The organism is Streptomyces canus (genome assembly GCF_030815415.1).
GTDB classification, from domain to species: Bacteria; Actinomycetota; Actinomycetes; order Streptomycetales; family Streptomycetaceae; genus Streptomyces; species Streptomyces canus_F.
On sequence record NZ_JAUSWW010000001.1, the window covers coordinates 9,836,839 to 10,292,800 of the forward strand.

Consider the following 455,962-nt stretch of genomic DNA (forward strand, 5'->3'; position numbering starts at 1 on the left):
AGCGAGCTCCTTCAACTGAGAGATCTTCGTGTCCATCGACGCCGCGGCCGCCGGCTCGGGTGCGGGCGCCGGAGCACTGGAGGCCGGCGCTACGGCAGGCTGCCCGTAGTCCTGCTGCGCCCAACGGCCGGCCTGGCGTCGTGACACCCGGTTGGAGACGGCGGTGGCGGTACCGGAGATGACGGCGGTGCGGGCGACCCCGCGGAGCAGACCAGGCATGACAGGTGTCCTTGTCGTCGGGCGGGCGTGGGCCGCTAGGAGGCGGACCGGGACTCGGTGGCTTCCAGAGTCGCCAGGAGGTCCTCGACCGGGATCCTGCCGTTGGCCACCATCCTGGCTCCGCCGCGCCGCAGGGCCGCTGCCAGCGGCGCCGCCCACACGTTCTCGTACACGATGACGCCCGCGGAGTTGCCGGGTTCAAGAACGGCGGCGGCCTCCTGGAGGTCGTCCTCGCCGAGCAGGCCCGAGGAGGCGCCCTCGAACACGGCCAAGTCGAGTTCCCCGTCGCCGTCCATGTCGGTGAGCTGGAGCGCTCTGACCGAGCCGTCCTCGTCCTTGCGGACGAAGGACAGGTCGAGGACACGGATGATGTGCCGATCGACGAGGTCGAGCAGGAGCGGCAGGCCTTCGCCGGTCATGCGATTACCGGGGAATTCCAGGATCAGGTAATCGACAGGTCCCACCTCGGACAATGCGTCGACGCTCATACCGAACTCCTCGCCTGGCGGCCTGCGGCCTCCGTCGGCGCGACAGTCGCGCGCCGCCGATCGTGCTCGTTTCCGCCTTCAATTCCAACACCGCGGGACCTCGCACGCACCTTCGGGCGGCCGTAGACCAGTGAACCCCTCACCGCGGTGTGGTGCCGCCAGCACATCACCGGCGCACTGGGCCTGCGCAGCGGTGGTCACGGTGGGGGATCGGCTGGGCTGTCAGGCAGCCGATCCTGCGCTTCCCGCGCTTCTCTGCGCAGGGGAGACGAGGGTCCCGGCGACGACGCCGAAGGAGAGCTTCACCAGTCGAAGAGCATGCTCGCGGCCATCGCTGGCGCCGACAGGTGTTCGATGATGGTCTGCGGTGGCACTTCACGGTCGTACGCGCAGGCGAGCCGCAGTGGGGCCGCTTCGAGGCGTCACGCGCCGCTCTTCAGTCACGTGGGGCCAACTGGCCCATATGAGGGGCCGCTGAGTGACGTCAGAGCCACCCTTGCAGGAGCGGCGGAAGAACATACGCGTGCGGGGTGAGCCGGGTCTCCTGTCGCGGGTCAGGCTGCCGGCAGCTCCTGCGCGGGCAGCCGGCCCGCCCGTACCGCGTCGAGCAGAGCCTGGTGGTCCCGCTCGTTCTGGTCGGCGTATGACTCGGCGAAGGAGGTGAGCGCGCGGTCGAAGGAGTCGCCGCTGCCCAGGTAAGCGGCGATCGCGATGCGGTCGCCGGACCGCGCGTGCGCACGCGCCAGCGTGGCCCCGCACAGTTCGCCGAACGCCTGCATGTCCTTCGGCCGCATCCTCTCCGGTATGGCGATGCCCTTCCAGTCGCGCAGCTGGCGGACGTAGAAGTCGCGTTGTTTGCCGTCGATCCCGTCCACCCGCTCCCAGCCGAGGAAGATGTCGCTGGTGGCCTGCATCAGCCGCTGGCCCGAGACCACCCGCTCGCCCTGGTTGCGGTATTGGCTTGCGCCGACGTGTGCGGCGAGCACGGAGGTGTCGGCCTCCTTGGCCTGGAGGAAGAGCGGGTCCTGGTCGTCGCGGCCGAGGAGCAGGAAGATCCAGCATCGGGTGCCGACGCTGCCGACGCCGACCACCTTGCGGGCGACGTCGGCCAGTCGGTAGTCCTCCAGGAGCGTGCGCCGGTTGGAGGCGAGCGTGCGACCGTACCGCTCGATCAGACCGCGGAACTGGCGCTCCAGCGCGCTGCGTTTCACGTCCGGCAGCAGGTCGCCGGCCGGGACGAGCAGCGGGGGATCCGCCGCGATCCTGGGTCGGCCGTCGACCGTCTCGGTGAGCTTGTCGAATGCCTGGAGGCTGTCGCGGGTGCGGGCCTTCGCGATGGCGTGGGCCAGGTTCTTGCGCCCGCGCTTCGTTGCCTGGAGCCGGCCTGAGGCCAGTGATTCGAGGAGGTCCGCGTCGATCTTCGTGTACCAGACGTCCAGGTTGCTCGTTTCTGCGAAGCGGATCATCGCCTTGCGGTACGAGCGGACCGTGGCGCGCACGATGCGGGCGCGTTCGTCGTCGTCGAAGCCGTTCTCCCGGCCCGCGATGACGAAGCTCGCCGACAGGCGCTTGACGTCCCACTCCCAAGGGCCCGGCAGCGTCTCGTCGAAGTCGTTGATGTCGAACACCAACTGCCGTTCCGGTGAGGCGAGCAGACGGAAGTTCAACAGATGTGCGTCCCCGCACAGTTGGGCCCTGAGTCCCGAGACCGGGCTGTCGGCCAGGTCGGACGCCATGATCGCGGCGGCGCCCCGGTAGAAGCGGAACGGGGACTCCATCATCCGGGCGTAGCGGATCGGGACGAGTTCGGGCACCCGTGCCTCGGACTGCGCCTGAAGAATGGACAGCGGGTCCGGCCGGTCGGGAGACGGCGTGTACACGGCGTGGCCCGACCGCGGCGAGCGGCGCCGTGCCTCCTTGCCGAGAGCCGCGCGGTTCTCGGGCGTGGCGTGCGGTGCGGCACGCATGGCCGTGGTCGCGTTCTGGGACATCGGAGACGCTCCTGCCTGGTCTTGCCTGCCCTGCCGCCATGGGGACGCCCGGCACGGGGCACGTCGTACCCGGCGGGCAGATCCTTGGCCCTCTGTCCCATGCCGGCCGTGCGGACTACCGATGCCGGGCGGGCGGCTGCTCTCAGCCCTGGGCTGCGATCTCGGCATCGGCGACGGCGATGGCCATGCCGAGCGCCGTGGCGATGTTGCCCGCGGCCGTCATGACGCGGGCGGTGCCCACGATGGGTGCGATGGCGACCAGGACGTCCTGCAGTTGTTCGACGGTCAGGCCGGTTTTGATGGCCGGGTCGATATGGGCCGCGTAGGAGATGGGCGGGGCGTCCGAGGCGGCGAGTGCCGCGATGCGCGTGAGGATGAGCGCGTCCGGGGCCAGTCCGCACCGCTCGACCGAGTCGACCGTCATGGCGGCGAGGGTGTCCAGGACAGGAGTGTCCGATGCAGTGGACATGGCGTATGCCCTCCTGGTGAGTGTCGAGCCCGAAGGGGCGTGAGGCGGAAGAACCGCATTCCGCACACGGGGCCCCTCAACCGTAGATCCCCTTCCGGCCTCGCGCATCGTGTGCCGTCGCTGCGCGCACCCCCGACGTGCGCGTCGCACCCGAGGGGACGAGATTGGAGGGAATCCGCCGGTCGGATGTGAACGGCGGTTGTGCGGAGCTGCCCGGCACCCAGGCAGTCTGCGGATCGGAGACACCATGGACCTCAAGTTCGAGCGGAAGCGCTCCCTGTCACGCCTTGAGGCGGCTGACCAACTAGCTGCACTGGCCGACGCGCTACGGAAGGGCGGGGAGGCCGAAGTGGAACTCAGCCCTGGAACGCTGAGCCTGCGGATCCCCGACGACCTTCGTAGCGAGATAGAGGTCGAGATCGGTGATGGGGAGATCGAGCTGGAGATCGAGTTCACGTGGCCGACCACACCGCCCGGGTCGCCGACGGCGTCCGGCGCTAAGGAGGCCACCACGCGCACGCGCAAGAGGGCGCCCGCCAAGCCGAGGCGCAGCGCTACGAGCAGCAACAGCGGCACAGGCACGAAGCGGTCCGCGACGAAAAAGCCGTGAGTCTGCCGGCCATCGGGCGTGGGTACCGTGGTGGCGTTTCTCCCGCAACCGCACTGGAACAGCTACGCCGTACCTCTCGACGTTGACACCCTCTCCCGCGCCGAGTCGGTGGCGTTGCTGCGCGCTCAGGGTGCGGGCTTGACCGACGCGGACGCCGACGAGATCGCCGCGACCCTGGACGATGCTCCACCTCGTCCACTGCGGGGACTGCTATGCCCTGAGCCTCGGCCTGTCTGAGATCGCGCGCGCCCACCTATGCACCGCCCCCCACAGCCAGGTGCGCGTCTTCGACGACGCAGCCGACGACTTGACCTTCTACGGACCGTCGGGACGTGCCGCCGTGCTGGCCGAGGCCGACGCCTTCCTCACGGGCCTGGCTGGACGGGCTCGGCCTGCTGCCCTCACTGTGCTGGCGCCCCTGAAGACGACGAGCCCGGCCGTCGACGCCGTCTACGAACGACGCTCGGTCGTCGTCACCAGCAATCTCCACCCCTCCACAGCACTTGTTCGGCGAAGCGTCACGGGTTCAAAGGCCGCGGGTCGGGAGCTCGGTCTGTCGGGGCGTTCCACGGTGGTTGTGGCCGGATTTCGTCACCGGTGGGTCACAGGTCGGAGTGGGGGAGAACTGCTGGCTCCACGGTTTTGTCTGGTTCGACGAGGGCGGCGAGGAGCCGTGCTCCGGACAACTGGGACTCGGGGGACAGCATGCGGTACGTGAACGGAATGCGCGGTGCGGTGGTGGCAGTGGTCGTGAGTTCGGCGGCGCTGGCGGTGGCGGGGTGTCAGCCCGGTGGGGGCGGTGCGGACACCGCAGGCGGCGGTGTCACCCCGTCCGGGGCCGTCAGCTCAGCGGCCTCCTCCACGCCCGGCGCCTCGAAGCCTGGCAGCTCCGCCTCCGGTTCCTCCTCGCCCGCTGTCTCCGCACCCCCGTCGTCCGCACCCGCTCCGGGCGGTTCGGCGGGGACCTGTTCCGCTGGCAGTCTGAAGGCGACCGCCCGTCAGGCCGCCGTGCGGCCGGCCGGTACGGGGACCGGGGCCGCCGTCGTCGAGTTCACCAACGTGTCCGGACGGACGTGCGTCCTCGAGGGGCACCCCGCGGTGGCAGGCGCAGGGAACGGCTCTCCCGAGATGAACGTGCCGCTCACCGTCAAGCCGACCGGAGCCGCGGCGCCGGTGAAGGTTGCCCCCGGCGGCAAGGCGTGGGTGAAGCTGACGTTCGTGCAGGTGCAGGGAGAGGCCGACGGGTACTGCGTGTCCGGTTCGGCGCCCGTGGTGTATCCCACGATGGTCGTCCGGCTGCCGGGGTCCGGGGCGTACCAGGTGGCTCTGGACGACGGGCAGTTCGCCGAGTGCGACGACACGGTGACCGTCACCGCCGTATCGGCGGTCAGGCCTTCTTGACCGATTCCAGCCGCAGCACCAGCGCGCGCAGCAGGACGAAGTCGAGCGGAGCGGTGTCCGGCAGCACTGCTCACCCGACTGGAGAAGCAGACGTGGCACGAAGTCCGCACCCTGCGCTGCTCCTACAACAAGGCGTGGCCGACCGATGGTGAAGAGCCCGCCTGGCGTACCGCTGCCGGTCCGGGCCTCGCTCAACCCCTGAAGACGTGTCCGCGCTCATGCAATGTCCAACACTTGAGTTGCGTTGTAATCCGGCGCGGATGTGACGCCAGCCGGCCGGCCGTGTTTCTTGCCAGCGCATCGGATCCGGGGTGTCGGCTGCGCGTCGGATCTTCTCTCGCGTACCGGACGTGCCGGTGCAGCACCGCCAGGGCTCGGCACCAGGCGTAGGGGGTGGTAGGTGGCGGGAGACTGCTCGGGTTGATAGTGCGGGCCAGTTCGCACACGACGCCGGCTCGCTCACCTTCCGTCAGGCCGGGTACGTCGGCCGGGAGCTTCTTCCTGAAGGCGACGTCCTTCTGCGCCCGGTAACGGGCAGTGAGCCTTTTCCCACCTGTCGTTTCGACTGCTCAGCGGAGCCTCTCCGGCATCCGTAGAACTGGCGATCTGTCATCAGGAGAACTCTGAGTAGTTCCTAAGGCAGCGGTGCATCCACCTGGACAATCCCGGCAGCGACGCACCGCTGCCACAGCCTTCTCAGTACGGCGCCATCACCGAGTCGCCGATCACCCGCAACCCGACTTGGGCTGCCAGCCACGGTGCACGTTCGGCCTCGACCTGCGTGACGTGGACGAAAACGGTGTAGTCGGCCGCAGGCTCCTCAAGGTCGAGGTCTCGGGCATGGACACACAGCGTGACGAATGCTCCGCGGGTACCGCCCACTCCCAGATCTACCTCGGGAGCCTCGGGCCAGGCGTTGAAGTCCCACCGCACCGTCGCTGGGCTGTCGCCAACCGCCTGGAGGAATGGCTTCACCGTCCCCGGTGCCCCGGCCCAGCCTCGCAGCCGGATGGGCAAGAAGGCCGACGGATCATCCATACGCTCCGACGAACCGCCCCTCCCTCCTTCCGCCCACCACTCGGCATCCGGCAACACGGCCAGCACCGCCGAAAGCGAGCGAGTCGAGGAGATTCGCACATCGAAATCGACTTCAAGATCGCCCAGGTCGGCGATCCCAAGCAGCCTCTCGACGGTGCGGAACCCCTCGGATAGGTCCGCTGTTCTCAGGATGGGCTGCGCGTAGGAGTTGGACACGACGACCAGTGTGCCACTGAAAGGCGTTGCCCAACTTGTGCGGCGAGCCCGCCGGTTGAGCTGACAGCCAGATGAATCCCCTGGTAGATGGGTTCTTGACCAAGAGATCCGTCTCCACCAGAGGCTTCGCATGCTCGTCTATCCGTCCGGGATCGACGTCTCAGCTCCGCCCTGCGCTTCTTGTCCGCCCGGCTACGGGACCATCGCCAGCGCGGCACCCGCTGGCGTCGGCCGAGCACAGGCCGTCAGGCCCTGCTCGCCCTCGCCCACCTGCGGTGCGGGCACACCTACGGCCAGCTCGCCGCAGGCTTCGGCGCCGGCACCACCACCGCCTACCGGTACATCACCGAGGCCGTCTACGTGCTGTCCGCGCTCGCCCCGAACCTGGCCTCCGCGGTCAAGACCGCAACTGCCAATGCGTACGTGATCCTCAACGGGACGCTGTTGCCGACGGCCGTCTGCTCTGGGCCTCGCCCGCCCTGCCCGGCGCCTGACGCAGCCTTGGCTGGCCTGTCTCGCTGATGCGGTCGGGCTATGGGCGAGACCATGCGTAAACTTTTGTTTCCATCTAGTGATTTGGAAACTATAGTTGTCACATGATGATCTCTGAGATCACCCCGGAAGAGCAGGCAGAACTCGACAAGGCGCTGTACGACGCCTTGAATCCGCTGGCCTCGGCGATTCGCTGCCAACAGACCGGGCTGCCCGCGGATCGTATGTGGGAAGCGGATCCCATCGAAGTGGCACTGTCCATCCTGGCCGCGTGGAAGGTGATGGATGCCGAGGTCAGGCGGTTGACCGCCCACGCGGCAGCAACCGCTGGCTCCTACGGCGCCAGTTACGAGCAGATGGGGGCTGTCTGGGGCATCACCCGGCAGGGTGCCCGAAAGAAATGGCCCGACGCCATCAGCCGCTCAGCGCCCGCTACAGCGGGCAGGAGCACGCTCGCGCTCTTCGGGGGGACTGCCGAACTGGTACAGGCGTCTTCCGGTGACTGGAGTTGGACAGGCGTGGGCGCTGATGGAGCATCCGCCACGGTTACAGATGGGACGCGCTACGCGACCGCGGAAGAAGCCGCAGCCCATGCGGGCGTTTTCCTAAAAGAACACGCCCTCGACGCAGTTGACCGTTCCTAGCATTAGGCAACGTTCGCCCTGTTCACGACCTTGCGGAGGCGTTCGTTGAACGCGTGCTTGTTCCGCCAGATGATGTAGCGCGAGACGGTGAATTGGGCCTGGATGCGGTTGAGCCAGGAGCTATTGGTCGGGGTGTAGGCGATCTCGACGTCGTTCGCCGCTGCCCACGTGCCGACCCGCTGGCAACGCCTCGTCGTCAGGTGCGGGGGGTACTTGTCGCAGACGATCGCGATGCGCACGCCCGTCGGATGCAGCGAGCGCAGTTGACTTGCTCCTCGGGCTGAAGCCCGGGGATTCTGGCCTTCCGTTCCGTTGCTGTGCCGCTACGCGGCACGGGGTTCGGGCGGGAATCCGTGGCTTCCTGCTTCGTCGCGCTGTGCCGGGACGAGTCCTGGTCTTACCTGCGCTCCACAGGCTGTAACCGCCAGTCCGGCGGCCGTTTTGACGTTCTTCGCGGCGTTGTGGTCCCGGTCATGGACCGCACCGCAGGCGGTACAGGTCCAGTTCCGGATGTGCAGGGGCTTGGGGCCGTCCTTGGTCCGGCACTGCGAGCAGACCTGGCTGGTCGGTGTGAACCGGCCGATCTTGATCAGGGTCCGCCCGTACCGAGCCGCTTTGTACTCCAGCATGTTGATGAACGACGACCATCCGGCGTCGTGCACGGACTTGGCCAGCTTCGTGCGTGCCAGTCCCGCCACCGACAGATCTTCCACGGCTATCCCTTGGTTCTCGGAGATCAGCTGGGTGTGGAGAGCTGGTGGTGGAACTCACGGCGGGCGTCCGTCACTTGTGCGTGGGCGCGGGCGACCTTGAGTCGCGCCTTCTCGCGGTTCTTGGATCCCTTCTGTTTGCGGGACAGCTCGCGTTGGGCCTTCTTCAGCTTCTTCTCCGCGCGGCGCAGGAACCTGGGGGAGTCGATCTTCGTGCCGTCGGACAGGACGGCGAAATGGGTCAGTCCGAGGTCGATGCCGACCATCTGGTCACCGCCGGGCATCCGGGCGGCGTCGGCGGCCGGGTCGGTGTCGATGACGAACGAGGCGAAAAACCTGCCGGCCGCGTCCTTGATGACGGTGACCGAGGTCGGGGTGGCGGGCAGGGTGCGGGACCACTTCACCTTCACCGCGCCGATCTTCGGCAGGTTCAGCCGGCCGCTGTCGGTGAGGTGCCAGCGGGCGTTGGCGGTGAACCGGATCGACTGCCGGGCGTCTTTACGGGACTTGTAGCGGGGCGGGCCGATCTTGGGGCCCTTGCGGGTGCCTTTGAGGGAGGCGAAGAAGTTGCGGTACGCAGTCTCGGCGTCGCGCAGGGACTGCTGCAGGACGACCGCGGAGACCTCACCCAGCCAGGACCGCTCCACGGTCTGTTTCGCCTGGGTGATCAGGCGGGTGGACAGCTCGCCGATCTTCGGGAACGGCTGCTGGGCCGCTCTGGCGTCCTCGCGGGCCCGCACCGCGTCGGCCCGACACCCCTCATGACCACCGTAAGGAACCGCCATGCAAGCCATCACCGTCCGCGACCGTGCCGCCGGATCCGCCGGACTGTCCCTGACGGACATCCCCTACCCGCACGCCGCCGAGAACGACGTCATCGTGGGGGTGCATGCCGCAGGGTTCACCCCTGGTGAACTCGACTGGCCGGCGACGTGGTCCGACCGCGCCGGCCGCGACCGCACCCCGAGTGTCCCCGGGCACGAGCTGTCGGGCGTCGTCGTAGAACTGGGATACGGAACGACCGGACTCACCGTGGGCCAGCGGGTGTTCGGACTGTGCGACGGGGCCCGCGACGGTTCATTGGCCGAGTACGTCGCAGTGGAGGCACGCAACCTCGCCCCGCTTCCGGCGGACGTGGACCACACCGCGGCGGCCGCGCTGGCGATCTCCGGGCTGACCGCGTGGCAGGGCCTGTTCGACCACGGCCGCCTCATGACGGGCCAGACCGTCCTGATTCACGGCGCGACGGGCGGTGTCGGGTCGATCGCCGTGCAACTCGCGCGCGAGGCCGGAGCCCGAGTCATCGGCAGCGGCAGGGCGGCCTCCAGAGAGTCGGCCCTCGGTCTCGGCGTGGATGAGTTCCTGGACCTGCAGAGCGACGCCGTGGAGGATGTCGGTGAAGTCGACCTCGTCTTCGACGTGCTCGGTGGCGAGATCCTCGACCGCTCGACCGCCCTGGTACGCGCCAGCGGCACCCTCGTCACCATCGCCGAGCCTCTCAGGATTCAGCCCGAGAACGGACAGGCCGTCTTCTTCGTGGTCGAACCCGATCGCGTCCGGCTCGCGGACCTGGCCCAGCGACTGCGGGAGAGGCGGCTCAAGCCGATCGTCGGAGACGTACGACCGCTCTGCGAGGCACCCGCCGCCTTCGCACCCGGGCGACGCAACCCCGGCAAGACGATCATCCGGGTCACGGAGGGCTGACGGGGCAGGACGAATGGTCCATCGAGGTCCGGGTCCTCATCCCCAAACCGGGGCGGGAAGGCGACGTGGAGCCCACGGACGGGATCTGCCCTTCACCCTGTGTGTCAGTGGTGGGTGGTAGGGGCGGGGGCGGATCGAGTGCTGTCTGATGTGGGGCTGTGGCACGATGCCGCAGTGATCGCCTCAGCCGTACCGCCCGTCGTTCCTGCAGGCCACTTGGCCGAGCGGCAACAGCCCGTGCTCACCCTCTCCAGCGGTATGGAGTTGCGCCCTTGGCGCGCCGGCGACGTCGGCACGTTGATGGCTGCTGGGCAGGATCCGGCGATTCGCCAGTGGAACCTCCTGGTCGTGGCCTCGCCGGCGGAAGCGGCCAAGCGTATCGAGCGCATGCACGAGCGCTGGCAGAACGAGCAGGGCGCGATATGGGCCATCGCCGATCCCGACGGCGGCGAAGCCGTGGGCTTGATCGGCTTGAGTGACATCGATCTCGCTGGCGGCAGCGCCGAAGTCGTGTACTGGGTCCTGCCCGCAGGACGCGGTCGGGGCGTCGTGGTCGAGGCCACGAAGCGCCTCAGCCGGTGGGCGTTTGACGACCTTGGCCTGCACCGGCTCCGGCTGTGCCACTCGATGGCCAACCCGGCATCGTGCCGAGTAGCGGCCAAGGCCGGCTTCTTGGTCGAAGGCACGATGCGCAGCGCGCTGCTGCATGAAGACGGGTGGCACGACCAGCATTTGCACGCCCTGGTCCAAGGCGACATCTGACTATTCGCCAGCGTTCGGCGCTGTCCTGGGCGACGTCCACGGCGACGTCGGCGACGACCTCGGGCACGACCAGGTGCACCGACAACTGCTCCCGCGAGCCCCACCCCGCACGGATGGTGCGCCCGGTCCACGGGTGGCCTGCGTCTCCGGCGTGCAGGTGGCAGACGAGGGCGTGCCGGACGGCCGCCCAGCGTGGTGGTGCGGCCGGTGTACCGCAAGCGCCCGCCGTCGTTGTAGCGGCCCAACAATGCGGTAGTGGGGTCCTGTTGGCAGCCCGTGACCATCCGACGAGGGCCTCCGTGGTCTGCTGCGCCTTGTACTTGGCCCACCCCCGCCCGCCCGGCACGTACCCGCCCGTCAGAGGCCGGAACACCAGACCCTCGATCCCGACGGCTGTGTGGTCAGCCAGCCATACGGCCGCCTGCTCCGGGTCGGTCGTGGTCGGGCACAGCGACCACGGCGCCGCCGGACCCTCCTCGAGGAACAACGACTCCACTGCGGCGCAGCGTTCGCTGAAAGGGCATCCCGTCAGATCCCGGCCGTGCACGCGCAGCAGACCGAACGCGACCAGATGCGCCGGCTACTCGGTTGCCGCCCGGTGCCGCACCCGCGCCGCGGTGGTACACCCGTTGCTGGAGACGCTCGAAAAGCGAAGGTTTGTTGAAGGTCGCGGTGTGTCCGGTGACGCGGAACGAAGGTGCCCGGAGCTGTCAAGCCTGACGATCGTCAAGGTCCGAAGTTGCCGTTCGGCTCGGGTTCCCCACTGTTCCCGCTTCTAGGTTCGGGCCTCATGGAACGAGAACCGCGAATGCAAGTCCGAGCCGGTCGGCCGCTCGGTGCGTTGGCCGTCCTGGGCGTGGGAGCAGGAGTTGTCACTTGGCTGTCCCCCGGTGGGCTGGGCGAAGCTGGTGCTGTCGAGGTCACGGGCGGGGCTTCGGCATCCGCGTACCGGTCGGTGGCCGGGGCGGTGGCGGATGCACCGTCGTGGCTGGGCCCGCTCCTGGAAGTGGCGAGCGAGGGCACTTTGGTGATCCTCGGAATGCTGCTGGTCTGGATGTGGTGGACGGCAATGCGCCGCAAAGACACACGGGAGTTCGCCGGATCCGTGCTGACCGGTCTCGGCACCGTCGCGGCCTATGCGGTGAGCGAAGCGGTGAAGCTCGTTGTGGACGAGGAACGTCCTTGCCGTGCGCTACGCGCAGGGGCCGAATCTGTCGCGGAATGCCCCGGAGCGGGGGACTGGTCGTTCCCGAGCAACCACGCCACCCTGGCCGCCGGGTTGGCCGTCGGTCTCGCCGTGCTGCGGCCCCGCCTCGCCGCGATCACGCTGCCGCTGGCCGGGGCTGCCGCTCTGCTGCGCGTACTGGTAGGGGTCCATTACCCGCACGATGTGCTCGCCGGCGCGGCGCTCGGCGGCGCTGTTGCGGCGGCGGTGCTGCTCGCGTTCATGCCCCTTGTCCAGGGGGCGGCATCACGGCTGGGGAGGCTGAGGCGGAACGATTCCGGCCTCGTGGGCCACGACCGCGGCCGCGGCCCGGTTGTCGACGCCCAGCCTCGCCAGGATGGAACTCACGTGGGCTTTGACCGTTCCCTCCACCACATGGAGCCGCCGGGCGATCTGCCCATTGGACAGGCCGCTTCCGAGGAAGGCCAACACCTCTCTTTCCCGAGCGGTGAGGGCGTTGACCTGGTCGCGGGCGGCGGAGCGCCGACCGGCCAGGGCGCCCGCGCCCGTCGCGGCGAGGTGTGCGATGACCCGGGCCGCGACCTTCGGTGACAGGTAGGCGGCGCCTTCGGCCACCGCACGCACTCCGGTGATCAGTTCCTCTGGCTCGCCCGACTTGATCAGGAAGCCTGCTGCACCACCGCCGAGCGCCTTGAGGATGTAGTCGTCCTCTCCGAAGGTCGTCAGCATGATGATGCTCGTGGCCGGCACTGTGTTGCGGATTTCCGCGGCGGCGTCGATGCCGTTGATTCCCGGCATGCGGATATCGAGTACCGCCACGGCGGGACGGTGGCGCTGGACCAGTTCCACGGCGCCGTGCCCGTCGACGGCCTCGGCGACGACTTCGATGTCCGGATCCGTGGCAAGAACGGCGCGTACCCCTGCGCGGATCATCGGCTCGTCGTCGGCGATCAGTACCCGGATCATCGAACACTCACGGGGTGATCGTGTCCAGGGACACCAGGGTGTCCTTCCGGAAGCAGAGCTGATAGGCGTCGCCGGACCGGTCGTCGAATCGGTTGGCGGTCATCGAGTAGTACTCGCACGTTGTGCCGTCTCCCGTCGGCTCGGCGGTCAGCGGTCGGTAGTTCGTCTGCCGGTCCGGCAGGAGACGCTCCACGTCGGAACGATCTTGCCCTACATGCAGGCGGGCATAGTCGCGTGGGTCCAGGACCGACTGTGACGCTGACATCATCTCCCAGCCCATGAGGGCTCCGATCAGCAAAGCTCCCGTCACGAGGGGCACCATGACCGCGGCGACCAGAGCCCGGCGGACCCGGCGCCGAGCGCGGCGATGTTCTTGCGGCAACTCGTCACCACGAGAGGATGAAGACGCGAGCGGCGGTGGCGGCGGCGAGGGCGTGTGCGGGATACGCGCGACGACCGCGTAGCCTCCGTCGCGCGGGCCGTGGTCGAACGAACCGCCGGTCAACCGCACACGTTCTTCGAGACCGATCAGGCCACGCCCTCCGCTCCGAGGCCTGGGCTGCTGGTTGGCCGCAGACGAGGGCGGGCCGTTCTCCACGACGACCGTCGTTTCTGCTGCCGTATGCGTCACATGGACCGTTACGGTCGCGCCGGACGCGTGCTTGGCAACGTTGGTCAGAGCTTCCTGCACGACCCGGTGAGCCGCCCGTATGACCACGGGCGGCACCTCGTCCGCGTCACCCTCGATGCGCAACTCCACCGTGAGGCCGGCCGCAGAAGCCTCGGAAGCCAGACGCGTCAGGCTGGAGCTGTTGGGGTCCATAGGCGTTGCATCGGTCTCCTCACGCAGGACACCGATCACCTCGCCGAGACGCTCCACCGCGGCCGCGGCTCTGGCTCGGATGTCCCCTGCGGCCCTCTGGTGGTGCTCTTCAAGGTCCGGAGCGAGTTTGAGTGCCCCGGCCGACAGGGCGATCAGGCTGAGGTCATGGCCGAGTACGTCATGCATGTCCTGAGCGATACGTGCCCGCTCGCGCAGCCGGGCTTGATCAGCGATCAGTTGCTGCTCGCGTTGCAGCTGATCAGCAAGCTCCCAACCGGCCCGGACAAGCTGCCGATACTGGCACCAGAACCGGCCCGCGAACCAGGGCAGCATCGTGGCGGCGACCACCACTGTCACAAAGCGGCCGGCAAGGGGGAGCCAAGCAGGAACGACGGACAAGGCCACCACGCCGGCCGCGAGTATCGCGACCAGGGCGAGCGCTGTCGGCCCCGTCCGTCCAGGACGTCGTCCTGCCAGGAACGCGGCGACGGCAGTCGGGACGGCCCACCACGGATTCATCACGCTCAGACCAGCAACCACCGCGGTAGCCGCCGCGAGAATGGTCCCAGGATCAAGTGCCCGCCGCAGCACAGCCGTTCCGGTCGCAGTCCCACCGTTGATCATTGTGCTGTCCACAGAGGTGACGGTACGGACATCGGGCGCCCTCCGACCACTGCCGAAAGTCCAATCTACGTCGGTGACCAGCGGGCACTGAGCGCCGAAACATCCCGCTTCGTGCAGGACGTACCGGCTCAACGATCGACGCGGACGACGAGGAGTAGGACCAGAACGGGAGCACTGTCCCGCGCAGGCACCCGCCAGATCGGCGTTCCTGGGCAACGCAGGGGCGTCCTGGTCCGCGACGGACGTAACGGGAACACCTGCCATCTGACCCGCTCGCAAGCCTCCCCGAACATGCGGCACCTCGCCTGGCCCCACGTCGGTGCGGATACGCGTGAGCCGGTCCGGGTGACGCCGGAGTCCGGCGCTGTCCTGGGCGACGTCCACGGCGACTTCGGCGACGCCCTCGGGCGCGACCAGTTGCACCGACAGCTGTCCCGCGAGCCCCAAGTGCGCCCCGCCCGCGGGTGGTCGGCGCGACCCCGGCGTGCAGCTGGTCGGCGAGGGCGTGCCAGACGGTTGCGTGCAGCATCGTGGTGCGACCGGTGTAGCGGCAGCGGCCGCCCTCGTCGTAGCGGCCCAACATCACCGCGTGTCCGACTCCCGGGAAGAGAACGCCTCGTACAGGGCTTCGGCATGCACCGCGTCCCACTGGCTTATCACCAGGCGCTCTACCCCGCCGTCACGCCGACGCAGTTCGACCTCCTGCCCCTTGTCGAAATCCACCCGCACCTGCGGATTGACGCACGCCGCTTCGGCCTCGCCACGCATCATCTCGAACCAGATGCCGCGTATGCCGTACCGGAGGTCATTGCCTCGGTGACGCAGCACTCGCACCCGGCGGTCGGTCAGCAGGAGTGACGCCTGTCGCGGCGCCAGGCCCCACAGCATGCGTCCGTATGTCACGGCACAGCCGGCCGTCATCCGCTCGCCCTCGGGAACCCACTGCGCCAGACGTTCGCGATCCACCGACCACTTGGCCGCTTCCATCCGCCACTTCCCCCCTCATCGTTCGAACGGCAGCGTCACTTGCTCCTCTACCCGGATGCAGTACATGAACCGCCCGTCGGCCGATCTCGGATCCACTGAGATCCGATGCCTCTCCGTCACCGCACGGCCGCGGTACCGGCGGCCCGCGCCGAACTGCGCCGCCAGGGGCGACAGCTTTGGGTGCTGGTGGGTGTTCGGTGAGCCGACGACTGGACCACTTCACGCGGCGCGAGGAGCAGGTGCTGTCCCAGATCCGGCGCTCGATCCTAGAGGGCGGAGAAGTCTTGTCGGTGCGGGAGTTGGGGGCGGCCCTGGGGCTGCGCAGCCCGGCATCGGTGGTCTATCACCTGCAGAGCCTGGAGCGCAGCGGCGCCCGGGTCCGCGACGGAGGAAACGGGAACACCTGCCGGTTGACCCGCTAGGAAGCCGCCCGGAACAGCGGCGCCTCGTCGGCCCCATGTCGGTGCGGATAGGCGTGAGCCGGGTCGGCTGGCGCCAGCGTCCGGCGCTGTCCCGGGCCACATCCACGGCGACTTCAGCGACGACCTCGGGCACGACCAGGTGCACCGGAAACTGCTCCCGCGAGCCCCACCCCACACGGAAAGTGCATGTCGTGCGTGAACGAGAGAAATGGACCATCGGGATTTCCCCGGCTGGCAGTTCACCTTCAATGGGACCGTATGTTTGGCGCCACTATTTAGATGCCACTACTGACAAAGTCAAGCTCCTCCTCAAGCGATTCAGGCAGCCGAGACGGATCGGGATCGAAAGCCACCTCCGCGCTATTAACCGTATAATCATCAGCGCCCGTCTGGGGCTGGATCCCGTTTCATTGCGACGCGAGAAGGCGCCCGAGGGTGAGAGAGAATGAAGGCCTTTTAGTGCCGTTGTCTATCGATTGGAATGGAAACTCAAAGGATTCTATTCGAGAATGCCGTACGATGTTCCTGCGCCGCCGCCTGTAGGCGCTGTCGGCGGGGCTGTGTTGGCACCCGCGTCGGGCCGTCCGCACACAGCAACTCGTCGGCCGCGGCTCGAAGAACGCATCCACCCGCGCAGACAAGCACCAGTCGAAGGTCGTCCGGAAGCGGGACAGTTCCGCGATCGCCTCCCGCTCGTCGATCCGCGGCAACACCCTTACCCCACGGTCTTCCTGCTGAACTCCCTTACGCAGTTGCAGAGTTCAGCATCGCGAGGAAGGCCGCCCCGTACCCTGCAATCACGCCAAAGAGTGACGATTCAGCCGGAGTGGAGGTTAAGGAAGAAGGTGAGAATCTGTTTCAGATCCGGTGATGTGTGACGGTCTGTGACGACTGGCAGAATCGCTCAGAGCTGCTTTTCCGATCCACTGAACCGACTCGTGTGGGCGATGGGCCGTTCCGGCTGAGCGGGACCAGTCCCGGACCGGCATCGATACCATCCTCACCAGCGGGACTGGCCGTAGGGGGAGAGGAAAGTCGTGGTGCGGGAGTGCTGGTTTTGCGGGAAAGCCACACCGGCGTCGTGGCACGACCGTGTCCTGGGGCTGCACCGGGATGCCGACACGACCATGACCCGGTGGATCGTTGTCCTGCGCACCACGTGGCGCCGGGAGGTCGTACATGTGCCACGCTGCGCCCGCTGCCACACCGGACATCAGATCGAGCAGACCGCGGCGGTGCTCTCCATAGCCGCGCTGATCGCCTACGCCGCCAGCGGCCAACTGGACCGACTCCTCGGCATTCTGCCGGCTTCGGCCGGAGAGCGGACGATCGCAGGGATCTGGGCAGCCGTGGCTTGCCTGCCGGGACTCACCTGGCTCGCCATCAGGCATGGTGGGCTGCCATGGCGGCGCCTGGCACCCCACCGCCTGGGCTACGCCCGCCATCACCCGGAGTTCGTGCGACTCCTGGACGAGGGCTGGAAACCCAGGCCGGGTCCCATTCCCTACTGGGGAAACCCGCCGAACACCCAATACCCTCCGCAGCCGGGCAGACTTCGGCGGCTCATCGGACGCGTCATCGTCCTGGTCGGAACAGCCTGCGCCATCGCCATCCCCATCGCCTACTTCCAGGGATACGAAGAACTGGCCGGAGGTCTCATCGCGTCGGCGGCAGGGCTGTTCGCTCTGTCCTCGAAGATCAACCCCGAGAACTGAACGCACCGGTCAGTGGATCCGGGTGACGCGAGTCTCAACAGGGGCAGGAATCGGCCATGTTGGCTTGGAGTCTGGTGATGCTGGTGATGTGGGGTGGAGCCTGGGTTTCATCGCCGGGCCGGGGTTCCGCAGCCGATGCCGCCGCAAGAAGGGCGTCTGGCTGCCCCCGGAGCAATACCGCGCCTGGCGCGACGTCGGGATCCGCGGCTACCTGCCGACAGGGGTGAAGGACCCGGCCCTCAGGGGCAAGCGCACGGATCGGAACGCCGTCTACAGCGATGATGGCCCGCACCGGGTTGCGGCTGGAGGAACAGTCGGCTCTGACCTTGTTCGAGCTGCCTGACCACGACAGGCTGAGCGCCTGCGACCGGTTCCGGCTACCGCCGGCGAGGAGATCACCAAGGGTGGGCATCCCCGACGGGGGCCTGCGCTCGATGGCGACCATGGCCAGATCGACCGGGGCGACGCAATGGCACGAGCCTGGACGACGTGCCTCTACGAGAGGGTCGAGGACAAGCTGATCGTAGAGCCGGGCGCAGACCGGGGCCGCATCGGCGACGAGTGGTACTCAGTCGCGGACCTGGACGCCGAGCTGCTGTCTGACCATGCGCCGTCAGCTGGGGTCAATGGGCCTGCCGGAACGAGACAATGGGGTGAATCGATTACGGGGGAGCCGTGGCGCGAGAGGGACGACCGAGCGACACGATCATTGCCGTGGGTCGCGGACGGGTCTGCAGACCTCTGCCCGACTGCAGGCCGAGATGATGGGGGAGTAGGGGCAGGACATGGGGGTAGGCGGTGCGTCGTCGGCCGCTTCGGCCGGCCGCGGCGGCGGGAACGACCTGGGAGGGGAACAAGCATGGCGCCCATGAGCATGGCGGCAACACAGACCCGGACGGCCGAGCTGCCCGAGGTCGCTGACCCGTCGCGGGTGGCACCCAAGGACGCCCGCGAACTGTCCAAGCTGTTTTTCCAGCAGCTGGCCGTGCTGGAGGAAGGCACCCCGGAGTACCAGTACGCGCGGAACACGCTGATCGAGATGAACATGTCCCTGGTCCGCTTCGCGGCGGGCCGGTTCCGCAGCCGCGGGCCGGAGGAGATGGAGGACATCGTCCAGGTCGGCATGATCGGGCTGATCAAGGCGATCGACCGCTTCGAGTTGTCCCGGGAGGTGGAGTTCACCTCGTTCGCCATTCCCTACATCGTCGGTGAGATCAAGCGTTTCTTCCGTGACACCACCTGGGCCGTGCACGTCCCTCGCCGATTGCAGGAAGCCCGCGTCCAGCTGGCCCGCGCCACCGAGGAACTGCGCAGCCGGCTGGGCCGCACCCCGACGGTCAAGGAGCTGTCGGAGCTGATGAGCCTGCCCGAGGACGAGGTCCGCGAGGCCCGCCTGGCCGCCAACGGCTACAACTCCGCCTCCCTGGACGCCACGATCAGCGGCAGCGCGGACGGCGAAGCCGCCCTGCAGGACTTCATCGGCACCCAGGACACAGATCTGGAGCTGGTGGAGGACTTCCACGCCCTCGCCCCGCTGATCGCGGAACTCGACGAGCGCGACCGGCAGATCATCCATATGCGGTTCGTCGAGGAATGCACCCAGGCGCAGATCGGTGAACGCCTGGGGGTCTCCCAGATGCACGTCTCCCGGCTCCTGTCTCGCACCCTTGCCCGACTGCGCGAAGGCATGCTCACCACCCGCTGACACCTGTCGCCCGCGAGGTAGGACGGGACGGACGGACGGGCGACGCGGCCGGGGCTCGGGGCGCAGTTGCGGTGCTGCGCCCCTGGCGTGCAGCGCGAGGTCTCCACTAACGCGAACAGAACCCGCCAACCCGCGTGGACGGACAAGGGCCCATCTTCCGAGCTCCGGGCCCTGAGCTGGTCGTAGAGGTAGACCTCGACGGCGGACCGGACTTTCGTCGACCTCGAGATCGTCGTCCAGTAACCGAAGCAGTGCTTTCAGGCAGCCGCAGCGACGCCGATGCCGACGGCGATGAACAGCCAGCCGGTCGTCAGCTCCCAGCGGTGGCGGACCTTCGGGCGGGCGAGGTACGCCCGTAGCCGCGCGGCGACGGCGACCAGGGCGAACCAGTAAGCGACACCGATGACGATGTCCAGAGTGCCGAGGAAGAAGATCTGCCGCGATGCCGAACCGCCCCCGTCGACGAACTGCGGCAGGATGCTGAGGAAGAACAGCGCCGCCTTGGGGTTCAGCACATTGGTGAGGAAGCCCTGGGTGAAGCCGGAGCGCCACCGGCCGTGGGCCGGGCCGTCCTCCGCCGAAGTTCGCGGGTCGGCGCCGTCTTGCAGGCCACCGGCCGTCTCTCGCCCGGCGGCCCGCTCGCGAGCGGCCTGTCGCGCGGCCAGCACGGCCCGGACGCCCAGGTAGACGAGGTAGGCCGAGCCCAACAGCTTGATGGTGTCGTAGACCGCCGGCGAGCGGGCGGCGATCAGCGACAGTCCGACCGCGGCGGCGAGCATGTGCACACACAGTCCGGTCTGGGCGCCCAGCGCCGCGGCGCGCCCTTTGGCGGGATGCTCGGTGGCCGATCTCACCACTACGAGGAAGTCCGGGCCGGGGACCACATACGCCACCAGCACTACGCCGAGGAAGCTGACGAGGTCGATCGACATCCGTTCTCCCTTTCGTTGGCCCCGCGGCCGGTTCTTCGCCGGCGCCGCGGCCGGTCCGCCGCACGAGGGTCGTTCATCCAAGAAGTGGGGTTCCCCGCTCAGGCCGCGAGAGTCCGCCTGCCGACTGTCGAGGCGACGGACTCGTCGAGCACCTCAAGGCCCACTTCCGGCTGCTCGTCCGTCACGGTCAGTGGCGGCAGGACCGTGGCCACCTCGTCGTGGGGCCCGGCCGTCTCCAGCAGCAGACCACCCCGGCATGCGGCGTCACACACCGCGCGGGCCGAGCCCGGACGGCCGAAGGGCAGCCCCCACGCGAGGCCGCGCCCGCGCGAGGCGGGCAGCCCGTGCCGGCGAGCGGTGTCCGCAAGGGCGCGGCCCACGCGCTCGCCCAGCACCGCGGTCCGGGCCTCCAGCGCACCCGTCGGACCAGAACAGCTCCCACGCCCGGGCAGCGGTGACGAACGCCGGGTTGTCACCACGGAAGGTGCCGTTGTGCTCGCCGGGCTTCCACACGTCGTACTCGGGACGCATCAGCGTGAGGGCCATCGGCATCCCGTGCCCGCTGATGGGCTTGGGCAGGCAGGCAGACGATGGCGGCGGCGATTCCGGCCGGTTCGAAGGAGAAGAACGGTCCGGTGCGTCCGTAGCCCATCTGGATGTCGTCCCCCACCAGCAGCGTGCCGTGCGCCCGAGCCCGGGAGGCCAGTGCGCGCAGCCAGGCCGCACGGCCCGGTGGGTCCCGCCCTCACCCTGCACGGTCTCCATCACTACGGCCGCGGGCGGCCTGTCCTCGGCGACGGCGTCCACTGACCGGACGAGCCGGGCAAACCGCCCGCTCGTCGTCGTCCGCGAGATCGTCGAAGGGCACCGGCCCTGTGTACGGCGGCTACGCCTGCCCCGGTGCGCTGGCCTGCTCGGTGTGGTGGTGACTGTGCCAGTGGAAGACATAGGCCCGTATGTCATAACGGTGGTGACGGACCAGGGGAGTTGTGACTCCGACCGTGATCTGCCGGCCCGGCGGTTCAGCCCCTGAGCTGTGGGTTTCGGGGCCGGGTCAGCCGACCGTCCATTTCTGGTTGGCGGCGCCCGAGCAGGTCCAGATTTGCAACCGGGTGCCGTTGGCGCTGTTGTTGCCGGTCACGTCCAGGCATTTGTTGGCCTGAGGATTGACGATGTCGTTCGCCGAGTTGACGGCCCACCGCTGGGCGGCGGAGCCGTTGCAGTTGTAGAGCTGGGTCGTGGTGCCGTCCGTGGTGGCGCCACCGGTCACGTCCAGGCACTTGCCGAGCGCGCGGATCGTGCCGTCGTAGCCCACGGTCCACTGCTGCGCGGCGGAGCCGTTGCAGTCGTAGAGCTGTACGGCGGTACCGTTGGCGGTGTTCGCCCCGGCGACGTCCACGCACTTGGCGGCCAGGCCGTGGATCGGCACGCCGGTGGCTGTTTCGCTCGTGGTCACGGACACCGAGTCCACCACCAGCTGGGCCGGGAAGACGGTGGAGCTGTTGGGGTCGCCGGGCCAGTAGCCGCCGACCGCGAGGTTGAGGATCAGGAAGAACGGCTTGTTGAACGCCCAGGTGTTCCCGCCCACGTCGGCGGGCGTGCGCGTCTGGTAGACGACGCCGTCGACCGACCACTTGATCGAATTGGGCGCCCAGTCGACGGCGAAGGTGTGGAAGGCGTCGGCGAAGGCCTGCCCGTTCGGCAGGGTATAGCCGGAGCCTATGCCGGCTGAGCCGGAGTAGCCGGGTCCGTGGATGGTGCCGTGGATCGTGGAGGGCTCGTAGCCGACGTTCTCCATGACGACGATCTCGCCCGAGTTGGGCCAGCCGACCGACCCGGTGTCGGTGCCGAGCATCCAGAACGCGGGCCACATGCCCTGTCCGCGCGGGATCTTCATTCGGGCCTCGACGTGCCCGTACTGCGCGCTGAACTTCCCGGAGGTGTTCATTCGGGCCGAGGTGTACTGACACGTTCCGTACCAGCACTGGTAGTTGGCCGGGTTCTCCTTTTTGGCCGTGATCACCAGGTGGCCCTGGCCGTCGAGGGCCGCGTTGTTGGTGCCGGACGTGTAGTACTGGCGCTCGTGGTTGTTGACGTTGTCGCCGGTCTCCAGTGACCACCTGGAGGAGTTGACGGCGCTGCCGGCGGCGCCGTCGAAGGTGTCGGAGAACACGACCGCGGCGGCGAAGACTTCCGAGGGTGAGGCGGAGACGTCCGATGGATCCGCATGAGCCGCGCCGGTCGCGGCGGACGCGACCAACACGGCGGACAAGGCGGCGAACAGGCATCTGCGGAGCAGGCGTGGGGAGGCCATGTCTCTGTCCTTCCATACGGCGATCGAGCACACGGGTGAGCCGATCGGGGTGGGGGGTGAAGGTCTCGCCTGTTGATTTAAGGAGTGAGATAAGGGGGAGTCAATACTCAGGTACGGACCAATTGGTACCCGTCAAGAACCCCGGACGGCCGGATTCCGTTCCTCTGCACGGCGAAGGAACGAGGGTTTGCAGATCATTAACAGGCTGTCTTGATCATGCTGGGGTCGGTGCTCAGGGCTCGAACCCGAGCCTGAAGAGGTGTGAGGGCGGCGGCGGCCGCGCTGGACGTCGCCATCGGCGGCCAAAGTGTAGGTGCGATCGCTCAGTTGCTGCCGGGACATGCCGACCAGAACCGGGTCAGAAGCTGCTCTCACATGTCCCGTCACGGTGCCGTCGGCATCACGATCGGGTGACGCGCCCTCGGGCACCCGATCCGGCGACGGACGGCACCGCCCCCGCAGCACCAGAGCGAGCTGCGGGGCATCGGTCCGCCCAGGCCGGACCAGGCGCACGAAGGAGCGAGGGAACCCGCCCACCCGTCGCGGAGCGTGCGCACGATGCACGCAGCCGGACGGGGCCACAGCGAACGCGGGGGACCGGCGCATCCAACACCGTTCGGGATGCGCGCAGTTCCGGGAGCGCGGAGCAGATGTCAACCAGCTCCCCGACCGGGCATTCCGGGCCGAGAACCGCACGAACTCCTCGGCATGCCCACCGACGACCCGGTGAACGTCACCCGCAGCCGCCTCGGACGCCTCACCCGCCAAGGCTTCCTCACCCAACCCGGACCAGGCCGCTACCAGAAACGGACTTAACGCCCTCTCAGGGAGTAGGCCGTTAGGGCTCATCGCAGCGGGTCGGGTCTTGTTTCGGCCGGCCGACTGCGATTGCTGTGCCAGTCCAGTATCAGGACCGTGGCGTCGTCCTCGAGGCTGCCATGGCAGGCGTCGATCACCGCGGCGGTCAGGCTCCGGACGGCTTCTCGCGGGTGCAGCGCGCGGGTGCCGTGAACGACCGAGGCCAGGTCGACGGCCGCGGCACCGCGCTCCTGCATGCCGTCGGTGAGCAGGACCAGGCGGTCCTCGGGACGCAACTGCAGTTCCTGCAGGTGGTAGGGGGTGGGTGCTGCCACACCGAACGGCAGGTTGACGGCGAGTTCCACCTCTTCGACGGCGTTGTCACGCAACAGCAGCGGCCGGGGGTGGCCGGCGTTGACCAGTTCGCACAGGCCCGTTTCGAGGTCGACGCACAGCAGCTGTCCGGTGGCCAGGCCGCGGCTGTGGCTCAGCAGGGCCTGATGGGCGTGGTTGGCCTGCTTGAGGGCGTCGCAGCCGCTGCGGCGTGCCCGCCGCAGCGCACCGACCAACAGGGTGGCAAGCAACGCGGAGTTCGTGTCGTGTCCCATCGCGTCGGTGATCGACAGGTGCAGGGTGTCGCGGTCGAGGGTGTAGTCGTAGGTGTCGCCACCGATGTCGTCGGCCGGGACCAGCCCGGCGGCCAGAGTGAACTGGGCCGCCTCGCAGCAGGGGGCCGAGGGAAGCAGTTGATGCTGGATCTCCGCGGCCAGGCTGGTCTCGGTGGTGCGCCGGACCAGGTGGTACAGGTCGGTGAAGCGCCGGTCCGTGACGATGATGTAGGCCAGTGCGTGTGCCGCGTCGCGGACCTGTTGCAGCACAGTGTCGTCCGCGGACTGCAGGGTCAACTCCAGGACGCCGATGCAGTCGCCGCGGTTGGTGACCGGCGTGATGACGCGCTGTCCGCCCTGCCCGTCCGGGTCCACATGCTGGCGCTGGCTCTGCAGCACGCTGTCGTAGACGCTGCCCTGCAGGTCGATCGGCTCGCCAGGGTCGGCGGGCTCATCGCCGGCCGCGGCCAGGCGGACCAGCCGCTGGCCGATGAGGTCGACAAACAGGAAGGACACGCTCTCGGCACCGAACCGCTTCTGCAGGTCGTGTGCCACGACGTCGACGGACTCACCGGGCGGGGCCGCTTCCGCAGCGGCCAGCAACTCGCCCAGTTCCAGGTCTCCACCCTTCACAGCAACCTCCTGTCGGTTGCCGCACCTTCTTCCCCGAGTCTGCGCAACCTCACCTCATCTGCTCATTTTGCCTGGTCAGGACAGCGGGCCAGATCGGTATCAACAGGTCCCGGGACCGTCAGGCGGCGGGAACGAGCGCTAAAGCTCATCCCGCGAGGCAAGTGAGGTTGCGGGCGCGGTGCACCACGGGGGAGTGCGGCGCGGCTACGCCGAGACAACCCGGCCAGCACGACAAGCCTCCGCGTCGATCTCGAACTGGCCCGCGAGAAGATCCGCAAACTCCGCGCTGAACGCAACCAGGTCCAGCACAACGCGCGCCTCCATCTCGGCCAATAGCTCGACCAGATCGGCACTGCCAATCCCGCCACCCGAGTCGATGAACTAAACCAGTCCAAAGCTGAGTTGGAGGCACTGCTTGGCGCCAAGAGGCAGGAACAGCCGCCACTGAAGCGGGAGGGAGTCGGCATCGGTGACCGCGTGCGCGCCGGCCGCCACCTGACAGCTGGCCTGCCTGCCCACGGTCCCGCACTACTGCTGCGCGACGGCGACCGGCCTCTTCCCATCCTTGGGAAGCGACACGTCGTCGACTTTCAGCCATGCCCCTACAACGTCCCGGTACGGAAAGGTACTTCCGTACAGGAGGACCCGTCTGACATCTTGCATCCACCACTCGTTTCGTACGGCCCGGCCGGTGCCCTCAGCACGGCCGGGCCGTTTCCGGAGGATGCCTTGATACCCCACATATCCAGCCGCTCCAGACGCACGCTGGTGCTGGCTGCCACGCTCGGTGCCGCCTTCGCGTTCGGCGCCCCGGGCGCCCTCGCGGGCACGCTCCCTGTCGCACCCTCCACCCTGCCGGCAGCCAAGGCTCACGCTCCGACGGCCGTGGCCGCTTCCCAGAGCGCGACCTGGGTGGCCGGCACGCGTGCCTACCTCGTGATCACCGCCCCCGGTGACAGTTCGGCGGTCCGCTCCGCGATCGCGGCCAACGGCGGCACCGTCTTCTCGAACTTCGACGCCATCGGCGTGATCGTCGCCCACTCGGCGTCCAACGGATTCGCCGCCACCATGCGCGGCGTCGCCGGCGTGCAGCAGGTCGGCGCCACGCGCACCTCGGACGTCCCAGCCGACGCCTACAACCCGGCGCTCCCGGCCAATCCGGCTCAGGCCTCGACCCCGGCCGGAGAACCGGTCCGGGCCGACATGAGCCAGATCAAGGCCGACCAGGCCTGGGCCGTGAACCCGGGCTCCGCCTCGGTCAAGGTCGGCATCCTGGACACCGGTGTGGACGACCAGCACCAGGACCTGGCGCCCAACTTCAACGCGGCCGACTCGGTCTCCTGCGCCTACGGCAAGCCCGACACCCGTGCCGGCGCCTGGCGGGACGTCGACACGCACGGCACCCACGTAGCGGGCACCATCGCCGCGGCCAAGAACGGCAAGGGCGTCGTCGGCGTGGCCCCCGGGGTGACGATCTCCGCGGTCCGGGTCGCCGAGCCGGGCAACTCCTTCTTCTTCGCCGAGAACACCATCTGTGGCTTCGTCTGGGCCGGTGACCACGGCTTCAAGGTCACCAACAACAGCTATTACACGGACCCGTGGCAGTTCAACTGCCCGGACAACATCGACCAGGCCGCCATCATCGAGGGCGTCAAGCGCGCCCAGGAGTACGCCGAGAGCAAGGGCTCCCTCCAGATCGCCGCCGCGGGCAACGAGAACTACGACCTCGCCCACAAGACGACCGACTCCGCGAGCCCGAACGACTCGACGCCGGTCACCCGCACCATCACCAACGCCTGCCTCGACATCCCGACCGAACTGCCGGGCGTGGTCACCGTCGCGGCCAACGGCACGGGCGTCACCAAGGCCTCGTTCTCCAACTACGGGCAGGGCGTCATCGACGTCGCGGCGCCGGGCAGCAACGTGTACTCCACCGTCCCCGGCGGCGGCTACGGCAGCAAGAGCGGCACCTCGATGGCCACCCCGCACGTGGTCGGCGTGGCAGCGCTCATCGCCAGCGCCAACCCGGGCATCACCCCGGCGCAGATCCGCGCCAAGCTGGCCGCCCAGGCCAACGACATCGCCTGCCCCTCGGACAGCCGCTGCACGGGCACGACGGCCGACAACTCGTTCTTCGGCGAGGGACAGACCGACGCCCTCAAGGCCGTCGGGACCACCCCGCCGCCCGGCAAGTACTTCGAGAACCTCGCGGACTTCGCCATCAACGACAACGCGACCGTGGAAAGCCCGATTGCCATCACCGGCGTGACCGGCAACGCCCCGGCCACCCTCAAGGTGGGTGTGGACATCAAGCACACCTACATCGGTGACCTGAAGGTCGACCTGGTGGCGCCGGACGGCACCGTCTACGCGCTGCACAACCACACCGGCGGCAGCGCCGACAACATCGCCCAGACCTACACCGTGAACGCCTCCTCGGAGGTCGCGAACGGCACCTGGAAGCTGCGCGTCAACGACAACGCCGCCTCCGACACAGGCAAGATCGACGCCTGGAACCTGACCTTCTAGCGCAGGGCCCGGCAACGCCCAAGCTCTCCGTCCGCGGCCGCGGACAAGGCGGGCTGTGGTCTGTTCGGCCAGGGCTGCGAACTGCTGCGCGGCAGAGGGCATATGGGCTTCGGCAGCGGTGTACGCCGCGGCCGGGGCCCATATGGCGGAGGCGTCCAGGAAGGCCCCGCTCCCCGGTTCGCCGCTGATGACGTTGTGCGGGTTGATCAGCCATCTGCGTTGGGTCGAGTACTACTGGTTCCACGTGATTTTTCTGGGCGAGGAGCTCGCGGGGCCGCTCACCGAGGCGACCGACGATGATCCCGACCCGGAGATGCGGACAGCAGTCGGCATCCCGTTGCCCCGGCTGCTCGCCGAGTACGAGGAGCAGAGCGCCCGCTACCGTCGCCTGGTGTCCGAACACGACCTGGACTCGACGGCCAAGCGTCCCCTCAGCGACGGCCGCCGCGTCGACCTCCGGTGGGTGATCCTCCACCTCGTTGAGGAGACGTCCCGCCATAACGGCCACCTCGACGTCGTACGTGAGCTCGTCGACGGGCGGACCGGCGCCTGACACCGGGGGAGCGAGGGAGAGACCTGATGGAACCCGTGGTGCCCGATCACGTGCCCCTTCCCGCGTCTTTTCCCATCGTGCCTGCGACCAATCCCGATGGCGGCTGGGGTAAGCGGCGCACTCCGTTGCCCGCGCCACCGCTCGATCTCGGCTGCGCGCGGTCCGACGGAGAGATCGGCTACGTCGCACTGCGCACCCTCGTGTTGTCCACGCCGGCGCCTGGGGAGCGTAGGGCCCTGCGCGAAGGGCTTGCGCCCGACGAACGGGCACGCCTCACCGCGCAGACGGCGGGCCTGGAAGGAGAGCGCCTCCTGATGGTCCGCGCGGGGCTGCGGCTGCTCCTGGGACAGTTGCTGGACGCCGACCCGGAGGCGGTCGTCCTCGATGACGGCCCCTGTCCGCACTGCGGTCGGGTCCATGGCTGCAGTGCGTGCTCCCCGGCCGGCCGTCGGCTGCACTTCGCCACTGTCGGGCGAGAAGATTTCGTCGTGTACGCGGTCAGTCGCTTCCCCGTCGGGCTCGGGCTCGCCGTGACCGACGGACCCGACCGCGAGGCATGGCTGCGGGGCCGCAAACCGGCCCGGCTCGCCGCGGCCCGCGAGGGAGTGGCTCGGGGACGGTGTTCGCGCCCGCGGGACGGTTCGGTGGAGCACATCGTGCGCTACGTCGATACGGCGCCGGAGCACTGCTGCGTCGTATCGGTGGTGTACGAGGTGCCTTTCCACAAGGACGCCCCCATTTCCCTGGACCCGGCGACCGACTAGAGACAGCTGCTGCCCACTCTGTTGTACGCGGACGGGCCGGTGACCTCGTTGATGGACCTGACACGCTCGTGGTCGAGCACCGGCGCCGGCACGGCGCGATGTACGCCGCGCTGAACCACAACCCGATCGGCACCGCTCGGCCTGGGCGGCTGCTGGCCGCGCTGCTGCAGCTGAAGGCCGCCGAGGGACGGCTGGTGCCGGCTGTGAACGTGACCAACTGGCTGCGTCCCGATACCCCGCCCAAGATCAAGCTCAGTCGGATGTTCCTTGGGTCAGAAACGCGGCACTGAGACTGGGACAGGGGCAGGCGGAAACGAGGGCCTCTGGTCAGTAGACGTACCACTGCTGGGAAGCACCGCCGGTGCACCTGGTGAGATTGACGTGGCGGATGTCGTTGATGTCCTTTGGCTGCACGCCAAGACAGGTCTTGGTGAGGTGCCAGCCCGCCAGCGACCGACTGTCAATGTGGTAGCTCACGCTTGTTCCTTTCGAGGGCCGACGCCGCAACTGCCCCCGCGGCACAGCAGGGGAGCAGCACGGCGACGGCGACGAGTGTGGGGTTGACGAAGGTGGGCACCAAGTCGTGCTGAGCGTTGCACTTGTTGTGCAGAGGGAACCAGCGTGAGGGCTCACGCCAGTGTTCAGCCCGGTATTCCTTGTCGTACGGCACGCCACGAGCCGCGCACGCCTCCCCGACGTCGAGGCCGCCGGAAAGGGCTCCGACGAACCAGGTGACGCAGCCGATACCGACGAGCACGACTGCGGGGAAAGCCCACCATGCGGGGCGCTTCCAGCGGCGAGCCGGCAAGCCGCGCGCGGTCTTCCAGACACTCAGCACGAACACGCCCAGAAGAATCACCAGGAGGGCGCTGATCGCCAGCGTCGAGACGGCGTTCACTTACGACGTGGTCCTTTCGTTGAGCGGCGGGCGTCCCGGGAGCGGGAGGCGCCCTTCGGGGATGACTCATGGTTCGCGCGGACGGGAAGCGATACGAGCCCGCGGACGAGACGCGTGTGGCGCCACTCCAACCGGTCGGCTGGTCCAGCGAGCCGGATTCCGGGAAACCGGCTCAGTACCGCTCGCAGGGCGATCTCCGCCTCGGCCTTGGCCAGGGGAGCGCCGACGCAGCGGTGGATGCCGTGGCCGAAGCTGAGGTGGGCGGTGGCGTCCCGGTCCAGGTCGAGCAGGTCCGGTGACGGGTAGCGTGCCGGGTCGCGGTTGGCGGCTCCGAGGGCGATCAGTACCGGGGTGCCGGCCGGGATGTCGGTACCGCCGAGCGTGACGGCTTCGGTGGTGAACCGGAAGGTGGCGGTACTGATGGGGGAGTCGAATCGAAGCAACTCGTCGAGTATGGCCGGGACATCGTCCGGATTCTTCCGGAGGCGATCCAGCTCGGCGGGGCGCTGGAGCAGCGCGAGGGTGGCGTTGCCGAGGAAGTTGGTGGTGCTCTCGTGCCCGGCCACGAGCAGCAGCACCGCCAGGGAGACCAGTTCCTCTTCGCTGAGACGGTCGTCTGCGTCGCGAGTCGAGATGAGTCCGTCGAGGAGGGAGCTGCCGGGCTTCAGGCGCTTTGCGGCGATGAGGGCCGTCATGTAGTCGGCCAGGGAATGCGAGGCCGCGTCGATGGCGTCGGGCCTGCCTGCCGCGAACAGCTCCCCGGACCAGCGCCGGACGTCGGGCCGGTCTCCCGCAGGCACTCCGAGCAGTTCGCAGATCACGATGACCGGCAGCGGCACCGCCAGGCCGGCCACGAAGTCGAACCGTTCGCCGACGGGCCACTGATCCAGCAACTCGTCGGTGACGCGGGCGATGAACGGACGCAGCTGCGCGACGGCTCCGTTCGTGAACGCCTTGGTCACCAGCTTGCGCAGCCGGGTGTGCTGGGGTGGATCGGTGGCCAACATGGTGTGTGCCACTGCCGGGTGCAGCCGACGCCGTGACTCCTTGCCCGCGAAGAACGCGGCCGTGTCCTTCGAGAGCCGAGCGTCGCCGAGGGCTTCCCGGGCTTCCGCGTAGCCGGTGACCACGTAGCTGGGGTGCCCGCCGGACCCGGTGGGCAGGGGCTGCACGGGGCAACTGGACCGCATGGCCGCGTAGGTGGGGTAGGGGTCCTGGAGGAAGCGGGGGTCTTGGCTCGGGTCGGTCATGCTTTCAGGCTGCAGCCCGCTCCGGCTGGTCGTCATCCGCGACACGCCCAACACAGGGCCGGCAGGCGTCGGTTGGTCGGTTGCCAGGAAGAGCAGGAGCCGCTTCGTGTCCGCGCGGAGGTCCTTGTGGGAGACGGCCTTCGCCGACGGCAGGACGACCTCGTCGGCGAACCGGCCGGTCTTCGAGGCGGGCGGCGCTGCCTTCACAACCACCGCCTCGACCGCCGTGGCTCCTTGCCCCGTTCCAGCGCCGTAGGTGGCCTGGGCCATCTCCCGCACCCGGACCGGAACGGCCGAAGGACGAGGACCAACCGGTCCAGATTCACGCGGAGATAATTCCCGTCGTCCGAGGAGCGGGGCGCGTCAACTGCACGACGCTCGCCCGCCAGTACCTTCCGCGCATGGACGTTGCCCTCGTCCCCTGCATCGCACAGGACGCAGAGCATGGTCGTCCCCTGAGCGGAACAGAACTGGTGGTATAGCGGCAGAATTCGCGTGACTGCAGATCAATGCTGGTCGCTGCCGCGGTGGGAGGGGGCGGGGCGAATCCGGGTCGAATGTGCCTTCCTCTCGCGCATTCGGTTTGTTGTTGCAGGTCAGCAGCACGATCAGGCGCCTTGTGTCCGGGCGCGTGAGCGGCGGCCGAACCCGAGGGCAGAGGGACTGCTATCGGCAGGTTCTTGGTCTGCTGGTGGTACCTGGTTGACAGGTTGCTGACCAGTGTAAATATCCTCGATCGAGGCGGGAGCGGAGTGGGTCGCCTGGCAGCTCATGGATGCCGGCTACCAGGTGAAACCGGATTACTGGGACTGGGGTGCGGGCGACAGATCCCTCAGGCTGATCGAGAGGAGAGATAGGGGGTACACGGCTGCGCATGGCACCGAAGAACGATGACTCCAAGCTCCTGCGGGCGGTACGGCAGATGCGCCGCATCCGAGCCTTCTACACGCTGGGCGTTCTTCTCTGGGCGGCGACGGCTGCCTGGGGAGGCTGGCAGAACCCCGGCAGTCGGCAGATGTGGGTGCCCGTACTCATGCTGGTCGTCTTCGCCGGTCTGCTGTCCGCGACGACCCTGTGGCTGCGGCAGCACCGGTCCGAGGACGCCGACAGGCCCGCCCACCACGCGGCTCCACGGAGGCCGGCCGTCCGTCGCCACGCGAGCACCTGACACGCGGACATGCGAGCCCGGGGCCTGAGGACCCGCGGCGGCGCTCGGCCGGACACGAAGCCGTCGGCACCGAGGGCGACGCGGTCGCCGACGCATGGCGCAGACGGCTCTCGCCGGAGCGGGCCTCTTGAGGTCGCCCAAGGTCGCTCCGCCGTGGACGTCCTCCGAGGCCACTTACCGGGGCCCCCGCGCCCTGCAACCCCACCACGCGCATCGTGCGGCGCGGGAGTCGCGACGGCGACGACCCCCGTGGGGTCGGCGCCCGCTGAGGGACCGTCCGGGGGGTAGTCGCTTGCCATGACTGTCTACGGATTACACGCCTCGCACGAGCAGATTCCGCCCGCGGAGCTGCTCGACGCCGTGGTACGCGCGGAGCAGGCGGGCTTCACCGCCGCCATGTGCTCGGACCACTTCTCGCCGTGGAGCGTGCGTCAGGGGGAGTCCGGCTTCGCCTGGTCATGGCTCGGAGCCGCCCTCCAAGCCACCGACCAGGTGCCGTTCGGTGTGGTGAACGCGCCCGGTCAGCGCTACCATCCCGCCGTCGTTGCCCAGGCGATCGCCACGCTCGCGTCCATGAACCCGGGCCGGTTCTGGACCGCGCTGGGCACCGGAGAGGCCTCCAACGAACACATCACCGGCGCGGGCTGGCCCCGCAAGGACACCCGTTCCGCGCGCCTGCGGGAGTGCGTCGACGTCATCCGGGCGCTGTTGCGGGGCGAGGAGGTCAGCCACGACGGGCTGGTGAGGGTGGACCGGGCCCGGCTGTGGACGCTGCCGCCCGAGGAACCGCCGCTGATAGGAGCCGCGTGCAGCACTGCCACCGCGGCCTGGTGCGCCGAGTGGGCGGACGGACTGATCACGGTCAACGCCCCGCGCGAACGCCTGCGCGAGATCATCGGCGCGTACCGTGACGCGGGCGGCCGTGGACCCCTCCACCTCCAGGTGCACCTGAGCTGGGCGCCCGACGAGGCGGAGGCGCTCGCCCTCGCGCACGATCAGTGGCGGACCAACGTGCACGCCCCGCCGGTCAGTTGGGACCTCGACTCCGTGGAACTGTTCGACGTGGTCAGCGAGCACGTCACCCCCGAGCAGGTGGCGCGCACGGTCGAGGTCTCCTCCGACCTCGGCCGGCACGCCGCCCGGCTCCAGGAGTACGCCGACCTGGGGTTCGACGCGGTGATGCTGCACCATGTGGGCCGAGAACAGGCCGCGTTCATCGACGCGTTCGGCACCGAGGTACTGCCGCGACTCGACGTGACCCGTCCGATCCCCGCCACGGCGAAGGAGTACCGATGCGTCTGACACGCACCTCCGACCTGTGGTGGAAGAACGCGGTGGTGTACTGCCTGGACGTCGAGACGTACCAGGACGGCAACGGCGACGGCATCGGAGACTTCGCGGGGCTCACCCAGCGCATCGACCACCTGGTGCGCCTCGGCGTGACCTGCGTGTGGCTGATGCCCTTCTACCCCACGCGGGAGCGTGACGACGGCTACGACATCACGGACTTCTACGGCGTGGACCCGCGCCTGGGCACCCTCGGCGACTTCGCCGAGTTCGTCCGCACCGCGCGCGACCGAGGCATCCGCGTGATCGCCGATCTCGTCGTCAACCACACCTCCGAGGACCACCCCTGGTTCAAGGACGCCCGCTCCGGCCGGGACTCCGCCCACCGCGACTGGTACGTCTGGAAGGACGAGCCACCGGAGGACGGCCCCCAGGGCGTGGTCTTCCCCGACGCGGAGGACAGCCTGTGGGAGTACGACGAGGGCAGCGGCCAGTACTATCTGCACCGCTTCTACAAGCAGCAGCCCGACCTCAACGTCGCCCACCCCGAGGTCCGTGACGAGATAGCCCGCATCATAGGCTTCTGGACCCAGCTCGGCCTGTCCGGCTTCCGGGTCGACGCCGTGCCCTTCCTGTTGGAGACCGACGGACAGAGCGACGCGGGGGAACTCCCCGACCCGCACGAGTACCTCGCCGACCTGCGTGCCTTCCTCGGCCGCCGCAACGGCGAGTCGGTCCTGCTCGGCGAGGTCAACCTGCCCTACGACGGCACCACCCGCTTCTTCGGCGACCCCTCCTCGGACCGCGGCGACGAACTCACCATGTGCTTCGACTTCGTCGCGATGCAGCAGATGTACCTGTCGATGGCACGCCACGACGCCAGGCCGCTGGCCGCCGCACTGCGCGACCGCCCCGCGGCACCGCGCGACGCCCACTGGGCCATGTTCGTGCGCAACCACGACGAACTCACCCTCGACAAACTCAGCGACGACCAACGGGCCGAGGTGTTCGCGTCCTTCGGCCCGGAGAAGGACATGCAGCTGTACGACCGAGGGCTGCGGCGCAGGCTCCCGCCCATGGTCGACGGCGACCGACGCCGCGTCGAACTCGCCTACAGCCTGCTGTTCACCCTGCCGGGCACCCCTGTGCTCTTCTACGGCGAGGAAATCGGCATGGGCGAGAACCTGGCCGCGGAGGGACGCCAGGCCGTGCGCACCCCGATGCAGTGGACCCCGGAGAAGACCGCCGGGTTCTCCACCGCCGAGCCGGACGCCTTCCCCAACCCGTTGGTGGACGGCGCGTTCGGCCCCCAGAAGATCAACGTGTATGAGCAGAGCCGCGATCCTGCTTCCCTGCTGAGCCGCATGCGTCTGTTCATCGAACGCTACCGGGAAGCTCCCGAACTGGCCTGGGGTGACTACCGTTTGCTCACGACGGGGGAGGACGCCGTGCTGGCGCACGTCTGCCGCGCCGGTGACGGCACCGTGCTGGCCGTACACAACTTCGCGGACCGGCCGCACACCGTACGGCTGGAACTGGCCGAAGCCGGATCCGGCGGACGGTTGACGGACCTGCTCGACGAGGGACACAACGGTCTCAAGGCAGGCCAGGACGGCATGTTCCACGTCGACCTGCCCCCGTACGGCTACCGGTGGCTCCGCGTCGGCACCCCGGCGGACGACCCCGAAAGCATCGCGTCCGGCTGACAGGCCCATGGTTGGGGCTGCAGCGGGCTCGGCGGAAGACGCGCGAGGGCTGCCGCGGTTCACCCGCCGACCTCGGCAGTATCTGGGGCGCCGTCACCGCCTTTCCGTCAGCTCGGTACTACAACGCCTCCGGCACCGTTCAGGGCCGGTATGGGCATGCCAGATTCCCCTGGGGACCTGCGGGCGCCAGGGCCTTCGGACGGGACTCGGGCGCCACCCGTCACACACAGCACCACGGCATGGTCCGTCCCCTTACAGCCCCAGCGGTCAGGTGTGGGAGAGGGCGAAGGAGACGAGGAAGCCGCTCACGGTGATCAGTCCGATGGCAAGGTGGGCGTCTTCGAACGCTTCGGGGATCATCGTGTCGGCGATCATGGCGAGGATCGCCCCGGCCGCCACCGCGGTCACCGCGGCGATCACGGCGGGGGAGAAGGAACCGATGACCGTGTAACCGAGGACGGACGACACCGTGCTGGCCGCGGCGATGGCGGTCCAGACACCGAAGACATACCCCTTGGTGCGGCCGGCCTTCTTCATCCCTGCCGAACTGGACAGCCCCTCGGGAACGTTGCTGATGAACACCGCGGCTACCGTCACCAGACTCACCGCTCCGCCATCCAGCAGGCTGACGCCGATGACCGCGGACTCCGGCACCCCATCGAGCAGGGCGCCGAGCGCGAGCGCCGCCCCGGACCCGCCCTGCTCGGCCTCCGAAGGCTGCGCCTGCGCGTGGCCGGAGCGCTTGCGGTGGCGTGCACCCTGGCCGGCCAGCCACACGTTGCCCCCGGTGTAGGCGAGCGCGCCGATGAGGGCGCCGATGGCCGCGGGGGCAAGCCCCGCCTGCTCGTACGCCTCCCCGACCAGCTCGAAGGACACCGCCGAGATCAGCACACCGGCACCGAACGCCATCACCGTCGCGATCACCTTCTGCGGCACCCGCAGCCCATACCCCAGCGCAGCACCGAGCAGCAGCGCCGAGCCCGCCACCAACCCCCACAGTCCAGCCTGTACGACTTCAGCCATGCCGACCCGTCTACCCGTAATGGATGTGGATCAACAGGCAACCTGCGCGGCCGTCCACCCACGGAGAAGGGAAATCGGGGCTTGGCGGGGCGCCTGACCGGTCCGGCGCCCCGGTACCGCCTCCGGCGAGACGGCCGTCCTCATCGGGTTCCACTTCGCAGCCGAGAGGCGTTCCCGACGGCCGGTGAGCTGTCCAGGAAGCTGATCACCGAGGCGAAACAGACACCTGAGCGGTCCTGGTTGGGCGAGGTCTCCGCTGTCGTGCTCCAGCAGTCGTTGCGGGACGCGGAGGCCGCCTACAGGAACTTCTTCGCCTCCCTCCAAGGGGCCCGCAAGGGTCCGAAGATGGGTGCACCCCGGTTCAAGTCCCGCAAGGACAGCCGTCAGTCGCTCCGCTTCACCGTCAACGCCCGCTGGTCGATCACCGATTCCGGGCGGCTGAACCTTCCCAAGGTCGGGGCGGTGAAGGTGAAGTGGTCCCGCACCCTGCCCGCCAGGCCTTCCTCCGTCACCGTGATCAAGGACGCGGCCGGACGGTACTTCGCCTCCTTCGTGATCGACACCGATCCGCACGCCGACGCCACCGCGATGCCCGACAGTGACCAGAGGGTCGGCATCGACCTGGGCCTGATCCACTTCGCCGTCCTCTCCAACGGCACGAAGATCGATTCCCCGCGGTTCCTGCGCCGCGCGGAGAAAAAGCTGAAGAAGGCCCAGCGGGGCCTGTCCCGCAAACAGAAGGGATCGAAGAACCGGGAGAAGGCCCGTCTGAAGGTTGCCCGCGTGCATGCGCAAGTGGCCGACGCCCGCCGTGAGTTCCACCACCAGCTCTCCACGAAGCTGATCCGCGACAACCAAGCGATCGGCGTGGAAGACCTGGCGGTCAAAGCACTGGCACGCACCGGGCTGGCGAAGAGTGTGCACGACGCGGGCTGGACGCAGTTCGTGCACATGCTGGAATACAAGGCGGTTCGGTACGGGCGGACCCTGGTGAAGATCGGCCGGTACGAGCCGACCAGCCAGACCTGCTCCACCTGCGGGGCCAAGGACGGGCCCAAGCCCCTGCACATCAGGACCTGGACCTGTGCCGTCTGTGGTGCGGTCCAACGACGGTCGCGCATCGCCGAGAGCGCGGGAGTCACCAAGAGCACCTTCTCAGTGATGGCTGGGCCCGCTGGTCAGTTGATGCCGTCGATGATGCGGAAGTCGCGCTGGACGCCGTCGGGGAGGGCCGCCAGAGCCTTCTGGTATGCCTCGCTCTCGTATGCCGCGACAGCCTGTTCAAAGCTGTCGAACTCGATCAGAACGACGCGTTGCGTGATGCCGGCCTCGTGGGCGACGACTCGACCGCCACGGGACGGGATCCGGGACAGGAGGCGCCCGCCCCCGGCCTGGACAGCCGGACCAGCCAGCTTGTCGTAGGCAGTCAGCCCCTCAGGGTCGGAAATTGCGGGGTAGACACTGACCCAGTAGCCCTTAGCCATGGAACCCTCCTGTGGTGGGCCGGACACGTCCGGCGTCGAATGGACACGCAGATCGATCGCTCCCGGCGACGGGTACTGCGGTCAGTTGAACCGTCATAGGCGCAGGTTAGGGCTTGATGCGCGGGCGAGGGAAAGACCGGTACGGGATAGACTCAGAGCGGATCGTTATCAATCGGCCGGGAGGGCACGTGGCGCCGGATACGGTGAGCCTGCGGTACTTCCTGGTACTGGCGCAGGAGTTGAACTTCACCCGCGCGGCCGCACGGATCGGAATCGCACAACCCGCACTCAGCGCCCGGATGCGCCGGTTGGAGGCGGAACTCGGTACGGCCCTGCTGGTCCGCAACACGCGCAGCGTCGTGTTGACCACGGCCGGTGCGGCTTTGGCGGAGTCCGCGCCGCCCGCGCTGGCGGCGCTGGACCGGGCGTGGGACACCGCCCGGAGCGCCGCGGCCGGTGAACTGGGCACGCTGCGCATCGGATACAGCCTCAGCGCCGGGGCCGAGACGGTACCGGCCCTGGTGGACAGGCTGCTGCGCGGCACCAGCGGACTTGAGGTCGGCGCGGTCCCGATGGCGACACCGGAGATCTCCCCGGCGGTCGCCGAGGGCCGTATCGATGCCGGGATCACCCGCGGTGAACAGCCGGGCCGTGGCGTGCGCCGGTACCTGCTGCGGCGTGCGCGCATCGGGGTCCAGCTGGCGCAGCACCATCCGCTGGCCGAACTCGCGGAGATCGAGATCGCCGACGCGGCCGCGTATCCGCTGCGGCTGCCGGACCGTGCGGCCAACCCCGTGATCCACGAGCAGCTGTCCGCACTGTTCCGAGACACCCGGCCACACCCCCGATTCCACACGCCCGCAGTCGCTTTCGACATGTCTCAGCGCGACCTGCGCGACGGGGTCACCCTCGCCCCGGCCGGCGAAGCCGCGGCCACGGCACAACCGGCCGGTCTCACCTGGCGACCGCTGAAAGGCGCGCCCAGCCTGACGATCCACCTGGTCCTGCCACGCGAGCAGTCGCCGCTGCACCGCCGTATCCGTGCCGTCGCCCAAACCCTGGCGCACGAGCTGCACTGGCTGCCGGACTGACGCGCAAGAGGTCAAGCGAAACGGACGACTACGGTGGCAAGGCCAAAGACCTTGCGCACGGCGGACTTCGCGGTGATGACGACGAGGGTGGTCGTGCTGCATGTCCGACACGACCTCGCCGGCGGATCAGCATCCGATGATGGCCCCAGGTCCGCGCCCTCACGCCGCAACCCGCTGATCAACTTGCCGAACTGGCGCGGACTCAACCCAGTGAACGGGCTATCCGTGACGGCTCCGATGCCGTGACCACACCAGCCACAGCAAGATCACCTCGGCCCGGGGCTAGCTATTGCGAGGCCGCTCTCCGACTTCCCCGCCCGCCGGGACCCGGGATGCCATGCAGGTCCTGAGTTCAGCCGGCAGTGTCCTGGGGTCTGTCGATCACACGCTTGATGCCGATCAAGACCCGGTAGCGCTGCCGCTTCACGAACTCTGCCATCTCCCAGACCACCGGGCGCCCTATCTCTGCACACAGATGCAGCACGTGCCCCTCGTTCACCCACACGCCTACGTGGGCGCCGTAAGCATCATCCGTGGCGTTGAACAGCACCAGGTCCAGCGGCTGAGCAGCCGATACACGGACGGTGGCCTGGGTATCGGCCCATAGTTCACTCGAACGCAGATCAGGAGGAGCCAGGCCGAAGTGCCGAAGCACCGCGTAGGCGAACAGCTGGCAGTTTGCACCCTCCTCCAGACGGGGAAGGTCAGCCACCTCCGACGACCCCGGAAACCGGGAGCTCACGTACGGAACGGTCCAGTAGACAGCCGGTAATTGGTGCAGCACTGGATCCATGCCCCCATCCTCCCTGAGGTCGCACCGGGACAAGGGCTCTAGGCAGGGCGGCCGGGCCCCGTCTGCTTCGCTGATCGGGTCGGTTGGCAGGCGGCGTTTGGGCGAGGGGGTGCAGTGGAGATTGCGGCGGTGGTGGTCTCGGTCGTGGCGCTGGGGGTGCCCGGGGTCGTGTCCTTGCGGCAGTTGCGGCTGACGGAGCATGCGAACACGATGCCCGTTCTGGTGGATCTGTTTCGCGAGTACGGCAGCATTCCTCTGGCTCGGGCACGGCGCGTGGTGTTCGAGCAGCTGCCTTCTTGTGATCTGTCCGCGGGGCTGGAGGGGCTGCCTGAGTGTCGTGCGGTGGGCGCGGGCGAGTGAGAAGACCACGCCCCAGGCGCAATCGGTGATCGTCAGTTGCACACCGGCACACCTCGAGGACGGGCGGGTCTCGGTGTGGATCAGGACGGTGCCGTAGCTGTGTCCTTCGCGGAGCGCGAAGTCATCCACTTCGAGCACCCGCGGTGGCGACGTCTCGGGCGAACGGTCTCACCCGCGGTGGATCGTGGCTGCTGTGCCTTGAGCCCAAGGGTTAGGGTCGTGGCTGACCATGGTCACGGGAGGGGATTTCGAGGATGAGCGGGATAGTGGCGGCAGTCAGCAGCAACGGCGAGTACTCCTTCACCAAGCCGAACCGGGACAGCATCATGCTGCTCGCCGGGCTCGGTGTGGAGGGTGATGTGCATGCCGGCGTGACGGTCAAACACCGCTCTCGAGTTGCGCAGGACCCCACCCAGCCGAACCTGCGCCAAGTCCACCTCATCCATGAAGAGCTCTTCGCCGAGGTCAGTGCACAGGGATTCAAGGTGGTGCCCGGTGACCTCGGCGAGAACATCACCACCCGCGGCATTGATCTGCTGGGTCTGCCGGTCGGCACGCTGCTGCGCATCGGCGACGATGCGGTGCTGGAGGTGACCGGCCTGCGCAATCCCTGCCTGCAGATCGACAACTTCCAGGACGGGCTGCTGAAGCAGGTTGTCGGCCGCGATGAGGCCGGGAACGTCGTGCGCAGGGCCGGAATCATGAGCATCGTGAAGCAGGGCGGCGCGGTGCGCCCGGGCGATACGATCAAGACGGAGCTTCCCAGCGGGCCGCATCGGCCTCTGGAGCGGGTCTGACGTCTCTTTTGGGCTCGTCGTCGCGCTGGACGCCGGCGCGCTGATGGAGGGCAGTGCCTGCTCCTGCGCGGCCGGCGACAGCTCGAACTGACCTGCTCGATGTACCTGGCTCGGGCCGTGACGTATCGCGTGGGGGCCCGGGCCTCGAGTACGAGATGAGTACTCTGAAGCGAAGCGATTGCGCTGGGACTGGCTACGTCCGCTGGTGCAGGCGCCCTACGTGCCGACGATCGGGCAGGTCCACCCGTCCCGTCCTGACCGAGGACCTGTTCACGGACACTCTGATCGCGGCCTGCACCGATCGGTGGTTCTTGCGCTACGACAAGGACATCCGCTGGTTGGACAGCAAGGACGAGGCCGTCCTCATGGCGGGCATCGGCTGACAGACGGCGAACTGCCGGAAATCCGGGCGACGGCCACCGATCCGGCTGACACGCTGGCGCACATGACCACGCCGCTGACCGCGAGACAACGACTCGCCGCGTTCCACAGTTATGCGGCCGTGAACGGTGAGGACTTCACCGGCCAGAACCTGGCTTCCGCTCGCACGTCGCGGCTGCGGTTCACCCGCTGCTCGTTCATCGGGGCCGATCTACGCCACGCCACCCTGGACGGGTGCTGGTTCAAGTTCTGTGACTTCAACGACGCAGACCTGCGCGGGGCTTCACTGCGCGAGGTCAGCCTGGCCGGATGCGATCTGCGGGGTGCTGACCTGCGCGACACCGATCTGACCGACGCCAGGTTCGGAAGCGTGAACACTGGCGTGCCCCGGCTCGGGCTGACCTACGTCACCGGTGCCCGGTTCGAAGGAGCGTCCTTGCGCAACGTTCAAGCGGACGGCGTCATCGGGTGGCCACCGGGGCACGGCGCGAACGAGTAGGGCCTGCCTGACGGCGAGATCACGATCTACCACTGGAGTACTCGACGTCATTTCAGTTGGTGTGATCTTGCGGCACTCTGGGGTGGTGACTGCTGCGCTTGTCGAGTGGTTGGCGCCGGAAGACCTGTGGGAGTTGTTCAGCGGGTGGTCCCGCCGGCACCGGAACGCCCGCAGGGCGGAGGGCACCGCCGACGAGGGGACCGGGAGGTACTCGCCGCGATCATCTTCGTAGCCACTTCGGGCTGCACGTGGAACCAACTGCCATCCGGATTCGGCCTGTCCGGCGTCACCGCCTTCCGCCGGTTCACCGAGTGGACCGAGGCCCGGGTGTGGGCCAAGCTCCACCGCCTGGTCCTGGACGAACTCGGCTCCCGGGTGGGCTGGACTGGTCGCGGTGCGCGATCGATTCGGTCAGCGTCCGGGCCCTCAAAGGGGGCAGCTGACGGGACCGCATCCGACCGACCGCGGCAAGAACGGATCGAAATTGACCTGCCGCGTCACGCCTCACACGCTATCAACTTCCGTGTGGCCAGCGGGTGTCGTCCGGTGGACGGTAGACCCCGGTCCGCCCTGGCGGCGAACCGACTTTCCCTGCCCTGCTCCGCAGGAGCTACGTTTCCTCCCCGGCCTAAAGGCCGGGGTATCCACGAAGGACAGACCCGATGACGACGTGTCATTTCACCATTACGACGGGCTCTAGGGTGATTTCGGCGTCGCAGCCGTCCTGCATTCGGCGGTGTTGAAGCGGCTGGAGGTCCTTCGACCTCCAGGCCACTCACCGGTCACCAGGGCAGGCTTGCCTCAACTCGGGCGATGCGGCGCCATCCGGGAGAGCCGACTATGGCGACGCAACCTCGCAAGTCCGCGCCTGACTTCCACCGTGCGGCGAAGAGTTCTGGCGGCGCGGCCGGACCCTGCCGCCCGGTCAACTTCTCAAGGTGCCCAGGGCTTGAGCATGTCCTTCATCGTGTCGGTCAGGGCGATTTGCAGGAGCGGGCCGTAGGTGATCCGGCCTACGCCGAGGCGACGGAAACGCTCGAGATCGTGCTTGACGGGATGGGCCGTGGAATTGACGGGGATGTTCACTGCCCCGATCACCGCGGTGAGCAGTTCATCGTTGTCCTGGATTCCTACCGGGTAGACGCTGTCCGCTCCGGCCTCCTCCAAAGCACGCAGTCGCTCGATCGCCTCGTGGAGGACGCCGGAAGCGTCCTGCGCGTGCAGGAAGAGGTCGGTGCGCCCGTTCACCCAGACCGCGACACCTGACTCGTCCGCCGCCGTACGCAGACCTGCAATGTAATTGGCGTGCTCCTTGGTGCTGCGCACCCGGCCGCCGTCCGAGTGGACGGTGTCCTCGATGTTGAGGCCGACCCCGCCGACCTCGATGAGCCCGGCGACGAGATCAGCAGGCTTTTGCCCGTATCCGGACTCCAGGTCCACAGACACGGGGACGTCGACCGCCGCGATGATCGGCTTGACGGCGGCGAGCACATCGTCGAAGGTCTGCCCCTCGTGATCCGCTGCCCCTCGGGAGTCTGCGAGGGGATGGCTGCCGACCGTCAGCGCGGGGAACCCGGCGGCCACTGCTGCACGCGCGGACCAGGCGTCCCACACGGTCGGCAGCACGAGCGGCTTGCTTTGGGCGTGCAGCTGCTTGAGGCGTTGAGCTCGCTCTACGGTGGTATCGAAGTCCATGTCGGGAACACTACCCGGACCACCAGGCGAAGCGGCCCGGCATCAGGCATGCGGCAGCCGGCCATGACGGAGGGCGGGGCCGATCAGCCGCTACCGCCAGCGCCAACGTCATGGCCATCCCCAACCGGCCCCTCGAACCGCCGCTGTGGGAAGCATCGACGTGTTTGTCAGCTGAACTGTCCACTGTCGCGCGCACACGCGCGGCTCCGCTACCGGGCTTCATTCGCAGTGGTTCGGCCTTCAGGCCGGGGGTGAAGCGAATCTGATGACAGCGGCGCGGAGCGTCGCCGCATCCGCTTCGGCGGAGCCGGACGATGTGCGCGCCCCACCCGTGGCGCGAAGCGCCACGAGGGCTGCTCCCGGCGGAGCCACATCACGAAAGTGCAGTGCCGCCCGGTTCTGATCTTCCGCATGTCGGCCATGACCCAGGTATGTGTCGTGATGGTCATGCAGCTCCGGTACGCCTTCAGGCTGTACCCGGACATCGTCCAACGCAGCGCGCTGGCCAGGGCGTTCGGGTGTGCCCGGGTGGTGTTCAACGACGCGGAGCGCGCCCGCGAGGATGCCCGCGCGGCCCGAGAGGCGTTCCCGACGGCCGGTGAGCTGTCCAGGAAGCTGAAGAAGTTTCCGAACGCTGTCTGCAGATGGCGCAGCGCCTGCTGCAGCGGGACCGAGGACACCTCGGCCAGGAAAGCCAGTTCCTCGGTCTTCTTCCACGCCGTGAGCGCGGCGGAGGACTGCACGTAGGAGACGCGGCGCTGCTCGCCGTACCTGGCCCGGGTGCGTTCCTCCAGCGCCTTGTTGTAGACGAGGCGGACACAGCCGAACGTGCGCGACACTCAGCCGACTGCTCCTTCGTGGGGTAAAAGCGGTACTTGAACGCCCGCTTGACCTGCCGCGTCACACGTCACACGCTATCAACTTCCGTGTGGGCAGCGGGTGTCGTCCGGTGGACGGTGGACCCCGGTCCGCCCTGGCGGCGAACCGGCTTTCCCTGCCCTGCTCCGCAGGAGCTTCGTTTCCTCCCCGGCCTGAAGGCCGGGGTATCCACGAAGGACAGATCCGGTGACCATCGACCGGGTCGCCGGGATCGCGGTCCGACATCCTCAAGTCGTGGCCGCAGGACGCCACTACGGCCTGCAAGCACACACCTGCGTCCCGTTCGGTCCCAAGTCCAAATGGGGGCAGGGAGGCCACCGTCCGCATCGCGAAGACGGACCTGATTCCGACCTCCGCGAACCTGCGGGAGGAGCGCGGATGCTTCGCCGAACTCCGCGGGGCCTGCGCGATCTTCTGGCGGCAGGTCAGCACCCGCGTCCACCGCGAGACAGGCAGGGCGCCGGCCTCCGCGCTAGACGGTCGAACGCACCCGCCTGCATCCGCTGCCCGTGGCCCCTCACGCCCTCAACTTGGACCGCGCGGCAACCTTTTCGGGAGCGGCGGCAACCAGTACTGCAACGGTGCCTGTCCAGCCCGCGCCCGCACCTATACCTGACCCTCAGTCAAAGGTCCGTACAAGCAGGGGACTTGAGGCCGCCTGGTTTCAGTCTGCGAGCGTCTCTGTTCGCGAATCATGTGAGAAGTATTGACGTCATTCATGGGATGTCTAGCATTCTCTTGCTCGACACTTCGACCCTTGTTCGGCATATCGGACAGAGTCGTGCCACGTCGGCGCCCGGACGGCCTCTGATGGGGTGGACCGGGGTCGCTTGCTCAGGGATGACGAGGTCCTTATGTGCAGACGTAGTTTCAGCCGCAGACGTCCGTCGGTGGTGCTCGCCGCCGTGGTTGCGGCTCTGGCCGCGTTGGCGGCGCTGCTTGTCGCCGGCCCGGCTCAGGCGGCCACCACCAGCGACGTGCGCGGTGTCGATTCCGGCCGCTGTCTCGATGTGTCGGGCTTCAGCCAGACCGACGGCGCGAACGTGCATATCTGGGACTGCCACGGCGGAACCAACCAGCAGTGGACCTTGACGGACAGCGCCCAGCTGACCGTATACGGCAACAAGTGCCTGGATGTCCGGGGCGGCGCCACCACCTCCGGGACCCCGGTGCAGATCTGGACGTGCAACGGCAGTGACAACCAGCAGTGGCGGGTGAACCCTGACGGCACGATCGTCGGCGTGCGGTCCGGCCTGTGCCTGGAAGTCGCGGGCTGGGGCAAGGCCAACGGCACAGGAGTGCAGCTCTGGTCGTGCCACGGCGGCACCAACCAGAAATGGACCGGCCTGTCCGGAGCGAGCAACGCGTGTGCTCTTCCGTCGACCTACCGCTGGACATCAACCGGCCCGCTGGCGAACCCCAAGGCGGGGTGGGCCTCGCTCAAGGACTTCACCAGCGTCGTCTCCAACGGCAAGCACATCGTCTATGCCACGACGCACAACACCCTCGCCGGTGACGACGGGCGCTGGGGATTGACGACCTTCAGCCCCTTCACGAACTGGTCCGACATGGCCTCCGCCACGCAGAACACGATTCCCTTCGATGGCATCGCGCCGACGCTGTTCTACTTCGCCCCGAAGAACATCTGGGTGCTCGCCTACAACGGGGGTTGGCCGTACAGCTTCTCCTACCGCACCTCGAGCGACCCCACCAACCCCAACGGCTGGTCCGCGCAGCAGGAGCTGTTCACGGGCACCCTCCCGAAGGGAGGCCCTCTCGACGTGACCCTCATCGGCGACGACACGAACATGTACATGTTCTTCGCCAACGACGAGGGCGACATCTACCGGTCCAGCATGCCCATCGGCAACTTCCCGGGCACCTTCGGTTCGGCCACGAAGATCATGAGCGACACGGCGCTCAACCTGTTCGAGGCGCCGGAGGTCTACAAGGTCCAGGGTCAGAACCAGTACCTCATGATCGTCGAGGCCCAGAATTACACAGGGTATGGTCGCTACTTCCGCTCGTTCACGGCCACCAGCCTGGGCGGCACGTGGACACCGCAGGCCGGGGCCGACACCGTGACCAGCCCCTTCGCCGGCAGTGCCAACAGCGGCGCGACGGCCTGGACCAGGGACATCAGCCACGGCGATCTGGTTCGCACCAACCCCGACCAGACCAAGACCATTGACCCTTGCAATCTGCAGTTCCTCTACCAGGGGCGCGACCCCAGCACCGACGGCGGGGACTACGGCCTCCTGCCCTACCGGCCGGGCGTGCTGACACTGCAGCGCTAGCCGGTGGCATGACACAGGTCCGGCTCCGGTGTTCCTGACGTTCGCGGGCAACGACGCACGCCGAACCGGGCCCGGAGCCCGACTGAACCATGCCTCGACACACCGTCAGGCCCTACTCACCCGACAACGTGACAACGCCCCCCGTGGCCGGCCAGTGCTTTGACTGGGAGGGGGCCGGGCTTGCCCGCCCGTTGTGGGAGCGGTCGCGGACAGCCGCTACGCACAGGTTCCTCACCACGCCGTTCCGTCAGTACGTCATGTGTCCGCCGATGCCAACGGGACGACGCAGCAGCCGAGTTGCCGACACGAACGGCGAACAGCCCCCGCCAGATTCAGCACTCACTCGCAGAAGAGGACGACTGCATGAGAAAGCCTTGGATACTGTCCCTCATCACGCTGGTCATGGCCGCGCTCGGGATGACGGCAGCAGGTGTGGCACCTGCCTCCGCCGCCTCGAACACGCCCTTGCGGGTCATGCCGTTGGGCGACTCCATAACCTGGGGCGTGGGAAGCAGCACGGGCAACGGCTACCGGGGTCCGTTGTGGGACATGCTCGCGGCGGACGGCCATCCGCTGGACTTCGTCGGCACGTTGCGGGGCGGTTCGATGTCCGACCCCGACAACCAAGGTCACCAGGGATACAGGATCCACCAGATCGCCGAACTCGCCGACGCCTCGCTGACCCGCTACCGGCCCAACGTCGTGACGCTGATGATCGGCACCAACGACCTGGCGGGGAGCTATGAGGTCTCCACCGCCGCCGACCGGCTGAAGTCGCTGGTCAACCAGATCACCGCCGACGTCCCTGACGCGACCGTCCTCGTGGCCTCCCTGGTCGTGTCCACCCTCGGCTCGGAGGAGCAGTACCGTGCCGCGTACAACCAGGCCATCCCCCAGATCGTGAGCGAGGCACAGTCAGCGGGCAAGCACGTCGCATACGTGGACATGAGCAGCCTGACCACGGCCGACCTGGCCGACCCCCTGCATCCCAACGACGCGGGCTACCAGAAGATGGCCGACGCCTTCCACCGCGGCATCCAGTCCGCGGACAGCGCCGGGTGGCTGAGGAACCCCGCCCCCGCCCCCGCACACGTACAGTCCGACAACGCCGGCAAGTGCATGGACGTCAGCGGCTTCGGCACCGCCGACGGGACCGCCGTCCAGAGCTGGAGCTGCGGCGATAGCATCAACCAGTACTGGTCCGCCTACACCGATGGCACCCTGCGCTCCATGGGCAAATGCCTCGACGCCGCCGGCTTCGGCACGGCCAACGGCACCAAGGTGCAGCTCTGGGCCTGCCACGGCGGCTCCAACCAGATCTGGCAGCCCTACAACGGCGGCTACCGCAACCCCGCCTCCGGCCGCTGCCTCGACGATCCCGGCTTCGCCACCACCGACGGCACACAACTCCACCTCTGGGACTGCCACGGCGGCTCCAACCAGAAGTGGACCACACTGACCGCCGGATGACCCCCGCTCCCGGGACCGGAGCCCCTCCCCGCCCCGGTCCCGGGATTCGAGGGCCGCTCCTGGACCGGCCGGCATCACCACGTCACCCTGGTCACCGCCGCCCACGCGTTCCTGACCGAGCAGCGCCTGGCCCCAAAAGCCGATACAGCGAGCTCACCCTCTACCAGATCCTCGACGCCATCCGAGAATGACGTCCGACATTTCGAACTTCGGTCTCTCGGTCCCCCTACCCGTGAGGAAGCTGATCTCTCATGTCCTGGCTCCAACACCCCCACAGCCGCCGGAGAGTCATGGCGGTCACCGCCGGCCTGACCGCGGGCGCCACACTGCCGATAATGGGCACGATGCGCGCGGCGGCGGCCACGACGGCCCAGCAGGAGCGGTTCACCAACCCGGTGATCTGGCAGGACTTCGCCGACCTCGAGGTCATCCGCGTCGGCGACACGTACTACTACACCGGATCGACCATGCACTTCTCGCCGGGCGCGCCCGTCCTGCGCTCCTACGACCTGGTCAACTGGGAGTTCATCGGCCACTCGGTGCCGGTCCTCGATTTCGGCGACGCGTACGACCTCAACGGCGGACGGGCGTACGTCCAGGGCATCTACGCGTCCTCGATGCGCTACCGCCCCAGAGACAAGACCTTCTACTGGCTGGGCCAGATCGGTTGGCAGCGGTCGTACGTATACAGCGCCACCGCCGCGGCGGGCCCCTGGACCCGGCACGCCGAGATCGGCAGCATTTACTACGACGCGGGGCTGCTCTTCGACGACGACGGCACCCCGTATGTGGCGTACGGCGCCAACGAGATCCGCGTGGCGCAGCTCTCCCCGGACATGCGCACCGAGGTCAGGTCCGAGCACGTCCTCACCAAGCCCGACGCGTTGCACCTGATGGAGGGCTCCCGCTTCTACAAGTTCAACGGGAACTACTACATCTTCGTCACCCGCCCGCCCAACGGCCAGTACATCTGGAAGTCCACCTCAGGCCCCTTCGGCCCGTACGAGATGCGGGAGGTGCTGCTGGACCTGCCCGGCCCGATCCCCCGCGGCGGTATACCGCACCAGGGCTCGCTGGTCGACACCCCGAACGGCGACTGGTACTACATGGGCTTCATCGACGCCTACCCCGGCGGCCGCGTTCCCGCCCTGGCCCCGGTCACCTGGAACGCTGAGGGGTGGCCCAAGCTCCAGACCGTCGACGGCGCGTGGGGGGAGACATACCCCTACCCGGTCACCCCGCACCCGCTCCCGCCGATGACCGGCGCCGATACCTTCGAGGGGACGGCGCTGGCGCCGCACTGGGAGTGGAACCACAACCCCGACACCGCCGCGTTCACCGTCAACAACGGGCTCACCCTCAGGACCGCCACCGTCACCGACGACCTCTACAGCGCCCGTAACACCCTCACCCGCCGCATCCAGGGCCCCGCCTCCACCGCGACCGTCGTGCTCGACTACTCCGGGATGGCGGACGGCGACCGGGCCGGGCTGGCGATGCTGCGCGACTCCTCCGCCTGGATCGGCGTCACGCGGCAGAACGGCGTCAGCAGGCTGGTGATGTTCGACGGCCTGACCATGGACGCCAGTTGGAACACCAGCAGCACCGGCACCGAGCAGGCCCGCGCCGACCTCCCCGCGTCCGGCAGCCGCGTCTGGCTGCGTGCCGCCGCCGACATCAGCCCGGGGCCGGGCCGCCAGGCGACGTTCTCCTACAGCACCGACGGCACCACCTTCACCCGGCTCGGCCCGGCCTTCACCATGAACGAGAGACCTCATTTCTTCATGGGCTACCGCTTCGCCGTCTTCAACCACGCCACCAGGGCCCTCGGCGGCAAAGTGCGGGTGGAACGCTTCGACTTGCGCGCGTGCGGGCCGGCGGCGCAACCGGGCACTGTGGAAACGAACGCCTGGTACGTCATAGTCAACCGCAACAGCGGCAAGGCACTGGACGTGGCGGGCGTGAGCTCCGAGGACGGCGCCGCGCTCACGCAGTGGGCCCGGACCAACGGGACCAACCAGCAGTTCCAGTTCGTGGACTCCGGTGACGGCTACTACCGGTTGAAGGCGAGGCACTCCGGCAAGCTGCTGGACGTCTCCGGCTGGTCGACGGCCGACAACGCCGCCATCCACCAGTGGAGCGACCACGGTGGCGCGAACCAGCAGTTCCGGTTGGCGGACTCACCGGACGGATACTTCCGGTTGATCAACCGCAACAGCGGGAAGGCCGTCGAGGTACCGGGCTTCTCCTCCGAGGACGGGACCGGCATCATCCAGTACTCGGACTGGGGCGGCGTGAACCAGCAGTGGAAGCTCGTCCGCGTCGGCTTCACGGGCTTGAGCTCCTGCTGACACCGGTATCCGGTTCAAGCCCACCGGAACTCCCCTTGCCCGCTGGGCAAGGGGAGTTCCGGTCTGCGCGCGCCCGAGGTCGCACAGCCGACAGCGAGGTCCGAAAGGAGTGCTTTCTGGTGACCGACAGAGCGACAGAAAGGCACCTAGCCAGTCTGCGCGCGAGTCGCCACCGCTCAAAGCGGCACCAGATCATCCTCATAGTCCTTCCGGACTTGAGGGTTGCGTTTCCGCTGGTGGAGCGTAGGGCGGGAGGTGAACCGTTCCGGGTTCGATAGAGATCTCAGATGTTGGCTGTGACCTGGAGATTCGTGGTTGCTCGGTAGAAGTTGGCTTCGTGGTTGATTCCTGACCGCCGACGCCGGCTCGGAGGCCGACGGCCCGGCGCGCACGCCACGGGTGGGTGGCGTTGCTGCCGGGCCGTCAGTCACTCTCGCGTTCTCACTTCCCGTGCAAACCCCTGCGGCGACGTCCGCGAAGCACCAGCACGCCGCCGGCAGCGATGACCAGCAGGCCACCGAGGGCGCTGTACGTGACAACAGCGTTGCTCGCCCCGGTGGAAGCCAGGTCGCCGGACGTGCTGCTCGGGGTCGCCTGGCTGACGAGTGCGCCGACCTCCCCCTGCGCACGGGTGCCGGTAGTGCCGGGGGCGGAGACAACCGGCGTGACGGCGGTCGGTGTGGGGGCGGGCGACGGCTTGTCAGCACTGACGGTCCCCGACGCGGGCTTCAGCTGAAGAGTCGTGATCGAGTACGGCGGCAGCTTCTGTGCGCCCGCCGTGCCCCGCTTCGCCGTCGTCAAGGCAGTGTCTCCCTTGGCATACGAAACGGTCGTGACCGCCCCTGCGGCCGGGGTGAATCCGGCGTACGAGAGCGACACCTGCGCCGCGTCCTTCGGGCTCTTGTTGATCAGCATGACGTTCAGACCGCCCTTGCTGCTCCGCACCGCGTGCACGGCGACCGACGAGTTACGCGAGGACGACTTGACCATGGTGTCGCCAGGCTTCGCCAATGCGGTCAGCGAACGGATGCCCCAGTAGGTGGGGAAGGGCGTGTCGCGCCGCGGCTCGCACTTCCCCCCGGCGCAGGTTCCGGCGGAGAGAATGCCCCCGTCCCGGTAGTCGGTCTCGCCGTGGACGGTGGTGGGCGCTTCGCCAGAGCCGTTGTGCAGGTTCCACCAGTCCACGTGGGTGGCACCCTGCTCGAACCAGGTCATGTAGGTGTCCGGCGCAAACAGGGCCGCGGCCTGGCTGGTCAAGGCGGGCGAGCCGACGGCGTCGGTCTCAGTGACCGCGATCTCCACCGAAGCAGCGCGCGAGCCCGCGTACTTGGCGATCAGCGAGCGCAGCGAGGACCTGACACCGGCGATCCGGGAGGGGGTGTTCAGCAGGTCGGCCGTGGTGGTGCCGCCCGGATACCAGTGGACGATGACGAAGTCGATCGAGCGTCCCGCGATGGAGAGCACCGTGTTGTTCCAGTCGGCGGTGTCACCGGCAGCCTTCTCCGCATCCGGCCAGAAGCCGGGAGTGGTGAGCACCGCTCCGATCTTCACCTTCGGATCCACGGCCTTCATCGCCTTCGAGTAGGCGACGAGGTTCTTCCCGTACTCCTTCGGGCTCTTGTCGGCGTGGTTGTCAGTTTCCCAGCCCTTGCCGTCGCCGTAGTGCCCGTTACCGTAGACCTCGTTGCCGATCTCCCAGTACTTCACGCCGTAACCTTTGTCGACGTTGGCGTACTTGACCCAGTCGGCGGCCTCTTTGGGGGTGCCGGAACCGTAGTTCGCGGTCAGGATCGGCTGGGCGCCGACCTTCTTCGCGGTGGCCATGAAGTGGTCGAAGTCGGTGTTGGAGGGGATCCAGCCGCTGCCGTCGCCGTAGGTGTGGGTCTTCCAGTGGTAGTCGTCCGCGCCGGAGCCGCCGGGATAGCGCAGCTGCCGAACTCCCGCGCCCTTCATCAGCGATGTCACCTTGGGGTCCCCCATGTGCTCGTCGCCGTAGCCCGTGTTGAGGCCGAAACCACTGCTGGGCACCGTGCCCAAGGAGGTACCGGCATCCACACGGATGCCGATGGTCGCCGCGGCGCCCGCGCTGGGCGCCAAGGCGCCGACACCGGCCGAGACGGCGAGCACCGCCACCGCCCCCGCGACAAAGCGGAGGCGCATCCGGCTACGGCGGGGCGTGCGACCCCGAGGCATCGGCTGCTCGGCGGATCTCGGGTCTTCTGATGACACGTAATGCTCCGATCGGGTGGTGACACAGAGGGCGTAGCGCCGCTGACCACGGCTCGCCCTCGTCGGTACACGCCTAAGTGGCCACGCAGAGCGGAAAGGTTGCCATCTCAATTACTTTTTTCGCCGAGACGCGGTCGCACCGTGTCACAGGACCCGGCGAGAGGTCGTTTTGAGGGCATTTGGCGGGCGGCGGCAGGCGCTTGGGCCTCGCGGACCTTCATCGGCAACAAATCCCACCACGCTGTACGAGACAGCGCTACGCGATACTCGTCCTGTGGACTGGTTCGAGCAGGCCCGGGCGGCGGAACAGGCTCCGGGACTGGGATGCGGCCATCGCGTTGGTAAGCGCCCACGCCGAGTACTACTCCACCGATCACTACACGCACGACAACCATCTGTGGCACATGGATTTGCTCGCCCGTGCGGAGCGGTTCTCCGAACTTACGGAACTCGCTCTCACGGATGTCCATGCACGTCGGAGACTCAACAGATCGCTTCGCGATCAGGGGATGGAGGCGGTTCTGCGCAGCCGCGCCAAACACGGTGACCGTGACGCTCTGTACGTCCTTGTTCGGCTGCTGTGCGAGAAAAATCGGGCCAGGAGGCCCATCGAGCGGTCCAGGACTTCGGCCCGGAGGATCAGTACGCACACCAGATCGTGGCCCGCTTTCGATCGCCATCAAGCGGTGCGCAGTAACGCTCGACACCTGCCTCATCTGACCAGTCAGGAGACGGTTCGTGGAGTGGTCGTTCGCGGGTGAGGCAGAGTCAGGACTGTTGATCGCGGTGCTGGGTCGGTGCCGACGCGGACGCCGTACTGGTCCAGGCGGCGCTCCTGGACGCCGTACGACGCCGTGCTACCGGCTGACCGCACTGGCCGCCCGATCAGCGGCACAGGCTGCGCTCGGAGGTCGTCACCAGGAGGTCGGCGACCTCGTCGACGGGGGCACCGCGGCCCGTGTGCAGCAGGTCGAAGCTGTCGAAGCCGGTCAGCGGCCAGAGCACGTCGCTCGCTCAGTCCGTGGCTGTGTTGGCGCGGGCCCAGCAGGATGCGACATGGAACCGACGGCAGCTGACCAACCAGCTCAGGTCCCTGCTGCGGTGCTACTACCCGGCGGCCTTGGAGGCTGTCGCGGGCTGGCAGAACGGACTGTGCCGGCCGGAGACCCGCGCGATCCTGGTGGTGGCGCCCGCCCCGGGCAAGGCGGCCGGCACCAACCGGAAGAGGCTGTGCACAGCCTCGGCCGGCACCAACCGGAAGAGGCTGTGCACAGCCCTGAAGCGAGCGGGCCGGGTGAGAGGCATCGAGGCCGAGGCGGAACGCAGCCGCAGGCCCGTCACCCGAAGCTCGTCGAGGAGGCCCTGGGCCAGCAGATGCTCGGACTGCTGCGGCAGCTCGACGCGGCCTGCCACACGGTCGACGAACTCGCTGAAGCGACCGAGAAGGCGTTCCGCGAACACCCCGACTCCGAGGTGATGTTGAGCTTTGCGGGCCTGGGCGCCCAACTCGGCGCCCGCATCCTCGCCGAGATCGGCGACGACCGGTCGCGATTCGACAACGCCCGTGGGCTGAAGGCGTACGCGGGCGCGGCCCCCATCACCAGGGCCTCCGGCAAGCACCACTACGTCGGCCGCAGACGGATCAAGAACAACCGCCTGCACGACGCGGGCTTTCTCTGGGCCTTCTCCGCCTTGACCGCCTCCGGCGGCGCGAATGCCCACTACCGGCGCCGCCGGGCCCGCGGTGACTTCCATCCGGCCGCTCTCCGGAACCTGTTCCATCGGATGCTCGGCCAGCTCTTTCACTGCCTCCAGACGCGGACTCTGTTCGATGAAAAGGCGGCGTTCCCGATGCCTGTCCTCGCTGCTGCTGGACAAGTAGATGCCGTGAGAGGTCCATGCTCGATGTCCCGTACGAGCTGGTTGAGCATGTCTGCTGTCTCATCCGGTGCTGCGGCCGGCCGGCCGCCAGGTGCCCGAGGATGTCGCGGTGATCGGCTTCGCCGACTTCCCGCTCGCCCGGCACACCGAGCCGTCGCTGACGACGGTCCGGCAGCCGCTGGAGGAGGTCGGGCGGACCATGGTGCGGCTGCTGATGGAGGAGATGGAACAGCCGGAGGTCGCCTGGCGCCATGTCATCCTGCGCACCCGGCTGGTGGTGCGCGACTCGGCCTGAGGGCCGCGGACGAGCGCGGGCGAAACTTTCGGGAGCGCTCCCAACTCCCGGCGTCCATCGAAAGGTTGCGATGTGCCCGCCTGACCTGCGACGTCGAAATCCATTCGATGCATTCGCGCGCACAGGGTTGTCACGGACATGGGCGAACTCCTACAGTCCGAGCCGAACCGGTGGGGTGGGAGCGCTCCCATCAGTGGGGAGGTGGGAGCGCTCCCGTGCCGGCTCCGGCACAGCCGAGCCACGTTCGAGAGAGGCACACGCATGCGACCGTTACCGCACCGTCCCCGACCCGTGCGCGGCCTGTTCGCCGCGCTGCTCTCCGCTTTCCCCGCGCTCGCGGCTCTCCTCGTCGCCGCACCGCCGGCCCAGGCCGACACCACGATCTGCGAGCAGTACGGCTCGACCGTCATCCAGGGCCGCTACGTCGTGCAGAACAACCGCTGGGGCACCAGCGCCACCCAGTGCGTCACCGCCACCGACACCGGCTTCCGCCTCACCCAGGCCGACGGCTCGGTGCCCACCAACGGCGCCCCGAAGTCGTACCCGTCGGTGTTCAACGGCTGCCACTACGCGAACTGTTCGCCGGGCACCAACCTTCCGGCGCAGCTCAGCACCATCTCCAGCGCGCCCAGCAGCATCTCCTACGGCTATGTCTCGGGCGCCGTGTACAACGCCTCGTACGACATCTGGCTGGACCCGACGCCCCGCACCGACGGCGTCAACCGCACCGAGATCATGATCTGGTTCAACCGGGTGGGCCCGATCCAGCCGATCGGCTCGCCGGTGGGCAACACCACTGTCGGCGGCCGCACCTTCGAGGTGTGGACCGGCAGCAACGGCTCCAACGACGTGATCTCCTTCGTCGCTCCCTCGGCGATCAGCAGCTGGAGCTTCGATGTCATGGACTTCGTCGACCAGGCTGTGGCCCGGGGCCTGGCGCAGAACAGCTGGTACCTGACGAGCGTCCAGGCCGGGTTCGAGCCGTGGCAGAACGGCGCCGGACTCGCGGTGAACTCCTTCTCCTCCGCCGTCAACCTCGGTGGCGGCGGCGACCCGGGCGGCCCCGGTGGGCCGTCCACGGCCTGCCAGGTGACCTACGCGACCAACGTCTGGCAGGGCGGCTACACCGCCGACGTGACGGTCAAGAACACCGGTACCACCGCCCTGAACACCTGGCAGCTCGGCTACACCCTGCCCTCCGGACAGCGCGTCACCAGCTCATGGAACGCCACCCTGTCCGGCTCCTCCGGCGCGGTGACGGCGAGTCCCGTGGCGCACAACGCGCAGATCGCCGCCGGCGGCAGCCAGACCTTCGGCTTCCAGGGCACCTACAGCGGCACCTTCGCCAAGCCCGGCGCCTTCACCCTGAACGGCACGGCCTGCACCAGCGCCTGACCGAGGCCGGTGCGCCGCACCGGCCTTCTCCAGGGCCCGCCCCGCCTTCCCGCACCGACGGGGGCGGGCCCCGGCCCCCACGTCCGCCCCTCCGGCCCGCACCCGGAAAGGCCGCACCCCATGAGCCCGAGCCGCACCGTGTCCGCACACCGCACGCCGACTTCACGCCCCAGCGTGCCCTTACGTTCCCGGACCCGCTGCCCCGCCCTCGTGCCCGCGCTGTGCGCCACGACCCTCGCGCTGACCGGTCTTGCCGCCGCCCCGCCCGCCCAGGTCCCCACGGCCGCCGTCGCCCTGCCGTATCAGGACCCCTCCCTTCCGGTGCCCCAGCGGGTCACCGATCTGCTCTCCCGGATGACGCTCGACGACAAGCTCGGGCAGTTGACTTCCTCTCCCGCCGAAAGGCGGGGGATTCCAGCGGTCGCCCGCTGGGGTTCCTGCTTCACCGACGACCGCCCCGTCCGGGAGGACTCCCGTTGAGGTCTCACACCGTCTCCACAGGCAGACGCCGCCAGCCCGGCGGCCAGGATGTTGCGTGCCGCGTTCACGTCGCGGTCATGCACCGCGCCGCACTCGCACGTCCACGCACGGACGTTCAGCGGCAGCTTCGACGTGACCGTCCCGCAGTTCCCGCACAGCTTGCTGCTGGGGAAGAAGCGGTCGATCACGACGAGCTCGCGCCCGTACCAGGCGCACTTGTACTCCAGCATGGAGCGCAGGTGTGTCCACGACGCATCGCTGATGGCGTGTGCGAGCGTGCCGTTCTTCAGCAGGTTGCGGACGGTGAGGTCCTCGATCACGACCGTTTGGTTCTCACGGACGAGACGAGTCGACAGCTTGTGCAGGACGTCCCGGCGCCGGTCGGCGATCCGCGCATGCACGCGGGCGACCCTGCGTCGGGCCTTCTCCCGATTGTTGGAGCCCTTCACCTTCCGCGACAGCTCACGCTGCGCCCTCGCCAGGCGGACACGGTCACGCCGCTCATGCCGGGGGTTGGCGACCTTCTCCCCGGTGGACAGGGTCACCAGGGAGGTGACCCCGGCGTCCAGGCCGATCGCCCCTGTGGTGGCGGTGGCCGGGGCGATGCTGTCCTGGCACAGCAGGGACACGAACCAGCGACCCGCCGCGTCGCGGGACACCGTCACCGTGGTCGGCTCCGTCCCCTCGGGCAGCGGACGCGACCAGCAAACGTCCACGGGCTGCGTCATCTTCGCCAGCGTCAGCTTCCCCTGGCGCCACGTGAAGGCGCTGCGGGTGTGCTCGGCCGACGCGCGGGACTTCTTGCGGCTCTTGTAGCGCGGGTACTTCGCGCGCTGGGCGAAGAAGTTCCCGAACGCCGTCTGCAGATGGCGCAGCGCCTGCTGCAGCGGAACCGGGGACACCTCCGTCAGGAAAGCCAGTTCCCCGGTCTTCTTCCACGCCGTGAGCGCGGCGGAGGACTGCACGTAGGAGACGCGGCGCTGCTCGCCGTACCAGGCCCGGGTGCGTTCCTCCAGCGCCTTGTTGTAGACGAGGCGGACACAGCCGAACGTGCGCGACAGCTCAGCCGCCTGCTCGTTCGTGGGGTAGAAGCGGTACTTGAATGCCCGCTTGACCTGCTGCGTCACAACCCAAACCCTACAACTTCCGTGTGGGCAGCGGGTGTCGGCAGGTGGACGGTGGACCCCGGTCCGCCCTGGCGGCGAACCGGCTTCCCCTGCCCTGCTCCGCAGGAGCTTCGCTCCCTCCCCGGCCTGAAGGCCGGGGTATCCACGAAGGAGGACACCGATGACCCACCCGACCAGAGCCGTCGGCGCCTGGCTGCCGCGCACGCGCCGACGGTCGGCAGCTCTGGCCACCGCCCTGGCCACCCTGATGCTCGGGGTGGCCGGCCAGATCGCGGGACAGCCCGCGGCAGCGGCGGAAGCTCATGTCGACAACCCCTTCGCGGGGGCGACTTTCTACCTCAACGCCGACTACGCCGAGCACGTGGACACGTCCATCGCGCAGACCTCCGACGCCACGCTCAAGGCGAAGATGGAGAAGGTCAAGAGCTATCCGACCGCCGTCTGGCTGGACCGGATCGCGGCCGTCCACGGCGGTGAGGCCAACGCAGGGCGCAAGAGTCTGGCCAACCACCTCGACCTGGCGCTCGCCCAGAAGAAGCCCGGACAGCCGATCACCGCCACCTTTGTGGTGTACGACCTGCCGGGACGGGACTGCGCCGCCCTCGCCTCCAGCGGCGAACTCCCGCTCACCCAGGCGGGTCTGGACCGCTACAAGAGCGAGTACATCGACGTCATCGCGCACGTCCTCAAGAACCCCAAGTACCAGGACGTCCGCATCACCACGGTCATCGAGCCCGACAGCCTGCCCAATCTGGTCACCAACACCGCCGACCCCGAATGCGCCCAGGCCAAGAGCAGCGGCGTGTATGTCAAGGGCATCCAGTACGCTCTGGACAAGCTGCATGCCATCCCGAACGTGTACACCTACCTGGACTACGCGCACTCCGGCTGGCTCGGCTGGGACAACAACCTCACCCAGACCTTGCAGCAGTACACCGAGGTGGCCAGGGGCACCGCGGCCGGGCTGAGCAGCGTCGACGGGCTGATCACCAACGTCGCCAACTACACGCCGCTGGAAGAGCCGTTCCTGACCAACCCCGACATGACGGTCGGCGGCAACATGGTCAAGTCGAGCAAGTTCTACGAGTGGAACCCGAACTTCGACGAGGTGGACTTCACCAAGAACGTGCACCGGGCGCTGGTCTCGGCGGGCTGGCCCGCCTCCACCGGTCTGGTGATCGACACCTCCCGCAACGGCTGGGGCGGCGCCGCGCGGCCCACCGCGGAGAGCACCAGCACCACCCTCGACACCTACGTCACCGAGTCCAAGGCCGACCGCCGTGCCCACCGCGGACTGTGGTGCAACGCGAGCGGAGCCGGGCTCGGACAGCCGCCGCAGGCCACGCCCTCCGGATACCCCGACTCGCATCTCGACGCCCTCTTGTGGGTCAAGCCGCCGGGGGAGTCCGACGGGGCCAGCAAGGACATCCCCAATGAGGAGGGCAAGCGCGCGGACCCGATGTGCGACCCCGACTACACCGCGTCCAACGCCGGCAACAACAAGACCGGGGCGCTGCCCGACGCACCGCTGGCCGGCCACTGGTTCCACAACCAGTTCCTGATGCTGGTGCGCAACGCCTACCCCGCCGTGCCGACGGGCGGCACCGACCCGGGTGACACCACCGCCCCGTCCGCCCCGACCGGACTGCGGGCCACCGCGAAGACCGCGAGCAGCGTCTCCCTGGCCTGGAGCGCGGCCACCGACGACGTGGGCGTGACCGGGTACGAGGTGTACCGCAACGGCACCCGGGTCGGCTCGCCGGCCGCCGGAACCACGTACACGGACACCACCGTGCGGGCCCGTGACGCGGCCGGGAACGTCTCCGCCGCCTCCGCAGCGCTGAGCGTCACCACCGAGACGGGCGGCGGCGGCCCCGACCCGGCGGGCGGTCTCAAGGTCGCCTACAAGAACAACGACTCCTCGGCCACCGACAACGCCATCCGCTCCGGCCTGCGGATCACCAACACCGGCAGCGCCGCTCTCGACCTGGCCGGGGTGACCGCCCGCTACTACTTCACCCGGGACGGCGGCGCGTCCACGGTGAGCGCCTGGTGCGACTACGCCGCGGTCGGCTGCTGCAACGTCAAGCTCAGGGTCGTCCCGCTGAGCACCCCGGTCGCGGGCGCGGACGCTTATCTGGAGGTCGGCTTCTCGGCCGGCTCGCTGGCCGCGGGCCGGGAGACCGGTGACCTCCAGCTGCGCATGGCCAAGTCCGACTGGTCCGCGTTCAACGAGGTCGGCGACCACAGCCGCACCACCGCCACCTCCTACACCGACGCCCCGGCGATCCCCGGCTACCTCGGCACCACCCTGGCCTGGGGCGCTCCGCCCGCCTGATCCGCCTACCTCCCCACACTCCCTCGCCCGCCCGGAGCGACCTCTTCCCCGGGCGGGCGGGGGCTCCACAGCGGACAGCAAAGGAACGACAGGAGGCACCATGGTTCGACGCAGAAACCGGCTCCTCTCCTGGGCGGCGGTGCTCGCCACCCTGCTGAGCGGTCTCGGTCTGGCCTTGCTCGGCCAGGGCAGCGCGCAGGCCCACGGGGTGGCGATGATGCCCGGCTCGCGGACGTATCTCTGCTACCAGGACGCCAAGACCGGCACCGGCGCCCTGGACCCGACAAACCCGGCGTGCAAGGCCGCGCTGGCCGAGAGCGGATCGACGGCGCTGTACAACTGGTTCGCCGTGCTCGACTCCAACGCGGGCGGTCGCGGCGCCGGTTACGTTCCGGACGGCAAGCTGTGCAGCGCCGGTGACCGCTCCCCGTACAACTTCACCGGTTACAACGCCGCCCGCGCCGACTGGCCCCGCACGCATCTGACCTCCGGGAAGAGCATGCAGGTCCGGTACAGCAACTGGGCGGCGCACCCGGGTGACTTCCGGGTGTACCTGTCCAAGCCCGGCTATTCGCCCGGCTCCCCGCTGGGCTGGGGCGACCTGGAGCTCATCCAGACCGTCACCAACCCCGCCCAGTCGGGGTCGGTGGGCAGCGATTCCGGTCACTACTTCTGGAACCTGAACCTGCCCGCGGGCCGCTCGGGCGACGCGGTGTTGTTCATTCAGTGGGTGCGCTCGGACAGCCAGGAGAACTTCTTCTCCTGTTCCGACATCGTCTTCGACGGCGGCAACGGCGAGGTGACCGGCATCCGCGGCTCGGGCGGCACCCCGACGCCCACGCCGACCCCCACGCCCACGCCGACCCCCACCCCGACCGACCCGCACAGCGGCTGCATGGCCGTCTACTCGGTGACCAACGCCTGGAACGGTGGCTTCCAGGGCTCTGTGCAGGTGATGAATCACAACACGGCACCGATGAACGGCTGGGCCGTGCGCTGGCAGCTCGGCACCGGCACTCGGCTCAGCCAGGTCTGGAACGGCACGCTCAGTACCGGATCCGACGGCACGGTCACGGTCAGAAACGTCGACCACAACCGGACCGTCGCGCCGGACGGCAGCGTGACCTTCGGATTCACCGCCACCTCCACCGGCAACAACCATCCGGTCGGCTCGATCGGCTGCGTCACCCCGTAAGAAGTCCTGCCGAGACGCCAGCTCCCCGCACTGCGGGGAGCCGGCGTTCTCGTGTGCGCGGAGCTCAGCGGGCGTGGGGAGGCCAGCGCGTAGGCGTGGTTGTTGACGAGCTAGGCTGCTCTCCGGCTGCGGGACGGGCCCGAGCCTCGGCCGGATCACCGAGCCCGCCACCGGCTACCAGTGGCATTCCGCCGACGGCGAGGTCCTCCTCGACATCGTCTTTCGCACAGAAGGCCCGTACGGGTGGCCTGACGCCAATACCATGCACCAGCCCGCCCTCGAGGAACTGCTAGCCTCGCGCGCAGTCGGGCTGCCCGGCGTGACGGTGGTACAGGGCCGCCAGGTGGTGGGAATCGAAGAGCAAGACGACCGGGTCGTGGTGACGGCCGAGGACGAAGACGGCACAGCCCAGACGTACACCGCGAGGTGGGTGGTGGGCTGTGACGGTTCCAACAGCTTCGTCCGGGACCATCTGGATGTGCCGGTCACCGATCTCGGCTTCTCCTACGAGTGGCTGCTGTGCGATGTGCAACTGCACGAGCCGGGCAGGTTCGACCCCACCAACGTCCAGATCTGTGACCCTGCTAGGCCTACTACCCTGGTCGGCAGCGGGCCGGGGCATCGGCGCTGGGAGTTCATGCGGCTGCCCGGCGAGCGTGCAGCGGGCCTGAACCGGGAGGAAACTGCCTGGCGGCTTCTCGCTCCCCACGGGGTGACCCCCGACAGGGCGACGCTGCTGCGCAGCACCACATACATCTTCCAGTCCCGCTCGGCCGAGCAGTGGCGGGTCGGTCGGGTACTGCTGGCCGGGGACGCGGCCCATCTGATGCCGCAGTTCGCCGGGCAGGGCATGTGCTCGGGCATCCGCGATGTCGCCAACCTGGCGTGGAAGCTGGACCTGGTAGTGCGCGGCCTCGCCCCGGAGTCGCTTCTCGACACCTACACAGAGGAACGCCGCGCGCAGGTACACAAGTCGATCCTGTCCTCGGTCCAGCTGGGCCGGGTGATCTGCGTGACGGACCCCATGGCTGCGGCCGAGCGCGATTCCACGATCCTGGCGGGCCGCCGCGGCCGCGGTCCGGCGGTCCCGGACCCGGCGTTGCCCCTCACAGAGGGGCTCCGTCACCGGAGGGTAGACGGGTCACCCATATCCCCGGCGGGCGAGGTGGTCCCCCAGGGTCAGATACGCGGCCTCAGAGGCACGGGCCTTTTCGATGATGTGGTCGGCCGCGGCTTCGTTCTGATGCTGGCAGAGGGCGCGGACGCCGACCTCAACGTGGAACAGTCGGCATTCCTCACGGATCTGGGTACGCACGTCGTGAGGCTGCTCCCCGAGGACGGGACGCCGCAGAACATGTCGGTGGCCGACGTGGGCGGCGTCTACCGCACTTTCCTGGCTCGCCACGAGGCCGACGCGGTATTGATCCGTCCGGACTACCACGTGTATGGGGCGGCCTCAGGCCTGGGGGCAGCGGCAGCGCTGGTGGACGACCTGCGGGCCCGCCTGTACTCCAGCCGCAGTTCGTGATCGCGATGGTGAGGGGCGCCGAGGCAACAGTCGGACAGCGTCGACCATCTGGCCGAGACCGCCCACGCCGTCGGCTCCTTCTCCCTCTACCCGAGTGCACCGCGACGGAGGGCGTCCCTCATCTCGCTGAGCTTCGCGGTCATTGCCGGGGTCTGCTCCTGTGGTTGTTCAGCGAGTCGGAGGGCATCGTCAATCTCGCTGAGCTTCGCCGAGGACAGGACGGCCACCCGCTCGATCAGGTCATCCCGTGAGACGGTGGTCAGCCACGTGCAAGGGGTAAAGCCTGGACGCGGGAACGCGAGCCGCAGCACGCCCTCAAAGGGCAGCCCTTCCATGGCGCCAACTCGCACTTCGACGCCCAGACCGCTCAGGTTGACGCCCGCCGGCGCGACGACCTGCATCGCCCGGATCCCGGACGGGTCATCTCCCGGCAGCAGTACGAACAGTCGCCGCTCGTCGGACCCCACCCACCAGACTTCGCCACGTTGCACATGTCCTCCTGACACGGGGACGGCAGGCGAACCTGCGCGACCCTGACGCACTGTGGAGACGGGTGAGGCCACCGTTGATCATGGTGTGTGAAGACAACCGATCACGCGGTGGCCGCAGGTCACATTGTACCCAGCCCGCTGGTGGGAGGCGTTCGAGGGCCTGATGAGCCGGATCGCAGGCCGGTTCACGCGGGTTGAACCCCGGTGCCGAGCTCGGAAGTTGGTCGAGCCGGTTCCACCCGGCTGCCTGTCCTGCGATCCACGCTCCGAGATCCTCGCCCTGAACGACGTCCCCTGGCCCGGCAGGCAGCGCCCTATCCGCCGTCGCGTGCGTGAACACCAGCCGATACACGCGTGTTCAGCCGCGCTCCGCCGCGCTGTTGAGCACCTCGATGGCGGTGTGCACGAGTCCGCGGTCCGGTTTGGAGCGGGAGACACGGGCCTGCTGGACCGTCGTACGGATCGAGAGGCTGTCGGCGGGCCGGACCGGGCGGACCCAGCGCAGTTCGTCGGCGCCGGGGGAGGCGAGGCTGGCGACCTTGCCGACGTAGTGGTCGGCGTATAGGCGCATCATGATGCCGGCGGTGTGCCAGCCGCTGGCGATCAGTCCCTTGAAGGGACCCAGTTCGGCGGCCTCGGGGTCTGTGTGGATGCTCTTGGGGTCGAACTTCCCGGCGAAGCGGAGGATCTCCTCCTCGGTTCCTCGGTCATCGTGATGCTGCCGTAGACGTACACCGAGCCCGGAACCTAGTCCTCGAAATAGCGGTCCTGGATCGGGGCGGCGAAGTCCGTGTCGCTCAACGTGGTGGTGGTCGTCATTGGCGCCACGATGGCCGCGGGCGATGGCCAACTGTGCCCAAGTGCGGGTCAGTGACTCCGGAGCGGCCGAGGCCGCGTGGGCGATGGTCGATCTGGCCGACGCCGACTTCCACGTGCAGACCGCGCCTCCGAGTCGAGCATTGCACAGTGCAAAAAGAGATCGGCAGCGGTTCGGGCCGCTTTCCATGAACTTCCTGGAGCGGCTCCTGAGCGGGTGCCCCAGGAGGAGAGCCGCAGATCTTACGAGAGCCTGACGTGCCCCTGAAAACTGTCCTGCCTCGATGCCTCCACCGGCAACTCTGGTCCCGTCCACCACGGCCGGTGGCGGCACGAGTCCCGAGGAGGAACGCATGAGCAGGCATACAAGGCGCAGGTCACCGTTACAGGTCCGGCTGCTGGGCGCTGGTGCCGGGATCCTCGCCGCCGCGGCGGCCGTCGTGACCGTGACAGTCGCCTCGGCAGGCGAGCCCGGCGGCCGGGCCGCGGAGCCTGCGAAGGCCGACCACGCGGTCTTCGTGCAGGACAACGAACTCGACGGCAACACCATCCACGTCTTCAAGCGCGGCGACGATGGTGCGCTGAGCGCCGCCGGCCGCTTCGCCACCGGCGGCAAGGGGGGCGATCAGGTCGACGCTCCCACGGACTCGCTCGCGTCTCAGGGCTCCCTCGTCTACGACAAGAGGTCGGGGTTGCTGCTGGCGGTCAACGCGGGCAGTGGCACGGTGGCCTCCTTCGAGGTGCGCGGGCAGAGGCTGACGCACCGGCAAGTGGTGGACTCGGGCGGGGACTTCCCAGCCTCGATCGCGGTGTACGGCTCTCTCGCCTACGTCATGAACGCCGGCGGCGACGGCAGCGTCCAGGGCTTCCGCATCACCGACAAGGGGCTGAAGCCGCTGCGGGACTCGCAGCGCTCTCTGGGCCTGGACAACGACATGGTGCCGCTGTTCAGCAGCTCGCCCGGCCAGGTCGCCTTCACTCCGGACGGCCGGGCCCTGGTCGTGACCACCAAGTCCGCCAACACCATCGAGGTCTTTCCGATACGGCACGACGGACGCCCGGCCCACCGCGCCGTGATCAACGACTCCGCCGGCGAGGTGCCCTTCGCGATCACCTTCGACAGGGCCGGCCGCATGCTTGTCGCGGAGGCCGCCAAATCGACGGTCAGCACGTACAAGGTGCGCGCCGACGGCCGGCTCAAGGTCGTCCAGCAGCCGTTGGCCAACGGCCAGGACACGCTGTGCTGGCTGGAGCGCGCGGGTGACTTCTTCTACGGCGGCAACACCGGCAGCTCCACCGTCACCGGCTACCGCACCGACGCCCGCGGCAGGCTCGCGCTCACCAACGACGTCGGCATCGCCACCCCGCCGTCGGCCAAGTCCCAGGGGGTCATCGACCTGGCGGTGACGCAGGACGAGAGGTTCCTGTACGTGCAGAACGCCGTCTCCGGAACGATCGACGGCTTCCGCATAGAACGGAACGGCGCCCTCACCAAGGTCACCACCGCCACCGGATTGCCTGCCTTCGCCGCATCCGGCATGGAGGGTATCGCCGCGGTGTAAGGGAAAGCGGCCACCGCGGCCCGACGCCCCGGACACCTGGTCCGGGGCGTTGGGCGTGCCCGCGCGGGGCCCGGGTGAATCCGTCGGCGGCGCCGAGCCGAACGAAGGGAATCGCCCGCCTTGCCGCCGTCTACGGGAAGGCTCATGAACGCGCACAGCCGACGAGCCGTGCGGGTGTCGGCGTATGTAGTCGGCCAGGATCTCGGCGCCCCCTCGGACCGGAGGAAATGGGGGGTGACGGTGTGCGAGCGGTTACCGAACTGGACGAGGGTCTTGGGCTGAGCGCACAGGTTCTGGTACCGGTTGGCCTTCGGGCCGAAGCCGGAGGCAACGGTCCAGCCGGCCCCGATCGGGGTCGTAGGACACCGCTTCAAGGGCTGTTATGCGATCGAGGTCGGTGACGCGACCAGCGTGGTGCAGCAGGAGAAGACGCTTCCCGAAATGGGGCCCCAGCCCCGCACAGAGGAGGATCGGTGCCCGCACGGCCAGGCGTCGCCATCCGGCGGTGAGTTGGGGGCGGCTGGGTGCGGTGCCCCTTGTCTCGTCAGAGGTCGTCCAGCTGGTCCCGCACCCACATCGTCGTCGTGCCACGGGGATTGCTCGTTCGGGCGACCCGCGCGGTCCGCACGGGTCGCCCGAACGGGAACGGACGGACATCAGGTTCCTCGACACGCGTCGTCCACCTTCAAGCTGCAGTTGCTGGTCACAGGGCTGGTGTGCGTGGGTATCAGGATGCTCGTGCTGGTCGCTGGCAGGTGACTCCGGTAAAGATCGTCGGTCATCGGGCGACTTCGCGATTCGTGAGGACCAGCAAGGCCCTGACCAGGGCGGTCACCCAGGCGGGGTCGGTGCGCACCTTGCCGAGGACGCGCCAGTTCTTGAGGTGGATAAAGCCGTGCTCGACGGGTGCCCGGACGGCCGCCAGTGCCGTGCGCCCGCTGGCGTTCGTCCTGACCGCTGGACAAGCCGCTGACAGTCCGCAGTTCATCCCAGTGTTGGGAAGGATCCGTGTCCGCGGTCCTGTCGGCCGTCCCCGCACCCGGCCGGACGCGGTCGCCGGGGACAAGGCCTACTCGTCCCGCGGCAACCGGGCCCACCTGCGTAAACGCCACATCGAGGCAGTCATCCCGGAGAAGTCGGACCAGGCCGCCAACCGGAAGAAGAGGGGCTCCAAGGGCGGCCGGCCCGTCAACCACGACGCCGACCTCTACAAGGAGAGGAACACGGTCGAGCGCCTGATCAACAAGCTCAAGTCCTGGCGGGGCATCGCCACCCGATACGACAAGACCCCGGACAGCTACCTCGCCGGACTGCACCTGCGCGCCTCGATGATCTGGATCAAAGACCTCACCCTAGGCACCCCTTGATCACAGCCCTGTCGCGCCCTAAGGGCGGACGTAAGGCCGAGTCATGACCTCCATGTTGTGACCGTCCGGGTCGTCGAAGTAGGCGCCGCGACCACCGAATAGACGGTTGATCTGGCCGGGTTCGGTGTGGCTGGGGTCGGCGTAGTAGGCGACCCCGACCACCTCCAGACGGGCGATAACGGCGTCGAACTGCTCGTCAGGGACGAGGAAGGCGTAGTGCTGCGACTGGATCGGCTCGTCCTTCTTCTCGTAGTAGTCGAGCGTCACGCCGTTGCCAAGGTCGACGGGCAGGAACGGCCCAAACGGGGCGCCGACCTTCAAGCCCAGGACCGCGGCGAGGAACTCGGCAGACAGGTGCCGATCGCTTGCGTAGATGGCAGTGTGGTTCAGCTGGACGCCGGCCGCCGGCAGTGCGGATTCATGCGGGTACTGCTGGTCATAGGACATCAGTGGTGTGTCTCCGGTCTTGGGATCCGCTGGAATGGGGCGCCGTATACGGGCGCCGGGAGCTAAGACGCGGAGAAGTGGGCGGGCCTCTGGCCCGCCTCGTGCTCACGCCGAGGTCGGGAACCTCACTCGTGCGTGGCCCATGGCCGACCCGGCAGTCACCCGACCGACCTTAGTGACCATCACAGGCGGGGGCAACATCGTTTCTTGGCCGTGCCCGGCCGCAGATCGAGCCTCCGTTGCGTCATAGCGGGTCGTCACGGCTCTGCTGATCACGACCCGATACGCCGCCCTAGCCGAGGTCAGCGGCAGACGGTCCGTCAGGGCTCGCTCGACCCTGATTTCCGCGATGGGGACGACCCTTGCTGTCCAGAGCTTCCCGGCGACGGCACCGGGCGCCGTCAACTAGCGCAATATGCAAGCCAGTTGGGCCTGGCTCCGCTACGCGGGCGTGGAGGGTACGGGCAGTTACGGGGCGGCCCTGTCCCGATATCTGATGTCCGAAGGCATCGACGTATTCGAGGTGATCGGACCAGGGAGCCCGGGGCGCCGGCGCCGACGCAGGTCCGACCGGATCGATGCACAGGCTGCCGCTCTTGCCGTACTGAGCGGGCACGCGGGTGCCCGCGCCAAGACGCAGCTCACGGCGGTGTTGGTCATCGCCGATCCGGAACTGCGCGAACAACTGGCCGACCTGGATCGCCGGTCACTGATCCGGGCCTGCGCACTGCTCGACGATGAGACAACCGGTGATCCTCTCCTGCGAGCCGCGCGGTTGACGCTGCGTCTGCTCGCGCAGCGGATCGAGCACCTGACCGAACAGATCCGGGGTGCAGCGGCTGCTGAGTCGGTTGAGCGAACAGCACTTCCCGCAGCTGCTCGCCGCGGTAGGGATCGGCCCGGACAGCGCAGCCGTTCTGCCTTCACCATGGGGGACAATCCTGGCCGTCTGCACAGCGAAGCGTCCTTCGCGGCCCTGTGCGGAGCAAGCCCGGTCGAGTACTCCTCGGGCCGCACACCTCGCCATCGGCTCAACCGCGGTGGCGACCGGCAGGCCAATGCCGCCCTGTTCCGCATCGTGCGGAGTCGGCTGCGCTTTGACCCGCGCACTCAGGCGTACTACGAGCGGCGCATGGAAGAAGGCAAGACACGGCGCGAGATCATCCGCTGCCTCAAGCGTTACGTGGTCCGGGAGGTCTACGACCTCGTCCAGGACCAGCACCGGCACCCGGTACGCGCCTGAACAAACAGTCTGCCCTCGGGCGTTGGTGTTGGGGGAGGAGACGCTCGCGGGTCAGCGTCGGGTGGTGGGTGTGGATCATCACGACACCCTGGGCACGGCCCACAATCCGGCCGTCAATTTGCGGGATGTGGGTCGGGCGGTGGACCGATCTCGGTGCCGTCGATGATGCCGGTCTTCCCAGCCGCGCCGAGATGGTCGACGACTTCGGACAGGGTCCGAAGCCGCACCACCACCCTGAGCCCGCCGTGCCAGCCGCGGGCAGCGTGCCTCCCTACCGTGACGCCGGCGTCGACCGGTTGGTGCGCGAGGAGGCGTCTGCCGGAACGGAAACGGGGGGCGTCCCCTGGATCGGCGGACCGGGCAGGGAGCCCGAGCACGGAAGTACCGGCCCCGCGCATCCGCGCCTTGAACACCTCACTTCCCGCCCATCGCCGACCGAGCCGGGGCGGGGCGTCCGCACGCTTCGCCCGGCCGCACTCGGTGCATGTGCGCAGAGGCTTGACTTGCAGAGAAGGGAACTTGCCTCAGAGTGCACAGCCGGGGGTCGGCGGGGCCGCGCGCCGTCGCGGAGCGCTCAGGATGGCCCTATCGCCGCGAGTCGGGCGACGGGTACGAAAGGGGCGGTCCGGTGTCGGATGTGAAGGGAAGGACGCCGTCCTTGCTGGGCGCGGATGTGCTGGGGCGGGGCGCGCAATGGAAGTTCCTCAGCGAAGCGATCGAGTCTGCGACGGACTCGGGACGCGCCGTCTGGCTGTGCGGTGAACCAGGGATCGGCAAAACGGTCCTCCTGGAGCAGGCCGGGGAGTTCGCCGCGAGCCGCGGACTGCGGTTGCTGAGGGTCAACGCGGCCGAGGGCGAGAAGGATCTGCCGTTCGCCGCCCTGCACCAGTTGATGTGGCCCCTGCTGGAGGAGGTACGGGAGCTGCCGCCCGCGGGCCGGGCGGCTCTGGAACGGGCGCTGGGCGTCGGTTCGGGCGACTTGGCCGGCCCGTACACGGTCTCCGCGGCCACGCTGGACCTTCTCGCAGCCGCGTCGCAGCGGCGGCCCCTGGCCCTGCTGATCGACGACCTCCACTGGATCGACGCGTCCAGCGCCGAGGTCCTGCACTTCTTGCAACGCAGACTCGCCGCGCTGCCGATCGTCATGCTCGCGACGGTGGGGGAGCACGCGGTAGCCGCACTCGACTTCACCGGCGTCCGGATCCTGGACCTCGAGCCCCTCACCGACGAGAGCGCGGAGGGGCTGTTGCGTGAGGTGCACCCCGAACTGTCGCATGCCGCACGCTGCCGCATCCTGCAGGAGGCGGCGGGCAATCCCCTCGCCCTCGCCGAGCTGCCCGCCCAACTCGGGGAACCACAGCGCACCGGGCAGCTGCCCCTCCCCGAACACCTTCCGCTGGGCGAGAGCTTGGGCAGGATGTTCGCGCAGCGGGTCGCGGCACTGTCGCCCTCAGTGCAGTTCATCCTGCTGCTGTGCGCCCTGGCGGGCCGGGAGGGACAGTCCCTGCACCTCGTCGCGGCAGCCGCCCGAGCCGCAGGCGCCGACGCGGTGGACGAGGACCTGGCGGTCGCCGAGGAGAGCGGGCTGATCCTCGTCGACGAGCCGACGCCTCGTGTGCGGTTCCGCCACCCCCTGGTGAGGTCGTCCCTCGTGGAGGCCGCGGCCGGCGCCGAGCTCCGGCGAGCGCACGCGGCCTTGGCGCAGGCGCTGCCGACGGGGGATCTGCGCCAGGTCACGCACTGGGCCGCCGCCACGGTCGTACCCGACGAGACGGTGGCTACGGCACTGGACGAGGCGGCAGCACGGACGCAGGCGCGGGGCGGCGGCACGGAGGCCGCCCGGCTCTTCGCCCGCGCCGCGGGACTGAGCGGCGACGCCGCGGGGCGAGGGCGCCGACTCGTGGCCGCCGCCTGCGCGGCCGCGACAGGCGGTCAGCTCGACATGGCATCCCAGCTGCTCCAGCAGGCCATCGGACACGGGGTGCCCCCGGAAAGCCGAAACAAGCTCGACTTCACCCGCGCCCTCGTCCGACTGCACACGGACGGCGACTTCGGGCCCGCCATCGAGTCGCTGCCCGCCGTTCTCGACCGTCTGTCCGACGCGGAGGCCGCGGAGATACGTCTCCCGAGCCTCTTCCTGCTCTTCCTCGCCGCCGGGTACACCGCCGATCCGCACGTGTGTGAGGCCCTGGCCGCGAGACTGAGCGGCGCGACCGACTTCGCACGTCTGGCCCACGACGTCTGGAACGACCCGGCGCACCATGCCCAGGGCGGCCACGAACGCTTCGAAGCCGCGCTGCGCGGTTTTTCGGAGGACGACGGGGTCGCCGAGGTCTGGCTGCTGCTGTGGTCCGCCGTCGGCCTCGATGTCGTGGGCGACCACGCCCCGCTGTTGCGGAGGCTGGGCCACCGCCACTCCTACACGACACAGACGTTCATCGGATCGGTGTCCGTCTACGACGACTACCTCCGCGGCCGCTGGGACCGCTGCGTCGAGCGGGCGTGCCAAGGCGCCGCCGCGTCACGCGCCCGTGGTTTCCACTTCATCGAACGCGTCTACCAGTACCGGGAGGGCCACGTCACCGCGGCCCGGGGTCAGCAGCAGGCGGTGGACGACCTCGTCGCCGCCATGCGCCCATGGGCCGTCGCTCGCGGACTCACCCTCATCGTCCACCGCCTGCGCGCGATGCAGGGCATGTGCGCACTCGCCCTCGGCGACTACGAGACGGCCTACACCCATGCCTCCTCGATCACGCCTCCCGGCGCCTTGCCCTCCGATGTCACCCAGTTCCACCTGGTGTTTCTCGACCTCGTCGAGTCGGCTGTGCACACCGGCCGGAGTGAGGAGGCCCGCCGGCACGTGGCCGCGGGCCGGGCCGCGGGCATGGAACGGATCTCTCCTCACCACGGGTTCGTCCTGCTCGCCTCGGAGGCTTTGGCGAGCGAGGACGTCGATGCGGCCTGCGAGGCGGTGTACGCGTCGGCCAACGCCTCGCAATGGCCCTTCGAACTGGCCCGTGTGCGCCTGTACCACGGGGCCTGGCTGCGTCGGCACGGCCGGCGTTCCGAAGCCCGGGACCAGCTCGTCGCGGCCCGGCGGGTCTTCGCCAGCCTCAAGGCGGACCCATGGACCCATCGCGCGCGACAGGAGCTTCGCGTCTGTGACGAGGCGAAGCCCGCAGGCGTGGCGTCCGGCACCGTGGCGAACCTGACCCCCCAGGAACTGCGGATCGCGGCACTGGTCGCCGAGGGGCTCACGAACCGGGACATCGGCACGCGCCTGCACCTCTCGCCGAGAACCGTCGCCAGCCACCTCTACAAGATCTATCCCAAGTTGGGCATCGCAGGCCGGGCAGCTGTGGGACGAGCCCTGGGCCGGCTGGAGGTCCCGTGACGGATGCCTCCGGCTACGCAAAAGCGTTCGAGCACCGTCATATGACCTAACACCTGGGGCCGCGGTCTCATCACGCTGGTTGCACGGCCGTGGTGCTCACGGCCAGTCGGCGCAGGCCGACCCAGCCACCCGCGCGCACCAAGGGGACCGTATGAGACACGCGACCAGCACCATCGACGGGCACGTGGCCCCATGCAGGCTCGGTGCCCTGCGCATCGCCACGCACCGTGGCTCCGCTCCGTACGTCCTGGAAAACCCGGAACCGGGCCAAGCCGGCGACACCGCGCTCGTCGGAGTCGGCACCCAGCCGGACGGCAGGGCGATCCTGTCGCACCGCGGCCTGCTCCTGCCGTGCGCGCCCGGAGAAGCCTTCGTGGTGGACATGTCGCAGCCGTGGCTGCTGCGGCAACTGGACGACTTCCGGCTGCATCTCCATCTGGTGCCCCGAAACCTGGTCGGCCTGTCGGACGAGGACCTTGCGTCCCTGTGGGGAGTACACGGGCGGTCCGGCCACGGTGTCACACGGTTGCTCGTGCCCCTCCTGATCACCGCGGCGGAGTCCGCTCCGTCGTACGCGCACCACATCGCGCACCACATCGCCGGCAGCCTGGCCGATCTGCTCAGCACCATGGCCATGGAAAGGAAGGCCGCCCATTGTGCTGCCGCCGTACGTCCCGAGGGGCAGGACGAACGAGCGAGGACGGCGCAGCGGATCCGCCACTTCGTCAACGAGAACCTTGCCGATCGCGCGCTGAGCCCGGAGCACATCGCAGCGCACCATCACGTGTCGGTGCGGCATGTGCACAAGGTGTTCAAAGGTGAGGGGACGACCCTCAGCCGGTGGATCAGCCGGCGGCGCCTGGAGGAGTGCAGGCGCGAACTCGCCAGGCTGGACCCCGAATCCGCCTCCTGTGTCGCGGCTGTGGCACGGCGGTGGGGTTTCGCGAACCCCACGCACTTCAGCCGCAGTTTCCGTGCCGAGTACGGCATCTCACCGAGTGAGTGGCATCGGATCCGGACCACCGGGGGTGTCGAGAGTGCGGAGGGAGGACGTCAGTTCGCCGACGGTGCCGGCCTCGGTACCTGAGGTCCCGCGTCACGCCAGTCGCGGGGCGAGTACCCGTACATCGCCTTGAACGACCGGCTGAAGTGGGCCACGTTCTGAAATCCCCAGCTCTGCGCCACGGCCGAGATCGTCGGCGTCGCCCTCCCACGCCGCGCGAGTTCGCGAGCGCACTCCTCGAGCCGCCGCCGTTGGATCAGCTTGTGCACGGTCTTCTCCTCGCCCTCGAAGAGGCGGTGCAGATAACGGACGGAGATGCGGTGGACGTCGGCGATGACGGCGGGGGAGAGAGCCGGATCGCGGAGGTTGTCGTCGACGTACCGGCGGATCAGGGACAGGAGGTGCTGCTGGGTGGTGTGGGCCTGGGGACGAATCCCCAGAGTCTGCTCGTCGATCAGCGTGGCCAGCAAGTCCGAGATGTTCCCCGCGAGTCGGTCCCCGACGGGTGGGGCGGTCCGGTCGGCCTCCGCCACCAGGGCCGACACCAAGGGTCCGAGAAGGGCCGCAACGCCCTCGCTGGTCGGGACAGCCCGCCCCGTCATCCGTTGTGCGCGCGTCCCGGAGATACCGAGGGCCCGCTCGGGCACCCGGACCAGGTGGAGGTGGAACGGCTGGCGCTGATGCAAGGAGAACGAGCGGCGGATGTCACACAGAGCCAGCTCTCCCGGCCGGAGGGTTGCGTTTCGCCCGTCCTGGTGGAGCTCTGCGGTGCCCGACACCTGGACGGCGAGGGCCAGACGATCGTCGGGGGCGGCCGTGACCAGGTGCGTGGTGCGGCTCAGCCGCATGGGATCGGCCTGCATCGACAGGACGCGGACGTAGCCCAGATCGTTCGCCCACAGCGTGCCCTCGAAGGACTGTGTCTGCTGAGGGGGTGTCACCCGCACCGGAGCCAGCCAGTGGCGCACGGCCTGCTCCCAGGCCGTGGCTCGCTCCGCGTCGGGTATCGACGCCGTACTCACTACGGGATGCACGCCTGCTCCTTCGTCAGCTCTCCGACCGGGGAATCCAGCGCTACGGGTGTCCGGGCACCCGCGCCGCGTCCCCTGGTGTCCAGCCTCAGACGGGCCGAGCCGCGTCGGTTAAGTCATTTGACGGGTACGTCGGAGATGACGGGAACCGCGGCAGAGCTCCGCCCGTGGCGTGCGCGGACGGTCATGACGAGGTGCACGCCGAGGCACGCGCGAGGCCGTGGCATCTCTAGCGTCGCTTCGGTGCCGTGTGGCCATCCGGTACCTCGGCGAAGCCGGCCACCCCGCACCACGCCGTCACCCAGTAGGAGTTCGTGTGTCCCGTTCCGATCAGCCGCCGCTCGTACTGGAGCGCAGCGCGTGGGAGTTCGTCCGCGACCACGTCTGCCCGTCAGTGCCCTCGGGCGCCGATCCGGGGCCGGCGCGGGCCGGCATCGCACGCCTGCTGGACCGGGAGGGGTGTCACGACCATGTGACCGAGGAGTGGCTGTCCCTACCCGGGCCCGACCGGCGCAGGGTCACCGTGCGCATCCTCCGGCCCGTGGATGCCGACCACCCCCTGCCGGTGGTCCTGTTCCTTCACGGCCTGGGGTGGATGCTGACCGACGCCTCCGGGCACGGCCGACTGCTCACCGACCTCGCGCTCGGAGCCGACGCGGCGGTCGTCGTGCCGGAGTACGACCGCTCGCCCGAGGCCCGCTACCCGATGGCCGTAGAGCAGGTCTACGCGGCGGCGCGGTGGATCACGGAACACGGGCGGGACTGCCGACTGGACGGCGACCGGATCGCGGTCGTCGGCGCCTCGGCGGGGGCCAACCTCGCCGCGGCGCTCACCCTCCTCGCGAAGGAGCGCGGTGGGGTCGGGCTCGTCCATCAGGTTCTCGTCTGCCCCGTCACGGACGCCGGCATGGACACCCCGTCCTACCGCGACTTCGGTGACGGCTTCTTCCTCGGGAGCGAGGCCATGCGCCACTTCTGGCAGCAGTACGCCCCCGATCCCTCGGATCGCCTCAAGATCACGGCGTCGCCGCTGCGTGCGACGGACGACGAACTCGCGGGCTTGCCGTCCGCCCTGGTCGTCACGGCCGAGGCCGATGTGCTGCGCGACGAGGGAGAGACCTACGCGGCCAGACTGCGTCAGGCAGGCGTGTCCGTCACGTCGATGCGTTACCACGGAACCGTCCACGGATTCATCCTGTTCGACGCCCTGCGTGGCAGCGAAGCCTCGAAAGCCGCACGCACCCAGGCGATGGACACGCTGCACGTGGCTCTGCACGCGTGGCGGACCTGACCGGCAGTCGCGACTTCCGTGCACCGTTGGCACAGCTCCGTGCATGCAGGGGCATGCCGCCCGAACCCCCGTGCCATAGCGTGCCGTTGACAGCCGACTCGTCCGCGGAGTCGGGATCCATGACCGAGCCCATCACCCGGAGGTGAGGGTCGACATCCTCGCACCCCAACGCGGCCCCCTACTGATCATTTCCGGCGAGAAGGAGACCACACCGTGCCGTGGGCCATCGCGAACGCCTCGTTCAGGAAGCGGGCCCGCAACGAGCACGCGGTGACCGAGATCACCGAGATGCCCGGCCGTGGCCATGCCCTCACCATCCACAGGGGCTGGCGCGAGGTCGCCGACACCGCGCTCGCCTTCGTCAAGCGCTTCACCAGCTGACCCATGCGCAGATGCCGTGCCGTTGTGCCCGTCCGTCGCGAGGTGGCAGGCGAGGCCCCCGCCGTCACCGAAGAACTGCCGCGTGCGGGCGGGCGCCAAGGCCGGACACCCCGGTCTGCCGTGTCAGTCTTCGTTCAGTGCGCGGGCGAGCGCTGCCCGGGACGTGATTCCCAGCTTCGGAAACACCTTGTACAGGTGGTCGGCGACCGTGCGGGGCGAGAGGTGCAGCAGACGTCCGATGTCCTTGTTCGTCAGCCCGTCGGCGGCGAGATGGGCGATCCGCAGCTCTTGTGCCGTCAGCAGGTCCCGCCCTCCCACGGGCGCACTCACGGAATGCCCGGCGGCACGCAGCTCCTGCTCCGCCTGCCCGGCCCAGGGGGTGGCGCGCAGAGAGCAGAACGCGCGGTGAGCCTCGCTGAGTGCGTCCCGGGCGGCACGCTGATGCCGGCGCAGCCACACCCCGTGGGCGAGCCGCAGCCGCGCGAACTCGAAGACCCAGCGCTCGGCACCCGGCACGGCGTAGGCCGCCTGGTACAGGGCCTCCGCGTCGTCGTCCGTCGCCGCCATCGCCGAGGCGGCGGCCAGGAGAAACGCGTGGTGCGGGGAGATGTCCGCCATCCGGGCCGCCCGTGCCGCGGCCACGTGGGCCTGCGCCTCCGCATGCCGCCCGGTGTGCATGGCGGCGTCCACGAAGTCGAAGAAGGGCAGGTGGAACCAGGGGAGACCAGGTGGCAGGACGCCGGGCGGGGTGATGTCCGCGAGGCGTGCATAGGCGTCCTCGTAGCGGCCGTGGGCGAGCGCGACGAGGCCCCGCAGATGCGCCAGGTGGTCCTCGACGAACTTCATGCGGGCGCGCCGCGCGACGGGCCCGATCAGCCGCTCGATCTCCAGCAGGCCCGCCTCATCGCCACGTCCGGCCAGGAAGTGGGCGTAATAATGACGGAACATCAGTGCGTTGCAGTGGTAGCCGAGTTCATCGGCGGCCTCGGCCTCCCGCAGGCAGACGTCTGCCTGGTCCCAGCTCCCCTCCAGGTAGTCCTGGTAGCCCTTGGTCTTCGCGATCGTTCCCTGTGTGGCGTAGGCGTGCTGCTCGGTGAAGCGTCGCCACATGGTCGCGTCCGCCATATCCACCGAGGATGCCGTCCACAGCAGGAGCCAGGCGGCTCCGGCCTCCTGCTCCTCGCTCAGGTTCGCGGTGAGCGCACGGAGTTCCTCGCTCACGCCATGGGCCGTCCGTGCCGGATCCGACCAGGCGCGCCAGCACAGCCTGGCCAGCGGGGACACCTGCTCCCGGTGGCTCTCCAGCGCCGTCCATCCCCGGGGGTCGTTGGTGTAGGCCGACGCGAGGAGCAACTTGAAGTACGCCTGCTCGGCCAGCCCTCCGAAGGAGTCGGCACCGGGTTCCGCGAGGCCGTCCAGGGCTTTGGGCAGCAGGGCGAAGGACGACTCGAAGTCGATCCGGTGGCTCTGGTCGACATACACCACGGCGTAGGCGAACAGCGGCGCCGAATCGAGCGGCACCGGACTGCGTTTGAGTTCCTCCACGATCTTCGCCGTGTAGGGCAGGCGCCCGCCGCGGGCCGCCATGACGGCCGCCCAGGTCAGCCGCCTGGCGCGGGAGAGCGGGTCCGTGCTGAGGACTGCCGCCCGGTCGAGGAGCAGCGCCGCCTCCGCGTCGCCGCCGCGTCGGGACAGGCGCCGACCCGCCTCCTGCAGTCGTGCCGCGAGGTCCTCATTCGGCAGGAGAGTGGAGTCGGCCTGGTGGACCAGTCGGCGCGGGTCGTCCACGGGCAGCGCCGCGGCGAGTTCGCCGTGGGCGTCGCGCCGTTCCTGGGCCGAGGCCCGGGCGACGACGGCGCTGCGCACCAGTGGGTGCCGAAAGGTCAGCAGGCCGGCAGAGTCGAGCTGCGCGAGGCCGCTGGACTCGATCTGGTCGAGGACGTGCGCCACCTGTTCGCCGTCCTTGGCACGGAGCCACTTGCCGACATCCCACGCAGCCGTTCCGCCGCCGAGCGCGACCAGCAGCAGGACGCGGGTGGCCTCGGCCGACAGGGACGCGAGCCGGTCGGCGAACAGCCGCTCCAGACGCCGTCCGAGCGGGAGTCGCTCCGGCAGCGGCACGATGCCCCTGAGCTGGTCGGGGCGTAGCTGCAGGGGCAGCTCGACGAGGGCCAGAGGGTTGCCCGCCGCCTCTGCGACGACGCCCTCGACGGCCGCCCTCCCGAGTGCGGGGTGCCGTCGGCGCAGCAGCTGGGCCGCGTCCTGTGGCGCCAGGGCCCCGACGTTCACCGGGCGCGTGGGCCAGCCGTCCGCGGTCAGGCCGTCGGGTCGGCTCGCACTCACGATCACCAGCGGCAGCTCCGCGATCCTGCGGTGCAGGAAGGCGAACACCGCGGCGCTCGACGAGTCCACCCACTGCAGGTCGTCCAGGACGATCAGCAGCGGATGGTCCCGCGTGGCCTCGGCGAGCAGTGTCAGTGCCGCGGCGCCCACCAAGAATCCGCCGCCCGGGGACACCGTCTCTTGCAGGCCCAGAGCGGACTCAAGGGCCTCGCGCTGACGTGCGGGCAACGCCTCGGAGCGTTCCATGAGGGGCCAGAGGACCTGGTGCACCGCCCCGAACGCCAACTCGGCCTCGGCCTCCGAACCCACCGCGCGCAGTACGGTGAACCCGCGATTGTGTGCCTGAGCGGCCGTCCAGTCCAGCAGCGCGGTCTTGCCGATGCCGGGCTCGCCTCGCAGCAGAGTCGCCGAACCACCGCCGAGCCCGGCCGACGCGCCGTCCAGCGCACGGCGCAGCAAGGCCGCCTCCCGCTCTCGTCCCATGAGGTCGGTTCTGTCCGCTGTCGGCAATGTGCTCTCTCTCGCCTGTGACGGCACCCGGGCCAGTGCGCGCAATCCTCCGGTGTGGCTGCCCGTGCCCCAGCCACGTTGTGCACCGGCTCCGCTCGGACCGGCAGCAGCTGCCGTGTGCGGTGGGCACCTCCGACGAAGGATATCGCCTGTCTCCGGCCTGACCAGGAGGAAGGCACAGGATATCGCCCGTCTCTGGCCCGACCCGGAGGAATCGAGTCCGCCTCCGGGTTCTCAGCCGCCCGCTGCAGGCTCCGTCGGCCGGGCGGGTGGGAGTGGTGCGCCGGGCTTGGCCGGCAGCGCGGCGTTCCAGCCTGTGATCACCGGGCGGCCGTGCTCGGTGCCGAGCCGGCTGACGGTTCCGGTGCCGAGGAGGAACAGGGATCCGGCGGCGTGCGGTCAGTACCCGCAGGAAGCTGGCCGTGTGCGACCAGGACGACATCGCCCGCTGGGGGATCGTTCAGACTGCCGCTGAAGTCGCGCACGGTGGAACCCATCAACACCTTGTGCGGATGCCACGGCCCAAGGCGGTATCGACGTCAACGCCGCAACGGTGCCGACACCGGCGCCGCACAATGCATGTGCCGTCAGCGCCGTCGTGGCCCGGTAGCGGCCTCGCCTTGGGGAACCCCACGAGCCGCGCGCCGGGTAGAGCTTCTGGTCTCCGCGACGCAGTCCTGGAGGCGTTCGAAGCCAGCTACCCGGGGGCCCGCCGAAGCCGGAGATGAATGCGTCCGGACGCGCACGTCGAGGAATATCTCCAGAACCTCGCTGATCAGCTGCAGCAGTTAGGCCCAGGAGACAGACTCCCCCGCACCGTGCATGGCTCGCTCAGCAGGCCGAGCGGGCGGCGCGCAGTATCAGTTCGGTGACGGGGCCCGGGTCGCTCACGGCGACCGCATGGGGTGCGCGGACCCTGACAGTGTGGGCGCGGGCACGTTCGGCCATCCACTGCAAGGCAGCCGGAGGGATGTTGCGGTCCTCGGTGGCCACGAGGCACCAACTGGGGAGCTTCTTCCACGCGGCCGCGGTGGACTTCTCCTGCAGCGCGGCGAGGGCGATGGGACGCTGCCCCACTGCCATCACCTGAGCGGTCGCGGCAGGCACACCGGCCGCGAACTGCTCCCGGAACAGCTCCTGCTTGATGATCAGCTCCTCGCCCTGGCCGCCTCCGGGGAGCGGGTAGTACTGGGCGCTTGTTGCCTGCGCCAGGGTGCTGCCTGGGTACTTGGCGGTGAGTTCCAGGGCGCTTTCGCCGATGTCCGGGACGAAGGCGGCTATGTAGACGAGCGCCTTGACCCGGGAGGCGTCTGCCGCGGCGACGCTGATGACCGCTCCGCCGTAGGAGTGGCCCACGAGCACGATCGGGCCCGGAACGCTGTCCAGGAAGCTGCGGATGTAGGCGGCGTCGCTGGCCAGCCCGCGCAGTGGCAGGGCCGGTGCCAGGACTTGGTGGCCCTGCCGCTGGAGCCGTTCGACGACGGCGCTCCAGCTGGAGGCGTCGGCGAACGCGCCGTGGATCAGGACGATGGTGGGGCGTATCTGCCGGTGACGGTGTGTCGGCTCTTCCGCTGCCGGTGACGGAGCAGCGAACGCGGCGCCGGTGGTTCCGAGGGCGGCGGCGCCGGCCAGGAGTGAAACGGCGACGGTGCGGCGTGAGATCGGTGAGTTCATCGTTCGCTTTCTACGGTGGTGTCCAGGAGGGCCGTCCCGGTGGGAACGGGCGAGCAGGTGAGCGGCGCGCCGGCCAGGGGCCATGGCAGCCGGCATCGGTTCGGTCCCGGACGGTGCGGCGCCCGGCAGCCGAGGCGGGTCACAGGGCGGTGGCCCGGACCGCCTCGTGGATCAGGTCGGCGACACGCTTGGGGTGGGCGAGCATCACCAGGTGCGAGGAGTCGACCTCGACGGTGGTCATCCCGGCCCGCTGGTAGCCGTAGCGCTCCACATCGGGGTTGATGGTGCGGTCGGCCGAGGCGACCAGGCCCCAGGAGGGCTTGGTCTTCCAAGCCGCGACCGGGGCCTGCTCGGCGAACGCCTGAGCGGCCAGCGGGCGTTGGGAAACGGCGAGGACGTGGGCAAGGCGAGGCTCGACGTCGGCGGCGAAGATGGAGGAGAACCTGTCGATCCGGACGGACACGTCGGTGCCGGGGGTGGCCGAGCCCTCGATCGGAAAAGGGGTGTAGACGAGCGCGTCGGCGAGGTCGGAGTCCGGGAAGCGGCCCTGCAGTTCACCGAGGCTCTCGCCCTTCTCGAGGGCGTACCCGGCCAGGTAGACCAGCGCTGTGACGTTGTCCTCCGCGCCGGCGACGGTGATGACGGCACCGCCGTAGGAGTGGCCCACCAGGACTACGGGGCCGGGAATCCGACGGACGAGCGATGCGATGTAGGCGGCGTCACCGAGCAGGCTGCGGTTGGGCACGGCCGGGGCCACCACGTCCAGGCCGCGGGCGATCAACTCGGGGATGACACGGGAGTAGCTGGAGGCGTCGGCGAATGCACCGTGAACCAGGACGACGGTCGGGCTGCCGGAACGAGACATGCGTGACTCCTTGTGGAGAGCGTTGATCGGCTGAGGCAAGAACCCGGCTGGTCGAGGTGGATCCGTCGCCCGCGCCGGGAACGGACGCCGCCCGCAGGAACGGGCGAGTGCCCCAGGCCGGCACGGGCGCAGTGCGGTGGCAGGGCGCCCGTGCCGGCAGCGGCCGCCTCGTGGGCGGACGTCTGTCAGGCCGGATCGACGGCAGGACATCCGAGCAAGCGAAGAGCCGCAGGCACGAACGGAACAGTAAGAAGGAACGGGGAGGGCGTATTGCCTGTCCGCGCCCGGCCGCTGTCCTGTCCGCGCCCCTGAACCTCTGCGTCTGCGGGCAAGGAGCGGTGCACTGCGCGACAACTGGCGGCGCGGCATCCGCCCTAACGTGACGGAGTTCCCATCCACGCACCAGCCATCCGGAAAGAGGAAGCAAACGCATGCCGTACATCACCGTGGGCCAGGAGAACTCCACCACCATCGACCTCTACTACGAGGACCACGGAACCGGGCAGCCGGTCGTCCTCATCCACGGCTTCCCGCTCGACGGCCACTCCTGGGAGCGGCAGAGCGCCGTGCTGCTCGACGCCGGTTACCGAGTGATCACCTACGACCGCCGCGGTTTCGGGCAGTCCAGCCAGCCGACGACCGGGTACGACTACGACACCTTCGCGGCCGACCTGAACACCGTGATGGAGACCCTCGACCTGAGGGATGCCGTCCTGGTCGGGTTCTCGATGGGCACCGGTGAGGTCGCGCGGTACGTGTCCACCTACGGCTCCGCCCGGGTCGCCAAGGTCGCCTTCCTGGCCTCGCTGGAGCCCTGCCTGCTCAAGAGCGACGACAACCCGGACGGGGTCGCCCCGAAGGAGTTCTTCGACGGTGTCGTCGCGGCCGTGAAGGCGGACCGCTACGCGTACTACACGGCCTTCTACAAGGACTTCTACAACCTCGACGAGAACCTCGGCAGCAGGATCAGCGAGGAGGCCGTCCGCAACAGCTGGAACGTCTCCGCGGGCGGCGGTTTCTTCGCGGCCGCGGCCGCGCCGTCGACCTGGTACACCGACTTCCGGGCCGACATCCCGGCCATCGACGTGCCGGCCCTGATCCTGCACGGCACGGGCGACCGGATCCTGCCCGTCGAGGGAACCGCGCGGCCGTTCCACAAGGCGCTCCCGTCCGCCGACTACGTGGAGATCGAGGGCGCCCCGCACGGCCTGCTGTGGACCCACGCGGAGGAGGTCAACGCGGCGCTGCTCACCTTCCTGGGGAAGTGACCCGCCGCGGGATCGCCGTCCCGCACCACGCAGGGCCCATCAACGCCGACTGCCCGTCCGGAAAACCGGTCGGGCAGTTCGCGTACCGCCTGGGCTGTGACGCCGACCGTGGCCTACCCCCGTACATGCTCGGCCGTCAGCTTGCCGTTGTGCTGCCGTTCGGCGGTCCGGCCGAGCCGTACGACAGTGGTCGGTGTGCTGTCCAGCAGGTCGAGGTCCTGCTCCTGCAGGGCGATCACCAATGCGGTCTCGGGCAGGGCCTCGGGCAGTGCGGCCAGGAGCGCTTCGGCGGTGGGGCGGTCCAGGCCGGCCACCGGCTCGTCGAGCAGCAGGATCGGTGGACGCCTCAGTACGGCGCGTGCCGTGGCGAGGCGCCTCCGCTGTCCTTGGGACAGCAGGCGCCCGCCGGGGCCCACCGGTGTGTCGAGTGGCAAGGCCGACAAGCCGACGAGTTCCAGCATGTCCCGTAGCGCGGTGGTGTCGGCCGACGGTGCCGCCTGACGCAGATTGGCCGCGACCGTGTCGTCGGCCAGCCAGTCGTCGGCCTCGACGAAGGTGACTGTCTCGGCGACGGCCGAGGCGGGCAGTTCGTGCACGGGCGTGCCGTCGAGGAGCACGGTGCCGGCAGGGACTGGTACGCGCCCGGCCAGCTGGCCGAGCAGCGTCGACTTGCCGCTGCCGTTTGGGCCGGTGACCAGGACCAGTCCCGGGCCTGCCACGGTCATCGTGAGTTCCGCGGGCGAACCGATGAGCGGGAGGCGATCCGTCTCGACGGAGCGGACGGCCTCCCGCCGTCGGCCCGCCGGGTGCGCCTCGGCGGCGAGGGGGGCCAGGCGCCCGGCCGCGTCCCTGGCCCGGGCCAGTTGCTGCATCAGCCCGGGGAGTCTCTCCAGGAGCTCCCACCCGGCGGCGACGAGCAGCACCTCGCCCACCACGACGGCGGTCGGCTGGGCCGAGGCGTCGCGCAGGGCGATGACCAGAACCGTCGCCTGCCCCAGTGCGGCAAGGAGACGCAGCGTCAGTCGGCCGTGCCGCTCGGCTCGGGCAGCGGCCCACTCGGCGGACTCGACGGCGGCCATGGCGCTCGTCGCCGTCCGCTGAGCCTGCGGCAGGGCGTCCAGGCACCGCAGTTCGTTGAAGGCGGCCCGGCTGCCGAGCAGCACGGTACGGAGTGCGGCCCTGGCGTCGGCGGCATCGGCGAGGTGGGTCCGCGCGCGGTGGTGGGCGTGCCGGGCGCAGGCGAGGGCGACGGCCAGGACGACCAGTTCGGCCACTCCCAGTACCGGCATGGCCCACAGCAGCAGTGCCTCGACCAGGCACGCGGTGGTGACCGCCGCCACCAACGGTGCGATGACGTTTGCGGGCAGGCCCGCGACGGTCTCCACATCGGCGGTGAGCAGGGTGAGCAGCGTCCCGTCGCGTTGTCCGCGCAGCTGACGGGGCGTGAGGCCGGCAGCGCCGCGGGCCAGCCGAGCTCGCAGGGCCACTTGGGTGGCCAGCAGGGTCCGGTGGTTGGCCAGGCGTTCGAGGTAGCGCAGACCGGTGCGGGTCAGGGCCAGTGCCCGGACTGCGCCCGAGGGGTACATCCAGGACCAGGTGGTGTTGGCCTGGAGGGTGACCACGGCGCAGGTCGTCAGGAACCAGCCGGACACACCGAGCAGTGCGGCGCCGCTGAGCTCTGCCGGCGCGGCGAACAGCATGCCGGTCAGGAGGGCGCGGCGGGGAGCCGCTGTACGCAGCAGCCGCCAGGCGCTGATCCGGTTCATCGGGCTCTCCCGTGGTCCAGCGTGATGACGTGGTCCGCCAGCGGCAGCAGCGCGGGACTGTGGGTGGCGAGCAGGACCGTACGGTCGCGGGCCAGCGTCCGCAGCGCGGACAGGACGCGTTGCTCCGCTTCCGGGTCGAGGTGTGTGGTCGGTTCGTCCAGGTACAGCAGGGGTGCGTCCCGCAGCAACGCCCGGATGAGGGCGAGCTGTTGGGACTGGCCGGAGGAGAGGCCGGTGCCGCGTTCGCCGAGCGGTGTGTCCAGTCCCTGCGGCAGTGCGGCCAGGAGGTCCTCGAAGCCGAGGGAGGCGACGGCGTCCAGCAGGGCGTGGTCGCTCGCGGCAGGCCGGGCCAGGAGGAGGTTCTCGCGCAGGGTGCCCGGCAGCAGATGAGCGGGCTGGCCCACCCAGGCGACCCGGCTGGGGTCGGCGGGGACCGGCAGGCAGTTCAGCAGGTGGAGCGCGCGTCCACCGTGCGGGGCGTACAGCCCGGCCGCGACGGCGAGCAGGGTGGACTTGCCGGCCCCGGTGGGTCCGGTGACGGCGAGGCATCGCCCCGGTGCGAGGTACACGCTGACATGGTCCAGCGCGGGTCCCTCCTGTCCGGGGTGATGGACCGTGACGGCTTCCAGGCACACCCCGGGTGGCGCTGCGGCCTGTCGGGCACGTCGGGCCGACGGCACCACGGTTTCGCGATACGCGTCCAGGATCTGGGCCAGTAGGCCGGCGGCGGCGGTCGCCCGGGCGCGGGCGTGGTAGCCGGCGGCCAGGTCCCGGGCCGGTGCGAAGTAGGCGGGCACCAGGACGAGGACGAACAGCGCGGCGGACAGGCTCATGTGGTCCGGTACGACCGGCAGGTCCAGGTAGCCGAGCAGGACCAGTCCGCAGTAGGTCGCCACCACGGCGAGGGTGCCGGTGATCAGCAGTTCGACCCACGCGGTCGACAGGAAGGCGATCCGCAGCACCTTCTCGGTGCGACCGGCGACCTCCCGGTCGTGCCGGGCCAGCGAAGCGGCCGCCTGGTCGTGCGCCCCGAGCCCGACCAGGGTGGGCAGGCCGCGCAGATGGTCCAGCAGTCGGGCCTGGTGGGTGCGGATCGACGCCAGTTGGGCCCGTACAACGGTCTGCGTGCCCAGGCCGATGACCTTCAGGTTGGCCGGTAGCAGCGGGGTGGCGGCCAGCACGAGCAGGGCGACGAACCAGCTGCGGGAGGCGATCGCGGCCAGGGTGAGGCCGCTGCCGAGCAGCATCGTGGTCCGCGCGGGCAGGTAGTCGGTGAGCCAGTCGGTCAGCTGACCGACCTCGCCGTCGACGGCCTGGACCAGTGCCGCGTCGTCCAGGTCGGAGCGGGCCGGGCCGCGTGCGGGCAGCGCCGTCTCGATGAGTCGGCCGCGCAGGTTCTCCCGTACGGTGCGGGCGCCGCGCGCGGCCGCCGCGTCGCCCGCGGCCAGCAGTACGGCGCGCAGGGCCACGCCGGCCGCTATGAGCAGGGCTGGCGGCAGTACGTCGGACGCGGGGGCGCCGTGGAGTGCGGACACGCCGCGCTGGGCGCCCCAGGAGAGCCCTCCCGCCCAGATGACCGTGCCCAGCTGGGCCGCGCCGCGCACCAGTCCCGCGCGGCGCAGCTCCCGCCCACCTACGGCTGCCCATTCCTTCAACCGGGCGGCGGGCACCGGGTCTTCGGCCTTGTCCGCGGCCAGTTCGTCGAGGAGTACGGCGGTGGTGGTCACGAGATGGTCTCCGCCTCGATGTCTGCGATGTCCGCGTGGAAGTACCCGGCGCGCCGGTCCCGGCGGTCGCCTGCGATCCAGGCGGCCAGCGCCGTGCAGCCCAGGACGGCGATGCCGGCCGGGCCGATCCAGTCGGCCACACCGCCGAACACGTCCTGGGACAGGGCGGTCGCCAGAATGCCGAGCACCACCAGCAGGGTCCGTCGCACGATCGTCCGCAAGGTGCCGGAGGGCGCCGGGGAGACCGCCAAGGGGTAGGTACGGGCACGCAGCGGCGGGATCGGACGCTCCACCGGATCGGTGTACTTACCGCGGAAGCTCCGCCAGGCGTAGGTGTTGTAGGCCAGTACGAACGGCATGCACAACCCGACGCCCAGGACCAGGAAGAGCTGGGAGGAGTGCGGGCTCGCAGCCTGATGGACGGTCAGTCCGGGCGGTACGACGACCGGTACGGAGACCACGGCCAGGCCCAGCAGCCCACAGACCGTCGTCGTGGCCACGGCGGCGAACGGCCGCCAGTCGGGGCGACGGCCGAATCCGTGCCAGGCGACCGCACCGGCCACGACCCCGGCGACGACCGTGAGCCAGAACAGCACAGCGCGCATGGGCTGGCCCAGCTGCGCCTGCTGCGGGTCTGCGCTCGGCAGCAGCAGGCCGAGTACGAGCGCCATGACCGCGGTGACCACCAGCAGCGACCGTCCGGTGCGGCGGACGCCCGACCGCGACCAGCCCTCGGTCTTGTCCTGCAGCCAGGCGGCCCCGGCCAGCAGGTAGACGGCGACCAGGCCGAGAGCGCACAGCACGCTGTAGAAGCTGAGCCAGTCGAAGGCCCCGCCCTGGAAGGTACCGCTGCGCTGGTTCGGGCCAGTGAGCACGGCGCCGATGACGAGACCTTGGCACGCGGTCGCCGCGAGCGACGCCCCGCCGAACAGCAGCGCCCAACCTCGCCGGTAGCCGTCGGCCGCACCCTGCATTTCCAGGCCGAGCCCGCGCAGGATGATGGCGATCAGCATGCCGATCAACGGCAGGTAGACACCGGGCAGAATCACGGCGTAGGCGCCCGGCAGGCCGGCCCAGAGGACGACGCCGGCCAGGATGATCCAGCTCTCGTTGGCGTCCCAGGCGGTGGCGACGATCTCGCCGTACTCCCGTCGGCGCTCCGGCCGGGCCGCCAGGCTGAGCATGCCCACCCCGAGGTCGTAACCGTCGAGGACGACGTACATGGCGAGTGAGATGAGGACCAGGGCGTAACTGGCGTACTCAAGCACCGAGGGCCTCCGATGCGTCGGTCGAGGCGGGCCCGGTGGGCAGTGCTTCGGGGCCGGCCTTGACGGTGCGGACGATGTAGCGGGCCCAGATGGCCAGCAGGGTGACGTAGAGCAGGACGAAACCCGCCAGGCTGGCAACGACTTCGAAGGTGGTGAGGTGGGAGACCGCATCGGCGGTGCGCAGCTGGCCGTAGACGACCCAGGGCTGGCGGCCCGTCTCGGCGACGATCCACCCGCCGGTGATGGCGATGATCCCGGCCGGGGTCATCCACACCATCCACCGCAGGAAGCGCGGGGAGTCGAACAGGCGCCTCCGCATGCGCAGGACCACGCCCGCGAAGGCCGTGCCGAACATCAGCAGCGCGGTGAGGTACATCGCGCGGAAACCGTAGAAGGTGGTCCACATGTTGGGGCGCTCGTCGGGCGGGGTCTGCAGCAGTCCGGGCGTCGTCGTCTTGCCGCTGAGGTCTTGGGCGATGACCGAACCGAGATACGGAATGCCGACCTGCAGCCGGTTCTCACCCTTGTCGGTGTCGGGGACGATGAGCAGGTTGTATCCGTTGTTGTCGCTCTTCCAGTTGCCCTCGAAAGCCTCCAGCTTGGAGAGCTGGTGCTGTCCCATGAAGACCGCCGTGCCGTCTCCCACGTACAGCTGCACCGGCATCAGCACCCCGAGCACGCCGAGCGCGATCGACAGACAGCGGCGGGCCATGGGCTGGGCGTGGACCCGGTTCTTCACCAGGTGCCAGGCGGAGATCCCGCCGACGAACCAGGCGGCGCTGATCAGCACGGCCAGCAGCATGTGCGGGAAGCGGTGGGCGAAGGCGGGGTTGAACAGGATGCTGATCCAGTCCCTCGCGTGGAACTGGCCCTCGACCTTCTCGTAGCCGACCGGGTCCTGCATCCAGCTGTTGGCCGACAGGATCCAGGTGGTGGACAGCAGCGTTCCGAAGGCGACCATCCAGCTGGCCAGGGCCATGGTGCGCGGGCGGATCCGCCCGTCCCCGTAGAGCATGAGGCCGATGAAGCCTGCCTCCAGGAAGAAGGCGGTGATCACTTCCATGCCGATGGTGACCCCGATGACCGGCCCCACCGCGTGGGCGTACACGCCCCAGTTGAGGCCGAACTCGAACGTCATCACCGTGCCCGCGACGACGCCCAGGCCGAAGCCGACGGCGAAGATCTTCTTCCAGAACCGGAAGATCTGCAGATACAGGGGGTTCTGCGTGCGCACGTAGACCGTGTACACGACGGCGAGGAGCACGGAGAGGCCGACGGTGAGCGCGGGGAAGGTCATATGGAAGATCGCGGTGATCGCGAACTGCCATCGGGACAGTTCGGCGACGGTTGACGAGTCCATGGGTACTCCCGGGAGGCAGCGTTTCTTGGCGAAGGTCGCGCGTGTTCACGGCCCGCGCAGGGCGTGGTATCAGGCACGGGCTGCCCGGATGGGGCCTCTCGGTGGGGGCCGCCGTCGCGTGCCGGGCACGCCGTCGCTGCGGCCGAGCCGGCCAGGGGGAGGGGATGCGATCGCCGCCCTGTGGCACCGACACGCTAGACGGCTGACCGGGTACCACGATTGCCTACGAGCGCCCCTGCACTTGCCCGATGCTGCACACTTGCGGTCGCACAGGCGGCGGCCCACCACACGGGCCGGGAGAGGGCGCTGACGGGCAAGCTCCTCTGCACGGACAGGCACGACGATCATTCGACCGGTGCCTACATTTCCGGCACCTACACAGTCGCCGGAATGAAGAGGTCCCCATGCAGTTCGGTATTTTCTCGGTGGGGGACGTGACCCCCGACCCAACCAACGGCCGTACCCCGTCGGAGCAAGAACGCATCAAGGCGATGGTCGCCATCGCGCTGAAGGCGGAGGAGGTCGGCCTGGACGTCTTCGCGACCGGTGAGCACCACAATCCGCCGTTCGTGCCGTCGTCGCCTACCACGATGCTGGGCTACATCGCCGCCCGTACCGAGAAGTTGATCCTTTCCACCGCCACGACGCTGATCACCACCAACGACCCGGCGAAGATCGCCGAGGACTACGCGATGCTCCAGCACCTGGCCGACGGCCGGGTCGACTTGATGATGGGCCGCGGCAACACCGGCCCGGTCTATCCGTGGTTCGGCCAGGACATCCGCCAGGGCCTCAACCTCGCCAAGGAGAACTACGCGCTGCTGCGTCGGCTGTGGCGCGAGGACATCGTGAACTGGGAGGGCAAGTTCCGTACGCCACTTCAGGGGTTCACGGCCACACCCCGGCCGCTGGACGGCGTACCGCCGTTCGTGTGGCACGGCTCGATCCGCTCGCCCGAGATCGCCGAGCAGGCGGCCTTCTACGGCGACGGCTTCTTCCACAACAACATCTTCTGGCCCGCCGACCACACCAGGCAGATGGTCCAGCTCTACCGGCGGCGGTACGCTCACCACGGTCACGGGCGGCCCGAGGAAGCCATCGTAGGCCTCGGCGGGCAGGTGTTCATGCGGAAGAACTCGCAGGACGCGGTACGGGAGTTCCGCCCCTACTTCGACAACGCGCCCGTCTACGGGCACGGGCCCTCGCTCGAGGAGTTCACCGAGCAGACCCCGCTGACGGTGGGTTCTCCCCAGCAGGTCATCGAGCGGACACTGTCCTTCCGTGCGACCGTCGGCGATTACCAGCGGCAGCTGTTCCTGATGGACCACGCGGGTCTGCCCCTGAAGACCGTCCTGGAACAGCTCGACATCCTCGGCGAAGAGGTGGTGCCCGTCCTGCGGAAGGAGTTCGCGATCGGCCGCTCCGCCAAAGTGCCGGATGCGCCCACCCACCAGTCCCTGCGGGCCGTTCAGGAGGTGTCCGCCGCGTGAAGCTCGTCGCTGTGTCCGCGGGGCTGAGCACCCCGTCCTCCACACGCCTGCTCGCCGACCGTCTCGCCGAGTCGGCCCGCGGCGAACTCGCCGCTCAGGGCCACGACGTGGAGACCAAGGTCATCGAGCTGCGTGAACTGGCCGTCGCCGTCGCCAACAACCTCGTGACCGGTTTCCCGGCGCCCCAACTCGCCGCGGCGATCGACGCGGTGACGGGCGCCCACGGCCTGATCGCCGTGACGCCCGTGTTCACCGCCTCCTACAGCGGGCTGTTCAAGTCCTTCTTCGACCTGATCGACCCCGACGCCTTCACCGGTAAGCCGGTCCTCGTCGCGGCGACGGGCGGCACGGCCCGCCACTCCCTGGTCCTGGAACACGCCCTGCGCCCGCTCTTCGCGTACCTGCGCGCCACCGTCGTATCCACCGCGGTGTATGCGGCGTCCGAGGACTGGGGATCCGGCGGTGACGAGTACACCGAGGGCCTGCCCGCGCGGATACGGCGGGCGGGCGGCGAGTTGGCCGCCCTGATGGCCGCCCGCCCGGCCGAGGAGACGTCCGAGGACGACATCACCGCGCTCGAACGGCAGCTCTCCGACCTGCGCTTCGACTGAGGCGACCCCCGGCGGGTCCCGAAGCGAGCACTCGTCAAGCAGTATCTGTCCAGTGATCCGGTTGCGTTCCGGTCCGGGCTCGCCGCGGCAGGTGCTGCCCCGGCCGGTCTCTCGGGCCGGGCTGCCCGGTTCTCACCAAGAAGGTACCCATGTCCGAGTCACCCGATCTCCAGGCCCCACGCCTGCCCGCCGCAGGAAAGAGCTCGCACGGCGTGCCGGGATGGCTGATAGCGCTTCTTGCCGTTGCCTCCGGCATGACCGTCGCCAACCTTTACTACGCCCAGCCGCTGCTCTCCTCACTGCGTGACGCCTTCCACGTGAGCACGACGGGTGCAGGTTGGCTGATCACTCTCACCCAGGTCGGCTACGTGGTCGGCATGCTCTTCCTGGTCCCGCTCGGCGACCGGTTGGAGAAGCGCCGCCTGATCACCGTGCTGTTGGCGGTCACCACGCTCGCCCTCGTCACGGCCGGACTCGCCACGAACTTCCCCCTGCTGCTTACCGCGTCCTTGATCAGCGGCGCCACGTCGGTCGTCGCGCAGATCCTCGTGCCCGTCGCCGCGAGCCTCGCCCCCGACCACGCCCGCGGCCGCATCGTCGGCCGGGTGATGAGTGGCCTGCTCACCGGCATCCTGCTGTCCCGGACCCTCAGTAGCCTGGTCTCCGACCTCGCGGGCTGGCGCGTCGTCTACCTCGGCTCCGCCGTCCTCATGGCCGTCCTCGCCATGGCCCTGCACGCCGCTCTGCCGCAGCACGCGCCCACCACGAACATCCCCTATGCCCACGTGCTGCGCTCCACCGTCCAGCTGGTGCGCACCCACCCAGAGCTGCTGCGGCGCGGACTGTACCAGGCGGCGATGTTCGGTTCGTTCAGCGCTTTCTGGACGACCATCTCGTACGTCCTCACCGGGCCCCGGTTCCACTACTCCGAGGTGGGGGTCGGCATCTTCGCCCTCGTCGGTGCGGCCGGCGCGGCAGTGGCCCCGTTCGCCGGGCACTGGGCCGACCGCAAGTTGACACGGCCCATGACCGGTGCCGCCTTCGCCGTCGCTGCTGTGGCGTTCACGCTCGCCGGCTTCGGACAGCGCAGCATCGTCCTGATCGGTCTGGCCGCGATCCTGATCGACATGGCCGTGCAGACGACTCTCATTCTCGGCCAGCACACCATCTACCAGCTCGACCCCGATGCGCGTGCCCGCCTCAACAGCGCCTACATCGCCACCTTCTTCCTGGGCGGTGCGGTCGGCTCCCAGCTGGGTTCGCTCACCTACTACGCCGGCGGCTGGACGCCGGTGACGCTTCTCGGTGGGGCACTGCCGCTCCTGGCCCTCCTGTACTGGGCCTCGGAACGGCGACTGGGCGGCCCCACCGCACGGTGACGGCAGGACAGACATGGCTGATCATGCGCAGCCGCTCCCGCTCGGTGCGGCCCGGCAGAGCCGTTCCGCCTGGCGGGCGCCGGCAGGAGGCGCCGAGGGTCCGCGAAGCAGCCGCCCCTCGTCACCGGCTCGGCCAAGGTCATGCCCTGCGCCCGCTCTTCGCGTACCTGCGCGCCGTCGTCGTCCCCACTGCGGTGTACGCGGCGTCCGAGGACTGGGGATCCGGCGGTGACGAGTACACCGTGGGCCTGCCCGCGCCCATGCGGCGGGCGGCCGGCGAGCTGGCCGCCCTGGTGGCAGTCCGGCCGACGAGACGTCCGCGGCCGACATCACCGCGCTCGAACGGCAGCTCTTCGATCTGCGCTTGCTGCGCTTGGACCGAGGTGACCCCCGTGGGTCACAGAACGGGCACGCGGATTCACCGACCGAGCCGGGGCCTGCCGTGCTCGGGCTGGAGGAGGCCAAAGGTGGATGAGGTGAAAGCAGGGCGCGGTCCGCGACCGTCGGAATCCGGTCACCATCCGCCCAGTTGGAGCTTCTCCCGCAACTGGCCACGGGAGGAGATCCCCAGCTTCGGATAGACCTTGTACAGGTGTGCTCCGATGGTGCGGTGGGAGAGGTAGAGCTGCTGGCCGATCTCCCGGTTGGAGAGCCCTGTCGCGGCCAGCTGCGCGATCTGCAGTTACTGCGGCGTGAGCAGATCCCAGTCCGCGGGCATGCTCTGCGTGCCCCCCTCGCCCGCGGAGCGGCGTTCCTGGCACGCGCGCTCGTGCCAGGGTTGAGCCCCCAGCGAGGCGAAGGACTCCCTGGCGATGCGCAAGGGCGCCCGGGACTCCATCACCCGGCGTCTACGCCGCAGCCATGCGCCGTAGGCGAGCAGGATGCGAGCCCGCGTGAAGGGATCCCGTGACAGGTCCAGGTCGAGCGCCGACCGGAACGACGCCTCTGCATCCTCGTCGTCGGCCAGGAGGGCACGGGCGAACCCCAGGTTCGCCCTGATCATCCGCGCCGTTGCGGCCGCGGCCGATTCGTCGAGCCGGCTGAGGGCGTCGCGCGCCAGGGCCCTGTCCTCGTCGCAAACAGCGGCCTCGGCGAGCGCCGGGATCGCGATGGTCTGGAGATACGGATGATGCGCGGGGTCCGCGGGGTCGAAGACTCGCCACACGCAGGCGAACGCCTCGGCGTGACGGCCGGCCGCGAGTCCGATCATGCCTCGCGTGATCTGGATGAAGGGAGGGTGGAGGAATTCGCCACGGCGAGTACGTGGCGTTCACCCTGTCCGATGGCGGTCTGCGCCGCCTCCAGGTCCCCGAGCACCGCCGAGAAATGGGCCTTCGCGACGAGTGCACCGGTGGCCGAGCGAGGCTGGGCGTTCTCCTCCGCGAGCCGCAGGGCCTCGGCCACGCTCGGCAGGCCCGACTCCCAGTCCACGATGTGCGCCGAGGTGAACGACAGGGACACCAAGGACTGGGCGAGGAGCCCCAGCCGCCCCTGGGCCCGCAGGCCGGCCTCCGCGTGCCGGAGGAAGCCCGCCGCATGGTCGTAGCCACCCATCGTCGTGGCCGCCGTACCGAGGGTGGTGGCGGCGAGGGCGTCGTAGCCGCCCTCGCTCTCCAGGCGCTCGAACCGCTCGATCACCGTCGCGCCACGCGAGTGGGGTCGCGGCGGCCAGGACGAACAACAGCTCGGGGTGCAGCTCCGGGACGGGCAGCCGCTCGGCCGCGGCCACCACACGCTGGCGTAGCGCGCGCCCCGGGTCGGCCCACCAGCATCGTCGCGCCGCCAGTCGCAGAAGCCGCAGTGCGAGTGCGGGATCACCGGCGTCAGCCGCATTCTCCGCCGTGGCGATGAGGAGGTGCAGACGCGGGATGCTCTTCGACACATCGACTTCGAGTCCCTCGCTCAGCAACACTGTGCGGGCCCGATCCAGCACGTCGAGTTCCACCGGTGCCGCCAGATGGAGAAGGGTCGCGGCCTGATCCGTCCTGCCGAGTTCTAGGGCCAGTTCCGTCGCTTTGAGCAGGCGCTTGCACAAGATCTTCGAGGGCGAGGACACCACGGTCAGCCGCTGGATCCAGAGCCGCCGCCTGGAAGCGTGCCGACGGGACCTGCTTCACCGGGAGGCCGCGAATCGCACCATCGTCGCGGTGGCTCGCCGGTGGGGTTTCACCAGTGCCGCCCACTTCAGCCGGGTGTTCAGGGCTGCCTATGGGATGTCCCCCCAGCGAGTGGCGCGACACCCACAAACGTAGTCGCGCCGCCTCTGGGGCTCATTGATCCGTGGAAGTCCGCGCTTGGGGCTCTGACGGGCAACGCTTCGTACGTTCTTAGACAAGCTGCTTCTATCGGCGACATTAGGGTCATTTGCGTAGACGCTGCCCCCCAAAATGACCTGCTGATCGAGGTAAGAAATGACTCAGCCGTTTTCCGGTGCCGCCGATGGCGCCTCGGTCACCCACGAGGTCGTGGCGCATGTCGTCGTCGCGTACGAACCGCCGGTATCGCTGCCCGCCGAGCTGCACTACGACAGGACAGACCCCTACGCCGTGTGCCTCTCCCTCGGAGGGACGCCGACCGGCACGGTCGACTGGGTGTTCGCCCGCAGCCTCCTGTCGGAGGGATTGAGCCGACCGACGGGTGTCGGAGACGTCCTGGTGATACCCCGGCACCGCTGCCATCGGCACTCGGTGCGCATAGTCCTCAGGTCCACCGCGGGGGCCGCCGTGCTGGACATCGCGGCCTCGGCGGTCACGGCGTTCTTGCAGCAGACCGACGTGGTCGTACCACCGGGCGCGGAGGGCCTCCACATCGACCTGGACCGCGTCGTGGCCGAACTCATGGCGGGAAGCGAGTGACGGGTCGGCTCGGAAAGCATGGCGTCTGGGCCTGTGTCGGCGGTGAGGTGCTCCACACCGTCTCAGCTCGCGGATGAGGCGCGGGCGGTCAGTGGCGGTCGACGGAGTGAGCGCATGGTCGCGCTGGTGTCGGACTTCCTGTACGTACTCGCCGCCGAGGCGAAGTCCCACCCACCGGTCGTGGATCGGTGACCGGTTCGCCCGCAGCGCCGGGGATTTCTTCGTCTTACTCGTCAGGGAACTTCGTCGGCAGTTGTCCCTTGCCGCATATGCACCACGACGCCCGCCGGAGCGCTTGCAGGAGGTGATAGGTATCTCCCCTGTGGGTAGCCGCCTCTCTGGTCGACACCGCACGTATGCCTCCGGAGTCGGGCCCGCCGCGCTGTGATGCCGAGCGGCGCCGCCGCAGCACGGCCTGCCGACCGCCAACCATGAGCACGCGCATCTGCGCCATGTCTCAGTCGTGCACCCCTGATCCAGCGGATTCACGCGATGTGCCGACCCACGCCCGATGGCACGGTGTCCCAGAAAGCACACCGGCTGAAGGGCGGACATCATGTCCCCAGATTCATCGATACCGGAACCCGGGAGGCAGCTCTCGGGCACCCGCTACACCACGGATTCGGTGCCCGCCCACCAACGACGGACGTACTGGCGCGCAGCCCTGTCCCAAACGTTTGCCGCAGTCGACATCGCCGTCTTGGACGAGGTCTGCTCGGGAACCATCCGAACGTCCCGGCTGGGCCATCTCCAGGTCGCCACCGTGGAGGGTGAGCCCCTGCGGGCGCGGCGGACTCCGCAGCTGATCGCACGGGGTGAAGACGAATATCTGGTCGTCAAGCTTTTGGTCAGGGGTGTCGCCATGGTCGAGCAGGACGCTCGTGAGGTCCACCTGCATCCCGGGGAGATCGTCTTCTGCGACCTGACACGCCCGATGCGGATGGAATTTCCCCATCCCTTCCAGACGAAATCCCTTGTCCTGCCGCGGCGGCTCCTGGGCCTGGGAGAGTCCGACCTGCAACGTCTCACGGCGACACCCATCCGCCCCGACACAACGTTGGGCTCACTACTGTCACCCCTTCTGACCCAGCTCGTGGACACGGCGGAAACGTACCCGTCGGCTGTCGGTGAGGTGCTGGCCCGCCATATCGTCGACCTCCTCACCCTCCTGGTCGGGGAGCGACTTCACCAGGAGGTGGGTGACACATCGAGCGCAGCCCGGGTGCTGCTGCCGCGGATCCAGGTGTTCATCGACCGGCACCTCGCCGATCCGGACCTGACGCCGGAGGTCATAGCCCGCGCCCACCACATCTCCGTACGCTACCTGCACAGGCTTTTCGAGACCAAGGACGTCACTGTCAGTCGGTGGATCCAGCGCCGTCGGCTGCAGGAGTGCCGACGTGAGCTGGCCCGCCGGGAGGCGGCAGGCCGGACCATCGCCGGTGTGGCTCGCCAGTGGGGTTTCACAAGCGCCGCCCACTTCAGCCGGGTCTTCCGGGCCGCCTACGAGATGTCCCCCGCCGAGTGGCGGGACTCCGCGGCGCGAGCGCCTCGTACGCCTCCGTCGCCGAGCGGAGTGTCAAGGGTGTCGGAGCCCGTGGCGGCGTTGCGGCCTCGGCGTTCCAGTCTGCCCCCAGCCCGGAGTGGCTTTCACCTCGCCGGTGAGGCCGGGGACACAGCGGCCTGAGACGAGGAGGCTTCCCGGCCCAGATCATGATCTTGCTGGCGCACAGCCAGTACGGACACCCCCTTCGACGAGCTCAGCCTCGATCCCTGCAAAACGTCCAGTCCGGCTTCGGTCAGCGGGCCGACGACGTCACTCCGCCCAGCCATGCCGGGGCTTCCGCCAGCGGCATGGCCGTCTCACCCTATGTACCGAGTTGTGCTCTGGGCTGCCGCTCTTGCCATAGTGGACACCCGGCGCGTCGTCCGCGCCTGCCGGAGCCGTCTTCCGGCACCGGCAGCCGACGCCGAAGGGCGGAGTGGCCGGTCGGCATGGGCTGAGCCCGGCTTCGGCCGGCGAGTGCGGACAGGAGGGGCGTGAGTGGCGGGGTCAGTCGGGTCGCTGTCCCGAAGCGGTCTGCGCGGCCGGGAGGCCGAACTCGAAGAGCTGCAGACACTGATCGCCTCGGTGGCCCGCACCGGAAGCGGCGCGCTGACTCTGATCCGGGGGGAACCGGGAATCGGCAAAAGCACGCTGCTTGCCGAGGCCGTCGCCAGGGCCGGAGCAGCGGGATTCTCAGTCGGCCTCGGCAAGGCCGATGAACTGCATCACATTGTGCCGCTCTCGTCGTTGGCAGCCTGCATCCTGCACGGCGATCAGCCGCTGTTGTCCGGCGATGCTTTCGCCGATCTTGCGCGCCATCACGATCAGCGGATCTGGCTGGTGGAACGCCTGGCGGAGGCGATCGAAGCCAGAGCCGCCAGCGTGCCGGTGCTGATCGCCCTGGACGACGTGCAGTGGGCCGACCCGCTGAGCCGGTTCGCCCTGAAGCAGCTTCCGACACGTTTGCGGACCTCGCCGGTTCTCTGGATGCTGACCGGGCGACAGACGCCGGCTGGGCCGGCGGAGGAGGTCGTCGCAGCTGCGACGGGCGAACTCCCGGCGATTACTGTGCCATTGGGGCCACTGTCCGGCGCGGCCATCGGCCAGCTGGCCGACGACGCACTGGGTGCAGTCGTTGACGAGCGGGTGCGGGACCTGCTCGACGGAGCCGGCGGGAACCCGTTTCTGGCGGTCGAGATGCTCGCGGGACTGCGGACCGCCGGTGCCTCGGGTGAGCCTGTGCACCCAGGGCTCGTCGTGGGCGTGCGCGGCAGACTCAGTGCCCTGCAACCCAGCACACTGCGCTTCCTTCAGATGGGAGCGGTGCTGGGACGCAGGTTCGGCTTTTCCGAGGCCGCCGCGCTCTGCGGCCAACCGCCCACCACGTTGATCGCGGCGCTCGATGAGGCGGTGCGCGCCGGACTCCTGGACGACGACGGCGATCATCTGGTCTTCCGGCATGATCTGCTGCGCCAGGCGGTCTACGTCGACATCCCGCCGTCGGCCCGGAAGGCTCTGCACCGAGCGGCTGCCAAACACCTTGTCTCCGCGGGCCACCAGCCGATCGACACGGTGCCCCACATCCTCAAGGGCGCCCTGCCCGGAGACGAGGAGGCCGTGACGCTGCTGCGGCGAGCCGCTGATGACGTTCTGCCCGTCACACCGGGCCTCGCGGCCGACCTGATGACGCGCGCCCTGGAATTGGTGCCGCCCGCGAGGCCGTTGAGCTTCGTGGTGGGTGAGCAGGCGATCGTCTGCCTGACACGGGCCGGCAGGAATCGAGAGGCGCTGTCGACCGGCGACCGGCTGCTGGCCTTCCGGCCGCCCCTGGAGGCGTTCAGTCGCTTGCATGCCGCTCTCGGCGGGACGCTGTGGAACATGGATCTCGCCGACGAATTGCGCCGCCGGGCCGAAACGGCCCTCGCAGTCGGGGGTGCCGCCCCGGAGGTCGGGGCGAGGCTGGCCGCCCTGCGTGCGCTGGCCCTGTCCCGAGGGCATGATCTTGTCGCGGCACGTGAGGCCGGCGAGAACACGCTGCGCGACGCCATCGCGATCGGTGACAGGGAGGCGCACGTCCTGGCGCTGTTCGGGCTCGGCGAGATCGCGCTCAACGCGGGAGAGAACGACATCGCACTGGAGCGCTTCACCGCGCTCAGCGCCGTCGATTCCGCTTTCCTTCCCGAAGAGATCGTCGCGTACCAGCACTTGGACGACTTCGAGTCCAGCCAACGATTGCTGGAGGCGGCGGACAATGCCGGGTCGCCCCGTCAGGCGATGCTGCTGTGGGCACAGGCCCGGCAGCATCTGGGGCTCGGAAGGCTCGACGACGCCGAGGCCGACTTCGTGACAATGGAACGCCTGGAAGAAGACGTACAAGTACCCGTCCAGCAGCTGAACTCTCGCGTGATCCGCTCCCAGATCGCACTTCTGCGCGGCGACCGGGAAGCGGCGCGGCAGCACCTGACCGCAGCGCAGGAAAGACTGGTGATCAAACCGAACCCGGGCAACACGGCCGCGGTGCGCTTCCTGGAAGCGGTCCTCGCCGAGGCCGACGGGGACGTACGGCTTGCCATCGACAAGATACGGCAGGTGCAGGCGGAAGGTCCCTTCATGCGCTGGCGGCTGTTGCGCACCTGGGTCGACTCCGCGATACGCATGGCCCTGCGGGGCGCGGACCACGGGCTCGCCGAGGACCTGGCCGCACAGGCCCAGGCCCACGCCGAACGCAACCCGGCCGTGCCCACCGCCATGGGCATCGCGGCGCAGGCCCTCGGGCTCGTGAGCAAGGATCTCGCCGTACTGGAACGTTCCGTGGCACTGCTCAAGGCGAGCCCTCGCCCGCTGGTCCGGGCCGCCGCCTCCGCCGACCTCGGCCAGGCACTACTGGCAGCGGGCCGGAAAGTTGAAGCAGTGGCCACCCTGGCTCACGCCCATGCCACGTTCGCCGAGTCAGGCGCCCACGCGGCAGCGGCACGCGTGCAGCGTGACATGGGTGCGGAGGCCGGCAGCCGCAGGTCAGCGACCAGGCAGCGCCCCGTCCAGGGATGGGAGGCCCTCACGGCCTCGGAGAAGAAGATCGCCCGCCTCATTGCCGAGGGTCACACCAACCGGTCGGCAGCCGACCTGCTCGTCGTCTCCCCGCACACGGTCAACACTCACCTGACCTCCGCCTTCCGCAAGCTGTCGGTCAACTCCAGGGTCCAACTTGCCAACCTCGTCATGGCCTTGCGCGACGACTGAGCGGACACGTTGGTACGTTCACGCGATGCCTGCCCCACCTGGACGCGCTTGGCTGGGACCGAACTCATTCGGAGGCCACCGACGTGCACGGTCCCACCCCCTTACTGCCGACCATCGTGCTTGTGCACGGGGCGTTCACCGACGCCTCGTCCTGGGCGGGGGTCATCAGACTTCTTCACGCCGCCGGACTGACGGTGCGCGCCCCGGCGAACCCGCTGCGCGGCCTGGCGCAGGACGCCGCCTACATCAGGAGCGTGGTGTGCCACCTCAACGTCCCGGTCGTGCTGGTCGGCCACGGCTACGGTGGCGCGGTCATCACGCATGCCGCTACCGACGCCGACAACATCGTGGCGCTGTGCTACGTTGCGGCGTTCGCCCTCGACGCCGGAGAGTGCGTTGGGGACATCACGAACCGTTTCGCCCCGATGCCGGTGACCGACGCGACGGTCACCGTCGTCCTCCCAGGCCGGTCTCCCGCCGATCTGGACAGTGAGCTGTACATCCGTAAGGAACGGTTCCCGCAGGTGTACGCTGCCGACCTGCCGCCCAGCGTCACGGACGTCCTGTCCGTGACGCAACGCCCGATCGCCTGGAGCGCGCTGTCCGGAAGATCGGGCCCGCCGGCATGGGCCTCCAAGCCGTCCTGGTACGCCATCGCGACCGCCGACCGGATGCTCAACCCCACCGCTCAGCGCTTCATGGCACAGCGTATGGCGGCCACCGAATACCTGCTGGACGGTTCGCACGCCGTCGTGCTGTCGCAGCCCGGCGCCGTGGCAGCGATGATCCGGGAAGCCGCCGAACAGGGCACTGGTCGCGGTGACGGCGACGGGCCTCGACGAGCCTTGTGAGCGGACGACGGAGGTAACGGCAGAGTCTCGCCGGGTGCTGCGTCCTCCCCGAGCCGCTGTGTGGCGGGACGGTCACCGTCGAGCAGCTCAACGGCCGCAGCCCTGTCCTCGCGGCTGACCTGGGCGAACGCTGGGCTTGATGGTCACCGGGAAGAACCTGTTATAGACCGTTTTGTTACTGACCCAGGCGTCTTGGCCTCGTCACGTGCGCTTACGCTGACCGAGTCGTCACGGGACCCTCGCACCTCCTTCACCCCCCGAGACCGACATTCCGGCCACAGATGTCACTCGGGAACAGGCACCATCATGTTTTCACCGGTCAGACCGCCGACGCGGCGGATCGCCGCCCTCTTCGGATCCGTCGCCCTGGTACTGGCTGCCACCGGCTGCGGTGACGGAACCGGCGACGGATCCGCCACGGGCAAGGTCACCTCCATCACCGCGCTCGACTACTACACCGACGCAACCGAACACAGCCAGTGGAGCAAGCGGCTCACCGCCTGCGGCAAGAGCGTCGGCGTAAAGGTCGAGCACACCAGCGTTCCAGGCGCGTCGCTCGTCCCGAAGGTCCTGCAGCGGGCGTCGTCACGGACCCTTCCCGACCTGTTGATGCTGGACAACCCCGACCTGCAGCAGATCGCGCAGACCGGCGCGCTGACTCCACTGGACCAGTACGGCATCGACTCCAGCGGCTTCGCCGAGGGCATCCTGTCGGCGGGCACCTACAAGGAAAAGGTGTACGGACTGGCACCCACCGTCAGCACGATCGCGCTCGTCTACAACAAGGACATGCTCGCCGATGCCGGCGTAGCCGTGCCGAGGACCTGGGACGAGCTGAAGGCGGCGGCGGCCAAGCTGACCCGCCCGGGGCGCTACGGCATGGCGGTCGACGCAAACGCCACCTTCGAGGGCACCTGGCAGTTCCTGCCCTTCCTGTGGTCCAACGGCGGGGACGAGAAGGATTTGGACACCCCGCAGGCCGCGCAGGCACTCCAGCTGTGGGTCGATCTGGTGAAGAGCGGATCCATGTCGAAGTCGGTGCTGAACTGGACCCAGGCCGATGTCCACGACCAGTTCGTCGCCGGCAAGGCAGCCATGATGGTCAACGGCCCCTGGCGGATCCCCGCCCTGAACCAGGCCAAGAACCTGCACTGGGCGGTGGCACCCATACCCGTCCCCCGGGCGGGGCAGGCGCCTGTCACACCGCTCGGCGGTGAGGTGTGGACGGTCCCGCAGACCGGTTCCAAGGCCCGGCAGGAGAAGGCCGCCCAGGTACTGGCCTGCCTGAACGACTCCAAGAACATGCTCGCCCTGGCCGAGCAGTACTTCACCGTGCCCTCCCGCACCGCGGTGGCCTCCCAGTACGCCGAACAGGTCCCGTCGATGGCTGCCTTCGTCAAAACCGTTGAAGGGGCACGGGCCCGTACCCGCGAGCTCGGCGTCAAGTGGCCGAAGGCGGCGACCGGGATATACACCGCGATCCAGTCCGCGCTGACCGGGGAGCAGACACCGGAGGAAGCGCTCGAGGATGCGCAGCGGATCGCGACGGGTTCCTGATCTGTCCAGGGCCCTCCGGACCGGCACCGGGCAGGAAGCCGGCGCCGCCGACGCCGGGACCGGCACTCGTGCGACGGAGGACGAGGACGCGCGCCGCAGGGAGAGGGTCGTGGTCCGGGCACGCAGGTGGGAGTCCCTCGGCCAGGGGATGTTTATCGTGCCCGCGGCGGCATACCTTCTGATGTTCTTCGGTTACCCGATCGTCAAGAACATCGTGATGAGCTTCCAGCAGTACACGACCGCGACGTTCTACACCGGTGCCGCGCCGTTCGTGGGGCTGGAGAACTACTCAAGGATCCTGTCGTCGGACCTGTTCTCCAAGGTCTTGCTGACCACTGCCCTGTTCACCGTCGGGTCGCTGTTCGGGCAATTTGTGATCGGCCTGGCGTTGGCCCTGTTCTTCCAGCGGCGCTTCCCGCTCGGCGGCGTTCTGCGGTCCCTCCTATTGCTGCCGTGGCTGCTGCCGCTGGTCGTCTCCGGAACGACGTGGAGGTGGATGCTCGACACCGACTCCGGAGTCGTCAACAGCGCACTGAGCCACCTCCACCTGCTGTCGTCCGGCATCCCCTGGCTCACCGGCACCTCCCAGGCGCTCGTGTCGGTGATCCTGGTCAACATCTGGGTCGGGATCCCCTTCAACGCCGTGATCCTCTACGGCGGCCTACAGGACATCCCTACACATCTGTACGAAGCAGCGAAGCTGGACGGCGCCGGTCCGGTGAAGTCGTTCCGTCATGTCACCTGGCCACTGCTGCGGCCCGTGGTCAGCGTCGTACTGGTGCTGGGCGTCGTCTACACGGTCAAGTTGCTGGACATCATCCTCGTAGTGACGGGCGGAGGACCAGCCAACGCCACGGAGACCCTCGCCACCCAGTCCTACGAACTGTCCTTCCAGCAGTTCGAGTTCGGACGCGGCGCCGCGATGAGCAACTTGCTCATCGTCATCTCGCTCGTCTTTGCCCTCGTCTACCTGCGCGCCAACCGGCGCGCCCGGAACGCCTGAGAGGAGATCCTGTGAAGCGCGCGCCGAAGCGTGGCTGGCCGTCCACGATTGTCGGGATCGTCCTGCTCACGCTGATGCTGTTTCCCGTCTACTGGATGGTGAATGCCTCGCTGCAGCCGGCGGGCAACGCGCTGTACGGAGGCTGGTTCCCCTTTCACCCGGACTTCAGCGGTTACGCCACGGCAGTGCGCGATCAGGGACGCAACCTCGTCACCAGTTTCGTCGTGGCCCTCGGCAGCGTTGCGCTCAGCCTGGCGCTCGCCGCCCCGGCGGCCTACGCGCTGGCCCAGTTCCGCCTCCGAGGAACCAACCTCGTGCTCTTCGGCGTTCTGGTCACACAGATGGTGCCGAGCATCGTCGTGGCCAACGCGCTCTACAGCGCCTACAACGACCTGGGCCTCCTGAACTCCTACCTCGGACTGATCCTCGCCGACTCGACCGCCGGGGTCCCCTTCGCGATCATCATCCTGCGTTCGTTCATGCAGGGTATTCCCAGGGAGATCATCGACGCCGCGCGAGTGGACGGCGCGGGAAGGCTGCGCGTCTTCCGCTCCGTGGTGCTTCCGGTGAGTGCGAACTCGTTGATCACTACCGCCCTCTTCACCTTCCTCTTCACGTGGAGCGACTTCCTCTTCGCCCTCACGCTGACCACCACGGAGACCGTACGGCCGATCACCCTGGGCATCTACCAGTACATCGGCGCCCACACGAACCAGTGGAACGCCATCATGGCCACCGCCGTTCTGGCTTCCGTCCCGGCGGCCGTGCTGCTCGTCGTCGCTCAGCGCCACGTCGCCGCCGGCGTCACCAGCGGAGCCGTCAAGTGAGAGGGCGGTCCCATCTCCATGCCATGCGTCGGTGACCTGCCGACGGTCATCGCAGGTTCCAGCTGTAGACCCGGAGCAGTGTCACCGCCGGAGCAGGCGTGATGGCCGCCACAGCCCGGGGCATCGACCATCCTCCACGGTTGACCGGCGGTGCGACGAGGCGGGAGGACGCCTCCGCGCGGCCTCTCCCGATCGACTCGGCCGTCAGCCCGACTCCCTTTCCAGCCATTGCAGGACCTCCGGGGTCACCGGGTCGGTGATGTCGTTGAACTCCTCATGCAGGTTCAGGTACTTGGCCACATAGGGACAGACCGGCACGATGCGCTTGCCCGACCCGCGCACGTCGGTGAGTGCCTCATGGACCAGCTGCGCGGCCAGTCCCTGTCCGGTGAAGGCGTCGTCGACTTCCGTGTGGTAGAAGACCCGCTGCTCACCACGGTCGCGGTAGGCGGTCAGGCCGACGCGCTTTCCGTCGATAAGGATTTCGTATCGGTGTCGGTTGTCCACTCGCTCGACGGTCGGAGTGGCGGAAGGCTGGGTCATCGGGATCCTTTCGGTTGGTGCTGGTCAGGGGCGCGGTGGATTTCCGCGCGGTGCGATCACGGCGTTCGGCAGGGCCGGCGCGGGGAGACGGTCCCCGTCGTACCCCTCGACGGCGCCGAAGCGGTCGGAGGCGTTCTGCCAGTCCTCCCTGGCCCGGACGATCTCCTCATGGCTACGGCCGATGAAGTTCCACCACATGACGATCTGTTCGTCGAACGGCGTTCCGCCGAGCAGGACGGTCCGGGCTCTGTCGTCCGACTCGTTCGTCAGCGTCAACGCGTCGCTTCCGGTGTCGGTGTATCCCAACTCCGCAGGACGCAGAAGCGTGTCGGCCATGCGGACAGGCCCGTGGTCGACGAGAAGGCCGTGCTCGAAGCCGGGGTCGACGGCGAACGTGACGGCCGCGCGGGGCTCCAGGACGATCTCGGCACCGAGCAGGGGCGTGAAGGTCGGTACGGGGGAGACGTCGCCGGCGAAGGAGCCCAGGAACACCCTGATTTCGGCTCCGGCGATCCGTACGGGGCCGGGTACGTAGTGCTGAAAATCGCGTTCCGCGTACCTGTGCTGTTCGGGCAGCGCCACCCACAGCTGGACGCCGTGCAGGACCGTGGTTTGCGCGGTCGAGGCCTCCGAGTGGCTGATGCCGTACCCGCCCGTCATGAGGTTCAGCTCGCCCGGTCGTACCAGCGCGTGGCTTCCGAGACTGTCCCGGTGCTCGATCTCCCCGCCGAACAGCCAGCTCACCGTCTGCAGCCCGGTGTGCGGATGCGGGGCGACGTCCATGCCATCCGTGACGGCGACGTCGTCGGGGCCGTAGTGATCGGCGAAGCACCAGGCTCCGATCAGGGTCCGGCCGCGCTGCGGCAGTGTGCGCCGTACTTTCATCGCCCGTGGGCCGCCGAGGGGGACGTCCCGTGGGGCGAGTACGTCGATGTGCGGGACTCCCGCGCTCCGTTCGCCGTCGGCCGGTGTTCCGCGGTGCAACTCGGTTGGCTCTGTTTCGACGTTGCTCACTGAGCACCGCCTCCTTCCGGGACGACGGGTCCCGAGGACGTGTCGAAGGCATGGGTGACCTCTGGCCGGGTGCCGGGGACGAGGAGACGGCGTGCCCGCTCCTCGTAGCGGCGGTCGGTGAGGGTGAGCCTGTCGCTGTGCTGGGCGAGATGCTCTGACCAGGAGGCGACGAGGTAGTTCTCGATGAAGTGCCCGGAATCCAGTCCGTCCTGGTACAGACCCCATGTGAGCGCTCCGGTGCGCCGCCGGGAACGGGCGACGTGATCCATGCAGTCACTGAAGGCGGATCCGTTCCCCGGGGCGACGCGGTAGGAGACGGTGACCAGCACCGGGCCGACGGCCGGCCCGGGCTCGAACACCAGGGGCGGGACCGGCCAGTGCTCGGAGGGGGAGGGGTCGACGCCCTCCGACCCGTGCAGCGGCCAGCGACGCAGGCTGATGGCACTGACCAGCAGCAACGCGCTGCCGGCCAGGAGGGGGACGGCGAGCCCCAGCCGGTCGGCGAGGGCGCCCCACAGTGGCGCCACCAGCGCCTGGCCGCCTTGGAAGACAAGGAGATAGACGGCGAGGCCACGGGCCCTGACCCAGCCCGGAAGCCGCGTCTGCATGGCCGCGTTGAGGGTGGACAGGACCCCGATCCACGCCAGACCGGCGAACAGCAGCGCCACCGTCACGAGCCACGGGATGCGTACGGTGGCCAGGACCACCAGGACGCCCGCGAAAACCAGGGCACCGCTGCCGAGAGTGCCGTTGGCGCCGAGCACCCGGTTGCTGTGGGGCAGCACGAACGCCCCCGCCACCGCTCCGACGCCGACCGCGCCCAGGAGCAGCCCGTAGCCGCCCGAGCCCAGGTGCAGGGAGCGGCTCGCGACGAGCGGCAGCAGCGCCCACAGGGCGGAGCCACCAGGGATGAACAGGATCATGCGCAGGAGGACTCGGCGGATGCCCGGTGCATACCACACGTAGCGACGGCCTGCGTCGAGGGCGGTCAGCAGCTTCTCACCGCTGGGAGCGGGGACAACCGTCCGGGGAGGCCGCCAGAGCAGCAGGACGGCGGCGATGCCGAGATAGGAAGCGGCGTTGAAGGCGAATACCCACCCCGCGCCCGCCGCTGCCACGACCACTCCGCCCACGGCCGGTCCGAGGGCGCGGGCCAGATTCATGTTCACGCCGCCGAGCGCGGCGGCCTGTCCGAGCTGGCGGCGCTCCACCAGCTCCGGCTGGATCGCCTGCCAGGCCGGGCCCATCAACGCGCTGCCGCATCCCAGCAGGAAGGTGAGCACCAGCAGCAGCACCGGGGTGAGCGCGTCCGCGAACGCCAGCGCGGTCAGCGCGCCGGAGACCGCGAGCATGGCCAACTGCGCGGCCAGGAGCACCCGGCGACGGTCATAGCGGTCGGCGACCACGCCCGAGGGCAGAGCCAGGAGCACGACGGGCAGGCTGGAAGCCGTCTGGACGAGCGTCACCAGTGCCGCGTCGTGCCCGATCAGCAGCCACTGGGCGCCCACCATCTGCATCCAGCTGCCGATGTTGGAGACCAACTGGGCGATCCACAGCGCCCGGAAGACGCGCGCTGCGAGCGGCGCCCATGGCGAATCCGGCTTTGGAGACTGTGTCGGTGTGGAGGGTGGTGCGGGGCTCATGGGTGGTCCATGCGGGGTAGGTGCGGACGCTTGACGCCGGCAGATGTGCGTATGTCAGATGACTGTTGTCGTGTGGAAACCAGGACCGGCTCACCGGTCGTTGTTGACCGTCAGCGCGCAGGATGCGTTCCCGCGGCGCAGTGCCACCGGTGGGCCGGTGTGTTGTTCAGGGCCGCGGCCGGATCCAGGTGGCATCAGCGGTCGAGAGAAGGTGGGTGCTCACGGAGGTGACTGCGAGCAGCACAAGCGTCAGGCCCAGGGTGAGGACGAGATGGCCGTGCAGGACGAGCTGCGCTCCGACGAGGGCGCCGAGGAACATGGCCAGCACGGAGAGGACCCGGCGGCCGGGGCGTGGCGCCTCGCCGCCGGCCGGGGTGGAGTCCGCTGCCAGGCCCGTCAGGGTCAGGGTCAGGACGGTCGTGGTGAGGTCCGGAACGCCCAGGCGCCGGGCGACCGCGTTCTGCAGGCCCATGGCGAGTCCCAGGAACACGATCAGGGGGTACCGGACATCGGTGGTGACCTTGCCGTCCGAGACGGCGGCGACCACCAGGGCGACCGCGACCAGCACCGTCTGCACGGCCGACGCCGCGCGCAGCAGGTGCCCGCGGTGCAGGGCGAACCGAGTGCCGAGCCTTCCCCCTGCGAGCGCGCCGAGGAGGAATGCGGCCAACGAGACGACGGACGCGAGCGCGGACAGGCTCTCGGCGCCGGCCAGAGCGAACCCGAGGAAGACGACGTTGCCGGTCATGTTGGCGACGAAGACGTGCCCGAGCGCCAGGTAGCTCACGGCGTCGACCAGGCCGGTGGCCACCGTCAGGATCAGCATCAGGGGAGGCAGCGGGCCGTGGCGTTCCTCTCCGCGCGGTACCAGGGTGCGGACCGCGTCAGTCAGCAGCCTTTGCATATCGCTTCCCTTCCGTTGCGCCGGCCGGCCGGTGCAGCACCACGCGGGTGAGCAGCGCGCTCGCCGGCCCGATCACGATCACGACGACAGCGGCCCACACCGGCCAGGAGGTGACCCCCAGCGCGTGGTCCACGGACCACCGCCCGGCCCCGGTGAGGGCCAGTGCGGCGGAGACGACGATGAGGACGAGGGGGTATTCGTAACCGTCGTTCTGGACCCACAGCCCCTTGGGCCGTTTCACGGTGCCCGCGACCGTCATCACGCCCATGGCGACCATCGCCGCCAGGGGCGTGAGCAGGCCGACCGCCAGGAACAGGCCGGAACCGATCTGACTCGCTCCCGCGACGAGGGCGGTCAGCCGGCCGCCCCGGAAGCCGTCACGGCGGAACTCCTCGGTCCCGCCCGCCAATCCGTTGCCTCCGAGCCGGAAGGTCACCTTCTGCACCCCGTGCCCGGCGATGAGCAACCCCACCACCAGCCGGAGGACCAACAGTCCAGCGTCCATCGTGTTCCTGCCTGTTCCTGGCGTTCTTGTTCCGGTGCGGGGATCAGCCGGCGGCGTGGGCGCCGATGACGGCCTGCGCGTAGACCATGCCGAGGCCGTAGGTGCCGCCGTGCTCCTTGACCACGTCGCCCACGGCGGCGTACGTCTCGGTGCGGGCCCAGTCGCGCTGGAGCTCCAGGAGGACCTGCACCCAGGTGACCGGGATCGCGCCGCCCTGGACCATGCGCTGGATGGCGTGTTCGTGGGCCTGCGGGCTGACACCGCCGGACGCGTCGGTGACCACGTAGACCTCGTAGCCCTGGGCGATGGCGGAGAGCGCGGGCAGGACGACACAGACCTCGGTCCACAGGCCGGCGATGACGAGCTTGTTGCGGCCGGTGGCCTTGACCGCCTCGACGAAGGCGAGGTCCTCCCAGGCGTTCATCGTGCTGCGGTCGATGATCTTCTGGTCGGGGAAGACCGCCGCCAGCTGCGGCATGATCGGGCCGGAGAACGACTCGGCGGCCACGGTGCTCAGGACGACCGGCACGTCGAACGCCTTCGCGGACTTCGCCAGGCCCACCGTGGAGTTGATGATCGCGGTGCGGTCGCCGCTGCCGGTGCCGAAGAACATCTGCGGCTGGTGGTCCACGAACAGCACCGCGCAGTTGTCCGGGGTGAGCAGGTCGGGGCTGGGGGCGGCGGTGACGTTGGCGATGTTGACCATGGTGGTGAGCCTCTCTTGGTAAGGGGTGGCGCGGACTGCTGTCCGTGCCGTGGGAAGACCCGTCCGGTGGACGGAGCTGGTGGGTGTCCCGGAAGGGGCGGCACAAGGGCCAGGCACCTTCCGGGAGTTCAGAGGAAGCAGGGATCGAACGGAATGCTCACGGCGCCCGGGGTAAGGCCGCGCGCGATGCGCCACTGGCGGTGCTGCTCCGACTCGGCGACGGCCTGTCCGAGCAACTCCGCCTGGTGGGCGCCGGGAAGGGCCGCCCGATGGGACGCCTGGTAGCCGCCGAAGTGCGCCACCGGGCTCCAGGCCGGGCTGACGGGGGGCAGTTCCTCGTCGAGCCCCTCGTACTCGGCAGTGGCGTAGACGATCCGGCCGCCGGTCACCGTCAGCAGCGACTCGATGTGCGCGATGTCCGGCTCGGGCACGGCGAAGTAGTCCTCGGACAGCACCGCCAGGTCCGCGTAACATCCCTGCCGCAGCACGCCCTTGACGTCGTCCTCGCCGGTCAGTGCGGCGCCGGCGCGGGTGAACATCGCCAGCGCCGTCTGCCGGTCGACGCGGTTCGTCGGCGGGCGCAGGGTCAGATCGCCGACGGTGCGGCCGCTGACCAGCCAGTGCAGGGCGACCCAGGGGTTGTAGGTGGAGACCCGGGTGGCATCGGTGCCGGCGCCCACGGTCAGACCGCGGTCCAGCATGGCTCGGATGGGCGGGGCGTCCGCGGCGGCTCCGGGGCCGTAGCGCCGTAGGAACGCCTCGCCCTGGAAGGACAGGCGGTTCTGCACGGACATCGCTCCGCCGAGGGCGGCGACACGGTCGAGGCTGTCTGGGGAGACGGTCTCCGCGTGATCGAACAACCACCGGTTGCCGGCCGGGAAGAGCCCTTCCGCGGCGAGCTTCTCGAACACCGCGAGATCGCGGCGGATCGTCTCGTCATACGTGGCGTGCAGGCGGAAGCCCCACCCGTTCTCCATGAGCAGGCGCACCGCCTTCTCGAACTCCGCCTCGTAGTCAGGGGCGTGCTCCGGACGCGGCTGCGCGAAGTTCTCGAAATCCGCCGCTGCCCAGGTGAGGTTCTCGCCCGCACCGTTCAGCCGCAGCCATTCGTCCCCGTCCTCGGGGCGGGCCATTTCGACCCAGCGGGCGAGATCGTCGATTTCCTGACCCGCAGTTTGCGGAAACAGGTGATAGGCGATACGCAGCGACAACTGTCCGGCCTTGGCCAGTTCGATGACGGTGGCGTAGTTGTCAGGGAAGTTCTGGAAGCCGCCGGCGGCGTCGATCGCCGAGGTAAGACCGAATCTGTTCAATTCGCGAAGGAAGTGCCGGGTGGAGGTCCTCCGGTCCTCCTCGCTCTCCAGCACCGGCGCCTTGGCCAGGGTCGAATACAGAATGAGGGCGCTGGGAGCGGCCAGCAGCATGCCGGTCGGTTCCCCGTCCCGGCCCCGCACGATCTGCCCGCCCTTGGGGTCAGGGGTGTCCTTGGTGAAGCCGGCGGCCTTGAGCGCCGCCCGGTTCAGCACGGCCGACTGGTACAGGTGCAGGACGAACACCGGTGTGTCAGGGGCGGCGCTGTTCAGTTCGGCGACGGTCGGCAGTCGGCGTTCGGCGAACTGCTCGGCCGACCAGCCCCCGACCACCCGCACCCATTGGCCCTTCGGGGTACGAGCGGCCTGCTCACGCAGCATCGCCAGGCCCTGACGCAGGCTGCGTACGCCGTCCCAGCGCAGTTCCAGTACGTAGTTGAGGCCTCCGCGGATCACGTGCAGGTGGGCGTCGTTGAGGCCGGGGATCACCCGTCGCCCGAGCGCGTCGACCACCTTCGTGCCCGCGCCGATGTGGGGAGCCACGTCCTTGTCGTCACCGACGACCGTGATGACGCCGTCGTGGATGGCGAGCGCCTCCGCGTGCGGGCGGCCCGGGTCGCCGGTGTGGACCTTCGCGTTGCGGACGACGAGGTCCGCGGCATTGTGGACGGCCTGCGGAACCAGTCCGCCGACGGGCATGGTTGGCATCTCTTGCAATCCCCTCCGGGAGAACGACTTCGACTCGAGTCATGACGGGTAGCGGCGGACTTTGGTGATTTCGTCCCGCTCGCTCACCCGTTTGCTCGAATCGAACCGAGCGAATTCCACCGACACTCGTCGTGCCCTGAGAACGAGGACAGGCCCGGTGTGTGAGGGGCCGCGGTTGCTTCGCCATCACGATAGGCACGGCAGATGTGCCCCCATGTTCTGCCTGTGCACAGGACTTGTTCTTTCAGTGCACTGGCTCATCCATGCTCTGAATGGGATCTGAACGGGAGGGGAGAGGCTCGAAGGCAACCGTGCACTGAGAGGAAAGCAGCCGTGCGCCTGTGGGCAATTGCCGTGTGCTCGGTGGTTTAGCGTGGCGGCCTTATTGCCGGAAGGGCCGGCTTCTCCATGACCATTCCAGGAGATTCACATGTCCGATGCCATCCAGCCGGTACAGCCGCTGTTGGAACCCGCGGCAGCCGCTTTCGCGAAGGCGACCGCCAATCCGCCGTACCTGTTCGACCTGCCCCCGACGGAAGGGCGCAAGGCCGTCGACGAGGTGCAGTCCGGCGAGATCGACAAGCTGGCCGTCGACGAGGAGTGGATCACCGTCTCGGGCGGGCCGACAGGCAGCGTCCGGGCGCGCATCGTCAAGCCCGCCGGCGCCGAGGCCACCCTCCCCGTGATCATCTACATCCACGGCGCGGGCTGGGTGTTCGGCAACGCCCACACCCACGACCGCCTGGTGCGGGAACTCGCCGTCGGCGCGGGCGCCGCCGTGGTCTTCCCCGAGTACGACCTGTCGCCCGAGGCCCGCTACCCGGTCGCCATCGAGCAGAACTTCGCGGTCGCGCAGTGGGTCGTTCAGCAGGGTGCGACGAAGGGGCTGGACGCCGCCCGCATCGCGGTCGCCGGTGACTCGGTCGGCGGCAACATGGCCGCCGCGCTGACGCTGATGGCCAAGGAGCGCGGCGGCATTCCGCTGGTGCAGCAGGTGCTGTTCTACCCGGTCACCGACGCGAGCTTCGACACCGGCTCGTACCACCAGTTCGCGGAGGGCTACTTCCTGCGCCGCGACGGCATGCAGTGGTTCTGGGATCAGTACACGACCCAGGAGGCCGAACGGGCGCAGATCACCGCTTCCCCGCTGCGGGCCACCACCGAGCAGCTCGCGGGTCTCCCGCCGGCCCTGGTCATCACCGGCGAGGCCGACGTGCTGCGCGACGAGGGTGAGGCGTACGCCAGCAAGCTGCGCGAGGCGGGCGTTCCGGTCACCTCGGTCCGCTTCCAGGGCATCATCCACGACTTCGTGATGCTCAACGCCCTGCGCGAGACCCACGCTGCCGAGGCTGCCATCACGCTGGCCACCGGCACCCTGCGCGCTGCCCTGCACACCGCCTGAAATCGAGGAGACACCCCGAAATGACCACGACCGCGCCCACCGTCGTTCTCGTCCACGGCGCCTTCGCCGACTCAGCCAGCTGGTCCGGCGTCATCGCCGAACTGCAGGCCCACGGCATCCCCGTGATCGCCCCGCCCAACCCGCTGCGCGGCCTCGCCGCCGACGCCGCCTACGTCGCCTCCGTGGCCGCCCAGATCGACGGCCCCGTGGTGCTGGTCGGCCACTCCTACGGCGGCGCCCTCATCACCGTGGCCGGCGTCACGGAGAACGTCGTCGGGCTCGTCTACGTCGCCGCCTACGCCCTGGAGGAAGGCGAGAGTCTCGGCGAACTGCAGGGCCGCTTCCCGCTCTCCCCGCTGGCCAGCAACCTGAAGCAATGGACGTACCCCGTTGAGGGCGGTGACCCCGCGGTCGAGGTCACCATCGCCGCCGACGCCTTCCCGTCGATCTTCGCCGCCGACGTGCCCGCCGACGTCACCAAGGCCCTGGCCGTGGCCCAACGGCCGCTGGCCGCCGCGGCCTTCGAGGAGACGGCCGCCGCGGCCGCGTGGAAGACCAAGCCGTCCTGGGCCCTGGTGGCCGGAGCGGACGAGGCGATCAACCCCGAGGTCGAGCGGTTCGGCGCCAAGCGCGCCGGGGCGACCGTCGTCGAGATCGAGGGCGCGTCGCACGCGGTCGCCGTCTCCCAGCCCAAGGAGGTGGCCGACCTGATCCGCGAAGCGGTACGGGCGACGAGCTGACCAGCGGCACACCGGATGCGCGGACGAACTCGTTTCGTCCGCGCAGCCGTGTTTCCACCTCGATGCCGCACTCGCCCGATCCGGTCGCCCGCCGTGACCACGACGACCAGGGCCGCTGCCAGCAGGCCGGCGATCACGGCTGGCGCCGAGGAGTGCCCGGCCACCAGAACAGCGACCGCTACAGCGGGAAACGCAAGGTGTTCGGCCCCGCTCTGCTGGTTGCGGCCGGACGTGTACGGCCCAGACGGTGATCAGGAGGATCGCCGCCGGCACGGTGATCGCGAGACCCGCCGCCGGTGACGGGACATTGGTGCGCCGCGTGATCAGCTTGGCGTACGCCGCCAGGCCGGCCCCGGTCACCACTGTGCTCAGGCTCGCGGACGCCTGCGCCACCGCTATGAAGCACAGGTCGAAGAGGAGTTCCAGCGACGTGGCTCCTGTGCGGCTCACCGGGGTCCCGGCCCGGCATGACGCCGCCGGATCCCCCGTACCCTCGTCCGGCTCACCGCGTACGCCCCGGGAGGCGGCTCAGCGAAGGGCTCCCAGAGCGGCTTCCACAGTCCGGTGGATGGTGGGGTAGGTGTAGTGCCCGGTGAGCCGTCCCGTTCCGCGTACAAGCCGGCCGCCCTTCGCCGCGAGCCGGTCGGCGGCCACCTGATCGTTCCAGTCGTCGGTGGCCTCGCCCCGGATACGTCCGGCAACGCGGCTCCAGTCGGGAGTCACCCTTACTTCACCGGCAAGGGAGGGTGCACGGCCTGCCTCGGCGAGCAGGTTCCCGGCACGGATCATCATCTTGCTGGGCACGCACCCCCAGTACGGACACTCGCCCCGACCAGTTCCGCCTCGATCCCCACCACCTCTACCCGGCTTCTGCCAGCGCCCCCGCGACGTACTCGCCTCCGGGTCCCAGGCCAAGGACGACCATGTCGGCCTGCTCGCTCACAGTCATGCCTCTCCTTGGTGCTCGTCGGCTCACGCCGTCCGCGAGAGGCTAGAGGCGGCGATGCACCGGGCCGTGCCCGCTGGCGCACGGAGACTTGCTGAAGAACGAACACGGGGCACAGCCCCGTCGACCCGTGCGCTGCTGAGCACCTTCACATGCGCTCCTGGGCAACGAGTCCGCCGCGCCGGCACCTAGCGTCACCTGTGCAAACACAGAGCAGACGCAGGAGGCGGATCATGACCATCAGCTCGCAGCACGTGAGCAGTCAGCCACGGCTGCATCAGAAGGGCGCGATCATCCAGGAGTTCGGGACGGTCAAGCAGTTCCCGCTCGGCCTGTCCTACGAAGCCCGTATGTACTCCTGTCAGCGGCTCAACAAAGTCCTGGCGGACACGCAGATCCTCTACGGCCTCTACAAGAAGCACCACTGGCTGATGCGCGGGGCGACCTTCTACCAGCTGCACCTGGTGCTGGACAAGCATGCGGGGGAACAACTCGAACTCGTCGACACCCTCGCCGAGCGGGTCCAGACCCTGGGCGGTGTCGCGGTGGGAGACCCCCGGCACGTCGCCGAGATCACCTCGATCCCCCGGCCCCCGGACGGCGTGGAGGAGGTGCCGGCCATGCTGTCACGGCTGCTGGAGGCCCACGAGGCCATCCTCATCGAGTCCCATGACGCGGCGGCCCGCATTGGGGAGTTGGGCGACGACGGTACCAACGACCTCCTCGTCTCACAGGTGATCCGGACCGGCGAACTCCAGGCGTGGTTCCTGGCCGAGCATCTGGTGGACACCCCCCTGGTCCGTGCCTGAACGGGTGTGAGCCGCTGTTGATCACGGCGGCGGCTCGGCGCGAGCAACTCCACGTCGCGCCGTTACGTGCGTGGATCCGCGGTTGATGGAGCCGGTCGTCCCGGTAGCAGTCACCTCGGCTCCATGCCTACGGCCCAGCGGCTGCACGCGGGTCACTCCGCCGTGCCAGTGGTGCGCGGGCTCTTTTGGCGGGAACCGGGCACCGGCCTCTCTTCGACCGTACAACGCACCAGGTTGCGGTGCCGCCGAGCGAAGCGCGTCGCGCGAGCGTGCGGGTAGCGCGGGCGTGCGTGTAGCGCGGGCGGCGTGCACTGACGATCAGCAAATTTCGACGTCATACGATGCGGGCCCGACTACGTGTTCGAACGGCGTGCCTTCGGTGGGGCAGACACTGACGATGCCCCGAGCCGCATGTCGACTGTCGCGGTGATCAACCCCCGCCAAACGACATCAGGGCGTGGATCGACGCCTGGAATCACAACTCCAGGCCGTTCGCCTGGACCTGGCCGACTACCTGACCAAAGTCGGTGCTGGGCCTGCGACAACTGACCAAAACTAAACGCAGCATTTCCGGCGCATCACACAGGGGCCCGTCCGGCCGATCTAGCGTCAGCGGGACAGTCCATGCCCGGAGAGCCGGTGGAACCAGGAGAGGCATGAGCGCGAACGAGCAGGCGGATGTGGTGGTCGTCGGGCTGGGGCCGGGCGGTGAGTATGTCGCGGGCACGCTGGCCGAAGCGGGTCTGGACGTCGTGGGGATCGAGGCGGAACTCGTCGGAGGCGAGTGTCCGTACTGGGGGTGCGTGCCCAGCAAGATGATGATCCGTGCCGGGAACCTGCTCGCCGAGGCAGGCCGTGCACCCTCCCTTGCCGGTGAAGTAAGGGTGACTCCCGACTGGAGCCGCGTTGCCGGACGTATCCGGGGCGAGGCCACCGACGACTGGAACGATCAGGTGGCCGCCGACCGGCTCGCGGCGAAGGGCGGCCGGCTCGTCCGCGGGACGGGTCGCCTCGCCGGGCCGCGCCGTGTGACGGTCGGTGACCGCACGTTCGAGGCTCGGCGCGGTGTCGTGCTGGCCACTGGTACCCGGCCCCGGATCCCACCGGTGCCGGGTCTGGAAGGAACGCCGTACTGGACCAACCGGGACGCGATGGGGGCCAAGGAACTGCCCGCGTCCATGGTCGTGCTGGGCGGGGGTGCCATCGGCGTGGAACTCGCCCAGGTCTTTGCCCGCTTCAAGTGTGCGGTCACCGTGGTGGAGGGGCAGGACCGGCTGCTGTCGCAGGAGGAGCCGGAAACAGGGGCATTGGCCGAGAAGGTCCTGCGGGAGGACGGTGTCACCGTTCTCACCGGTGCCCGGGCGCGGCAGGTCAGCCATGACGGCACCGCGTTCACCGTCCGTCTCGAAGGCGATGAGCAAGTGCTGAGTGGTGAACGGCTACTGGTCGCCACCGGACGCCAGGCCGACCTGACTCCGCTGGCAGTCGACTCGGTGGGGCTCGATCCGACGGCGGGAACCGTGCCCACGGACGGGCAGATGCGGGCCGGGGAGGGGTTGTGGGCGGTCGGCGACATCACCGGCCGGGGCGCCTTCACCCATGTGTCGATGTACCAGGCGGAGATCGCCGTCCGGGACATCCTCGGCCGGCCGGGTCCCGACGCCGACTACCGGGCGCTGCCCCGCGTCACTTTCACCGATCCGGAGGTCGGGGCAGTAGGCCTGACGGAACGTCAGGCGCGCGCGCAGGGGCTGGCGGTGCGCACCAGCGTGGTGACCATCGCTTCCTCTACGCGCGGCTGGATCCACGGGCCGGGCAACGAGGGGTTCATCAAGCTCGTCGAGGACGCCGACCGGGGCGTGCTGATCGGCGCGACCTCGGCGGGGCCGGTGGGCGGCGAGGTGTTGTACGGGCTGAACGTGGCCGTCCATGCCGAGGTACCCGTCGACCGGCTTCAGCACATGATCTATACCTATCCCACCTTCCACCGGACGATCGAGGCGGCCCTGGGAGCCCTCCGCTGAACCGCGCCCTGATCATGCAGGCGGACCCGGGTGCCAGGCGGTGGCGCACCATGGTGGGCCGCAACCCCGGCGAGCCGCACCGGTCCGCCACCTCGCTGGAGCTCTTCTTCGACCTGTGCTTCGTCGTCGCGGTGGCGCAGGCGTCCACGAGCCTGCGCGGGACGCTGGAGGCAGGGGACTACGCCGGCGGTGCGCTGCGTTTCGCGCTGGTCTTCTTCACGATCTGGTGGGCGTGGATGAACTTCACCTGGTTCGCCTCCGCCTACGACCCGGACGACGTCCCGTACCGGCTGACGGTGCTGGTGCAGATCACGGGCTCGCTCGTCCTGGCCGCCGGAGTGGCCCGGGCGTTCCAGGAGGGCGATCTGCGGGTCATCACCCTGGGATACGCGCTGCTGCGCACGGCTCTGGCCGCGCTGTGGCTGCGTGCCGCACGGTCGGACACCGGTCGGCGGCGCACCGCTCTTCGCTTCGCCACCGGGGTGGTGGTCTGTCAGGTCGGCTGGATCGGACTGCTCTTCGTCCCGGATTCGGCTCGGCTGACGAGCATCATGGTGATGATCGTTGCCGAACTCTCCGTCCCCGTGTGGGCCCAGGCTGTCGGGATGACACCGTGGCATCCGCACCACATCGCCGAGCGCTACGAACTCTTCACCCTCATCGTGCTTGGGGAGTCCGTCGCGGCCGCCACCGGAGCGGTCCGCAGCGCCTTCGACCGGCATCATGACGCCGGTGCGCTGTATGCACTGGCGGCAGGCGGTCTGCTCATGGTCTTCGCCATGTGGTGGCTGTACTTCGCGCGGCCGGCGCACACCCTCCTCGCCACGACGCACCAGGCACACCGAAAGAGATTCACCTGGGCCTACGGCCATTACCTGATCTTCGCGGCGGCGGCCGCTGAGGGAGCAGGCCTCGCGGTGTACGCGGACCACATCACAGGTCGCACCCATATGTCGCCACTGGTGGCAGGTGCCGCGGTCACCATTCCGACAGCGATCTTCCTGATCAGCCTGTGGGCCGTACACGTCCGTCCTCACCAGACGACCCGGTTCGAACAGCTTCCGTTTCCCGCTGCCGTCGCCCTCATCCTGACGGCCGCTCTCTCACCGGCACCGGCGCTCGCCGCCGGTCTGGTGCTGGCGGCTGTGGTCGTCGTGATGACGGTGACCGATCCGACCCGGCGAGTGCGGGAGAGGGAATGAACAGGCCTCGCGGACAGGAGGCGTTCGTCGGCCATCTGGCGCCGGGACCGGACCGGCGCCCCGTCCATCCCTTCGATTCCACGAGCGAGCACTCATGCCAGAACTGACAGACATCACACAACACACCGCCGAACTCAACGGGATCAAGCAGCACTGGGTCAGCGCCGGACAGGGACCGCCGGTCTACCTTCTGCATGGCTTCCCAAAGACCTGGTACGGCTGGCGGAAGCAAATCCCCATGCTGGCCGAGCAGTTCACGGTGATCGCGCCGGACCTTCGCGGCTACGGTGACACCTACAAGCCCGCGTCCGGACACGACAAACGAACCATGGCCAACGACGTCATCGCGCTGATGGACCATCTCGGCCATGAGCGGATCGCCCTGATCGGCCATGACCGCGGGGCACGCGTCGGCACCCGGTTCGCCAAGGACTACCGTGTCCGGATCGACCGGTTCGTGGCCATGGACAACATCCCCACCCGGGTCATCGCCGAGACCTACGACGTGAACCTCGCCCGGCAGGGTTATTGGTTTTTTCACCTTCCTCGGCGTGCCCGACCTACCCGAGGCGTTGATCGCCGGGCGTGAGGAGATCTGGCTCACCCATTTCTACCGGAGCTGGTCGTACAACCCGGACATGCTCACTCCGGAGGAGATCGCAGTCTATGTACGCGCCTACCAGCAGCCGGGGGCAGTGCGGGGATCTTGCATGGACTACCGTGCGGCGCCAGGACGTCGCCCAGGACCGCGAGGACGCCGACCAACTCATCGACTGCCCGGTGCTGACCATGTGGGGCGAGGACTTCAGCGCCGTCGGACAGGCCTACGACGTCCTGGACGTCTGGAAGGGGCTGGCCCGGAACGTCCGGGGTGTGCCCATTCCCCAGTGCGGACACCTCTGCCAGGAGGAGCGCCCCGACGTCGTCAACGGAGAACTCCTCGACTTCCTGGCGGACTGGAACGGCTGATCCGACCGGTCCACCTGAGCACGGCGAGCGCAGGACGGGGGCGACGCAGGATTGGGGCCGGGTCCGAGCGGGCACCGGCCCTCGTCCTGCGCTCACCGTCCCCTCAGTAGGTCTCGGAATCGGGGATCAGATGTATCGCGGCCTCCTCAGCCGATGTCCCGGCGCCGTCCAGACCCATGTCAGAAGCGATCAGGTCGGATTCGGTGTTCCCATGACTGCCCTCGTCCGGCGCGACCAGCCGTCCGGCGCGCTCGTCTCCAACCTCGTAGTCGATGAGCTCACCGTCTGTGTCCCAGGTGTCCCCGATATCGTCGCCCTCCGGGACGCCGATGTCCGGCAACTCCTCGGAGAGACGCTCGTCCAGGCTCTCCCCCCGCCGCTGCTCCGACGCCGTGACGCCGGTGTGCTCCACGCCCCAGGGCTTCTCCGGGGGCGAGTAGCCCTCGTCCAGGGCCTGGTCGCCGGCCCGGTAGTCCAGGGTGTCCGACGCGTCGAGCAGCCCTGCGCCGTCCTGCACCTCGGAACCGTCCGGCTGGTAGACATCGTCACCCATCGCTTCGTCGGCCACTTGCGCTCCATCGTTGTTCGGGGGCCGGAGGGCTGGGGGTAGCCCCCTCACCAAGCCCGTCTACTGCACCCCGCCGTCCCGGCGAAGACGGTGACGGGCCACAAGTGTCCCGTCCTGGCTCTCTCGTCACTTCCCCAGAAGTTGGAATCGTGCGCTCCTGAGCAAGAAGCGGGCGCGCGGAGGAGGCCGCCCGCTGGCGGTCCGTTCCCGGGGCGCCGCGAGTTGGGCGCTGGGGGGTGTTCGTCCGATCTGCGCTTCGACTGAGGTGGCCACGACAGGGTCTTGGTAATCACGGGAGATCTGCGCGCAGGGCTCTCTCAGGCAACCTCTCGTGCATTTCTCGACACGGTGCTCCTTATTTGCAGGCCTTACGGTCATTCACACGGTATCCGCGCCTAGTACTGCTTCAGAGCAAGCGCCTGCGAACGGGCCGTGGTCTCCCACCGCGGCCCGTCATGTCCGGCCGTTGTCACCCTGTCCGTCAGCGGGGACATGGGACGGGAGGGCGTCGGGGGTGGCGCGGTGGTCGGCCTTGGCCGCGTCCGCGAGGGCCGCGGCGGCGGCTTCTGCGGCCTGAGCCGTGTCATCAGCGGCCCTTTCCGCACTGTCGTCCGAGGGTTTCTCGCGGGTGGCCGGCGACTGGGGCAGCACCTCGGTGAAGGCGCGGGACATGCCCTGGAGTGCGGAGGTGATCTCGCTGGGGATCACCCAGAAGTTGTTGCCCGAGCCCTGCGCGAGTTGGGGCAGCGTCTGGAGGTACTGGTAGGCGAGCAGCTTGGGGTCGGGGTCGTTGCGGTGCACGGCCTGGAAGACCTCGTCGATGGCCCGGGACTGGCCCTCGGCCGTGAGGATCGCAGCGGTGCGGTTGCCCTCCGCGCGCAGGACAGCGGCCTGTTTGTCGCCTTCGGCGGTGAGAATCTGCGACTGGCGCTGCCCCTCGGCCCCGAGAACCGCGGCCCGCTTGTCCCGCTCGGCTCGCATCTGCTTCTGCATCGCGTCCTTGATGGTCTGCGGAGGGTCGATGGCCTTGATCTCCACCCGGTTGACCCGCAGTCCCCACTTGCCGGTGGCCTCGTCCAGCACGCCACGGAGCTGGCTGTTGATGGTGTCCCGTGAGGTGAGGGTCATTTCCAGGTCCATGGATCCCACGACGTTGCGCAGGGTGGTGACGGTGAGCTGCTCGACCGCCTGAAGGAAATTCGCGATCTCGTAGAAAGCCGCTCGCGGGTCGGTGACCTGAAAATACAGAACGGTGTCGATCTCGACGACCAGATTGTCCTCGGTGATCACCGGCTGAGGTTCGAAGGAGACGACCTGTTCCCGTAGATCGATCACCGGATGAACGCGGTCGATGTACGGGATGACGAGGCTGAGGCCGGGGGTGAGGGTCCGGTGGTATCGGCCGAGCCGCTCGACATTGCGAGCGCGCGCCTGGGGCACGATACGGACTGCCCGCACCACGGTGAAAACCGCGATCAGCGCGACGATCAGGCCGGCAATGAGGAACGCCGAGGTTTCCATGGTTTCAGTCCCGTGGGTAGACGATCGCGGTGGCGCCGCTGATCTCCATGACGTCGACGGTCTTTCCAGGCGGAATCACCAGCGTCTCGTCGTAGGCGCGGGCCGTCCACTCCTCGCCGTCGATACGGACCCTGCCATCCAAGCCCGTCACTTCCGAGACGACATAGGCAGCCCTGCCGACCAGTGCGTCCACGCCGAACCGCTCCACCTGAGGCTGGAGCACGTGGCGCACCGCGATGGGACGTACGAACACCACGGTGACTGTGGCGACGACGGCAAACACCAGGAACTGAAAGGGCGCCGGCAGTCCGACCGCAGCGGACCCCGCCGTGACCAACGCGGCCACACTCAGCATTCCGAGCGCAGCGGTAAGGGTGACGATCTCCGCCACAGCCAACACGGCTGCGATGATCAACCAGATCAGCCATGGATCCATAGCGTGCCTCTTCTGACCGGTGCGGGCGCGGAAGGGCTTGGCCTCACCATTGGACCCCGACACCGGACATCGGCGATACCCCTGGTAAAGGAAACCCGGCCGAACGAGCGATGGTGTACTCCGTGCAACGCACCCCAAGCGACTATTTCGCACCTTTTAAATGATTTTACGCAGACGGAGAAGTCCTGGGCGATCGGCGTTCTCGTGCGGAGACAGCGGCCGGTAGAGGCCGGGGCAGGACGCAGCCCGTGGATCGCCCTCGCCGTGAAGGGCTCGCTGTCCTCGTCGAAACGTCACTGGGTGCCAGGTCAGCGGGGCGGCGGCCAGTGGTCCAGCAGGCCTCGCCACGTTCGCCGGATCGATCCCATGAGGTGGCAGCACAAGGGCCCATCGCGGGGCAAAGCCACCGTGGTCTCCTGGGTCATTGCCAGGAAGAAGGCCCGCCCGTCCCGGGTCTGCAACGTCGTGCTCCACCGGTAGCCCGGGCGACGGGCGAGAAGGGAATGGACGAGCTCGCGGCCCAGCCCCTGGCGCTGCCAGGCGTCGCACACCCAGATGTCCAGTATCCGCCCTGTACGGCACGCCGGACAGGCACGGAACCGCAGCCGGCCAATGAGGTGGTTGTCGGGATCGAGCAGGACGATCCCGGTAGGCGTTCTCGCGGAGGGAGCGGCAAGGCCGTTCCACCACACGGACGGAGCCACCCGGATCACCTCTCCTGGAGTCTTCGGTGGGAACGTAGGCGCTGCCCGCGGTTTCAATGTCGTTCGCCGTTCTGGTCCCTCCTCCTTTCCGCTTCCGCCGCGGTGGACAGGTGGACGACATGGGCGACGAGTGCACCGGCCAGCACCGCCCACCACCCCACCGGCCCGGGCTGGTACGCCACCCCCACCCTCGCGTACGCGGTGAAGCTCGGCTTCGAGGTCGCGCCGCTCGAGGCGTACGTGCGCCGACAGTCCGGCCGCTACCTGGACCCCTGGTACAACCAGCTGCGCGATGCGTACGGGGCAACGATGGCCGAACTCGGTGTCACCACCGCGATGGGCGGGAGCGAGTTCCTGGAGACGATGGCCCACGCCAAGAGCATCGACCCGACGTTGGCGCTGCTGGCGAAGGCGATCAAGGCGACCGCGAAGGGCGGCATTGGCAAGCTGAGGCAGCGCAACAGCGGTCAGGTGCCGTACTACGAGCCGTGGCCGGCGCTGAAGCGGGAGACGTGGCGCCCCGACATCCGGGCCGCCGTGCTCGCCAACCAGCGGGTCTGCATCCACCGCAAGCTGATGAAGGCCGCCGCCGCGGCCGACCTGTACCCGGTCGCGATCAGGGCGAAGACCACGAAGACCGTGCTCACCATGCTGTTGAACAGCAGCATCGCGTGCGAGGTCTGGGCGATGGACGCCAGCTCGGGGCCTGCTTGCAGGCCGGTTGGGCGTCAGTCGACGGGGTCTTCGGTCCATACGGGCGTCCCGGGGAAATCCGGGCCCTTGTTGGCTACTTCCCACTCGTCGTCGCCCGGCAGTATCGCGATCCAGGGAGGCGGTGAGGCCAGCACGTTCCCGACGAGGTCCAGGGCACTGGTGAAGGAGCGCCAGAGGGGATCACATTCCCAGGTGAAGCCCTGCTGGATGTCCCACTCGCCCAGACGGCCTGTCCTGATGGTCGGCCTTGTGGAGGGCGGGGTCGGCCTTGAGGAATCCTGCTCTGTTTCTCGTTCTGGAACCGGAGGAAGTCGTCTCCATCAACACGGCCGCCGAGTGGCTGGGATACCACGTGTAGAAGGCGGAGCTGCTGTTCGTCGTAGAAGTCGGCGCCGGCGATGCGTTCCTTCTCCGGATGGCGGTGCTCCTCCGGCTGGTCCAGCCGGATCTTGTACCAGCGGGCCGCGGTGCCGACGCCCAGACATTGCATCAGCAGGACACGGGGCGGACACGGTGATCACTAGGCGGTCCACGGTCGGTGATCGCCTCCGGCCAGCGGCACCCATACCGTTCCCGAGGGGCCGTGCTCCTCGATGTCTTCCAGGATCCCGGCCCCGAGTTGAGCTTCGAACGGGCGAGGGCTCGACAAGCGGATGCTGCGCGACCATCGCTTGCAGATCTCGGATGCGGGCATCGAGGTGTATTGCCCAGGTTCAAGGAGTCGTCGCAACACTTCCGCTTTGTGCTGGTAGTAGGTGACTGTCGAGAGTCTCGGCGGGTGTCCTCCAGCCAAGGGCCTTGCGATCTGCTGTTGAGGGCCGCGGCGGCGGCAGCGAGGTCCTCGCGGGTATGCCTGCTGAGGTCGGTGCCCTTCGGAGAGTACTGCCGGAGCAGGCCATTGGTGTTCTCGTTCGTTCCTCGCTGCCGGGGACTGTGCGGGTCGGCGAAGTAGATCTCCAGACCGGTGTCGATACGGAGCTTGGCGTGTTGCGCCAGCTCCGAGCCCTGGTCCCAGGTCAGTGACTTGCGGAGCTGGGCGGGCAGGTCGGTGATCGCCTCCGCGAGGGCTTTCCGTACGGCGTGACCGGCCGGTGCGGGACCGTTCTTGGCCCGTGGGGCCGGCCGCCAGTCCGGGCTCGGGGCACCCGGAGTGCCCGGCCGGTGCGCAGGCAGGCGACGAGCTCACGTTTCAGCGCTCCGCGGCCCTGGATGTAGAGGGCCTGGTAGATCGCCTCGTGCGAGATGCGCATGGACTCATCATCAGGGAAGTCGGCCGTCGGCCGGTGGGGGCGTTTGCCGACACTCAGGCAGTGGTTCCGGCGACCACGTCGACGGCGTGGCGCCGGTGTGCTGCGAAGAGGTCGAGGGCGGTGTTGGTGTCCCGGGCGCGCAGTGCGGTGACGAGTCCGTGGTGCTCGCGCGGGATGCAGTCGAGGTAGCCGGCGGTGCTGCGGCTGATCCGGGTCAGCAGGAACAGGTGGACCTGGCACCGTATGCCGTCCCAGGCGTCGGCGAGGCGCTGGTGCCCGGCGGCGGCGAACACCGCGTCGTGGAAGGCGATGTCCAGGCGCACCATCTCGTGCGCATCGCCGGCCCGCTCCATCATGTCGGCCGTCTTCGCGATGGACGCGAGGTCCTCGTCAGAGGCGCGGACGATCACCTGGCGGACGGCGAGATCCTCCAGTGCGCCGCGCAGGCTGTCGAGCTCAGCCACGTCCTCGGCGGACAGCGTCGTCACCGTCGTGCCCCGGTGCCACGCACAGTGCACCAGGCCCTCGCGCTCCAGCAGCCGCAGCGCCTCGCGCACCGGGCCGCGGCTGACATCCATCTCGCCGGACAGCTCCACCTCGCGCAGCTGCTCGCCCGGGGCGTAGGCCCCGTTGAAGATGGCCTCGCGGATACGGTCCGCAACCTCGTCAGCCAGACCCCGGCGGCGAGCCGGGGCCACCTTGCCCTGATCACTCATGCCCGCATTACACCTCCTCCACCAATGACCTAATGTTAACATTCAGGCGTTGTCGTGATGTCAACATTAGGACAAGCCGAGCGGGATCGCCGCCCACGAGCCCCTCCGCTCCCCGGCAGGAAGGCAGTGCCATGACCGTTCTCGACTCCCCGATCCCCCGCTTCCATCTGGCCGTGCCGGTCGACGACCTGGCTGCCGCGCGCCGCTTCTACGGCGACGTCCTGGGCCTGGAGCAGGGCCGCAGCGCTGACACGTGGGTGGACTGGAATCTGCACGGCCACCAGTTCGTCACGCACCTCGCGCCGGAGCGCGCGCAGCGCATACACAACCCGGTCGACGGCCACGACGTACCCGTGCCGCACTTCGGTCTGGTCCTGACGGTCGAGGCCTTCCAGCAGCTTGCCGAGCGGCTGCGGGTGGCGGGCACCGAGTTCGTCATCGAGCCGTACGTGCGTTTCGCGGGCCAGAAGGGCGAGCAGTGGACGATGTTCCTCCTCGACCCGGCAGGCAACGCGCTGGAGTTCAAGGCGTTCGCCGACGACTCCCAGGTGTTCGCCGCCTGACCGGCGGCCGGCACCACTCACCCCTCACACGCGAAAGACTGGACGAGCTCATGAAGGTGTTCCAGATCGGCGCCGCCGGAGGAGTCGGCCGCCGCCTTACTCAACTCCTCACCGCACGCGGTGACTTTGTGACCGGCATGCACCGCGGGCCCGCTCAGGGTGAGACGGTGCGGGCGGCCGGCGGGAATCCGGTGGTCGGTGATCTCATCGCCGACTCGGTCGAGGATCTGGCCAAGAAGATGCGCGGCCATGACGCCGTGGTCTTCTCGGCCGGCGCACATGGCACCGGTCAGGACAAGACGACCCTCATCGACGGCCGTGGCCTTCAAAAGACCGCCGACGCGGCCGCACTCGCCGGGGTGTCGCGGTTCGTTCTCGTCTCGGTGTTCCCCGACGCGCTGCGTGACGGGGAACGCAGTGAGGGCTTCGAGCACTACATCAAGGTCAAGAAAACCGCCGACGTCTATCTGACGCGCACCGATCTGGACTGGCTGATCGTCCGTCCCGGAACCCTTCTGGACACCCCCGGCACCGGCCGTGTCACCGCCGGTCCCGCCGTCGAGTACGGCGACGTGCACCGCGACGACGTCGCCGCGTTCCTCGACGCCGTCCTGCACGCGCCTGCCCTCAGCCGCGTGATCGTCGAGCTCACCTCCGGTGACACCCCCGTCGCGGACGCCGTCGCCCGCCTCGCGGCCGCCTGAGCTCCCACCCGCACCTCATTCACAGAACCATCAGCAAGGAGAAGCACCATGACCGCCATGGATTCCTACAGCCACGACGTCTCCGGTGAGAAGGAGTTCGGTTTCGCCCAGGCCATCAAGGTCGGCGACACGATCTACGTCTCCGGGCAGCTCTCGCACGACGAGCAGGGCAACTTCCTCTACCCGGGCGACTTCGACGCCCAGCTGAAGCAGTCCTACGCCAACTTCGAGAAGGTGCTCGCCCACTACGGCGCCACCCGCAACCAGGTCGTCTCCGAGACCCAGTTCATCGTGGACCTGCCGCGGTACAACATGGCGATGGCCGCGGCGAACCTGGCCTACTTCGGCGACCACCGCCCCACCAGCTCCACCATCGGCGTCGCATCGCTGTTCTTCCCGGGCCAGCTCATCGAGGTCAACTTCGTCCTCGATACCCGCCTGCCGGCCTGATCATGAAGGTCGTGATCGCCGGAGGGCACGGCAAGATCGCCCTCCTCCTGGAACAGCTCCTGTTCCGGCGCGGCGATGCGGTCACCGGCCTCACCCGCAACCCGGCCCAGGCCGAGGCGCTGGAGAAGGCCGGAGCCCAGGCCCGGCTGATGGATCTGGAGAAGGCCACCAGCGACGAGGCCGCCCGGCACCTGACGGGTGCCGACACGGTGGGTTTCGCCGCCGGGGCGGGTTCTGGGAGTTCGGTGGGCCGTAAGGACAGCGTGGACCGCGGCGCGGCGAGCCTGCCGGCGGACGCCGCCGAGAGCGCCAGAGTCGGACGCTACCTGCTGCACTTCGCCATGGGCACCTATCTACGGGTTGTCGACGACGAGAGCCTCGACCCGGTCTTCCGTGCCTATCTGCGGGCCAAGCTCGCGGCCGAGAACGCCTCCGGTCCCGGACCGGGCTCCAGGCGATGATCGTCCGCTCGACGACACACCCGGCATCGGCCGGGTCACGCTCGCCGAGCAGACCGGCCCCGGCTCCATCTCCCGGGCCGATGTCGCCGCCATCTTGCTGGCGCTGCTCGACGAACTGCGTCTGAACGGCCGGACCGTCGAGGTCATCGGGGGCGCCGCCCCCCATCGCGGACGCCGTGGCAGCCCATGCCGCCCGCTGTACCGGCGCTCCGCATCTCAACTCATCTCCCCGTCGACGGCTGTCCCGGCCGGCGATACCCCACCTGAAAGAGAAGCACCGTGAGCACTCTGTTCACCCCCCTCAAGCTGCGCTCCCTCCAGATACCCAACCGGGTGTGGATGTCGCCGATGTGCATGTACTCCGCCCCGCCCACGGGCCCGGAGACCGGCGCGCCGACCGACTTCCACCTCACCCACCTGGCCTCGCGCGCCGCCGGTGGCGCGGGCCTGGTCATGGCCGAGGCCACCGGGGTCCGTCCCGACGGGCGGATCAGTCCCTGGGACCTGGGCCTGTGGAATGACCACCAGCAGGAGGCGTTCTCCCGGATCACCGCGGCCATCAAGGCGCACGGCGCCGCCCCGGCGATCCAGCTCGCCCACGCAGGCCGTAAGGCGTCGGTGGACAAGCCCTGGCTGTCCGAACGGTGCGTACCCGAGAGCGAGGGCGGCTGGCAGACAGTGGCGCCCAGCGCGGTCGCGTACGACGGCCTGCCCGTCCCGCACGAACTGACCGTGGCCGAGATCCGGCAGCTGGTAGCTGACTTCGCCGATTCCGCCCGCCGCGCGCTGACCGCCGGCTTCGATGTCGCCGAGGTGCACGGTGCCCACGGCTACCTGATCAATTCGTGCCTCTCCCCGGCCTCCAACCACCGCACCGACGCCTACGGCGGCAGCTTCGAGAACCGGATCCGCTTCGCCCTGGAAGTCGTCGACGCGGTGCGCGCCGTGTGGCCCGCCCAGCTGCCGGTCTTCTTCCGCACCTCGGCCACCGACTGGCTGACCGAGAACCCCGAGGACACGCGCGAGGGCTGGACCGGTGAGGACACCGTCCGCCTCGCCAAGGAGCTGACCGCTCACGGCGTCGATCTGCTCGACGTGTCCACCGGCGGCGTGGTCCGCGACGCCAAGATCGTCGCCGGGCCGAGCTACCAGGTGCCCTTCGCCGCCCAGGCCCGCCAGGCCACCGGCATCCCCACCGCCGCCGTCGGCATGATCACCGACCCCCGCCAGGCCGAAGAGATCATCACCTCCGGGCAGGCGGACGCCGTACTGCTCGGCCGTGAACTGCTGCGCGACCCCTACTGGCCGCAACACGCCGCCCGCGCACTCGGCGCCGAGCCGCGCTGGCCCGACCAGTACGCCTACGTCGTCAAACGCCGCAAGCAGTCAACTTGACCCGGCCCTAAAGGACCGGGCTTGGAGGTAGCGCCCAACTGGCTGCTGGGTTGACTCCTCCGTCCAGACACCCCTATCGGGTGGCAGGGACGCGTGACTCACGCCCCGCGTTCCACACGTTCTCGCCACGGGTGGCGATGTTGTGGGAAGCATTCCGGTCGGCGTGGGCAACGACCCCGCACCCCCGGCAGATGAAAAGTCCCTGGTCGACACGGTTGCGTTTGTCGACGTGGCCGCACTCGGTGCATGTCTGGGACGTGTACGCGGGATCGACGATGACCAGGGGCACTCCTGCCCGCTTGGCCTTGTAGATGATGAAGTCTGCGAGTTGGGCGAAGGACCAGGAGTGGAGCGCGACCCGTTGGGGCTTGCGGAGCCGTACCCTCTGCCGGATTCCCTTGAGTTCTTCCAGGGAGATCCCGGCCGAGGTGCGTTCAGCCTCGATCACGATCGTCTTGGCGATGATGTGGTTGGTGTTCTTGACGTGCCGCGCCTCGCGGCGGGAGCGCTCCTTGAGCCGGCGCTTGGCGGACTTGGTGCGCTTCTTCTGGAGCTTGGCCCGCAAGGCAAGCTGCCTCTTGCGATACCGGTTCAGGGCGCGTCCGGCGGCCTGGTAGCCGGTGGATGTGGTGACGATGTTGACGATGCCGAGGTCCACGCCGATGAAACCGTCCGGCTCGTACGTCTCGGCCTCGGGAACCTCACACGTGGCGATCAGATAGAAGACGCCGTCACGCTCGATCAGGTCGGACTCGCCCTTGCGGTACTGCTGGAGCACCTTGAGCGCGTCCGCCGAGCACACGAACCGCACACCCTTCAACCGGCCTTCGGTGGTCCAGATCGAGACCGTCCGCTGGTCGTACTGCCAGCTCAAACACCGGTCGTCATACGGCTGCGCGGCATCGCGACGGAACGTGATCGGCTTCGACTCCGCCTTGCGGCGGCGCTTCGACTTCGGCTTGCCGAGGTTACCGGCCCGGATGTTCGCCCTCAAGGTGGTGTAGGCGTCGCGCACCTTCTTGATGGTGTGCTGGGCGGCCTGCGCCCCGAGACCTTTGGCCTTGAGGCGCGGGTAGGTGTGCTTGCGCAGCTCGTACTCACGCGGCACCCCGTAGGCGAACGCCACTTCGGAGACCCAGCACGCCAGATCGTTGACCGTGCGCAGGGTCGCGGACAGCGCGGTGGCCTGCTCGGCCTCCGGCATCAGCTTCACCTGCGTCACGATCTTCACGACGATCATCGTACTACAGTTGGTCTATGTCACCACGCTGGGAGCCAAACCCCAACATTCACAGGGGCCGCACGGTCGTCTACACCCTTCACGCCCATTTGGTCTTCACACCCAAGTACCGGCGCGGACCGTTCACCGACGAGATCCTTACGCGCTGCGAAGAGATCATGCGGGCCGTGTGCGCCGACTTCGAAACCGAGCTGGTGGAGTTCAACGGCGAGCGTGATCACGTCCACCTGCTCGTGCACTACCCGCCCAAGGTCGCCATCTCGCGGTTGGTCGGCTCCCTCAAGGGGGTGTCCGCCCGCAGACTCCGCCAGGAGTTCCCCGGCCACATCCGCAAGTACCTGTGGGGCGACCACTTCTGGTCCCCGTCCTACTTCGCCGCATCCTGCGGCGGCGCACCGCTAGAGATCATCAAGGAGTACATCGAGAACCAGAAGCGACCCGACTGAGGGCAACAGTGCAGACCCGTGCGCCCGTGCAGGTCACCCTTATCTTGAGAAGCGCTTCCTCCCGGGCGTGAACGCCCGGGGTTCCGCGCTAGATCATGCTGAATCGGCGGATGCTCATTCTCTCGGTGATGAAGATTCTTGAAAACGGCCTGTGAGACAGTCGGGCACGGCTCAGCGATCGTCACCGAGGAGAAGGATCCATGAGAGCGTTGCCTGCGGTCACTGGTCGTGATGAGTTCGATGCCCTGGTCGTTAGAATCGACTACCACGACGACCAGGCGTGGCAGGACGTCGCGGCGGCGCTGATGCAGCCCTGGGGAGACAGGCAGTGCGAGGCGCACGTCCACTTCATAGACGATCCGGCCTGGGCAGGGGCGACCGTTGACGAGGTGCTGACTGCGGTCTGAGCCGACGACAACCTGGCCGTTGTCTTTCTCGCCGACCTTACAACCATGCAGGCCGAGAGCCATCCGCTGCTGGCGGTCACCACGCTGACGCAGGAGGAGCGCGTGGCCAAAGAGGACTACGAACAGCTGACCGAGTTCGGCCGCGATTTCCGCACCATCCCCGCAGGGGTCCACGACGTCCACGCGAACCTGAGCATCGGCAACCTGGGCTTCGAAGAGTACGCGGCATGGGCTCACGATGATCCCGAGGGGATGTACCGGTCCTTCTGAATGGGGCTCCCGAAACTGCGGGCGGAGCCGAAATCGAGAACCTTCATCATCGGCGGTCTGCTCGATCTGGTCGTCGAGCAGGTTCTGGGCGATGGTCGCGTAGCGGCTCGCGGCGGTGTGGGACAGGTTGAAGACGAGGGCGAGGTGCAGCGGGTCGGCGCCGACGGTCAGGGCCTCGTGCAGTACCCGGTGGCTGTCGGCCGGCTGGGTCTCCGCTGGGGTCGTCGGCCAGCTCCATGGCCGCGGTGATGCGCTTGCCCACCGGTTCGCGGTGGATACAGAAGGTCTGGGAGCAGGTAGACGTACCCACGCTTCGCCCCGGCCGACTTCGCCCGACCGACGACCTTGGCCTGATCGCTGTCCCGGCCGTGGATCCGCCACCCGCCGCCATCAGGGATCCGGCCGACCTTCTTCACATCCAGGTGCACCATGTGTCCGGGCCAGCGGGCGGTGATCTTCCCCGGCTTCCGGTTGTTCTCGCCGCCCGGGTCGATGAAGCGGCGTTTGCCGAGGCCGAGTCGGGTCAGGTGTCGGCTCACGGTTCGCCGGTTGATCACAAACCCGATACTCACAAGTTCGTCGGTGATCCGTTGCGCGGACCACTTGCGCTCGCGGCGCCAGGACTCGATCTGCTCGATGACCCATGCTGGAGTCGCGTTCGGACCCCGGTGCGGGCTCGACGGCTGGTCTTGCAATCCTGCATCGCCGTGTAGCCGCCAGCGATTTACCCACTTGCTGGCGCATGCGCGGGAGGTGCCCATCTCAGCGGCGACGTGGGCGATGGGACGTGTCTGGCACCGCTTCACGAGCCGCCTACGGCCCTCGACGCTCAGGGGGCGCATTCGCGTGGAACACTCGTCGTCCTCTCGAGGTCAGACAACGGCAGGCGCGCACGACAGGTGTCGCGCCTGCCGCATTGTGGCCTTTCAGCCCCGCGGTGCGACACGGATACGGTTCCCGTCAGGATCGGCTGCGAGGAAGGTCAGCCCGAACCCCGCATCATGTGGCTCCTGCAGGATCGTGACGCCTTTGGACTGCCACTGCTTGAAGATCGCATTGATCTCGTCGGGCCCATCGTTGCTGGCCAGGCACACCTCACTGGTACGCGGGACGTCCGCTGACAGATCCTCGAACTGGCCGGACCACACAGCGAGGTCAGCGCCTGGCCCGAGGTCGAAGGTGATGTATCCCGGAGTCTCGAACGACGGGCTCATGCCGAGGAGGTCGCCGTAGAAGCGCGCTGCGGCGGGAGCGTCGTTCACATAGACGATGGACACGACGGATGTGGTCATGATTGTTCCTTCTCACAGGTCGTAGGTACGCATCCACCAGCCTCACCGGGATATGCGCCGCATCATGTCGCAATTCCTGAAAGACTTGGCGTGTGACCCCAGAGCGCTTCTTCTCCCTGATGCTGCTCTCGCATCGAGGGATGCCGTGCACCCACGGGGTGTTGCGACAGGTCGGCGCAAGTAGCCCCCGCCTGCCGGGGAGTCTGCCGCGGGTGCGGAACCTGCTGGCCCGTAACGCGGCTTTCACCGGCCGCGACAGCCTTCTGGTCCACCTGCGTCAGGCGCTGGCGTCCGATCAGCGGGTTGCGGTCCAGGCCCTGCACGGCCGCGGCGGGCTCGGGAAAACACAGTTGGCGATCGAGTACGCGCACCGGTTTGCCGGCGAGTACGAACTCGCCTGGTGGATCGCGGCGGAAGACCCGGCCCTGATCCCCGGCCAGCTCGCCCAGCTCGCTGCCCGGGTTGGCGCCGCGCCCGCCGGCACGGCGCCTGCCGAGGCGGTCGAGCTGCTGCTGGGTGAGCTGGGAACGATGTCGCGCTGGCTGCTGGTCTTCGACAACGCCGAAGACCCCAGCGCCCTGGCCCCGTTCCTGCCCGGCGGCTCCGGGCATGTGCTGATTACTTCCCGCAACCCCCACTGGCGTACCTACGCCGTCCCCCTGGACGTCGACAACCTTGCCCGTGCCGAATCCATCGCCCTGCTGCCAGGGCGCGGTCCTCCCTGATGCGGACGCTGATCACCTCGCCGCCACTTTGGACGACCTCCCCCTGGCGCTTGCCCAGACCGCCGCGCTGCTCACCCGGGGTTTGTCGGCGGCCGATCTGCAGGCCGAACTCGCGCGCAGCATGCATGAGGTGCTGGCGGAGGGCTGTCCGGATGACTATCCGGTGTCCCTGGCCGCACAGGTCCGCCTCACCAGCTCCCGCCTGGCAGCCGAGCATCCGGGCGCTGCCGCCGTGCTGGCCGCTCTCGCCCTGCTGGCTCCCGAGCCCTTTCCCCTGACCGCATGCGTCGGCCACCTGCCCGGTCAGACCTCTCCCGCCCTGAGCGAGGCCTTGGTGTCGCGGCTGAGTGCCGGGAGTGTGGTGGAGGCGATCGCCCGGCACAGTCTGGCCCGTACCCAGAACGGCACCCTCCAGCTGCACCGCCTGACGCAGGCGGTGCTGGCCGACCAGCTCACCCCGCCCCAACGCGAGCAGGCACAGCGGGATGCGGAAGACCTCCTGACTGCGGCTGCCCCCGCAGACACGTCCGATCCGGTGGGGTGGCCGGTGTGGCAGGTGCTGCTGCCGCACCTGCTGATTGTGGACCTGGCCTCCCTCACCACCACAGGAGGACGGCGGGCGATGCTCGGCGCGTGCTGGCACCTGAGGGACCGCGGCCAGCCCCGCCCCGCACGGGACCGCCTGCAGCGCCTGTACGACATGTTGTTGCAGCAGCTGGGCCCCGACCACGACGCCACCCTGGCGGCCGCCAACGACCTGCCCGTGCCTACTACGACACCCAGGACCATGAACAGGCCCGCGCCCTGGACGAAGACACCCTCCAACGCCGCCGACGCCTCTACGGCGATGACCACCCCGACACCCTGGCCAGCGCCGACAACCTCGCCAACGGGCTCAGTGCACTAGGTCGGTGTGAGGAGGCGCTGGCCTTGCGCGAGGAAACGCTGGCAGGTCGGCGGCGGGTGCTGGGCATGGATCATCCCGGCACCCTGCGTACGGCGCACAACCTGGCCAGCGATCTGGCGGATGTGGGCCGGGTGGAGGAGGCGGTGGTGTTGTGCGAAGAGACGCTAGAGCGCCAGCAACGGGTGCTGGGTGTGGATCATCCCGGCACCCTGCTCACGGCGTCCAATCTGGTGATCCGGCTGGCGGAGGTGGGTCGGGTGGGGGAGGCGGTCGTCTTGTGTGAGGAGACGTTGGAGTGTCAGCGTCGGGTGCTGGGGGAGAAGCACTCTGACACCCTGCACTCTGTTGAGGTATTGGAGTGGGCGAAGGGGCAGCGGGTGGACGGCGGGGAATCCTGACCCTGTCGGTGCCCACGCCCGTCTACCAACGCATGCCGAGGGCATCGAGGTCCGCCCGCCGCTCTGCAGACTGCTTTCCGGCGCGGCGGCGGGTGTTGTCGAGGAACGCCCCGAGTTTGATCTCTTCGCCGCCGACGATCTCGATGTGTTTGCGTGCCGGTTGCAAGTGCCCTTCGCGGGCGTGGAACTGGCGTGCGGCCGCAAGGTTGGCCGCCCACCGGTCGTCCTGTGACCGCCGTGCTGAGACTGCTGCCACAGACTCGCTGTCGGGATCGATGCCGAGGCTCTCCAGCAGGTACCGCTGCGCGGGAACGAGCCTGTCCCACCCGGCTACCTGTCCGGCGATCCACACGGCGAGGTCTTCGTCCTGGGCGACGACGTCTCCCGGCCCGGCCGGGAGCGCGCCCCCGGCTTGCACGTGCGCGAGGGTGAGCCGCTAGCAGCGCTGCCAGCCGATCTCCCACTCCGGCGCCTCTATGGGTTCTTGGCCTCGGTGCGGCTGCGCTGCTCGTTCCGGCAGAACAATTGGCCGTTGCGTGCCAGACTGTTCGTGCGCCCGCCAGGCTCCCCCGTCTTGGCGGGCGCAGCTCTGTCGAGGTGCTCTTTCGTGGGGCGAGAAAGCAGGACCGTGTCGACGGCGTGTGCCGCGGACCCACCCGGGCCCCGTCTGGCTGTGTCGGCTTCTTCGGGAGTCGTTTCGGTGTGACTTCGGGAGTCGTTGGCGGCCAGTTGCTTAGTCGATGTCAGCGGCTTTTGATGTCGCTCAAGTGCTCTGGGGCGTCTTACGAGCCGCGGTGTGGGAGTCCTGCGGGGCTGCCAGATCTCGGGAGCGGAGCGGACTGTCCCCGGTACCCGCCCGCGCTGTCTCGGGTGTGGATGCCGGCCTTCGCCCGGAACCTGCATCGTGAAATCATCAAGCGATGACCGAACCAAGCAGCGACGACAGCCGCACCTTCCGGCGCGAGACCGAGCGGGTCGTCAACGAGATCGCCCAGGGTCTCCGCACGTTGGACGCTGGTGTGGGCTGGTTCTCCGATCTCGCCCCGACACGCCGGCAGGAGGTTCTGCAGGAAGTCGCCGGCTATGCGATGCAGGCGCACATTACGACTGCGGACGGCCGTGCGGGGGTGGCGCGGTCCGGTGTGAAGCCCACGGCCAACCCCTCGGTGATGATCTGCATGGACCCGCCCCGATATGGGTTCGCGGGCCTCCCCTCCGCCGAACACGTCACGGCATTCCGCGTCCTCGTTTCCGTGTTCGCCGTTGCGGACGCGCGCCGCCGCGAGACGTACTGCAAAGGCGCCTGCGGACATGCGTGGCACAACCTGCCGGCGGGAACCGAGCAGCCGTAGGTCGGCCATTCCGGCTCTGGCTCGGCTGGTTATCGGGCGGCCCCTCCCATGTGGCGCCCGGTCAGCTGACCTGGGCTCGTTCGGCTTGGGCCTTGGTGTGAGCGAGGCGGTAGGACTCGGTACCGGTCTGGATGATGGCGCCGTTGAACGTGAGCCGGCCGACGATGGCCGACGCACCCCGACCAGGGCAGGGGAGCAGGCCGGGACCGCTGAGGGATGTCAACCAGCCGACGGGTGCGGGTGCTGGTGCGGAAGGTGTGTGAGCTGGAGGACCGGGAGGTTGCGCAGTCGGAGATTGCTCGATGCCCGCGACGCCGCCCCGCTGCCGGCCTGGCTCGACCAGCTCGCGGCCTCCGGCCCTTCTGCCTTGGCGAGCCTGGCCAACGCCATTCGCGAAGGCGAGCTGGCAAGTCGTACAGGGGATCACCACCCCGTTCAACTCCGGCGTCAACGAAGGCCGGATCACTGACCTGAAGCTCCAGAAACGGATCATGGCCGGCCACGGCGGCGTTCCGCTCTTGCGCCACCGCGTCGCTCATGGCCCACCTTGGCACACCCGGATTTCACGGAAATATTGCCAGGGCCGAGAATGTGCTCAGTGAGGTACGGATGAACGTGCTCAGCGAGATGACAGGCTGTTCGCTCGGCTCGGTGGGCGGATCACATGCTGCCGAAGAACCGCGTCCACCACGTGGGCCGAGCTGCGAAGTGTTCCAGCGCGCTGGGGCCCTTGTAGTCGCTCTCCAGTAGTTCTTCGGGGACGCTCACGTAGCTGAGTTCGGTCAGGGCCTGCTCCACTGTGGCGAGGTCGGCGGGATCCAGCGCGCCCTCCTCACGGGCATCGTCCGTGCTGAGGAAGGCCCCCGGATTGTCGGCGCATACCTCGGCGAGGGAGCCGAACTTGCTCACGCAGACCACGATCCGTGTTCCGCAGACCGTTGCAACTGCGGGCACGCGGATGCGCCCGTACTCACTGGAGTCCTGGGTGTCCCGCTCGGACTCGCACGGGGCGCCGAAGTCCGCTTCGAGTCGGCGGACCAGCCTGCTGAACGCGAGGCTGGTCGCGGCGCGGTCGTAGTGCAGCGGTTGTTCCAGCCGTTCGGGGTCGTCGAGTTCGTGCAGGAGGGCCAGCAGTTCCGTCTCGCTCATTGCCATCCGCCCATCCTGCCGCCCGGTGGGCGACGACCGCCCAGCGGAACACCCGCTGTTCCTCCGGTCAGACGGCTCAACCGTCGAAGTCGACCGTGAGGGTGTCGGAGGCGGCATAGGTCTGGCAGGTGAGGACATAGCCCGCGGAGATCTCAGCCGGTTCCAGGGCGTAGTTGCGGCGCATGTCGGCGCCGCCGTGGGTGACGAGGGCGCGGCAGGTTCCGCAGACGCCGCCCTTGCACGCGAACGGCAGGTCGGGCCGGACCTGCTGGGCGCCGTCGAGGACGGTGCGGTGGCGTGGCGCGGTGAACGTGGTCGCCCGGCCGTCGAGGACCACGGTGACCTCGCTGCCGGGGCCTCGGCCGGTGACGTCTTCGCGGTCGGTAGTGGTCGCCGCGGGCGGTTCCTCGTCCGCGTGGAACAGCTCCTGGTGGACGCGGTCCGTCGGGACGCCGAGTCCGGTCAGGAGCGCGCGCGTTTCGCGCACCAGGCCTTGCGGGCCGCACAGCCACCAGTGGGCGACCTCCCGGATGTCCACGAGAGCGCCCAGCAGTGCGGTGAGCCGTGCCGTGTCGAGGCGGCCGGAGAGCAACTCGGCCTCGCGCGGCTCGCGGGACAGGACGTGGGCGAGCTGGAAACGGGCCGGGTACCGGTCCTTCAGGTCGGCGAGTTCGTCCGCGAACATCACGGTGCCGGTGCGCCGGTTGCCGTACAGGAGTGTGACGCGCGCGTCCTCGTCCGCGGCGAGGACGGACGCGGCGATGGACAGCATCGGCGTGACACCGGACCCGGCGGCGACGAGTACTTGGTGGCCGAAGCCGCCGGCACTGGTCGGGTCCGGGGTGAACGCGCCGACCGGAGCCATGACCTGCAAAGTGTCCCCGGGACGTACGCCGTGCACGAGCCACGAGGAAAACAGGCCGCCCGGTACCACGCGGACGCCGATGCGCGGCGGCGTTCCGGCCGGTGAGCAGATCGAGTACGAGCGCCGCTCGTCGCGACCGTCGATCTCGCGTCGCAGGGTGAGGCACTGACCGGGCCGGAACGCGAACTCGGCGGCCATGCGGTCGGGGACGTCGAAGGTGAGAGCGGCCGCGTCGGCGCACAGCGGTTCCACGGCGGACACCCGCAGGGCGTGGAAGGAGGGGCGGCGGGACCTCGAGCGGGGCATGGTCAAGGCAGGTCCTTCACGTGGGGGAACGGCTCCAGGCAGGTGCGGCAGCGCCGGAGCGCCGTGCAGGCGGTGGCGGCGAAGCGCGAGATCTCCTCGGTGTCGGCCGAGGCACAGTGTGGGCAGGGAACCTCGGGCGGTGCGAGGGTCAGGCTTACCCAGGTCGGGCCCGGGGCGATGCGCGGGCCGGGCGGTGCGATGCCGTGCTCCGCCAGTTTGCGGCGGCCCTCGTCGGTGATCCGGTCGGTGGTCCACGGCGGGTCGAGCACCGTGACCACCCGGACGTCGGCGAAGCCGGCGGCCAGCAGCCGGGCCGTCACCTCGGCGCGCATCTCGGCCACGGCGGGGCAGCCCGCGTACGTCGGGGTGAGCCGTGCGACGACGGTTCCCTCCGGCGTCACCTCGACGCCGTGCAGCACGCCGAGGTCGGCGAGCGTCAGCATCGGCAGTTCGGGGTCCGCGACCTCGGCGGCGATCCGCGACGCCCGCTCCGGCGACGCCGTCACCACGACGCGTCCGGGTGGGCGCGGGCGACGCTCTGCAGTTCGGCGAGGAGGGGCGGCAGGTGCGGGGTGTGCTGTCCGTTCCTGCCGGAGCCCGGGACCGGGGGCGCCGTCACGTCGAGCGGGGACACCTCTTCGGACCGGTTCAGCCCGGCATCGGCCAGCACGTGGAACAGCTCAAGGTGGGTCCGTGCGGCGACGGCGGCCGGATCCGCGCCCAGGCGCGCGGCCGCACGGTCCGTCAGCAGCTCGTCCAGCCAGGGGGCGAGGGCGTCCAGCGCGGCCCGCACGCGTCCGGCGGACTCGGTAGTGCCGTCGCCGAGCCGTACCGTCCACTCTGCGGCCCAACGCCGGTGGTAGGCAAGCTCCTTGGCGCTCTTGGCCGCGATCGCGGCCAGCACCGGGTCGGGTGCGTCGGTGAGCGCCTCGCACACGGCCAGCCGCCAGACGGACAGCACCAGCAGGCGGGCGACGGTGAAGGCGAAGTCGCCGCCCGGGAGTTCGGCGAGGCGTATGTTGCGGAAGTCCTCCGGGTCGCGGAAGTAGGCGTACGCGTCCTCGCCGCGTCCCGTGCCGTCGGCCCGACCGGCCCTGGCGTACAGCAGACGGGCCTGGCCGAGGAGGTCCAGGCCGATGTTGGCCAGCGCCAGCTCCTCCTCCAACTCCGGGGCGCGGGTGCACCATTCGGCCAGCCGCTGCGCGGACACCAGGGCGTCGTCACCGAGCGCCAGACAACAGGCGGCCAGGTCTTCGGCGTCCACCCCGTCGGGCACCGCCTGGTCGACGCCGTACAGCGGGTCGGTGAACCCGGTGCCGAACGCCCACCGCGCGCCGTCGCCGTCGACGTACAGGTCCTCGTCGGTCATGCGCTGCTCCTAGATGTGCGGGATGTCGTCGGGGATGTCGTAGAAGGTCGGGTGCCGGTAGACCTTGTCGCCGCTGGGTGCGAAGAAGGGGTCCTTCTCGTCGGGCGCGGAGGCGGCGATGGTGTCCGAGCGCACGGCCCAGATGCTCACGCCCTCGTTGCGCCGCGTGTAGAGATCGCGGGCATGCAGCAGGGCCATCTCGTCGTCGGCGGCGCGCAGGGAGCCGACGTGCACGTGGTTGAGCCCGCGCTTGCCGCGGACGAACACCTCGTACAGCGGCCAGTCGCCGGTGCTCTTCGGGCTCATGCCGCCGCCCCTTCCCGCAGCCGGGCCGTCCGCTTGGCGGCGTGCGCGGCGGCGGCCCGCCGCACCCAGGCGCCCTCCTCGTGCGCGGCCCGGCGACGGGCGATCCGCTCGGCGTTGCACGGTCCGTCACCGGAGACGACCCGCTTCAGCTCGTCCCAGTCGGGGGCGGAGAAGTCGTGGTGGCCGCGCTCCTCGTTCCACTTCAGGTCCCGGTCGGGCAGGGTGACGCCGAGTTTCTCGGCCTGCGGGACGGTCATGTCGACGAAGCGCTGCCGCAGTTCGTCGTTGGTGTGCCGCTTGATCCTCCAGGCCAGGGACCGTGCCGAGTTGGGGGAGTCGTCGTCGGGCGGGCCGAACATCATCAGGGAGGGCCACCACCAGCGGTCGACGGCGTCCTGCACCATGGCGCGCTGTGCGTCGGTGCCGCGCATCATGGTCAACAGCAGTTCGTAGCCCTGCCGCTGGTGGAAGGACTCCTCCTTGCAGACGCGGACCATGGCGCGTCCGTACGGGCCGTAGGAAGTGCGGCACAGCGGGACCTGGTTGCAGATGGCCGCCCCGTCCACGAACCAGCCGATCACTCCGACGTCGGCGAAGTTGCGGGTGGGGTAGTTGAAGATCGAGGAGTACTTCTGGCGGCCGTCGATCAACCGCTCCGTCAGGTCGGTGCGGTCGGCGCCGAGGGTCTCGGCCGCCGAATAGAGGTAGAGCCCGTGGCCTGCCTCGTCCTGCACCTTGGCGAAGAGGATCGCCTTGCGGCGCAGCGACGGCGCCCGGGTGATCCACTCGCCCTCCGGCTGCATGCCGATGATCTCCGAGTGGGCGTGCTGGGCGATCTGGCGGACGAGCGTGGCCCGGTAGGCGCCGGGCATCCAGTCGCGGGGTTCGATGCGCCGGTCATGGGCGATGGTGTCCTCGAACGCGGACAAGTTCATGGAGTCGGACGCCTCCTGCGAGGGTGTTCCTCGCGCGGGTGTCGTTGGCACAGGGGTCTGTCGCATGGGTGCTCCTGGCGTGGGTGCTCCTGGCGTGGGTGTTCGTGTCACGGGTGCTCGTTTCATGGGTGACGGGCGGTCAGTGGCCGCGGAAGACCGGGCTTCGCCGTTCGAGGAAGGCGGTGACGGCCTCGCGGTGGTCGTCGGTGGTGCCGAGCCGCCGCTGGACGACGGCCTCGCGCTCCAGCGCCGCCGGCAGCGCCGTGGTGGCCGCCGACCGCAGCAGTGCCTTGGTCTCCCGGTGCGCTGCGGTGGGCCCGGCGGCCAGCGCGCGGGCCAGGGTCACGCCCTCGGCGGCGGCCGAGCCGTCCGCCACGACGCGGTGCACCAGTCCCCACTGCTCGGCGTCCCGCGCGGAGAAGGTGTCGCCGAGCAGCATGAGTCCGGCGGTGCGGGAGGAGCCCAGCTGCCGGGCCAGGGCGCGGGCCACCCCCGAGTCCGACGCGAGAGCGACACCGCCGAACGCGGTGGCGAAGCGGGCGCCCTCGGACGCCACGCGTACGTCGGCGCAGAGCGCGAGGCCCAGTCCGGCGCCGACACAGGAGCCCTCGACCGCGACGACGAGCGGGATCGGCAGCGCGTGCAGCTCCTTCACCAGCGGGTTGTAGTGGTCGGGGATGTTGGCGAAGGCGGTCGAGGGCGAGGTCTTCAGTCGGTGGGCGTGCTCCTTGAGGTCCTGGCCGACGCAGAAGTGCCGACCACGGGCGGTGATCAGGGCCGCCCGCACCTCGCGCCGGGCGTCCGTGGTCAGCCGCCGGGCGGCCATGAGGAGGGCGGCCCGCAGGTGTGCGTCGAGTGCGTTGCCGGTCGCCCGTCCGCGCAGTTCGATCACGGCCACGGCGTCGGCGACCTCGTACGACACGCCGTGCGACGCGGGGCTTTCGCTCGAAGCCCGAACTCTCTCGCTCACTGCCATCGGTAGAACCCCTGACCGGTCTTGCGGCCCAGCTCACCGCGGGCGACCTTCTCCCGCAGCAGCCGCGGCGGCGCGAACCGCTCACCGAGCCTGGAGTGAAGGTGCTCCGCGATGGCGAGGCGTACGTCGAGTCCCACCACGTCCGTCAAGCGCAGTGGGCCCATGGGGTGCCGGTAGCCCAGGCGCATGGCCGTGTCGATGGCCTCCGGGTCGGCGACGCCTTCCTCGACCATGCGGATCGCCTCAAGACCGAGGGCGAGGCCGAGGCGGCTGCTGGCGAACCCGGGCGAGTCCTTGACGACGACGTCCTGTTTGCCGAGGGCGTGCGTCCAGCGGACCGCCGCGGCCCGGGTCGTGTCGGTCGTGCCGGGGGCCAGGACCAGTTCGACGAGGGCGGAGACGGGCACGGGGTTGAAGAAGTGCATCCCCAGGAACTGCCCGGGCCGCCGCAGGGTTGCCGCCAGTTCGGTGACGGACAGGGAACTGGTGTTGCTGGCCAGCACGCATCCGTCGTGCACGACGTCCTCGGCGGTGGCGAGCAACTCGGCCTTGAGAGCCGCGACTTCCGGGACGGCCTCGACGACCAGGTCGGTGTTGTGTGGGAGTTCGGCGATCGAGGATACGACGGCGACACGGTCCGGCGCGTCGAGGTCCGGCGGCCCGGCGGCCGTCCCGCGCTCGGCCGCCTGCCGAAGTCCGCTGGTGATCCGCTCCACCGCGGCGGCGGCCGCGGAACCGTCGCGCTCCACGACGACCACGCGCGACCCGGCGGACGCGAAGGACTGGGCGATACCGGCGCCCATGCGACCGCCGCCGATGACCCCCACCACGGGGGGTGGCCCTGCTGCCGAGGTCATGCCCGGCCTCCCTTCTTCTCCAGGAAGCGCGTCATGCGCTCCTCCTTGTCCGGGCTCTCGAAGAGCACCGCCTGGGCGAGGTCGTCGGCCACGGGATGAGCCCCCGAGGCGTCGGTGACGAGCTTCGTGAGCCGCAGGGCGAGTGCCGAGGAGCGGGCCATCCGGTTGAGCAGCGCATGCGCCTCGACGAGCAGGCGGTCCGTCGGTACGACGTCCATGACCAGCCCGCAGGCGAGTGCGGCCCGGGCGTCGAGGGTGCGTCCGGCGAGCAGGACCTGCTTGGCCACCGACTCGCCCACCAGTTCGCGCAGCCGCCAGCACGCACCGGCGGCGGCGAGGATGCCCAGGCCCGGTTCGGGGTTGCCGAAGACCGCGTCCGGCCCGGCGATCCTGAGGTCGCAGGCGTACGTCAACTCGGCGCCACCGCCCAGCGCCCAGCCGGGCACGGCCGCCACGGTGGGCAGGGGCAGTCTGCGTACCCGCTCGAACAGGCGGCTGTTGATCCCCTCCAGTGCCTCGTCCCGGCCGCGGCGCCGCAGTTCACCGATGTCGGCACCGCCGGCGAAGACCCCGCCGTGCCCGGTGAGCAGGAGGAGCTTCGGTGCGCGCTCCAACTCCTCGCACACGCGGTGCAGTTCGGCGACCATGCGGCCGTTGACGGCATTGCGGGCGGCGGGCCGGCGCAGGGTGACGACCACCCGGTCCGCGTGCTTCTCGACCGACAGCGTCTCGTACGACGGTTCCTCGCGCGTGTTCACACGCGCTCCACGAGCATGGCCACGCCCTGTCCGACCCCGACGCAGAGGGTCGCAAGGCCCCGTCGGCCGCCCTCCCGTTCCAGTCGGCCCATCAGGGTGAGCAGGATGCGGGTGCCGGAGCAGCCCAGGGGGTGGCCGAGGGCGATGGCTCCGCCGTCGGCGTTGACGCGGTCCGGGTCGAGCTTCAGCCGGTGCGTGACCGCGAGGGCCTGGGCGGCGAACGCCTCGTTCAGTTCGATCGCGTCGAGGTCCTCAGCCGTCCAGCCCGCCCGCTCCAGTGCCCTGGCGGTGGCCGGCACCGGGCCGAGTCCCATCAGACGGGGCTCGACCCCGGCCGAGGCGGCGGTGACGACCCGTGCCCGGGGAGTCAGCCCGTAGCGCTTCACGGCAGCGCTGCTCGCGATCACCAGGGCGGCGGCCCCGTCGGACAGCGGCGAGGAGTTGCCCGCGGTGACGATGCCGTCCTGCCGGAAGGAGGTGCGCAGGCCGCTCAGCTTCTCCAACGTGGTGGTCGGGCGCGGCCCTTCGTCCTCGGTCACCTCACCGTCCGCCACCGGTACCGGGACGATCTCCGCCGCGAAGCGGCCCGCCTCCCGCGCGGCCACGGCCCGGCGGTGGCTGCGCAGCGCGAAGGCGTCCGCCTCCAGGCGGCTGATGCCGTCCAGGGCGGCGACCTCCTCCGCGGTCTCGCCCATCGACAAGGTCGTCGTCGCGGGGAAGCGGGGGTTGGTGAAGCGCCAGCCCAGCGAGGTGTCGTGGACGTCGCCGGGCCGGGCCCAGGGTGTGCCCGGCTTGGCCATCACCCACGGCGCACGGGTCATCGACTCGACCCCGCCGGCCACCACCAGCTCGGCCTCGCCCGCACGTATGGACTGCGCGGCGGACGCGACGGCCGTGAGCCCCGAGGCGCACAGCCGGTTGACGGTGTATCCGGGCACGGTGTGCGGAAGTCCCGCCAGCAGTGCGGCCATCCGCGCGACGTCCCGGTTGTCCTGACCGGCCTGGTTCGCGGCGCCGAGGATCACCTCGTCCACGGAGTCGGCAGGGGCCCCGGCACGTCGCACGGCCTCGCCGACGACGAGCGCGGCCAGGTCGTCGGGGCGCACGGAGGCCAGCGCCCCGCCGTAACGGCCCTGCGGGGTACGGGCCCCGTCGATCAGATAGACCTCATCGGACATCGGTGTGCTCCTCGTGCTCGTGCTCCGCGGCGGGGGCGTGGCGGCGGGACTGGAGGACGGCGAACCGGCCGGTGACGAACGCCGGGTCGGTCAATGTCGCGTTGGCCGCCGGGTTGGCCGACGTGCCGTGGAAGTCGCTGAAGGCGGCGGACTGGTTGGGGAACACCTCGCCGGTCAGGTTCTCCGACAGGTGCACCCCCGCCTCCAGAGCCGTGGCACGTGTCGCCGCCAGGACGTCGTCCCCGGTCGCGTACACGCAGGCGGTGAGGGCGCCGTGGCGCCGTACGGTGTCGTGCAGGACGCGCAGGGAGTGCGCCGTGTCGTCGGTGGCGATGACGAAGGAGACCGGACCGAACCACTCGCTCGTGAAGGTTTTCTCGTCGGCCTCGGCGTCGAGCCGCGCGACCAGCGGGGTGCGGACGACGGCGTCCGGGTGGGCGGGGTGCGTCACGGCCCGCGAGGGATGCGCGGTACGCCCCAGGGCCGCTGCCTCCTCCAGACGCGCGAGGACTCCGCCGTTCACGATCGCGCCGAGGGTCGCGGCGGCACGGGCCGGGTCGCTCAGGAGGTTGTCGAGGGCGGATCCCAGATCGGCGGCGAACTCGTCGGCCGTACGCGGCCCTTGGTCGGTGGGAAACCCGTCGCGGGGCACCAGGATGTTCTGCGGGGTGGTGCACATCTGCCCGCTGTAGAGCGACAGCGAGAACGCGAGGTTGCGCAGCAGCCCGGCGTAGTCGTCCGTGGAGTCCACGACGACGGTGTTGAGACCCGACTTCTCCGTGTGCACGACGGCTTGGCGGGCGTTGGTCTCCAGCCAGTCGCCGAACTCGCTGGAGCCGGTGAAGTCCACGATCCGCACGTCGGGGTGGGTGGCCAGGGCGGGAGCGGTGCGTTCCTCGGGCCGTGAGGCGGCGAGCAGCACCACGTCCGGGTCGAAACCGGCCTCCGCCAGCACCTCACGGGCGATCCGCACGGTGATCGCCAGCGGCAGCACGGCCCGCCGGTGCGGCTTGACGATCACCGGGTTGCCCGTGACGAGGCTCGCGAAGAAGCCCGGATAGCCGTTCCAGGTGGGGAACGTGTTGCAGGCGACGAGCACGGCCACGCCCCGGCCGACCGGGGTGTAGGTCTTGTCCATGACCAGCGGACCGCCGCGCCGCCGGGGCTTGCTCCAGCGGGCGCCGGCCGGATGGCGCCGCTGCGCCTCCCAGGCGTACGCCACCGCTTCGAGGCCGCGGTCCTGGGCGTGCGGGCCGCCCGCCTGGAAGGCCATCACGAAGGGCTGTCCGGTGGTGTGCTGGACGGCGTGCGCGATCTCGAAGCTCGCCGCGTTGAGGCGGGCCAGGATCTCGGCCGCCACTCCGGCCCGGACGTCGGGGCTCGCCGAACGCCACGCCGGGGCCGCGGACTTGGCCGTCGCCACGGCGGCCTCGGGCGCCAGATGCGGGTAGCTGATGCCCAGGGGGAAGCCGTACGGCGATATCTCCGTGGCAGGGACGGTGCCGGTGGTGGGGTGCCCGTCGAGCGGGAACGGGCGGTCGAGGAGGGCGCGGAAGGCCGCCTCGCCCGACTCCGGCGCTCCGGCCCCGTAAGCCGAGGTGCTGGGGATCTCCGGATACGGCGTCCAGTAGCCGCGGTCGGTGGTGCGGGCCACGGCCTGTTCGAGCAGGTCCGCGTGGCGGGCGTAGAAGGGTGACATGAAAGCTCCAGGCCGAACGTTCGGTCGGTAGGTGGGCGGAGTGCGCCCAGGCGTGAGGGCGACGAAGGGGGTTGGTCAGACGTCGGCGAGCAGGACTGCCGGGCGTTCCACGCAGTCGGCCACGAAGCGCAGGAAACCGCCGGCGGTGCCGCCGTCGCAGACTCGGTGGTCGAAGCTGAACGACAGCTGCGTGACCTTGCGGACGGCCAACTCGCCGTTCACCACCCAGGGTTTGTCGACGATGCGGCCCACGCCGAGGAGCGCCGCCTCCGGGTGGTTGATGATGGGCGTGGAGCCGTCGACGCCGAACACGCCGTAGTTGTTGAGGGTGAAGGTGCCTCCGGTCAGCTGGTCGGGCGGCAGGCTGCCGGTCCGGGCCAGCTCGGTCAACCGGGCGAGTTCTGCGGCCAGTTGGATCGTCGTCAGCCGGTGGGCGTCCCGCACGACGGGGACGACCAGGCCGCGTTCGGTCTGGGCGGCGAAGCCCAGGTGCACCTCGTCGAAGCGCACGATCTCCCGGCGCTCGGTGTCGACGGTCGAATTGAGCTCGGGGCAGCGGCGCAGACCGGCCACACAGATGCGGGCGAGCAGCGCCAGCAGCCCGACACGGCGGCCTGGTTCGGCGGCTTCCAGCGCCTTTTTGGCCTGGAGCAGGCCGGTCGCGTCCACGTCGACCCAGGTGGTGGCGTCGGGGATCTCGGTCCGGCTGCGCGTGAGCTTGTCCGCGACGGCTTTGCGGATGCCGCGCAGGGGGATGCGGACCGGGCCGTCGGAGGCCGGCTCCGGGGCGGGTTCGGTCGCCGGCGGCGCCTGTCGAGCCGGCGTCTGTCGGGCGACGGCCTGCTCCACGTCCCGCCGCAGGACGACCCCGGCCGGACCCGAAGGCGCCAGCGCGGCGAGGTCGATCCCGTGGTCCCGGGCCAGCCGCCGGACGAGGGGAGAGATGACGCGGGGAGCGTGCGCCTCCGCGACCGGCGTGGGTGCGGGCGTCCCCGTGACGGGTGCGGGTGTGGACGTCTCCGTGACGGGCACGGGTGCGTGCGTCTCCGGTACGGCGGCCGTACGTCGGCGACGGCGGCGCGGCGCTGGTTCGTGCCCGGTGCCGTAGCCGATCAGGACGTTGCCGGAACCGGCCTGTTCCTCCTCCCGGTACCGCTCGGCGGCGGTGTCCGGGACGGCCGGTTCCGGCGCCGCGGGGGCCGCCGCTCCCACCGTGATCAGCGGTTCGCCCACCCCCAGCGGCGTTCCCGCCTCCGCGTGCAGCCGCAGCACCGTGCCCGCGTACGGCACCGGCACCTCGACCGCGGCCTTCGCGGTCTCCACCTCGACCACGATCTGGTCGATCGTCACGGTGTCGCCGACGGCCACCTTCCACTCGACGATCTCGGCGTCGGTGAGCCCTTCGCCGAGGTCGGGCAGCCGGAACAGCTGCTCGTTCAGCGTCGCGGTGGTCATGCGACCGCTCCCTTCGACAGGTGCCGGGTGTCGGGCTCGTCGGCGAACTGCAGGCGGTCCACGGCGTCGAGGATCCGGTCGACGCCGGGCAGGTGCGCGTGCTCCAGCTTCGGCGGCGGATACGGGATGTCGAAGCCGGCCACCCGCAGGACGGGCGCGGCGAGCGAGTGGAAGCAGCGCTCCTGCACCCGTGCGGCGATCTCGGCGCCCACCCCCGCGAAGCCCTGGGCCTCCTGCACGACCACGCAGCGCCCGGTCCTGCGGACCGACTCCGCGATCGTCTCGTCGTCGAAGGGCACCAGCGTGCGCAGGTCCACGACCTCCAGGTCGATCCCGTCGGCGGCGGCCGCCTCGGCGGCGGCCAGCGCCACCGGGACCGAGGGGCCGTAGGCGACGACGGTGGCGTCCCGTCCCGCCCGCCGGATCGCCGCCCGCCCGAACGGCAGCGCCCCGCGCGTCTCCAGGTCGGTGTCCTCGCGCGACCAGTACAGCTTCTTCGGCTCCAGGAACACCACCGGGTCGGGGTCCGCCACCGCGTCCCGCAGCAGCCAGTACGCGTCCTCGGCCGTGGCCGGGGTGACGACCTTCAGGCCGGGGGTGTGCGCGTAGTAGGCCTCGCTGGAGTCGCAGTGGTGCTCGACTCCGCCGATCCCGCCGGCGTAGGGGATGCGGATCACCATCGGCAGGCCGATCCGTCCGCGGGTGCGGTTGCGCGTCTTGGCGACGTGCGAGGCGATCTGCTCGAACGCCGGATAGGCGAACGCGTCGAACTGCATCTCCACCACGGGCCGGAAGCCGCCCATCGCCATGCCGACCGCAAGGCCGACGATGCCGGCCTCCGCGAGCGGGGTGTCGAAGCAGCGCTGCTCGCCGAAGTCGCGGGTGAGCCCGTCGGTGATGCGGAACACCCCGCCGAGCGGACCGACGTCCTCACCGAAGACGAGGACCCGTTCGTCCTCGTGCAGCGCGTCGCGCAGAGCGGTGTTGAGCGCCTGCGCCATCGTGACCTTGGCCATGGTCGTCAGTCCTCCTGGGCCTGGGCGGATTCGGCGAGTTCGGCCGCCAACTGGGCTCGCTGCTCGCGCAGTTGTGGGGTGGGATCGGCGTAGACGTGGTCGAACAGCTCCAGCGGGTCCAGCACCGAGTCCGCGTTCATGCCGGCGCGCACCCGCGCCGCCAGTTCCTCGGCCTCCTCCCGCAATGCCGCCACGTCCTCGTCGGTGAGCGCGCCGCGCGAGCGCAGGTATGTCTCCAGCCGGGCGAGGGGGTCGGCGGACCGCCACTGGTCGACCTCGTCCTCCTCCCGGTAACGGGTGGCGTCGTCGGCATTGGTGTGCGCGTCCATGCGGTAGGTGTGCGCCTCGACCAGGACGGGACCGTGTCCCGCCCGGGCGTGCTCCACGGCCGCGGTCAGCACCGACAGCACCGCGACCAGGTCGTTGCCGTCGACCTGCTCCGAGCGCACCCCGTAGCCGATGCCCTTGTAGGCCAGGGCGGGCGCCGCGGTCTGCCGGGCCAGCGGCACCGAGATCGCGTACTGGTTGTTCTGCACGAAGAAGACGACCGGGGCGCGGAAGACGGCGGCGAAGTTCAGCGCCTCGTGGAAGTCCCCCTCACTGGTCGCCCCGTCCCCGACGAGCGCCATCGCCACACCGTCCTCGCCCTTGCGGCGCAGGGACTCGGCCATGCCGGTCGCGTGCAGCACCTGGGTGGCCAGCGGGGTGCACTGGGGGGCGGTACGGGTGGCGGCGGGGTCGTAGCCGCAGTGCCAGTCGCCGCGCAGCAGCGTGAGCACCTCGACGGGGTCGATGCCGCGGGTCACCAGGGCCACGGAGTCGCGGTAGGTCGGGAACAGCCAGTCGTCGGGGCGCAGCGCGAGCACGGCGCCGATCTGGCACGCCTCCTGGCCGCGGCTGGACGGGTAGACGGCGAGGCGGCCCTGCTTGGTGAGGGCGGTCGCCTGGGTGTCGAACCGGCGGCCCAGGACCATACGACGCCAGGCCGTCAGCAGGGCTTCGACGGGAGGTTCGCCGTACTCGGCCGGGGGCTTGGCGACCGGGGTGCCGTCCTCGGCCACGAACCGCACCGGCGTCAGGGACGGCAGGAGGCCCTGGACGGTCTGGCGGAGGCTCTTCACGGACATGGAGGGCACTCGCTTTCTCTGGACACTTGACAGGAGAATGGTGGCTACTACGGAATATGTGTTCAATAGCTCCGCCGAACTGGCGATGAACTGCCGAACATGAGGGTCTGGGAGGACAAAGTGTCCGAGGAAAACCCGCTGCCAGGGGCCGCGGCCGGACGAACTGCCGTCCCGCTCGACGACATCGACCGGGAGATCCTGAGCAGGCTCCTCCAGGACGGCCGGATCTCGGTCCGCGCCCTCGCCGAGCAGGTGCACATCTCCCGGGCCAACGCCTACACCCGCATCGGCCGGCTCGTCGCCGAGGACGTCATCACGGGCTTCACCGCGCAGCTCAACGCCCAGCGGGCAGGCCTGGGCACGAGCGCCTACGTGACGCTGGCCACCGACCAGAACGCCTGGCGCGAAATCTCGCGCGAACTGCGCGAGATCCCCTACGTGGAACACGTCGCCCTCGTCACGGGCGACTTCGACGTGCTGGTGCTGGTGCGGGCGCCGGACAACCTGGCGCTGCGCAAGGTGGTGCTGGAGAGCATCCAGGCGGTGCCGGGCGTGCGCTCCACCCGCACCTGGCTCGTCTTCGACGAGGTGCGCGGACGCGGCGCCACCTGGACGGCCTGAGAACCGGCCCGGTCATACGTCGACCAGCTCGGCGTCGACCTCGAACCCGGCCGGTGCCGGGACGGGAGCGGCTTGGGGCGCGTGCCGCCGGGAGCGCACCACGCGGAACCGGCCGGTGACGAAGTGGGCGCCGGAGCCCGGCAGTTCGGCGAGGGCCGAGGACGGGTCGGCGGGCAGGTCGTCGAGGTTCTCCACCAGATGCACCCCGGCGTCCAGCGCCGCCGTCTCGGCCGCCGCCAGCACGAGCGGGTCGGTGGAGTGCACCGAGGCGTACAGGGCGCCGTGCCGCGCCACGGTACGGCGCATCAGAGCGAGGCTGTGCGAGGTCGAGTCGGTGCCCACCAGGAAGGAGACGAGCCCGGGCCACTCGCGCGTGTAGACGCGGTCGTCGCAGGCGCGCAGCCGCACCAGCAGCGGGCTGCGCAGGTCGGCGTACGGGTGCTCGGGATGGGCCACGGGGCCGGAGGCATGCAGGACCGGGCCGTACCGTGCGGCATCCGCCAGGGCGTCGCGCACCTCCTCGGCGGTGACCGCGCCCAGCACCCTGGCCGCGCGGGCGGGATGCCCGAGCAGCCGGTCCACGGCGTCGCCGAGGTCGGCCCCGAGGTCCCGCAGCGTCTTGTGCCCCTCATCGGTGCTGAAGCCCCGCTCCGGAACCAGAATGTTCTGCGGCGTGGTGCGCACCGTCCCGGTGCACCGGCACGAGGCGAGGGCGAGTCCCCGGACCAGGCCCCGGTAGTCGTCGGTCGAGTCCACGATCACGGTGTTCAGTCCGGTCCGATTGGCGAACACGGCGGCCTGGCGGGCGTGTTGCTCCAGCCAGTCGGCGAAACGCGCGGAGCCCGTGTAGTCGACGATGCGCACCGCCGGGTCCGCGGCCAGCCGCCGGTGCACCTTCCGCTCCGGTTCCGCCATCGCCAGGGTCACGAGGTCGGGGGAGTGACCGGCCTCCGCCAGCACCTGCCGGGCGACCCGTATCGTGATCGCCAGCGGAAGCACCGAGCGCGGGTGCGGAGCGACGACGACCGGGTTTCCGGTCACCAGGCTGGCGAACAGGCCCGGATACCCGTTCCACAGCGGGAAGTCGGGACAGCCGACGAGCAGCGACACCCCGCGGGGCACCAGGGCGCAGGTGCCTTCCAGCGGTTGTCCGCCCCGTTCGCCACTCGTCCAGCGCAGGTCGGCCGGGACGCGCTCCGATTCGGCGAAGGCCAGCGCCACCGCCTCCAGGGCACGGTCCTGGGCGCGCGGCCCGGCGGCACGCAGGGCTCCCTGGAGGGGCTGGCCGGTCGTGTGGTGCACCGCGAGGGCCAGCTCGTGGCTGCGGGTGTTGAGCCGGCGCAGGATCTCCACGGCGAGTCCGGCGCGCTGGTACGGTCCGGCGGCCCGCCAGCCGGCCGCCGCTCGTCCAGCCGCCGCGACCAGCTCCGCGGGATCGCAGCGCGGGTGGTCGATGGCCAGAACGAGGCCGTACGGCGACGACTCCGTTCTCACCCGGCCGAGTTCACCGGGCTGCCCCAGCTCGAACGGCCGCCCGAGCAGCGAGCGGAACACCTTCCCCGCGGTGCGGGTCGACCTCATGCCCGCGTCGGCTGCGTCCTGGCCGGTCGCCTCGGTGAAGGGGCGACGGCACTCACCGGCGGCGATCGCGCGAGCGACGCTCTGCAGCAGCTCGCGGTGCCTTTCGTAGGGACCGGGGCGCATGGCCGTCAACCTTGCCGGCTCGCCGCGAGCGCGAGGAGGGCGTCGTTCTCCTCCGGCAGGCCGATCGTCACCCGGACGCCCTCGCCGGGAAACGGACGCACCACGACCTTCCCGTCGGCGCAGTACCGGGCGAAGTCCGCGCTGTCCTCGCCGAGCGGCAGCCAGACGAAGTTGGCCCGGGAGTCGGGCACGTCATGGCCCAGCGCCCGCAACCGCCCGGTGACACGTTCGCGTTCGGCGACCGTGAGGGCGGCCCGCCGGGCGACCTCCGCGCCCTCACCGAGGGCGATCACGGCGGCCCGCTGCGCGAGGGCGCTGACACTGAACGGCACCTGCGTCCGGCGCACATGCGCCGCGATCCCGGGCGGCGCGACACAGTAACCGACGCGCAGCCCCGCCAGACCGTACGCCTTCGAGAAGGTCCGCAGCACCGCGACGTTCGGCCGGTCGCCGAGGAGGGCGAGGCCGTCGGGGACCAGGGCGGGATCGGCGTACTCCCGGTAGGCCTCGTCGACGACGATCAGCACGTTCCGCGGCACCCGGTCCGCGAAGTCGGTCAGCGCTCGCGCGCCGACCGCCGTGGAGGTCGGGTTGTTGGGGTTGCACACGAAAACCAGCCGGGTCCGGGGGGTGATCGCCGCGGCCATGGCATCGAGGTCGAGGGCGTGGTCGCGCAGCGGCACCCGCACCGCCGTACCGCCCGCCACGGCGGTGAGGATCGGGTACGCCTCGAACGAACGCCAGCCGAAGACGACCTCGTCACCGGGCCCGACGACGGTGTGGAGCAACTGGCCGCACACCTCGGAGGAACCGGCGCCCACCGCGATCCGGTCCGGCTCGACGCCGTGCTGCGCCGCCAGGGCCTCGACCAACGAGGCGGCGTGCAGATCGGGATACCGCGAGATGCCGCCGGCCGCCTCCACGAGGGCTGCGGCCACCCCCGGCAACAGCCCGTACGGGGACTCGTTGCTGGCCAGCACGACGGCGCCGGGCAGTTTGCGGCCCGGGACGTAGGCGGGCAACTGGGACAGGGAGGCACGGACATGCACCATGCTGGTCTCGCTTCTGAAGCGCTGGGGGACCCGAGGCCTGGCCGTCGGGCACTTGACAGGGCAAATCGTGAAGAGAGGACGACAAGCACTCAACTGTTTGGGAAATTCGGCTACGAATCGCCGAAATTCGCGTGGCTGATCGGCAAACCGTCTGTCGACGAGCCCTGCCGGACCTTTGGCACGAGACGGACGGCGCGCCCTTTCCCGGCCCCGGGTCGCCTCCTTGATCACGGGACGGACACAGCGGGTAGTCGAAGCCCCCACCACGGCCGGGGCGACAGCAGACTGCTCGCCTCCCGAGCCACGTGATGTCCGCGGCCCGCCCTGCTCCGCTCCGATCGAGGGAAACCATGCACAGCACCCAGACCCGCCTCCGCCACGCCGCCCTGACGACGGGCGCGGCGGTCCTCGTGTTGCTCGCCACCGGCTGCTCGAAAGCGTCCGTCGGCGCACAGACCGGCGGCTGCCGCGACGACGGTGACTGGTCGGGGCGGGAACAGGCGGCCTGGCTGCGGAAGGCGGTCGCCTTCCACGGGACGACCGAGGGGCTCGGCCCGTCGTACGAGGGCGCGTCGGTCGTCGTCCGCACCCAGCACACGGGCGATGAACGGCCGCTGTGCCGACCGCTCGCCGTGCAGGTTGAGTTCTGGACCCTCACGGCCACCGCGACGGGGACGGAGACGGCGTCCGTCATGCGCTACCGATTGTCCGCGGACGGCAGCAGGACCCGTACGGTCGGTTTCCCCGCCGCTCTTCCCACCGGACTGGACGGCGCCTGCACCCGGGTCCTCGTGGCGGCGTACGCGGGCGCACCACTGAGCGACCGGGAACAGCCGCGCAAGACACGGGACCTGGCCACCGCCGGGAAGGCGGACGTGCAGTTCGGGACGGAGCGGATCGGCGCATACCGGCTGCTCCCGCCGCAGGATCCCGCGCAGTGCGACGTGGGCCGGAGCCCTTCGCCCACCAGGTCGAAGATATGGGACATCTACCATCCGTGACGTGGCCACGGCCGGGTGGGCCAGAACGGCGGCCACGGAGGTGTATGTGTCGACACCAGAGGAGTTGTGGAGGGAGGCTGTGCCGCTTCAACCGGATCGCTCAGCTGGCATGCCTCGTAGACGAGGGCTCTCCACATGCCGGCGGACGTGGCCGCGCGGGGCCCGTAGGTGTCCCAGAACGCCGTGCGCTCATGGTCGCGGTCTTCCAGTGGGGCTGGGGAGACGCACTCATCGGGCTGGAAGCGACGGTTCCGATCGTGTCGTTCATCCCGATGTTCCTCTTCGCCATCCTGTTCGGCCTGTCGATGGACTACGAGGTGTTCCTCCTCTCCCGCGTACGCGAGGAGTACCTGCGCACCGGCGACAACGGCACGGCGATCGTTGAGGGCGTCTCGCGCACCGCCCGGATCATCACCTCGGCCGGCCTCATCATGGTGGCGGTCTTTCTCTCGGCCTGGCCACCGCGATCTTCATCGACGCCACGGTCGTACGCATGGTGCTGGTACCGGCGACCATGACACTCCTCGGCCGGACCAATTGGTGGCTGCCGAAGTGGCTAGACAGGATGCTTCTCCGCGGCCCGGTCGGCACCGACGACACCGACGCGGCATCCACAGGTGAGGCCCCCTGGTTGACCGTTGACTCAACTCCTGCCCGCCCTTGGCGTTCGGCACCTCAGCGCGTCACCCAGGGGCATATCGAGTCGTGATCATCGGGTGGTCCCTGATGAGGTCCTTGATCCAGATCATCGAGGCGCGCAGGTGGAAACCGGCGAGGTAGCTGTCGGGAGTCTTGTCGTATCAGGCGGCGATGCCTTGCCATGCTTTGAGCTTGTTGATCAGGCGTTCGACGGTGTTCCGCTCCTTGTGGAGATCGGCGTCGTGGCTGATGGGTCGGCCACCTCTGGAGCCCTTCCTCTCCGGGATGACCGCCTTGATACGGCGTTTGCGCAGGTGGGCGCGGTTTCCGCGGGAGAGTACGCCTTGTTCGTGGTGGGCTCGGGCTGTGGTGGAGTCGATGCTGACCAGGGGCAGGTCCACCGACCGAACCCATACGGCTGAGGAGAGGCACCGACAAGAGATCGACCCTCAAAGAGCAGCGTCCACGTCGGCGCGCAGCATGGCGTCCTGGGCCTGTTCGAAGGCGCGGCGGGTGCCGGTGCAGTCGTGGGCTGCGCCGTGGATGGCGCCCTGGCGGGCCAGGCCGAGGGAGGCGAAGAGGGGGTCGCGGCGGGTGAGGTGGAGGTTGCGGGCGACGTCGTTGGCGGCGAATGCGTCGGCGGGTCGGCCCATGTGGCGGTACATGGTGCCGGCGTGGCTCCAGATGCGGAACTTGATCGCCTGGTCGCCGGACATCTCGGCGAGGGCCTGGGCCTCGCGCATGTGCACCTTGGCGACGTCGTAGTGCCGGCCGTCGATGGCGGCCCACATCGTGGAGGAGCGGAAGGCGGCTGCTGAGGCGTAGAGGCTGCTGCGTACCCGCTGGGTGGCACTGCCGGTGTTTTGGAGGTTGAGCGCCTCGTCGGCGAGGACGGCGGTTCGTTGCTCGATGCCGAGTTGTCCGCCGTGGCGGTGGTCGCTGGTCACCGCACTTCCCTGGCAGGACGGCGATCCCCCGGCCCACGCGACAACCGCGGTGAACGCGGGTCGGCAGGCCGCAGGTAGTATCCCGAGCGCTCCCGGCCCATTCGGGCAGGTGAACCAGGTGGGTGGGGAATTCTCGATGACGTTTCGGCTGCGTGCCGTCCGCGCGTTCGCGTTGCTGCTCGGCTTCTTCCTCATGGGCCTGGCACTGCTGTCGGCCATGGCCGTGCTCGACTGGCTGGTGCTGACCCACCCGGTCACCGAGAAGGCGGCGTGGATCGGGGGCACGGTGCTGATCGTCACCGTGCTGCTGTCCGCGGCGATTCTGCGTGGCTTGTTCACGTTCCTGCGGGCTGGGCGGCTGGGGCCGGTCCTGGAGGGGGTGGCGGTCACCCCCGAGGACCAGCCCGGGCTGTGGGAACAGGTACGGGCGGCGGCCGAGGTCACGCGACAGCGGCCGCCGGACGAGCTCTACCTCGTCGCCGAGGTCAACGCGGGCGTCTCCGAACAGAGCCGCATGCTCGGACTGCTGCACGGACGACGCCGGATGTATCTGGGGCTACCGCTGCTCGCCGGACTGACCGTCCCGCAACTGCGCGCCGTCCTCGCCCACGAGTTCGGGCACTACGGCAACCTCGACACCCGGCTCGGAGGCGTCACCATGCGCGGCCGCGCGGCACTCCTGCAGACGGTCAAGGCGTTCCAGGAGGGCAGCACCGAGCTGCATCAGGCGATCGGTGCCCTGTACGTCGGCTACGCCCGGATGTATCTGCGGACCACCCAGTCCGTGGCTCGCCACCAGGAGCTCGCGGCGGACCGGATGGCGGCCAGGCACGCCGGTCGTGACACGACGGTCGCCGCGCTACGCGCCGTTCCGGTGCTCACCGGCGCTCACACCCACTACCTGGAGACATACCTCGCGATGGGCACCTCGCTGGGTGCGCTCCCGCCGGCGGGCGAAGTGCACGGCGGGTTCCGCCGGTTGCTCGCCGCGCGCACCGGCGAACGGCTCGTCGCCCTCTCCGCCGGACAGCGCTCGCCGCGACCGCACCCGTACGACTCACACCCCCCGACAGCCGAACGCATCGCCCGGCTCGAACAGCTCCCGGCGGACGACCGGCCCGATGAACCGACCGATGGGCCCACCGGCCTCGCCCTCCTGCGCGACGCCGACCGCCTGTTCACCGCACTGGAGGCGCGCACACTGCCCCAGGAGTCAGCACTGTTGCGGCGCGAGAGCTGGGACGAACTGGTCATGTCCCGCGCGCTCGCCGACGCAGAGGGCTGGTCCCAACCGCTACGGGTCGCCGTGGCCAGGACTCTTCGGACCTCGGTGCAGGGAGCGGGCGGCGCGGTGACGGATTCCGTACGCCGGGACGGCACCACCGGCGAGGTGACCGACGACCTCCTGCCCGGCTTGGAGGAGATTCTCGACGCGTTCGACCGCGGCCTGCTCTGGCCGGAGGTCGCCGACCGGATGCCCAAGCCGCACCAGGCGACACGACTGGTCGGGCAGTCCGCGCGCAACTTCATTCGGCCCAGGATCTTCGACGGCCTCGCGGGCCTGGTCCACCTGCGCCTCGCCGAGTCCGGGCAGGCCAAGCCGGACATCGGCTGGTCGGGGCAGCCCGGACTGCTGCTCCCCGAGTCGTGGGAGAAGGCCATGGACGACGCCATCGACTCGGCCGTCGCCGACACACCCGACACCGCATCCCTGCGCGCCCTGCTCACCTCGCCCCACCACGCGCCGGCCTGAACGGGCTTGCGGACACGCCCGGTTGTCAGCGGCGGGTGACAGCATCGGGGCCATGACGGAGACCACGGCATTCGACTGGCGCTCCTTCCTGCTCCGGTGGAGCCAGGAGTGGGCTGACTCCCTATCGGACGACGAGATGCGCGGCCGGGACGACGAGGCCGCGCGGGAGGCCCGGTGGCTGGGGTTCCCGCCCGCTTCCGAGGAGCGCATCGCGGCCATGGAGGAACGCCTGGGTCGACGGATGCCCCCGTCGTACCGGGAATTCCTCAAGGTCACCGACGGATGGCGGCACGCGGGCGGGTTCGTGTGGCTGCTGGCGGGGACCGAGAGCGTGCACTGGCACGAGAACGAGTCGGGTCTCGCCGATCTTTTCGAGGAGTACCTGGACGAGGACGCGGACCCCGAGGAGCGGCAGGAGGCGGAGCTGTGGCGGCGCGGGCTCCAGCTGGACGTCGAGTCCGACGCCACCTATGTCCTCCTGGACCCCGACGAGGTGGACGAGAACGGTGAGTGGGCCGTCTACACCTGGGCGAGCTGGCGGGCCGCCCCACCGGAACGGCTGGAGAACTTCCTGGAGTTCATGCAGGCGATGTACCGCGAGTTCCACAGTCTGCGGTCCCATCGCGGCAAGGAGCAGCCGGAGTTCGTCAACGACACCACGCGCGAGCTGGACGATCTGGTGGACTCGGCCCGGCTGGAGGCGCTGCGCGGCAACTGGGAAAGGGCTGTGCAGCAGTTGGACGAGGCCAGGTCGTACGGCCGGCCGCGGGCCGTCGGGTTGGGCGACCAGATCCGACGTCTGCTCGGGCAGGCCTCCGGGGTGTCGTTCGACGGCCTGGTGACGGACCCGCGGTACGCGGCCGAGTTGTTGCCGTCGCTGGTCGCCGAGCACGCGGCGCACTCGTACCGGGACGACTCCACGTTGATGTTCTCTCTCCGCGGCGCCGACGAGGCCTTGGTGGCACAGGCGTACGCGACCCTGGAGCAGGTGCGCGCCGGCACGTACCGGTACACGGTGACAGGACCGTTCGGTGAGGCGGTCGAGCAGGCGCGGGAGCTGGCGCGGTGGGGCGACACCGACGGGGCCTGGTGGAAACTGACGGCGGCATTGCCCCTGTGGGAGCCACTGGGACCCGACCACCTGGCACCGCTGGGATGGGTGGCCGATCCCGTGCTCGGACCGTTGCTGACCCCGGAGCGGGGGCGCCAGCTGCTGTCCACACCGAGAGCGGGACATGTCGGTGACCCGCCGAGTCCGGCGGACGGCCTCGACTTGAGCGGCATGGCTTGGCTCGCCGTGCCGGACCCGGGCAACAACCGCACCTCTTACCGGTTCGTCCTGGTGGAGGGGGTGGATCCGCAGGAGCTGGCAGAACGCCTGGCGGATGGGCACGAGCACGGCCACGGCAATGAAGACGAGCACGCGACCGTGCTGGAGTCACCCATGACCCTCTGGGAAGCCCGCCGCAGGTCGGTCCGCGATCAGAGGGAGTTCTCCTCCTTCGACGACAAGGCCCTCGTGGCGGTCGGCCGGGCCGGCGTCGGCTGGAGCTTCGCCTTCGACGGCCAACCCGCGCCGTTCCACCAGCAGAGGTTCATCTCCCCTGCCGAGAGCGCCAGTTCGGGTACCCGCGCGGTGGTGGTGTGGATCGGCCTCAGGGAACCGTACCGGGAGCCGTTCTTCCACCTGTCCGTCGCTCGGGACGGTGCCGAGGAGTACGCGTTCACCTACGCGGACGGCGAGCTACGGCGGCGCGGGGAGATACCTCGCCTCCTGGAGCCGACCCGGTTCGTCGGAGCCGCGGAGGTCGACGGGCATGGGGTGGAGCGGTCGCTGCTGGAGGCCGTTGCCGAGGAGTTCGGCGCGTCACTGCCACGGCACGCCATCGTGAACGGGCGGCTGCACACGTTCACCACCCGTTCCTGGACGCGTCCGCCGAAGAGCGGCGAGACGTACGGGGTGATCCGGTTGGGCTGGGGAGACACGCCCCCGGTGGACGAGGCGGGGGCGCGAGAGGACGGGCCGGGGACCAGGTGAGAGCCGGCCCGGCGGTGGGTGCGGTGCCCGCCACGGTCCCCGGTGTGTCAGAGCCTGGGAGCGAGCCGATAGCTGTGCGGATGTGCTCGGAGTGGCGGTGAGGTCAGTGCCAGAGCCCGGTTGTCCTGGGACTGCGTCGTCGGCGCCTGGGCGGCCGATGACGCGGCGGGCCCAGTGCTGTCAGAGGGCCGACCTGGTCGCAGGTCGGCCCTCACCGTTGGGCTGTGGACGAGGCATGGACCGACGGAGTCCTGCCCGACCTGGACTCCCAGTACGGGCCTACGAGTTCTGTACGAGTGTGACGTTGCCGAAGCACGGCTCGACACGCTTGCTGATGTGCGAGTACGCGATGCTGACGACGCCGCTGATCATGTCCGTGCTTTGACCGTGTGTGGCCGTCACGTCGCCCCCGCGAGGAGCCCGGTGGGCTTGGGGGCGAGAAAGTCTGGCCGGCGGGGCAGTCGAACCTCCTTCCGCGCCCGTCTTTACAGGGGAACGAGGGAGGGCGCATTGAACACCGACGAGGAACGCCAGTTCCGCGAGTTCGTGGCGGCACGGTCGAGATCGCTGCTGCACACGGCCTACCTGCTCACCGGGGACTGGGAGCAGGGCCGGGACCTGCTCCAGACCGCGCTTGCCGCCACCGCTCGGCGCTGGTCGAAGCTGCGCGACCGGGAGCAGCCGGAGATCTATGTGCGCCGGGCGCTTTACCACGCCCAGGTGGACCGCTTCCGACTGCTCAGCTGGGGACGGGAGACGGTCACCGACACCCTGCCGGACCAGCCGTCCGCGCAGGCCGTCGACTGGGCCGACACCGTGGTCCAGCGGCAGGACATCATGGCCGCGCTGCGGCGGCTGCCCAAGCGCCAGCGTGCGGTGGTCGTGCTGCGCTACTTCGAGGACCGGCCGGACGCGGAGATCGCCGCGATTCTGGGTGTCGCCCAGGGGACGGTCCGCAGCCAGACCCACAAGGCCCTCGCTTCTCTCCGTACCGCCTTGACCGAGGCGGGGCAGTCGGCCGCCTCCTCCACCGCCTCCGGAAGGGGCGTCGTCGCATGAACGACTCGACCGAACACCCGCTGCACGAAACGTCCTTGCACGATGCCCTGCACGCCCAGGTCCGGGGGAGCAGCGGTGACGCCGCCGGTGCCTATCTGGTCGGCCTGGCCGACGGCGCGTTGCGGATCGCCCGGCGGCGGCAGCGGCTGGCCCGTGCCGGTGTCGGCTTCGTCGCCGCCGTCGCGGTCGCCACCGCCTGGGTGGCCGTCGCCGACGGCGCGACCCTGCGCGCCCACCCTCAGCCCGCCGCGGGAGGTGACACCACGAGCACCGGGAAGGCGGCCCTGATCTCCTTCCTGCCGGTCACCTCGTCCAACGAGCACGCCTGCGCCCAGGGCAGCGGCGGCTACCCCATGCCCGCGAGCGCGACCCACCCGGAGTTCTGCGTCCAGGCCGACCGGGCCACAGGCATGACCGACGTCCAGGTCGCCTCCGCGAAGGCCGACAAGAGCGGTGCCGACGGCACCTGGCGGGTCGAGGTGACCCTCGACTCCGCCGACCGGACCCGTTTCGCCGCCCTCACCGCCTCCATCGCGTCGGCCCCGGCCCCACGCAACGAAATCGCCATCGTCATCGACGGCAAGCTCTGGGGTACCCCCTTCGTGAGCTCGTCGATCACCGGCGGCCGTATCGAGATCGTCGGGCCCTACGTCGGAGACCTCACCGGCGCCACCGCCCACGACCTCGCCCACCGGCTGGACCCGAACTGACAGCCGGTGCAGGTCACTGAGCCAGGCCCGCACCACTGGCCGTTCTCCCTGGCCGCCCTCTCTCGTCCTGGAACGGCTGGGCGGTCACGCTGTCGATCACCGACAGTTGCTCGTCAGAGTCTCCGGACCGGTGCTGAGGCGGCATGGGCGAAGCACAGCTTCGAGACTCCGGCCGAACCGCTCAGTTGGAACCGGTGAGGCTCCGCGAGCCGGCGGTTTCCAGTCGGCGGGACAGGGTGTTGGCACCAAGTGGTCACGCCTCTTGCAACCAACCGCGAGTTGTCTGTCCTCTTGGCGTCAGTTCGATACTGGAAGTTGACTTCCTCCCCCTCGTGAACGAGGGGGATTCCTACGGCTCGCGCCGTGGGGTTTTCTGCTTCACCGCCGACTGCCCCGTCCGGGAGGACTCCCGTTGAGGTCTTACACCGGCTCCACAGACAGACACCGCCAGCCCGGCGGCCAGAAGGTTCTTCGCCGCGTTCACGTCCCGGTCATGGACCGCGCCGCATTCACACGTCCACGTACGGATGTTGAGCGGCAGCTTCGCCCGGATCGTGCCGCAGGCACCGCACAGTTTCGAGCTGGGGAAGAAGCGGTCGACGACCACCAGTTCCCGCCCGTACCAGGCGCTCTTGTACTCCAGCATCGTCCGCATGTCGCTCCACGCCGCATCACTGATGGCGCGGGCGAGCTTGTGGTTTTTGACCATGTTGCGGACGGTCAGGTCCTCGATCACGATCGTTTGGTTCTCACGAACGAGTCGAGTGGTCAGCTTGTGGAGGAAGTCCCGGCGCCGGTCGGCGATCCGGGCGTGGACACGGGCGACCTTGCGGCGGGCTTTGGCCCGGTTGGCGCCGTCGCCCTTGGCCTTGCGGGACAGTTCCCGCTGGGCTTTGACAAGCCGGGCCCGGTCCCTGCGCTCGTGCTTCGGGTTGGTGATCTTCTCGCCGGTGGAGAGCGTCGCCAGGGACGTGATGCCCAGGTCGATGCCGACCGCGTTCGTGGTGCGCGGGGCCGGGGTGATCGTGTCGTCGCAGAGCATCGACACGAACCAGCGTCCGGCCGCATCCTGGGACACGGTCACCGTGGACGGCTGCGCACCCTCGGGAAGCGGCCTCGACCACACGATGTCCAGGGGCTCGGCCATCTTGGCGAGCGTCAGTTCGCCTTGACGGAAGCGGAAGCCGCTGGTGGTGTACTCCGCGCTCCTGCGGGACTTCTTTTTCGACTTGAAGCGCGGGTACTTCGCCCGCTTGCCGAAGAAGTTGGTGAACGCCACCTGCAAGTGCCGCAGTGCCTGCTGGAGCGGAACCGACGACACCTCGCCCAGGTAGGCCAGTTCCTCGGTCTTCTTCCACGCGGTCAGCATCGCGGAGGTCTGGTTGTAGTTGATCCGCTCCTGCCGCGTCCACGCCCGGGTACGGGCATCGAGCGCCATGTTGTAGACCTTCCGCACACAACCGAAGGTGCGCGACAGCTCAGCCGCCTGCGCATCCGTCGGATGGAAGCGGTACTTGAACGCCCGCTTCACGTGGTTCGCGGTCACGCTCACAAACTAGTGCCACTACTGGTTAGGTTCAAATCCGCAAACCAGAACACTGTGATCCGCCCTGGCGGCAAATCACAGCTCCCTGCCCTGCTCCGCAGGCGCCCGATTCCTCCCCGGCCTGAAGGCCCGGGTTTCCTCGGACGCAACCGATGAACGTGCGCCGCTGGGACGCCATCGTCACCGCCTGGGCCAACACTGACCCCCTCGCACTCGAGGAGGCCTGGACCACCGATGTCCTGCCGGATCTCGGCTCCCAGTGGGGTCAGTACGAATACGTATCGAGCATCGGCTTCGCCGTCTGAAGGACAACATGACGCCGCACCGTGCCGAACTGTGCTGCGTCGGCCCTACGTCCTGGTGAACTCCGATATCAACTCCGCCATGACGGTCGGTGGCAGGGACGGGTTCGAGGCAGCGGCTTCCACCACTTGCCAGTCGTGGTCGGTGAGAAGCTCGACGATGGCCTCTGGCGGCAGGGCTGGGTGCCCGGCAGCCCAAGACCGTGCCTGTCTGTCCGTCAAGCAGGCGAGCAGCGCTGGACCGGTCGCGTTGCGGTGCCGGGCGACCTCGCGCAGTGCTTTGCGGACCGGTGTCATGTATCTCGTCAGATACTCCAGCAGGGCAGACGGCGTCTCCGGGTTGGCTGCCACCTTGGCGATGACCCTGGATCCGTGGCGTTCCACCATGGACCGAAGCTGAGCTTCCGACAGTCCCGGGTGCCGGGCGATGGACTTGACCACCTTCGCGTCAAGGTCGTCGGCCAGCAGGTCGCGGATCTTGGCCGGCAAATCACGCCGTTCGGCGAGGAGCATCCGCACCACAGGATTCGACGACCGGGACAAGCCCTCGACCTCGGAGGGGGAAGCGGAGGCGATCCGTGGCAGCAGCGTTGAGCCGATCTTGGTGGCGGAGGCCAGATCGGAAAGTACGTCGAGCGGTACGCGGGGGTTGTGCGCCAGTCTGCGCTGTACGTCGTGGCCACGGTCAGCCGCCAGCACATGGATCAGGGCGCTGTCGATCGCCGGATTCTCCGCGAGATCGGCCCGCACTCCGGGAACAGGGTCACCAGCCAGTCGCGCCGCTGTCTGTGGCGGCAGGTCGGGGCGGGCAGCCAGTCGGCAGCGCAGCAGCGCCGAAGGGTGGTCGGCGAATCGCAGGAGCGCCTCGACCGGCGTGGCGGGGTTCCACAGGGCCTGCTCCGCCAATTCGTGAAGGGTGGATTCGTGTGAGCCGGTGCACGAGGCACCGGACCGCAGGTCGCAGGCCAGCCGCGGACAGTGCGGATCGTGCGCATAGGGTGTCTCCTCGCTGTCGCAGACCAGGCACCGCTCTGCTGGCGGCAGCCCCTCGCCGGTGATCAGCATGGACAGGACCTGCGGTGGTGTTGCCTCGTTGGCCGCCACCGCGCGGCGGATCTCGGCATGCGGGTGGCGCGCGAGACGGGCCGCCAGGTCCGCCGTGGTCCACAACGCGAGCTCCGCGACGACCCGTACGTCTGGATCGGCGGCGAGCATCTCCCGTACATCGGCCGGAAGGTCGGGACAGGCGGCCAGCTTCACCCGATGCTCGAAATCGGGGTCCTCAGCGAACAGCCGCGCCCACCCCAAGTCACCAGAACGCTCCTCAAGTAGGGCGAGTGCGGCCTGCGGCTGCGTGAGGGGATCGACGTCGGCAGCGGTCAGCACACCCGCATACGCAAGCCGCACGGCGCTCTCCTCGACCTGCGTGGCCAGGCTGACCGCCTGCTCGCGGCTGAGGTCCGCGCGACTGGCGAGGCCGTCGGCGATGTCCGCGTCCGCGACCGAGATCAGGCGATCGACCAACTCGACGGGCAGAGCCTCATTGGCCGCGAGGCCGCACAGTGCATGGTTCACAAGAAGGCATCCTGCCCGGATCGCAGTCGAACGGCCGCTGGATTTCAACGTCCCCGAGCCGCTGCCGGTGATCATCCCCGGGGACGTAGTTCGGCGCACTCCTCAAGAAAAAAGCGCAGAGCCGGCGGACCAGGCTCAGGTAGGTGGCGGGGTCCTCCGTGCTCTGCATGTGGGATGCGTCTTGGAGCCACTGATGCCAGAGGCCGCCTGAGCCCAGAAGGCGCGAGGCTTGGTCGCCTCCGAGATTCAAGTCGACGAATACGAGGGCGCCCATGACCATGATTTGGTCGTACGTGAGGTCGGGCCGGCGTAGATAGCGATCAAGGTAGGTAGCCAGCAGATCAGCGTCGTCCGGTGTGCCGAAGGTGGCCAGGGCAACGCAGTACGCGGAGCCCGCGCAGCAGACCTCGCTGGGCAGCAGGAGTTCCCCGAGGCGCTCGCGGAACTCGGTCCGGCCGGAAATGGCGATGAGCCATGCAGCGGTCCTGCGCTCACGCCACCCGCCTTCAAGGAGGATGCCGAGCTCCCGTGTAGAGACGAGTTCGGCATCTTCGGCGAGAGCTCGAGGCAACCGGTCGTACTCGCCGCCTTCCAGGCGCAGCAAGCTGCCGCTCAGCTTTCGGTAGCGATGGTCGGGCGTGACGTAGCGACGGACCAGATCCAGCAGCTCGGCATCCTCGGAAGCGTGGCGCACCTCAGGATCCTGACTCACTGAGCGTGGCTGGACCAGTCACTTTCGACTGTGCGATGGGCTGATGCCGAATTGTCGCTGGAGCTGCCTTCATCCGTAGACCCCCGTCTCCGCGATGCTCGAAAATGCGTTGGCCGACTGAGATCAGGCTGCGAAACTGCCGTTGCTTCCCCGACGGAGGGCATTTGTTCGTTTTCGTGTGTGCAGGGTGCGGCACCGAGTTGACCGCACCCCTGTCCCAGGTTGCTCTGCCGGTCCACGCCCGCCAGAAGTACGGGAACTCGGTTCAGCTCCCGGCGCTGATGGAATCGGGCACTTTCGCCGTGGACCCGGAGCCTTCGGGACCCCCATGGCGGCGATGGGCGGAGATCGCCCCTGGCGAAGCATCCGCCCGCGGCATCTACGCGCCGGTCTACGCTCTGTCCGACGGTGCGCCGGGCGCGATCGTCATCGCTCCCGGAGATACCCGCAACACTGTACTGATCCCGGAGAAGCGTGGCAGTGCCTGTTGCGGGATCGACGGGGCTGACGGTCCCAACATGGCCTGTATGTCCTGCGGCCTGCCCGTGGCGAGCCGGATCGATGACTGCTCGCTCTGGCAAGTCGTGTGGCTTGCCCCCGACGCCGTACGCCGCCTCTCCGTTGATGGCGCCAAGGACACGCCGCTCTCCTGGGCGGAACTGATGGACAACGTGAAGAGCACCCCTCCATTCGAGCCCATGACCACGGTGTGGGGATCACGGCTGGGCCTGAACAACTTCTGGTCCTGGAGCCCGCAATGGGAAGCAGCCGCCGGCCAGGCACTCGCCCACCTGCTGGCGGCCTCACAAGGTCGGACAGTGACCGTTCCGGACGGACTGGCCGCGGAGGTGTTTCAACGCGCCCTCGACACCCTGCTGCCCTCGCATCTGCCCGAGCGACACGCCGTCCTGGCCGGACCAGGGCTACCCGTACCCGACGCGGACGCCGACATCCTTCTCGTGCCGATCCATCCGCAGACAGGGCAGATCTGGACCCTGTCAGACTCGGCTACTTCGGCATGCCGAGTGCCGCTGCCGTTCGGTGTGTGGCTGTGGATGATCTACCCCGAGTCGCATCTGCCCACGCTTGCGTCGGGAGTGATGCCCGACGGCGTGCTCCGCGACGACCCACCGGCGCCGGCACCCCATCAACTGTTCCGGGCTGACCGAGGAACATTCGAGCACACCCTGGTCCGGCTGCCGGCCGCCCGCGCTCCATGGCTGCGCGAGATCCTCGAGAACCTCACGCAGCATATGCAGGCCGGCATCTTCTAATGGTGCGAACAGGAAGGGCCGCCTGGCTGAATACGCTCAGCCCGCTGCCATGGACGAGGAAGGCACGCATTGACGCAAAGACTGCCGATAGACGAGGCCGCCGCGCTCCTCGAGAGCGAACTGAAGGGCGAACAGCAGACGTTCACTGACCTTGACACGGAAGACGCCTGGCTCGCCTTCCTCCGCTTTGGCCGACGGCTCTTCGACGTCGCGGACACCGCCGATGCAGATGGCCTTCTGTTCCAATACGGGATCTACTCGTTCGACGGTCCTGCGACGTTCACGCTGGACCTTGCCCGGCAGTTCGAAATCGCCGACAGCGACGGCAACCACGACCACTACGTGCAGGTCCACTGCGAACTTCGATACGGACCCGCTCCCGCCTTGCAGGCTCTCGGCAGCTTCCACTCGTGGTTCTTCCACGGCGCCGGAGATAATCTCGATGAGTGGGCCGAAGAACTGAGCGCGCGAGCAGCCTGGACGACGATCCGCCCACTCAGGCCCACCGACATCAAGGTGTACCAGGAACAGGTGTAGCCGGTCAGGCAGCTTCGCCAGGTATCCACAAGGGCCGCCGCGAGTACGGGAGGATGGACGGCGACCATTCCGCCGCGAGTTGAGGCCGTACCCGATGTCTTTCAACCTCGAGCCAGCGGCTGCTGCGACACCCTCGACTACTCCCGCGGATCGCCGCGTGCCGCGTCCGGATCAGAACGCGGCCATCGACGCGGCGGTCCGGCATCTGAAGCACCCTCGCTCGCGCGGCCACCTCGTCTCCGCGTGCGGTACCGGCAAAACGCTGATCGCGCTCAGAACCGCCGAGGCACACGACACCCACCACCTGCTGATCGCCGTGCCGTCCCGGGACCTGATCGGCCAGTGGGCGGCCGCAGCCCGTAGCGACGGCCGCCGCGAGATGCTGATGGCCGTGTCCTCCCTCGACGCCGGAAAGTATCCGCTACTCGCCGACGCAGGCGCGACGAGTACGAGTTCGGGGGAGTACCTGGCCTACTGGCTGGCCCAGCGCAGGAAGCGGCGCGAGCGGGCGACCGTGTTCGTCACGCTCGACTCCCTGGCCCGGATCGCCGAGACCCAGCACACGATCGTCCCCGTCCCCGTCTTCGACCTGCTGGTGGTGAACGGGCGATGTTCCTGTCCGCGTTCGCCGCCCTGCACGATCCCGCCTCCCGCACCTACTACGACAAGTGCCAGGCCCGCGGAAAGACCCACACGCAGGCTCTTCTCCGTCTCGCCCGCCACCGCGTCAGCGTCCTGTTCGCCATGCTCCGCGACGGCGCCTTCTACGAATCCCGGCCTGCAGCGGCGGTCAGTTGAACTCCGAGGGGATCTGCCAGCAGAACCACGCGATCGGCCCTGGGGTCGAACCCGAGCACCGGCTTCCCCCGGTCTCCTTCTCCGGTCATCAGCACGGGCCTGCCCAGCCGACGCCCGATCGTGCCGAGGAGGCCGCACAGGACGTCCACTCCTTCCTGGCCTTGCAACTCCCGGAGATCGACATCGAAGTCGATCTCACCGGCCGACATCGGCCAGAAGTTCACCTGCACATCCGCGACAGGCCATACCTTCAGCAGGGCCGTGTCCGCGTCCGTGGGCCGTGACAGCACCTCCTGCGCCGAGGGCAAAGGCATGCGAACGCAGCCTTCCGAGTACTCCCACGTCCACCCGCTCGACCCGGCCAGGTCGAACACCGCCTGCCAGTCATCGACCGAGGTGTCGGTCACGGACACATCAGGCAGAGCACCCATCAGGTCAGGGTCGAAAAAGCTCCTGACGTCATCCCACAGCAGATCCGGCATGCCGCCATGCTGCCCGTCAGCCCGGCCAAACGCAGCTCGATTCCTTGACGAACCCCATAGAGGCACCCAGCCTGCGCACCCTCCCCGCAGACCAACGTCCCCCCTGGCCAACGGACTTGAGTGTGCAGTCGATCAACGGCACCCACACCCCCGACCAGCGCCAGAAGATCCGGAACCGCTTCATCGCCGCTCCCCCCGGCATCCTGACCAACGCACAAGTCCTCGGCGAGGGCATGGATCTGCCGGCCGTAGACGCCGTCGTGTTCGCGGACCGTACGGCGAGCGTGCGCCGCATCGTCCAGGCCCTCGGTGGTTATGTGCGTGACTGCGGGCTCTGGTCCAACTTCTGTGACCCGTGACTTTGGGTGATCGCTTAGATATCGAAGAGGGCTTCCTCTTGTGGAGGGACCGGAGGGTCAAGGACGTCGCGAAGGTGGGTGATGTCGCGGCGCCACTTCGAGCCGTTCGCAGCGTCGTCCCAAAGTTCGACGTGCTGGTGTGGCGGTGGGAGTTCAGCTGACCTCGTTGCGAACGGCGGTGTCGAGGTCGGTGGCGGTCAGGCCGAAGGCCTCGGCGGTCTCCGTCGCGTCCATGTGGAACGGCGCGTACCACTGGTAGTCCATCTCGGCCATCTCGCGGGCGATCGGCACGATCACCCCGGCCGTACGCGTCATGGAGCGCGGTATCTGGATGAGTTTGACCGGTGGCCGGCCCGCCGCGACGGCGTAGCGCCGCGCCAGCTCGCGAATGGTGATGGCCGGCGCGGACGGCACGTGCCAGGGTCGGCCCCACGCGCGTTCTTCCGAGGCCAGCGTGATGAGGGCCTGTGCCATGTCGCCGTTGAAGGTGAAGGTGTGCGGCATGTCCAGGTGGCCGGTGATCCAGGCCGCTTTTCCCTTCTGCAGGGCCGACTTGATGAGCAGGGAGTAGATGCCGTTGGCGTCCTTGCCGATGTAGTCGGAGCCGCGGGCCTCGACGGTGCGGATCCCCCCGGCGAGGGCCTGTTCCCACATGCGTCTGCGCAGGCGGCCCTTGTGCCCGGTGGCGGCCATGGGGGTGTGTTCGTTCATCCGGCCACCGGGCTGCGGACCGTAGGCGTAAAGGCTGCCGGTCAGCGCGAGGACGGCGTCGTTCGCCTTGGCGGCGGTGATGGCCGCCGTCTGCAAGGGCGGCAACAGGCGCTCCCACACCGTGTATGAGGGTGGATTGGCGCAGTGGTAGATCACTTCCGCGCCGCGGGACAGCTCGGTCAGGCGGGACGGGTCGGACGCGTCCGCGGCGACCCGGTCGACCAGCTGGTGCTCGGGGCCGGAGCCGCTGCGGGTGACGATCCGGACGCTCTCGCCGCGCTCGGCGAGCAGACGAGCGACGTTGGTACCGATGGAACCGGCACCGATGATGACGTGCTTGGCCATGACGGTTTCTCCTTCTCCGGGGTCTCGGTCAGTCGTCCACGCCGGAGCCGGTATAGGTGGGCACGTGGGCGAGCATGCCGGCGATCTGCGGGTTGAACTCGTTGCGGCGCCGGTGCAGTTCCTGGATCTTGGCGTTCAGGTCAGGGTCGTTGTCGTCACTGACGTCGAAGATCTCCAGCCGTTGGACCAGGTGCAGCCCGAGGTGGTCGGTCTGGTAGGTGGTCGGGTGCGTCAGGTAGGCGAAGAGCCCGTCGAGATGTTCGGCGACGAACACCGCGCCGTACGTGTAGTCGCCGCCGTGGTCGCGGCCGACGACGAAGGACTTGATCGCGGGGTTCGACCGGCCCTGATTCCGCCAGCTCTCCAGCACCCCCTCGATCTGCTCAGGCGTCGCAGTGCCCTTCATCGTGACCCTGTTGATGTGGGTAAATCATGACTTACTACCCGTTCCTAACGTTGTTAGAATTTCTAACGACGTTAACTATGACGCGCGTCGTCGGCGCGGTCAAGGCGGTGACTAGTGTTCGAGGACACCATCGAAGCGAAGTGACGGACCATGTCGACCAGCACGAGACGGGCCCGCGAACGGGCGAACACCCGGGAGCGCATCATCGAGGCCGCGCTGCACGTTCTCGAGACCGAGGGCATCGCGGCCCTGACGATCCGGCGCATCGCCACCGACGTCGAATATTCCGCGCCCGTCGTCTACCAGCACTTCGCCAACAAGGACGCGCTCGTACTGGAGCTGGTCGCGCACGGTCACCGCCTGATGCTGAGCGAGTTCCGCCGAGCCGCGCAGGAGCCCGATACGGACCGGCGTATGACGCGCATGGCGTCGCAGTACGTCCGGTTCGCCGGCGAGCACCCCCACCTCTTCCAGGTCATGAACGACCCGATGGTCGACGTGGACGAACGCCGACGCGTCGCGGAACCGGTCATCGACGTCGTCAAGGAGCTGCTCACCACCTGGTCGGCTGCACACGACGTGGTCCTGGCCGATTTCGACCAGGCCTGCGAGATCCTCTGGGGCACGCTGTACGGCATCGCGTCGCTCAGTCACCTCGGCAGCGTCGGCAACGATCGCGCCCGCTACCTCGCGGAACAGGCGCTTCGCGCGATCCTCCTCGGCTGGCGAACCGAGACGTCGGCGAACGGTCGACCGGCGAGCAGCTAGGTGCTCTGACCGCGCCATCCGCCGCCACCAGACCCTGGTCAACTGCGCCTTCTCCTTCTGCTGGGACCAGGGGTTCGCCCCACCTGGACCGCTGGATGCCACCGCGCCGGACTCGTGCCCGAGGAGGGGCCAGAGAGGGGACCAGACGTACCCCACCAGGCGCAACAGCCCTGCTGGCCCAGGGCCTTACGCGCCATCCGGTCCTGGCACACTCCAGCCATCACCCTCACCCGATGGTGGCAAGCATGGACGGACACGGATCCACCCCATGAGCTCCAGGCCCTGATCAGGCCCACGAGGCTCTCACCGCCACCTCGGCTGCCGGCTGACGGCGGCGGGGCCGAGCCGGGCGGTCCGAGACGTCGTCCTGATCCGCGCGGTGTCTCGGCTTGATAGTGGTGTGCGGGTGGGCCGCTTCTTTGGTGTGGAGGCGACTCCCGTGACCGGTGTGACGTAGAACACGGGAACTCGCCCGCTCTCACAGTCAGTTGAAGACGTGACCACAGATATGCGAACCCGGGTGCGAACTGGAGATCCGGACGCCTTTGCGGAACTCTTCGACGCACACGCCCGCGCGGTGTACAACCACGCTTTCCGGCTGACCGCCGACTGGTCCGCTGCCGAGGACGTCATGTCAGCGACGTTTATGGAGGCTTGGCGGCGCCGAGCGTCGATCGAGACCGAAGGGGGCTCGCTGCGACCGTGGTTGCTGGGCATCGCGACCAACGTCGCCCGCTCCCAGTACCGCAGCAACCGGCGCTACCGAAACGCGGCTGAGGCGGCAGCAGCCGCAGGCGCCGCGGAGGAGCAGGTCGAGGACCACGCAGAGGAGACCGCCGCACGGCTTGACGACCGGCGTCGGATCGCCGCCACCCTCACCGCGCTCAGTCTGCTCAAGCGCCCCGAACGCGAGGTCCTGACGCTGTGTCTGTGGGAGGGCATGGAGTACGCCGAGGCCGCCCGCGCCCTGGGCATTCCCGTCGGCACCGTCCGTTCCCGGCTGTCCCGCGCCCGCAGCAAGCTCCGCAAGCTCTCCGACGCGGAACTGCTCAGAAAAGAACGGGAACTCACCACCGCCAACCGGCAGATAACAGGTGATCGCGGATACGTGATCCGGTCCGCACAGGAAGGAAACCGATGAACGCCAGCCCCTCCCAGTCACGCCCGGCTGAGTGGACGGAGACCCAGGGACTCCTGCCCTCCGTCGAGCGGGATCTGCCGGCGGGCCGCCACCAGTTCCACAAGGAGCAGATGATGGCCCAGATCCACGAAGACCTCCGCACCGACCGCACCCCCGCTCGCCCAGCCCTCGCCCCGCGGCGCCGCAACCCGTTCCTGCGCCGCGCGATCCTGCTGCCCGCCGGTGCCTTCGCCCTGGCCGGCGCGGTCGTGGCCGGCGTCGCCCTGTCCGGCGGCAACGGGGGCGGCGGCAAGACCGCTCTGGCCACCGGCCCCGCACTGACCACCCAGGTCGGCGCCGTCGACGCCAAGGGCGCCCCCCAGCTCCTGGACCGCATCTCCCTGGCCGCCGCCGAGGTCTCCGGGCCCTCCCCGCACGCCGGCCAGTTCATCTACATCGCCTCGAAGGTGGCGAGCACCTACCCCAAGACCGTCGACGACAAGACCACGGTGGTCAGCCAAGAGCTGCACTCCCGCCAGGTCTGGAACTCCCTCGACGGCAAGGACGGCTGGCTGATCGAAGCGGGCGAGACGAGCGACAAGGGCATGACCCTGTCCAGCGACACCCCGCTCAACTCGGCCTACGACGCCCTGGCCAAGCTGCCCACCGACCCCGCCGTGCTCTTGCAGCGGATCTACCGGGACTCGGACGCCGTCCGGGACCCCGAAGTGCCCCGCGACCAGGCGGCCTTCGTCGCCATCGGTGATCTGCTGACGGAGAGCTACCCGCCGGCCGATCTCACCGCCGCCCTCTACAAGGCCGCGGCCAAGATCCCCGGGGTCGTGGCGGTGGACGACGCGGTCGACGCCGTGGGCCGTCACGGGGTGGCGATCGCGCGGCAGAACGACACCGCCGGCGAGCGCACCGAGTGGATCTTCGACAAGGAAACCCTGGAGTTCCTCGGCGAGCGCAACGTGGTGGTCAAGAAGGTGCCGGACAGCCCGTTCAAGGTCGGCACCGTCACGTTCACCAGCGCGATCACGCAGCGCGCCGTCGTCGACGCCGGCAAGCAGCTTCCGGGGCGGGCCGGCTGATGCGCAGCGGATCCTCATCGGCGGCGCTGGCCGCCTTGCTGGTCGCGGCAGTGATGACGGGCGTCTCGGTGGCGGACACCGGCACGGGGCTCGGGTTGCGGACCACAAACGCGGACACCGCGCCTGCCGCCGACGCGGGGTGGGATATGCGGACCGTCGCAGGGGCCACCGCCGCAGGGGCGGGTGGCGGATCCTCGGCCCGGTTCATCACTCTGATCACCGGGGACCGGGTCCAGATGGACGCCCGGGGCCGGGTGACCGGCGTACAGCAGGCACCGGGACGCGAGGACGTCCCGGTGTCCGTCCGGCGCCTCGGCGGCGAGCAGTACGTCGTGCCGGCCGACGCCGCCGCCCGCATCGGCCAAGGCACCCTGGACAAGCGGCTGTTCGACGTCAGCGCCCTGATACGCGCCGGATACGACGACGCCCGGCGCGCCACGCTGCCGCTCATCGTCTCGTACGACGGGAAGAGCGCCCGGCGCACAGACACCCAGAAGTCGCTGGTGGCGGACGCGGATGTCACCGTCCGCCGGGAACTGCCCAGCGTGGGCGGCGCCGCGCTCACCGTGCCCAAGACAGAGGCCGAGGACGCCTGGCAGGCCCTCACCTCCGCCCCGGGAGTCGCCCGGGTCTGGCTGGACGGCCGGTTCACGGCGCGGGCGGTGCAGGGGGAAGCCAGCGGCAACGTCACGCAGATCGGCGCGCCCGGCGCCTGGGCCGCCGGTTACGACGGCAAGAGCGTCAAGGTCGCCGTGCTGGACACGGGCGTCGACACCACGCACCCGGACCTCGCCTCGGTGGTCACGGAGTCGAAGGACTTCAGCGGCACCGGCAGTACGGACGACCGTAGCGGCCACGGCACGCATGTCGCGGCGACCGTGGCCGGCTCGGGGGCCAGGTCCGGCGGTCTGTACAGGGGCGTCGCGCCCGGCGCCGAGATCCTCAACGCCAAGGTGCTCGACGACAGCGGCGAGGGTAGCGACTCCACCGTCATCGCCGGCCTGGAGTGGGCCGCCGCGCGGGGTGCGAAGGTGGCCAACCTCAGCCTCGGCCAGACCGACACCCCGGGGAGCGACGCGGTCGAGACGGCTGTGAACGCCCTCTCCAAGAGCACTGGAATGCTCACCGTCGCCGCGGCAGGCAACGACGGCCCCGGGCCCAAGACTCTCAGCTCCCCGGGCACGGCGGAGTCCGCGCTCGCGGTGGGCGCGGTCGACGGCAACGACCGTATCGCCGACTTCTCCAGCACCGGCCCGACCGCCGACAGCGCGCTGAAGCCGGACCTCACCGCGCCGGGCGTGGACATCGCCTCGGCGAAGGCGGCACACGGCGAACTGGGCGACCCGGCGGCGGACGGCTATGTCTCCATGTCCGGCACGTCCATGGCGACGCCGCATGTCGCGGGCGCCGCCGCGATCCTGGCACAACGGCACCCCGGCTGGACGGGAGAACGGATCAAGCAGGCGCTGACCGCCTCCGCCGTCCCGACGGCCGGCCTGACCGGGTACCAGCAGGGGGCCGGCCGGGTCGCCGTGGCGCGGGCGCTCGCACAGACCGTGGTGAGCGAGCAGACGTCGGTGTCTTTCGGCGAGCAGCTGTGGCCCCACTCCGACGACCAGCCGCTCGCCCGCCGCGTCACCTACCGCAACGACGGCGACGGTCCGGTCACCCTGGACCTCGCCGCCACCGCGACCGGCCCGTCCGGACAGACCGCGCCCGAGGGCATGTTCAGGCTCAGCGCCTCGCAGCTCACCGTCCCCGCGGGCGGCACCGCGAGCGTCGACCTCACCGCGGACACCCGCACCGAGGCGGCGGACGGTGCGTACTCGGGCGCGGTCATCGCCACCGGGCAGGGCGCCGACACGGCCGTACGGACGGCTTTCGGCGTCGTACGCGAGGCCGAGGCATACGATCTGACCTTGAAGTTCCTGGACCGCGGCGGAAACCCCGTCAGCTCGCCGCTGACCGAGATCTTCGGCCACTCGGGCGACTACTGGACCACGACCCTGGATGACTCGCAGCAGATCGCCGAGGGCGTCTACAAGGTGCGCGTCCCACGCGGTGACTACGTCGTCGACACGGTGATGTCCGCAGCCGAAGGCGGAACCGGAGCCGAGGGCACCACGGCCCTCGTCCGGCCGAAGCTCTCGATCACCAAGAACACGACGGTCACCTTCGACGCCCGCAAGGCCGAGCCGGTCGAGATCACTGCGCCGAGGGGCGGCGGGAAGATGCTGGACGGCTTCCTCAACTTCGGCGTGGGCGCCGGAAACGACGCGCACAACACGACTCTGTTCTGGGGCCCGTTCACGAATCTGCGCACCGCGACGCTGGGGCCGGCCGCCGCGCCCGGAAAGCTCAACACGCAGCTCAGCGGCCTGTGGCAGAAGGGCAGCACCACCTACAACCTCCTCTACAACCTGCCCGACCGCTTCCCCACCGGCTATCGGCACACGGCGCGGATGAGCGAACTCGCCCTGCTGAACGGGCACTTCGGCTCCTCCGTCGCACACCGCAAGGGCATCCTCAACCCCGTGTGGCATGGACCCACCCTGGCGCTGGGCACGGTCAGCGCTCCGTTCCCGCTCCCGGCGACGGCGAAGACGTACGTCACCACTCCGGAGGGCTTTCGCTGGACGGTCGGCCTCGGCCAGCAGAACGCCTCCGGGGACGACACCGACGTGTTCTACAACGAGGAACGCCCGGTGTCCTACCGAGCGGGCCGGACGTACGAGTCGACGTACAACGTAGGCGTCTTCAGCCCCCTCGTGGGCGCAGGGCGCGGCGCGCGCCGGAGCGGCGACACGCTCGACCTGTGCCTCCCCGACCTGGCCGACGGGGCCGGCCACCCGGCGTCTTCCGTGGCCGCACGGCACACGACGGTCACCGCGGGCGGCAGCACCCTCCTCGACAACGACGGCGACCTCTGCCAGACCGTCGACAAGCTCCCGACCGGTCCGGCCCGGTTCACGATCCGCACGGACCTGACCCGCCCGGCGACGGTGGCCGGCACGACCAGCCGCCTGACCGCGGCCTGGACCTTCACCTCGAAACACACGTCATCACACCCGGACACCCCCACCCTCCTCCCCCTCTCCACCGTCCGCTTCCATCCCACCCTCACCTCCACCGGCACGGCCGCCGCAGGCCGCCGCACCACGATCCCGCTCTCCATCGAGGGCCCGGCCGCCAAGCATCTGAAGTCCCTGGTGGTGAAGGTCTCCTACGACGCCGGAGCAACCTGGTCCGCCGCCGGCGTGACCACCGACCACGGTAAGAAGACCCTTGCAGTCACCCACCCGACCAAGGCCCGCTCGGTCTCCTTCAAGACGACCCTGACCGACACCGAGGGCAACACCTACTCGGCGACGATTCTGAGGGCGTACCTCCTCACCTGACCCACCGTGCGCAACCCGCGAAATGCTCGTCAGCTCCCTGCGACTCTCGTCCACAATCGGGGGATGGCTGACGAGCATCTCGGGCATTCACGCCCCGCCGCGATCTACCGTCGGCACGCATCCCACCCGGCCAACCAATGTGACAGTGCCCAGCCGGTGGCTTTACGGTGAGAAAGCGGGGGTGGTCCGGGTACGGTCGTGACTGGGGCGGGCGGGCTCGGGTCCGGCAGTGAGGGATGGCGTGCTGCTCGGAGGTCCGCCACGGCTGCGAAGCCGCTGAGTCAGTCCCTCCCTCTACGGTTTGCCCATGACTCCTGAGATGTGGGACCGGCTAAGTCCCTTCCGTGACAAAGCGATTGCCCGGGGCATACCTGCCGACGACGTGGAGCGATGGCTGGCTACCGTCGCCCGCCCCTGCGCGACGCTGAAGCGGGGCGGGGACGGACCGGTCGTGGGCCGATTCGGCGGTCCGCTCCTGCTGCCTGCTGACACTCCGGACCCCGCCCACCCCTTCGTCGCCGCCATCGACCTTGGGGCGCTGCCCGCCGACGCGACGGACCTGCCCCTGCCTCCCGAGGGCCACCTGCTGTTCTTCGCCTTCCCCGAGACCGCCGACGCTTACGAAAGCATGGGCAGTGTGGTGTATGTCCGCGTCGGGTCAGCTGTGGTCGAACGGGACAGGCATGCTTGGAACTCTTTCGGCTGGGAGGACTACGAGGCGATGTTCGAGGAGTTCCCGCAGGGTCCGCTGCGGGCGACGGCCCAGGTGTCGCTGCCCTACCACCATTCGGTCGAACTGCCCGGTCCGATGGTCGGCGGGCCGCTTCCCGGGCATCCTCGCTCCGAGGAGCTCATCGCTGTCTGGGAGAGCACCCGTGACGAGGTCGCTCCCGAGGGGCCGTTGCAGATCGGGGGGTACGCCGATGAGGAGGCCATCGACACCGACCCGGTCGCCGTTGCGGTGTCCAGGGCCGTGAAAGCCGCGGAAGCAGGCGAGTGGGACGGGCCGGTTTCGGATGACGTCTCGGACTGGGTACTGCTGGCCGACTGGCAGGCCGGCATGGACGTGCAGGGCTGGGAGAGCGCCACCGTCCACTGGGTGATCCAGCGCGAGGACCTGGGCGAGCGGCGCTTCGACCGCGCGTTCACCAGCGTCTTCTGGAACCCGTGACCTGTTCCGCCTCGTCTCGTCCGTCGGGACAACAGCCGGTGCAGCGTGGAGCCCGACACTGCCGGTCCGAACAGGGGGCCGTGGCGGAGCTGGAATTGCTCGGCCTCCAGCAGATTCGTGGCACGTCGTACTCGCCGCCGTCGGTCGTGACTACCGTCGCCCCGAGGCCAGCGGCGTTTACCGGTCGGTGAACGGCGGGGCGGGCGACCTGGGTGCTCGCCCACCAGTCAACGACCAAGGGCATCCGACCATGGCCTGCACCTTTGCAGGCGCTCCGGACGCCCCGGACTTGGTCTTCGCGGCCGGTCAGGCAGGTCTTGCGGTCAGCGATAACGGGGGGTGCCTCTATGTCTTTCGTCAAGCGAGGCGTGGGGTTCGGGGTTCGTAGAAGGTGCCGTCGCGGAGCATCGCGAAGAGCACGTTGATGCGTTGGCGGGCGAGGCGGAGGAGGGCCTGGGTGTGGGTCTTTCCTCGGGCTCGGCAGCGGTCGTAGTAGGTGCGGGAGGCGGGGTCGTGCAGGGCGGCGAACGCGGACAGGAACATTGCGCGTTTGAGCTGGCGGTTGCCGCCGCGTGGGGCGTGTTCGCCGTGGATCGAGGTCCCGGACGACTTCGTGGTCGGGGCGAGGCCGGCGTAGGAGGCGAGGTGCGCGGCGGTGGGGAAGCTGGTTGCGTCGCCGACGGTGACCAGCAAGGTGGCGGCGGTCCTGACGCCGACGCCGGGCAGCGACGTCAGGACCTTCGAAAGAGGGTGGTCCTCCAGCAGGGCGCTGATCTGGGCTTCCGTGGCCCGGCGTTGTTCGTGGACGGCGCTGAGCGAGCGGGCCAGGGAGGGGATCACGATGTCGAGGGTGCCGGTGCCCGGGACGACGACGGTCTGCTCGTCGAGGGCGTCGAAGACCTCGTCGATCAGCCGGGCGGCCATGCGCGGGGCCTTGGGCCGGATGACCTCAACGAGTTTGGGGCGTCCGGCCTTTCGCAAGCTGGCCGGGGATCCGTAGCGTTCCAGCAGCCAGGTCACCGCGGCGTGATCCAGGCGTGGCCCGAGGACGCGTTCCAGCGAGGGGTGGAACTGGGTGAGCAGGCCGCGGATCCGGTTGCTGGTGCGGGTGGCCTCGGCCGCCAGGTCCTGGTCGAAGCCGACGAGGACGGTGAGTTCGGCGGTGATCTCGTCGGTCAGTTCCAGTGAGCGCAGGGTGTGCGGCATGGTGCGGGCCGCGTCGGCGATCACGGCCGCGTCGCGGGCGTCGGTCTTGGCCTCGCCGGGGTAGAGGTCGGCGATCCGCCGCATCGACAGGCCCGGCAGGTAGGCGACCTTGCAGTCGGCGTCTCGGGCGACTGTCAGCGGCAGGGCGCCGATCGAGGCGGGCTGGTCCACGATCACCAGGACGGTGCCGAACTTGGCCTTCAGCTTCTCGAAGACGTCCCGCAGTTTCGGCTCGGTGTTCGGCAGTTGCTTGTCGAAGACCTTCTTGCCGGCCGGGGTGAGTCCGTGTCCGTGATGGTTTGTCTTGCCGACGTCCAGGCCGAGGAAGACGCCTATCTCGTCGCTGTCGTTCACGCCGTCCTCCCGAACGGATGTCGTGCGTGCTGGCCTGGGCGTTGGCGTCGTGCGCGCATCCACGTTATGCAGACCTGCCGCCCGTACGCGGCCGGGCGTTGCGCTCGGCCGGGCGGTAGTCGGACCTCTCATCAGCGTCTCCAACGGCGCCTCTCGGGCCCGGTGACACCACCCCCCAGGTCATGCCTTCGACAGGGGGGAACAGTCATGCCGGGCCCGGAGGCCAGCGGTCCCATTGCGGAACCGCGAAGAAGATAACGGGGGGCTCACCTGGCGGGCCATCACCGTGGCAGCGCCGGAGATCATCAACCACGTCCTCGTAGGATCACTTGCAGCCCTACTGGAGTCACGAGGGCGGGGACGGCGGCTACATCACCCTCAACGGCGTCACCGATGACGGGCGTCGAAGCGCTGTGGTCTCCATGTCCGAGGCCCGCGGCGACACCAAGGAGCACATACTGGAGCAGGAGAACGCGGCCAGCGCCCTGATCGACCACGCACTGTGCGCCAGGGACCCCAGCACCCCGTGAGGGGAGGTGTCGTCGCTGTGGGCGGTGAGCTCAGCGCGGCGCTTGATCAGGTCTAGACGCGCACCGGTGGGCAGGTGCAGTAGTTGCACGCGCTGGCGGGAAGTAAGTGCCCGAGACGTCTCCCGCGCTCAACGAACCTCCTGCGTGAGAGGAAAAGTGATTCCCCCGACATGCCCTCGACGCCGGACGGTACTGTCGGTGAATTCTGACCCGCGGATCCCCTCGGATGTTTGCGATGAACGGCCAGATGCCGAATGAGTTCCTCAGCGCCCCGATTGCCAGGGGGCTTCGCTGAGCCGGGACGCATGCATGAGATCGAGTTGGTCGGCGCCGCGGGTTCCCGGGGCTGCTGTGTAGGTGACGATGCGCAGGTCGACTCCCGGCAAGGTCAGCACGTCGCAGTCCAGGGTGACGTCGCCAAGCTCGGGATGGCTGATCGTCTTCAGGTCCCCAGTCAGCTGCTCCATGCCCGCCACGGCCCACAGTTCACCGAAGAACGGCGAGGCCTTGCGTAACCCGTCCACGAGCGCGGCCAGCTCCGGATCGGCCGGATAGCGGGCGAGCGCTTCGCGCAGGTCCGCGACGATCGCCGTCTCGAATGCGTACTGTCCGGCCGCCGATGAGAGGGGGTACAGGTGCCAGCGACCCTCTCCTGTGCCGAAGAGTGCGCGGGCGAGGTTGCGTTCGGCGGGCGGCAGGCCGGACGGGTCGCCGTGCAGAGCCGTCCACATGTCGTTCCACCACAGCAGGCTCCAGTCGGCGGCGAACACGCCGATCGGGAGGTCACCGAGGCGGGCGACGAGGCGGCGGATGCTCGGCGGCACGTGCGTGCCGACGGTGTGGTCGCGCGGGGCGAGCAGGCCGGCGGCGCGGAAGAGCTGGTCGCGTTCGGCCCGGGTGAGTCGCAGCGCGCGGGCGATGGCCGCGACCACCTGCGCGGAGGGATTGGTGGCCCGGCCCTGCTCCAGGCGCAGTACGTACTCGACGGAGAGGCCGGCGAGCTCGGCGAGTTCCTCGCGGCGCAGGCCAGGGGCGCGGCGGCGGGCCGACCGGGCGTAGCCGGCATCGGCCGGGTCGAGGCGGTCGCGCCAGCCGCGTAGTAAGGCGCCGAAGCTCAGGTCGCTCACTCCTCCATGATGCCACCGGGCGTTTCCTGCACCACGGTCACCATCCTGGTGAGTGCAGCGCGCATGTAGCGGGCCCAGAGCGGCTTGAACGGTCCCGCGACGATCCAGCGGCGGCCTGGCAGCGGCCGGAAGTCGTACGTCCAGCGGATCGACGTGCCGGTGCCATCGGGCAGGAACGACCACTCGCCGCGCACCGCGGAAATCAGCTTGGCCAGCACGTTGGTGAAGCCACTTAGCTCATAGGCGAATCCGTGCCCCTGCGCGATCTCGGTAAGCCGTTCGTCGGCCTTGGAGCCGTCGGTGAACCAGGTCTGGCGCGACGTTCCCGGCCGGTTCCAGGTGCCGGTCTGGTCGCGCACTTCTGCGACGCCGGGGAACGGTCCCCACGGCTTGAACACCTGGGCGAGGTCGATCGGCACGATGACCTGGTAGGTGTGGGCGGGGCTGGACGTTGTACGGGCGAAGACGGTGATCGGGACACTCGTTTTGGTCATGCCACGAGCATCGCGGCCAGCGCCTGCCCGAGGCAGACACCTGTCAGTACATACCCTCGCGGTCTCATCGTGTTCGGCGTGTCAACGGCGCAGTGTCCGTTGTGCTTCCGGATTGCGACGTCTACACCAACAGAAAGGCCCTCGTGCTCCACCGTAATGCACCGCTGACCGAGACCGGACGCCTGCGCCCGGCTCGCCGTCTGGTCGGGGACGGCTCAACGGTGTTGTCAGGCTTGCACGGTGGGCCGGACGACGATCTCGTCGCGCATCTGAGTCAGCGTGGCGGACACCTCCTGGCGCAAACCCTCGGAGATCACGTTCACCGCCGTCTTGGTGGCCGCGTAGACGCTCAGGGGAGATGCGACGACGTGGGCCGCGGTGGAGCTGACATTGACGAAGTGACCGGAGCCTTGTCGGCGAAAGACAGGGAGGGCCGCTCCGATGCCGTTGAGCAGACCGGTGATGTGCGTGGAGACCATGGCGTCCCAGTCGTCCTGGCGTAGTTCGTCGGACGGGGAGACAGCCATGATGCCCGCGTTGGAGATGAGAACGTCGAGGCGGCCGTACTGCTCGATGGCGGTTCCTTCCTTGGCCGTGACGTTGAGAGGTATCCACCGGAACTCACGAGACCACCACCCGCCAGCTGGGTTGCGCAGCCGTGCTCGTCGGAGACCTTGACGGCCCGGTGGAGTGCAGGCGTCACAACCTGTTCGAACCAACTCACCGATCGGCGAGAGTCCTTACATGGGAATTAGGCTGAAAGCGCCGGACGGGAAGTGATCGCCGTGGACCCCCGCAACACCTCCCGCACCTGCCCCGAATGCGGGCACACCGCCAAGGAGAACCGGCCCACGGAGGAAAAGTGCCACTGCCTCGCATGCGGCCACACCGCGCACGCCGACACGGTCGGGGCGATCAGCGTTCTACGGGCCGGGCTGGTCCGTCGCAACGTCAACCCGGCGTAACGAGAAGCCCCCGGCTTCAGCCGGGGGAGGAGTCACGACGGACGCCCTGGTAGACCTTGCCGCCCATGGTCATCGCCGACCTGTTCGGAATCCACCCCATGACGGCCGAACGCTGGGCCACCCTCGCCGGCGGGGACTGGTCCGAATACTTGGCAGCGCGACGGGCCGCCCCGCAGGGCTAGGCAGTTGAGCAGGGCAGTGTTCCGAGTCTGCGCTATTGGGGGATGGCGACCAGGATGCGGCCGTGGCCACTGCCGGCGTCGACGTGGTCGTGGGCCTTGGCGATGTCGTCCAGCGGGTAACAGTCGCCGACGGCGACGGTGAGGGCGCCGACGGCGGCGGCGGAGGTGAGGTCGCGGGCGGCCTGGCGCTTGGCCTCGGCGGGGAAGTCGTCGCTGCCGAGCAGCCGCAGGGTGACGTTGTTGAACAGCAGAGGCCAGAAGGGGATTTCGGTGCGGTCCGCGCGGGTGGCGTAGGCGGCGATGACGGTCCCCTGGGCGGCGACGGCGTTGTCGAGGTCGGCGTTGTCGGACAGCGCGACCTCGATGATCCGGTCGACGCCCCGCGGCGCGTACGAGCGGATGGCAGCGGCGGGCTCGCCAGTGTCCAGGGCGATGGCGTGGGCGACGGCCGGGTCGACGCGGTCGAGGTCCGCGGTTCGGCGGACGGTGGCGATCACGGTGGCGCCGGCCCAGTGGGCGAGCTGGGCGGCCAGGGAGCCGACGCCGCCAAGAACTCCGTGGACCAGGACCAGTTGGCCATCGACCGGGCCGTCGGCGAAGACGGTGCGGTGGGCGGTGATGCCGGGGATGCCGAGGCTCGCACCCAGCTCGTCACTGAGGTCGTCGGGTAGCGGGACGGCCAGATCCGCAGGGACGACGGTGTACTGGGCGGCGGTGCCGAAGGGGCGGTAGGACTGGGCGCCGTACACCCAGACCCGTTGTCCGACGCGGCGGGCGTCGACTCCGGCGCCCACGGCGTCGATGACTCCGGCGCTGTCGCTGTGCGGGATCACCCGCGGGAAGGGCATGGACGAGCCGAGCCAGCCGCGCCGTTTCTTGGTGTCGCCGGGGTTGACGCCCGAGACGGTGACACGGACGCGGACCTCGCCGGGGCCGGGGACGGGATCAGGTAGTTCACCGACGTGCAGGACATCGGTGGCGGGTCCCTGGTCGTCGTACCAGGATGCAAGCATGGGGGTGGCCGCGCGCTTCACCATGCGGGGAACCCACGACGGTGAATTCTTCGGGATCCCGGCGAGCGGCAACAAGATCTCGGTGCAGGCCATGAACTTCTACTACCTGGCCGGCGGCCGGATCGTCGGCGAACGGGGCCAGCCCGATCTCCTCGGGGTGATGCAGCAGATCGGTGCCGTACCGGCGCCGTGAACCCGGAGCGCGGGCGGCCGGCGCGGGTTCACCGCAAGAGGCCGGTCTTCGTCTTGCTCCGGCGTCTTCGCGCAGACAGCGCCCGTTCGGCGAGAGATTTACACCTTGTCACCGCTGACGTGATCGAGCCGGGTACGGAACTGCTCGCTCTACGGCGAATACTGCAACCCTCGAATTCCGACAGTCCACCAGTGCGTCCAGGGCTTCGCCATGAGAGGTGAGGTAGAGGCGGGCGGACAGCACCGGGAGATCGACGCCGCCCTGGTGTCCGCGGTGCTCGACCATGTCTGTTCCGTCGCGCTCCCCGTCGGCGTCGCGGTGTTCGCCCCGTCTGCCATGCAGGCTGCGCCGGCCGGGTGCACGTCACCGACCGGAACCGTCGGCGGGCGGGCGTTCGCGGTGGTCGCGGAGGGCTCGGTGGAGATCGACCTCGCAGGTGTCCGGACCTGGCATTTGGTTCGCTCCATGGCGGCGCACGGATCGACGTCGGCGATCGACCTGAATGACGGGGACGGCCGGCGTGTGTCGGTCCTCACGCAGTTCGGGATTGTCAAGGAGCAGGTCCACGGGGCGTGGGAGGAGCTGGCGGCCTCGCTGCCCGACGCACGCTGAGGACCGGCCGCTACGGTCCCGCGTGGACGTAAGCCGCCCAGATGTGCGGGTGCGGGACGCGGGCGCGCAGTGCGCGGATCGTGTCGTGCAGGGCGCGGGCGGGACCGGAGGTGCCTGGTGCCGTCGTACGGCGGTAGAAGTCGCGGGTCACCTGGTCCGCGTGGGTGCTGTCGATCTTCCACAGGGTGCCGACCGCAGTGGGGAACCCGGCGAGCAGGAACGAGCTCGTGATGTGGATGGCCTCGTCCGAGAGGTGCTCGGTGGTGCGTGCGGTGCCGCAGGCCGCCAGGAACGCGAGCTGGGCCGCGCGCGGGCGGACCTGGCAGAGCTCCCGGACCGAGACCTGCTCGCCGCTGGGCAGGTGGAGCAGGGCGCCCGAGGGCTCCGAGGGGTCCGTCGCCGCGTGGCAGCCGAAGTGTGCCCAGGAGGCCTCGTGCAGCGCCCTTAGCACGACGTCCCGGGTGGCCTCCGGGCCGATCAGCGTCCGGTGCGCGCCGAGGAGTCCGGCGGCGTAGTCGGCGGCGCCCGCGACCCCGGGCAGGTCGTCCTCGGCCGCGGCGACCAGCAGGGCCCTGCCGTGTTCGGCGGTGCCGCGCTGCCGTGCGCGGGCCCGGGCGTAGGCCAGGGTCTGCAGACCCGGTACGTACGACGACACCACGGCGTCGAGCGCAGCGCCGCAGCCGTCGGGCGCGCAGTCGGGCGACCGGCACTCGGCCGCGTGGAGCGGCAGGGCGCCGAAGGCTCCCGTCGGCACCCACCAGATGCGCGGCCACTCGGCATGGGTGGGGACGGCGTCCGCACAGCCGACCGCCTCCAGCACCGGGCGCACGATCTTGTGCCAGGTCCAGTCCAGTGTCTGGCGGACCGTGTTCCCGGCGGCGACGAGCTGGAGCGGGGAGGGTCTCGACCCGCCCTGCGTGTTGATGGCGTCGACCGCTTCCCGCAGCCGCCGGGACATGTCGGCGGCTTCTTCGGCCGCGACCTCGAGGGGCAGGGTGGTGATCGTCCGGTCGGTGACGACCAGGGCGTGGCAGTAGCGCTTGCCACCGTGGTTGAGGACGACCACGGGTCCGTCGGCTGCGAGTTCCTTCAATTCCCCCGCGGTGAGCGGCCGCAGGAAGCCCTCGAAGCCGGGCCGGGTGCGGATGTCCCGGACGAGGCCGTCGAGCGTGCGGGAGGCGCGCAGTCGCGCCAGCCTGGCCCACTCGGCGTCACCGGGGGCGGACGTCTGCGGCCGCGCCTCGATCTGTTCCGTCAGCCGCTCGAACTCGGCGGCCAGTCCGGGGTGTTGGGTGCGCAGCTCGCCGAGGTCGGCGCGGGTTTCGATGCGCCGGGTCAGCAGCAACCCGCGGCCCCGCTCCAGGAGTTCGGCGGCGCGGTCGACGTCGTGGCCGGCGAAGCTGCGGTCGATGGTGGGGAGTTCGGGCGGGAGCCGCCCGGCTTTCAGTTCCCGCACCGACTCCTGCGCAGCCCTCAGATATCCAGGGAGGCGAGGGGCGACATCGCGCAGTTCGACATTGCAGAGGATCAGCTCGACGATCGTCCTGATGTCGCCCTCGAACGACGACAGACCGTGCTCGGCCGAGGTCTGGTCGGCACCCCGGTCGGTGAGGGTCGCCATGGCCTCGATGGCCTCTTCGAGATGGTCCAGGGCCTGGCCGATCTGCTGCCGGCCCAGCGCGCCGGCCGCGGCGCCGATCTCGCCGTGCGCCCGCAGCCACACCGGGACGCTTCCGTCCCGCAGCGCCTCGGGTCCGGCGGTGCCGTCGACCCGGCCCAGTACGGGCGCGAGGTGGGCAGCGAGGAGGTCCTGCGGAGTGCCGTCCGCGCCGGGGGTCATGTCCGGGAGGCGGCCCCGGACGAAGAAGTCGAGGGCCGACCGCATCACGCCCGCCAGGTCGAACGGGGCGCTGTCCGGCAGCTCCTCCGCCGAGAGCGCCCGGCTCACCTCGTCCGCCTCGGCGAACAGCTCCTGCGCACGCTCCGGCTCGGTGGCCCGGAGCATGACGGCACGCTGCGCGAGAGTCCGGGCGAGGGTCGTCGCGGCCATCGGGCGCATCGGGTGTCCGGGGCCGCACCTTGTGAAGGTCGCCCGGCACTGCTCGACCACGGCGTCGTCGAGGTCGGGGCCGCGACCGCCGGCCGGTCCGACGGTCTCCACGAGGTTGACGTAGACGTCGCCCATCAGGTCGTACCAGGGCCGCTCGGCGGTGACGGGCGCGGCCTCGATGGTCTCCCGCATCCGGCGGGCGATCTGCCGGGCCCGCTCCAGCTGGGCCGGTTCATGGCCGAACATGTAGTTCTGCAGGGCGTTGTGGAACTCGGTGCGGGCCGCCAGCAGCTCCCTGTCGGTCTCGGTCGGCACCGGGTCGCCCGGCTGCAGCTCCTCGAGGAACTCCGGGGGGAAGGGCGCGACCGGGTTGGAGGCGAGCAGGGCCGCTGCCTCCCGGGCGCCCTCCGGGTCGAAGCCGCGGAACGACAGGACCGTGAGGGCGTTCGCGAGCATCCGGTCGAAGTCGCCCGGGAGGTCGACCCCGTACTCACGGCTCTCGCGCAGCAGCGCCACGACCTCTTCGAGGACGGCGTAGTCCGGCTCCTGGGTGGTCTGGGCGGACAGGGCGCTGCCGAGCACGGCGGAGAGGTAGGGACGCATCTCGTCGCCCTCGGGCGTGAGGTCGCGAAGTTCCCGGATGGCCGCGATGTCGGTGTCGAGGGTCGCGGAGTCCTCCAGCCGGATCTCGCCCATACGGGTCAACACCTCGAGCATGCGGCCCAGTTCGCCGTCCGGGATGTCCCCCGTCTCGGTCAAGGCCACGGCGACGGGCAGCGCGACCTGGAACACGCCCTGCCGCAGCAGCTCCGACACGGGGGACCCGGCCGGGGCGGCGGCCACCGCCTCCTCGGTCAGCTCCCGGGACTCCGCCTCGAACAGCCCGGCCCGCGCGGGCGCGCTGTCACGCAGTGCCTCGGCCCGCATTCCGGTGAGCGCGGCCAGGACGGCGACGTAGGCGTGCCGGTGCGGCCGGTCGACGGGGAGGGCGGCGAGGGCGGTGCGGTAGCGGGCGATGTGCTCGTCGGCGCTGTCGTCGGGCTCGAACCCGGTGGACAGGAAGGCCAGTTCGATGTCGATGTCGACGGGGGAGCCGTCGAGCAGGGCCTGCTGCCGGGCCCGCTCGACCAGACGCCGGATGAGCGGGGCGACCCGCTCCAGGTCGGCAGGGTTGTCGCTGCGGCTCGCCTCCTGCAACTCCTGGTAGGCGGCGAACATCTCCCGCTGCTCGTCGCTCAGGGGGAGGCCATCCAGGAGCGGGAGTATCCGCTCCAGGTCCTCGGGGGTGGCGGTGTCGGCGCTCAGATCCTGCAACTGCCGGTAGGCGTCGAACATGTCCCGGTGCCGGTCGTCCAAGGCGCCGACAGAGGCGAGGAGTTCAGCTGCCTCCATGACCGCCTCGCTGTCCTTGCGCGCCGCTGCGAGGGCTGCGAGGGCCCGGCCGAGGGCGGTGACGACCTGGGGGTGCGCGGGGTGCACGGTCGGTGTGGCGGCCAGGGACGCACGCAGCCGTCGTACGGCGCAGGCGACGCGGCCCCAGTCGTCCTCGGCGATACCGGCGTCGGCGATGGCCGCGCCCACCCGCAGGTCGAACTCGCCGGGCCAGGTGACCGGCAGGGTGTGGAGGTGGCGCAGCTGGCCCAGCCCTTCGGCGGTCTCCGGCAGGAGGGCGCCCTGCGGGATTGCCGCGATCAGCTCTTCGACGACGTCGAGCGGGGGCGTGCCGAGCAGTCGGCAGGTGTCGACCAGGGTGCGCAGGGCGGGCGCGGCGGCGGCCTGCACGAGAGCGGGGTCGAGGGCGGAGGGGGCGACGGCAGCCAGGCGTGCGCAGACCGCACGGGCGTAGCGAACGGCCACCAGCAGCGCGTTCGGGTCCACCATGAGCTTGAAGCGCTCGACGTGGAGTTCGAGGGCGTGGACCGTCAACTCCAGGAATCCGGCGTGGTCTTCGTCGAGCACGGACTCGAACGCCGATTCCGACCAGGCGATCGCGGCTGAGAGCGCGGCGGGCCGCTCCTCCTGTGGGCCGGTGGCTGCGGCATCCGTGTGCGCCCTGCTCACCAGGTAGGCGAAGCTCGCCTCGTTGGACGGGTCGGCGGGATCGAAGCGCTCCACGAGGATATCCGGGAGCCCGGCTTCCGGAGGCAGCCGCGGGCAGAGGTGCACGAAGGTGCCGAAGATGACGGACAGGTTCTGCTCCGCCTCGGGATCCTCGTCGCCCAGGTGCCGGAACCAGAAGGTCCAAAAGACATGGACGACCGACTCCAGGTCGACCGGCGCCTCCGGCGCGGGCGCGGCCTGCCGCAGCAGGGCGAGCGCGTCGGCCACCGCCTCCGGATCCCTCAACAGCGCGGGATCGCGGGTGTTCTGAGTCGTGACGAGGCGGGCGATCACTCGGCCGCGAAGCTCGGTCATAGATCGTTACATTAGTCTGGCCGATTGTCAGAGGGCAGTGATTCTCGGGACGTTCAGGGAGGCCGCCGTGGGGGACGGGGCGAACGCGCGCAGGTTGTACGAGGATGCGGTGGAGTACCTGTGCCGTCATGTGGAGGAGCTGCGACCACTGATCCCCGACGCCGTCTGGGAGTCGGCGTTCCCGGTCGTCCGGGACGCGGACCCGGCCGGCGACGCGTGGCGCAACGCCGTACGCGAGCTGCACGAGGCCGTCGAGGCGGGCGGTGTTCCGAACGGGCTGGGGCTGCCCGCGGTGATGGGTGTGGCCGACTGGCCCGGCCGCCGGATACAGCGGGCGTCCGGCTGGGTCTGCCCCAAACAGAACCGTTGTGGCCGCGTCGAGTTGCGCAACGGGGCCGCGACCCCGACTCCGAACTGTGCGTTGGGCGGCGCCGAGATGCGTCCGGTGGGTGGCTGACGGCGATGGGGCTTCTCATCGAGCTGCAAAAGCGCATACCCGACGGCTGGTTCCTGCGACGGCTGCTGCCCGCCATCCTGTTCTTCGTGGTCGCGGTCGTCGGCGGCAAGCTGGGGCACGCCCACTGGAACGACGTCTCCCTCGCCCGGGAGGAGATCGCCGACGCGCTGCGGACAGGCGGCGGTCTGTCCGCGGACACCGTAGCCTCGCTCGTGCTCTTCGCGGTGCCGGTGGTGGCGGCGGCGTTCGCGGTGCCCTATCTCGCGTCCGGGATAGGGGCGTTGGCCGCCGGGGCCTGGCCGTGGTGGCTGATGCCGGTGGGCGATCTCGTGACCAGGTGGCGGCGACACCGCTGGGTGGAGCCGGACGAGCTGGCCAGGAGATCCGTACGGGAGAGTGCCGACGGCAACACGCTGCGGGCCGCCCGGCTCGATGTGCGCAGGGCACGCGCCCGCGAGAGCGGGGAGCCCGGGTCACCCACCTGGTCGGGCGACCGGTTCCACCGCACCGAGGAGACGATCAGACAGCAGGGCGGCGACCTCGTCACCGGCTGGACCAGCCTCCTTCTCGGCGCCCAGGACCCGCCCCGCGCCGCCCTGTCCGAGGCCCGCGACGCCTACGACGCGGCCTGCGAGGCCCTCGTGTGGAGCGCGGCGTTCACGGTGCTCGGCGCGTGGTGGTGGCCCGCAGCACCGGTCGGCGTCCTGCTGGGCCTGGCGTCATGGCGCTCACTGCGGCACGCGGTGGAGGCGCTGTGTCGGACGACGGAGGCGGCGTTCACCTTGAGGGAGACGCAACCTCCGCAACCTCCGCCCGTCCAGCCCTGAGGGACAGCCCCAGAGCGAGTCGGGTGGAACACCTCGGTCCCGCCGGTCAGGCCCTTGATCCACGGGTCGGGACCGCACGCGCCGTGGCCCTTGAACGCCCCGCGCACGTTGATGAAGTGGACGGACTCTCGCGCTACGGTTTGGTGACGTCAGCCTGCGGCGTCCTTGAGTCCTTGCGGAACCGCTTGCTTTGCTGGAGGGCAAGCGACGGGCCGACGTGACCGATGATGCGATCCGCCGCGGACTTGGACACCCCGAACAACGGCGCCAGTTGGCGCAGGGTCAGGTTCGTCCGCCAGTAGACGGCGACCAGCAGCACTCGGTCCTCCAGAGGCAAGCTCCACGGCCGGCCCTTGCGCACCGGATCAACACCCTCGCGCCGCAGCGCAGTGACCAGCTTGCTCAACTGACGCGGGCTCAGCCCGGTGAAGGGGGTTATCCAAGACGGCTCCGACGCCGTGATCACACCAGCCACCGCAAGATCGTCTCACCTGCCGGGGAGACAGTTGGCGAGCCAGTCTGCTTGTTCTGCACGACTGACGCCGCCATCGCCATCCACCACGTAGGCCAGCGCCTCCACGAAGGTTGAGCCCAGGGGCCAGAGGACGTTCGGCCCCACGGCGACGACGCGCCCACTGGCCGCGATATACGACCTGAACTGGACCGACCACATACCCAGAGGGCTGTAGTTTTCTGCGTACCGACGCCTCAGCGTGGCCGCTTCCTCGGCGGTGTCGATGCAGGCGTCCACGGGGTCTATGTGCAGTGACGAGCCGGGGACGCGGCCTGGGGAGCTCTCGATCGTCAGCTCGCCGAACTCGGCCCAGACCCCGATCGCCACGTCGTTGAGCTCGAACCCCGCGCCTGCCAGCTGCTGTGTCCAGCCCGCAGTGGCGATCTTGCGATCTGCTGTCCACCCAGCAACGCCAAGCGCCTCCAGCACCGACGGACCGCAACGCCTCATCGACTCACTGGTGCGTTCTATGCGCCCTCCCCTTCCCCTCGTCCGCACATGTTGCCCTAAGTTTGCCGCACATCCGATCAGCAGACAGGGCCACCGGTCCCGGAAGACACGTAGATCGTTTACGGGACAACGCTTAGTCCACCGCGACGGAAACCGCTGATGACAGCGCACCGACGCCGGCCCGCCGGGCCGCGCCGACCACCGGCCCCGCGGATGATCGCCGCCGCCGCTCGCCAGCGCTGACCCGCCCCGCCCGCACACACAAGAGCCCTGCACCTATGACCTGGCACTGGACCGGTCTCGTCTTCTTCTCCCTCGCCCTGCTGCCGCCAGGGCTGGCGCTGGTCAGCGGCCGGATACCGCTCCGGCTCCGGCACCGGCTGGCCCCCTGCGTCCGCGCGGCTGGGCCCTTCTCGGCCTCTGCGCCGTCGCCCCCCCTCACCACGATCCCGCGCCTTGCCGAGGCACCCCCTGAGACCATCGTGGTGGCTACGGCCGCCGCAGCCGTCCTCGCCGCAGCAAGTTGGACGTACGCAGCCCTCGCTCCGCGCCGGCCCAGGAACGTCGCCCGGTGACCGGCAGGCAGCGCCTGTCGCGCCTCGCCTTCTCGCTCACCGTCTGGTGGATGCTGATTGTCCTCATTTTCTGGCTGCTGGGCAGGGCCCTGGAGCAGCCCGCCTCAATCGCCCAGTGCGCCGCCTCGTCTGCCTTTCTCGTCGTCCTGGGGGAGGCTGGTGACTGGCTGCGGCGACGCTGGAGGGCCGGCCGGATCACGCGTCGGCACCAGTCGGCACCGTCACGGCCTCAACCGCCCGGCGAGAAGGCGCCAACCAAGCACTCGTGACGACTGCCTCCCAGGGAGGGCGTTGCCTCGTGGCGAGTGATGCTCGGCGGGGACAGCGCAACCCCCGGGAAGGATCAGCTGTCTTCTCTCCGGGCACCAGGTGTCCCGGGAGCAGAGGGCAACCACAGGTCACGCGCCCCGCTCCGAGACGTGGCCGGCGGGTGAGATCCGCGATGGTCCGTTCTGCGAGGAGGTACGTGGGATGGCTGCACGGCGGGACGATAAAGACGGCCCAGCGCGCTTCCGCAGGCACGGCGAGGCCGCCATCGGGTGCCTGCAACCCGCCGGGGAGCGCGTACACGTCACGCAAGAAGTGGTCGAACCACTGCTGCGCCGCGCCGACTTGTTGTCGCAGCTCCTGCGGATCGGGTACGCACGTGACCCGCAGGGGCAGGAGACGTAGCAGTCCCGGGCGTCCCCGGTGGCTCGCGCAGGACCACCAGGCATGAAGAGGTGACGCCCCGCGCTCGCGTTCTGTTCCGGCCTGTTCATCATGACCGTGGAAGCCGGGCTGTGCCCCCGGTGGCTGGTCGTCCTCGACATTGAATTCGCGTCGTCCCGGGCAAGGCGGCGTACGACCGTGGTCCGTATGTGATCAGTGCCCCGTAGTCTCCACCTGACCAGGGGGTTCGCGCGATGCGCGACCAAGGCGGGGGATAGCACATGGCATTCTCGGGCGGCAGATGCTGGTGGTGACCGCGCTGCTCGCGGCGATGGGAGACATGAGCTGGTGGGGTGCGCTGGCGCTCACCCTCGACTTGTGGCCAGGCCGGGGTCGGCCCTGTCTTTCCTGGAGACCATCTCCATCAGGCAGTACTCGGAACAGGGCCCGGACCGCCGGCTCGGTGGCCCCGTCCCGGCTATTGCTCGGGACGCCGCAACAAGATGTTCATCGCGGTCATTGTGAGTACGGGCTCGTCGCGCTGGTTGAGCACCTCGATGTGGGTGTGGACCAGCCCTCGGTCCGGCTTCGATCGCGAGACGCGGGCCTGTTGCACCGTCGTGCGGATCGACAGGCTGTCCCCTGGCCGGACCGGCCGGACCCAACGCAGCTCGTCGACGCCGGGGGAGGCCAGGCTCGCGACCTTGCTGACGTAGTGGTCGGCGTACATCCGCATCATGAGGGCCGCGGTGTGCCAGCCGCTGGCGATGAGTCCCTTGAAGGCGCCTTCTGCGGCGGCCTCGGGATCGCTGTGGATGTCCTGCGGGTCGAAGTCCCCGGCGAACTGGAGGATGTCCCGTTCGCTCACCGTGATGCTGCCGTAGACGTACACCGAACCGGGCATGTAGTCCTCGAAGTACCGTTCCTGGATCGGGGCGTTGAAGTCGGCGTCGCTCAACGTCGCGGTGGTCGTCATGGGCGGCACGATAGCCGTGCGACCCGCGGGCGGCCGCCCGGGCTCGGTGGTCCATGCGCGAGCACCGCCGTGCTGTGCGAGGTCGCGCCGCAGTCGAATGCGTGCTGTCCTGGAACCATCCGCAGGAGGACTTGCCGATGCGTCACAGCCGGATTTCCGCCTTCGCATCCGCCCGGTCGCCCGCGCCGACCGGAGCGGGCGGAGGCTTGCTGCCGTCTCGGGATCTCGCGGCCGCCTGGTTCCTGGTCGTCCTGATCGCGGCGCCTGCCTGGGCGCTGACGGTCGGGCAGGCCCGGGACATGGGGGTCGAGCCCGGCACGATGGGGATGGCGCTGCCGGTGTTCCTGCTGCTGTGGGTGACGATGATGGCGGCCATGATGCTGCCGTCCATGGCGCCGGTGGCCATCACGTGGGTGCGCGGGATCGGACGGCAGTCCTCCGGCTGGAGTCGGACCGTGCGCACCGTCGAGTTCGTGGGCGGGTATCTGCTGGTGTGGACCGCCTTCGGACTGCTCGCCTACGCGTCCCTGGCCCTCACCGGCGGCCTGGTGGACGACCATCCGACTGCCGGGCGCTGGATCGGCGCGGCGGCGTTCCTGCTCGCGGGCCTGTACCAGCTGGGCCCTCTCAAGTACGTCTGTCTGCGGCACTGCCGCGACCCCATGAGCCACCTGGTGCGCTACGCCGGGTTCCGGCAGCCGGCCCGCGACCTTCGGGTGGGCGTCCATCACGGCGCCTACTGCGTCGGCTGCTGCGCGGGGCTGATGGTCGTCCTGATTCCGCTCGGCGTGATGAACGTGGCAGCGATGGCCGGGCTGGCCGTGGTGATCTTCGTGGAGAAGCTGTGGTCCCGTGGCCCCATGCTCGGCCGGATCGTGGGCGTCGTGTTTCTCGTGCTGGCCGTGCTCGCGCCGTTCCAGGACTGGCTGCTGCCGGGGCTGCAGGGGACGATGCCCTCGATGGACGGCATGTGACTCACCTGGCCCCCGAGGACTGTGCCGTCCGCCAGGCGGCCCGCCGGCAGCCGAAGAAGCCCGCGCTGGACACGCAGAACGGCACCAGGTAGTTGAACAGCACCCGCAACCAGGTTGCGGCCGTGGCGTCGCCGGACGCGATCACCGCGCCCTGGTTGACCAGTGAGAGCAGGGTGCCCACAAGGAGGGCGATCGGCACACACCTCGACACCGAGGCCGCCGAGAACACCGTCGCCAGGAGTCGCGGTGCCTCGCCTGCGCTCACGTGCGTACTCGCTCAGACCCGGCCGTGGCCAGCCTCTTCGGTCTCCTCGCTGCTGAAGACGTAGTCGGCGCTCTCGCCGTACGACGCCTCGTAGCTCAGCCCGAAGGCGTTGGAACGACCAGTGGTGGTGCCGACTTCGAATTCGGGTGCGAACCCGAACATGGCGTTCTTGATCTTTGTCGAGCCGCCGTCGGGTCCGGTGAGCGGTTGGTAGGAGAGTTCTGTCCTGCCCTCGACGGTGAGGCCGGGCCTGTCCCCGTCCGTGAGGGACACCCTCGCCCGCTCCATGCCCAGGTACTCGCCGTAGAACTGCGACAGCTGGCCGAACGGTCCGCCTTCCCGGCCGGACAGGATGCGCTCCAGGGCCTCGGCCTGCTCATCGCTGGCCGCGCTGTCCACGACCAGCCCGACCTTCCAGTTGCCCGAGGACAGATTGGAGGGGAAGTGGTTGTAGAACGCGAAGTCCACGTCGGACAGGTCCAGATCGCCAAGATTCCCGTCCGCCACATGGAACACGGCAGTGCCCAGACATTCGGTCCCGCCCTTGGCGTCCCGCGGCTGGCCGTCGTACGGACAGCTGCACAACACCGCACAAGAGCAACCGGCCACATAAGTGCCGGATATCGTCCACGACATGACTGCTCCCTCTTCCGATGGTGAGGGCGGCGAGCGTCGTCCTGTACTTTCACGCTAGACCTGTCAAATCGGCATGTAAACCACGTTTCGTGGCAAGAGATCCGGGCGCGCCGGATCGAGCCCGGGGATCTCCCGCTGGTCGCTCGAGATACCCCACGGGGTAGGGGGCCCGGGGATCTGGACCCTGCCGCGAAGGGTAGGAGACTGTGGAAGCGATCGGCCACGCGTTGTCCATCGCCGGGTCGATGACCTGGGAGGTCACCTGGGCGCTGATCCTCGGTTTCGCCCTGTCGGCCGTGGTGCAGGCGGCGGTGCGGCTGCTGGGTGACGACCGGCCGCGCACTCTGGCTCTGTCGGCCGGGCTCGGGGCGGCCTCGTCGTCCTGCCCGTACGCGGCTGTGGCCCTGGCCCGTTCGTTGTTCCGCAAGGGCGCGAACTTCACGGCGGCGATGGCGTTGAGATCGCCTCCACCAATTTGGTGCTGGAACTCGGCGTGATCCTCGCGCTGTTGATGGGCTGGCAGTTCACGGCCGCCGAGTTCGCAGGCGGCCGATCATGATCGTCGTACTCGCCGTGTTCTTCCGCCTCTTCCGGCGCGAGCGGCTGCTGAACCGGGCACGGGAGCAGGCCGAGCACGGGATCGCGGGACCGGTGGAGGGTCATGCGCCGTTATGGACATGTCGGTGCGGGTCCGGATGATGGGTGGCTCACCCGAAGCCGGCGAACAGGGGCACGGGGCACGCCCCTACCCGCCAAGGACACAGCCACTGAGCCCGCCTTTCCCTCTGCACGGGAAGAGGCCCGAGGTGGAGCCTTGGTCGTGCCGGGGTGCGCCGCCGGGCAGGGCTCCTGCCGGGCCGCCCAGCTCGTCAGTCAGGACCGCTCCAGTCGAACGGGAAGTGTTTGCTCGACTTCCCCGAGCGTTCCCAGGAGAAGCCGAATGCGTCGGCGCGGTCGACGGTGGCCCGTCCCCAGGTGGCGACCTGGCCCGGCCCGACCTCGGCGCCCGGGGCGTTGTGGACCTGGACGCGTGCGCCGTCCGGCGTCGTCGGGCCGGTGAGTGCCTCGGCGGTGGCCGTGACCTTGCCGGGGATCTCGGCTCGCCAGGTGGCGAGGTCCTCGTCGATCTCGACGTGGATGGGGGCGAAGTCCATGCCGCGCATCTCGGGGTGGAACATGGCTCCGAACTGCGCAGGCCATCCGCCCGCCTCACCGCCGAAGATGGCCCCGAGTGCACCGCGCTGCTGTTCGTCGGCGCGCTCGTCGAGGAAGACCGCGGCGTACGCGTCGGTGTGCGCGCCGGCCCAGACGTTGCCCACGAAGGCGCCGAGCATCAGGACGTTGAGACCGTCGAGCCGCACGTCGCCGAAGCTGCCTTCCCGGATGTGCCAGACCAGCACGCCTTCGCAGTCGCCGTAGGTCGGGGGCTGCGCAAACGTGCAGGGGCACGGTATGGCGCACTTGCACACATCGAACCAATCACCGGCCAGGCGCCAGCGCGTACCGGTGGTGACCTGCTCTGTCATCTCGCTTCCCTCCTGCCGAGCCCGAGGGAGTTCACTCGCAGTGGCGAGACCGCGTGTCCCGAGCCCACACCCGAGACGGCGAGGCGGCCTCCCTTCCAGCTTGCACCGCACGTCCCGGTAGGGGAACCCGGGCATCGAGGCGCTCACGTCCCAGGTTCGTCCCGGGGGGGCACACCGCCGAGGCGCCGCAATTCGGCACCGGGGACCTGCGCGCCTGGTTCGCACTCTTCGGCAACATCCGCGCCCGCCCGGCGAGGCCCGTGGGCGCCGTGAAAGTCGTGCAGGAACCTCGTGTTCTGGCGTTTCAGAGCGGGGACAGCCCGGACCATTTGGCCGTCATCCCGGCCGTCGCGTCGAAACCGTTATGCGTTCGGCCCATTGACACTCCGATCGCGGCATCCTTAATGTCTCGCCAGCATTTCGAACGCGTGTCGAAATCTCGAACAGGGTCGAAGAGGGTGAAGGAGTAGCTGACGTGCGCATCACGGGAATCAGCACGCACGTGGTCGGGACGCCATGGCGCAACCTGACCTACGTCCAGGTGCACACCGACGAGGGACTCACCGGAGTCGGCGAGACCCGCATGCTGGGCCACACCGACGCTCTGCTCGGCTATCTGCACGAGGCAGAGACCAACCACATTCTCGGGTCGGACCCGTTCGCTGTCGAGGACCTCGTCAAGCGGATGAAGTACGGCGACTACGGGCGGGCCGGCGAGATCGTGATGTCCGGCATCGCCGTGATCGAGATGGCCTGCTGGGACATCAAGGGCAAGGCCCTGGGCGTCCCGGTCTGGCAGTTGCTCGGCGGCAAGGTCACCGACAAGGTCAAGGCGTACGCCAACGGCTGGTACACCACGGAGCGCACCCCGGAGGCCTACCACAAGGCCGCCCAGGGGGTCATGGAGCGCGGGTACAAGGCGCTCAAGATCGACCCCTTCGGCACCGGGCACTTCGAGCTGGACCACGAGCAGAGCATGTACGCCGTCTCCCTCATCGAGGCCGTCCGGGACGCCATCGGCCCCGACGCCGAGCTGATGCTGGAGATGCACGGCCGGTTCTCCCCGGCCACCGCCGTACGCCTGGCCCGGGACCTCGCCCCCTTCAAGCCCGCGTGGCTGGAGGAGCCGGTGCCGCCGGAGAACCTGAAGGCGCTGGAGAAGGTCGCCGCCAAGGTCGACATGCCGGTCGCCACCGGTGAGCGGATCCACGACCGCATCGAGTTCCGCGAGCTCTTCGAGAGCCAGGCCGTGGACATCATCCAGCCCGACGTCGGCCACATCGGCGGCATCTGGGAGACCCGGAAGCTGGCCGCGACCGCCGAGACCCACTACATGCTGGTCGCGCCCCACAACGTGGGCGGGCCGGTGCTGACCGCCGCCTCGCTCCAGGTCGGCTTCACCGCGCCGAACTTCAAGATCCTCGAGCACTTCAACGATTTCGCCGACGCGGACATCAAGAAGGTCATCAAGGGCGCTCCTCAAGTGAACCCTGAGGACGGCTGCTTCCACCTCTCCCACGAGCCCGGTCTCGGTGTCGAGCTGGATGTCGACGCCGCCGCCGAGTTCCCGCAGCAGCAGGCCCGCTTCGACCTGTGGGCCGACGGCTGGGAGCAGCGCAAGCCGAAGAGCGCCAAGTGAGGGCCCGCCGTCCTGGTATCAGGGGGAACCGGTGAGCACCGCCGTCGTCATCGAGGCCCCGGGCGAGCATCGGCTGGTACCGCACGAGCCGGTGCAGTTGGCGGCCGGCCAGGCCTTGGTCCGGTGCACGCCTGCCGTATCTGCGGCAGTGGCCGCGAGCAGCACCCCTACGGTGCGGGAACGCGGCCGATGTCGCCACTTGTCGTGCTTCTGCGTGATCGATATCGGTGGGAATTGATGTCCTGCGTTGCGGCGTCAGCCCGTCAGGGCTGACGCCGCAGGCTGATCGACGACGCGAGCTTGTCCGCCATGGGATGGAATCTGAGCAGGACGCCCAGGGCGGGGCAAGGGGCCGGTAGGCTCCTGTCGAGATTCCGCCGCGTTGTCTCCTGACGAGACGGTTGGGGGAGTGTTGTGGCTGACCCCTCGGTCGAGACGATCGCCTCCCATACCGCCCTGCCCCCAGCCGCACCCCGCACCCACGCAACACCCCGCGACCCCGGCCGAGCCGTACCCCTCCTCGCGGCGCGCGGACCGGCGACGTGGCCGCCGCCGCGCACCCAAGCGCACCCCCCCTGCTCGCCGACTACCTCGGCTACGCCGCCACGTTCGTCGGCGCCGGACTGATCAGCGGCGCCATCGTGCACCACCCGCTGGACCCCGCCCGGTACACCGTCATCGCCGTCGTCGGCGCGGGGGTCTTCCTCTTCGCCACGGTCCTCAACGAGTTCGTGCTCACCAAGCAGCGCCCCGACGTGAGCAGGGTGCTGGCCATCGTGGGAGCCTCGCTCGCGCTGTCGTTCGGCATCGGCATGCTCGGCGGCCTGCAGCACTTCGAGGACTTCCCCGAACGAGCCGCCATGCTGATCCCGTTCGGGCAGGCCCTGTCCTTCATCGCGTACGTCTTGCGGTATCAGCCGGCACGCTGGCGCAGCATCGTCGGCCCGGCGGGCGTCCTGGTCCTGGTAACCGCGGCCGGTGGCCTTCGTCGGCCTGCGCGGAATCGCCGAGGGCATGGCCGCCGAGTCGGGAAGCGGCGGACACAGCCACGGCGAGGAGACGACCGGGGAACCGGGGGAGGTGCACAACGAAGCCGAACCGGACCACGAGGAGAAGCCGGGCAGCCAGACGCCGACCTCCGAGTCCTCCAGGACCGGCGCCCCCGCCGCATCCGAGGAAGCCGGGCACACCGAGGACGGCCATAGCCACTGACCGTTGGCGGCGGGGCTTTCCTGACGAGCTCGCCGGCTTCTGCCTGCACGCCCTGAACGCGGCCGGCGACCTGGCGTCCAAGGCCGCGGTCCACCGGCTTGTCACGGTCACCCTGGCCGGAGTACGGCCCGATCCCACCGCCCCCTCGGAGCACCGGGCACACGGCGAGGACACGGGCGCCCCCGCACACCTTCCGCACCACCACGGGCACCGAGGCCGAAGAGGAGACCCACGAAGTACAGCTGCCAGGTGTGCTCGATGAACTTGTTGTAGCGGCCTTTGAAGACCCGGTTCATCAGGCCGCGGTCGGCCAGCAGCTGTTCCAGTTCCTCCGGCTGGTGGCGGCCCTCCTTCGCCTCGCACCAGGTCCGGAAGATGCCGCGCAGCACGGCGAAGTTCAAAGCGGCGATGGCGTACAGGAACACCCCCGAGACCAGCGTGCCGTGCCGATCACGCCGCCGATGTCGGCGAAGCCGGCCTGGAAGCGGTTCGCGGCCTGCGCGGCGAAGGCGATGCCCACGGAGAGGCCGAACACCACGGACGAGTGCCCGAGGGAGAAGGCCAGACCCAGGCCGAGCGCCGTTTGCCCTTCTGCAGCAGGTAGCGGGTGGTGTCGTCGATCGCCGAGGTGTGGTCGGCGTCGAAGGCGTGGCGCATTCGGGGCGGTGGGGTGATCGCCCGGGCCCACGCGGTGCGGGCCCGGGCGCTCGGTGCGCGGCGCGGATCGAGCGTGCGGCGCGCCGTGGGGGTCAGAGCCGGTCGAGGATGCTCTGGAGCTGCTTCACCTCGGCGGACTGTCCCGTGACGATGTCGCCGGCCATCTTCTTGGCGTCGGCGTTCTTGCCGTTCTTCTGCTCGTCCTTGGCCATGGTGATCGCGCCGTGGTGGTGCTCGATCATCATCTCGGCGAACGCCTTGTCGAACGCGGTGCCCTTCATGGCCTTGAGCTCGTCCATGTCCGCCTCGGACATCATGCCGTCGCCGCTGCCGTGGCCCCCGTGGTCCATCCCGGGCATGGACTCCGCCGCGGTCGGCTGCTTCCAGGACTCCAGCCAGCCCTTCATGGCCGTGATCTCCGGGTCCTGGGCCTTTTCGATCTTGGTGGCGAGGTCCTTGACCTCGGTGTCGGAGGCGCGGCCGTCGGCGAGCTTCGCCATCTCCAGGGCCTGCTCGTGGTGCGGGATCATCATCTGCGCGAAGCTGACGTCCGCGTCGTTGAAGTCCCCGGACTTACCGGCCTCCCCCGCCTGGACGGTCGCCGTCGCGGATGCCGAGCTGTTGTCGCTGCCGTGGTCCATGCCGCTCATGTCGTCGCCGCCGCAGGCGGCGAGGAACAGGGCGCCGGCGGTGACGAGGCCCGCGGCGGCGATACGGCGGGCGGGCTTGCGGCGCAGGGCGCGCGTGAAGGCAGTCATGGTGAATTTCACCTCGTATGTCGGTTCTGGTGGCTGTTTGGGCGTACGCGAAGTCGCGGGATCGCGCGTGTACTCGTCCGCGAGTGCGGTTCGGCCTACAGCCGCAGCACCGACCGCTGGGTGAGATCAGGTCCGCGTGGCGGGGGATTGGGCCGCAGTACGACGGCGACCTGGGCCAGGAGCCGCGCCAGCCACTCCTGGTGGCGGGCGAACGCTGACTTCAGGAGCGTGGCGAGCACCCACGCGCCGAACAGGACCGCCACGCACAGCGAGAGCATGTCCATCGCCATGGCGGGCTCATGCGTGGACGAGTCCGCGGGCTCCGACGCATGGCCTGCCGCCCCTGTGACGGCGCCGGCGCTCATGGGGTCGTGGGCCGTGGCAGTCGCGTCCATCGGCGCCGCGTGGGACGCGGTACTCATCGCGGCATGGGACGCCTCGTCGGGATGGCCCAGGGTGTGCATCGCGAAGACGCCGAACGCGAGCACGACGACGAGCAGCAGGTGCCCGAGGGCGCCTCCCGCGCGTACGTTCCGGCTCGCCTGCATTCCGAAGTCCTGTCCCTGGCAGTTCCGCATTGGCTCTCCGACATTACCCAACGCGCTCGGAGGGCGCCGTCGGTGCACAGCCATCCGATTCGGTCACCGGCCTCGGCCCGGAGTGTCCGAGGCGGCCCTCACAGCTGCTCCTGGCCCGCGGGCTGATCGCTCGGGCGCGCACAGCTACTTGAATGACCGCAGGCGCAGGCTGTTCGTCACGACGAAGACCGAGGAGAAGGCCATCGCGGCGCCCGCGATCATCGGGTTGAGCATGCCGGCGGCGGCCAGCGGCAGGGCGGCGATGTTGTAGCCGAAGGCCCAGAAGAGGTTGCCCTTGATGGTGGCCAGGGTCTTGCGGGACAGGCGGATCGCGTCGGCGGCCACCCGCAGGTCACCACGTACGAGGGTCAGGTCGCCCGCCTCGATCGCCGCGTCCGTGCCGGTGCCCATGGCCAGGCCCAGGTCGGCGGTGGCCAGGGCGGCCGCGTCGTTGACGCCGTCGCCGACCATCGCGACCGTACGGCCCTCCGCCTGAAGCCGCTTGACCAGGTCCACCTTGTCCTGGGGCAGGACCTCGGCGATCACCTCGTCGATGCCGACCGCCCTGGCGACCGACTCGGCGACGAGCTGGTTGTCGCCGGTCAGCAGGACGGGCTTGAGGCCCAGTCGGCGCAGTTCGGCCACTGCCTCGGCGCTGGTCTCCTTGACCGCGTCGGCGACGGTGAGAACACCGCGTGCCTCGCCGTCCCAGGCGACGGCGACCGCCGTACGTCCCTCGGCCTCCGCCGCGGCCTTGGCCTCAGCCAGCTCACGGGGCAGCTCGATGGCCCTCCCCCACTCTCGGCTTCGCTCGAGCGGGGGGACCCCCATCGCGAGGAGCTCGTCGCGCCCGACGAGCACCGCGTGCCCGTCGACCACCCCCTGCACGCCGAGGCCGGCGACGTTCTCGAAGTCCTCCGGTACCGGCAAACTTCCGGCCCGCTCGATGGCACCGGCCGCGATGGCCTGGGCGATCGGGTGCTCGGAGGCGTGCTCCAACGAGCCCGCCAGACGCAGCAGTTCGCCCTCGTCGACGCCCTCGGCGACGTACACGTCCTGGAGGGTCATGCGGCCGGTGGTGACGGTCCCGGTCTTGTCGAGGACGACGGTGTCGACGCGTCGGGTGGACTCCAGGACCTCCGGGCCCTTGATGAGGATGCCGAGCTGGGCGCCGCGCCCCGTGCCCACCATCAGCGCGGTCGGCGTCGCGAGCCCGAGTGCGCACGGGCAGGCGATGATCAGCACAGCGACGGCGGCGGTGAAGGCGGCGGTCGCGTCGCCGGTGACGCCGAGCCAGCCGCCGAGGGTTGCCGCAGCGATCAGCAGGACCACGGGCACGAAGACACCGGAGATCCGGTCGGCGAGGCGCTGCACCTCGGCCTTGCCGTTCTGCGCGTCCTCGACGAGCCTCGCCATCCGCGCGAGCTGGGTGTCCGAGCCGACCCGGGTGGCCTCGACGACCAGTCGGCCGCCGGCGTTCACGGTCGCGCCGGTGACCGCGTCGCCGACACTCACGTCCACCGGCACCGACTCGCCGGTGAGCATGGCGGCGTCCACGGCGGAGCCGCCCTCGACGACCATGCCGTCGGTGGCGACCTTCTCCCCGGGACGTACGACGAAGCGGTCACCGACCGCCAACTGCCCGACGGGGATCCGTACTTCCCTCCCGTCTCGCACCACGGCGACGTCTTTGGCCCCCAGCTCCAACAACGCCCGCAGTGCCGCGCCCGACTTCCGCTTGGCGCGGGCCTCCAGGTAGCGCCCGGCGAGGATGAATGTCGTCACGCCGGCCGCGGCCTCCAGGTAGATGGAGGAGGAGCCGTCCGAGCGGGAGATGGTGAACTCGAAGCCGTGCCGCATGCCCGGCATCCCGGCGTGCCCGAAGAACAGCGCCCACAGCGACCAGCCGAGGGCGGCGAGCGTGCCGATGGACACCAGTGTGTCCATGGTCGCGGCACCGTGCCGGGCGTTCGTCCAGGCGGCCTTGTGGAAGGGGAGGGCACCCCAGACCACGACCGGTGCGGCCAGGGTCAGCGACAGCCATTGCCAGTTGTCGAACTGTAGGGCAGGGGCCATCGCCATCAGCACGACCGGCACCGACAGTGCGAGCGAGACGAACAGACGCTGCCGAAGGGAGACCAACTCGCCGTCCGCGGCGGGCGGAGCCGTCTGGACCGCGCCGTCGGTGCCGGCCGGTGGAGTGGGGGGAGGCGGCTGTTCGGCCGTGTATCCGGTCTTCTCCACGGTGGCGATGAGGTCGCCCACCTCGATCCCGCCCTCGTAGGAGACCTTCGCCTTCTCCGTGGCGTAGTTGACGGTCGCGGTGACCCCGTCCATGCGGTTGAGCTTCTTCTCGATGCGGGCCGCGCACGAGGCGCAGGTCATGCCGCCGATGGAGAGCTCGACCTCGGAGGCGGACGCGGGCGCCCTGCCGGGGAGCGTCGTCTCGGGAGCCGTACTGGTCATGGAGATTCTCCTGGGGAAGGCCGGGACGCACGGCGTCCGTATCAGCGGAGCGGTGCGTCCCGGCGGGGAGGAAATCGCGTGCCTGGGGCGAGCAGCCCCAGGTGGGCTCAGGCCCTGCCGACGAGCTCGTAGCCCGCCTCGTCGACGGCGGCGCGGACGGCCTCCTCGTCGAGGGGGGCGGCGGAGGTGACGGTCACCTCGCCCGAGTCGGCGACGGCCTTGACTGCGGTCACGCCGTCCAGCGCGGATATCTCCTGCGAGACGGCGCCCTCGCAGTGGCCGCAGGTCATGCCGGACACCTTGTAGACGGTGGTGACCCCGACGCCCTGGACGTCGGCTGCGGTGCCGGAGTTGCCGGAGTGGCAGGAACCGTCGGTGGAGCAGCAGGAGCCGGAGTTCTTCTGGTCGGTCATGGCTTCTTCCTCGGGTGTCGATGCGTGAGTGCTCCGGAAGGGGCTTGATCCCTGCTCCTCCCGATGCGAATCGACAATATACCCCCTAGGGGTATTTCAGCCCTGTGGTGCCGCCCAAAATCCCCGGGCCGTGATGTCGCAGGTGCCGGCGCGTAGGAGGCGGGTGGGGTGTGCGGAGCGTGGCTTAGTCGTGACTTTCGATGGGGTTGTTCACCGTCTTGAGATGCGGCTGATCGCGCCGGCGTCGGTGCAGGAGAGCGGGATGCACTCGACCAGTGGACGTCCCCGGTGCTGATACTGGGCCGACGATCTCTCAGAGGGGGCCTGCGGTGACCTGGTCGACAGGACTGCTCGCATTCGCTGCCGGGCTCTTGATATCGGTGGCCACCGCTCCAGCGGGCGTCTCCGGCGCGGTGTTTCTACTGCCCGTGCAGGTGAGTTCCTGGGGGTACCGAGCCCGGCGGTGACACCGACGAACCTGCTGTTCAACGTCGTGGCCGGCCCCGGCGCCCTATTGCGCTACCGCAAGGCCGGGCGCCTGGGCGGGCCACTGATCCGTCTGCTGATCATGGGCACTGTGCCCGGCGTGGTCGTCGGAACGGTGATCCGCGTCTTCGCCGTTCCGGGTCCGCGCGTCTTCCGTCTCCTTATCGCCGTGCTTCTGCTGCCACTGGGGCAGTGGTTGTGGCTGCGCACCCTTCGCCCGGCGTCAGGCCGTCTCACCACACGGCCCTCGCCCCGCGCCACGACCGTGCTGGCGATGGCTGTCGGGGTGGCCGGGGGGATCTACGGGATCGGGGGCGGCTCCCTGCTCGGCCCGATCCTGGTCGGCCGCGGAGTGCCGGTCGCCACCGTCGCATCCGCCGCGCTGGCCTCCACCTTCGTCACCTCCGTGGTTGGCGCCGCCACCTACGCCTTGCTCTCCCTACTGACCTCGGCTGGTTAGGGTGACGTTGGCGCGTCGAGGTCCAGGCCGGTTCCGGCTATGAATCCGTTGAGGGTGTCGGGCCGGTACTGAAGGCGCTTGAGGCGGTTGCGAACGAGGACTTCGAGTCGGTCGAGTGCGACGACGGCGAGGTTGGCCAGGCTGCGTTTGACGTGGGCCCACACGCCCTCGACAGGGTTCAGGTCCGGCGAGTAGGCAGGTAGCAGGAACACCGTCAGCCACTCGCGCTCGGTGATCAACTGCCGCATCCTGTGGGAAACGTGGGTGTTCAGCCGGTCCCACACCAGCACGATCGGGGCCTTGAGCAGCTGGTGGGCGCCGTCGATCAGGGCGATGAAGTCGCGTTCGCCCAGGCTGCGTCGCTTGCCTTTGCCGGCGGGGTGGGTGCGCAGGCGGTGGCAGAGTCGGGGGCGGGAGCCGGGCCGCATGGCGATCAGTCCGGCGACTGACAAGCGTCCCGAGCGCCGCCCACTGACCGTCACGACCGGTGTGTGGCCGCGTCGGCCCCACGTGCGTCCTTTGGGCGGCCGTCGGGTGAAGCCTGCCTCGTCCTCGAAGCAGATGTAGCCTCCGCATGCCGCCCTGGCTCTCTTACCTCGGCCCAGGTCGCCTCCTTCCACACCTGCGCGGCCTGCTCGTCGCGTTCGGCCACCCGCCGCGCGGGCACCTGCGGGCTGAAGCCGAGCCGGTGCATCAACCTGGTGGCCCCCCAGACGCTGTAGGAGACATGGAACTTCCTGCCGATCAGAGTGGCCACCCGCGCTCCGGTCCACACCTGGTCCTCCACCCAGCCGTGCGCGGCCGGTCCCTGCTCGAGATACGCGGCGAGCACCACACCTGGTGCCACTGATGGGCGGATTTCCGGCTCACTCGCAGCCGCCGCGCGACCTCCGGCGGCTTGATCCTCTGCTCGAACAGCTCGGCCGCCTGCATCCGTACGGTCTCCCGGCGCTGACGCCCCGCAGCGGTCAGTCCGCCCCCATCCGCATACCTCACACACCACTGGATACGGCCAACAACCCGCCCTCACCAGGAACTTCGCGAAAGATCACCCTGACGAGCCGAAGTCAGTAACGCATAGACCGATCCCGGAGCGGTTCAGAGTTCCCTCATGCAGACCTTGAGGGCGTCCCTGGTCAGGCCTCGGTCGGTGACCTGCCAGCGGTAGGGCTCGTACCGCTCGCGGCCTTCCCGCGTGGCGGCCGGACGCCGGCGCCGCACTGACCGCTTCTCCTGCTCTTTGGGCGGCAGCGCCCCATGTGTGTGGCGCATGGGGCGGTCGTGCCGCAGCGATCAAGAACAGTCACGGGCAGACGCGCTCCACGAATCCAACCGAGTAAAGAAACGCCAAACGCTTCATGATGCCGCAATGGGCGATCTTTGCTTTTCGTTTGCTAACTTATAGCCAATTCGTGCGACATTATTCTGCTTACCTTTGGGTCGTCTGGCGTCATCGCCACCTTCGGCGGTAAACCCTCCAGGTCGCAAAAGGCCAGGCAATGCATCGGCCGCGGGCCCGAAAATGTATAATGATTTGCATTACAGGACGGCGCGGCCCCAGTCTCTCGCGCTTACCCAGCTGAGGAGCTTTTCCGATGCTGTTGAACAGTGCCGGGGTCCCCGAGCTGACGAGATCTTCCCGGCGGCGAAGATTGGACGCCGCCGGCTAAGGGCTGCCCCGCAATCCCTAGCGGGCTCCTGACGCCGGGTATGACTACTCGCTGCGTTGTCAGGATTGCCCACGTACGAACCAGTGCGAGGACGACCTACCCCACTGCCTCGCGATTGACCGCAGCTGACGACGCTCGCTGATCCACTGCGGATCAAGAGCAGCTCCTTAATTCGAGCGTCCCGATTCGAGTATTCGAGGAAGGGGCCTCTTTCCCTCCCCGTGCATGGCCGGTTGAGTTGCTTGCGGGGACGGGAGTCGGTGAGACGCGAGGCGCTGCCAATCGTGAGACCTTTATCGGTTTGCGGGGAGCGGCCTGGGGAATTCGTCGCTGTGGTTCCTAGCAGCATTCCTAGCAGCAACCGGCCGGTGGGCCAGCCGCAGGCTGCTACCCCCGCCGACATGTCGGCACACCGCTGGGGCGGTCCGTTCGGGCCGACGCAGAATTCCATGCACGCACAAATTGGAGCGCTCTGTGACTAAGAGGAACGTGCGGACCCCTGCTACTCCAGGCGCCCTGGTGGATCCACTCCGCAACCGGGGTGTGGCGTTCACGCAGGCAGAGCGGGATGAGCTGGGCTTGACCGGGCGGTTGCCGCCTGGGGTGTTGGCACTGGAGCAGCAGGCGAAGCGCGCTTACCAGCAGTTGCAGGCGCAGAATACCGATCTGGCCAAGAACGTGTACTTGGAACAGCTGCACGACCGTAACGAGACCTTGTACTACAAGTTGCTTACTGATCACCTCGTGGAGCTGTTGCCGATCGTCTACGACCCCACGGTCGGCGAGGCGATCGAGAAGTACTCCTACGAGTACCGCCGCCCGCGAGGCGTCTTCCTGTCCATCGACCAGGCGGATGACATCGAAAAGGCCTTCGCCACGCTCCAGCTCGGACCTCAGGACGTGGACCTGATCGTGTGCACCGACGCCGAGGAGATCCTGGGGATCGGGGACTGGGGCGTAGGCGGGATCCAGATTTCGGTGGGCAAACTCGCTGTCTACACTGCGGCAGCCGGCATTGACCCGCGGCGTGTCATCCCTGTGTCACTGGACGTCGGCACGGATCGTGAGTCACTGCTGAACGACCCGCTTTATCTGGGCAACCGGCACCCCAGGGTCCGCGGCGCCGACTATGACGCGTTCATCGAGAAGTACCTGGAAACCGTGTCGTCGATGTTCCCAGGCGCGTTGCTGCACTTTGAGGACTTCGGCCCCAGTAACGCCCGGCGGATTCTCGACACCTACGGCGGCACCTACCGGATCTTCAACGACGACATGCAGGGGACCGGCGCCATCACCTTGGCTGCCGCGTTGTCGGCCATCAAGGTCAGCGGCGTACCGATGCGGGACCAGAAGCTGGTCGTCTTCGGTGCCGGCACCGCGGGGGTGGGCATCGCCGACCAGTTGCGCGAGGCGATGATCCGCGACGGCGCGGATGCTGGGCAGGCCACCGCACAGGTGTGGCTGATCGACAAGCATGGACTGCTCACCCAGGACATGACCGACCTGCGGGACTACCAGCAGCCTTACGCGCGCGATCCCGCCGACGTCGCGGACTGGGCCAAAGACGACGGCGCCATCTCGCTACTGGAAACCGTCCGGCGGGCCGAGCCGACCATCCTGCTGGGGACATCCACGGCGCACGGGGCGTTCACCCGGGAGGTCGTCGAGGCCATGGCCGCCGCCACCGAGCGGCCGATCATCTTCCCGATCTCCAACCCCACCTCCCGCATCGAGGCCATGCCCGCCGACGTCATCGCCTGGTCCGGGGGGAAGGCGCTGGTGACTTCCGGTGTCCCCGTCCCGCCCGTGGAGTACGACGGCGTGACCTACGAGATCGGGCAGGCCAACAACGCGCTGCTGTACCCGGGGCTGGGCCTGGGCACCATCGTCTCCGGGGCGTCCCAGGTGACCGCGGGCATGCTGCTCGCCGCCGCACAGGCGGTCGCCGACCAGGTCCACCCGACCGAACCGGGCGCCAGCCTGCTGCCGCCCGTGGAAAACCTCCGGAAGTCCTCGGTGATCACCGCGACGGCCGTGGTCGAGGCTGCGGTCGACGAGGGCGTGGCCACCGTCAAGCCGACCGACCCCGGCCAGGCCGTCCGGGAGGCCATGTGGGAACCGGTCTACGGGGACGGAGCGACGTCATGACCGCGCAGGACAACGGCGGCGACCAGGCCGGAGAGGACCAGGCCCCGAAGATCCTCGACATCCCGGTCGGACTGGACGCGACCGGCACCCGGCGGGAGACCGACTCCATGGGCCCCGTCGACGTTCCCGCCGACCGCTATTGGGGGGCGCAGACCCAGCGTTCCCTGATTCACTTCTCCATCGGGGATGACCGGATGCCCAAGGCCGTCTACCGTGCCTACGGCTACGTAAAGCAGGCTGCCGCGATCGTCAACGGGCGTGGCGGTCGGCTGCCGGCCTGGAAAGCCGACCTGATCGAGAAAGTCGCCGACGAGGTCATCGCGGGCAAGCTCGACGACCACTTCCCGCTGTACGTGTGGCAGACGGGGTCCGGAACCCAGTCCAACATGAACGTCAACGAGGTGATCAGCAACCGGGCGATCCAGTTGGCAGGTGGCGAGCTGGGCAGTAAGTCCCCGATCCACCCCAACGACCACATCAATATGGGGCAGTCCTCCAACGACACTTTCCCCACCGCCGTGCACATCGCCGCGGTCAAGGCGGTTCACGAGCACCTGCTGCCCAGCGTGCAGGCGCTGCGACAGGCCATCGAGACCAAGGCCGAGCAGTGGCACGACGTGGTGAAGATCGGCCGCACCCACCTGGAGGATGCGGTCCCGCTCACCGTCGGGCAGGAGTGGTCCGGTTACGCCCACCAACTGGCCCAAGCCGTCGACCGCGTCACCGACTCCGCCCAGGGTCTGTACGAGCTCGCCGCGGGCGGCACAGCGGTCGGCACCGGGCTCAACGCCCCGCCCGGATTCGCCGAACAGGTCGCCGCCGAGATCGCCTCCGCGACCGGCTACCCGTTCACCACGGCCGCCAACAAGTTCGCCGCCCAGGGTGGCCTGGACGCAATGGCCGGTGCCTCCGCCGGGCTGCGGGCCCTTGCCGTGCCACTGATGAAAATCGCCAATGACATCCGGTGGCTGGCCTCCGGTCCCCGCTGCGGTCTGGGTGAGCTGATCCTCCCGGCCAACGAGCCAGGCTCCTCGATCATGCCGGGCAAGGTCAACCCCACCCAGTGCGAGGCGATGCTCATGGTCTGCATCCAGGTGCTGTGCGAGGACAGCGCCATCGCGTTTGCCGGCTCTCAGGGCAACTTCGAACTCAACGCCATGCGACCGATGATCATCAACAACTTCCTGCACGCAGCCACCATCCTCGCTGACGCGTGCACCAAGCTGCGTGAGTACTGCATCGAGGGCACTGAGCTCAGCCGCGGTCAGATCGACGACTACGTCGACCGGTCACTCATGCTGGTCACCGCCCTCTCCCCGGTGATCGGCTACGACAAGGCCTCCGCGATCGCCCACAAAGCCGGCGACGAGGGGACCACTCTGCGCGAGGCGGCATTGGCCTCCGGATACATCGATGCTGAGGCATTCGACCGCATCGTCGATCCAGCCGCCATGGCTGGCTTGACCGAACGGCATGGATGAAGGGGCGGGGGCGCTGGTCGAGGAAGGCGCTGAGGGCCTGGTCGACGTTCAGGAAGGAGGGGCCGTGCCCTGATGGTGTGCGCGCCTGGCGTCCCCGGCAGGGCGTCACACGCCGGGGCCACTCCGAGTAACGGCCCCGTCCTGGGAGAGGCGGGGGTTTCGCTACGCCGGGGCCGCCGTCTTCTCAGGCGTCGTGAATCGGTCGGTGGCGGTGCTGTCGGTGCAGTCGCCGTTGTGGTGGAGTCACTTCTCATTCTGAGGGTCACAGGGTGGTGCCGGACCCGGAGGCAATGCTGCGGGAAGCCCCTACGGTGGCACTCCGGCTGAGCTGAGTCGGCGCCGGCGTCCTAGAGCGCGTCCACGGCGCTCACCTTCCAGCCCTCGGCGGTGCGGGTGAGCGTCATCCGCACCCGGTTCAGATCCACGCGGGACCCCGTGACCTGGGTGCTCGTGGTGACCTGGTTGACGAACAGCAGAACCACGGCCTTGTCCGGTCCGGTCGACACGACGGACGCCGCGGGCCGGCCACCGCCCGCGGGTGTCGCCACCGTCGCCTTCACCACGCCGTGGTACTTCGTGGCGGTCGGTCCGACGACCGTCTTCGTGGTCCTGCGGTACTCCTCGCGAAAGGTGCCGGTCAGGTGGGTGCGGGCCCGGGCGAAGTCCCGGTCGAGATGCCGGTAGTCGTACGACAGGACGACGGGCGCCGCCTTCCGCGCGGCCGCGAGCGCCTCTCCCCGCGCCTGTTCCGCGCGCCGCCCCTCCCGGTACTGCCACCCGAGCACGGCGATGGCGACCAGACCAGCCACGAGCACGACGCAGAGCGCCATGGAGAGCAGCCGTCGCCAGGGCCGTACGGACGCACTCCTTTCCGGCACCTCCTCGGACTCAGGCACCTGGTCCGGCTCCGGCGGGTCGTCCCAGCCGCCCGGAACATCGATCACCACCGTGCGTCCGGAGTACCGTTCCTCACCCCGTGGTGGTGCCTCGTCCGCGGGGTGCTCCACGCGCCGGGTGCGCTTGGCCGCCGCGCGGGCGGCCGCGGTCATCGTGCGGCGGGCGGGGGAGCCGACGCCCCGGCCTCGCGAGGTCGTGTTCGCCACGGTCTTTGTCCTCAACTCTCGTGTCTGCTGTTCGTACGGGAGGCCGGTCGTCAGCCCACGAACTCGACGTCGGACGTCAGCCACTGGCCGTCATCGAGTACGAGGTCGAGCTGGAGCCGGTACGTGCGTGCCTCTCCGTTGGGCACGGCGGTGTTGGTCACCTTGCTGTCGGCGACGACCAGGACCCGGGCGGACCGGGCGTCGGACCGCACGATGCCCGCTTCGAGGACCTGTCCCTCGGACACGGACTTGTTCTCGGCGACCAGTTCGGTCAACTGCTTGGTCTGCGCGGCGAACTGCTTCTTGAAGTCGCCGGTGGCACTCTTGAGCACGTTCCCGCTGTCCCGCTCGTAGTGGCGGTAGTCGAGCGAGGTGAAGTTCAGCGCCGACTGGCGGGCCGCCGCCAGGACGTCCTGGCGCCGCTGCTCTGCCGCGCGCTGCCCGGTCAGCCCCACGGCGAGCCAGACCGACAGCGCGGTCGTCAGGACGGTCGCGACGACGAGCCCTGCGGACAGCGCCCTGCGGGGCCCCCGCTTCCCACTGTCGGCGTTCATGCCATCGGTCCGACGAGTAGCCATTGCCAGGACTCCTTTCCGAAGACGGTCTGTTCGCCGCCCGTCGACCCGATCTCGACGGGTGTCCCGTCCGGGCCGGTGGCGGTGCCGGTGTCCGGGTCGTACGGGGTGACGTAGGCGGCCTGGTCGGCGCCGTACGAACCCGCCGACGCGCCGGGGGCGTTCTGCGCGCCGCGCACCGAGGTGTCGCTGCCGCGCGGTGCCGTGCAGCGCGCGTCGGTGTTCGCCGGGCGGGTGCTGGTGTCGGCAGGGTCGCGACGCCGCGTCCCGCCGTACCCCTGGGTACACGCCGGCGGGTCGTCGGCGCCCAGGACGAGGCCGAAGTGGGTGGTGCCGTCGCCCGGGATGACCGTGTAGCTGCCGGCGACGACGACCGGGAAGGTGACCAGGGCCTGTTCGACTCCCGGCAGCCGCGCCACGGTGACCTGGCCGCCGCTGATGAGGTTGGCCAGCAGAACCGGCAGATCCGGCCGGGTCGACTTCAGCAGGGAGTCGACCTCCTGCGCGGCGGGCACCACGTTGCCGATCAGCCGGCGCAGGTCCCCGTCGCTCGACTTCAACTCGGCGGTGAGCGCCGCCAGATCGCGGGAGAACGACTTGATGGCCGAACCCTGGTCGGACTGTGTCTTGAGCACCGTCCGCGAGTTTTCGATCAGCGAGATCGTCTCCGGGAGCGTGTCGGACGCCGCCTCGACCAGTTCGTTCCCCGAGTCCACGAGCCGGCTCAGCCGTGGCCCGGTGCCGGCGAAGGCCTTGCCCAGTTCGTCGACGGTGATGCGCAGATCGTCCTTGCCGACCGATTTGACCAGCCGGTCGAGGCTGACGACGAGGTCAGTGGTGGGCAGCGGCACCCGGGTGCGCTCGCGCGGTATCGGGCTGCCGTCGAGCAGGTACGGGCCGCCGGTCCGCCGCGGTTGCAGATCGACGTACTGCTCGCCCACCGCCGAACGGTTGGCGACCACCGCCAGGGTGTCGGCCGGAATACGGGGCGCGTCGTCCTCGATCTCCAGGGCCACCGACACCCCTGAGCCGGACAACCGCAGCTCGCCCACCCGGCCCACCGGCACCCCTCGGTAGGTGACCTCGGCGCCGGAGAAGATGCCCCCGGACGCGGCGAAGTCGGCCCGCACGGTATAGCCGCGGTCGAGGACGTTGTCCACCAGGCCCGTGTACTCGGCGCCGACGTACGACACCCCGACGGCGGTGAGGGTGGCGAAGGCCAGCAGCTGGGCCTTGACCATACGGGTGATCACGGCTGTAGTCCCTTCAGCATGAGCTCGGCGAGCGCGAGGTCGATCCCCGCCGGGAGGCGGCCGGAGTCCCCTGGGGGGCCGTAGCCCGCGGTGCACACCGGCGGACACAGCAGGTCACCGCCGTCCGTGGGCGCCGAGGGCTCGACCGGAACCTCCGGGGCGTTGGGCAGCGCGGTCGGCGTCGGGACGCCGGGCGCGTCCGGGAGGTTCGGCTGGTCGGGCAGGTTTGGGGGGGTTGGAGCCGTCGTCCCCCCACCGGAGCCGCCGGACTCGCCGGGCTTGTCCTGGACGTTGCCGTAGATGCTCGCCAGGTCGAGGTCGGCGGTGACCGCGAGGTTGACGTAGTCGCCCTGGACAGCGTCGACCACGTTGCGCGGGAACGGATAAGTGGTCAGCAGTTCGAGGGAGTTGGGCAGGTCGTCGCCCGCCCTGTTGAGCTGCTGCAGGATCGGCCTCAGGTGTTTGAGGTTGGCGACGGCGTCGTCCCGCGAGGCGTTCACGACCCGGGTGCCGGTCTTGCCCAGCTTCGACAGAGCGGTGAGCATCCGCGTCAGGTCGCGGCGCTGGTCCGCGAGGACCTTCAGCGCGGGCGGCAGCGTGTCGACGGCCTCGGCGATCGTCTTCTTCTCCTTCCTCAGTCGCTTGGCCAGCCGGTCGATGCCCTTGAGGGCGCGGACGATCTCCGTGCGCTGCCCATCGAGGCCACCGAGGAACGTGTCGAGTTCCGCGAGCAGGGATCTGACCCGGTTCTCGCGGCCCTCCAGGGCCTTGTTGAGCTCAACGGTGATCGTCTTGAGCTGGGCGACGCCGCCGCCGTTGAGGAGCGCGGACAGGGCGGACAGCACCTCCTCGATCTCCGGGTTGCGACCGCTGCGGGACAGCGGGACGCGGTCGCCGTCGCGGAGCCGTCCGACGGGCGCGGTGCCGACCGGCGCGGACAGCGCCACGTACTTCTCGCCGAGCATGCTGGTCTGCCGGAGTTCGGCGACCGCGTTGGCGGGGAGTTTCACCGAGTCGGCGACGCGCAGCCGCACCCGGGCGTGCCAGCCGTCCAGCTCCACCTTCTCGACCGCGCCCACGGTGACGTTGTTGACCTTGACCGCCGACTGCGGCACCAGGTCCAGTACGTCCCTGAACTCGACCGTGACGTGGTACGCGCGGCCGTCCGCCGCCGCTCCTCCGGGGAGCTGGACGTCGTACCAGCCGTTGAACTGACAGCCCGACAGCAGCAGCGAACCGGCGGCCGACCACGCGGCCAACCGTCCCCTGCGCGATGCGCTCATGACTCGGCTCTTACGTGGGCTCATGCTCGGGCCTCCAGGATCCCGCCGAGCGTTCGGTCGACCGTGCCCGTCACCGCGGGAGCCGTCGGTGCCTCGGGCAGGGAGTCGAAGAGTTTCTTCAGCTCCGCGCAGTCGGGGTGCTTGCCGCCCTTGTTCCCGGTCGTCTTCAGCAGGGAGCACAGGAGGGATGCCGGGTCCTGCGGCTCCTCGGGGTTGTTGCGGGTGTCGAGGGTGCCGGCGGAGGCGTTGTAGGCGTTCTGCAGGTTCGACAGGCCCGTAGGGGCGACCTCCAACAGTTCCTCCAACGCGGCGCGTTGGGTCACCAGGACCTTGGTGACCTTGCTGAGGCCCTGCACGTTCGAGGCCAGTGACTTCTTGTTCTCCTTCACGAACTCCGACACGTCGCCGAGTGCCGCGCCCAGGTGCTTCAGCGCCGCCGCGAGGTCCTTGCGCTCCCCGGCGAGCTGCTCCGCCACCTTGGCGAGGCTGCCGTTGAACGACCGCACGCTCTGGTCGTCGGCCGCCAGCGCGGCTGTGAACACCTGGAGGTTCTGTACGGTGCCGAACAGGTCACCGCGCCCGTCGGACAGGGTGGTGACGGCCTGCGAGAGATCCTCGACGGTCTGGTTGAGGTTCTCGCCCTGGCCTTCGAGGTTGTCGGCGCTCACGCCCAGCAGCCGCGACAGGGAGCCGCCCTTGTTCGCGCCCTTCGGGCCGAGCGCCTCGGACGTGGTGTGCAGGCTGTCGAAGATCCGGTCCAGCTCGACGGGGACGGCGGTGCGCGACTCGGGAATGACGTCGCCGTCCCGCAGCACCGGGCCCTTCCGGTAGACCGGCAGCAGCTGCACGTAACGGTCGCTGACCACCGAGGAATTGATGATGGCGGCCTGCGCGTCGGCGGGCAGCTTGCGGCCCTCCTCGTACTCCAGCTCGACGCGCACCCGGCTGCCCTCCGGTGTGATCCGCTTGACCTCGCCGATGCGGATGCCGAGGACGCGGACGTCCGAGCCGGGGTAGATACCGACGGTGCGCGGGAAGTACGCCGTGACCCGGACGGTCCCGGGCCGCGGCCACAGCGCGACGGCGAGCGCGGCGACGACCGCGAGTGCGGTGAGCAGTACCAGGGTGCGTGGGACGGACGGGCGCCTGGTCATCGTGAGCCTCCCGTGCGTGGCACCACCGGGGCGGCGACCAGGTTCTGGACGTAGGAGTCGAACCAGCGGCCGTTGCCGAGGGTGTTGGTGAATACCCGGACATAGGGCGCGAGCAGCTTGACGCTCCGGTCCAGGCTCGCCTGGTTGCGTTGGAGCATCCTGACGAAGGTGCTGAGGTTCTTGAGCGCGGGCCCGATCTCCTTGCGGTTGTCCTCGACCAGGCCGGAGAGCTCGATGCCCAGGAGGGCGGAGCTCTTGAGCAGTTGGTGGATCGCCTCGCGCCGCTTGCTGATCTCCTTGAACAGCTTGTCGCCGTCCTTCACCAGCGCGGAGAAGTCCTTCGAGTGCTGGGCCAGCACCCCGGTGACTCCGTTCGCGTGGTCGAGGAGCTCGCGCAGCGCCTTGTCGCGCGAGGCCACCGTCCGGGAGATCCGTGACAGTCCCTTGATGGACGCCCGCACCTCCGCGGGCGAGTCCTGGAAGGTGGTGGAGATCGTGTCCAGCGCCTTCGCGAGCCGCTCCGTGTCGACCTCCTCCGTCGTGGTGGTCAGGTCGCTGAACGCCTGCACGACGTCGTACGCGGACACCGTCCGCCGCAGCGGGATCTCGCTGCCCGGCTTCAGGTGGCCCGACCCCTTCGGTTGCAGCGCCAGGTACTTCGCGCCGAGGATCGTCTTGACCCGGATCGACGCACCGGTCTCGGTACCGAAGTCAGGGTCGCCCTTGACCTTGAAGGTCACCTTGACGTGGTCGCCGTCCAGATCGACGTCCTCGACCTTGCCGACCTTGACCCCGGCGATCCGCACCTCGTCGCCCGTCTTGAGGCCGCCCGCCTCCGAGAAGGCGGCGCTGTACGTCTCGCCCCCGCCGATCACCGGCAGGCTGTCGGCGTTGAACGCGGCCACGGTCAGCAACGCGAGGGTGGTGAGACCGACCGCGCCGACGACCACGGGGTTGCGGTCCCGGAACGGCTTCAGCCGCGGGCGGCCCACGTTCCGGGGCAGCCTGATCCTCGGCAGCTTCGGTGGCAGGACGCGCACCTTCACCAGGGGCTCGGGGCGGCGGCGCCGCGTCCTGCGCGGCACGATGCGGATCCTCATGCGCCGCACCTCGCCCGCGCCACGTGGAACTCGGGGGTGAGCACCTGCTCCGTCTTCGGCAGCACGATCCGGCCGTCGAAGTCGCAGAGGTAGAAGTTGAACCACGAGCCGTAGGACGCCGTCCCCGTCAGCTCGGTGAGCTTGTTCGGCAGCCGCTTCAGCACGCCCTCCACGGTCTTCTCGTTCCTGTTCAGCGTTCCGGTGAGCTCGCCCAGCTCGGCGATGTCGTCCTTCAGTGGCGGGCGGGCGTCGTGCAGGAGCCCCGACGTGGCCTCCGTGAGGTCGCCGATGCTCACCAGGGACTTCCCGATGGGCTTGCGGTCGGCGGACAGTCCGGAGATCACCCGTCGCAGCTGCTTCAGCAGTCCGGAGAAACGGCCGCCGCGCTGGTCGAGCGTCTTCAGTACGGAGTTGAGGTTGTCGATCACGGAGCCGATCAGCTCGTCGCGGTCGGCGAGCGTCGTGGTGAGCGACGCCGTGTGCGCGAGCAGGCTGTTCACGGTGCCGCCCTCGCCCTGCAGGGTTTTGATGATCTCGGTGGCGAGTTGGTTGACGTCGTTCGGGCTGAGCGCGGCGAACAGCGGCTTGAAGCCGTTCAGCAGCGCGTTGAGGTCCAGCGCGGGCTGGGTCCTGGACAGCGGGATGGTGCCGCCGGGCCGCAGCCGGGTGCTGTCGCCGGCGCCCTCGGTGAGCGCGATGTACCGCTGCCCGACCAGGTTCCGGTAGCGGACGACCGCGCCGGTACTGGTGAGTAGCGGGCGGTCCGCGGTGACCGTGAAGGTCACCTCGGCCAGCGTCCGGTCCTTGATCCGGATGCCCTCGACGTCGCCGACCCGTACTCCGGCCACGCGGATGTCGTCGCCCTCCTCCAGGCCGGTCACATCGCTGAACACCGCCCGGTACGTGTCCTTCGGCGCGAAGGAGATGTTGACGATGGTGGCGGCGAGCAGAGCCGTCGCCAGGAGCGTGACCAGCGCGAAGAGGCCGAACTTGACCAGCGGGGCGGCGGTTTGACGGGCTCCTGTGGTCCTCATGCGACGCTCACCGCCGTTCCCCGGGCCAGCGGGCCGAACAACAGGGTCGCGATGGGCGGCACCTCGTCCGCCGGTACGCCCATGACGGGGGCCACGAGCGAGCCCACGGCCCGCTGCTCGGCCTCGGTGGCGGACACGTCGACACCTCCGGGCAGGGCGCCGCCCGAACCACCGGGCGACGTACCGTCGTTGAGATCCGTGTGCGGTGCGGGCACCTGCGGACGGGGCAGACCCCGGCAGTTCGGCCCCGACCGCTCGGCGTAACGCGGCTCATCGCCGGGCTCGTATGCGGCCTGCGGGCGTACGACTTCAAGGGTGATCCGCATCCGGCCGCCCCGGAACGCCTCCTCCGACGCCTTCTCCTGCCGGACCAGCCCTTCGAGGAGGCAGGGGTACTCGGGTGAGTAGCGGGCGAACAGCTCCAGGGTGGGGCGGGAGACCCGGCCCAGCGTGATCAGCCGGTCGCCGTTCGCGTCGAAGAAGTCCTCACCGGTGCCCGCGACGGTCGCGGTGGTGCGGAGCGCGGCGGCCAGCCGGTCCTTCTTCTCGACGATCGTGCGGCTGGTGGTGACCGTGTTCCGCAGGATCCGCATCAGGTCGGGCGCCGCGTCCCCGTACACCTCGGCGACATCGGCGAAGCGCGAGATGTCCTCCCTGAGGGACGGCAAGTGCGGGTTGAGGCGGCGCAGATAGCTTTCGACCCGGGTGAGGTTGTCGCCGATCCGGTCGCCGCGACCCTCCAGCGCGGTGGCGAACGCCGAGAGTGTGGCGTTCAGTTCAGCCGGCTTGACCGTGCGCAGCAACGGCAGCAGGTCGTTCAGCAACTTCTGCAGTTCCATGCCCGCCTTCGTACGGTCCTGGGTGATGACGTCCCCGGCACGGATGGGCCGGGCCGAGGAGCCGCGCGGTGCGACGAGGTCGACGTACTTCTCGCCGAACAGCGTCTTGGGCAGCAGCCGGGCGTGCACGTCCGACGGGATGGACGCGACGTACTCCGGCTTGAGCGCGATGTCGAGGGTCGCCTTCTCACCGTCCGCGCGCACCGAGCGCACCTCACCGACCAGCAGGCCGCGCAGCTTGACGTCGGCGCGCGGGTCCAGCTGGTTGCCGAGGCTGCCGGCCTCCAGCTTGATGCGCACCACCGAGGTGAACGCCTGCTGGTAGACGGCCACGGCGAGCGACAGCAGCAGCGCGAGCACGACTGTGAAAGCGATGCCGTACAACCTGAGTCTCAGTACTCTCATCGACCTCACCCCGCGATCCGTACGGTCGTGTTGGCGCCCCAGATCGCGAGGCTCAGAAAGAAGTCAAGGACGTTGATGGCGACGATCGAGGTCCGCACCGCGCGGCCCACGGCGACGCCGACCCCGGCGGGTCCGCCGCTCGCGTAGTAGCCGTAGTAGCAGTGCACCAGGATGATCAGGACGGCGAAGACGATCACCTTGCCGAAGGACCACAGCACGTCGACGGGCGGCAGGTACTGGTGGAAGTAGTGGTCGTACGTGCCGGTCGACTGCCCGTAGTAGCTGGTGGTGATGGTGCGGGCGGCGAGGTAGGAGGACAGCAGGCCGATCACGTACAGCGGGATCACGGCGACGAAACCGGCGACCATCCTGGTGGTCACCAGGAACGGCAGCGAGGGCACGCCCATCACCTCAAGGGCGTCGGTCTCCTCACTGATCCGCATCGCTCCGAGCTGTGCGGTGAACCCGGCTCCGACCGTGGCGGACAGGGCGAGTCCGGCCACCAGCGGGGCGATCTCCCGGGTGTTGAAGTACGCCGACAGGAAGGCCACGAAGTTGGAGGTGCCGAGCTGGTTGAGGGCCGCGTAGCCCTGGAGGCCCACCTCGGTACCGGTGAAGAACGACAGGAAGGCGATGACGCCGACCGTGCCGCCGACGACGGCCAGTGCCCCGCGGCCGAAGCTCACCTCGGCGAGCAGCCGCACGATCTCCTTCTTGTAGCGGCGCAGGGTGCGGCCCGTCCACGCGAGCGAGCGGCCGTAGAAGGAGAGTTGGGTGCCCAACTCCTCCAGCGAGCGGAGCGGGCGGTCGAGGAGTCGAAGAGGTCGCATCGTCGGTTCCCTCAGCCCCTCTGCGGGACGACTTGGAAGTACACCGCGGTCATCACGAAGTTGGTCACGAACAGCAACATGAAGGTGATCACCACTGACTGGTTGACCGCGTCCCCGACGCCCTTGGGGCCGCCCTTCGCGGTGAGCCCCTTGTACGAAGCGACGATCCCGGAGATCGCCCCGAACACCAGCGCCTTCAGCTCGGCCGCCCACAGGTCGGAGATCTGGGCGAGAGTGGTGAACGACGCCAGATACGCGCCGGGCGTGCCGTTCTGGAGGATCACGTTGAAGAAGTAGCCGCCGGCCACGCCGACGACCGATACCAGGCCGTTGAGCAGCACCGCCACCATCATGGAGGCCAGTACGCGGGGTACGACCAGCCGGTGGATCGGGTCGATGCCGAGTACCTGCATGGCGTCGATCTCGTCCCGGATCTTGCGCGCCCCGAGGTCCGCGCAGATGGCCGTGCCGCCCGCGCCCGCGATCAGCAGCGCGGTGACGATCGGCGAGGCTTCCCTCAGGACGGCGAGGACGGAGGCGGCACCCGAGAAGGACTGGGCGCCGAGTTGCCGGGTCAGGCTGCCTATCTGGAGGGCGATGACGGCCCCGAAGGGGATCGACACCAGGGCCGTGGGCAGGATAGTGACGCTCGCGACGAACCACGCCTGCTGGATGAACTCCCGCGCCTGGAAGGGCCGTCGGGGTATGGTCCGCACGACGTCCAGCGCCATCGCGAACAAATTGCCCGCGTGCCGCAGCGCTCCGGTCGGTGACAGGCTCACGCTCCGGCCACCTCCCTCCGGTGCAGCTCGGACTCCCGTCGCGCGATGGCCTCCCAGCGGGGCGGCCTGGTGATGCCCGGACCCGGCAGCAGGCGGGGAGGCAGCTCCTGACCGCCGGGCGTCGTGTGCTCGCCGTCGCCGAGCTGTGCCAGCTCCTGCTCGACCTGGGCGGCGTCCTTCTCCTCAGCCATGCCGATCGGCCCCTGCATCCGGCCGTTGAGGAACTGGCGTACGACGGGCTCGTCGCTGGTCAGCAGCTTCTCGCGAGGACCGAACATCACCAGCTCGCGCCGGAACAGCAGCCCGATGTTGTCCGGCACCTGGCGGGCCGAGGCGATGTCGTGCGTGACGATCAGGAAGGTGGCGTCGATCTGCGCGTTGAGGTCGACGATCAGCTGGTTGAGGTAGGCGACGCGTACGGGGTCGAGGCCCGAGTCGGGCTCGTCGAAGAGGATGATCTCGGGGTCCAGCACCAGGGCCCGTGCCAGCCCGGCCCGCTTGCGCATACCGCCGGAGATCTCGCCGGGCAGCTTCCCCTCGGCGCCGATCAGCCCGACCATGTCCATCTTCTCCAGCACGACCCGCCGGATCTGGCTCTCGGACTTCCGGGTGTGCTCGCGCAACGGGAAGGCGATGTTGTCGTACAGGTTCATCGAGCCGAACAGCGCGCCGTCCTGGAACAGCACCCCGAACAGCTTCCGCACCTCGTACAGGTCGTGCTCACGGAGCTTGGTGATGTCTCTCCCGGCGACCTTGATCGAGCCCCGTTCCGGCTTCAGCAGCCCGACGAGCGTCTTGAGGAACACCGACTTGCCCGTGCCCGAGGGGCCGAGCATGACCGATACCTCCCCAGCGGGCAGCGTCAGCGAGACGTCCTGCCAGATGACCTGGTGACCGAAGGACTTGGTCAGCCCTTCCACACAGATCTCGACACCCATCCGGTCCACCCTTCAGCCGTGGAGCAGCTCCGACATCTGCTCTACGGGGAGGGGCGGCCCGTCCGTCGCGACGAGGCCGATATTTTCGGACGGATTTGCGGGCGGCGGGGCAGGCGGCCTCACCGGCCTCTGGACCTGCGCGTTTACGGGAGCTCGGTCGCGTCGGGGAGGGAGAAGGGAGCAGACGGCACGACGACGGACGTGTCCGGAACCGACGAGATCGACGACACCGACGTCACTGAGGGAACAGTGGACTCGACCGACACATCCGGCACAGCGGGGATATTCGGCAAGTCTGATGTGTCCGGCAGCTCAGGCACGCCCAGGGCCTCGGGAACCTCGGGCGCCGGCAGCCCCGCAAGCGGGGGCGCGGAGACCTCGGGCAAGGGCGGCACGGACAGCGGCAGCACCGATCCGCCGTCGGCCGCGGCTCCCGCCGGACCGTCGCCGGGAGCCACCGACGCGGGCGACGACTCGCGCGGCTCCGGCGCGCGCACCCGGCCGTCCCCGTCGGTCGTGACCACCTCCGAGGTCCCGGACACGGAGGGCCGCGGAGCCGGACCGTCCCCGCGCCCGTCGAGCGCGTACGGCAGCACGAACCCCGCCACCGCCAGGGTCGCGGCCGTCGAGGTGACGGCCAGGGCCTGTGCCCTCCCGCCTCCCCTCGGCCGTCCGCGCCCGAGCAGGAAGAGCGCCACCCCGAGCGTCCCTGCCAGCGAGGCGCGCAGCGTCCGCCGGGCCCGGGCGAGCAGCGACTCGACGGTCCGATAGCTCAGCCCCATCCGCATGGCGACCTGGCCGACGTCCAGGTCCTCGGACCTGAGCCGCAGCGCCTCCGCCTGCCGGGCGGGCAGCTCCCCGCTGCGCACGGCCAGCCACTTCGCCTCGGCCCGGTCGCACACCGCCTCCTCGACGGGTACCGGGCCCAGTGCGACCAGCCTGGGGCTGGCGCGAACCTCGGCCTCGCGGTTGACCTGCCGGTAGCGGTCGACGCACAGCCGCATGGTCACGGTCGTCAGCCAGGCGCCGAGGCGCTCGTCGTCGAGGTCCGGGCGCTCGGCGGCGCGCAGCATCGCCTCGTGCACGGCGTCCTCGGCGTCCTCCGGGCTCATCGACCTGCGCCGGGCCACCTTGAGCAACTGCTCGCGGTGGCTCCACATGCGCTGCCAACGGTCGTGGTCCGCCTCCGTCCCGGCAGCCATGGCCGCCTCCGTCTCAGCAGGCATGTCCATCGCCATGAGGGCCCCTTCGCGCTCACTCCGCCGGCCTCGTGCCGTCCGGCGGGTGGCGACATTACCGCCCGGTATCCGCGGTTGTGGAGGGGGTGGAGCGCATCGTGTCCTCACCGTTGCTGGTCAGCGGGCCGGCACCGGGCAGCACATCACCGCCGGGCAACTCCACGCCCGGATCGGGTACAGGGAGCGGCTGCTCCGCCTCTCCAGCCGCCGGACGGGACGGGGTGGGAGAGGGGGAGGGGGAGGGTGAAGTGGGCGAGGCGGGCGGTGTGGACGGCGTAGTGGACGGGCCCGCGCCCGGGAGCTCGGACGCCTCCGGCGAGGGTTCGCGTGTGCCGCTCGGTCGCGACGGCTCCGGTCGCGCAGACGACCCGGCGCTCCGGTCCGGCACCACGCGATGCCCTTCCAGGAAGGACGCGTACCAGGCCCTGACCGTGCGCAGATAGGTCTCCGAGTGGTTGTAGCCGAGGATCGCCCGATCCAGGTCGGCCGGGTCGGACAGGTTCCGCCCGCCCGCACACAGATAGCGCCCGGCGGCGAGCGCCGCGTCGAAGACGTTGTTCGGATCGGCCCGTCCGTCGCCGTTGCCGTCCGCGCCCCAGCGGGTCCAGGTCGACGGGATGAACTGCATCGGGCCGACCGCCCGGTCATACGCCGTGTCACCGTCGTACCGGCCGCCGTCGGTGTCCCGGATGACCGCGAAGGCGCCGCCGTTCAGCCGGGGGCCGAGGATCGGTGTCACGGCCGTACCGTCCGAGGCCACCCGGCCGCCGCGCGCCTGCCCCGATTCCACCTGGCCGATGGCGGCCAGCAGCTGCCACTCCAGTCGGCATCCCGGAGCGGTGCCCGCGAGTTTCGACTCGGCGCGCCGGTACGCGGCGAACACGGTCGCGGGCAGTGCACCGCCGGCCGGCCCCGCGGCCCTGTCCCCGTCGGACTTCCCGGCCCGCAGTGGCGGAAGCTGGGTGCGGTACGGGGCGTCGCCGGACACACTCGGCCCGTGCTCGGCGCGCGCCGCGTTCCGCGCCGGCTCCGCGGCCTGTGCCGAGGCTCCCGGCGCCTGGGAGGCGGTCAGCGCGGCCATCGCCGCCGCCGCGATCGCCGTGCATCTGGTCCCTCTGAGTGCCCCTCTCGCCGTACCGACCGTCCTGAACAACATGCGCACCGCCACCTCGCGGCCCCTCCCTGTGCGGACTTCTGTCCTCTGCTCTACGCGGGCGGTCGGCACGTCCGTCGCTGGAGGAGGAGCATGCCGGAGAGCAGTGTCATCCGCCCTGGAGGGTTCGCAACGACCAGTCGTGACCATGCGCCGGCATCACAGGTCGCGGAGGATCTGGGAATCCAACGAGACCACGCTGGCCAGTCGGGTATCGCGGGCCCGCCGCGCGGGCGACGCGCCGGGCGGCGGGAGCGACGAGTGAAGCGACTGCGGCGGGAGAACGCCCAACTCAAACGAGAAGTGCCCGCGTTGACGACGAACCGGCGCTGGGCCACCTCGTGGCCTGCCGCGTCAACGGCGACGGCGGTGTGGGACGACTTGTGGGGATCGACGCCGATCAGGATCACGGGCTGGCCTCGCACTCGCTGAGACGGGAAGGGGAGTGCGGCGGGCATCCTGACTTGAAGTCACCGTGTCACCTCATGTTCATGCCTCTGTCGAGCCACACCGCGCGGGTGCCGGCCGGCGGCGGCACGCTATCAGTGAGCCGCCCCGCGCGGGGCGGCAAGGAGCACTGCGGGCCCGTGCCGACCGGCACCCTGGACGCTACGGCTGCAGACCGAGCGTCTGGGCTCGATTGAACAAGTCAGGAGCGTGGCATTGCCCTGATTGAGGTGTGCCCCCGGCCGGCCCGCTCTGACTTGAGGGACGGAAGGGAGACCTGACCGATGGTGGTCTTCGGGATTGACGCACACAAACGCACCTATACCGCAGTGGCGGCGGACGACCGCGGACGCAAACTCGGCGAGCGTGACGGCGGCCGCACCGGGGCGTGAACTCCTCTCCCCGGTACGGCGACCATGTCCGCGCGAGCGGGGCACACCACGGCCGCCCAGCGTCACGACACCGCGGCGTCCCGGTAGTTCCCCAGATGTCGGAACGCGCCGTCGACAGCCTCGAACTCGAACAATGCGTCGTGGTTGTAGCCGTAGCCCTGCTCGTACTTGACCGTGCGGGTGATACCGGCGTACGTGATCTCGGGCATCCGGCGGGCGATCGCGCCCCGTTCCCTCAGCGCCGCGCCGTCCTTGTCGCAGGCTTCGGCCAGGAACATCGCGGCGTCGTAGGCCTCCGCCGCGTACCAGCCGGGGGAGGTGCCGAAGCGGCTCCGGTAGGAGGCCGTGAACGCGCGCGTGGCGGCGTGGGCCGTCGGGTCCGTGAAACCTGTGGCGATGACCCAGCCCGTCGCGGCGGCGCCCGCCGACGTGAGGAACCGTCGGTCCAAGGCGCGTTCTGTGGCCATCCGCGCCCCGGTGAACCGGGCGGCGCTCAGCGCCGACGCGAATCCGGCCGTCCGGGAGGCGTCGCCGGTGAAGAGGACCGCGTCCGCGCGGGCGGACCGCACCTCGGCGGCGAGCGCCGCGTAGTCGACCTTCCCGGGGCCCACATGAGCCATCGTGGGGTTCCGGCCGTTCTGCTGGAGCGCCTTCTCGCTCTGGTCGCAGATGCTCCAGGCGAAGTCCTGCTGCGCCCGGTCGTCCACGAGGAAGACCCGGCGGGCGTCCACGTGGTTGCCCAGGTAACGGACGCAGGGGACGGCGAGCAGCTCGTAGGTGACCCGCAACGCCGCATGGGAATGGAAGACGTTGTAGCGGGACGCCGAACGGAGTGTGTCGACGCCCACGGAGACAGACACCACGGGCATGACCGCTTGGGTGTACGTCTTCTCGCTTGCCTGGAAGCAGGCGTCCGTGGTGGGGCCGAGCACGGCGAGCACCTGCGCGTCCTTCGTCAAGCGGACGGCCAGTTCGTCGGCCCGCCGGGTGTCGCCGCCGTCGTCGTACCACCGCAGTCTCAGCCGGAAGGGGTACTCGTTGCGCGCGTTGACCCGGTCGACGGCCAGCCGGGCGCCGTTGAGCTGTGCCGTGCCGCTCTCCTTGCTCGCGCCGGTCAGGTCGCCATGGAACGCCACGACGAGTTCGGGGCGCGGACGGCCCTTCCCGGACGGTGTGGAGGGTCCCGGCTCCATCCGGGTGCGCCACCACCAGGCCCCACCACCGGCCGCCAGGAGCCCCACCGTCGCCCCGAGGCGCAGGAAGCCGCGGCGGCCGATCGTGTGGCCGGCCGCGACGGTCGTCAGTGTCACCGCGTCGGGCGACGCTGTGTCCGCCACGTCCGCGGTGCTCGAGGGTGGCGACGCGGACAACTGCGTGGGTTCGATCTCGCCGAGGGTGAGCACGGCGGCGGCACCGTCGTTGATCAGCCGAGTGACCGGCGCCGGCAGCCAGTCGGACGGCGCGGAGGAGCCGGGGGACCCCCCGAGTGCCGTCCGGATCCCAGCAAGGCTCGGGCGTTTGTCCGGTTCCTTGTGCATGCAGGTCCTGAGCAGAGGCTCCAGATCCTGCGGCAGCGCCGCCGGATCGGGCTCCTCGTAGATCGTGCGCATCAAGACCCCGGCCGGCCCGCCGCTGCCGAACGGACGGACCCCGGTCGCCGCGAACGCCAGCACACACCCCAGGGAGAACACGTCGGTGGGCGGACCGATCCGGCCGCTCCGTGCCCGCGCCTGCTCCGGTGACAGGAAGCCCGGGGAGCCGACGATCACACCGCTGGACGTGAGCGCCGTGGCGTCCGGCGCGCGGGCGATGCCGAAGTCGATGAGCCGTGGCCCGTCCGGCGCCAGCAGGATGTTCCCTGGCTTGACGTCCCGGTGCACCAGACCGGCGCCGTGCACCGCCTCCAGCGCCTCGGCGATCAGCGCGCCCAGCACCCGCACGGAAGCGGGCGACAGCGGCCCGAAGAGGTCCACCGCCTCGGCGAGCGAGGGCCCCGGCACGTACGTGGTCGCCAGCCAGGGTGTCTCCGCGTCGGCGTCCGCATCCAGCAGCGGGACCACCCAGCGGCTGTCGACCTGCCGGGCGGTCTCGATCTCACGGCGGAAACGGGCCCGGAATCCGCTCTCGTCGGTGAACGGGGACCGGACCGTCTTGACCGCGGCGATCGCCCCGCCCGGCGCCCGGGCCAGGAAGACCACGCCCATGCCGCCGGCGCCCAGCCGCCGCAGCAGACGGTAGCGGCCGATCCGGGACGGGTCGCCAGCCCGCAGCGGCTCCATCAGACGGTGAGCGGCGCGGGGCCGTCGTAGACGAAGGAGCCCTGGTCGACGCGCCAGAGAAAGCCGCCGGTTCCGTCGATGACGAGCTGGCCGGTCTTGTCGAAGGCGTAGGTCTTGGTGATGCCCTTGTACTTCCCACCCCGTACCGCCGTGAGCAGATTCTGTCGGGTGCGCTTTTGAAAGGGCAGCCCCGCCAGGCCCTTGAGCAGCATGCCGGCCACGTCGTAGGCCTCCGCGGCGTACCAGGGCGGCGCCTGCTTGAAGCGCTCGCGGTAGGCGGCGGCGAACGCGCGCGCCTCGGGCTTGCGGGTCGCGTCGATCACCGGCGCCACTATCACCCAGCCCTCGGCGTCTTCCTGAGCCGCGGTCAGGAACCGTTCGTCCAGGAGGGCCGGGCCCGAGACCCGAGGACCCTTGAAGGCGCGCCCCCGCAGCGTCGCGGCGATCAGCGCTCCCCGGTCCGGCAGACCGGCGAAGAACACGGAGTCGGCACCGGCGGAGAGCACGGTGTCCACCGCGCCGCCGAAGTCGTGGCGCATCGCGCTGACCACTTCCGGCACGGAGGGGAACGGGATGCTGTTGAGCGCGTTGCTGAGGGAACTGGCGAGGTTGGTCCCGTAGGTGCCGGCCGGACGGTCGACGACGATGCCGATCTTGCGGGATCGAGCGGCACCACGCAGGTAGACGCTCACGTAGAGGGGCAGCACGGCGTCGGGCAGCCGTGCGTGCAGGAACGAGCGGAACCCCTGGACGGAAAGGGCGGTCGTGCCGGGGGACACACTGACGACCGGCAACAGCCCGGCGTCGTACGTCGCCAGCGCGGCCTGTCCGGTCTCGTCGGTGGTCGGACCGACCACTGCGAGGACCGACGGATCGTCGGTGAGTTCCTTTGCGACCCGAGCCGAGGCCGTCGGATCTCCCTTGTCGTCGACGGCCTTGACCTGCACGGTGAACGGGGCGTCGCGGCGCGCGTTGAACTCCGCGACGGCGAGCCGCAGTCCGCGTTCCTGCGCCCGGCCCGTCGCCTTCTGCGGACCGCTGAGGTCGCCGTGCAGCGCAAGGGTGTGCGTCGGCCGCCGCGAGGATGCGGGGCTTTCCTCCTGCGAGCTGCCGTCGCGGCCGACCACCCACCAGGCCCCGCCCCCGCCGGCCGCCAGCACCGCTGCGCCGCCCGAGGCCAGCAGGAACCGGCGCCGGCCCACCGGGCGGGCCTCCCGTGTCCCCGACGGCCCGGTGGTATCACGCGTGTCGGGTTCCGCTCGATCGGCCATGGCCGGCGTGTCGGGCGGCACCAGCGTGTGCTCGATGTCCGGCAGCGCGAGGGCGGCGGCCGAGCGTGCGGCGATGAGCTGGGTCACCGGCTCGGGCAGCCATCCGACCGCCTCGTCGCCCACGGTGGCCTCGGCCGTCTCCGCGTCGACCGGCGCGGCCTCGGTGGCCTGTGCGCCCACGGGCGTGGTCGGTGCCGCCTCTTCACCCGCGGGCGTGGTCTCGGTGGTCTTCTCCGTCCGGGTCGTGGCTGCTGAGCCGGCTTCGTCCCGCGGCTGGGTCTCGGCCGTCCTTTCGCCCGGCGGTACGGGGCTGGGCGCGCCGGTGTCCTGGGAGGCGCCCCCGGCGGTCAGTTCGCGTACCAGCTCGTGGGCGTCCGGCCGCAGGTCGGGGTCCTTCTCCAGGCAGCGCTCCAGCACGCCGAGCAGGCCGGCCGGCACCCCTTCGAGGTCTGCGGGGTCGTGGACGGCCCGGTACAGCAGGGCGTCGACCGCGCCGCTGCCGAAAGGCGCCCGGCCGGTCGCCGCGAACGCCAGCACACAGCCGAGGGAGAACACGTCGCTCGCCGGGCCGATACCGTCCCCGACGCGGCCCTGGGCCTGCTCGGGAGAGAGGTATCCCGGCGTGCCGACGACCATCCCCGTGGCTGTGAGCGTCCGGTCCTCCGGCGCCCGGGCGATGCCGAAGTCGATGAGCCGTGGCCCGTCATGAGCGATCAGCACATTGCCCGGTTTGAGGTCCCGGTGGATGAGCCCGGCCCGGTGCACCTCGGCCAGCGCCTCGGCCAGCCGCGCACCGAGCAGCCGCACACCCCGCTCGGACAGGGGCCCGTACGCGGTCACCGCTTCGGCGAGCGAGGGGCCGGGCACGAACGTCGTCGCGAGCCACGGTGCCTGGGCCTCAGGGTCGGCGTCCACCAGCGGCACCACACAGCGGCTGTCGACCCGCCGGGCGACCTCCACCTCGCGGCGGAACCGCTCCTTGAAGCCCGGTTCCTCGGCGTACTCGGCGAGCAGCACCTTCAGCGCCACCAGCGCGCCGCCCGGCGTGCGCGCCAGGTACACCACGCCCATGCCTCCGGCGCCGAGCCGCCCCAGCAGGCGATGCTCCGCGATCCGCGCGGGATCCGACGAACGCAGCGGCTGCATCAGCTCTCACCTCCGAGCTCGAACTCCACGCGGTTGAGCATCGTGGCGTTGGCGCGCGACGCGAAGGTGCCGAGCTCGTTGTCCGAGTAGCCTTTCGCGCCCTTCACCGACACCGCCAGGGTGACCGTGCCAAGCCGGGTGACGTACCAGTAGTAGGTCTGCGTGCCGCCACTGGTGAGATATTTACCCATCTCCACGACCTGGTCGTCGGCGTAGGTGTTGTTGCCCTGGCCGTAGGGAGTGGCCGTCGACATCAGACCGGCGATCCACTCGTCACTGCGGACCTGCTGTTGCCGGCAGCGCAACGGCTCCTCCAGGGTGGAGGCCAGCCGCTCGTCGGCCTCGCGCACGCTGGTGTGCACGGTGACGGCCGCGCTCACCTTGACCTCGCCCTTGCCGCCGGCGGCGGGAATCTCGCTGTAGCGGGACAGGGAAGCCAGGACGCCCCGAGGTAACCCCCGGCGTTCCCACCGGCACTGCTCGTCCAGCTCGGCGACGGTGCCCAGGGCACTCGCGGCCGGTTGCTGTGCCCGGAACTGCGCGCCCCAGGCCTGCGGTTTCAGCGCGACGGCCGCCACCAGCGCCTCCGCCCGGTCCTTCGTCCTGGGCACCTTGGCCGGGTCCGGCTGGAAGGCCAGCGAGGACGCGTTCTTGCCCCCGGTGGACGCGGAGGCGGTGGCCTCGGGAGGGCCGGACTGGGCGGCGGACTTCTCCGGCGCCGACGTCTTCGGCCCGGCGGCCTTGCCGTCGTCCCCCGAACCGCAACCGCCGAGCACCACGCCCGCCACGATGACCACCGTGGTGATCTGCCACGGCCAAGTACACCTGCGCAAGATGGAGTTGTCGTCGTTCATCCCCAGCCCCCTCGGTCGCGGGCCCCATCCCGCATGGGGTGATCGTATCGACGGACGCGGGTCCAGGCTGGCGGTTGCGCGAACGGGGAACGAGTCGGAGCGGTCAACCGATCGAGATGCGGTGCATTGCGCGACCGCGGTGTCCTGTGACAGCGAACTGTGACCGGTCACCACCTATTTGGGGCCGGTGTTCTCCTTCATTGATCAGGAGCTCCAGGGAGGACCCCGCGCTTGTAATCTCGCCTGCATGGCTGAAGCGAGTAGCGGGGGGCAGCCGGTGCCGGGCGGTGGCGAGCCCACCCCTGCGGTTGGTTCCGACGATGGCGCTCCTGCGGACTCCACACCTCAAAATCGGGCCTGTGCCCACATGGGCGGAGATCGGGAGGGGAGTCGATGTGATGATCACCACCCTTGCCGCACTCGGAGGGCTGATTCTCGGCATCAGAGCGGAGCAGCGATCTGGTAGAGAGGAACAGCGCGCCGACAATGATCGTGGGGGGAAGTCGTGTGAAGGCAGTCAGGCTTGGGAGTCGTCGGGTTCTGCTCGAGCGCTTACGGGCGTCGCCTTCTCTGCTCCGGGCTCCCGTGACAACGCTGCTCAGCTATCTCAAGAGGTGGGGGGCGCCTGACCTGCGGCATCCGGCGCTTGATCGAGATCGACTGAACCGCTCGTACCGGCAGCTGCTCGCGGTTCTTCTCGTTCTGCTGGTCTGGCTGGTGAGTCTGTGGAAGCTCGACCGTGATGCGTCGTCCTGGCGGGACGAGACTGTGAGTTATGCCGTGGCCAAGCGCTCTCTCGGCGAGTTGTGGCTCCTGGTGCAGAACATCGACGCTGTCCACGGCCTGTACTACGTCCTGGCCCATCTCGTACTGGGGGCATGGGACGACGGCGTTCTGACACTGCGAGTCCTGTCGGTGCTCGGCACGCTGGTCGCTGTGCTGGGAGTCCACGCCATCGGCAGCCGGCTCGGTGACCCGGCGACGGGGCTTTTTGGCCGGGGTTGCCTTCCTGTGCGTGCCCCAGGTGCAGTTCTACGCGCAAGAGGCCCGCTCCTATGCGTTGGTGAGCGCCGCGGTGGTATGGGCGACGTGGTTCTTCGTACGTGCGCTGCAGGACAGCCGACGACGCTGGTGGGCGGGGTATGCAGGGTTGCTGCTGCTGGCCGGGTGGCTGCATGTTTTCGCTCTGCTGGTCATCCTCGCGCACGCCGTGACGCTCTGGCGCAGTGGGCACATGCGACGCCTCGGGCGGCGCTGGCTCCTGGGCATCGCCTTCGCCGGTTGTGCCGTGGCTCCGCTGGCCGTGGTGAGTGCCGGTCAGGCGTCAGCGCAGCTGGACTGGCTGGGCCGGCCGAGCCTGCAGGACTGGCTGGGATTCGTGGTTCCTGCCGTGGTGGCAGCCGCCCTGGGCCTATTGCTTCGTCGGCGAGACGAGGGCTCGGCCAGAGCGGTGACGCTTCCAGCGATCGGTGTGCCGCTCCTGATCGTCCCCGCAGGGTTCCTACTGACGGTGTCTCTCGTCCACCCGTGGTACGTCGATCGCTACGTCCTGTACTGCATGTCCGGGCTGGCGCTCCTCGTCGGCCAGGGCCTACGGCACTGGCAGCGGCTCCTCCGAGCAGAGGCGGACCCGGCGCGCAGGCGACGCCGGCTGTACGCGACGGCAGCTGTTGCCTTCGCCCTCTTCTCAGCGCTCGGCCCCTGGTACTGGCAGATGCGCTCCCCGGCCAGTCGCACCGACACAGTGGAAAGCTATTGGGGGCTCACCGTCACCGTTCCGGGCGACCCCGAACCAGTCCTGTTCCAGCCCGCACGGCGCCGCGCGTGGGTCCTGGCCCGGCCCGCCGTCTTCGGGCCGCTCGACGACATCGCGCTGCAGCAGACACCAGCCGCATCCGGCACGTTGTACGGCGTCGAGGCGTCCCCGGGCGTCATCCGGCAGCGCATGCTCCAGCATCCTGAGATCAACGTCCTGCGCGATCGTCCCGGCCAGCCCCTGGACAACACCCCCGCAGAGATCACCAAGCGGGAAGTCCTACGTCGGCACTATCAGCTCTGCTGGGTGATCCCGGTCAACGGCGGCGAATCCGCAATCTTCATCCGCCGCGATGTCGCAGCGACGAACCCCATATGCGCGCCCGGACGCGACATCTACAGCTGATCGGGCTCAGCATCCGTTCCAGGATGGCTCCGAGTCTGTCGCTCTCTGGTCGGATCGCAAGGTCAGATAGGTGTTCCAGTCGCGGGCTGCCCGGCGGGTCCACTGGAGGGCTGCGCTGATGCTGAGCGTGTCACTGAGTACTGCCGCTGGCAGCCACCGAAGGCGAAAGGGTCCGCCGGCTTTGTCGGCAGACCGTCAAGAAAGATCTAGGTTACGTTGGCAGTTCGGGCTGCAGCGCTGCCGAGACCATGTCGAAAAGTCCCCAGTACCCTTCGACCCAGCTGCTGTCTGGCAAGCCGGTTCTGGTGGCTACATGAGTGAAGGCCTCCACGCCGACCCAGCCCTGGAACTCTCCGGCGTCGTCGATGACTTGCAGCATGGGGCGGGGGTGGGAGTTGTGGGCGTAGCAGCTCTGCCCCTGGGCTAGGGACTGGCACCAGTACTCCTCGGTGTTACGTCGGCCGCCCCCGATCTCACCGATGTAGCGGACCCGGTCTTTGTCAGTGCCGGCGCAGGAGGTGTTCGGTTGGAGCCAGCCCATACACTGGCCACTGGCGCACGGCTTCCACGGGTTCGAAGCCGGACCGAAGTTCCAGGCTCCGCCCGCCCCCTCCCGGCCTACGATGCCTGTCCGGGTGGCGGGATCGGGCGACGACGACTTGGCCACGACAAACGCGCCCCGGTACGGTTCAGCGTTGTAGCGCGGGTCTTTGACGAGTTGGCTCATGGTCGCCCGGCTCGTGCGATCCAGCGAGGCGTTGCTGCCGTAGCCGACGCCAAAATTGGCATACGTGGAGAAGGTGCCCTGAGCGGGGATCTCAACGTCGTTGCCGTAGGCTCCGTAGAAGGTGGGGCTCGTGATGCGGGCCGCTCGCCCACTGGCCAGCCCCGTGGTGATGTTCCAGCGTTCGGTGATCGGCTGTGCCAACGCGGTGCCGGCGGCGTTTCTGATCCAGGTCACGGCGAGCCGCCCGTCCGAGGTGTAGTCGAAGGTGCCCTGGTAGCCGCCCGTCGGGTCGCCGGTGAATCCGTCGACGGTGCGGACCGCACAAGTGGGGACGTTTCCACCGCAGTCCGCATTCATCGCGTCCACCCGCTGTGGCTGTTCCCGCTGATCCCAGGCCCAGTAGTTGGTAGTCACCGTGCCGTTGGTCTGGAAGGCGTAGTACCCGATCCGGACCCAGTTGCGGTAGTTGTTCTTTGCTGCGAGGTCCAGGTAGCCGAGGGAGACAACCCAGTTCGACTTTCCTCCGGGCAGGGGCGTGGCTGCCTGGGCAGGGGTCGCCGTAACAACAAGGGCCGCCAGAAGAGCCATGATCGCTGGCAGGATGCTTGCCACTCATGTGTCGAGCGCTCTCACTCTGTTCCTCATCAGGCTTCCTCCTGCAGACATTTATCGGGGCGAAACCCCGACGCCTCCTGTTACCCGGACGGCCGGTTCGAGCCCTCCGGGTAATAACGGCCGGCCGCGATGACGAGGTTGTTCATGGTCTGCGGCGGGTCGGGACTGCGCTCTGCGTTCATGTGTCCGTTCCGGTGCCCGTCAGCGCCTGGACGCCGACGACGTCCAGCAGTCGCAGCCGCTCGGCGGTCTCGCTGCCCTCCGCCGCGCTGAAGGCCATGATCCGCAGGTCGGTGCCGAGCGCCGCGAGGATGTCGCAGTCGAGGGTGAACTCACCGACGCTCGCGTGCCGGACCGTCTTGGTCAAGGACTCGTGCACACCGTCCAGGGGTCCGGGTGGGGTGAACCATTGGTCCCAGCAGAAGGAGAAGGCGCAGCGGACTTGGAAGTCGGCCCAGCCGAGTTCGTCCTTGATCTGTTTGTAGCTCCGCTCGATCCATGGCCGCAGTCCGTAGAGACGGACGATCTCGGCGAGGTCGGCCGGCGGGTGCGAGCCGGTGCCGACGTGGGGTGCGTCGGGGTGGGGCAGGTTCGTGGCCAGGTACCAGGTGGCCTTCTCCGGTAGCCGGGCCGGGTCGGTGGTGGCCACGACCAGTCGGCAGGGTGAGTCAGGACCGTATCCGCCCAGGCGGGCTGGCATCGGCGGCCCACCAGGTCTCGGTGTGCCCGTCGCGGAAGTGACGCTCCACGGGCCTCCATTCACCAGGATGTTTGGCATCGCGCCAGGTCAGGGCGTGGGCGGCTTCGATGGGGGTGTGCGGCTGGTCGGCCCGGGCTCAGGTGCCGCGGTGCGGCTTGAGCGCGACCACGTAGGCCAGGCCGGCCTCGCGCAGTGCGAGGTACCAGTCGTCGCTGACGGAGTAGGCGCAGTCGGCGACCACCTCCCGGCAGCCGAAGCCCGCCTCCTTGCCCCGGGCCGCGAGGGCAGCGGACGGTTGCGGTTTCGTACGGAAGGCCGGATCGGAGCGGCCGCGGGCGAAGTGGTGGGCGGGGGTATACGGCTGTGCGTGCAGCGGGTAGTACACGCGGCCGTCGGTCCACACCGTGGACACCGTGACGATGCCGTTGTCGGTCTTGCCCAGCCGCCCCAGCCACTGCCGGCCCACGTTGGCGGTGGCCGTGCCGTCCTTGCGATCCCCGGAATCGTCGATCACGATGACCCCGCCGTCGTGCGGCGCCGTCGCCGCATCCGCACGCAGCAGCTCAAGCCGCCGGTCGTTGACCAGCTCGGCCTCCCACGGCGACTCGGACAGGAACAACTGCAGCCGCTGCACCCCTGGCATCCCCGCACCCGCCACCGGCTCCGCCCCCGCCAGGCAAGTGATCCTCTTGTTCCGCTCCCGCGGTGCCAGCAGCCCGGTCAGGTACTCGCGAAACCCCCGCCGCTGGGCCAGGCTGAAGAACAGGTCGTCGAACCGGGCCGCGTACTCCTCCAACGGACCCGGCGCAGGCGGACACGGACGGCGAGCAACCATCTTCAGCCCCCAGCAAGCCAGTTGACTCCAACCACCGGCCTACGACCAAACCCGACCTGCCGTCAACCAACACCACCACCGGATCTAACGAACTACCGGTAGCGAGGCCCTCCTGTCCTACGACGGCGCGGCGCCCCTGCGGACCGTGGTGGACCTCAGCGGTGTGACCTTCATGGACTCCAGCGGTATCAACGTCTTCGTCGCTGCGCACCAGGCCGCGAGTGACGATCAGGGGTGGCTGCGTATCGCTGGCCCCCAGGAATCGGTGCTACGGCTCCTTGAAATCGTCGGCCTGGACGAGGTCAGCGGCTGCCATCCCACCGTCGACCAGGCCCTGACGGCCTGACCCGCGCCGCAGCTGAAGGCGCTGAGCAGGTCCAACTTGTGCAGCAGCGGGTGGGCGATCTTTGCACCCCAGCATGTCTACGGCCGGCCGCCCGAGTCGGGCGGGTAACGCCGGGGCCGAGACGGCGACGTTTTCGCGATGCCAGCTACTCCGATTCCAGGCGCTCATGAAGGGCAGCCCACCCTGATCAGCCGTACGTTTCTGCGCTGTCGCGGTGGCAGACCAGCCGGGCAGCTCAACACGACTGAGTCGATGGGGCGGGGGAGGAAACTGCGTCCCGCTCAGGCGCGGCGCGGAACGGATTCGCTCCTTCTGGTCCCGGCGGCGAGCAGAGCGAAGCCCAGTGCGAAACCGAGCATTGTCCATACGCCGCGGGGCCAGAAGATGTGGCTGTCGGTGAAGGACCAGCCGGCCACCAGGAGAACCACCGTGCCGGGAACAACCCGCACACCGTGTTTCGGGAAGAGCGCGACCGCCGTGGCCACGACAGCGACGATGAGGGCGTAGGCGCCGACCTCCCCGAGCGAGTCACCCACGTCGTAGAGCGGGTACTTGATCGGCCCTATGTCCGCCGTCCCGGCAGCGTGCTCGACCGCGGTTCCCGCCGCGATACCGGCCACCGCGTCGAGACCGGTGTAGAAGGCCGCGTAGGTGAACGCACTCGTCCAGGCCGCCACCGTGGCGAAGCCCGCGAGGTCTGGTCGGGGGCGGTGCCACAAAGGGACGAGGAGGCCGAGCGTAAGCAGCGGAAAGACCGGCAGCAGTGCGATGTGCAACTGGGTCCAGTCCGTGGCCGTCGCCCTGGACAGGCCATGCGGGTGTGCGGCGCCCGCCGCAGCCAGCACAAGGGGCGCGACAGTGACGAGCGTGATGTTTCGGATGGTCAACACGCTGTGATCGTAGGCGCGTTACGTCACTTTAGACGGCTGCGTAAGGGCTTCGTAAGATCTTGCGTGGTGCCGTGGAACGCTGGAAACCGTCCGCCGGGGTGATTCCCCTCCGACGCGACACTGGCCTCGCCGATCTTGCGGCGAGGCCAGAGCAGAGAACTTCCCAATGACGTTGTCAAGCCGCTGCCGTGACTGGTGGTGTGGCTTGGTAGCACGCTCCGTCGCGAATCATGGCCCACAGGACGTTGGCCCGGCGACGGGCGAGCGCCAGCAGCGCCTGCTTGTGCCCCTTGCCCTCGGCCCGCTTGCGCTCGTAAAACTGCTTCGAGGCCGGACAGTTCCGCAGGCTGGCGAAGGCCGAGAGGTAGAAGGCGCGGAGCAGGCCGCGGTGGTAGCGGCGTGGACGGTGGAGGTTGCCGCTGACGCGTCCGGAGTCGCGGGGGACGGGTGCGAGGCCGGCGTAGCCGGCCAGGCGGTCGGCCGTGCCGAAGGTATCCATGTCGCCACCGGTCGCAGCGAGGAACTCCGCGCTCAGCATGGTGCCCATGCCGGGCAGGCTCTGGATCACCTCGGCGTGCGGGTGCTCGAGAAACCGGGCCTCGATCAGGGCTTCGAGCTCGGCGATCTCCTCATCGAGGGCCATCACCCCCTTCGCCAGACGGGCCACCATGATGGCCGCGAGTTTCTGGCCGGGCAGTGCGGTGAACTGGGCCTCGGCGGCCTCCACGACGGTCCCGGCCAGGGCCGCGCTGTTGCGGACCTTGCGGTTCTTCAGCCACGTCGCGATCCGGGAAGCACCAGCGCGACGGATCGCGGCCGGGGTCTGGTAACCGGTCAACAACAGGACCGGCCCCTTCTTCGTCAAGTCCAATGCGCGTTCCAACGCAGGGAAGATTTCCAGGAGTTGGGCGCGCAGCCGGTTAATCTGCCGGGTCCGGTCGCAGACCAAATCGGTGCGGCGGGTAACCAGAGTGCGCAGGTCGACCGATATTTCGTCGCTGGGCCGCAGGACACCGAGGTCGGTGCGCATGCGCGCCTGGTCGGCGATGACGAAGGCGTCCTTCGCGTCGGTCTTGGCCTGGCCTCGGTAGCCGGCCGAGGCGCGGTGGATGGCTAGGCCGGTGATGTAGGTGATGCGCTGGTCGTGGCTGACCAGCAGGCCGAGCAGGAGCGCGGCCCCGCCGTGGTTGATGTCCACCGCCCACAGCACATCCCGCGACAGCTCCAGTACGTCAGCGATGAGCTGGAGCAGTTCAGCCTCGTCGTTCGGAATCCGACGCGACAGCAGTCGCTTGCCCTGGGCGTCGATCACCACGCAGTGGTGATGTTCCTTGCCGATGTCCACTCCGGCCCAGATCTCGGGCACAGCCACCTCCGTCAGCTCGTCGTACACCAACCCAGCAGACGACCTCGCCGACGTTGTCCTACAAAGCGATCGCGTCGCGTCTCCCAATTAGCGGTCGAGTCGTCGCGGGGTTCCGGGCGGCCAAGTTCTCTGAGCCATCCAGCGGCGACTCCATGACAGCCATACCCGGAACCCCTGGGCCCCGCCGATCTTACGAATGACCAGCTCAGACCCACATCAAGAAAGGTAGGACCTTCATGAGCCATGTGGACGGATGGCGTCTCCAGTCGATGGCTTGAGGCCCTGGGGCTGGGGGAGTGGCGGTCCGGTCGGTCGGGTCAGCCGCAGCGGCGCCCTGAGTTGATGCAGGAGACCGCCTGGTTCATGAGCTGGTCGGTCATCACGTTGATGAAGTCGTTGTGGTCGGTGATGGCGTTGTGCTGCTGTCCTTGGAAGCCGTCGACGGCGAAGTTCGGTGCCGCAGGGGTCTTGTAGGTGAGCCGCATCGTCAGCTGCGGGATGGCCTTGAAGCCGCTTGCGCAGTTGCCGCCTGCGTCGGCGAAGGCGACGTGGCTGCGGTGGTCGGCGCTGTCGATGTTCCTGCCGTCCCAGCAGCTCTGGAAGGCGAAGCTGCGCACCACCTTGCTGCCGCTGGGGCAGATCGGGTACTTGTCGGTGAGCTGGACCTTGTTCTCGAAGCCGGTGCAGCTCCAGTGGGCGTTGGCGTTCTTGGTGCCGTTGGTGAACGCCTTGGCGTCACCGGTGATGATCCGCAGGAAGCGTGGCATCGCCACGACCTTGCCGGTGGGGCTGCCCTGGTAGGTGATCGTGACGGTCGCGGGCACCAGGATGGCTCCCTTGTTGCCTTCGGCGCCGCCGCCGAGGGCGTTGGCGTCGGGACCCTGACGGGTGGTGTCCCGCAGGACGGGCCAGTAGTACGCGGACTGGTCGCCGTTGGTGCAGGAGGTGCCCTGGGCGCTCAGGGACTCGTTGGTCGAGGTGAAGTCCACCTTCCGGTTGCCCACGTAGTCGTGGACGTGGTGGGCGCCGTTGCTGACACCGGGAGCCACGATGTCGTTGTCCGAGTTGTGCTGTCCCTGCTTGTTGACTCCGCATCGGGAGGTGAAGGCTCCGGTCGAGGCGCCGGCTTGCCTGCGGACCTTGGGCACGTTCGGGGCCACCTTGGTGATGTCCACGAAGTCGGCCGCGGTGGGCCCGTCGTTGCTCTGTCCTGCGGCACCGGAGCCGTTTCCTTGCTGTCCGGTGTTGCCCCCGTCGCCCTGGGCGCCGCCGGGGCTCTGGCTCGCGGCGGTCCCGGCCCCGGAGGTCTGGGTCCCGGGTGCGTCGAGGCCGAGGTTGCAGACGGCGAGAGCATCGAGCCCTGTGGGCTTGGCGGCCGTCCGCCCGATGGCGATGGCGATCCGGTCGATGGTCGCCTTTCTCTTGTCTGTCAGAGGGCCGAGGATCGCGTTCTGCACGAAGTTCGGGCCCCCTTGCCCACGGGTGTCGACCAGGCGCTGGTTGGCCTCAGCGGTCTGGCGGTCCAGCAGTTGCAGGTTCCGGTCCACCTCGGCCTGTGCCTGCTGGGGGACGGCCGGCAGCTTGCCCTTCACGTCCGGGCAGCTGATCGTCTGGGCTGACCGCGTCGTAGGAGCAGTGGCGGTGACGTCGGACGCGTTGGCGGCGTAGTTCACGGCTACGAGGCCACCGCCCCCTGCCAGCAGCGCCGTGACCGCCATGATGGCGTTGCGGCGGCTTCGGCCGCGCCTGTGATCTGCTCGCATGAGAACTCCTGATCTGACAACGTGGTTCCTGGCCCGGTGGCGACGCGTATCACCCGCCGCCCGGATGCCCCAGCTTCACCTGCGTGGTCGGCGCTTGGCAGCTGTTCACGTCGCGCGTCATGGACACGTAAGAACTGAACCGCGCCCGAGCCGACCTCCGCCCAGCACGAGGAGTTGCGCCGCCTCGGCATCCTCCGCTTGACGCTGGAAGAAGCCGGGATCCCATGTGACCGGGCCTTGTGCGCTATGACGACTTCACCCACTGCCTCGCGCACCAGCACGCTCTGGAGCTGCTGGCGTCGCCGACCGCACGATGGCGGTCTTCGCGGACAGCAACCATCAGAGGCTGGGCATCAATCGGGCGGCCGCGTCGCTCGGGCTGCGCCTCCCGGATGGTGTCTGCGTGGTCGGCTTCGGCGATCTGCCCTTCGTGGACTGGGTGACTCCGCGTCCGGCGACCGTGCGCACTCCGCTTGCCGACATGACTGTGCGCGCCGCCTGCATGGTGCCGCGGCTGCTGTCCGGACAGCAGCCGGAGACTGCACAGGTCGAGGTCACCATCGAGCTCGTAGTACGGGACAGCAGCGGGCCTTCGCCGGTGACGGGGCGAGCCGTCGAACGCAGTCAGGGGGCGAGGGCCGGCTCAGCCGAGGAAGGGCGCGCCCCCGGGGGCACGGAGTGGCCGACGGGCCGGTCACTCGGGCAGTGGCGTGGCACTCATCGGCTGCTCAACCCGCCATGATGAGCCGGGAGTTGGTATCGAGCTGTCCGCGCCGTGGAAGACCTCCGTCCCGGCCTCCATGCTGAGGAGATACTCGGATCTGGCGATCGAGCCCCGTTTCACCAGTGCGTTGGTGAAATCGGAGGGAGTGAGGTTGACAGACGTCGTGTTGCTGTCACGGACGAACGAGTGCACCCTCCACCCGGTGTCGCCCCTGGTACAGGTCCAAGTGGCGCCGCCGACGTTGAGGGTGACGACCTTGGACCGACTGGCAGGGCGTTGTCCTGGCGGGCTGACCGGTCTGTTCCCAACTGGTGCTCCAGCCGGCTGCGCGCGTCCGGCCCGCAGGGCTTGTCGGCTGCGGGATCGGTGACCGACGTCGAGCACTCCTTGCTACGTCGGAACGGGTTCGGCGCCCTGGAGAGGGGTCTCCAGGGCGCCGGGCCGCGGTGGCCGCTTCTTTACACCGCGGCTATGCCCTCCATGCCGGACTCGGCGAAGGGGGGCAGTCCGGTGGCCGTGGTGACCTTGGTGAGGGAGCCGTTCTTGCCGATGCGGAAGCCGTCGACGGTGCCGGAGGTCCCGTTCTGCACGTACAGGAACTTCTTGTCCTGCGTCACCGCCAGGTCGATGACTCCCTGGGACATGGCTGACGGCGGGGTGGCGATGCCGATCTCGTTGGTGAGCGCGAGCCTGCCGTGCCGGTCGGTGCGGTAGCCCGTGACGGTTGAGTTGCCGGTGTTGCCGCCGTAGAAGAAGTCGCCGGCGCGCTCCAGCCAGCACAGCGTGTTCTGACCGTTGGCCAGGGGCTTCTGGACGACCTTGAGGCTGCCGTCGGCGAACACCTTGTATGTACTGACCGTCGACTTCTCGGCTTCGGCGACCAGCATCCGGCCCGCCTTGTCGAAGGTGATCGCGAACGGCACGCCGCCGGCCGAGTCGTTGACCTTCGCTCGGTGCGCGGGGCGCCCGTCGCGCCGCATCGGGAACACCTCGATGGTGTTGGCCGACTTCGTCGTGACGACCAGCTCACGGCCACCCGGCGTGAACGCGACCTGACCGGGCGAGCTGCTGAACAACGGCACCTTGTCGTTCTTCAGCCCCAGGGAGCGATATGAACCGCCCAGCGGCTTCAGTCCGTTGGCCGTGATCTTGAAGCCCTGGACGCTGCCCGCGCCTCCCGCGTTCATGACGTAGGCGAGGTTGCCGGACACCGCGATGGACGAGGGGAAGTCCCCGCCCGAGCGCACCACCCGCCGGTCCGTCAGTTTCTTTCCCTCGACCCGGAACGAGGTCACGGTGCCGCTGCCCGCGTTGACTGCCAGCAGCAGATGCGAGCCGCGGTCGTAGACGAGTGAGCCCTGGGAGGCGAGGGAGTCGGTGGGCGCGTCGACCTGGTCGCCGCCCTTGCCGCCGGTGCCGTAGGTGCCCGAGGCGGTGAGCTTTCCGTCCTCGCCGCGCCTGAAGACGTGGATGGTGTTTCCGGCGAGCTCGTTGCCCTGTACGAAGACGGCGTGGTCGGCTCCCGCCTTGGCGCTCTTCGTCGTCGCGCCTTCGTGTGCGCGGGGGACTTCCCCCGCCGAGGCGATGGCCACCGTGGTCGCGACCGCAGCCGATGCGAGGATGCCGGCCCCGGCGATGGCCATCCGGACCTGTGACTTCGACCTGCGCCTGGTATGCCTGCTCACGCTTGACTCCTCGTACCTCGGCGCCACCGCCGGTCGGTGACGTGCAGAGCCAGAGTTGCCTGTGGGGCGGGTGGGATGGAGATGTTTCGGTGCCGCGTCAGCTTCTCGTAAGAACTTCCGTTCGCCCCGGAGAATTCGGTGGCGGTCCGGCCTGCGGCTCGCCTGCCGCCCTTGCCGCTCATCCAGCGGTGAGAAGGCCCCGCATGGTGGAGCGAGGGCAGCGGGGCAGTGCGGTCGCGGTAACGTCGACCCCGGTCTGATCGGGGGCTTCGACGAGAGCGCCTACGGGTCGGCCAAGTCCGCCGTGCGGGGGCCCGGAGCGGTGACTCGCGCCTTTCACGCCGCGGCACCTCATCGCAGACATCATGAGCAGGACGGCGGATGTGCCTTCCTGACCGAGTTGGCCCCGAAGTGATGTGCCATGGGCTGCATCTGACGAGGTCTTACGGACCCGTGACGTGATGGGCGCGGTGCTGCCGTGCGGGGTGCCCATGCTCCTAGCGTTCGTGTATGCGAGTACTGGTAACCGGCGGAGCCGGGTTCATCGGGTGTCATGTCGTCGAAGCACTTACCGCACGGGGGCACGAGGCGGTGGTGTTCGACCTGCGTGACGGCCTGGACGTGCGTGACGCGGAGGCGGTCGCGACCGCTCTGCCGGGTGTGGACGCCGTGTGCCATCAGGCGGCGATGGTGGGGCTTGGGAAGGGGTTCGGCGACGCGGTCGAGTACGTGTCGCGCAACGACCTCGGTACCGCGGTGCTGCTGTCCGCCATGGCCGAGGCGGGGGTGGGGCGGCTCGTGCTGGCCGGGTCGATGGTCGTGTACGGCGAGGGCTCGTACGGGTGTGAGCGGCACGGGGCGGTGAGACCAGGCCCTCGGGCCGTGGCCGATCTGGACGAAGGGCGTTTCGAGCCCCGGTGCCCGCGGTGCGAGGAGGCGCTGACGCCGGGGCTGGTCGGCGAGGACGCTCCGGTCGATCCTCGGAACGTGTACGCGACGACCAAGCTGGCCCAGGAGCATCTGGCTTCGGCCTGGGCCCGGTCGACGGGCGGCTCGGCGGTTTCGCTGCGCTACCACAACGTGTACGGGCCGGGCATGCCACGCGACACCCCGTACGCGGGGGTCGCGTCCTTCTTCCGGTCCGCGCTCGCCCGGGGTGAGGCACCGCGTGTCTTCGAGGACGGCGGTCAGCGGCGGGACTTCGTCCACGTACGGGATGTGGCGGCGGCCAATGTGGCGGCGCTTGAGGCCGAGTCCCCGGCCGGAGCGCTGGCGGCGTACAACACCGGCAGCGGGGATCCCCACACGGTCGGCGAGATGGCGCGGGCGCTGGCGTCCGCGTACGGCGGACCCGAGCCCGTGGTGACGGGGGAGTACCGCCTGGGGGACGTACGGCACATCACGGCGGACTCGTCGCGGTTGCGGGCCGAGCTGGGCTGGAAGGCCGAGGTCGGCTTCGAGGAGGGTATGCGGGAATTCGCGAGTGCGGGACTGCGCGAGTAGGAGCATTCGCCGGGCCTGTCGCGGCGGAGTGGGAGGGCGCTCGGCCGACGGACCGGCGGCCGAGCAACAGCGCGGTCTCCGGGGGATATCGGCTGCCATCGCGACGGCTGGTGTCGACACGGTGTGGGCCGACAAGGTCGTCGCCCGCACCGCGGCCGCCGGCTCCGCGAGCATCGCGGTGACCGCGACAGCGACGACGAATGAGGGAGACGAGCAACCTTCGCACGTCAGGTCTCTGTGTCCGGTGTCCCGGCGACCCCGCGTCCGACAGAGCCGGTTCAGCATCGGGGGCGCGCGTCGCATGTCGCTCACGCACGCAACCGGACTTCTGCCGGCCTCACTTCGGTGCTCCGCTCCCTCCCTCGACGTCCGCGTTTCGTAAGGAGCCGAAGTCCCTTACATGCCTTTTGTCTTCGTAGGGTGAAAGCCGTGACGACTTCTCCTGCAACGCAATCGGAAGCGGAGACGACCGCGGCGACTGTCGACGTGGTGCTCCCCTGTCTGAACGAGGCCGAGGCCCTGCCCTGGGTCCTCGCCCGTATCCCGCCCACATGGCGCGCGCTGGTGGTGGACAACGGATCCACGGACGGTTCGCCGGAACTGGCCCGCGACCTCGGCGCGACCGTCGTGCGTGAGACGCGCCGCGGCTTCGGCGCCGCCTGTCACGCCGGGCTGACCGCGGCCACCGCGGACATCGTGTGCTTCTGCGACTGCGACGCCTCCCTCGACCCGTCCCTGCTCGTGCCCTTCGTACGCGAGGTGTGCGACGGCGAGGCCGACCTGGTGCTCGGGCGGCGCCGTCCGCAGGGCCGGGGCGCCTGGCCCGCACACGCCCGGTTGGGAAACGTGGCGCTGGCACGGATGCTGCGTCGCCGCACAGGGCTGCGCCTGCACGACCTCGGCCCCCTCCGCGCCGGCCGCCGGGAACAGTTGCTCGCCCTGGCACTCACGGACCGCCGCAGCGGCTACCCACTGCAAATGGTCGTGCACGCGGCCGACGCCGGCTGGCGTGTCATCGAGCACGACGTGCCCTACCTGCCGCGCGCCGGTGCCTCCAAGGTCACCGGTACCTGGCGCGGAACTTGGCAAGCGGTACGGGACATGGGTCGCGTCCTGGCCGAACCACCGATGCCCCCGGACGGGGCAGGTGCCGACTCATTCGCCGTACTCCCAGGAGGAACCGCTCAGTGACCACTCTCCTCGTCATCGCCAAGGAACCGCGGCCAGGACGGGTCAAGACACGACTCACGCCGCCGTTCACGCCGCGAGAGGCGGCGGCGCTCGCCGAGGCGGCGCTCGTGGACACCCTGCGTACGGTGGCGGCCACGCCCGCTCGGCGCCGCGTGCTGGTGCTCGACGGAGCTCCGGGCTCCTGGCTGCCGCCCGGCTTCGACGTCGTCCCGCAGTGCGCGGGAGGTCTGGACGAGCGGCTGGCCGCCGCCTTCGCCGGCTGCGACGGACCGGCGCTGCTCATCGGCATGGACACCCCCCAGGTGACGCCCGCACTGCTCACCGTCGACTTCGCCGACTGCGACGCGTATTTCGGGCCGGCCGAGGACGGCGGCTTCTGGGCGCTGGGCCTCGCCCACCCGGACCCCGAGCTGCTGCGGGGTGTGCCGATGTCGACGCCCACGACGGGTGCCGTGCAGCGTGAACGGCTCGCCGTCGCGGGCCTACGCGTACGTGAGCTGCCCCGTCTGCGAGACGTGGACACCGTCGGCGACGCGGAGGTGGTCGCCGCGGCTGCGCCAGGGAGCCGCTTCGCCGCCGAACTGGAGCGTCTCGGGGCGGCTGTCGGTCGATGAGCACCGCACATGAGATCACGTCGCCGAGGGCGATCGCCGTGGATCGCCTCGCGCCTGTTGCGTCCGTGGTCGCCCCGCGGCCTTGGGCTGCCGACCCCTACTCCGAGGCCCTGGTTACCGGTCGGGGTCCGCTCTTCCTTCGTCGCGCCGACGGCTGGCTGCTGCCGCTGGAGGTGGAACGCTGGTGTGCCAGGGCCGACGCGGCGGACATGAGTGTTCTGGAGCACTGTGAAGGCGCTGTACTCGATGTGGGGTGCGGTCCGGGGCGGCTCGTCGCCGAACTCGCAGCCCGGGGCCGGCCGGCGCTCGGCGTCGACGTGAGCGAAGCCGCCGTCGCCCGCACCGTGCGGCTCGGCGGTCAGGCTCTGCAACGCTCCGTCTTCGAGCCGCTCCCGGCCGAAGGGCGCTGGGACACGATCCTCCTCATCGACGGCAACATCGGCATCGGAGGCGACCCGACCGCCCTCCTTCGGCGGATGTCCCAACTCCTCAACCAGAACGGCCTGTTGATCGCCGAGACGGTCCCGGACAGTGAGGTCGACGAACGCGTCACCGTCCACGTCGTGAGCATCACCGCCGGCACGCATGGCACGGTCGGCCCGCCCTTCCCCTGGGCCCGGCTCGGCACACCGGCCCTGCTCCGGCTCGCGACACGCTCCGGCTGGCGCCCGGAGCGTCAGTGGACGACCGGCGGCCGCTCCTTCGTCGCCCTGCGCAACCGCAGTGACCGCAGCAGGAGCGCCACCGCCGAGCCGCCGAACAGCACCGCGGTGATCAGAAGCCAGCGGGACAGGAATCCGTCGCCGGACAGGGTGGTGGCGGAGCTGTAGTGGTCCGCCATCTGCCCGCTGATCAGCGGAAACCAGATCAGCAGCAGAAGGCCGGAGAACGCCGCCGGGACGCGCACGAAGACCGTCCACTCCCGGCGGCCGACCACGCTCAGCCCCCGCGCGACGACCCGGTCCGCTCCTGCGTACAGGGGCGACAGCACCAGGTCGTGCACCAGCGCCGCGCCCACGAACCACAGCACGACAGAGAGCCAGTCGTCCGCGAGCAGTCGCATACCCGCATACCCTGCCAGCGCGAACGAACAGGCGAGAAGCAGGAGTTGAAGCGGGCTGCCCACACGCGGGCGCACTACAAGCCGTCGTATCACACGTTGTCGCATCACAGTTCTCCGAACGTCATCCGTGCCACCCACTTGGTGTTGAGTACGCCGGGCGCCGCAGGAACGATGATCCGCGCCGGGTAGCCGTGGTCCGCGGTGAGGGGCTCGCCGTTGACGAACAGGGCGAGCAGGGAACGAGGGTCGCGCACCTGGTTGTCGCGCAAGGCGGCCCGGCGGAACGACCCGTGCCGCTGGAGCGACTCCACCAGTACGTCGGGCGCCGCGCCGGTCTCGTACCCGACGAGCGCCGCCAGATCCCGCAGGCGTACGCCCCGCCACCACTGGTCGGAGGTCGACCAGCCTTCTACGCACGCGATGGGCAAGGCAGCACTGTACAGCGGGAGTTGCAGCAGCTCTGCCCGGCTCAGCCGGACCGTCCGTCCCTGCGCCTCGATGACCAGCCGCCACGCCTCGTCACTCGTCTCGGTCATGCTGATCCCGCGCGAGGCGGCCGTCTTGTTGATCTGGAAGCCGCCGGGTCCCGAACCCGGTTCGGGGCCGCCGTGCGGCGCGAGCAGAACCGTTGCCCGCAGCGGTCCGTCGAAGCTCCGGCCCGCCGTCGTGGCCAGCAGGAGCAGAAAGCCGCCGCCGACGAAGGCGAGGGCGCCGCGGCGCGAGACGGTGGACGGGGCGGCGTTCGGGGAGACGAGCTCGCTCTCCTCGTCGCGCAGGTGGCGCAGATTGCGTAGCGCGGCCGGCACCCGCAGCACCGCGTGTGTCACGAACGCCGCGAAGAACACCCAGGCCCCGTAGAAGTGCAGCGGATAGAAGGAGCCGGGGAAGAGGTAGTCGAGCTGGACGTTCAGCACGCCCGTGGTGAACTCGAACAGTGCGCCCCCGACCAGCAGAAGCAGCGAGACCCGCTCCAGCGCATGCGCGAGGGATCGCACGGGCGGCAGGGTGAACAGCCTCGGCAGGACAGACCACAGCTTTGCCAGCAGTACGGGGATCAGCGCGATGCCCAGGGTGACGTGGACGCCCTGGGTGAGCCGGTAGAGCCAGGGCGGGTCGGTCGGCCAGGCGAAGAGGTAGAAGCCGAGCAGGCCCTTGTCCGGGGTCTTGTCGTTCACCGGTGACAGGCCGGGGTTGTAGGCGGCGTACGACACAAGGCCCGTGGTGAAGAGCACCGTGATCCCGACGAGCAGCACGATACCGAGCACGGAGGTGAACCAGGGGCTGCGCAGCGGGCTGCGCCACAAACCGGGAGAGGTGGGGAGTCGATGGTCGCGCATGTCCCGACCGTAGGCCGGTACGGGCCGAGGACGGGGCCCGCAACTCATGACGAAATGCTGACGTCCAGGCTCACCGGATCCGCATCCGGCCCTCCTCGGCCTAGCGTGCCGGTGTGAACCGCGATCTTCTCCGCGACCTGTCCGCGGCCCTGGCCGCAGCGCTGCTCGTCACGACGGCGGCTGTGATCGGCACCGTCCTGGAACACCGTTACGGAAACCTTCATGTCAGCTGGCCGCCGCTGTACGGGCATTGGGAGCCGCATGTCGGCCCCGGCACCCCCGCAGCGATCATGGTGGCCGTTGCGGTCGTCGCGTACGGGCCGCTCCTTGCCGCCCGGCTGCCCTGGCGCGCGCTGCTGTGCACTGTCTGGGGCACGGCCATGGCGTGGACGTTCTCGCTCGCCCTGGTCGACGGATGGCAGCGGGGAATCGCCCGGCGGCTGACGACCAAGTACGAGTACCTCCAGGTCATCGACCCCGTCAACCGCTTCCACGACATCCCGGCCGCCCTGCGGGACTTCACTCACCACATCCTGATCCACTCACCCGACGCCTGGCCCGCGCACGTCACCGGGCATCCCCCCGCGGCGACCCTCACCTTCGTCCTCCTTGACCGGATCGGGTTGGACGGCGGCGCCTGGGCGGGCGTCTGGTGCATCACCGTCGGGGCGACAGCGGCGGTGGCGGTCCTCGTCACTCTACGAGCGCTGTGCGGGGAGGCGCTCGCCCGCCGCGCCGCGCCCTTCCTGGTCCTGGCCCCGGCCGCCGTGTGGATGGGCACCTCCGCGGACGGCTACTTCGCGGCGGTCGCCGCCTGGGCCGTCGCCTTCCTCGCCCTCGCCGTCACGGGACACCGGCCACGTTCGACAGGTCTCGCCTCCGGGCTCCTCTTCGGCCTCACCGCGTATCTCTCGTACGGGCTGACGCTGTTCGCGGTGATCGCCGCCGGCGTCCTACTGCTTGGCTCCCGACGACTCCGCCCACTCCCGTACGTCCTCGCCGGATTCGTCGTCGTCCCGGCCGTCTTCACGTTCGCGGGCTTCAACTGGTGGGAGGCGTACCACCTGCTGGTCACCCGCTACTACCAAGGGGCCGGCGGTATCCGCCCTTACGGCTACTGGGTGTGGGCGAACCTCGCGTGCACGGCGCTCGTCGTGGGCCCGGCGACGGTGGCCGGGCTGCGACGAGTCGGCGCGGCTCCCCTCCGCCAGGGCGTTCGCACATGCCTGCGCCGCTCCGCCCCCGAACCCCGCCTCGCCCTGCTCGTGATCGCCGCCCTGCTCGCGCTCCTCGCCGCAGACCTCTCCGGCATGAGCAAAGCGGAAACGGAGCGCATCTGGCTGCCGTTCGCGATGTGGCTGCTCGCGGCATGCGCGTTCCTGACCCGTCCCCGCGCCTGGCTCACCGCACAGGCCACCCTCGCCCTGCTTCTCAACCACCTGCTGCTGACGGGATGGTGACCACGGAGACCCGGCTCAAGCCTCCGCGGAGGAGCGCCACCGCTCACCGCTTTGCCGGACGGATCTTCCCGGCCTCGCTGCCAGCGCCTCTTCCTACCCGCGCACACGGCACCGCTCTGGTTTGTGCGAGGGGAGGCAGGCCGGGGTGCTCGCGACGAAAACGGGCGTCAAGGTCTTACGAAACGCGGACGTCGGAGGCGGCCCTGCCGTACGGAGATGAGGCCGGTGGGAAGCTGGGGGGATGCAGCAGCCGCACGAATTCCCAGGCTCCGAACATGCTCCCCGTGGGCAGGGAGGTACGACCCGCGTCCTCGTCGTGGACGACGATCCCACCGTCGCCGAGGTCGTCTCCGGCTACCTGGACCGCGCCGGGTACCAAGTGGACGTAGCCGGGGACGGGCACTCCGCGCTCGCGCGGGCCGCCGCGCACTGGCCGGATCTGGTGGTGCTGGACCTGATGCTGCCCGGCATGGACGGGTTGGAGGTGTGCCGCCGGATACGTGCCCGTGGGCCCGTGCCGGTCATCATGCTCACCGCCCGCGGCGACGAGGGCGACCGGATCCTGGGCCTGGAAGTGGGCGCCGACGACTACGTCACGAAGCCCTTCAGCCCCCGTGAGCTGGTCCTGCGGGTCGAGTCGGTACTGCGCCGGACCCGGCCCGCAGGACCAGCTCAGCCCGTGCACGCGGCAGGCGTCACCGTCGACCCGGCAGCCCGCCGCGCGACCAAGAACGGCACCGAGCTCAGCCTCACACTCCGCGAGTTCGACCTCCTTGCCTTCCTCCTGCGCAACCACGGCCGGGCCTACAGCCGCGAAGAGCTGATGCGCGAGGTGTGGGGCTGGGGCTTCGGCGACCTGTCCACCGTCACCGTCCACGTGCGCCGGCTGCGGGGCAAGGTGGAGGACGACCCTGCCCGTCCCCGGCTGATCCAGACGGTGTGGGGAGTGGGCTACCGCTTCGATGCCATGCCCTGCGAGGAGGCGGTCAGACCGTGAGCGACACCCTCCTCATCGCCCTCTTCGCCTTCCTCGGCGCTCTCGCGGCCGGGCTGCTCGGGGCGGGTGTGCTGTGGCTGATCCGGCGACGCTCGCTGACCGCGTCCCTCGCCGTGGTCGCCGCCGTGGCCGTGACCGCCATGCTCGCGGGAACGCTGGCCGTGGCGCAGGCGATGTTCCTGTCCACGCACGACCTGAGCGTCGTCACCACGGTCGTGGCGATGGCCGCCGTCGTCTCCCTGGTCACCGCGCTGCTGCTCGGCCGGTGGGTCGTCGCCCGCAGCCGGGCGCTCACCGCCGCCGCCCGTTCCTTCGGCGACGGTGGGCATTTCGCGGCCCCTGACGGCCCGGCGACCGCGGAACTGGCAGCACTCAGCCGCGAGTTGGCCGCCACCAGTGCGAAGCTGGCCGAGTCCCGCGACCGCGAGCACGCCCTGGAGACATCGAGACGGGAACTCGTCGCCTGGATCTCGCACGACCTGCGCACCCCCCTCGCCGGGCTGCGCGCCATGTCCGAGGCCCTGGAGGACGGCGTCGCCGCCGACCCCCACCGCTACCTTCGCCAGATGCGCACCGAGGTCGAACGCCTCAACGGCATGGTGGGGGACCTCTTCGAGCTCTCCCGCATCCACGCCGGGGCGCTCGCCCTGTCCCCCTCCCGCATGTCCTTGTACGACCTCGTCGGCGACGCCCTCGCGGGAGCGGACGCCCTCGCCCGCGAGCACGGGGTGTGGCTGGTCGGCGACCACGTCGAGCCGTTGCCGGTCGAGGTGGACGGCAAGGAGATGAGCCGAGTGCTGGGCAATCTGCTGGTCAACGCGATCCGCCGAACACCCTCCGACGGTACCGTCGCGGTCACCGCCGAGCGCTTCTCCGATGGAGTCGTCCTGTCCGTCACCGACGGATGCGGCGGCATCCCCGAGGAGGACCTGCCACGTGTCTTCGACACCGGTTGGCGCGGTACCCATGCCCGTACTCCTCCCGCCGGTGCGGGCCTCGGCCTGGCCATCGTCCGGGGCATCGTGGAAGCTCACCGGGGCCAGGCCGCTGTGCGCAACGTCCCCGGCGGCTGCCGCTTCGAAGTGACGCTTCCCCTGGCCGAGGCATGATCGGAGGCTCCTGAGCCAAAATCCGCCGACTGTCGGAAGGGCCTCCGGTCTGAGAGGACGTTCCGAGTGGCGTGCGATACCCGTCGACTTCCCGGCGCGGGACCGTGTCTACGCCTTCTTCCGCAGGTGGCCGAAGCAGGGCCTGGCCGGGGAGCTGCACGACCGGCTTCGCGGGAGAGTCCGCGCCGCGGAGGGCCGCGACCGTGAGCCGAGTGCGGGAATCATCGACTCGCAGTCGGTGAAGGCAGCCGCTTCGGTGCCCGCCGTGTCACGGGGCTATGACGGCGGGAAGAAGATCAACGGAAGGCGTCGGCACGTCATCACGGACAGCCTCGGCCTGCTGCTGATGGTGTGGGTGACCGCCGCGGATGTCACCGACCGCCAGGCAGCCCGCGCCATGCTGCCCGTGCTGCGGACACGGTTCAGGAAGATCACTCTGGTGTGGGCCGACGGCGGCTAGACCGGCCGCCTCGTGACCTGGGCGAAGGAAAAACTCCAGCTCACCCTTGAGATCGTCAAGCGCAGTGACGACATGACCGGGGTCGTGGTGCTGCCGAGACGGTGGGTGGTGGAGCGCAGTCTGGGATGGCTGATGAGTTCGCGGCGTCTGGTGCGGGACTTCTAGGCGCTGCCCGCTTCCAGCGAGGCATTCATCTACTTCTCGGCGAGCATGCTCATGAGCCACCGCCTGGCCTGCACCACCGCCGTGAGCAGGCCGCTCAGCTCCACGCGGCAGGCGCAATCGACGCTCGCGGCATGAACCGGCCCGACGGCGACGCCCTCAGCCACTCCCGCTCGACCAGTCGTTTCGCCCTCGACCGCACTCCCTCGATCTTGGCCGGCACCAGCTCCAGCCCCAGCCGGGCCGCCAGTTCCTTCGCCGACACCCCCTCGCCGTCGCCCGGCCCGGCCTGAAGCAGCTCATCGATCCGCCGGTACTCCGGCGCGAGCGCCTCCACCGTCATCCCCTCCCTGCGCCGCACCACCGTCGCCCCGGCAACCGACACCTTGTCCACGTGGGCCGGCGGTGCCGGAACCTGCACCTCCAAGCGGGGCGGATCTGCCGCATCGTCACCAGCGGCGAGGGCCTCGGCCAGCTCCACCCGAGCGATCACCCGGCGCTCCAACACCGCCTCGGCCACACCGAGTTCGGCCAATTCGCGGTCCGCTTCCGCCTGGAGCTCCTCCACGGCCGCACGGGCAGCGGTCTCCCGTTCCTCCAGCAAGCCCATCACCGACGCCACCGGCTACCTCCGTATCGCCGAGAACGTACTGAACGTCCCAACCCTCCCTCGGCGACACTGACACCATGCCTGATCAGCGGATACTCAGCGATCACGACCGGAAAGACGAGGTTAGCCCGAACTGGTGGGTGACGGTGCATCAGCTCGGTGTTCCGCCGTATGGCCACGCATACGCCGCCGGCTATCGTCCCCCGTCCCAGCACTGGCATCCCCCCACTACCGTTCGCCCGGCCGCCCCTGTTGACTTGGCCGACGACTGGACGTTCCTCCGGAGGCCCCGTGCTGGTTCTGCTGCTGTTCCTGCTCGGCTGGGCCGTGTTACTCACGTTTGGCGTCGGCATGTCCACGCTGCAGGGCCCCCCTCGGGCAGCCCTGCGCTGGTGGATCCTCTACGTGTGTGCACTCGCTGGGCTCATCGCCGCGCTGGTCCTGACTTGGCAGGCCAGAGACGCATACTGCCGCGCACACCCAACAAGCTGGCAATGCGGTCGTTTCGATGAAATCGGAGATCTCTGATGCCGTAGGTGCTCCGGTATCGGCCAGTGACACGCCGAGTCGGCTGCACATGAACTCGACGCTGTATCCGCACTCCGCAGTGCCGAGCCGCATCTCGTCGATGAACTCGTACTTGCTCGCTACCGGGGATCCTTGGCGAAGTACGCTGCCCACGGCTGGACCGGTGCACATCCCAGGGGCACGCGAACCCACGCCAGACCGTACGCGACAGGGTGCAGTCTGCCGGGGTTCCCGGCCTGGCCCCTACATGATTCGGCGAACTCGTCGGTTTCCGGTGTCCGGCGACTCCATGATCGACGCGGCGATCTGCGACGGCGACATCGTGACCGTCAGGCGCCAGGACAGCGCCGACCACGGCGACATCGTCGCCGCGGTGCTGGACGACGAAGCAACCGTCAAGGTGCTGCGCAGGCAAGAGGACGACGGGTGCGTGTGGGTCATACCCCCACAACCCCTCCAATGAGCCGATCCCCCGGAGACCACGCGCAGATCCTCGGCAAGGTCGTCGGCGTCCTGCGCCTGCGCTGATCACCACACGAGGGACGGCAGCTGCCGAACGGCAGACCGATAGCCTGGCCGAACGCAGTCCAGGATCACCAGGAAGGAGCTCGTGAGTTCCCTACGGCCCCGCCTGGCACCGCAAATACCACCTGCTCAAACGCCACACCGAAGCCGGCAACTACCGGACGCGGCGAGCACCACCACTGCGATCGCCAGGCCCAACACGTCACGGCCAGGCCGCGCTTGCGGCCCGGCACATTTTTTGCCGCATCACGCCCCGTCGACTGTGCAGGCACCCCGGCCGCCGCGTGCACGCTCTCGGTGTCAAGCACCACCAGGCTCGGGTCCGCCTTCCGCCGCGCCTTCTCCCGCACCTGCCAGCGCAGCAGGTCGTGGATGGTCTGGTCGGTGCCGTCGTCGCGCCATTTGGTGAAGTAGTACATCACCGCGCCGCGCGGCGGCAGGTCGTGCGGAAGCAGGTCCCACTGGCATTCGGTACGGCCCTGGTAGAGCAGCGCGTTGACGATCTCCCGCATCTCGTACCGGCCCTGGTGGCCGCTGACCGAGCGGTGCGCGGTCTTCCACGCGGCGATCACCGGCTCGATCAGCGCCCGCTGCGCGTCGGACAGGTCGGTCTTGTAGGGCTTGCGCTCGCTCACGGTGGCTAGCCCAGCACGCCCAAGCCCGCCGACCAGCTGGGATGCCGCAGTCCGACATGTTCAGGTGACGGCAAATCACCCACCAACTCACATACCACCCTCTCAGGGCCGCAGATATCGCGTGTCCAGGCCCGCCTTGCGGACCGTCTCCACCAGCAGCACGGCCCCGGCCTGCGAGACCACTCCACGACCGCTGCCCTCAACGCGGACACGCGGGTACGACCCGATATGCTTCTTCACCCGGGGAGTGCTTTCTCTTGTAACGAACAGGACCTTCGATGGCCCTATCACCCCAGCTCAGAGGCACTCCTGGCTTATTTGATCAGTCCACGGACGGCCCTCTTCGGGAATGTCCGAGGTTAGGCTAACCCCCACTTGGCCAGTGCCCGGCAGCCCGCAGGGCTGCCGGGCACCGACCCAGTCTGATCCACCCCTCACACAGGAACCGCGAACCTCAAACATGCTCAGCTACTGGCTCGCGGCCGTGCGTCGCAGCGCCGTGTCTACCGTCCTGGTTGCCGTCGTCGTCAGCGGTGCCATGGCCGGTGTACTCATATCGGAGGACACGAGCACCTGGGCGGGCTCGCTGCTCCAAGGAACGCTCTTCGGCCTTGTGGCGGGAGCCATCCTCGCCGTCGCAATCGCCACGTCGAACACGTGGAACGCCCGACGCGCGGCCGCGCGGCACGGGCTGCCGCTGATGGCTGAGGCCGCGTCCCTGCCGTGCACCGCCGAGATCCGTGTCCCGGTGCCCGCCGGCACGACTCCCTATCAGCTCACCGACAGCGTGCTGTGCGCCCTCAAGAAGGTTCCGGCTCCCCGGATCGACGAGGTCGAGGAGTTCACGCACGGCAAGCTCACCGTTGTCTGTGGGAGTTCGTCCGCCAACCCGGTGCGGCTGCACATCTCAATCGTGACGGACCGGAACATCGCGACGGTGACGATGGACGCCCGTCCCGTGACCACCTGGAAGCGACTGGACGGCGGCGCAAGCTGGAGCGTTCTCACGGCTTTCGAACCGCATGTCAGCAAGGCCGTCCAGTACGACACTGATGGCACGAACATCAGCTGAGCGTGCCCCGCAGGACCTGCCTGCGGACCGTCTCCATTAGCCGGATCGCCCAGCATGCGAGACCACCGCACGGCCGTTCCTCTCAACGCGGACACGCGGGTACGACCCGATACGCTTCTTCACTCGAGGAGTGCGCGCCCGCGCGTATTTGGTCAGCCCTCTGGCGGCCTTCTTCGTGAAAGCCCGAGGCTAGCCGGTTCACTGTCCTCGGTGCTTTTTCTGGCTCTCGGGGCGACGCTTGTCGAGGAGTGGATTGGCCGGCGCGACGATGCGAGGCTGCGGCTGGTCATCCTCGTGGCCTGCGGGGCGTTGGCTCGGGCGCCTCTGGCTCAGCGGCGGGTGATGTGGTTTGCGTTGAACGGTGGCCATTTCATTGGGCCGATTTCGGCCTTGATCCTGAGTTGGACGACCGGATCAGGGAGGTTCTGGCTCGCCATGGTCTTGCCGAGGCCAAGGAGAATGACGTCGAAAACGGTGCGGTGGCGATGCCGTCTGGGGCGGCCAGGATCAGTGTGCTCGCCGCAGATCGGGAGTGGGCCGAGACGACATATGCCATTTTGTGAGCGTGCTTTCACCGGTTCCGCGTGATCATGGCCAAATGGGCTCCATTGCTGACCGGCACGGATGCGAGCCCAGCGATCCTCGAGGAGATGGCGCTTCAGTCGGAGCAGTTGACGCAGGTCCAGGTGATGCTGCTCCCCCTCGCCCGCAGGCGTGTGAGCGAGGTCCAGCCCGAAGCGATCGATGAGCTGGGTGAACTGTGGCGAAGGGAGTTCGCCAACTCCATCGCTCTCGACGAGGCGTTGACGCAACTCAGCGGGAAGAGAGGACCTTCCTGGGTCACGGACGGCCGGAATCTGCTTGAGGGCACGGATCTGGATGCGCTCAGGGCGCGGGAGCCCATGAGGGGGAGACGGCCCATGCGGCTGTACACGTGACCGCGTCAGCGATTAGGCCGCGCCTTTCCGCTTCTGCGCCCTGTGCTCCGCCTCACCATGTAGGACGCGGTCGTACTCGTCCTTGTGCCGTTTCGGCTCATTGCCCGCGCGGAGGCGCCTGACCTGCCTCCTGGGAGGCAGGCGAGAGGGGCCGGCTACTTTCCGGAGAGGAGGCCGGCCCTTGCATCGAGCGAGAGAGGTCAGCTCAGGCCGAGGTTGGACAGTGCGGTCGTCCAGTCCGTGACGATTGCGTCCTGGGCGTCGGCGAGGGTGACGGTGCCGGCGCAGACGGCCTTCTTGAGCTTGTTCTCGACGGTGTCTTTGTTGGCGGCGGTCGTGGTGCCGTACTCCGGCTCGGGCCAGAGGTTGAGCTCGCTCTTGGGGGCGCCGCCGAGTTCGAGGGGGACGAAATGGTCCTCCTCGTAGTCCGAGGTACTGGTGTCGGTGTAGCCGTACTCGACGATCTGCTTCTTCTTCAGGGCGGTGGTGTAGGAGCTGGACGGGCGCACGGTCGCGGTCCAGCCGGAGACGCAGATGGTGGAGTCGATGGTGGACTGGGTGACGTCGGGGTTGAAGTCGCCGGGCTGGCAGCTGGGGTCGGGGAGGGGGAGGTTGTCCTGGCTGCAGCTCTGCGCGTGCGCGGTGCCGGCTGCGACCGTGAGGCCGGCTGCGGCGAGGGCGAGGGAGGAGAGGGCGGTGACCAGCGGGCGGGATATTCGGGGCATGGTGGGGGGTCTCCCGGAGCGGTGCCCGGCAGGAATTCCGGGCGGTCGCGAGCATGACAGCACCGCGATCATCTATGCGGGTAGATCCCTTTGCCAGACTCGAAGACCCTTTGTTGAATGTTTGAGTAAGGCTTGACGGGCGGAGGGGAAGTGATAGCCCGCGCTTGGTTGTCGGCGCCAAGAGCCCGTGCCGCCTCCTCGTGCCGTGAGGTGCATGACCACGTTGGCGCTTCTGCGTCCCGGCGCCATGGGCGCGAAAGCCGGCGGCCACGCAACCCGCACCGGAACCCGCGTGCTGCATGTCCCCGCCGGTCGCGGTCCCACCGACTCGAACGGGCCCGGGAGACGCGCCTGGAGGTCGCCAAGCCCTTCGAAGCCGCCCTGGCGGCAGCGGCTCGGTTTCCCGGGCCTGCAGGCCAACTGCTCGTCGATGGCGACACGCTTACGACCCGGTTTCGTAGCGACCTCGACGCCGTCACCGCCGCCTTCGCTACCCCCTGGAGCGCGGGCCAAGTCGAAGGTCACGTAACGAGAGCCAAGCTCCTCAAGCGCATTGGCTTCGGCCGCGCACACCTCCCGCTTCTCCGAAAACGCATCCTCCACAGCCCAGGGCCGTGCATCGGTCACAAGATCTCCGACAGAGCCCGTAATTCCCCGGGGCTGTGGTCACGTGATTCCCCAGGAGCTGGACGGGGTGTGTGGGGCGTCCGTGCTGTGGCTGACGGAAACTGTTCGACGGACCAGGCCGTGACAGGCCATGATGCGCACTCGTGTCGGCGATGAAGCAGTTCGTGATCCGGGCCGCGGCCCGCAAAAACGCCGAGTGGTGCGCGTCGATGAGTCGATCGCACGGTTTGGCGGGCGAGTTCGGGTTGCAGGCTTGGGCCGTCCCGTCCCGGCCGCCGCTGTACTACCCCGACGCGGTGACGCTGGTGCCGGAGACCGATGCCGCCGCGCTGGTGGACCGGATCGATACCGCCGCTCCCGGCGCCTGCGTCAAGGACAGTTTCGCCGACCTCGATCTGACGGGGGCCGGCTTCAAGGTGCTGTTCGACGCGCAGTGGATCCACCGCCCAGCGAGCGCGCCGACCACCTCACCGGATCTCGCCTGGGACGTGGTCAGCACCCCGGACATGCTGCGGACCTGGGCCCTTGTCTGGGATGACGGGGACGGCAACGCGGACCTCTTCCGGCCCGAATTGCTCGATGACCCGGCCACGTCCGTGCTCGTCGGACACTCCGCTGACGGCCTGGTGGCCGCTGGGGCGGTGGCGAGCCGCAACGACCATGTGGTCGGAATCTCCAACGTCTTCGCGGTTGAGGGCGGCGCTGACCGGGCCTGGCCGGTGCTACTGGACGCAGTGCACCGGCCGTTCCCGACCCTGCCCGTGGTTGGCTATGAGCACGGCGCGGACCTGGATGCCGCCGTCCGCCATGGCTTCAAGGCGGTCGGTCCGCTGCGGGTCTGGCTGCATGGCTAGTTGATCCGCGGATCAGGTCCTGTCGGCGGTGGGATCCTTCGGTCGCTTGTTGGGGGCGGTAGCTGGGGCCGTTCATGATGACCTGGGTGGCTGGCGTTGATCAGCCGGTCCAGCAGTGACTCGGCGACGACCGGGTTGGGGAAGAGGGGATACCAGTCGCTGGGCGCCCCGTTGCTGGTGATGTCGGCGTACAGGTGACGTGGCCCTGACACGAAAAGAACCTGCGGTTGAGCTCGGTGGTCAGGCCGTGGCGACGGGTTCGAAGCGGATGGTCAGGCCGAGAGTGTTGGCTTCCTTCAGCATGCGGCGCATGGCGCGTGCTGGATCGCGGCGGGTGAAATAGTCCGCGCCCAGTTCGAGGTAGGGGACGTGGTCGTGGAGCACGTGCCAGACAGCGATGGCGATCTTGTGCATGACCGCGACCAGTGCCCGTTTGCCACCTCGCCGTGCCGAGATCCGGCGGAAGAACACGGCGAGATAGGTGTCCCTGCTTCTGATGGCGGCCAGCGCGGCGACTCCGAGCACGCGTTTGAGATTGGTGTTGCCGTGCCGGGTCCGGCCGGACTTGTTCACCCCTGCCGACTCGTTCTGCCCCGGGCAGACCCCGATCCAGGAGGCGAGGTGATGGGCCGTGGCGAACTGGCTCATGTCTCCGCCGGTTTCGGCGAAGACGATCTCTGCCGCCATGCGCCCGATGCCGGGAACAGTGTCCAGGAGGTCCAGGTCGTGCTCGTGCTCGCTAAGCAGGGTGGCGATACGGGTGTCGAAGACAGCGACCGTCTCCTTGAACCGGTCCGCCTCGTCCAGGTAGTGCTGGACCATGAAGGCGTGGTGGTCGGTGAAGTCGCCGTCCAGTGCCTCGATCAGGGCGGGGATCTTGGCACGGGCCTTGCCGACGGCAAGATCCGCAAGGCGTTCACGGTCGCGTTCACCGGCGACCAGGGCTGCCAGGATCGTCCGTCCGGTCTTCCCGGCCACATCGGTCAGCACGGAGGTGAGCTTCATCCCGGTGTCCTCCAGCTCCTTCTCCAGCCGCTGGATCTCCCGACCCGCAGAACGCAGGAGTTCGGTGCGGCGCCGGGTCAGGTCACGCAGTTCCCGCACCATGCGGCCGGGGACGAAGGACGCCATCACCATTCCCGACGCGCCGGCCCGGGCCAGGAACGCGGCGTCGCTCGGATCGCTCTTGCGGCCCCTGATCCCCTTCAGGTGAGAGGGATTGACCAGCATCAGGTTCAGCTGCGGCTGTAGCAGGTAGTAGACCCCGCGCCAGTAGTCGGCCGTTGCTTCCATGACCACCACGTCGACCTGGCGTTCCACCAGCCAGGCCAGGAGCCGACGTAGTTCGGACCGGGTGGTGCCGAACCGTTCGGTCTCCAGGCTCCATGTTCCCGCCCGAGTCGTACTGGGCGTTCGCACGCAGGCGAGCAGGAACCGCTTGCCCAGGTCCACTCCCGCGGACCGCAGATGGATGACCTCGTCCTTCACGTCCTGCCGACTCATCGCCCGCTCCTGAACACCCGTAGCGAAAACCTGGCGGGAACCCCGGAGGGATCAGGGAAAGAAGCGGAATCTGACACGCGTGCTCCCGGCAGCGGATCACTGCCTTGGCAACAAACCGTGGTCCCCAGCGCGACCCCCATTGCCATCCTGGACAAACGAGCTCACCGGCATCGCAGAGCCATCGGCGTGACCGGGGCACCCACCCCATTTTCTCTCACCCGAGGTGATCAGCGCAGCCATCCCCGTTCCTGGCAAGATTTTCGTGATGGTGGGCTGTGCCTCCGTGCGCTGGTGACGCTCCGTCACCGATGGCGGGATGATCGGCGAGTGTGATGACCTCGTAGGAGCGGTGGCTCCGCACCTGGATGCGGTGCGGGTGGAACGGGTGTGGTCGGCGGGCGGCGTGGTCCGGGTCGAGGCCCGTACCCGCGAGTTGGCGGTGGCGTGTGCGGATTGCGGTTATGGGTCGACGCGAGTGCACAGTCGCTACTGCCGCCCGCTTGCCGACGTCGCAGTCGGTGGACGACCGGTGCTGATCGGGCTGTCGGTGCGGCGGCTGTTCTGTGACGCACCAGGGTGTCGTCGGCGGACGTTCGCCGAGCAGGTCGAGGGGCTGACAGTGCGCTATCAGCGTCGTAGTCCGCTGGTGCAGCATCTGGTGGTGATGGCCGGGGTGCTGCTGGCCGGTCGCGGGGGCGCCCGGCTGTTGCAGATCCTGAAGGCGCCGCTGTCACGGACGAACGTGCTGTTCCACCTGATGTGCATGCCGCTCCCGGCGGCGCCGACGCCGCGGGTGCTGGGGGTGGACGATTTCGCGCTGTACGCGGACACGTACGGCACGCTGTTGGTGGATGCCGAGTCCCGGTTGCCGATCGATCCGTGGTCCGGCCGCGATGCCGAGCAGTTGACTTCCTGGCTGCGGGCGCACCCTGGGGTCCGCGTGGTGTGCAGGGACGGTTCGCTGGTCTACCGCCAGGGCATCAGCGAGGGCGCTCCGGACGCGGTGCAGGTCAGTGATCGCTTTCATTTGTGACAGGGGCTCTCCAAGCGGGTGTCGGACGTGGCCGCTGCCCACCGCGGGTGCCTGCCCGCAGCGGTTCCCGATCCGGAACCGGCCCCCGCGAGCCTGGAGGAATTGCCCGAGCCGACCGATACCCCGGCCCGGCGGCACGCGAAGCAACTGTTCGAGGCGGTGCACGCGATCACCGGCACCGGCCGCTCGCTCAGCGCCACGGCCCGCGAGCTGGGCCTGAACCGGCGCACGGTGGCCAAGTACGCCCGCGCCACCAGTTGGCAGGAGCGCGTCCGCCGCACCCCACCACGGCGAACCACCAGCCTCGATCCCTACCTCGAGTACCTGCAGCAGCGATGGGACGAAGGCGAGCACACCGCGACGGTGCTGCACCAGGAGATCACCGCCAGGGGCTACCAAGGCCACTACCAGCGAGTGAAGATGGCCATCGCGCCACTGCGCCGCGGTTTGCCGGTCGACACGCCACGCGAGCGGCCGCCCTCGCCCCGCCAGGTCACCCGCTGGATCACCACCACACCCTCCCGCCGCGGCCTGCATGGCGCCGAGGCACTCGCGCGGCTGCTCACGCACTGCCCGGAACTGGAGCGTACCCATGACCTGGTGCGTCAGTTCGCCGCGATGCTCGACGCCCGTGACGCAGCCGCGCTGCCCAACTGGCTCGAGTAACTCGCCACGTCGCGCCTCCCGGCCCTGGCCGGTCTGGCCAAAGCCCTGCGCGAGGACCAGCCGGCAGTCGTGCAGGGCATCACCACCAGGTTCAACTCCGGCGTCAACGAAGGCCGCATCTGCGACCTGAAGCTCCAGAAGCGGATCATGGCGGGCCGAGCCGGAGTCCCCTGCTCCGCCATCGCGTGATCCTCATGGCGCTGCTTCGCCGCCGCCATCGGGGGGTGACGGAGCGTCACCAGCGCACGGGGGCACAGCCCGCCATCACGAAAGCCTTGCCAGGAACGGGGATGGCTGCGCTGATCACCTCGGGTGAGAGAAAATGGGGTGGGTGCCCCGGTCACGCCGATGGCTCTGCGATGCCGGTGAGCTCGTTTGTCCAGGATGGCAATGGGGGTCGCGCTGGGGACCACGGTTTGTTGCCAAGGCAGTGATCCGCTGCCGGGAGCACGCGTGTCAGATTCCGCTTCTTTCCCTGATCCCTCCGGGGTTCCCGCCAGGTTTTCGCTACGGGTGTTCAGGAGCGGGCGATGAGTCGGCAGGACGTGAAGGACGAGGTCATCCATCTGCGGTCCGCGGGAGTGGACCTGGGCAAGCGGTTCCTGCTCGCCTGCGTGCGAACGCCCAGTACGACTCGGGCGGGAACATGGAGCCTGGAGACCGAACGGTTCGGCACCACCCGGTCCGAACTACGTCGGCTCCTGGCCTGGCTGGTGGAACGCCAGGTCGACGTGGTGGTCATGGAAGCAACGGCCGACTACTGGCGCGGGGTCTACTACCTGCTACAGCCGCAGCTGAACCTGATGCTGGTCAATCCCTCTCACCTGAAGGGGATCAGGGGCCGCAAGAGCGATCCGAGCGACGCCGCGTTCCTGGCCCGGGCCGGCGCGTCGGGAATGGTGATGGCGTCCTTCGTCCCCGGCCGCATGGTGCGGGAACTGCGTGACCTGACCCGGCGCCGCACCGAACTCCTGCGTTCTGCGGGTCGGGAGATCCAGCGGCTGGAGAAGGAGCTGGAGGACACCGGGATGAAGCTCACCTCCGTGCTGACCGATGTGGCCGGGAAGACCGGACGGACGATCCTGGCAGCCCTGGTCGCCGGTGAACGCGACCGTGAACGCCTTGCGGATCTTGCCGTCGGCAAGGCCCGTGCCAAGATCCCCGCCCTGATCGAGGCACTGGACGGCGACTTCACCGACCACCACGCCTTCATGGTCCAGCACTACCTGGACGAGGCGGACCGGTTCAAGGAGACGGTCGCTGTCTTCGACACCCGTATCGCCACCCTGCTTAGCGAGCACGAGCACGACCTGGACCTCCTGGACACTGTTCCCGGCATCGGGCGCATGGCGGCAGAGATCGTCTTCGCCGAAACCGGCGGAGACATGAGCCAGTTCGCCACGGCCCATCACCTCGCCTCCTGGATCGGGGTCTGCCCGGGGCAGAACGAGTCGGCAGGGGTGAACAAGTCCGGCCGGACCCGGCACGGCAACACCAATCTCAAACGCGTGCTCGGAGTCGCCGCGCTGGCCGCCATCAGAAGCAGGGACACCTATCTCGCCGTGTTCTTCCGCCGGATCTCGGCACGGCGAGGTGGCAAACGGGCACTGGTCGCGGTCATGCACAAGATCGCCATCGCTGTCTGGCACGTGCTCCACGACCACGTCCCCTACCTCGAACTGGGCGCGGACTATTTCACCCGCCGCGATCCAGCACGCGCCATGCGCCGCATGCTGAAGGAAGCCAACACTCTCGGCCTGACCATCCGCTTCGAACCCGTCGCCACGGCCTGACCACCGAGCTCAACCGCAGGTTCTTTTCGTGTCAGGGCCACGTTCACCTGTACGCCGACACGGGGCTTCGTCCTGTCTTGGTGCTGCCTTTTATGCCCGGATGTGGGAGCCGTCGCCGGACGCCCAGGAGAGAAGTCCAGGGATGTTCGCGCCGCGGAGTTGGCGAGGAGGACGTGGTGGAGTCGGGGCCGCTCCAGGGGCCGGTCCGGGATCCGCAGATGCTCTCGGTGCTCCCGTTTTGACATTCCTGCGACACCTCCACCATGCTTGTATTAATTCATTAGTGGAACCACGCTGGAACTATGGAAGGTGACGTGGTCGAGTACCGGATCGACCGTGGCAGCGGAGTCCCGGCCTACGTGCAGATCGTCGAGCAGACCGAACGGGCGCTCCGGATGGGCACGTTGAAGGTCGGGGACAAGTTGCCCACGGCGAGGGAAGTGGTGGCGCTGACCGCCATCAACCCCAACACCGTGCTGCGGGCCTACCGCGATATGGAGCAGGCCGGCCTGGTCGAACTGCGGCGTGGGCTGGGGACCTTCGTGACGCGGTCGCTCGCACGGCCCGGCGCGGAGGACGACTCGCCCCTGCGCACGGAGCTCACCGACTGGACGGCACGCGCGCGGGCGGCGGGATTAGAACGGGAGGACATCCTCGCCCTGGTCACCGGCGCGCTTGACGCCCACGAGAACGAGCAGCACGAGCACCATGAACCACATGAGCGACACGAGCACACCCCGGACGGCCGGGAGCGGAAAGAGGAGGACGCATGACCGGGCCTGACGCACCGGCCACGCTGCACGCCACGGGACTCGGATTCCGGTACCGAGCGCGAGGCGGCTGGACCCTGCGGGACTGCGAGTTCACCGTGCCCAGCGGCCGCATCACCGCCCTCGTCGGACGCAATGGCGCCGGCAAGAGCACCCTGCTGCACCTGGCCGGCGGCCTGCTGCGTCCCCGCTGGGGTGAGATACGCGTACTGGACGCCGCACCGGGCACGCCCGAAGCCCGCGCCCGGGTCGCTCTGCTCACCCAGGACAAGCCGCTCTACCCCCGCTTCACCGTGGCGGACACCCTGCGGATGGGCGAGAAGCTGAACTCCAGGTGGGACCAGGCGGCCGCCGAGCGGACCGTCCGCGAGGGAGGCATGCCGCTTACCGCCCGGGTCGGCGAGCTGTCCCCCGGGCAGCGGACCCGCGTCGCGCTCGCCCTGGCGCTCGGCAGACGGCCCGAACTGCTGCTGCTTGACGAGCCGATGGCCGACCTCGACCCCGTGGCGCGCGGCGAGATCATGGCGGCGCTGATGGCCGAGGCCGCCGAGCGCGGCACGAGCATCGTGCTGTCCTCGCACGTGCTGCCCGAACTGGAGCAGACCTGCGACTGGGTGCTGCTGCTGCGCAACGGACGCGTCGAGCTGAGCAACGACGTCGACGCGCTGCGCGAGAACCACGCCCTGCTGACCGGCCACGCCGGCCAGGCCGACACCCTGGCCGCACAGCACACCGTTGTACAGCGCCGGACTAGCGGCAGACAGATGACCGCCCTCGTACGACAGCGCGGACCGCTGCGCGGGGACTGGCACGTCGAGCGGCCCAGTCTGGAGAACATCCTGGTCGGCTACCTTCAGGATGGTGACACGGTGCGCTCCGCGGCCGCCGAGCGGACGGAGGCGGTGGCGTGAAGGGGCGACTCTGGAACGGCTGCCTCTGGCTCGCGTGGCGTCAGCAGCGGGTGCTGGTCAGCATCGGCGCGGCCGTTCTGGCCGCGGCCGCGGCGATCGCCGCGTACTCCCGCTCGGGCATGCTGGCCGACCTGCGCAGCGGGATGTTCGACCACTGCCGGCGCGGGCCCATTCACTGCACGCGTCCCGACACCGGTGTGCCCCTGCTGCTGGACATCGAGCCGCTGCAGTACCTCGGGGTGGTGAACATCGCCCTGCCCGTCATCGTCGGAGTCTTCTGGGGTGCCCCGCTGCTGGGCCGCGACCGTGAACTGGGCACGCACCGCATGGTCCTCGCCCAGGGCGTGAGCCGCGGCCAGTGGTTCGCCTCCCGGTTCGCCCTCGCCGCGGCGACCACGGTGGCCCTCTCCGGCCTGCTCGCGTGGCTGTTCGCGTGGTGGTGGCGACCGGCCGCCGACCGGAGCTACGGCCTGTTCTGGTACGAGCCCACGGCTCTGAGCGGCTCGGGTCCGCGTGCCGTCGCAGCTGCCCTCTTCGGCCTGGCGGCCGGCACGCTGCTGGGCCTGCTGGCCCGCCGGGTCCTGCAGGCGATGGGGCTGACGCTCCTGGTGACCGGGGCGACGATCCTTGTGCTGGAGTGGACGCACAGGACCCGCCTGCTGGTCCCGCCGCACACCTACACCAGCGCCGGCAGTATCCCCAAGCCGCCGATGGGCGAGAAATGGTCGGCCGGCCACTACGGCCTGGTCACCGCATCCGGCCGACGGGACGACCTGATGACCTGCCCCTTCCCCTCGGGCGCCCAGCTCAGGGAATGCATGGCCGGGCACGGATACGTCGCCCGCTTCTACGAGGCCAATCCGGCAGGCGACTACTGGACCTTCCAGTGGACCGACACCGCCGTCCTCGGCGGCCTCGCCCTCCTGCTCACGGCCATCACCGTGCTGGTCCTGCGCCGCCGCGTCTGACCACGCCGCACGACCGTATCTGTCCCACCTTCAAATTCCCTGACCCGGGATTCCCCCTTTGTACGGAGGTCGCTTCACCATGCCCGCTGACGCCACGTCACCGAAGAAACTGCGCAACAACCGCGCCGCCCTCACCCACAAGGTCGGCTACGCCCTACGCCACCCCGACCGCGTCATGCCGTACCTGCGCCGGGCCGGCCGGGACGCCTGGCTGCGCCTGGTCCACCCCGACCACGTCGGCTACTACCGGGCCGTGATGGCCTCAGACACCCGCCGCAACCCCGAGGCCGCAGTCGGCAGTCAGACCCACGACCGCTGGCTGGCGCTCGGGCAGATGCAGTTCGACTACCTCGTCGAGCACGGGCTGCGCCCCGAACACCGCATGCTCGACATCGGCTGCGGCAACCTGCGCGGCGGCTGGCGCTTCATCGACCACCTCGACTCCGGCCACTACTACGGCATCGACATCTCGCCCGACATCCTGATAGCCGCCAAGAAGACCCTCGCCGAGCGCCACCTCCAGGACAAGCTGCCACACCTGACCATCACCGGCGACCTCACCCTGGAGTTCCTGCCCAGCGACCACTTCGACGTCATCCACGCCCACAGCGTGTTCTCCCACTCGCCGCTGAACGTCATCGAGGAATGCCTCGCGCACGTGGGCCGCGTGCTGACCGACACCGGATTCTTCGACTTCACCTTCGACCGCACCGAGGGCACCGAACACCAGGTACTACGCGAGGACTTCTACTACCGCACCGAGACCCTCCTGGCCCTGGCCCGCAAGCACGGCCTGCACGCGCGCTTCATGGACGACTGGGAGCAGCGCCCGCACGGTCAGTCGAAGATACGCGTCAGCCGCTCCGCCCTGCCCACCACCTGAGACAGTCGGGATCCGACATGCCACCCCCCCTGATGTCTCCGGGCACCCTGCTCGACCCGCCCAGCGGCACCACGCCCCGGCCACCCGTCGTCCTGCGGCCGTCCGCGCCGCCGCCGCGCATCACACGGCCCGGCCCGAGCCGGGCGCTCACGGCGGCCGTGCCAGCGGGCCTCGTGCTCACCCTCGGCCTCTGGGGGATCACCCGCCAGGACAGCATGTGGCGCGACGAGGCCGCCACCTGGCAGGTCGCCCACCGCAGCCTGCCCGACATCTGGCATCTACTCGGGCACGCAGACGTCGTCCACGGCCTGTACTACGCCCTCATGCACATGATGTTCGAAGTCTTCGGCGACAGCCTCCTGACGCTGCGGACACCCTCCGTCCTTGCCATGGCTGCGGCGGCCTCGATCGCCGCCGACCTCGGCGCCCGGCTCGCGGGCCGATGGAGCGGGCTCGGCGCGGGGCTTGCCCTCGCACTGCTGCCCACCTTCCAGACGTACGCCCAAGAAGGCCGCCCGTACGCGATGGTGACCGCCGCTGTCGCGCTCGCGTCCTGGCTGCTGGTGGCCGCAATGAGCCGCCCGTGCACCGGCACCTGGAGCGCATACGCAGTCGTGGTCCTGCTCGGCGCGCTGCTCAACTGGTTCTCGCTGCTCGTGCTGCCCGCCCACGCCGCCACACTCGCACTCGCCCGGTCCCACCGCGCCACCTGGGCGCGCTGGCTACTCGCCGCGAGCACCGCCGTAGTCGGCGCCCTCCCCCTCGTCCTGGCCAGCCAGGTCCAATCCAGGCAGGTCTCCTGGATACAGCCCACTACCCCCGGCGCGATGTACGCCATCGCAGCCACCATCCTTGCCGGCGGCGGCTGCGCGCTCCTGCGCCGCGCACGCGAACCCGCCGGTCCGATTCCGGCTGCGGCGGGGAAATTGACCCTGGCCGCGGTGGCCGTCCCGCTGTGCGCCGTCCCGCAGGTGATGCTCCTCGTCGTCTCGCTCACCTGGCAGCCCCTCTACGTCGGCCGCTACGTACTGTTCGCCCACATCGGCCTGGCCCTCCTCCTCGGCGCATTGATCGGCGCACTCGCCACGAGCCTTCCCGTCCGTCCCGAAGTTCCACTCGCCGCCGTCACGGCACTCGCGTTCCTCGCCCTGCTCCCCGTGGAACAGCACATACGCAGCCCATCCAGCCGCGTCGACGACGTACTGGCCGCGGCCATCCCGGTGGACGCAGCGCGTGGACAGGGCGGCGCGGTCGTCTTCATTCCTTCGGCCCGACGCGACACCGCCCTGGTCACTCCGGGCGCGTTCCATGGACTGCGCGACATTGCGCTCGCCCAGAGCCCCGTCGAGTCCGGAACCCTGCATGGAATCGAGACCGACCCCGACACCACAGCACGCGCAATGCTGCGCGAACGGCACATCATCCTCATCAGCGACGCGGAGACCGGCCTCGCCCACAACGCCCGCGACCGCGCCAAACAGCGCGTCCTGCACGAACACTTCGCCAGGCTCACCACCACGATCCGACGTGGCCGCAGCATCACCCTCTACGAACGCAACGCCCCCCGCGTCACGACCAGCCCGCCGCCCACAGATCGTGAACCGATCCGCGGTTGGCCAGGTGCTCCCCGATGAGCACCATCGCCTCGCCCACGCCCCACACCTGGTCCTGGCGCGGGGCAAGGTGCCCCATGGCCCGCCGGTAGGACCGCAGCGCGGCGAGCTCGGTAGGCGTTGATGGCTGACTCGTGGCAAGTCGCCTGGGCATAGACCCCGGACTCGGAGAAGACGACGGCGTAGTCATTGCCGCTTCCGTCCTTCATCGAGGCCAACTCCTCAGACGGCGCCCACTGCGTGTCATACGAGTGGTACCGAAATTCCCACTCCGGGCTCAGGACGGCACCCAGCATCGCCATTGCCTTCGAGCGGGCACGGATGATCTCGGGGGCAGGCAGCTGCGCGATCACTTCATAGACGGTCACAGGGCGATACGAGCGGAAGCCACTGACACAGCCCCAAGCGCCCCCGACACGCCACGGTGCTCTCGATTCTCGGCGACATTCCCCACCTACGCAGCCAACCGGGTGGTGGCGATCTCGGATGCGGAGTTGCGGGAGCTGCCGCTGCCGACGGCGAAGGCCATCGAGATCCAGGCGTTCGTGCCGTTGGAGTCGATCGATCCGATCCGTATCGCGGAGGGCTACTACCTGGTGCCGGACGGGCAGGTGGCGGCGAAGCCGTACAGGCTGCTCCTGCAGGCGCTGGGCAGGTCGTCGAAGGTGGCGATCGCCAAGTACGCCTGGTCGGGCCGGGAGCGCCTGGGACTGCTGCGGGTACGCGGTGAGGCGATCGTGCTGCATGCGATGCGATGCGGTGGCCGGACGAGGTCCGGGATCCGGCTGGCGTCGCGCGCCGCACGAGACGGTGTCGGAGGAGGAGATCGAGGGGGCGCTCGCCCTCATCGACCGCATGACCCGGGAGGACCTCGAGGGCCCTGAGTTCACCGACACTTAGAGCGACCGAGGATAGGCCCGAGGGTTGCGGAAGCCCGGGGATCCCATGGCGATGGAAATGCTCTACTGGTTCTCGCCTGTCATGTCGGACGATCTTCTCTGCGCTATCAGTGCTGGCGCACCCCGTCGATGACGAGTGTCAGCAGGCGGTCGGTTTCGGCCGCGCCGTCACTGTCGTGTTCGGTCGCCAGCGCGATGGCTCCGACGAGTGTGAGCAGCTGGATGATGGTGACCTGGGGGCGCATGGCGTGTGCCTGGTGAGCGCGCGCGAGTAGTTCGCTGCCGGCGTTCACGATGAGCGTGTGGCAGGTGTCCCCGAGCGTCGGATCGCCGGCGCCAGGCATCAGGGCTGCCCCCAGGCCCTTGTTGGTTACGGCGTGTGCCCCGACGGCGTGGAGCCAGGTGACGAGCGCGGCCCCCGGATCGGGCTCGGTCGCGAGGTCGCGTGCCTTGGCGCAGAGGGTCTCCACCCGGTCTTTGAAGACGGCCTCCAGCAGCGCCTGCCGGGAGGGGAAGTGCCGGTGCAGTGTGGCTGAGCCGACCCCGGCATGGCGCGCGATCTCCTCCAAAGAGGCTTCAACGCCGTGCTGGGCGATGGCGGCCCCGGCGGCGGCCAGGATCCGTTCGTAGTTGCGCCGCGCGTCGGCGCGCATGGGACGCCTGGGCGAGGACGGCACGGTGGCGTCTTGGGACACAAGAGCTCCTGACGGCTTGCTAACCGGGGTGGTCCTCCATATTGTATCGAGCATTAACTGGAGGGCCACCCCACTTACTGGGGTGGCCCTCCCCGGTGCGTGCGAGATCCAGGAGAAACAGTGGAGTTGACGGACAAGACCATCGTGGTGACGGGCGCGACGGGCCTGCAGGGCCGGGCAGTGACTAGGCATCTACTCGACGGCGGCTGGCAGGTGCGCGCCCTCACACGCAATCCGGACGGCGCGCCGGCCAGGGCCCTGGTGAGCGCCGGCGCGCAGATCGTACGCGCGGAGATGGAGGACATCTCCTCTCTCGTCGACGCTGCCGAAGGCGCCTACGGGTTGTTCAGCGTCCAGCCCACGGTGGGTTCCCCCGGCACGGCGGTGGACTTCTCCGCCGAGGACGAGGTTCGCTGGGGAATGAACATCGCCGAGGCCGCCCAAACCGCCGGCATCAAGCACCTCGTCTTCAGTTCGGTCGCCGGCACGGACCGCCATGACAGTGAGATGTTGCCGCAGAACCTGATCAGCAAGTGGCGCATCGAACAGCACCTTGCGAAGCTCGGCCTGCCCGCCACGATTCTGCGGCCGGTGTCCTTCATGGAGAACTACACCGGTCAATACGCCCTGCAAGGCGGCAACCTGGTCTCAGGTATCGCACCCGACGTCACGCTGCAGATCACGGCTGTGGACGACGTCGGCTTCGTTACCGCCCTGGCCTTCTCCCGGCCCCAGGAGTGGGTCGGGCGAGCCATGGCCTTGGCTGGCGACGAACTGACTCCGGTCCAGATCGCAGCGCACATCGAGACGGCCATCGGACGCCCGCTGCCGTACGCCCAGATCCCGATAGAAACGATCCGCTCCGTCAACGAGCAGTTCGCGTTCGCCCACGAGTGGCTGAACGAACGCGGTTACCGCGCCGACATCACCGCCACACGGCGGATCCACCCCGCCGCGATGGACTTCCGCACCTGGCTGGAGCGAACGGGCGCAGCCCAGATCACGGCATTCCTCAACGCCCAGGATGCACAGGGACAGGACGCGTGAGCGGTCAGACGCCCCACCTTGGGCGTATCGGCATCTGGGCCGGCGAACTCGACGACTGCTCGGCCGCCAGCGTCCGCGAGACCGTGACCACGATCGAGGAGCTCGGCTTCGGCACCTTGTGGTTCCCCGAGACGGCGGGGCGGGAAGCGATGGCGCAGGCCGGGATCCTGCTGTCGCAGACCCGCCGGATGGTGGTGGCAGCCGGCAGCACGGACATCTACGCGCGTGACGCGGTGACGACCGCCGCCGCACAGCGCACCCTTGAGGAGGCATTCCCTGCACGCTTCCTGCTCGGCCTGTGGGACAGCCACCCCAGCCTCGCCGAAGACATCCGCGGCCACCGCTTCGGCCCTCCACTGCCCACCATGTGCGCCTACCTCGACGCGCTGGACACTGCCCCCTTCGGGCCGCCGGCCACGGCAGCCTCGCCCCACCGGGTGCTCGCGGCCTTGGACCCCGGCATGCTCGCACTCGCCGCCGAACGGACCTGGGGCGCAAACTCGTTGGGTATGCCGGTCGAACACACCCGCAACGCCAGAGCCGCCCTCGGACCCACCGGGCTCCTGGCCGTCACCCAGCTGTGCGTGATGGGCCCGGACCGCTCGCACACCGCCGCAATGGCTCGCACCACGGCAGCAGCTGCCCTGCCCAACCGCCGCGGCCTGCTACCAGACCTGGGGTACGAGAACGTGGACTCGCTCGACGACCGACTCGTCGACGCGCTCGTGGCCCACGGCGCCGCCGAGGACATCGCCCGCCGCGTCCATGAGCACCTTGACGCCGGGGCCGACCACGTCAGCCTCCACCTCCTCACCACCACACCCCACACACCGCCCACACAGCAGTGGAAGCAACTCGCAGCACACCTGCTGCCCTGACCCGGCCCGGGAACAGGGCGAACAGGCGCGGCTCTACTGTCCTGGCCGCCCTGTTCGCCGACCAAGCCGAGGAGATGCCTTGCCCTCCGTGCCGTGATCTCTCTTTGAGCCTCTCTGGCAACAGTTCTCGGCTCTCCTGCCTGAGCGACCCGAGTTCGACCCCGCACATCCGCTGGGCTGCCACCGTCGGCGCGTTCCAGACAGGATGGTGTTCGGACTGGTTGTCGAAGCACTGGTACACGGCTCCGGATACGAACGAGTCGCCACCGCCGACTGCTCGGACTGGACAATCCGCAACGGGCTCAGAGAGTGGAGCAACCTGGGGCTGGCACACAAACTGCACCCCATCGCGCTGACCGCGTACGACAAGATGATCGGCCTGGAACTGTCCGAGCTGTCCGTCGACGGCTGTCACACCAAGGCCCCGTGCAAGGGCGACGAGGCAGGGCCGTCGCCAGTCGACCGGGCCAAGCAAGGGCTCAAGCGTTCCACCCTGCTCGACGGCGGCGGGATACCGCTCGGCCTCGCCTCAGCCGGCGCCAACCGGCGCGACTCGGTGCTGCTCGAACCGACCATCGAAGCCGCCAAGCACCAGGTCGGGAACCTGCCCACCAATGCCACCGTGCATCTCGATTCGGCCCACGACGGCAAGCCCAGCCGCCGCATCCTCGACGACCACGGCCTCATTGGCGAGATCGCCCGCAAGGGCGTGCCCGCTTCGATCAAAGTCGGCATGCGCTGGGTGGTTGAGCGCACCCAATCCTGGATGAACGGCTACGGCAAGATCTGCCGCTGCTTCGAACGCGATGGCCGAGTAGTCGACTTCTACCTCTACCTCGCCGCCGCGTTCGTCACCGTGCGCGCCTTAATTCGACGTGCAAGAAAGCTCTACCGGTGGCCGAGCCTGCACGTCGCCTGAGATGACGCCTAACCTCGGTCGCCCTTAGGCCAGGAGGATCTCGACAGAGATCGCCGCTGCCAGCACAACATAAACGGCGCACGCAGCATAATTCAGCACAGCTGTCGCTTTTGTTGAGCCGGTGAGTCGCGTATGAAAAAATCCCGACAACACTCCAATGCACCCGTAAAGAATTATCTCCATCAGGACGTTGATTGCACCGAGAAGGGTCATCTGAAATTCAGGGTTCTCTGCACTCCCTATGAACTGCGGGAGCACCGCGAGGTAAAAAAGAATTATTTTCGGATTCGTCACGCTGACTAACACTCCTCGCAGATACCACCTACCTGCCGCGATATCGCTGTGCCCGCTGATCGCGCGACGCGCACTTCGCATTGTCACGTACGCCAACCACAGCAGATACGCTGCACCCAATATTCTCACGGCGTCAAGCACCGATGGGTGCGATCGGGCGATCTCCCCCATCCCGGCAACAGCGGCGGCGGCATAGACACTCATGCCTGTTCCTATACCGAGGATGGCTCTCAGCGCGGACAGGCGGCCACCTTCAAGACCCACTGCGAGCATGTAGGCCATATCAGGCCCGGGCGGAGCGAGAAAGAGCAGGATCACCGCAATGTAGCTCGGCAGTACCGCTAAATCCACCATCGTCAACTACCTCCGGCTCTGGCGTGGCGTACCAGGAGCCCCTCGACGCCGACAGTGATCGATCCGCCCCGAGTCGCCCCAGCAGGCGGCCGGAAACCTGCTTCGGACCTCGGAGAACCCTATGAGATCGCCGAGTCGACGCAGAACCACCTAAGACGGTTCTAGCATGGTTGCGCTTCAGGTGGCAACCGGCTAAGGTGGTTCTGTGGCTACTGTTTACTTCCCTGATTTTCGCCTGGGTAAAGTACTGGCGACCAGCTTCACGGGAACCCTGTCAGAGCGTTACGGTGAAACCCTGGAGCGAATTCCCGTACCCTCCCGCCTCGCAGACTGGTTGGCAGTCAATGAACTCACGGCCGACTCCTGCACCCAGTCCCAGCTCGACCGGGCTCGAGAGCTAAGGGAATCAATTCATAAAGCTGCCACCGCCGTTGCAAGCCACAAACCGCTTCCCTCTTCAGCCGTCCAAGTCATCAATGACTGCAGTATTCAGGGTCTGGCCTCGGCGATCTTGACGTCCGAGGGCGGCCGGAAATGGCGGCTAAGCTCTTCTTCCGTAGAAGATGCGCTCAGCGTGATCGCCGCCGATGCGATCAGTCTCCTTGCGGGAGAGCGAGAGGGAAAGATCTCCTTGTGTGCATCACCCACATGCCGAGCCGCCTTCTTGGACACCAGTCGAGGCGGCACACGGAAATGGTGCGACATGAATACGTGTGGAAATCGTGAGAAGAAGGCACGCTTCCTCGCCAACAAGCGCAAATAGCTGGAGCCTCGCCGACTGATCATTTCCATGCGTTCACCGGTATCGCCTGTCCCCTTGTCCGCTGGCGCATGCTTGCCAAATGAGACGACCTCAAAGTAGAGAGCGCAGGCCAGTTCGCAGAGGACAGCGACCTTGACGGACGGGTTCCCCTGACGATGTAGACGGTGTCTTCTCGTTTGCGGCGGGCAGGTGAGATCGCCAGCAGCGGTGCGAGATGGTTCAGAATCCCGGTCCGCGGCCGAAACCTGCAGGTGGTCATCGATGCCAAAAGTCGCCTGGTGGTGGCCATCGGCGATCCGCTGCCCGGCAGTCGCAACGACTGCCGGGCTTTCAGCGAGTCTGGAGTCGACTGGGTCTGCCGCGGTGTCCTTACCATCGCGGATGGCGGCTACCAGGGCACCGGGCTGCTCATTCCGCACCGAAAACGTCGTGGTCGAGAGCATCTGAGTCTTGCGCAGGAAGCGGAGAACTCGGTCCACCGTCGCGCTCGGGCATGCGTCGAGCACGCTCGTCCCGGCTGAAGAACTGGAAGATTCTGCGGGACTGCCGACTCGAGGGCAACGGGTTCACCAGGCCGCACTCGGCATCGCCCGCCTCCACAACATGGCTCTCACGGGATAACTCAAACCCCATACGGGACAACCTCTAGCACCTCCAGAGGGAGCAGCCCCGGGCGCCTTCGGCCGTACCGCCGTTGAGGATGATGGCGAACCCGGTAGCGACCGCTTCCGCGTGGTGGGCGCAAGGCTTCCGCGCGGAGGCCTTGCACCCTGCCGCGGAAACGCGCCTGGGCTCGGGCGCCAGCCCTCGGGCAAGGGCCCTTGGCCGGAGTGGGGTGGTGGTCGCGGGGCGAGGGGCGCGGTCAGCGTTGTGCTTGGCGGTGTTGGTGCCAGGCGGTGGCGGCGTGTTGCATGGGGTTGGCCCAGTGAGATCGTTTCATCTTGAACTCGCAGGTCGCGTCTCTGGCGTGGGTGGAGATTGACTCGCTCGTGCTGATCTAGGACGTGATCATTAGCAGGTGATCGTCTGTCACGGGCCGGTTCGCGGGTTCTGGGGTGGTCCGCTTGAGGCGTCTCGTAGGTTCCGCAACGGGAGGGAGGCGCATGGTGGACGTGCTGACGTGGACGATCGAGCGGCGGATGCGACTGACTGAGCGGGCCGAGCTGCTGCGCAAGGAGCTGGCGGAGGATGACGCCGAGCTGGGCCGGCTGGAGGCGGCCGAGGTGGTGTTCGGGCAGTGGGCCGAGGCGACGTACGGGGGAGGGCGGCCGTCGGGCATCGTGGAGCCGGAGCGCGTCGCGGCTGGGCCGGGTGCGGGCGGGATGCGGTTGGTGCCGGACCGTGTCGAGGGGATGGGGCTGGCGTCCCTGACCTTGGAGTATCAGCGGATCATGGAGATCGTGGCCGGGGCCGATGATCCGGTGATGGCCAACGACGTCGCGATGGCACTGGGCCGGGAACTCACACCGGGCAAGGTCGAGCCCGTCCGCGGTCAGCTGCGCAAACTCGCCGACCGGGGCTGGCTGAAGTGGACCGGATCGGGGCGCTACCTGCCGCGCTGACCGGCGAGGAGGCAGCGGACCGGCCGGTTCCCGCCGTAACGCGAGGGCCCCCGGCGGGAGTTGGTTCGCGTGTGAAGACTCACCGCCCCGTCGAGGTCACTCGCGATGCTGTCTACCAGGTTCGGCTCCCCGTGTCGAAGCGGACCATCGAACTCGTCGCCGGCCTGATACGCGGGCGGCGCAAACAGCTCGGCACCCGCTGGCACAAGGCCACCCCGGGGACCCAGGCGATCATCGTGCTCGCCGTGCTCCGTCACGACCAGCGGCTTCTCGACATGGCCGGCGGCAACGCCGTCTCCGCCTCCACCGTGCGCCGCTGGGTCCTGGAAGTCCTCGGCCTGCTCGCCGCCCGGGCCCCGCGTCTGGACCGTGCCCTGAAGAAGATCGCCCGTCGGGGCGGTGCGGTGGTCCTGCTGGACGGCACCCTCGTGCGCGCCCGCCGCCGCACCGGGACGGACAACCGCAAGAACTACAGCGGGAAACACAAGGCCCATGGCCTGCTCTTCCTCGCGCTGACCGACAGAAGGGAAACCTGATCTGGATCCCTTCCGCACGCCGCGGCCGGGCCAGCGAGATCACCGCCGCCCGCCACGACCACATCACCAGGCATCTACGCGAGGCCGGCCTCGGCGCCCTGGCCGACCTCGGCTTCGTCGGCCTCGACGACGACCCCGACGATGCTCCGGTCATCATCACCGGCCGCAAGGCGACCCGCTCCCACCGCCTCACCGACGCCGAGAAGGAGGCGAACCGGCTGGTCAGCCGCGAACGCGCCGCCGTCGAGCACGGCTTCGCGAACCTGAAGACCTGGCGCATTCTGACCAAGGTCCGGATGAACGTCCATCACGCCACCACGCTGCTACGAGCCCTGCTCGTACTGGCGAACCGCGAAGTCCAGCGGCGACAGACGTTCACCCGACGGCAATCACTCCGCCTGCCAGCACGAGGACCGCATCACGGACTCACACCAGTACCACGACCTGCGAGTTCACGATGAAACGATCTCAATGCGAGAGCGTTCCGACGCTGCCACCTACAGCGTTCCGATCAAGCGCAAGAAGATCGTTCCCACGAAGACGACGGTCCCGGCCAAGCCGTTTCGCCCGGAACCTGCTCTGGCCGAAGCGCACTACGAGGCGGCCCTCGAAGTGCTGCGAAACCAGCGAAACGCGCTGGAGCGGGCTCCGGGCACGAGCGCCAAGATGGGAGAGGAGAGATCCGGAATCTTCTTCTCATCGGACTGAACAGCCACTTCGAGGGCCAAGCTGCCGGCGAGGTCTTCAACAACACCGGCAAGACGGACATCCTCATCCGCGTACTGGACACGCTGCGTATCAAGTTCGGACGTATTGATAGTTCCGAAGCGCCGAACACGGCGAATGACCGAGCGGATCAGCTCGCGATATCCGCGGCACGGGCGGACGGGTTGTCCTTGCGAAAACCATTGGTGCCCGGCTTGCTCCTCCGATGGACTGACGTCCCGCCGTGAGTCTGCTGTGTGACGGAGGTAGTGGTTGTGACGGAATATGACGTGCTTGCCGAGGTGTACGAATGGCTCATCTCGGATGCAAAGTTGCCTCCCGCCGAGTTCGCTGCGTCGTTCGATGATGTCCTCAGTCTCCTGCCGTCGAACGCTCACGTCCTCGACTGTTCGTGCGGAACCGGACAGTTGGCGGTTGGCCTCGCCGGTCGTGGCATGCAGGTTGTCGCAACTGACGCCAGCGAAGCGATGGTTCGCCGGACTGCAGAGCTGTCTGAGGAGTTCGGGGCCTCCGTCCGGGCCGTGCGGGCGAACTGGGAAGAGTTGCCCGATCATTTCGAGGACGACACGTTCGACATGGTGTTCTGCGTTGGCAACTCGCTTCACCATGCCGCGGGCGCGACAGGCAGGGGTGCTGCTCTGGAGTCGATGTCACGGCTTCTGCGCCCTGGCGGGCGCTTGGTGCTCACATCCCGCACTTGGGAACTCGTGAGGGCCAGAGGTTCCCGGCTGGACATCAGGGACCGACTCGTCCGACGAAACGGTCGCGATGCCGTCGTGGTCTACCGCTGGGAGATTGCGCCGCATTGGGAGGAGGAGCACCACATCGAGATTGCGATCGCCCAAGTTGATGCGACTGGGCTGGTTCTTGTCCGCTCGGAACTGCTGTCCTGCTGGCCCTACCGGTACGAGGAACTCGAAGTCGAGCTGCACCGGGTCGGACTCCGGACGGAAGTGAGCACGTTCGATCTTGAGGCCGAGAACTACATGGTGGTCGCGAGCAAGGTATAAACACCGGACTCTCAGTCCCTGGCCGGACCGCGCGGTTGCTCGCAGGACGCTTGCGCCCTCTCATCGGTGCGGGTTCAGGCGGTCAACGCTACGCCGCAAACGGCGGTCAAGCTGCGTGCATTACGGCGAGCGGACACGGCGGCCCGCGTAGCGCGCCCAGGGTTCTGCAGCCTTCTCGGCATGCAGGAACGTGACTTGGTGGCTGTACCCGAGGGCATCGGGACGGCAGGCTCCTCATCGAGCCGGATCTGCCCGGAGGCCGTCTCGGCGGCGGACATGGCCCGGCGGGCCCCCGCGTGGTCTCCTGCGGGCGAATGCCTTGGCCTGCATGGCGTGCAGGTCGCAGGCGAGGGCAGGGCTGATCGCTGCACCGGCGGTGCGCAGGCCAGCCTCAGCAAAAGCGACGGCCTGGCGATACTCGCCCATGAAGAGCGAATGGTTGACCAGGAGCGCTATCACGTACCCGCCGAACGCGCGGTCGCCGTCAATGCGGTCGACGACCTCGGTAACCGCAGTGCTCCGTGTGGAGCTGCACCGTGCGGTCGGCGGGCTGGTCGCAGTCGCGGCCCCCCTGTGGCCATGACGCCGTTCGGCGATTCTCGAAGTGCCGCGTGACCCGGTCCTTGATTCCCTGTCTCGCCTTTCGGTCAGCACATCAGTTTCGTCCTGTACGCACTGAGCTTGCTGGAGGGGGGTGAGTAACAGCGAGGGGCCGATCGTCGTATCCGGCCGGGGGCTCCCCACGCTGGCGGGACATTCCGTACGGCCCGGCATAGGCCTGTCCGTCCAGCCGGCACCGTGCACGCCGCCATGGCCGCGTCGATGCGGGGAAACCGTAGGGGCATGAAAGTGATGCCCCCGCGGCACCTCGTGCCTCCGACGTTGTTGCTGCTGCTGGCGCTGCCGTTCGCGGGCTCCTGCGGCGGCGGTGGCACTGACGTCTCCCGAGCCGACAACGCACTGCGTGCGGCGGCGTCCGGGGGCGAAGTGCTGATCAGTACCGACAACGGACTGCGGCTGCGCCCGGCCGGCGGCGACCACATCAGCGTGGACGACCGGATCGACGGGCACTGGTCCCACCACGGCGACCGCTGGACCCTGGACCTGGACTGTGCCGACCACGACGACCATGGCTGTCCACGGATGCCGTACGTCGAGATCCCCGACGATGCGAAGGTCACTGTCACTGCCCGCAATGCCGGCGTCGACGTGGTGGACGTCGCCGCCGCGCTGGACGTCACGACCGTCAACGGCGATGTGACGGTGACCCACTCCGGTCAGGAGCACGCTCCGTTGCGGCTGTCCACCCGCAACGGGTCGGTGCGCGCGGCATCGATCGAGGCCGGCCGGCTGCACGCGAGCACCGTCAACGGCGATGTCGTGATGCAGTGCGCTGATGCACCCGCGAGTGTGACCGCGAGGACCGTCAACGGCTCGGTCGATGTCACCGTCCCTCACGATGCCCCGGCCTACCGCGTCATCATGAGCACTGACAACGGGCGCACCACGACCGATGTCCACACTCAGGATGCCGACCGACGACGCCTGATGACCCTGACCACGGTCAATGGTGACGTCACGGCCCGCCGGGACTGAGGTGTGACGAGCTGTCAGTTTCACGTGAAACGCCCTGACGTGGTGTTTTAAAGTGACTGTCGACCGTTTTCCGCGACTCAGGGACCTGTGAGGGACACGCGAACCATGTCCACCGAAACGTTTGACTTTCAGGTAGAGGCCCGTCAGCTCCTCCAGCTGATGATCCATTCGGTCTACTCGAACAAGGACGTCTTCTTGCGGGAGCTCGTCTCCAATGCCTCGGACGCGCTCGACAAGCTGCGCCTGGCCGCCCTGCGCGACGACGGTCTCGACGTGGACCTGTCCGACCTGCACATCCAGATCGATGCGGACCCGAAGGCCCGTACGCTTACCGTGCGGGACAACGGCATCGGGATGTCGTACGACGAGGTCGGCACATTGATCGGCACCATTGCCAACTCCGGCACGGCCGCCCTCCTCAAGGAACTGGAGGACGCCCAGGACGAGGCCGGCGCGGAGGGGCTGATCGGCAGGTTCGGCATCGGGTTCTACGCCGGATTCATGGTGGCTGACGAGATGACTTTGGTGACCCGGCGCCTCGGCGAGAGCAGCGGCACGCGCTGGTCGTCCCGCGGCGAGGGCACCTACTCGCTGGAGAAGGTCGAGGAAGCGCCCCAGGGCACGTCCGTGACCCTCCATCTCAAGCCCGCCGACGCCGAGAACCAGCTGCACGACTACACCTCCACCTGGAAGATCAGGGAGATCGTCAAGCGGTACTCGGACTTCATCACCTGGCCGATCCGCCTCGTCCCCCAGGCCGGCGATGGCGCGGAGACGGCCGAGCCGGAGACACTGAACTCGCGTAAGGCCCTGTGGGCACGCTCTCGCGAGGAGGTCTCGGCGGATGAGTACCACGAGTTGTACAAGCACGTCAGCCACGACTGGCGCGACCCTCTGGAGACGATCCGGCTCCAGGCCGAGGGCACCTTCGAGTACCAGTCGCTGCTGTTCCTCCCGGCCCACGCCCCGCACGACCTGTTCACCCGGGACTTCCGGCGCGGTCTCCAGCTTTACGTCCGACGCGTGCTGATCATGGACGACTGCGAGGCGCTGCTGCCGCCGTACCTGCGCTTCGTCAAGGGCGTCGTCGACGCGCAGGACCTGTCGCTCAACGTCTCCCGGGAGATCCTCCAGCAGGACCGCCATATCAGGATGATCCAGCGACGGCTGACCAAGAAGGTCCTGTCGTCGGTCAAGGAGATGAAGGCCCGCGACCCCGAGAAGTACGCCACGTTCTGGCGTGAGTTCGGCGCCGTGCTGAAGGAGGGACTGCTCGGCGACCCGGACAACCGCGACGCCATCCTCGCGGTCGCGTCCTTCGTCAGCACCCATGAGGCACATGAGCCGACGACGCTCCAGCAGTATGTGGAGCGGATGAAGGACGGCCAGCAGCACATCTACTACCTGACCGGCGAATCCCGGCAGAGCATCGAGAACTCCCCGCACATGGAGGTGTTCAAGGCCCGAGACGTCGAGGTCCTGCTGCTGACCGACCCCGTCGACGATGTGTGGGTCGACGCCGTGGGCGAATTCGAGGGCAAGCAACTGCGATCCGTCGCCAAGGGCGAGATCGACCTCGACGTCCAGGGCGGCGAGCAGGAGGACAGTGCAGGGGATGAGCAGGACGAGAGCTACGCCGGCCTGCTGGAGTGGATGAAGGAGCAACTGGGGGAGGAGGTCAAGGATGTCCGGCTGTCGACACGCCTGACCGTGTCACCGGCGTGTGTCGTCTCCGACGCCCATGACCTCACTCCAGCGCTGGAGAACATGTACCGGGCGATGGGCCAGGAGGTGCCGGTCACCAAGCGGATTCTCGAACTCAACCCCGCTCACGCGCTCGTCCGTGGCCTGCGGCAGGCCTACGCGGAACAGGAGGACCGGGCGGAGCTCGCCGAGACCGCCCAACTCCTGCACGGACTTGCCGTCCTCGCTGAAGGCGGACAGCCCAAGGAGCCCGCGCGGTTCGTGAAGTTGGTGGCGGAACGGCTGGAACGCACGCTCCGCTGAGCCGGGAGGTCGTCGACGCGGCACGGCGGTTGTATTCCCGGCCGCCGGGGGCCGGGCCACCGTTGTGGAGGAGCCATGGGGGCTCCTCCACATGCCCGGTGTTGCCGCGCCGGGTGTCATTCGGGGCGGTGGCCTGAGATCTGCGCGTCGGGGATGCCGGCCGGGGCGGGTGTGTTGAAGCCGACGTGGGAGTGAAGGGCACAGTGTCCCCGGGCCTCGTCCATCGCCTGCGGGGACGATCGTCTGGCTGAAGCCCCGCAGAGCGTTTCGCCGCGTAGGCGACCGCCCTTCACCCCCATGATTCTTCGCCGAGAGCGGCGAGCGTCGGGAATGCGACACCGATCGACGCTGTTGAAGAAGTCATCTGACATGTCCGGGTCAAGCGGCTCGGGTGGCGGCGGAAGGAGCACCTCATGGCACGCAGCACCACACGCCCCGTCGTCAAGCTGAGGTCGACGGCCGGTACCGGAGTCACCTACGTGACCCGCAAGAACCGTCTGAACGATCCCGACCGAATGGTCCTGCGCAAGTACGACCCGCAGGTCGGCGCGCACGTCCTCTTCCGAGAAGAACGCTGACACCCCTCTTCGCGGCTCCCCGTCGGCAGCATCAGAAAGGCCACCCCATGAGGCACGGCATCCACCCCGAATCCCGCCCGGTCGTCTTCCGTGACCGTGCGGCAGGCTTCCACCTGCTCACCCGCTCCACCATCCACGCGGAGCGCACGGTCCAATGGGAGGACGGCGGCACGTACCCGGTCGTCGACGTCGAGATCTCGTCGGCGAGCCACCCGTTCTACACCGGCACCTCACGGGTCGTGGACACCGCGGGCCGCGTGGAGCGCTTCCAAAGGCGCTACGGCGCCACCGCTCCCGTCCGCGCCTGACGGCGGACCTCGTTCGATCCCCCGGGAGGAGACGGCTATGAAGGTGCGAAAGTCCCTGCGCTCGTTGAAGGCCAAGCCCGGCGCCCAGGTGGTACGCCGACGGGGCGTCACCTTCGTGCTCAACAAGAAGGACCCGCGCTTCAAGGCCCGCCAGGGCTGACGGCCTGAGCCACGACCTCGATCCGCCCGGCACCGCAACCGCGATACCGGCTGTTCCCCTCTGCCGGTGGCAGGGGACAGGGGCGGCACTCGGCTCGTGGGCGCCACGGGCGGATGCGTCACGCGGTGCCGACGGGTCGAGGTGTGCCGTGGAAGACCTGACTGGTGTGCCAGACGCGGTGGGCGTCCGCGACCGGGCGGGTGCCCGGCTGCGGGCCGAGGAGCGGACGGCCCGCGAGCGCTATGACGTGTTCCCGGACAGCGGGACTGTGACCGACGAAGCGCTGCGAGACCAGGATGCGTTGGCCGTCGCCGACCCCGAGCACACCCTTGTCGAAGAGTTTGTGGTGCAACGAGCACAGGCACAGCCCGTTGTCGACCTCGTCCGGACCGTCGAAAGCCCACCAGCGCACGTGCGCGGCCTCCAGCCCGACCGGGACCGCGCCGATCCGGCCGTCGTAGCCGCAGAAAGCGCACCGGTACTCGTACGCGGTCAGCACCAGATCGCGCATCCGCCGACTGCGCTGCCGACGTATGTCTGAGGGCCGTCCGGTCTCCGCCGGTTCCAGTGTGAGCCCGACGGCCTCGCACAGGTCGATGTGGAGTCTCCTGGAGGCGTCGGGGGCATTCAGTGCCGGCCGGCGGCCCGTGGCCGTGCCAGACGCCGGCTCATCCGCGTGACCATCGACCACCGGATCATCGCCTCGCTGGTGGCGGGCAGGGTCTCGTAGTCCTGGGCCAGACGGCGGGAGTTCATCAGCCACGCGGATGGGTCGGCCGCGCGGTGAGGTACCTGCCGTGGCAGGTCCTGTTCCGCGCGGCCTCCCGCCGAACCGGACGTGACGGTTTCCCGTCATCCGGCTCTCCAGTGACTACAGCGTGAGCGGTTCAGGCTGCTCGCGCAGGACACACAGCGCCGTTGCGGCGATCTGCATTTCGCATACCTCCCGGGTCTGGTGTGTCCGAGTCACCTGGCCCCCTTCGCCCTGTGGACGGCTTTCCCGTCCTCCCCGGCCGGTCGTTAATCCGGCGACTACTACGGGGCCTCCGTCGCCCTGGAACTCGCGTCCCGTAGGCGATCCCACGTTCGTCTCTGTCCGTACGTTCTAGCCTCGGGCTTTCACGAACTGGGCGGTCCGCGACTTGATCACAGCTGGGAGAAGTACTCCTGACCAGCGGCATCGGGACTTGTCGAGGGTCCGGTTGGGTGCGAGGAGAGGAGCACCCTCAGGTGAAGCGGGCGTACGATCTTGCCCCGAGCACTCCCCGGTCGCCGTCGCGTGTCCGTCTATGCTCGCAGTGATGAGGTCGCCCGCACGGTAAAGAACGGGACCCGGGGTGCGGTCAGGGTCGTTTGCCTCATCACCATCGCGTGATGGACTCCGCGTAGCCAACTTCGCGGAGTCTCCTGAGCAGTTGTCCGACGGCTGGTCAGAAGAGCGGAAAATGCCCCTGACCAGCGAGAATGAGGATTATCTAGGCCCTCGTTCCCGCGCCCGTCGGAGGCACTTTCCAGGTGAGTAAGCGTATCGGGTTGTACCCGCGTGTCCGCGTCGAGGGCGGTGGCCTCGGGACGGTCTCGCAGGCCGGGGCGGTGCTGCTGGTCGAGACGGTCCGCACGTCCGGCCTGGACACCGCGATATCGGCGGCAATGGCGCCGTGGCGCAAGCCGCGAACGGTGCACGATCCGGGCAAGATCCTGCTGGATGTGGCCCTGGCCGTCGCGCTCGGCGGGGACTGCCTGGCCGACGTCGGCATGCTGCGGGCCGAGCCCGACGTGTTCGGCCCGGTGGCCTCCGATCCGACGGTCTCCCGTCTCGTCGGCGCTCTCGCCGCAGCCGGCCCGAAGGCTCTCACCGCGATCCGGTCGGCGCGGGCAGAAGTACGGTCGCGGGTCTGGGAGTTGGCCGGTGCGGACAGTCCGGCCGCCGACGGCCAGGTGACCGTGGACATCGACGGCGTACTGGTCCTGGCGCACTCTGAGAAGCAGGATGCCACCGCGACCTGGAAGAAGACCTTCGGCCATCACCCGCTGGTGGCGTTCGTCGACCACGGCCAGGCCGGGTCCGGAGAGCCGGTGGCTGCCCTGAAGGGGCAACCGGCGTCGAAGGGCTACCGCGAGGCGAAGAGACTGCGGGCGAAGGCATACAAGAAAATCGCCAGGCAGCGGGAGGACGCCGGCCGTAAGTGGGCCAAGAAGGTGGTCCGCGACCACGACGCCATCGCAGTCGAGGACTTCCGCCCGAGGTTTCTTGCCAGGAACGGGGATGGCTGCGCTGATCACCTCGGGTGAGAGAAAATGGGGTGGGTGCCCCGGTCACGCCGATGGCTCTGCGATGCCGGTGAGCTCGTTTGTCCAGGATGGCAATGGGGGTCGCGCTGGGGACCACGGTTTGTTGCCAAGGCAGTGATCCGCTGCCGGGAGCACGCGTGTCAGATTCCGCTTCTTTCCCTGATCCCTCCGGGGTTCCCGCCAGGTTTTCGCTACGGGTGTTCAGGAGCGGGCGATGAGTCGGCAGGACGTGAAGGACGAGGTCATCCATCTGCGGTCCGCGGGAGTGGACCTGGGCAAGCGGTTCCTGCTCGCCTGCGTGCGAACGCCCAGTACGACTCGGGCGGGAACATGGAGCCTGGAGACCGAACGGTTCGGCACCACCCGGTCCGAACTACGTCGGCTCCTGGCCTGGCTGGTGGAACGCCAGGTCGACGTGGTGGTCATGGAAGCAACGGCCGACTACTGGCGCGGGGTCTACTACCTGCTACAGCCGCAGCTGAACCTGATGCTGGTCAATCCCTCTCACCTGAAGGGGATCAGGGGCCGCAAGAGCGATCCGAGCGACGCCGCGTTCCTGGCCCGGGCCGGCGCGTCGGGAATGGTGATGGCGTCCTTCGTCCCCGGCCGCATGGTGCGGGAACTGCGTGACCTGACCCGGCGCCGCACCGAACTCCTGCGTTCTGCGGGTCGGGAGATCCAGCGGCTGGAGAAGGAGCTGGAGGACACCGGGATGAAGCTCACCTCCGTGCTGACCGATGTGGCCGGGAAGACCGGACGGACGATCCTGGCAGCCCTGGTCGCCGGTGAACGCGACCGTGAACGCCTTGCGGATCTTGCCGTCGGCAAGGCCCGTGCCAAGATCCCCGCCCTGATCGAGGCACTGGACGGCGACTTCACCGACCACCACGCCTTCATGGTCCAGCACTACCTGGACGAGGCGGACCGGTTCAAGGAGACGGTCGCTGTCTTCGACACCCGTATCGCCACCCTGCTTAGCGAGCACGAGCACGACCTGGACCTCCTGGACACTGTTCCCGGCATCGGGCGCATGGCGGCAGAGATCGTCTTCGCCGAAACCGGCGGAGACATGAGCCAGTTCGCCACGGCCCATCACCTCGCCTCCTGGATCGGGGTCTGCCCGGGGCAGAACGAGTCGGCAGGGGTGAACAAGTCCGGCCGGACCCGGCACGGCAACACCAATCTCAAACGCGTGCTCGGAGTCGCCGCGCTGGCCGCCATCAGAAGCAGGGACACCTATCTCGCCGTGTTCTTCCGCCGGATCTCGGCACGGCGAGGTGGCAAACGGGCACTGGTCGCGGTCATGCACAAGATCGCCATCGCTGTCTGGCACGTGCTCCACGACCACGTCCCCTACCTCGAACTGGGCGCGGACTATTTCACCCGCCGCGATCCAGCACGCGCCATGCGCCGCATGCTGAAGGAAGCCAACACTCTCGGCCTGACCATCCGCTTCGAACCCGTCGCCACGGCCTGACCACCGAGCTCAACCGCAGGTTCTTTTCGTGTCAAGACCACCATGGCCCGCAAGACCGCTGACGCCGCCATCGGCGCCACCAAGGCCGCTCTGATCGAGATGGGCCGCAAGCACGGGCGGGACATCCGCCTGGTTAACCCCGCGCACACCACGATGGACTGCGCGCACTGCGATGCGAGAGCCAAGCATCGCCTGCCGCTGATGGCGGAAGACCTCCTGGAGCGCTGCTCCAGGAGGCGGCCTGAGCCAGGAATCCCCTTCCCTTCAGGGAGGGGAGGATTCAACAACTGGGTGCTCAGGACCACATGATCGTCGCCCCTGATGGTGTCCTCACGGTCGAGCGCCAGGCGTACGGCGGTCCGTCCCAGTTCCTCGTACCGGACCCGGACCGTGGTGAGGGACGGCGTCAGGCCAGCGGCGTGGGGGCGTCGTCGAAACCGATGAGCGACACGTGACGGGGGACCCGGAGGCCCGCCTCCCGTAGGGCGGCCAGCACGCCGACGGCGATCGCGTCGGTGGCGGCGAAGACCGCGGTGAAGTCCAGGCCCGCCTCCAGCGCGTCGCGCACCCGGCGGTATCCCGAGGTGCGGGTTTGTCAGCGGATTTCGCCAGTTCCATTGACGTGCTCGTGGCTGAAACTTATCTTCCTGTCGAAGTTACGCACGGCGTTCGAAATGTCGAACCCGCTGGCCGTCAAAGGGGACGTCCTTGTACCGCACCCGTTACTGGTTCACTCTCGTGGCTCCTCTGCCGGCCCTGCTTGCTTCACTCGTCCCCCAGCCCGCCGCTGCGCTGTCTGCGGTCGTCGCCCCGCCCGGGCGATGACCCCGGTCCCTCGGCCGTTGCCGGGCCCAACGCGACGTTCCGCGTCACGCGCCAGCAGGTCCTGTCCCGCAGGCACAGCGACCGCGAGCTTTCCCCTCTGCCCCACCTTCACCCGATCAGGGCACCCGCAGAAAGACCGGAGAACGTACATGCGCGCTCTTCTCGCACGGCTGGCGGCGGTATTGGCCGCCGTCGGCCTGCTTCTCACCTCTCAGACGCTGATCACAGCCCAGCAGGCCGCTGCGGCCGACCCGGGCTACCTGATGGTGCACTTCACCGGGGAGGGGTCGACCAATCAGCAGATGTACCTCTCGCACAGCACGGACGGTCTGCACTGGAACGACCTCAACGGGGGCGGCATGGTCCTGCGCTCCACGGTCGGTACGAAGGGGGTGCGCGACCCCGCATTCGTGAGATCCCCTGATGGCAGCAAGTACTGGATCATCGCGACCGACCTGTGCATCGGCTGCGGACAGTCATGGGGTGACTCCCAGACCAACGGCAGCCGCAACCTGGTGGTATGGGAGTCCACCGACCTGGTCACCTGGTCGCAGCCGCGGCTCCTGAACGTCGCCGACGCGATCCCCGGCGCCGGTGACGCGTGGGCGCCCGAGGCGATCTGGGACCCGGCGAGCAATGACTACGTCCTGTACTGGGCGACGAACGCGCCGCTGAACGGCGTGACGAAGCACCGCATCTACTCCGCCCACACGACGGACTTCCGCACCATCACCACCCCGCAGGTCTACATCGACCGCCCCGGCACCCAGGGCATCATCGACACCCAGATCATCGAGGTGCCGTCCGGCGTCGGTAACTACCGCTACGTACGGGCCTCCGGCGACGGCCAGATCACGCTCGAAGGCAGCAACTCGATCCTGGGGACGTGGACCACCCTCGGCGACCTCTCCGGCGTCGGCCTCAGCGGCTCCCAGGTCGAGGGCCCGATGTGGATGAAGTTCAACGGCACCAACAAGTGGGCCCTCTACCTCGACCAGTACGCCACCAGCGGCGGATACATGCCGGTCCTGACGACCGACCCGTCCAACCCGGCCGCCTACCAGAAGCAGGCGTCGACGAGCTACAACATGGGCGGCACCAAGAAGCGCCACGGCTGGATCATGAACCTGACGGCCGCCGAGGAGAGCCGCGTCCTCACCCGCTGGCCCAACACGACGCCCAACCGGCTCCAGTCGTACAACTTCCAGGACCGGTACGTGCGGCACACCAACTTCGACGTGCGCATCGACCAGAACGTCAGCACCAGCGAGGACTCCCAGTTCCGGATGAGAACCGGCCTGGCGGGCACCGGCACCGTCTCCTTCGAGTCGGTGAACTTCCCCGGATACTTCCTGCGGCACTCCGCGTTCGACTTCCAGCTCGTCTACAACGACGGCACCGCCGGGTTCGCCGCGGACGCCAGCTTCCGCCAGGTCGCCGGACTCGCCGACTCCACCTGGTCGTCCTTCCAGTCCTACAACTACCCCGACCGGTACATCCGCCACTACGCCTACGAACTCAAGCTCGACCCCATCACCACCACGACGGCGCGCAGCGACGCCACCTTCCGCGTGACGAGCTGACCCGCGCCAACAGGGATGCCGGCGCCCTCACGGCGACCTCCCACCCGCCACCCGCCCGCCGCGGGGAAGGCGCCGGCATCCCCACCACGAGCGGTCTCGTGAGCGAGAGCGAGCGACGGTGAAGACCTCTCGTATCGTCCGGCGGTCGGACGTGTCAGGCGTCCGCAAGCGCGGCGATTGTCGAGCCGGAAGAAAACCGTTCGTCATATCGGGCTTCGTTCAAAGCTGTCTTCTTCAGGGGAAGTGAACCCATGCGCAGCGTCAGACCTCAGAGCCGCCGAAGATTCCTGCCGGGCGCCCTGGCCGCCGTGGCCGCCGCCTCGCTCCTGGTGGGCGTTGTCGGCCCGGCGGCCCCCGCCCAGGCGGCGGAGATCACCGACGGCCTGGCTCTCTGGTACAAACTCGACGCCACCTCGGGCACCGTGGCGGTGGACGCCTCGGGAAACGGCCGGAACGGAACCGTCAACGGCACCGCAAGCTGGTCGGGTGCCGGGGAAGGGCTCTCGTTCAACGGCTCCGACACCTACATCAAGGTGCCGGACAACATCATGAGCGGCATGAACTCGATCACCGTCTCGATGGACGTGCAGATCGACGCCACCCAGGCCACGCCGTACTTCCTCTACGGCTTCGGCAACACCAGCAACGGCGCCGGCAACGGGTACCTGTTCGCCACCGGCAACTCGCTGCGGACCGCCATCGCCTCCGGGAGTTTCTCCACCGAGCAGAACACCCAGGCCTCCGCCGCGCTGCCGCGCTCGGTCTGGAAGCACGTCACCTACACCCAGACCGGCACAACGGGCGTCCTCTACCAGGACGGCGTGGAGGTGGCCCGCAACACGGCGCTCACCCTCACCCCCGGTTCCATCGGCTCCGGCATCACCACGGCTGACTACATAGGCAAGTCGCTCTACAGCGGTGACAAGTTCTTCAAGGGCAAGATGCGCGACTTCCGGGTCTACAACCGCGCGCTGGCTCCCGGCGAGGTCCTCGAGGTCAGCGGGAACACCACGGGCATCGCCGCGGCCACCCACCCCTCGCTGAAGATCGCGGCCGTCATCGACGACGCCAACAGCAAGATCACACTGCCGGTGAAGGAGGGCACGGACCTCACCGCGCTCGCCCCGCAGTTCACCCTCGCCCAGGGCGCGTCCACCAGCCCGGCCTCCGGCACGCCGCGCGACTTCACCGCGCCCGTGACATACGAGGTGACCGGCTCCGACGGCCAGAAGCGCACCTGGACCGTGTCGGCGCTCATCATGAGGAGCCCGGTCCTGCCGGGGCTCACCGCCGACCCGAACATCGTCCGGTTCGGCGACACCTACTACCTCTACCCGACCACCGACGGCTTCGCGGGCTGGAGCGGTACGCAGTTCAAGGCCTACTCCTCCAAGGACCTGGTCCACTGGACGGACCACGGCGTCATCCTCGACCTCGGACCCGACGTCAGCTGGGCCGAGGCCCGGGCCTGGGCCCCGACGATGACCGCGAAGAACGGGAAGTACTACTTCTACTACTCCGCCGACACGAACATCGGCGTCGCGGTATCCGACTCGCCCACCGGCCCGTTCACGGACCCGCTCGGCAAGCCGCTGATCGCCCGTGGCGCCTTCACGGGCCAGATGATCGACCCGGCGGTGTTCACCGACGACGACGGCCAGTCGTATCTCTACTGGGGCAACGGCCGGGCGTACGTCGTCCCGCTGAACGACGACATGGTCTCCTTCGACGCCTCGAAGGTCATCGACATCACCACCAGCGGCTTCCGTGAGGGCTCCTTCGTCGTCAAGCGCAAGGCCACCTACTACTTCATGTGGTCGGAGAACGACACCCGGGACGAGAACTACCGCGTCGCCTACGCCACCGGGTCCTCGCCCACCGGCCCCTGGACCAAGCGAGGCGTGATCCTGGAGAAGGACCTCGCCCTCGGCATCAAGGGCCCCGGCCACCACTCCGTGGTGCAGGTGCCGGGCACCGACGAGTGGTACATCGCCTACCACCGGTTCGCGATCCCCGGTGGTGACGGCACCCACCGCGAAACCACCATCGACAAGATGGAGTTCGACTCCGACGGCCTGATCAAGAAGGTCGTCCCCACCCTGAGCAGCATCAACCCGGTCTCCGCCGGCATCACCCTGCCGGTGAACACCAGCCGCTCACTCCAGTCCGTCAACTTCCCCGGCCGCTACGCCACCGTCCGCACCGACAGCCTCGGCTACCTCGACCCGGTGACCTCCACCAGCACCGCCGCGGTCAAGCAGAGCGCCACCTTCACCGTCATCCCCGGCCTGGCCGACTCCAACTGCTACTCGTTCCGCGACTCGTCCGGCCGCTACCTGCGCCACAAGGACTTCCGGATCCGCTTCGACGCGAGCAACGGCACAATGCTCTTCAACAAGGACGCCACCTACTGCGCCCGGCCCGGTTCGGCCACCGGCTCGGTCAGCCTGGAGTCGTACAACTACCCCGGCCGCTACCTCCGCCACTACAACTACGAACTGGGCGTCGACCCCTACCAGGACAACGCCACCTTCCGCGCCGACAGTTCCTTCACGGCGGTCAGCCCCTGGACCTGATCGCCTCCCTCGCCCACAGGTGACCCGCACGGCCTTGCCCTGCGGGTCACCTGGCTTGCGTGCTGTCGCCCTGGCAGCCGGAGCCTGCTGCGTGAGCGAGGCCCGGCCGAAGTCGCGGAGTGAACGCGCATCGTGCGGCTGCTCGCTGCCGCCGCCGGCGGCGCGTACGACCGGACGCCGGCGCCTTCGTCCAGGACGAGCCGGCGGCCGACGCCGAACGGGGGCGCGCCCGGCAGTCGGCAAACGAGCAGTGCCTCATCCCGCCGTGCTGCGCAGTGGGGAAGGCGTCGGCATCCCAGCCGACGAGTCATCCGGCAACCCTGACGTCCGAGCACGATCCTCCTTGTGAAGGAATCGAGGAGGCGCGTTCCCGAACTGGGGTGTAGCGGGCTGCACCCGGCCGGCCAGTCAGTGCTCGGCCGCCGCCTCACGTGCCCGTGCCCCGACTCCATGGGCGGCGGCAGCCAGTCCCGCGACCGTCACCGCCACCCACAGCGGGCGTCCCACCAACCAGGTCTGGACGCTCTCGAAGGGGTCGGTGGAGGTCAGGGCCGCGCGTTCGAGCATCCAGGACACCGAGAAGACCAGGCCGATGACCGCCACGGCGGTGCGGAAGGCAGGGTAGAAGCGCGTGCGGGCCAGAACCAGCAGTGACGGCATCAGCAGGGCCACGACCAGGAGTTGGGTCAGTTCGATGCCCAGGTTGAAGCCCAGCAGTGTCGTCAGCAGTGAGCCTCGGTCCAGGCCCAGGTCGGTGATCAGGGAGGCGAAGGCCAGGCCGTGGATCAGGCCGAAGCCGGTGGCGATCACGATTTCGCCGCGCGCTGCCAGGGGGCGGATCGCGTGGATCGCCGACACCGCGATCGACAGGGCGATCAGCGTCTCCACCGGCCGCGTGGGGAGGTCGATCACGCCTGTCGCCGCGAGTGCCAGGGTGAGTGAGTGGCCCACCGCGAACGCCGTCACCACATGCAGGATCCGTGTGATCGCCCGCCGACGTGACGGCGCCACCTGCCAGCGGCCGCCGGTCGCCACCAGCGGTGCCGGGATCAGCAGCATGAGGAGGAAGAGGAGGTGGTCGGCGCCCTCGCCGACGTGCTCGATGCCGACCGCGGCCGTCGCGGCGAAGCCCCGCAGCCAGGAGCTCTCACCCGCGGGAACCGACAGGGACTTCGTCTCGTAGTCGAAGACGCCCAGCGTCTCGGCGTCGCCCGTCTTCAGGATGCCCCGGTCGAAGTCGTACCGGACGGTGACCATGACCTTGTGGGTGAGCAGCTCCTCGACGATGACGTCGTAGCGCAGGTCGAAGTCGGTGACCTCGCCGTCGGGCGGGCTGATCTCCAGCGGGTAGACAAGGTGCGGCGCGGCGTCGATCGATCTGACCGTTCCCGTGCCGAGTTCCACTGTCCAGGGCTCGCCGTCCTTGCCGACGGCGCTGATGTGCTGTGCCGTGTAGCTCTTGAGGAACGCACGGTCGGCGCCCAGGACGCCCTCCCGGGTCAGGTCGCGGCTCACCGCGATGGAGAGCCGGTCCAGCGGCAACTGCACCTCCCCGTCCACCCGTTCGTCGCCGATGTCCAGCAGGACCGCCGAGGTGGACATCGGGTGGGCGTCGGCCGGCGGCGCGAGAACGCCGGCCAGCAGGAGGGCCGCGAGAAGAAATGCGGTCAGCAGACGGTACGTCGGTTTGGTCATGGTCCTTCCGGTCTTCTCGCGTTCCTCCTCACCCGTCGCTTCCGTCAGTTCCAGCCGTAGTCGGCGCTCTCGTCGCGGAAGATCGTGTGCTGGTGGACGCCGGGGTCCTCGTCCGCGGGCTGGTTGGAGAACTCGATCCAGGCGGACGGGCCGTCGAGGCGCACATACGTGTTGACGTCGTCGATGGTCGTCCCGCCGCTCCAGCCGATGTACGTCCTGTCGTACTGGGAGACGTACTTGGCGAGGAGCCGCGCGGCGGCCTTCTCGTCCAGGTCGTCTACCCAGGCGGCGAGCATCGCGGTGACCTTGGCCCGCTGCTTCTTGCTCAGGCTGCTGACGAGGATGCCCTCGGGCTCGGCGGGGAAGGGGCCGTCGTTGCCGGGGCCGAGCAGCAGGTCGTCGAAGCTGCCGTCGATCTCAGCGGCGGCCGACTGGCTCTCGGTCAGCGACTGGATGGCCGCCATGGTCGAGGACCGCTTGTCCTCCAGCGGCTGGTAGAACTTCTCCTCCCAGTCGAACTGCATCGGCTCGACGCCGGTCAGGGTGGGGGAGATGCTCACGTTCTTCCCGGCGTAGGTGATGTTGTACGCCGCGTGGTGGCCGCCGAACTGGACCATGAACTGGTTGTTCTTGCTGGGCTGTCCGAAGAAGGAGATGTAGTAGTACTGCGAGCCGAAGTTGATGGCCCCGCCCCCGGCGCCTCCGCCGGGACCGCCAGTGGGGCCGCCACCGGGACCGCCACTGGGAGTGCCCGTGGGCGTGGGCCTGGGGGAGGCGGTGCCGCCGGAGTCCTCGGCCGCGGCCAGGTAGTCGTCCGCCTCCCGGATCTCGACGAGCTGCTCGTAGCCCTTCTTGCTGAGTGCGGCCTCCATGACCTTCAGCGCCGCGGCCTGCTGCTCGTCGGTGAGATCACCCATCATGAGGCCGTTGCGCTGGATGACGCCGTCCGGGAAGTTGGTCCAGCCGCTCTTCTTGACCTCGTCGCCGAAGTCGTACAGAGCCGCGTCCTTCTGCTCGTCGGACAGCGTCGCGAGGAACGCGTTGGCGGCGGCCACGACCTGGGCGGTGTTCGCGCCTCCGGGGCCCTTGATGCTCGACACGTTCCGGCCCGTGGTCAGCGCCGCGGTGGAGGTCGACGACGTGGTTTCGGTGGCGGAACAACCGGTGACGCCCAGGCTGACACATATGGCCAGAGCTGTCATGGTGCGGCGCATGGAAACTCCTGTGGGGCGGATGATCGGGAGTTCCCCATCGTGCGCGGCGTTCCTCAGACCTTGGCGGGAGGTTTTCGGGAGTCGGATGAGAATCAACAACGATTTCGTCGACAGTCCGTGCGTCATCATGAGCGCATGCCTAACCGTGTCCTCATAGCCGACGACGACCGTGCGATCCGTGAATCCCTGGAACGGGCACTGGAGTTGGAGGGGTACGACGTCGTCACCGCCGTCGACGGAGTGGAGGCGCTGACCCGGGCGCGCCGGGATTCCTTCAGCGCGCTCGTCGTGGACGTGATGATGCCTCACGTCGACGGCGTCGGGGTGTGCCGGGTGCTGCGCGCCGACGGTGACCGCACTCCGGTGCTGATGCTCACCGCGCGGGCCGGCACCCCGGACCGGATCGCCGGCCTGGACGCGGGCGCCGACGACTATTTACCCAAGCCGTTCGCGGTGCCCGAACTGCTGGCGAGGCTGCGGGCCCTGCTGCGCCGTGCCGGGCAGGCACCGGACACGACGGACACCACGGACGTCGCGGCAGCCGACAAGCCCGGGGCCGAGCTGCGGATCGCCTCCCTCAGGATCGATGCCCTTGCCCGGCAGGCGTGGTGGGGTGAGGTGGAACTGAGGCTGTCCAAGACCGAGTTCGACCTGCTGGAGCTGCTCGTGCGCAACGAGGGCATCGTGCTCGACCACGCCACCGTCTACGGGGAGATATGGGGCAGCGCTCTCGCGGTGGACGCCAAGAACCTGGCCGGGTACGTCGGTTATCTGCGGCGCAAGCTGGGGGGCGTCGGGGCGCCTCTGCTCATCCACACCGTGCGTGGCGTGGGTTACGCGGTGCGGCGGCCATGAGGCTCAGGAGTCTGCGGGTGGGCTTCAATCCGAGTCTGTGCCTACGGTTCGCGCTCGCCTTCGCGGTCGTCGGCGCCGTGGTCGCCGCGGTTGTCGGCCGGCTCAGCTACTGTGCCGCCTCCGACCGCATCATGGCGGAGATCGACAGTACGCTCCGCTCGGCCACGGTGGTCGCGGCCGGCGATCAGGACGGGGCGCTGCCCAGCTCCGGGACGCCCGCGCAGACCCTGGACCTCTACCCCGGCCCCGACCAGCCAGGACCTGGCGACGAGGGCGTGCGGACCGTGATCACGCGGGCAGTGGACCAGGACGGCAGCGCCACGCATCTGGGCGGCCCGACCGTGCGGTTGCCCGTGTCCGACACCACGCGAGCCCTCGCCGCCTCCGGTACCACCGGGCAGACGGACATCACCGAGGTGAAGGTCGGCATCCGCACGTTCCGTGTGCTGAGCACCGCGCTCGGGGACGATCGCGGGGCCTTGCAGGCGGCCGTCCACATCGACCAGACCCACCGTGTGCTGGGCGGCATGGCCCGGGAGATCGCCAGTGCAAGTCTCGCGGTCATGCTCGTGGCGGCGGGCGTGGGCTGGGCGCTCGCCCGGCGCATCACCCGGCGCCTGGAACGCCTGGCCCGGGTCGCCGAGAAGATCAGCGTCGACGGCCGGGCCGACGGCGCGATCCTGGCAGACGGCCGCGACGAGGTCGGGCGGCTCTCGGCGTCGTTCAGCCGGATGCTTGACCGGCTGGCGGCCGCACGCGAGGCCCAGGACCGTCTGGTGCAGGACGCCGCGCACGAACTGCGTACCCCGCTGACCAGCCTGCGCACGAACGCCAGTGTGCTGCGCCGGGTCACCGAGCTCTCCCCGTACGCCCGTGACCGGCTCCTGGACGACGTCGAGGGCGAGACCGCCGAACTCGGCCAGCTGGTCGACGAACTCGTCGAGCTGGCCTTGGCTCGGGACCGGGAGGAGCCCGAGGAGCCGGTGGAGCTGTTCGCGCTCGCCCGGCGCGCGGCACAGCGCGTACATCGCCGCACCGGGCGTTTCGTCCTGCTCGACGTCGACGAATCCATTGTCAGAGGCCGCCGCCAAGGGCTCGAACGGGCGGTGGGCAACCTGCTGGAGAACGCCGCCAAGTTCGACGCCGACGGCGATGACCCCATCGAGGTGCATGTCCGGCAGGGCCGGATCACCGTGCGCGATCACGGGCCGGGCATCGACGCCGCTGACGCCGAGCGCGTCTTCGACCGGTTCTACCGGGCCGACACCGCTCGGTCTCTGCCCGGTTCCGGGCTCGGCCTGGCCATCGTCCGCGATGTCGCCGAGGCCCACGGAGGCACTGTCTTCGCGCGGACCCGGCCGGGAGGGGGAGCGGAGGTGGGCTTCACCCTGGAGCGGGCCCGGATCAGGGGGCCGCAAACGCCGGGCGCGAAGCTGCGCGGTACATGAGGAGCCCAAGCAGCAAGGACTGCCGTGCCTCGAGCAGGGGACGACGAAACGAAACGAGCAGTCTCGTTACCCTCACCGTGGCAGAAGTCGACGGCTCCTGGATCTTGCCCGTCCCCCAGTGAAGGAGTTCCCGCGCGGCCGTGGCCCCGACGGCGGACGGTCCCGCCACGCGTAGTACCCGGACTAGGCGACATGCAGCACCTGGCATGCCAGCTGCACCGGCAGGTGCTCACGGGCCATCACGCGGATGGCTTCGAACCGACTTTTTTTTGGGGACGTCACCTCATCCAGAAGTCTGACGGGTCGAATCGCCTTCCAATCGCCCCCCGTTCGGTGGGTTGTTGCAGGTCAACAGCATGACGTCATCACGTCGGGGTTGCGTGAATGGCGGCAGAATCCGAGGGGCAGAGACGGTCGCCGGCAGGTTCTTGGTCTGCTGCTGGTACACGCGTGGCGGCTGCGTTGATCTGCGAAAACGAGAGTGCTGTCGGTGATTGCCGCCAACTTGGTCCGAGAATGGTCCGGATCTTGCGCCACGGAACACCTCCGCTCGCGCGGGATGCACAACTCCCCCTGCTCCCCAGTCACCTGTGCCTCCAGCCGACTCCCACGAGGAGAGAGCCATGCCCGAAGGGCCCGGCATCCCCGACACATCCGGCCGCTCCCGACCAGCCGGATCCTGACGTGGTCATCGATTCCTCGCCGAGCGCGGTGTCCTCCGCGCTTCGCCTATGGGCTGGTAACGCCCGGGCGCGCACGAGCAGGTTCTCGGCACGGAACAGGGACGCGAGCGGATCTGGGCCGTGGAGCACGCCGAGATGCTGAACATGTCGGAAGCCTGCCCCCGGCCAGGCCGCGCCCGTGCCTGTCAGGCGGCGTTTCCCGCCGAGGTCCGGGCGGCACCAGGGGCCGGGACGGTGCCCGTGTCCTCGGCGACTGCGGGCTTCGCCGGTGCCCCGATTCCGAGCTTCTCGAGGATCTTCTTCTCGATCTCGTTGGCGAGGTCGGGGTTGTCCTTGAGGAAGTTGCGGGCGTTCTCCTTGCCCTGGCCGAGCTGGTCGCCCTCGTAGGTGTACCAGGCGCCGGCCTTGCGGACGAAGCCGTGCTCCACGCCCATGTCGATCAGGCCGCCCTCGCGGCTGATGCCGTGCCCGTAGAGGATGTCGAACTCTGCCTGCTTGAAGGGCGGCGCGACCTTGTTCTTGACGACCTTGACGCGGGTGCGGTTGCCGACCGCGTCCGTGCCGTCCTTCAGCGTCTCGATGCGGCGGATGTCGAGTCGCACCGAGGCGTAGAACTTCAGTGCTCGGCCGCCGGTCGTGGTCTCCGGGGAGCCGAACATCACGCCGATCTTCTCGCGGAGCTGGTTGATGAAGATCGCGGTGGTCTTGGACTGGTGCAGTGCGCCGGTGATCTTGCGGAGTGCCTGGCTCATCAGACGGGCCTGCAGACCCATGTGGGAGTCGCCCATCTCGCCCTCGATCTCGGCGCGTGGCACCAGGGCCGCGACGGAGTCGATCACGATCAGGTCGATCGCGCCGGAGCGGATCAGGATGTCGACGATCTCCAGGGCCTGCTCGCCGTTGTCCGGCTGGGACAGGATGAGGTTGTCGGTGTCGACGCCGAGCTTCTTGGCGTACTCGGGGTCGAGTGCGTGCTCGGCGTCGATGAAGGCCACCGAGCCGCCGGCTTTCTGTGCGTTCGCTACTGCGTGCAACGTCAGGGTCGTCTTGCCGGAGGACTCCGGCCCGTACACCTCCACCACGCGGCCGCGGGGCAGACCGCCCACGCCGAGCGCCACGTCCAGCGCGGTCGATCCTGTAGGGATCACCTCGATGGGCTCATTGGGCCGCTCGCCGAGGCGCATGACCGCGCCCCTGCCAAATTTCCGCTCGATCTGTGCGAGCGCGGTGTCCAGCGCCTTTTCGTGGTCGGTTCCTGCCATGAGCTTTCACCCGGTCCGATTGTGTGGCACGCCGCACGTCGGAGAACGTGAGCGTCTACTGCCGACAACGGACGTCTCGGAGATCCCAGTAGGCGAACATCCGATCGATTTGCGTGTCCAGTGAAAGGTACCAAACAGAGGGGAGCGGGACGGGTCGCGCACCGGACCCCGTTGGCCAGGAGGGCAGGACCTTCCATATCCTGCTGGGCGATCAAGCGCTGAACACCCATCTCGGCGGGTCCGAGGTCATGCGAGGCCAGCTTCGCCGGCTGCTGGACGGGATGGATCTGCCGGCCTGTCTCTGGGGTTTATCCAGGCCCGTGCCCCTCGGAGTTTATCCTGGAGGCGGATTCTCGATCTTCGACGACCACAGGGTCGAGGTCGAGGGATACCGCGGGGCCGAGACGATCACCGACCAGGACCGGGTCGATCTGTTCCGCAAGGTGTTCGGGCTCCTCCACCCCTCTGCCGTCTACGGTCAGGCTGCCCGGGACCTGGTCACGGCCGTGTTGGCGACGAGCTGACAGCGCGAGGTCACGAATGGGTGAGGCTTTCGTGGTCCCACTGCTCCAGCAGCGTCTCCGCGGGCAGCGCGCTGCCGTCGGGGGCAAGGCGCTGGACCGGCATGTCGTGGGAGGCGCACGCGAGCAGTTGCTCAGCGAACCCTGCTTCATTCTCGAAGCAGATGTAGCCCCCGCAGGCCGCCCGGGCTCTTTTACCTTGGCCCAGGTCACCTCCTTCCACGCAGTGACGGCCTGCTCGTCGCGTTCTGCGACCCTGCGTGCGGGGACCTGCGGACTGAAGCCGAGCCGGTGCATCAACCGGGTAGCTCCGGAGACGCTGTAGCAGACGTGGAACTTCCTGCCGATCAGCGTGGCCACCCTCGCCGCGGTCCACACCTGGTCCTCCACCCAGCCGTGGGCGGCCGGGCCCTCATCGAGGTACGCGGCCAGTTTCTCCAGACAGCGTGGGGACAGTCGGCAACGGGATCCGCTCGGCCCACGGGAGGCCAGAGCCCGCACGCCGCCGTCCCGCCACAACTGGTGCCACTGGTAAGCCGATTTCGGGCTCACTCGCAGGCGCCGTGCGACCTCCGGCGGCTTGATCTCCTGCTCGAACAACTCAGCCGCCTGCATCCGTACCGACTCCCGGCGCCGACGCCCCGCAGCGGTCAACCCGCCCCCATCGCCATATTTCACACACCAGCGGGATACAGCCACCACTCCGAGTCCATCAGAAGCTTCGCCAAGGTTCACCCTGACGAGCCGAAGTCAGTAACCTCGATCTTTCGCGAGGGTCCGCCGACGGAGTCGGTGGACCCTTTCGCATTCCGGAGCTGACGTCGGCGCCCACGACCTGTGCTCTGGTCAGTGTGGCTCTCGGATGACGGCGACGCCTCCTGGTGGGATGCTGACGGTGCCGGAGATCGGCTTGCCGGTGAGGAGTTCGACGCCTTCGGCGGGCGCTTCGGCGCCGTTTCCGGTGTGGTCGATGAGGAAAAGGTAGTCGGCCTCTGTGCCGTGGCGCCTGACGACTTCGATCCCGGCGGGTGCCTCCTGCTCTGGCGTGACGTCGGCATCCTGGCGGATGCGGTCGAGCAGGGCGGCGACAGTGTTTTGGTCGGGGTGGGTGCCCAGATACCAGGCGGTGCCCTTGCCGTGCCGGTGGCGGGTGACGGCGGGGCGGCCGGCCAGTGGACCGTCGGCGTGGGAGGCGACGGCCTGTGCGCCGGTGAGCCGGATGCGTTCCGACCACAGGTCGGCCGTGGCGCCCGACGCCACGTCTCCGGTCAGGCCGGTCGTCTCGCCCGGCAGCAGAGGGAAGAGCTCGTCGGTGACCACGCCGAGGACATCACGGAATGCGCCGGGGTAGCCGCCCAGGTACACGTGGGCGTTCTCGTCGACCATGCCACTGTGGAAGCCGACGACCAGCGTGCCCCCGCGCTCGGTGAACCGGGCGAGGTTCGCCGCGGCTGCCTCCGCGACCAGGTACAGCGAGGGTGCCAGGACGAGTTTGTAGCGGTCGAGTCCGGGGTCGTCGGGGCGTACGAAGTCCACGGCGACCCCCGCCCGCCATAGGGGGGTGTACCAGTCCCGTACCAGGTCCTGGTAGCGAAGTTCGCCGCTGGGCTGGGACGGCAGTTCCAGTGCCCAGCGGGCGTTCCAGTCCCACACGATCGCCACCTGCGCCGTGCTGGTGGAATCCCGAACCTCGGCCAACGCCCTCAGATCTGCGCCCAGTTGGACGACGTCCCGCCAGATCTGGCTGTCGGTTCCGGCGTGCGGGAGCATCGCCGAGTGCCACTGCTCGGCGCCCGCCTTCGCCGCCCGCCACTGGAAGAACGCGATGCCGTCGGCACCGTGCGCCACGTGCGCGAGGGCGTTGCGGCGCATCTCTCCGGGCCGCTTGGCGCGGTTGACGGGCTGCCAGTTGACGGCGCCGGTCGAGTGTTCCATGAGGAACCACGGCCCGCCCGCGAGCGAGCGCATCAGGTCGCCGTGAAGGGCGATGTCGACCTCGGCCTCCGGGTCGTCGGACAGCAGGTAGTGGTCGTTGGAGAGGATGTCCAGCTCCGGTGCCCAGCGCCAGTAGTCGAGGGCGTCGATGGTGCGCAGGACCACGAAGTTGGTTGTCGCGGGGGTATCCGGAGCGGCCCGGCGCAGTACCTCGCGTTCGGCGGTGCACAGGGAGAGCAGTTCGTCGGAGCAGAAGCGGCGCCAGTCGAGCTGGTGGGTGGGGTTCGGGGGAGCGGCGGTGGTGCGGGGCGGCAGGATCTCGTCCCAGTCGTAGTACCACTGGCTCCAGAACGTGGTGCCCCAGGCATGGTTGAGGGCGTCAAGGTCGTCGCCGTAGCGGGCGCGCAGCCAGGTGCGGAAGGCGGCGGCGCTGGTGTCGCAGTAGCAGGCGTCGTTGTGGCAGCCGTACTCGTTGTGGATGTGCCACATGGCGACGGCCGGATGGTCGGCGTAGCGTTCGGCGAGCGCCCCGTCGATCCGCAGCGCCGCTCGGCGGTAGGCGGGACTGCTCGGGCAGAACGTCTGGCGGCTGCCGTACGACAGTCTCCTGCCGTCCCGGTCCACCGGCAGTGCTTCCGGGTACTTGTGGAAGAACCAGACCGGCGGCGCTGCCGTCGGTGTCGCCAGGTCGGCGGCGATGCCGTTCTCGTGGAGCAGGTCGAGGATCTTGTCCATGCGGGTGAAGTCGTAGACCCCCTCGGCCGGTTCGAGCAGGGCCCAGGAGAAGATGCCGACGCTGATCATGGTCACCCCGGCCTCGCGCATCAGGCGCATGTCCTTGGCCCAGACCTCCTCGGGCCACTGCTCGGGGTTGTAGTCACACCCGTAGACGATTCCAGGGATGCGAAGACGGCGTGCGGTACTCACTGGTGGTGCTCCGGGGGGTAGGGGAGGGGCAAGTGGGGTTGTGTCAGCCCTTGTTGGCGCCCAGCGTGAGGCCGCTGACGAACTGCCGCTGCAGCGCGAAGTACACGATCAGGGTGGGGATCGCGGTGAGCAGGGCGCCTGCGGCGACCAGGTTGGGGTCGGTGAAGTACTGGCCGGACAGGTTGTTGAGGGCTGAGGTGATCGGCATGTTGTCGCCGGTGGAGATCAGGACCAGTGCCCAGAAGAAGTCGTTGTAGATCCAGATGGACAGCAGCGTGGCCAGGGCGGCCATCGCGGGCTTGCACAGCGGCAGCACGATCTGCCAGTACAGGCGCCATACGGAGGCGCCGTCGACGAGGGCGGCCTCGGTCAGCTCGTGCGGGAGCGAGCGCATGTAGTTGGCGAGCACGAAGGCGCAGAAGCCGGACTGGAACGCCACGTGGATCAGGACCAGGCCGAGCGCGGAGTCGTACAGCTTGCCGCTCATGGTGATGCCGGGCAGGTCGATGAGCAGGTACATCCGATACAGCGGGGTGATGATGACCTGCTGCGGCAGCAGGTTGCCCGCGGTGAAGACCAGCAGCAGCGCGATGTTGAGCCGGAAGTCGAAGCGGCTGACATAGAAGGCGACCATCGAGGACAGCAGCAGGGTGACCAGTACGGCCGGGACCGCGATGAGCAGCGTGTTCCCGAAGTAGTGCAGCATGTCGGACTGCTCGAACGCGTTGGTGAAGTTGTCCAGACTCAGTTTGTCGGGCCAGGACACGTAACCCTTCTCGCTGGTCTCGGAGTAGGGCCTCAGCGCTGAGAAGGCAGCCCACAGGAGAGGGGCCAGCCAGGCGAGGGCCGTCACTACCAGGAAGGTGTGCAGCACGACGCGGGCGGGACGGACGGGGGTGCGCTGCTTGGCGCCGAGCGCGACGGTGGGGGTGCTCATGCGCTGCGCTCCTTGCGAAAGGTCGAGATCAGGTACGGGATGATCACGACGAGGGAGATGACCAGCAGGACCACCGCGATCGCCGATCCGTACCCGATCCGGCTGGACTCACCGATGATGTTGTTGGTCACGAGGATCGACAGCAGCTCGGTGCCCTGGGCGCCCTTGTTGAAGACGAAGACCAGGTCGAAGGCGCGCAGCGCCTCGATGATGGTGACGACCAGGACGACGGTGTTGGTGGGGCGCAGGGTGGGGAAGATGACGTTCTTGAACGTCTGCCACTCGTTCGCGCCGTCCAGCGAGGACGCTTCACGCAGCGAGGGGTCGACGCCCTTGAGGCCGGCCAGGTAGAGGATCATCATGTAGCCGGTGTGCCGCCAGGACGCGGCGATCAGCACCGCCCACAGGTTCAGGTGCGGGTCGCCGATCCAGTCGATGTAGTGCCCGGGCTTGTTGGCCCCGATCAGGCTGTTGATCAGTCCGGTGTCGGGGTTGTAGACCAGCTGCCAGACGAACCCGGTGACCGCGAGCGAGACCACGACCGGCAGGAAGAACGCGGTCTGGTAGACCCGGGAGAAGCGGATCTTCTTGTCCAGCTGGACGGCCAGGAACAGGCCGAACGGGGTGGGGATCAGGATGAGCACGACGAACCAGATGACGTTGTGCTCGACGGCCGGCCAGAACTGCGGGTTGTCGCTGAACAGCTGCTTGAAGTTGTCCAGGCCGACCCACTTGATGGAGCCGAAGCCGATGCCGTCCCAGCTGGTGAAGGCCAGGGCGATCGACGCGAGGGCGGTGACCCAGACCAGGGCCACGTGCAGGACGGTGGGCACGCCGGCCATGAAGCCGAGCGTGATGCGGTCACGGCGGGTCAACAGGCGCCGGTGGCCTTGCGGGACCCGCTTGTTGACCGGCGCGGGGCCCGAAGGCGGCACGGCTGCCGCCTCCGGGATCTTCGTCGTCGTTTCGGAGCTCATGGTGTCGGTGTTCATCCGCTTCAGAAGGGGGGCGGTCTCAGCCGGACGCGAAGATCGTCTTCTTCTGGCGTTCGATCGAGGACAGCAGGCTGTCGATCCCCTTGGGGTCGCGGACGAACTTCTGCAGCGCGGGCTGCATCACCGTCGAGGTGAAGTCCGGACGGCTGTCACGGTCCATGAACTGCGTGAGGTGCTTCGCGCCGCTGATCATCTCGTACGCCTTCTTCTGAAGGGCGCTGTAGGTGGAGGTGTCGGCCTTGGAGGAGGCGGCGATGAGGCTCGGGTCGGCCTTCAGGTAGGTCTCCTCGGCCTGCGGCGTGCCAAGGAATTCGAGCAGCTTGACGGAACCGGCGTGGTTCTTGGGCTTCTTGCTGAGCATGATGCCGTCGGTCGGCGCCTCGACGGTGTCCTGCCCGTACGCCGGGTCGATCTCGGGGAAGGCGAAGAAGTCGAGGTCGTCCAGGTCCGCCTTGTCGGTGAACTGCTGGGCCACGAACATGCCGAGCATATACATGCCGGCCTTCTTCGCCACCAGCGTCTGGGCGGCGTCCTGCCAGGTGCGGCCGACCGCGCCCTCCTGGTGGTAGGGGAGGGTCTCGGCCCAGGTGTCGAAGATCTTGCGGACCTTCGGGTCGGTCCACGAAGCCTTGCCCGCCATCAGCTCGACGTGGAAGTCGTAGCCGTTGAGGCGGAAGTTGATCTGGTCGAAGGAGCCCATCGCCGGCCAGGCGTCCTTGTCGCCGTACGCGATCGGGACGAGACCGTCCTTCTTCATCTGCTTGCACAGGGCGACGTACGCGTCCCACGTGGTGGGGACCTCGTAGCCGTACTTTTGGAAGACACTCTTGCGGTAGAAGACCGCCCACGGCGACGTGGTCAGCGGCACCAAGTAGAACTTGCCGTCCTGACCCTTGCTCAGGTCGTGCATCGCCGGAGGGAAGTTGCCGCCGATCGTCTTCCACACGTCGTCGATCGGGGAGGCCAGACCCTTGGCCGCGAAGAACTGCATCCGGTAGCCGGCGAACCACTGGAACACGTCGTCCGGCGTTCCCTGCAGGTAGGAGTTGATCTGCTCCTGGAAGGTGTTGTGGTCCTTGGTGTTGAGGGCGACCTGGATCCCGGACTGCGTCGTGAAGGCCGCGTAGACGTCGCCGTACGCCTTCTTCGGGACGGCGTCGGACGCGTTGGAGCCGACGGTGACGGTCTTGGTGTCCGACGAGGCGGAACTACCGGCGCAGGCACTCAGCAGGGGGATGCCGGCGCCCAGGACCGCGGCTCCGCCGAGTCCGCGGAGCACGGTGCGGCGGCTGGTTCCAGGCATGGACTGACCGGGGGAGGAACGGTGCATTTCGGCTCCTACTGGGCTGGCGGTGCCCAGGAATGGCACGTCAGCCGGACGGGGGTATGACGAAGAGCGGGTCGTCGAGGGACCACTTGAGGTCGGTCGAGAACCAGAATCCAACACGACCAAACAAACACGATCGTCGGACGCCAGGAAGCGTGAACGCTCTGTGGACTCGCTGTCAAGACTTTCCGTCCGGGGATCCATGACGGATCGGGTTCGGCCGCGAGCCCCGCGTGTCGGCAGCCAGGCCAGACGGATGGGGCTGACATGGCTGGCCATCGAACCGTCCCCGGCCCCCTGATTGCCGCTTGAGCTGCAGGAATGCGTGCCGGGAACGCCCTCCTTGGGCGCCTCCAGCGACTCGGTCCGCCAGCCTGCCGACCTCGATGTCCGTCGCGCCGGAGACAGGTGGCGTTGCGAGAACTCTTGACGTGCGCTCGGCGGATGACTACACATTGACCGCGCGGTCAGACCGCGCGGTCATGTAACTTGACTCCGTTCGATGGAGAACACGGCCATGGGGAGACTTCATGACAACAGGGCTGGAGCGCGGTGCGGGCTCCTCCGCGCCGCGTAGTGAGGACGTGGCCAGGCTGGCCGGCGTCTCACGCAAGACGGTCTCCCGGGTCCTCAACAACGAGCCGTATGTCTCCGACGAGTCCCGCCGACGTGTCCTGGCGGCCGCCGAGGAACTCGGCTACCGGCTGAACCATGCGGCCAGGGCACTGGCCTCCGGCCGTACCCGGTCCATCGGTGTGGTCGCTCTGGCGACAGCCGGGTATGGAACCGCCTCCCTGCTCGTGGGCATCGAACAGGCCGTACGGGACGCCGGTTACGCGCTACGCGTGGTCAACACCCCGGACGGCGACCCGCAAAGCATCGCCGGCGCGCTGGAATCACTCCTGGAGCAGGGCGTGGACGGCATCGTCGTCTCCGTACCCATCGTCGAGGGGGATGTCCCGCTCGGCGTCGACGTGCCGGTCCTCTTCGTCGGAGCGCCGCCCGCCTTCACCGCCGCCCGGACACTGACCGTCGGCGTGGGTGCCCATGAGCTGGCCCGCGCGGCCACCGAACACCTGCTGGACCTGGGGCATTCGACTGTCCATCACCTCGCGGGGCCGCGGCGGTGGTACGCCACCAAGGACCGTATCGAGGGATGGCGGGCGGCGCTGGCGGCCCGCGGCGCGCACGAACCGCCCGTGCTGAACGGCGACTGGTCGGCGGCCTCCGGGTATGCCGCGGGCCTCGGGCTGGCCTCGGACCGCTTGGTGACCGCGGTGTTCGCCGCAGGCGACGAGATGGCCATCGGACTGATCCACGGCCTGCGGGAAAGCGGTCGCCGGGTGCCCGAAGACGTCAGCGTCGTCGGCTTCGACGGCAACCCCGTCTTCGCCTACGTCACCCCGCCCCTGACCACCGTCCGCCAGCCCTTCGAGGCCGCGTCAAGCGAAGGAATCCGGCTTCTCCTCCACGCCATCGAGAAGCCTGACACCGAACTGCCGCCGGCGAACGATCCACCCGTCGAACTCATCGTCCGCGGCTCGACGGCACCCCCGCCCTCCCTCTGACCCACCCCCTCGCACCACCGCTCCGGCACACCCACACGCCGGGGCGCTCCACCTCCGCCGTTTCCGCGCTTGTCGCGCCGCGCCCGCTGCGCGCGCGAGCCGCGCCCGGCAGTGTTGCCCGGCTGCCCCCCGGGCCACGCGCCCAACAAACCCCGCCGCGTCACTCCGAGCCGTTCCGAGCCGGCGGACACCGAAACACACCTTCCCCCTGGGAGCCGCAATGTCCCCTCCGCAGACAGACGCCAGACCCGGCGCCGCTCCGCGTTCCCGTCCCGTCTCCTTCTTGTCCCTGGCCTTCATCCTGCTCGTCTCGGTGATGACCATGGTCATACCCGCCGGCCGGGCAGACGCCCTGGCCCGCCCCTCGCAGACGATGTACACCCCGCCGTCGGGTGCGCCCTCGCCCGGGTCGCTCTACCCGCGGGCGATGCGGATGCAGCACAACGGCTCCGCCAACGGAACCCTCCTCGCGACGTTCGAGCAGTACACCACCGGTACGCCGGTCCTCCCGATCTACCGCAGTACGGACAACGGCAACTCCTGGTCGAAGATCTCCGAGGTCGCCGACACGCAGAACGGCTGGGGCATGCGCTGGGAGCCCGAGCTGTTCGAACTGCCCACGGCGGTGGGCGACTTCCCGGCCGGCACCATCCTGGCGGCCGGCGCCTCGGTTCCCTCCGACCGCTCGGCCATCAAGATCGACGTCTATGCCAGCACCGACCGCGGGCAGACCTGGACCTTCCTCAGCAACATCGCCACCGGCGGCGCGGCGTTCGACACGAACGGCAACACCCCCGTATGGGAGCCGTTCTTCCTCTACGCCAACGGCAAGCTGATCGTCTACTACTCCGACCAGCGCGACCCCGACCACGGCCAGAAGGTCGTGCACCAGGTCACCACCGACCTCCACACCTGGGGTCCGGTCGTGGACGACGTGGCGATGCCCACCTACAGCCAGCGCCCGGGGATGCCCACCGTCGCGAAGCTGCCCAACGGCAACTACGTCATGACGTATGAGTACGGCGGCTCGCCCTCGGGGAACTTCGCCGTCTACTACAAGATCTCCGCCGACCCGGAGGCCTTCGACTCCGTCACGGGCATTCCCCTGCGGTCGACGGACGGCGTGATCCCCACCAGCACCCCGTACATCACGTGGCTGCCTACCGGCGGTCCGAACGGCACGCTCGTCGTCGGCGCCTACAGCACCAGCGACCTGTTCCTCAACTCCCAGAACGGCGCCGCGAACACCTGGACGCGCATCAGCTCCAACGTCGCCGGCGGCTACAGCCGCGGCATGGCGCCCCTGCCCGACGGCCACAGCCTGCTCGTGCTCAGTGGCGGCAATGGAGGCAGCAACCTCTCCAACCCCGTCACCTACAGCACCATCGACCTGGGCGGCGGCATCTCGGACGGTGCCACCTACACCGTGTCGAACGCGGGCAGCAACCTCATGCTGAGCATCGCGGGCGGCTCCACCACCAACGGCACGAACGCCACCCAGCAGAACGCCGACAACGCCACCGACCAGCAGTGGCGCTTCGTACAGCAAAGCTCCGGCTACTTCAAGATCCTCAACGTCGCCAGCGGCAAGGTCCTCGGCGTGGAGAACCAGTCCACCGCCGACGGAGCCAAGATCCTCCAGTGGGACGACAACGGCACCCTTGACCACGAGTGGGCCGTCGCCCCGAACCCGGCCGGCGGCTACAGCCTCACCAACCGTGTGACCGGCAAGTACCTGGAGATCCCGAACGCCTCCACCGCCACCGGCACCATCGCCGGCCAGTGGAGCGGCACCAGCTGCGCCTGCCAGCGCTGGAACGTCACCCAGACCGTTCTGCCGGCGCTGGGCACCGGGCAGTACGTCCTCGTCAACAAGAACAGCGGGAAGTACCTGGACATCCCGCAGGGCTCGACCGCCGCCAACACGGCAGCCCAGCAGTGGCAGAACTCGGCCTGCTTCTGCCAGATGTTCACCTTCCAGTCGGCCGGCGGCGGAGCCTGGACCATCAAGAACGTCAACAGCAATCTGAACCTGGACATCCGTAACGGCTCCACCACCGCCGGAGCCGCCGTCGTCCAGAACACGCCGTCCACCGCGAACTCACAGAAGTGGACCTTCACCGACGCGGGCAACGGCTATTACGAACTCAAGAACGTGGGCAGTGGCTTCAACGCCGCCGTCGCCCAGTCCTCCACCAGCAACGGGGCAGCAGTTGTGCAGTGGAACGACCTGAACATCGACGACCAGTTCTGGAAGATGGTCCGCATCAACTGAGTGGCTGCCGATGGTGTGGAGGGCGGGCGTGTATCCATGCCCGCTCTCCGCAGTGGCCAGGGAGGAGACGTCCTGCCGACCGAGGCCGGGGCGTCGCGAAGGATCCCTATGCCGGACCAACGGATGCGGCGAGTTGGCTGACCAGCCCGCACGCGGGTTGCTGTCGCTCGACTGGCCCAGTCGACTCCTGCCCTGCCCTGCCCTGTCCTGCCCGTCACCCGAAACTGCCCTCGCACGAGGCGCCGCCTCGGGGAGTGTAAATCTAACGGCCCTGTCTCACATTCGGTGGTGACGGAGCGTGCCGCTATCCGAGGAGGACGCGGTGGCGAAGAAGGGTGAAGCCTGCTCGTCCGTGCATCTGGCGCGCGATCCGCTTGGTCTTGGTGTTGACGCCCTCGGTGGGGCCGTTGCTGTACGGAAGTGTGAGGGCGGCGTTTACGGCGTCGCGGTCTCGTTCCAGACCTCGGGCGAAGGCATGCAGGTGGGGCAGGTCAGTCATGGCGCCGTGTCCGAGTGCGCCGGGTGCGTCGGCGCGCTGTCTCCGGACGGGTGCCCCCAATCGGCGAGGTGCTCGACACGGACGGCGGCGGGGAGCACGTCCGTGGTGCCGGCCCTTCTTGTCGTTCCGGGCGGTGTCAGTGGCCGGTTCGTGCGAGGACGTCGTCGATGGTCTCAGCCTGTCGGAGGGGGCTGAAGTGGACGTGGCCGTCGGGATCGACGCGTACTCCGTGGACGGCGGGATCGGGCAGGCTGTTGTAGTGGAAGGGGGTGGAGGAGTAGTACGCGCCGGTGTCCAGGAGGGCGACGATGTCGCCCGGGGCGAGCAGGGGCAGCGGGCGGGCCTCGGCGAGCAGGTCGCCGGCGAAGCAGCAGGGGCCCGCGATGTCCTGGGGCACGGGTTCGCCTTGCTTGAGGGTCCCGTCGGGGCCGTGGGCGGTGAGGCGCAGGGGCCAGGCAGTCGGCATGAACACGGTCCGGGTGGCGACCTGGGCACCGGCGTGGGTGATCGCGATCGGGCGTCCGCCGGAGATCTTGGTGTATTCCACGCAGGCGGCGGTGAAGCCGTTCTTGGCCAGCAGGGATCGTCCGAACTCGGTGACGATCCGGTATTTGCCGGTGAACAGGGCCGGGGCATGAGTCTGGAGAGTGGCGACGTAGTCGTCGAAGCCGGGGGTCGTCTCGTCGTCGGCGAAGTTGACGGGGAGTCCGCCGCCGATGTCGATGCCGGTCACTTGGCGTCGGCCACAGGTCGAGTTGACCTCGTCGGCGAAGGCCACGGCCTTCGCGATGCCCTGGGCGATCAGTTCGAGCGGGCAGCCCTGTGATCCGACGTGCGCGTGGACCCATGTCAGCCATGGCCGGTCACGGTAGGCGGCAAGGAGCCGCTGCCGATTTCCGTCGTCTTCCAGCGCGATGCCGAACTTCGAGGTCGCGGTGGCCGTGCTCATTTCTGCGATTCCGCCGCCACCGACCTGGGGATTGAGGCGGACGCCGAGCCGGGAGGCGGGGGCGGACTCGGAGGTGGAGGCGGGGGCCGCCGCGAGGATCTCGTCGATGCGGGCGAGTTCCTGGAAATTGTCCGCGTTGACCGCGACGCCCAGTTCAAGGGCCTGGCGAAGGTCGGAGCGGGTCTTCGCGGGGGAGTCGTAGACGATCTGTTCCGGCGCGAAGCCGGCGGCCAGCGCCTGCGCGAGCTCTCCCGGACTGGCCACCTCGCAGCCCATGCCGAGGTTGCGCAACGCCGCCAGTACCGGCACCAGACAGTTTGCCTTCGCCGCGAAGGTGTGCAGGACATTCGCCGAGTCCGGAAACGCCTTGTGCAGCGCCGCGACGCTCGCCGCGACGCCGTCGAGGTCGACGAAGGCGGCCAGGGCGGCCCTTTCGGGTTCGACGAGCCGATCCCGCACGGCCGCACGCAGGATGCGTTCGCGCCGCTCGCCTGCTGGGGAGTTCGTCATGCGGATACGGTCCTTTCCTGGTCGCGATCAGCCGCGTACCGGGCAGAGCACGAGATGAAATCCTCGAAGAGCCGGCGGTGGGCAGGCTGGCTGGTCAGCTCCTCCGGGTGGTACTGGACGCCGGTGATCCACCGGTCGGGGTCGGCCGACTCGACGGCTTCCACGACGCCGTCCTCGGCCCTGCCGACCACTCGTAGGGCCGGTGCGGGCCGGGCGATTGCTTGATGGTGCAGGCTGTTGACCCGGAGCAGTCGTGCTCCGGACAGTCTCGCGAGGCGGGAGCCGTCTTCGAGCCGAAGTTCATGCGCTTCCGCGTCCAGGGGAAGGCCTGGTAGGTGGGAGACGTCGCCCGGCTCCAGGTGCTGGATCAGGCTGCCGCCCAGGGAGACGTTGAGGATCTGGCAACCGCGGCAGATGCCGAGTACGGGCATTCCCAGGCGGACCGCACGGTGAATGGCGGCGATTTCCAGTGCGTCGAGGTCCGTGTCGATGACTGTCTCGGGCCGCGGGTCCTCGCCGAAATGGCGGGGGTGCGGGTCGGGCGCACCGATTCCGCCGGGCAGCAGCAGGCCGTCGACGCGTTCCATCACGTACTGGACGGCGGCGGTGTCGATTCCGGGCACGATGACGATGGGTATGGCGCCCGCACCGGTCAGCACCCGTACGTAGTTCTCCGTCAGTCTCAGGACGGATGGACGGTCGGGCAGGTCCCGGCCGACCGTCACCGCGATCAGGGGCCGGTGGACAGTGTCAGACACGGAGTTGTCGCCTCTCGTAGGGGCGTAGGGGCGTAGGGGCGTAGGGGCGTAGGGGCGTAGGGGCGGCACACGTGATCGATCTACAGGACGCTGTCGAGGAATGCCCTCGTGCGCTCGTGCCGCGGATCGTCGATGACACGGGACGGCGCGCCGGACTCGACGACGATGCCGTCGTCCATGAAGACGACCTGGTCCGCCACCTCGCGGGCGAAGCCGATCTCATGGGTGACGACGATCATCGTCATTCCGCTCCTCGCGAGGTCGCGCATCACACTCAGCACGTCACCGACGAGTTCGGGGTCCAGCGCGGAGGTCGGCTCGTCGAAGAGCATCAGCTTCGGTTCCATGGCAAGCGCGCGTGCGATGGCGACCCTTTGCTGCTGGCCTCCTGACAGATGGGCCGGATAGGCGCCGGCGTGGTCGGTGAGGCCGACCCGCCGCAGCAGTTCCATGCCGCGCGACCGGGCGTCCGCGCGGCTGTGGTGGGCCACTCCGATCGGGGCCTCGGTGATGTTCCCCAGGGCCGTGAGGTGGGGGAACAGGTTGAACCGCTGGAAGACCATGCCGATGCTGCGGCGCTGAGCCGCGATCTGCTTCGGCTTCATCTCCCTGGCACGCCCTTTGCGGGAGGCGTGTTCCTCGTAGCCGATCAACTCGCCGTCGACATAGATACGGCCGCCGTCGACCTTCTCCAGGTGGTTGATGCAGCGCAGGAAGGTCGACTTGCCCGAGCCCGACGGCCCGAGCAGACACATCACCTCCCCGCGCCGGACTTCGAGGTCGATGCCCTTGAGCACGTGGTGGGCGCCGAAGTGTTTGCGTACGTTCCTGGCCTCGACCAACGGGCTCGGGGTCATGAGTCCGCCTCCGTCCTGGCGTTCCGGGGATTGGTGTGAGCGACCTGTGCGACGCGGGTCCGGATCCGCGTGGCCGTGTGCCGGGCCTGCTGCCAAGGCGTGGTGGGCATGCTGCGGCCCGCGCCGCGGCCGTAACGGCGTTCGAGGTAGTACTGAGGTACGGACAGCACCGAGGTGAGGACCAGGTACCAGGCGCTCGCGACGATCAGCAGCTCGACCTGGCTGAGGTTCTGCGCGGAGATCCAGCTCGCTCGCGTGTAGAGCTCCGGCACCGCGATCAGCTGGAGCAGGGCGGTGTTCTTGAGCATCGAGATCGTCTCGTTGCCCATCGGCGGGATGATCACCCGCATTGCCTGGGGCACGATGATGCGCCGCAGGGTGTACGCGGGTGACATGCCCAGCGAGTGGGCTGCTTCGACCTGGCCGTGGTCGACGGAGAGCAGACCCGCGCGGACGATCTCGGAGGCGTAGGCGGCTTCGTTCATCCCGAGCGCCAGCAGGCCGGCGACGAACGGGGTCACGATCGTATTGGTGTTCGCGGAGAAGAAGTGGATCGAAGTGAACGGGATGCCGAGGCTGATTTGTTCGTACAGCAGGCCGAGGTAGCCCCAGAAGACGATCTGGACGAGCAGCGGGGTGCCCCTGAAGAACCACGTGTAGCCCCAGGAGACCACGCGCAGCACCGGGTTCGCGGAGAGCCGCATCACAGCGAGCGCGACGGCGATGGCTGTCGCCAGCAGCATCGAGCAGGCGGTGAGGCCCACCGTGAGCAGGACGCCTTGGAGGATCCGCCCGTCGAAGAGGAAGTCGGCGATGGTGGCGTGGTCGATGTTCTGGTTGCTCCAGAGGGAGAGCACCCACCCCGCGCACAGGGCGACCAGTGCGGCCGCGGCGATCCAGCGGCCCGGGTGGCTCCGGGGCGCGGCGGCCACGTCGTGTGTCCCGGCGGTGGGCTTCACGGTCATGTCCGTGGCGGTCATCCGGCGTTGATCTTCGCAGCGGTGACGCCGTACGACGACAGGCCGTACTTCGTCAGGATCTTGCCGTACGTGCCGTCCTTGATGACCGAGGTCAGCGCCGCCTGGAGGGCCAGGGCGAGGTCGTGGTCCTTGCGGAGAACTCCGATGCCGGTGAAGACCGGCGCGTAGCCGGTGGGGTGCGCGGCGTCGTGGACGACCTCGAACTGTGTGCCGTTGCCTGCCGTCCGGGCGGTGTACTCGGCGACCGCCGCGTCGAGGACGTCGGCGGCACCCTTGCCCGCGCGGACGGCGACCAGGGAGTCACCCTCGGTGGGCAGCTCGACCACGGTGATCGGCTTCTTGCCGGCGGCCTTGCAGCTCGGGGCCTGCGCCCTCATGAGATCGGCTTGCGTGGTGGCCTTGGCGACCGTGACGGACTTGCCACAGAGGTCCAGCACGCTGTGGATCTTCTCGGGGTTGCCCTTCTTGACGACGATGTCCATGCCGGCGTGGAAGTAGTCGACGAAGTACAGGCTCTTCTGCCGTGCCGGGGTGTCGTTCATCCCGTACATGATGATCTGGTGCTTGCCGGACTGGAGCGACGGGATGATGCTGTCGAACGCCTGGTTGGTGAAGGTGAAGGGGACGCCGAGCTTGGCTCCGAGCGCCTGCCCCAGGTCGTAGTCGAATCCGGTGAACTTCTGCTGCGAGTCGAGCATTTCCATCGGCGCGTAGACGCCGCTGGCCACGTTGATCCCGTTCTTGAAGCGTGCGGGCAGCAGCTTCGCGACCGCCGCATCGGCGGCGACCGGCGCGGTGGCCGCCTTGCCCCCGTCCGTCGCGGAGCCGTCGGCCGCGCCCCCGCCGCCACAGGCGGTGAGGAGCACTGCCATGGTCGTCGCGGCAACGGCGGTGACGAGATGAGTTCTGGCCATGTGCGTCTCCATTCGGTCGGTCGGACGTGTGGTCCGGTGCCGGGCGCTGCGGCGATTCTGTATTCCGCCCGTACCAGGGGTCCTAGTCCGAATGGTTTAGGATCCGGCCATGTCGTTGTCCGATCGGCCAAGCAACAGGACCTTTACCCTCCGTCACCTCGTCGACAGCATCGGAGCGCCGATCCTCAACGCGCTGACCGCACTGACCACGCGGGGCGCGCTGGAACAGCCGGTGCGGGGCGCCGTTCTCCACGACCCCGCCGACCCGCTGCCCCCCGGGCATGACCAGGTACTGCTGATGCCGGGGCTGCCGGCCGATCAGCCCGCGGCAGCCGAACTCGTACGGGAAGCGGCCCGCCTCGGGTACAGCGCCATGGTCGTCAAGCTGAGAGGGGCGGACGGCACCGGGCTGGTCACCGAGGCGGAGGGCAGCGGCCTCACCCTGCTGGCGGCGGCGGACGAGGTCTCCTGGCGCCACCTCGACGCGTTGCTGCTCTCCGTCCTCGGCTCGCAAGGCGTCGGCGGCGGGTCGGCGGCAGACAGCGGGGATGGTCTTTTCGCTCTGGTGAACGCAGTCAGCGCCGTCATCGGCGGGTCCGTGGCGATCGAGGACCTGGACCGACGGGTGATGGCCTACTCGTCATCTCCCGATCAGCGCATCGACTCCCTGCGCCGCGAAGGAATCCTCAGCCGCCGAGTCCCGGAGATCGACCACAACCTGGAGCGCTATCGCGTCCTGCTCGGCTCCGAAGGCGTGGTCCGCTTCCCCGCGGCCCTCGGCGCCCTGCCACGAGCAGCCATCACCATCAGGGCCGGCACCCAGCCGCTCGGCACGATCTGGGCGATCGAAAGCCCCGACGGCATCGGCGCCGACGGAGAACGAGCTCTGATCGACTGCGCACGACTGGCCGCACTGCACATCCTCCGCGACCGCAACGCGAGCGAACTCGAACTCCAAAAGCGCGAGAGCGCGCTGCTGGGCGCGTTGGAGGGCCGGTGGCCCACCCACGAGACCAGCTTCCGTCTGTCCATCCCGCCAGGAGCCGAACTCGGCCTTCTCGGCTTCGCGGCCTCCGCCGACGCCAGGGGTCTCCTCGCCCTGACAGCCCACCTGGGGCACGCCCTGACCCGCTACGTCGTGCCCGTCCGCCCCGACGCGAGCATCGCCACGACATCCCGCGCCGTCTACGTCCTGCTGCCCGGCGGCGGCTCCGCGGCCGCGACCCGCCTCGCCCAAGGCGCGCTCACCTCGATCCGCAGCTCGTTCGGCGACTTCGTACGCGCGGCGATCGCCCCTGCCGACACGGATCCGGCACGTCTGCCCGCGATGCGCCGCGAGACGGACGACATTCTCAGGGTGACCACCGCCCACCCGGACGCCCCGCCCGTCGCCACCCTCGACGACGTGCGCGCACGGCTCCTGCTGGCCCGCGTGGGCGACGAACTCGGCCACGAACCACGCCTGAGACACCCCGGCGTCGCCGCGATGGTCGCTCATGACACCGAGAACGGAACGGACTTCGTCGTCTCGGTGCTCGCCTGGCTGGAGGCAGTGGGCAACGTAGCCGAAGCCGCGGCACGCCTGGGCGTGCACACAAACACCCTCCGCTACCGCCTGCGACGCACCGCCGAACTCTTCGGCTTGCCCCTGGAACAGCCCGACGACCGACTCGCGGTGTGGCTCCAACTGCGCCTTCTCCAGCGCTGAGCCGACCATCACCCCACGACGCGCGGCGCACTGGGCGGATGTCGAAAGCCCCGAACGACAGCGCGTGATCGGTCCTGCCCACGGCAGGATCGCAAGCTGGGACACCCTCAGCCTGGTTGACCGGGTCAGGCATCGTGTACGGGCTGCTGCTGACGGGAGGGGGGATGCGGTCGCTGCTGCGGCTCACTTTCCGGCGGGATTCCTGGCCAGCTCCATCAGGCGTTCGCGGGTGTATCCGGCCTTCCAGAGGGTCTTCCCGGCGGCGACGTCGTCGGGCTGCAGGACCGGGCCTAGCTCGGAGGGCACGGGCGGGTGGTTGAGGAACTCCGCGACGAGTTCCACCCTGTTCTGGATGCCGCTGGTGGGGTCGGTGACGTTCAGTCGAGTGTAGGTGTGCTAAGGGTTCTGATGGGCAAGTTCCACGGTGAAGCCTGCGGCTTCGTAGGCGGCGATGACGCGCTCGGTGGCTGCGGGCATCTCGGTGGTGGCCCGGTGATCGGGGCGAAAAGGTCGACGTCGTCACTGACCCGGTTGACGATCTGGTGGGCCTGGACGGCGTAGCCGCCGGCCAGGGCATAGCCGAAGTCGTCGGCGAGCGCGTCGAGTCCGATGCGGATCAGTCGGCGGTGCAGCTCGTCCACTACGCCGCAGCCACCGCGGGTGCGAGCTCGGGGAAGCGGGCCTGCCGGGCCGCACGGGCCGGAGCGGGCAGGAACAGGGCCCCGGGGACATCGGACTGTGCGCGGTCGTCGTGGGTGGGGGGAGGGCGGGGTGGCTGTCCTCACCAGCGATCTGCCGCGCTCATCGCGATTCGACTTCGGGTTCCTCGTCACCGCCCTCGCCTGCCTGGTGGCCGCCGTGATCAGTGGAGTGTGTCGCGAGGGCCGACCAGAACGACATCACCCTGGGCGGTCACAGCTGGCGTGGCTATGTCCTCACCGGAGCGGCGCCGAAACTCGCCTCCGGACGGCGCCTGGTGTCTTGGAGCGCGTCCGTGCTGGGCGACGGCGAGGAGGCACAGCGGATCATCCACTCCCTTCTCGTGCCGTAGCCACTCGGCACTTTCACGGAGAAGCCGGGAACGAGCGCGTTCTACGCGCTGGACATCCCGATCGCGTACGTCCTGTCCGAGGAGGATCGCTCCCTCCCCGGCGAGTGGCATTGGGCCGAGCGCTTCCCCAGCGCCTGAAGAACCCGCTGATGATCAAGACCCCCGGCAGCCACGAGGCCCTCTTCACCCGCCCCGCCGACCTGGCCGACGCGTTCGTCCGGGCCGGCGCGGCATAACTGGGCCATGGCGTCACACGCAGAGAAGGGCACCTGACCCGCACCGGGCGGGGTGCCCTTCTTGCGCTGCCAGAAGCAGCCCGGCCCGCGCCTGGTCATGACCGCGCAGCCGCCGTCGCTTACGTGCAGCTGAGTGTCGCCGTAGCGTTCCAGGACGGCGACGGCGACTCGGGATGGAACGCTACGGCGAGGAGGTCGGTGAGCTCGGCGGATGGATTACGCCGCGAGTTCCTTGGTGATGCGGTCGAGCATAAAGGCCGAGGACTCGTGGGCGCGTTCTTCCCAGGCGAAGACACAGGCGGTGGCGACGCCGTCGAAGCCCAGCTCGCGCAGGGTGGTGAAGAAGGCGTCCCAGTCGACCTCGCCCTGGCCGATGTCCAGGTGTTGGTGGATCCGGGCCGGGGTGCCGGGCGGGTTGAGGATGTACCGCAGGCCGGAGGAGCCCTTGTGGTTGAAGGAGTCCGCGATGTGCACGTGCCGCAGCTTGTCGCCGGCGTAGCGCATCATCGCCGCGATGTCCGCCGTGGGGTCCGCGCCCGAGAGGTGGAAGGAATGGGGCGCGCAGTAGAGGTAGTTCACCCAGGGCTTGTTGATCGCCCGGACGAGGTTCACTGCCGGGGTGTTCTCCTCGCAGAAGTCGTCGGGGTGGGCTTCCAGGTTGAGGGCGATGCCCTCCCGCTCGAAGAGGGGCAGCAGCTCCTCCATGGACCGCCAGAAGGCGGCTTCGCTCTCGGCGGCGCGGTCGGGGCGGCCGTTGAACTCCGAGTTCATCAGGGGGCATTCGAGGTCGGCGGTGATCTCGATCATCCGCTTCCAGTAGCGGACGGCGGTCTGTCGCTCGGTCTCGTCGGGCGCGGACCACTTGTACAGCGGCAGGACGGAGGAGAGCTGGACGCCGTGTGTGCGCAGGGAGTTCTTCAGCTCCGCGATGCGCTCGTCGTCGGCGCGCGGGTGGAGGAAGAACGGCATGAAGTCGTCGCGGGGTGACAACTCGATGTACTGGTAGCCGAGTTCGGCGACCGTGCGCACCATGTCGTCGATGGGCAGGGTACGGAACATGTAGGGGTCGATGGCGATCTTCATGCGGTGCCTCCGTAGAGGGCGGGTCGGGGCTTCATGTCGACGGTGACGACGGTGCCGTCGGACTCCAGGGAACGGACGGCGGCGTCGGTGATGACGGTGGCGGCGTAGCCGTCCCAGGCGGACGGGCCGATGGGCTCGGCGCCGGTGGCGATCGTGTCCACCCACTCGCGGAACTCGGTGTCGAAGGCCTCCACGAACCGGGCCTTCCAGTCCTGCTGTACGGCGGTGCCGTGCTTGCCGGCGGTACGCACACCCACGGCTGCCGGGTCGGGCAGCCGCACGAGGCCCTCCTCTCCGACGGTCTCGCACTGGATGTCGTAGCCGTACTGGCAGTTGACGAAGACTTCCAGGTCGATGCGGACGCCGTTCGCCGTCTCGAAGTACATGATCTGCGGGTCCTTGAGGTGCGCGAACCGCTTGCTGGTGGCGCGTGGGGTGACCACCTGTGCGGAGACGATCTCGTCGTCGAGCAGCCAGCGCAGGACGTCGATCTCGTGCACGGCCGTGTCCTGGGCCGCCATGGCGGAGGTGTAGGACTGCGGGACGGTCGGATTGCGGTGGGCGCAGTGCACGATCAGCGGGGCGCCGAGGCTACCGGAGGCGATGACCTGTTTCATCTGCCGGTACCCCGGGTCGAAGCGGCGCATGAAGCCGACCTGGACGAGGCGGCGGCCGTGGGCGCGTTCGGCGTCGACGATGCGCAGGCAGTCCTCCGCCGTGGTGGCGAGGGGCTTCTCGCAGAAGACCGGCTTGCCGGCCGTGACGGCGCCCAGGACGTGCTCGGCGTGGGTGGGGCCCCAGGAGGTGACGAGGACGGCGTCCACGTCGGGGGAGGCGATGAGGTCGGCGCCGGTGGGCAGTGTCACCGCGCCCACCCGGGCGGCCACTTCGGCGGCCCGTTCGGCGTCGATGTCGGTCACCGCGGTCACGGTGGCCCCGGTGACGACCTCGGTGAGGCGTCGTATGTGGTCCTGGCCGATCATTCCGGCGCCGATGACACCTACACGTATGGTCATGTTCGAGTCCTTAGAAACGGATGGTCAGGAGTAGCGCGCCCGGAGTTCGGCTTCCAGGGTTTCGAGGGTGCGGCCCTTGGTCTCGGGGACGTAGCGCTTGACGAAGGCGAGGGAGAAGAGCCCTGCCACCACGAAGAGGAAGAAGGTGCTGGAGATCCCGATGCCGGAGACCAGCGACGGGAAGGCAAGACCGATCACGAAGTTGGTCAGCCACAGGACTACCGCGGCCACGCCCATGCCGAAGCCGCGCATCCGCATCGGGAAGATCTCCGACAGCATCAGCCAGGTCACCGGCGAGATGGCGCCCTGCTGGAAGGCGAGGAAGGTGACCGTCATGGCGAGCACCGCGAACGCCCGGCCGTCGCCGGAGGGCAGCGCCAGCGAGAAGATGCCGATGAGCAACAGGGCTGCCGTGGTGCCGATCTGACCGGTCATCAGCATCGGGCGGCGGTTGACCCGGCCCAGCAGCCAGATGCCGACGAAGGTGGCGAGGACCGAGATGACGCCGTTGGCGATGTTGGCGGTCAGCGCGCTGTCGGCGGCGAAGCCGGCGTCGGTGAGGATCTGAGTGCCGTAGTACATGATCGTGTTGACACCGGTGATCTGCTGCACGATTGCGATGCCGAAGCCGACGAACATCAGCTTGCGGATCCACGGCGTGGACCGCATGTCCTGCCAGCCGCCGAGACTCTCCTGCGCCTCCTTCACGGCGAGCGCGGACACTTCGGCGAGTTCGGCCTCGGCCCGCTGCTGGGAGCGCACCTGCTTGAGGACTTCCAGGGCCTCGTTGAAGCGGGTCTTGGAGGCCAGCCAGCGCGGGCTCTCCGGCATGACGAGCATGCCGAACCACAGCACCACGGCCGGGATGGTGGCGATGACCAGCATCCAGCGCCAGATGCCGCCGGACTCGCTCCCGACGTTCGCGATGATCGCGTTGGAGGTGAAGGCGAGCAACTGGCCACTGACGATCATGAGTTCGTTACGGGTAACCAGTGCGCCGCGGCGTTCCGCGGGGGAGATCTCTGCGAGGTACACCGGCACGGTCACCGAGGCGCCGCCGACCGCGAGGCCGAGCACGAAGCGGGCAACGATCATGACCGCGGTGGTCGGGGCGAGGGTCGCGCCCAGCGCTCCGACGAAGAACAGCACCGCGAGGGTGAGGATCGTACGACGCCTGCCGCGTGTGTCCGACAGCCGCCCGCCGGCGACCGCACCGAGCGCGGCGCCCAGCAGCAGCGAGCTGGTGACCATGCCCTCGGTGACCGGGGTCAGACCGAGGTCGTCGCTCATGTAGGGCAGGGCACCGTTGATGACGCCGGTGTCGTAGCCGAAGAGGAGTCCGCCGAAGGTGGCGATGACGGTGATGAGCCGCAGCCGCCGGGAGACTGCGGGCGGGGCGTCGTCGGTGATCGTGGAGGCCTGAGTCGCCTCGTCCCGGACGTCCATGGCTGCCTCCTACCTGTCGTTGTTCGGGCGTCGGACTCCGGTGAGGCCGCAGCCGGCCAGGTGCTCACGGGTGCTGACCGCGATGGGCAGGGGCACCTCGGGCGCGCACGGGTACAGGTCCTGCTCGACGATGACGAACAACTCGGCGTCGAGCGTGGCAAGTTCGGTGACCACGTCGGCGGGGTTCGGTACGCCGGCGGGCGGGGAAACGCACACGCCGCGCTTGACGGCCTCGCCGAAGGAGAGGTCCTCGGCGGCGACCTGGGCGAGGATCGCGGGGTCCATCTGCTTGATGTGGACGTAGCCGACGCGCTCGCCGAAGCGGCGGATCAGGTCGAGGTTGTCGCCGCCGCCGTACGCGACATGGCCGGTGTCCAGGCAGAGGTTGGTGTAGCGGGAGTCGGACTCGTTGAGGAGCCGCTCGATCTCGGGCTGGGTCTGGATGTGGCTGTCGGCGTGCGGATGGATGACGAGTCGTACGTCGTACTCGTCCAAGAGCAGCTTGCCGAGCCGGTCGGCGGCGCGCCCGAAGCCCGCCCACTGGTCGGCGGTCAGTTCGGGCGGCTCGGTGAACGCGCCGGTCTTCTCGTCTCGGTACATCGGCGGGATGAGGACCAGGTGGTGCGCGCCCGCGGCCTGGGTGAGCGTGGCGACCTGACGGACGTGGGCGAGCATCTCGTCCCGGACTTCCGGCCGGTGCAGCGCCCCGAACGCGGTGCCGCCAGAGACCTGCAGCCCACGGGACTCCAGCTCGGCCTTCAGTCGCTGCGGATCGGTGGGGAGGTAGCCGTAGGGGCCGAGCTCCAGCCACTTGTAGCCGGCCTGCGTGAGCTCGTCGAGGAAGCGGGTGTACGACACCTGGTGCTCGTCCTCGGGGAACCAGACGCCCCAGGAGTCGGGGGCGGAGCCCAAGCACAGGTTGCCCGCGGTGGTGCGGAGGGCGGATGGCGCCGTTGCCATGGCGTGTCCTTCGGGGAGAGGGGAGGGGTCAGTTGGAGGTGGGGAAGTCGAAGCCTGCGGCGACCTGCTGGGTCTGCTGGGGCCAGCGGGTGGTGACAACCTTGGGGCGGGTGTAGAAGCGGATGCCTTCGGGGCCGTGGATGGGGGAGTCGCCGATGAGGGAGTCCTTCCAGCCGCCGAAGGAGTAGTAGGACATCGGCACGGGCACCGGCACGTTGATGCCGATCATGCCGATGTGGATGTTGCGCTGGAAGCGGCGGGCGGCTTCGCCGGAGGCGGTGAACAGGGCGGTGCCGTTGCCGTAGGGGTTGGCGTTGATGAGGTCGATGGCCTGGTCGAGGGTGTCGGCCCGGACGATCGCGAGGACCGGGCCGAACAGCTCCTCCTGGTAGGCGTCCATCTCGGTGGTGACGTGGTCGAGAAGGGAGGGGCCGGTGAAGAAGCCGTCCTCGTGGCCGTCGACCTTGAGCCCGCGGCCGTCGACGACGACGGTGGCTCCTTGCGTGGCGGCGGTGCCGACGGCGTTCTCGACGCGTTCCTGGGCGGCCTTGGTGACGAGCGGGCCCATCTCGGTGCCGGGGGCGTCGCCGGGGCCGACCTTCACTTTGCGGGCCTTGCGCTCCAGCACCTCGACCAGAGCGTCGGCCGCCTCGCCGACCGCGACGGCGACCGAGAGGGCCATGCAGCGCTCCCCTGCGGAGCCGTAGGCGCCGGCGGTGATGTGGTTGGCGGCGAACTCGATGTGAGCGTCGGGCAGGACGACGGCGTGGTTCTTGGCTCCGCCGAGGGCCTGGACCCGCTTGCCGTGCGAAGTGGCCTGCTCGTGGACGTACTTGGCGATCGGGGTGGAGCCTACGAAGGAGACGGCTTGGATGCCGGGGTGGGTGAGGATCGCGTCGACGGCGGGCTTGCCGCCGTGCACGACGTTGAACACGCCGTCCGGGAGCCCGGCCTTCTTGTACAGCTCGGCGACGAAGTTCGCGGCGGAGGGGTCACGTTCGCTGGGCTTGAGGATGAAGGTGTTGCCGGTGGCGATGGCGATGGGGTGCATCCACAGGGGCACCATGGCGGGGAAGTTGAAGGGGGTGATGCCGGCGACGACGCCGAGGGGCTGGCGGAAGTTGTGGACGTCGATGCCGCGGGAGACCTGGTCGGAGAAGGATCCCTTCAGGACGTCGCCGAGGCCGCAGGCGAACTCGACGACCTCGCGGCCGCGGGTGATTTCTCCGCGGGCGTCGTCGACGGTCTTGCCGTGCTCGGCGGAGATGATCCGGCCGAGCTCCTCCTCGTGCTCCACGAGCAGCTGGCGGAACGCGAACATCACCTGGGTGCGCTGAGAGAGGGAGGACTCCGACCAGGTTTCGAAGGCGGCGGTCGCTGCCTGGACTGCCGAGTCCACGTCGGGTGCGCCGCCGAGGACGACCTGGGCCTGCTCGGCGCCGGTGGCCGGGTTGAAGACGGGCTGGGTGGCGGTGACGGAGCCCTGGGTGGGGGAGCCGTTGATCCAGTGGGGAATGGTGTTCACGGGAGCGGGGTCCTTAGAGGTAGTGGCGCTGGGCCTGCTTGTGGGCGGCGTATGTCTCGTGGGCGGCTTGGGTAGTGTCGAGTGCGGAGACTTCACTGACGGGGACGTCCCACCAGCCGTGGCCGGGCGGGTTGGGTCCGTACAGGTCGGTCTCGACGTGCACGACGGTGGTGCGGGTGGCCGCCTTGGCCTTCTCCATCGCCGCACGGAAGTCGTCTACGGAGGCGGCGTGCAGGACGTCCGCGCCGAGGCTGGAGGCGTTCGCGGCGAGGTCGACGGGGAGGACGTCGCCGTCCAGCTGACCTGAATCGCCGTCCCGGTAGCGGTACTTGGTGCCGAACCGCTGTGAGCCGAGCGACTCGGACAGGGCCCCGATGGAGGCGAAGCCGTGGTTCTGGACGAGGACGATGATGACCTTCAGACCCTCGGAAACCATGGTCACGATCTCCTGGGCCATCATCAGATACGAGCCGTCGCCGACGAGTACGACGACCTCGCGCGACGGATCGGCCATCTTCGCGCCGACGCCGGCGGCGACCTCGTACCCCATGCAGGAGTACGCGTACTCCACGTGGTAGGCCTTCGGATCGCGGGCCCGCCACAGCTGTTGCAGGTCACCGGGCATGGATCCGGCCGCGTTGATGACCACGGCACGGTCGTCGAGGCTCTCGTTGAGCGCGCCGAGGATCTCGGTCTGGGCGGGCAGCGGGCTGTGGCCGACGTTGAAGCAGGCCTTCTCGATCTCCCGTGTCCGGGCGATGAGTTGACGGGTCGTCGCGCGGTACCCCGCTGAGACCTCCCAGTCGGCCATCGCCCCGGCCAGGGCCTGGATGCCGAGTCGGGCGTCGGCGACGAGGGGTTCGGCGGAGTGCTTGACGGCGTCCAGGCGGGCCACGTTGAGGTTGACGAAGGTGACGTCGGGGTTGCCGAAGACGGTGTGGCTGGCGGTGGTGAAGTCGGAGTAGCGGGTGCCGATGCCGAGGACGACGTCGGCTTCCTTTGCGAGCTCGTTCGCCGCGTACGCGCCGGTGGAGCCGAGGCCGCCGACCGCGTAGGGGTGGTCCCAGGGCACGGCGCCCTTGCCGGCGTGGGTGTCGGCAACCGGGATGCCGGTGGCCTCGGCGAACGCCCGCAGGGCGATCTCCGCACCGGAATACACGGCGCCGCCACCGGCGACGATGAGTGGCTTCTTCGCCTGCCGCAGCAGGCGTGCGGCCCGCTCGATCGCGGCCGGTTCCGGGACCGGCCGGCCCACATGCCACACCCGGCGCCGGAAGAACGACACCGGCCAGTCGTACGCCTCGGCCTGCACGTCCTGCGGCAGCGCGAGGGTGACGGCGCCGGTCTCGACCGGGTCGGTCAGTACCCGCATCGCGGCCAGCGCTGCGGGGACGAGCTGTTCGGGACGCGAGATGCGGTCGAAGTACTTGGATACGGCGCGGAAGGCGTCGTTGACGGTGACGTCCCCGCCCCGGGTGTCCTCCAGCTGCTGGAGCACGGGGTCGGCGGCACGGGTGGCGAACATGTCGGACGGCAGCAGGAGCACCGGCAGCCGGTTGGTGGTGGCCAGAGCCGCGCCGGTGATCATGTTGGTGGAGCCGGGGCCGGTGGACGCGGTGCAGGCGAAGGCCGCCAGCCGGTCGCGCATCTTGGCGTAGGCCACCGAGGCATGCACCATTCCCTGCTCGTTACGCGCCAGGTAGTAGGGCAGGTCGGCCTCGCCGGTGGTGGCGGCCTGCAATAGTGCCTGCCCGATCCCGGCCACGTTGCCGTGCCCGAAGATCCCCCACATACCGGGGATCAGCCGCTGCTCCTGGCCGTCACGCTCGCTGTACTGGTTGGCCAGGAACCGCACCAGGGCCTGCGCGGTGGTGAGCCTGATCGTGTCCATCAGTCGTTCTCCTCGGCGCCGAACGGCAGCCGGTCGTCGATGTCCTGCGTGTCCCAGGTCGTGCGCACCCACCCGTGGGCGGGGTCGTCGCAGATCAGCCAGGCGCGGTCCAGGCCGGGGCCGGCCATGACGTTGAGGTAGTAGAGGTCGTAGCCGGGCGCGGCGATCGAGGGGCCGTGCCAGCCATGCGGGATCAGCACGGTGTCGCCGGAACGGACCTCGGCGAGCACGTCGATCGGCCGCTCTTCGGTGCCGTACACCCGCTGGTAGCCGAAGCCGTTCTCACCGCCGGAGACCTCGAAGTAGTAGATCTCCTCCAGCTCCGACTCCACGCCCGGCCGGGCCTCGTCGTGCTTGTGCGGCGGGTACGACGACCAGTTGCCGCCCGGCGTGAGCACTTCGCACACCAGCAGCTGCTCGGCTTCGAACGTGCCGGGCAGGCAGTAGTTGTTCACCTGCCGGGAGCAGGCTCCGGCGCCGCGCAGCTCAACGGGTACGTCCTCCTTGCGCCCGTACCGAGCGGAGAGTGAGCTCCGCTCGGTACGGGCGGAGGGCAGCGCGAACAGACCTCCCTGCGCGCTGCTGATCAGGGCCTCCGACTCACGGGGCAGGTAGGCGAAGTCGGTGGCTGAGGCAAACACGCCGCTGCGGCCCCGGAGTTCGAAGCGCTGTCCGTTGACGGTCACGGTGCAACCACCGGTCAGCGGAAGAACCAAGAACTCCGAGTCCTCCGTGGACAGGGCGTGTGCCTCGCCCGGCTGCAGGGTCAGGATCCTCAGGCCGGAGTTTCCCCAGCCCGCCGACTCGGGGGTGACCAGGAGGTCGTAGGGGCCGTCGGCCGACGTGCCCTTGGGCAGGTGGTACTTGCTCGTGTCGCTCACAGCAGGCTCACCGCCCGGTCCACGGCACCGGCGACGTCGCCGTCCGAGGGGTAGAGCAGGGAGCGGCCGACGACCAGGCCCTGCGCGGTGGGCTGCTTGAGTGCCTTGCCCCATGAGGCGAAAGCCGCATCCGGGTCCTTGACCTCGCCGCCCAGCAGCAGGGCGGGCATGGTGGAGGCGGACAGTACGCGCTCCATGTCGTCGACGACCGGCAGCTTCAGCCAGGTGTAGGCGGTGCGGCGGCCCAGCCCCGAGGCGATGGTGATCGACTTGACGACAGCGTCCGTGGAGAGGTTGTTGCGGATCTTGCCGTCCTGCCAGGAGGAGAGGAACGGCTCGACCATCGCGATCAGCTGGCGGTCATTCAGCTCGTCGATGGCGCGGGCGGTGTTCTCCAGGACGGACGGCGTCGCGGGGTCGTCGAGGGCAATGCGGGTGAGTATCTTGCCGCCGTCGAAGCCCATTGCGGCGATGGTCTCGGCGTCGTAGCCGGTGAACCGGTCGTCGATCTCGAACACCGACCCCGCCAGCCCGGCCCGGTTCATCGAGCCGAAGACGCTCTTGCCGTCCAGGACCCCGAGCAGCAGCAGGTCGTCGAGGATGTCGGCGGTGCCCAGCACGCCCGTCACTCCGGGGCGTTCCAAGGCGACGCACAAACGCTGCAGCAACTGGAAGCGGTCGGCCATCGCACGCGGGTCGCCGCCGACGCCGTTGGCGCCGCGTGCGGGATGATCGGCGGCGATGATCATCGCTTTGCCGTGCTCGCCGAGCGGCGAGGTTGCTCGGACACGGCGTGCGGCTGCTGCCGCGATGGCGCCGGGGTCGCCCACCCGGGCGGCCACGATCCGGCTCACATTGTCGGACAGCACGTTGTCACGCCTTTCGTTCGGTGGAAGTGAGGGAGGCCCTGCGGAGCTTGGAGTCGACCTCGGCCTCGGTGGGCATCGCGTCGGAGCAGGCCAGCCGTCCCGCGACGATCGCGCCGGCGGCGTTGGCGAAGGCGACCATGCGGCCGGTGTCCCAGCCGGCCAGGAGTCCGTGGCACAGCGCCCCGCCGAAGGCGTCACCGGCACCGAGGCCGTTGACCACGTCCACGGGCACCGGTGGGATCTCGGCAACCTGGCCGTCGCCGTCCATCGCCAGCACGCCCTTCGGGCCTTGCTTGACCACCGCCAGTTCCACCCCGGCCGCCAGCAGTGCCTTCGCCGCCGCGTACGGGTCGCGTTCACCGGTGGCAACCTCGCACTCGTCGAGGTTGCCGACCGCGACCGTGGTGTGCCGCAAGGCCTCGGCGTAGTACGCCCGTGCCTGGGACGGGTCGGTCCAGAACATCGGCCGCCAGTCCAGGTCGAATACCGTCGCCCCGGCCTTCGCCCGGTGCGCCAGCGCGGCGAGGGTGGCCGAGCGGCTCGGTTCCTCGCACAGGCCGGTACCGGTCATCCAGAAGATCCGGGCCTCGCGTACCGCGTCCAGGTCCAGCTCGCCCGGCTGGATGTCCAGGTCGGGGGCTTTGGGCAGGCGGTAGAAGTACAGCGGGAAGTCGTCCGGCGGGAAGATCTCGCAGAAGGTCACCGGCGTCGGCGCGATGTCCGACGTGCCGACGAAGCGGCTGTCCACGCCGTAGCCGTCCAGGGCCGTGCGGACGAAGTCCCCGAACGGGTCCCGGCCCGTCTTGGTGATGACGGCGGCGGAGTGTCCGTACCGGGCCGCTGCCACCGCCACATTCGTCGGGCTGCCGCCCAGGTACTTGCCGAACGATGTGACCTCCGCCAGCCCTACGCCGCTCTGGAGCGGGTACACATCCACCCCCACGCGGCCCATGGTCAGCATTTCGAACGGCATCACGCTGGTTTCCCTTTCGTGCCAGGGACGGGGACGTCCACAAGATTCGCTATCGCGCTCTACTAGCGCGCTCTAGTCTGTGTACGATGACTCCTGTCCAAATGTCATGTCAATACCTTGTTGCTGGGAGATTTCGAGAGTGCCCGTAGGGTGGGCCGTGTCGGAGGGTGGGTTCACAGGTGGATGCGTCGGGAAAGCAGCGGCCCACGATGGCGGACGTCGCTGCGAAAGCGGGGGTGTCCCGGGCGCTCGTCTCGATCATCTTCCGCGGCAAGCCAGGGGCGAGCGAAGAGACCCGGGAACGGGTGCTGCGGGTCGCCGACGAGATCGGCTACCACCCCGACAGCGCGGCCCGGTTGCTGGCCCGTGGCCGCAGCCGCACGCTCGGCGTGATGTTCACCGTGCACCAGACGTTCCACGCGGACCTCATCCAGGGGATCTACCCCGAGGCCGAGCGTCTCGGCTACGACGTCCTGCTCTCCGCAGCCACCCATGGCCGCAGCGAGGCGAAGGCGGCCGAGGCGCTGCTCAGCCACCGCTGCGAGGCGCTGATCCTGCTCGGCCCCGAGGCCGAGGCCGCGTATCTCAACGAACTCGGACACCGGGCGGTGACCGTCTCGGTCAGCCGCCGGGTGCCCCGCGCCCGCGTGGACTTCGTGCACAGTGCCGAGGGCAAGGGTGTGCAGCAGGCCATGGAGCATCTCGTCGACCTGGGGCACCGCCGGATCATGCACATCGACGGCGGCCGGGGACCGGGATCGTCCGAGCGGCGGCGTGCCTACCGGACCGCGATGCGCCGGCACGGGCTGGAGTCCGAGGTGCGGGTGATCCCGGGGGAGCATACGGAGGAGTCGGGCATCGAGGTGGGCCGCCTGCTCCTGGCGGAGCGGGATCAGGGGCAACGCCTGCCGACGGCGGTCCTCGCGGGCAACGACCGGTGTGCGTGGGGTCTGCTGATGGCCTTGACGCGGGCAGGCGTTGATGTCCCGCGCGATATGTCTGTCGTCGGATACGACGACAGCCACCTCTCCCATCTGATGCCCGTCGGCCTGACCACCGTCCGCCAGGACGCGGCTCTCATGGCGGAGCATGCCGTGCGGTTCGCCGTGGAGCGGCTAGAAAATCCGGAGCTGGAAGCTCGGGAGGCGGTACTGGACCCGAAGCTGGTGGTGCGCGGCACGAGCGACACGGCACCGGAGACGTCTCCCTGAGCGTGTGCCCCCAGCAGTTGGGGCTTTTGGCCTTGCCGTGCTGGGGTGGCACCGACCGCACGCCTGTAGGGACATACCGCTACAGGGCCGTGAGGTCTTTCTCCTCCGGGAGTTCTTCGACGTCTACGCCGCTGACCTGCGCCAACTCGTGCTTGAGAGCTGCGAGTTCGGCGCCGCCCGCCATGTGGTTGGTGAGTTCCTCCAGGGATATGTCGCTGCGCTCGGCGGACAGTTCCATCGTGCCGAGACGCAGGACGCTGAAGTGGTCGCCGACCATGTAGGCGTGGTGCGGGTTGTGGGTGATGAAGATGACGCCAAGGCCGCGGTCGCGGGCGGCGGCGACGTACTTCAGGACCACGCCGGACTGCTTGACGCCGAGGGCGGCGGTGGGCTCGTCGAGGATGAGGACGCGGGCGCCGAAGTGGACGGCGCGGGCGATGGCGACACACTGGCGCTGGCCGCCCGACAGTGTGCCGATCGGCTGCTCCATGTCGTCCAGGACGATGCCCATGTTGCGGAGCTCTTCGTCGGCGGTCTTCTTCATCTGCTCGATGTCGAGACGGCGGATGGGCCAAGGGCCCTTGGTGATCTCGGAGCCGAGGAAGAAGTTGCGCCACACCGGCATCAGGGGGACCCCGGCGAGGTCCTGGTAGACGGTGGCGATGCCCTTGTCGAGGGCCTCGCGCGGGGTGGAGAAGCGGACCGGTTCGCCGTCGACGAGGAACTCGCCCTCGGTGTGCTGGTGCAGCCCGGAGATGATTTTGATCAGGGTGGACTTGCCGGCGCCGTTGTCGCCCAGGACGCAGGTGACCTGGCTGGGCCGGACGGCGAGGTCGACGCCGTGCAGGGCGCGGATGTTGCCGTACGCCTTGCCGGCGTTGCGGAGCTGGACGATGGGACGGCCATCGCCCTCGGGCGCGGTGTCCTGGAGGACGGCTCCGTGGGTTCCGGTCTGATTGCTTGTCATGGGGGTCACCTCCGGGTCACCGAGCGGCTGATCCACAGATTGATCAGGACGGCGCCGAGCAGCATCACGCCGAGGAAGGCCTTGAACCAGTCCGGGTTCCAGCCGGCGTACACGATGCCCTGCTGCACCATGCCGAACATGAAAGCGCCGAAGACCGGACCGATCGCACTGCCGGCGCCGCCGGTCAGCAGACAGCCGCCGATCACCGCCGCCGAGATGAAGATCAGCTCCTGGCCCACGCCCTCACCGGACTGCACCGTGTTGAACGAGAACAGCTGGTGCATGCCGACGAACCAGGCACCGAAGCCGACCAGCATGAACAGCGAGATCTTCGTGAACGTCACCGGGACACCCACGGCCCGTGCAGAGTCCTTGTTGCCGCCGACCGCGAAGACCCAGTTGCCGTACTTGGTGCGCAGCAGCACCCAGGTGGCCAGCGCCGCGAAGACGAGCCAGTACACGACGGTGATCTTCACCTGGACGCCGCCGACCTCGAACGACGAGGCGAAAATGGCCTTCGCCTGGCTGAAGCCGTCCATGTCACTGATGTCGTCGGTCGCGACATTGCCGGTGACCAGCTTGGTCACCGCCAGGTTCACGCCTTGGAGGATCAGGAAGCTGCCCAGGGTGATCAGGAAGCTGGGAAGCCCGGTCCTGACCACCAGCCAGCCGTTGAGGAGGCCCACGCCCAGCGACACCAGAAGGGCGACGATCACACCCACCCAGATGTTCATGCTGAGCTGGTAGGCGAGCATGCTCGCGGTCAGCGCCGAGGTGATCACCGCGACGCCGGCCGACAGGTCGAACTCGCCGCCGATCATCAACAGGGCCACGGGCAGCGCCATGATCCCGATGGTCGACGACTGGTACAGCACGTTGGCCATCGAACTGCCGTCCCGCACCGGCGGCGCGGAGACCAGGAAGAACACGTACACGGCAACCGCGCCGAGGAACACGCCCACTTCGGGCCGGGCCAACATCCGCAACGCCAGGGGGCGTTGAGCGGTCCGGCCGTCGGTCTCCTTCGGGCCGGGGGCCGGCGGTGTGGTCACCGCCGGCTCGGCATGCTGGGTCATGCTCATCACCGGGTGCCCTTCGCGGCGAACTCGGCGACGGTGTCGGCGTTGTCCTTGGTGATGAAGGCCGGTCCGGTGAGCACCGGTGCGGTACCGCCGCCGCTGAAGTTGCCGTTGTTCTTGTAGAGCCACAGCGAGTCGACCGCCAAGTAGCCCTGCAGATACGGCTGCTGGTCGACCGCGAACTCGATAGTGCCGTCCTGGACGGCCTTGACCAGCTCCTTGTTGAGGTCGAAGGTGGCGATCTTGGCCTTGCTGCCCGCGTCGGACAGCGACTGGACCGCGGTCAGCGCGATCGGCGCGCCCAGGGTGACGACCTGGTCGATGGAGCTGTCCTGCTTGAGCTTGGCGGTGATCGTCGACTTCACGGACGGCATGTCGGTGCCGTTGACGTAGAGCGTGTCGGTCTTGCCGCTGAAGCCCTTCTTCAGGCCGGCGCAGCGGGCCTCGAGGGCGACCTGGCCCTGCTCCTGGATGACGCACAGGGCGTGCTTGGCGCCGAGCTGGTTGAGGCGTTCACCGAAGGCCTGGCCGGCGATGTTCTCGTCCTGGCCGAAGTACTCGAGCATGCCGAGTTCCTGCCAGTCGCCGACGCCGGAGTTGAAGCCGACGACCGGGATGCCGGCCGCCTTGGCCTTGGCGATCACGTCCTTCATGGCGTCGGGCTTGGCGGCGGTCAGCGCGATGCCGTCGACCTTCTGGTCGATGGCGTTCTGGACGAGGTTGGCCTGGGTTCCGGCGCTGGGGTCGCTGGAGTAGACGAGCTTGATGTTGTCCTTGGCGGCTGCTGCCGTGGCGCCCTTGCGGATGAGGTCCCAGAAGGTGTCGCCGGGGGAGGCGTGGGTGATCATGGCCACCGTCATGCGGGGCGTGGTGGCCTTGCCCGCCGAGGCGTCCGCACTTCCTTCCTCGGCCTTCTTGCCGCCGGAGCTGCTGGAACAGCCGGCGGCGAGCAGGGTCCCGGTGAGGACGGCGGCGGTCAGAATTGCGGCTCGGTGGTTTCTGTGCATGTCCCTTGCACCTCGCTGTGCTTGTCGGGGTGGAGTCTGTGGTCGACGCAAGCGCGTCCGACGTCGGAGGTCGATGCGGATCACCGAGTGGCGACGCGCTGGCGCGGGTGGTGTGTATGTGCGCCGCATGGCGGCGCGTTCTTCTGTGGCAGTCGTAGGTGTGGACCGCCTGGTTAGGGACTGGAGCGCTTTAGTAGCGCGCTCTAGTTGGAGAGACTATGTAGCGGCTCTGCAGGGATGTCAACAGGTTTGTCAGGACGTACCAACAAAGTGTTCGGAACGAAATCGAGTAGCGCATCCGGTCACGAGGAGAGCGGCAGCGACCACGCGGGAGGTCGTCTCGGTGAGCCGGGCGCCCAGAGGCTTCAGCAGGGGGCAGCGGCGTCCTGCTCAGGTGAGGGCCTGGCGCTTGCGTCCCAATGTGGGACGAGGGGCTGGCGTGATGATGCGATGTCTGACATCCGTCCGTCTGCCTCGCCTCATCCGCGCCGGGCACGCACTCACCGACAGTGCCGGGGACACAGATGACTACGTGCTGCTGGCCAAGTGCTACCTCCTGGCGACCCGCATGCTCGTCAAGATGGACGAGCAGCAGCTCGGCTGGATGGCCGCCGACCGCGCCCGCCAACTCGCCGAAGTCAGCGGTGAGGCCCTCACAGTTGCCGAGTCCGCCCGGTAACTGGCCGTGCTGGCGCGAAAGGCCGGATGGCACCAGGAAGCCCTGTCGATCGCCCTGAGCGCCGCCGACCACCCGGACCTGCGCAGCGCCGGGCGCGCGGGAGTCGCGGCACGGGGACTCCTCGTCCAGAGTGCCTCGTACACCCTGGCCAGGCGCGGCGACCGGGAGGGCATGCGCGAGCTGACCGACGAGGCCGCCGCAATCGCCACAGAGCTCGGCGGCGCCACCCTGCTACGCGACCACGGCGGGGGCTTCAGCCCCCTGACCGTGCAACTCCACAGGATCAGCGCCGAGAACCATGCGGGTGACCCGCAGGCCGCGCTGGCCGCTGCCCGCACGATCCCGCTGAAGGCACTGCCCAGCGTCGAGCGCCGCTCCCGTGCCCTCGGCGACATCGCCGTCACCTACGACCGCCATTGAAGAACCCAAGGCCGCCCTGGGCCAGTCCGCGACCCAACACAGCCAGATCCTCGGCGCCTGAACCTTCGTCGAGCAGAGGCCCCGCAGCTCGGTCGATGCCGGCCCAGAGACCAGCAGGCTGGAGGCGAACCCTCTTGGCAGCAGAGCAGTGCGCTCCCGAGGAAACCCATGGCCGCATCGGTTGCCTCCACGATCGTGCACCGGGCAACATCACTTTGCCGCAGTTCGGACGGGGTGGAGGTGCAGTACAGCGGCTCCAGGCCCGCGACCTCGACCGCGGCCTCGCTCGATTTCCGTCCAGGCGTAGGTGATCTCCAACTCGCCCCGGGTCAGGGTCAGTCCGGCCGCACCGATCACCAGCCGCACGGGCCTGAGGCGGCGTGTTCGTCGAGCCCGCCCGCATCCTGCTGACGCTCACACCCCTGATCATCAGCTCGGTCTGCCTCGGCGCGGCCTGGTTCGCCGCTGGCGGTCGGCGGTGAAGACCTCTTCCGGCCTGGGAACCGATGTGCTCGGTGCGTCTATGTCGTCACTCTGTGTCCATGCTTCTCCGGCTACCGTGCCAGGGCACTGTCGACCTGTTCCGCGCTCGCCTCGATCCGGTAGTCCAGAAAGGGGCCCTGGGTACCTACCTGGTCCGGTCATGGAGGGCGCCACGAGTGCCAATCCCACCAGGAGGCATGGCTGCAGCCGAAGACGGACGCTCCGGCGCCCGACGGGGTCCGGTCACGAGCACCGCGGCCGTGGTCGCGGTGCGCACCAGCGGCACTGGGCAACCGCCCGGGCCGGAACACCGAGAAGGCAAGGAGGCACAGCCATGGAGCTGTTGTCGAAGTCCGAGGCCGCCGCCAAGGACGAGCTGATCCCGAGGCCGAACCTCGTCGATATCGTCGCGCCGTCGAGCACCGTGCGTATCGAGGATGTCGAGGACGAGGGCCCCTGACCGGGGCTTGTTGCGCCCGGTGCCTGAGCCGGTGAGGTGACCGGTCCCGGATCACACTCTGTTCTCCCGGACGGGCTGGCCACACCCGGAGGTGCCCCTCAACGCCCTCGCTTCGAGGGGCACTTCCTTCCCTGACCTGCACTTCCCGAGCCCTGGGCCATTGAAAACCATGACCATTCACGTATACGTCGGACCGACCCTCCCCGCAGACGAGAAACTGCTCGGCCACCAGGCCGTGCGCCGCCGACCGCCCGTACGTCACGGTGACCGCGCAGCAGTTCGGAGATCTTCGACTTCGCCCAGCCGGAGCGTTCGCTGAGCTCGCTGATAGTCCCTCGCCGAGACGGCCCGCCTTGGCGAAGAGCCCGTCGATGAAGGGCAGATCGATCTCTAGGACCGGCCGGACCACCCGGCTGGCAGACCAGGACCGTATCCCCGTCGACAACTCGTCCCACAGCCCTCCCTACTCTCGGCCCGTGTCAAGGCCCCCTCCGTCAGCCTCCTCCCATCAACCGGCGATCGCCCGCAAGATCGGCTGGCCGAGTGCGCCGAGCCAGCCCGCGAGCGCTCCGAGCGGCCCGATCAGCCCGGTGCCGGCCGTGGCCAGCGCACCCGCCGAGGACAGCAGCCGGGTGATCCGGCCGAGCCGGCCCGCTACTGTCTCCCGGTCCGGTTCCGGCCGGGCGACCTCCTCGTCCAGCGAGTCCAGCTCGGCCCGCACCTCGGGCTCGATTGCTGGCGGCAACGCCGTCCGCTCGATAGACGCCCTCAGTTCCCGGACCAGGCCGCGCACCTCCTGCCCGCCCGCCGTGAAGACGGCCGACTGGCCACCGTGAACGGTCTGGTTCCCGGCGACGTTGTTGACCACGCCGCCCTGCTGGTTGCCGATGTTGAAGGCCATAGCTCCCCATCTCCTCAGCGCTGCCGCCAGGACGCCTGCCGCTCGGCATCCTCGAAGCGGCGGCGCCGGGACGTCGTCACGATGTGCAGAACGATCCCGATGACCGTCAGAACCGTCCCGATGGCTGCCATCGCGAACCCGACCGCCCCTACCGGTACCCCGGCCACCTTCGGTCCGAGCAGCTCCGAGGAGGAGTCGAAGTTCGAACTCCCCGACGAAATATCGTCGTTGGTCCTGGCAATGAATCGAATGATCACCCAGCCATAGATCCCGCCCCCGACCAGAAAGAGCAGGAAGCCGAGCATGATCAGGTGTCGCGCCCTGGTACGGGTCGCGGCGATCTCCTTGAAAAAGCTCTCGCGCTGCGCCTGCTGAACGTAGTTGTACTGGTCCCCGGCGACGTTGCTCAGCCGGTCGGCCTGCTGAGCCCCGATGTCGAACCGCCGCCCGCCGCCGGGCGGCGTACGGCCGGCCTCGCGCGGTGCCGAGCGGCCCGGCGGGCCCCAGGGTGGCGGCCCTGCGGCGGGAGCGCCGTAAGGCGTAGGCCCGGGCTCAGGGGCGGGGCCCCAGCCCGGCATGGTGTCCGAGGTGCCGCCCGGGGTGCCGCCGACTCCGGGCTTCGGGGCCTGAACGGTCCGGTCGGCGGGGCGCAGCTCTTCGTAATGCACCTCTAAGGGCCCAAAATCCAGCACGTCGCCCGAGTGCAGCACCTGCTGCCCGTACACCGGGTGACCATTCAGCATGGTGCCGTTGGTGGAGGCGAGATCCTCGACGGTGGTTCGGCCCGAGGCCCGCCACACCACCGCGTGCCGTCGGCTGACGCCCGGATCACCCACCTGGATCTGGCAGTCGGAGTCCCGCCCGACCAGCATCGGCTGGTCGTCGAGGACGAAGACCCGGCCGCGCAGCCGGTCCGGGCGGTCGACCACGAGGTGCGGTTCGTCGCGCTCTCGCAGAGGAGGGTCCATGGCACGACCTCCTGCCTTGTTGAAACGATTCGATCGCCTGTTCTGGTGATCCTCACCTACCAGTAAAAGCCGATCGGCCCCGCCCTGCCACAGCATCCCGGACGGCGGAACTCGGCAGTGCGTTCGGCCGCCGTCCCCTCGACCCGCAGCCCTCCGATCCCGACGGGCCGGTTTCCGCGACTCCGGCCCGTGCCCGTCCGGCCGCCCGCCTCTCCGCGATCCACGGCTCCTTGATCCAGAACGCCGCAGCACCGCCGTGATCGCGCCGAAGGCTAGGCCGCGGCTCAGGTCACCGTCTGTGCTGTCTGTCCGCTCGCCTCGGCCCGCTCCCAGGCAGCCACGTCGGCGTCGGTGATCCGGTACAGCACACCCGCCACAAGCAGCGTGAGGCGGGTACCGGGCCGCTTGGCCCCCGGCCGTCGACCAGGGCTATCCCGGCCGGGTCTCCCCGCCCAATCGCTGGAAGCCGATGCTCTCCCACAGTGCACGAGACGGTCATGCCCCGCATCGGCGTGCCTGGAAGCGGACCGGGCAGGCCACGGCCCCGAGCTCTCCTTGTCCTGGCCGACCGTGCTTACTCCTCTCGCGCCATCCGCCGCTACCTGCGCCGCCGGGGCATGCGCGCCGTCATCCCGCAGCCGTCCACCGAGTCGGCCACCGCCTGCGGCGAGGCCGACTCGGTCGTCCGCCCGGCTTCGAGAGGGCAATCGGCTTTGGGCATGGCTGTGTGTCCTGAACGCGAAGGAGAGTTCGATGTAGGAGAGCGATCTGGAGCGATGCTGCTCGGACGATGAAGGTTGTGGCCCTTCGGAGTCGCCCTGCGGAGGGAGGCTCCAAACCGCCCCGCGCTGCGTTGGCTGAAGACCGTCGTGGTCAGCGGTCGGGGAAAGGGCGCCCGTGATGGCGTCAGGTAGGGACCGGGAAGGCGAACGCGAGTGAACCACCGTCGACGTGTCGAAACCCAATGAGATCGTTTCATCCTGAATTCGCAGGTCGCGGTACTGGTGTGAGTCCGTGACGGGGTGCTCGTGCAGGCCGGAGGCGTGATCGTCTTGGGGTGATCGTTCGTCACCGTCGGACTTCGGAGTTCGCCAGGACGAGCAGGGCCCGCAGCAGGGTGGTGACGTGACGGGCGTTCATGCGGACCTTGGTCAGGATGCGCCAGGTCTTCAGGTTCGCGAAGCCGTGCTCAACAGCGGCGCGTTCGCGGCTGACCAGTCGGTTCGCCTCCTTCTCGGCGTTGGTGAGGCGGCGGGAGCGCGTGGCCGCCCGGTGCGGCGGCGGGTGCGGACCAGAGTGCCGTCCAGGAGAGCCACCGTGCCACCCCGCTTGGCGATCTTATTCAGGGCGCGGTCCAGACGCGGGGCCTTCGCGGCCAGCAGGTCGAGTACTTCCAGGACCCAGCGGCGGACGGTGGCGGCCGCGACGTCGTTGCCGCCGGCCATGTCGGCCAGGCGCTGATCGTGGCGCAGGACGGCGAGCACGACGATCGCCTGGGTGCCGGGGGCGGCCTTCCGCCAGCGCGTGCCCAGCTGCTTGCGGCGCCGTCGTATCAGTCCGGCGACGAGATCGACGGTCCGCTTCGACACGGGAAGCCGTACCTGGTAGACAACACCGGGAGAGCCGCCGGCGGGCGGCTGCTTCTTCACACAGGCGCCAACTCCTGCCGGAGCCCTCATGTTACGGCTGGAACCGGCCGCTCTGCCCGACGTTGTTGTGGTCAGCGCGGCAGATAGCGTCCGGAGCCGTTCCGGGGCAGCCAGCCCCGGTCGGACAGCTTGCGCAACTGGCCGCGGACCGGCTCGACCTTTGCTGGGGTGTTTCCGGGCCCAGCGCGAGCGCGACGTCCTTGGCCATCACCGGCCCCGACGCCTTCACGACGATCTCCATGATTCGCCGGTACTCCGGCGTCAGCACCTCCACCCCCGTGCCCGCCTCACGGTCGGGGACCAACCGCATCCCGGCCGCCCCCGGCGTCACCACTACTCGCTCCGGCTCCGGCTCCACGATGCCCGACGGTCGCCGTCCCCCGTCCGTCGCCTCGGCCCACTGCCCGAACACCACCTCGGCCGCCTCCAGCCGGACCAGCTCGGCGTCGATCTCCGGTCGGGGAGTGCCGGACGGGCCTCGCGGGCCGCGATCAGGGCGGCCTGGGCCGCCTGGAGCGCGGCCAGCCGCGCCTCCCAGCGGGCCTCCAGAGTGCGGGCGACCAATGACGGAGGCCGGGCTGACCACCGGCACCGGCCGCCGCTACGGCGTGGCGGCGGTCAAGTGGGCCGGCCACTGTCGGCGTACACATGAACGTGGCCCTGACACGAAAAGAACCTGCGGTTGAGCTCGGTGGTCAGGCCGTGGCGACGGGTTCGAAGCGGATGGTCAGGCCGAGAGTGTTGGCTTCCTTCAGCATGCGGCGCATGGCGCGTGCTGGATCGCGGCGGGTGAAATAGTCCGCGCCCAGTTCGAGGTAGGGGACGTGGTCGTGGAGCACGTGCCAGACAGCGATGGCGATCTTGTGCATGACCGCGACCAGTGCCCGTTTGCCACCTCGCCGTGCCGAGATCCGGCGGAAGAACACGGCGAGATAGGTGTCCCTGCTTCTGATGGCGGCCAGCGCGGCGACTCCGAGCACGCGTTTGAGATTGGTGTTGCCGTGCCGGGTCCGGCCGGACTTGTTCACCCCTGCCGACTCGTTCTGCCCCGGGCAGACCCCGATCCAGGAGGCGAGGTGATGGGCCGTGGCGAACTGGCTCATGTCTCCGCCGGTTTCGGCGAAGACGATCTCTGCCGCCATGCGCCCGATGCCGGGAACAGTGTCCAGGAGGTCCAGGTCGTGCTCGTGCTCGCTAAGCAGGGTGGCGATACGGGTGTCGAAGACAGCGACCGTCTCCTTGAACCGGTCCGCCTCGTCCAGGTAGTGCTGGACCATGAAGGCGTGGTGGTCGGTGAAGTCGCCGTCCAGTGCCTCGATCAGGGCGGGGATCTTGGCACGGGCCTTGCCGACGGCAAGATCCGCAAGGCGTTCACGGTCGCGTTCACCGGCGACCAGGGCTGCCAGGATCGTCCGTCCGGTCTTCCCGGCCACATCGGTCAGCACGGAGGTGAGCTTCATCCCGGTGTCCTCCAGCTCCTTCTCCAGCCGCTGGATCTCCCGACCCGCAGAACGCAGGAGTTCGGTGCGGCGCCGGGTCAGGTCACGCAGTTCCCGCACCATGCGGCCGGGGACGAAGGACGCCATCACCATTCCCGACGCGCCGGCCCGGGCCAGGAACGCGGCGTCGCTCGGATCGCTCTTGCGGCCCCTGATCCCCTTCAGGTGAGAGGGATTGACCAGCATCAGGTTCAGCTGCGGCTGTAGCAGGTAGTAGACCCCGCGCCAGTAGTCGGCCGTTGCTTCCATGACCACCACGTCGACCTGGCGTTCCACCAGCCAGGCCAGGAGCCGACGTAGTTCGGACCGGGTGGTGCCGAACCGTTCGGTCTCCAGGCTCCATGTTCCCGCCCGAGTCGTACTGGGCGTTCGCACGCAGGCGAGCAGGAACCGCTTGCCCAGGTCCACTCCCGCGGACCGCAGATGGATGACCTCGTCCTTCACGTCCTGCCGACTCATCGCCCGCTCCTGAACACCCGTAGCGAAAACCTGGCGGGAACCCCGGAGGGATCAGGGAAAGAAGCGGAATCTGACACGCGTGCTCCCGGCAGCGGATCACTGCCTTGGCAACAAACCGTGGTCCCCAGCGCGACCCCCATTGCCATCCTGGACAAACGAGCTCACCGGCATCGCAGAGCCATCGGCGTGACCGGGGCACCCACCCCATTTTCTCTCACCCGAGGTGATCAGCGCAGCCATCCCCGTTCCTGGCAAGACTTCCGTGAAACTGGAGTGTGCCACCGTGCGCCGGTGACGCTCCGTCACAGGACGCGGCATTGTCGGCGAGTGTGATGACCTCGTACGGATCGTGTCTCCGCACCTGGATGCGGTGCGGGTGGAACAGGTGTGGGTGGCGGGCGGCGTGGTCCGTATCGCGGCCTGCACCCGGGAGTTGACGGTCGCGTGTCCGGACTGCGGCGGCGGTTCCGCGCGGACGCACAGTCGCTATAGCCGCACGCTGGCCGATGTCGCTGTCGGCGGCCGCCCGGTCGTTATCGGGCTGTCGGTACGGCGACTGTTCTGTGACGGCCCGGGCTGTGGTCGGCGGACGTTCGTTGAGCAGGTGGAGGGGCTGACGGTGCGCTATCAGCGCCGCAGCCCGCTGCTGCAGATGGCCGGGGTGCTGCTCGCCGGCCGCGGCGGCGCCCGGCTTCTGCAGATTCTGAAGGTGCCGTTGTCGCGGACGAGCGTGCTGTTCCACTTGATGCGCTTGCCACTTCCGGCGGCAGCGACTCCGCGGGTGCTGGGCGTGGACGACTTCGCACTGTACGCGGGCGTCTACGGCACCCTGCTGGTGGATGCCGACTCCCGGCTGCCGATCGAGCTGTGGGCAGGGCGCTACGCCGAGCAGTTGGCCGCCTGGCTGCGGACGAATCCCGGTGTTGAGGCCGTCTGCCGGGACGGCTCGCTGGTCTATCGGCAGGGCATCACCGACGGTGCCCCGGACGCGGTGCAGGTCAGCGATCGTTTCCATCTATGGCAGGGCTTGTCGAAGCGCGTCGGGGACACTGCCGCCGCACACCGCAGCTGCCTGCCCACAGCAGTTCCCGATCCTGCAGCGGCATCGCCGCCACCGAGCCCAACGGCACCGTCCGACCAGGCCGACACCCGTGCCCGCCGCCACGCGAAGAACCTCTTTGATGCGGTGCACGCGGTGACCGACACCGGCATCTCACTTCACGCCGCAGCCCACCGGCTGGGCTTGAACAGGCGCACCGTGGGCAAATACGCGCGAGCTGCCACTTGGCAGGAGTGCGTACGCCGCACGCCCTCCCGCCGGCCCACCAGCCTCGATCCGTACCTGGAGTACCTGCGGCAGCGGTGGGAGGAAGGCGAGCACACCGCGACGGTGCTGCACCAGGAGATCGTCGCCAAGGGTTACCGGGGCCACTATCAGCGAGTCAAGATGGCCATCGCGCCGCTGCGCCGGGGCCTGCCGATCGACACAGCGCGCGAGCGACCGCCCTCGCCCCGGCAAGTCGCCCGCTGGATCACCACCGCGCCATCCCGGCGCGGTCTGCACGCCACCGAGGCACTCAGGCGGCTGTTTGAGCACTGCCCCGGAACTGGACCAAACCCATGACCTGGTGCGTCAGTTCGCCGCCATGCTCGATTCCCGCGACGCGGCCTTGCTGGCGAACTGGCTCGAGCAACTCGCGACCTCCCGCCTCCCCGCCCTGGTCAGCCTGGCCAACGCCATCCGCGAGGACCAGCCCGCAGTCGTCCAGGGCATCACCACCCCGTTCAACTCCGGTGTCAACGAAGGCCGCATCACTGATCTGAAGCTCCAGAAGCGGATCATGGCCGGACGTGCGGGGGTCCCGCTGCTCCGTCACCGCGTCATCCTCATGGCCCTGCTCCGACGCCGCTATGTGTGACGGAGCGTCACCGGCGCACAGTGGCACACGCCAGTTTCACGGAAATCTTGCCAGGAACGGGGATGGCTGCGCTGATCACCTCGGGTGAGAGAAAATGGGGTGGGTGCCCCGGTCACGCCGATGGCTCTGCGATGCCGGTGAGCTCGTTTGTCCAGGATGGCAATGGGGGTCGCGCTGGGGACCACGGTTTGTTGCCAAGGCAGTGATCCGCTGCCGGGAGCACGCGTGTCAGATTCCGCTTCTTTCCCTGATCCCTCCGGGGTTCCCGCCAGGTTTTCGCTACGGGTGTTCAGGAGCGGGCGATGAGTCGGCAGGACGTGAAGGACGAGGTCATCCATCTGCGGTCCGCGGGAGTGGACCTGGGCAAGCGGTTCCTGCTCGCCTGCGTGCGAACGCCCAGTACGACTCGGGCGGGAACATGGAGCCTGGAGACCGAACGGTTCGGCACCACCCGGTCCGAACTACGTCGGCTCCTGGCCTGGCTGGTGGAACGCCAGGTCGACGTGGTGGTCATGGAAGCAACGGCCGACTACTGGCGCGGGGTCTACTACCTGCTACAGCCGCAGCTGAACCTGATGCTGGTCAATCCCTCTCACCTGAAGGGGATCAGGGGCCGCAAGAGCGATCCGAGCGACGCCGCGTTCCTGGCCCGGGCCGGCGCGTCGGGAATGGTGATGGCGTCCTTCGTCCCCGGCCGCATGGTGCGGGAACTGCGTGACCTGACCCGGCGCCGCACCGAACTCCTGCGTTCTGCGGGTCGGGAGATCCAGCGGCTGGAGAAGGAGCTGGAGGACACCGGGATGAAGCTCACCTCCGTGCTGACCGATGTGGCCGGGAAGACCGGACGGACGATCCTGGCAGCCCTGGTCGCCGGTGAACGCGACCGTGAACGCCTTGCGGATCTTGCCGTCGGCAAGGCCCGTGCCAAGATCCCCGCCCTGATCGAGGCACTGGACGGCGACTTCACCGGCCACCACGCCTTCATGGTCCAGCACTACCTGGACGAGGCGGACCGGTTCAAGGAGACGGTCGCTGTCTTCGACACCCGTATCGCCACCCTGCTTAGCGAGCACGAGCACGACCTGGACCTCCTGGACACTGTTCCCGGCATCGGGCGCATGGCGGCAGAGATCGTCTTCGCCGAAACCGGCGGAGACATGAGCCAGTTCGCCACGGCCCATCACCTCGCCTCCTGGATCGGGGTCTGCCCGGGGCAGAACGAGTCGGCAGGGGTGAACAAGTCCGGCCGGACCCGGCACGGCAACACCAATCTCAAACGCGTGCTCGGAGTCGCCGCGCTGGCCGCCATCAGAAGCAGGGACACCTATCTCGCCGTGTTCTTCCGCCGGATCTCGGCACGGCGAGGTGACAAACGGGCACTGGTCGCGGTCATGCACAAGATCGCCATCGCTGTCTGGCACGTGCTCCACGACCACGTCCCCTACCTCGAACTGGGCGCGGACTATTTCACCCGCCGCGATCCAGCACGCGCCATGCGCCGCATGCTGAAGGAAGCCAACACTCTCGGCCTGACCATCCGCTTCGAACCCGTCGCCACGGCCTGACCACCGAGCTCAACCGCAGGTTCTTTTCGTGTCAGGGCCATGAACGTCCCCCGCTTACGTACGGACGAGTATGGCTAGCCTGCGAGGCTGAAGAACCGCCTCATGGCCTTCGATGGGCGCCCTGACGTTCGCCCATACACACCTGGCGAATTGGGCCCGTACGCCGACAGTGACGCCCTGGCTTATGGCAACCATGTCGGTGGCAGGGTCAGCCCTGGCGCCAGTGACTCTCCAGACGAAGGCACCAGTCCGTGAGGCGCCTCACCATGCGCATGCTCAAAGCTCACCAGGCTGCCGAAGAATGCCGCGTCGTTGAAGTTGACCTCGCTGCCGGAGAATGTTGCGTCGTCGAAGGAGATGGATCCGTCGGAGAACGCCGCGGCGTCGAAGGAGACCGTGCCGTCGGAGAACCTCGCGCCGGCGAAGGAGACCGTGCTGCCGCCGAACCTCGCGCGGGTGAAGGTGACCTCGCTGCCCGAAAACGTCGCGCCGCCGAAGCCCAAGCCGCCGTTGTCGATCGTGCCGCGGACGTATCTGGAGCCGCCTAGGAGCTCCGCGTGGCTGAAGGAGATCCTGCCGCCGGAGAACTTCGCGTGACTGAACGAGACCAGGCTCTTGGAGAACGTCGCGGCGTTGAACGTGACCAAGCCGCCGGAGAACGTCGCGGCGTTGAAGGTGACCTCACTGCCGGAGAACACGGCGCTGTCGAGGGAGACCGTGCCACCGGAGAAGATCGCACCGTCGAAGGAGACCGTGCCGCCGGAGAACTTCGCGGCGTCGAAGTTGCCGCCGTCGAAGACGGCGTTGGTGAAGTCCAGGTCGTGTCCCTGCCAGGAGTGTGCATGGTCCGTGGGGAGGCGGAGATCATCGCGGATGAGACGGATGATCGTGTGCCGGACCTCCCGCAAGGCCAGGTAGGCGTGTCGGGCGGCCGCGTCTTCGGGCGGGAGGTTCGCCTCGGCGGTGTAGGGCAGGCGAAGGTAGGCGCACATGACGTCGATGCACGTCTGGCGGAGTGCTCGGGTGGGGGCCTCGTCAGCGAGGTGGGCCAGGGCGTGGACGCCGCCCAGGCGGACCGCTGGGGAGTCGTCGCCGAGTTGGGAGACGGCGGTGGTGACCGCTCGGTGTGCAGCCGGGTGGCCTCCCTGAGTGCGGCGTCCTCGTCGACGCGCTGCCGACGGTAGGCCACGATCAGGGCCACCAGGGCGCCGGCTCCGGCCACCACCCCGAATGACAGCTTCACCATGTCGAACAGGGTCTGTGAGGTGAGCTTCGCTTCGGGTTTGAGGCCCTGGGCGCCGAGGAGGACCCAGACGATGAAGAACACGGCACCGGCAACGGCGATCGCACCAGCGAATGTCGTGGGCAAGACGACCCATACGTGCCATAGGCGCAAGCTGTTCGTCTTGGCGCCGACGGTGAGGGAGCTGAGGGCTCATACACATCAGGACCACTCACGCCCCGCGCTGGTTGCGGGCGGTGTCCCGGCATCAGCGCCGCTGGGCGTCCGCATGAACGCCCGTCACGTCACCACCCTGCTGCGGGCTCTGCTCGTCCTGGCGAACTCCGAAGTCCGACGGTGACGAACGATCACCCCAAGACGATCACGCCTCCGGCCTGCACGAGCACCCCGTCACGGACTCACACCAGTACCGCGACCTGCGAATTCAGGATGAAACGATCTCAATCAGATGACATCGAAACCGGGGTGTAGCTACTACTCCGGGATAAGCCTGGCGGGTGTCCGCCTATTGGCCAGGCGGTGTCCGGCATGGAGGTGGCGCGAGTCCGGTCTGCCGCGTCCGAGCGGAACAGGAGAAGGCGTATTCGGATACGGCTCCGACGATCAGTGCTGCTTGCAGAGAGGGCAGAGCCCGTGCTGCCGGACCGCCAGGAGAAGACTTGTCTTGTCCATCGGCGGCGGCGCTTTCCTGCGGCGGCGACCCCGCCAGTACTCGGCCAGCGCGGGGTCGTCCGGGGACGCTCCGCCCTTGACGAGCTGGTGGCGGACGATGCCGGCCCAGGCGAACTTGATGAGGAAGGCGCCGCTGTCGCGGTCGCCGAACACCCACCGGTCACGCCGGGACGGGTGGAACCTGCCGAAGTACCGGTCCACGACCCAGTACCTCGACTTGTTGCGGTGACGACGCCTGGCCCATTTGAAGGTCAGCCGCCACATGTAGTGATCCAGCGACGAGAACGTCATCGAGGACGCCACCGCCCGGTAGTAGGCCGCCCAACCGCGAACGATCGGGATCAGCCTGCGCAGCACGGCCTCGGCATTCGCCCCGTGCAGGGCTCTCACCTCGGTCCGCAGTCGCGCCCGGAGCCTCGCGCAAGCCGCCGTGCTCGGGGTGGTGATCAGTTTCTTCTGGCTCTTCCGGCGGACGGTAAAGCCGAGGAAGTTGAACCCCTCATCGAGGTGGACGATCTTGGTCTTCTCCTCGTTGAAGCGAAGACCCCTCGGCTCGACCCTGAGACCGCGTTGCGGTCTGGCGTTCCCGGTCGCCTACGACCAGAACTCGTCGTACGCCTGCGGGTCGGCCGTCAGGACCCAGCCCTCGGTGATCTTGGCGTCCCTGATGTGGAAGACGATGGTGTAGTCCATATCAAGCTGCTTGCCTTCACGTGACGCTGTGACGTGCAGCAGCGCGACTGTGTGGTCATCGTTGGCGAGCACATCGTGGAGCTGCGGCCGGTACGTGCCGCCCGTCAGCTGGAACTCCCGCCCGAACACCGCGAATGTTTCCTCGCGTCCCCGGTACTCTCCCGCCAGCGGGTTCCTGCCCCCGATGTGCCAGACCACATCGGGGTGGAAGAGCTCCGTCAGCGCATCCATATCGCCGGCTGAGAAGGCAGCCATGACATGGTGAAACACGGCGATGTGTGGGTGATCGGTCATCAGCGTCTCCAGCTCTCCCTGGCAACCTACGCACCGCGACATGCGCAGAGGCACATTGACGTCGGCTATTGGGTCGAACACGGCAAAGGGCCGTAGCGGCCGAGATCCAGACGTAGGTGCTTAGCCGATGTCCACGTTCACCGCTTCGTAGATCTTCGGCTCGACCTGCGGCATACCGTTTGCCTCGAAGATCGTCGCCGCCTTCTCCATGAACGCCGCGAGAGCCTCCTTCGACTCCCAGAGGTCGACCACGAGCCAGCCGCTGTCCGCCGGGGCACCCGCGTGGGAGATGAAGCCCTCCGCCGGCCACCACGGCGCCGCGTGGATGCTCGAGTGGTTGACCTGGTACTGCTCTTCGGTGACGCCCGGCAATTCGATGAGGGCGATGATGGCCACGGCGCTGCTCCCATGAGGTCGGAGGATGGGGGAACTCCTCCAGTCGAGCAGTCCGCACACCCCTTCGCACGGCAGCGGGAGCCGACCGGGCTACGGGCTTGATCCGCGCCGGACACTCCGTAGCCCCAGCGGCCAAGCACGGACTCGGCATGCCCTCTATCAGTTTCCCGACCGCGTCTCCGAGGGAGACCGGCTCGACACGGTACAGGCTGACGTTGCATCGGTCGTAGCCATCACGGAAGCGCGGTCAGGCCCCCTACTTGGCCAATGTGCATGGTGGTGGGGCTTGCCCTCAGGCGCTGGTGCCAGATGTCGCAAGAGCTGAATTAAAGGGAGAGTTGTAGCACCCGGCTCGTACCGGGTCGATCACGAGGGCGCGTGCCCGGATCGGTCAGGCGCCGTTGCGTTGGCCTGTTCGACCGGGTCGCGGGGACGCGGGGTACGCGGGCGGCGCCGGGGTGTTCTGGCGACTCCCAGCACGAACGCGACGACTTCTTAGTGGACGTTAAGTCCGATCTTCCTCGATTCGTGATCGCTCGATCGAGGTACTGATCGTCGGGCTGGCCATCTGCTGGGCATGTGCATGCTGAGATGCGGGCATGGAGCGAGAGCCGTACCCCAGCGACTTAGCGGACGAGCAGTGGGCGTTGATCGAGCCGATGATCACGGCCTGGAAACAGGACCGGGTGGCACGGTCAGCGACCGGAGATCCCGGATCCTGTGATCTGCGGGAGGTCGTGAACGCGATCTTCTACCAGAACCGGACGGGCTGCCAGTGGCGCTACCTCCCGCATGATCTGCCGTCCTGGTCGGCGGTGTTCTACTACTTCGGCCTGTGGCGCCAGGACGGGCTCGACCAGCGGATTCAGGAACTCCTGCGCTGCCAGGTACGGGAGAAGGCCCGGCGATTAGAGGACCCGTCCCTCGTGATCCTCGATACCCAGTCCGTGCGCGCGGCCGCGGGTGTCCCGAAGACCACGACGGGACTGGACGCCAACAAGAAGGTGTCGGGCCGCAAGCGGGGACTGGCCGTCGACGTTCTGGGGCTGATCATCGGCGTCGTCGTGCTGGCCGCATCCGCCCACGACAACACGGCCGGCACCGCCCTGCTCGACCAGGCCGCCGAGCGGTGCGGGATGCGTCTGGAGAGGGCTCTGGTGGACCAGGGCTTCAAGGACGAAGTCCTCATCCATGGCGCGTTGTTGGACATCGGCGTCGAGGTCGTCCGCCGCAATCCAGCCGACCAGGGCAAAGGCTTCGTCCCGCAACCGAAGAGGTGGATCGTGGAGCAGGTCAACGGCACGTTGATGCTGCACCGCAGACTGGCCCGGGAGTACGACCACCGCCCCGACACCTCCGCCTCACGCGTCTACTGGGCCTCGATCGCGAACATGACCCGCCGCCTCACCGCGCCGAGTCCGTCCTGGCGCGACACCCTCGGACTGGCCGCGTGAACATCACCGAGCTCCTGGCGGACCTCCAGGCCGAGCACGACCAGACCGCAGCCCGTGCCAACGAACTGCGTGACCAGATCCAGCACTTGACCGTCGCCCTGACCGAGACCGAAGCGCGACTCGCGAACCTGGTCACCACCCGGAAGGTCATCGCCGAACTCGCACCGGCTTCAGGCCAACCCGCACCGCCCGAGACGAACACCGCCTACCAGGCCATCGTGAACACCTTCAACCAGCATCCCGATGAAGAGTTCCGAGCCCGTGAGCTGCACGAACACCTCGGCATGCCCACCGACGAGGCATCCGTCAACATCACCCGCAGCCGCCTCGGACGCCTCACCCGCCAAGGCTTCCTCACCCAGCCCGGACGAGGCCGCTACCAGAAGCGGACTTAACGTCCACTTAGAACTCCTAACAAGAGTGGTGGGCTTGACCTGGTCAGAGGTCGGTGTCGTGAGGCCGCCGAGGTAGCGGGACGACGCGGTCAGCGGCGTAATCGCACGCGATAAACCTGGCGACGTCGGCGAGCATCCCCGGGATACTGGTCGCCCATGGATGAGGTCGAAGTCGTCGTCGCCCATGCCGAGCGCGCGACTCTGCGCGTCGGCGACGTTTTCTTGAAGGTGGACGCCGATCAGGCGCGCCTCGACGTCGAGGTCGAGGCGATGTCCCTCGCGCCGGTCCCGACCCCGGAGGTCCTGTGGCGCATGCCACCCGTGCTTGCGACCGCCGCACTCCCGGGGACGACGCTTGGGCGCCTCGGCGGGCCATCGACCGGGTCGCCGGCGGCGTGGGCCGCGGCGGGCGCCGCCATCCGGAAGCTGCACGACGCGCCGCTGCCGCCCCGGCCGGGCCGGGCCGACCGGAGCATCGACGAGTTGACGAAGGAGCTCGACGACGAGTGCGAGGTGCTCGTGACGAACGGCGTCCTGCCCGCCGACCTGGTCACCCGCAACCGCCAGGTCGTCGAGGCCGCGCTGCGGCCGTGGACTCCGGCGTCCACGCACGGCGACCTGCAGATCGCGCACGTCTTCGTCGACGGCGACGAGGTCACCGGCATCATCGACTGGTCCGAGGCGGGCCAGGGTGATGCCCTGTACGACCTCGCCACCTTCACGCTCGGACACGAGGAGCACCTCGACGACGTCATCGCCGGCTACGGCACCGACATCGACCTCGACGTGATCCACGCGTGGTCGTCGTTGCGAAGCCTGCTGGCAGTTCGCTCGCTGATCGAGCAGGGCTTCGACCCCTTCGCGCCGGGCTGTGAGGTCGACGTGCTGAGATCCCGGATGTGAGGCCGCGCGGGCCCGACCGCCGCGTATGCGTTCGCACGCATCGAGCACGGCATCTCCTGGGGCGCATCGCCTGCCCTTACCCTCAACAAAGTGCGGTGCGCAATCGTCGCCAGCAGATGACGGCGCAGCCGAGGGTGACGAACGCGTGGTGGATGTCGTCGCGGATCTCCCAGCGGATGCGCAGGCGGCGGAACCAGTGCAGCAGCGCGATCGCTCCTTCCACGACCCAGCGGTACACGCCCAGGCCGGAGCCGTGCCCGGTGCCGCGCCGGGCGAGGTGCGGGGTGATCTGGAACCTGCGGACCTTGTCCCGGTAGACCTCGTGGTCATAGCCGCGGTCGGCGTACAGGTGCTCGGGGCGGCGCAGTGGCCGGCCGCGCTTGCCGCGGATCGGCGGGACGGCCCGATCAGCGGGATCAGTTGGGTGACGTCGTTGCGGTTGCCGCCGGTGGTGATTGCCGCGAGCGGGATGCCGTGCGCCTCGACGATCAGGTGGTGCTTGCTGCCGGCCTTGCCCCGGTCCACCGGGGACGGACCGGTGGCCGGCCCGCCCTTCATCGCGCGGATGTGGCTGGAGTCGACCGCTGCACGGGAGAAGTCCAGCAGGTCTGCGGCCCGCAGCTCGGAGAGCAGCAGCTCGTGCAGGCGCTGCCAGACCCCGGCCTCGTTCCAGTCCCGCAGCCGTCGCCAGCAGGTCATCCCCGAGCCGAAGCCCAGCTCCTGGGGCAGAAACTCCCAGCGGATCTCGGTGTACAGCACGAACAGGATCCCGCACAGCACCCTGCGACTATCCAGACGCTTACGACCTGGACGCCGCGGATTACGCGGGACGACCGGCAGCAGCGGCTCGATGCGCGCCCACAACTCGTCGTCGATCTCCCACGGTCTGGCAGCGGTCTTCCTCGTCTCGACTGGCTCGCACCCCCTTCGGCCAGCATCAACGAGAACTGACACAATGTCATTCCCAGAGGTCCAGAAGCCTCTTTTTGTTAGGAGTCGTTAGGGCGTGCAGATCATTAACTCGTGGCTTTCTGTTCGGTGGTTCGTTGGTCTGGCATGAGCGGGTTGGAAGAGCAACGGGGCGTGCTGGCAGCCAAGTTCGGGGCGATTCTGCCGCACCTCGACGAGCGGCAGCGTCGTCTGTTGATAGGGGCGGAAGCCCAGTCGCTGGGTCATGGCGGGATCAGAGCGGTCGCCCGCGCCGCCGGCGTCCGTGAGGCCAGGGTGTCTGCCGGAATACGCGAACTCGCCTCCGGCGAAGCCCCGTTGGGACGCATCCGTCGGCCCGGCGGCGGCCGCAAACGCGTCGTCGACCTGAACCCGGCCGTCCGCAAGGCGCTCCTGACGCTGGTCGAGCCCGACGTCCGCGGGGATCCCATGTCGCCTTTGCGCTGGACCACCAAATCCACCCGAAAGCTCGCCGAGGAGCTGGCCCGGCAAGGCCACCGGATCTGCGCAGACACGGTGGGCGACCTCCTGCGCGAGGAGGGCTTCAGCCTGCAGAGCAACGCCAAGACCCTGGAAGGCAAGCAGCATCCCGACCGGGACGCACAGTTCCACTACCTCAACGCACAGGCCCGCAACCACCAGGACAGCGGGGCGCCGGTGATCAGCGTGGACACGAAGAAGAAGGAACTGGTCGGCCCCTTCAAGAACAACGGCCGCGAATGGGAGCCCAGAGGCGAGCCGGTACGGGTCGACACCCACGACTTCCCCGACCGCGAGCTGGGCAAAGCGGTGCCCTACGGCATCTACGACGTCGCCGCGAACGCCGGCTGGGTCAACGTGGGCACCGACCACGACACCGCCGCGTTCGCCGTCGAGTCCATCCGCCGCTGGTGGAACAGCGCCGGGCGGGCCATCTATCCCACGGCCGGCCGACTGCTGATCACCGCCGACGCTGGCGGCTCCAACGGCTATCGCACCCGCACCTGGAAGACCGAACTCGCCCAGTTTGCAGCCGAGTCCGGCCTGACCATCACCGTCTGTCACCTGCCTCCCGGAACATCGAAGTGGAACCGGATCGAGCATCGGCTGTTCTCCCACATCACCATGAACTGGCGGGGCAGGCCCCTGACCAGCCACGAAGTCATCGTCGAGAGCATCGCCGCGACCACCACCAAAACCGGCCTGACCGTGCACGCCGAACTCGACACCAACCCCTACCCCACCGGCATCCAGGTCAGCGACGACGAGATCGCCGCCCTTCCGATCACCCGGCACCGCTTCCACGGCGACTGGAACTACACCCTCCACCCCCGGCATCCACTGGACGTGACGGCAATCAACAGCGCGTCAGACCATGCCCCGGCGGACAGGCCACATGGCCTCACGCGTCGTTCGCTGCAGGACCCCGAACTGACCGGGATGACCCGCCAGCAGTTCTGCGAGCTCATCGACGCCCTGACTCCCGCGCTGGAGGTTCAACGCGAGCACGTGCTCCGCACGCGTCGCGGTCACGAGCGCCTGGTGGCCCCGGGCACAGGCGCCAAAGCCAAACTCACCCCAGCCGACCGGGTCCTGGTCACCGTGCTCCACCTGCGCAAACTCGCCACCATGGACCTCCTAGGCCAGCTCTTCGGCGTCACCGCCATGACCATCAGCCGCGCGAAACAGGAAGTCCACCCACTCCTCGAAGCACAAGGCCACCCCATCAGCACTTCAACCGCCCGCTTCCGCACACCAGCAGACGTCGCGACGTTCCTCGCCCCCGACCCCGCCAAGACCAAGGTCAAAAAGACGAGTTAATGATCTGCACGCCCTTACAGCCGTCCCTCCACGGTTCGCAGCCCGCTCTGTATCCGCAGGTCCACATGATCACGAAGTGCGAGGACGTCCATAAGGTCACTTTCCGCGCCAGGCCCACCGGGGGAGCGGTGCGCTACGACCTGTTCACCGCACTCGACCTGTTCCCGGCCCATCCCAGTGAGTTCGACCGTTGGCTGAAGACCGCCCTGGCCGAACGCGCCCGCACCTTCCTGGTTGACGAGGCACAGGGGCTCAACGGGGAGGCGTTCGAGTACTTCCGCGCCGGCTCCAAGGGCCTGGCCTTGCTGCTGGGGTGTGTCAATTTAACGGCTGATCTTGGTTGTTGAGTGGTCAGTTGTTGCTCGGGGTCAGGCGACCCTCGAAGGCGATCTGGAACGCGTTCAGGGGTGCTTTCCAGCGCATGGTCCACCGCTTGCGGCCCTTGCCCGTGGGGTCCAGGCTCATCAGGGCCATGTAGATGCACTTGAGGGCGGCGGCCTCGTTGGGGAAGTGGCCGCGGGCGCGAACAGCTCGGCGGATGCGTGCGTTGACGCTTTCGATCGCGTTCGTGCTGCAGATGACCTTGCGGATCTCGACGTCGAAGGAGAGAAAGGGCACGAACTCGGCCCAGGCGTCCGACCACAGCTTCACGATCGCCGGGTACTTCCGGCCCCACGCTTCCTGGAACTCCAGGAACCGCTCCGTCGCCGCGTCCTCGCCGGGTGCGGTGTAGACGGGCCTGAGGGCCCCCGCGACCTTGTCCCAGTCCTGACGGGCGGCGTAACGGAACGAATTGCGCAGCAGGTGAACGACGCACGTCTGGACAATCGTGCGAGGCCAGACGGTCTCCACCGCATCGGGAAGGCCCTTGAGCCCGTCGCAGACCAGCATCAGCACGTCGTCCAGGCCGCGGTTCTTCAGCTCGGTGAACACGTGCAGCCAGTACTTCGCGCCCTCGCCGCCGTCGCCGGCCCAGATGCCGAGGATGTCGCGGGTGCCGTCCACCGTCACCGCCATCACCACGTAGATGGGACGGTTCGCGACCTTCCCGTCCCTGATCTTGGTTCTGTCGACGATCTTGTGATCCGGACGGGTGAGCACGTTGCTCCGCCTGTTTGCGATCATGCATCGGGTGCTCTCGTGATGTGCTCCTCGAGCTGTTTCCGTACCTGTCCGCGTTGCTGATCGAGGAGGTCGAGCGGAGGCCGGACCAGGTAGTGCTGAGAACGCGGGTGCGGGCGGCGACTGGGTCCTGTCGGTGCGGTCAGAGCTCGGCCCGGGTGCACGGTCGGTACGTACGTAGGCTGCGTGATGTCGCCGTGGGCGGGCTCGGTGTCGTGATCGAGTTATGCGTGCGCCGCTTCCGCTGCGAGAACCCTGCCTGCACGGCGGTGACGTTCGCCGAACAGATCTCAGGACTGACCACCCCGCACAGTCGGTATACCCCGCTGCTGCGCGAGGTGTTGACGCAGATCGGGCTGGCCCTGGCCGGCCGGGCAGGAGCCCGGCTGGCGTCCGCGGTCGGCCTCACCATAGGCAAGGACACGCTGTTGCGGCTGGTCAGGGCTCTGCCCGAGCCGGAGATCGGCAAGGTGGAGATCCTCGGCGTCGACGACTTCGCCTTCCGCAAGGGCCGCCACTACGGCACGGTATTGATCGACATGGCCAGCCACCGGCCGCTGCACCTCTACGACGGCCGCGAAGGCGAGGACCTGGCTGCCTGGCTCCGCGATCACCCGGAGGTGAGGGTCATTTGCCGGGACCGTTCCAGCGGTTACGCGGAGGGCGCTCGGGTCGGGGCGCCGCAGGCCGAACAGGTCGCGGATCGCTATCACCTGTGGGCCAACCTCGGCCAGGCGGTCGAGAAGACGGTCAACGCCCATCGCTCCCGCCTGGCCGAACCGTCTCCCGGCTCGGCCTCCGGCCCCGACCACGTGGAGGTGGAGCCCGAGGTGGTCCAGCCTGCGAAAGACCTGAAGATCGTGATCCGGCTGCGTGAGCAGCATGCCGCCGCCCATGAGCTGTGGCAGCAGGGGATGTCGAAGGCGGCGATCGGCCGGAAGCTCGGGCTGCACCAGGCCACCGTCCGCAAACTGGTCAACGCCCCTTCCGCCGATGATGTCGTGGCCAAGAGCCTCCAACGAGCGCATGTCGTCGACCCCTACGTCGGCTACGTACACCAGCGCTGGAATGAGGGCGTCAGGAACGCCGCCCAGCTCTACCGCGAGATCCAGCAACTCGGCTATCCCGGCGGCGAGTTGGCTGTTCAGCGGCATCTGCGGCGCTACCGGACCGGGCGCGGACACGCACCCGACCCGGGACCGAAGCCCCCATCGGTCCGCGAGGTCACCTCCTGGATGATGACCCACCCCGAGCATCTGCGGGACGAGGACGCCGACAAGCTGCACCGACTGCGTGAACGCGATCCCGAACTCGACCGGCTCACTGTTCACATCAGGAAGTTCGCCGCGATGATGACCGGCCGCCACGGTGACCGCCTCGAAGAATGGATCACCGACGTCGAACGGGACAGTCTGGCTCCGCTTGCGGGCTTCGCCCGCAACCTCCGCCGCGACTTCGACGCGGTCCGCAACGGGCTGTCTCTGCCGCACAGTTCCGGCGCCGTCGAGGGCAACATCAACCGGCTGAAGATGCTGAAACGCCAGATGTTCGGCAGGGCCAGCCTCGATCTCCTTCGCAAACGCGTCCTGCTCACACGGTGAGCCTCGACCGTCCGGATCACAAGATCGTCGACAGAACCCTGATCTTGACGTTGATGGCATCGACGAACAAAACGGGGTAAACACGGTCGAGAGGACGGCTCTGCCATTCCGCCATGCCGTCCATGACCTTATCGGTGATGGTGGAGATGGTCTGCTTGGAGACCTCCGCCCCGTAGACCTCGGCCAGGTGAGCGGCGATTTCTCCATGAGTGAGGCCCTTCGCCGAGAGCGACAGGACCATCTCGTCCACTCCCGTCAGCCGCCGCTGCCGCTTCTTGACGATCTGCGGCTCGAACGTGCCCGAGGTGTCACGCGGGACTTTGACCTCGACCGGCCCGACGTCGGTCAGCACCGTCTTGGCCCGGCCCCCGTTGCGGGAGTTGCCGCTGCCCCGGCCGCCGGCATCGTGCTTCTCATAGCCGAGGTGATCGGTGATCTCACCTTCCAGGGCCGATTCCAGGACCCGCTTGGTCAGCTGCTGCAGCAGCCCACCCTGCCCGGTCAGCTGCAGTCCCTCCGACCGGGCCCGCTCCACCAGCATCGCGACCAGCTGCTCATCCGACACGGGCTCAGGCTGCCCCAAGTGGGCACTCTCGACAGGCTCCACAGTCTCCAACTCCACGGCGGTGTCAGTCACTTGACGTCTCTCCCATGATCGTCGGATCCGCCGTTAGATTTACACTCCCGAAGTCCGAGGCGAGCGGTATCCCGTCCGCGTTCCAGCATCTGCGCGCCCGCGCAGTAGACGCCGAAGCCGTCGCCCGCGCCCTGCGGGAGGACAACGACCGGCTTCGCGAGCGCGTCGCCGTCTATGCCCAGGTCATCCACGAACTCCGCATCGAGCTGGACCGGCGCACCGACACCAGCACCCAGCGCAGCCCCGTCTGGACTTTGCCCACCAGTACCACCTGATGCGCGAGGCCCCCGGGGCGCTGTCAGGGCCCCTTTGTACTCTCGCGGGGGTCGATGGCTGTGATCTGCTCAACAAAGCGCCGTACCTGTTCCTCGACGGGCTCCTGCGCGGACACGGACATGGCGTGCCAGCGGTGCGTACCGCGTTCGTCGAACTGGCCGGTGACGAAGTGCATGACGACTTCAGCTGACTCCCCCCGCTCTTGCACACGGATGCCGTGCATGAACGGCTGGCAGTCCCACCGTTTGTACCAGTCGGTTGCGGCGATCCTGTGGGCCAGTAGACGGGCCGCCGTGTCCACGGGCTCCTCCCAGCTGTGGTCAGCTACGACCCGAGCCAGTTCGGCGTCGTACTGCGCGGCGTCGAAGTGGACCTCGAGAGGGAGAGGGACCCGGATGTCGTTGGTGTTCTCCCAGCTGACCCACTCGACGTGATCGCCACGACGCTGGATGGTGACGAACACTCCTCCACAGCAACCGGTGTCGCAGTCGTTGTTCGACAGTTCGACACGGCGAGGTTCGCGGGCGGCCCACAGCGGCCACGTCTCCCATGAACCGAACCACTTCTGCTGGTAGCAGCTTGAATCGCCGTCCGGATGTATCTCCTCCAGCACGTCCCGGCCGTCGATCAAAGGACGTATTCCGGCCCCCTTCATGATCGCCTCCGGATGTGGAAGGACAGCATGGAGTGCAAGGACGCTCACCGGCACAAAGTGTTCCATGCCGCCCATGATCCCCGATCGGGAGCGCAAGACAGGAGCCACGTCGGCACTAAGCGCAGTGAGCCGACAACAGCTTGGAGTAGGCGAGAGAACAGGAGGCCGGCACCGAGTCGTTGACCGGACTACGGAAGGACTCGCCGGGCGGGTGCGCATCCCTCGCTTGGTCTAGTCGGTAGACGCTGCGTATCCCGACGACGAAGGAGCGCAACGGAGTTGAACGAGCGATCCCGTGACGTCCGCGCCATTCAACTCCCGCGCTGGGGGCGGGTGGCTACGGACCCAGGTGTGGTGCCCTGGCTGGTCTTTGACGAGGAGGGGAAGGTCGTGCAGCCGATGGTGTCCCTTGTCGTGGTGTACGGGTCAGCGGCTGGGAGTGCGCGGGCGTCTGCCCGGGGCGCACTTCCACGGGAGCGGACCGCTCCCTCAACAGGAGGCGGGCCATCGCGTAACTCTCCTTGCTGAACGCCCAGTTCAACCACGAGGAGTGCACGATGGCCCTGTCCCAGTCTGAACTGATACGGCTCCTTGAGTCGCTACACTCGACCGACGGAATCGAGCTCATCCGCGCCATCGCCGAGCGAATGGTGCAGGAGCTGATTGAGGCCGAAGCGAGTGCCCACATCGGTGCGGAGTGGAACGAGCACACGCCGGCCCGGACCACCGTCCGCAACGGGCACCGGGAGAAGGTGCTGACCACGCTGGCCGGCGACCTGGAACTGGAGATTCCCAAGGTCCGCACCGGCAGCTTCTTCCCGTCGCTACTGGAGCGACGGCGCCGCATCGACCAGGCCCTCTACGCCGTCATCATGGAGGCATACGTGCACGGCGTCTCCACCCGCAGTGTCGATGACCTGGTCAAAGCACTCGGCGGGGACAGCGGGATCTCCAAGTCGGAGGTCTCGCGGATCTGCGCGGCGCTGGACGAGCCGTTGACCGCGTTCCGCACCCGCCCGCTGGATCATGTCCGCTTTCCCTACGTCTATCTGGACGCGACCTGCTGCAAGGCGCGGGTGAACCACCAGATCGTCTCGCGGGCCGTCGCGGTCGCCACCGGCATCACCGAGGACGGCAACCGCGAGGTCCTGGGGCATGGGGGTTCCCCCGCTCGATCGGAGCCGAGAGTGGGGGAGGTCGGCGACAGTGAGAGCGAGGTGTTCTGGAAGGAGTTCCTGCGCTCCCTGCGTGAACGTGGCCTGTCCGGGGTCCGTCTGGTCGTCACCGACCAGCACTCGGGCCTGGTCGCCGCGGTTCGCAAGGTCATGCTCGGTGCCACCTGGCAGCGGTGCAGGGTTCATTTCCTGCGCAACGTCTTCAGCGTGATCGACCGGGACTCCGGCGAGATGGTCGCCGCGACGATCCGCACGATCTTCACCCAGCCCACCGCCGGCCTCGTGCGCACCCAACTCGACACCGTCGCCGACATGCTCGGCACCCAGTTCCCCAAGGTCAAAGCCATGTTGTTGGAGGCGAAGGAGGATCTGACTGTGTTTGCGGACTTCCCGCCGCGGCACTGGAAAAAGATCCAGTCCACGAACCCGCTGGAGCGGATCAACCGGGAGATCAAGCGCCGGACCGACGTCGTCCAGGTCTTCCCGAACGACGACGCCCTGCTGCGGCTGGTCACGGCCGCGCTCTTCGAAGTGCACGACGAATGGATCGCCTTCCCCCGCCGATACCTCCCCGAAGGCAGCATGGACGAGCTCTACCGCGAACTCCCCGAAAGCGCCCCCGTACTACCCAACACCCCGAACAAGCCCGCCAGTTGATCGCTTACACCACGACGAGGGACGCCATCGCATCTGACGTGTGGTGAGGCTGAACTTGTTGTACGGGCAAGCCCTTACGAGCAGGCTGTCATGCAGAGGCAACAAGCGTCGATGAAGACCCGTACCGCTTCGCGGTGGTCTCTTGTGCGCCAGACAACGGCGAGCTCACTGGGAGAGAGACCCGTGACTGGCCGGCAGGTGACGTTTTCTCGCTTGTAGATCTCGGCGTTACCCGCGGAGAGGAGGACTATCCCGAGTCCTGAAGCGACCGCTTCGAAGGTCTCGTCGGCGGTTTTGGCCGTCGCGGCGATGCGCGCCGGTGTCCGGCGACGATCGTTGCCGAGCCAGAACTCGCGGAGCGCTCCGGCTGTCGTCGGAAGTGCGATGAAAGGCTCATCAGCGAGATCCTCGAAGGAGATGACTGGGCGGTTGGCCAGATGGTGATTGGTTGGAAGAGCGACCCAACGATCTTCCCTGGTAATCACCTTTTGTGAGAAGTCGCCACTCGTCGGGATGGGCAGCCAGGCGATGGCGACATCGACATCGCTGCTGGTAAGTCCCACCGTCGGGTCAGCCCAGGTGATCTGGTGGAACTGGAGTCGCCAACCGGGAAGGAGCTTCTCCATCGTGGCGGTGACGGCCGGGATGAGTCCGCGACCGATGCTGGTTTGGAATCCGACCGTAAGTGTCGTGTCCTGGGTCGCCACGGCGTCAACCACCGCACGCTGCGCTCCCTCCCATTGCTCGATCAGCTGCCGGGCATGGGGCAGGAGGGCTTTGCCCGCGGTGGTGAGGGTGACCGTCCGCCGGTCGCGCTCGAAGAGCGCGGTCCGGAAGGAGAGCTCCAGTTGGCGGATCTGTTTGCTCAGTGTCGGCTGTGAGACGAAGAGCCGATCGCTCGCGGCGCGGGTGAAGCTGAGTTCCTCTGCGACCGCGACAAAGTAGCGCAGGTCCCGGACGTGGACATCCATAGCCAAAGGCTATAACAGCAGCTCTTGGACAGACGGCGCGCGTGATTCCACGATTGATCGCGTGGGCTCAAGCAGAGCGCCGACGTTGTCGCCGCCCGGAGCGGATGGAGGTGGGCGCTGGTGGAACTGGGCGTCAATGGGTTGAATGTCAAGGCCACGCTGGGTTCTGTGGAGACGGTCCGGCTGGCCAGGCTGGCGGAGGAGCTGGGGTACCGGTCGTGGTGGGCAGGTGAGCACGTCGTGCTGCCCAGCCCGCGGATACCGGCCGCGCCGATGGAGCCGACGGATCCGATTCTCGACCCGCTGGTGCATCTGGCCTACGTCGCAGCCGTCACTGAACGGCTGGAGCTCGGCACCGGGATCGTCATCCTGCCGCAGCGTAATCCGCTGGTGCTCGCCAAACAGGTCGCGAGCCTCGACGTGCTCAGCCGTGGCCGACTGCTTTTGGGGGTCGGAGCCGGATACCTGGAACCGGAGATGACCGCTGTCGGAGTGCCGTACTCGGAGCGTGGCCGACGCACCGACGAGTACTTGGACGCGATGAGGGCTCTGTGGACCCAGCCCGCGCCGTCCTATCAGGGCCGGTACGTGGCTTTCGATGGCATCGACGCACACCCGCGTCCTGTCAGGGAATACGGACCGCGGATCGTGATCGGCGGCCACAGCCCGGCCGCTTTCCGGCGGGCGGTCGCGCGCGGCCACGGGTGGTTCGGCAATGGCGACAGCCCGGATGATCTCGCTGGGCATCTCGCCGGGTTGCGGAATGCGGCCACCGAGGTTGAACGCCCAGAGTGGCTGGGCCGACTCGAAATCAACTTCATGCAGCTCTCCCCGGTGGACGCCGACACCGCCCGACGTTACGCCGACCTCGGTGTCGACCGACTCGTGGTCTACCCACTTCCGCTGGAGCATCCAGCGGAAGTCGCCGCGTTCCTCGAACGTCACGCTGACCTGCCGCACTGATGTCGTTCAACACATTCATGAGGAGCAGAATGCGAGCTTTGGTCTATACCCCGGAGGCACCCGCAGGCCTCCGTCTCAGCACGGTCCCCGAGCCGATGCCGCATGACTCGCAAGTCCTGATCGAAGTGCACGCGGTCTCGCTCAACTTCGCGGAACTCGCTTTCAAGGCTGATCGAGCACGACCAGGCACCATCCTGGGGCTGGACGCGGCAGGCATCGTCATCCAGGCCGCGGCCGATGGCTCCGGGCCACCGGCCGGCGCACGCGTCGTGACCTTCGGGTGGGCGTCGGGGGCCTGGGCCGAGCGCCGCGCTGCCGACACTGCAGAGCTGGCGGTCGTTCCCGATTCCGTCGGCCTCGCCTCCGCGAGCGCACTTCCGGCAGCAGGCGTCACCGCGCTGCGGGCGCTGCGGCAACTCGGTTCCGTAGTGGGCCGACGCGTCCTCATCACGGGGGCTTCAGGCGGTGTCGGACGCTTCGCGGTGCAGCTCGCCGCCCATGCCGGCGCGCATGTCGTCGCGTCCGTGGGCAGCCACGCCCGGGGTGAGGGGCTCCGCGAGCTTGGGGCCGACGAGATCGTCATTGGCCCGCAGAACGTCACCGCACCCGTCTTCGGGGTGCTGGACAACGTGGGCGGCACCCAATTGGCCAAAGCGTTCAGCCTCCTGGAGGACGGGGGCTGCGTCCAGAGCATCGGGATGGCCTCGCGCGAGCTGACCACCATCGACTTCGAGCAGGAGCGCCTGAACGGCGGGCGTAAGCGGCTCGAATCCTTCATGGTCGGCAATCCCGGCTTCGGCCCAGGCTTCGGCCCAGACCTCGCCTACCTCGTGCGCCTCCTCGAAAACAAGGCACTCGATCCTCAGATCGGGTGGCGCGGCTCCTGGGAATGCGCTTCGGAAGCGGCCGAGGCGCTCCTTGTCCGCCGTGTCCTGGGTAAGGCCGTCCTCGACGTTAGAGCAAAGCGGTGAAGTCCCGCCCTGGTTGCGCGGCCCCGGCCACCCGGGAAGCCGCCTTCCACCAGCGCGCTCAGCACGTCCACGGCGTCAACTACCGGATCATCGTGGCGACCACGACGCTGGCGCAGCTGACCCAGCACTGCCCCGGTGAGCCGGTGTGGCGCGTGGCCGGCCGCGGCGAGGGGGAGGAACGCCGCTCCCTGGAGGCGTTGCCGAAGGGGCGGTGAGCACGGCGGGCCCGGCCCGGCCTGGGCGCATGGTGGCGCGGTCCGGGCCCGCCGCCGCGCGGGTGTTGTCGGTGGCGGCTGCGAGGCTGGACGGCATGAACGGAGACGAGCAGCTGCTGAACGGCCGCGTCTACGGCCACGACCACGACGACCCCCACCCCGGCCCGCTCCCGCACCGGACCTACGCCGCGCTGATAGGCGGGCCGCTGGACGGATTGCTGCTCGACATTACCGGGTGGCGGCCGCAAGAGATCGACGACGGCGCGGCCCTGTCCACCGAGCTCGGGCAGTTCCCCGGCGGGCGGTCGCTGTACGACCCGCGCCCCGGCGAGCCCCGCTCAGTGGGCCCGGGTGTGAGCTGCCGCTTTTACTACTCCGGCGACACGCCCTGATCACGGCCCCGACCACCAGCCCGACCACGGCAGGTCAGCGTGGCGACGGACTCCTGCAGCGCGGCCATCAGGTCCACCAGCTGCCTCGGCTGCCGTCGGCGCTGCGGTGACGGGCAGCGGCCGCTCAGGTGCCTGGCGCCGGTGGTGCTTTTAGGCTGGGAGGGCTCGGGGCGTACTGCGGAGGTTTGCCATGCCCCGGACTATTTGGAGCGGTGCCATCTCGTTTGGCCTGGTCACGGTACCTATCCATGTAGCAAGCGCTACCGAGAACCACAGTATCCAGTTCCACCAGTACCACCTGGAGGACATGGGCCGGGTGCGGGTGCGGAAGGTGTGCGAGCTGGAGGACCGGGAGGTTGCGCAGTCGGAGATCGGTAAGGGGTACGAGTACGCCAAGGACCGAGTGGTGGCGATCTCGGAGGTGGAGTTGCGGGAGCTGCCGCTGCCCACGGCGAAAGCTATCGAGATCCAGGCGTTCGTGCCGCTGGAGTCGATCGATCCGATCCGTATCGCGGAGGGCTACTACCTGGTGCCGGACGGGCAGGTGGCGGCGAAGCCGTACAGGCTGCTCCTGCAGGCGCTGCGCAGGTCGTCGAAGGTGGCGATCGCCAAGTACGCCTGGTCGGGCCGGGAGCGCCTGGGACTGCTGCGGGTACGCGGTGAGGCGGTCGTTCTGCATGCGATGCGCTGGCCGGACGAGGTCCGCGATCCGGCCGGCGTCGACCCGCCGCACGAGGCGGTGTCACAGGAGGAGATCGAGGGGGCGCTCGCCCTCATCGACCGCATGACCCGGGACGACCTCGAAGGCCCCGAGTTCACCGACACCTACACCGACGCCCTGGCGAAGATCATCGAGGCGAAGCGGGAAGAGAAGCCCCTTCCCGAAGCCCCGGAGCCCGAGCAACCGGGCAAGGTCCTCGATCTCATGGCCGCCCTGACCGAGTCCGTCCAGCAGGCCAAGGCCTCCCGAGGCGAGGACGCCGACGTCCACGAGATGCCGGCCAAGAAGACCACCAAGAAGCAGTCGGCCAAGAAGACCGCCGCGAAGAAAACCATGAAGAAGACGACGGCGAAGAAGACGGCGGCACGCCGGCCGCGCAGCGCCTGACGGACACCTTGTCCGGCCGTGCGGAGGGGAAATGGGTGTTTGGCTCTCGCCCCGTAATCCACGAGCCGGGGCGGCGCCCGGGTCCGCGACGGCCGTAACTGGCGCACCTGCCGGTTGCCCCGTGAGACGGCTGCTCCCGGCGCCTTGGCGGGTGGTGGGGTTATCGGCCGTCCCAGTGGGTGACGCCGTGTATGGGGGTGGCGAGGCATCGTCGGAGGGGGGAGAGGGGGGTGGGGCGGGTGGGGCCGAGGGCGTCTTTGAAGGCGGTGAGGAGGTCTTCGACGCGGGTGGATACGGGGTGCGGGTTGTCGGTGGGCTGTTTGGCGGGCGGTGGTGGGAGTGTGTCGGTGGGTGGGGTGGTGGGGGTGGCGGCTTCGGCTTCCCACAGGGGCAGGAAGTAGGTGGGTTCGCCGTCGAGGAGTTGGACGAGGCGGTGGACGTCTTCCCATTCGCCGATGTCGGGGCCGGTGAGGAGGGCTTCGATGTAGTGCTGGTCGAGGTCGCCTCCGCTGGTGACGGAGATGGCCCAGGGGGTGGGGCTGCCGGCGCGTAGGTGGAGGAAGCGCAGGGCGGAGGTGAGGGAGGCGGGGCGGGGCTGGCTGTCGCGGCGGGCGTTGGAGGCTTCCCAGACGCGGCGCAGGACTTCGGGGTCGGCGCCGCAGGCGCGGGCGAGGCGGGCGACCTTGGTCCAGGCGGGGAAGCGTTCGCCGGACATGAGGCGGGAGAGGTAGCTGGGGGACATGTTGGTGCGGGCGGCCAGGGCACGCAGGCTGTAGCCGGAGGCGCGTTGGAGGCTGCTGAGGACGGTGGCGAGGTCCTGGCCGGCGAGGAAGGGCATGGGGGGTGCGGTGCCGGAGGGTGGGGGAGCCGGTGAGCGGGGGCCGCCGGTGTCGCTGGTGTGGTCCCGGCCGGCGGGTGCGGCGGGGGGTGCGGCGGGCCGGGGACGGACCGGTGGACGTCGGTGGGCGGGGTGGGGGTGAGGACGGTGCGTGGGGGAGCGGGGCCGCGGCGGGTGGGCGGCGACCATTTCCTCGGCGCCCTCGCCGACCTGGGCTTCCTCGGCGTGGACAAACCCGACGACCCCGAGGACCTGGTCATCGTCACCGGCTTCAAGGCCACCCGCTACCGCAAACTCACCCCCGGACAGAAGGAGGCGAACCACGTGCTGGCCGCCGGACGGGCCCCAGTCGAGCACGGTTTCGCTCACCTCAAGAACTGGCGCGTGTTGACCAAACTCCGCGCCGATCACGCCCGCGCCACCCAACTCCTGCGCGCCCTGCTCGTCCTGACGAACCTTGAAGTCAGCCGCTGCGACAACGCCGCACGCAATGCGCGACGTTCGTCCGGAGCGTTCCCCCTCTGGCCAAGGATCCCGGGCACGGCATTGACTTGCCAGAACACGGCACCGGTCAAGCGAAAAGGGGCAAGGGCGTGCGCGCACGGGGCATCAACTACGACACCGGATTCCTGCCTGGGGAAGAACTCTCCCGCAAGGGTTTCGTCTCTGAGACAGTCCGCCACGACATGGCGGTGATCTCCAGGGAGCTCCACTGCGACGCCGTTCGTATCTCCGGGCGAGAGCCCGAACGGCTGAGCATCGCTGCCCGGCATGCCGCTGACACGGGCCTTGAAGTCTGGTTCGCCCCCTTTCCCGTGGACCTCCCTCACGGCCAGTTACTCCCGTTCTTCGCCGACTGCGCCCAACGCGCCGAAGCTGTGCGCGAGGCCGGCGCCGACGTGGTGTTCGTCGCCGGCTGCGAGATCAGCGCGTTCTGCGGGGGCTTCATCCCGGGCGACACCTACGGCGAACGCCTGCAGGCCATGGCCGGCGCCGACATGGAGTGGTGGTCCTCCCTCGGACCAGTGCAAGAACGCCTCAATGAGTTCCTCTCCGAAGCCGCCACGACCGCCCGCACGCACTTCGGCGGGCGGGTCACCTACGCCTCGGCGCCCTGGGAGTTCGTCGACTGGCATCCGTTCGACTTCGTCGGCATCGATGCCTACCGGGCTGCCTACAACGCCGACAGCTTCCGGGACGAACTGCGCGGCCACCTCGCCCACGGAAAGCCCGTCGCGGTAACCGAGTACGGAACCTGCGCCTACCAGGGCGCGGGCGAACGTGGCGGCATGGCCTGGCAAGTGCCGCACGGCGCGGCGCCGGACGAGGACGAACAGGCAAGCTACTTCACCGAGCTGCTGGACATCTTCGAAGAGGAAGGCGTGGACACCGCGCTCTGGTTCACCTTCGCCGGCTACAGCAGGCCCAGGCAGCACGACCTTGGCTCGTACGGCGTCGTCCGGGTGCTCGACGAGGCCCGCTGGGAACCGAAGAAGATATTCCACACGATGGCCGCCAGGCACCAACACGGCTGAAGCGTCACGGCCTCCGTTCAGAAAGGGCTGTCGGCGTCAGCCGTAACTGGACACCGAGCGTCACAGAAGGACGGTTCTGGCGCAGCCCGGCAGACGATCCTCTCAGCAGACTGCCGCCCGCGACCAGCACGAGCATCCCGAAAGATCGTCACACCAGCCCTTTGACCTGCGACTTCAAGTTGGCGGAGGCTCGGTAGGTTCAGTAAGTACCCCACGGCCTCCATGATCTCCTCGGCCGGGCACGAGGAGTGCCCCAACGAGATGACGCGCCTTCCGCAACCGTGATGCCTGCTCGATTCACTATGCGGGACTATAATCCCGTTTCTGTGGTGATCCCGGAAGGCTGGTCCACTACAATCGGGACAGTTGTCCCGCTTGGTCGGAAGTCTGAGGGTCTTTGATGCGTGCTGATGCCGAGCGCAACCGCAAGCGTGTGCTGGAGGTGGCGTTGGAGACGTTCGCCGCCGAGGGGCTGTCGGTGCCGGTGGCGGAGATCGCCCGGCGGGCCGGTGTGGGCACAGGGACGGTCAGTCGCCATTTTCCGACGAAGGACTCGCTGTACGAGGCGATCGTGCTGCATCTGGTGGCCGAAATCGTCGACCGGGCCCGGCAACTGGCCGCGACCCGTGATCCGGGCGCAGCGTTCTTCGAGTTCTTCGCCCTGTTGGTCGAGCACAGCGCGGTCAATCTCGGTCTGTCGCAGGCGATGAGCGGGACAGGCTTCGATGTCCACTCGGTGGCCTTGGCTCCCGAGCACAATCTGCTGGCGGTGGAAGAGGAACTGCTCGTCGGTGCGCAGAAGGCCGGCGCCGTGCGGCCGGACGTCGTGCCTGGCGACGTCAAGGCGCTCATGGTCGGCTGTCTGGCCCGGGAGCAGCAGGGCCCCGACCCGGAGGCGCGCAAGCGCATGATCGACCTGGCGTGCGCGGGGTTGCGCGCCCAGCGGTAGCGGCGTCTGCCGACCGCGTCGAGGATCGGGGAAGAGGCGCCCGCTTGCTTCAGTTGCAGGGTGCCATCAGTGTGTCGTCGTCCGGGACGCGGCCCAGGGCCCAGGTGCGCAGGCCGGTACGCAGGTGGTCGCCGAAGACGTGGGCCGACTGCGCGAGAGTCGGCGACTGCGCCTTGAGGCGGTGGTTCAGCGGCATGGTGTCGCGCCGACTCTCGACGTAGTCGAGTAGAACGGCGGTCGGTGAGGTCCACAGTGGCTCGTCGTCGGGCCGGGCCTCCAGCAGGGCGCGCCAGTGGTCGTGTGCTTCCGGGGCCGGGACGGTGGCGTCCTTGCCGGAGCTACAGACCGACGTCGCACGGTGCCGCAGGACGTCCGGATCGTCGAAGGCGTATCTGCCGGCGGAACCAGAACAGGTACGGAGGCGGGCCGTATCGGCCCGCCTCCGTACCTGTCTCGTCTGCTCGACCGTGTCGTCGGCTGCCTGGACGGCACAGCGTGTGGTCGCCGCTACGCGCTCGCCTGCTTGCTGCTGGTCCGGCGGGCCGCGGGGCTGTGGGTGAGGATGCTGCGGAGTTCGGCGGTCTGCTTGTCGATGGCCTGTGGGCCGTTGCCGGTGAGCAGCCGCACGGACGGCTCGTAGGCCGTTTGCGGGGCGGACATGTTGAGGGAGGACGCGACGGTGAAGCCGGCTTCCTTGATGGCCACGTCGACGAAGTAGGACAGTCGGGTCTTCTTGCCGGGGGCGTGCGGGTAGAGAAAACTCAGCGCGAACAGCTCGCCCATCTTGGGGACGGTCGCGATGGGGGCGGCGAGGAACGGATTGTCCTTCACCGGGTAGGCGGCGCCCTGCGCGTCGATGCGCTGCCGGGTGGAGGTCACCCCGATGGGCGCGTGGCAGATCAACGAGACGGTGACGCCGTTCTCCCGGGCTGTGTGGAGGGTTTCGCCGAGCCACGGGTTGTCACGGAAGTCGACCATGGGGGCGTGACCGCCGGGGGTGTGGATGAAGTCGAAGTCGGCGAAGGTGAACGCATCGGCCGCATCGCGGTGGCGCTGGACGAGTTCCTGAAGCGAGTGGAAGGTGGCCTCGGGCAGCTTGTCGAGGCGGCGGATCAGTTCGGGGCGGTACTCGGCGAGCTCCGGTTCGCTGTTGGGCAGTAGTTCGGAGACCGGGATCCGGCCGATGTGCCGCTCCAGCAGCCGGACTTCCTGCTCGCGGCGGGCGACCAGCTCGGGGTGGCGCTGCCGGAAGCTGTTGACGTCGAACGAGCGGCGGCGCTGCTGCCTGCGCAGGGGGAGGGTCTTGGCGCCGATCTTCTCGATGTAGTGCATGGACAGGGCCATGCCGTTGATGTCGAGTTGCGGGGCGTTGCCGTCGGGGGTGGCGAAGGTGAACTCGTAGTCCTTCTCGAACTCCTTGAGCATCTGAGCCATCTCGACCAGGAAGAATCCGGTCGAGATCGATTTGACCTCGGCCGGCTTGGCCAGCGGCAGTTGGCGGCCGGACGAGATGATGATCAGTGCGCGACGCTTGGTGGTGGGCATGACGGGGCTCCCTTCAGTGGGCCTCGATGGCGTGGGACGGGTGGGCCCAGCCAGCCCACTCCTGATTGTGCTGCTGTTGGTTGTGCGGGACGAGTTGCCCGGGCTGCCGGCCGAGAGGTATCCGCAGCGGGGCGGCATGGCGCTTGCGGAAGCAGGTGACGTACGTCGAATTTCGCTGGAGAAGGACCTGCTGCCTGCGGGGGTGAGGGAGCCTGGGCGGGTGTGCCACCCGGGCTCTCTCAGGTGCGGGCGGTGCGGGTGCGCGCCGTGGTGTGGGCGTGTCACGGCCGGGGGGCCGGGCGTTTTCTACTTGCCTTCCGCGGCCTTGGACACGTGCGCCCACTGGGCCCACTCGGACAGGCGCTGCTGGTAGACCTGCGGTGCCATCTGAGTCGGCCCCTCCCCGAAGAACACGCGCAGCGGAGGCTCCTCGGCGTCGACGAGGGTGAGGATCGCGGACTTGAAGCCGACCGGCTCCGGGAGTACGACCTGCGCCCGCCGTGCGGCCATGTTCTCGTGCAGAGCCGCGTACGCGGGATGCGCGTCGGCGATGACGGCGGATGCACCGGACCAGTCGGTGGCGAAGCCGCCGGGTTCGACCAGGGTGACCTTGATGCCGAAGTCGGCAACTTCCTGGGCGAGTGCGTCCGTCATCCCTTCCAGGGCCCACTTCGACGCGTGGTAGGCACCGAGGGTCGCCGAGTTCCTCCACGGCGCCGATCAGGGAGTAACCGGCATTGTTGACCACCACGTCCAGCCGGCCGAACCGCTCCTTGGCCGCCGAGACGGCCTCGAACACCTGCGCACGGTCGGTGACGTCCAGACCCAGCGGCAGGACTGCGTCACCGAACCGCTCGACCAGGTCGGCCACCGCCCTGGTGTCCCGGGCGGTGGCCGCGACCTTGTCGCCGCGCTTCAGGGCGGCGAGGGCGAACTCGCGGCCGAAACCGCGCGACGAACCGGTGATGAACCAGCCCTTGCTCATGACGTAAACCTCCTGTGGGGATGGACGGCCACCCATAAGCGGGACGGCTATCCCGATTAAGTATACGGGATGAACGTCCCGCTTTCGAGTTGGCTGTGGAGGCGGGCGGCGGCAGCGGCCCGCAGCCCCACGCTCAGCGGCCTTGCGCTGATGTGATCTCCTCCGGCGTCACCCTTCGGCTCGCCGCGACCGTCGGGGCCGACGTGGCTCGCGCCCGGAAGGTCCTGTGTCGCCGCGTGCAAGGTCGGCAGTGCGCCGTCCTGGTCGTCCTGGGCGAGGAACTTGCTCGCGATCGGCCCCATGGCGCGGGCGCCCTCGTCTGCTCCGCCCCTGCCTGCAGGGTTCGCGCGACTTGACTGGGTGCAGAGGATGATCAAGATCCATTCCTGCACCGCGCCGCTATGTAAGGCCGACCGTCGTGACCTCGACCGATAGCTGCTCCTGCCTGGCCCGACCGGCGGCCCATTCCGCAGCTATGGATAACCAGGATCACCAGTACTGGTGCAGGCGCTGGACCGGTCGGCGAAGGTAGCGGCCGCCAAGTACGCGTGGTCCGGCAGGGAGCGGCTGGGTGTGCTGCGGGTGCGCGATGACGTGCGGTGCGTGTCTTCGACGGCTCGCGGTGTCGACCGTTTGCCCCGCGACGCCGGTCCTGGTGGCCGTGGGGTGGTCAGGCCGGCCATCGAGGTGCGGCCTGCGGTGACGGAGGTGCCGTGTCCGCGCGGGCAAGGCCAGATGTGCGAGGCAGGTTTCCCTACTTTTGCGGCATTCGGGGGATTGCTGAGGGGCGGTGCAACCGGGCCTGCCCGCCCAGCGACTTCAACGGGCAGACAGACACGCCAAGCAAGGGAGATCCGCGGTGAACGCATACAGTGACACGCTCGTCCCGGCCCAGGACCTTTGGCCCATCTGCGACCCGTACGCCCCCGCTGCGCTGGACCCCGACGCTGGCCGGGCCGGCGTCCGCGAAGGCGGCGACTACCTGCTGCCGCCCCCCGAACCGGCTCAGCGCCTGAACATCCCCCTCGGCCCCGTCGACCGGCGCCGACTGGACCTGTGTGCCGCACTCACCATCCGCGGCATCGCGCCGCTTCCCGGCGACCAGCACGCCGTGGACGCCATCAGCTCGCTCGGCGACGCGGTGACCGCCGCCGTCCTGCGCTGGGTAGCCCATCCCACCGCATTTGCCTCTGCGCCCTCATCAGCATGAGGTCCCAGAATGCGCCGGCGAGTGCCTCGCATGCCGCTTCGCCGTCGGTGTGACCCGGGGCGGCTGGTGGCTGGGTGAGGGTGCAGGATGCGCCAGAGCGAGCGGCCGCTGCGCCTCTCATCCGACGAGCACACGGCCCCGATCGGGGGAGGCGCGCTCATGGCCGCCCGCCATCGCGCGCTGGCGGTGCATCTTGGCGTCGAACTCCAGGGCCAGTCGAGGGGTCGGGTCAGCCTGGCCAGGTGCCGGTCAGCCGGCGAGTGGCGGTGGCGCCGCCGCGGTCGACGGCGGCTTTGACGCCGGCGAAGATTGCTCCCTGCAGGACGGCTGCCGACAGGATCTCGCGCCAGGTGCGGTGCTCGTCGGGGGCGTCCTCGTCGTGTCCGAGCTTCTTCCAGACCTGCTTGAACACCGCACCGGCCAGCACGCCGCTGATGGCGCCCATGGCCATGCCGACCGGCTTGTAGGCGATCTTCGAGGCTTTCATCGGTGCCTCCTGGCGCGGCGGATGAACACCAGCGCGATGAGTACGCCTGCCGCGGCGAGCAGCGGGGTGCGGTTGGCGCGTGCCGCCTGTATGCCCTGGCTGGCCTTCTCGCGTACCGGCTCCGGAGCCTTCTCCCGGGCCAGCTCCCCCACGTGTACGGCCTTGTTGCGGGCCTGCTCGGTGGCCGCGGCGGCCTTGGCGCGCACCGGCTCCGGGGTCTTGTCCTGCACCAGGTGGGCGGCGTGCGTTGCCTTGTCCCGCAGCTGGGCCCTGACGTGGGTGGTCTTCTCGGCGGCCTGCTGCTTGACGGCCGTCGTCTTCTCGCGGGCGCGGGTCTTGACGTCGGTCCTGGCCGCGAGCGCCTCGACGGTCTCGCCGCGTTCCTCGCGGTCCGCCTCGACCTGCTCGCGCAGTTCCTCGGGGGAGGGTGTGGCCTCATCGCCGGTGTGCGGCTTGTCCTGGGTCATCGCTGTGCCCTCTCCTTGATCTCGGCTACATCGGCCTTGACGCTGTCCACGGTCTGCTCCGGCGTCGGCGGGGACGCCTTGCTGATCTGCTGCTTGCCCAGCGCCGCCATCAGCGCGGTGACGGCGGCCAGGGCGGCGGTGACGATCAGCGCCGCCACCCACACATCCATCACGAGCGAGAGCGCGGCGATCACGGTGGCCACCAGTGCCTGCAGAGTGAGCACACCCACCAGGCTGGCGCCGCCGAACAGGCCACCGCCCTTGCCGAACCGCTTGCCCTTCTGGGTCATCTCCGCCTGCGCCAGGCGCATCTCGTCGCGGACCAGCTGCGACAGCTGCTGCGAGGCACGCTGAACCAGGTCGCCGACCGGTTCCTGCGCTCCGCCGCCGGTGCGGGGGGAGCCTTCTGCTGGCATGGGTGCTCACCTGTCCTTCGTCGGCGTTTTGCGGCAGGTCCTGCGATGTTCGGTATCCGTTGGTGCTCGCCAGGGGTCTGGGCTGCCCCCGGTTGGCGACCAATCGGCGATCTCCTTCCACCGTCTGATCGCGTGCCCGAGTACCCCGGCAGCGACGCATCACCGCTCGTCAGAGCACACGTCGCCACAGCAGCCGCGGTGCGGCCCGCACCGGGGCAGCCGCCGCCAGCCCCAGGGCGCCACCCGCGGCCACGTCGGAGGGAAAGTGCGCACCGCTGTGCACCCGTGCCGCGGCCACGGTCACCGCCGACACCGCACAAGCGGCACCGGCGGCCGGCCACACCGGAATGACGGCACCGGCGAAAGCGAAGGCGGCAGCCGTGTGCCCGGAGGGAAAGGACACCCCGGCCGCCGCCCACCACACCTTGGTGTGCTCCGCCGCCTCCTCCACCGCAGGGCGCGGGTCGACCCGGCGCCGCCCGTAGGCATAGATGCCGGCATAAGCGGGATTGTGCAGCAGGGTCTGCAGCGTCATCCGGTTCGGCCTTCGCCATTCCAGGGTGCCCTTGTCGGCCCCTCACGCAGCCGGATGCCCAACTGGATGTCATCCACGAGATAGCGCAGGACACCGTGCAACGTGCCGAGCCGTTCGAACTGCGCGAAGACCAGGCGGATCACGGTCTGCACCTGTTCGTCCGGGTCCAAAGTCACCTCCCCGGACGGGCGGCGGATGTAACCGCTGGGCAGGGGGAAGGCCAGGACCGACAGGGCCCGGGATGACTACCAAGATGCCCTGCCTACCAAGAGGCCCTGCCTTCATGCCCGCAGCCGCCGGCAACCACCCGATCGAGACTCCCGTTCGACGCACACCCCTCAAGATCGGAACGACAACAGCTACTCAGCGGCATCTCAGCCCACTTCCGCCCTCGCCGCCACCTGCTCACAGCCCGTGACTACCGCACCGAAATGACCCACCGTTTCACCACCTGGCGCCAGGCCACCGGCTGTGCAGCCACAGCCTGAAGCCAACCGGCCCAGCGGGTCCGCATGCCTCAACCCGCCCCCAGCCTCACAAGTTGACAGAGCCGTTCCGACACCACCACAGCGTTCCTTGCCGCACTCACCGGCCACTGGCACCGCAACGCCCGTAAGCCCGCACCCCCCCGGCGCCCCAGGACTGCGCGCCTACCAGCACCGCGCTGCCTCAGCCGGCCTTGCGATCCTCGGCCACCGCCTGAGCTAAAACACCCCGTTCGGGCACCGAGCAGCCACCCGTTCTATTGAAATCTCGGCCCACCGTCCTGTTGCGGCGCATCCCGGGTGCATACACGGTGTTTCCTTGATCGGATCTGTCTTCTGTCCGTACTGGAGCCGCCTCATGCGCATCACCGACCTCCACCGCTGCGGGGTCCGGCCCGGACGTCTCGTGGAGTGGACGTTGTCTCCCGCGACCCTCGCCGTGGCGGCCGGTCTGGCGCAGGATTCCCGGCCGCCGGCGTACATCCAGGAGGGGCACATCAGGACCGCCAAGGCCGTACGCGAGAGGGGCGTGATCCAGCCGACCTGGATCGGCCTCGCATTCGACCTTCCCGGTCCGGTCGATCTCGAGGCACTGCAGGACGCCCTGCAGACCTGGACCGTCCGGCACGAGACGCTGCGCAGCGGGTTCCGCTGGGACGGCGACACGCTGTGCCGCTTCACGCTCGACGGCGGAGACGTGTCACTGCGGCGCGAGGTGGCAGGCGACTTCCCGGACGCGGGGGAGCTGGTCCGGCATCTGCGGGACCGTTTCGATGCCGCGACCGACGCGCTCAGCTGGCCGAACTACCTGTACACCGCCGTGGTCCGGGACGACTCCACCAGCGTGTACATGGCCTTCGACCATATCAACGTCGACGCGTACTCCCTGCAGAATCTCCCAGCCGAGATCGACGAGCTCTACACCACGGCCGTCGACGGCTGCGAGGTGCGGCACGGGCCGGCGGCCAGCTACATCGACTTCTGCGAGATCGAACGGGCGGACGCGGACCGGGCCGACGTGGATCATGACATGGTCGCCCGCTGGCGGGACTTCATCCGGCGCTGCGACGGCAGACTGCCGAGCTTCCAGATCGACGTCGGGCACGAGCCCGACGGACGGATGCCGCAGCAGACGATAATCTGCGAGATGCTCACGAGCCCCGAGGACGCCGCCGCGTTCGAGGCGTACTGCCGGCCGTACGGCGGCAGCCTCGTCGGCCTGCTCGCCGCCAGCGCCCTGCTCATCCACAAGCTCGCCAAGCAGCCCGTCTTCCGCACCATCGTGCCGTTCCACACCCGGGTGAGGTCGCAGTGGTCCGGCTCCGTGGGCTGGTACGTCGGCAACGCGCCCGTCGAGATCGCCGTCGACCGGGCACACGACTTCACCGGTGCCCTGAGAGCCGCCCGCGACAACCTGCGGGTCAACAAGCGGCTGGCCCGCATGCCCCTCGACCGCGTGCTGACCCTGATCGGCCCGGAGTTCCGCCCTACCTCACCCGATCTGTACTCCGGTTTCTCCTACATCGACGCCCGTCTCTTCCCGGGTGCCGAGCGTTGGGCGGAGATGCGGGCCAGCTGCCTGCTCCGGGTATCGCGCGGCGACCAGACGGGCGTCTGGGTCAGCCGGCTCCACGAGGGCCTGCACATCACCACCCGTCATCCGGACAACGACATCGCGGACAAGAACATGCGCCTGTACGTCGAGCGCCTGCGCGGCCTCATCACCTCCGTCCCCACGAGCGGATCGCTGGATAAGTACTGACTTCGGCTCGTCAGGGTGAACCTTGGCGAAGCTTCTGATGGGCTCGGAGTGGTGGCTGTATCCCGTGGTGTGTGAGATATGGCGATGGGGGCGGGTTGACCGCTGCGGGGCGTCGGCGCCGGGAGTCGGTACGGATGCAGGCGGCTGAGTTGTTCGAGCAGGAGATCAAGCCGCCGGAGGTCGCACGGCGCCTGCGAGTGAGCCCGAAGTCGGCTTACCAGTGGCATCAGTTGTGGCGGGACGGTGGCGTGCGGGCTCTGGCCTCCCGTGGGCCGAGTGGATCCCGTTGCCGACTGTCGCCACGCTGTCTGGAGAAACTGGCCGCGTACCTCGATGAGGGCCCGGCCGCCCACGGCTGGGTGGAGGACCAGGTGTGGACCGCGGCGAGGGTGGCCACGCTGATCGGCAGGAAGTTCCACGTCTGCTACAGCGTCTCCGGAGCTACCCGGTTGATGCACCGGCTCGGCTTCAGTCCGCAGGTCCCCGCACGCAGGGTGGCAGAACGCGACGAGCAGGCCGTCACTGCGTGGAAGGAGGTGACCTGGGCCGAGGTAAAAGAGCCCGGGCGGCCTGCGGGGGCTACATCTGCTTCGAGGATGAAGCAGGGTTCACCCGAAAGCCGCCCCGAGGCCGGACCTGGGGCCGGCGCGGGCGCACCCCGGTCGTGACCGTCAGCGGGCGCCGCTCTGGGCGTCTGTCGGTGGCCGGGCTGATCGCGATGCGGCCGGGCTCGCGGACCCGGCTGTGCCACCGGCTGCGCACCCACCGAGCCGGCAAAGGAAAGCGCCGCAGCATGGGCGAGCGGGACTTCATCGCACTCGTCGACGGCGTCCACCAGCTCGTCAGGGCACCGATCGTGCTGGTCTGGGACCGCCTGAACACCCACGTCTCCCACGCCATGCGCGAGCTGATCGCCGAGCGCGAGTGGCTGACGGTATTCCTGCTGCCCGCCTACTCACCCGACCTCAACCCCGTCGAGTGGGTATGGGCACACGTCAAGCACAGCCTGGCCAACCTCGCCGTTGTCGCTCTCGACCGTCTCGAGGCACTCGTCCGCAACCGGCTCAAACGCCTTCAGTACCGGCCCGACACCCTCGACGGCTTCATAGCCGGAACCGGCCTGACCCTCGACGAACCCGCGTCACCTTGACGAGCCGAAGTCAGTAATCATCAGTGGCAAGCGGCTCGACCTGGACGTCGCAACGGCGGTGAGTTACGCGCTGCTGTTGGCCGTTCTCTGCGCCTCCAGGCCGGTGACCGAATACCCACAGTCCGCGATCGTCCGCCCCCGGGACCCGCTGCGCGCGGAGTTCCGCCTCGGCTTGGCGACCATGCTGGTCGCCTCACTCGCGCTGGGCGCTCTCCTGTCGCAGGTCTTCCAGTCGTGGTGGGGCTACGGCTACGGCGCCGGCATCATCGGACTTCCCGCCTTCGTCTTCGCTGTCCGAGGCTGCCGACGCTTCCTGGCATTCCGCCTGGACACACCTGGACTGCCATGGCGACTTGGCCCGTTCCTGGACTGGTGCACCGACACGGGAGTCCTACGGGTGGAGGGCCGTGCTTACCAGTTCCGGCACAGGGAACTGCAGGATTGGCTGGCGGCGAGACCACAGCCGTCCTCCACCCCTGCCGACGGCAACTGAATTCCGCTCAGGTCGGCTGAGGGCCGTCCTGGCGCGCAACTCGGCTGTTATGCCAGGTGCAGCGGCTCGCGCATCATCGAGGCGAACACGGGGGAATCGGCGAACGGCTGCTGCTCACCGATCTTCTCGTACCCCCAACGCTCGTAAACGGCTTGGACCTTGCCGTCTCCAGCCTTCCTCCTACAACCCGGCCCACAACAATCCGCGCCTGCAGCAGGCCTGACGGTGTATCCGCAGCTCACCACCCCTGAACAGGCATGGTCTGCAGCCCGACATCCCCTCTGCTCACCCCCACGCCCCCGATGAGACAAGGAGAAGGGAAGGGCGGGGACGGGTGGGGAGCGCCTCGGGGGATCGGGGCGCCGTCCGTCTCCTGGTTGCGCGTCGGCGGGGCCTCCGCGCTCGAGCGCCGGGCACAGCCAGGCACCACAGAGGAAGGGGGCCGCGGGGTGGCGGGCCTCGTTGCCTGTCCGTTGAGCCCGAGCGGGAGGCTCAGGTGCGACGCTCCATCAGCTCGGTTCGTCCCGTGACAGAGACAGCCGCTGTCCTGAGGCCGGCGAAGACGGCAGCCGCCTTCAGGCGCCCGAGACAAGGTGGCCCGCGGCGACGGTGTGGACGACAGCCGATTCGCCTTGCGATCAACCGTCTTGCTGCTGTGGGACCGCCGTGCCGCCGCACTGGGGGTGCTCGGTAGGGTGATCACCGGTTGTGGCAAGCTGCAGCGCTTGCGTCTGGCTCTGGCCGTTGTACTGGTTACCCATGGCCGATCCGGCGGCAGGCACGCAGGGTCGCGCCGCTGATCGGTCCTGACAGTCGCCCTGATGGGCCGGCGGCAGGTCTTGCGCAGCCGGTTCGTCTGACGCCTGGAGGGGAATGGCCGCCCGTTGGGCCTCGGGTGATGAACTGTTGCGGTTTGGGTGTGGTTGGGGGATGTGCATGCGGATGCGTGCTTTGCCTGCTCTTTTTGCTTCGTATATGGCTTTGTCGGCTTGGTTGAGGAGTTCGTCCGGTGTGACGCCGGGGCGGGCTACTGTCATGCCGATGGAGGCCGAGACGAGCGCCTCTTTGCCTGCGATCTCGTAGGGTTGTGCCAGGGCGGAGAGGATTCGCTCGGCGACGTCTCTGGCCTGCGGGGGGTGGGTCCCGGCCTCTCCCTCCAAGAGGGCGGCGAACTCGTCACCGCCGAGGCGGGCTACGGTGTCTTCGGCCCGTACGGATGCCTGGAGCCGACGTGCGGCGTGGACCAGGAGAGCGTCGCCGACCGCGTGTCCGGCCGAGTCGTTGACGGCCTTGAAGCCGTCCAGATCCACGAAGAGCACTGTGGGTGGGGCTGTGCGAGTGGTCCGTTTCCGCAGGGCGTGCGCGACTCGGTCGGCGAAGAGGGCCCGGTTGGGCAGTCCGGTGAGCGCGTCGTGGAAGGCCAGGTGCTCGAGTTGTTCCTGCAGGGCGAGCCGTTCGGTCACATCGCGACTGCTGAAGATCATTCCCTCGGTGTGGTGGCTGACTGTCGATTCGACGTGGCGCCAACGTCCGTCGGCGTGGCGGACCCGGCAAGACACGCGGCGGCCCGGGCCGCGGACGCCTGATGCGGCTTCCTGCCGCAGCGCCTCGACTGCCTGCATCAGCGGCATCACGTCCTCGGGGTGGCAGTACAGGGGCAGGCGGGCACCCAGCAGGTCCTCAGGCCGGTAGCCGAAGACGTGGTAGGCAGCAGGACTGACGTAGCGGACGCCGCCGTCCGGGCTGACGATGGTGATCACGTCGCAAGTGCCGTCGACCAGGGTGCGGTAATGAGCCTCCCGGGTGGTGGCTTCATGGGTGATACGCAGGTGGTCGGCGTGGATGACGCCTTGCCGGATACCAAGCGCGACCAGCAGCGAGCCCGCCAGGACCATGAGGGCCATGCCGGTTTGGCCGCCGACCATGGTGTGGACTGCCAGGGCCAGGGCACAGACGGCCACGGGCACGAAAGCGGCCACGACTCCGACGACGGGCATGAGGTGTTGGCCCACGTCCACGACACTGGTGCCTCCGGCCAGCCATGGGGCCACGGCGATGAGAACCAGGCCAGTGATCGAGCAGGCCGCCGCGCAAGGAATGCCGTACCAGGTGCCGGGGGCCGGCATGAGGATGCGCAGCATGTCGCTTGCAGACAAAGCAACGAGGGCCAGGGCACCCACCGTTGTCGATGTGCGCTCAGGAGGCTTCAGCGCGTAGCGCAGTGCCACCAGAAGTCCGAAGACCAGGATGTCCGTCACCACGCGTGCCAGATCCTGCAAAGAACCGAACGCATCGCCGCTTCGGTCGGCGCGATGCAGCAGCAGCACCCAGCCCACGGTGAGCAGGGAGCCGGCGATCACCCATCCATCCAGGACTCGCCGCAGCCAGATCAGCGTCGTGCCGCGGTCCGCAACTGCGAGCACCAGTCCCGCGACCGCCACCAACAGAGACAAGACGATTCCGGTGACCGCCAGCAGCTGGAGGACGAAGTGGACGCCACCAACGGGCTTTCCTCGAGAGGGAGAAAGCTGACTGACCACGAGGTGGTGAAGGCCACCCGCTGCCGCAGAACCCGCAAAGAGTACGAGGCGAAGACGCACCCGTCCGGCGGCCTCCCTGGCACGCCCAAGGAGAGACAGGACGGCCAGACCATACGCAGCCGGCACTCCTACAACGACTGGGATGTACAGCGCCGCTGTCGCGCCCGCGCTCACTGCGGCGGCAAGCACAAATCCCAGCCACAGAGTCATGCCCCGCCCACAGACTGCCGATGACCAGCCGATACGAACGGCGCGCAACGAGCCCCAGCAGTTGACCTTGCTCAGCCTCACGCAAACCCCCGACGGTCATCAAGCCCAAAGAGGACAGGCACACCGTGTCCGGTCTGCTCCAGTCGAGAAGAGGATAGGAGCATGTCTAGCGGATATCCCTGTTAAAGGTAGTAAGTTCACCTGAAGAAAGGGTTTACCTCCCTGACACCCTGCCAGTTGCTATTCAAACCGCGCTCCATGGCGCCTCGCGGCAGCCAGGAAACGTGGACGGTGAGGTTCCCCCGAGATGCGGAGGAAGTTGACAGCGGGTCAGATGGGACTCATGAGAGGACCTGTGACCATGGCTGCACCCCGGAAATACTCGCTCGAGTTGCGTGAGCGTGCGGTACGGATGTACCGCACCACCGAGCCGAAGCCGCAGATCAAGAAGCTGGCCGTCGACCTCGGCGTGCACCCCGAGGCCCTGCGCGGCTGGATCCGCCAGGCCGAGGCGGACGCCGGCGAACGCGACGACCGTCTCACCACCGACGAACGCGCCGAGCTCGCGGCCCTGCGCAAGGAGAACGTCCAGCTCAAGCGGGCAAACGACGTCCTGCGGACGGCCTCGGCTTTTTTCGCGGCGCAACTCGACCCGACCCGGCCCAGGTGACGGCGCTCGTTGACGAGCATCCCCGCCTGGGAGTCGAGTGCGTCCTGCGGGAACTGCACATCGCCTCCTCCACCTACTACCGCTGGCGCCGCGCGGAGAAGGAGCCGTGCGAACGGCGGCGCCGCGACGTCGAACTGACCGAGCGGATCAAGGAGATCCACGCGGAGTACGGCGGCAATTACGGTTCGCCGCGCGTGCACGCCGTCCTCAAACGCGAGGGCGTCTGCGTGGGCCGCAAGCGGGTCGAGCGCCTGATGCGCGAGGCCGACATCGCGGGGATCAGCCCGCGGCGCAAGGGCTTCACGCGCCGCGATCCCAAGGCCAGCCTCGCCCCGGACCTGGTCAACCGGGACGGGTGCAGATCTTCCGAGGGTGCCTCGTTGGGGTGATTCGCAGAGGTTCGGGATGTAGCTGGTCGTGCCGACTCCTACCGTCGCCGGGGTCGAGCCCGCCGTGAGGCGTGCGGGTGCTGAGCGAGGGTGGGTGTGATGTGCCGTCGTTGATGGAGGCGTTGGAGGCCAGGCGGGCTGAGGTGCTGGGCGAGGCCGAGCGGCTGCGTGAGCAGATCGCCGGTCTGTCCGAAGAGTTGTCGCGGGCCGAGGAGCGGCTGGCGCGGTTGCAGATCGCGCGCGAGACGGTGGAGGAGGTGCTGGCCGCGCCGTCTTCGCCGGTGCCGGACGCGGAAGCCGCGGGTGGGGGTGCGGACGCCGCGGGTGGGGGTGCCGGCGGGGTAGCTGTGGCGTTGGTGAAGGCCGAGGCAGGGCTCGACGTGACGGTGATGTCGCCGGAGTACCAGGGGATCATCGCTTTGTTCGCGACCTCGGGGGCGGCGATGCGCTGCAAAGAGGTCTGCCAGCACCTGGGTCTGGGGACCGAGCCGCGGCATGTCGAGGGGATGCGCTCGAAGCTGAAGAGGCTCGTGGAGCGCGGGATCCTGGCGGAGCCTTCGTCCGGGCTGTTCAAGGTCGACGGCAGGAAGCAGGGATGGTGAGCGTGGTGGGGCCGGCCCAGGCTTCGCTCGCAGAGTGTGAGGACGCCTTCGCCGCCTCGGCGAGTCTGTTCGCCGCGGCGTGCGCGGAGCTGGCGGCCCCTCAGGCGGCGGTGATGACACATGCACAGTTGGAGGATCTGCTGGGTGCGCGGATGCGCGAGGTCACCCGGCAGTTGTTCCAGGACCACCTGACCCTGCGGGCCAGGGACGAGGTGCGCCGTGAGGAGGTCGTGGACGCCGCCGGTGTCGGACGCTCAAGGATCGAGCGGGGTCGGCACCGGATTCTGGCCACGGTGTTCGGCAAGGTCACCGTGGTCCGGATCGCCTACCGCGGCGCGGGCGTGGCGGACCTACACCCGGCCGACGCGTTACTGAACCTTCCAGACGCAATGCACTCGCACGGGCTGGCCAGGCTCGCCGCGATCGAGTCCGCCCGCGGCAGTTTCGCCGACGCCTGCGAGCGGATCAACGCCGTCACCGGCTCCGGAATCGGGCACCGGCAGGTCCAGGAACTCGCCGTCGGCGCCGCAGTCGACATCGACGCGTTCTACGACGCCGTCGTGCCGGCTCCCTGCACCGACACCACGCCGCTGATCTTGTCGGTCGACGGCAAGGGCGTGGTGATAAGACCCGAAGCACTGCGTGAGGACACCGCGAAGGCTGCAGCCGCCAAGGGAGGCAACGCGATGAAGACCCGGCTGGCGTCCGGGGAGAAACACGGCAGGAAACGGATGGCCACCCTGGGAGCCGTCTACGATGCCGAGCCCGCGCCGCGCACGGTGGACGACATCTTCGCCGACCCCGACCGGCAAGACGACGCCGGCCACGGCGCGGCGCCCGAGCGCCGCCAGGGGCCGAAGGCCCGGTCGAAGTGGTTGTGCGGTTCGGTGACCGACACCGCCGTGCAGGTGGTGTCGGCCGTGTTTGACCAGCGCGGAGCACCGCGACCCCGGCCACCGCCGTTGCTGGGTCGTCCTGGTCGACGGGGCCCGCCATCAGATCGACCTCATCAAGGCCGAAGCGCGGCAGCGCGGCGTGGACGTCCACATCATCGTCGACCTGATCCACGTGCTCGAATATCTGTGGCGAGCGGCCTGGTGCCTGCACGACAGCGGCGATGCCTCCGCCGAGAGCTGGGTCGCCCGTCACGCCCGCGTTCTGTTGGGCGGCGGCGTGCAGCAGACCGTCGCCGCACTCGAGGAAGCCGCCCGCGCCGCCGGACTGCGTGGCGCCCAGCGCAAGGGCATCGACGAGGCCGTGAACTACCTATCCGGCAAGGCCGAGCACCTGCGCTACGACACCGCCCTTGAACGCGGCTGGCCGATCGCCACCGGAATCATCGAGGGAGCATGCCGGCACCTGGTCAAAGACCGCCTGGACATCACCGGCGCCCGCTGGGGCCTGTCCGGAGCTGAAGCCGTGCTCAAGCTGCGTGCCGTCCGCGCCAACGGCGACTTCGACGCCTACTGGACCTGGCACCAGCAGCAGGAGTTCATCCGCAACCACCAGACGCGCTACCGCGACCAGGTCATACCCACCGCCTGATCGACAGCACCCTCATTGGATCTGCACCCAACCGGGACTTCACCGCACCGGCGCCGAACCGGTTGTGGGTCACCGACCTCACGATGGTCTCCACCGGCGAGGGACCGTTGTGGCTCTCCGCGATCAGGGACGCCTTCTCCCGCCGGGTGGTCGCGTGGGAGACCTCCGACCGCGCGGACGCCGACCTGGTCCTGACCACGCTGGAGTACGCGCTCGCGTCCCGCGAGGTCGAGCCGGGCAAGCTCATCCATCACGCCGACCACGGCTGTCAGTACACGTCCATCAAGCTCACAACTCGGCTGATGCGAGCGGGAGTTGAGGCATCCATGGGCTCCGTCGGGGACTCGTACGATAACGCCCTCGCGGCGAACCTCTGGATGCTCATCAAAAAACGAGGGTCTCCGTGGCCGCACTTTCACCACGAGGGCCGAGGCGAATCTCGCGCTCTTCGAGTACATCGACGGCTTCTATAACTCCCGCCGCATCCAGGAGCGGCTCGGCTTCCTCAACGCCGAGCAGGCGACGGCCGAACCAACGAATCTGAACACCCGTCAACCCCTGCTGACCAGCTGATCAGCGGTTCCCGCACGACGGGGGAACCTCAGATCGACAGTCCTGCACCGGCTATGCCGACGGGCGAGGACGCCACTTTATCCTGATGACTCGCCCGCTGCAGGAGATCCAGAACCGTGCACGCATCGAACAGGAAACTCTTGCCTGGCGGGCCCGCTACGCGATGCGCGCAGGCTGCGAGGCCACCGTCTCCGAGACCGTCCACGCCCATGGCCTGCGCCAATGCCGCTACCGAGGGCTGGCGTAGTGCACGTGCAACACGTCCTCACCGCCGCCGGGGCCAACGTCGTCCGACTCAGCGGATACTTTCCACCCGGAACTGCACCCCCCAGAGCCGCGCGGCCCCTCACCCCGTTTCAACGGCTCTGCCAGAACAGCACCGCACAACGCGGCAGTTGACCAACCTCACCAAAGATCGCCAACAGCGTCCGAAAATCTTGCCAGGAACGGGGATGGCTGCGCTGATCACCTCGGGTGAGAGAAAATGGGGTGGGTGCCCCGGTCACGCCGATGGCTCTGCGATGCCGGTGAGCTCGTTTGTCCAGGATGGCAATGGGGGTCGCGCTGGGGACCACGGTTTGTTGCCAAGGCAGTGATCCGCTGCCGGGAGCACGCGTGTCAGATTCCGCTTCTTTCCCTGATCCCTCCGGGGTTCCCGCCAGGTTTTCGCTACGGGTGTTCAGGAGCGGGCGATGAGTCGGCAGGACGTGAAGGACGAGGTCATCCATCTGCGGTCCGCGGGAGTGGACCTGGGCAAGCGGTTCCTGCTCGCCTGCGTGCGAACGCCCAGTACGACTCGGGCGGGAACATGGAGCCTGGAGACCGAACGGTTCGGCACCACCCGGTCCGAACTACGTCGGCTCCTGGCCTGGCTGGTGGAACGCCAGGTCGACGTGGTGGTCATGGAAGCAACGGCCGACTACTGGCGCGGGGTCTACTACCTGCTACAGCCGCAGCTGAACCTGATGCTGGTCAATCCCTCTCACCTGAAGGGGATCAGGGGCCGCAAGAGCGATCCGAGCGACGCCGCGTTCCTGGCCCGGGCCGGCGCGTCGGGAATGGTGATGGCGTCCTTCGTCCCCGGCCGCATGGTGCGGGAACTGCGTGACCTGACCCGGCGCCGCACCGAACTCCTGCGTTCTGCGGGTCGGGAGATCCAGCGGCTGGAGAAGGAGCTGGAGGACACCGGGATGAAGCTCACCTCCGTGCTGACCGATGTGGCCGGGAAGACCGGACGGACGATCCTGGCAGCCCTGGTCGCCGGTGAACGCGACCGTGAACGCCTTGCGGATCTTGCCGTCGGCAAGGCCCGTGCCAAGATCCCCGCCCTGATCGAGGCACTGGACGGCGACTTCACCGACCACCACGCCTTCATGGTCCAGCACTACCTGGACGAGGCGGACCGGTTCAAGGAGACGGTCGCTGTCTTCGACACCCGTATCGCCACCCTGCTTAGCGAGCACGAGCACGACCTGGACCTCCTGGACACTGTTCCCGGCATCGGGCGCATGGCGGCAGAGATCGTCTTCGCCGAAACCGGCGGAGACATGAGCCAGTTCGCCACGGCCCATCACCTCGCCTCCTGGATCGGGGTCTGCCCGGGGCAGAACGAGTCGGCAGGGGTGAACAAGTCCGGCCGGACCCGGCACGGCAACACCAATCTCAAACGCGTGCTCGGAGTCGCCGCGCTGGCCGCCATCAGAAGCAGGGACACCTATCTCGCCGTGTTCTTCCGCCGGATCTCGGCACGGCGAGGTGGCAAACGGGCACTGGTCGCGGTCATGCACAAGATCGCCATCGCTGTCTGGCACGTGCTCCACGACCACGTCCCCTACCTCGAACTGGGCGCGGACTATTTCACCCGCCGCGATCCAGCACGCGCCATGCGCCGCATGCTGAAGGAAGCCAACACTCTCGGCCTGACCATCCGCTTCGAACCCGTCGCCACGGCCTGACCACCGAGCTCAACCGCAGGTTCTTTTCGTGTCAGGGCCACGTTCACTTGTACGCGGACAATCTCGGCCCCGCCGCACGTCACCCGGCGCGTTTGAGGCGGAATGCAGCGGCGCATCCTTCCTCCATCGTCGGCGGTCGAGGTGGAAGCGGTGGGGGATGACTAGGCCAACGAGACATCAGCGGGCCCTGCCCGGGCATCCCGTGCGCGAGCAGGAGCGTCAAGGTAGGCGTCTCACCGGCCGGTCGCGGGCGATCAGTGTGATCGTGGTGTGCGGCAGCCTGCTCCTGGTCACCCTCGTCACCGTGGTGGCTCCCCGGTACCTGCTGAGCTGGGACGCCCCGGCCACCCCTGCGTCGGAACGAGCGAAGGCAATCAACGACATCCGCACCACGCTGCTGCAGGGCCTGGCCGGTGTTGCCTTGCTGGTTGGCGCGTTCTTCACCTGGCGGCAGCTCCAGGTCAGCAGCCAGGGCCAGATCACCCAGCGTTTCACGGCAGCTGTGGAGCAGCTCGGCAGTACCAGCCCAGAAGTACGCTTCGGCGCGATCTTCGCCTTGGAACGCATCGCTGACGACTCGCAGTACGACCGCGTGACAATTGCGGAGGTGCTATGCGCGTTCGTCAAGCGCAATGGTCCTGCCGATCCGCTCGCTGAGCGTCCGGTGCCGCGGGACGCGGCTCACAAGCGTGAACTGGTCCTTGCTCGCAGCGGTGACGACCCTTTGCCAGTCCGCTCCGCTGACCGTCAAGCCGCTATGACAGTTCTCGGCCGTCGGGCGCGGGCGCCGTACCATCACGTGCTGGAACTGGACCGGACCGATCTGCGCGGGGCGAGGCTGGCCTTCGCCAACCTCGTTGGTGCCGACTTGCACTACAGCGACCTCTCGGATGTGAATCTGGAGAGCGCAGACCTGCGAGGCGCCGATCTGACCAGCGTATGGCTGGCTGGGGCTTTCCTTCGCGACGCCCAACTGCACCAGGCCGACCTGCGGTCCGCGATTTTGTGGCACACCCGTCTTGAAGGGGCCGACCTGAGGGCAACGGACCTGACTGGCGCCGAACTCACCGGGGCAGACCTCAACGGCACGCGACTCGATCAAGCCGACCTGCGTGGCGCCGACCTGACCGGCACCGAAGCATCACGCGCCAGCCTGTCGGGGGCTGTCGCTGATGCCGCTACGATCTGGCCCGCCGGGTTCGATGCCGCAGCCGCCGGAGTCATCACGGACGATGGCAGTGCGCCACCGCTGCGGTCGCAGTCCTGGCACAACCTGCTGCAATGAACACCCGTGCTGTCACTCCGTGGAGATCGCGCAAGGGGTCGAGTTCATCTCCGCTGAGCTGCGGGTGCAGTTCGTGGAGCCACTCGGCGGGGCGAGTCGTCTCGCCGAAGGGATTTCGATCGCTCAGCTGCTACCGGAACGGCTGCGAAGCCAGCCCGCACACCTCCGGCTCGGCATCCAGCCACATCAGGTGGCTCCGTTCCACCCACGGCTCGTAACCCACCCGCCTGGTACTGGTCGCAGCCCAGTACCAGCCAGAGAAATTCCGCGGCCCCCGATACGACGGGAATGCGCGTACTTGCCCGCTGACTCGAACCGGGTTGGCCACATTGCCTCAAGCGGCCCACTGCACAGTTCGCCCCGGACATCGGCCCAGGATTCCTCCTCCTCCACCAGCTACCCTCACTCGGCGCTGACCAGGTATAACGACGGTAAGTGGCAGGGACGGCTGGTACCTCGGAATGACGGAGACACCGCATCAGATGCCCGAGGTTGAGCGAGACCTGCGACCAGATGCCTCACGGCGACCGGGACTGCCTCAATTTCACAGAGACAGGACACGAAGGCACGAATCCCTGATCCGGGCAGCCAACTGCCGATCGGGCCCTCAGCCGCGTGCTTGTAGTTCAGAGAAGGCCACGACCACGAGACCCCCACCCCGGCCCGCTCCCGCACCGGACCTACTCCGCGCTGATAGGCGGGGCCGCTGGACGGGTCGCTGCTCGACATCACGGGCTGGCGGCCGGAAGAGATCGACGACGGCGCGACCCTGCCCACCGAACTCGGGCAGTTCCCCGGCGGGCGGTCGCTGTACGACCCGCGCCCCGGCGAGCCCCGCTCAGCGGGCCCGGGTGTGAGCTGCCGCTTCTACTACTCCGGTGACACGCCCTGACCACAGCCCCGACCACCAGTCCGACCACGGCAGGTCAGCGTGGCGACGGACAATGGCGGCGATCCCTGGGCCGATACGCGTCTGGACCTGCGCGAGGCAGGGCTGAAGCCCCCCCGCACCGGTCGGCGACGCAAGGCCGGGGTGATCGACCTGTCCTGCATCTCGCAGCTTGTCCTTCGCGCGATCTGAATGTGATCCTTCGAGCATGACAACGCGACGACGCACCAAGGCGGAGCGAGATGAGACCACGGTTGAGATCGGTTTCACCGTGGTCAGCGCATGCTTTCTGGGCGGCCTCGTATTCGCAGCCATGATCTTTGCCTTGAACCTGCCTCCGGCAGTCGCAGGCGTCGTCGCCGGAGTCGTCGGGTTGGTCCGTGTCGTTCATGTCCTCTGGCGCTACGAGGAGCGGCGCCACTGACGCTTCGGCACGGACCGCAGCCTCACCTCACAGATCAACGCAGTGGCCCCGCCTCCGGCGGGGCCACTGCCACAACCAATGCACCCCGACGCAGAGTTGACGCTCCAGGTTGACCTTCCACACCTCGTGTCCATCACCACACGACACCCTGCTGACCTGCAAATACCGGAGCGAGATCTAGATAAGCCCGTACGTGGCGGCGAAGCCGTACAGGCTGCTCCTGCAGGCGCTGGGCAGGTCGTCGAAGGTGGCGATCGCCAAGTACGCCTGGTCGGGCCGGGGACGCCTGGGACTGCTGCGGGTGCGTGACGAGGCGATCGTTCTGCATGCGATGCGCTGGCCGGACGAGGTCCGCGATCCGGCTGCCGTCGACCCGCCACACGAGGCGGTGTCACAGGAGGAGATCGAGGGGGCGCTCGCCCTCATCGACCGCATGAGTCGGGAGGACCTCGAGGGCCCTGAGCTCACGGACACCTATACCGACGCCCTGGCGGAGATCATCGAGGCGAAACGGGAGGAGAAGCCTCTTCCCGATGTCCCGGAGCCGGAGCAGCCGGGCAAGGTCCTCGATCTCATGGCCGCTCTGACCGCGTCCGTCCAGCAGGCCAAGGCCTCCCGTGGTGAGGACGACGACGTCCATGAGATGCCGAAGCAGAAGACCGCGAAGAAGCAGCCGGCGAAGAAGACCGTCGCGAAGAAGACCACGAAGAAGACAGCGGCGAAGAAGACGACGGCACGCCGGCCACGCAGCGCCTGATGGGCACCTTGTCCGGCCGTGCGGAGGGAAATGGGCGTTCGGCTCCCGCCCCGTGACCCACGAGCCGGGGCGGGGGCCCCGCTTCCCGTGACCCGGCAGCCGCGGATCACGTTGCGCCGGACATGGACGGCTACGACCACCTCGATCTCGACGAGATCGACTTCGCACCCCTCGAGGGCGCCGCGGAACGGCTGGCCTTGCTCACCTTGGAAGAGGCCCAGGACGTGCTCCGGCTGCTGCTGACCGTCGCGCAGGAGGGAGGCCCGGTATCGCCGGAGGCGGCGCGGGAGATCGCGGCCCGCATCCCCTCAGAGAACTGACGCCGGCGGGACCGGCGGGCGGGTCAGCCGCGCGTGCTGACGTAACCCACGCCCGGACCCCACTTCTCCTCGACCGGGGCCATGCACCACTGGCACAGCGGTTTCTCTGGGGCTAACCGTGTGGCATTGGCGTACACAAGGAGCGTTCGCTCAGCTCAGCGGTACGGCTCACACTGTAGTGATTGCAACAGGTGTAGCGGGATCGCTGAAACGAGGGATTCACGTCGCCTGCACGAGGTGGGGACGCTTCGCCACCCAGTGCTCGCCGGTCACCGGCGCAGATTGGACTTTCGGCAGTGGTCGGACGGCGCCCGATGTCCGTACCGTCACCTTCGTGAACAGCACAAGGATCAACGTTGGGACTGCGACCGGAACCGCTGTTTTACGGCGGGCACTTGGTCCTGGGACCATTTTTACAGCGACTACCGCGTTGGCTGCCGGTCTGAGCGTGATGAACCTGTGGTGGGCTGTTCCGACTGCCATCGCCGCGTTCCTGGCAGGACGACGGCCGGGACGGACGGCGCCGACAGCGCTCGCCCTGGTCGCGATACTCGCGGCCAGCGTGGTGGCCTTGTCCGTCGTTCCTGCTTGGCTCCCCCTTGCCGGCCGCTTTGTGACAGTGGTGGTTGCCGCCACGATGCTGCCCTGGTTCGCGGGCCGGTTCTGGTGCCAGTATCAGCAGCTTGTCCGGGCCGGGTGGGAGCGCGCCGATCAGCTGCAACGCGAGCAGCAGCTGATCGCTGATCAAGCTCGGCTGCGCGAGCGGGCACGTATCGCCCAGGACATGCATGACGTACTCGGACATGACCTCAGCCTGATCGCCCTGTCGGCCGGCGCACTCAAACTCGCGCCGGACCTTGAAGAACACCACCAAAAGGCTGCAGGGGACATCCGAGCCAGAGCCGCGGCCGCGGTGGAGCGTCTCGGCGAGGTGATCGGTGTCCTGCGTGAGGAGACCGACACAACGCCGATGGACCCCGACAACTCCAGCCTCACGAGTTTGACTTCCGAGGCTTCCGCGGCTGGCCTCACGGTGGAGTTGCGCATCGACGGCGAGGCGGACGAGGTGCCGCCCATGGCCAAACGGGCGGCTCACCGGGTCGTGCAGGAAGCTCTGACCAACGTTGCCAAGCACGCGTCCGGCGCGACCGCGACTGTCCACGTGACGCATACGACAGCAGAAACAAAAGTCGTGGTGGAGAACGGCCCGCCATCGTCTCCGGCCGACCAGCGGCCGCGGCTTGGGAGTGGAGGGCGTGGCCTTATCGGTCTCGAAGAACGTATGCGGTTGACCGGCGGTTCATTCGGCCACGGCCCAAACGACGGAGGCTACGCAGTCGTCGCGCGTATCCCGCACACCCCCTCGCCGCCGCTCGCGCCCGCAGCCTCTCGCGGTGACGAGTTGCCGCAGGAACATCGCCGCGCTCGGCGCCGGGTCGGCCGGGCCCTGGTCGCCGCCGTCATGGTGCCCCTCGTGACAGGAGCTTTGCTGAGCGGAGCTCTCATGGGATGGGAGATGCTGTCGGCGTCGCAGTCGGTCCTGGACCCACGTGACTACTCCCGCCTGCATGTGGGGCAAGATCGTTCCGAGGTGCAGCGTTTCCTGCCGGACCGGCAGACGAACTATCGACCGCTGACTGCCGAGGCGACGGGAGACGGCATAACGTGCGAGTACTACGCGTTGACGGCCGACCGGTTCGACGACCGGTCCGGCGACGCCTATCAGCTCTGTTTCCGGAAGGACACCCTGGTGTCCCTGGATACGATCACCCCGTGAGCGTTCGATGATCCGGGTGCTGATCGCCGATGACGAGCCGATGATCCGGGCAGGGGTGCGCGCCGTACTTGCCACGGATCCGGATATCGAAGTCGTCGCCGAGGCCGTCGACGGGCACGACGCCGTGGAACTAGTCCGGCGCCATCGTCCCGAGGTGGCCGTACTCGATATCCGCATGCCGGGGATCAACGGCATCGACGCCGCCGCGGAAATCCGCAACACAGTGCTGAAGCTTCCCCGTGATCTTGGACACTCGATGCTTACGCCACGAGGGCGTGTTGTTGTTCCAGACGCTGCCGGGTCTCCAGCGGAGTGAGGTAGCCCCAGAGCGGATGGCGGCGCAGGCGCTGCCGGTTGTAGAAGGTCTCGACGAAAGCGAAGATGTCCGCGCGGGCGCTGGCACGGTCGGGCCAGCGGCGGGTTCCGAGCTCCGCCTTCAGTAGAGCGAAGAACGACTCGGCGGCGGCGTTGTCGAAGCATGAGCCGGTGCGGCCCATGCTCTGCCGTAGTCCCAACTGGCGTATTTCACACCGTAGTTCGTCCGAGGTGTATTCACTGCCGCGGTCCGAATGCACGATGCAGCCGGGCTGGAGCCGGCCACGTCCGGCAGCCATGCCCAGTGCGTCCACGACCAAGGATGCGCGGTGGTGGTCGGCCATCGAGTAGCCGACGATCTCGCGGGTTGCGAGGTCCAGCCAGGTCGCCAGATACAGCCAGCCCTCGTCGGTGGGGATGTAGGTGATGTCGCCGACGAGCTTCACCCCGGGCGCCGGTGCGGTGAAGTCGCGGGCGATCAGATCCGGGGCGGGCACCGCCCTTTTGGCCGGGCGGGTCAGACCCTTTCGCCTGCGCCGTGTGACGCCGCTGATGCCGCGTTCACGCATGACGCGCTCGATCCGTTTGCGGTTCACGCGGTGTCCGAGCCGGCGCAGTCCGGCGTGGATGCGCGGCACTCCGTAGGCGCCGCGGGAGGCGAGGTGCAGCACGGTGATCTCGTGCGCCAGGACATCGTCCGCGGCCTGCTTCGCCCGCCTGGTCTTCTCACCGGCCAGCCATGCGTAGAAGGAGGAGCGGGCCACCTTCAGCAGCCGGCACAGCAGAGCAACATGGTGGGTGGTCTTCTCCGCCTCGATGAACGCGTACACCTGGCTCATCGATCGCTCTCCTTCGCGAAGAAGACCGCCGCTTTTCGCAGCACCTCAATCGTCTCCGCCTGCTCGGCGGCCAGCCTCCGCAACCGGCGCAGCTCTTCACGCTCGGCCGTCGTCAGCTCTCCCGGCGCCCCCTGCCCGCGGTCGATCTCATCCTGCTTGACCCAGTTCCGCAGGCCCTCGGCGCTGACCCCGAGCTGCCGGGCCACCTCGGTGACGGTCTTCCCGGAGGAACGCACGAGAGCGACTGCGTCCCGTTTGAACTCCTCCGTGTACCGCCTGCTGCGGTTGCTCTTACTTCCCACCTGGCACTACTTCCTCTGGAACTCACGTCCCAGTCTCCAGGTGTCCACGATCAAGGGGAAGGTTCACCGGTGATGTCCAGGCGGTCTTTGACCAGGTGCCGGCATGCTCCCTCGATGATTCCGGTGGCGATCGGCCAGCCGCGTTCAAGGGCGGTGTCGTAGCGCAGGTGCTCGGCCTTGCCGGATAGGTAGTTCACGGCCTCGTCGATGCCCTTGCGCTGGGCGCCACGCAGTCCGGCGGCGCGGGCGGCTTCCTCGAGTGCGGCGACGGTCTGCTGCACGCCGCCGCCCAACAGAACGCGGGCGTGACGGGCGACCCAGCTCTCGGCGGAGGCATCGCCGCTGTCGTGCAGGCACCAGGCCGCTCGCCACAGATATTCGAGCACGTGGATCAGGTCGACGATGATGTGGACGTCCACGCCGCGCTGCCGCGCTTCGGCCTTGATGAGGTCGATCTGATGGCGGGCCCCGTCGACCAGGACGACCCAGCAACGGCGGTGGCCGGGGTCGCGGTGCTCCGCCTGGTCAAACACGGCCGACACCACCTGCACGGCGGTGTCGGTCACCGAACCGCACAACCACTTCGACCGGGCCTTCGGCCCCTGGCGGCGCTCGGGCGCCGCGCCGTGGCCGGCGTCGTCTTGCCGGTCGGGGTCGGCGAAGATGTCGTCCACCGTGCGCGGCGCGGGCTCGGCATCGTAGACGGCTCCCAGGGTGGCCATCCGTTTCCTGCCGTGTTTCTCCCCGGACGCCAGCCGGGTCTTCATCGCGTTGCCTCCCTTGGCGGCTGCAGCCTTCGCGGTGTCCTCACGCAGTGCTTCGGGTCTTATCACCACGCCCTTGCCGTCGACCGACAAGATCAGCGGCGTGGTGTCGGTGCAGGGAGCCGGCACGACGGCGTCGTAGAACGCGTCGATGTCGACTGCGGCGCCGACGGCGAGTTCCTGGACCTGCCGGTGCCCGATTCCGGAGCCGGTGACGGCGTTGATCCGCTCGCAGGCGTCGGCGAAACTGCCGCGGGCGGACTCGATCGCGGCGAGCCTGGCCAGCCCGTGCGAGTGCATTGCGTCTGGAAGGTTCAGTAACGCGTCGGCCGGGTGTAGGTCCGCCACGCCCGCGCCGCGGTAGGCGATCCGGACCACGGTGACCTTGCCGAACACCGTGGCCAGAATCCGGTGCCGACCCCGCTCGATCCTTGAGCGTCCGACACCGGCGGCGTCCACGACCTCCTCACGGCGCACCTCGTCCCTGGCCCGCAGGGTCAGGTGGTCCTGGAACAACTGCCGGGTGACCTCGCGCATCCGCGCACCCAGCAGATCCTCCAACTGTGCATGTGTCATCACCGCCGCCTGAGGGGCCGCCAGCTCCGCGCACGCCGCGGCGAACAGACTCGCCGAGGCGGCGAAGGCGTCCTCACACTCTGCGAGCGAAGCCTGGGCCGGCCCCACCACGCTCACCATCCCTGCTTCCTGCCGTCGACCTTGAACAGCCCGGACGAAGGCTCCGCCAGGATCCCGCGCTCCACGAGCCTCTTCAGCTTCGAGCGCATCCCCTCGACATGCCGCGGCTCGGTCCCCAGACCCAGGTGCTGGCAGACCTCTTTGCAGCGCATCGCCGCCCCCGAGGTCGCGAACAAAGCGATGATCCCCTGGTACTCCGGCGACATCACCGTCACGTCGAGCCCTGCCTCGGCCTTCACCAACGCCACAGCTACCCCGCCGGCACCCCCACCCGCGGCGTCCGCACCCCCACCCGCGGCTTCCGCGTCCGGCACCGGCGAAGACGGCGCGGCCAGCACCTCCTCCACCGTCTCGCGCGCGATCTGCAACCGCGCCAGCCGCTCCTCGGCCCGCGACAACTCTTCGGACAGACCGGCGATCTGCTCACGCAGCCGCTCGGCCTCGCCCAGCACCTCAGCCCGCCTGGCCTCCAACGCCTCCATCAACGACGGCACATCACACCCACCCTCGCTCAGCACCCGCACGCCTCACGGCGGGCTCGACCCCGGCGACGGTAGGAGTCGGCACGACCAGCTACATCCCGAACCTCTGCGAATCACCCCAACGAGGCACCCTCGGAAGATCTGCACCCAAACAACTTCATCGTCACTGCGCGCCGCCGACTCTCGCCTGCAGGAGCTCCGCTTCAGCGTTTCTCCGGGCGACCTGCTCCAGACGACCCGATCTGGACCCCATGAGCTGCTGCAGGCGCAGCGCGGTGGACAGCAAGTTGAGGGCCAGAGGCCGGTCGTGTCCCGCGGCGTGGTGTTGGGGATCAACTGGCGGGCGCGTTTGGAGCGTTGGGTAGCGCCGGGGCGCTTTCGGGGAGCTCGCGGTAGATCTCGCCCATGCTGCCTTCGGGAAGGTAGCGGCGGGGAAAGGCGATCCATTCGTCATGCATCTCGAAGAGCACGGCGGTGACCAGCCGGATGAGGGCGTCGTCGTTGGGGAAGACCTGGACGACGTCGACGTCGATCCTGCGCTTGATCTCCCGGTTCACCCGTTCTAACGGGTTCGTCGACTGGATCTTTTTCCAGTGCCGCGGCGGGAAGTCCGCAAACGCGGTCAGATCCTCCTTCGCCTCCAGCAACATGGCTTTGACCTTGGGGAACTGGGCGCCGAGCATGTCGGCGACGGTGTCCAGCTGGGTGCGCACGAGGCCGGCGGTGGGCATGACCTTGCGGACCGCGGCGACCAGCCCGGCGTGCTGGTCGGTGACGACCAGGCGGACCCCGGACAAGCCGCGTTCACGCAGGGAGCGCAGGAACTCCTTTCAGAACGCCTCGCTCTCGCTGTCACCGACCTCCCCCATGCCCCAGGACCTCGCGGTTGCCGTCCTCGGTGATGCCGGTGGCGACCACGACGGCCCGCGAGACGATCTGGTGGTTCACCCGCGCCTTGCAGCAGGTCGCGTCCAGATAGACGTAGGGAAAGCGGACATGATCCAGCGGGCGGGTGCGGAACGCGGTCAACGGCTCGTTCAGCGCCGCGCAGATCCGCGAGACCTCCGACTTGGAGATCCCGCTGTCCCCGCCGAGTGCTTTGACCAGGTCATCGACACTGCGGGTGGAGACGCCGTGCACGTATGCCTCCATGATGACGGCGTAGAGGGCCTGGTCGATGCGGCGCCGTCGCTCCAGTAGCGACGGGAAGAAGCTGCCGGTGCGGACCTTGGGAATCTCCAGGTCCAGGCCGCCGGCCAGCGTGGTCAGCACCTTCTCGCGATGCCCGTTGCGGACGGTGGTCCGCGCCGGCGTGTGCTCGTTCCACTCCGCACCGATGTGGGCACTTGCCTCGCCAGTTGCCGGGCCCGCTCAAAGCCCTCTTCAGTCGGCCCCCAACAGCTGACCAGCCTGCTCATCTCCCCGACCACCCTGGTCAGCGCGCCGCCCGCGTAGCTGGGCAAGCCTGTCGAGTGTCGACCAGGGCGCCGCGGTGGTCAGCTTGAGTTTTAACCTTCTTGGCGGCGTCGCCTGCCACGAAACCATCGACACTCCCACGTGGGCAGCGCCTGCGATCGCGGCTCTCCATGAGCGGCATGCAGTTTCGGCACACCGGCGGAGTGAAGCCTCGTTGCGTCGGTGTTTCACACCTCGTTCTTCGCGGAGCGCAGGAGCCGGAGCTTCCTCTACGCCGGCGGCCTTACCTGTCGGCCGTCCGTCTTCAACAGTCGGCGGATCGTGTCCAAGTCAAGCGCCGCGTTCGCAGCCGCATCGTGGGCCAACTCCTCGTCGTCGAGGAGTACCGCCAGCCGGGACTGCGGAAGATTCGGGTGGCGCGTCGCCGCAGCCCTCACGGCATATTCCGGGTCCTGGGTGAGCCGCTCCACGGCTGTCGGCTCAGTTTCGGGGTCGCGTGCGGCCAAGGCCCGGACCTCAGGGTCCTCGTGGTCGGCGAAGGCGGCCAGTCCGTTGGTCGGGAAGTTCGGCCGGGTGGTGAGGTGGCTGCGCTCGGGGCCGGTGTACTCGAGGAAGCTGCGCACCAGAAGTGGTGCGGGGGCGTCTGGATGGTTTTGGGCCAGCAGGACGCGTACGCCGAGGTCGTCGTCGGCGGCCAGGCGTGCGACGAGGTCCGGTGGCAGCAGGTGGTCCCTGGCTGCCTGTCGGCGCAGCAGTGGGTGGTTGGAGAGTGCGTTTCGGCGGACGGTCTTGCGATCCCGGGGCACCTCGGGCGCAGGGTGGAAGACGAAGGGATGGTCCATGGGGACCTGGTAGTCGATCTGGGCCCGTTCGTCCTCACTCAGTGCGGGGTGGAGGGACACGGCCAGCCGGACGTCGGGGTGGGGGTCCGTCATGAGCGTACGGAGCTCGGCCGGTCCCAGGTCCGCGCGGTACGCGACCTGCGTGCGCACGTCCGGGTCCGGATCGGCGACGAGTGCGCGGCACTCGGCGGGTCCGAGGTCTGCGCGTTGCGCGATCCGGCCCCGTATCTCCGGATCCGAGTCGGCGGCCAGGAGGACCACTGCGTCGGGAGGAAGGGTGGGGTTGACGGCGATCATCGCCTTGTCCTCCTTGCCGACGGGCCTGGCGAGGACGCCGTCCACCACAGCTCTGCTGAGGGCGCGGTGGAGCAGCAGGTCGGTGCGGGCGTGGCACGGTCGGTCAGGGAGCGCGCTCTCCACCCACGCCGGATCCTGACAGCGCGCATGCCGCTGAGCCGTCTCCCGGACCTCGCCGTCGGGGTCTGTGAGGAGGGCGGCCCGCACGTCCGCGGGCAGTGATGCCCACCCGCCGACCCCCCAGCGGCGGACCTTCGCGATCGGATGGGTAGGCATGGATCGGCGTAGCCCAGTGGAGATCTGCTGGTAGAAGGAACCGCCCAGAAGTTCGTCGTCGTACGTGCTGATCATGTGGACGACGGCCTCGTCGGGCAGGGGCCAGGGCCGGGCGGGGGCGGCCACCCGCGGTCCCTCGGCCAGGTGGGCGCGGACGAACCACTCGGGATCATCCAGCAGTCGAACTCGCTGGGCCGGATCGACATGGGGGTTGCGGGCGAAGAAGCTGCGGGTGTAGGTGTCGGGGTGCTCGATCACCGCGTCGACGACGGCGTCGGGCAGGATCCGGTCCCGGCACAGCACCATCCGTGCGGCAAGCGGAGCGTCAGAGAGCAGCCGCAGGAGGATGCTCTCCGGCACGGACGGGTTGAGAGCCAGCCCGGCGAGCCGACGGGTGGGCAGATCGGCGTCCGCCCAGATCTGCTCAGGCGTAGGCATGCCTTGTACCCCCAAGGTGTCGTCCGGCCTCGTGAAGACTTGGTGCCCGATTATCCGCGTTGCACAGCGACAGGCCGAGCGTTGGATAGCGCCGTCCAGGGCCCGTCCAGACGGTCGCGCGCTGGCGAGGCGGGCTTCCCGAGTCCGACGCGGATGGAATACATGCCATGCGAACTGCAGAGTTCACCTCATATGGGCCTGGTCGGCGCCGAACCATAGTTACCAAGGTTAAAACTCAAGCTAAGGAGTGGTTGGCCCCGGATACGAGCTGGACCTGCCCGCACCAGCCAATGTTGCTCACCATCCGAAGACCAACGCCGCGAAGCCCTCGGCGTCTGGAACATCCACTACAACTACCACCGACCCCGCGGCTCAGCTGGAGGCCAGCGCCACCGGCCGTTCGGCCGCAGGAAGGCGTCACCGATGTCCTAGCCTCATACAACTAGGCTACGGCGTATGAGTCAGCCTCCCCTCGACCCCGTCGCGCACAACCGCCTCGCCTGGGACCGCGAGGTGGAGGAGGGCAACGAGTGGTCTCGCCCTGTCGGCCCGGAGGTGATCGCGAAGGCGCGGGCCGGCCAGTGGTCCATCGTCCTGATCGGATACGAGCCGGTCGACCCGGCCTGGTTCCCGCCGCAGATCGCCGGTCGCGACGTGCTCTGCCTCGCCTCCGGCGGCGGGCAGCAGGGTCCAGTGCTGGCCGCGGCGGGCGCGCGGGTGACCGTCTTCGACAACTCGCCCCGCCAGCTGGCGCAGGACGAGATGGTCGCGGCGCGGGAGGGGCTCGACTTGCGCACCGTGCTTGGCGACGCGCGGGACCTGAGCCCGTTCCCGGACGCCTCGTTCGACCTTGTCGTCCACCCGGTCTCCAACCTGTTCATCCCGGAGCTGGCGCCGGTCTGGCGCGAGTGCCACCGCGTGCTGCGCCCCGGGGGGACGCTGTTGTCCGGCTTCCTCAACCCAGACGTCTACCTCTTCGACGCCGAGTCGTTGGAGGCGCGCGGCGAGCTGGTGGTGCGTCACCGCCTGCCTTACAGCGACCTCTCTCACCTGGAGCCCGCCGAGCGGGAACGGTTGTGGGGCCTCGACGCGCCGGTCGAGTACAGCCACACGCTCACCGAGCAGCTCGGAGGGCAGATCGCGGCGGGCTTCGCCATCACCGGCTTCGCCGAGGCGCCGCACCACTCGGAGGCCACCGCTGGCTGGCTCTCCGGCTACTTCTCCACGAAAGCGGTCAAGGCTGGCGCCGGTCACTGACCCTCCACCGTCGCCGGCGCGTACGCCCGCCACCACGACTGGAAATCCCTCGGTCCACGCGAGGGCAGCACCTGCTGCACCACCGGTCCGGCCGACGCGGCCGTAGAAGTCGGCGCGCAGGAGCCGTCCGTCGTGGGCGGCTGCTGCTGATCCGCCGATGGCCAACCACCACACCAGCGGGGCCGTGGCCAGGACGGGGGACCGGTCACGGCCCGCGTCTCCCTGCCGCCTTCGCACCCCCGACGGCCGCCCTCGCACTGAGGCGCTTGAGTCTGTACCCGCCGGAGGGTTCAGGATCTGACGCATGGACGACGAACGCCCCGACGTGCTCACCATTGGCCGGCTCGCGCACCGCACCGGACTTTCGGTGGGCACCCTGCGCTTCTGGTCGGACGAGGGAGCGGTGCCGCCTGTGGGCCGCTCCGCGGGCGGCTACCGGTTGTACGACGCCGAGTCCGTGGCCCGCGTCGAACTGGTTCGCACTCTGCGGGCGTTGGGCCTGGGACTCGACGACGTGTGCCGCGTCCTGAGCGGCCGCACCACGGTCGCCGAGGTCGCCGACGCGCATGTGGCCGCGCTCGACGCGCAGATCCGCTCCCTCAAGGTGAGCCGGGCCGTCCTGTCCACCGTGGCGAAACGGGGTTCGACCGTTGAGGAGACAGCACTGATGAACCGGTTGGCGCGGCTTTCCGCCGCCGAACGTGAGCAGATCATCGACGAGTTCAAGGAGGAGGTGTTCGGCGGCCTCGACGACCCGGGCCTGCGCGACCGCATGCGTACCTTCAGCATCGAACTCCCCGACGATCCCACACCCGAGCAGGTCGACGCCTGGATCGAACTGGCCGAATTGGTGCGGGACCACGGGTTCCGCGCCCGGTTGCGCACATGGATGGAGCTCAACACGCCCGTACCGGGGCGGGGTCGTCCCGCCGGGGCATCCATCTGGTGGGCCCGGCAGATCGTGCAGACCGTCGCGGAGGTCAGAAAAGGCGGGATCCCTCCCGAGGGGCCTGCCGCGGCCGAAGTGCTGTCCGAACTGTTCGGTGACACCGATCGGGCCGCCGTACTGCGCAGTCTGGAGGCCTGAGAGCGGGGTAAGTGCCTCTTCCTGACCCGGTCATGACATGACAGCCGCGGTGTCAGCTCGTCAGCACTGCCGAGTGTTGAGGTCAGAACGTGGGTCACGGTGAGCGCGAACGGGGCGTCCGGCCCGGACCGCGGGAGTCCGACGCCGGCGCGTACTGAGCGGGGCGGTTTCCGGCATCACATCGCGATGGCAGGTTCTGGTCAAAGACTGTCCAAGTGCCGGACGCCTCCTCCCGCCGGTGGTCAGGTCTTCCACGACGGCTGTACGACCACCCGTTTTCGGAGGACCTGTGTCAGCTCCAACTCGTAGAAGACGATGGCTCGCGACCTGCGCCATCACCGCATCCGCCGCACTCGTCGCGATACCCGCAAGCGCCGCGTCCGGCCAGAACAATGGCCCCTTCGGGGTCCGCGCCCTGGACCGACTCGCCGCTGAGCGGGAGCAGTCGGTGGGTGCCATGAGTCCCAGCCTGAAGGGCGAGGACGGTGACGACGGCAACGAGGCCGACGAGATAGCCGAGGGTGCGGACCAGTACGCCGAGGCCCGCACCTCGCCCGGCATCGTCGCACCGGGCGCGTACGGTGCCGCCTGGGACGACCTGACCAACCTGCCGAGGTCAGGCGGCAGTTGGCGCCACGTCACCGACCTGCCGTACAACTCCGACGACCCGCGCTACCGGGACATCGACTCCAACTCCAGTGGCGGATCGGGCAATGTGACCGGCCGGATGGCGGCGATGGCCGCCGATGACGACGGGTACGTGTACGCGGGCAGCGCGGGCGGCGGCGTGTGGCGCTCCCAGAAGGGCGGCGGACACTGGCAGCCGATCAGCGACCGGCTGCCGGCGCAGTCCACCGGCGCGCTCGCGCTCGACGGCGGCGGACGGCTGTGGCTGGGCACCGGCGAGGCGACGACCAACGCCGACGCCTACCTCGGCAGCGGCGTCTACGTCCTGTCCCACCCGCACCACGGCACCTTCTCCGCCCGCAGCCGGGTCGGCGGCGACGAGCTGGAGTCCACCACTGTCCACCAGCTGCGCTTTGGGGGCGCCAAGGTGTGGGCGGCGACCAGCGAGGGCGTGTGGAGCCACTCCACCAAGACGCTGAAGGGCGCCTGGAAGCTGGAGTTCGCGCCCAACCCCGACTATCTGCCGGGCGGTTCGAAGGCGGACGACGACTCGGCCGCGTACAAGAACATCGCCAACGACATCGCGATCGACGCCAAGGACCCGTCCAAGGTGGTCCTCGCGGTCGGCTGGCGCAGCGGTGACGACTACAACGGCTTCTACACCAGGGGCGCGGACGGCGCCTGGACGCGGATCACGAGCGGCCTGGGCGACCTGCCGACCGACCCGGACGGCGTCGGCAACGTCACCTTCGCCCGCTCCGCCGACGGCTCCCGCTACTATGCCATCGACCAGTCGCCCGAGCAGCTGAACACCAACCCGGACAGCGCTCTGGAGGGCATCTTCGTCTCCAAGTCCGGTTCTCCCACCGGCCCTTGGACGAAGATCGCCGACTACCAGGCGCTGGCCGTCGACGGCTCGGCGCTGACCTCCAGCGGCTACATGCCGGGCGTGCAGGCCTGGTACAACCAGTTCCTCACCGTCGACCCGGCCGACGCGCAGCACGTCTACGCCGGCCTGGAGGAGGTCCACGAGAGCAAGGACGGCGGCGCCACCTGGTCGGCGGTCGGCCCGTACTGGAACTTCGGCTTCTCCTGCTGGAGCATCGACCCGGCCAAGCAGACCGGCGACTGCAACCAGACCACCCACCCAGACCAGCATGGCGTCGCGATCGGGCGCTACCACGGCAAGAGCTTCGTCTACGTCGGCAACGACGGCGGCGTCTACAAACGCCCGGTGGCCGGTTCCCAGGACGCCTCCGGGCACGCCACTGACTGGACCTCGCTGAACGACGGCAGCATTGACACCCTGCAGTATTACTCGGTCGGCGTCGGCAAGGACCTGGACTACGGCGGGGTCTCGGTGACCGGCGGTCTGCAGGACAACGGTCAGTCCGTCCTGCGCAGCAACGACAAGGTGATGGGCTCCAACTTCGGTGGCGACGGCGGCGACACCCTCACCGACCCGGCCAACGGGTGCAACATTGCCGAGGAGTACGTCTACCTCGCCATTCAGGTGACCCAGAACTGCGCCGTCAACGACGGCAGTTGGATCGACGACTCCAGCAAGGCTACGTCGTACAACGTCGCCCCGGCCGACAACGCCACCGGCGAGGCCCGCTTCATCGCCCCGCTCGCGGCCGACGCGAAGAACCCCGAGACCTGGGTCGCGGGCGGTCGGCACGTCTGGGTGCAGACCCATGGCTACGCCATCCGCAGCGGCGACGAGTGGAAGAGCGCGTACGACCTCGGCGCCGGCCGCACCGCGACCGCCGTCGCGGCCCTCGGCGGCAAGGTCTACGCGGCCTGGTGTGGCCCCTGCAACAACCAGGGCTTTGCCCGCGGCATCTCCGTCGGCCACGCGGACGGCACCGGCTGGCACGACATCACCCTGCCCACGACGGGTGCGGACGGGACCGTGCCCAACCGCTACCTCAGCGGCTTCGCCGTTGACCCCAAGAACGCCGACCACGTCTACCTCGCGGTCAACGGCTTCTCCCGGCACTGGACCGAAGGGCCTGGCGCCGGCGTCGGCCATGTCTTCGAGTCCAAGGACGGCGGCATCACCTGGACCGACATCTCGAAGAACCTTCCCGACGTGCCCACCAATTCGGCGGTCGTCACGCCGAACGGCGGCCTCGCCGTCGCTACCGACCTCGGTGTCGTCTACCGGGCGCCGGGCCGCACCACGTGGCAGCGCGTCGGCGACCTCCCGGCCGTCGCCGTGCTCCAGCTGAAGCTGAGCCCCGACGGCAGCACCCTGTACGCGGCCACACACGGCCGCGGCATCTACTCGATCAAGGTGCGGGACTGCGACTGACGCAGCGACGTCGCAGGGGTGATCCCGGGTTCCGGGGTCACCCCTGCGGCGTGTACGGCACCACGTTCACCTGCAGGGTGAAGGCGACCCGCGCCGCACCGGCCACGTCCGGTGCCTTCGCCTTCGCGGTGACCTCGGCCGTACCGCCCCGGGTGCCTGCGCACCGCAGCGAGGCGTGGCCGGTACCGTCCGCGTCGACCTTCCATCCGGACGCCAGGACGAAGACCGGTGCCGAACTCCTCACGGCCGTCCACCTCTTGTCGTCCATCCGGGGCTCGAGCACGACGGACACCACGGTTCCCGGCCGCACGCACAGCTCCTGTACGGGAGCGTCACCGGGAGCGACGGTCACCTCGGCGCGTCCGGCGGCACAACTTCTGGCCGCGGATGAGGGCGTGGCGGCCGACGCGGAGGGGCTTTCCCCGGTCAGGCTCGCGGGCAGGCTCGGGGACGAGGCCCCGGTGGTCGCAGGCCCGGAGGTGTGTGTCGGTGTGCTGGCTGATGGCCCGGTCGAGCGGTTTCCGGACGGACCGCCCGCCGCCGACCCGCCACTCGTCGACCCGCCGCACGCCGCCAGGACGACCATTCCGGCGACCACCCACGCTCCGGCCCACCACCGCATGTGCGTACCCTCCTGGCCCACTCGTACGACAACCAGCATGCACCCGCCGTCGCCGCTGGGCCGACGGAACTGTAGTACGCCCCGACACCGGCCCGGGCGCACCGGGGAGCTGAGCCGCTGAGGTCGGCGACGGGCCGGAAGTGGTTCGGAACCTGCTGTTGCCTGCGGTGCGGACACGGAGGCTGCCCGCGGGCGGTGGAGGCGACGCTGCCGGCTGCGACGGTGAGCGGACCGGCGGTGTAGGCAGCCTCGTTGAAGGCCTGCCCGTTGGCCGGGGTCCTGCCGACCGCGAAGACCGAGACCGCCTTGCCGCCGGTGACGGGGGCCGGCACGATGCCGACCCGCGGCGCGCTGGGTCAACACCGTCACCGCCCGCACGGACCGGGTGGACGTCGACGCGTTGCTCATCCGGCCCGACGGCTGTGTCGCCTGGGCCTTGCCTACCGAGCAGGACCTCGACGCCATCACGCTGTGCGTGCGCTGGGCACATGGTTCGGCCAACCGGCCTGAGCACCGCATTAACAGTCGTCTCAGGTTCGCTCCGTATGAAGTAGGCATCCAGATGAGCGATGCAACCCGTATGTAGGAGGCTAGTGATGGCAGTCAACGCAGCGCCGTCCGGGGAAGCGCCGGCCGGTCGGTTGGCAGGCCGGTGGGTGCCATGGTTGGTGATTGGCTTGTGGCTGGTGCTGGCGGCGGGCATGGTGCCGCTGAGCGGAAAGTTGAGCTCGGTCACCACCGACAGCGCCGTAGACACCCTGCCGGCCAGTGCCGAGTCCACCAAGGTGGCGGTACTGGACGACAGTCTCCCCGACGGTGACGACAACACGGTCGTCTTCGTGTACCACCGCGCCGGCCGCATGACCGAGGCCGACCGCGCGACGGTCGAGCGCCACTACAACACCCTTGCCAAGCGGTACCCGCCGAAGGCGACGGCGGCGGTCGGCGAGGACGACGAGGGCTCACCGGCGAGCCCCTCCACCGACCGCAAGGCGATGATGTTCACCCTCGAGGTGAGCACGGCCTACGGCGCACCGGAGGACATCGTCGGCCCGTTACGTGACGCCGCGAAGGACCGCCCCTCCGGCCTGGAACTCGACGTGACCGGCCCGGGCGCGATCGACGGCGACATGGATGCCGTCTTCGACGGCATCGACGTGCAGGTCCTCCTCACCACCATCGTCGTCGTCACGCTCCTGCTGATCCTCACCTATCGCAGCCCGGTGTTGTGGATCATCCCACTGGTGGCCGTTGGCGCGGCCGCACTGACCTCGATGGGGACCGTCTACCTGCTCGTCAAGGGCTTCGGCATCGTGGTCAACGACCAGAACTCGGCCCTGCTGACGATCCTGGTATTCGGCGTCGGCACGGACTACGCGCTGTTGCTCATCGCTCGATATCGGGAGGCACTGCACCACCATGAGAACGTCCGGGTGGCGATGGTCCACGCGCTACGCGGCGCGGCGCCGGCCATCGTCGCGTCCGCGGCCACCGTGGTCGCCGGCCTGCTCTGCCTGCTCGTGGCGGACCTGAACAGCACCAGCGGGTTGGGCCCGATCGGTGCGGCCGGCATCCTGTGCGCGCTGGTGGCCATGCTGACGCTGTTCCCGGCGGTGCTCGTGGTGCTCGGCAGGCGGATCTTCTGGCCGGCCATCCCGCGGTTCAGCACGGCCGTGGAGGCGAAGCCGGGGCTGTGGGGACGGCTCGGCACCGCCATCAACCGCCGCCGTTGGGTGGCGACGCTCGGCTCGCTCGGAGTCCTCGGCGTGCTCGCCCTTGGGCTGGCGGGCAACACCGGCGCCCTGCGGGAGCAGGACCAGTTCCTGTCCGCGCCGGAGTCGGTCACCGGCTTCACCGTTCTCCGCCAGCACTTCCCGGAGCTCGGCGGCCAGCCGATGACGATCTTCACGCGGCCGGCGCACCAGGAGCGGGTGCTCGACATCGTCAAGGACACTCGGGGTGTGGCCCTGGCCATCCCGGAGCAGACCAGCGGTAGCTGGGCCAACATCTCCGTGTTCCCGAAGGACGCGCCGGACACCGTCGCAGAGTACGACACGATCAAGCGGGTGCGCACCGCCGTGCACGCGGTGAGTGGGGCGGAGGCGATCGTCGGCGGGCCGAGTGCGGAGAACCTCGACACCGAGGTGACCACCAAGCGCGACGAGAAGCTGGTGATCCCGCTGGTGCTCGCCGTCGTCCTGATCGTCCTCGGGCTGCTGCTGCGCGCGATCCTGGCCCCGCTGGTCCTGATGTCCACCGTGATCGTCTCATTCGCCGCAGCCTTCGGCGGCAGCGTGTTCGTCTTCGACACGATCCTCGGGTTCAAGGGGATCGACTATTCGGTGCCGCTGCTGGCATTCCTGTTCCTGGTGGCGCTCGGCGTCGACTACAACATCTTCCTGGCCAGCCGGGCCCGGGAGGAGACCGTGCGTCTCGGCACCAGAGAGGGCATGCGCAAAGCCCTCTCGGCCACCGGTGGCGTCATCACCTCGGCAGGCCTGGTCCTGGCGGCCACGTTCGCGGTCCTCGCCACACTTCCGCTGGTGATGCTGATCGAGGTCGGGTTCCTGGTCGCCTTCGGCGTGCTGCTCGACGCCCTGCTGGTGCGGTCGGTCCTGGTGCCCGCCCTCACCTTGCTGATCGGCCGGCGGATGTGGTGGCCGAGCCGGCTGTCCCGTCCAGCGGCGGAGCTGCCGGACGGTCAACAGCCGCTCGCCGACGACGAGGAGCCCGCGCTGCAACGGTGAGCGCGGCGGCACGGACGAGATCCGGGACGGGGACCCAGCCCCGTCCCGGATTTCTTCGTGGGCCCGACGGTCGCCGCCCGTTGGTCCTGCGCCACGCGCCGGGGCTGAGGTCGGCGCATCGCGGTTTCCTTCCCCGACTATGAGCCGCGCGGGGCCAGGCCCGAGGGCCGCCGTCCCTTGTCCTGCGCCGCGCCGCCGGGGCGGGCCAGCGCACCGCGGTGTCCTACCCGGCGGTGAGCCGCGCGATCGGGGCGGGCGGGGCCGCGGCCGGAAGGTCGACCCGAAGCAGCGCGCCACCGCGAGCGGAGCGGGCGACGGTGGCCCGGCCGCCGTGGGCGTCGACGACCCGCTGCACGATCGACAGCCCCAGACCGGATCCCGGCAACGCCCGGGCACTGTCGGCACGGTAGAACCGGTCGAACACCCGCGGTACGTCGGCGGCGTCGATACCCGGCCCGGCATCGTCGACCTCGAGCACCGCCGACGCGCCCTCGGCACGGAGCCGGACCTGGACCGGCTGGCCCGCGGCGGACCACTTGCCGGCGTTGTCGATGAGGTTGAGCACCGCCCGCTCGAGCGCAGCGGGACGTCCGCTCACCCACACAGAGGTCACGTCGAGCGCGACCTCGATGTCGGGCACGCGGGAACGCGCCCGGGTCGCGGCGGCCACCACCACGTCGGCGAGGTCGAGCACCTCGGTGCTCTCGTCGCTGACGTCACCGCGCGCCAGGTCGGTCAGCTCGGCGGCAAGAGTGCTCAACTCGGCCACCTCGGCGCCGAGATCGTTGAGCAGCCGGGTCCGGCTCTCCGCCGGCAGTGCGCTGTCCAGGGTGCCGCGCCGATCGAGCCGGATCAGCAGCTCGACGTTGAGGCGCAGGCTGGTGAGCGGGGTCTTGAGCTCGTGGGCAGCGTCCTCGGCAAGCAGCCGCTGGGCCCGCCGGGAGTCCCGCAGCGCGGCGAGCATGTCGTTGATCGACTGGATCAGCCGCCGGATCTCCCCACCGCCCTCATCCGGGATGTCGGCGTCGAGATCCCGGGTGTGCGCGACACGTACCGCGGCGGCGGTCAGCCGGTCGATCGGCGCCAGCCCGGTCCGCGCCACGGTCCGCCCGACAAGGGCGCCGCCGACCACGCAGAGCAGCCCGATCAGCAGCATGCCCAACCCGAACCGGTTGATCGGGCTGTCGTCGACGACGCGGGCCACCTGGACCGCGCCGTCGCCCGCCCTCAGCGTGTAGATGATGTAGCCGTCGTCGTCGCTGTCGTTCGACTCCATCAGGTCGGCCGACGCGCCCTGCGCCACGCGCCCGGCGTGCTCGCTGACCGGGGGCAGCGCGGGTTGGCCGGCCGGCGTCCGGATCGAGCCGTCGGGCAGGATGACCCGCACCAGCCGACCGGATCCGGGATACGGCGGTAGCTGAACCTGCGCCAGACCGGCGCGCTCCGCGTTCGTCGCCAGCACGCGGGAGTCGGCGCGTAGCTGATTCTCGGCGGTGTCCCGCAGCTCCCAGTCCAGTAGCTCGCTGGCCACCTGGAAGGCCACGAACACGCTGACCGCGATGGCCGTCGCCGCGATCACCGTCAGTCTGGTCCGCAGGGACCGCCGGCGCCACCATCGGGTCAGCCGGCGCGGTTCCCGGCCGGCGGGCCTGCTCACGGAGGAGTCTCCCGCAACGTGTATCCCAGGCCGCGCAGCGTGTAGATCAACCGCGGCTCACCCTCGGCCTCCATCTTGCGGCGCAGGTAGCTCACGTATACCTGGAGGTTGTTGGCGGTGGAGCTCATGCCGAAGCCCCAGATCGCCTCGAACAGCGCGTCGCGGGTCAAGACCCGAGTCGCGTTGCCCATGAGGACCTGCAGGAGGGAAAACTCGGTCCGGGTCAGGCGCAGCGGCCGTCCGCCCCGCCACGCCTCGAACCTGTCGGGATCGAGCCGGACGTCGGCGAACGACAGGATCTGCGACTCCTCGTCGGTCGGCGTGCGCCGGCGCAGCAGGGCCCGCACCCGGGCCAGCAACTCCTCGGTGGCGAACGGCTTGGGCAGGTAGTCGTCGGCGCCCGCGTCCAGCCCCGCGACCCGGTCGGAGACCTGGTCACGGGCGGTCAGCATCAGCACTGGCAGATCCCGACCCGCGGCCCGCAACCGCCGGCAGGTCTCCAACCCGCCGAGGCGGGGCATCATCACGTCGAGGAGCAGCAGATCCAGCGTGTCACCGCTGGCCCCACCGACCCCGTCGAGCACGGCGAGACCGTTGGTGACGGTGCTGGTGTCGTAACCCTCGACCTGGAGCACCCGCTCCAGCGACTCACGGATGGCCACGTCATCATCCGCGATCATGATCCGCACGCCGGCCCGCCCCCTTCCAGTCGATGTTTTTGGCGCTCATTGTCTCCGACCAACCTGAGGCCAGGATTAGAGCGTCGCTGGGGACCGCGCTCTTACGAATGCCTAAGAAATGGAACCTACTACGAGCATCTGCCCCGCAGTTCGGAGTCGCGGGTGTACTGGGCGTTGACCGCGGTGATACTGCGTCAGCTGACCGGGGAGACCACTTCGGCCTGGCGCACCGCATGACCGGCGGGGAGCTGACGCTCGGCGCGGTGCTGGCGCGGCTGGGGGATCGGGAACGCGAGATCACCGCACAGGCCGAGACGATGCGGGAACAGGTCGCGCAGCTGACCGCACAGGTCGACGAACCCGGCCGGGCCGCCGAGGAAGTCCGGATCACCCGCAAGACGCTGCTGGGGCCGCCCGCGCCGCCGGCACCGAAGCTGCCGGAGCATCCGGCCTACCAGCAGATCATGGCGGTGTTCACCGCGGCCGACGCACCCGCTGCGGTCCCGGCAGGTGTGCGAGGCCATGGACTTGGCGGTCGCGCCCAACAACATGAACAACGTTCGCCTCAAGCTCAAGCGGCTGGCCGGCCGCGGGATCCTGACCGAGACCGAACGAACCAGGCTTGTTCACCCGGCCTCGGCCGTAGCCGACCGACGTCGCCATACGGTGCGGTGGCTGACGCTCCGTTGCCAGTCCCCGACCCTCCTGAGCTGCCGTTGCGACTTGGCGGACTCAGCAGCGGCGAACGATCACAGCCGATCGGTTGTGCAAGCCCGGGACTTTCAGTCCCTGGCCGTTGACAGGAGATCCGCGGCCGTGACGCGATGGAGGTGTATCAGCACGTCGAACTGGCGCCCGAGTGAGGTTTGGTAGGGGTCTTCCGGCCAGGCGTTCCCGATGGAGCGGGTCAGCCGCTTCTCCATCAGCCAGTCTCGCGCCGGCTCGGGCACGGCCCGCAGATCGACGTAGTAGTCCCGGCGCGAGACTCGCTCCAGCACCTCCTCGTTGCTGCCCGCGCCCAGCGGCTTCACGGAGAAGCGGCGGTAGGGCTCCTCCGGATCCGTCAGATCCATCGCGTTGAACGAGCCCTGCCCGAAGGTGTAACCGATGTTCACGTACTCGGCCCCGACCGTCTGGCGTATGAACTCCCCCTGGGTCTTCGGATACTGCTCAGGGTTGTCGGACTCGTAGGAGACATGGCCGTTGTGGGCCGACAACAGCATCCGGTGGCCGGTCTGCCGCTGCCACCACACAGTGTTCTCCGCCATGATCTGGTCGCGGTAGAGCATGGCCCGAGCGATCTTCTCCGGGTCGGAGAAGTCGTAGTACGCGTAGAGGGTGCCGGTCTGGGATACGGCCCTGGCGTGCTGGAGGATCCACTCGTACGCCTGCCGGTCCCCGTCCGGCCCCTGCGCCTGAAGCAGCTGGTAGGCGCGCCGCACATCCGCGGCCGTCTGCTCGCGCTCGGCGATGGGCTTGGCCATGTTCTCGTTGACGGTCTGCTCCACGCTCCCCGTCGGCCGGAGCTCGCGGTAGAGGCGGCGGAACTCCGGCAGCAGCTTCGGGTGGTGCGCGGAAACATAGTCCGTGACCGCGTCGAAGAGCTCAGGTCCCGCGTAACCGTTGTCCTCACCCATGAACTGCACGGGGCGGTCGGGGTGGCGAACGTTGTGGGCGCGCATCCACCTCAGCAGATCGAGATACTCGCGGGTGTTCCATATCCGGTACGAGCTCTGGAACTCCTCCCGCATGAGCTTCTCCGGGTCGCCCTTCCCGTACAACACGTACTCGTTGAGGACCAGGCCGGTGGACCAGGGCGCCTCCAGCGCGAAGGTGGTGAAGCCTTGCTCCTCGACGAGGTACCGGAAGAGGCGGTGCTTCATCGTGAAGAACTGCCGAGAGCTGTGCGTAGCCTCACCCAGGCCGACGATCTTCGCCGAGCCGATCATGCGGCCGAGCGGGCGCAGATCGCTGCCGGGGGCGCCGGCCTCCGTGGAACGCAGCGGCTCCGCGACGCGCGCCAGTTCGCGCACCGGATCGGTGGTGGTCATCGCGTGCGCGTGCGCCGGCCGGGCGGCGACCGTCAGCGTGCCGACCCCGAGCGTCAGCGCCAGCAGGAGCAGCAGTAACGGATGCAATCGATGTGATCTGTGAAATACAGGCATGGATCAAGGCTGCCGATGGGCGGCAGGTCCCGGGCAGCCTGCCACCTTCAGTTTTCCTCCTGGGGATAACCACAGGTCCGCTGTAGAGCAGCTGCCACTCCGGGACCTGCCGCCTGCCTGCGGCGCCCCCACCCATGACTCGACCATCACTGATGCCGTGAGACAAGCCACATGGAATGGGACGCGAGTCACCCCAGTGAGTGACCGCACCCTCGACAACCGCCACTGGACTTGACTTCCTCCCCCGCCTAAAGGCGGGGGATTCCAGCGGTCGCCCGCTGGGGTTCCTGCTTCAGCGACGACCGCCCCGTCCGGGAGGACTCCCGTTGAGGTCTTACACCGTCTCCACAGGCAGACGCCGCCAGCCCGGCGGCCAGGATGTTGCGTGCCGCGTTCACGTCGCGGTCATGCACCGCGCCGCAGACGCACGTCCACGCACGGACGTTCAGCGGCATCTTCGCCGCGACCGTGCCGCAGTTCCCGCACAGCTTGCTGCTGGGGAAGAAGCGGTCGATCACGACGAGCTCGCGCCCGTACCAGGCGCACTTGTACGCCAGCATGGAGCGCAGTTGCGTCCACGACGCATCACTGATGGCGCGTGCGAGTGTGCCGTTCTTCAGCAGGTTGCGGACGCTCAGGTCCTCGATCACGACCGTTTGATTCTCACGGACGAGCCGAGTCGACAACTTGTGCAGCACGTCGCGGCGCCGGTCGACGACCCGCGCATGCACACGGGCCACTTCGCGGCGGGCTTTCTCCCCGTTCGCCGAGCCCTTCGCCTTGCGCGACAGCGCACGCTGCGCGCGCCAGCAGTGCCCGGTCACGCCGTTCGTGCCGGGGATTGGTGATCTTTTCCCCGGTGGACAGGGTCACCAGGGAGGTGATCCCGGCGTCCAGGCCCACCGCGTTCGCGGTGGCCGGCGCCGGGGCGATGGTGTCCTCGCACAGCGGGGAGACGAACCAGCGGCCCGCCGCGTCCCGGGACACCGTCACCGTGGTCGGCTCCGTCCCCTCGGGCAGCGGACGCGACCAGCGGATGTCCAACGGCTCGGCCATCTTCGCCAAAGTCAGCGCTCCGTCGCGCCATGTGAAGGCACTACGCGTGTACTCGGCCGACGCCCGGGACTTCTTGCGGCTCTTGTACCGCGGGTACTTCGCGCGCTGGGCGAAGAAGTTCCCGAACGCCGTCTGCAGATGGCGCAGCGCCTGCTGCAGCAGCACCGAGGACACCTCCGCCAAAAAAGCCAGTTCCTCGGTCTTCTTCCACTGCGTCAGCGCGGCCGAGGACTGCACATAGGAGATGCGGCGCTGCTCGCCGTACCAGGCCCGAGTCCGCTCCTCCAGCGCCTTGTTGTAGACGAGGCGGACACAGCCGAACGTGCGCGACAGCTCAGCCGCCTGCTCGCCGATGGGGTAAAAGCGGTACTTGAATGCCCGCTTGACCTGCCGCGTCACACGTCACACGCTATCAACTTCCGTGTGGGCAGCGGGTGTCGGCAGGTGGACTGCGCACACCGGTCCGCCCTGGCGGCGAACCGGCTTCCCTTGCCCTGCTCCGCAGGAGCTTCATTTCCTCCCCGGCCTAAACGCCGGGGTATCCACGAAGGAGAACACCGATGAGATTCGAGGCCGCCTCATGACCGCCCTGACTGAGTCCGTCCAGCAGGCCAAGGCCTCCCGAGGCGAGGACGCCGACGTCCACGAGATGCCGAAGAGGAAGAGCGCGAAGAAGCAGCCGGTTAAGAAGACGGCAGCGAAGAAGACCACGAAGAAGACGGCGGTGGCACGCTGGCCACGCAGCGCCTGATGCGCACCTTGTCCGGCTGTGCGGAGGGAAATGGGCTTCGGTTCTCGCCCCGTGACCCACGGGCCGGGGCGGGGGCCCCGCTTCTCGTGACCCGGCAGCTGCGAATCATGTGGCGCCGGACATGGACGACTACGACCACCTCGATCTCGTCGAGATCGACTTCGCACCCCTCGAGGGCGCCGCGGAACGGCTGGCCTTGTTCACCTTGGAGGAGGCCCATGACGTGTTCCGGCTGCTGCTACTGAACTTTTCGGGTTGCGTTCGGGTGGTGACGCTGGGTGATCTATGCGGTATGCCGGTGTTATGCGGTATGCGGATGGTGGGGGCCTGACTGCTGAGCGGCGGGCTGCGCGTGAAGGTATCCGGCTGGAGGCCGGGCGGAGGTTCGCACAGGGTGACAGGACCTCGGATATCGCCAAGGACCTGCGGGTGAGTGAACGTTCGGTGGAGCACTGGCGCCGCAGCTGGCGTGAAGGCGGCATGGAGGGGCTGAAGTCGAAGGGGCCCGCGAAACTGCCGAAGTTGTCGGACGAACGGTTCGCCCTGCTGGAGAAGGAGCTGGCCAAAGGGCCGGCTGCGCATGGCTGGGAAGATCAGCGGTGGACACTGGAACGCGTCGCAATGCTGATCGGCCGCCAGTTCAAGGTCAGTTGCTCGATCGCGGGAGTGTGGCGGCTCCTGCACCGCCACGGCTGGTCCTGGCAGAGCCCGGCCCGTCGCGCACTGGAACGTGACGAGCACGCGGTCGGGCTCTGGAAGAAGGATGTGTGGCCGCAGGTGGAAGGACCGCGGCGGCGCTCGATGCCTGGATCGTCTTCGAGGACGAGGCCGGGTTCGCGATGACGCCGCCGCGCGCCCGCACGTGGGGCCGGCGCGGGCAGACTCCCGTGGTGAGAGTGCGGGGACGGTCCCGGCGGCGGATCTCCGTCGCCGCGATGTGCTGCTACCGGCCCGGCGAAAGGCCCCGGCTGATCTACCGGCCCCGCTTCCACCTGCTCCTCAAAGGCGCACGCAAGAGCTTCTCCTGGCAGGACTACCGCGACCTTCTGGTCCGCGCGCACCTGCAACTCGGCGCCCCCATTGTTGTCGTCTGGGACAATTTGAACACCCATCGTGCCGTTGACATGAGGAAGTACGCAGCCGGCCACGACTGGCTCACCATCGTCCAACTGCCTTCCTACAGTCCTGACTTGAACCCCGTGGAAGGCATCTGGTCGTGGTTACGGCGCGGGCCGATGGCCAACACCGCATTCACCGACCCTGACCACCTCACCCGCACCCTCCGCCGAGGCCTCGCCCACATCCAGCGCCATCCCGAACTCATCGACGGCTGCCTCGCCGAGACCGGACTGACCCTCACCGCAGACCACCCGAAACTAATCCGAAAAGATCAGTAACCGTCGCGCAGGAGGGCGGCCCGGTGTCGCCGGAGGCAGACAGATGGGCGCGGGAGATCGTGGCCCGCATCCCTTCAGAGAACTGACGCGGGCGGGACCACCGGGCGGGTCAGCCGCGTAGGCTGACAGCGGGCCGCGGGCCGTCGCGGCACCTACGCGAGCACCCAGCCCAAAGGCCGGCGCTCCCCGAGGCCCTCCCGGACCACGGCCTGCGGCGATCGCTCCAGCTTCTCGGTGACGACCTGGTCGTAGTCGACGCCGTCGACCGGCCGTACGTGGTCGGGCGTGCGCACCCACACCCGGTACTCCGCCGCCTCCACACCGCCGTCCTCTCGATCTCGGAACAGCGGCAACCCCACGACGTAGGACCAGCCAGATTCCGTCTGCTGCCGTTTTCCTTTCCTGCTGCCCGGTGCCCAGCAGCGGGTCAGCGGGCAGTACGACCAGGACGGGCGCGGGCACAAGGTCGGCGTCGCAGGGCTGGGGCACCGCACTACCGTGGGCCGGTCCGGCCCGCGCGTTCGAGTTCTCGGCGGCGGGCCCGGAGAGCCGTCGGCTGACAGCTAGTCGATCTTCTTCCAGGGCTGGCAGTCGGTGGTCTGGAACGCCTTGTCGCCTGCGGCGACCTTGACGATGGCCGGGCCCTCGGCGTTGCCGTTGGCGATGATGGCGTCCTCCTCGCCGGTCGTGTCGCTCAAGCGTGCCCAGTAGCAGCCGTATTTGTTCTTGCCCTCGCTGCGGTAGGTGCCCGCCTGGATGTCCTTGCCCACCAGGAAGGTGCCGTCGCCCGGGATCCCTCCCTTGGGCACGTCCTTCTGTTGGGCTCCGGCAGTGGCGCTGGAGGAAGCGGCGCCCGTCTGTACGTCTGTGCCCGGCGCCGTGGCGGTCACGGTCACCGTGGCGGTGGGAGAGTCCTTGTTCCCGCCAGCCCCGACGATGCCGATCAGGACTCCTACCAGCAGTCCACCGAGGGCGCCCGCGATGTGAGTGAACCATCTGCGGAGGAATGGAGCACGACGCCAGGGGACGACGTGTGATCCGACGTCGGTCCCGGAGGCGGACCTACAGGTCTGTTCCCGCTCATGTTCACAGAGTGCGCCTGCCTCGTGCGGGGTGCACGGCGGCCTATTCGCCGCAGGAGGCTGCCGACCGGGCCCGGGCCCGGCCCGGGTCGCGGTCGGGCCGCGGGTGATGGTCGGGCCCGGGCACTCGCCAGGCCCAAACTCCTCGTGGGTGCGAGCCGCGTCGGAAGAAGCCGTCCCTCAGCCACACAGGTTGCCTGCTCACATACCTATGCCGCTTGTACTACTCCGGCGAGACCCCCTGACCATCTCGAGAACGGGGAAGGACCGTTTGACCTCCCCAGGTCACGGTCCCTCCCCGGCCGGCGCCGCCCGTCCACCCCGTTGACCAGCCCGCCCCGCCTCGCCCCGTCCATCGCTGGTCAGCGCGCCGTCAGCGGCCATGGTCGGGTCTGTGGTCGGCCCCCGACCATGAGACCGACCACCACCTTGCCTCGGACCCGTGCGGGTCGGATCCCCGTGGGCAGCCCGATTCCGGCGTTGGGAACAGTGCGGCCGGGCGTGGTCAGGAGGGCTGTCGGCCGGCTGGGTCTCCGCCGGGGTCGTCGGCGAGCTCGATGGCCGCGGTGATGCGTTTGCCCACGGGTTCGCGGTGGACACTGAAGGTCTGGGAGACCGCCATGGTGATTTCCAGGCCGTGCTGGCCGATCCGTTGCGGGTCGGTGGCCTGGACGGAGGGCAGGGTGGTGCTGCTGTCCCAGACGCTGATCTGGACGGTGCCGCCGTTGATCTCCAGGTCGAGCAGGCAGGGGCCGGGCGCGTATTTGCGGGCGTTGGTGACCAGCTCGCTGACGACCAGCTGCACGATGCCCATGGCCCGCGCCGATACCGGCAGCCCGTGCACGGCCTGTACGGACATGAGGAAGTCGCGGGCCATGTCCCGGGCTTCGGCGATCTCCGCACTGCCCTCGAACGCGGCCCCGGCCCTGACCAGAGGGTCGACGAGCGGCTCCTGGCCCTCGTTGTGCCCAGCAAGGTCCATGGAACCGCCTCACGTCCGAAGCGCCGCTCTTTGACCACCCCGTCTACCCCTGAAACATTGCAGCACGCGCGAACACGCGAGGCCTGTTTCCGGAAATCTGCTGCGGGTATTCCAGCGGGGCAGGGTCGAAGGGACGGAGCAGAACGTGAGCGAGCAGGCCAGGCAGTGGCACTTCCTCACCAGCCACGCCCGGGTGCTGTTCGCCGTCGCGCGCGACCCTGCCGCCCGGCTCCGCGATATCGCCGCGGTCTGCCGCATCACCGAACGCACCGCGCAGAGCATCGTCACCGACCTCGAAGGCCGGCTACATGTAGCGCGAGCGCAAGGGGCGGCGCACGCGCTACATCCTCTGCCTGGACGGCACCCTCCACTATCACGACGAGGCACACGTGCCCGTCCGCGAACTGCTGGACGTCTTCACCTCTCACGACGTCCGGCACTGACCAGTGGCTGTGCACACGATGTCCTGTGACATCGGACCTTGAGCGCGTGCCATCGAAGTTTGAGTGGTCTGGGTCACCTGGTGCGGTCCCGAAATGACCTTGGGACCGGATCGGACGAGTGTCCAGCGTCTATCGGTCCCGGTTGCCTGCGCCGACGGGGACGGTCAGGAGGACCAGGCCCAGAGCGAGGACAGCCAGCCCGCACCAGGAGGCGATCGGCAGGCGTTCATCGAGGACGGTGACACCCAGGACCGCTGCCACGGCGGGCTCCGCCAGAGTCAGCGACGTGGCCGCCGACGCCGGAGTGCGGCGCAGTCCGTGCCCGAAGAGCCGGTAGGCCAAGTAGACGGTGAACAGGGCGAGATACACCGCCACCGCCGCGCCGCGGGTGGTGGCAAGCCAGTGCATGTTGACGAACAGGAAGAGCGGCAGGACAAGCAGCCCAGCCGCGCCGAACAGCACGCCCATCACCGCGCCGGAAGGGTGTCCGCGGGTGATGAGCCTGCCGCCGATCAGGGAGTAGGCGGCGTACGACAGTCCGGCGCAGGCGGCGAGCGCGACGCCGGTCAGGTCCATCGGTGTGGCGTGTCCGGTGAGCTCGGGGCCCAGTGCCAGGAGGGTGCAGCCGAGCACGGCGGCCGCGGTGGCACCGATCCAACGTGCGGTTGGCCGGGCCTGTCCGGTGGCCCAGGACAGCAGTCCGGCGAAGACCGGCGCGCTGCCGAGCGCGATCACGGTGGCCACGGCCACGCCGGTCCGGGCGACCGCCGGGTAGAAGGTGACCGGATAGCCGGCCACCGCCAGCGCGCCCAGGACGAGCAGCCACCGCTCAAGGCGCGTGCAGGCGGCAGGCAGGGCGCGGGCGCCACGGGAGGTGAGGAACAGCAGGATGCCGCCGAGGGCGAGACCGGCGCAGCCGATGGCCGCCGCGGGTGCGCCGGCGGCCAGGGAGCTGGCGGTTCCGGTCGTGCCCCACAGTACGGCTGAGGTGAGGATGGGTGCGGGGCCGCTGAGGAGACCGGCGCGAGAAGGGCGCGGGCCGGCGGCAGCCGGGCGCGCGGGAGTCAGAGAGGTCGTACGGTTCGGCACAGTCGTGATCTTCCGTCGTCGAATGCGTCTGGGACTCGATCCGAAACGGGCGCACAACAAAAGCCCCTGAGCGCCCTGCGGGCGTTGGGGCCGGGGATCAAACTGTCAGTGTCTGCGCCCGGTCAAGCGCAGAGCGGCGGCAGAACGACGTGCCAGTAGGTGTTCACCCCGCGATGGTACCTGCCTGGGGAGGCGACCGTGGGTGGTGGTTCGGGGCTGCCACCTGGAGCTGTTACCCGCGGGCGAGCGTGCCGGACGCGACGGGCAAGCGGCGCAGCGAGCACTGCCAGCACGCCACGCGACCGCATCGAGCACATCCTCGACCGCTTCCCGGACCGCGTCTTCGCGTTCGACGAGTTCGGCCCACTGGGAATCCGGCCCACCGGCGGCAGCTGCTGGGCCGAACAGACCCGGCCCGACCGGCTGCCGGTGACCTACCACCGCACCCACAGCGTGCGGTACTTCCACGGCTGCTACTCGGTCGGCGACGACACCCTGTGGGGCGTCAACCGGCGCAAGAAGGGCGCCGGGAACACCCTGGCCGCGCTGAAATCGATCCGCGCCACCCGTCCCGACGGCGCCCCGATCTACGTGATCCTGGACAACCTGTCCGCCCACAGGGGCGCCGACATCCGGCGCTGGGCGAAGAAGAATAGGGTCGAGTTGTGCTTCACGCCGACCTACGCCTCGTGGGCCAACCCCATCGAAGCCCACTTCGGACCGCTGAGGCAGTTCACCATCGCCAACTCGAACTACCCCAACTCCACGGTGCAGATCCGGGCGTTGCACGCCTACCTGCGGTGGCGCAACGCCAACGCCCGCCACTGCGACGTCCTGGCCGCCGAACGCAAGGAACGCGCCCGCATCCGCTGCGAGAGAGGCAACCGCTGGGGCGGTCGGCCCCTCGCCACGGCGGTGTGACCGCCAGCGATATGTGGCCAGGGGCGGTCGCAGAACCCTGGTGACCAGCCTGCGCTCACGGGTGGTTGGCCATTTTGCTCAGCTGTAGCTGGCCAGTCCGGTAGCGATTCGTCGCACGTTGTGGTGAGGCCTGCTTCGTGGGGCGCAGCGGTCGGCTACTCGCCAGTGACGCCATCGATGGCTTCGCGGAGGAGATCCGCATGGCCGACGTGGCGGGCGTACTCCTCGATCACGTGCTCAAGGACGAACCGCACATCGGTGTCACCGAATTCCGGGTTCGGCACGATGCGCGCGAGGTCGACGGTCACCTTCGCGAATACCTGCCGCGACTCCTCGCACGCCTTGAGGTAGTCCTCGTAGATGTCCCTGGCCGGCGTAACGTCCGACTCGTCGTACCACTCGCCACCGTCAGCGGTGACGTAGGTCCGATAGGGGAAGAAGCGAGGCGTCGTGTCGGCCAACGTCCGCTGGAACCAGGCACGCTCAACCCCCTGCAGATGGCGCATGAGCCCCAGCAGGGTCAACGCCGACGACCGCACAGGACGTAGCCGCAGTTGTGCATCCGAGAGACCCTCGCACTTCCACAAGAAGGTCGCTCGGTGGTAATCGAGATTCGAGGCGATCACCTCCAGCCACGGGCCCGATACTGCGCGCTCAGGCCGGACGATCTTCTGGACCACAATCTCGCTCACGCTGGTGTCTCCTCACTGGTCATCAAGCTTGGTCGAGTTCGTACGGGCCCACGATCCGAGGACTGGGCGGCGCCTCTACTGGCACCTCACGAGCACGTCCACCCAAGAAGACCTCTCTTCGTATCGGAACTCATCGCTCGATGCCGCCTCGGGAGTGGCCATCCACGGCGACTTCGGCGACAACGTCGGGCACGACCAGGTGCACCGACAACTGCTCCCGCGAGCCCCACCCCACACGGAAGGTGCGCCCCGTCCACGCGTGGTCGGCGTCCCCGGCGCGCAGCCGGTCGGCGAGGGCGTGCCGGACGGCCGCACCCAGCGTGGTGGTGCGGCCGGTGTACCGCAGACGGCCGCTGTCGTCGTAGCGGCCCAACAGTGCCGTGGTGGGCGTCCGCAGGCTGCCGGTGACCGCGCCGACGATCGCCTCCGTGGTGTGCCATGCCTTGTACTTGGTCCACCCGCGCCCGCCCGGCACATACCTGCTCGCCAGGGGCCGGAACACCAGCCCTTCGATGCCGACGGCCGTGTAGTCGGCAAGCCACGCGGCCGCCTGTTTGGGGTCGGTCGTGGTCGGGCACAGCGACCAGGGCGCCGACAGGTGGTGCTCGAGGAACAACCCCTCCAGCGCGGCGTAGCGTTCGCTGAAGGGGCGCCCGGTCAGATCCGAGCCGTGCACACGCAACAGGTCGAACGCGACCAGGTGCGCCGGGAACTCGACAGCGGCGCGGGCCGCGCCCGCGCCGCGGTGGTGCATGCGCTGCTGGAGATGCTCGAACGCGAGCCGGCCCGCCTCCCACACGATGAGCTCGCAGTCGACCGCCGTATCGTCCGGCAGCTGGCGGACTGCCTTCTCAATCTCCGGGAACGCCCCGGCCAGATCGCCACATCGTCTGACCCCGCCAAGCGAAAAGGACGCCTCGGGAGGGACTCCGCCGCGCCCCGGCCGCCGCGCCACCCGCCGACGCCGCTCGGGTCAGCGGGCGGATTCCATCCAGTGTCGGTGCGGATGTGGCCGACATAGACGGTGGCCGGGTCGATCAGTTGGCGGGCGGTATCGTAGCGGCGGTCGGATGCCATGGCGGAACTCCGAGGAGGAGGGGCGGGGGTGTTGGTGTTCTCCGCCGTTGTTGACGTCGACGAGCAGGAGACCGGGCCTTTCGCCCTGATCGGCGATGTGGGCGTGCGGGGTACCGACGTCGGGTCCCCCGCGGACGCGGCACATCCGCGACTCCATGAACACCACCCGGCCTCCGGCCCCCCTCGCCTCTACCGTGTGGGCGGACTTGGCCCGTACGCCGCTCGGGACTGACCCCGGCATGATCGGAACGGTCTTCCGGAGCGACGACGTGCCCAAGGAGCACCGGTTCGAGTACTGGGGCGAGTTGATGCACCGGGCCATCGCGCCCAGCCACATGAGCAGCTTGTTCGCCGATGACTTCTGGGCGGAACAGCGGCTGCTGGAGCTGGGCCCGGTGCTGGTGTGGCCGACGTCGTACCTGCCGACAAGGTTTCGGCGTACCGAGAAGCTGGTGCGGCAGTCCGATCCGGAGATGTACCACCTGTCGCTGGTGCTCGGCGGCGGGCTGGGGTTCGAGCATGTGGGGCGGGCCGAGGCGTACGGGCCGAGGGATCTGTGGGTGAGCGACACGTCGCGGCCCTACGAAGTGCACGCGCCGGCCGGCCTGGGCCGTCAGGTGCTCACCGGGGTGGGCGTGGACTTCCCCAAGGCGCTGTTGCCACTGGCGCCCTCCCGTGTCCAGCAACTGCTGGGGCGGCGGCTGTCGGGGCGGGAGGGAGTGGGGGCCCTACTGACAGGATTCCTGACCGGGCTGGAGCAGCAGGCCGACGTCCTTACGCCGTCCGACGCGCCCCGCCTCGGCACCACCCTGATCGACCTGCTGTCCGCCTGGTTCGCGCAGACGCTGGAGGCGGAGGACGCGCTGCCGCCGGAGACCCGCCAGCGGGCTCTGACGACCCGCATACGGGCCTTCATCCGCCAGAACCTGCACGACCCCGAGCTGACACCAGCCGTGATAGCGGACGCGCACCACTTCTCACTGAGCTACCTGCACCGAATCTTCAAAGAAGACACCCCCGGTGAGACGGTCGCGGCCTGGATCCGCGCCCAGCGCATCGAAGGCGCCCGCCGCGACCTTGCCGACCCCAACCTCGGCTCCACGCCCATCCACACCATCGCCACCCGTTGGGGCCTGGTCCGCGCCCCCGACTTCACGCGAGCGTTCCGCAGCGCGTACGGGCTGTCGCCCACGGAGTACCGCGCACGGGAACAGGCAAGGGCCGCGCGGGGTCCGCAGTAGACGCAGCGACAACACACCTGTGCACGCAGGGACAACGACAGCCCAAGAATTCACCACTCATACTGGCTTCGCCATCTCACTTAATGCAAGGCAAGAGGAATTAGAATGAGAAAGCGCTCCACACTGACCTTTGCTGGCTGTCTGGCGATGGGTATCCTGGCGACCACCGGAACAGCACAAGCGGAAGACGGCGTTGCGCAATGCTTCACTACAGGTGCCGCCGGCAGCTTGTACTACCGTTACCAAGGTGGTGTTACCGCCCCCATCGATGTGGAGCTTGGTGTTTCCGACACGAGCGCGGACAATCATCATGTGGCAGTCCGGCTCATAACCAGAGACACTAACGGGGACCGCCACAACTGGTCCTGGCATCACTGGTACTCCGGAAAAGACACCGGTAAAACCTGGAATACAACGGCGCAAGACACCGACAAGGGCATACGGGACCTGGGAGTTCAGGCCGCCGTTTTCGAAGGAAGCACCCTCCTGAATTCGTGCACGGAGTGGGCGTGATGTCGGCGCAGCATAGAGGAGTCACGATCTGGTGCCCCTCCGCGGGGCGCGGCGTTCGCAGTGCGGGCTGACCGAACTGGCGACGGTGGCGATGCCACACCGGCATCTGATCAGCACCCTCGCCACGACAAGTACCCCGGCCGCACCTCCCGCGTGCAGGGATGATCGTTCGACTGAAGCCTGGCATTGCCTTTCGCCGCAGAGGCGACCGCCCTTCAATCCCACACAGCGCAGACGTGGCCCCGAAGCGACCCTTCGGGGCCACGGTGCGTGCCATCAGAGCTACGCGATGCACCCTCCACACGCGGGTTTGCCTTGCTCAGCCTCAACGGAGATGCAGCGCGGAGCCGTCCCGGGGAAGACCGGGTCAGGGCGCTCGACCGGGCCCTACGCTGGACTATTCAGCACAGCGTGGGGTGTTGGGGGCGTGATGGGTGCGGGCGCGGGGTCGTCTGACGGGATGTCGGATCGGCGGTGGTTCATCAGGCATGCGGGTGCGGATCGGGCGTGGGCGGAATGGGTCGGCTGGCAGCTGCTCGACGCCGGCCACCAGGTCGAGCTGGACTATTGGGACTGGGGTACGGGCGAGAACTTTGTCCTGAAGATGAACGCCGCGCTCGAACGCGGCCGGCTGCTGGCGTTGTTCTCCCCGGCGTATTTCGAGCCGGAGCGGTTCACGACGCCGGAGTGGACCGCGGTGGTGGCGATGGGGGAGAAGATCACCCCCGTGCGGTTGTCCGAGGTCGAGGCCCCGGCGATCCTGCGCCCGCTGCTGAGCCGCGACCTGTTCGACCTGGACGCCGCGGAGGCGCGCAGGGTGTTGCTGGAGGCGGTCGATGGCCCGTCCCGGCCGGATACGGAGCCGCCCTTCCCCGGCACCCACGCAGTGTTGCGACAGGTCGGAGCCAGTAGCCCCCGCCTGCCCGGAACTCTGCCGCGGGTGCGGAATCTGCCGGCCCGCAACGCGGCCTTCACCGGCCGCGACAGCCTCCTGGTCCACCTGCGCCAAGCCCTCGCGTCCGGTCAGCGGGTCGCGGTCCAGGCCCTGCACGGCCGCGGCGGGGTCGGCAAAACACAGCTGGCAATCGAGTACGCGCACCGGTTCGCCGGCGAGTACGAACTCGCCTGGTGGATCCCGGCCGAAGACCCGGCCCTGATCCCCGACCAGCTCGCCCAGCTCGCTGCCCGGATTGGCGCCGCTCCCACCGGCATGCCGCCCGCTGCCGCGGTCGAGCTGCTGCTGGCAGAGCTGGGAACAATGTCACGCTGGCTGCTGGTCTTCGACAACGCCGAAGACCCCAGCGCCCTGGCCCCGTTCCTGCCCGGCGGCACCACCGGGCACGTCCTGATCACCTCCCGCAACCCCCACTGGCACACCTACGCCGCCCCCCTGAACGTCGACACCCTTGCCCGTACCGAATCCATCGCCCTGCTGCGCGCCCAGGGCGCGGTCCTCCCTGATGCGGACGCCGACCACCTCGCCCACACCCTGGACGACCTGCCGCTCGCGCTGACGCAGGCCGCCGCCCTGCTCACCCGCATGTCGGCGGCCGATCTGCAGGCCGAACTCGCCCGCAGCATGCATGAGGTGCTGGCCGAGGGCCGCCCGGATGACTATCCGGTCTCCCTGGCTGCGCAGGTCCGCCTCACCCGCGCCCGCCTGGCAGCCGAGCATCCGGGCGCTGCCGCCGTACTGGCCGCCCTCGCGCTGCTGGCTCCCGAACTCTTCCCCCTGACCGCCTGCGCCGGCCGTTTGCCCGATCAGACCTCTACCGTCCTGAGCGAGGCCCTGGCGTCGCGGCTGAGTGCCGGGAGCGTGGTGGACGCGATCGCCCGGCACAGCCTGGCCCGCACCCAGAACGGCACCGTCCAGCTGCACCGCCTGACCCAGGCGATCCTGGCCGACCAGCTCACCCCCTCCCAGCGCGAGCAAGCGCAACGGCATGCGGAAGATCTCCTGACCGCGGCGGCCCCCGAAAACATGACCGATCCGGTGGGGTGGCCGGTGTGGCAGGTGCTGCTGCCGCACCTGCTGGCCGTCGACCCGGCCTCCCTCGCCACCACAGACGGCCGGTGGGCGCTGCTCGGCGCGTGCTGGTACCTGATGGACCGGGGCCAGCCCCGCCCCGCCCGAGACCGCCTGCAGCTCCTGTACGACACCTTGTTGCAGCAGTTGGGCCCCGACCACCACGCCGCCCTGGGAGGCGCCAACGACCTGGCCCGCGCCTACGACGAGACCCAGGACCCTGAACGCGCCCGCGCCCTGGACGCAGACACCCTCCAACGCCACCGACGCCTCCACGGTGACGACCACCTCGACACCCTGGCCAGCGCCGACAACCTCGCCATCCGGCTAACGGTGCTGGGGCGTCACGAGGAAGCGCTGGCCTTGCACGAGGAGGCGCTGGCGGGCCGGCGGCGTGTGGTGGGTGTGGATCATCCCGACACCCTGCGTACGGCGTCCAACCTGGCTGGCGATCTGGCGGGTGTGGGTCGGGTGGAGGAGGCGGTGGTGTTGGGTGAGAAGACGCTGGCGGGTCAGCGTCGGGTGCTGGGTGCGGATCATCCCGACGCCCTGAGCACGGCGAACAATCGGGCCATCGATCTGTGGAATGTGGGTCGGGTGGGGGAGGCGGTGGTGTTGGGGGAGGAAACGTCAGAGGTGCAGCGTCGGGTGTTGGGGTCAGATCATCTGGACACGCTGCGCAGCGCCAACAATCTGGCCGTGCATCTGCGGGATGTGGGTCGGGTGGTGGAGGCGCGTGTTCTGGGTGAGGAGACGTTGGAGCGGCGGCGGCAGGTGCTGGGTGTGGATCATCCGGACACCCGCAGCACCGCCGCGTGGCTGGAGTCGTTGCGCGAACAGCAGGAGGGGCCCGGGGCAGGGGAGTGACTCCATCGGGATCTCCCGCCCCATAGCGTCTACCAGCGCATGCCGAGGGCATCGAGGTCCGCGCGCCGCTCTGCGGACAGCTTTCCGGCGCGGCGGCGGGTGTTGTCGAGGAACGCTCCGACTTGTGGACGATCACGTGATTCGGCTCTGTCGGAGATCTTGTGATGACTGCCGTCGACGGTCTGCAAACTGATCCGCTCGTGTGTGTACATCCGCGGCTGCACCTTGATCACCGGCTCCAAAGGGCAGCCCTACTTCGTCTTTCACTGCCAGGAGGGATTGCGGCTCGGCAGCCAGGGGCCGAAGAGCGACTCGTACTCCTCTCCCGTCTCGACGGTGAGGATGAAGTCAGGCGTCGTGGCAGAGACCGCAGTATGCAGGCGAGTCAACAGGGACGGGACCGATCCGAGCTCCAAGCCCAGTGCCGCAGCCAGGCGTACTCGATCCGCGCCGAACTCGGGTTGGTCCCTGAGCTCGTCATGGCAAAGGTGGTCGGCAGTAGTCTGCATGGTCGTCAGATCACCAGATCCAGAGAACTTCAGGCAGTCCCACCAGGACGGCAACCCAACAATGATCTCCAACGCCTCGGTCAGGCTCTGGCCGATCAAACCGGCTTGTCCTTCGGAGCTGGCGTAGAGAACGGGCCGGCCCTTGCTGCCTTCACCACAGAGGAAGAATGTTCCGCCAGTGAAATCACCGGCAACACCCTGCAGAGCAAGCCCGGACGAGAGCCGGACAGGCTCCCCGTGATCGTCACGCGAGAGATCAAACTCGCAGACGTGCCACAGCATCTCGGCGAGACCGGAGTCCTGCCGTATCGAGTCCAGGATTTCCTCGTCACGAGTCACGCGGCGGACGATAGCAGTGGCACCTGAATGGTCGGGTGATCTCACGGGCCGAGGAGTATGCGTCGGCGAAGAAGGTCGAGGTTCGCGCGCCCATAGCCCATGCGCTTGAGGAGTTTGGCCCTGGTCACGTGGCCTTCGACCTGGCCTGAGCTCCAGGGCGTGGACAGGCCGGCGGTGACGGCGTCCAGGTCTCGCTTCATGCCGTTGACCAGGGAGTGCAGAGCGGGCAGGTCATCGGTGAGGACGCGATCCATCCACGTGGGCAGGTCGTCGCCGCGCAGATCGCGCATCATGTCGGCGAAGTCGCGCACGTGGCGTGCGATGGCATCGAGGTGGGGGCAGGCGGCCCGGATCCCTTTGAGCTCGGCTGCGTCGGTCTCGGCGAGGTGTCCGGGGTTGGTCATGATCCAGCGGACGACGCGCCGGGGTTTCGGTGCGGGCCGCAGCTCGGGAGCGGGCGCGGGCGGGTTCTTCGGCTGGGGCTGTGCGGCTTTTTGAAGGGGCGGAAGTAGCGGCGGACGCACTGGATGTCGCCGGTGAAGCCACGTGCGCGCAGTTCGCGGTGCAGCTGTGGGACGTCGTGGCAGCCCTCCGACCAGCGCATGTGCAGGTAGGGCTTGTGTTCGTCGAGGATGGATGCCCGGTTGATGGCCTTGACGAGCAGTTCGTCGAGATTCCGGGCACGGGCGAAGCGCCGGACGGTGGAGTGGTCCAGCCGTAGCTGGCGGCTGATCGCGGCCAGGGACTTGCCCTCGGACATCAGATGCTGCACCGCTGTGTATCGCTCGGTGGTGCGGGCCACCAGCCGCCTCGGGTGCCCGAGGACGTCCCGGGTGCCGTCCGGCGGGACGAACGGCATCCCTTCCGGCGGTGGCTCCGCCGTCCCCTTGAGAGCCGTGGCGGACTCCGTGACGGCCGGGGGTGTCGTGAACGCCGTGCGGATGCACTGGTGATGGGCACCGACCGTCTTCTCCACCGCTTCGGCGAGGTTGCGCAGCAGGTGCCAGGCGTCCGCCACCTGCCGGGCCTGCGGAGCCCCGCTCCGGGAACCTTCGGCGTAGGCGCCGGCCCGGTCACGGCAGATCACCTCGACTTCCGGATGGCCGCGCAGCCAGTCGGCGAGCGGCTCGGAGTCCCGGCCCGGCAGCACATCGACCGGGCGCCGTTCTTCCAGGTCCACCAGGATTGTGGCGTACGAGTCGCCCTTGCGTAGCGCGAAGTCGTCGACCCCGAGGACGCGCACGCTGACGAGCGGTAACTCCGGTAACCCGCGGAGGAGTTCCAGGAGCTTGTCCTTGGCGACGCGGATGCTCAGCGCGGCCGCGAGCCGTGCCCCGGGCCGGCCCGCCAGAGACGCGGCGATCGACGTGAGCAGCGTGCGCAGCAGCGGCGTGTACCGGGCATGCGGGCTGGTCAGACCCTCGATCTGCTCGGTGAACGTCACCGCCGGGCACTGCGGATTGAGGCACTTGAACCGGCGCACCACGAGTTCGACCATGGCCGAGGCTCCGCCGACGGGCGCGTCAGCAAGCCGGCGCGCGTACCGGCCGTGCACACGCCACGACACCACCCCGCATCTTGGGCACCTCGCCGTCGGCACTGCAGAGTGAGCGCAGAACGTGACCGTTCCGGTCGCACGCTCGATCGACTCGACCACCACACCAGCTAAATGCGGCAGCAACCGCCCCAAAACCCCTGAACCGCACACTCGGTAGATGCCCCGCTCAGGCAGGTGACATCACAAGATCTCCGACAGAGCCGAATTGTTTGACCGCTGACACTCTTCGCCGTCGACGGTCTCGATGTGCTTGCGGGCCGGCTGCAAGTGCCCTTCCCGGGCGTGGAACTGACGGGCGGCCGCCAGGTTGGCCGCCCACCGGTCGCTCTGCGACCGCCGCGCCAGAGCTACCGCCACGCCCTCGCCCTCGGGATCCACGCCGATCGTCTCCAGCAGTTACCGCTGCGCGGGCACGAGTCTGTCCCATCCGGCTACCTGTCCGGCGATGCACACGGCGAGGTCTTCGCCCTGGGCGACGACGTCTCCCGGCCCGGCCGGGAGCGCGCCCCCGGCTTGCACGTGCGCGAGGGTGAGCCGGTAGCAGCGCTGCCAGTCGATCTCCCACTCCGGCGCCTCTATGGGTTCTTGGCCTCGGTGCGGCTGCGCTGCTCGTTCCGGCAGAACAGTTGGCCGTTGCGTGCCAGACTGTTGGTGCGTCCGCCAGGCTCCCCCGTCTTGGCGGGCGCAGCTCTGTCGAGGCGATCTTTCGTGGGGCAAGACAGCGGGACCGTGTCGACGGCGTGTGCCGCGGACGCACCCGGGCCCTTCTCGACGGTCCTGTACGGATGCTGGTGAACGCGGGGCCGGTCAAGGGCTGCTGGTCATAGGGTGGTTGGTGGCGTACGGCGGCACGGCACGGGGGCACGGATGACGGATACGGGGGCGTCTGACAGCGCGTCGGACCAGGTGTGGTTCATCAGTCATGCGGGGGCGGATCGGGCGTGGGCGGAGTGGATCGCCTGGCAGCTGATGGACGCGGGCCTGCAGGTGGAGTTGGACTACTGGGACTGGGGTGCGGGCGACAACTTCGTCCTGAAGATGAATGCCGCGCTGGAGCGTGGCCGGCTGCTCGCCTTGTTCTCCCCGGCGTATTTCGAGCTCGAGCGGTTCACCACCCCGGAGTGGACCGCGATGATGGCCATGCGGGAGAAGATCGTCCCGGTCCGTATCGCCGACACCACTCCACCCCCCATCCTGCGCCCGTTGCTCGCCCCTGCTCTGTTCGGCCTGGACGACCACGGTGCCCGCGAGGCCCTGCTGCGCGCGGTGAAAGGTGCCGTCCGCCCCACGACACCGCCGGCGCGGCCGCAGGGGATGCCGGCCCGGGCGGGGGACAGAGGCCCGCGGCTGCCGGGGTCTTTGCCGCCGGTGTGGAATGTGCCGGCCCGCAACGCCGCTTTCACCGGCCGCGACACCCTGTTGGTCCACCTGCGTCAGCAGCTTGTGGAAGACAACCGGGTGGCGGTCCAGGCCCTGCACGGCCGCGGCGGGGTCGGGAAAACCCAGCTGGCGATCGAGTACGCGCACCGGTTCGCCGGCGAGTACGAACTCGCCTGGTGGATCCCGGCCGAAGAGCCCGCTCTGATCCCGGACCAGTTGGCGCTGCTGGCCGTCGAGAAGGAGCTCGTGCCGGCGGGGACACCCTCCGTGGATGCGGTGGCTGCCCTGCTGCGGGAGCTGCGCACCCGCGCTCGCTGGCTGCTGGTCTTCGACAACGCCGAAGACCCCGCCGCCCTTGCCGCGTTCCTTCCTGGCGGCCGGGGGCATGTGGTGATCACGTCCCGGAACCCGAACTGGCGCACCCGCGCCTTCCCCCTGGACGTGGACACCCTGCCCCACACCGAGTCCGTCGCCCTGCTGCGCGCCCAGGGCGCGGTCCTTCCTGACGCGGAGGCCGACCGCCTCGCCCATACCCTGGACGACCTGCCGCTGGCGCTCGCGCAGGCCGCGGCCCTGCTCACCCGGGGCCTGTCGGCGGCCGATCTGCAGGCCGAACTCGCCCGCAGCATCGACGAGGTGCTGGCCGAGGGATGCCCGGATGACTATCCGGTGTCCCTGGCCGCGCAGGTCCGGCTGACCGCCGCCCGTCTGGCAGCCGACCACGCGGGCGCTGCGACGGTGTTGGCCGCGCTCGCGCTGCTGGCTCCCGAGTCCTTTCCCCTGACCGCATGCGTCGGCCAGCTGCCCGATCAGACCTCCCCCGCACTGAGTGAGGCCTTGGCATCGCGGCTGCGTACCGGGAGTGTGGTGGAGGCCATCGCCCGGCACGGTCTCGCCCGTGCCCAGAACGGCACCGTCCAGCTGCATCGCCTGACGCAGGCCGTGCTGGCCGATCAGCTGACCCCGTCCCAGCGCGAGCAGGCGCAACGGGATACGGAAGCCCTCCTGACTGCGGCGGCCCCCAAAGATCCGTCCGATCCGGTGGGGTGGCAGGTGTGGCAGGCGCTGCTGCCACACCTGCTGGCCGTGGACCCGGCCTCCCTCACCACCACCGACGGACGGAGTGCGCTCGGTCGCGCGTGCTGGTACCTGATGGACCGCGGCCAGCACCACCCCGCCCGGGACCGCCTGCAGCTCCTGTACGACACCTGGCTGCAGCAGCTGGGCCCCGACCACGACGACACCCTGAGGGCCGCCAACCACCTGGCCCGCGCCTACCACGACACCCAGGACCCAGAACGCGCCCGCGCCCTGGACGAAGACACCCTCGCCCGCCGCCGACGCCTCCACGGCGACGACCACTTCGACACCCTGACCAGCGCCGACAACCTCGCCAACCGGCTCAGGGCACTGGGCCGATACGAGGAAGCCCTGGCCTTGCACGAGGAAGCGCTGGCCGGCTGGCGGCGGCTGCTGGGTGTGGATCATCCCGACACCCTGCGTACGGCGTCGAACCTGGCCCTCGATCTGGCGGAGGTGGGTCGGGTGGAGGAGGCGTTGGTGTTGGAGGAGGAGACGCTGGTGGGACAGCAGCGTGTGGTGGGTGTGGATCATCCCGAAACCCTGAGTACGGCGTACAACCTGGCCAACCGGCTGGCGGATGTGGGTCGGGTGGAGGAGGCGGTGGCGTTGGGGGAGGAGACGCTGGAGCGCCGGCGGCGGATGTTGGGTGTGGATCATCCCGACACCCTGCGTACGGCGTCGAACCTGGCCATCGACCTGGCGGGTGTGGGCCGGGTGGGGGAGGCGCGTGTTCTGGGGGAGCAGACGCTGGAGCGTCGGCGTCGGGTGCTGGGTGAGAATCATCCGGACACCCTGACCACGGCGAACAATCTGGCCGTCGATCTGCGGGATGTGGGTCGGGTGGCGGAGGCGGTGGTGTTGGGGGAGCAGACGCTGGAGCGTCGGCGTCGGGTGCTGGGTGAGAATCATCCGGACACCCTGACCACGGCGAACAACCTGGCCGTCGGTCTGCGGGGTGTAGGTCGGGTGGGGGAGGCGCGTGCTCTGGGGGAGGAGACGCTCGAGCGCCGGCGTCGGGTGCTGGGCGTGGATCATCCCGCCACACGCCGCACCGCCGCGTTGCTGGAGTCGTTGCGCGAACAGCAGGAGGGGCCCGGGGCAGGGGAGTGACTCCATCGGGATCTCCCGCCCCATGGCGTCTACCAGCGTATGCCGAGGGCATCGAGGTCCGCACGCCGCTCTGCGGACAGCTTCCCGGCACGACGTCGGGCGTTGTCCAGGAAGGACCCGAGCTTGATCTCCTCGCCGTCGATGATCTCGACGTGCTTGCGCGCCGGCTGCAAGTGCCCTTCCCGAGCGTGGAACTGACGGGCGGCCTTGAGGTTGGCCGCCCACCGGTCCCTCTGTGAGCGCCGTACCGGACCCATCGCCACACCCTCGGGATCGACACCGATCGTCTCCAGCAGGTACTGCTGGACGGGCACGAGCTTGTCCCACCCAGCGATCCATACCCCGAGATCCCCGCCTTGGACGACCGCCTTCACGTGCGCGAGCAGGAGCTGATACGAGCGCTGCCAGTTTCTCTCCCAGTCCGGAGCCTGCCCGGGGTCGATCTCCGGCGGCGCCTTCATTGGTTCTTGGCCGCGGTGCAGCTGCGCTGCTCGTACCGGCAGAACGGCTGGCCGTCGCGTGCCAGACTGTTGGTGCGTCCGCCAGGCTCCCCCGTCTTGGCGGGGGCAGCTCTGTCGAGGCACTGCGTGGCTAGCGCAGTGGGTCCGTATCGACGGCGTGCGACGCGGACCCACCCGGACCTTCGCGAAGCCTGGGTGGATGCTGGTGAACGCAGGGCCGGTCAAGGACCGCTGCTCATAGGCTGGTTCGTGACGTACGGCGGCACGGCGCGGGGGACCACGGATGACGGGTGCGGGGGCGTCTGACGGCACGTCGGACCAGGTGTGGTTCATCAGTCATGCGGGTGCGGATCGGGCGTGGGCGGAGTGGATCGCCTGGCAGCTTGAGGATGCCGGGCATCGGGTGGAGCTGGATTACTGGGACTGGGGTGCGGGCGACAACTTCGTCCTGAAGATGAACGCCGCCCTGGAGCGGGGCCGGATACTGGCGTTGTTCTCCCCGGCCTACTTCGAGCTCGAGCGGTTCACCACCCCGGAGTGGACCGCGGCCCTGGCCCGGAAGGATAAGATTGTCCCGGTCCGTATCGCCATGGCCACCGCGCCGGCGATCCTGAGTTCCCTGCTGGCCCCGGACCTGTTCGGCCTGGACGACAACGAGGCCCGCCAGGTACTACTGCGCGCGGTGAACGGCCCCACCAGACCCGGCACACCACCCCCGCGTCCGCAGGGAATGCGGACCCGGTCGGGTAGCGACAGTGGTCCGCGGCTGCCCGGCAGCCTGCCGCGGGTATGGAACCTGCCGGCCCGCAATGCGGCCTTCACCGGCCGCGACAGTCTCCTGGCCGACCTGCGCAAGGCGCTGGCCGCCGACCAACGCGTCGCCGTTCAGGCGCTGCACGGCCGGGGCGGGGTCGGCAAGACACAGCTCGCCATCGAATACGCACACCGCTTCGCCGGCGCCTACGAATGCGCCTGGTGGATCCCGGCCGAAGACCCCACTCTGATCCCCGACCAGCTGGCCCGGCTGGCCGTGGACAAAGAGCTCGTACCCTCAGCAACCCCTGCGGCCGAGGCGGTCGCGGCCCTGCTGCGCCAGTTGCGCACCCGGGACCGCTGGCTCCTCGTCTTCGACAACGCCGAACACCCCGACGCCCTCGCCCCGTTCCTGCCGGGCGGGAGGGGCCATGTGCTGATCACCTCCCGCACCCCGCACTGGAACAGCTACGCCGTTCCCCTCGACGTCGACACCCTCTCCCGCACCGAATCGGTGGCATTGCTGCGTGCCCAGGGCGCCGTTCTCACCGATGCGGACGCCGACGACATCGCCGCGACCCTGGACGACCTCCCGCTGGCGCTCGCGCAGGCGGCCGCACTGCTGACCCGAGGTCTGGCGGCGGCGGATCTGAAGGAGGAGCTGGCGGCGAACCTGGTGCAGGTGATGGCGCAAGCCCACCCGTCCGGTTACCCGACCGCGCTGGCGGCGCAGGTCCGCCTGACCCGCACCCGCCTGGAGACCGAGCATCCCGGCGCGGCCGCGGTGGTGGATGCGCTGGCCCTGCTGGCACCCGAGCCCTTCCCCCTCACCGCCTGCGCCGGCCACCTCCCCGACCAGACCTCCACGCTCCTGAAAGAAGCGGTGGGTTCGCGGCTGGGTGCGGTGGGTGTGGTGGAGGCGGTAGCCCGGCATGGTGTGGCCCGCGTCCAGGGCGGCACCCTGCAGCTGCATCGCCTCACCCAGGAGATACTCGCGGGCCAGATGACCAGCCAGGAGCACGACCAGGCGAGGGCCGATGCCGAAGCACTCGTGGCAGCGGCCGACCCCGGTGACTTCGGTGAGCCGCGCTTCTGGCCGGCCTGGCAGGTCCTGCTCCCGCACGCCATGGCCATCGACCTTACCCGGCTCACCACCAGCCTGGGCCGGTTCGTGGTGTTGGAGGCGTGCTGGTATCTGATGGAGCGCGGGCAGGCCGGCCCGGCCCGGGAACGGCTGCAACGGCTGTATGACGCCTGCCTGCAGCAGCTGGGCCCCGACCACGACGACACCCTGTGGGCCGCCCACAACCTGGCCCGTGCCTACGCCGACACGCAGGACCACGAACGCGCCCGCACCCTGGACGAAGACTCCCTCGCCCGCCGCCGACGCCTCTACGGTGACGACCATCCCCACACCCTGGCCAGCGCCCACAGCCTTGCCGTCGAGCTGTGGGAGCTGGGACAGCATGAGGAAGCCCTCGCCTTGGAGGAGAAGACTCTGGAGACGAGCCGCCGGGTGTGGGGGTTGGAGCATCCATACACACTGCGCACGGCGACCGGGCTGGCCGTCGAGTTGGCGGCTGTGGGTCGGATGGAGGAGGCGGTGGTGTTGGGGGAGGAGACGCTGGAGGTGCAGCGTCGGGTGTTGGGGTCGGAGCATCCGGACACGCTGCTCACGGCGTACAACCTGGCCATCCGGCTGACGGATGTGGGGCGGGTGGACGAAGGGCTGGTGTTGGGGGAGGAGACGCTGGAGGTGCAGCGTCGGGTGTTGGGATCGGAGCATCCGAACACGCTGCGCACAGCGTCCAACCTGGCTGCCTACCTGGCGGAGGTGGGTCGGATCGATGAGGCGGTGGTGTTGGGGGAAGAGACGCTGGAGAGGAGCCGCCGGGTGTTGGGGTCGGAGCATCCGTACACACTGAACGCGGTCGGTCGGCTGGAGCGGCTGAAGCTCCAGCAGGCTGAGGGCGAAGCGCCCTGACCCCGCTGCTTCCCGGCCTGTGGTCTTCTACCCCTTACCAATCCGCCCCAGAGCGGCCCGGACATCTCCGTGAACTGCTCCGGCCTGTAGGAGTGTTGGTAGCAGGACCACGGTGGTGCCCTGGTCGAGGGTGAGGCGGATGCTGGCGCTGGGCATGGGTCAGCGTTTGACCCGGCCGCGGATGGCCAAGGCAGCCAGACCGAGCAGCACTGGCTCGGCCAGGCGAGAAGCCATCTCGATATAGGTGCCCACGGTGGTCAGGTTCTGGCCGCTGGAGCGGAAGACCACGGAGTTGACCACGACCCGTGTGGCCTTTTCCACGCGGTCGCGGCTGACTCGCCGCGCCAGGGGACCGGTTACCTCGGCGGGGGCCGGGGTGTCTGTGGTCACCGCGATGGTGCGCCCATGAGTGAGGGTGCCGGTGGTGTGCGGCTGAGGGTCCTGGATAGGCAGGCCGATCACAACCAGGGCGAGAACAGTTGCGGCCATGGACGCCAACAGCCACGTCAGGGCGCGGGAGGCCCTCAGTAGCTGTTGTCGTTCCGATCTTGAGGGATGTGTGTCGAACGGGAGTCTCGATCGGGTGATCGCAGCTGGTCGCGGGCATGAAGGCAGGGCCTCTTGGTAGCTCGGGGTTGCGAAGCCAACCGAGATCCAGGAGACCCTGTTGCCGCAGTTGTACGTGCTCGCGCCGGTGGAATTCAACTCGGCTGCACCGACGTGTGATTGTGTCGCTCACCGATTCGGAAACGCGGCCGATCACCCGGAACGTGTTCGGCGGTATCCCTCGGACATGACGGACGCGGAGTGGGCCGTGGTCCGGCCGCTGCTGCCGGTGCCCGGCTGGTTGCGTGGCCGGGGCGGGCAGCCGGAGGCGTACTGCCACCGGGCGATACTGGACGCGATCCGCTACCTCGTCGACAACGGCATCAAGCGGCGGGCGATGCCCGCCGACTTCCCGCCGTGGGACCGGGCATACGCATTCTTCCGCCGCTGGCGCGACCACGCCCTGGTCAAGGAGTTCCACGACCGGCTACGCGCAAGGATCCGCCAGAGGGAGGGGCGGGATGCGGAGCCGACGGCCGGCGTGATCGACTCGCAGTCCGTCAAAGCGGATGCCGTCGTCGGCTCCGACAGCCGCGGCTTCGACGGCGGCAAGCTGATCAACGGCCGCAAGCGGCACGTCGTGGTCGACACCCTCGGCCTGCTGCTGGGCGTGATGGTCACCGCCGCGGACACCGGCGACCGCGCCGCCGCCCAGGTCCTGCTGCGGCAAGTCGCCGACGCACACCACCAGTTGGAGCTGGTCTGGGCCGACGGCGGTTACACCGGCCCCCTCGTCGAGTACTGCCTGGCCACGCTCGCCCTGGTCCTCGCGATCGTCAAACGCAGCGACGACATGCGCGGCTTCGTGGTCCTGCCCAAGCGGTGGATCGTCGAGCGTCTCTTCGCCCACCTGATGCGCACCCGCCGCCTGGCACGCGACTACGAACGCCGCACCACCAGCGCGGAGGCGATGATCTACTGGTCGATGACCCTGCTCATGACTCGCCGCCTTGCCCAGCCACGGCCTTCGCGAGCATGAACCGGCCCGGCGCCCTCTCAGCCAGCCAGCCGCGGGCGACCAGGCGTTTCGCCTTCGACCGCAGTGCCTCCACCTTGGCCGGCACCGCGTCCAGACCGAACATCACGGCCATCTCCTGGCAGGTCAGCGGCCCTTGATGGAGCTGGTCCCGGTCCGCGAGCGCCTGCAGAATGCGCTGGTAGTCCACCGACAGCACTGACCAGGCCAGCCCCTCACGCCACACCGGCACCTGCGACTTCGGCTTCGCCGCATCCCGGGGCGCCGACGGCACGCCCGCAGCCCGCGGATCCGGGACCTCCGTGCCGGCGGTGCTGCCGCCGCCGTCCGGAGCCAGCACCGCATCGACCCGCCTGCGGGCGATCACCCACTCCTGCCATTCCAGCTCGGCCAGGGCCAGTTCGGCCTGGATACGGTCGGCCTCCTCACGCAGCCCGTCGACCCGACAGCGAGCTGCGAGCTCGTGCTGTTCCAGCAGTCCGACAACCGACGGCATCCGCAACCTCCCGGGGAGCGACGACATGACAGGTCACGACTCCCACAGAATCACCGCCCCTACTCCTGACCAGCGAAAACGCCGCCCTCAAGTCCGGAAAGACAACAAACTCTTACACAGACCTCATCTCACAGAGACCCGAAATTTGGTGTATACGGGTCTTGGGCCCGCTTCTCCTCCCCAAAGGAGAGCTGGGCCTTCGTCCTGTGTGGACTTGGTCGGCTCCGCTGAGGGGGTGGCCCGGGTCCGAAGTGGGTCCACCTGACTGACCGAGCCTGTCCAGCACGCGGTGCGGTCACCGGGATGGTCAGACCCCAGTCCCATCAGGCGACCTTTGGTTCGGTTCGCCGCGCACGGCGCAGGAGCGGGTGCCACACTGGCCATGTGCCCGCCAGGCTCCCCCGTCTTGGCGGGCACAGCCGTGCACCGGACCGAGGCATCGGGCCCGCCCGGGTGCGGTCGCATCCTGGGGCGCGCCTACTTCCCGGGGACCCCTTTGGCGTCGATATGTACGCGAGTTGCTCCCTTCCGGACAGGCAGGTCAGGGTGTGACCGAGGCTGGTGTTTGTAAGCACTTCATTGGGCACCAGTGCACGGCCCAGAAGCGGCTCCACGGCGTAAGAAGTTGATCTGGCTCCACCTCCGTGAATTTCTTGTCATGAAAAATTGAAAATGCCATGGTCTGCGCATGACACCTGCCTTCAGCGGTTCGTCCCCTTACTGCTACTCCAACTCGCTGGCGATGGTCCTAGGCGCCGAGTCACCTGCGCCCTCGGCGATCGAGGTATTGACCGGATCTCCGTTCGGCGCCCAATGGGCCGAGGGAGCTCTGCCCCACTTCGACCCGCTCGGATGGGATCCCGACCTCGGGCTGGACCAAGCCATCGATTTGCTCGGCTGGACATGTCAGCGCACCAGTGGCGGCGATGCGACGGAGGCCATCGGCCGCCTGCGACAAGCCAGCAGGTCGGGACCAGTGCTGGTCGGCCCTGTCGATATCGGGCTGCTCCTGCACCAGCCGTGGTCCGCCGGTGAGGCCAACGGCAGTGACCACTGGGTCGTCGTGCTCGACGTCGACGACGAGAGGGTCCTGTTCCACGATCCTGACGGCTTTCCGTTCGCCACGTTGCCCATCGGTGCCTTTGCTGCCGCGTGGAACAGCCAGCTGGTGGAGTGCGCGGGCCCCTTCACCATGCGCAGCGAATTCCGGCGCGTGCGTCGGGTCGATGTCCCCGCGGCACTGCGGTCCTCGCTGCCAACAGCGCAGCGGTGGCTTGCTGGTGGCGGACAAGACGAACGCCCAGCACCGCGCGGCGCTCTGGGGGCAGGTGCTGCAGTGGAACGCCTCGCCGCTCACGTGCCAGCCGGGCTGGATGACCGCACTCGCGGTCATCTGGCGGGCTTCGCCGTCCGGGTCGGCGCCCGACGCCTGTCCGACGCGTCGCTGTGGCTGGCCGAAGTCGGTGCTCCCGACGCCGCCGAAATCGCCGGCCTCCAGGCTCGTCTGCTCGGCAGCGTGCAATACAGCCTCGTCGCGGGTGTGACTCAAGCCGCCGCAGCCACGCTCCAGCAACTGGCAGCCACCTACGACGACCTATGTGACGCGGTTGCGGCGGCCTGCGGGACATAGCGTGTGCTCAGCTGCCAAGTCGACACAGCTGCCCGGCGAGTGGTCTCCCGCGACGTGCCCTCTGCGCCCAACGGCCCTGCGTCGCCGCCTGTACGCGCTGTCGGTGAGGCTGCTCTGGCACCCGTACTGGACGCGCACGACCACGGTGCCGGCGGCTCGCGCGGAACTGCGCCGCCAGGGCCGACAGTGGCGGGCGTTGGAAGGTGCCCGGTGAGCCGCCGGCCGGAGCACTTCACGGTGCGCGAGGAGCAGGGTCCTGTCCTAGATCCGCCGCGCGATCCTCGACCGCGGCGAAGCACTGTCGGTACGCGAGCTGGGCGCGGCTCTGGGGCTGCGCAGCCCGGCATCGGTGGTCTACCACCTGCAGAACCTGGAACGCAGCGGCGCCCTGGTCCGCGACGGACGCAACGGGAACACCTGCCGACTGACCCGCTAGACGCCGAACAGCGGCACCTCGCCGGGCCCCATGTCGGTGCGGATACGCGTGAGCCGGACTGGGTGACGCCAGCGTCCGGCGCTGTCCCGGGCCACATCCACGGCGACCTCGGCGACAACGTCGGGCACGACCAGGCGCACCGACGGCTGCTCCCGCGAGCCCCACCCCACACGGAAGCTGCGCCCCGTCCACGCGTGGTCGGCGTCCCCGGTGCGCAGCTGATCGGCGAGGGTGTGCCGGACGGCCGCACCCAGCGTGGTGGTGCGGCCGGCGTACCGCAAACGCCCACTCGCGTCGTAGCGGCCCAACAGCGCCGTGGTGGGCACCTCCAGGCTGCCGGTGACCGCCCCGACGAGGGCCTCCGTGGTCTGGCGCGCCTTGTACTTGGTCCAGCCACGCCCGCCCGGCACATACTGTCCCGTCAAGGGCCGGAACACCAGGCCCTCGATGCCGACGGCGGTGTAGTCGGCCAGCCACGCGGCTGCCTGCTTTGGGTCGGTGGTGGTCGGGCACAGCGACCAGGGCGCCGCCAGCCCCTCCTCGAGGAACAACACCTCCAGCGCGGCGTAGCGTTCGCTGAAGGGGCGCCCGGTCAGATCCTCACCGTGCACACGCAGCAGGTCGAACGCGACCAGATGCGCCGGGAACTCGACGGCCGCGCGGGCGGCGGCCGCGCCGCGGTGGTGCATGCGCTGCTGGAGACGCTCGAACGCGACCCGGCCCGCCTCCCACACGATGAGCTCGCAGTCGACCGCCGTATCGTCCGGCAGCCGCCGCACAGCCTCCTCGATCTCCGGGAACGCCACACTCAGGTCGCTCCCGTGACGGCTGCGGACGGCGACACGGCCGTCGGCCCACCGGCCGGCCAGCGCACGGTAGCCATCCCACTTCAACTGCGCCGCCCACCCCGTAGGCAGCGCCGGGTCGTTGACCGGCACGGCGCGCATCGGTTCGGGCAGCGACCAGGCGGGTGGCGGTGAGGACATGGCCGACTTCTTCCACCACCGGACCCGCGTCCGGCACGCCGTCCGCCAGACGGCCGAGGCCTGCTCGGGCAGGGCACGGTGTGCGTGGACGAGGGCGAAGGACGGCGACAAGCTGCTCCGTGGCGAATGGGTCATCGACCAGCAGGAATGGCAGTGGGTGTCTGAGGACATCGAGGACCTCGACCCGAAGCAGTTCTAACTGGGCTCGTTGTGCCGGGCAGTTCCTGTCCGGCACAACGGGTCTGTGATGAAGACGGTGGGACGAGCTGCTCGACGAGGCCGGACATTCCGGGATCGCTGTCAGCATGCTCCCCGCCACGGCCGAGGGAGTACGCACTGTCCGTCGTGAAGCCGAAGCGGAGCACGGACTGCTCGGGTCGAGACCGTGTGCTGTGGGCGGTCGCCTCGTTGGACCTGCGGAAGCCACCGCGATCGGATGGAGCTGTGATGGGACGGGTGAAGGCGAAGAAGCGAGGCCCCGAACCCGCGCCACGGCTGCGGGAGTTGCCTACCACCCCGTAGTCAGCGCACCGAACGGACAGCGCGCGCGGCGGACACCATCCGGCACAGCCGGGCCCAGCCCCCGGCCGTCTGCGCGAGCACGGTGATCCGCAGACGGGGCTCGTCGACGTGCGCGCCGCCGCGCACCGGCGTACGGCGCTTTCGGCCGCAGCCGCCAGCGTCCGCGGGGATGTCGGTGGTGACGGCGAGGTCGACGCCGAGAACGGGACGCACGCCGTGGGCGGCGCCGACCGTCACGAAGCGGACCGCCCCGGTGATGCAGTCGCGGTCGGTGAGTGCGAGCGCGCTGATCCCTCGCGCCGCGGCCCGGGCCACCAGGTCCCGAGGAGGGGAGGCGCCGTAGCGGGCCGAGTAGCCGGAGGCGGTGTGCAGATGAGTAAATCCATCGCCTCGTGCCTCCTGTCGCTCACGCACCCCCTGCCCGGCCTGCCCCTCGCTCCCTACCCACGCCACCCCAGGAATGGTGCAGAGGTTCGATAATCGTGCCGGAGTGCAGTCCTCCGCCTGTGACCGACTGTCTTCCGAGAGCAGATATGCGGCTGCCTGACCGTGCGCGGAGACGAACGGCCCGAGCTCGTGAACGCGGCTGTTGTGCGCGGACAGCCCGGTGACCTCGCGGGCCCGGGCGCCGGCGGGCCGAGCGCCAGCGCGGGCACGGTGTGGTGGACGAGGCGCTGTCATGCGGATCCGCAACGCCAGGCGCACGCTGAAGTCATGAACGACAAAGACACCCCAGGTCGGCCCTGGGGCCCGTCGGAGCAGCCTGCGCAGTGGGGACCACAGCCGCCGCCCGCCCCACGCAGACCGAGATCGGCGAAGGGCGTCCTCACCCACACGGCAGCCGCCGTCCTCGGCCTCATCATCGGCGCGATCATCGGCTCAAGCACCGCGGACGACTCCGGCAGCAAGGACACCGCGCCGTCGGCGACGGCCACGGCCACCACGACGGCGACTGAGACCGCATCGGCGCCCACCCCCACCCCCACCCCCACCCCGAGCCCGACCAAGGAGGAGGCCCCGGCCGGTGAGATCCCCGGTGACGGGACGTACGTCGTCGGCGAGGACATCAAACCCGGCACCTACCGCACCGACGGCCCCGACGACTCGGTCGTTTCAAACTGCTACTGGGCACGGCTGAGCGGAACGTCCGGCGAGTTCGACGAGATCATCGCCAACTCCAACACTGCGGGTCCCGCCACCGTGACGATCTCCGCCAGCGACGCGGCATTCCAGACCACCGGGTGCAAGACGTGGAAGAAGACCGGCTGACGGCGCTGGCACCACGCTGGTCATCGGGCGGACTGCGTCCACAGCCCACCGCTGACCTCTGGAGCGAACGAGGCCGCCGAACCGGTTCTTGGTCAGCCGGCTGGTGTGACGACGACGATGGTTTCCTCGCACGGGCCGCCCGCGAAGACCTTCAGGGATTCGAGTTCGGCCGGATCGGCGGTCAGACTCCAGCGCAGTTTCGTGCCCACCCACTCGGCGGCGTAGCGGCAGTGCTGGTGGGCGGCTGATGGCAGCCACTGGGCCGGGTCCTGGTCGGCTTTCTGACGGTTGCTGCGGGCGGTGACCGCGACCAGCGAGGCGGGGGCCCTCTGGTCGTTGGCGTAGGCCTCGCGGCGTGCCGGTGTCCAGGCGGAGGCGCCCGAGTTCCAGGCTTTGGCCAGCGGCACCATGTGGTCGATGTCCAGAGCGCTGGCAGAGGTGAGCGCCTGGCCGTCGTGGTACGACAGCCACCGGCCGCCGGTCAGAGCGCACCCCGGGCCGACAGCGGGTGCCTCGACGGCCTCACTGAGCAGGACTTCCTGACGGGTATCGCAGCCGTCGGCGGCATCCTCGCCGGTGTTCCAGTGCCGGAACTTGGCGCGGTCGTAGCCATCCCGGCTCTCGGCGGCGCTCGTGAGTTTTCCGAGAGCATCGGCTGCACCGCCTGAACCGGCGCGGCCGGGAGGGTGAGCGGAGAGAGAACGAGGGCGAGCGGGAGCGGCCCGCGCAGCAGAGTCTTGATCACCCTCCTTGGGATAGTGGGCAGACGGCCTGCCGCAGAGGGCATCGACGACTGCTTCACCCGGCCGGGCGTGGAGGTTCACCGCAGGAATGTTCGCCCAGGCATGGGCTCCGGGATACCCGACCTCAGCTGCTTCGCCTTCTGGCCTGGTGCGCTGTCGTGGTGCACTGTCGAATCAGCCGCCCCGGTGCGGGCCCAACACGTCAAGGAGTCCTACCAGTTGACCTCCCAGCCGATCGACTTACAGCCGGTATACGATCCCGCCCGGGGGTGGGCCCACTTCGTCCTCTACACCGAACCCGACCGCGGCTTCGCCAGTGACGGAGGTGGCCAAGGGCGACGAGCCGGACTCGGCGGTGCCCTTGGCCACCTCCTGGAGGTCTCCCAACTGCTCCTGGCCGGCGGCCGCCTGGGCGCCCACGAGGACATCGTCCCCGACGAGCGCTACGAGCCCGACCTGGGCCCGGAACCGGACGTCGACCATCTCCGCGAGAACTTCGCCCGCCTGCTGGAGCCGGTCGGCGTCTACTCCGAGGTCTTCGACCCCTACGAGCCCCGTAAGGCCCCCGTGCCGGCCCGGATCTCCGACGACCTCGCCGACGTCATCACCGACCTGCGCCACGGCATGGCCCACTACCGTGCCGGCCGCACCACCGAGGCCCTGTGGTGGTGGCAGTTCTCCTACTTCTCCAACTGGGGCTCCACGGCGTCGGCGACGCTGAGGGCCTTGCAGTCGGTGGTCGCCCATGTCTGCCTGAACCAGCCCCTGGAGGAACTGGACGGCCTCGACACCGACCAGGCCATGGGGGACGAGACCCTGGAGTTCGAGGCGGGCCGGGTGATGGCGGAGGAGATCGCGGGGCCGCTGGGAATTACCGGTACAGGACGATCGAGTTGATCGGGGTCAGGTTCAGGTACTCCCCGTAGCCGGGGCCCAGGACCTTGCTGCAGTCGCCGGTGCCGTTGTAGCCGGTGCACAGCTTCACGTACGCGTCCTCGAACGGGCCGTTCTGGTTGTTCAGGACCCAGTGCTGGTTGACCTGGTTCGACAGGTTGTAGGTGCCGTAGCGGAAGTACTTGTTGGTGATGTCGCCGGCGCCGATGTTCTCGAGGCGGCCCTCGGCGTAGATGCAGACGTTGCCGTCCGGGCAGCCGGCCCAGTCCCCCTGAGCGGCGGCGGTGGCGCCGGTCGCGCCCGTGAGCACGGTGGTGCCGGTCGCGGCGGCCACGGCCAGCAGGTTGCGGAGCTTGTTCCTCATGGTGGTTCCCTTCCTGGCTCTGTTTGACATGGCCCATGTCTACCGGGGGCGTTGCCGGGCGGGTACCTGACAGTTGTCAGGGTGGAAACGCCCGCCTGGGCCCTGCCGGGCGGTGGCCTCCCGCATGATGGTCGTATGGCGAGTCGGTCAAGGGCATGGATGTGGACGGGAATCGGCCTCTTCGTCGCCGGGGCCGTGGGACTGGTCGTCGGGGGCCTGCTGGACGTCGACGCGGCGGATCCCTGGGCGAATGTGGCCGGGGGCACGGCGGGGCTCCTCGGGCTGGCGCTGACGGTGTACGCCCTGCTCGGCCCGGCACCCGCGGCAGCGGTGACCGCGAGAGGCACCCGTTCCGTCGCGGCGGGCGGCGGCATCGGCTCCGTCGCGGCGGGCGGCGGCATCGGCTCCGCCGCCACGGGGGGCGGGGCTCGCGCGGCGGCACCCTCCACGATGCCCCCCTCGCCGGCGAGGCCGGCCCCGGGCCCCGTCACCGCCTCGGCGAGCGGTCGGTGTAGACGGGTTTGAGGGCCCCTGCGATCTTGTCCCAGTCCTGGCGGGCGGCGTAACGGAACGAGTTCCGCAGCAGGTGAACGACGCACGTCTGGACGATGGTGCGAGGCCAGACGGTCTCCACGGCTTCGGGGAGTCCTTCGAGCCCGTCGCAGACCAGCATGAGCACGTCGTCCAGGCCGCGGTTCTTCAGCTCGGTGAACACGTGCAGCCGGTACTTGGCTCCCTCGCCGCCGTCGCCGGCCCAGATGCCGAGGATGTCGCGGGTGCCGTCCACCGTCACCGCCATCACCACGTAGATGGGACGGTTCGCGACCTTCCCATCTCCGATCTTGGTTCTGTCGACGATCTTGTGATCCGGACGGGTGAGCACGTTGCTCCGCCTGTTTGCGATCATGCATCGGGTGCTCTCGTGATGTGCTCCTCGAGCTGTTTCCGTACCTGTCCGCGTTGCTGATCGAGGAGGTCGAGCGGAGGCCGGACCAGGTAGTGCTGAGAACGCGGGTGCGGGCGGCGACTGGGTCCTGTCGGTGCGGTCAGAGCTCGGCCCGGGTGCACGGTCGGTACGTACGTAGGCTGCGTGATGTCGCCGTGGGCGGGCTCGGTGTCGTGATCGAGTTATGCGTGCGCCGCTTCCGCTGCGAGAACCCTGCCTGCACGGCGGTGACGTTCGCCGAACAGATCTCAGGACTGACCACCCCGCACAGTCGGTATACCCCGCTGCTGCGCGAGGTGTTGACGCAGATCGGGCTGGCCCTGGCCGGCCGGGCAGGAGCCCGGCTGGCGTCCGCGGTCGGCCTCACCATAGGCAAGGACACGCTGTTGCGGCTGGTCAGGGCTCTGCCCGAGCCGGAGATCGGCAAGGTGGAGATCCTCGGCGTCGACGACTTCGCCTTCCGCAAGGGCCGCCACTACGGCACGGTATTGATCGACATGGCCAGCCACCGGCCGCTGCACCTCTACGACGGCCGCGAAGGCGAGGACCTGGCTGCCTGGCTCCGCGATCACCCGGAGGTGAGGGTCATTTGCCGGGACCGTTCCAGCGGTTACGCGGAGGGCGCTCGGGTCGGGGCGCCGCAGGCCGAACAGGTCGCGGATCGCTATCACCTGTGGGCCAACCTCGGCCAGGCGGTCGAGAAGACGGTCAACGCCCATCGCTCCCGCCTGGCCGAACCGTCTCCCGGCTCGGCCTCCGGCCCCGACCACGTGGAGGTGGAGCCCGAGGTGGTCCAGCCTGCGAAAGACCTGAAGATCGTGATCCGGCTGCGTGAGCAGCATGCCGCCGCCCATGAGCTGTGGCAGCAGGGGATGTCGAAGGCGGCGATCGGCCGGAAGCTCGGGCTGCACCAGGCCACCGTCCGCAAACTGGTCAACGCCCCTTCCGCCGATGATGTCGTGGCCAAGAGCCTCCAACGAGCGCATGTCGTCGACCCCTACGTCGGCTACGTACACCAGCGCTGGAATGAGGGCGTCAGGAACGCCGCCCAGCTCTACCGCGAGATCCAGCAACTCGGCTATCCCGGCGGCGAGTTGGCTGTTCAGCGGCATCTGCGGCGCTACCGGACCGGGCGCGGACACGCACCCGACCCGGGACCGAAGCCCCCATCGGTCCGCGAGGTCACCTCCTGGATGATGACCCACCCCGAGCATCTGCGGGACGAGGACGCCGACAAGCTGCACCGACTGCGTGAACGCGATCCCGAACTCGACCGGCTCACTGTTCACATCAGGAAGTTCGCCGCGATGATGACCGGCCGCCACGGTGACCGCCTCGAAGAATGGATCACCGACGTCGAACGGGACAGTCTGGCTCCGCTTGCGGGCTTCGCCCGCAACCTCCGCCGCGACTTCGACGCGGTCCGCAACGGGCTGTCTCTGCCGCACAGTTCCGGCGCCGTCGAGGGCAACATCAACCGGCTGAAGATGCTGAAACGCCAGATGTTCGGCAGGGCCAGCCTCGATCTCCTTCGCAAACGCGTCCTGCTCACACGGTGAGCCTCGACCGTCCGGATCACAAGATCGTCGACAGAACCTCTAACGGCCCTGTCTCACATTCGGTGGTGACAGAGCGTCATCCCTACTATGCCTGGTCCGAGCTCCGAGGAAAGCAGTCGCAGGCGGGTCGTCGAGCGGAGCGTGCATGGTGTCGACGGTCGCTTCACTCATGCTGGTCTGGGGGTGTTACTGCCAGCCACGGCAGCTACTTACCGTTACCACCGAATGTGGGACAGGGCCGTTAAATTGACACACCCCTGCCCGACCGGGCGAACGGGTGGCAGCAGGGCACGCTGCGGCAGATCTACTACTGGACCGTGACGGTAACGAATGATTTCTCAGATACGCGTGATGGCGCGATTCCGAAGGTGGACCATGGACGGGCAGCGCCTGGCAGTGGCCGACAGGGTCTTCCGGGTGCTGGCCGTGGTGGTGCTGGCGGCTGGGTATCTGGGCCTGTGCTCGTTGCTGTTCCCCGCGCGAGCGGGGGTGCCGGAGCTGTTGCGGGACGTGCGAGAAGGTGACGTGTCCGTGGTACAGGTCGTCAGCCCGGATGTCGGCGAGGTGCGGGTCTTCTGGTCGGCCGGATATTTGCAAGACTACGAGTTCACGTACCACTACAGGGTCAGTCCGCTCTTGCCGGAAGCCGAGCAGTTCACTGCGGACATCAGGGAGCAGCTTGGTGAGAAGGCCGATGGTGTGACCTTCGAGGAAGGTGACCGATTGGATGCCTTGGGCGTCCTGGATCTCAGGAGAAACGCGACGCCCTCGACCGGCCACTGAGGTCTTTCAGAGCGGCCGCCGATCGAGTTGACAAGCACTGTGGCCAGAACGCACAAGGCTCCCGTGCCGTTGAGGGAGGTGTTCGAAGTCTCAACCCATCGGCGCAGGGGCCTTGTTGGTCCCTCATCCTGCCGCACTCGACCTGCCCCATGCGCTCATCGAGTGGGTGACGATGCTCATCGTCACCCACGAGGGTGACCGTCGCTGCAAGCTCCCGCCGCGCACCAGCGTGCTCTGGTCGCTCTGGTGTACCTGCGCAAACACGAGCCCCTCGCGCAGATCGCCGCCGGGTTCGGCATCTCGGTCGGCACCGCGCACGCCTACACCACCGCGGTCATCGATCTCCTGGCCGCCCGTGCGCCCGGTCTGCTGCGCTCTCTGCGCGAGGCAGACCCCGAGTTCGTCCTGCTCGACGGCACCCTGGCCGAGTGCGACCGCCTCGGCGACGGCCGCGCCGACTACTCGGCCAAACACCGCCGCCACGGGGTCAACGTGCAGGTGGTCACCGACCCACGCGGCGAGGTGCTGGGGCTGTCACCGGCCCTGCCGGGGCGCTGCCATGACCTGACCGCGGCCCGTGCCCATCGGATCATCAGGATCTGCGAGCGCCAAGGGGTGCCGATCCTGGCCGACCGTGCCTACATCGGTGCCGGCGAGTGGGTAACCACACCGGCCAGACGACCTCCCGGAGGCGAGCTGACACTCACCCAACAGACCGTCAACCGGACGCTGTCGAAGGCGCGGGCCCCGGTCGAGGGCGGCGTTGCCCGCCTGAAGTCCTGGCGGATCTTCCGCAAAGCGCGGTGCAGCCCGAATCGAATGACGTCAATCGCAGCAGCGGTCCTCACTCTGGAGCGGCAACGCTGAAAGACCTCACTGCATCGACTCCACTCGATGCGCACCACTCCCGCGCCGCCGGCCGCACCGGTGCGCACAGCCCACCGAGTGGGTGCGCACCGGATGGACGGTGGTGCGCATCGTGGTGCGCACGGATGGACTCGGTGCGCACCGGGTGGGTGCGCACCCCCGCACCGGTGCGCACCCACCCGCACGGTGGCGCGGTCAGCGGTGCAGAGCCACCACGGTCTCCACCAGCGCACGGGCCCGCTCCACTTGCTCATCGCGCAGCGCCTGCAGAGTCCGGACGACGTGGAGTGCGGGTGGTCCTCGCCGAGGTGGTTGTGGAACGGGCCCAGCTGCTCATCACCGAGGAGGCGTGAACACCCCTGCCTCCGCGGCCGTTTCGCTCCTCGGCGGATCACCCATCAGTCGATCGCGGTGGTCAGGCCCGGCGGGTGGGCGCTGCCGCGATGGGCGTCATCGGGGTGTGGGCGGCTTGCGTGCGCCAGGCGTCGGCGAGTTCGGCGGGGAAGCGTCGGCCGCTGCGCGTGAGGACGACGCCGGGTGCGAGTTCGACCTCGTCGCCGGGGCGGAAGGGACGGTCGGTCTGCGGGGGCAGCGCCTCCCAGGGGCCGAACCCGCCGCGCTTGCCGGTGCGGCGCATCCGGGTGCCGTAGGTGCTGATGTCGCGGATCAGGACCGTTCCGTTCCGGGCGGAGACGGCCAGATGCCTGCGGCTGACCTGCTGGGCGACCTGTGGGGACAGCAGGCTGTGCAGGGCGATGCCCGCCGGACCCGGCAGTCGGCCGACGTATGCTTCGGAGCCCTCGTCGAGGGTGTAGCGGGCCACGCAGGTGCCGTCGATGACGGCTTTGAGCTGGGTGGTGCCCAGGCGCGGGCCATCGTTCTCCAAGGGCGTGCCGTGGAGCTCGCAGGTGGGGACGCCGCGCCGCATGCGGGGCAGCAGGATCCGGTCGCCGCGGCGGATGTCGTAGAGGGAGCAGCGGGGCTCCGGACAGCGCCAGCTCTGCATGATCACGTCGGTCAGCGGGGTCCTGGAGGGCCCGAGGAGACCCTGTTTCTTCAACGCGGACAGTTCCATTTTGCGGGAGATCTCGGCCGCCGAGCGCACGCCCATGTCCATTGCGACGAGGGTGACGGATCCGTCGGGGCGGGCTTCGGGTCTGAGGAACTGCCAGGTGTTGCCCTGGATCCATGGGTGTTCGGCGCGGTGGTCGACGTACTGGTCGCCGGTGATGACCGGGGTCGCGGTCATGCGTGCCAGGTCGAGGACGCGTTCGTCGGCGTCGTCGACCTCCTCGACCAGCCCGTCGGCCACCCAGCCCCGCAGCCGCCGGACCTCGGCCTGGTCGCCGAACTCCCGGTGCCCGCCCAGAAGGCTGCTGTCGGCGACCAAGTAGACGGAGACGTCGGGATCCCTGGTGAGCTCCATAAGGGCCCGCAGGACCAGCCCGAGGCGGCGCAGGGAGCGCGGCCCGCGTGGGCCGATGGAGGTGTCGCGGGCGATGTTGGAGAGCTCCACCAGATAGTCGGCTCGCTCCGCCGACGTGGCCAGGTGATGTTCCATGAACGCCTCGCTGTCCGACGGCAGGGGGTGTCACTGTACGGCCGCCCGTCGGCACCCCGCCATCAGGATGAATCCCGCCAACCTCCCTGATTCCCTTTGGCCTTGGCTGTTTTTACTTGATCTCCACAGATGTGTACCGCTGGCGGCGTCGCGCCACTATGATCACGCCAGTGACGGGAAGGTTGAATCCTTGAACAGTGCTGAAATCGCTGGTGGGTTGAGCCCGCTGGGCCCCGACGACCCGCGCGAGGTGGCCGGTTACCGCCTGCTCGCCCGGATCGGCGAGGGCGGCATGGGATCCGTCTACCTCTCTCGTACGCGCGGCAAACAGCCGGTCGCCCTGAAGGTGATCCGCCGGGAATACGCCCAGGACGAGGAGTTCCGCCGCCGCTTCGAGCAGGAGGCGACCTCCGCCCGCCGGGTGCAGGGCTACCACATCGTCCCCGTCGTCGACCACGACACCACTGGCCCTCAGCCCTGGCTGGCCACCACCTATGTCCCCGGCCTCGCCCTGGACCAGATCCTCACCGGGCACGGAACGCTCCCGCTGCCCGCGGTGCTGCAGCTGACCGGCTGCGCGGCGGAGGCGCTGCACGCGGTGCACAAGGCGGGCGTGATCCACCGCGACATGAAGCCGAGCAACATCCTCATCGGCTCCGAAGGCCCCTGGATCATCGACTTCGGCATCGCCCGGGCCGCCGACGCCACCCAGCTCACCCGCAGCGGCGGGCTCATCGGCACGCCCCAGTTCATGTCACCGGAACACGCCAACGGCGATGATCTCACCCCGGCGACCGATGTCTTCTCGCTCGGCCTGATCGCCGCTGTCGCCGCGACCGGCCGCCACCCCTATGGCGACTCCGGGGCCATCACCCTGGCCACCAAGATCGCCAACACCGAGTTCCGCCCGCCGGATCTGGCGGCGTATCCCGAGCTGCTGCGTACCGTCCTGGAACGGACGCTGGCCGCCGACCCGGCCGCCCGGCCCAGGCCCGCCGAACTGGCCGAACTCTGCCAGGAGTTGAGTGGACGGCCGCTGCGGGACTTCACCGGCTGGCTGCCCGCGCCCGTCGCGGCGGACATCGCCCACCGGGAGAGACTCGCCCGGCAGCAGACCGAGACGGAGCCCGGACCGGACGCCGAGGACGCGGCGGGGGCCGCGACCATGGCTCCCGGTTCCGTGGCGGGAGCCGCGACCGCGGCTCCCAGTTCCGTGGCGGCGGCCGTGGCTCCCGGTTTCGTGGCGGCGGCCGATACTGCACCGCCGGGTGTTGCGGCGTCCGGCGGGTACACACCCACAGCTGCTTCCCGGCCCGGCGAGCAGCCGCACCGTGCCCCGGCGCCCCCGGTGCCGCCCACCGGATCCGCCGCCCCGCCCCCGCAGCAAGCACCGCACCCCTCCGGCCCGCCAACGGTGCCGGCACCAGCCCGCAGCCGGACCGCGCTGAGCGTCGGCGCGGTCGCGCTGGCCGTGGTGGGGGTCGCGGCGGGCGCCTGGATCTTCACCCAGCACAACGACACCGACAAGGACGCCAAGGGCAGCGGCGGCGGGGCGGCCTCGTCGGCGTCCGACGAATCCCAGGCCACCGCCACCGCCACGCCGAGCACCGACGCGTCGCCCACAGCGAACGCGGCGTCGAACGACTACACGGAGATCTTCAAGAACAAGCCGCTCACCCTGCGCGCCCAGTTCACCGACACCCGCTTCTCGTACACCACCGTCGACCTGGACGCGCCGAAGATCGACACGAACGCCCTCAGCGAGGGGAAGGGAAACGAGCTGCAGTACGAGGAGTTCGGCGGCAGCTACACCCTGCGCTTTCTGACGACCATGGGAAAGAGCGCGGGCACCACCCCCGAGGAGTGTGCCGAGGGCGCGGCGGCCAACGCGCTGCCCTCCGAGCTCGACGGCGACGCCCAGGGCGAACTGCTGACCCCGGGCACGGTGCTGTGCACCGTCACCGACGAGGACAACCTCGCGATGCTCAACATCAAGGACGTCGTCGTCCAGAAGGACGACGCGGGCTACAAGGCACGCGACTACGTCACGGAACTGACCCTCTGGAAGGCGCCCTGACCCGGCCGCCGGGGAACGAAACGGAAGGGAATCCGTGTCCCGTCGTACGAACTCGTCCTGCCTGGGCATCGCCGTCAAGGTCTACCTGCAGCTGAACCTGTGGGTTCTGGTCGGCTACGCCCTGGCGCTTCCGGCCACTGTGCCCGACCTGATGGCCGCTCAGAAGCCTCCGCAGGAGGTGCACGGCCTCGACCAGTACGCCGTCCTGTACGGGATTCCTGTCGTGGCCGCCACAGCCGTGACGGCGTTCACGTGCCGGACCCGCCCCTGCCCACCGTGGGTCTTCCTTGCCCGGACGGCGGCCGTTGTCGCCCTGAGTCAGGCGGCCGCCGCCTGGGCCGGGGCCCGGTTCGACTCACCCGACTGGAGCTCGCGCTCCCTGGCCCAGAGCGGGGCGGCCGGCCTCGCCGCTCTCCTCTGCCACCGCGCGGCGCGCTGGTGGGAGGACGGCGGCCTCAACGGCAGCCGGCGCCGCCCGGCCGCGGGCGAGATCTGGCACGCTCTGGTCCCCTTCCGGACTTCGGACGGCGAACTGCCCCACTACTGCGTGGTCATGAGACCCCGCCTCCGCCACGTCGAGGTGCTACAGATCACCAGCCAGAACAAGGACGACCGCGCGGACCACATCCGCATCCCCAACGACGGCTGGGACTTCACCTCCGGCAAGGCCCACTGGGTCGAGATCGGTCTTCTCCCGCGCCGGGTGCCCTACGAGAAGTTCACCGGTGCCCGGCCCAAGGGACGCTGCCCGAAGCCGACGTGGAAGCAGCTCCGCGACCGTCGGCCCGCCCCCATGCCCTCCGGCTCGCCCAGTGTGTGGTCACGCATCACCCAGCGCCTTGGGTGAGTCACCGACGACCGCGGGCCTGGCAGTTCCTGGAGGAGATCCGGCTGGCGCTCTGACCGGGAAGGCTCACCGGGGTTGGCGGTGGGAGCGGCTGGGTGCGGCAAGTCCCGTGTCCACGAGGAGAGCAACGCGCGCAGTCACGTCCTTTCGGGTGCGATCACACCTGGGGTGCGCGAGCCGCGCGGCCTGGACGTCGTCTCCGGCCTCCACCGCCAGGATGTGGTCGAAGCCGAGCTGGATCAGGTGCGGGGGTAGCGAGGGAACGATGGGGGACACAGGCAGCTCCTGACGTACGGTCCGCCGTGCCGATCACGGCGACGTCCCAGCAGGGTCGGGGGGGTGCCTCTATGTCTTTCGTCAAGCGAGGCGTGGGGTTCTTGGTTCGTAGAAAGTGCCGTCGCGGAGCATCGCGAACAGCACGTTGATCCGTTGTCGGGCGAGGCGGAGAAGCGCCTGCGTGTGGGTCTTGCCGCGGGCCCGACACTTGTCGTAGTAGGTGCGGGAGGCGGGGTCATGCAGGGCGGCGAACGCGGACAGGAACATCGCGCGTTTGAGCTGCCGGTTGCCGCCCCGTGGCGCGTGTTCGCCGTGGATCGAGGTCCCGGACGACTTCGTGGTCGGGGCGAGGCCGGCGTAGGAGGCCAGGTGGGCTGCGGTGGGGAAGCTGGTGCCATCGCCGACAGTGACCAGCAAGGTGGCGGCGGTCCTGACGCCAACGCCGGGCAGCGACGTCAGGACCTTGGCAAGAGGGTGGTCCTCCAGCAGGGCTTCGATCTGGGATTCCAGGGCCCGGCGTTGTTCGTGAACGGCGCTGAGCGAGCGGGCCAGCGAGGGGATCACGATGTCGAGGGTGCCGGTGCCCGGGACGACGACGGTCTGCTCGTCGAGGGCGTCGAAGACCTCGTCGATCAGCCGTGCTGCCATGCGCGGGGCCTTGGGCCGGATGACCTCAACGAGCTTGCGGCGTCCGGCCTTTCGCAAGCTGGCCGGGGATAGCTCCTCGGACACGTCGGCGACGTCACACGCTTCCCCACCGAGCACCACTTCGCCAGCTACACCGGCACAGCACCCCTGGACGCCTCCAGCGGCAAGAACACCCGCCACCGCCTCAACACCGGGGGCAACCGCACGCTGAACTGCGTGCTGCACATCATCGCGGTCTGCCAGATACGCGACGGCGGCCGAGGTCAGGACTACTATCTGCGGAAAATCGCCGAAGGCAAGACGCCTGCGGAGGCCCGCAGGGCCCTCAAACGACGCCTGTCGAACGTCGTCTACCGCACCCTCAAACGCGACCACCACAGGACTCACCCTGCGGTCGCTTGACACACAGAGGCACTCATCAGCGTCTCCAACGGCGCCTCTCGGGCCCGGTGGCACCACCCCCCAGGTCATCGCTGCGACAGGGGGGCCCAGCCATACCGGGCCCGGAGGCCAGCGGCCCTCTTGCAGGGCCGCAGAAAACATAACGGGGGGCACTCTGACCGGGCCGAACCCGGTCGATCGCGGCAGGAAGGGAAGCAAACTGCGCGTACTGTCCGAGGCCCAGGGCACACCTCTCGCCGTCGCGGTCTCCGGTGCGAACACCCCCGACAGCCTGGCCCTCAAGCCACTGATCCGCGCTATACCCGCCGTCCGCTCCCGCCGCGGGCCGCGGCGGCGTCGGCCCGTCAAACTCCGCGCGGACAAGGCCTACTTCTCCGCCGAACACCTCACCTGGCTGCGAGAACGGGGCCTCGTCCCACGCACCGCACGTCCCGGGATCGAATCGAGCGAGCGGCTCGGCCGACACCGCTGGAAGATCGAGCGGTCGGTGGCCTGGCTGTTCGGCTACCGCCGACTCACCGTCCGGTACGAGCGAAAGGGCTCCCACTTCCTCGTCTTCCTCGGCCTCGCGGCCGCCCTCACCTGCTACAAGAAGCTCGCGAAACTCGCCACATGAGACATGCTCTAAACGATCACGTTCGGAAAGCGGATAACGTCTTACATTCTTCAGCTTGCTGGCGGCAGAGGGCCTCGTCAGTCGATTGTGGGTGCCCGGTGGGCCAGCCCGCTATCACTCAGGTCGACCGTGAGCGTCCGGCGAAAGGGATTGGCAAGATTCCTTTCCCGCCGTCCGATGTCCCAGTAGCCCAGCGTGACAGCTGTCAGGACGACAAGCACACCGATCCATGTCGTCCACGCTCCCAGCGACAGAGTGAGCAGATCCAGGGTGAGGAAGAGGAAACACGGTGCCCAAAAGAGCAAGGACAAAGCCAAGAGGATCTCTATCGAATCCGACGTACGGTTCACCCATATATTGAGGGCAGAAAGAACGATCACCACCACGGAAGATACCAAAAAGACCCAGCTCGCCGGGGTAGAGAGATCTGACCACGGCTTTTGCGCGGAGGGCATCCAGGTCGGGCGAGATGTGAGCACGGTGGTCGCCGCACGCATGCAGGCCGTCATGAAAAGCGCGGAGACTGCGCTCCAGACGGTCCACTGCATGACGGTCTTCAACAGCACGGGCGACCGGGGCGGTGCCACGCATGCGGCCTGCCATGTGGTCTGCGTCAGGGCCGGGCTTGTCTTCTGCTCGACCAGGCGCGCAAGGAGGAACGTCTCGACCTCCTGCGGAAGCAGTCCGGACAAATGGCGGTAAAAGGGAGGCAGTTGCCGATGCCTGTGGAATATGTCGGCGAACTCGTTGCGGCGCTGCTGACCGGTCAGAGAGCTGACCCAGCTGTAGATCTGCTGGCTGTCCGGGCTGTTTCTTCCCTGCCCCAGATGTGCCGGAACGGTGCTCTGGTTGTAGCGGTACTTCTCGATTCCCAGGGCGGCTATGGGGGTCCCGATCCTGCGATCGATCTCCCGTACTTCGATCGGCTCGTCGGGCATGGGCGGGTCTGAAACATGACCGTCCAGATGCCCGTTGTCCATCAGGAAACCTATACGTCCTGCGATGCGGCGCAGCGCCGGAGAAGAGTCCTGGTCCTTCCACAGCCATTGATAGGCGGCATCCGTTTGCGGAGCCTCGCATTCCCGAAGGGCTTCTTCCACGTCTGGCACACGGATGAGCGAGGCCAGCCACCAGGCCGCCCGGCGTGCCGTAGACGTGTGCGCCCACAGGAGCGAGGCGAGTTCCGTTGCCGCCGCCGGCGTGCCGGTGGTTCCCAGGGCGTCGATGGCCCAGATCTCCTGTCGGCCGGATGCCGCCGCGGCGAGTTGCGGAATGGCGATCTCTCCCATGGAGCGGAGAGCCGCCCGGGCCCCTGCACGGTGCCCATCATCCGCCTCGAGTTCACCGAGACATGCTGCCGCTTCCTGCCGCTCGGACGCCGCCAGCGCACGCAGCGCGGCCGCCTGTCGCCCGGAGACCGGCTCCCAGGCGATGCGGCGGAGCAACTCAAACGTCTCGTTGCCGCGGGGCGTGTTGTTGGACGCAAGAGCGCCGAGCGCGTTGACGACTGCGGTGCCTTCGTCCTCAGAGATCTCCAGGCGTTCCAGGAAAGAGGCGATGATCTCCTCTGCGAGACTTGCGCTGACCGAGGTCGCGTCCGAGAGGCTCTCCAGGGCGAGGACCTTGCTGTCCTCCCAGCTGTCCGTGAAGAGCTCGGAGACGACCGGAGTGCACTCGACGCTGGCGACGGCACACCACAGCTTCACGACCTCCCGCCAGGCGCTCGGGTCGCTTCGGTAGTTCTCCAGAAGCCTGCCGGGAGCGTCATGCAGTGCTTGAGCAGCGAGGAACTCCTGGAGAGTGAGGTGCGCGAATCCGTACTGGCTTTTGAGCGCGTCCAGCGGCCGCAGCAATTGACTGCGCTCCACGATCTCGTCCCGCAGCGGCAATACATGATCGGCGTCCAGGTCGAAGTCGGGCAGCAGATCGCGGACGACGGATTCCAAGTACGTGCCTGAGATGGCAAGACGGTCATCACGCCCCGTGGGCGCCTCGTGCATTGTGAGCGCAATGCGCTGCAGCACCAGCAGCTTGCGGTTTCCGTGGTATTGAGCTATCGCCCGGGTGCGCCCCAACTGCCTGTCACGGTCCAGGAGATGCGCAATTGCTGCCTTGTAGAAGCCCGCGCGGCTCTTTGGAAGAGAGCCGAACTCTTCTGCCCGGTCTCCCGACTGAAGGTAGGCGATGATCGTGAGCAGGAGTGGCCTCCTACCGATCCGCATCAGCTCGCGGTTGCTCCGCAGAGACGCGATGACGCGGTTGACGTTCAGCGTGGCTTCCGCTTCGTTCCAGTTGTTGAGGAAACGCCGCATCGACGCATCATCAAATTCTGCCAGGCGCACAACATGGGCGAACTCCGGACTGAGCTGACCGTCATACACAGCAGTCCGGCAGGTGACGATCATCGGACAGTCCGCATGTGTCCGGGCGAACTCGCGGAGCTCTCCCTCCACGCGCTCGCGGTCTTCGCGACCGACCTCGTCGAGGCCGTCAAAGAAGATGCGCAGACGCCCAGTGTCCAGCATCTTGTCCACGAGTGACGCAGCGCCGAGGACTTTCGCCTGACTGAATTCGGCGACAATGAAATCCCGGAGACTCTTCGGGGAAGCATTGCAATTGTGCAGGTTGATGATGACGGGAACCTGAGCGTCATCCTCTTTTCCTGCCCAGCGAAGAATCTCAGTCTTCGCAAGCAGCGACTTCCCGGCGCCAGGTTCCCCCAGCACCACGATCCGCGAACTGCTGCTAAGCGTCTCACTCACGTCGGCCCGCTCTGTGCCGACAGCAGACTGAAGGGGAACGTAGATGCGCCGGATGTCTATGTTGACTGTGTCGAATCCCAACGGGTGCCGACCATGCCACTCCTCGGCACGCTGTCGGTAGCGCCGGAGTTGTCTGCCGCCGACCCGCCGCATGGAGTTTCTCTTGCGGAAAACTAAGTCGACGGTGCGAGAGGCAAACCCCTTCATTAACTCGCCGAAGTACGAGGCGAGAAGAAAGAACGCGACAAAAACGACTGCCGCAACACCCGCCCCGTAGGGCAAGACCTGGTTTAACTG

397 protein-coding genes and 75 pseudogenes (2 of these 472 running past the window's edge) are annotated in these 455,962 nt (G+C 68.9%); 239 read left to right on the forward strand and 233 right to left on the reverse strand.

The features are described 5' to 3' along the window. From QF037_RS45860 to QF037_RS45875, 4 genes are all read right to left on the reverse strand, one after another. On the reverse strand, window positions 1–219 hold the 5' portion of the coding sequence (locus QF037_RS45860) for an SHOCT domain-containing protein (RefSeq protein ID WP_307035916.1). Its footprint begins 72 nt before the window's first position; the window shows 219 of its 291 coding nt (coding positions 1–219); it begins with the start codon at window positions 217–219; the stop codon falls past the left edge of the window. 35 nt (window positions 220–254) lie between these two features. Then, complete coding sequence (locus QF037_RS45865; protein WP_307035918.1) at window positions 255–707, reverse strand: DUF6325 family protein; 453 nt, start codon at window positions 705–707, stop codon at window positions 255–257. Window positions 708–1,261: 554 nt separating this feature from the next. Then, window positions 1,262–2,698, reverse strand: coding sequence for a DUF2252 domain-containing protein (locus QF037_RS45870; RefSeq protein ID WP_307035919.1), 1,437 nt, complete (start codon window positions 2,696–2,698; stop codon window positions 1,262–1,264). A gap of 142 nt (window positions 2,699–2,840) precedes the next feature. After that, the gene (locus QF037_RS45875; protein WP_307035921.1) at window positions 2,841–3,167 is read right to left on the reverse strand and encodes a carboxymuconolactone decarboxylase family protein; all 327 of its coding nucleotides are present in this window, start codon (window positions 3,165–3,167) and stop codon (window positions 2,841–2,843) included. A gap of 247 nt (window positions 3,168–3,414) precedes the next feature. Here QF037_RS45875 and QF037_RS45880 point away from each other — a divergent pair, with 247 nt between their 5' ends. Both QF037_RS45880 and QF037_RS45885 read left to right on the forward strand, forming a co-directional pair. Continuing rightward, window positions 3,415–3,777, forward strand: a complete 363-nt coding sequence (locus tag QF037_RS45880; protein WP_307035923.1) for an amphi-Trp domain-containing protein — start codon at window positions 3,415–3,417, stop codon at window positions 3,775–3,777. A gap of 705 nt (window positions 3,778–4,482) precedes the next feature. Beyond that, window positions 4,483–5,178 carry a DUF4232 domain-containing protein gene (locus QF037_RS45885; protein WP_307035927.1) on the forward strand — a complete coding sequence of 232 codons (696 nt, stop codon included), beginning with the start codon at window positions 4,483–4,485 and terminating at the stop codon, window positions 5,176–5,178. Window positions 5,179–5,874: 696 nt separating this feature from the next. Here the strand turns inward: QF037_RS45885 and QF037_RS45890 are convergent. Further along, window positions 5,875–6,432 (reverse strand): hypothetical protein, encoded by a 558-nt coding sequence (locus QF037_RS45890; protein WP_307035929.1) that lies wholly within the window; start codon window positions 6,430–6,432, stop codon window positions 5,875–5,877. 130 nt (window positions 6,433–6,562) lie between these two features. Here QF037_RS45890 and QF037_RS45895 point away from each other — a divergent pair. Continuing rightward, window positions 6,563–6,923, forward strand: a pseudogene (locus QF037_RS45895) (helix-turn-helix domain-containing protein); the annotation flags it as partial. A 105-nt stretch (window positions 6,924–7,028) separates the two neighbouring features. Beyond that, window positions 7,029–7,568, forward strand: a complete 540-nt coding sequence (locus tag QF037_RS45900) for a hypothetical protein (RefSeq protein ID WP_307035932.1) — start codon at window positions 7,029–7,031, stop codon at window positions 7,566–7,568. A gap of 2 nt (window positions 7,569–7,570) precedes the next feature. Here QF037_RS45900 and QF037_RS45905 read toward each other — a convergent pair. Next, window positions 7,571–7,831, reverse strand: a pseudogene (locus QF037_RS45905) (hypothetical protein); the annotation flags it as partial. 60 nt (window positions 7,832–7,891) lie between these two features. Next, window positions 7,892–9,072 (reverse strand): annotated as a pseudogene (locus QF037_RS45910) (RNA-guided endonuclease InsQ/TnpB family protein). On the opposite strand from QF037_RS45910, the gene QF037_RS45915 reads away from it, so the two are divergent. Further along, window positions 9,062–9,982 (forward strand): NADP-dependent oxidoreductase, encoded by a 921-nt coding sequence (locus QF037_RS45915; RefSeq protein ID WP_307035934.1) that lies wholly within the window; start codon window positions 9,062–9,064, stop codon window positions 9,980–9,982. The pseudogene QF037_RS45910 and the gene QF037_RS45915 overlap by 11 nt on opposite strands. A gap of 237 nt (window positions 9,983–10,219) precedes the next feature. Beyond that, window positions 10,220–10,744: a GNAT family N-acetyltransferase gene (locus QF037_RS45920; protein WP_373463991.1), complete on the forward strand. Its 525-nt coding sequence runs from the start codon at window positions 10,220–10,222 to the stop codon at window positions 10,742–10,744. Between the two features lie 325 nt (window positions 10,745–11,069). Here the strand turns inward: QF037_RS45920 and QF037_RS51205 are convergent. Then, a pseudogene (locus QF037_RS51205) lies at window positions 11,070–11,315 on the reverse strand (ATP-dependent DNA ligase); the annotation flags it as partial. 498 nt (window positions 11,316–11,813) lie between these two features. On the opposite strand from QF037_RS51205, the pseudogene QF037_RS45925 reads away from it, so the two are divergent. Next, a pseudogene (locus QF037_RS45925) lies at window positions 11,814–12,128 on the forward strand (phosphatase PAP2 family protein); the annotation flags it as partial. Window positions 12,129–12,215: 87 nt separating this feature from the next. On the opposite strand, the gene QF037_RS45930 reads toward QF037_RS45925, so the two are convergent. The 3 genes from QF037_RS45930 to QF037_RS45940 all read right to left on the reverse strand — a co-directional run bounded on the left by QF037_RS45930 (window position 12,216) and on the right by QF037_RS45940 (window position 15,330). Next, window positions 12,216–12,896: a response regulator gene (locus QF037_RS45930; protein ID WP_307035937.1), complete on the reverse strand. Its 681-nt coding sequence runs from the start codon at window positions 12,894–12,896 to the stop codon at window positions 12,216–12,218. A gap of 7 nt (window positions 12,897–12,903) precedes the next feature. Further along, window positions 12,904–14,343 (reverse strand): sensor histidine kinase, encoded by a 1,440-nt coding sequence (locus QF037_RS45935; protein WP_373463992.1) that lies wholly within the window; start codon window positions 14,341–14,343, stop codon window positions 12,904–12,906. Between the two features lie 582 nt (window positions 14,344–14,925). After that, window positions 14,926–15,330: a hypothetical protein gene (locus tag QF037_RS45940; RefSeq protein ID WP_307035940.1), complete on the reverse strand. Its 405-nt coding sequence runs from the start codon at window positions 15,328–15,330 to the stop codon at window positions 14,926–14,928. A 197-nt stretch (window positions 15,331–15,527) separates the two neighbouring features. Between QF037_RS45940 and QF037_RS45945 the strand changes: the two genes are divergently transcribed. From QF037_RS45945 to QF037_RS45955, 3 genes are all read left to right on the forward strand, one after another. After that, on the forward strand, window positions 15,528–15,752 hold the full coding sequence (locus QF037_RS45945) for a hypothetical protein (RefSeq protein ID WP_307035942.1): 225 nt from the start codon (window positions 15,528–15,530) through the stop codon (window positions 15,750–15,752). A 1,127-nt stretch (window positions 15,753–16,879) separates the two neighbouring features. Further along, window positions 16,880–17,467, forward strand: a complete 588-nt coding sequence (locus tag QF037_RS45950; RefSeq protein WP_307035944.1) for a hypothetical protein — start codon at window positions 16,880–16,882, stop codon at window positions 17,465–17,467. Between the two features lie 859 nt (window positions 17,468–18,326). After that, the gene (locus QF037_RS45955; protein ID WP_307035946.1) at window positions 18,327–19,172 is read left to right on the forward strand and encodes an RNA polymerase sigma factor SigF; all 846 of its coding nucleotides are present in this window, start codon (window positions 18,327–18,329) and stop codon (window positions 19,170–19,172) included. Between the two features lie 257 nt (window positions 19,173–19,429). Here the strand turns inward: QF037_RS45955 and QF037_RS45960 are convergent, their stop codons facing one another. The 6 genes and pseudogenes from QF037_RS45960 to QF037_RS51210 all read right to left on the reverse strand — a co-directional run. Next, window positions 19,430–20,104, reverse strand: a complete 675-nt coding sequence (locus QF037_RS45960; protein ID WP_307035948.1) for a LysE family translocator — start codon at window positions 20,102–20,104, stop codon at window positions 19,430–19,432. 98 nt (window positions 20,105–20,202) lie between these two features. Beyond that, a complete protein-coding gene (locus QF037_RS45965) occupies window positions 20,203–20,499 on the reverse strand; it encodes a hypothetical protein (protein ID WP_307035950.1) in 297 nt (98 codons plus the stop codon). Window positions 20,500–20,576: 77 nt separating this feature from the next. Then, window positions 20,577–20,774, reverse strand: a complete 198-nt coding sequence (locus tag QF037_RS45970; RefSeq protein ID WP_307035951.1) for a hypothetical protein — start codon at window positions 20,772–20,774, stop codon at window positions 20,577–20,579. Between the two features lie 384 nt (window positions 20,775–21,158). Further along, window positions 21,159–22,418: a glycoside hydrolase family 16 protein gene (locus QF037_RS45975; protein ID WP_307035952.1), complete on the reverse strand. Its 1,260-nt coding sequence runs from the start codon at window positions 22,416–22,418 to the stop codon at window positions 21,159–21,161. 845 nt (window positions 22,419–23,263) lie between these two features. After that, window positions 23,264–24,457, reverse strand: a complete 1,194-nt coding sequence (locus tag QF037_RS45980) for a PP2C family protein-serine/threonine phosphatase (protein WP_307035953.1) — start codon at window positions 24,455–24,457, stop codon at window positions 23,264–23,266. A gap of 426 nt (window positions 24,458–24,883) precedes the next feature. After that, a pseudogene (locus tag QF037_RS51210) lies at window positions 24,884–25,048 on the reverse strand (transposase); the annotation flags it as partial. A gap of 177 nt (window positions 25,049–25,225) precedes the next feature. Here QF037_RS51210 and QF037_RS45990 point away from each other — a divergent pair. From QF037_RS45990 to QF037_RS46005, 4 genes are all read left to right on the forward strand, one after another. Further along, window positions 25,226–26,986 (forward strand): S8 family peptidase, encoded by a 1,761-nt coding sequence (locus QF037_RS45990; RefSeq protein ID WP_307035957.1) that lies wholly within the window; start codon window positions 25,226–25,228, stop codon window positions 26,984–26,986. A 142-nt stretch (window positions 26,987–27,128) separates the two neighbouring features. Next, the gene (locus QF037_RS45995; protein ID WP_307035959.1) at window positions 27,129–27,539 is read left to right on the forward strand and encodes a DinB family protein; all 411 of its coding nucleotides are present in this window, start codon (window positions 27,129–27,131) and stop codon (window positions 27,537–27,539) included. A gap of 77 nt (window positions 27,540–27,616) precedes the next feature. Beyond that, window positions 27,617–28,303, forward strand: a complete 687-nt coding sequence (locus QF037_RS46000; RefSeq protein WP_307035961.1) for a hypothetical protein — start codon at window positions 27,617–27,619, stop codon at window positions 28,301–28,303. A gap of 68 nt (window positions 28,304–28,371) precedes the next feature. Further along, window positions 28,372–28,593, forward strand: a complete 222-nt coding sequence (locus QF037_RS46005) for a hypothetical protein (RefSeq protein WP_307035963.1) — start codon at window positions 28,372–28,374, stop codon at window positions 28,591–28,593. Between the two features lie 37 nt (window positions 28,594–28,630). Here the strand turns inward: QF037_RS46005 and QF037_RS46010 are convergent, their stop codons facing one another. The 3 genes from QF037_RS46010 to QF037_RS46020 are packed head-to-tail and all read right to left on the reverse strand — an operon-like array spanning window position 28,631 to window position 30,451. Further along, a complete protein-coding gene (locus QF037_RS46010; protein ID WP_307035965.1) occupies window positions 28,631–28,780 on the reverse strand; it encodes a hypothetical protein in 150 nt (49 codons plus the stop codon). Then, entirely contained in the window at window positions 28,764–29,201 is a 438-nt protein-coding gene (locus QF037_RS46015) for a hypothetical protein (RefSeq protein ID WP_307035967.1), read from the reverse strand. Before QF037_RS46015 ends, QF037_RS46010 begins: the two co-directional genes overlap by 17 nt. After that, the gene (locus tag QF037_RS46020) at window positions 29,198–30,451 is read right to left on the reverse strand and encodes a cytochrome P450 family protein (RefSeq protein ID WP_307037738.1); all 1,254 of its coding nucleotides are present in this window, start codon (window positions 30,449–30,451) and stop codon (window positions 29,198–29,200) included. Before QF037_RS46020 ends, QF037_RS46015 begins: the two co-directional genes overlap by 4 nt. 874 nt (window positions 30,452–31,325) lie before the next feature. On the opposite strand from QF037_RS46020, the gene QF037_RS46025 reads away from it, so the two are divergent. From QF037_RS46025 to QF037_RS46035, 3 genes are all read left to right on the forward strand, one after another. Continuing rightward, a complete protein-coding gene (locus QF037_RS46025; RefSeq protein ID WP_307035969.1) occupies window positions 31,326–31,619 on the forward strand; it encodes a hypothetical protein in 294 nt (97 codons plus the stop codon). 297 nt (window positions 31,620–31,916) lie between these two features. Then, a complete protein-coding gene (locus tag QF037_RS46030; RefSeq protein WP_307035971.1) occupies window positions 31,917–32,921 on the forward strand; it encodes a TIGR03885 family FMN-dependent LLM class oxidoreductase in 1,005 nt (334 codons plus the stop codon). Next, window positions 32,912–34,612, forward strand: a complete 1,701-nt coding sequence (locus QF037_RS46035) for an alpha-amylase family protein (protein ID WP_307035973.1) — start codon at window positions 32,912–32,914, stop codon at window positions 34,610–34,612. The genes QF037_RS46030 and QF037_RS46035 overlap by 10 nt, the downstream gene beginning before the upstream one ends. Window positions 34,613–34,879: 267 nt before the next feature. On the opposite strand, the gene QF037_RS46040 is transcribed toward QF037_RS46035, so the two are convergent. Continuing rightward, window positions 34,880–35,635 carry a ZIP family metal transporter gene (locus QF037_RS46040; RefSeq protein ID WP_307035975.1) on the reverse strand — a complete coding sequence of 252 codons (756 nt, stop codon included), beginning with the start codon at window positions 35,633–35,635 and terminating at the stop codon, window positions 34,880–34,882. 171 nt (window positions 35,636–35,806) lie between these two features. Here QF037_RS46040 and QF037_RS46045 point away from each other — a divergent pair. Next, a pseudogene (locus QF037_RS46045) lies at window positions 35,807–36,743 on the forward strand (RNA-guided endonuclease InsQ/TnpB family protein); the annotation flags it as partial. A gap of 70 nt (window positions 36,744–36,813) precedes the next feature. Here QF037_RS46045 and QF037_RS46050 read toward each other — a convergent pair. Beyond that, the gene (locus tag QF037_RS46050) at window positions 36,814–37,119 is read right to left on the reverse strand and encodes a DUF1330 domain-containing protein (RefSeq protein WP_307035976.1); all 306 of its coding nucleotides are present in this window, start codon (window positions 37,117–37,119) and stop codon (window positions 36,814–36,816) included. A 188-nt stretch (window positions 37,120–37,307) separates the two neighbouring features. Here QF037_RS46050 and QF037_RS46055 point away from each other — a divergent pair, with 188 nt between their 5' ends. Next, window positions 37,308–38,210, forward strand: a complete 903-nt coding sequence (locus QF037_RS46055) for a LysR family transcriptional regulator (RefSeq protein ID WP_307035978.1) — start codon at window positions 37,308–37,310, stop codon at window positions 38,208–38,210. A gap of 149 nt (window positions 38,211–38,359) precedes the next feature. Here QF037_RS46055 and QF037_RS46060 read toward each other — a convergent pair. After that, window positions 38,360–38,469 (reverse strand): annotated as a pseudogene (locus QF037_RS46060) (IS5/IS1182 family transposase); the annotation flags it as partial. A 93-nt stretch (window positions 38,470–38,562) separates the two neighbouring features. After that, the gene (locus QF037_RS46065; RefSeq protein WP_307035980.1) at window positions 38,563–39,003 is read right to left on the reverse strand and encodes a hydrolase; all 441 of its coding nucleotides are present in this window, start codon (window positions 39,001–39,003) and stop codon (window positions 38,563–38,565) included. Window positions 39,004–39,117: 114 nt separating this feature from the next. Here QF037_RS46065 and QF037_RS46070 point away from each other — a divergent pair, with 114 nt between their 5' ends. The 4 genes and pseudogenes from QF037_RS46070 to QF037_RS46085 all read left to right on the forward strand — a co-directional run. Continuing rightward, window positions 39,118–39,363, forward strand: a complete 246-nt coding sequence (locus QF037_RS46070) for a hypothetical protein (RefSeq protein WP_307035982.1) — start codon at window positions 39,118–39,120, stop codon at window positions 39,361–39,363. Between the two features lie 254 nt (window positions 39,364–39,617). Next, window positions 39,618–40,160 carry an MOSC domain-containing protein gene (locus tag QF037_RS46075; RefSeq protein WP_307035984.1) on the forward strand — a complete coding sequence of 181 codons (543 nt, stop codon included), beginning with the start codon at window positions 39,618–39,620 and terminating at the stop codon, window positions 40,158–40,160. A 205-nt stretch (window positions 40,161–40,365) separates the two neighbouring features. After that, a complete protein-coding gene (locus QF037_RS46080) occupies window positions 40,366–41,040 on the forward strand; it encodes a pentapeptide repeat-containing protein (protein ID WP_307035986.1) in 675 nt (224 codons plus the stop codon). 85 nt (window positions 41,041–41,125) lie between these two features. Beyond that, window positions 41,126–41,566 (forward strand): annotated as a pseudogene (locus tag QF037_RS46085) (transposase); the annotation flags it as partial. 407 nt (window positions 41,567–41,973) lie between these two features. Here the strand turns inward: QF037_RS46085 and QF037_RS46090 are convergent. Continuing rightward, complete coding sequence (locus QF037_RS46090; protein ID WP_307035989.1) at window positions 41,974–42,735, reverse strand: isocitrate lyase/PEP mutase family protein; 762 nt, start codon at window positions 42,733–42,735, stop codon at window positions 41,974–41,976. A 447-nt stretch (window positions 42,736–43,182) separates the two neighbouring features. Between QF037_RS46090 and QF037_RS46095 the strand changes: the two are divergent. Beyond that, window positions 43,183–43,353 (forward strand): annotated as a pseudogene (locus QF037_RS46095) (helix-turn-helix domain-containing protein); the annotation flags it as partial. Between the two features lie 206 nt (window positions 43,354–43,559). Here QF037_RS46095 and QF037_RS51215 read toward each other — a convergent pair. Then, window positions 43,560–43,639, reverse strand: a pseudogene (locus QF037_RS51215) (helix-turn-helix domain-containing protein); the annotation flags it as partial. Between the two features lie 829 nt (window positions 43,640–44,468). Here QF037_RS51215 and QF037_RS46105 point away from each other — a divergent pair. From QF037_RS46105 to QF037_RS46125, 5 genes and pseudogenes are all read left to right on the forward strand, one after another. Beyond that, window positions 44,469–45,911: a non-reducing end alpha-L-arabinofuranosidase family hydrolase gene (locus QF037_RS46105; RefSeq protein WP_307035991.1), complete on the forward strand. Its 1,443-nt coding sequence runs from the start codon at window positions 44,469–44,471 to the stop codon at window positions 45,909–45,911. 363 nt (window positions 45,912–46,274) lie between these two features. Continuing rightward, window positions 46,275–47,381, forward strand: coding sequence for a ricin-type beta-trefoil lectin domain protein (locus QF037_RS46110; RefSeq protein ID WP_307035993.1), 1,107 nt, complete (start codon window positions 46,275–46,277; stop codon window positions 47,379–47,381). Between the two features lie 45 nt (window positions 47,382–47,426). Next, window positions 47,427–47,564 (forward strand): annotated as a pseudogene (locus tag QF037_RS46115) (IS701 family transposase); the annotation flags it as partial. A 68-nt stretch (window positions 47,565–47,632) separates the two neighbouring features. Next, window positions 47,633–49,243 (forward strand): annotated as a pseudogene (locus QF037_RS46120) (glycoside hydrolase family 43 protein); the annotation flags it as partial. Between the two features lie 33 nt (window positions 49,244–49,276). After that, window positions 49,277–49,732: an RICIN domain-containing protein gene (locus QF037_RS46125; RefSeq protein ID WP_307037740.1), complete on the forward strand. Its 456-nt coding sequence runs from the start codon at window positions 49,277–49,279 to the stop codon at window positions 49,730–49,732. Window positions 49,733–50,173: 441 nt separating this feature from the next. Here the strand turns inward: QF037_RS46125 and QF037_RS46130 are convergent, their stop codons facing one another. After that, window positions 50,174–51,892 carry a cellulose-binding protein gene (locus QF037_RS46130; protein ID WP_307035995.1) on the reverse strand — a complete coding sequence of 573 codons (1,719 nt, stop codon included), beginning with the start codon at window positions 51,890–51,892 and terminating at the stop codon, window positions 50,174–50,176. Window positions 51,893–52,964: 1,072 nt separating this feature from the next. Between QF037_RS46130 and QF037_RS46135 the strand changes: the two are divergent. From QF037_RS46135 to QF037_RS46145, 3 genes and pseudogenes are all read left to right on the forward strand, one after another. Next, a pseudogene (locus QF037_RS46135) lies at window positions 52,965–53,833 on the forward strand (transposase); the annotation flags it as partial. Between the two features lie 79 nt (window positions 53,834–53,912). Beyond that, window positions 53,913–54,137, forward strand: a pseudogene (locus QF037_RS46140) (substrate-binding domain-containing protein); the annotation flags it as partial. 261 nt (window positions 54,138–54,398) lie between these two features. Further along, the gene (locus QF037_RS46145) at window positions 54,399–55,532 is read left to right on the forward strand and encodes a GH12 family glycosyl hydrolase domain-containing protein (RefSeq protein ID WP_307035997.1); all 1,134 of its coding nucleotides are present in this window, start codon (window positions 54,399–54,401) and stop codon (window positions 55,530–55,532) included. A gap of 302 nt (window positions 55,533–55,834) precedes the next feature. On the opposite strand, the gene QF037_RS46155 is transcribed toward QF037_RS46145, so the two are convergent. Beyond that, entirely contained in the window at window positions 55,835–57,139 is a 1,305-nt protein-coding gene (locus QF037_RS46155; protein ID WP_307035999.1) for an RNA-guided endonuclease InsQ/TnpB family protein, read from the reverse strand. 160 nt (window positions 57,140–57,299) lie between these two features. Here QF037_RS46155 and QF037_RS46160 point away from each other — a divergent pair, with 160 nt between their 5' ends. From QF037_RS46160 to mhpA, 3 genes are all read left to right on the forward strand, one after another. Beyond that, a complete protein-coding gene (locus QF037_RS46160) occupies window positions 57,300–59,477 on the forward strand; it encodes a glycoside hydrolase family 6 protein (protein WP_307036000.1) in 2,178 nt (725 codons plus the stop codon). A gap of 100 nt (window positions 59,478–59,577) precedes the next feature. Further along, complete coding sequence (locus tag QF037_RS46165; protein ID WP_307036002.1) at window positions 59,578–60,672, forward strand: lytic polysaccharide monooxygenase; 1,095 nt, start codon at window positions 59,578–59,580, stop codon at window positions 60,670–60,672. Window positions 60,673–60,787: 115 nt separating this feature from the next. Further along, window positions 60,788–62,200: a bifunctional 3-(3-hydroxy-phenyl)propionate/3-hydroxycinnamic acid hydroxylase MhpA gene (mhpA, locus tag QF037_RS46170; RefSeq protein WP_307037741.1), complete on the forward strand. Its 1,413-nt coding sequence runs from the start codon at window positions 60,788–60,790 to the stop codon at window positions 62,198–62,200. Window positions 62,201–62,286: 86 nt separating this feature from the next. Here mhpA and QF037_RS46175 read toward each other — a convergent pair whose 3' ends face one another. Beyond that, the gene (locus tag QF037_RS46175; RefSeq protein ID WP_307036004.1) at window positions 62,287–62,691 is read right to left on the reverse strand and encodes a type II toxin-antitoxin system PemK/MazF family toxin; all 405 of its coding nucleotides are present in this window, start codon (window positions 62,689–62,691) and stop codon (window positions 62,287–62,289) included. Window positions 62,692–62,799: 108 nt separating this feature from the next. Between QF037_RS46175 and QF037_RS51535 the strand changes: the two are divergent. Beyond that, window positions 62,800–63,007, forward strand: a pseudogene (locus tag QF037_RS51535) (IS701 family transposase); the annotation flags it as partial. 42 nt (window positions 63,008–63,049) lie between these two features. Here the strand turns inward: QF037_RS51535 and QF037_RS46180 are convergent. Next, window positions 63,050–63,862 carry a MaoC/PaaZ C-terminal domain-containing protein gene (locus tag QF037_RS46180; protein ID WP_307036006.1) on the reverse strand — a complete coding sequence of 271 codons (813 nt, stop codon included), beginning with the start codon at window positions 63,860–63,862 and terminating at the stop codon, window positions 63,050–63,052. Here QF037_RS46180 and QF037_RS46185 point away from each other — a divergent pair. After that, on the forward strand, window positions 63,861–65,069 hold the full coding sequence (locus QF037_RS46185) for a lactonase family protein (RefSeq protein ID WP_307036008.1): 1,209 nt from the start codon (window positions 63,861–63,863) through the stop codon (window positions 65,067–65,069). The genes QF037_RS46180 and QF037_RS46185 overlap by 2 nt on opposite strands. A 778-nt stretch (window positions 65,070–65,847) precedes the next feature. On the opposite strand, the pseudogene QF037_RS46190 reads toward QF037_RS46185, so the two are convergent. Continuing rightward, a pseudogene (locus QF037_RS46190) lies at window positions 65,848–66,003 on the reverse strand (IS5/IS1182 family transposase); the annotation flags it as partial. Here QF037_RS46190 and QF037_RS46195 point away from each other — a divergent pair. Further along, window positions 66,002–66,436: pseudogene (locus QF037_RS46195) on the forward strand (IS5 family transposase); the annotation flags it as partial. The pseudogenes QF037_RS46190 and QF037_RS46195 overlap by 2 nt on opposite strands. Before the next feature lie 18 nt (window positions 66,437–66,454). Here QF037_RS46195 and QF037_RS46200 read toward each other — a convergent pair. Continuing rightward, window positions 66,455–66,883 (reverse strand): VOC family protein, encoded by a 429-nt coding sequence (locus QF037_RS46200; protein WP_307036010.1) that lies wholly within the window; start codon window positions 66,881–66,883, stop codon window positions 66,455–66,457. 496 nt (window positions 66,884–67,379) lie between these two features. Between QF037_RS46200 and QF037_RS46205 the strand changes: the two genes are divergently transcribed. From QF037_RS46205 to QF037_RS46215, 3 genes are all read left to right on the forward strand, one after another. After that, the gene (locus tag QF037_RS46205) at window positions 67,380–68,126 is read left to right on the forward strand and encodes a transposase (protein ID WP_307036012.1); all 747 of its coding nucleotides are present in this window, start codon (window positions 67,380–67,382) and stop codon (window positions 68,124–68,126) included. Between the two features lie 628 nt (window positions 68,127–68,754). Next, complete coding sequence (locus QF037_RS46210; RefSeq protein WP_307036014.1) at window positions 68,755–71,520, forward strand: helix-turn-helix transcriptional regulator; 2,766 nt, start codon at window positions 68,755–68,757, stop codon at window positions 71,518–71,520. Window positions 71,521–71,671: 151 nt separating this feature from the next. Then, window positions 71,672–72,607 (forward strand): helix-turn-helix domain-containing protein, encoded by a 936-nt coding sequence (locus QF037_RS46215; protein WP_307036016.1) that lies wholly within the window; start codon window positions 71,672–71,674, stop codon window positions 72,605–72,607. Here QF037_RS46215 and QF037_RS46220 read toward each other — a convergent pair. Continuing rightward, entirely contained in the window at window positions 72,574–73,557 is a 984-nt protein-coding gene (locus tag QF037_RS46220) for an AraC-like ligand-binding domain-containing protein (protein WP_307036018.1), read from the reverse strand. The genes QF037_RS46215 and QF037_RS46220 overlap by 34 nt on opposite strands. A gap of 313 nt (window positions 73,558–73,870) precedes the next feature. On the opposite strand from QF037_RS46220, the gene QF037_RS46225 reads away from it, so the two are divergent. Together QF037_RS46225 and QF037_RS46230 are read left to right on the forward strand one after the other, a co-directional pair. Continuing rightward, window positions 73,871–74,845 (forward strand): alpha/beta hydrolase, encoded by a 975-nt coding sequence (locus QF037_RS46225; protein WP_307036020.1) that lies wholly within the window; start codon window positions 73,871–73,873, stop codon window positions 74,843–74,845. A gap of 213 nt (window positions 74,846–75,058) precedes the next feature. Beyond that, window positions 75,059–75,226, forward strand: coding sequence for a hypothetical protein (locus tag QF037_RS46230; RefSeq protein WP_307036022.1), 168 nt, complete (start codon window positions 75,059–75,061; stop codon window positions 75,224–75,226). 123 nt (window positions 75,227–75,349) lie between these two features. Here QF037_RS46230 and QF037_RS46235 read toward each other — a convergent pair whose 3' ends face one another. From QF037_RS46235 to QF037_RS46250, 4 genes and pseudogenes are all read right to left on the reverse strand, one after another. Continuing rightward, window positions 75,350–78,052, reverse strand: coding sequence for a helix-turn-helix transcriptional regulator (locus tag QF037_RS46235; protein ID WP_307036023.1), 2,703 nt, complete (start codon window positions 78,050–78,052; stop codon window positions 75,350–75,352). Between the two features lie 261 nt (window positions 78,053–78,313). Continuing rightward, a pseudogene (locus tag QF037_RS46240) lies at window positions 78,314–78,525 on the reverse strand (histidine phosphatase family protein); the annotation flags it as partial. A gap of 385 nt (window positions 78,526–78,910) precedes the next feature. After that, complete coding sequence (locus QF037_RS46245; RefSeq protein ID WP_307036025.1) at window positions 78,911–79,753, reverse strand: alpha/beta fold hydrolase; 843 nt, start codon at window positions 79,751–79,753, stop codon at window positions 78,911–78,913. 139 nt (window positions 79,754–79,892) lie between these two features. Next, entirely contained in the window at window positions 79,893–80,618 is a 726-nt protein-coding gene (locus QF037_RS46250; RefSeq protein WP_307036028.1) for an alpha/beta fold hydrolase, read from the reverse strand. A 431-nt stretch (window positions 80,619–81,049) separates the two neighbouring features. On the opposite strand from QF037_RS46250, the gene QF037_RS46255 reads away from it, so the two are divergent. After that, on the forward strand, window positions 81,050–81,886 hold the full coding sequence (locus QF037_RS46255) for an alpha/beta fold hydrolase (protein WP_307036030.1): 837 nt from the start codon (window positions 81,050–81,052) through the stop codon (window positions 81,884–81,886). 113 nt (window positions 81,887–81,999) lie between these two features. On the opposite strand, the gene QF037_RS46260 is transcribed toward QF037_RS46255, so the two are convergent. From QF037_RS46260 to QF037_RS46275, 4 genes are read right to left on the reverse strand one after another with little or no spacing between them, the layout of a single operon-like run. Further along, window positions 82,000–83,652 carry an ATP-binding cassette domain-containing protein gene (locus QF037_RS46260; protein WP_307036032.1) on the reverse strand — a complete coding sequence of 551 codons (1,653 nt, stop codon included), beginning with the start codon at window positions 83,650–83,652 and terminating at the stop codon, window positions 82,000–82,002. Continuing rightward, window positions 83,649–85,379 (reverse strand): ABC transporter ATP-binding protein/permease, encoded by a 1,731-nt coding sequence (locus tag QF037_RS46265; RefSeq protein ID WP_307036034.1) that lies wholly within the window; start codon window positions 85,377–85,379, stop codon window positions 83,649–83,651. Before QF037_RS46265 ends, QF037_RS46260 begins: the two co-directional genes overlap by 4 nt. Further along, the gene (locus QF037_RS46270; protein WP_307036036.1) at window positions 85,376–86,647 is read right to left on the reverse strand and encodes a cytochrome d ubiquinol oxidase subunit II; all 1,272 of its coding nucleotides are present in this window, start codon (window positions 86,645–86,647) and stop codon (window positions 85,376–85,378) included. The genes QF037_RS46265 and QF037_RS46270 overlap by 4 nt, the downstream gene beginning before the upstream one ends. Then, a complete protein-coding gene (locus QF037_RS46275) occupies window positions 86,640–88,007 on the reverse strand; it encodes a cytochrome ubiquinol oxidase subunit I (RefSeq protein WP_307036037.1) in 1,368 nt (455 codons plus the stop codon). The genes QF037_RS46270 and QF037_RS46275 overlap by 8 nt, the downstream gene beginning before the upstream one ends. 404 nt (window positions 88,008–88,411) lie before the next feature. Between QF037_RS46275 and QF037_RS46280 the strand changes: the two genes are divergently transcribed. From QF037_RS46280 to QF037_RS46295, 4 genes and pseudogenes are all read left to right on the forward strand, one after another. Beyond that, on the forward strand, window positions 88,412–89,497 hold the full coding sequence (locus tag QF037_RS46280) for an LLM class flavin-dependent oxidoreductase (RefSeq protein ID WP_307036039.1): 1,086 nt from the start codon (window positions 88,412–88,414) through the stop codon (window positions 89,495–89,497). After that, complete coding sequence (locus QF037_RS46285; protein WP_307036042.1) at window positions 89,494–90,108, forward strand: FMN reductase; 615 nt, start codon at window positions 89,494–89,496, stop codon at window positions 90,106–90,108. The genes QF037_RS46280 and QF037_RS46285 overlap by 4 nt, the downstream gene beginning before the upstream one ends. Before the next feature lie 212 nt (window positions 90,109–90,320). Further along, a complete protein-coding gene (locus QF037_RS46290) occupies window positions 90,321–91,487 on the forward strand; it encodes an MFS transporter (RefSeq protein ID WP_373463993.1) in 1,167 nt (388 codons plus the stop codon). A gap of 119 nt (window positions 91,488–91,606) precedes the next feature. Continuing rightward, window positions 91,607–91,792, forward strand: a pseudogene (locus QF037_RS46295) (oxidoreductase); the annotation flags it as partial. Window positions 91,793–92,001: 209 nt separating this feature from the next. On the opposite strand, the gene QF037_RS51220 reads toward QF037_RS46295, so the two are convergent. Genes QF037_RS51220 through QF037_RS46305 form a run of 3 tightly spaced genes read right to left on the reverse strand, consistent with a single transcriptional unit; the run spans window position 92,002 to window position 93,125 of the window. Then, window positions 92,002–92,169 (reverse strand): response regulator transcription factor, encoded by a 168-nt coding sequence (locus tag QF037_RS51220; protein WP_373463994.1) that lies wholly within the window; start codon window positions 92,167–92,169, stop codon window positions 92,002–92,004. After that, on the reverse strand, window positions 92,170–92,697 hold the full coding sequence (locus QF037_RS46300; protein WP_307036046.1) for a hypothetical protein: 528 nt from the start codon (window positions 92,695–92,697) through the stop codon (window positions 92,170–92,172). Next, window positions 92,694–93,125, reverse strand: coding sequence for a hypothetical protein (locus tag QF037_RS46305; protein ID WP_307036048.1), 432 nt, complete (start codon window positions 93,123–93,125; stop codon window positions 92,694–92,696). Before QF037_RS46305 ends, QF037_RS46300 begins: the two co-directional genes overlap by 4 nt. A gap of 389 nt (window positions 93,126–93,514) precedes the next feature. Here QF037_RS46305 and QF037_RS46310 point away from each other — a divergent pair, with 389 nt between their 5' ends. From QF037_RS46310 to QF037_RS46345, 8 genes are all read left to right on the forward strand, one after another. Continuing rightward, entirely contained in the window at window positions 93,515–93,739 is a 225-nt protein-coding gene (locus QF037_RS46310; protein ID WP_307036051.1) for a helix-turn-helix domain-containing protein, read from the forward strand. Between the two features lie 159 nt (window positions 93,740–93,898). Beyond that, window positions 93,899–94,342 (forward strand): SsgA family sporulation/cell division regulator, encoded by a 444-nt coding sequence (locus QF037_RS46315; RefSeq protein WP_307036053.1) that lies wholly within the window; start codon window positions 93,899–93,901, stop codon window positions 94,340–94,342. Window positions 94,343–94,898: 556 nt separating this feature from the next. Beyond that, on the forward strand, window positions 94,899–96,029 hold the full coding sequence (locus tag QF037_RS46320; RefSeq protein WP_307036055.1) for an AraC-like ligand-binding domain-containing protein: 1,131 nt from the start codon (window positions 94,899–94,901) through the stop codon (window positions 96,027–96,029). A gap of 357 nt (window positions 96,030–96,386) precedes the next feature. After that, window positions 96,387–99,128, forward strand: a complete 2,742-nt coding sequence (locus tag QF037_RS46325; RefSeq protein ID WP_307036057.1) for a helix-turn-helix transcriptional regulator — start codon at window positions 96,387–96,389, stop codon at window positions 99,126–99,128. Between the two features lie 83 nt (window positions 99,129–99,211). Continuing rightward, the gene (locus QF037_RS46330) at window positions 99,212–99,979 is read left to right on the forward strand and encodes an alpha/beta fold hydrolase (RefSeq protein WP_307036059.1); all 768 of its coding nucleotides are present in this window, start codon (window positions 99,212–99,214) and stop codon (window positions 99,977–99,979) included. A gap of 306 nt (window positions 99,980–100,285) precedes the next feature. Further along, window positions 100,286–101,536, forward strand: a complete 1,251-nt coding sequence (locus QF037_RS46335; protein ID WP_307036061.1) for a sugar ABC transporter substrate-binding protein — start codon at window positions 100,286–100,288, stop codon at window positions 101,534–101,536. 148 nt (window positions 101,537–101,684) lie between these two features. Continuing rightward, window positions 101,685–102,539 carry a carbohydrate ABC transporter permease gene (locus tag QF037_RS46340; protein ID WP_307037743.1) on the forward strand — a complete coding sequence of 285 codons (855 nt, stop codon included), beginning with the start codon at window positions 101,685–101,687 and terminating at the stop codon, window positions 102,537–102,539. 11 nt (window positions 102,540–102,550) lie between these two features. Then, window positions 102,551–103,366, forward strand: coding sequence for a carbohydrate ABC transporter permease (locus QF037_RS46345; protein ID WP_307036063.1), 816 nt, complete (start codon window positions 102,551–102,553; stop codon window positions 103,364–103,366). A 204-nt stretch (window positions 103,367–103,570) separates the two neighbouring features. Here the strand turns inward: QF037_RS46345 and QF037_RS46350 are convergent, their stop codons facing one another. The 7 genes from QF037_RS46350 to QF037_RS46380 form a co-directional block, all read right to left on the reverse strand. Continuing rightward, window positions 103,571–103,909, reverse strand: a complete 339-nt coding sequence (locus tag QF037_RS46350) for a GNAT family N-acetyltransferase (protein WP_307036065.1) — start codon at window positions 103,907–103,909, stop codon at window positions 103,571–103,573. Window positions 103,910–103,933: 24 nt separating this feature from the next. After that, window positions 103,934–104,923, reverse strand: a complete 990-nt coding sequence (locus QF037_RS46355; protein WP_307036067.1) for a pirin family protein — start codon at window positions 104,921–104,923, stop codon at window positions 103,934–103,936. Next, complete coding sequence (locus QF037_RS46360; RefSeq protein ID WP_307036070.1) at window positions 104,920–106,566, reverse strand: MFS transporter; 1,647 nt, start codon at window positions 106,564–106,566, stop codon at window positions 104,920–104,922. The genes QF037_RS46355 and QF037_RS46360 overlap by 4 nt, the downstream gene beginning before the upstream one ends. Before the next feature lie 166 nt (window positions 106,567–106,732). Next, a complete protein-coding gene (locus tag QF037_RS46365; RefSeq protein WP_307036071.1) occupies window positions 106,733–107,470 on the reverse strand; it encodes a YoaK family protein in 738 nt (245 codons plus the stop codon). After that, window positions 107,451–107,975 carry a DoxX family protein gene (locus QF037_RS46370; RefSeq protein WP_307036073.1) on the reverse strand — a complete coding sequence of 175 codons (525 nt, stop codon included), beginning with the start codon at window positions 107,973–107,975 and terminating at the stop codon, window positions 107,451–107,453. The genes QF037_RS46365 and QF037_RS46370 overlap by 20 nt, the downstream gene beginning before the upstream one ends. A gap of 43 nt (window positions 107,976–108,018) precedes the next feature. Continuing rightward, window positions 108,019–108,681: a hydrolase gene (locus tag QF037_RS46375; RefSeq protein WP_307036075.1), complete on the reverse strand. Its 663-nt coding sequence runs from the start codon at window positions 108,679–108,681 to the stop codon at window positions 108,019–108,021. Window positions 108,682–108,809: 128 nt separating this feature from the next. Next, window positions 108,810–110,699 (reverse strand): amidohydrolase, encoded by a 1,890-nt coding sequence (locus QF037_RS46380; protein ID WP_307036078.1) that lies wholly within the window; start codon window positions 110,697–110,699, stop codon window positions 108,810–108,812. 430 nt (window positions 110,700–111,129) lie between these two features. Here QF037_RS46380 and QF037_RS46385 point away from each other — a divergent pair, with 430 nt between their 5' ends. Further along, complete coding sequence (locus QF037_RS46385; protein ID WP_307036079.1) at window positions 111,130–112,101, forward strand: alpha/beta hydrolase; 972 nt, start codon at window positions 111,130–111,132, stop codon at window positions 112,099–112,101. A 20-nt stretch (window positions 112,102–112,121) separates the two neighbouring features. Continuing rightward, on the forward strand, window positions 112,122–112,841 hold the full coding sequence (locus QF037_RS46390) for an alpha/beta fold hydrolase (protein WP_307036082.1): 720 nt from the start codon (window positions 112,122–112,124) through the stop codon (window positions 112,839–112,841). Window positions 112,842–113,369: 528 nt separating this feature from the next. On the opposite strand, the gene QF037_RS46395 is transcribed toward QF037_RS46390, so the two are convergent. Next, window positions 113,370–113,645 carry a hypothetical protein gene (locus tag QF037_RS46395; RefSeq protein ID WP_307036084.1) on the reverse strand — a complete coding sequence of 92 codons (276 nt, stop codon included), beginning with the start codon at window positions 113,643–113,645 and terminating at the stop codon, window positions 113,370–113,372. Between the two features lie 375 nt (window positions 113,646–114,020). Between QF037_RS46395 and QF037_RS46400 the strand changes: the two genes are divergently transcribed. The 5 genes from QF037_RS46400 to QF037_RS46420 all read left to right on the forward strand — a co-directional run bounded on the left by QF037_RS46400 (window position 114,021) and on the right by QF037_RS46420 (window position 118,791). After that, entirely contained in the window at window positions 114,021–114,596 is a 576-nt protein-coding gene (locus tag QF037_RS46400) for a Dps family protein (RefSeq protein WP_307036086.1), read from the forward strand. A gap of 656 nt (window positions 114,597–115,252) precedes the next feature. Then, window positions 115,253–116,620: a dihydrolipoyl dehydrogenase family protein gene (locus QF037_RS46405; protein WP_307036089.1), complete on the forward strand. Its 1,368-nt coding sequence runs from the start codon at window positions 115,253–115,255 to the stop codon at window positions 116,618–116,620. Between the two features lie 50 nt (window positions 116,621–116,670). Further along, on the forward strand, window positions 116,671–117,822 hold the full coding sequence (locus QF037_RS46410; protein WP_307036091.1) for a low temperature requirement protein A: 1,152 nt from the start codon (window positions 116,671–116,673) through the stop codon (window positions 117,820–117,822). A gap of 94 nt (window positions 117,823–117,916) precedes the next feature. Further along, window positions 117,917–118,411: an alpha/beta fold hydrolase gene (locus QF037_RS46415; protein ID WP_307036093.1), complete on the forward strand. Its 495-nt coding sequence runs from the start codon at window positions 117,917–117,919 to the stop codon at window positions 118,409–118,411. A 131-nt stretch (window positions 118,412–118,542) separates the two neighbouring features. Next, window positions 118,543–118,791: an alpha/beta fold hydrolase gene (locus QF037_RS46420; protein WP_307036094.1), complete on the forward strand. Its 249-nt coding sequence runs from the start codon at window positions 118,543–118,545 to the stop codon at window positions 118,789–118,791. Between the two features lie 103 nt (window positions 118,792–118,894). On the opposite strand, the gene QF037_RS46425 is transcribed toward QF037_RS46420, so the two are convergent. From QF037_RS46425 to QF037_RS46455, 7 genes and pseudogenes are all read right to left on the reverse strand, one after another. Further along, window positions 118,895–119,344: a DUF5709 domain-containing protein gene (locus tag QF037_RS46425; protein ID WP_307037744.1), complete on the reverse strand. Its 450-nt coding sequence runs from the start codon at window positions 119,342–119,344 to the stop codon at window positions 118,895–118,897. A 468-nt stretch (window positions 119,345–119,812) separates the two neighbouring features. After that, a complete protein-coding gene (locus QF037_RS46430; protein ID WP_307036096.1) occupies window positions 119,813–120,880 on the reverse strand; it encodes an SPFH domain-containing protein in 1,068 nt (355 codons plus the stop codon). A gap of 4 nt (window positions 120,881–120,884) precedes the next feature. Next, window positions 120,885–121,316 (reverse strand): NfeD family protein, encoded by a 432-nt coding sequence (locus QF037_RS46435; protein WP_307036098.1) that lies wholly within the window; start codon window positions 121,314–121,316, stop codon window positions 120,885–120,887. A 308-nt stretch (window positions 121,317–121,624) separates the two neighbouring features. Beyond that, the gene (locus QF037_RS46440; RefSeq protein WP_307036100.1) at window positions 121,625–122,020 is read right to left on the reverse strand and encodes a GNAT family N-acetyltransferase; all 396 of its coding nucleotides are present in this window, start codon (window positions 122,018–122,020) and stop codon (window positions 121,625–121,627) included. Between the two features lie 479 nt (window positions 122,021–122,499). Next, window positions 122,500–122,688 (reverse strand): hypothetical protein, encoded by a 189-nt coding sequence (locus tag QF037_RS46445; RefSeq protein ID WP_307036102.1) that lies wholly within the window; start codon window positions 122,686–122,688, stop codon window positions 122,500–122,502. Window positions 122,689–123,447: 759 nt separating this feature from the next. Beyond that, window positions 123,448–124,005: pseudogene (locus QF037_RS46450) on the reverse strand (IS30 family transposase); the annotation flags it as partial. Between the two features lie 32 nt (window positions 124,006–124,037). Then, window positions 124,038–124,700 (reverse strand): GntR family transcriptional regulator, encoded by a 663-nt coding sequence (locus QF037_RS46455; protein ID WP_307036104.1) that lies wholly within the window; start codon window positions 124,698–124,700, stop codon window positions 124,038–124,040. 131 nt (window positions 124,701–124,831) lie between these two features. On the opposite strand from QF037_RS46455, the gene QF037_RS46460 reads away from it, so the two are divergent. The 5 genes from QF037_RS46460 (at window position 124,832) to QF037_RS46480 (ending at window position 128,273) form a co-directional block, all read left to right on the forward strand. Then, window positions 124,832–125,263, forward strand: a complete 432-nt coding sequence (locus QF037_RS46460; RefSeq protein WP_307036106.1) for a VOC family protein — start codon at window positions 124,832–124,834, stop codon at window positions 125,261–125,263. A gap of 50 nt (window positions 125,264–125,313) precedes the next feature. Next, window positions 125,314–125,967: an NAD(P)H-binding protein gene (locus tag QF037_RS46465; protein ID WP_307036107.1), complete on the forward strand. Its 654-nt coding sequence runs from the start codon at window positions 125,314–125,316 to the stop codon at window positions 125,965–125,967. Between the two features lie 48 nt (window positions 125,968–126,015). Continuing rightward, entirely contained in the window at window positions 126,016–126,417 is a 402-nt protein-coding gene (locus QF037_RS46470; RefSeq protein WP_307036110.1) for a RidA family protein, read from the forward strand. An 11-nt stretch (window positions 126,418–126,428) separates the two neighbouring features. Further along, window positions 126,429–126,878, forward strand: a complete 450-nt coding sequence (locus QF037_RS46475) for an NAD(P)H-binding protein (RefSeq protein WP_307036112.1) — start codon at window positions 126,429–126,431, stop codon at window positions 126,876–126,878. A 279-nt stretch (window positions 126,879–127,157) separates the two neighbouring features. Further along, complete coding sequence (locus QF037_RS46480) at window positions 127,158–128,273, forward strand: NADH:flavin oxidoreductase/NADH oxidase (protein WP_307036113.1); 1,116 nt, start codon at window positions 127,158–127,160, stop codon at window positions 128,271–128,273. Between the two features lie 73 nt (window positions 128,274–128,346). On the opposite strand, the gene QF037_RS46485 is transcribed toward QF037_RS46480, so the two are convergent. Beyond that, the gene (locus QF037_RS46485; protein ID WP_307020902.1) at window positions 128,347–129,513 is read right to left on the reverse strand and encodes an RNA-guided endonuclease InsQ/TnpB family protein; all 1,167 of its coding nucleotides are present in this window, start codon (window positions 129,511–129,513) and stop codon (window positions 128,347–128,349) included. A 17-nt stretch (window positions 129,514–129,530) separates the two neighbouring features. Between QF037_RS46485 and tnpA the strand changes: the two genes are divergently transcribed. Then, a complete protein-coding gene (gene tnpA / locus QF037_RS46490; RefSeq protein ID WP_307036115.1) occupies window positions 129,531–129,959 on the forward strand; it encodes an IS200/IS605 family transposase in 429 nt (142 codons plus the stop codon). A gap of 200 nt (window positions 129,960–130,159) precedes the next feature. Then, window positions 130,160–130,636 (forward strand): annotated as a pseudogene (locus QF037_RS51225) (DUF6924 domain-containing protein). A gap of 293 nt (window positions 130,637–130,929) precedes the next feature. Here QF037_RS51225 and QF037_RS46505 read toward each other — a convergent pair. Continuing rightward, a pseudogene (locus tag QF037_RS46505) lies at window positions 130,930–131,478 on the reverse strand (helix-turn-helix domain-containing protein); the annotation flags it as partial. A gap of 84 nt (window positions 131,479–131,562) precedes the next feature. Then, window positions 131,563–131,928 carry a VOC family protein gene (locus tag QF037_RS46510; protein ID WP_307036121.1) on the reverse strand — a complete coding sequence of 122 codons (366 nt, stop codon included), beginning with the start codon at window positions 131,926–131,928 and terminating at the stop codon, window positions 131,563–131,565. 92 nt (window positions 131,929–132,020) lie between these two features. Here QF037_RS46510 and QF037_RS46515 point away from each other — a divergent pair, with 92 nt between their 5' ends. From QF037_RS46515 to QF037_RS46525, 3 genes are read left to right on the forward strand one after another with little or no spacing between them, the layout of a single operon-like run. Next, a complete protein-coding gene (locus QF037_RS46515; protein ID WP_307036123.1) occupies window positions 132,021–132,653 on the forward strand; it encodes a hypothetical protein in 633 nt (210 codons plus the stop codon). Then, the gene (locus QF037_RS46520; protein ID WP_307037847.1) at window positions 132,610–133,560 is read left to right on the forward strand and encodes a hypothetical protein; all 951 of its coding nucleotides are present in this window, start codon (window positions 132,610–132,612) and stop codon (window positions 133,558–133,560) included. The genes QF037_RS46515 and QF037_RS46520 overlap by 44 nt, the downstream gene beginning before the upstream one ends. Then, a complete protein-coding gene (locus QF037_RS46525) occupies window positions 133,458–133,958 on the forward strand; it encodes a tetratricopeptide repeat protein (RefSeq protein WP_373463995.1) in 501 nt (166 codons plus the stop codon). Before QF037_RS46520 ends, QF037_RS46525 begins: the two co-directional genes overlap by 103 nt. A 22-nt stretch (window positions 133,959–133,980) precedes the next feature. Here the strand turns inward: QF037_RS46525 and QF037_RS46530 are convergent, their stop codons facing one another. Further along, entirely contained in the window at window positions 133,981–134,376 is a 396-nt protein-coding gene (locus QF037_RS46530; protein ID WP_307036125.1) for a helicase associated domain-containing protein, read from the reverse strand. A gap of 502 nt (window positions 134,377–134,878) precedes the next feature. Here QF037_RS46530 and QF037_RS46535 point away from each other — a divergent pair. Continuing rightward, window positions 134,879–135,310: a DUF5958 family protein gene (locus QF037_RS46535; RefSeq protein WP_307036127.1), complete on the forward strand. Its 432-nt coding sequence runs from the start codon at window positions 134,879–134,881 to the stop codon at window positions 135,308–135,310. A gap of 660 nt (window positions 135,311–135,970) precedes the next feature. On the opposite strand, the gene QF037_RS46545 is transcribed toward QF037_RS46535, so the two are convergent. The 14 genes from QF037_RS46545 to pdhA all read right to left on the reverse strand — a co-directional run bounded on the left by QF037_RS46545 (window position 135,971) and on the right by pdhA (window position 149,306). After that, window positions 135,971–136,465 carry a hypothetical protein gene (locus QF037_RS46545; RefSeq protein ID WP_307036129.1) on the reverse strand — a complete coding sequence of 165 codons (495 nt, stop codon included), beginning with the start codon at window positions 136,463–136,465 and terminating at the stop codon, window positions 135,971–135,973. Window positions 136,466–136,535: 70 nt separating this feature from the next. Then, window positions 136,536–137,630, reverse strand: a complete 1,095-nt coding sequence (gene paaE / locus QF037_RS46550; protein WP_307036131.1) for a 1,2-phenylacetyl-CoA epoxidase subunit PaaE — start codon at window positions 137,628–137,630, stop codon at window positions 136,536–136,538. 2 nt (window positions 137,631–137,632) lie between these two features. Continuing rightward, window positions 137,633–138,139 carry a 1,2-phenylacetyl-CoA epoxidase subunit PaaD gene (paaD, locus tag QF037_RS46555; RefSeq protein WP_307036133.1) on the reverse strand — a complete coding sequence of 169 codons (507 nt, stop codon included), beginning with the start codon at window positions 138,137–138,139 and terminating at the stop codon, window positions 137,633–137,635. Next, a complete protein-coding gene (gene paaC, locus QF037_RS46560) occupies window positions 138,133–138,999 on the reverse strand; it encodes a 1,2-phenylacetyl-CoA epoxidase subunit PaaC (RefSeq protein ID WP_307036135.1) in 867 nt (288 codons plus the stop codon). Before paaC ends, paaD begins: the two co-directional genes overlap by 7 nt. A 9-nt stretch (window positions 139,000–139,008) precedes the next feature. Then, window positions 139,009–139,305: a 1,2-phenylacetyl-CoA epoxidase subunit PaaB gene (gene paaB, locus QF037_RS46565; protein ID WP_307036136.1), complete on the reverse strand. Its 297-nt coding sequence runs from the start codon at window positions 139,303–139,305 to the stop codon at window positions 139,009–139,011. After that, the gene (gene paaA / locus QF037_RS46570) at window positions 139,302–140,240 is read right to left on the reverse strand and encodes a 1,2-phenylacetyl-CoA epoxidase subunit PaaA (RefSeq protein ID WP_307036138.1); all 939 of its coding nucleotides are present in this window, start codon (window positions 140,238–140,240) and stop codon (window positions 139,302–139,304) included. Before paaA ends, paaB begins: the two co-directional genes overlap by 4 nt. A gap of 139 nt (window positions 140,241–140,379) precedes the next feature. Beyond that, a complete protein-coding gene (locus QF037_RS46575; RefSeq protein WP_307036140.1) occupies window positions 140,380–141,210 on the reverse strand; it encodes an enoyl-CoA hydratase/isomerase family protein in 831 nt (276 codons plus the stop codon). Then, on the reverse strand, window positions 141,207–142,073 hold the full coding sequence (locus QF037_RS46580; RefSeq protein WP_307036143.1) for a 3-hydroxyacyl-CoA dehydrogenase family protein: 867 nt from the start codon (window positions 142,071–142,073) through the stop codon (window positions 141,207–141,209). Before QF037_RS46580 ends, QF037_RS46575 begins: the two co-directional genes overlap by 4 nt. Further along, the gene (locus QF037_RS46585) at window positions 142,070–142,831 is read right to left on the reverse strand and encodes an enoyl-CoA hydratase/isomerase family protein (protein ID WP_307036144.1); all 762 of its coding nucleotides are present in this window, start codon (window positions 142,829–142,831) and stop codon (window positions 142,070–142,072) included. The genes QF037_RS46580 and QF037_RS46585 overlap by 4 nt, the downstream gene beginning before the upstream one ends. After that, complete coding sequence (locus QF037_RS46590) at window positions 142,828–144,009, reverse strand: thiolase family protein (RefSeq protein ID WP_307036146.1); 1,182 nt, start codon at window positions 144,007–144,009, stop codon at window positions 142,828–142,830. Before QF037_RS46590 ends, QF037_RS46585 begins: the two co-directional genes overlap by 4 nt. Further along, complete coding sequence (gene paaN / locus QF037_RS46595; RefSeq protein WP_307036148.1) at window positions 143,999–145,708, reverse strand: phenylacetic acid degradation protein PaaN; 1,710 nt, start codon at window positions 145,706–145,708, stop codon at window positions 143,999–144,001. Before paaN ends, QF037_RS46590 begins: the two co-directional genes overlap by 11 nt. A gap of 75 nt (window positions 145,709–145,783) precedes the next feature. Beyond that, a complete protein-coding gene (locus tag QF037_RS46600) occupies window positions 145,784–147,163 on the reverse strand; it encodes a dihydrolipoamide acetyltransferase family protein (RefSeq protein ID WP_307036150.1) in 1,380 nt (459 codons plus the stop codon). After that, window positions 147,160–148,179, reverse strand: coding sequence for an alpha-ketoacid dehydrogenase subunit beta (locus tag QF037_RS46605; RefSeq protein WP_307036152.1), 1,020 nt, complete (start codon window positions 148,177–148,179; stop codon window positions 147,160–147,162). The genes QF037_RS46600 and QF037_RS46605 overlap by 4 nt, the downstream gene beginning before the upstream one ends. A gap of 5 nt (window positions 148,180–148,184) precedes the next feature. Beyond that, on the reverse strand, window positions 148,185–149,306 hold the full coding sequence (pdhA, locus tag QF037_RS46610; protein WP_307036154.1) for a pyruvate dehydrogenase (acetyl-transferring) E1 component subunit alpha: 1,122 nt from the start codon (window positions 149,304–149,306) through the stop codon (window positions 148,185–148,187). A gap of 120 nt (window positions 149,307–149,426) precedes the next feature. Between pdhA and QF037_RS46615 the strand changes: the two genes are divergently transcribed. Beyond that, window positions 149,427–149,927 (forward strand): Lrp/AsnC family transcriptional regulator, encoded by a 501-nt coding sequence (locus tag QF037_RS46615; protein ID WP_307036155.1) that lies wholly within the window; start codon window positions 149,427–149,429, stop codon window positions 149,925–149,927. A gap of 12 nt (window positions 149,928–149,939) precedes the next feature. On the opposite strand, the gene QF037_RS46620 is transcribed toward QF037_RS46615, so the two are convergent. Further along, on the reverse strand, window positions 149,940–151,631 hold the full coding sequence (locus QF037_RS46620) for an aldehyde dehydrogenase family protein (RefSeq protein ID WP_307036157.1): 1,692 nt from the start codon (window positions 151,629–151,631) through the stop codon (window positions 149,940–149,942). Between the two features lie 5 nt (window positions 151,632–151,636). Then, window positions 151,637–152,683, reverse strand: a complete 1,047-nt coding sequence (gene hisC, locus QF037_RS46625; RefSeq protein ID WP_307036159.1) for a histidinol-phosphate transaminase — start codon at window positions 152,681–152,683, stop codon at window positions 151,637–151,639. A gap of 350 nt (window positions 152,684–153,033) precedes the next feature. Here hisC and QF037_RS46630 point away from each other — a divergent pair, with 350 nt between their 5' ends. Beyond that, window positions 153,034–153,684 (forward strand): hypothetical protein, encoded by a 651-nt coding sequence (locus tag QF037_RS46630; protein ID WP_307036160.1) that lies wholly within the window; start codon window positions 153,034–153,036, stop codon window positions 153,682–153,684. Window positions 153,685–153,872: 188 nt separating this feature from the next. Continuing rightward, window positions 153,873–154,393 (forward strand): annotated as a pseudogene (locus QF037_RS46635) (MMPL family transporter); the annotation flags it as partial. Here QF037_RS46635 and QF037_RS46640 read toward each other — a convergent pair. Together QF037_RS46640 and QF037_RS46645 are read right to left on the reverse strand one after the other, a co-directional pair. After that, window positions 154,368–154,658: pseudogene (locus tag QF037_RS46640) on the reverse strand (hypothetical protein); the annotation flags it as partial. The pseudogenes QF037_RS46635 and QF037_RS46640 overlap by 26 nt on opposite strands. A 132-nt stretch (window positions 154,659–154,790) precedes the next feature. After that, window positions 154,791–155,270 (reverse strand): annotated as a pseudogene (locus tag QF037_RS46645) (XRE family transcriptional regulator); the annotation flags it as partial. A 136-nt stretch (window positions 155,271–155,406) separates the two neighbouring features. Here QF037_RS46645 and QF037_RS46650 point away from each other — a divergent pair. The 4 genes from QF037_RS46650 to QF037_RS46665 all read left to right on the forward strand — a co-directional run bounded on the left by QF037_RS46650 (window position 155,407) and on the right by QF037_RS46665 (window position 160,830). After that, window positions 155,407–157,023 (forward strand): M48 family metallopeptidase, encoded by a 1,617-nt coding sequence (locus tag QF037_RS46650; RefSeq protein ID WP_307036161.1) that lies wholly within the window; start codon window positions 155,407–155,409, stop codon window positions 157,021–157,023. A gap of 52 nt (window positions 157,024–157,075) precedes the next feature. Next, the gene (locus QF037_RS46655; protein ID WP_307036162.1) at window positions 157,076–159,061 is read left to right on the forward strand and encodes an SMI1/KNR4 family protein; all 1,986 of its coding nucleotides are present in this window, start codon (window positions 157,076–157,078) and stop codon (window positions 159,059–159,061) included. Window positions 159,062–159,571: 510 nt separating this feature from the next. Further along, complete coding sequence (locus QF037_RS46660; RefSeq protein WP_307036163.1) at window positions 159,572–160,120, forward strand: SigE family RNA polymerase sigma factor; 549 nt, start codon at window positions 159,572–159,574, stop codon at window positions 160,118–160,120. Continuing rightward, a complete protein-coding gene (locus QF037_RS46665; protein WP_307036165.1) occupies window positions 160,117–160,830 on the forward strand; it encodes a SecDF P1 head subdomain-containing protein in 714 nt (237 codons plus the stop codon). The genes QF037_RS46660 and QF037_RS46665 overlap by 4 nt, the downstream gene beginning before the upstream one ends. A 349-nt stretch (window positions 160,831–161,179) precedes the next feature. On the opposite strand, the gene QF037_RS46670 is transcribed toward QF037_RS46665, so the two are convergent. Next, window positions 161,180–162,376 (reverse strand): RNA-guided endonuclease InsQ/TnpB family protein, encoded by a 1,197-nt coding sequence (locus QF037_RS46670; protein WP_307036167.1) that lies wholly within the window; start codon window positions 162,374–162,376, stop codon window positions 161,180–161,182. A gap of 152 nt (window positions 162,377–162,528) precedes the next feature. Here QF037_RS46670 and QF037_RS46675 point away from each other — a divergent pair. Continuing rightward, window positions 162,529–162,681, forward strand: a pseudogene (locus tag QF037_RS46675) (transcriptional regulator); the annotation flags it as partial. 45 nt (window positions 162,682–162,726) lie between these two features. On the opposite strand, the gene QF037_RS46680 reads toward QF037_RS46675, so the two are convergent. Both QF037_RS46680 and QF037_RS46685 read right to left on the reverse strand, forming a co-directional pair. Continuing rightward, on the reverse strand, window positions 162,727–164,253 hold the full coding sequence (locus tag QF037_RS46680; protein WP_307037748.1) for a hypothetical protein: 1,527 nt from the start codon (window positions 164,251–164,253) through the stop codon (window positions 162,727–162,729). After that, on the reverse strand, window positions 164,219–164,947 hold the full coding sequence (locus tag QF037_RS46685; protein ID WP_307036170.1) for a DUF6000 family protein: 729 nt from the start codon (window positions 164,945–164,947) through the stop codon (window positions 164,219–164,221). The genes QF037_RS46680 and QF037_RS46685 overlap by 35 nt, the downstream gene beginning before the upstream one ends. A 182-nt stretch (window positions 164,948–165,129) precedes the next feature. Between QF037_RS46685 and QF037_RS46690 the strand changes: the two genes are divergently transcribed. From QF037_RS46690 to QF037_RS46705, 4 genes and pseudogenes are all read left to right on the forward strand, one after another. After that, window positions 165,130–166,239: a hypothetical protein gene (locus QF037_RS46690; protein ID WP_307036172.1), complete on the forward strand. Its 1,110-nt coding sequence runs from the start codon at window positions 165,130–165,132 to the stop codon at window positions 166,237–166,239. Between the two features lie 69 nt (window positions 166,240–166,308). Then, a complete protein-coding gene (locus QF037_RS46695) occupies window positions 166,309–166,776 on the forward strand; it encodes a hypothetical protein (protein ID WP_307036174.1) in 468 nt (155 codons plus the stop codon). A 94-nt stretch (window positions 166,777–166,870) separates the two neighbouring features. Next, window positions 166,871–167,134, forward strand: a pseudogene (locus QF037_RS46700) (DEAD/DEAH box helicase family protein); the annotation flags it as partial. Between the two features lie 242 nt (window positions 167,135–167,376). Next, window positions 167,377–167,574: pseudogene (locus QF037_RS46705) on the forward strand (IS110 family transposase); the annotation flags it as partial. Here QF037_RS46705 and QF037_RS46710 read toward each other — a convergent pair. Then, complete coding sequence (locus QF037_RS46710; protein ID WP_307036176.1) at window positions 167,541–168,056, reverse strand: hypothetical protein; 516 nt, start codon at window positions 168,054–168,056, stop codon at window positions 167,541–167,543. The pseudogene QF037_RS46705 and the gene QF037_RS46710 overlap by 34 nt on opposite strands. 122 nt (window positions 168,057–168,178) lie before the next feature. On the opposite strand from QF037_RS46710, the gene QF037_RS46715 reads away from it, so the two are divergent. Further along, on the forward strand, window positions 168,179–168,415 hold the full coding sequence (locus QF037_RS46715) for a helicase-related protein (protein ID WP_307037750.1): 237 nt from the start codon (window positions 168,179–168,181) through the stop codon (window positions 168,413–168,415). Between the two features lie 153 nt (window positions 168,416–168,568). On the opposite strand, the gene QF037_RS46720 is transcribed toward QF037_RS46715, so the two are convergent. Then, window positions 168,569–169,471: an SDR family oxidoreductase gene (locus QF037_RS46720; RefSeq protein WP_307036178.1), complete on the reverse strand. Its 903-nt coding sequence runs from the start codon at window positions 169,469–169,471 to the stop codon at window positions 168,569–168,571. 28 nt (window positions 169,472–169,499) lie between these two features. Then, entirely contained in the window at window positions 169,500–169,892 is a 393-nt protein-coding gene (locus QF037_RS46725; protein ID WP_307037751.1) for a Dabb family protein, read from the reverse strand. A 135-nt stretch (window positions 169,893–170,027) separates the two neighbouring features. On the opposite strand from QF037_RS46725, the gene QF037_RS46730 reads away from it, so the two are divergent. The 6 genes and pseudogenes from QF037_RS46730 (at window position 170,028) to QF037_RS46750 (ending at window position 177,428) form a co-directional block, all read left to right on the forward strand. Further along, the gene (locus QF037_RS46730) at window positions 170,028–170,645 is read left to right on the forward strand and encodes a TetR/AcrR family transcriptional regulator (protein ID WP_307036179.1); all 618 of its coding nucleotides are present in this window, start codon (window positions 170,028–170,030) and stop codon (window positions 170,643–170,645) included. Window positions 170,646–170,649: 4 nt separating this feature from the next. After that, window positions 170,650–170,917: pseudogene (locus tag QF037_RS51540) on the forward strand (IS701 family transposase); the annotation flags it as partial. A gap of 224 nt (window positions 170,918–171,141) precedes the next feature. Further along, a complete protein-coding gene (locus QF037_RS46735) occupies window positions 171,142–171,786 on the forward strand; it encodes an RNA polymerase sigma factor (RefSeq protein ID WP_307036180.1) in 645 nt (214 codons plus the stop codon). After that, window positions 171,783–172,859, forward strand: a complete 1,077-nt coding sequence (locus QF037_RS46740; protein ID WP_307036182.1) for a CU044_5270 family protein — start codon at window positions 171,783–171,785, stop codon at window positions 172,857–172,859. Before QF037_RS46735 ends, QF037_RS46740 begins: the two co-directional genes overlap by 4 nt. Continuing rightward, window positions 172,859–176,257 (forward strand): S8 family peptidase, encoded by a 3,399-nt coding sequence (locus tag QF037_RS46745; protein WP_307036184.1) that lies wholly within the window; start codon window positions 172,859–172,861, stop codon window positions 176,255–176,257. The genes QF037_RS46740 and QF037_RS46745 overlap by 1 nt, the downstream gene beginning before the upstream one ends. A 307-nt stretch (window positions 176,258–176,564) precedes the next feature. Further along, a complete protein-coding gene (locus tag QF037_RS46750) occupies window positions 176,565–177,428 on the forward strand; it encodes a DUF1963 domain-containing protein (protein ID WP_307036186.1) in 864 nt (287 codons plus the stop codon). A gap of 357 nt (window positions 177,429–177,785) precedes the next feature. On the opposite strand, the gene QF037_RS46755 is transcribed toward QF037_RS46750, so the two are convergent. Further along, entirely contained in the window at window positions 177,786–178,988 is a 1,203-nt protein-coding gene (locus QF037_RS46755) for an IS110 family transposase (protein ID WP_307020883.1), read from the reverse strand. A 329-nt stretch (window positions 178,989–179,317) separates the two neighbouring features. On the opposite strand from QF037_RS46755, the gene QF037_RS46760 reads away from it, so the two are divergent. Next, complete coding sequence (locus QF037_RS46760) at window positions 179,318–179,518, forward strand: hypothetical protein (protein ID WP_307036188.1); 201 nt, start codon at window positions 179,318–179,320, stop codon at window positions 179,516–179,518. A gap of 263 nt (window positions 179,519–179,781) precedes the next feature. Here the strand turns inward: QF037_RS46760 and QF037_RS46765 are convergent, their stop codons facing one another. The 3 genes and pseudogenes from QF037_RS46765 to QF037_RS46775 all read right to left on the reverse strand — a co-directional run. After that, window positions 179,782–180,645 carry a helix-turn-helix transcriptional regulator gene (locus QF037_RS46765; RefSeq protein ID WP_307036191.1) on the reverse strand — a complete coding sequence of 288 codons (864 nt, stop codon included), beginning with the start codon at window positions 180,643–180,645 and terminating at the stop codon, window positions 179,782–179,784. Next, complete coding sequence (locus QF037_RS46770) at window positions 180,642–181,139, reverse strand: SRPBCC family protein (protein WP_307036193.1); 498 nt, start codon at window positions 181,137–181,139, stop codon at window positions 180,642–180,644. Before QF037_RS46770 ends, QF037_RS46765 begins: the two co-directional genes overlap by 4 nt. A 230-nt stretch (window positions 181,140–181,369) precedes the next feature. After that, window positions 181,370–181,720 (reverse strand): annotated as a pseudogene (locus QF037_RS46775) (SDR family oxidoreductase); the annotation flags it as partial. Between the two features lie 174 nt (window positions 181,721–181,894). On the opposite strand from QF037_RS46775, the pseudogene QF037_RS46780 reads away from it, so the two are divergent. After that, a pseudogene (locus tag QF037_RS46780) lies at window positions 181,895–182,104 on the forward strand (zinc ribbon domain-containing protein); the annotation flags it as partial. A gap of 214 nt (window positions 182,105–182,318) precedes the next feature. Here the strand turns inward: QF037_RS46780 and QF037_RS46785 are convergent. After that, on the reverse strand, window positions 182,319–183,299 hold the full coding sequence (locus QF037_RS46785) for an NADPH:quinone reductase (RefSeq protein ID WP_307036196.1): 981 nt from the start codon (window positions 183,297–183,299) through the stop codon (window positions 182,319–182,321). Between QF037_RS46785 and QF037_RS46790 the strand changes: the two genes are divergently transcribed. Both QF037_RS46790 and QF037_RS46795 read left to right on the forward strand, forming a co-directional pair. Then, a complete protein-coding gene (locus QF037_RS46790) occupies window positions 183,298–183,492 on the forward strand; it encodes an ester cyclase (protein WP_307036198.1) in 195 nt (64 codons plus the stop codon). The genes QF037_RS46785 and QF037_RS46790 overlap by 2 nt on opposite strands. A gap of 210 nt (window positions 183,493–183,702) precedes the next feature. Further along, window positions 183,703–184,104 (forward strand): hypothetical protein, encoded by a 402-nt coding sequence (locus QF037_RS46795; RefSeq protein WP_307036200.1) that lies wholly within the window; start codon window positions 183,703–183,705, stop codon window positions 184,102–184,104. Window positions 184,105–184,114: 10 nt separating this feature from the next. Here the strand turns inward: QF037_RS46795 and QF037_RS46800 are convergent, their stop codons facing one another. Continuing rightward, the gene (locus tag QF037_RS46800) at window positions 184,115–188,569 is read right to left on the reverse strand and encodes a CHAT domain-containing protein (RefSeq protein WP_307036203.1); all 4,455 of its coding nucleotides are present in this window, start codon (window positions 188,567–188,569) and stop codon (window positions 184,115–184,117) included. A gap of 67 nt (window positions 188,570–188,636) precedes the next feature. Between QF037_RS46800 and QF037_RS46805 the strand changes: the two genes are divergently transcribed. Both QF037_RS46805 and QF037_RS46810 read left to right on the forward strand, forming a co-directional pair. Then, the gene (locus QF037_RS46805) at window positions 188,637–189,026 is read left to right on the forward strand and encodes a hypothetical protein (protein WP_307036204.1); all 390 of its coding nucleotides are present in this window, start codon (window positions 188,637–188,639) and stop codon (window positions 189,024–189,026) included. A gap of 5 nt (window positions 189,027–189,031) precedes the next feature. Next, entirely contained in the window at window positions 189,032–189,853 is an 822-nt protein-coding gene (locus QF037_RS46810) for a hypothetical protein (protein ID WP_307036206.1), read from the forward strand. A 166-nt stretch (window positions 189,854–190,019) separates the two neighbouring features. Here QF037_RS46810 and QF037_RS46815 read toward each other — a convergent pair. Together QF037_RS46815 and QF037_RS46820 are read right to left on the reverse strand one after the other, a co-directional pair. Further along, a pseudogene (locus QF037_RS46815) lies at window positions 190,020–190,328 on the reverse strand (helix-turn-helix domain-containing protein); the annotation flags it as partial. A gap of 12 nt (window positions 190,329–190,340) precedes the next feature. Further along, entirely contained in the window at window positions 190,341–190,796 is a 456-nt protein-coding gene (locus QF037_RS46820) for an SUKH-3 domain-containing protein (protein ID WP_307036208.1), read from the reverse strand. Between the two features lie 299 nt (window positions 190,797–191,095). Between QF037_RS46820 and QF037_RS46825 the strand changes: the two genes are divergently transcribed. Both QF037_RS46825 and QF037_RS46830 read left to right on the forward strand, forming a co-directional pair. Next, the gene (locus QF037_RS46825; protein ID WP_307036209.1) at window positions 191,096–191,392 is read left to right on the forward strand and encodes a hypothetical protein; all 297 of its coding nucleotides are present in this window, start codon (window positions 191,096–191,098) and stop codon (window positions 191,390–191,392) included. Beyond that, entirely contained in the window at window positions 191,389–191,661 is a 273-nt protein-coding gene (locus QF037_RS46830; RefSeq protein ID WP_307036211.1) for a hypothetical protein, read from the forward strand. Before QF037_RS46825 ends, QF037_RS46830 begins: the two co-directional genes overlap by 4 nt. A gap of 860 nt (window positions 191,662–192,521) precedes the next feature. On the opposite strand, the gene QF037_RS46835 is transcribed toward QF037_RS46830, so the two are convergent. Further along, on the reverse strand, window positions 192,522–193,019 hold the full coding sequence (locus QF037_RS46835; RefSeq protein WP_307036213.1) for a MaoC family dehydratase: 498 nt from the start codon (window positions 193,017–193,019) through the stop codon (window positions 192,522–192,524). Window positions 193,020–193,156: 137 nt separating this feature from the next. Between QF037_RS46835 and QF037_RS46840 the strand changes: the two genes are divergently transcribed. Beyond that, on the forward strand, window positions 193,157–193,993 hold the full coding sequence (locus QF037_RS46840) for a DUF2182 domain-containing protein (RefSeq protein WP_307036215.1): 837 nt from the start codon (window positions 193,157–193,159) through the stop codon (window positions 193,991–193,993). A gap of 1 nt (window position 193,994) precedes the next feature. On the opposite strand, the gene nrtS is transcribed toward QF037_RS46840, so the two are convergent. Beyond that, window positions 193,995–194,258 carry a nitrate/nitrite transporter NrtS gene (gene nrtS, locus QF037_RS46845; protein WP_307036217.1) on the reverse strand — a complete coding sequence of 88 codons (264 nt, stop codon included), beginning with the start codon at window positions 194,256–194,258 and terminating at the stop codon, window positions 193,995–193,997. 12 nt (window positions 194,259–194,270) lie between these two features. After that, complete coding sequence (locus tag QF037_RS46850) at window positions 194,271–194,894, reverse strand: DUF1326 domain-containing protein (protein ID WP_307036219.1); 624 nt, start codon at window positions 194,892–194,894, stop codon at window positions 194,271–194,273. A gap of 206 nt (window positions 194,895–195,100) precedes the next feature. On the opposite strand from QF037_RS46850, the gene QF037_RS46855 reads away from it, so the two are divergent. Continuing rightward, window positions 195,101–195,391 carry a permease gene (locus QF037_RS46855; RefSeq protein WP_307036221.1) on the forward strand — a complete coding sequence of 97 codons (291 nt, stop codon included), beginning with the start codon at window positions 195,101–195,103 and terminating at the stop codon, window positions 195,389–195,391. 372 nt (window positions 195,392–195,763) lie between these two features. On the opposite strand, the gene QF037_RS46860 is transcribed toward QF037_RS46855, so the two are convergent. Next, on the reverse strand, window positions 195,764–196,420 hold the full coding sequence (locus QF037_RS46860) for a DUF1326 domain-containing protein (protein ID WP_307036223.1): 657 nt from the start codon (window positions 196,418–196,420) through the stop codon (window positions 195,764–195,766). 475 nt (window positions 196,421–196,895) lie between these two features. Here QF037_RS46860 and QF037_RS46865 point away from each other — a divergent pair, with 475 nt between their 5' ends. The 3 genes and pseudogenes from QF037_RS46865 to QF037_RS46875 all read left to right on the forward strand — a co-directional run bounded on the left by QF037_RS46865 (window position 196,896) and on the right by QF037_RS46875 (window position 199,264). Continuing rightward, window positions 196,896–198,059 carry a mandelate racemase/muconate lactonizing enzyme family protein gene (locus tag QF037_RS46865; protein ID WP_307036224.1) on the forward strand — a complete coding sequence of 388 codons (1,164 nt, stop codon included), beginning with the start codon at window positions 196,896–196,898 and terminating at the stop codon, window positions 198,057–198,059. A 31-nt stretch (window positions 198,060–198,090) separates the two neighbouring features. Continuing rightward, window positions 198,091–198,257: pseudogene (locus QF037_RS46870) on the forward strand (dehydrogenase); the annotation flags it as partial. 344 nt (window positions 198,258–198,601) lie between these two features. Further along, window positions 198,602–199,264 (forward strand): hypothetical protein, encoded by a 663-nt coding sequence (locus QF037_RS46875; protein ID WP_307036227.1) that lies wholly within the window; start codon window positions 198,602–198,604, stop codon window positions 199,262–199,264. Window positions 199,265–199,378: 114 nt separating this feature from the next. On the opposite strand, the gene QF037_RS46880 is transcribed toward QF037_RS46875, so the two are convergent. The 6 genes from QF037_RS46880 to QF037_RS46905 all read right to left on the reverse strand — a co-directional run bounded on the left by QF037_RS46880 (window position 199,379) and on the right by QF037_RS46905 (window position 204,143). Further along, window positions 199,379–199,696, reverse strand: coding sequence for a HoxN/HupN/NixA family nickel/cobalt transporter (locus QF037_RS46880; protein WP_307036229.1), 318 nt, complete (start codon window positions 199,694–199,696; stop codon window positions 199,379–199,381). After that, entirely contained in the window at window positions 199,669–199,959 is a 291-nt protein-coding gene (locus tag QF037_RS46885) for a HoxN/HupN/NixA family nickel/cobalt transporter (RefSeq protein ID WP_307036231.1), read from the reverse strand. Before QF037_RS46885 ends, QF037_RS46880 begins: the two co-directional genes overlap by 28 nt. Before the next feature lie 61 nt (window positions 199,960–200,020). Next, entirely contained in the window at window positions 200,021–200,686 is a 666-nt protein-coding gene (locus tag QF037_RS46890; RefSeq protein WP_307036232.1) for a DUF305 domain-containing protein, read from the reverse strand. A gap of 95 nt (window positions 200,687–200,781) precedes the next feature. Then, window positions 200,782–201,234: a DUF6153 family protein gene (locus tag QF037_RS46895; RefSeq protein WP_307036234.1), complete on the reverse strand. Its 453-nt coding sequence runs from the start codon at window positions 201,232–201,234 to the stop codon at window positions 200,782–200,784. Window positions 201,235–201,408: 174 nt separating this feature from the next. Then, window positions 201,409–203,730, reverse strand: coding sequence for a heavy metal translocating P-type ATPase (locus QF037_RS46900; protein WP_307036236.1), 2,322 nt, complete (start codon window positions 203,728–203,730; stop codon window positions 201,409–201,411). 107 nt (window positions 203,731–203,837) lie between these two features. Then, a complete protein-coding gene (locus tag QF037_RS46905; RefSeq protein WP_307036237.1) occupies window positions 203,838–204,143 on the reverse strand; it encodes a heavy-metal-associated domain-containing protein in 306 nt (101 codons plus the stop codon). 329 nt (window positions 204,144–204,472) lie between these two features. Here QF037_RS46905 and QF037_RS46910 point away from each other — a divergent pair. Then, window positions 204,473–205,071 (forward strand): annotated as a pseudogene (locus QF037_RS46910) (TSUP family transporter); the annotation flags it as partial. Window positions 205,072–205,085: 14 nt separating this feature from the next. Here the strand turns inward: QF037_RS46910 and QF037_RS51545 are convergent. Next, a pseudogene (locus QF037_RS51545) lies at window positions 205,086–206,085 on the reverse strand (IS630 family transposase). Window positions 206,086–206,187: 102 nt separating this feature from the next. After that, a complete protein-coding gene (locus tag QF037_RS46925; RefSeq protein WP_307036239.1) occupies window positions 206,188–206,361 on the reverse strand; it encodes a hypothetical protein in 174 nt (57 codons plus the stop codon). 887 nt (window positions 206,362–207,248) lie between these two features. Between QF037_RS46925 and QF037_RS46930 the strand changes: the two genes are divergently transcribed. Next, complete coding sequence (locus QF037_RS46930; RefSeq protein ID WP_373463996.1) at window positions 207,249–208,907, forward strand: NAD-dependent malic enzyme; 1,659 nt, start codon at window positions 207,249–207,251, stop codon at window positions 208,905–208,907. Continuing rightward, entirely contained in the window at window positions 208,904–210,388 is a 1,485-nt protein-coding gene (fumC, locus tag QF037_RS46935) for a class II fumarate hydratase (protein WP_307036243.1), read from the forward strand. The genes QF037_RS46930 and fumC overlap by 4 nt, the downstream gene beginning before the upstream one ends. Window positions 210,389–210,735: 347 nt before the next feature. Here the strand turns inward: fumC and QF037_RS46940 are convergent, their stop codons facing one another. The 16 genes from QF037_RS46940 to QF037_RS47015 form a co-directional block, all read right to left on the reverse strand. Next, window positions 210,736–211,491: a hypothetical protein gene (locus QF037_RS46940; RefSeq protein WP_307036245.1), complete on the reverse strand. Its 756-nt coding sequence runs from the start codon at window positions 211,489–211,491 to the stop codon at window positions 210,736–210,738. Window positions 211,492–211,541: 50 nt separating this feature from the next. Then, window positions 211,542–212,069: a hypothetical protein gene (locus QF037_RS46945; protein ID WP_307036247.1), complete on the reverse strand. Its 528-nt coding sequence runs from the start codon at window positions 212,067–212,069 to the stop codon at window positions 211,542–211,544. Further along, the gene (locus QF037_RS46950) at window positions 212,042–213,319 is read right to left on the reverse strand and encodes an MCE family protein (protein ID WP_307036249.1); all 1,278 of its coding nucleotides are present in this window, start codon (window positions 213,317–213,319) and stop codon (window positions 212,042–212,044) included. The genes QF037_RS46945 and QF037_RS46950 overlap by 28 nt, the downstream gene beginning before the upstream one ends. After that, window positions 213,316–214,602, reverse strand: coding sequence for an MCE family protein (locus QF037_RS46955; protein WP_307036251.1), 1,287 nt, complete (start codon window positions 214,600–214,602; stop codon window positions 213,316–213,318). The genes QF037_RS46950 and QF037_RS46955 overlap by 4 nt, the downstream gene beginning before the upstream one ends. 20 nt (window positions 214,603–214,622) lie before the next feature. Continuing rightward, window positions 214,623–215,756 carry an MCE family protein gene (locus QF037_RS46960; protein ID WP_307036253.1) on the reverse strand — a complete coding sequence of 378 codons (1,134 nt, stop codon included), beginning with the start codon at window positions 215,754–215,756 and terminating at the stop codon, window positions 214,623–214,625. Then, the gene (locus QF037_RS46965; protein ID WP_373463908.1) at window positions 215,753–216,856 is read right to left on the reverse strand and encodes an MCE family protein; all 1,104 of its coding nucleotides are present in this window, start codon (window positions 216,854–216,856) and stop codon (window positions 215,753–215,755) included. The genes QF037_RS46960 and QF037_RS46965 overlap by 4 nt, the downstream gene beginning before the upstream one ends. Further along, complete coding sequence (locus QF037_RS46970) at window positions 216,853–217,890, reverse strand: MCE family protein (RefSeq protein WP_307036255.1); 1,038 nt, start codon at window positions 217,888–217,890, stop codon at window positions 216,853–216,855. Before QF037_RS46970 ends, QF037_RS46965 begins: the two co-directional genes overlap by 4 nt. Continuing rightward, a complete protein-coding gene (locus tag QF037_RS46975) occupies window positions 217,887–219,134 on the reverse strand; it encodes an MCE family protein (protein ID WP_307036257.1) in 1,248 nt (415 codons plus the stop codon). Before QF037_RS46975 ends, QF037_RS46970 begins: the two co-directional genes overlap by 4 nt. A gap of 5 nt (window positions 219,135–219,139) precedes the next feature. Beyond that, window positions 219,140–219,964 carry an MlaE family ABC transporter permease gene (locus QF037_RS46980; protein WP_307036259.1) on the reverse strand — a complete coding sequence of 275 codons (825 nt, stop codon included), beginning with the start codon at window positions 219,962–219,964 and terminating at the stop codon, window positions 219,140–219,142. Window positions 219,965–219,975: 11 nt separating this feature from the next. After that, on the reverse strand, window positions 219,976–220,746 hold the full coding sequence (locus QF037_RS46985) for an MlaE family ABC transporter permease (RefSeq protein WP_307036261.1): 771 nt from the start codon (window positions 220,744–220,746) through the stop codon (window positions 219,976–219,978). After that, window positions 220,743–221,684 carry an ABC transporter ATP-binding protein gene (locus tag QF037_RS46990; protein WP_307036263.1) on the reverse strand — a complete coding sequence of 314 codons (942 nt, stop codon included), beginning with the start codon at window positions 221,682–221,684 and terminating at the stop codon, window positions 220,743–220,745. The genes QF037_RS46985 and QF037_RS46990 overlap by 4 nt, the downstream gene beginning before the upstream one ends. Before the next feature lie 143 nt (window positions 221,685–221,827). Further along, a complete protein-coding gene (locus QF037_RS46995) occupies window positions 221,828–222,910 on the reverse strand; it encodes an RNA polymerase sigma factor (RefSeq protein WP_307036265.1) in 1,083 nt (360 codons plus the stop codon). 67 nt (window positions 222,911–222,977) lie between these two features. Next, window positions 222,978–224,078 carry a lytic transglycosylase domain-containing protein gene (locus QF037_RS47000; RefSeq protein WP_307036266.1) on the reverse strand — a complete coding sequence of 367 codons (1,101 nt, stop codon included), beginning with the start codon at window positions 224,076–224,078 and terminating at the stop codon, window positions 222,978–222,980. A gap of 898 nt (window positions 224,079–224,976) precedes the next feature. Further along, window positions 224,977–227,193 carry a bifunctional serine/threonine-protein kinase/ABC transporter substrate-binding protein gene (locus QF037_RS47005; RefSeq protein ID WP_307036268.1) on the reverse strand — a complete coding sequence of 739 codons (2,217 nt, stop codon included), beginning with the start codon at window positions 227,191–227,193 and terminating at the stop codon, window positions 224,977–224,979. Beyond that, entirely contained in the window at window positions 227,193–229,610 is a 2,418-nt protein-coding gene (locus QF037_RS47010) for a bifunctional serine/threonine-protein kinase/ABC transporter substrate-binding protein (protein WP_307036270.1), read from the reverse strand. The genes QF037_RS47005 and QF037_RS47010 overlap by 1 nt, the downstream gene beginning before the upstream one ends. Then, complete coding sequence (locus tag QF037_RS47015; RefSeq protein ID WP_307036271.1) at window positions 229,610–230,443, reverse strand: hypothetical protein; 834 nt, start codon at window positions 230,441–230,443, stop codon at window positions 229,610–229,612. Before QF037_RS47015 ends, QF037_RS47010 begins: the two co-directional genes overlap by 1 nt. Before the next feature lie 1,045 nt (window positions 230,444–231,488). Between QF037_RS47015 and QF037_RS47020 the strand changes: the two genes are divergently transcribed. Further along, window positions 231,489–232,625, forward strand: a complete 1,137-nt coding sequence (locus tag QF037_RS47020; RefSeq protein ID WP_307036273.1) for a hypothetical protein — start codon at window positions 231,489–231,491, stop codon at window positions 232,623–232,625. Between the two features lie 211 nt (window positions 232,626–232,836). On the opposite strand, the gene QF037_RS47025 is transcribed toward QF037_RS47020, so the two are convergent. The 3 genes and pseudogenes from QF037_RS47025 to QF037_RS51555 form a co-directional block, all read right to left on the reverse strand. Further along, entirely contained in the window at window positions 232,837–233,940 is a 1,104-nt protein-coding gene (locus QF037_RS47025) for a hypothetical protein (RefSeq protein ID WP_307036275.1), read from the reverse strand. Between the two features lie 205 nt (window positions 233,941–234,145). After that, complete coding sequence (locus QF037_RS51550) at window positions 234,146–234,346, reverse strand: MmyB family transcriptional regulator (RefSeq protein ID WP_444972135.1); 201 nt, start codon at window positions 234,344–234,346, stop codon at window positions 234,146–234,148. Window positions 234,347–234,349: 3 nt separating this feature from the next. Next, window positions 234,350–235,502: pseudogene (locus QF037_RS51555) on the reverse strand (IS701 family transposase); the annotation flags it as partial. 136 nt (window positions 235,503–235,638) lie between these two features. Between QF037_RS51555 and QF037_RS47040 the strand changes: the two are divergent. Continuing rightward, the gene (locus QF037_RS47040; RefSeq protein WP_373463997.1) at window positions 235,639–235,848 is read left to right on the forward strand and encodes an STAS domain-containing protein; all 210 of its coding nucleotides are present in this window, start codon (window positions 235,639–235,641) and stop codon (window positions 235,846–235,848) included. A 281-nt stretch (window positions 235,849–236,129) separates the two neighbouring features. On the opposite strand, the gene QF037_RS47045 is transcribed toward QF037_RS47040, so the two are convergent. The 3 genes from QF037_RS47045 to QF037_RS47055 form a co-directional block, all read right to left on the reverse strand. Then, window positions 236,130–236,738, reverse strand: a complete 609-nt coding sequence (locus QF037_RS47045; RefSeq protein ID WP_307036281.1) for a hypothetical protein — start codon at window positions 236,736–236,738, stop codon at window positions 236,130–236,132. 175 nt (window positions 236,739–236,913) lie between these two features. Next, the gene (locus QF037_RS47050) at window positions 236,914–238,110 is read right to left on the reverse strand and encodes an IS110 family transposase (RefSeq protein ID WP_307037757.1); all 1,197 of its coding nucleotides are present in this window, start codon (window positions 238,108–238,110) and stop codon (window positions 236,914–236,916) included. A gap of 311 nt (window positions 238,111–238,421) precedes the next feature. Next, window positions 238,422–239,867 carry a DUF1996 domain-containing protein gene (locus QF037_RS47055; protein WP_307036283.1) on the reverse strand — a complete coding sequence of 482 codons (1,446 nt, stop codon included), beginning with the start codon at window positions 239,865–239,867 and terminating at the stop codon, window positions 238,422–238,424. Between the two features lie 313 nt (window positions 239,868–240,180). Here QF037_RS47055 and QF037_RS47060 point away from each other — a divergent pair, with 313 nt between their 5' ends. After that, window positions 240,181–240,609, forward strand: a complete 429-nt coding sequence (locus QF037_RS47060; protein WP_307036285.1) for a substrate-binding domain-containing protein — start codon at window positions 240,181–240,183, stop codon at window positions 240,607–240,609. On the opposite strand, the gene QF037_RS51230 is transcribed toward QF037_RS47060, so the two are convergent. Together QF037_RS51230 and QF037_RS47065 are read right to left on the reverse strand one after the other, a co-directional pair. Further along, window positions 240,562–240,975 (reverse strand): GH12 family glycosyl hydrolase domain-containing protein, encoded by a 414-nt coding sequence (locus QF037_RS51230; protein WP_373463909.1) that lies wholly within the window; start codon window positions 240,973–240,975, stop codon window positions 240,562–240,564. The genes QF037_RS47060 and QF037_RS51230 overlap by 48 nt on opposite strands. A gap of 74 nt (window positions 240,976–241,049) precedes the next feature. After that, window positions 241,050–242,276, reverse strand: coding sequence for a lactonase family protein (locus QF037_RS47065; protein ID WP_307036287.1), 1,227 nt, complete (start codon window positions 242,274–242,276; stop codon window positions 241,050–241,052). A gap of 510 nt (window positions 242,277–242,786) precedes the next feature. Between QF037_RS47065 and QF037_RS47070 the strand changes: the two genes are divergently transcribed. The 4 genes from QF037_RS47070 to QF037_RS47085 all read left to right on the forward strand — a co-directional run bounded on the left by QF037_RS47070 (window position 242,787) and on the right by QF037_RS47085 (window position 246,414). Continuing rightward, complete coding sequence (locus QF037_RS47070) at window positions 242,787–243,779, forward strand: NAD-dependent epimerase/dehydratase family protein (protein WP_307036289.1); 993 nt, start codon at window positions 242,787–242,789, stop codon at window positions 243,777–243,779. Window positions 243,780–244,199: 420 nt separating this feature from the next. Further along, entirely contained in the window at window positions 244,200–244,970 is a 771-nt protein-coding gene (locus QF037_RS47075; RefSeq protein WP_307036291.1) for a glycosyltransferase family 2 protein, read from the forward strand. Then, entirely contained in the window at window positions 244,967–245,584 is a 618-nt protein-coding gene (locus QF037_RS47080; RefSeq protein WP_307036293.1) for a TIGR04282 family arsenosugar biosynthesis glycosyltransferase, read from the forward strand. Before QF037_RS47075 ends, QF037_RS47080 begins: the two co-directional genes overlap by 4 nt. Next, window positions 245,581–246,414 carry a class I SAM-dependent methyltransferase gene (locus tag QF037_RS47085; protein WP_307036295.1) on the forward strand — a complete coding sequence of 278 codons (834 nt, stop codon included), beginning with the start codon at window positions 245,581–245,583 and terminating at the stop codon, window positions 246,412–246,414. Before QF037_RS47080 ends, QF037_RS47085 begins: the two co-directional genes overlap by 4 nt. A gap of 337 nt (window positions 246,415–246,751) precedes the next feature. On the opposite strand, the gene QF037_RS47090 is transcribed toward QF037_RS47085, so the two are convergent. Next, window positions 246,752–247,984 (reverse strand): molybdopterin-dependent oxidoreductase, encoded by a 1,233-nt coding sequence (locus tag QF037_RS47090; RefSeq protein ID WP_307036296.1) that lies wholly within the window; start codon window positions 247,982–247,984, stop codon window positions 246,752–246,754. A gap of 113 nt (window positions 247,985–248,097) precedes the next feature. Between QF037_RS47090 and QF037_RS47095 the strand changes: the two genes are divergently transcribed. From QF037_RS47095 to QF037_RS47115, 5 genes are all read left to right on the forward strand, one after another. After that, entirely contained in the window at window positions 248,098–249,444 is a 1,347-nt protein-coding gene (locus tag QF037_RS47095; protein ID WP_307036298.1) for a hypothetical protein, read from the forward strand. A gap of 241 nt (window positions 249,445–249,685) precedes the next feature. Beyond that, complete coding sequence (locus tag QF037_RS47100) at window positions 249,686–250,441, forward strand: response regulator transcription factor (RefSeq protein WP_307036300.1); 756 nt, start codon at window positions 249,686–249,688, stop codon at window positions 250,439–250,441. Next, window positions 250,438–251,550, forward strand: a complete 1,113-nt coding sequence (locus tag QF037_RS47105; protein ID WP_307036302.1) for a sensor histidine kinase — start codon at window positions 250,438–250,440, stop codon at window positions 251,548–251,550. The genes QF037_RS47100 and QF037_RS47105 overlap by 4 nt, the downstream gene beginning before the upstream one ends. A 265-nt stretch (window positions 251,551–251,815) precedes the next feature. Further along, entirely contained in the window at window positions 251,816–252,010 is a 195-nt protein-coding gene (locus QF037_RS47110) for a transposase (RefSeq protein ID WP_307036304.1), read from the forward strand. Window positions 252,011–252,022: 12 nt separating this feature from the next. After that, window positions 252,023–252,175 (forward strand): hypothetical protein, encoded by a 153-nt coding sequence (locus QF037_RS47115; protein WP_307036306.1) that lies wholly within the window; start codon window positions 252,023–252,025, stop codon window positions 252,173–252,175. 94 nt (window positions 252,176–252,269) lie between these two features. Here QF037_RS47115 and QF037_RS47120 read toward each other — a convergent pair whose 3' ends face one another. Continuing rightward, a complete protein-coding gene (locus QF037_RS47120; protein WP_307036308.1) occupies window positions 252,270–252,794 on the reverse strand; it encodes a hypothetical protein in 525 nt (174 codons plus the stop codon). A gap of 279 nt (window positions 252,795–253,073) precedes the next feature. On the opposite strand from QF037_RS47120, the gene QF037_RS47125 reads away from it, so the two are divergent. Both QF037_RS47125 and QF037_RS47130 read left to right on the forward strand, forming a co-directional pair. Continuing rightward, window positions 253,074–253,310: a hypothetical protein gene (locus QF037_RS47125; protein WP_307036310.1), complete on the forward strand. Its 237-nt coding sequence runs from the start codon at window positions 253,074–253,076 to the stop codon at window positions 253,308–253,310. A gap of 274 nt (window positions 253,311–253,584) precedes the next feature. Then, window positions 253,585–253,838, forward strand: a pseudogene (locus QF037_RS47130) (LexA family protein); the annotation flags it as partial. A 156-nt stretch (window positions 253,839–253,994) separates the two neighbouring features. Here QF037_RS47130 and QF037_RS47135 read toward each other — a convergent pair. After that, a pseudogene (locus QF037_RS47135) lies at window positions 253,995–254,470 on the reverse strand (transposase); the annotation flags it as partial. Between the two features lie 94 nt (window positions 254,471–254,564). Continuing rightward, window positions 254,565–254,710 (reverse strand): annotated as a pseudogene (locus QF037_RS47140) (IS1380 family transposase); the annotation flags it as partial. A 220-nt stretch (window positions 254,711–254,930) separates the two neighbouring features. Between QF037_RS47140 and QF037_RS47145 the strand changes: the two are divergent. Both QF037_RS47145 and QF037_RS47150 read left to right on the forward strand, forming a co-directional pair. After that, window positions 254,931–255,542, forward strand: a complete 612-nt coding sequence (locus tag QF037_RS47145; RefSeq protein WP_307036313.1) for a hypothetical protein — start codon at window positions 254,931–254,933, stop codon at window positions 255,540–255,542. Between the two features lie 650 nt (window positions 255,543–256,192). Then, on the forward strand, window positions 256,193–256,480 hold the full coding sequence (locus tag QF037_RS47150) for a hypothetical protein (RefSeq protein ID WP_307036314.1): 288 nt from the start codon (window positions 256,193–256,195) through the stop codon (window positions 256,478–256,480). Window positions 256,481–256,680: 200 nt separating this feature from the next. Here the strand turns inward: QF037_RS47150 and QF037_RS47155 are convergent, their stop codons facing one another. Further along, window positions 256,681–257,205 carry a hypothetical protein gene (locus tag QF037_RS47155; protein ID WP_307036317.1) on the reverse strand — a complete coding sequence of 175 codons (525 nt, stop codon included), beginning with the start codon at window positions 257,203–257,205 and terminating at the stop codon, window positions 256,681–256,683. A 779-nt stretch (window positions 257,206–257,984) separates the two neighbouring features. Here QF037_RS47155 and QF037_RS47160 point away from each other — a divergent pair. After that, a complete protein-coding gene (locus tag QF037_RS47160; protein WP_373463998.1) occupies window positions 257,985–258,686 on the forward strand; it encodes a hypothetical protein in 702 nt (233 codons plus the stop codon). A gap of 12 nt (window positions 258,687–258,698) precedes the next feature. On the opposite strand, the pseudogene QF037_RS51560 reads toward QF037_RS47160, so the two are convergent. Together QF037_RS51560 and QF037_RS47165 are read right to left on the reverse strand one after the other, a co-directional pair. Next, a pseudogene (locus QF037_RS51560) lies at window positions 258,699–258,868 on the reverse strand (ATP-binding protein); the annotation flags it as partial. A 58-nt stretch (window positions 258,869–258,926) separates the two neighbouring features. Continuing rightward, window positions 258,927–260,189, reverse strand: a complete 1,263-nt coding sequence (locus QF037_RS47165) for an IS110 family transposase (protein ID WP_307020561.1) — start codon at window positions 260,187–260,189, stop codon at window positions 258,927–258,929. Between the two features lie 349 nt (window positions 260,190–260,538). Here QF037_RS47165 and QF037_RS47170 point away from each other — a divergent pair, with 349 nt between their 5' ends. From QF037_RS47170 to QF037_RS47210, 9 genes and pseudogenes are all read left to right on the forward strand, one after another. Continuing rightward, window positions 260,539–261,222 (forward strand): transposase, encoded by a 684-nt coding sequence (locus tag QF037_RS47170; protein ID WP_307036321.1) that lies wholly within the window; start codon window positions 260,539–260,541, stop codon window positions 261,220–261,222. Window positions 261,223–261,249: 27 nt separating this feature from the next. Then, window positions 261,250–261,888 (forward strand): hypothetical protein, encoded by a 639-nt coding sequence (locus tag QF037_RS47175; protein ID WP_307036322.1) that lies wholly within the window; start codon window positions 261,250–261,252, stop codon window positions 261,886–261,888. A gap of 530 nt (window positions 261,889–262,418) precedes the next feature. Further along, window positions 262,419–263,681, forward strand: coding sequence for an IS110 family transposase (locus QF037_RS47180; RefSeq protein ID WP_307020561.1), 1,263 nt, complete (start codon window positions 262,419–262,421; stop codon window positions 263,679–263,681). 302 nt (window positions 263,682–263,983) lie between these two features. Further along, on the forward strand, window positions 263,984–264,454 hold the full coding sequence (locus tag QF037_RS47185; RefSeq protein ID WP_307036324.1) for a GntR family transcriptional regulator: 471 nt from the start codon (window positions 263,984–263,986) through the stop codon (window positions 264,452–264,454). Continuing rightward, window positions 264,451–265,362: an ATP-binding cassette domain-containing protein gene (locus tag QF037_RS47190; protein ID WP_307036326.1), complete on the forward strand. Its 912-nt coding sequence runs from the start codon at window positions 264,451–264,453 to the stop codon at window positions 265,360–265,362. The genes QF037_RS47185 and QF037_RS47190 overlap by 4 nt, the downstream gene beginning before the upstream one ends. After that, on the forward strand, window positions 265,359–266,330 hold the full coding sequence (locus tag QF037_RS47195; protein WP_307036328.1) for a transporter: 972 nt from the start codon (window positions 265,359–265,361) through the stop codon (window positions 266,328–266,330). The genes QF037_RS47190 and QF037_RS47195 overlap by 4 nt, the downstream gene beginning before the upstream one ends. Window positions 266,331–266,409: 79 nt before the next feature. Beyond that, the gene (locus tag QF037_RS47200; protein ID WP_307036330.1) at window positions 266,410–267,213 is read left to right on the forward strand and encodes a class I SAM-dependent methyltransferase; all 804 of its coding nucleotides are present in this window, start codon (window positions 266,410–266,412) and stop codon (window positions 267,211–267,213) included. 17 nt (window positions 267,214–267,230) lie between these two features. After that, window positions 267,231–268,847 (forward strand): glycosyltransferase family 39 protein, encoded by a 1,617-nt coding sequence (locus QF037_RS47205; protein WP_307036332.1) that lies wholly within the window; start codon window positions 267,231–267,233, stop codon window positions 268,845–268,847. Between the two features lie 452 nt (window positions 268,848–269,299). Further along, a pseudogene (locus tag QF037_RS47210) lies at window positions 269,300–269,720 on the forward strand (Ku protein); the annotation flags it as partial. 112 nt (window positions 269,721–269,832) lie between these two features. Here QF037_RS47210 and QF037_RS47215 read toward each other — a convergent pair. Continuing rightward, window positions 269,833–270,378 carry a TetR/AcrR family transcriptional regulator gene (locus QF037_RS47215; protein ID WP_307036335.1) on the reverse strand — a complete coding sequence of 182 codons (546 nt, stop codon included), beginning with the start codon at window positions 270,376–270,378 and terminating at the stop codon, window positions 269,833–269,835. A gap of 168 nt (window positions 270,379–270,546) precedes the next feature. Between QF037_RS47215 and QF037_RS47220 the strand changes: the two genes are divergently transcribed. The 3 genes and pseudogenes from QF037_RS47220 (at window position 270,547) to QF037_RS47230 (ending at window position 273,264) form a co-directional block, all read left to right on the forward strand. After that, window positions 270,547–271,467: an NmrA/HSCARG family protein gene (locus tag QF037_RS47220; RefSeq protein WP_307036337.1), complete on the forward strand. Its 921-nt coding sequence runs from the start codon at window positions 270,547–270,549 to the stop codon at window positions 271,465–271,467. After that, entirely contained in the window at window positions 271,464–272,345 is an 882-nt protein-coding gene (locus tag QF037_RS47225) for a TIGR03620 family F420-dependent LLM class oxidoreductase (RefSeq protein WP_307036339.1), read from the forward strand. Before QF037_RS47220 ends, QF037_RS47225 begins: the two co-directional genes overlap by 4 nt. 79 nt (window positions 272,346–272,424) lie before the next feature. Continuing rightward, window positions 272,425–273,264: pseudogene (locus tag QF037_RS47230) on the forward strand (IS5 family transposase). 24 nt (window positions 273,265–273,288) lie between these two features. Here QF037_RS47230 and QF037_RS47235 read toward each other — a convergent pair. Next, window positions 273,289–273,912 carry a LysE family translocator gene (locus QF037_RS47235; RefSeq protein WP_307036341.1) on the reverse strand — a complete coding sequence of 208 codons (624 nt, stop codon included), beginning with the start codon at window positions 273,910–273,912 and terminating at the stop codon, window positions 273,289–273,291. 205 nt (window positions 273,913–274,117) lie between these two features. Between QF037_RS47235 and QF037_RS47240 the strand changes: the two genes are divergently transcribed. Beyond that, a complete protein-coding gene (locus QF037_RS47240; protein WP_307036344.1) occupies window positions 274,118–274,675 on the forward strand; it encodes a CGNR zinc finger domain-containing protein in 558 nt (185 codons plus the stop codon). Between the two features lie 142 nt (window positions 274,676–274,817). On the opposite strand, the pseudogene QF037_RS51240 reads toward QF037_RS47240, so the two are convergent. Next, window positions 274,818–274,901 (reverse strand): annotated as a pseudogene (locus QF037_RS51240) (IS5/IS1182 family transposase); the annotation flags it as partial. A gap of 16 nt (window positions 274,902–274,917) precedes the next feature. On the opposite strand from QF037_RS51240, the pseudogene QF037_RS47245 reads away from it, so the two are divergent. The 6 genes and pseudogenes from QF037_RS47245 to QF037_RS47270 all read left to right on the forward strand — a co-directional run. After that, a pseudogene (locus tag QF037_RS47245) lies at window positions 274,918–275,296 on the forward strand (transposase family protein); the annotation flags it as partial. Window positions 275,297–275,778: 482 nt separating this feature from the next. After that, entirely contained in the window at window positions 275,779–276,237 is a 459-nt protein-coding gene (locus QF037_RS47250) for a hypothetical protein (RefSeq protein ID WP_307036346.1), read from the forward strand. Window positions 276,238–276,368: 131 nt separating this feature from the next. Further along, window positions 276,369–276,773 carry a hypothetical protein gene (locus QF037_RS47255; RefSeq protein WP_307036347.1) on the forward strand — a complete coding sequence of 135 codons (405 nt, stop codon included), beginning with the start codon at window positions 276,369–276,371 and terminating at the stop codon, window positions 276,771–276,773. A gap of 38 nt (window positions 276,774–276,811) precedes the next feature. Then, the gene (locus QF037_RS47260) at window positions 276,812–277,234 is read left to right on the forward strand and encodes a transposase family protein (protein ID WP_307037759.1); all 423 of its coding nucleotides are present in this window, start codon (window positions 276,812–276,814) and stop codon (window positions 277,232–277,234) included. Window positions 277,235–277,244: 10 nt separating this feature from the next. Next, on the forward strand, window positions 277,245–277,481 hold the full coding sequence (locus tag QF037_RS47265; RefSeq protein WP_307036349.1) for a hypothetical protein: 237 nt from the start codon (window positions 277,245–277,247) through the stop codon (window positions 277,479–277,481). Window positions 277,482–277,753: 272 nt separating this feature from the next. After that, window positions 277,754–278,509, forward strand: coding sequence for a class I SAM-dependent methyltransferase (locus QF037_RS47270; RefSeq protein ID WP_307037761.1), 756 nt, complete (start codon window positions 277,754–277,756; stop codon window positions 278,507–278,509). A gap of 227 nt (window positions 278,510–278,736) precedes the next feature. Here QF037_RS47270 and QF037_RS47275 read toward each other — a convergent pair. After that, window positions 278,737–279,001, reverse strand: a pseudogene (locus QF037_RS47275) (transcriptional regulator); the annotation flags it as partial. Between the two features lie 351 nt (window positions 279,002–279,352). Here QF037_RS47275 and QF037_RS47280 point away from each other — a divergent pair. The 5 genes from QF037_RS47280 (at window position 279,353) to ykgO (ending at window position 283,158) form a co-directional block, all read left to right on the forward strand. Then, a complete protein-coding gene (locus QF037_RS47280) occupies window positions 279,353–280,105 on the forward strand; it encodes a DUF4097 family beta strand repeat-containing protein (protein ID WP_307036351.1) in 753 nt (250 codons plus the stop codon). A gap of 105 nt (window positions 280,106–280,210) precedes the next feature. Next, complete coding sequence (gene htpG / locus QF037_RS47285; protein ID WP_307036352.1) at window positions 280,211–282,112, forward strand: molecular chaperone HtpG; 1,902 nt, start codon at window positions 280,211–280,213, stop codon at window positions 282,110–282,112. A gap of 413 nt (window positions 282,113–282,525) precedes the next feature. After that, a complete protein-coding gene (gene rpmG / locus QF037_RS47290) occupies window positions 282,526–282,690 on the forward strand; it encodes a 50S ribosomal protein L33 (protein ID WP_307035728.1) in 165 nt (54 codons plus the stop codon). Window positions 282,691–282,737: 47 nt separating this feature from the next. Continuing rightward, entirely contained in the window at window positions 282,738–282,998 is a 261-nt protein-coding gene (locus QF037_RS47295) for a type B 50S ribosomal protein L31 (RefSeq protein WP_307036353.1), read from the forward strand. Between the two features lie 37 nt (window positions 282,999–283,035). Continuing rightward, complete coding sequence (ykgO, locus tag QF037_RS47300) at window positions 283,036–283,158, forward strand: type B 50S ribosomal protein L36 (RefSeq protein ID WP_046258531.1); 123 nt, start codon at window positions 283,036–283,038, stop codon at window positions 283,156–283,158. 118 nt (window positions 283,159–283,276) lie between these two features. On the opposite strand, the pseudogene QF037_RS47305 reads toward ykgO, so the two are convergent. Continuing rightward, window positions 283,277–283,762: pseudogene (locus tag QF037_RS47305) on the reverse strand (phosphorothioated DNA-binding restriction endonuclease); the annotation flags it as partial. A 23-nt stretch (window positions 283,763–283,785) separates the two neighbouring features. Further along, window positions 283,786–283,914: a hypothetical protein gene (locus tag QF037_RS47310; RefSeq protein WP_373464008.1), complete on the reverse strand. Its 129-nt coding sequence runs from the start codon at window positions 283,912–283,914 to the stop codon at window positions 283,786–283,788. A gap of 759 nt (window positions 283,915–284,673) precedes the next feature. Here QF037_RS47310 and QF037_RS47315 point away from each other — a divergent pair. The 3 genes and pseudogenes from QF037_RS47315 to QF037_RS47325 form a co-directional block, all read left to right on the forward strand. Further along, a pseudogene (locus tag QF037_RS47315) lies at window positions 284,674–285,253 on the forward strand (transposase); the annotation flags it as partial. 411 nt (window positions 285,254–285,664) lie between these two features. After that, a complete protein-coding gene (locus QF037_RS47320; protein WP_307020561.1) occupies window positions 285,665–286,927 on the forward strand; it encodes an IS110 family transposase in 1,263 nt (420 codons plus the stop codon). Between the two features lie 24 nt (window positions 286,928–286,951). Beyond that, window positions 286,952–287,128: pseudogene (locus tag QF037_RS47325) on the forward strand (RNA-guided endonuclease TnpB family protein); the annotation flags it as partial. A gap of 80 nt (window positions 287,129–287,208) precedes the next feature. On the opposite strand, the pseudogene QF037_RS47330 reads toward QF037_RS47325, so the two are convergent. Next, window positions 287,209–287,519: pseudogene (locus QF037_RS47330) on the reverse strand (substrate-binding domain-containing protein); the annotation flags it as partial. A gap of 382 nt (window positions 287,520–287,901) precedes the next feature. Here QF037_RS47330 and QF037_RS47335 point away from each other — a divergent pair. After that, complete coding sequence (locus QF037_RS47335; RefSeq protein WP_307036356.1) at window positions 287,902–289,335, forward strand: glycoside hydrolase family 43 protein; 1,434 nt, start codon at window positions 287,902–287,904, stop codon at window positions 289,333–289,335. Window positions 289,336–289,622: 287 nt separating this feature from the next. Continuing rightward, window positions 289,623–291,911, forward strand: a pseudogene (locus QF037_RS47340) (family 43 glycosylhydrolase); the annotation flags it as partial. Window positions 291,912–292,319: 408 nt separating this feature from the next. On the opposite strand, the gene QF037_RS47350 reads toward QF037_RS47340, so the two are convergent. Both QF037_RS47350 and QF037_RS47355 read right to left on the reverse strand, forming a co-directional pair. Beyond that, window positions 292,320–293,606, reverse strand: a complete 1,287-nt coding sequence (locus QF037_RS47350; RefSeq protein ID WP_307036362.1) for a HupE/UreJ family protein — start codon at window positions 293,604–293,606, stop codon at window positions 292,320–292,322. A gap of 44 nt (window positions 293,607–293,650) precedes the next feature. Further along, the gene (locus QF037_RS47355) at window positions 293,651–294,820 is read right to left on the reverse strand and encodes a DUF3500 domain-containing protein (protein ID WP_307036364.1); all 1,170 of its coding nucleotides are present in this window, start codon (window positions 294,818–294,820) and stop codon (window positions 293,651–293,653) included. Window positions 294,821–294,955: 135 nt separating this feature from the next. Here QF037_RS47355 and QF037_RS47360 point away from each other — a divergent pair, with 135 nt between their 5' ends. After that, on the forward strand, window positions 294,956–295,675 hold the full coding sequence (locus tag QF037_RS47360) for a response regulator transcription factor (RefSeq protein WP_307036366.1): 720 nt from the start codon (window positions 294,956–294,958) through the stop codon (window positions 295,673–295,675). Further along, the gene (locus QF037_RS47365; protein WP_307036368.1) at window positions 295,672–297,123 is read left to right on the forward strand and encodes a HAMP domain-containing sensor histidine kinase; all 1,452 of its coding nucleotides are present in this window, start codon (window positions 295,672–295,674) and stop codon (window positions 297,121–297,123) included. Before QF037_RS47360 ends, QF037_RS47365 begins: the two co-directional genes overlap by 4 nt. Before the next feature lie 868 nt (window positions 297,124–297,991). Here QF037_RS47365 and recA read toward each other — a convergent pair. Further along, window positions 297,992–299,068, reverse strand: a complete 1,077-nt coding sequence (gene recA, locus QF037_RS47370; RefSeq protein WP_307036370.1) for a recombinase RecA — start codon at window positions 299,066–299,068, stop codon at window positions 297,992–297,994. 113 nt (window positions 299,069–299,181) lie between these two features. Between recA and QF037_RS47375 the strand changes: the two genes are divergently transcribed. After that, window positions 299,182–299,592, forward strand: coding sequence for a Scr1 family TA system antitoxin-like transcriptional regulator (locus tag QF037_RS47375; protein ID WP_307036373.1), 411 nt, complete (start codon window positions 299,182–299,184; stop codon window positions 299,590–299,592). A 135-nt stretch (window positions 299,593–299,727) separates the two neighbouring features. Here the strand turns inward: QF037_RS47375 and QF037_RS47380 are convergent. From QF037_RS47380 to QF037_RS47400, 5 genes and pseudogenes are all read right to left on the reverse strand, one after another. Beyond that, a pseudogene (locus QF037_RS47380) lies at window positions 299,728–300,267 on the reverse strand (winged helix-turn-helix domain-containing protein); the annotation flags it as partial. 168 nt (window positions 300,268–300,435) lie between these two features. Continuing rightward, a complete protein-coding gene (locus tag QF037_RS47385) occupies window positions 300,436–302,451 on the reverse strand; it encodes a beta-galactosidase (protein ID WP_307036375.1) in 2,016 nt (671 codons plus the stop codon). A 43-nt stretch (window positions 302,452–302,494) separates the two neighbouring features. Continuing rightward, on the reverse strand, window positions 302,495–303,388 hold the full coding sequence (locus QF037_RS47390) for a carbohydrate ABC transporter permease (RefSeq protein WP_307036377.1): 894 nt from the start codon (window positions 303,386–303,388) through the stop codon (window positions 302,495–302,497). Beyond that, window positions 303,385–304,365: a carbohydrate ABC transporter permease gene (locus tag QF037_RS47395; RefSeq protein WP_307036378.1), complete on the reverse strand. Its 981-nt coding sequence runs from the start codon at window positions 304,363–304,365 to the stop codon at window positions 303,385–303,387. The genes QF037_RS47390 and QF037_RS47395 overlap by 4 nt, the downstream gene beginning before the upstream one ends. Before the next feature lie 37 nt (window positions 304,366–304,402). Then, entirely contained in the window at window positions 304,403–305,713 is a 1,311-nt protein-coding gene (locus QF037_RS47400) for an ABC transporter substrate-binding protein (RefSeq protein ID WP_307036382.1), read from the reverse strand. Between the two features lie 527 nt (window positions 305,714–306,240). On the opposite strand from QF037_RS47400, the gene QF037_RS47405 reads away from it, so the two are divergent. Both QF037_RS47405 and QF037_RS47410 read left to right on the forward strand, forming a co-directional pair. After that, window positions 306,241–307,278: a LacI family DNA-binding transcriptional regulator gene (locus QF037_RS47405; protein ID WP_307036384.1), complete on the forward strand. Its 1,038-nt coding sequence runs from the start codon at window positions 306,241–306,243 to the stop codon at window positions 307,276–307,278. Window positions 307,279–307,498: 220 nt separating this feature from the next. Continuing rightward, entirely contained in the window at window positions 307,499–309,553 is a 2,055-nt protein-coding gene (locus tag QF037_RS47410; protein WP_307036385.1) for an RICIN domain-containing protein, read from the forward strand. 304 nt (window positions 309,554–309,857) lie between these two features. Here the strand turns inward: QF037_RS47410 and QF037_RS47415 are convergent. From QF037_RS47415 to QF037_RS47440, 6 genes and pseudogenes are all read right to left on the reverse strand, one after another. Next, a pseudogene (locus QF037_RS47415) lies at window positions 309,858–310,049 on the reverse strand (transposase); the annotation flags it as partial. A gap of 139 nt (window positions 310,050–310,188) precedes the next feature. Further along, window positions 310,189–311,511: a diaminopimelate decarboxylase gene (locus QF037_RS47420; protein ID WP_307036388.1), complete on the reverse strand. Its 1,323-nt coding sequence runs from the start codon at window positions 311,509–311,511 to the stop codon at window positions 310,189–310,191. Further along, the gene (locus QF037_RS47425) at window positions 311,508–312,269 is read right to left on the reverse strand and encodes a gamma-glutamyl-gamma-aminobutyrate hydrolase family protein (RefSeq protein WP_307036389.1); all 762 of its coding nucleotides are present in this window, start codon (window positions 312,267–312,269) and stop codon (window positions 311,508–311,510) included. Before QF037_RS47425 ends, QF037_RS47420 begins: the two co-directional genes overlap by 4 nt. Window positions 312,270–312,349: 80 nt before the next feature. Then, window positions 312,350–313,126 (reverse strand): amino acid ABC transporter ATP-binding protein, encoded by a 777-nt coding sequence (locus tag QF037_RS47430; RefSeq protein ID WP_307036392.1) that lies wholly within the window; start codon window positions 313,124–313,126, stop codon window positions 312,350–312,352. Further along, window positions 313,123–314,106, reverse strand: a complete 984-nt coding sequence (locus tag QF037_RS47435) for an amino acid ABC transporter permease (protein WP_307036393.1) — start codon at window positions 314,104–314,106, stop codon at window positions 313,123–313,125. The genes QF037_RS47430 and QF037_RS47435 overlap by 4 nt, the downstream gene beginning before the upstream one ends. Then, window positions 314,103–315,020, reverse strand: a complete 918-nt coding sequence (locus QF037_RS47440) for an ABC transporter substrate-binding protein (RefSeq protein WP_307036395.1) — start codon at window positions 315,018–315,020, stop codon at window positions 314,103–314,105. The genes QF037_RS47435 and QF037_RS47440 overlap by 4 nt, the downstream gene beginning before the upstream one ends. 109 nt (window positions 315,021–315,129) lie before the next feature. On the opposite strand from QF037_RS47440, the gene QF037_RS47445 reads away from it, so the two are divergent. Beyond that, window positions 315,130–316,728, forward strand: coding sequence for a PucR family transcriptional regulator (locus QF037_RS47445; RefSeq protein WP_307036397.1), 1,599 nt, complete (start codon window positions 315,130–315,132; stop codon window positions 316,726–316,728). Between the two features lie 183 nt (window positions 316,729–316,911). Here QF037_RS47445 and QF037_RS47450 read toward each other — a convergent pair whose 3' ends face one another. Then, the gene (locus tag QF037_RS47450) at window positions 316,912–317,070 is read right to left on the reverse strand and encodes a hypothetical protein (protein WP_307036399.1); all 159 of its coding nucleotides are present in this window, start codon (window positions 317,068–317,070) and stop codon (window positions 316,912–316,914) included. 35 nt (window positions 317,071–317,105) lie between these two features. Next, on the reverse strand, window positions 317,106–317,369 hold the full coding sequence (locus tag QF037_RS47455) for a hypothetical protein (protein ID WP_307036401.1): 264 nt from the start codon (window positions 317,367–317,369) through the stop codon (window positions 317,106–317,108). A 224-nt stretch (window positions 317,370–317,593) separates the two neighbouring features. On the opposite strand from QF037_RS47455, the gene QF037_RS47460 reads away from it, so the two are divergent. Both QF037_RS47460 and QF037_RS47465 read left to right on the forward strand, forming a co-directional pair. After that, window positions 317,594–317,779, forward strand: coding sequence for a hypothetical protein (locus QF037_RS47460; RefSeq protein WP_307036403.1), 186 nt, complete (start codon window positions 317,594–317,596; stop codon window positions 317,777–317,779). A gap of 104 nt (window positions 317,780–317,883) precedes the next feature. Next, complete coding sequence (locus QF037_RS47465) at window positions 317,884–318,015, forward strand: hypothetical protein (protein ID WP_307036405.1); 132 nt, start codon at window positions 317,884–317,886, stop codon at window positions 318,013–318,015. A gap of 216 nt (window positions 318,016–318,231) precedes the next feature. Here the strand turns inward: QF037_RS47465 and QF037_RS47470 are convergent, their stop codons facing one another. From QF037_RS47470 to iolC, 9 genes are read right to left on the reverse strand one after another with little or no spacing between them, the layout of a single operon-like run. Next, a complete protein-coding gene (locus QF037_RS47470) occupies window positions 318,232–319,098 on the reverse strand; it encodes a sugar phosphate isomerase/epimerase family protein (protein WP_307036407.1) in 867 nt (288 codons plus the stop codon). After that, window positions 319,095–320,114 (reverse strand): Gfo/Idh/MocA family protein, encoded by a 1,020-nt coding sequence (locus QF037_RS47475; RefSeq protein WP_307036409.1) that lies wholly within the window; start codon window positions 320,112–320,114, stop codon window positions 319,095–319,097. The genes QF037_RS47470 and QF037_RS47475 overlap by 4 nt, the downstream gene beginning before the upstream one ends. 24 nt (window positions 320,115–320,138) lie before the next feature. Next, entirely contained in the window at window positions 320,139–321,560 is a 1,422-nt protein-coding gene (locus QF037_RS47480; protein WP_307036410.1) for a sugar porter family MFS transporter, read from the reverse strand. Between the two features lie 9 nt (window positions 321,561–321,569). Beyond that, entirely contained in the window at window positions 321,570–322,520 is a 951-nt protein-coding gene (locus tag QF037_RS47485; protein WP_307036412.1) for a TIM barrel protein, read from the reverse strand. Between the two features lie 28 nt (window positions 322,521–322,548). After that, on the reverse strand, window positions 322,549–324,045 hold the full coding sequence (locus QF037_RS47490) for a CoA-acylating methylmalonate-semialdehyde dehydrogenase (RefSeq protein WP_307036414.1): 1,497 nt from the start codon (window positions 324,043–324,045) through the stop codon (window positions 322,549–322,551). 13 nt (window positions 324,046–324,058) lie between these two features. Further along, entirely contained in the window at window positions 324,059–325,936 is a 1,878-nt protein-coding gene (gene iolD / locus QF037_RS47495) for a 3D-(3,5/4)-trihydroxycyclohexane-1,2-dione acylhydrolase (decyclizing) (RefSeq protein ID WP_307036416.1), read from the reverse strand. Then, a complete protein-coding gene (gene iolB / locus QF037_RS47500; RefSeq protein WP_307036418.1) occupies window positions 325,936–326,817 on the reverse strand; it encodes a 5-deoxy-glucuronate isomerase in 882 nt (293 codons plus the stop codon). The genes iolD and iolB overlap by 1 nt, the downstream gene beginning before the upstream one ends. Then, window positions 326,814–327,686, reverse strand: coding sequence for a Cgl0159 family (beta/alpha)8-fold protein (locus QF037_RS47505; RefSeq protein ID WP_307036420.1), 873 nt, complete (start codon window positions 327,684–327,686; stop codon window positions 326,814–326,816). The genes iolB and QF037_RS47505 overlap by 4 nt, the downstream gene beginning before the upstream one ends. Window positions 327,687–327,690: 4 nt before the next feature. After that, window positions 327,691–328,659, reverse strand: coding sequence for a 5-dehydro-2-deoxygluconokinase (gene iolC / locus QF037_RS47510; protein ID WP_307037767.1), 969 nt, complete (start codon window positions 328,657–328,659; stop codon window positions 327,691–327,693). Window positions 328,660–328,868: 209 nt separating this feature from the next. Between iolC and QF037_RS47515 the strand changes: the two genes are divergently transcribed. Continuing rightward, window positions 328,869–329,870 (forward strand): LacI family DNA-binding transcriptional regulator, encoded by a 1,002-nt coding sequence (locus QF037_RS47515; RefSeq protein WP_307036422.1) that lies wholly within the window; start codon window positions 328,869–328,871, stop codon window positions 329,868–329,870. A gap of 79 nt (window positions 329,871–329,949) precedes the next feature. Here the strand turns inward: QF037_RS47515 and QF037_RS47520 are convergent, their stop codons facing one another. The 3 genes from QF037_RS47520 to QF037_RS47530 are packed head-to-tail and all read right to left on the reverse strand — an operon-like array spanning window position 329,950 to window position 332,923. After that, window positions 329,950–330,837: an ATP-binding cassette domain-containing protein gene (locus QF037_RS47520; RefSeq protein WP_307036423.1), complete on the reverse strand. Its 888-nt coding sequence runs from the start codon at window positions 330,835–330,837 to the stop codon at window positions 329,950–329,952. A 5-nt stretch (window positions 330,838–330,842) separates the two neighbouring features. Next, window positions 330,843–331,919 carry an ABC transporter permease gene (locus tag QF037_RS47525; RefSeq protein ID WP_307036425.1) on the reverse strand — a complete coding sequence of 359 codons (1,077 nt, stop codon included), beginning with the start codon at window positions 331,917–331,919 and terminating at the stop codon, window positions 330,843–330,845. Further along, window positions 331,919–332,923 carry a sugar ABC transporter substrate-binding protein gene (locus QF037_RS47530; protein WP_307036428.1) on the reverse strand — a complete coding sequence of 335 codons (1,005 nt, stop codon included), beginning with the start codon at window positions 332,921–332,923 and terminating at the stop codon, window positions 331,919–331,921. The genes QF037_RS47525 and QF037_RS47530 overlap by 1 nt, the downstream gene beginning before the upstream one ends. 442 nt (window positions 332,924–333,365) lie before the next feature. Here QF037_RS47530 and QF037_RS47535 point away from each other — a divergent pair, with 442 nt between their 5' ends. The 3 genes from QF037_RS47535 to QF037_RS47545 all read left to right on the forward strand — a co-directional run bounded on the left by QF037_RS47535 (window position 333,366) and on the right by QF037_RS47545 (window position 334,965). After that, window positions 333,366–333,602, forward strand: coding sequence for a hypothetical protein (locus tag QF037_RS47535; protein ID WP_307036430.1), 237 nt, complete (start codon window positions 333,366–333,368; stop codon window positions 333,600–333,602). A gap of 6 nt (window positions 333,603–333,608) precedes the next feature. After that, entirely contained in the window at window positions 333,609–334,022 is a 414-nt protein-coding gene (locus QF037_RS47540; RefSeq protein ID WP_307036432.1) for a hypothetical protein, read from the forward strand. Window positions 334,023–334,839: 817 nt separating this feature from the next. After that, a complete protein-coding gene (locus QF037_RS47545; RefSeq protein ID WP_307036434.1) occupies window positions 334,840–334,965 on the forward strand; it encodes a hypothetical protein in 126 nt (41 codons plus the stop codon). A gap of 508 nt (window positions 334,966–335,473) precedes the next feature. Here the strand turns inward: QF037_RS47545 and QF037_RS47550 are convergent. Next, window positions 335,474–335,866 carry a hypothetical protein gene (locus QF037_RS47550; RefSeq protein ID WP_307036436.1) on the reverse strand — a complete coding sequence of 131 codons (393 nt, stop codon included), beginning with the start codon at window positions 335,864–335,866 and terminating at the stop codon, window positions 335,474–335,476. 14 nt (window positions 335,867–335,880) lie between these two features. Beyond that, window positions 335,881–336,834: an FHA domain-containing protein gene (locus tag QF037_RS47555; protein ID WP_307036438.1), complete on the reverse strand. Its 954-nt coding sequence runs from the start codon at window positions 336,832–336,834 to the stop codon at window positions 335,881–335,883. Window positions 336,835–337,319: 485 nt separating this feature from the next. Here QF037_RS47555 and QF037_RS51245 point away from each other — a divergent pair. Beyond that, window positions 337,320–337,534 (forward strand): annotated as a pseudogene (locus tag QF037_RS51245) (IS5/IS1182 family transposase); the annotation flags it as partial. A 368-nt stretch (window positions 337,535–337,902) separates the two neighbouring features. On the opposite strand, the gene QF037_RS47565 reads toward QF037_RS51245, so the two are convergent. The 4 genes from QF037_RS47565 to QF037_RS47580 all read right to left on the reverse strand — a co-directional run bounded on the left by QF037_RS47565 (window position 337,903) and on the right by QF037_RS47580 (window position 340,441). Further along, window positions 337,903–338,052, reverse strand: coding sequence for a hypothetical protein (locus QF037_RS47565; protein ID WP_307037769.1), 150 nt, complete (start codon window positions 338,050–338,052; stop codon window positions 337,903–337,905). Then, complete coding sequence (locus tag QF037_RS47570; protein WP_307036439.1) at window positions 338,004–338,483, reverse strand: hypothetical protein; 480 nt, start codon at window positions 338,481–338,483, stop codon at window positions 338,004–338,006. Before QF037_RS47570 ends, QF037_RS47565 begins: the two co-directional genes overlap by 49 nt. Window positions 338,484–338,514: 31 nt before the next feature. Next, window positions 338,515–338,898: a hypothetical protein gene (locus QF037_RS47575; protein ID WP_307036441.1), complete on the reverse strand. Its 384-nt coding sequence runs from the start codon at window positions 338,896–338,898 to the stop codon at window positions 338,515–338,517. 280 nt (window positions 338,899–339,178) lie between these two features. Beyond that, entirely contained in the window at window positions 339,179–340,441 is a 1,263-nt protein-coding gene (locus tag QF037_RS47580; protein ID WP_307020561.1) for an IS110 family transposase, read from the reverse strand. 349 nt (window positions 340,442–340,790) lie between these two features. Between QF037_RS47580 and QF037_RS47585 the strand changes: the two genes are divergently transcribed. The 3 genes from QF037_RS47585 to QF037_RS47595 all read left to right on the forward strand — a co-directional run bounded on the left by QF037_RS47585 (window position 340,791) and on the right by QF037_RS47595 (window position 343,925). Next, complete coding sequence (locus QF037_RS47585) at window positions 340,791–342,065, forward strand: transposase (protein ID WP_307036444.1); 1,275 nt, start codon at window positions 340,791–340,793, stop codon at window positions 342,063–342,065. Beyond that, entirely contained in the window at window positions 342,031–342,360 is a 330-nt protein-coding gene (locus tag QF037_RS47590; RefSeq protein WP_307036446.1) for a transposase, read from the forward strand. Before QF037_RS47585 ends, QF037_RS47590 begins: the two co-directional genes overlap by 35 nt. A 302-nt stretch (window positions 342,361–342,662) precedes the next feature. After that, entirely contained in the window at window positions 342,663–343,925 is a 1,263-nt protein-coding gene (locus QF037_RS47595) for an IS110 family transposase (RefSeq protein WP_307036448.1), read from the forward strand. Between the two features lie 182 nt (window positions 343,926–344,107). Here QF037_RS47595 and QF037_RS47600 read toward each other — a convergent pair whose 3' ends face one another. Next, window positions 344,108–344,917 (reverse strand): pentapeptide repeat-containing protein, encoded by an 810-nt coding sequence (locus QF037_RS47600; RefSeq protein ID WP_307036449.1) that lies wholly within the window; start codon window positions 344,915–344,917, stop codon window positions 344,108–344,110. A gap of 63 nt (window positions 344,918–344,980) precedes the next feature. On the opposite strand from QF037_RS47600, the gene QF037_RS47605 reads away from it, so the two are divergent. After that, the gene (locus QF037_RS47605; protein WP_307036451.1) at window positions 344,981–345,109 is read left to right on the forward strand and encodes a hypothetical protein; all 129 of its coding nucleotides are present in this window, start codon (window positions 344,981–344,983) and stop codon (window positions 345,107–345,109) included. A gap of 662 nt (window positions 345,110–345,771) precedes the next feature. On the opposite strand, the gene QF037_RS47610 is transcribed toward QF037_RS47605, so the two are convergent. The 3 genes from QF037_RS47610 to QF037_RS47620 form a co-directional block, all read right to left on the reverse strand. Continuing rightward, on the reverse strand, window positions 345,772–346,356 hold the full coding sequence (locus QF037_RS47610) for a group II intron maturase-specific domain-containing protein (protein ID WP_307037770.1): 585 nt from the start codon (window positions 346,354–346,356) through the stop codon (window positions 345,772–345,774). Window positions 346,357–346,434: 78 nt separating this feature from the next. Further along, window positions 346,435–346,908 carry a nuclear transport factor 2 family protein gene (locus QF037_RS47615; RefSeq protein WP_307036453.1) on the reverse strand — a complete coding sequence of 158 codons (474 nt, stop codon included), beginning with the start codon at window positions 346,906–346,908 and terminating at the stop codon, window positions 346,435–346,437. 39 nt (window positions 346,909–346,947) lie between these two features. Then, a complete protein-coding gene (locus tag QF037_RS47620) occupies window positions 346,948–347,223 on the reverse strand; it encodes a hypothetical protein (RefSeq protein WP_307036454.1) in 276 nt (91 codons plus the stop codon). A 599-nt stretch (window positions 347,224–347,822) separates the two neighbouring features. Here QF037_RS47620 and QF037_RS47625 point away from each other — a divergent pair. The 3 genes from QF037_RS47625 (at window position 347,823) to QF037_RS47635 (ending at window position 349,975) form a co-directional block, all read left to right on the forward strand. Further along, window positions 347,823–348,677, forward strand: coding sequence for an IS5 family transposase (locus tag QF037_RS47625; RefSeq protein ID WP_307036456.1), 855 nt, complete (start codon window positions 347,823–347,825; stop codon window positions 348,675–348,677). Then, window positions 348,674–349,072 carry a hypothetical protein gene (locus QF037_RS47630; protein ID WP_307036459.1) on the forward strand — a complete coding sequence of 133 codons (399 nt, stop codon included), beginning with the start codon at window positions 348,674–348,676 and terminating at the stop codon, window positions 349,070–349,072. The genes QF037_RS47625 and QF037_RS47630 overlap by 4 nt, the downstream gene beginning before the upstream one ends. Window positions 349,073–349,228: 156 nt before the next feature. Next, window positions 349,229–349,975: a phosphotransferase family protein gene (locus tag QF037_RS47635; RefSeq protein ID WP_307036460.1), complete on the forward strand. Its 747-nt coding sequence runs from the start codon at window positions 349,229–349,231 to the stop codon at window positions 349,973–349,975. Window positions 349,976–350,057: 82 nt separating this feature from the next. Here the strand turns inward: QF037_RS47635 and QF037_RS47640 are convergent. Further along, window positions 350,058–350,851 (reverse strand): IS5 family transposase gene (locus QF037_RS47640; protein WP_307037772.1). Its coding sequence is split into 2 segments (ribosomal slippage): window positions 350,058–350,380 and window positions 350,380–350,851, totalling 795 coding nucleotides; the frame shifts between segments, so codons are not numbered across the junction. 180 nt (window positions 350,852–351,031) lie between these two features. Between QF037_RS47640 and QF037_RS47645 the strand changes: the two genes are divergently transcribed. Together QF037_RS47645 and QF037_RS47650 are read left to right on the forward strand one after the other, a co-directional pair. Then, a complete protein-coding gene (locus QF037_RS47645) occupies window positions 351,032–352,723 on the forward strand; it encodes an ISAzo13 family transposase (RefSeq protein ID WP_307036462.1) in 1,692 nt (563 codons plus the stop codon). A 128-nt stretch (window positions 352,724–352,851) separates the two neighbouring features. Further along, a complete protein-coding gene (locus tag QF037_RS47650; RefSeq protein WP_307036464.1) occupies window positions 352,852–353,070 on the forward strand; it encodes a hypothetical protein in 219 nt (72 codons plus the stop codon). Between the two features lie 4 nt (window positions 353,071–353,074). Here QF037_RS47650 and QF037_RS47655 read toward each other — a convergent pair. Continuing rightward, window positions 353,075–353,785: pseudogene (locus tag QF037_RS47655) on the reverse strand (IS256 family transposase); the annotation flags it as partial. A 170-nt stretch (window positions 353,786–353,955) separates the two neighbouring features. On the opposite strand from QF037_RS47655, the gene QF037_RS47660 reads away from it, so the two are divergent. Then, complete coding sequence (locus QF037_RS47660) at window positions 353,956–355,446, forward strand: ISL3 family transposase (protein ID WP_307037774.1); 1,491 nt, start codon at window positions 353,956–353,958, stop codon at window positions 355,444–355,446. 37 nt (window positions 355,447–355,483) lie between these two features. On the opposite strand, the pseudogene QF037_RS47665 reads toward QF037_RS47660, so the two are convergent. After that, window positions 355,484–355,987, reverse strand: a pseudogene (locus tag QF037_RS47665) (transposase); the annotation flags it as partial. 110 nt (window positions 355,988–356,097) lie between these two features. On the opposite strand from QF037_RS47665, the gene QF037_RS47670 reads away from it, so the two are divergent. Then, window positions 356,098–356,358, forward strand: a complete 261-nt coding sequence (locus QF037_RS47670; RefSeq protein WP_307036466.1) for a hypothetical protein — start codon at window positions 356,098–356,100, stop codon at window positions 356,356–356,358. 23 nt (window positions 356,359–356,381) lie between these two features. Here QF037_RS47670 and QF037_RS47675 read toward each other — a convergent pair whose 3' ends face one another. After that, window positions 356,382–357,089, reverse strand: a complete 708-nt coding sequence (locus tag QF037_RS47675) for a hypothetical protein (protein WP_307036467.1) — start codon at window positions 357,087–357,089, stop codon at window positions 356,382–356,384. A gap of 482 nt (window positions 357,090–357,571) precedes the next feature. Here QF037_RS47675 and QF037_RS47680 point away from each other — a divergent pair, with 482 nt between their 5' ends. Next, entirely contained in the window at window positions 357,572–358,846 is a 1,275-nt protein-coding gene (locus QF037_RS47680) for an IS256 family transposase (RefSeq protein WP_307036469.1), read from the forward strand. Window positions 358,847–358,920: 74 nt separating this feature from the next. Here QF037_RS47680 and QF037_RS47685 read toward each other — a convergent pair whose 3' ends face one another. Beyond that, window positions 358,921–359,817: a LysR family transcriptional regulator gene (locus QF037_RS47685; RefSeq protein ID WP_307036472.1), complete on the reverse strand. Its 897-nt coding sequence runs from the start codon at window positions 359,815–359,817 to the stop codon at window positions 358,921–358,923. A 120-nt stretch (window positions 359,818–359,937) separates the two neighbouring features. On the opposite strand from QF037_RS47685, the gene QF037_RS47690 reads away from it, so the two are divergent. From QF037_RS47690 to ku, 5 genes are all read left to right on the forward strand, one after another. Beyond that, complete coding sequence (locus QF037_RS47690) at window positions 359,938–360,780, forward strand: LLM class F420-dependent oxidoreductase (protein WP_307036474.1); 843 nt, start codon at window positions 359,938–359,940, stop codon at window positions 360,778–360,780. Between the two features lie 95 nt (window positions 360,781–360,875). Then, complete coding sequence (locus tag QF037_RS47695) at window positions 360,876–361,751, forward strand: zinc-binding dehydrogenase (RefSeq protein ID WP_307036476.1); 876 nt, start codon at window positions 360,876–360,878, stop codon at window positions 361,749–361,751. Then, the gene (locus QF037_RS47700) at window positions 361,748–361,966 is read left to right on the forward strand and encodes a hypothetical protein (RefSeq protein WP_307036478.1); all 219 of its coding nucleotides are present in this window, start codon (window positions 361,748–361,750) and stop codon (window positions 361,964–361,966) included. The genes QF037_RS47695 and QF037_RS47700 overlap by 4 nt, the downstream gene beginning before the upstream one ends. Window positions 361,967–362,061: 95 nt before the next feature. Continuing rightward, window positions 362,062–362,358 (forward strand): hypothetical protein, encoded by a 297-nt coding sequence (locus QF037_RS47705; protein WP_307036481.1) that lies wholly within the window; start codon window positions 362,062–362,064, stop codon window positions 362,356–362,358. A gap of 190 nt (window positions 362,359–362,548) precedes the next feature. Then, on the forward strand, window positions 362,549–363,466 hold the full coding sequence (gene ku, locus QF037_RS47710) for a non-homologous end joining protein Ku (RefSeq protein WP_307036483.1): 918 nt from the start codon (window positions 362,549–362,551) through the stop codon (window positions 363,464–363,466). Window positions 363,467–363,626: 160 nt separating this feature from the next. Here ku and QF037_RS47715 read toward each other — a convergent pair whose 3' ends face one another. Then, window positions 363,627–364,304: a helix-turn-helix domain-containing protein gene (locus QF037_RS47715; RefSeq protein ID WP_307036485.1), complete on the reverse strand. Its 678-nt coding sequence runs from the start codon at window positions 364,302–364,304 to the stop codon at window positions 363,627–363,629. A 174-nt stretch (window positions 364,305–364,478) separates the two neighbouring features. Between QF037_RS47715 and QF037_RS47720 the strand changes: the two genes are divergently transcribed. From QF037_RS47720 to QF037_RS47730, 3 genes are all read left to right on the forward strand, one after another. Continuing rightward, window positions 364,479–365,000 carry a transposase family protein gene (locus tag QF037_RS47720; protein ID WP_307036487.1) on the forward strand — a complete coding sequence of 174 codons (522 nt, stop codon included), beginning with the start codon at window positions 364,479–364,481 and terminating at the stop codon, window positions 364,998–365,000. Then, a complete protein-coding gene (locus tag QF037_RS47725) occupies window positions 364,991–365,839 on the forward strand; it encodes a hypothetical protein (protein ID WP_307036489.1) in 849 nt (282 codons plus the stop codon). The genes QF037_RS47720 and QF037_RS47725 overlap by 10 nt, the downstream gene beginning before the upstream one ends. 400 nt (window positions 365,840–366,239) lie before the next feature. After that, complete coding sequence (locus QF037_RS47730; RefSeq protein WP_307036491.1) at window positions 366,240–366,788, forward strand: TetR/AcrR family transcriptional regulator; 549 nt, start codon at window positions 366,240–366,242, stop codon at window positions 366,786–366,788. A gap of 49 nt (window positions 366,789–366,837) precedes the next feature. Here QF037_RS47730 and QF037_RS47735 read toward each other — a convergent pair whose 3' ends face one another. The 5 genes and pseudogenes from QF037_RS47735 to QF037_RS51250 form a co-directional block, all read right to left on the reverse strand. After that, window positions 366,838–366,984, reverse strand: a complete 147-nt coding sequence (locus tag QF037_RS47735; RefSeq protein WP_307036493.1) for a hypothetical protein — start codon at window positions 366,982–366,984, stop codon at window positions 366,838–366,840. Window positions 366,985–367,295: 311 nt separating this feature from the next. Further along, the gene (locus QF037_RS47740; RefSeq protein WP_307036494.1) at window positions 367,296–368,333 is read right to left on the reverse strand and encodes a hypothetical protein; all 1,038 of its coding nucleotides are present in this window, start codon (window positions 368,331–368,333) and stop codon (window positions 367,296–367,298) included. Between the two features lie 306 nt (window positions 368,334–368,639). Then, window positions 368,640–368,987 carry a hypothetical protein gene (locus tag QF037_RS47745; protein ID WP_307036496.1) on the reverse strand — a complete coding sequence of 116 codons (348 nt, stop codon included), beginning with the start codon at window positions 368,985–368,987 and terminating at the stop codon, window positions 368,640–368,642. Window positions 368,988–369,093: 106 nt separating this feature from the next. Beyond that, window positions 369,094–369,354 (reverse strand): annotated as a pseudogene (locus QF037_RS47750) (SDR family NAD(P)-dependent oxidoreductase); the annotation flags it as partial. Window positions 369,355–369,374: 20 nt separating this feature from the next. Next, window positions 369,375–369,620: a hypothetical protein gene (locus QF037_RS51250; protein ID WP_373463912.1), complete on the reverse strand. Its 246-nt coding sequence runs from the start codon at window positions 369,618–369,620 to the stop codon at window positions 369,375–369,377. A gap of 193 nt (window positions 369,621–369,813) precedes the next feature. On the opposite strand from QF037_RS51250, the pseudogene QF037_RS47760 reads away from it, so the two are divergent. Both QF037_RS47760 and QF037_RS47765 read left to right on the forward strand, forming a co-directional pair. Further along, a pseudogene (locus QF037_RS47760) lies at window positions 369,814–369,910 on the forward strand (Ku protein); the annotation flags it as partial. A 267-nt stretch (window positions 369,911–370,177) separates the two neighbouring features. Next, on the forward strand, window positions 370,178–370,528 hold the full coding sequence (locus QF037_RS47765; protein ID WP_307036498.1) for a hypothetical protein: 351 nt from the start codon (window positions 370,178–370,180) through the stop codon (window positions 370,526–370,528). A gap of 229 nt (window positions 370,529–370,757) precedes the next feature. On the opposite strand, the gene QF037_RS47770 is transcribed toward QF037_RS47765, so the two are convergent. The 5 genes from QF037_RS47770 to QF037_RS47790 all read right to left on the reverse strand — a co-directional run bounded on the left by QF037_RS47770 (window position 370,758) and on the right by QF037_RS47790 (window position 372,603). After that, window positions 370,758–371,015 carry a DUF4235 domain-containing protein gene (locus tag QF037_RS47770; protein ID WP_307036500.1) on the reverse strand — a complete coding sequence of 86 codons (258 nt, stop codon included), beginning with the start codon at window positions 371,013–371,015 and terminating at the stop codon, window positions 370,758–370,760. Beyond that, the gene (locus QF037_RS47775; RefSeq protein WP_307036502.1) at window positions 371,012–371,482 is read right to left on the reverse strand and encodes a DUF3618 domain-containing protein; all 471 of its coding nucleotides are present in this window, start codon (window positions 371,480–371,482) and stop codon (window positions 371,012–371,014) included. The genes QF037_RS47770 and QF037_RS47775 overlap by 4 nt, the downstream gene beginning before the upstream one ends. Then, window positions 371,479–371,898: a phage holin family protein gene (locus tag QF037_RS47780; RefSeq protein ID WP_307036504.1), complete on the reverse strand. Its 420-nt coding sequence runs from the start codon at window positions 371,896–371,898 to the stop codon at window positions 371,479–371,481. The genes QF037_RS47775 and QF037_RS47780 overlap by 4 nt, the downstream gene beginning before the upstream one ends. A gap of 169 nt (window positions 371,899–372,067) precedes the next feature. Further along, window positions 372,068–372,433 carry a phosphatase PAP2 family protein gene (locus QF037_RS47785; protein ID WP_307036505.1) on the reverse strand — a complete coding sequence of 122 codons (366 nt, stop codon included), beginning with the start codon at window positions 372,431–372,433 and terminating at the stop codon, window positions 372,068–372,070. Then, on the reverse strand, window positions 372,430–372,603 hold the full coding sequence (locus QF037_RS47790; RefSeq protein WP_307036507.1) for a hypothetical protein: 174 nt from the start codon (window positions 372,601–372,603) through the stop codon (window positions 372,430–372,432). Before QF037_RS47790 ends, QF037_RS47785 begins: the two co-directional genes overlap by 4 nt. Before the next feature lie 195 nt (window positions 372,604–372,798). On the opposite strand from QF037_RS47790, the pseudogene QF037_RS51565 reads away from it, so the two are divergent. From QF037_RS51565 to QF037_RS47815, 4 genes and pseudogenes are all read left to right on the forward strand, one after another. Further along, window positions 372,799–372,921, forward strand: a pseudogene (locus tag QF037_RS51565) (IS6 family transposase); the annotation flags it as partial. A 355-nt stretch (window positions 372,922–373,276) separates the two neighbouring features. Further along, window positions 373,277–374,680, forward strand: coding sequence for a condensation domain-containing protein (locus QF037_RS47800; protein WP_307036509.1), 1,404 nt, complete (start codon window positions 373,277–373,279; stop codon window positions 374,678–374,680). 71 nt (window positions 374,681–374,751) lie between these two features. Then, window positions 374,752–375,830 (forward strand): IS630 family transposase gene (locus tag QF037_RS51570; protein WP_444972124.1). Its coding sequence is split into 2 segments (ribosomal slippage): window positions 374,752–375,253 and window positions 375,253–375,830, totalling 1,080 coding nucleotides; the frame shifts between segments, so codons are not numbered across the junction. Between the two features lie 103 nt (window positions 375,831–375,933). Further along, on the forward strand, window positions 375,934–376,323 hold the full coding sequence (locus tag QF037_RS47815) for a hypothetical protein (RefSeq protein WP_307036513.1): 390 nt from the start codon (window positions 375,934–375,936) through the stop codon (window positions 376,321–376,323). A 638-nt stretch (window positions 376,324–376,961) separates the two neighbouring features. On the opposite strand, the gene QF037_RS47825 is transcribed toward QF037_RS47815, so the two are convergent. Continuing rightward, window positions 376,962–378,863, reverse strand: a complete 1,902-nt coding sequence (locus QF037_RS47825; RefSeq protein ID WP_307036515.1) for a sensor domain-containing diguanylate cyclase — start codon at window positions 378,861–378,863, stop codon at window positions 376,962–376,964. A gap of 571 nt (window positions 378,864–379,434) precedes the next feature. Here QF037_RS47825 and QF037_RS47830 point away from each other — a divergent pair. The 16 genes and pseudogenes from QF037_RS47830 to QF037_RS47900 form a co-directional block, all read left to right on the forward strand. After that, the gene (locus tag QF037_RS47830) at window positions 379,435–379,743 is read left to right on the forward strand and encodes a transposase (RefSeq protein WP_307036517.1); all 309 of its coding nucleotides are present in this window, start codon (window positions 379,435–379,437) and stop codon (window positions 379,741–379,743) included. Then, on the forward strand, window positions 379,740–380,132 hold the full coding sequence (locus QF037_RS47835) for an IS3 family transposase (RefSeq protein ID WP_307036519.1): 393 nt from the start codon (window positions 379,740–379,742) through the stop codon (window positions 380,130–380,132). The genes QF037_RS47830 and QF037_RS47835 overlap by 4 nt, the downstream gene beginning before the upstream one ends. Before the next feature lie 101 nt (window positions 380,133–380,233). After that, entirely contained in the window at window positions 380,234–380,734 is a 501-nt protein-coding gene (locus QF037_RS47840; protein ID WP_307031197.1) for a hypothetical protein, read from the forward strand. Further along, window positions 380,728–382,279 (forward strand): annotated as a pseudogene (locus QF037_RS47845) (ISKra4 family transposase). Before QF037_RS47840 ends, QF037_RS47845 begins: the two are co-directional and overlap by 7 nt. Before the next feature lie 14 nt (window positions 382,280–382,293). Then, a pseudogene (locus QF037_RS47850) lies at window positions 382,294–382,611 on the forward strand (transposase); the annotation flags it as partial. Then, the gene (locus QF037_RS51255) at window positions 382,595–382,852 is read left to right on the forward strand and encodes an IS3 family transposase (protein ID WP_373463915.1); all 258 of its coding nucleotides are present in this window, start codon (window positions 382,595–382,597) and stop codon (window positions 382,850–382,852) included. The pseudogene QF037_RS47850 and the gene QF037_RS51255, both read left to right, overlap by 17 nt. A gap of 46 nt (window positions 382,853–382,898) precedes the next feature. Beyond that, window positions 382,899–383,099 (forward strand): annotated as a pseudogene (locus QF037_RS47855) (transposase); the annotation flags it as partial. A gap of 445 nt (window positions 383,100–383,544) precedes the next feature. Further along, complete coding sequence (locus tag QF037_RS47860; RefSeq protein WP_307020561.1) at window positions 383,545–384,807, forward strand: IS110 family transposase; 1,263 nt, start codon at window positions 383,545–383,547, stop codon at window positions 384,805–384,807. A 202-nt stretch (window positions 384,808–385,009) separates the two neighbouring features. Next, on the forward strand, window positions 385,010–386,092 hold the full coding sequence (locus QF037_RS47865; RefSeq protein WP_307036520.1) for a pentapeptide repeat-containing protein: 1,083 nt from the start codon (window positions 385,010–385,012) through the stop codon (window positions 386,090–386,092). A 615-nt stretch (window positions 386,093–386,707) separates the two neighbouring features. Then, window positions 386,708–386,984: pseudogene (locus tag QF037_RS47870) on the forward strand (hypothetical protein). Window positions 386,985–387,023: 39 nt separating this feature from the next. Next, window positions 387,024–387,173, forward strand: coding sequence for a hypothetical protein (locus tag QF037_RS47875; protein ID WP_307036522.1), 150 nt, complete (start codon window positions 387,024–387,026; stop codon window positions 387,171–387,173). 16 nt (window positions 387,174–387,189) lie between these two features. Further along, the gene (locus tag QF037_RS47880) at window positions 387,190–387,405 is read left to right on the forward strand and encodes a DUF6332 family protein (protein WP_307036524.1); all 216 of its coding nucleotides are present in this window, start codon (window positions 387,190–387,192) and stop codon (window positions 387,403–387,405) included. Between the two features lie 193 nt (window positions 387,406–387,598). After that, window positions 387,599–388,162 (forward strand): Ku protein, encoded by a 564-nt coding sequence (locus tag QF037_RS47885; RefSeq protein ID WP_307036526.1) that lies wholly within the window; start codon window positions 387,599–387,601, stop codon window positions 388,160–388,162. Window positions 388,163–388,284: 122 nt separating this feature from the next. Then, the gene (locus tag QF037_RS47890) at window positions 388,285–388,482 is read left to right on the forward strand and encodes a DUF6417 family protein (protein WP_307036528.1); all 198 of its coding nucleotides are present in this window, start codon (window positions 388,285–388,287) and stop codon (window positions 388,480–388,482) included. 451 nt (window positions 388,483–388,933) lie between these two features. Beyond that, window positions 388,934–390,259, forward strand: coding sequence for a sensor histidine kinase (locus tag QF037_RS47895; protein WP_307037781.1), 1,326 nt, complete (start codon window positions 388,934–388,936; stop codon window positions 390,257–390,259). Window positions 390,260–390,266: 7 nt separating this feature from the next. After that, a pseudogene (locus tag QF037_RS47900) lies at window positions 390,267–390,485 on the forward strand (response regulator transcription factor); the annotation flags it as partial. Between the two features lie 34 nt (window positions 390,486–390,519). On the opposite strand, the gene QF037_RS47905 reads toward QF037_RS47900, so the two are convergent. The 6 genes and pseudogenes from QF037_RS47905 to QF037_RS47930 all read right to left on the reverse strand — a co-directional run bounded on the left by QF037_RS47905 (window position 390,520) and on the right by QF037_RS47930 (window position 396,926). Continuing rightward, complete coding sequence (locus QF037_RS47905) at window positions 390,520–391,413, reverse strand: IS3 family transposase (RefSeq protein WP_307027911.1); 894 nt, start codon at window positions 391,411–391,413, stop codon at window positions 390,520–390,522. Further along, window positions 391,410–391,715 (reverse strand): transposase, encoded by a 306-nt coding sequence (locus QF037_RS47910; RefSeq protein WP_075033595.1) that lies wholly within the window; start codon window positions 391,713–391,715, stop codon window positions 391,410–391,412. The genes QF037_RS47905 and QF037_RS47910 overlap by 4 nt, the downstream gene beginning before the upstream one ends. Window positions 391,716–391,765: 50 nt before the next feature. Continuing rightward, window positions 391,766–393,175: an ISKra4 family transposase gene (locus QF037_RS47915; protein ID WP_307036530.1), complete on the reverse strand. Its 1,410-nt coding sequence runs from the start codon at window positions 393,173–393,175 to the stop codon at window positions 391,766–391,768. Further along, a complete protein-coding gene (locus QF037_RS47920; protein WP_307031197.1) occupies window positions 393,169–393,669 on the reverse strand; it encodes a hypothetical protein in 501 nt (166 codons plus the stop codon). Before QF037_RS47920 ends, QF037_RS47915 begins: the two co-directional genes overlap by 7 nt. Window positions 393,670–393,989: 320 nt before the next feature. Continuing rightward, window positions 393,990–395,010: pseudogene (locus QF037_RS47925) on the reverse strand (IS256 family transposase); the annotation flags it as partial. A 332-nt stretch (window positions 395,011–395,342) separates the two neighbouring features. Continuing rightward, a complete protein-coding gene (locus QF037_RS47930; protein ID WP_307036531.1) occupies window positions 395,343–396,926 on the reverse strand; it encodes a hypothetical protein in 1,584 nt (527 codons plus the stop codon). A gap of 303 nt (window positions 396,927–397,229) precedes the next feature. On the opposite strand from QF037_RS47930, the pseudogene QF037_RS51260 reads away from it, so the two are divergent. The 4 genes and pseudogenes from QF037_RS51260 to QF037_RS47945 all read left to right on the forward strand — a co-directional run. Then, a pseudogene (locus QF037_RS51260) lies at window positions 397,230–397,372 on the forward strand (IS481 family transposase); the annotation flags it as partial. A 10-nt stretch (window positions 397,373–397,382) separates the two neighbouring features. Further along, window positions 397,383–398,183, forward strand: a complete 801-nt coding sequence (locus QF037_RS47935; protein WP_307036533.1) for a class I SAM-dependent methyltransferase — start codon at window positions 397,383–397,385, stop codon at window positions 398,181–398,183. 304 nt (window positions 398,184–398,487) lie between these two features. Continuing rightward, window positions 398,488–399,270: a helix-turn-helix domain-containing protein gene (locus tag QF037_RS47940; protein ID WP_307036535.1), complete on the forward strand. Its 783-nt coding sequence runs from the start codon at window positions 398,488–398,490 to the stop codon at window positions 399,268–399,270. Between the two features lie 289 nt (window positions 399,271–399,559). Then, window positions 399,560–402,214 (forward strand): WD40/YVTN/BNR-like repeat-containing protein, encoded by a 2,655-nt coding sequence (locus QF037_RS47945; protein WP_307036537.1) that lies wholly within the window; start codon window positions 399,560–399,562, stop codon window positions 402,212–402,214. 37 nt (window positions 402,215–402,251) lie between these two features. On the opposite strand, the gene QF037_RS47950 is transcribed toward QF037_RS47945, so the two are convergent. Next, the gene (locus tag QF037_RS47950; RefSeq protein WP_307036539.1) at window positions 402,252–402,524 is read right to left on the reverse strand and encodes an acetyl-CoA synthetase; all 273 of its coding nucleotides are present in this window, start codon (window positions 402,522–402,524) and stop codon (window positions 402,252–402,254) included. A gap of 664 nt (window positions 402,525–403,188) precedes the next feature. Here QF037_RS47950 and QF037_RS51265 point away from each other — a divergent pair. Both QF037_RS51265 and QF037_RS47955 read left to right on the forward strand, forming a co-directional pair. Continuing rightward, a pseudogene (locus QF037_RS51265) lies at window positions 403,189–403,422 on the forward strand (aromatic-ring hydroxylase C-terminal domain-containing protein); the annotation flags it as partial. 10 nt (window positions 403,423–403,432) lie between these two features. Then, window positions 403,433–405,583: an MMPL family transporter gene (locus QF037_RS47955; RefSeq protein WP_307036541.1), complete on the forward strand. Its 2,151-nt coding sequence runs from the start codon at window positions 403,433–403,435 to the stop codon at window positions 405,581–405,583. Window positions 405,584–405,806: 223 nt separating this feature from the next. Here the strand turns inward: QF037_RS47955 and QF037_RS47960 are convergent, their stop codons facing one another. From QF037_RS47960 to QF037_RS47980, 5 genes and pseudogenes are all read right to left on the reverse strand, one after another. After that, window positions 405,807–407,240, reverse strand: a complete 1,434-nt coding sequence (locus QF037_RS47960; RefSeq protein WP_307036542.1) for a HAMP domain-containing sensor histidine kinase — start codon at window positions 407,238–407,240, stop codon at window positions 405,807–405,809. After that, the gene (locus QF037_RS47965) at window positions 407,237–407,929 is read right to left on the reverse strand and encodes a response regulator transcription factor (protein ID WP_307036544.1); all 693 of its coding nucleotides are present in this window, start codon (window positions 407,927–407,929) and stop codon (window positions 407,237–407,239) included. Before QF037_RS47965 ends, QF037_RS47960 begins: the two co-directional genes overlap by 4 nt. 185 nt (window positions 407,930–408,114) lie before the next feature. Continuing rightward, window positions 408,115–408,471, reverse strand: coding sequence for a hypothetical protein (locus QF037_RS47970; protein ID WP_307036546.1), 357 nt, complete (start codon window positions 408,469–408,471; stop codon window positions 408,115–408,117). Window positions 408,472–408,702: 231 nt separating this feature from the next. Further along, on the reverse strand, window positions 408,703–410,085 hold the full coding sequence (locus QF037_RS47975; protein WP_373463916.1) for an erythromycin esterase family protein: 1,383 nt from the start codon (window positions 410,083–410,085) through the stop codon (window positions 408,703–408,705). Window positions 410,086–410,333: 248 nt separating this feature from the next. Beyond that, a pseudogene (locus QF037_RS47980) lies at window positions 410,334–411,540 on the reverse strand (RNA-guided endonuclease InsQ/TnpB family protein). A 181-nt stretch (window positions 411,541–411,721) separates the two neighbouring features. Between QF037_RS47980 and QF037_RS47985 the strand changes: the two are divergent. From QF037_RS47985 to QF037_RS51270, 4 genes are all read left to right on the forward strand, one after another. After that, window positions 411,722–411,892 carry a hypothetical protein gene (locus tag QF037_RS47985; RefSeq protein ID WP_373463917.1) on the forward strand — a complete coding sequence of 57 codons (171 nt, stop codon included), beginning with the start codon at window positions 411,722–411,724 and terminating at the stop codon, window positions 411,890–411,892. Between the two features lie 121 nt (window positions 411,893–412,013). Then, on the forward strand, window positions 412,014–412,223 hold the full coding sequence (locus QF037_RS47990; protein WP_307036549.1) for a DUF6417 family protein: 210 nt from the start codon (window positions 412,014–412,016) through the stop codon (window positions 412,221–412,223). Then, window positions 412,196–413,289 (forward strand): IS630 family transposase gene (locus QF037_RS51575; protein ID WP_444972125.1). Its coding sequence is split into 2 segments (ribosomal slippage): window positions 412,196–412,639 and window positions 412,642–413,289, totalling 1,092 coding nucleotides; the frame shifts between segments, so codons are not numbered across the junction. The genes QF037_RS47990 and QF037_RS51575 overlap by 28 nt, the downstream gene beginning before the upstream one ends. A 23-nt stretch (window positions 413,290–413,312) precedes the next feature. Further along, window positions 413,313–413,375: a hypothetical protein gene (locus QF037_RS51270; protein WP_373463999.1), complete on the forward strand. Its 63-nt coding sequence runs from the start codon at window positions 413,313–413,315 to the stop codon at window positions 413,373–413,375. A 66-nt stretch (window positions 413,376–413,441) separates the two neighbouring features. Here QF037_RS51270 and QF037_RS48005 read toward each other — a convergent pair whose 3' ends face one another. From QF037_RS48005 to QF037_RS48020, 4 genes are all read right to left on the reverse strand, one after another. Further along, window positions 413,442–413,609 (reverse strand): hypothetical protein, encoded by a 168-nt coding sequence (locus QF037_RS48005; RefSeq protein ID WP_307036554.1) that lies wholly within the window; start codon window positions 413,607–413,609, stop codon window positions 413,442–413,444. Window positions 413,610–413,852: 243 nt separating this feature from the next. Then, window positions 413,853–414,185 (reverse strand): hypothetical protein, encoded by a 333-nt coding sequence (locus QF037_RS48010; RefSeq protein WP_307036556.1) that lies wholly within the window; start codon window positions 414,183–414,185, stop codon window positions 413,853–413,855. Between the two features lie 691 nt (window positions 414,186–414,876). Beyond that, entirely contained in the window at window positions 414,877–415,353 is a 477-nt protein-coding gene (locus QF037_RS48015; protein WP_373463918.1) for an ATP-binding protein, read from the reverse strand. Window positions 415,354–415,925: 572 nt separating this feature from the next. Beyond that, window positions 415,926–416,885 carry a DMT family transporter gene (locus tag QF037_RS48020; RefSeq protein ID WP_307036557.1) on the reverse strand — a complete coding sequence of 320 codons (960 nt, stop codon included), beginning with the start codon at window positions 416,883–416,885 and terminating at the stop codon, window positions 415,926–415,928. 291 nt (window positions 416,886–417,176) lie between these two features. Here QF037_RS48020 and QF037_RS48025 point away from each other — a divergent pair. Beyond that, window positions 417,177–417,806, forward strand: a pseudogene (locus QF037_RS48025) (transposase); the annotation flags it as partial. A gap of 155 nt (window positions 417,807–417,961) precedes the next feature. Here the strand turns inward: QF037_RS48025 and QF037_RS48030 are convergent. Next, window positions 417,962–418,498: a DinB family protein gene (locus QF037_RS48030; protein ID WP_307036559.1), complete on the reverse strand. Its 537-nt coding sequence runs from the start codon at window positions 418,496–418,498 to the stop codon at window positions 417,962–417,964. Window positions 418,499–418,628: 130 nt separating this feature from the next. Next, on the reverse strand, window positions 418,629–419,453 hold the full coding sequence (locus QF037_RS48035) for an ATP-dependent DNA ligase (RefSeq protein WP_307036561.1): 825 nt from the start codon (window positions 419,451–419,453) through the stop codon (window positions 418,629–418,631). Window positions 419,454–419,814: 361 nt separating this feature from the next. Here QF037_RS48035 and QF037_RS48040 point away from each other — a divergent pair, with 361 nt between their 5' ends. The 3 genes from QF037_RS48040 (at window position 419,815) to fxsT (QF037_RS48050) (ending at window position 424,222) form a co-directional block, all read left to right on the forward strand. Further along, entirely contained in the window at window positions 419,815–420,816 is a 1,002-nt protein-coding gene (locus QF037_RS48040; protein WP_307036562.1) for an AraC family transcriptional regulator, read from the forward strand. A gap of 105 nt (window positions 420,817–420,921) precedes the next feature. Next, window positions 420,922–421,329 (forward strand): hypothetical protein, encoded by a 408-nt coding sequence (locus QF037_RS48045; protein WP_307036564.1) that lies wholly within the window; start codon window positions 420,922–420,924, stop codon window positions 421,327–421,329. A gap of 460 nt (window positions 421,330–421,789) precedes the next feature. Continuing rightward, window positions 421,790–424,222, forward strand: a complete 2,433-nt coding sequence (gene fxsT / locus QF037_RS48050) for an FxSxx-COOH system tetratricopeptide repeat protein (RefSeq protein WP_307036566.1) — start codon at window positions 421,790–421,792, stop codon at window positions 424,220–424,222. A 29-nt stretch (window positions 424,223–424,251) separates the two neighbouring features. On the opposite strand, the gene QF037_RS48055 is transcribed toward fxsT (QF037_RS48050), so the two are convergent. From QF037_RS48055 to QF037_RS48070, 4 genes are read right to left on the reverse strand one after another with little or no spacing between them, the layout of a single operon-like run. Further along, entirely contained in the window at window positions 424,252–424,455 is a 204-nt protein-coding gene (locus QF037_RS48055) for a helicase associated domain-containing protein (RefSeq protein WP_307036568.1), read from the reverse strand. A 30-nt stretch (window positions 424,456–424,485) separates the two neighbouring features. Further along, entirely contained in the window at window positions 424,486–425,070 is a 585-nt protein-coding gene (locus QF037_RS48060) for a hypothetical protein (RefSeq protein ID WP_307036570.1), read from the reverse strand. 41 nt (window positions 425,071–425,111) lie between these two features. Further along, window positions 425,112–425,474 carry a transposase gene (locus tag QF037_RS48065; RefSeq protein ID WP_307036572.1) on the reverse strand — a complete coding sequence of 121 codons (363 nt, stop codon included), beginning with the start codon at window positions 425,472–425,474 and terminating at the stop codon, window positions 425,112–425,114. After that, window positions 425,471–426,778 (reverse strand): ISL3 family transposase, encoded by a 1,308-nt coding sequence (locus tag QF037_RS48070; protein WP_307036574.1) that lies wholly within the window; start codon window positions 426,776–426,778, stop codon window positions 425,471–425,473. The genes QF037_RS48065 and QF037_RS48070 overlap by 4 nt, the downstream gene beginning before the upstream one ends. Before the next feature lie 717 nt (window positions 426,779–427,495). On the opposite strand from QF037_RS48070, the gene fxsT (QF037_RS48075) reads away from it, so the two are divergent. Further along, on the forward strand, window positions 427,496–430,201 hold the full coding sequence (fxsT, locus tag QF037_RS48075; RefSeq protein ID WP_307036576.1) for an FxSxx-COOH system tetratricopeptide repeat protein: 2,706 nt from the start codon (window positions 427,496–427,498) through the stop codon (window positions 430,199–430,201). A 29-nt stretch (window positions 430,202–430,230) separates the two neighbouring features. Here fxsT (QF037_RS48075) and QF037_RS48080 read toward each other — a convergent pair whose 3' ends face one another. Beyond that, a complete protein-coding gene (locus QF037_RS48080; RefSeq protein ID WP_307036578.1) occupies window positions 430,231–430,662 on the reverse strand; it encodes a helicase associated domain-containing protein in 432 nt (143 codons plus the stop codon). A gap of 283 nt (window positions 430,663–430,945) precedes the next feature. Between QF037_RS48080 and fxsT (QF037_RS48085) the strand changes: the two genes are divergently transcribed. Continuing rightward, window positions 430,946–433,399: an FxSxx-COOH system tetratricopeptide repeat protein gene (fxsT, locus tag QF037_RS48085; protein WP_307036579.1), complete on the forward strand. Its 2,454-nt coding sequence runs from the start codon at window positions 430,946–430,948 to the stop codon at window positions 433,397–433,399. A 159-nt stretch (window positions 433,400–433,558) separates the two neighbouring features. Here fxsT (QF037_RS48085) and QF037_RS48090 read toward each other — a convergent pair whose 3' ends face one another. Continuing rightward, window positions 433,559–433,888: a hypothetical protein gene (locus QF037_RS48090; protein ID WP_307036581.1), complete on the reverse strand. Its 330-nt coding sequence runs from the start codon at window positions 433,886–433,888 to the stop codon at window positions 433,559–433,561. Window positions 433,889–434,192: 304 nt separating this feature from the next. Between QF037_RS48090 and QF037_RS48095 the strand changes: the two genes are divergently transcribed. Next, entirely contained in the window at window positions 434,193–434,984 is a 792-nt protein-coding gene (locus QF037_RS48095) for an IS5 family transposase (RefSeq protein ID WP_307036584.1), read from the forward strand. On the opposite strand, the gene QF037_RS48100 is transcribed toward QF037_RS48095, so the two are convergent. Next, window positions 434,941–435,477: a hypothetical protein gene (locus QF037_RS48100; protein ID WP_307036586.1), complete on the reverse strand. Its 537-nt coding sequence runs from the start codon at window positions 435,475–435,477 to the stop codon at window positions 434,941–434,943. The genes QF037_RS48095 and QF037_RS48100 overlap by 44 nt on opposite strands. 688 nt (window positions 435,478–436,165) lie before the next feature. Between QF037_RS48100 and QF037_RS48105 the strand changes: the two genes are divergently transcribed. After that, window positions 436,166–437,107, forward strand: coding sequence for a hypothetical protein (locus QF037_RS48105; protein ID WP_307036589.1), 942 nt, complete (start codon window positions 436,166–436,168; stop codon window positions 437,105–437,107). 277 nt (window positions 437,108–437,384) lie between these two features. Beyond that, window positions 437,385–437,543, forward strand: a complete 159-nt coding sequence (locus tag QF037_RS51275) for a LexA family transcriptional regulator (protein WP_373464000.1) — start codon at window positions 437,385–437,387, stop codon at window positions 437,541–437,543. Here the strand turns inward: QF037_RS51275 and QF037_RS48110 are convergent. Next, window positions 437,540–438,529 (reverse strand): ATP-dependent DNA ligase, encoded by a 990-nt coding sequence (locus tag QF037_RS48110; RefSeq protein ID WP_307036590.1) that lies wholly within the window; start codon window positions 438,527–438,529, stop codon window positions 437,540–437,542. The genes QF037_RS51275 and QF037_RS48110 overlap by 4 nt on opposite strands. Between QF037_RS48110 and QF037_RS48115 the strand changes: the two genes are divergently transcribed. Then, complete coding sequence (locus tag QF037_RS48115) at window positions 438,528–438,728, forward strand: hypothetical protein (RefSeq protein WP_307036592.1); 201 nt, start codon at window positions 438,528–438,530, stop codon at window positions 438,726–438,728. The genes QF037_RS48110 and QF037_RS48115 overlap by 2 nt on opposite strands. A 341-nt stretch (window positions 438,729–439,069) precedes the next feature. Here the strand turns inward: QF037_RS48115 and QF037_RS48120 are convergent. Next, window positions 439,070–439,465 (reverse strand): annotated as a pseudogene (locus QF037_RS48120) (PHP domain-containing protein); the annotation flags it as partial. Window positions 439,466–439,765: 300 nt separating this feature from the next. On the opposite strand from QF037_RS48120, the gene QF037_RS48125 reads away from it, so the two are divergent. Beyond that, window positions 439,766–440,320, forward strand: a complete 555-nt coding sequence (locus QF037_RS48125) for a hypothetical protein (protein ID WP_307036594.1) — start codon at window positions 439,766–439,768, stop codon at window positions 440,318–440,320. Window positions 440,321–440,412: 92 nt separating this feature from the next. Here the strand turns inward: QF037_RS48125 and QF037_RS48130 are convergent, their stop codons facing one another. Beyond that, window positions 440,413–441,144, reverse strand: a complete 732-nt coding sequence (locus tag QF037_RS48130) for an HNH endonuclease family protein (RefSeq protein WP_373463919.1) — start codon at window positions 441,142–441,144, stop codon at window positions 440,413–440,415. Between the two features lie 235 nt (window positions 441,145–441,379). Between QF037_RS48130 and QF037_RS48135 the strand changes: the two are divergent. Further along, window positions 441,380–441,960: pseudogene (locus QF037_RS48135) on the forward strand (DUF5063 domain-containing protein); the annotation flags it as partial. Here QF037_RS48135 and QF037_RS48140 read toward each other — a convergent pair. After that, on the reverse strand, window positions 441,935–442,321 hold the full coding sequence (locus QF037_RS48140) for a hypothetical protein (RefSeq protein WP_307036596.1): 387 nt from the start codon (window positions 442,319–442,321) through the stop codon (window positions 441,935–441,937). The pseudogene QF037_RS48135 and the gene QF037_RS48140 sit on opposite strands and share 26 nt — an antisense overlap. Before the next feature lie 508 nt (window positions 442,322–442,829). Further along, window positions 442,830–443,165 (reverse strand): annotated as a pseudogene (locus QF037_RS48145) (transposase); the annotation flags it as partial. 170 nt (window positions 443,166–443,335) lie between these two features. Between QF037_RS48145 and QF037_RS48150 the strand changes: the two are divergent. The 3 genes and pseudogenes from QF037_RS48150 (at window position 443,336) to QF037_RS48160 (ending at window position 446,476) form a co-directional block, all read left to right on the forward strand. Next, window positions 443,336–444,826, forward strand: coding sequence for an ISL3 family transposase (locus QF037_RS48150; RefSeq protein ID WP_307037774.1), 1,491 nt, complete (start codon window positions 443,336–443,338; stop codon window positions 444,824–444,826). A 375-nt stretch (window positions 444,827–445,201) separates the two neighbouring features. Further along, a complete protein-coding gene (locus tag QF037_RS48155; protein WP_307036598.1) occupies window positions 445,202–445,609 on the forward strand; it encodes a hypothetical protein in 408 nt (135 codons plus the stop codon). A 115-nt stretch (window positions 445,610–445,724) separates the two neighbouring features. Next, window positions 445,725–446,476: pseudogene (locus tag QF037_RS48160) on the forward strand (transposase family protein). A 415-nt stretch (window positions 446,477–446,891) separates the two neighbouring features. Here the strand turns inward: QF037_RS48160 and QF037_RS48165 are convergent. Continuing rightward, on the reverse strand, window positions 446,892–448,037 hold the full coding sequence (locus QF037_RS48165; protein ID WP_307036600.1) for an FHA domain-containing protein: 1,146 nt from the start codon (window positions 448,035–448,037) through the stop codon (window positions 446,892–446,894). 190 nt (window positions 448,038–448,227) lie between these two features. Between QF037_RS48165 and QF037_RS48170 the strand changes: the two genes are divergently transcribed. After that, a complete protein-coding gene (locus tag QF037_RS48170; RefSeq protein ID WP_307036602.1) occupies window positions 448,228–450,114 on the forward strand; it encodes a serine/threonine-protein kinase in 1,887 nt (628 codons plus the stop codon). A gap of 34 nt (window positions 450,115–450,148) precedes the next feature. Further along, window positions 450,149–450,961, forward strand: coding sequence for a hypothetical protein (locus QF037_RS48175; protein ID WP_307036604.1), 813 nt, complete (start codon window positions 450,149–450,151; stop codon window positions 450,959–450,961). A gap of 357 nt (window positions 450,962–451,318) precedes the next feature. Here QF037_RS48175 and QF037_RS48180 read toward each other — a convergent pair. After that, window positions 451,319–451,954, reverse strand: a pseudogene (locus QF037_RS48180) (transposase); the annotation flags it as partial. 15 nt (window positions 451,955–451,969) lie between these two features. Here QF037_RS48180 and QF037_RS48185 point away from each other — a divergent pair. Continuing rightward, a pseudogene (locus QF037_RS48185) lies at window positions 451,970–452,287 on the forward strand (transposase); the annotation flags it as partial. 154 nt (window positions 452,288–452,441) lie between these two features. Beyond that, window positions 452,442–452,903, forward strand: coding sequence for a transposase (locus tag QF037_RS48190; protein WP_307037787.1), 462 nt, complete (start codon window positions 452,442–452,444; stop codon window positions 452,901–452,903). Between the two features lie 77 nt (window positions 452,904–452,980). Here the strand turns inward: QF037_RS48190 and QF037_RS48195 are convergent, their stop codons facing one another. Then, a protein-coding gene (locus QF037_RS48195; RefSeq protein WP_307036606.1) for an NACHT domain-containing protein crosses the window boundary here: on the reverse strand, window positions 452,981–455,962 show its 3' portion. 9 nt of this gene lie beyond the right edge of the window; the window shows 2,982 of its 2,991 coding nt (coding positions 10–2,991); the start codon falls outside the window, past its right edge; the stop codon is at window positions 452,981–452,983.

Bases quoted from the DNA above. Each gene is read 5' to 3' on its own strand.
- QF037_RS45865 (WP_307035918.1), bottom strand. From the start codon at position 707: ATGAGCGTCGACGCATTGTCCGAGGTGGGACCTGTCGATTACCTGATC.
- QF037_RS45870 (WP_307035919.1), bottom strand. From the start codon at position 2,698: ATGTCCCAGAACGCGACCACGGCCATGCGTGCCGCACCGCACGCCACG.
- QF037_RS45875 (WP_307035921.1), bottom strand. From the start codon at position 3,167: ATGTCCACTGCATCGGACACTCCTGTCCTGGACACCCTCGCCGCCATG.
- QF037_RS45880 (WP_307035923.1), top strand. From the start codon at position 3,415: ATGGACCTCAAGTTCGAGCGGAAGCGCTCCCTGTCACGCCTTGAGGCG.
- QF037_RS45885 (WP_307035927.1), top strand. From the start codon at position 4,483: ATGCGGTACGTGAACGGAATGCGCGGTGCGGTGGTGGCAGTGGTCGTG.
- QF037_RS45900 (WP_307035932.1), top strand. From the start codon at position 7,029: ATGATGATCTCTGAGATCACCCCGGAAGAGCAGGCAGAACTCGACAAG.
- QF037_RS45915 (WP_307035934.1), top strand. From the start codon at position 9,062: ATGCAAGCCATCACCGTCCGCGACCGTGCCGCCGGATCCGCCGGACTG.
- QF037_RS45930 (WP_307035937.1), bottom strand. From the start codon at position 12,896: ATGATCCGGGTACTGATCGCCGACGACGAGCCGATGATCCGCGCAGGG.
- QF037_RS45935 (WP_373463992.1), bottom strand. From the start codon at position 14,343: ATGATCAACGGTGGGACTGCGACCGGAACGGCTGTGCTGCGGCGGGCA.
- QF037_RS45940 (WP_307035940.1), bottom strand. From the start codon at position 15,330: ATGGAAGCGGCCAAGTGGTCGGTGGATCGCGAACGTCTGGCGCAGTGG.
- QF037_RS45950 (WP_307035944.1), top strand. From the start codon at position 16,880: ATGACCCGGTGGATCGTTGTCCTGCGCACCACGTGGCGCCGGGAGGTC.
- QF037_RS45955 (WP_307035946.1), top strand. From the start codon at position 18,327: ATGGCGCCCATGAGCATGGCGGCAACACAGACCCGGACGGCCGAGCTG.
- QF037_RS45960 (WP_307035948.1), bottom strand. From the start codon at position 20,104: ATGTCGATCGACCTCGTCAGCTTCCTCGGCGTAGTGCTGGTGGCGTAT.
- QF037_RS45975 (WP_307035952.1), bottom strand. From the start codon at position 22,418: ATGGCCTCCCCACGCCTGCTCCGCAGATGCCTGTTCGCCGCCTTGTCC.
- QF037_RS45995 (WP_307035959.1), top strand. From the start codon at position 27,129: ATGGCGGAGGCGTCCAGGAAGGCCCCGCTCCCCGGTTCGCCGCTGATG.
- QF037_RS46020 (WP_307037738.1), bottom strand. From the start codon at position 30,451: ATGACCGACCCGAGCCAAGACCCCCGCTTCCTCCAGGACCCCTACCCC.
- QF037_RS46025 (WP_307035969.1), top strand. From the start codon at position 31,326: ATGGCACCGAAGAACGATGACTCCAAGCTCCTGCGGGCGGTACGGCAG.
- QF037_RS46030 (WP_307035971.1), top strand. From the start codon at position 31,917: ATGACTGTCTACGGATTACACGCCTCGCACGAGCAGATTCCGCCCGCG.
- QF037_RS46035 (WP_307035973.1), top strand. From the start codon at position 32,912: ATGCGTCTGACACGCACCTCCGACCTGTGGTGGAAGAACGCGGTGGTG.
- QF037_RS46040 (WP_307035975.1), bottom strand. From the start codon at position 35,635: ATGGCTGAAGTCGTACAGGCTGGACTGTGGGGGTTGGTGGCGGGCTCG.
- QF037_RS46050 (WP_307035976.1), bottom strand. From the start codon at position 37,119: ATGGCTAAGGGCTACTGGGTCAGTGTCTACCCCGCAATTTCCGACCCT.
- QF037_RS46065 (WP_307035980.1), bottom strand. From the start codon at position 39,003: ATGGATCCAGTGCTGCACCAATTACCGGCTGTCTACTGGACCGTTCCG.
- QF037_RS46075 (WP_307035984.1), top strand. From the start codon at position 39,618: ATGAGCGGGATAGTGGCGGCAGTCAGCAGCAACGGCGAGTACTCCTTC.
- QF037_RS46090 (WP_307035989.1), bottom strand. From the start codon at position 42,735: ATGGACTTCGATACCACCGTAGAGCGAGCTCAACGCCTCAAGCAGCTG.
- QF037_RS46105 (WP_307035991.1), top strand. From the start codon at position 44,469: ATGTGCAGACGTAGTTTCAGCCGCAGACGTCCGTCGGTGGTGCTCGCC.
- QF037_RS46110 (WP_307035993.1), top strand. From the start codon at position 46,275: ATGAGAAAGCCTTGGATACTGTCCCTCATCACGCTGGTCATGGCCGCG.
- QF037_RS46130 (WP_307035995.1), bottom strand. From the start codon at position 51,892: ATGCGCCTCCGCTTTGTCGCGGGGGCGGTGGCGGTGCTCGCCGTCTCG.
- QF037_RS46145 (WP_307035997.1), top strand. From the start codon at position 54,399: ATGCGACCGTTACCGCACCGTCCCCGACCCGTGCGCGGCCTGTTCGCC.
- QF037_RS46160 (WP_307036000.1), top strand. From the start codon at position 57,300: ATGACCCACCCGACCAGAGCCGTCGGCGCCTGGCTGCCGCGCACGCGC.
- QF037_RS46165 (WP_307036002.1), top strand. From the start codon at position 59,578: ATGGTTCGACGCAGAAACCGGCTCCTCTCCTGGGCGGCGGTGCTCGCC.
- QF037_RS46185 (WP_307036008.1), top strand. From the start codon at position 63,861: ATGAGCAGGCATACAAGGCGCAGGTCACCGTTACAGGTCCGGCTGCTG.
- QF037_RS46180 (WP_307036006.1), bottom strand. From the start codon at position 63,862: ATGCGTTCCTCCTCGGGACTCGTGCCGCCACCGGCCGTGGTGGACGGG.
- QF037_RS46200 (WP_307036010.1), bottom strand. From the start codon at position 66,883: ATGTCCTATGACCAGCAGTACCCGCATGAATCCGCACTGCCGGCGGCC.
- QF037_RS46205 (WP_307036012.1), top strand. From the start codon at position 67,380: ATGTCCGAAGGCATCGACGTATTCGAGGTGATCGGACCAGGGAGCCCG.
- QF037_RS46215 (WP_307036016.1), top strand. From the start codon at position 71,672: ATGAGACACGCGACCAGCACCATCGACGGGCACGTGGCCCCATGCAGG.
- QF037_RS46235 (WP_307036023.1), bottom strand. From the start codon at position 78,052: ATGGGACGAGAGCGGGAGGCGGCCTTGCTGCGCCGTGCGCTGGACGGC.
- QF037_RS46245 (WP_307036025.1), bottom strand. From the start codon at position 79,753: ATGAACTCACCGATCTCACGCCGCACCGTCGCCGTTTCACTCCTGGCC.
- QF037_RS46250 (WP_307036028.1), bottom strand. From the start codon at position 80,618: ATGTCTCGTTCCGGCAGCCCGACCGTCGTCCTGGTTCACGGTGCATTC.
- QF037_RS46255 (WP_307036030.1), top strand. From the start codon at position 81,050: ATGCCGTACATCACCGTGGGCCAGGAGAACTCCACCACCATCGACCTC.
- QF037_RS46260 (WP_307036032.1), bottom strand. From the start codon at position 83,652: ATGAACCGGATCAGCGCCTGGCGGCTGCTGCGTACAGCGGCTCCCCGC.
- QF037_RS46275 (WP_307036037.1), bottom strand. From the start codon at position 88,007: ATGGACTCGTCAACCGTCGCCGAACTGTCCCGATGGCAGTTCGCGATC.
- QF037_RS46280 (WP_307036039.1), top strand. From the start codon at position 88,412: ATGCAGTTCGGTATTTTCTCGGTGGGGGACGTGACCCCCGACCCAACC.
- QF037_RS46300 (WP_307036046.1), bottom strand. From the start codon at position 92,697: ATGATCGGACTCGCGGCCGGCCGTCACGCCGAGGCGTTCGCCTGCGTG.
- QF037_RS46315 (WP_307036053.1), top strand. From the start codon at position 93,899: ATGACTCAGCCGTTTTCCGGTGCCGCCGATGGCGCCTCGGTCACCCAC.
- QF037_RS46320 (WP_307036055.1), top strand. From the start codon at position 94,899: ATGTCCCCAGATTCATCGATACCGGAACCCGGGAGGCAGCTCTCGGGC.
- QF037_RS46335 (WP_307036061.1), top strand. From the start codon at position 100,286: ATGTTTTCACCGGTCAGACCGCCGACGCGGCGGATCGCCGCCCTCTTC.
- QF037_RS46340 (WP_307037743.1), top strand. From the start codon at position 101,685: ATGTTTATCGTGCCCGCGGCGGCATACCTTCTGATGTTCTTCGGTTAC.
- QF037_RS46350 (WP_307036065.1), bottom strand. From the start codon at position 103,909: ATGACCCAGCCTTCCGCCACTCCGACCGTCGAGCGAGTGGACAACCGA.
- QF037_RS46360 (WP_307036070.1), bottom strand. From the start codon at position 106,566: ATGAGCCCCGCACCACCCTCCACACCGACACAGTCTCCAAAGCCGGAT.
- QF037_RS46365 (WP_307036071.1), bottom strand. From the start codon at position 107,470: ATGCAAAGGCTGCTGACTGACGCGGTCCGCACCCTGGTACCGCGCGGA.
- QF037_RS46370 (WP_307036073.1), bottom strand. From the start codon at position 107,975: ATGGACGCTGGACTGTTGGTCCTCCGGCTGGTGGTGGGGTTGCTCATC.
- QF037_RS46375 (WP_307036075.1), bottom strand. From the start codon at position 108,681: ATGGTCAACATCGCCAACGTCACCGCCGCCCCCAGCCCCGACCTGCTC.
- QF037_RS46380 (WP_307036078.1), bottom strand. From the start codon at position 110,699: ATGCCAACCATGCCCGTCGGCGGACTGGTTCCGCAGGCCGTCCACAAT.
- QF037_RS46385 (WP_307036079.1), top strand. From the start codon at position 111,130: ATGTCCGATGCCATCCAGCCGGTACAGCCGCTGTTGGAACCCGCGGCA.
- QF037_RS46390 (WP_307036082.1), top strand. From the start codon at position 112,122: ATGACCACGACCGCGCCCACCGTCGTTCTCGTCCACGGCGCCTTCGCC.
- QF037_RS46400 (WP_307036086.1), top strand. From the start codon at position 114,021: ATGACCATCAGCTCGCAGCACGTGAGCAGTCAGCCACGGCTGCATCAG.
- QF037_RS46405 (WP_307036089.1), top strand. From the start codon at position 115,253: ATGAGCGCGAACGAGCAGGCGGATGTGGTGGTCGTCGGGCTGGGGCCG.
- QF037_RS46410 (WP_307036091.1), top strand. From the start codon at position 116,671: ATGGTGGGCCGCAACCCCGGCGAGCCGCACCGGTCCGCCACCTCGCTG.
- QF037_RS46415 (WP_307036093.1), top strand. From the start codon at position 117,917: ATGCCAGAACTGACAGACATCACACAACACACCGCCGAACTCAACGGG.
- QF037_RS46425 (WP_307037744.1), bottom strand. From the start codon at position 119,344: ATGGGTGACGATGTCTACCAGCCGGACGGTTCCGAGGTGCAGGACGGC.
- QF037_RS46430 (WP_307036096.1), bottom strand. From the start codon at position 120,880: ATGGAAACCTCGGCGTTCCTCATTGCCGGCCTGATCGTCGCGCTGATC.
- QF037_RS46435 (WP_307036098.1), bottom strand. From the start codon at position 121,316: ATGGATCCATGGCTGATCTGGTTGATCATCGCAGCCGTGTTGGCTGTG.
- QF037_RS46445 (WP_307036102.1), bottom strand. From the start codon at position 122,688: ATGCTGCTGTTCAACAGCATGGTGAGCACGGTCTTCGTGGTCTTCGCC.
- QF037_RS46455 (WP_307036104.1), bottom strand. From the start codon at position 124,700: ATGAGTGATCAGGGCAAGGTGGCCCCGGCTCGCCGCCGGGGTCTGGCT.
- QF037_RS46460 (WP_307036106.1), top strand. From the start codon at position 124,832: ATGACCGTTCTCGACTCCCCGATCCCCCGCTTCCATCTGGCCGTGCCG.
- QF037_RS46465 (WP_307036107.1), top strand. From the start codon at position 125,314: ATGAAGGTGTTCCAGATCGGCGCCGCCGGAGGAGTCGGCCGCCGCCTT.
- QF037_RS46470 (WP_307036110.1), top strand. From the start codon at position 126,016: ATGACCGCCATGGATTCCTACAGCCACGACGTCTCCGGTGAGAAGGAG.
- QF037_RS46485 (WP_307020902.1), bottom strand. From the start codon at position 129,513: ATGATCGTCGTGAAGATCGTGACGCAGGTGAAGCTGATGCCGGAGGCC.
- tnpA (WP_307036115.1), top strand. From the start codon at position 129,531: ATGTCACCACGCTGGGAGCCAAACCCCAACATTCACAGGGGCCGCACG.
- QF037_RS46510 (WP_307036121.1), bottom strand. From the start codon at position 131,928: ATGACCACATCCGTCGTGTCCATCGTCTATGTGAACGACGCTCCCGCC.
- QF037_RS46535 (WP_307036127.1), top strand. From the start codon at position 134,879: ATGACCGAACCAAGCAGCGACGACAGCCGCACCTTCCGGCGCGAGACC.
- QF037_RS46545 (WP_307036129.1), bottom strand. From the start codon at position 136,465: ATGGCAATGAGCGAGACGGAACTGCTGGCCCTCCTGCACGAACTCGAC.
- paaE (WP_307036131.1), bottom strand. From the start codon at position 137,630: ATGCCCCGCTCGAGGTCCCGCCGCCCCTCCTTCCACGCCCTGCGGGTG.
- paaC (WP_307036135.1), bottom strand. From the start codon at position 138,999: ATGACCGACGAGGACCTGTACGTCGACGGCGACGGCGCGCGGTGGGCG.
- paaB (WP_307036136.1), bottom strand. From the start codon at position 139,305: ATGAGCCCGAAGAGCACCGGCGACTGGCCGCTGTACGAGGTGTTCGTC.
- paaA (WP_307036138.1), bottom strand. From the start codon at position 140,240: ATGAACTTGTCCGCGTTCGAGGACACCATCGCCCATGACCGGCGCATC.
- QF037_RS46580 (WP_307036143.1), bottom strand. From the start codon at position 142,073: ATGACCTCGGCAGCAGGGCCACCCCCCGTGGTGGGGGTCATCGGCGGC.
- QF037_RS46590 (WP_307036146.1), bottom strand. From the start codon at position 144,009: ATGTCCGATGAGGTCTATCTGATCGACGGGGCCCGTACCCCGCAGGGC.
- paaN (WP_307036148.1), bottom strand. From the start codon at position 145,708: ATGTCACCCTTCTACGCCCGCCACGCGGACCTGCTCGAACAGGCCGTG.
- QF037_RS46600 (WP_307036150.1), bottom strand. From the start codon at position 147,163: ATGACCACCGCGACGCTGAACGAGCAGCTGTTCCGGCTGCCCGACCTC.
- QF037_RS46605 (WP_307036152.1), bottom strand. From the start codon at position 148,179: ATGGCCAAGGTCACGATGGCGCAGGCGCTCAACACCGCTCTGCGCGAC.
- pdhA (WP_307036154.1), bottom strand. From the start codon at position 149,306: ATGTCCGTGAAGAGCCTCCGCCAGACCGTCCAGGGCCTCCTGCCGTCC.
- QF037_RS46620 (WP_307036157.1), bottom strand. From the start codon at position 151,631: ATGCGCCCCGGTCCCTACGAAAGGCACCGCGAGCTGCTGCAGAGCGTC.
- hisC (WP_307036159.1), bottom strand. From the start codon at position 152,683: ATGGTGCATGTCCGTGCCTCCCTGTCCCAGTTGCCCGCCTACGTCCCG.
- QF037_RS46630 (WP_307036160.1), top strand. From the start codon at position 153,034: ATGCACAGCACCCAGACCCGCCTCCGCCACGCCGCCCTGACGACGGGC.
- QF037_RS46650 (WP_307036161.1), top strand. From the start codon at position 155,407: ATGACGTTTCGGCTGCGTGCCGTCCGCGCGTTCGCGTTGCTGCTCGGC.
- QF037_RS46655 (WP_307036162.1), top strand. From the start codon at position 157,076: ATGACGGAGACCACGGCATTCGACTGGCGCTCCTTCCTGCTCCGGTGG.
- QF037_RS46665 (WP_307036165.1), top strand. From the start codon at position 160,117: ATGAACGACTCGACCGAACACCCGCTGCACGAAACGTCCTTGCACGAT.
- QF037_RS46710 (WP_307036176.1), bottom strand. From the start codon at position 168,056: ATGCCGGATCTGCTGTGGGATGACGTCAGGAGCTTTTTCGACCCTGAC.
- QF037_RS46720 (WP_307036178.1), bottom strand. From the start codon at position 169,471: ATGGCCAAGCACGTCATCATCGGTGCCGGTTCCATCGGTACCAACGTC.
- QF037_RS46730 (WP_307036179.1), top strand. From the start codon at position 170,028: ATGTCGACCAGCACGAGACGGGCCCGCGAACGGGCGAACACCCGGGAG.
- QF037_RS46740 (WP_307036182.1), top strand. From the start codon at position 171,783: ATGAACGCCAGCCCCTCCCAGTCACGCCCGGCTGAGTGGACGGAGACC.
- QF037_RS46745 (WP_307036184.1), top strand. From the start codon at position 172,859: ATGCGCAGCGGATCCTCATCGGCGGCGCTGGCCGCCTTGCTGGTCGCG.
- QF037_RS46750 (WP_307036186.1), top strand. From the start codon at position 176,565: ATGACTCCTGAGATGTGGGACCGGCTAAGTCCCTTCCGTGACAAAGCG.
- QF037_RS46770 (WP_307036193.1), bottom strand. From the start codon at position 181,139: ATGACCAAAACGAGTGTCCCGATCACCGTCTTCGCCCGTACAACGTCC.
- QF037_RS46790 (WP_307036198.1), top strand. From the start codon at position 183,298: ATGGGGGTGGCCGCGCGCTTCACCATGCGGGGAACCCACGACGGTGAA.
- QF037_RS46785 (WP_307036196.1), bottom strand. From the start codon at position 183,299: ATGCTTGCATCCTGGTACGACGACCAGGGACCCGCCACCGATGTCCTG.
- QF037_RS46795 (WP_307036200.1), top strand. From the start codon at position 183,703: ATGAGAGGTGAGGTAGAGGCGGGCGGACAGCACCGGGAGATCGACGCC.
- QF037_RS46800 (WP_307036203.1), bottom strand. From the start codon at position 188,569: ATGACCGAGCTTCGCGGCCGAGTGATCGCCCGCCTCGTCACGACTCAG.
- QF037_RS46810 (WP_307036206.1), top strand. From the start codon at position 189,032: ATGGGGCTTCTCATCGAGCTGCAAAAGCGCATACCCGACGGCTGGTTC.
- QF037_RS46825 (WP_307036209.1), top strand. From the start codon at position 191,096: ATGACCTGGCACTGGACCGGTCTCGTCTTCTTCTCCCTCGCCCTGCTG.
- QF037_RS46835 (WP_307036213.1), bottom strand. From the start codon at position 193,019: ATGACGACCACCGCGACGTTGAGCGACGCCGACTTCAACGCCCCGATC.
- QF037_RS46840 (WP_307036215.1), top strand. From the start codon at position 193,157: ATGCGTCACAGCCGGATTTCCGCCTTCGCATCCGCCCGGTCGCCCGCG.
- QF037_RS46850 (WP_307036219.1), bottom strand. From the start codon at position 194,894: ATGTCGTGGACGATATCCGGCACTTATGTGGCCGGTTGCTCTTGTGCG.
- QF037_RS46860 (WP_307036223.1), bottom strand. From the start codon at position 196,420: ATGACAGAGCAGGTCACCACCGGTACGCGCTGGCGCCTGGCCGGTGAT.
- QF037_RS46890 (WP_307036232.1), bottom strand. From the start codon at position 200,686: ATGACTGCCTTCACGCGCGCCCTGCGCCGCAAGCCCGCCCGCCGTATC.
- QF037_RS46895 (WP_307036234.1), bottom strand. From the start codon at position 201,234: ATGCAGGCGAGCCGGAACGTACGCGCGGGAGGCGCCCTCGGGCACCTG.
- QF037_RS46900 (WP_307036236.1), bottom strand. From the start codon at position 203,730: ATGACCAGTACGGCTCCCGAGACGACGCTCCCCGGCAGGGCGCCCGCG.
- QF037_RS46905 (WP_307036237.1), bottom strand. From the start codon at position 204,143: ATGACCGACCAGAAGAACTCCGGCTCCTGCTGCTCCACCGACGGTTCC.
- QF037_RS46925 (WP_307036239.1), bottom strand. From the start codon at position 206,361: ATGCGCCACACACATGGGGCGCTGCCGCCCAAAGAGCAGGAGAAGCGG.
- fumC (WP_307036243.1), top strand. From the start codon at position 208,904: ATGACCGCGCAGGACAACGGCGGCGACCAGGCCGGAGAGGACCAGGCC.
- QF037_RS46945 (WP_307036247.1), bottom strand. From the start codon at position 212,069: ATGGCTACTCGTCGGACCGATGGCATGAACGCCGACAGTGGGAAGCGG.
- QF037_RS46955 (WP_307036251.1), bottom strand. From the start codon at position 214,602: ATGAGCGCATCGCGCAGGGGACGGTTGGCCGCGTGGTCGGCCGCCGGT.
- QF037_RS46960 (WP_307036253.1), bottom strand. From the start codon at position 215,756: ATGACCAGGCGCCCGTCCGTCCCACGCACCCTGGTACTGCTCACCGCA.
- QF037_RS46965 (WP_373463908.1), bottom strand. From the start codon at position 216,856: ATGAGGATCCGCATCGTGCCGCGCAGGACGCGGCGCCGCCGCCCCGAG.
- QF037_RS46970 (WP_307036255.1), bottom strand. From the start codon at position 217,890: ATGAGGACCACAGGAGCCCGTCAAACCGCCGCCCCGCTGGTCAAGTTC.
- QF037_RS46975 (WP_307036257.1), bottom strand. From the start codon at position 219,134: ATGAGAGTACTGAGACTCAGGTTGTACGGCATCGCTTTCACAGTCGTG.
- QF037_RS46980 (WP_307036259.1), bottom strand. From the start codon at position 219,964: ATGCGACCTCTTCGACTCCTCGACCGCCCGCTCCGCTCGCTGGAGGAG.
- QF037_RS46990 (WP_307036263.1), bottom strand. From the start codon at position 221,684: ATGGGTGTCGAGATCTGTGTGGAAGGGCTGACCAAGTCCTTCGGTCAC.
- QF037_RS46995 (WP_307036265.1), bottom strand. From the start codon at position 222,910: ATGCCTGCTGAGACGGAGGCGGCCATGGCTGCCGGGACGGAGGCGGAC.
- QF037_RS47000 (WP_307036266.1), bottom strand. From the start codon at position 224,078: ATGTTGTTCAGGACGGTCGGTACGGCGAGAGGGGCACTCAGAGGGACC.
- QF037_RS47005 (WP_307036268.1), bottom strand. From the start codon at position 227,193: ATGGAGCCGCTGCGGGCTGGCGACCCGTCCCGGATCGGCCGCTACCGT.
- QF037_RS47010 (WP_307036270.1), bottom strand. From the start codon at position 229,610: ATGCAGCCGCTGCGTTCGTCGGATCCCGCGCGGATCGCGGAGCATCGC.
- QF037_RS47025 (WP_307036275.1), bottom strand. From the start codon at position 233,940: ATGGCTCTTCTGGCGGCCCTTGTTGTTACGGCGACCCCTGCCCAGGCA.
- QF037_RS47055 (WP_307036283.1), bottom strand. From the start codon at position 239,867: ATGCGAGCAGATCACAGGCGCGGCCGAAGCCGCCGCAACGCCATCATG.
- QF037_RS47060 (WP_307036285.1), top strand. From the start codon at position 240,181: ATGGCGGTCTTCGCGGACAGCAACCATCAGAGGCTGGGCATCAATCGG.
- QF037_RS47070 (WP_307036289.1), top strand. From the start codon at position 242,787: ATGCGAGTACTGGTAACCGGCGGAGCCGGGTTCATCGGGTGTCATGTC.
- QF037_RS47085 (WP_307036295.1), top strand. From the start codon at position 245,581: ATGAGCACCGCACATGAGATCACGTCGCCGAGGGCGATCGCCGTGGAT.
- QF037_RS47090 (WP_307036296.1), bottom strand. From the start codon at position 247,984: ATGCGCGACCATCGACTCCCCACCTCTCCCGGTTTGTGGCGCAGCCCG.
- QF037_RS47100 (WP_307036300.1), top strand. From the start codon at position 249,686: ATGCAGCAGCCGCACGAATTCCCAGGCTCCGAACATGCTCCCCGTGGG.
- QF037_RS47145 (WP_307036313.1), top strand. From the start codon at position 254,931: ATGCTCAGCTACTGGCTCGCGGCCGTGCGTCGCAGCGCCGTGTCTACC.
- QF037_RS47150 (WP_307036314.1), top strand. From the start codon at position 256,193: ATGGCGCTTCAGTCGGAGCAGTTGACGCAGGTCCAGGTGATGCTGCTC.
- QF037_RS47155 (WP_307036317.1), bottom strand. From the start codon at position 257,205: ATGCCCCGAATATCCCGCCCGCTGGTCACCGCCCTCTCCTCCCTCGCC.
- QF037_RS47160 (WP_373463998.1), top strand. From the start codon at position 257,985: ATGAAGCAGTTCGTGATCCGGGCCGCGGCCCGCAAAAACGCCGAGTGG.
- QF037_RS47165 (WP_307020561.1), bottom strand. From the start codon at position 260,189: ATGAGTCGGCAGGACGTGAAGGACGAGGTCATCCATCTGCGGTCCGCG.
- QF037_RS47180 (WP_307020561.1), top strand. From the start codon at position 262,419: ATGAGTCGGCAGGACGTGAAGGACGAGGTCATCCATCTGCGGTCCGCG.
- QF037_RS47185 (WP_307036324.1), top strand. From the start codon at position 263,984: ATGGAAGGTGACGTGGTCGAGTACCGGATCGACCGTGGCAGCGGAGTC.
- QF037_RS47190 (WP_307036326.1), top strand. From the start codon at position 264,451: ATGACCGGGCCTGACGCACCGGCCACGCTGCACGCCACGGGACTCGGA.
- QF037_RS47200 (WP_307036330.1), top strand. From the start codon at position 266,410: ATGCCCGCTGACGCCACGTCACCGAAGAAACTGCGCAACAACCGCGCC.
- QF037_RS47205 (WP_307036332.1), top strand. From the start codon at position 267,231: ATGCCACCCCCCCTGATGTCTCCGGGCACCCTGCTCGACCCGCCCAGC.
- QF037_RS47215 (WP_307036335.1), bottom strand. From the start codon at position 270,378: ATGCGCGCCGACGCGCGGCGCAACTACGAACGGATCCTGGCCGCCGCC.
- QF037_RS47235 (WP_307036341.1), bottom strand. From the start codon at position 273,912: ATGGTGGATTTAGCGGTACTGCCGAGCTACATTGCGGTGATCCTGCTC.
- QF037_RS47250 (WP_307036346.1), top strand. From the start codon at position 275,779: ATGGTGGACGTGCTGACGTGGACGATCGAGCGGCGGATGCGACTGACT.
- QF037_RS47265 (WP_307036349.1), top strand. From the start codon at position 277,245: ATGCGAGAGCGTTCCGACGCTGCCACCTACAGCGTTCCGATCAAGCGC.
- QF037_RS47280 (WP_307036351.1), top strand. From the start codon at position 279,353: ATGAAAGTGATGCCCCCGCGGCACCTCGTGCCTCCGACGTTGTTGCTG.
- htpG (WP_307036352.1), top strand. From the start codon at position 280,211: ATGTCCACCGAAACGTTTGACTTTCAGGTAGAGGCCCGTCAGCTCCTC.
- rpmG (WP_307035728.1), top strand. From the start codon at position 282,526: ATGGCACGCAGCACCACACGCCCCGTCGTCAAGCTGAGGTCGACGGCC.
- QF037_RS47295 (WP_307036353.1), top strand. From the start codon at position 282,738: ATGAGGCACGGCATCCACCCCGAATCCCGCCCGGTCGTCTTCCGTGAC.
- ykgO (WP_046258531.1), top strand. From the start codon at position 283,036: ATGAAGGTGCGAAAGTCCCTGCGCTCGTTGAAGGCCAAGCCCGGCGCC.
- QF037_RS47310 (WP_373464008.1), bottom strand. From the start codon at position 283,914: ATGAACTCCCGCCGTCTGGCCCAGGACTACGAGACCCTGCCCGCCACC.
- QF037_RS47320 (WP_307020561.1), top strand. From the start codon at position 285,665: ATGAGTCGGCAGGACGTGAAGGACGAGGTCATCCATCTGCGGTCCGCG.
- QF037_RS47335 (WP_307036356.1), top strand. From the start codon at position 287,902: ATGCGCGCTCTTCTCGCACGGCTGGCGGCGGTATTGGCCGCCGTCGGC.
- QF037_RS47350 (WP_307036362.1), bottom strand. From the start codon at position 293,606: ATGACCAAACCGACGTACCGTCTGCTGACCGCATTTCTTCTCGCGGCC.
- QF037_RS47355 (WP_307036364.1), bottom strand. From the start codon at position 294,820: ATGCGCCGCACCATGACAGCTCTGGCCATATGTGTCAGCCTGGGCGTC.
- QF037_RS47360 (WP_307036366.1), top strand. From the start codon at position 294,956: ATGCCTAACCGTGTCCTCATAGCCGACGACGACCGTGCGATCCGTGAA.
- QF037_RS47365 (WP_307036368.1), top strand. From the start codon at position 295,672: ATGAGGCTCAGGAGTCTGCGGGTGGGCTTCAATCCGAGTCTGTGCCTA.
- recA (WP_307036370.1), bottom strand. From the start codon at position 299,068: ATGGCAGGAACCGACCACGAAAAGGCGCTGGACACCGCGCTCGCACAG.
- QF037_RS47390 (WP_307036377.1), bottom strand. From the start codon at position 303,388: ATGAGCACCCCCACCGTCGCGCTCGGCGCCAAGCAGCGCACCCCCGTC.
- QF037_RS47395 (WP_307036378.1), bottom strand. From the start codon at position 304,365: ATGAGCTCCGAAACGACGACGAAGATCCCGGAGGCGGCAGCCGTGCCG.
- QF037_RS47400 (WP_307036382.1), bottom strand. From the start codon at position 305,713: ATGCACCGTTCCTCCCCCGGTCAGTCCATGCCTGGAACCAGCCGCCGC.
- QF037_RS47405 (WP_307036384.1), top strand. From the start codon at position 306,241: ATGACAACAGGGCTGGAGCGCGGTGCGGGCTCCTCCGCGCCGCGTAGT.
- QF037_RS47410 (WP_307036385.1), top strand. From the start codon at position 307,499: ATGTCCCCTCCGCAGACAGACGCCAGACCCGGCGCCGCTCCGCGTTCC.
- QF037_RS47420 (WP_307036388.1), bottom strand. From the start codon at position 311,511: ATGACGAACTCCCCAGCAGGCGAGCGGCGCGAACGCATCCTGCGTGCG.
- QF037_RS47430 (WP_307036392.1), bottom strand. From the start codon at position 313,126: ATGACCCCGAGCCCGTTGGTCGAGGCCAGGAACGTACGCAAACACTTC.
- QF037_RS47435 (WP_307036393.1), bottom strand. From the start codon at position 314,106: ATGACCGCCACGGACATGACCGTGAAGCCCACCGCCGGGACACACGAC.
- QF037_RS47440 (WP_307036395.1), bottom strand. From the start codon at position 315,020: ATGGCCAGAACTCATCTCGTCACCGCCGTTGCCGCGACGACCATGGCA.
- QF037_RS47445 (WP_307036397.1), top strand. From the start codon at position 315,130: ATGTCGTTGTCCGATCGGCCAAGCAACAGGACCTTTACCCTCCGTCAC.
- QF037_RS47470 (WP_307036407.1), bottom strand. From the start codon at position 319,098: ATGAAGATCGCCATCGACCCCTACATGTTCCGTACCCTGCCCATCGAC.
- QF037_RS47475 (WP_307036409.1), bottom strand. From the start codon at position 320,114: ATGACCATACGTGTAGGTGTCATCGGCGCCGGAATGATCGGCCAGGAC.
- QF037_RS47480 (WP_307036410.1), bottom strand. From the start codon at position 321,560: ATGGACGTCCGGGACGAGGCGACTCAGGCCTCCACGATCACCGACGAC.
- QF037_RS47485 (WP_307036412.1), bottom strand. From the start codon at position 322,520: ATGGCAACGGCGCCATCCGCCCTCCGCACCACCGCGGGCAACCTGTGC.
- iolD (WP_307036416.1), bottom strand. From the start codon at position 325,936: ATGGACACGATCAGGCTCACCACCGCGCAGGCCCTGGTGCGGTTCCTG.
- iolC (WP_307037767.1), bottom strand. From the start codon at position 328,659: ATGCCGTTCGAAATGCTGACCATGGGCCGCGTGGGGGTGGATGTGTAC.
- QF037_RS47515 (WP_307036422.1), top strand. From the start codon at position 328,869: ATGGCGGACGTCGCTGCGAAAGCGGGGGTGTCCCGGGCGCTCGTCTCG.
- QF037_RS47520 (WP_307036423.1), bottom strand. From the start codon at position 330,837: ATGACAAGCAATCAGACCGGAACCCACGGAGCCGTCCTCCAGGACACC.
- QF037_RS47525 (WP_307036425.1), bottom strand. From the start codon at position 331,919: ATGAGCATGACCCAGCATGCCGAGCCGGCGGTGACCACACCGCCGGCC.
- QF037_RS47530 (WP_307036428.1), bottom strand. From the start codon at position 332,923: ATGCACAGAAACCACCGAGCCGCAATTCTGACCGCCGCCGTCCTCACC.
- QF037_RS47535 (WP_307036430.1), top strand. From the start codon at position 333,366: ATGATGCGATGTCTGACATCCGTCCGTCTGCCTCGCCTCATCCGCGCC.
- QF037_RS47545 (WP_307036434.1), top strand. From the start codon at position 334,840: ATGGAGCTGTTGTCGAAGTCCGAGGCCGCCGCCAAGGACGAGCTGATC.
- QF037_RS47550 (WP_307036436.1), bottom strand. From the start codon at position 335,866: ATGGCCTTCAACATCGGCAACCAGCAGGGCGGCGTGGTCAACAACGTC.
- QF037_RS47555 (WP_307036438.1), bottom strand. From the start codon at position 336,834: ATGGACCCTCCTCTGCGAGAGCGCGACGAACCGCACCTCGTGGTCGAC.
- QF037_RS47580 (WP_307020561.1), bottom strand. From the start codon at position 340,441: ATGAGTCGGCAGGACGTGAAGGACGAGGTCATCCATCTGCGGTCCGCG.
- QF037_RS47595 (WP_307036448.1), top strand. From the start codon at position 342,663: ATGAGTCGGCAGGACGTGAAGGACGAGGTCATCCATCTGCGGTCCGCG.
- QF037_RS47600 (WP_307036449.1), bottom strand. From the start codon at position 344,917: ATGTGCGCCTACCTTCGCCTGCCCTACACCGCCGAGGCGAACCTCCCG.
- QF037_RS47625 (WP_307036456.1), top strand. From the start codon at position 347,823: ATGGAGCGAGAGCCGTACCCCAGCGACTTAGCGGACGAGCAGTGGGCG.
- QF037_RS47635 (WP_307036460.1), top strand. From the start codon at position 349,229: ATGGATGAGGTCGAAGTCGTCGTCGCCCATGCCGAGCGCGCGACTCTG.
- QF037_RS47645 (WP_307036462.1), top strand. From the start codon at position 351,032: ATGAGCGGGTTGGAAGAGCAACGGGGCGTGCTGGCAGCCAAGTTCGGG.
- QF037_RS47670 (WP_307036466.1), top strand. From the start codon at position 356,098: ATGATCGTCGGATCCGCCGTTAGATTTACACTCCCGAAGTCCGAGGCG.
- QF037_RS47675 (WP_307036467.1), bottom strand. From the start codon at position 357,089: ATGGGCGGCATGGAACACTTTGTGCCGGTGAGCGTCCTTGCACTCCAT.
- QF037_RS47680 (WP_307036469.1), top strand. From the start codon at position 357,572: ATGGCCCTGTCCCAGTCTGAACTGATACGGCTCCTTGAGTCGCTACAC.
- QF037_RS47685 (WP_307036472.1), bottom strand. From the start codon at position 359,817: ATGGATGTCCACGTCCGGGACCTGCGCTACTTTGTCGCGGTCGCAGAG.
- QF037_RS47695 (WP_307036476.1), top strand. From the start codon at position 360,876: ATGCCGCATGACTCGCAAGTCCTGATCGAAGTGCACGCGGTCTCGCTC.
- QF037_RS47705 (WP_307036481.1), top strand. From the start codon at position 362,062: ATGAACGGAGACGAGCAGCTGCTGAACGGCCGCGTCTACGGCCACGAC.
- ku (WP_307036483.1), top strand. From the start codon at position 362,549: ATGCCCCGGACTATTTGGAGCGGTGCCATCTCGTTTGGCCTGGTCACG.
- QF037_RS47715 (WP_307036485.1), bottom strand. From the start codon at position 364,304: ATGCCCTTCCTCGCCGGCCAGGACCTCGCCACCGTCCTCAGCAGCCTC.
- QF037_RS47725 (WP_307036489.1), top strand. From the start codon at position 364,991: ATGGCGGTGATCTCCAGGGAGCTCCACTGCGACGCCGTTCGTATCTCC.
- QF037_RS47730 (WP_307036491.1), top strand. From the start codon at position 366,240: ATGCGTGCTGATGCCGAGCGCAACCGCAAGCGTGTGCTGGAGGTGGCG.
- QF037_RS47735 (WP_307036493.1), bottom strand. From the start codon at position 366,984: ATGCCGCTGAACCACCGCCTCAAGGCGCAGTCGCCGACTCTCGCGCAG.
- QF037_RS47740 (WP_307036494.1), bottom strand. From the start codon at position 368,333: ATGCCCACCACCAAGCGTCGCGCACTGATCATCATCTCGTCCGGCCGC.
- QF037_RS47745 (WP_307036496.1), bottom strand. From the start codon at position 368,987: ATGACGGACGCACTCGCCCAGGAAGTTGCCGACTTCGGCATCAAGGTC.
- QF037_RS51250 (WP_373463912.1), bottom strand. From the start codon at position 369,620: ATGGGGCCGATCGCGAGCAAGTTCCTCGCCCAGGACGACCAGGACGGC.
- QF037_RS47770 (WP_307036500.1), bottom strand. From the start codon at position 371,015: ATGAAAGCCTCGAAGATCGCCTACAAGCCGGTCGGCATGGCCATGGGC.
- QF037_RS47775 (WP_307036502.1), bottom strand. From the start codon at position 371,482: ATGACCCAGGACAAGCCGCACACCGGCGATGAGGCCACACCCTCCCCC.
- QF037_RS47780 (WP_307036504.1), bottom strand. From the start codon at position 371,898: ATGCCAGCAGAAGGCTCCCCCCGCACCGGCGGCGGAGCGCAGGAACCG.
- QF037_RS47785 (WP_307036505.1), bottom strand. From the start codon at position 372,433: ATGACGCTGCAGACCCTGCTGCACAATCCCGCTTATGCCGGCATCTAT.
- QF037_RS47800 (WP_307036509.1), top strand. From the start codon at position 373,277: ATGCGCATCACCGACCTCCACCGCTGCGGGGTCCGGCCCGGACGTCTC.
- QF037_RS47830 (WP_307036517.1), top strand. From the start codon at position 379,435: ATGGCTGCACCCCGGAAATACTCGCTCGAGTTGCGTGAGCGTGCGGTA.
- QF037_RS47860 (WP_307020561.1), top strand. From the start codon at position 383,545: ATGAGTCGGCAGGACGTGAAGGACGAGGTCATCCATCTGCGGTCCGCG.
- QF037_RS47880 (WP_307036524.1), top strand. From the start codon at position 387,190: ATGACAACGCGACGACGCACCAAGGCGGAGCGAGATGAGACCACGGTT.
- QF037_RS47890 (WP_307036528.1), top strand. From the start codon at position 388,285: ATGGACGGCTACGACCACCTCGATCTCGACGAGATCGACTTCGCACCC.
- QF037_RS47895 (WP_307037781.1), top strand. From the start codon at position 388,934: ATGAACCTGTGGTGGGCTGTTCCGACTGCCATCGCCGCGTTCCTGGCA.
- QF037_RS47905 (WP_307027911.1), bottom strand. From the start codon at position 391,413: ATGAGCCAGGTGTACGCGTTCATCGAGGCGGAGAAGACCACCCACCAT.
- QF037_RS47915 (WP_307036530.1), bottom strand. From the start codon at position 393,175: ATGGTGAGCGTGGTGGGGCCGGCCCAGGCTTCGCTCGCAGAGTGTGAG.
- QF037_RS47930 (WP_307036531.1), bottom strand. From the start codon at position 396,926: ATGCCTACGCCTGAGCAGATCTGGGCGGACGCCGATCTGCCCACCCGT.
- QF037_RS47935 (WP_307036533.1), top strand. From the start codon at position 397,383: ATGAGTCAGCCTCCCCTCGACCCCGTCGCGCACAACCGCCTCGCCTGG.
- QF037_RS47940 (WP_307036535.1), top strand. From the start codon at position 398,488: ATGGACGACGAACGCCCCGACGTGCTCACCATTGGCCGGCTCGCGCAC.
- QF037_RS47955 (WP_307036541.1), top strand. From the start codon at position 403,433: ATGGCAGTCAACGCAGCGCCGTCCGGGGAAGCGCCGGCCGGTCGGTTG.
- QF037_RS47970 (WP_307036546.1), bottom strand. From the start codon at position 408,471: ATGTTGTTGGGCGCGACCGCCAAGTCCATGGCCTCGCACACCTGCCGG.
- QF037_RS47975 (WP_373463916.1), bottom strand. From the start codon at position 410,085: ATGCCTGTATTTCACAGATCACATCGATTGCATCCGTTACTGCTGCTC.
- QF037_RS47985 (WP_373463917.1), top strand. From the start codon at position 411,722: ATGACCGCCCTGACTGAGTCCGTCCAGCAGGCCAAGGCCTCCCGAGGC.
- QF037_RS47990 (WP_307036549.1), top strand. From the start codon at position 412,014: ATGGACGACTACGACCACCTCGATCTCGTCGAGATCGACTTCGCACCC.
- QF037_RS48015 (WP_373463918.1), bottom strand. From the start codon at position 415,353: ATGGACCTTGCTGGGCACAACGAGGGCCAGGAGCCGCTCGTCGACCCT.
- QF037_RS48040 (WP_307036562.1), top strand. From the start codon at position 419,815: ATGATCGGAACGGTCTTCCGGAGCGACGACGTGCCCAAGGAGCACCGG.
- QF037_RS48045 (WP_307036564.1), top strand. From the start codon at position 420,922: ATGAGAAAGCGCTCCACACTGACCTTTGCTGGCTGTCTGGCGATGGGT.
- fxsT (WP_307036566.1), top strand. From the start codon at position 421,790: ATGTCGGATCGGCGGTGGTTCATCAGGCATGCGGGTGCGGATCGGGCG.
- QF037_RS48065 (WP_307036572.1), bottom strand. From the start codon at position 425,474: ATGACCAACCCCGGACACCTCGCCGAGACCGACGCAGCCGAGCTCAAA.
- fxsT (WP_307036576.1), top strand. From the start codon at position 427,496: ATGACGGATACGGGGGCGTCTGACAGCGCGTCGGACCAGGTGTGGTTC.
- QF037_RS48080 (WP_307036578.1), bottom strand. From the start codon at position 430,662: ATGAAGGCGCCGCCGGAGATCGACCCCGGGCAGGCTCCGGACTGGGAG.
- fxsT (WP_307036579.1), top strand. From the start codon at position 430,946: ATGACGGGTGCGGGGGCGTCTGACGGCACGTCGGACCAGGTGTGGTTC.
- QF037_RS48090 (WP_307036581.1), bottom strand. From the start codon at position 433,888: ATGGCCGCAACTGTTCTCGCCCTGGTTGTGATCGGCCTGCCTATCCAG.
- QF037_RS48095 (WP_307036584.1), top strand. From the start codon at position 434,193: ATGACGGACGCGGAGTGGGCCGTGGTCCGGCCGCTGCTGCCGGTGCCC.
- QF037_RS48100 (WP_307036586.1), bottom strand. From the start codon at position 435,477: ATGCCGTCGGTTGTCGGACTGCTGGAACAGCACGAGCTCGCAGCTCGC.
- QF037_RS48105 (WP_307036589.1), top strand. From the start codon at position 436,166: ATGACACCTGCCTTCAGCGGTTCGTCCCCTTACTGCTACTCCAACTCG.
- QF037_RS48115 (WP_307036592.1), top strand. From the start codon at position 438,528: ATGGCCGACTTCTTCCACCACCGGACCCGCGTCCGGCACGCCGTCCGC.
- QF037_RS48110 (WP_307036590.1), bottom strand. From the start codon at position 438,529: ATGTCCTCACCGCCACCCGCCTGGTCGCTGCCCGAACCGATGCGCGCC.
- QF037_RS48125 (WP_307036594.1), top strand. From the start codon at position 439,766: ATGAACGACAAAGACACCCCAGGTCGGCCCTGGGGCCCGTCGGAGCAG.
- QF037_RS48140 (WP_307036596.1), bottom strand. From the start codon at position 442,321: ATGAGGAACAAGCTCCGCAACCTGCTGGCCGTGGCCGCCGCGACCGGC.
- QF037_RS48155 (WP_307036598.1), top strand. From the start codon at position 445,202: ATGGACGGGCAGCGCCTGGCAGTGGCCGACAGGGTCTTCCGGGTGCTG.
- QF037_RS48165 (WP_307036600.1), bottom strand. From the start codon at position 448,037: ATGGAACATCACCTGGCCACGTCGGCGGAGCGAGCCGACTATCTGGTG.